381 protein-coding genes, 1 tRNA gene, 3 rRNA genes, 3 pseudogenes, 3 riboswitches and 1 other annotated feature (2 of these 392 running past the window's edge) are annotated in these 461,373 nt (G+C 44.7%); of the genes and pseudogenes, 73 read left to right on the plus strand and 315 right to left on the minus strand.

Translation table 11 applies throughout. The features are described 5' to 3' along the window. The 36 genes from fusA to MHI32_RS27945 form a co-directional block, all read right to left on the minus strand. Nucleotides 1–96 carry the 5' portion of an elongation factor G gene (fusA, locus tag MHI32_RS27770; RefSeq protein WP_036680521.1) on the minus strand. 1,983 nt of this gene lie to the left of the window's left edge, so the window shows 96 of its 2,079 coding nt (coding positions 1–96); it begins with the start codon at nucleotides 94–96; its stop codon lies beyond the left edge, outside the window. Nucleotides 97–143: 47 nt separating this feature from the next. Next, nucleotides 144–614: a 30S ribosomal protein S7 gene (gene rpsG / locus MHI32_RS27775; RefSeq protein WP_036680520.1), complete on the minus strand. Its 471-nt coding sequence runs from the start codon at nucleotides 612–614 to the stop codon at nucleotides 144–146. A gap of 45 nt (nucleotides 615–659) precedes the next feature. Next, the gene (gene rpsL / locus MHI32_RS27780; RefSeq protein WP_036680518.1) at nucleotides 660–1,079 is read right to left on the minus strand and encodes a 30S ribosomal protein S12; all 420 of its coding nucleotides are present in this window, start codon (nucleotides 1,077–1,079) and stop codon (nucleotides 660–662) included. A gap of 133 nt (nucleotides 1,080–1,212) precedes the next feature. Beyond that, nucleotides 1,213–1,464: a ribosomal L7Ae/L30e/S12e/Gadd45 family protein gene (locus MHI32_RS27785; RefSeq protein WP_038573459.1), complete on the minus strand. Its 252-nt coding sequence runs from the start codon at nucleotides 1,462–1,464 to the stop codon at nucleotides 1,213–1,215. Nucleotides 1,465–1,644: 180 nt separating this feature from the next. Continuing rightward, entirely contained in the window at nucleotides 1,645–5,256 is a 3,612-nt protein-coding gene (gene rpoC, locus MHI32_RS27790) for a DNA-directed RNA polymerase subunit beta' (protein WP_340011450.1), read from the minus strand. 116 nt (nucleotides 5,257–5,372) lie between these two features. Next, complete coding sequence (rpoB, locus tag MHI32_RS27795; protein ID WP_038573461.1) at nucleotides 5,373–8,918, minus strand: DNA-directed RNA polymerase subunit beta; 3,546 nt, start codon at nucleotides 8,916–8,918, stop codon at nucleotides 5,373–5,375. A gap of 422 nt (nucleotides 8,919–9,340) precedes the next feature. Further along, nucleotides 9,341–9,940 carry a class I SAM-dependent methyltransferase gene (locus MHI32_RS27800; protein WP_076186625.1) on the minus strand — a complete coding sequence of 200 codons (600 nt, stop codon included), beginning with the start codon at nucleotides 9,938–9,940 and terminating at the stop codon, nucleotides 9,341–9,343. Between the two features lie 111 nt (nucleotides 9,941–10,051). Then, nucleotides 10,052–10,411 (minus strand): 50S ribosomal protein L7/L12, encoded by a 360-nt coding sequence (gene rplL, locus MHI32_RS27805; protein ID WP_036680508.1) that lies wholly within the window; start codon nucleotides 10,409–10,411, stop codon nucleotides 10,052–10,054. A gap of 65 nt (nucleotides 10,412–10,476) precedes the next feature. Further along, nucleotides 10,477–10,980: a 50S ribosomal protein L10 gene (gene rplJ / locus MHI32_RS27810; RefSeq protein ID WP_076099619.1), complete on the minus strand. Its 504-nt coding sequence runs from the start codon at nucleotides 10,978–10,980 to the stop codon at nucleotides 10,477–10,479. A 64-nt stretch (nucleotides 10,981–11,044) separates the two neighbouring features. Further along, nucleotides 11,045–11,197 (minus strand) — a sequence feature (ribosomal protein L10 leader region). Between the two features lie 67 nt (nucleotides 11,198–11,264). Then, a complete protein-coding gene (rplA, locus tag MHI32_RS27815) occupies nucleotides 11,265–11,957 on the minus strand; it encodes a 50S ribosomal protein L1 (protein WP_036680504.1) in 693 nt (230 codons plus the stop codon). A gap of 82 nt (nucleotides 11,958–12,039) precedes the next feature. After that, a complete protein-coding gene (gene rplK / locus MHI32_RS27820; protein WP_036680502.1) occupies nucleotides 12,040–12,465 on the minus strand; it encodes a 50S ribosomal protein L11 in 426 nt (141 codons plus the stop codon). A gap of 74 nt (nucleotides 12,466–12,539) precedes the next feature. Continuing rightward, entirely contained in the window at nucleotides 12,540–13,073 is a 534-nt protein-coding gene (gene nusG / locus MHI32_RS27825) for a transcription termination/antitermination protein NusG (RefSeq protein WP_036680499.1), read from the minus strand. 21 nt (nucleotides 13,074–13,094) lie between these two features. After that, nucleotides 13,095–13,286 (minus strand): preprotein translocase subunit SecE, encoded by a 192-nt coding sequence (gene secE, locus MHI32_RS27830; protein ID WP_036680497.1) that lies wholly within the window; start codon nucleotides 13,284–13,286, stop codon nucleotides 13,095–13,097. A 20-nt stretch (nucleotides 13,287–13,306) separates the two neighbouring features. Next, entirely contained in the window at nucleotides 13,307–13,456 is a 150-nt protein-coding gene (rpmG, locus tag MHI32_RS27835) for a 50S ribosomal protein L33 (RefSeq protein ID WP_076099620.1), read from the minus strand. A 390-nt stretch (nucleotides 13,457–13,846) separates the two neighbouring features. After that, nucleotides 13,847–14,491 (minus strand): RNA polymerase sporulation sigma factor SigH, encoded by a 645-nt coding sequence (sigH, locus tag MHI32_RS27840; RefSeq protein ID WP_036680496.1) that lies wholly within the window; start codon nucleotides 14,489–14,491, stop codon nucleotides 13,847–13,849. 158 nt (nucleotides 14,492–14,649) lie between these two features. Continuing rightward, complete coding sequence (locus tag MHI32_RS27845) at nucleotides 14,650–15,171, minus strand: NYN domain-containing protein (RefSeq protein ID WP_036680494.1); 522 nt, start codon at nucleotides 15,169–15,171, stop codon at nucleotides 14,650–14,652. A gap of 2 nt (nucleotides 15,172–15,173) precedes the next feature. Next, entirely contained in the window at nucleotides 15,174–15,938 is a 765-nt protein-coding gene (rlmB, locus tag MHI32_RS27850) for a 23S rRNA (guanosine(2251)-2'-O)-methyltransferase RlmB (RefSeq protein ID WP_076105935.1), read from the minus strand. A 36-nt stretch (nucleotides 15,939–15,974) separates the two neighbouring features. Further along, nucleotides 15,975–16,409, minus strand: coding sequence for a ribonuclease III domain-containing protein (locus MHI32_RS27855; RefSeq protein WP_076099622.1), 435 nt, complete (start codon nucleotides 16,407–16,409; stop codon nucleotides 15,975–15,977). Continuing rightward, nucleotides 16,406–17,812 carry a cysteine--tRNA ligase gene (gene cysS, locus MHI32_RS27860; RefSeq protein ID WP_076130023.1) on the minus strand — a complete coding sequence of 469 codons (1,407 nt, stop codon included), beginning with the start codon at nucleotides 17,810–17,812 and terminating at the stop codon, nucleotides 16,406–16,408. The genes MHI32_RS27855 and cysS overlap by 4 nt, the downstream gene beginning before the upstream one ends. A 49-nt stretch (nucleotides 17,813–17,861) precedes the next feature. Beyond that, entirely contained in the window at nucleotides 17,862–18,554 is a 693-nt protein-coding gene (cysE, locus tag MHI32_RS27865) for a serine O-acetyltransferase (protein ID WP_036680489.1), read from the minus strand. Between the two features lie 553 nt (nucleotides 18,555–19,107). Then, nucleotides 19,108–20,571 carry a glutamate--tRNA ligase gene (gene gltX / locus MHI32_RS27870; protein ID WP_036680487.1) on the minus strand — a complete coding sequence of 488 codons (1,464 nt, stop codon included), beginning with the start codon at nucleotides 20,569–20,571 and terminating at the stop codon, nucleotides 19,108–19,110. 51 nt (nucleotides 20,572–20,622) lie between these two features. Continuing rightward, complete coding sequence (gene ispF / locus MHI32_RS27875; RefSeq protein ID WP_036680486.1) at nucleotides 20,623–21,111, minus strand: 2-C-methyl-D-erythritol 2,4-cyclodiphosphate synthase; 489 nt, start codon at nucleotides 21,109–21,111, stop codon at nucleotides 20,623–20,625. Then, entirely contained in the window at nucleotides 21,108–21,806 is a 699-nt protein-coding gene (gene ispD / locus MHI32_RS27880) for a 2-C-methyl-D-erythritol 4-phosphate cytidylyltransferase (protein ID WP_076130021.1), read from the minus strand. The genes ispF and ispD overlap by 4 nt, the downstream gene beginning before the upstream one ends. Before the next feature lie 95 nt (nucleotides 21,807–21,901). After that, nucleotides 21,902–22,990 carry a PIN/TRAM domain-containing protein gene (locus MHI32_RS27885; RefSeq protein ID WP_036680481.1) on the minus strand — a complete coding sequence of 363 codons (1,089 nt, stop codon included), beginning with the start codon at nucleotides 22,988–22,990 and terminating at the stop codon, nucleotides 21,902–21,904. A 177-nt stretch (nucleotides 22,991–23,167) separates the two neighbouring features. After that, a complete protein-coding gene (gene pssA, locus MHI32_RS27890) occupies nucleotides 23,168–23,905 on the minus strand; it encodes a CDP-diacylglycerol--serine O-phosphatidyltransferase (RefSeq protein ID WP_036680477.1) in 738 nt (245 codons plus the stop codon). A 64-nt stretch (nucleotides 23,906–23,969) separates the two neighbouring features. Next, entirely contained in the window at nucleotides 23,970–25,046 is a 1,077-nt protein-coding gene (gene disA, locus MHI32_RS27895) for a DNA integrity scanning diadenylate cyclase DisA (protein ID WP_036680475.1), read from the minus strand. Between the two features lie 13 nt (nucleotides 25,047–25,059). Next, nucleotides 25,060–26,427: a DNA repair protein RadA gene (radA, locus tag MHI32_RS27900; protein ID WP_036680472.1), complete on the minus strand. Its 1,368-nt coding sequence runs from the start codon at nucleotides 26,425–26,427 to the stop codon at nucleotides 25,060–25,062. Between the two features lie 186 nt (nucleotides 26,428–26,613). Continuing rightward, complete coding sequence (clpC, locus tag MHI32_RS27905; RefSeq protein ID WP_036680471.1) at nucleotides 26,614–29,082, minus strand: ATP-dependent protease ATP-binding subunit ClpC; 2,469 nt, start codon at nucleotides 29,080–29,082, stop codon at nucleotides 26,614–26,616. A gap of 35 nt (nucleotides 29,083–29,117) precedes the next feature. Then, nucleotides 29,118–30,182 (minus strand): protein arginine kinase, encoded by a 1,065-nt coding sequence (locus tag MHI32_RS27910; RefSeq protein WP_036680469.1) that lies wholly within the window; start codon nucleotides 30,180–30,182, stop codon nucleotides 29,118–29,120. A 28-nt stretch (nucleotides 30,183–30,210) separates the two neighbouring features. Next, nucleotides 30,211–30,735 (minus strand): UvrB/UvrC motif-containing protein, encoded by a 525-nt coding sequence (locus MHI32_RS27915; protein WP_036680467.1) that lies wholly within the window; start codon nucleotides 30,733–30,735, stop codon nucleotides 30,211–30,213. Nucleotides 30,736–30,765: 30 nt separating this feature from the next. Beyond that, entirely contained in the window at nucleotides 30,766–31,227 is a 462-nt protein-coding gene (locus MHI32_RS27920) for a CtsR family transcriptional regulator (RefSeq protein ID WP_036680465.1), read from the minus strand. Nucleotides 31,228–31,521: 294 nt separating this feature from the next. Continuing rightward, nucleotides 31,522–32,694 carry a GNAT family N-acetyltransferase gene (locus MHI32_RS27925; protein WP_076130022.1) on the minus strand — a complete coding sequence of 391 codons (1,173 nt, stop codon included), beginning with the start codon at nucleotides 32,692–32,694 and terminating at the stop codon, nucleotides 31,522–31,524. A gap of 421 nt (nucleotides 32,695–33,115) precedes the next feature. Then, nucleotides 33,116–33,232, minus strand: a 5S ribosomal RNA gene (rrf, locus tag MHI32_RS27930). 128 nt (nucleotides 33,233–33,360) lie between these two features. Next, a 23S ribosomal RNA gene (locus MHI32_RS27935) occupies nucleotides 33,361–36,286 on the minus strand. 172 nt (nucleotides 36,287–36,458) lie between these two features. Next, nucleotides 36,459–36,534: transfer RNA gene (locus tag MHI32_RS27940), tRNA-Ala, on the minus strand. A gap of 101 nt (nucleotides 36,535–36,635) precedes the next feature. Continuing rightward, a 16S ribosomal RNA gene (locus MHI32_RS27945) occupies nucleotides 36,636–38,193 on the minus strand. Together the 16S, 23S and 5S rRNA genes with 1 tRNA gene alongside form the textbook arrangement of a ribosomal RNA operon. 404 nt (nucleotides 38,194–38,597) lie before the next feature. Between MHI32_RS27945 and MHI32_RS27950 the strand changes: the two genes are divergently transcribed. Further along, nucleotides 38,598–39,854, plus strand: coding sequence for an MFS transporter (locus MHI32_RS27950; protein ID WP_036678676.1), 1,257 nt, complete (start codon nucleotides 38,598–38,600; stop codon nucleotides 39,852–39,854). Nucleotides 39,855–39,858: 4 nt separating this feature from the next. Here MHI32_RS27950 and MHI32_RS27955 read toward each other — a convergent pair whose 3' ends face one another. The 25 genes and pseudogenes from MHI32_RS27955 to MHI32_RS28075 all read right to left on the minus strand — a co-directional run bounded on the left by MHI32_RS27955 (nucleotide 39,859) and on the right by MHI32_RS28075 (nucleotide 68,222). Continuing rightward, nucleotides 39,859–41,661: a PBP1A family penicillin-binding protein gene (locus MHI32_RS27955; protein WP_340011454.1), complete on the minus strand. Its 1,803-nt coding sequence runs from the start codon at nucleotides 41,659–41,661 to the stop codon at nucleotides 39,859–39,861. Between the two features lie 53 nt (nucleotides 41,662–41,714). Continuing rightward, nucleotides 41,715–42,299, minus strand: a complete 585-nt coding sequence (locus MHI32_RS27960) for a hypothetical protein (RefSeq protein WP_340011456.1) — start codon at nucleotides 42,297–42,299, stop codon at nucleotides 41,715–41,717. A 62-nt stretch (nucleotides 42,300–42,361) separates the two neighbouring features. Beyond that, nucleotides 42,362–43,474 (minus strand): HAMP domain-containing sensor histidine kinase, encoded by a 1,113-nt coding sequence (locus MHI32_RS27965; protein ID WP_076099628.1) that lies wholly within the window; start codon nucleotides 43,472–43,474, stop codon nucleotides 42,362–42,364. A 19-nt stretch (nucleotides 43,475–43,493) separates the two neighbouring features. Continuing rightward, nucleotides 43,494–44,201, minus strand: a complete 708-nt coding sequence (locus MHI32_RS27970) for a response regulator transcription factor (RefSeq protein ID WP_036678667.1) — start codon at nucleotides 44,199–44,201, stop codon at nucleotides 43,494–43,496. Nucleotides 44,202–44,382: 181 nt separating this feature from the next. After that, nucleotides 44,383–46,395, minus strand: coding sequence for an NAD-dependent DNA ligase LigA (ligA, locus tag MHI32_RS27975; protein ID WP_076301399.1), 2,013 nt, complete (start codon nucleotides 46,393–46,395; stop codon nucleotides 44,383–44,385). Nucleotides 46,396–46,472: 77 nt separating this feature from the next. Then, nucleotides 46,473–48,812: a DNA helicase PcrA gene (gene pcrA / locus MHI32_RS27980; RefSeq protein WP_036678664.1), complete on the minus strand. Its 2,340-nt coding sequence runs from the start codon at nucleotides 48,810–48,812 to the stop codon at nucleotides 46,473–46,475. Nucleotides 48,813–48,873: 61 nt separating this feature from the next. After that, a complete protein-coding gene (locus MHI32_RS27985; RefSeq protein ID WP_139330100.1) occupies nucleotides 48,874–49,593 on the minus strand; it encodes a heptaprenylglyceryl phosphate synthase in 720 nt (239 codons plus the stop codon). A gap of 226 nt (nucleotides 49,594–49,819) precedes the next feature. Continuing rightward, a complete protein-coding gene (locus MHI32_RS27990; RefSeq protein ID WP_340011458.1) occupies nucleotides 49,820–50,686 on the minus strand; it encodes a phosphatidylinositol-specific phospholipase C/glycerophosphodiester phosphodiesterase family protein in 867 nt (288 codons plus the stop codon). A 108-nt stretch (nucleotides 50,687–50,794) separates the two neighbouring features. Then, nucleotides 50,795–52,201 carry an undecaprenyl-phosphate glucose phosphotransferase gene (locus MHI32_RS27995; RefSeq protein ID WP_339188643.1) on the minus strand — a complete coding sequence of 469 codons (1,407 nt, stop codon included), beginning with the start codon at nucleotides 52,199–52,201 and terminating at the stop codon, nucleotides 50,795–50,797. Beyond that, the gene (locus MHI32_RS28000; protein ID WP_339188644.1) at nucleotides 52,198–53,151 is read right to left on the minus strand and encodes a glycosyltransferase family 2 protein; all 954 of its coding nucleotides are present in this window, start codon (nucleotides 53,149–53,151) and stop codon (nucleotides 52,198–52,200) included. Before MHI32_RS28000 ends, MHI32_RS27995 begins: the two co-directional genes overlap by 4 nt. A 108-nt stretch (nucleotides 53,152–53,259) precedes the next feature. Then, nucleotides 53,260–54,288, minus strand: a complete 1,029-nt coding sequence (locus MHI32_RS28005; RefSeq protein ID WP_340011459.1) for a glycosyltransferase family 2 protein — start codon at nucleotides 54,286–54,288, stop codon at nucleotides 53,260–53,262. A 62-nt stretch (nucleotides 54,289–54,350) separates the two neighbouring features. Beyond that, complete coding sequence (locus MHI32_RS28010; protein WP_076179704.1) at nucleotides 54,351–55,778, minus strand: DUF6056 family protein; 1,428 nt, start codon at nucleotides 55,776–55,778, stop codon at nucleotides 54,351–54,353. Between the two features lie 18 nt (nucleotides 55,779–55,796). Then, complete coding sequence (locus MHI32_RS28015) at nucleotides 55,797–56,246, minus strand: GtrA family protein (protein WP_081383742.1); 450 nt, start codon at nucleotides 56,244–56,246, stop codon at nucleotides 55,797–55,799. A 1-nt stretch (nucleotide 56,247) separates the two neighbouring features. Next, nucleotides 56,248–57,174 (minus strand): glycosyltransferase family 2 protein, encoded by a 927-nt coding sequence (locus MHI32_RS28020; RefSeq protein WP_036678648.1) that lies wholly within the window; start codon nucleotides 57,172–57,174, stop codon nucleotides 56,248–56,250. A 140-nt stretch (nucleotides 57,175–57,314) separates the two neighbouring features. Next, nucleotides 57,315–58,178, minus strand: a complete 864-nt coding sequence (gene rfbD / locus MHI32_RS28025) for a dTDP-4-dehydrorhamnose reductase (protein WP_339188649.1) — start codon at nucleotides 58,176–58,178, stop codon at nucleotides 57,315–57,317. Between the two features lie 24 nt (nucleotides 58,179–58,202). Continuing rightward, entirely contained in the window at nucleotides 58,203–59,225 is a 1,023-nt protein-coding gene (gene rfbB, locus MHI32_RS28030; RefSeq protein ID WP_339188651.1) for a dTDP-glucose 4,6-dehydratase, read from the minus strand. 30 nt (nucleotides 59,226–59,255) lie between these two features. Beyond that, entirely contained in the window at nucleotides 59,256–59,807 is a 552-nt protein-coding gene (rfbC, locus tag MHI32_RS28035; RefSeq protein WP_036678644.1) for a dTDP-4-dehydrorhamnose 3,5-epimerase, read from the minus strand. Between the two features lie 19 nt (nucleotides 59,808–59,826). Beyond that, nucleotides 59,827–60,568 (minus strand): annotated as a pseudogene (locus MHI32_RS28040) (sugar phosphate nucleotidyltransferase). After that, the gene (locus MHI32_RS28045; RefSeq protein WP_076179701.1) at nucleotides 60,565–61,704 is read right to left on the minus strand and encodes a DegT/DnrJ/EryC1/StrS family aminotransferase; all 1,140 of its coding nucleotides are present in this window, start codon (nucleotides 61,702–61,704) and stop codon (nucleotides 60,565–60,567) included. The pseudogene MHI32_RS28040 and the gene MHI32_RS28045 overlap by 4 nt, the downstream one beginning before the upstream one ends. A 24-nt stretch (nucleotides 61,705–61,728) precedes the next feature. After that, nucleotides 61,729–62,415 carry a hypothetical protein gene (locus MHI32_RS28050; RefSeq protein ID WP_076179700.1) on the minus strand — a complete coding sequence of 229 codons (687 nt, stop codon included), beginning with the start codon at nucleotides 62,413–62,415 and terminating at the stop codon, nucleotides 61,729–61,731. Nucleotides 62,416–62,427: 12 nt separating this feature from the next. Then, nucleotides 62,428–63,534, minus strand: a complete 1,107-nt coding sequence (locus MHI32_RS28055) for a glycosyltransferase (RefSeq protein WP_339188652.1) — start codon at nucleotides 63,532–63,534, stop codon at nucleotides 62,428–62,430. 14 nt (nucleotides 63,535–63,548) lie between these two features. Further along, nucleotides 63,549–64,460 carry a glycosyltransferase gene (locus tag MHI32_RS28060; RefSeq protein ID WP_339188655.1) on the minus strand — a complete coding sequence of 304 codons (912 nt, stop codon included), beginning with the start codon at nucleotides 64,458–64,460 and terminating at the stop codon, nucleotides 63,549–63,551. Next, entirely contained in the window at nucleotides 64,453–66,075 is a 1,623-nt protein-coding gene (locus tag MHI32_RS28065; protein ID WP_076182195.1) for a class I SAM-dependent methyltransferase, read from the minus strand. The genes MHI32_RS28060 and MHI32_RS28065 overlap by 8 nt, the downstream gene beginning before the upstream one ends. A gap of 17 nt (nucleotides 66,076–66,092) precedes the next feature. Continuing rightward, complete coding sequence (locus MHI32_RS28070) at nucleotides 66,093–67,403, minus strand: ABC transporter ATP-binding protein (RefSeq protein WP_036678636.1); 1,311 nt, start codon at nucleotides 67,401–67,403, stop codon at nucleotides 66,093–66,095. Nucleotides 67,404–67,418: 15 nt separating this feature from the next. Next, complete coding sequence (locus MHI32_RS28075) at nucleotides 67,419–68,222, minus strand: ABC transporter permease (protein ID WP_051491033.1); 804 nt, start codon at nucleotides 68,220–68,222, stop codon at nucleotides 67,419–67,421. Between the two features lie 156 nt (nucleotides 68,223–68,378). Here MHI32_RS28075 and MHI32_RS28080 point away from each other — a divergent pair, with 156 nt between their 5' ends. Next, nucleotides 68,379–71,132 (plus strand): O-antigen ligase family protein, encoded by a 2,754-nt coding sequence (locus MHI32_RS28080; protein WP_340011461.1) that lies wholly within the window; start codon nucleotides 68,379–68,381, stop codon nucleotides 71,130–71,132. 74 nt (nucleotides 71,133–71,206) lie between these two features. Here MHI32_RS28080 and galU read toward each other — a convergent pair whose 3' ends face one another. The 7 genes from galU to uvrB all read right to left on the minus strand — a co-directional run bounded on the left by galU (nucleotide 71,207) and on the right by uvrB (nucleotide 85,219). Next, a complete protein-coding gene (gene galU, locus MHI32_RS28085) occupies nucleotides 71,207–72,094 on the minus strand; it encodes a UTP--glucose-1-phosphate uridylyltransferase GalU (RefSeq protein WP_076182190.1) in 888 nt (295 codons plus the stop codon). Between the two features lie 319 nt (nucleotides 72,095–72,413). Beyond that, nucleotides 72,414–74,936 (minus strand): U32 family peptidase, encoded by a 2,523-nt coding sequence (locus MHI32_RS28090; protein ID WP_339188662.1) that lies wholly within the window; start codon nucleotides 74,934–74,936, stop codon nucleotides 72,414–72,416. Nucleotides 74,937–75,516: 580 nt separating this feature from the next. Continuing rightward, entirely contained in the window at nucleotides 75,517–77,430 is a 1,914-nt protein-coding gene (locus tag MHI32_RS28095) for a stalk domain-containing protein (protein ID WP_339188664.1), read from the minus strand. A 27-nt stretch (nucleotides 77,431–77,457) separates the two neighbouring features. Then, nucleotides 77,458–78,507: a trypsin-like peptidase domain-containing protein gene (locus MHI32_RS28100; protein ID WP_249267658.1), complete on the minus strand. Its 1,050-nt coding sequence runs from the start codon at nucleotides 78,505–78,507 to the stop codon at nucleotides 77,458–77,460. A 176-nt stretch (nucleotides 78,508–78,683) separates the two neighbouring features. Next, nucleotides 78,684–78,893, minus strand: coding sequence for a DUF2759 family protein (locus MHI32_RS28105; RefSeq protein WP_036678627.1), 210 nt, complete (start codon nucleotides 78,891–78,893; stop codon nucleotides 78,684–78,686). Nucleotides 78,894–79,803: 910 nt separating this feature from the next. Next, on the minus strand, nucleotides 79,804–82,677 hold the full coding sequence (uvrA, locus tag MHI32_RS28110) for an excinuclease ABC subunit UvrA (protein WP_076137311.1): 2,874 nt from the start codon (nucleotides 82,675–82,677) through the stop codon (nucleotides 79,804–79,806). A gap of 550 nt (nucleotides 82,678–83,227) precedes the next feature. Then, nucleotides 83,228–85,219, minus strand: coding sequence for an excinuclease ABC subunit UvrB (uvrB, locus tag MHI32_RS28115; RefSeq protein WP_340011463.1), 1,992 nt, complete (start codon nucleotides 85,217–85,219; stop codon nucleotides 83,228–83,230). A gap of 179 nt (nucleotides 85,220–85,398) precedes the next feature. Here uvrB and MHI32_RS28120 point away from each other — a divergent pair, with 179 nt between their 5' ends. Then, nucleotides 85,399–86,181, plus strand: coding sequence for a flagellar motor protein (locus MHI32_RS28120; RefSeq protein ID WP_076123782.1), 783 nt, complete (start codon nucleotides 85,399–85,401; stop codon nucleotides 86,179–86,181). Next, nucleotides 86,178–87,008 (plus strand): flagellar motor protein MotB, encoded by an 831-nt coding sequence (locus MHI32_RS28125; protein ID WP_076279171.1) that lies wholly within the window; start codon nucleotides 86,178–86,180, stop codon nucleotides 87,006–87,008. Before MHI32_RS28120 ends, MHI32_RS28125 begins: the two co-directional genes overlap by 4 nt. Before the next feature lie 428 nt (nucleotides 87,009–87,436). Here the strand turns inward: MHI32_RS28125 and gcvH are convergent, their stop codons facing one another. Next, nucleotides 87,437–87,829, minus strand: a complete 393-nt coding sequence (gene gcvH / locus MHI32_RS28130; protein WP_036678614.1) for a glycine cleavage system protein GcvH — start codon at nucleotides 87,827–87,829, stop codon at nucleotides 87,437–87,439. A 226-nt stretch (nucleotides 87,830–88,055) separates the two neighbouring features. Beyond that, nucleotides 88,056–88,154, plus strand: a riboswitch (glycine riboswitch). A 186-nt stretch (nucleotides 88,155–88,340) separates the two neighbouring features. On the opposite strand from gcvH, the gene gcvT reads away from it, so the two are divergent. The 3 genes from gcvT to gcvPB all read left to right on the plus strand — a co-directional run bounded on the left by gcvT (nucleotide 88,341) and on the right by gcvPB (nucleotide 92,369). Continuing rightward, the gene (gene gcvT / locus MHI32_RS28135; RefSeq protein WP_340011464.1) at nucleotides 88,341–89,453 is read left to right on the plus strand and encodes a glycine cleavage system aminomethyltransferase GcvT; all 1,113 of its coding nucleotides are present in this window, start codon (nucleotides 88,341–88,343) and stop codon (nucleotides 89,451–89,453) included. A gap of 106 nt (nucleotides 89,454–89,559) precedes the next feature. Then, nucleotides 89,560–90,912 (plus strand): aminomethyl-transferring glycine dehydrogenase subunit GcvPA, encoded by a 1,353-nt coding sequence (gcvPA, locus tag MHI32_RS28140; RefSeq protein ID WP_340011466.1) that lies wholly within the window; start codon nucleotides 89,560–89,562, stop codon nucleotides 90,910–90,912. Next, on the plus strand, nucleotides 90,909–92,369 hold the full coding sequence (gene gcvPB / locus MHI32_RS28145; protein WP_076279168.1) for an aminomethyl-transferring glycine dehydrogenase subunit GcvPB: 1,461 nt from the start codon (nucleotides 90,909–90,911) through the stop codon (nucleotides 92,367–92,369). Before gcvPA ends, gcvPB begins: the two co-directional genes overlap by 4 nt. 48 nt (nucleotides 92,370–92,417) lie before the next feature. Here gcvPB and MHI32_RS28150 read toward each other — a convergent pair. After that, nucleotides 92,418–93,394 (minus strand): annotated as a pseudogene (locus MHI32_RS28150) (reverse transcriptase domain-containing protein); the annotation flags it as partial. Between the two features lie 68 nt (nucleotides 93,395–93,462). Beyond that, entirely contained in the window at nucleotides 93,463–94,311 is an 849-nt protein-coding gene (locus MHI32_RS28155; protein WP_076123795.1) for a helix-turn-helix transcriptional regulator, read from the minus strand. A 275-nt stretch (nucleotides 94,312–94,586) separates the two neighbouring features. Here MHI32_RS28155 and MHI32_RS28160 point away from each other — a divergent pair, with 275 nt between their 5' ends. The 7 genes from MHI32_RS28160 to MHI32_RS28190 all read left to right on the plus strand — a co-directional run bounded on the left by MHI32_RS28160 (nucleotide 94,587) and on the right by MHI32_RS28190 (nucleotide 102,488). Further along, nucleotides 94,587–95,057, plus strand: coding sequence for a hypothetical protein (locus MHI32_RS28160; RefSeq protein ID WP_076123797.1), 471 nt, complete (start codon nucleotides 94,587–94,589; stop codon nucleotides 95,055–95,057). Nucleotides 95,058–95,096: 39 nt separating this feature from the next. Continuing rightward, nucleotides 95,097–95,318: a hypothetical protein gene (locus tag MHI32_RS28165; protein WP_076123799.1), complete on the plus strand. Its 222-nt coding sequence runs from the start codon at nucleotides 95,097–95,099 to the stop codon at nucleotides 95,316–95,318. 28 nt (nucleotides 95,319–95,346) lie between these two features. Beyond that, a complete protein-coding gene (locus tag MHI32_RS28170) occupies nucleotides 95,347–95,559 on the plus strand; it encodes a hypothetical protein (RefSeq protein WP_076123801.1) in 213 nt (70 codons plus the stop codon). Nucleotides 95,560–96,078: 519 nt separating this feature from the next. After that, nucleotides 96,079–98,304, plus strand: coding sequence for a peptidase domain-containing ABC transporter (locus MHI32_RS28175; RefSeq protein ID WP_339188677.1), 2,226 nt, complete (start codon nucleotides 96,079–96,081; stop codon nucleotides 98,302–98,304). After that, complete coding sequence (locus MHI32_RS28180; protein WP_340011467.1) at nucleotides 98,301–99,959, plus strand: HlyD family efflux transporter periplasmic adaptor subunit; 1,659 nt, start codon at nucleotides 98,301–98,303, stop codon at nucleotides 99,957–99,959. The genes MHI32_RS28175 and MHI32_RS28180 overlap by 4 nt, the downstream gene beginning before the upstream one ends. A gap of 16 nt (nucleotides 99,960–99,975) precedes the next feature. Continuing rightward, complete coding sequence (locus MHI32_RS28185) at nucleotides 99,976–101,256, plus strand: hypothetical protein (RefSeq protein ID WP_076179816.1); 1,281 nt, start codon at nucleotides 99,976–99,978, stop codon at nucleotides 101,254–101,256. A gap of 44 nt (nucleotides 101,257–101,300) precedes the next feature. After that, nucleotides 101,301–102,488: a copper amine oxidase N-terminal domain-containing protein gene (locus MHI32_RS28190; RefSeq protein WP_076123809.1), complete on the plus strand. Its 1,188-nt coding sequence runs from the start codon at nucleotides 101,301–101,303 to the stop codon at nucleotides 102,486–102,488. 139 nt (nucleotides 102,489–102,627) lie between these two features. On the opposite strand, the gene MHI32_RS28195 is transcribed toward MHI32_RS28190, so the two are convergent. The 7 genes from MHI32_RS28195 to MHI32_RS28225 form a co-directional block, all read right to left on the minus strand. Further along, nucleotides 102,628–103,434 carry a helix-turn-helix transcriptional regulator gene (locus tag MHI32_RS28195; RefSeq protein ID WP_076123811.1) on the minus strand — a complete coding sequence of 269 codons (807 nt, stop codon included), beginning with the start codon at nucleotides 103,432–103,434 and terminating at the stop codon, nucleotides 102,628–102,630. 739 nt (nucleotides 103,435–104,173) lie between these two features. Continuing rightward, nucleotides 104,174–107,182: an efflux RND transporter permease subunit gene (locus MHI32_RS28200; protein WP_076282445.1), complete on the minus strand. Its 3,009-nt coding sequence runs from the start codon at nucleotides 107,180–107,182 to the stop codon at nucleotides 104,174–104,176. Nucleotides 107,183–107,459: 277 nt separating this feature from the next. Next, nucleotides 107,460–108,614, minus strand: coding sequence for a cation:proton antiporter (locus MHI32_RS28205; RefSeq protein ID WP_076123814.1), 1,155 nt, complete (start codon nucleotides 108,612–108,614; stop codon nucleotides 107,460–107,462). A gap of 223 nt (nucleotides 108,615–108,837) precedes the next feature. Beyond that, nucleotides 108,838–109,161 (minus strand): L-rhamnose mutarotase, encoded by a 324-nt coding sequence (locus MHI32_RS28210; protein ID WP_038573529.1) that lies wholly within the window; start codon nucleotides 109,159–109,161, stop codon nucleotides 108,838–108,840. A 122-nt stretch (nucleotides 109,162–109,283) separates the two neighbouring features. Continuing rightward, on the minus strand, nucleotides 109,284–110,444 hold the full coding sequence (locus MHI32_RS28215; protein WP_076123816.1) for an ABC transporter permease: 1,161 nt from the start codon (nucleotides 110,442–110,444) through the stop codon (nucleotides 109,284–109,286). Then, nucleotides 110,437–111,609, minus strand: a complete 1,173-nt coding sequence (locus tag MHI32_RS28220; protein WP_081386178.1) for an ABC transporter permease — start codon at nucleotides 111,607–111,609, stop codon at nucleotides 110,437–110,439. Before MHI32_RS28220 ends, MHI32_RS28215 begins: the two co-directional genes overlap by 8 nt. A gap of 17 nt (nucleotides 111,610–111,626) precedes the next feature. Beyond that, nucleotides 111,627–112,562, minus strand: a complete 936-nt coding sequence (locus MHI32_RS28225) for an ABC transporter ATP-binding protein (RefSeq protein ID WP_036678569.1) — start codon at nucleotides 112,560–112,562, stop codon at nucleotides 111,627–111,629. A gap of 164 nt (nucleotides 112,563–112,726) precedes the next feature. Here MHI32_RS28225 and MHI32_RS28230 point away from each other — a divergent pair, with 164 nt between their 5' ends. Further along, complete coding sequence (locus MHI32_RS28230; protein WP_340011471.1) at nucleotides 112,727–113,884, plus strand: sensor histidine kinase; 1,158 nt, start codon at nucleotides 112,727–112,729, stop codon at nucleotides 113,882–113,884. 17 nt (nucleotides 113,885–113,901) lie between these two features. Next, on the plus strand, nucleotides 113,902–114,555 hold the full coding sequence (locus MHI32_RS28235; protein WP_076123821.1) for a response regulator transcription factor: 654 nt from the start codon (nucleotides 113,902–113,904) through the stop codon (nucleotides 114,553–114,555). 351 nt (nucleotides 114,556–114,906) lie between these two features. Here the strand turns inward: MHI32_RS28235 and MHI32_RS28240 are convergent, their stop codons facing one another. From MHI32_RS28240 to ftsE, 5 genes are all read right to left on the minus strand, one after another. Further along, complete coding sequence (locus MHI32_RS28240) at nucleotides 114,907–116,019, minus strand: PDZ domain-containing protein (protein WP_340011473.1); 1,113 nt, start codon at nucleotides 116,017–116,019, stop codon at nucleotides 114,907–114,909. A 312-nt stretch (nucleotides 116,020–116,331) separates the two neighbouring features. After that, entirely contained in the window at nucleotides 116,332–117,798 is a 1,467-nt protein-coding gene (locus MHI32_RS28245; RefSeq protein ID WP_076123824.1) for a S41 family peptidase, read from the minus strand. 124 nt (nucleotides 117,799–117,922) lie between these two features. Beyond that, entirely contained in the window at nucleotides 117,923–119,221 is a 1,299-nt protein-coding gene (locus MHI32_RS28250; protein ID WP_076123826.1) for a peptidoglycan DD-metalloendopeptidase family protein, read from the minus strand. A gap of 28 nt (nucleotides 119,222–119,249) precedes the next feature. After that, entirely contained in the window at nucleotides 119,250–120,164 is a 915-nt protein-coding gene (ftsX, locus tag MHI32_RS28255; RefSeq protein WP_076123828.1) for a permease-like cell division protein FtsX, read from the minus strand. Further along, complete coding sequence (gene ftsE, locus MHI32_RS28260; protein ID WP_036678556.1) at nucleotides 120,154–120,840, minus strand: cell division ATP-binding protein FtsE; 687 nt, start codon at nucleotides 120,838–120,840, stop codon at nucleotides 120,154–120,156. The genes ftsX and ftsE overlap by 11 nt, the downstream gene beginning before the upstream one ends. 342 nt (nucleotides 120,841–121,182) lie before the next feature. On the opposite strand from ftsE, the gene MHI32_RS28265 reads away from it, so the two are divergent. Both MHI32_RS28265 and MHI32_RS28270 read left to right on the plus strand, forming a co-directional pair. Then, complete coding sequence (locus tag MHI32_RS28265) at nucleotides 121,183–122,610, plus strand: VanW family protein (RefSeq protein ID WP_340011477.1); 1,428 nt, start codon at nucleotides 121,183–121,185, stop codon at nucleotides 122,608–122,610. A gap of 153 nt (nucleotides 122,611–122,763) precedes the next feature. Further along, nucleotides 122,764–123,171 (plus strand): CBS domain-containing protein, encoded by a 408-nt coding sequence (locus MHI32_RS28270; protein ID WP_076123832.1) that lies wholly within the window; start codon nucleotides 122,764–122,766, stop codon nucleotides 123,169–123,171. 37 nt (nucleotides 123,172–123,208) lie between these two features. Here the strand turns inward: MHI32_RS28270 and MHI32_RS28275 are convergent, their stop codons facing one another. The 8 genes from MHI32_RS28275 to MHI32_RS28310 all read right to left on the minus strand — a co-directional run bounded on the left by MHI32_RS28275 (nucleotide 123,209) and on the right by MHI32_RS28310 (nucleotide 131,680). Then, nucleotides 123,209–123,811, minus strand: a complete 603-nt coding sequence (locus tag MHI32_RS28275) for a DL-endopeptidase inhibitor IseA family protein (protein ID WP_051491029.1) — start codon at nucleotides 123,809–123,811, stop codon at nucleotides 123,209–123,211. A 196-nt stretch (nucleotides 123,812–124,007) separates the two neighbouring features. Then, nucleotides 124,008–124,613: a type 4a pilus biogenesis protein PilO gene (gene pilO / locus MHI32_RS28280; RefSeq protein WP_340011479.1), complete on the minus strand. Its 606-nt coding sequence runs from the start codon at nucleotides 124,611–124,613 to the stop codon at nucleotides 124,008–124,010. Next, nucleotides 124,597–126,198: a pilus assembly protein PilM gene (pilM, locus tag MHI32_RS28285; protein WP_340011480.1), complete on the minus strand. Its 1,602-nt coding sequence runs from the start codon at nucleotides 126,196–126,198 to the stop codon at nucleotides 124,597–124,599. Before pilM ends, pilO begins: the two co-directional genes overlap by 17 nt. A 15-nt stretch (nucleotides 126,199–126,213) precedes the next feature. Further along, on the minus strand, nucleotides 126,214–126,963 hold the full coding sequence (locus MHI32_RS28290; RefSeq protein ID WP_340011481.1) for a prepilin peptidase: 750 nt from the start codon (nucleotides 126,961–126,963) through the stop codon (nucleotides 126,214–126,216). Between the two features lie 102 nt (nucleotides 126,964–127,065). After that, nucleotides 127,066–127,527 (minus strand): type II secretion system protein, encoded by a 462-nt coding sequence (locus MHI32_RS28295; protein WP_076282437.1) that lies wholly within the window; start codon nucleotides 127,525–127,527, stop codon nucleotides 127,066–127,068. Between the two features lie 190 nt (nucleotides 127,528–127,717). Next, complete coding sequence (locus MHI32_RS28300; RefSeq protein WP_076123841.1) at nucleotides 127,718–128,923, minus strand: type II secretion system F family protein; 1,206 nt, start codon at nucleotides 128,921–128,923, stop codon at nucleotides 127,718–127,720. Next, complete coding sequence (locus MHI32_RS28305; protein WP_076192431.1) at nucleotides 128,923–129,972, minus strand: type IV pilus twitching motility protein PilT; 1,050 nt, start codon at nucleotides 129,970–129,972, stop codon at nucleotides 128,923–128,925. Before MHI32_RS28305 ends, MHI32_RS28300 begins: the two co-directional genes overlap by 1 nt. Before the next feature lie 43 nt (nucleotides 129,973–130,015). Continuing rightward, nucleotides 130,016–131,680, minus strand: a complete 1,665-nt coding sequence (locus MHI32_RS28310) for an ATPase, T2SS/T4P/T4SS family (protein WP_340011483.1) — start codon at nucleotides 131,678–131,680, stop codon at nucleotides 130,016–130,018. 364 nt (nucleotides 131,681–132,044) lie between these two features. On the opposite strand from MHI32_RS28310, the gene MHI32_RS28315 reads away from it, so the two are divergent. Continuing rightward, entirely contained in the window at nucleotides 132,045–136,634 is a 4,590-nt protein-coding gene (locus tag MHI32_RS28315) for a DUF5057 domain-containing protein (protein ID WP_340011484.1), read from the plus strand. Between the two features lie 76 nt (nucleotides 136,635–136,710). Here the strand turns inward: MHI32_RS28315 and MHI32_RS28320 are convergent, their stop codons facing one another. The 3 genes from MHI32_RS28320 to MHI32_RS28330 are packed head-to-tail and all read right to left on the minus strand — an operon-like array spanning nucleotide 136,711 to nucleotide 139,529. Beyond that, nucleotides 136,711–138,483 carry a hypothetical protein gene (locus tag MHI32_RS28320; protein WP_340011486.1) on the minus strand — a complete coding sequence of 591 codons (1,773 nt, stop codon included), beginning with the start codon at nucleotides 138,481–138,483 and terminating at the stop codon, nucleotides 136,711–136,713. Nucleotides 138,484–138,496: 13 nt separating this feature from the next. Next, on the minus strand, nucleotides 138,497–139,018 hold the full coding sequence (locus tag MHI32_RS28325) for a prepilin-type N-terminal cleavage/methylation domain-containing protein (protein ID WP_340011487.1): 522 nt from the start codon (nucleotides 139,016–139,018) through the stop codon (nucleotides 138,497–138,499). After that, the gene (locus MHI32_RS28330) at nucleotides 139,002–139,529 is read right to left on the minus strand and encodes a type II secretion system protein (protein ID WP_076182128.1); all 528 of its coding nucleotides are present in this window, start codon (nucleotides 139,527–139,529) and stop codon (nucleotides 139,002–139,004) included. The genes MHI32_RS28325 and MHI32_RS28330 overlap by 17 nt, the downstream gene beginning before the upstream one ends. 188 nt (nucleotides 139,530–139,717) lie before the next feature. Between MHI32_RS28330 and MHI32_RS28335 the strand changes: the two genes are divergently transcribed. Then, nucleotides 139,718–140,506, plus strand: coding sequence for an alpha/beta hydrolase family protein (locus tag MHI32_RS28335; protein ID WP_340011489.1), 789 nt, complete (start codon nucleotides 139,718–139,720; stop codon nucleotides 140,504–140,506). Between the two features lie 114 nt (nucleotides 140,507–140,620). On the opposite strand, the gene MHI32_RS28340 is transcribed toward MHI32_RS28335, so the two are convergent. From MHI32_RS28340 to fni, 84 genes are all read right to left on the minus strand, one after another. Continuing rightward, complete coding sequence (locus MHI32_RS28340; RefSeq protein WP_038573568.1) at nucleotides 140,621–141,457, minus strand: phosphoenolpyruvate hydrolase family protein; 837 nt, start codon at nucleotides 141,455–141,457, stop codon at nucleotides 140,621–140,623. 43 nt (nucleotides 141,458–141,500) lie between these two features. Then, entirely contained in the window at nucleotides 141,501–142,709 is a 1,209-nt protein-coding gene (locus MHI32_RS28345) for a Tm-1-like ATP-binding domain-containing protein (protein ID WP_339188727.1), read from the minus strand. A gap of 149 nt (nucleotides 142,710–142,858) precedes the next feature. Continuing rightward, nucleotides 142,859–144,058: a phosphoenolpyruvate hydrolase family protein gene (locus MHI32_RS28350; protein ID WP_340011492.1), complete on the minus strand. Its 1,200-nt coding sequence runs from the start codon at nucleotides 144,056–144,058 to the stop codon at nucleotides 142,859–142,861. A gap of 138 nt (nucleotides 144,059–144,196) precedes the next feature. Then, complete coding sequence (gene argH, locus MHI32_RS28355) at nucleotides 144,197–145,612, minus strand: argininosuccinate lyase (protein ID WP_036678523.1); 1,416 nt, start codon at nucleotides 145,610–145,612, stop codon at nucleotides 144,197–144,199. A 94-nt stretch (nucleotides 145,613–145,706) separates the two neighbouring features. After that, nucleotides 145,707–146,942: an argininosuccinate synthase gene (locus MHI32_RS28360; protein ID WP_076305768.1), complete on the minus strand. Its 1,236-nt coding sequence runs from the start codon at nucleotides 146,940–146,942 to the stop codon at nucleotides 145,707–145,709. 292 nt (nucleotides 146,943–147,234) lie between these two features. Continuing rightward, the gene (gene argF / locus MHI32_RS28365) at nucleotides 147,235–148,203 is read right to left on the minus strand and encodes an ornithine carbamoyltransferase (RefSeq protein ID WP_340011494.1); all 969 of its coding nucleotides are present in this window, start codon (nucleotides 148,201–148,203) and stop codon (nucleotides 147,235–147,237) included. After that, on the minus strand, nucleotides 148,200–149,486 hold the full coding sequence (locus MHI32_RS28370) for an acetylornithine transaminase (protein WP_340011496.1): 1,287 nt from the start codon (nucleotides 149,484–149,486) through the stop codon (nucleotides 148,200–148,202). The genes argF and MHI32_RS28370 overlap by 4 nt, the downstream gene beginning before the upstream one ends. Before the next feature lie 69 nt (nucleotides 149,487–149,555). Beyond that, nucleotides 149,556–150,386 carry an acetylglutamate kinase gene (gene argB / locus MHI32_RS28375; protein ID WP_248549021.1) on the minus strand — a complete coding sequence of 277 codons (831 nt, stop codon included), beginning with the start codon at nucleotides 150,384–150,386 and terminating at the stop codon, nucleotides 149,556–149,558. Between the two features lie 41 nt (nucleotides 150,387–150,427). Further along, nucleotides 150,428–151,660, minus strand: a complete 1,233-nt coding sequence (gene argJ / locus MHI32_RS28380; protein ID WP_340011498.1) for a bifunctional ornithine acetyltransferase/N-acetylglutamate synthase — start codon at nucleotides 151,658–151,660, stop codon at nucleotides 150,428–150,430. Nucleotides 151,661–151,680: 20 nt separating this feature from the next. Then, nucleotides 151,681–152,730, minus strand: coding sequence for an N-acetyl-gamma-glutamyl-phosphate reductase (gene argC, locus MHI32_RS28385; RefSeq protein WP_217696488.1), 1,050 nt, complete (start codon nucleotides 152,728–152,730; stop codon nucleotides 151,681–151,683). 183 nt (nucleotides 152,731–152,913) lie between these two features. After that, nucleotides 152,914–153,798 (minus strand): YitT family protein, encoded by an 885-nt coding sequence (locus MHI32_RS28390; RefSeq protein WP_036678511.1) that lies wholly within the window; start codon nucleotides 153,796–153,798, stop codon nucleotides 152,914–152,916. Nucleotides 153,799–153,900: 102 nt separating this feature from the next. Continuing rightward, a protein-coding gene (prfB, locus tag MHI32_RS28395; protein ID WP_139330096.1) for a peptide chain release factor 2 occupies nucleotides 153,901–155,014 on the minus strand; the annotation gives its coding sequence in 2 pieces (ribosomal slippage) (nucleotides 153,901–154,941 and nucleotides 154,943–155,014; 1,113 coding nt in all). A gap of 365 nt (nucleotides 155,015–155,379) precedes the next feature. Beyond that, a complete protein-coding gene (gene secA, locus MHI32_RS28400; RefSeq protein WP_036678509.1) occupies nucleotides 155,380–157,887 on the minus strand; it encodes a preprotein translocase subunit SecA in 2,508 nt (835 codons plus the stop codon). Between the two features lie 269 nt (nucleotides 157,888–158,156). Continuing rightward, nucleotides 158,157–158,705, minus strand: a complete 549-nt coding sequence (gene raiA / locus MHI32_RS28405; protein WP_036678506.1) for a ribosome-associated translation inhibitor RaiA — start codon at nucleotides 158,703–158,705, stop codon at nucleotides 158,157–158,159. Between the two features lie 229 nt (nucleotides 158,706–158,934). After that, nucleotides 158,935–160,371: an S-layer homology domain-containing protein gene (locus tag MHI32_RS28410; RefSeq protein ID WP_340011501.1), complete on the minus strand. Its 1,437-nt coding sequence runs from the start codon at nucleotides 160,369–160,371 to the stop codon at nucleotides 158,935–158,937. Between the two features lie 317 nt (nucleotides 160,372–160,688). Further along, nucleotides 160,689–160,886 carry a cold shock domain-containing protein gene (locus tag MHI32_RS28415; protein WP_019915069.1) on the minus strand — a complete coding sequence of 66 codons (198 nt, stop codon included), beginning with the start codon at nucleotides 160,884–160,886 and terminating at the stop codon, nucleotides 160,689–160,691. A gap of 234 nt (nucleotides 160,887–161,120) precedes the next feature. Continuing rightward, nucleotides 161,121–161,456 carry a flagellar protein FliT gene (locus tag MHI32_RS28420; protein ID WP_076123873.1) on the minus strand — a complete coding sequence of 112 codons (336 nt, stop codon included), beginning with the start codon at nucleotides 161,454–161,456 and terminating at the stop codon, nucleotides 161,121–161,123. After that, nucleotides 161,449–161,847, minus strand: coding sequence for a flagellar export chaperone FliS (gene fliS / locus MHI32_RS28425; RefSeq protein ID WP_339188742.1), 399 nt, complete (start codon nucleotides 161,845–161,847; stop codon nucleotides 161,449–161,451). The genes MHI32_RS28420 and fliS overlap by 8 nt, the downstream gene beginning before the upstream one ends. 30 nt (nucleotides 161,848–161,877) lie before the next feature. Beyond that, nucleotides 161,878–163,407 carry a flagellar filament capping protein FliD gene (fliD, locus tag MHI32_RS28430; protein ID WP_081391785.1) on the minus strand — a complete coding sequence of 510 codons (1,530 nt, stop codon included), beginning with the start codon at nucleotides 163,405–163,407 and terminating at the stop codon, nucleotides 161,878–161,880. Between the two features lie 16 nt (nucleotides 163,408–163,423). Then, nucleotides 163,424–163,813 (minus strand): flagellar protein FlaG, encoded by a 390-nt coding sequence (locus tag MHI32_RS28435; RefSeq protein ID WP_339188745.1) that lies wholly within the window; start codon nucleotides 163,811–163,813, stop codon nucleotides 163,424–163,426. A gap of 345 nt (nucleotides 163,814–164,158) precedes the next feature. Continuing rightward, entirely contained in the window at nucleotides 164,159–165,391 is a 1,233-nt protein-coding gene (gene fliB, locus MHI32_RS28440) for a flagellin lysine-N-methylase (RefSeq protein ID WP_076303600.1), read from the minus strand. A gap of 76 nt (nucleotides 165,392–165,467) precedes the next feature. After that, nucleotides 165,468–166,298 carry a flagellin Hag gene (gene hag / locus MHI32_RS28445; protein WP_076303599.1) on the minus strand — a complete coding sequence of 277 codons (831 nt, stop codon included), beginning with the start codon at nucleotides 166,296–166,298 and terminating at the stop codon, nucleotides 165,468–165,470. A 243-nt stretch (nucleotides 166,299–166,541) separates the two neighbouring features. Then, nucleotides 166,542–166,784 carry a carbon storage regulator CsrA gene (gene csrA / locus MHI32_RS28450; protein ID WP_076303648.1) on the minus strand — a complete coding sequence of 81 codons (243 nt, stop codon included), beginning with the start codon at nucleotides 166,782–166,784 and terminating at the stop codon, nucleotides 166,542–166,544. 1 nt (nucleotide 166,785) lies between these two features. Beyond that, entirely contained in the window at nucleotides 166,786–167,232 is a 447-nt protein-coding gene (locus MHI32_RS28455) for a flagellar assembly protein FliW (RefSeq protein ID WP_076303598.1), read from the minus strand. A gap of 108 nt (nucleotides 167,233–167,340) precedes the next feature. After that, complete coding sequence (locus MHI32_RS28460; RefSeq protein WP_076303597.1) at nucleotides 167,341–167,907, minus strand: DUF6470 family protein; 567 nt, start codon at nucleotides 167,905–167,907, stop codon at nucleotides 167,341–167,343. A gap of 15 nt (nucleotides 167,908–167,922) precedes the next feature. Further along, nucleotides 167,923–168,840 (minus strand): flagellar hook-associated protein FlgL, encoded by a 918-nt coding sequence (gene flgL, locus MHI32_RS28465; RefSeq protein WP_339188752.1) that lies wholly within the window; start codon nucleotides 168,838–168,840, stop codon nucleotides 167,923–167,925. Between the two features lie 15 nt (nucleotides 168,841–168,855). After that, nucleotides 168,856–170,439, minus strand: coding sequence for a flagellar hook-associated protein FlgK (gene flgK, locus MHI32_RS28470; protein WP_076303595.1), 1,584 nt, complete (start codon nucleotides 170,437–170,439; stop codon nucleotides 168,856–168,858). 54 nt (nucleotides 170,440–170,493) lie between these two features. Beyond that, nucleotides 170,494–170,994, minus strand: a complete 501-nt coding sequence (locus MHI32_RS28475) for a flagellar protein FlgN (protein ID WP_036678457.1) — start codon at nucleotides 170,992–170,994, stop codon at nucleotides 170,494–170,496. 12 nt (nucleotides 170,995–171,006) lie between these two features. Continuing rightward, nucleotides 171,007–171,294 (minus strand): flagellar biosynthesis anti-sigma factor FlgM, encoded by a 288-nt coding sequence (gene flgM / locus MHI32_RS28480; protein ID WP_036678454.1) that lies wholly within the window; start codon nucleotides 171,292–171,294, stop codon nucleotides 171,007–171,009. 103 nt (nucleotides 171,295–171,397) lie between these two features. After that, nucleotides 171,398–171,808, minus strand: a complete 411-nt coding sequence (locus MHI32_RS28485) for a TIGR03826 family flagellar region protein (RefSeq protein ID WP_076124340.1) — start codon at nucleotides 171,806–171,808, stop codon at nucleotides 171,398–171,400. 169 nt (nucleotides 171,809–171,977) lie between these two features. Then, on the minus strand, nucleotides 171,978–172,832 hold the full coding sequence (locus MHI32_RS28490) for a ComF family protein (RefSeq protein WP_339188757.1): 855 nt from the start codon (nucleotides 172,830–172,832) through the stop codon (nucleotides 171,978–171,980). Then, nucleotides 172,829–174,841, minus strand: a complete 2,013-nt coding sequence (locus tag MHI32_RS28495) for a helicase-related protein (protein WP_339188760.1) — start codon at nucleotides 174,839–174,841, stop codon at nucleotides 172,829–172,831. The genes MHI32_RS28490 and MHI32_RS28495 overlap by 4 nt, the downstream gene beginning before the upstream one ends. A gap of 138 nt (nucleotides 174,842–174,979) precedes the next feature. After that, nucleotides 174,980–175,423, minus strand: a complete 444-nt coding sequence (locus MHI32_RS28500; protein WP_076123908.1) for a glycosyltransferase family A protein — start codon at nucleotides 175,421–175,423, stop codon at nucleotides 174,980–174,982. A 135-nt stretch (nucleotides 175,424–175,558) separates the two neighbouring features. Continuing rightward, nucleotides 175,559–176,281 (minus strand): response regulator transcription factor, encoded by a 723-nt coding sequence (locus MHI32_RS28505; RefSeq protein ID WP_036681509.1) that lies wholly within the window; start codon nucleotides 176,279–176,281, stop codon nucleotides 175,559–175,561. Nucleotides 176,282–176,285: 4 nt separating this feature from the next. Continuing rightward, nucleotides 176,286–177,446 (minus strand): sensor histidine kinase, encoded by a 1,161-nt coding sequence (locus MHI32_RS28510; protein WP_036681511.1) that lies wholly within the window; start codon nucleotides 177,444–177,446, stop codon nucleotides 176,286–176,288. Nucleotides 177,447–177,503: 57 nt separating this feature from the next. After that, entirely contained in the window at nucleotides 177,504–180,236 is a 2,733-nt protein-coding gene (locus MHI32_RS28515) for a stalk domain-containing protein (RefSeq protein WP_081388197.1), read from the minus strand. A 215-nt stretch (nucleotides 180,237–180,451) separates the two neighbouring features. After that, on the minus strand, nucleotides 180,452–184,486 hold the full coding sequence (locus MHI32_RS28520) for an Ig-like domain-containing protein (protein ID WP_339188763.1): 4,035 nt from the start codon (nucleotides 184,484–184,486) through the stop codon (nucleotides 180,452–180,454). 200 nt (nucleotides 184,487–184,686) lie between these two features. Beyond that, nucleotides 184,687–185,889 (minus strand): methionine adenosyltransferase, encoded by a 1,203-nt coding sequence (gene metK / locus MHI32_RS28525; RefSeq protein WP_036681514.1) that lies wholly within the window; start codon nucleotides 185,887–185,889, stop codon nucleotides 184,687–184,689. A 339-nt stretch (nucleotides 185,890–186,228) separates the two neighbouring features. After that, nucleotides 186,229–186,498 carry an alpha/beta-type small acid-soluble spore protein gene (locus tag MHI32_RS28530; RefSeq protein WP_036681516.1) on the minus strand — a complete coding sequence of 90 codons (270 nt, stop codon included), beginning with the start codon at nucleotides 186,496–186,498 and terminating at the stop codon, nucleotides 186,229–186,231. 153 nt (nucleotides 186,499–186,651) lie between these two features. After that, entirely contained in the window at nucleotides 186,652–187,191 is a 540-nt protein-coding gene (locus MHI32_RS28535) for a hypothetical protein (RefSeq protein ID WP_076123912.1), read from the minus strand. Between the two features lie 87 nt (nucleotides 187,192–187,278). Next, a complete protein-coding gene (locus MHI32_RS28540) occupies nucleotides 187,279–190,131 on the minus strand; it encodes an Ig-like domain-containing protein (protein WP_076307531.1) in 2,853 nt (950 codons plus the stop codon). Nucleotides 190,132–190,631: 500 nt separating this feature from the next. Continuing rightward, a complete protein-coding gene (locus tag MHI32_RS28545; protein WP_036681520.1) occupies nucleotides 190,632–190,973 on the minus strand; it encodes a hypothetical protein in 342 nt (113 codons plus the stop codon). A 156-nt stretch (nucleotides 190,974–191,129) separates the two neighbouring features. Further along, entirely contained in the window at nucleotides 191,130–195,056 is a 3,927-nt protein-coding gene (locus tag MHI32_RS28550) for an S-layer homology domain-containing protein (protein WP_340011503.1), read from the minus strand. Between the two features lie 160 nt (nucleotides 195,057–195,216). Continuing rightward, nucleotides 195,217–196,344 (minus strand): MraY family glycosyltransferase, encoded by a 1,128-nt coding sequence (locus MHI32_RS28555; protein WP_036681523.1) that lies wholly within the window; start codon nucleotides 196,342–196,344, stop codon nucleotides 195,217–195,219. 116 nt (nucleotides 196,345–196,460) lie between these two features. Next, on the minus strand, nucleotides 196,461–197,216 hold the full coding sequence (locus tag MHI32_RS28560) for a WecB/TagA/CpsF family glycosyltransferase (protein WP_036681526.1): 756 nt from the start codon (nucleotides 197,214–197,216) through the stop codon (nucleotides 196,461–196,463). Nucleotides 197,217–197,222: 6 nt separating this feature from the next. After that, on the minus strand, nucleotides 197,223–198,356 hold the full coding sequence (gene csaB / locus MHI32_RS28565) for a polysaccharide pyruvyl transferase CsaB (protein ID WP_076279125.1): 1,134 nt from the start codon (nucleotides 198,354–198,356) through the stop codon (nucleotides 197,223–197,225). Beyond that, on the minus strand, nucleotides 198,332–200,368 hold the full coding sequence (locus MHI32_RS28570) for a DUF5693 family protein (protein WP_076219972.1): 2,037 nt from the start codon (nucleotides 200,366–200,368) through the stop codon (nucleotides 198,332–198,334). Before MHI32_RS28570 ends, csaB begins: the two co-directional genes overlap by 25 nt. 128 nt (nucleotides 200,369–200,496) lie before the next feature. Next, complete coding sequence (locus MHI32_RS28575) at nucleotides 200,497–202,218, minus strand: phospho-sugar mutase (protein WP_076219973.1); 1,722 nt, start codon at nucleotides 202,216–202,218, stop codon at nucleotides 200,497–200,499. A gap of 42 nt (nucleotides 202,219–202,260) precedes the next feature. Beyond that, nucleotides 202,261–202,683 carry a 3-hydroxyacyl-ACP dehydratase FabZ gene (fabZ, locus tag MHI32_RS28580; protein WP_036681536.1) on the minus strand — a complete coding sequence of 141 codons (423 nt, stop codon included), beginning with the start codon at nucleotides 202,681–202,683 and terminating at the stop codon, nucleotides 202,261–202,263. Between the two features lie 263 nt (nucleotides 202,684–202,946). Then, nucleotides 202,947–203,171, minus strand: coding sequence for a DNA-directed RNA polymerase subunit beta (locus MHI32_RS28585; protein ID WP_036681538.1), 225 nt, complete (start codon nucleotides 203,169–203,171; stop codon nucleotides 202,947–202,949). A 10-nt stretch (nucleotides 203,172–203,181) separates the two neighbouring features. Next, nucleotides 203,182–204,003 carry a flagellar hook-basal body protein gene (locus MHI32_RS28590; protein WP_076099680.1) on the minus strand — a complete coding sequence of 274 codons (822 nt, stop codon included), beginning with the start codon at nucleotides 204,001–204,003 and terminating at the stop codon, nucleotides 203,182–203,184. A gap of 51 nt (nucleotides 204,004–204,054) precedes the next feature. Further along, nucleotides 204,055–204,933: a flagellar hook-basal body protein gene (locus tag MHI32_RS28595; RefSeq protein ID WP_038573634.1), complete on the minus strand. Its 879-nt coding sequence runs from the start codon at nucleotides 204,931–204,933 to the stop codon at nucleotides 204,055–204,057. A gap of 47 nt (nucleotides 204,934–204,980) precedes the next feature. Next, nucleotides 204,981–205,979 (minus strand): rod shape-determining protein, encoded by a 999-nt coding sequence (locus MHI32_RS28600; protein WP_036681546.1) that lies wholly within the window; start codon nucleotides 205,977–205,979, stop codon nucleotides 204,981–204,983. A 129-nt stretch (nucleotides 205,980–206,108) separates the two neighbouring features. After that, on the minus strand, nucleotides 206,109–206,396 hold the full coding sequence (spoIIID, locus tag MHI32_RS28605) for a sporulation transcriptional regulator SpoIIID (protein ID WP_036681548.1): 288 nt from the start codon (nucleotides 206,394–206,396) through the stop codon (nucleotides 206,109–206,111). A gap of 272 nt (nucleotides 206,397–206,668) precedes the next feature. Beyond that, nucleotides 206,669–207,412: a M23 family metallopeptidase gene (locus MHI32_RS28610; protein WP_076123922.1), complete on the minus strand. Its 744-nt coding sequence runs from the start codon at nucleotides 207,410–207,412 to the stop codon at nucleotides 206,669–206,671. A 61-nt stretch (nucleotides 207,413–207,473) separates the two neighbouring features. Next, entirely contained in the window at nucleotides 207,474–208,616 is a 1,143-nt protein-coding gene (gene spoIID / locus MHI32_RS28615; protein ID WP_076182075.1) for a stage II sporulation protein D, read from the minus strand. A 216-nt stretch (nucleotides 208,617–208,832) separates the two neighbouring features. Continuing rightward, nucleotides 208,833–210,209: a UDP-N-acetylglucosamine 1-carboxyvinyltransferase gene (gene murA / locus MHI32_RS28620; protein WP_076123926.1), complete on the minus strand. Its 1,377-nt coding sequence runs from the start codon at nucleotides 210,207–210,209 to the stop codon at nucleotides 208,833–208,835. Between the two features lie 199 nt (nucleotides 210,210–210,408). Further along, nucleotides 210,409–210,666, minus strand: a complete 258-nt coding sequence (locus MHI32_RS28625) for a DUF1146 family protein (protein WP_036681556.1) — start codon at nucleotides 210,664–210,666, stop codon at nucleotides 210,409–210,411. A 195-nt stretch (nucleotides 210,667–210,861) separates the two neighbouring features. Further along, the gene (locus tag MHI32_RS28630) at nucleotides 210,862–211,278 is read right to left on the minus strand and encodes a F0F1 ATP synthase subunit epsilon (RefSeq protein WP_036681559.1); all 417 of its coding nucleotides are present in this window, start codon (nucleotides 211,276–211,278) and stop codon (nucleotides 210,862–210,864) included. A 102-nt stretch (nucleotides 211,279–211,380) separates the two neighbouring features. Further along, nucleotides 211,381–212,781, minus strand: coding sequence for a F0F1 ATP synthase subunit beta (atpD, locus tag MHI32_RS28635; protein WP_340011509.1), 1,401 nt, complete (start codon nucleotides 212,779–212,781; stop codon nucleotides 211,381–211,383). 238 nt (nucleotides 212,782–213,019) lie between these two features. Continuing rightward, entirely contained in the window at nucleotides 213,020–213,889 is an 870-nt protein-coding gene (gene atpG, locus MHI32_RS28640; RefSeq protein ID WP_036681564.1) for an ATP synthase F1 subunit gamma, read from the minus strand. Nucleotides 213,890–214,080: 191 nt separating this feature from the next. Continuing rightward, nucleotides 214,081–215,592, minus strand: coding sequence for a F0F1 ATP synthase subunit alpha (gene atpA / locus MHI32_RS28645; protein WP_036681566.1), 1,512 nt, complete (start codon nucleotides 215,590–215,592; stop codon nucleotides 214,081–214,083). Between the two features lie 11 nt (nucleotides 215,593–215,603). Next, entirely contained in the window at nucleotides 215,604–216,155 is a 552-nt protein-coding gene (locus tag MHI32_RS28650) for a F0F1 ATP synthase subunit delta (protein ID WP_076123928.1), read from the minus strand. Further along, nucleotides 216,152–216,640, minus strand: coding sequence for a F0F1 ATP synthase subunit B (gene atpF, locus MHI32_RS28655; protein WP_076123930.1), 489 nt, complete (start codon nucleotides 216,638–216,640; stop codon nucleotides 216,152–216,154). The genes MHI32_RS28650 and atpF overlap by 4 nt, the downstream gene beginning before the upstream one ends. Before the next feature lie 97 nt (nucleotides 216,641–216,737). Further along, complete coding sequence (gene atpE / locus MHI32_RS28660; RefSeq protein ID WP_036681574.1) at nucleotides 216,738–216,950, minus strand: F0F1 ATP synthase subunit C; 213 nt, start codon at nucleotides 216,948–216,950, stop codon at nucleotides 216,738–216,740. A gap of 105 nt (nucleotides 216,951–217,055) precedes the next feature. Further along, nucleotides 217,056–217,823 (minus strand): F0F1 ATP synthase subunit A, encoded by a 768-nt coding sequence (gene atpB / locus MHI32_RS28665; RefSeq protein ID WP_036681575.1) that lies wholly within the window; start codon nucleotides 217,821–217,823, stop codon nucleotides 217,056–217,058. A gap of 29 nt (nucleotides 217,824–217,852) precedes the next feature. Continuing rightward, the gene (locus tag MHI32_RS28670) at nucleotides 217,853–218,230 is read right to left on the minus strand and encodes an ATP synthase subunit I (RefSeq protein WP_036681578.1); all 378 of its coding nucleotides are present in this window, start codon (nucleotides 218,228–218,230) and stop codon (nucleotides 217,853–217,855) included. Continuing rightward, nucleotides 218,223–218,456 (minus strand): AtpZ/AtpI family protein, encoded by a 234-nt coding sequence (locus MHI32_RS28675; protein WP_036681579.1) that lies wholly within the window; start codon nucleotides 218,454–218,456, stop codon nucleotides 218,223–218,225. The genes MHI32_RS28670 and MHI32_RS28675 overlap by 8 nt, the downstream gene beginning before the upstream one ends. A 178-nt stretch (nucleotides 218,457–218,634) precedes the next feature. After that, nucleotides 218,635–219,795, minus strand: coding sequence for a UDP-N-acetylglucosamine 2-epimerase (non-hydrolyzing) (gene wecB / locus MHI32_RS28680; RefSeq protein ID WP_076123932.1), 1,161 nt, complete (start codon nucleotides 219,793–219,795; stop codon nucleotides 218,635–218,637). Nucleotides 219,796–219,853: 58 nt separating this feature from the next. Continuing rightward, nucleotides 219,854–220,483, minus strand: coding sequence for a uracil phosphoribosyltransferase (upp, locus tag MHI32_RS28685; protein ID WP_036681583.1), 630 nt, complete (start codon nucleotides 220,481–220,483; stop codon nucleotides 219,854–219,856). Between the two features lie 422 nt (nucleotides 220,484–220,905). Further along, nucleotides 220,906–222,153, minus strand: a complete 1,248-nt coding sequence (gene glyA / locus MHI32_RS28690) for a serine hydroxymethyltransferase (protein ID WP_038573642.1) — start codon at nucleotides 222,151–222,153, stop codon at nucleotides 220,906–220,908. Between the two features lie 115 nt (nucleotides 222,154–222,268). Beyond that, complete coding sequence (locus MHI32_RS28695) at nucleotides 222,269–222,853, minus strand: TIGR01440 family protein (protein WP_076099682.1); 585 nt, start codon at nucleotides 222,851–222,853, stop codon at nucleotides 222,269–222,271. A gap of 74 nt (nucleotides 222,854–222,927) precedes the next feature. Beyond that, nucleotides 222,928–223,010, minus strand: a riboswitch (ZMP/ZTP riboswitch). Nucleotides 223,011–223,058: 48 nt separating this feature from the next. After that, nucleotides 223,059–223,646, minus strand: a complete 588-nt coding sequence (locus MHI32_RS28700; RefSeq protein ID WP_339188774.1) for a low molecular weight protein arginine phosphatase — start codon at nucleotides 223,644–223,646, stop codon at nucleotides 223,059–223,061. A gap of 45 nt (nucleotides 223,647–223,691) precedes the next feature. After that, on the minus strand, nucleotides 223,692–224,264 hold the full coding sequence (locus tag MHI32_RS28705; RefSeq protein ID WP_038573646.1) for a manganese efflux pump MntP family protein: 573 nt from the start codon (nucleotides 224,262–224,264) through the stop codon (nucleotides 223,692–223,694). A gap of 104 nt (nucleotides 224,265–224,368) precedes the next feature. Continuing rightward, nucleotides 224,369–225,730 carry an L-threonylcarbamoyladenylate synthase gene (locus MHI32_RS28710; RefSeq protein ID WP_076124346.1) on the minus strand — a complete coding sequence of 454 codons (1,362 nt, stop codon included), beginning with the start codon at nucleotides 225,728–225,730 and terminating at the stop codon, nucleotides 224,369–224,371. 105 nt (nucleotides 225,731–225,835) lie between these two features. Next, nucleotides 225,836–226,594 (minus strand): stage II sporulation protein R, encoded by a 759-nt coding sequence (gene spoIIR / locus MHI32_RS28715; RefSeq protein WP_081382511.1) that lies wholly within the window; start codon nucleotides 226,592–226,594, stop codon nucleotides 225,836–225,838. An 83-nt stretch (nucleotides 226,595–226,677) separates the two neighbouring features. Next, a complete protein-coding gene (locus MHI32_RS28720) occupies nucleotides 226,678–227,865 on the minus strand; it encodes an FtsW/RodA/SpoVE family cell cycle protein (RefSeq protein ID WP_076123936.1) in 1,188 nt (395 codons plus the stop codon). Between the two features lie 531 nt (nucleotides 227,866–228,396). Further along, nucleotides 228,397–229,581, minus strand: a complete 1,185-nt coding sequence (locus tag MHI32_RS28725; RefSeq protein ID WP_076123938.1) for an FtsW/RodA/SpoVE family cell cycle protein — start codon at nucleotides 229,579–229,581, stop codon at nucleotides 228,397–228,399. Between the two features lie 140 nt (nucleotides 229,582–229,721). Further along, nucleotides 229,722–230,651: a peptide chain release factor N(5)-glutamine methyltransferase gene (gene prmC, locus MHI32_RS28730; protein ID WP_340012781.1), complete on the minus strand. Its 930-nt coding sequence runs from the start codon at nucleotides 230,649–230,651 to the stop codon at nucleotides 229,722–229,724. Between the two features lie 25 nt (nucleotides 230,652–230,676). Then, complete coding sequence (gene prfA, locus MHI32_RS28735; protein WP_036681601.1) at nucleotides 230,677–231,753, minus strand: peptide chain release factor 1; 1,077 nt, start codon at nucleotides 231,751–231,753, stop codon at nucleotides 230,677–230,679. A 233-nt stretch (nucleotides 231,754–231,986) separates the two neighbouring features. Then, the gene (gene ychF / locus MHI32_RS28740; protein WP_036681604.1) at nucleotides 231,987–233,087 is read right to left on the minus strand and encodes a redox-regulated ATPase YchF; all 1,101 of its coding nucleotides are present in this window, start codon (nucleotides 233,085–233,087) and stop codon (nucleotides 231,987–231,989) included. Nucleotides 233,088–233,187: 100 nt separating this feature from the next. Beyond that, nucleotides 233,188–234,555 carry a S41 family peptidase gene (locus MHI32_RS28745; RefSeq protein ID WP_340011515.1) on the minus strand — a complete coding sequence of 456 codons (1,368 nt, stop codon included), beginning with the start codon at nucleotides 234,553–234,555 and terminating at the stop codon, nucleotides 233,188–233,190. Nucleotides 234,556–234,725: 170 nt separating this feature from the next. Beyond that, nucleotides 234,726–235,196: a GNAT family N-acetyltransferase gene (locus MHI32_RS28750; protein WP_232061473.1), complete on the minus strand. Its 471-nt coding sequence runs from the start codon at nucleotides 235,194–235,196 to the stop codon at nucleotides 234,726–234,728. A 36-nt stretch (nucleotides 235,197–235,232) separates the two neighbouring features. Then, the gene (fni, locus tag MHI32_RS28755; RefSeq protein ID WP_340011517.1) at nucleotides 235,233–236,372 is read right to left on the minus strand and encodes a type 2 isopentenyl-diphosphate Delta-isomerase; all 1,140 of its coding nucleotides are present in this window, start codon (nucleotides 236,370–236,372) and stop codon (nucleotides 235,233–235,235) included. Between the two features lie 284 nt (nucleotides 236,373–236,656). Here fni and MHI32_RS28760 point away from each other — a divergent pair, with 284 nt between their 5' ends. Next, a complete protein-coding gene (locus MHI32_RS28760; RefSeq protein ID WP_340011519.1) occupies nucleotides 236,657–238,192 on the plus strand; it encodes a phospholipase D family protein in 1,536 nt (511 codons plus the stop codon). Between the two features lie 51 nt (nucleotides 238,193–238,243). Here the strand turns inward: MHI32_RS28760 and cls are convergent, their stop codons facing one another. Next, nucleotides 238,244–239,752, minus strand: a complete 1,509-nt coding sequence (gene cls, locus MHI32_RS28765) for a cardiolipin synthase (protein ID WP_076123942.1) — start codon at nucleotides 239,750–239,752, stop codon at nucleotides 238,244–238,246. A 226-nt stretch (nucleotides 239,753–239,978) separates the two neighbouring features. Here cls and MHI32_RS28770 point away from each other — a divergent pair, with 226 nt between their 5' ends. Further along, on the plus strand, nucleotides 239,979–240,896 hold the full coding sequence (locus MHI32_RS28770; RefSeq protein WP_340011521.1) for a TetR/AcrR family transcriptional regulator: 918 nt from the start codon (nucleotides 239,979–239,981) through the stop codon (nucleotides 240,894–240,896). A gap of 115 nt (nucleotides 240,897–241,011) precedes the next feature. After that, entirely contained in the window at nucleotides 241,012–244,194 is a 3,183-nt protein-coding gene (locus tag MHI32_RS28775; RefSeq protein WP_340011523.1) for an efflux RND transporter permease subunit, read from the plus strand. A 750-nt stretch (nucleotides 244,195–244,944) separates the two neighbouring features. Here MHI32_RS28775 and MHI32_RS28780 read toward each other — a convergent pair. Then, nucleotides 244,945–245,637 (minus strand): molecular chaperone TorD family protein, encoded by a 693-nt coding sequence (locus tag MHI32_RS28780; RefSeq protein ID WP_076123947.1) that lies wholly within the window; start codon nucleotides 245,635–245,637, stop codon nucleotides 244,945–244,947. 416 nt (nucleotides 245,638–246,053) lie between these two features. Here MHI32_RS28780 and moaA point away from each other — a divergent pair, with 416 nt between their 5' ends. Beyond that, the gene (moaA, locus tag MHI32_RS28785; protein WP_339188791.1) at nucleotides 246,054–247,055 is read left to right on the plus strand and encodes a GTP 3',8-cyclase MoaA; all 1,002 of its coding nucleotides are present in this window, start codon (nucleotides 246,054–246,056) and stop codon (nucleotides 247,053–247,055) included. A gap of 263 nt (nucleotides 247,056–247,318) precedes the next feature. Here moaA and MHI32_RS28790 read toward each other — a convergent pair whose 3' ends face one another. Genes MHI32_RS28790 through MHI32_RS28800 form a run of 3 tightly spaced genes read right to left on the minus strand, consistent with a single transcriptional unit; the run spans nucleotide 247,319 to nucleotide 250,831 of the window. Continuing rightward, nucleotides 247,319–248,371, minus strand: a complete 1,053-nt coding sequence (locus tag MHI32_RS28790) for a HAMP domain-containing sensor histidine kinase (protein WP_076192343.1) — start codon at nucleotides 248,369–248,371, stop codon at nucleotides 247,319–247,321. Continuing rightward, nucleotides 248,368–249,045, minus strand: coding sequence for a response regulator transcription factor (locus MHI32_RS28795; RefSeq protein ID WP_076123953.1), 678 nt, complete (start codon nucleotides 249,043–249,045; stop codon nucleotides 248,368–248,370). Before MHI32_RS28795 ends, MHI32_RS28790 begins: the two co-directional genes overlap by 4 nt. After that, on the minus strand, nucleotides 248,975–250,831 hold the full coding sequence (locus MHI32_RS28800; RefSeq protein ID WP_076192341.1) for an ABC transporter ATP-binding protein: 1,857 nt from the start codon (nucleotides 250,829–250,831) through the stop codon (nucleotides 248,975–248,977). The genes MHI32_RS28795 and MHI32_RS28800 overlap by 71 nt, the downstream gene beginning before the upstream one ends. Nucleotides 250,832–251,193: 362 nt before the next feature. On the opposite strand from MHI32_RS28800, the gene MHI32_RS28805 reads away from it, so the two are divergent. Further along, nucleotides 251,194–252,429, plus strand: a complete 1,236-nt coding sequence (locus MHI32_RS28805) for an MFS transporter (RefSeq protein ID WP_305953522.1) — start codon at nucleotides 251,194–251,196, stop codon at nucleotides 252,427–252,429. 85 nt (nucleotides 252,430–252,514) lie between these two features. Here MHI32_RS28805 and MHI32_RS28810 read toward each other — a convergent pair whose 3' ends face one another. Then, nucleotides 252,515–254,221 (minus strand): glutamine--tRNA ligase/YqeY domain fusion protein, encoded by a 1,707-nt coding sequence (locus tag MHI32_RS28810; RefSeq protein WP_038574952.1) that lies wholly within the window; start codon nucleotides 254,219–254,221, stop codon nucleotides 252,515–252,517. A 230-nt stretch (nucleotides 254,222–254,451) separates the two neighbouring features. Here MHI32_RS28810 and MHI32_RS28815 point away from each other — a divergent pair, with 230 nt between their 5' ends. Next, nucleotides 254,452–255,000, plus strand: a complete 549-nt coding sequence (locus MHI32_RS28815; RefSeq protein WP_036681941.1) for a GNAT family protein — start codon at nucleotides 254,452–254,454, stop codon at nucleotides 254,998–255,000. An 89-nt stretch (nucleotides 255,001–255,089) separates the two neighbouring features. On the opposite strand, the gene MHI32_RS28820 is transcribed toward MHI32_RS28815, so the two are convergent. From MHI32_RS28820 to MHI32_RS28905, 18 genes are all read right to left on the minus strand, one after another. Continuing rightward, on the minus strand, nucleotides 255,090–255,734 hold the full coding sequence (locus MHI32_RS28820; RefSeq protein WP_340011526.1) for an MOSC domain-containing protein: 645 nt from the start codon (nucleotides 255,732–255,734) through the stop codon (nucleotides 255,090–255,092). Further along, nucleotides 255,715–256,245 carry a GNAT family N-acetyltransferase gene (locus MHI32_RS28825; protein WP_076123959.1) on the minus strand — a complete coding sequence of 177 codons (531 nt, stop codon included), beginning with the start codon at nucleotides 256,243–256,245 and terminating at the stop codon, nucleotides 255,715–255,717. The genes MHI32_RS28820 and MHI32_RS28825 overlap by 20 nt, the downstream gene beginning before the upstream one ends. A 68-nt stretch (nucleotides 256,246–256,313) precedes the next feature. Continuing rightward, nucleotides 256,314–257,534: an MFS transporter gene (locus tag MHI32_RS28830; protein ID WP_076279115.1), complete on the minus strand. Its 1,221-nt coding sequence runs from the start codon at nucleotides 257,532–257,534 to the stop codon at nucleotides 256,314–256,316. Between the two features lie 459 nt (nucleotides 257,535–257,993). Further along, nucleotides 257,994–258,821 (minus strand): formate/nitrite transporter family protein, encoded by an 828-nt coding sequence (locus tag MHI32_RS28835; RefSeq protein ID WP_036681949.1) that lies wholly within the window; start codon nucleotides 258,819–258,821, stop codon nucleotides 257,994–257,996. Between the two features lie 2,065 nt (nucleotides 258,822–260,886). Next, nucleotides 260,887–262,251, minus strand: a complete 1,365-nt coding sequence (locus tag MHI32_RS28840) for an FAD-dependent oxidoreductase (RefSeq protein ID WP_076123965.1) — start codon at nucleotides 262,249–262,251, stop codon at nucleotides 260,887–260,889. 334 nt (nucleotides 262,252–262,585) lie between these two features. Continuing rightward, nucleotides 262,586–264,220, minus strand: a complete 1,635-nt coding sequence (locus tag MHI32_RS28845) for a formate--tetrahydrofolate ligase (RefSeq protein ID WP_339188800.1) — start codon at nucleotides 264,218–264,220, stop codon at nucleotides 262,586–262,588. 248 nt (nucleotides 264,221–264,468) lie between these two features. After that, complete coding sequence (locus MHI32_RS28850; RefSeq protein WP_036681956.1) at nucleotides 264,469–264,945, minus strand: glutathione peroxidase; 477 nt, start codon at nucleotides 264,943–264,945, stop codon at nucleotides 264,469–264,471. Between the two features lie 141 nt (nucleotides 264,946–265,086). Next, the gene (locus MHI32_RS28855) at nucleotides 265,087–265,953 is read right to left on the minus strand and encodes a M15 family metallopeptidase (protein ID WP_340011529.1); all 867 of its coding nucleotides are present in this window, start codon (nucleotides 265,951–265,953) and stop codon (nucleotides 265,087–265,089) included. Nucleotides 265,954–266,153: 200 nt separating this feature from the next. Next, a complete protein-coding gene (locus MHI32_RS28860) occupies nucleotides 266,154–267,953 on the minus strand; it encodes a DEAD/DEAH box helicase (RefSeq protein WP_081383618.1) in 1,800 nt (599 codons plus the stop codon). A 390-nt stretch (nucleotides 267,954–268,343) separates the two neighbouring features. Further along, on the minus strand, nucleotides 268,344–270,011 hold the full coding sequence (locus tag MHI32_RS28865; RefSeq protein WP_076123972.1) for an AarF/UbiB family protein: 1,668 nt from the start codon (nucleotides 270,009–270,011) through the stop codon (nucleotides 268,344–268,346). Continuing rightward, nucleotides 270,012–270,359, minus strand: a complete 348-nt coding sequence (locus tag MHI32_RS28870) for a phasin family protein (protein ID WP_036681962.1) — start codon at nucleotides 270,357–270,359, stop codon at nucleotides 270,012–270,014. It lies immediately after the preceding gene. Between the two features lie 98 nt (nucleotides 270,360–270,457). After that, nucleotides 270,458–271,096, minus strand: a complete 639-nt coding sequence (locus tag MHI32_RS28875; RefSeq protein ID WP_076123974.1) for a ThuA domain-containing protein — start codon at nucleotides 271,094–271,096, stop codon at nucleotides 270,458–270,460. A gap of 205 nt (nucleotides 271,097–271,301) precedes the next feature. Next, nucleotides 271,302–272,114: a uroporphyrinogen-III synthase gene (locus MHI32_RS28880; RefSeq protein WP_076282139.1), complete on the minus strand. Its 813-nt coding sequence runs from the start codon at nucleotides 272,112–272,114 to the stop codon at nucleotides 271,302–271,304. A gap of 103 nt (nucleotides 272,115–272,217) precedes the next feature. After that, nucleotides 272,218–274,221 carry a methyl-accepting chemotaxis protein gene (locus MHI32_RS28885; protein ID WP_340011532.1) on the minus strand — a complete coding sequence of 668 codons (2,004 nt, stop codon included), beginning with the start codon at nucleotides 274,219–274,221 and terminating at the stop codon, nucleotides 272,218–272,220. Nucleotides 274,222–274,450: 229 nt separating this feature from the next. Further along, on the minus strand, nucleotides 274,451–274,846 hold the full coding sequence (locus MHI32_RS28890) for a transcriptional repressor (protein WP_076123979.1): 396 nt from the start codon (nucleotides 274,844–274,846) through the stop codon (nucleotides 274,451–274,453). Between the two features lie 91 nt (nucleotides 274,847–274,937). After that, complete coding sequence (locus MHI32_RS28895) at nucleotides 274,938–276,035, minus strand: Ger(x)C family spore germination protein (RefSeq protein WP_076123981.1); 1,098 nt, start codon at nucleotides 276,033–276,035, stop codon at nucleotides 274,938–274,940. Next, a complete protein-coding gene (locus tag MHI32_RS28900) occupies nucleotides 276,032–277,132 on the minus strand; it encodes a GerAB/ArcD/ProY family transporter (protein ID WP_076123983.1) in 1,101 nt (366 codons plus the stop codon). Before MHI32_RS28900 ends, MHI32_RS28895 begins: the two co-directional genes overlap by 4 nt. Next, nucleotides 277,132–278,490: a spore germination protein gene (locus tag MHI32_RS28905; RefSeq protein WP_076123985.1), complete on the minus strand. Its 1,359-nt coding sequence runs from the start codon at nucleotides 278,488–278,490 to the stop codon at nucleotides 277,132–277,134. Before MHI32_RS28905 ends, MHI32_RS28900 begins: the two co-directional genes overlap by 1 nt. 159 nt (nucleotides 278,491–278,649) lie before the next feature. Here MHI32_RS28905 and MHI32_RS28910 point away from each other — a divergent pair, with 159 nt between their 5' ends. The 3 genes from MHI32_RS28910 (at nucleotide 278,650) to MHI32_RS28920 (ending at nucleotide 282,314) form a co-directional block, all read left to right on the plus strand. Beyond that, nucleotides 278,650–280,197: an FAD-dependent oxidoreductase gene (locus MHI32_RS28910; protein WP_340011535.1), complete on the plus strand. Its 1,548-nt coding sequence runs from the start codon at nucleotides 278,650–278,652 to the stop codon at nucleotides 280,195–280,197. A gap of 148 nt (nucleotides 280,198–280,345) precedes the next feature. Next, entirely contained in the window at nucleotides 280,346–281,065 is a 720-nt protein-coding gene (locus tag MHI32_RS28915) for a 3-ketoacyl-ACP reductase (protein ID WP_036681981.1), read from the plus strand. A 937-nt stretch (nucleotides 281,066–282,002) separates the two neighbouring features. Then, on the plus strand, nucleotides 282,003–282,314 hold the full coding sequence (locus MHI32_RS28920; protein ID WP_340011537.1) for an antibiotic biosynthesis monooxygenase: 312 nt from the start codon (nucleotides 282,003–282,005) through the stop codon (nucleotides 282,312–282,314). Nucleotides 282,315–282,795: 481 nt separating this feature from the next. On the opposite strand, the gene MHI32_RS28925 is transcribed toward MHI32_RS28920, so the two are convergent. From MHI32_RS28925 to MHI32_RS28955, 7 genes are all read right to left on the minus strand, one after another. Beyond that, the gene (locus MHI32_RS28925) at nucleotides 282,796–285,021 is read right to left on the minus strand and encodes an MMPL family transporter (protein WP_076123989.1); all 2,226 of its coding nucleotides are present in this window, start codon (nucleotides 285,019–285,021) and stop codon (nucleotides 282,796–282,798) included. Between the two features lie 212 nt (nucleotides 285,022–285,233). Further along, the gene (locus MHI32_RS28930; RefSeq protein ID WP_076123991.1) at nucleotides 285,234–287,129 is read right to left on the minus strand and encodes an ABC transporter ATP-binding protein; all 1,896 of its coding nucleotides are present in this window, start codon (nucleotides 287,127–287,129) and stop codon (nucleotides 285,234–285,236) included. Then, nucleotides 287,126–288,886: an ABC transporter ATP-binding protein gene (locus tag MHI32_RS28935; RefSeq protein ID WP_076132622.1), complete on the minus strand. Its 1,761-nt coding sequence runs from the start codon at nucleotides 288,884–288,886 to the stop codon at nucleotides 287,126–287,128. Before MHI32_RS28935 ends, MHI32_RS28930 begins: the two co-directional genes overlap by 4 nt. Then, the gene (locus MHI32_RS28940; RefSeq protein WP_076124352.1) at nucleotides 288,879–289,325 is read right to left on the minus strand and encodes a MarR family transcriptional regulator; all 447 of its coding nucleotides are present in this window, start codon (nucleotides 289,323–289,325) and stop codon (nucleotides 288,879–288,881) included. Before MHI32_RS28940 ends, MHI32_RS28935 begins: the two co-directional genes overlap by 8 nt. A gap of 353 nt (nucleotides 289,326–289,678) precedes the next feature. Continuing rightward, entirely contained in the window at nucleotides 289,679–291,079 is a 1,401-nt protein-coding gene (locus MHI32_RS28945; RefSeq protein WP_076123994.1) for a DNA-binding protein, read from the minus strand. Between the two features lie 164 nt (nucleotides 291,080–291,243). Then, nucleotides 291,244–291,513, minus strand: a complete 270-nt coding sequence (locus tag MHI32_RS28950; RefSeq protein WP_076099698.1) for an aspartyl-phosphate phosphatase Spo0E family protein — start codon at nucleotides 291,511–291,513, stop codon at nucleotides 291,244–291,246. A 114-nt stretch (nucleotides 291,514–291,627) separates the two neighbouring features. Next, on the minus strand, nucleotides 291,628–292,557 hold the full coding sequence (locus MHI32_RS28955) for a LysR family transcriptional regulator (protein ID WP_340011539.1): 930 nt from the start codon (nucleotides 292,555–292,557) through the stop codon (nucleotides 291,628–291,630). Between the two features lie 111 nt (nucleotides 292,558–292,668). Between MHI32_RS28955 and MHI32_RS28960 the strand changes: the two genes are divergently transcribed. Next, a complete protein-coding gene (locus MHI32_RS28960; protein WP_076123997.1) occupies nucleotides 292,669–293,043 on the plus strand; it encodes a CidA/LrgA family holin-like protein in 375 nt (124 codons plus the stop codon). Continuing rightward, entirely contained in the window at nucleotides 293,037–293,720 is a 684-nt protein-coding gene (locus tag MHI32_RS28965; RefSeq protein ID WP_076123999.1) for a CidB/LrgB family autolysis modulator, read from the plus strand. Before MHI32_RS28960 ends, MHI32_RS28965 begins: the two co-directional genes overlap by 7 nt. Nucleotides 293,721–293,796: 76 nt before the next feature. Here the strand turns inward: MHI32_RS28965 and MHI32_RS28970 are convergent, their stop codons facing one another. Beyond that, on the minus strand, nucleotides 293,797–294,765 hold the full coding sequence (locus MHI32_RS28970; RefSeq protein WP_076219739.1) for a Gfo/Idh/MocA family oxidoreductase: 969 nt from the start codon (nucleotides 294,763–294,765) through the stop codon (nucleotides 293,797–293,799). Nucleotides 294,766–294,818: 53 nt separating this feature from the next. After that, complete coding sequence (locus MHI32_RS28975; RefSeq protein ID WP_340011542.1) at nucleotides 294,819–297,131, minus strand: helicase C-terminal domain-containing protein; 2,313 nt, start codon at nucleotides 297,129–297,131, stop codon at nucleotides 294,819–294,821. Nucleotides 297,132–297,413: 282 nt separating this feature from the next. Here MHI32_RS28975 and MHI32_RS28980 point away from each other — a divergent pair, with 282 nt between their 5' ends. Then, nucleotides 297,414–299,279: an LTA synthase family protein gene (locus tag MHI32_RS28980; protein ID WP_076124004.1), complete on the plus strand. Its 1,866-nt coding sequence runs from the start codon at nucleotides 297,414–297,416 to the stop codon at nucleotides 299,277–299,279. Nucleotides 299,280–299,391: 112 nt separating this feature from the next. Here the strand turns inward: MHI32_RS28980 and MHI32_RS28985 are convergent, their stop codons facing one another. Continuing rightward, nucleotides 299,392–299,823, minus strand: a complete 432-nt coding sequence (locus MHI32_RS28985) for a MarR family transcriptional regulator (protein WP_081383619.1) — start codon at nucleotides 299,821–299,823, stop codon at nucleotides 299,392–299,394. 243 nt (nucleotides 299,824–300,066) lie between these two features. Between MHI32_RS28985 and MHI32_RS28990 the strand changes: the two genes are divergently transcribed. Next, entirely contained in the window at nucleotides 300,067–301,764 is a 1,698-nt protein-coding gene (locus tag MHI32_RS28990; protein WP_076124006.1) for a methyl-accepting chemotaxis protein, read from the plus strand. A 77-nt stretch (nucleotides 301,765–301,841) separates the two neighbouring features. Here the strand turns inward: MHI32_RS28990 and MHI32_RS28995 are convergent, their stop codons facing one another. The 5 genes from MHI32_RS28995 to MHI32_RS29015 all read right to left on the minus strand — a co-directional run bounded on the left by MHI32_RS28995 (nucleotide 301,842) and on the right by MHI32_RS29015 (nucleotide 311,813). Next, nucleotides 301,842–303,857, minus strand: coding sequence for an EAL domain-containing protein (locus MHI32_RS28995; RefSeq protein ID WP_038573706.1), 2,016 nt, complete (start codon nucleotides 303,855–303,857; stop codon nucleotides 301,842–301,844). A 233-nt stretch (nucleotides 303,858–304,090) separates the two neighbouring features. Continuing rightward, nucleotides 304,091–305,749 (minus strand): hypothetical protein, encoded by a 1,659-nt coding sequence (locus tag MHI32_RS29000; protein ID WP_340011545.1) that lies wholly within the window; start codon nucleotides 305,747–305,749, stop codon nucleotides 304,091–304,093. Further along, a complete protein-coding gene (locus MHI32_RS29005; protein WP_036682032.1) occupies nucleotides 305,742–306,548 on the minus strand; it encodes an ABC transporter ATP-binding protein in 807 nt (268 codons plus the stop codon). Before MHI32_RS29005 ends, MHI32_RS29000 begins: the two co-directional genes overlap by 8 nt. 692 nt (nucleotides 306,549–307,240) lie before the next feature. Then, nucleotides 307,241–310,969, minus strand: coding sequence for an S-layer homology domain-containing protein (locus MHI32_RS29010; protein ID WP_340011547.1), 3,729 nt, complete (start codon nucleotides 310,967–310,969; stop codon nucleotides 307,241–307,243). Between the two features lie 73 nt (nucleotides 310,970–311,042). Then, nucleotides 311,043–311,813 carry a hypothetical protein gene (locus MHI32_RS29015; protein ID WP_340011549.1) on the minus strand — a complete coding sequence of 257 codons (771 nt, stop codon included), beginning with the start codon at nucleotides 311,811–311,813 and terminating at the stop codon, nucleotides 311,043–311,045. Nucleotides 311,814–312,169: 356 nt separating this feature from the next. Here MHI32_RS29015 and MHI32_RS29020 point away from each other — a divergent pair, with 356 nt between their 5' ends. Next, a complete protein-coding gene (locus MHI32_RS29020; RefSeq protein WP_076179275.1) occupies nucleotides 312,170–313,525 on the plus strand; it encodes a dicarboxylate/amino acid:cation symporter in 1,356 nt (451 codons plus the stop codon). 88 nt (nucleotides 313,526–313,613) lie between these two features. Here the strand turns inward: MHI32_RS29020 and MHI32_RS29025 are convergent, their stop codons facing one another. From MHI32_RS29025 to MHI32_RS29040, 4 genes are all read right to left on the minus strand, one after another. Further along, complete coding sequence (locus MHI32_RS29025; protein ID WP_076179214.1) at nucleotides 313,614–314,609, minus strand: Gfo/Idh/MocA family oxidoreductase; 996 nt, start codon at nucleotides 314,607–314,609, stop codon at nucleotides 313,614–313,616. A gap of 163 nt (nucleotides 314,610–314,772) precedes the next feature. Next, complete coding sequence (gene menA, locus MHI32_RS29030) at nucleotides 314,773–315,726, minus strand: 1,4-dihydroxy-2-naphthoate polyprenyltransferase (RefSeq protein ID WP_076219134.1); 954 nt, start codon at nucleotides 315,724–315,726, stop codon at nucleotides 314,773–314,775. 38 nt (nucleotides 315,727–315,764) lie between these two features. After that, entirely contained in the window at nucleotides 315,765–316,541 is a 777-nt protein-coding gene (locus tag MHI32_RS29035) for a DUF6081 family protein (RefSeq protein ID WP_340011551.1), read from the minus strand. Nucleotides 316,542–316,576: 35 nt separating this feature from the next. Then, a complete protein-coding gene (locus MHI32_RS29040) occupies nucleotides 316,577–317,494 on the minus strand; it encodes a prenyltransferase (protein ID WP_036682043.1) in 918 nt (305 codons plus the stop codon). Nucleotides 317,495–317,829: 335 nt separating this feature from the next. On the opposite strand from MHI32_RS29040, the gene MHI32_RS29045 reads away from it, so the two are divergent. The 4 genes from MHI32_RS29045 (at nucleotide 317,830) to MHI32_RS29060 (ending at nucleotide 321,060) form a co-directional block, all read left to right on the plus strand. Continuing rightward, a complete protein-coding gene (locus MHI32_RS29045) occupies nucleotides 317,830–318,453 on the plus strand; it encodes a GPR1/FUN34/YaaH family transporter (RefSeq protein ID WP_036682044.1) in 624 nt (207 codons plus the stop codon). A 54-nt stretch (nucleotides 318,454–318,507) separates the two neighbouring features. Next, on the plus strand, nucleotides 318,508–318,825 hold the full coding sequence (locus MHI32_RS29050; RefSeq protein ID WP_076278292.1) for a hypothetical protein: 318 nt from the start codon (nucleotides 318,508–318,510) through the stop codon (nucleotides 318,823–318,825). Nucleotides 318,826–318,946: 121 nt separating this feature from the next. Then, nucleotides 318,947–319,423 (plus strand): DsrE/DsrF/DrsH-like family protein, encoded by a 477-nt coding sequence (locus MHI32_RS29055; RefSeq protein ID WP_036682046.1) that lies wholly within the window; start codon nucleotides 318,947–318,949, stop codon nucleotides 319,421–319,423. 125 nt (nucleotides 319,424–319,548) lie between these two features. Beyond that, nucleotides 319,549–321,060, plus strand: a complete 1,512-nt coding sequence (locus MHI32_RS29060) for an aminotransferase class V-fold PLP-dependent enzyme (protein ID WP_340011554.1) — start codon at nucleotides 319,549–319,551, stop codon at nucleotides 321,058–321,060. A 12-nt stretch (nucleotides 321,061–321,072) separates the two neighbouring features. Here MHI32_RS29060 and MHI32_RS29065 read toward each other — a convergent pair whose 3' ends face one another. Both MHI32_RS29065 and MHI32_RS29070 read right to left on the minus strand, forming a co-directional pair. After that, nucleotides 321,073–321,984, minus strand: a complete 912-nt coding sequence (locus MHI32_RS29065) for an aldo/keto reductase (RefSeq protein WP_076179216.1) — start codon at nucleotides 321,982–321,984, stop codon at nucleotides 321,073–321,075. A 59-nt stretch (nucleotides 321,985–322,043) separates the two neighbouring features. Next, entirely contained in the window at nucleotides 322,044–322,661 is a 618-nt protein-coding gene (locus MHI32_RS29070; RefSeq protein ID WP_036682051.1) for a TVP38/TMEM64 family protein, read from the minus strand. A gap of 180 nt (nucleotides 322,662–322,841) precedes the next feature. Between MHI32_RS29070 and MHI32_RS29075 the strand changes: the two genes are divergently transcribed. Further along, entirely contained in the window at nucleotides 322,842–323,360 is a 519-nt protein-coding gene (locus MHI32_RS29075) for a GNAT family protein (RefSeq protein ID WP_248548950.1), read from the plus strand. A 322-nt stretch (nucleotides 323,361–323,682) separates the two neighbouring features. On the opposite strand, the gene MHI32_RS29080 is transcribed toward MHI32_RS29075, so the two are convergent. The 4 genes from MHI32_RS29080 to MHI32_RS29095 are packed head-to-tail and all read right to left on the minus strand — an operon-like array spanning nucleotide 323,683 to nucleotide 328,089. Then, the gene (locus MHI32_RS29080; protein ID WP_051491218.1) at nucleotides 323,683–323,934 is read right to left on the minus strand and encodes a hypothetical protein; all 252 of its coding nucleotides are present in this window, start codon (nucleotides 323,932–323,934) and stop codon (nucleotides 323,683–323,685) included. After that, nucleotides 323,934–325,361, minus strand: a complete 1,428-nt coding sequence (gene hydA / locus MHI32_RS29085; protein WP_248548949.1) for a dihydropyrimidinase — start codon at nucleotides 325,359–325,361, stop codon at nucleotides 323,934–323,936. Before hydA ends, MHI32_RS29080 begins: the two co-directional genes overlap by 1 nt. 2 nt (nucleotides 325,362–325,363) lie before the next feature. Further along, complete coding sequence (gene preA / locus MHI32_RS29090; RefSeq protein ID WP_076124028.1) at nucleotides 325,364–326,653, minus strand: NAD-dependent dihydropyrimidine dehydrogenase subunit PreA; 1,290 nt, start codon at nucleotides 326,651–326,653, stop codon at nucleotides 325,364–325,366. A gap of 44 nt (nucleotides 326,654–326,697) precedes the next feature. Next, nucleotides 326,698–328,089: an NAD(P)-dependent oxidoreductase gene (locus MHI32_RS29095; protein ID WP_076124030.1), complete on the minus strand. Its 1,392-nt coding sequence runs from the start codon at nucleotides 328,087–328,089 to the stop codon at nucleotides 326,698–326,700. Between the two features lie 318 nt (nucleotides 328,090–328,407). On the opposite strand from MHI32_RS29095, the gene MHI32_RS29100 reads away from it, so the two are divergent. Next, the gene (locus MHI32_RS29100) at nucleotides 328,408–330,096 is read left to right on the plus strand and encodes a PucR family transcriptional regulator (protein WP_076124031.1); all 1,689 of its coding nucleotides are present in this window, start codon (nucleotides 328,408–328,410) and stop codon (nucleotides 330,094–330,096) included. Here MHI32_RS29100 and MHI32_RS29105 read toward each other — a convergent pair. From MHI32_RS29105 to MHI32_RS29130, 6 genes are all read right to left on the minus strand, one after another. Next, entirely contained in the window at nucleotides 330,071–331,429 is a 1,359-nt protein-coding gene (locus tag MHI32_RS29105) for an aspartate aminotransferase family protein (RefSeq protein ID WP_339188834.1), read from the minus strand. The genes MHI32_RS29100 and MHI32_RS29105 overlap by 26 nt on opposite strands. A 31-nt stretch (nucleotides 331,430–331,460) precedes the next feature. Beyond that, entirely contained in the window at nucleotides 331,461–332,924 is a 1,464-nt protein-coding gene (locus MHI32_RS29110; RefSeq protein WP_339170353.1) for a CoA-acylating methylmalonate-semialdehyde dehydrogenase, read from the minus strand. Nucleotides 332,925–333,028: 104 nt separating this feature from the next. Then, nucleotides 333,029–334,129, minus strand: a complete 1,101-nt coding sequence (locus MHI32_RS29115; RefSeq protein ID WP_076124036.1) for an ABC transporter substrate-binding protein — start codon at nucleotides 334,127–334,129, stop codon at nucleotides 333,029–333,031. A gap of 136 nt (nucleotides 334,130–334,265) precedes the next feature. Further along, complete coding sequence (locus MHI32_RS29120) at nucleotides 334,266–335,183, minus strand: ABC transporter permease (protein ID WP_081391780.1); 918 nt, start codon at nucleotides 335,181–335,183, stop codon at nucleotides 334,266–334,268. Continuing rightward, nucleotides 335,183–335,995: an ABC transporter permease gene (locus MHI32_RS29125; protein WP_339188845.1), complete on the minus strand. Its 813-nt coding sequence runs from the start codon at nucleotides 335,993–335,995 to the stop codon at nucleotides 335,183–335,185. Before MHI32_RS29125 ends, MHI32_RS29120 begins: the two co-directional genes overlap by 1 nt. 2 nt (nucleotides 335,996–335,997) lie before the next feature. Further along, complete coding sequence (locus MHI32_RS29130) at nucleotides 335,998–336,780, minus strand: ABC transporter ATP-binding protein (RefSeq protein ID WP_036682061.1); 783 nt, start codon at nucleotides 336,778–336,780, stop codon at nucleotides 335,998–336,000. Nucleotides 336,781–337,060: 280 nt separating this feature from the next. Between MHI32_RS29130 and MHI32_RS29135 the strand changes: the two genes are divergently transcribed. Next, the gene (locus tag MHI32_RS29135) at nucleotides 337,061–338,653 is read left to right on the plus strand and encodes a histidine kinase N-terminal 7TM domain-containing protein (RefSeq protein ID WP_339188848.1); all 1,593 of its coding nucleotides are present in this window, start codon (nucleotides 337,061–337,063) and stop codon (nucleotides 338,651–338,653) included. 141 nt (nucleotides 338,654–338,794) lie between these two features. Beyond that, the gene (locus MHI32_RS29140; protein WP_076282153.1) at nucleotides 338,795–340,267 is read left to right on the plus strand and encodes an alpha-amylase; all 1,473 of its coding nucleotides are present in this window, start codon (nucleotides 338,795–338,797) and stop codon (nucleotides 340,265–340,267) included. Nucleotides 340,268–340,315: 48 nt separating this feature from the next. Here the strand turns inward: MHI32_RS29140 and mprF are convergent, their stop codons facing one another. The 8 genes from mprF to MHI32_RS29180 all read right to left on the minus strand — a co-directional run bounded on the left by mprF (nucleotide 340,316) and on the right by MHI32_RS29180 (nucleotide 348,819). Beyond that, nucleotides 340,316–342,982 carry a bifunctional lysylphosphatidylglycerol flippase/synthetase MprF gene (gene mprF / locus MHI32_RS29145; RefSeq protein WP_339188851.1) on the minus strand — a complete coding sequence of 889 codons (2,667 nt, stop codon included), beginning with the start codon at nucleotides 342,980–342,982 and terminating at the stop codon, nucleotides 340,316–340,318. Nucleotides 342,983–343,349: 367 nt separating this feature from the next. Then, on the minus strand, nucleotides 343,350–343,700 hold the full coding sequence (locus MHI32_RS29150; protein ID WP_340011560.1) for a FlxA-like family protein: 351 nt from the start codon (nucleotides 343,698–343,700) through the stop codon (nucleotides 343,350–343,352). A 115-nt stretch (nucleotides 343,701–343,815) separates the two neighbouring features. Continuing rightward, nucleotides 343,816–345,039, minus strand: coding sequence for a multidrug effflux MFS transporter (locus tag MHI32_RS29155; RefSeq protein WP_076124357.1), 1,224 nt, complete (start codon nucleotides 345,037–345,039; stop codon nucleotides 343,816–343,818). Between the two features lie 163 nt (nucleotides 345,040–345,202). Then, nucleotides 345,203–345,823 carry an alpha/beta hydrolase gene (locus tag MHI32_RS29160; RefSeq protein WP_076124044.1) on the minus strand — a complete coding sequence of 207 codons (621 nt, stop codon included), beginning with the start codon at nucleotides 345,821–345,823 and terminating at the stop codon, nucleotides 345,203–345,205. After that, on the minus strand, nucleotides 345,820–346,770 hold the full coding sequence (locus MHI32_RS29165) for a ring-cleaving dioxygenase (RefSeq protein WP_340011562.1): 951 nt from the start codon (nucleotides 346,768–346,770) through the stop codon (nucleotides 345,820–345,822). Before MHI32_RS29165 ends, MHI32_RS29160 begins: the two co-directional genes overlap by 4 nt. 17 nt (nucleotides 346,771–346,787) lie before the next feature. After that, nucleotides 346,788–347,189 (minus strand): DoxX family protein, encoded by a 402-nt coding sequence (locus tag MHI32_RS29170; protein WP_036682076.1) that lies wholly within the window; start codon nucleotides 347,187–347,189, stop codon nucleotides 346,788–346,790. Nucleotides 347,190–347,303: 114 nt separating this feature from the next. Further along, nucleotides 347,304–348,152: a neutral zinc metallopeptidase gene (locus tag MHI32_RS29175; protein WP_340011564.1), complete on the minus strand. Its 849-nt coding sequence runs from the start codon at nucleotides 348,150–348,152 to the stop codon at nucleotides 347,304–347,306. Between the two features lie 196 nt (nucleotides 348,153–348,348). Next, complete coding sequence (locus MHI32_RS29180; RefSeq protein ID WP_076124049.1) at nucleotides 348,349–348,819, minus strand: MarR family transcriptional regulator; 471 nt, start codon at nucleotides 348,817–348,819, stop codon at nucleotides 348,349–348,351. Nucleotides 348,820–349,100: 281 nt separating this feature from the next. On the opposite strand from MHI32_RS29180, the gene MHI32_RS29185 reads away from it, so the two are divergent. The 3 genes from MHI32_RS29185 (at nucleotide 349,101) to MHI32_RS29195 (ending at nucleotide 351,626) form a co-directional block, all read left to right on the plus strand. Then, nucleotides 349,101–349,796: a futalosine hydrolase gene (locus MHI32_RS29185; protein ID WP_081383981.1), complete on the plus strand. Its 696-nt coding sequence runs from the start codon at nucleotides 349,101–349,103 to the stop codon at nucleotides 349,794–349,796. Then, nucleotides 349,796–350,647 (plus strand): 1,4-dihydroxy-6-naphthoate synthase, encoded by an 852-nt coding sequence (locus MHI32_RS29190; protein ID WP_340011566.1) that lies wholly within the window; start codon nucleotides 349,796–349,798, stop codon nucleotides 350,645–350,647. The genes MHI32_RS29185 and MHI32_RS29190 overlap by 1 nt, the downstream gene beginning before the upstream one ends. A 157-nt stretch (nucleotides 350,648–350,804) precedes the next feature. Further along, nucleotides 350,805–351,626: a class I SAM-dependent methyltransferase gene (locus MHI32_RS29195; protein ID WP_076124053.1), complete on the plus strand. Its 822-nt coding sequence runs from the start codon at nucleotides 350,805–350,807 to the stop codon at nucleotides 351,624–351,626. 66 nt (nucleotides 351,627–351,692) lie between these two features. Here the strand turns inward: MHI32_RS29195 and MHI32_RS29200 are convergent, their stop codons facing one another. From MHI32_RS29200 to MHI32_RS29230, 7 genes are all read right to left on the minus strand, one after another. Further along, the gene (locus tag MHI32_RS29200; RefSeq protein WP_076191702.1) at nucleotides 351,693–352,673 is read right to left on the minus strand and encodes an alpha/beta hydrolase; all 981 of its coding nucleotides are present in this window, start codon (nucleotides 352,671–352,673) and stop codon (nucleotides 351,693–351,695) included. Between the two features lie 225 nt (nucleotides 352,674–352,898). Then, on the minus strand, nucleotides 352,899–354,266 hold the full coding sequence (locus MHI32_RS29205) for a HAMP domain-containing sensor histidine kinase (RefSeq protein WP_076278281.1): 1,368 nt from the start codon (nucleotides 354,264–354,266) through the stop codon (nucleotides 352,899–352,901). Further along, the gene (locus MHI32_RS29210) at nucleotides 354,263–354,937 is read right to left on the minus strand and encodes a response regulator transcription factor (RefSeq protein WP_076191697.1); all 675 of its coding nucleotides are present in this window, start codon (nucleotides 354,935–354,937) and stop codon (nucleotides 354,263–354,265) included. Before MHI32_RS29210 ends, MHI32_RS29205 begins: the two co-directional genes overlap by 4 nt. 169 nt (nucleotides 354,938–355,106) lie before the next feature. Next, a complete protein-coding gene (locus MHI32_RS29215) occupies nucleotides 355,107–356,180 on the minus strand; it encodes an ABC transporter substrate-binding protein (RefSeq protein ID WP_076132686.1) in 1,074 nt (357 codons plus the stop codon). Further along, nucleotides 356,177–357,010 (minus strand): ABC transporter permease, encoded by an 834-nt coding sequence (locus tag MHI32_RS29220; protein WP_076099717.1) that lies wholly within the window; start codon nucleotides 357,008–357,010, stop codon nucleotides 356,177–356,179. The genes MHI32_RS29215 and MHI32_RS29220 overlap by 4 nt, the downstream gene beginning before the upstream one ends. Next, on the minus strand, nucleotides 357,000–357,812 hold the full coding sequence (locus MHI32_RS29225) for an ABC transporter permease (protein ID WP_036682096.1): 813 nt from the start codon (nucleotides 357,810–357,812) through the stop codon (nucleotides 357,000–357,002). The genes MHI32_RS29220 and MHI32_RS29225 overlap by 11 nt, the downstream gene beginning before the upstream one ends. Continuing rightward, nucleotides 357,802–358,911 (minus strand): ABC transporter ATP-binding protein, encoded by a 1,110-nt coding sequence (locus tag MHI32_RS29230; protein ID WP_036682445.1) that lies wholly within the window; start codon nucleotides 358,909–358,911, stop codon nucleotides 357,802–357,804. Before MHI32_RS29230 ends, MHI32_RS29225 begins: the two co-directional genes overlap by 11 nt. Before the next feature lie 309 nt (nucleotides 358,912–359,220). Here MHI32_RS29230 and MHI32_RS29235 point away from each other — a divergent pair, with 309 nt between their 5' ends. Continuing rightward, nucleotides 359,221–360,321, plus strand: coding sequence for an FUSC family protein (locus MHI32_RS29235; protein ID WP_052097383.1), 1,101 nt, complete (start codon nucleotides 359,221–359,223; stop codon nucleotides 360,319–360,321). A gap of 86 nt (nucleotides 360,322–360,407) precedes the next feature. Here MHI32_RS29235 and MHI32_RS29240 read toward each other — a convergent pair whose 3' ends face one another. After that, nucleotides 360,408–361,298: a DMT family transporter gene (locus MHI32_RS29240; RefSeq protein ID WP_036682097.1), complete on the minus strand. Its 891-nt coding sequence runs from the start codon at nucleotides 361,296–361,298 to the stop codon at nucleotides 360,408–360,410. A 61-nt stretch (nucleotides 361,299–361,359) separates the two neighbouring features. On the opposite strand from MHI32_RS29240, the gene MHI32_RS29245 reads away from it, so the two are divergent. The 3 genes from MHI32_RS29245 to MHI32_RS29255 are packed head-to-tail and all read left to right on the plus strand — an operon-like array spanning nucleotide 361,360 to nucleotide 364,711. Beyond that, nucleotides 361,360–362,268 carry a LysR family transcriptional regulator gene (locus tag MHI32_RS29245; protein WP_340011569.1) on the plus strand — a complete coding sequence of 303 codons (909 nt, stop codon included), beginning with the start codon at nucleotides 361,360–361,362 and terminating at the stop codon, nucleotides 362,266–362,268. 36 nt (nucleotides 362,269–362,304) lie between these two features. Next, a complete protein-coding gene (locus tag MHI32_RS29250) occupies nucleotides 362,305–363,279 on the plus strand; it encodes an aldo/keto reductase (protein WP_076278279.1) in 975 nt (324 codons plus the stop codon). A gap of 40 nt (nucleotides 363,280–363,319) precedes the next feature. Then, nucleotides 363,320–364,711 (plus strand): aldehyde dehydrogenase, encoded by a 1,392-nt coding sequence (locus tag MHI32_RS29255; RefSeq protein ID WP_076124060.1) that lies wholly within the window; start codon nucleotides 363,320–363,322, stop codon nucleotides 364,709–364,711. A gap of 51 nt (nucleotides 364,712–364,762) precedes the next feature. Here the strand turns inward: MHI32_RS29255 and pgmB are convergent, their stop codons facing one another. The 5 genes from pgmB to MHI32_RS29280 all read right to left on the minus strand — a co-directional run bounded on the left by pgmB (nucleotide 364,763) and on the right by MHI32_RS29280 (nucleotide 372,929). Further along, nucleotides 364,763–367,768 carry a beta-phosphoglucomutase gene (pgmB, locus tag MHI32_RS29260; RefSeq protein ID WP_340011572.1) on the minus strand — a complete coding sequence of 1,002 codons (3,006 nt, stop codon included), beginning with the start codon at nucleotides 367,766–367,768 and terminating at the stop codon, nucleotides 364,763–364,765. A 46-nt stretch (nucleotides 367,769–367,814) separates the two neighbouring features. Continuing rightward, nucleotides 367,815–368,906: a carbohydrate ABC transporter permease gene (locus MHI32_RS29265; protein ID WP_076124061.1), complete on the minus strand. Its 1,092-nt coding sequence runs from the start codon at nucleotides 368,904–368,906 to the stop codon at nucleotides 367,815–367,817. Continuing rightward, the gene (locus tag MHI32_RS29270) at nucleotides 368,906–369,994 is read right to left on the minus strand and encodes a sugar ABC transporter permease (protein ID WP_036682450.1); all 1,089 of its coding nucleotides are present in this window, start codon (nucleotides 369,992–369,994) and stop codon (nucleotides 368,906–368,908) included. Before MHI32_RS29270 ends, MHI32_RS29265 begins: the two co-directional genes overlap by 1 nt. Nucleotides 369,995–370,167: 173 nt before the next feature. After that, nucleotides 370,168–371,589 carry an ABC transporter substrate-binding protein gene (locus tag MHI32_RS29275; RefSeq protein WP_036682109.1) on the minus strand — a complete coding sequence of 474 codons (1,422 nt, stop codon included), beginning with the start codon at nucleotides 371,587–371,589 and terminating at the stop codon, nucleotides 370,168–370,170. Between the two features lie 335 nt (nucleotides 371,590–371,924). Then, entirely contained in the window at nucleotides 371,925–372,929 is a 1,005-nt protein-coding gene (locus MHI32_RS29280) for a LacI family DNA-binding transcriptional regulator (RefSeq protein WP_036682112.1), read from the minus strand. A 258-nt stretch (nucleotides 372,930–373,187) separates the two neighbouring features. On the opposite strand from MHI32_RS29280, the gene MHI32_RS29285 reads away from it, so the two are divergent. The 4 genes from MHI32_RS29285 to pepT all read left to right on the plus strand — a co-directional run bounded on the left by MHI32_RS29285 (nucleotide 373,188) and on the right by pepT (nucleotide 377,707). Next, nucleotides 373,188–374,201 (plus strand): LLM class flavin-dependent oxidoreductase, encoded by a 1,014-nt coding sequence (locus MHI32_RS29285; RefSeq protein WP_081383185.1) that lies wholly within the window; start codon nucleotides 373,188–373,190, stop codon nucleotides 374,199–374,201. Nucleotides 374,202–374,678: 477 nt separating this feature from the next. Continuing rightward, nucleotides 374,679–375,689: a hypothetical protein gene (locus tag MHI32_RS29290; protein WP_076191684.1), complete on the plus strand. Its 1,011-nt coding sequence runs from the start codon at nucleotides 374,679–374,681 to the stop codon at nucleotides 375,687–375,689. A gap of 36 nt (nucleotides 375,690–375,725) precedes the next feature. Further along, nucleotides 375,726–376,379, plus strand: coding sequence for a sortase (locus tag MHI32_RS29295; RefSeq protein ID WP_076278274.1), 654 nt, complete (start codon nucleotides 375,726–375,728; stop codon nucleotides 376,377–376,379). Nucleotides 376,380–376,474: 95 nt separating this feature from the next. Next, complete coding sequence (gene pepT / locus MHI32_RS29300) at nucleotides 376,475–377,707, plus strand: peptidase T (RefSeq protein ID WP_076220750.1); 1,233 nt, start codon at nucleotides 376,475–376,477, stop codon at nucleotides 377,705–377,707. A gap of 95 nt (nucleotides 377,708–377,802) precedes the next feature. Here pepT and MHI32_RS29305 read toward each other — a convergent pair whose 3' ends face one another. The 3 genes from MHI32_RS29305 to hxlA form a co-directional block, all read right to left on the minus strand. After that, complete coding sequence (locus tag MHI32_RS29305; RefSeq protein ID WP_340011575.1) at nucleotides 377,803–378,180, minus strand: helix-turn-helix domain-containing protein; 378 nt, start codon at nucleotides 378,178–378,180, stop codon at nucleotides 377,803–377,805. Between the two features lie 84 nt (nucleotides 378,181–378,264). After that, entirely contained in the window at nucleotides 378,265–378,813 is a 549-nt protein-coding gene (gene hxlB / locus MHI32_RS29310) for a 6-phospho-3-hexuloisomerase (RefSeq protein WP_076191679.1), read from the minus strand. A 7-nt stretch (nucleotides 378,814–378,820) separates the two neighbouring features. Next, nucleotides 378,821–379,453 carry a 3-hexulose-6-phosphate synthase gene (gene hxlA, locus MHI32_RS29315; protein WP_036682127.1) on the minus strand — a complete coding sequence of 211 codons (633 nt, stop codon included), beginning with the start codon at nucleotides 379,451–379,453 and terminating at the stop codon, nucleotides 378,821–378,823. Between the two features lie 263 nt (nucleotides 379,454–379,716). On the opposite strand from hxlA, the gene MHI32_RS29320 reads away from it, so the two are divergent. The 5 genes from MHI32_RS29320 to MHI32_RS29340 all read left to right on the plus strand — a co-directional run bounded on the left by MHI32_RS29320 (nucleotide 379,717) and on the right by MHI32_RS29340 (nucleotide 384,818). Next, nucleotides 379,717–381,108, plus strand: a complete 1,392-nt coding sequence (locus tag MHI32_RS29320; protein ID WP_076124068.1) for an MATE family efflux transporter — start codon at nucleotides 379,717–379,719, stop codon at nucleotides 381,106–381,108. 152 nt (nucleotides 381,109–381,260) lie between these two features. Further along, a complete protein-coding gene (locus MHI32_RS29325; RefSeq protein WP_340011577.1) occupies nucleotides 381,261–382,934 on the plus strand; it encodes a GAF domain-containing sensor histidine kinase in 1,674 nt (557 codons plus the stop codon). A 16-nt stretch (nucleotides 382,935–382,950) separates the two neighbouring features. Beyond that, nucleotides 382,951–383,643 (plus strand): response regulator transcription factor, encoded by a 693-nt coding sequence (locus MHI32_RS29330; protein ID WP_076124072.1) that lies wholly within the window; start codon nucleotides 382,951–382,953, stop codon nucleotides 383,641–383,643. A gap of 153 nt (nucleotides 383,644–383,796) precedes the next feature. Next, nucleotides 383,797–384,360 carry an NADPH-dependent FMN reductase gene (locus MHI32_RS29335; protein WP_340011578.1) on the plus strand — a complete coding sequence of 188 codons (564 nt, stop codon included), beginning with the start codon at nucleotides 383,797–383,799 and terminating at the stop codon, nucleotides 384,358–384,360. Further along, nucleotides 384,357–384,818 (plus strand): VOC family protein, encoded by a 462-nt coding sequence (locus MHI32_RS29340; RefSeq protein ID WP_076282161.1) that lies wholly within the window; start codon nucleotides 384,357–384,359, stop codon nucleotides 384,816–384,818. The genes MHI32_RS29335 and MHI32_RS29340 overlap by 4 nt, the downstream gene beginning before the upstream one ends. A gap of 69 nt (nucleotides 384,819–384,887) precedes the next feature. On the opposite strand, the gene MHI32_RS29345 is transcribed toward MHI32_RS29340, so the two are convergent. The 3 genes from MHI32_RS29345 to MHI32_RS29355 all read right to left on the minus strand — a co-directional run bounded on the left by MHI32_RS29345 (nucleotide 384,888) and on the right by MHI32_RS29355 (nucleotide 385,975). Further along, nucleotides 384,888–385,118, minus strand: coding sequence for a cold-shock protein (locus tag MHI32_RS29345; RefSeq protein WP_036682139.1), 231 nt, complete (start codon nucleotides 385,116–385,118; stop codon nucleotides 384,888–384,890). A 118-nt stretch (nucleotides 385,119–385,236) separates the two neighbouring features. Further along, nucleotides 385,237–385,437: a cold-shock protein gene (locus MHI32_RS29350; RefSeq protein ID WP_019914790.1), complete on the minus strand. Its 201-nt coding sequence runs from the start codon at nucleotides 385,435–385,437 to the stop codon at nucleotides 385,237–385,239. 259 nt (nucleotides 385,438–385,696) lie between these two features. Beyond that, a complete protein-coding gene (locus MHI32_RS29355) occupies nucleotides 385,697–385,975 on the minus strand; it encodes a hypothetical protein (protein ID WP_038573758.1) in 279 nt (92 codons plus the stop codon). A 238-nt stretch (nucleotides 385,976–386,213) separates the two neighbouring features. Between MHI32_RS29355 and gdhA the strand changes: the two genes are divergently transcribed. Beyond that, nucleotides 386,214–387,599: an NADP-specific glutamate dehydrogenase gene (gene gdhA, locus MHI32_RS29360; RefSeq protein WP_036682144.1), complete on the plus strand. Its 1,386-nt coding sequence runs from the start codon at nucleotides 386,214–386,216 to the stop codon at nucleotides 387,597–387,599. Between the two features lie 93 nt (nucleotides 387,600–387,692). Here gdhA and MHI32_RS29365 read toward each other — a convergent pair whose 3' ends face one another. Beyond that, nucleotides 387,693–388,406, minus strand: coding sequence for an HAD family hydrolase (locus MHI32_RS29365; RefSeq protein WP_076278268.1), 714 nt, complete (start codon nucleotides 388,404–388,406; stop codon nucleotides 387,693–387,695). 34 nt (nucleotides 388,407–388,440) lie between these two features. Next, complete coding sequence (locus tag MHI32_RS29370) at nucleotides 388,441–391,020, minus strand: DUF2339 domain-containing protein (RefSeq protein WP_340011579.1); 2,580 nt, start codon at nucleotides 391,018–391,020, stop codon at nucleotides 388,441–388,443. A gap of 191 nt (nucleotides 391,021–391,211) precedes the next feature. Here MHI32_RS29370 and MHI32_RS29375 point away from each other — a divergent pair, with 191 nt between their 5' ends. Continuing rightward, a complete protein-coding gene (locus tag MHI32_RS29375; protein ID WP_076140656.1) occupies nucleotides 391,212–392,252 on the plus strand; it encodes a stalk domain-containing protein in 1,041 nt (346 codons plus the stop codon). Nucleotides 392,253–392,687: 435 nt separating this feature from the next. Here MHI32_RS29375 and MHI32_RS29380 read toward each other — a convergent pair whose 3' ends face one another. The 8 genes from MHI32_RS29380 to MHI32_RS29415 all read right to left on the minus strand — a co-directional run bounded on the left by MHI32_RS29380 (nucleotide 392,688) and on the right by MHI32_RS29415 (nucleotide 401,369). After that, the gene (locus MHI32_RS29380; RefSeq protein ID WP_340011580.1) at nucleotides 392,688–395,405 is read right to left on the minus strand and encodes a CHASE3 domain-containing protein; all 2,718 of its coding nucleotides are present in this window, start codon (nucleotides 395,403–395,405) and stop codon (nucleotides 392,688–392,690) included. 214 nt (nucleotides 395,406–395,619) lie between these two features. Next, nucleotides 395,620–396,327, minus strand: a complete 708-nt coding sequence (locus MHI32_RS29385; protein WP_076218263.1) for a DNA alkylation repair protein — start codon at nucleotides 396,325–396,327, stop codon at nucleotides 395,620–395,622. Nucleotides 396,328–396,360: 33 nt separating this feature from the next. Next, the gene (locus tag MHI32_RS29390; RefSeq protein ID WP_340011582.1) at nucleotides 396,361–397,935 is read right to left on the minus strand and encodes a diguanylate cyclase; all 1,575 of its coding nucleotides are present in this window, start codon (nucleotides 397,933–397,935) and stop codon (nucleotides 396,361–396,363) included. An 83-nt stretch (nucleotides 397,936–398,018) separates the two neighbouring features. Further along, a complete protein-coding gene (locus MHI32_RS29395; protein WP_076124082.1) occupies nucleotides 398,019–398,540 on the minus strand; it encodes a YcxB family protein in 522 nt (173 codons plus the stop codon). 131 nt (nucleotides 398,541–398,671) lie between these two features. Next, a complete protein-coding gene (locus MHI32_RS29400) occupies nucleotides 398,672–398,920 on the minus strand; it encodes a type B 50S ribosomal protein L31 (RefSeq protein WP_036682161.1) in 249 nt (82 codons plus the stop codon). A gap of 223 nt (nucleotides 398,921–399,143) precedes the next feature. Continuing rightward, nucleotides 399,144–399,932: an SDR family oxidoreductase gene (locus MHI32_RS29405; RefSeq protein WP_076282164.1), complete on the minus strand. Its 789-nt coding sequence runs from the start codon at nucleotides 399,930–399,932 to the stop codon at nucleotides 399,144–399,146. Between the two features lie 16 nt (nucleotides 399,933–399,948). Beyond that, the gene (locus tag MHI32_RS29410) at nucleotides 399,949–400,719 is read right to left on the minus strand and encodes a class III extradiol ring-cleavage dioxygenase (protein WP_340011585.1); all 771 of its coding nucleotides are present in this window, start codon (nucleotides 400,717–400,719) and stop codon (nucleotides 399,949–399,951) included. Further along, nucleotides 400,716–401,369: an esterase gene (locus MHI32_RS29415; RefSeq protein WP_340011586.1), complete on the minus strand. Its 654-nt coding sequence runs from the start codon at nucleotides 401,367–401,369 to the stop codon at nucleotides 400,716–400,718. The genes MHI32_RS29410 and MHI32_RS29415 overlap by 4 nt, the downstream gene beginning before the upstream one ends. A gap of 143 nt (nucleotides 401,370–401,512) precedes the next feature. Between MHI32_RS29415 and MHI32_RS29420 the strand changes: the two genes are divergently transcribed. Continuing rightward, on the plus strand, nucleotides 401,513–402,064 hold the full coding sequence (locus MHI32_RS29420; protein ID WP_076191653.1) for a helix-turn-helix transcriptional regulator: 552 nt from the start codon (nucleotides 401,513–401,515) through the stop codon (nucleotides 402,062–402,064). A 6-nt stretch (nucleotides 402,065–402,070) separates the two neighbouring features. On the opposite strand, the gene MHI32_RS29425 is transcribed toward MHI32_RS29420, so the two are convergent. The 20 genes from MHI32_RS29425 to MHI32_RS29520 form a co-directional block, all read right to left on the minus strand. Next, nucleotides 402,071–402,922 (minus strand): diguanylate cyclase, encoded by an 852-nt coding sequence (locus MHI32_RS29425; RefSeq protein WP_036682174.1) that lies wholly within the window; start codon nucleotides 402,920–402,922, stop codon nucleotides 402,071–402,073. Then, nucleotides 402,912–405,008 (minus strand): cellulose biosynthesis cyclic di-GMP-binding regulatory protein BcsB, encoded by a 2,097-nt coding sequence (locus MHI32_RS29430; RefSeq protein ID WP_340011589.1) that lies wholly within the window; start codon nucleotides 405,006–405,008, stop codon nucleotides 402,912–402,914. Before MHI32_RS29430 ends, MHI32_RS29425 begins: the two co-directional genes overlap by 11 nt. Nucleotides 405,009–405,060: 52 nt before the next feature. Next, nucleotides 405,061–406,311 (minus strand): glycosyltransferase family 2 protein, encoded by a 1,251-nt coding sequence (locus MHI32_RS29435; RefSeq protein WP_036682179.1) that lies wholly within the window; start codon nucleotides 406,309–406,311, stop codon nucleotides 405,061–405,063. A gap of 28 nt (nucleotides 406,312–406,339) precedes the next feature. Further along, a complete protein-coding gene (locus MHI32_RS29440; RefSeq protein ID WP_340011590.1) occupies nucleotides 406,340–407,893 on the minus strand; it encodes a hypothetical protein in 1,554 nt (517 codons plus the stop codon). Continuing rightward, complete coding sequence (locus tag MHI32_RS29445; RefSeq protein ID WP_076278263.1) at nucleotides 407,890–409,443, minus strand: hypothetical protein; 1,554 nt, start codon at nucleotides 409,441–409,443, stop codon at nucleotides 407,890–407,892. Before MHI32_RS29445 ends, MHI32_RS29440 begins: the two co-directional genes overlap by 4 nt. A gap of 31 nt (nucleotides 409,444–409,474) precedes the next feature. After that, entirely contained in the window at nucleotides 409,475–410,629 is a 1,155-nt protein-coding gene (locus MHI32_RS29450; RefSeq protein ID WP_340011591.1) for a glycosyl hydrolase family 8, read from the minus strand. Between the two features lie 170 nt (nucleotides 410,630–410,799). Next, nucleotides 410,800–412,845 carry a catalase gene (locus MHI32_RS29455; RefSeq protein ID WP_340011592.1) on the minus strand — a complete coding sequence of 682 codons (2,046 nt, stop codon included), beginning with the start codon at nucleotides 412,843–412,845 and terminating at the stop codon, nucleotides 410,800–410,802. A 134-nt stretch (nucleotides 412,846–412,979) separates the two neighbouring features. Next, nucleotides 412,980–413,993, minus strand: a complete 1,014-nt coding sequence (locus tag MHI32_RS29460; protein ID WP_076191641.1) for a potassium channel family protein — start codon at nucleotides 413,991–413,993, stop codon at nucleotides 412,980–412,982. A gap of 87 nt (nucleotides 413,994–414,080) precedes the next feature. After that, nucleotides 414,081–414,473 carry a DUF350 domain-containing protein gene (locus MHI32_RS29465; protein WP_038573772.1) on the minus strand — a complete coding sequence of 131 codons (393 nt, stop codon included), beginning with the start codon at nucleotides 414,471–414,473 and terminating at the stop codon, nucleotides 414,081–414,083. Beyond that, on the minus strand, nucleotides 414,470–415,063 hold the full coding sequence (locus tag MHI32_RS29470) for a hypothetical protein (RefSeq protein WP_232061559.1): 594 nt from the start codon (nucleotides 415,061–415,063) through the stop codon (nucleotides 414,470–414,472). The genes MHI32_RS29465 and MHI32_RS29470 overlap by 4 nt, the downstream gene beginning before the upstream one ends. Before the next feature lie 69 nt (nucleotides 415,064–415,132). Next, nucleotides 415,133–416,335, minus strand: coding sequence for a glutathionylspermidine synthase family protein (locus MHI32_RS29475; protein WP_076181895.1), 1,203 nt, complete (start codon nucleotides 416,333–416,335; stop codon nucleotides 415,133–415,135). Then, complete coding sequence (locus MHI32_RS29480; RefSeq protein WP_076124098.1) at nucleotides 416,332–417,021, minus strand: hypothetical protein; 690 nt, start codon at nucleotides 417,019–417,021, stop codon at nucleotides 416,332–416,334. The genes MHI32_RS29475 and MHI32_RS29480 overlap by 4 nt, the downstream gene beginning before the upstream one ends. Nucleotides 417,022–417,049: 28 nt before the next feature. Continuing rightward, the gene (locus MHI32_RS29485) at nucleotides 417,050–417,268 is read right to left on the minus strand and encodes a hypothetical protein (RefSeq protein ID WP_036682196.1); all 219 of its coding nucleotides are present in this window, start codon (nucleotides 417,266–417,268) and stop codon (nucleotides 417,050–417,052) included. 67 nt (nucleotides 417,269–417,335) lie between these two features. After that, the gene (locus MHI32_RS29490; RefSeq protein WP_340011594.1) at nucleotides 417,336–418,691 is read right to left on the minus strand and encodes an MFS transporter; all 1,356 of its coding nucleotides are present in this window, start codon (nucleotides 418,689–418,691) and stop codon (nucleotides 417,336–417,338) included. Nucleotides 418,692–418,783: 92 nt separating this feature from the next. Continuing rightward, a complete protein-coding gene (locus MHI32_RS29495) occupies nucleotides 418,784–419,818 on the minus strand; it encodes a sugar diacid recognition domain-containing protein (protein WP_076124099.1) in 1,035 nt (344 codons plus the stop codon). Nucleotides 419,819–419,926: 108 nt separating this feature from the next. Further along, nucleotides 419,927–421,078 carry a glycerate kinase gene (locus tag MHI32_RS29500; RefSeq protein ID WP_340011596.1) on the minus strand — a complete coding sequence of 384 codons (1,152 nt, stop codon included), beginning with the start codon at nucleotides 421,076–421,078 and terminating at the stop codon, nucleotides 419,927–419,929. A gap of 33 nt (nucleotides 421,079–421,111) precedes the next feature. After that, nucleotides 421,112–422,410, minus strand: coding sequence for an SLC13 family permease (locus tag MHI32_RS29505; RefSeq protein ID WP_076124103.1), 1,299 nt, complete (start codon nucleotides 422,408–422,410; stop codon nucleotides 421,112–421,114). Between the two features lie 211 nt (nucleotides 422,411–422,621). Further along, nucleotides 422,622–423,941: a nucleobase:cation symporter-2 family protein gene (locus MHI32_RS29510; RefSeq protein ID WP_036682206.1), complete on the minus strand. Its 1,320-nt coding sequence runs from the start codon at nucleotides 423,939–423,941 to the stop codon at nucleotides 422,622–422,624. Further along, entirely contained in the window at nucleotides 423,935–424,549 is a 615-nt protein-coding gene (locus tag MHI32_RS29515) for a xanthine phosphoribosyltransferase (RefSeq protein ID WP_036682464.1), read from the minus strand. The genes MHI32_RS29510 and MHI32_RS29515 overlap by 7 nt, the downstream gene beginning before the upstream one ends. Before the next feature lie 168 nt (nucleotides 424,550–424,717). Next, nucleotides 424,718–424,821: riboswitch (purine riboswitch) on the minus strand. Between the two features lie 160 nt (nucleotides 424,822–424,981). Continuing rightward, nucleotides 424,982–425,929 carry a sugar-binding transcriptional regulator gene (locus MHI32_RS29520; RefSeq protein WP_076218261.1) on the minus strand — a complete coding sequence of 316 codons (948 nt, stop codon included), beginning with the start codon at nucleotides 425,927–425,929 and terminating at the stop codon, nucleotides 424,982–424,984. Nucleotides 425,930–426,125: 196 nt separating this feature from the next. Here MHI32_RS29520 and MHI32_RS29525 point away from each other — a divergent pair, with 196 nt between their 5' ends. The 4 genes from MHI32_RS29525 (at nucleotide 426,126) to MHI32_RS29540 (ending at nucleotide 430,085) form a co-directional block, all read left to right on the plus strand. Continuing rightward, nucleotides 426,126–427,094 (plus strand): Gfo/Idh/MocA family oxidoreductase, encoded by a 969-nt coding sequence (locus MHI32_RS29525; protein ID WP_076191635.1) that lies wholly within the window; start codon nucleotides 426,126–426,128, stop codon nucleotides 427,092–427,094. A 159-nt stretch (nucleotides 427,095–427,253) separates the two neighbouring features. Then, nucleotides 427,254–427,766 carry a hypothetical protein gene (locus MHI32_RS29530; protein ID WP_340012783.1) on the plus strand — a complete coding sequence of 171 codons (513 nt, stop codon included), beginning with the start codon at nucleotides 427,254–427,256 and terminating at the stop codon, nucleotides 427,764–427,766. 209 nt (nucleotides 427,767–427,975) lie between these two features. Continuing rightward, nucleotides 427,976–429,184, plus strand: coding sequence for an MFS transporter (locus MHI32_RS29535; protein WP_076124110.1), 1,209 nt, complete (start codon nucleotides 427,976–427,978; stop codon nucleotides 429,182–429,184). 58 nt (nucleotides 429,185–429,242) lie between these two features. After that, nucleotides 429,243–430,085, plus strand: coding sequence for an aldo/keto reductase (locus tag MHI32_RS29540; RefSeq protein WP_076282173.1), 843 nt, complete (start codon nucleotides 429,243–429,245; stop codon nucleotides 430,083–430,085). A 4-nt stretch (nucleotides 430,086–430,089) separates the two neighbouring features. On the opposite strand, the gene MHI32_RS29545 is transcribed toward MHI32_RS29540, so the two are convergent. From MHI32_RS29545 to rlmN, 4 genes are all read right to left on the minus strand, one after another. Continuing rightward, nucleotides 430,090–431,019 (minus strand): AEC family transporter, encoded by a 930-nt coding sequence (locus MHI32_RS29545; RefSeq protein WP_340011600.1) that lies wholly within the window; start codon nucleotides 431,017–431,019, stop codon nucleotides 430,090–430,092. 156 nt (nucleotides 431,020–431,175) lie between these two features. Further along, on the minus strand, nucleotides 431,176–431,655 hold the full coding sequence (gene greA / locus MHI32_RS29550; protein WP_036682220.1) for a transcription elongation factor GreA: 480 nt from the start codon (nucleotides 431,653–431,655) through the stop codon (nucleotides 431,176–431,178). A gap of 222 nt (nucleotides 431,656–431,877) precedes the next feature. Beyond that, nucleotides 431,878–432,165 (minus strand): DUF6509 family protein, encoded by a 288-nt coding sequence (locus tag MHI32_RS29555; protein ID WP_036682221.1) that lies wholly within the window; start codon nucleotides 432,163–432,165, stop codon nucleotides 431,878–431,880. Nucleotides 432,166–432,244: 79 nt separating this feature from the next. Beyond that, a complete protein-coding gene (gene rlmN, locus MHI32_RS29560; protein WP_036682223.1) occupies nucleotides 432,245–433,315 on the minus strand; it encodes a 23S rRNA (adenine(2503)-C(2))-methyltransferase RlmN in 1,071 nt (356 codons plus the stop codon). A 155-nt stretch (nucleotides 433,316–433,470) separates the two neighbouring features. Here rlmN and MHI32_RS29565 point away from each other — a divergent pair, with 155 nt between their 5' ends. Further along, a complete protein-coding gene (locus tag MHI32_RS29565; protein ID WP_340011603.1) occupies nucleotides 433,471–434,529 on the plus strand; it encodes an endonuclease/exonuclease/phosphatase family protein in 1,059 nt (352 codons plus the stop codon). Nucleotides 434,530–434,545: 16 nt separating this feature from the next. Here MHI32_RS29565 and MHI32_RS29570 read toward each other — a convergent pair whose 3' ends face one another. The 4 genes from MHI32_RS29570 to MHI32_RS29585 all read right to left on the minus strand — a co-directional run bounded on the left by MHI32_RS29570 (nucleotide 434,546) and on the right by MHI32_RS29585 (nucleotide 437,859). Further along, complete coding sequence (locus MHI32_RS29570; protein WP_076124117.1) at nucleotides 434,546–435,799, minus strand: polysaccharide deacetylase family protein; 1,254 nt, start codon at nucleotides 435,797–435,799, stop codon at nucleotides 434,546–434,548. A gap of 5 nt (nucleotides 435,800–435,804) precedes the next feature. Next, the gene (locus tag MHI32_RS29575) at nucleotides 435,805–436,527 is read right to left on the minus strand and encodes a hypothetical protein (RefSeq protein WP_076124118.1); all 723 of its coding nucleotides are present in this window, start codon (nucleotides 436,525–436,527) and stop codon (nucleotides 435,805–435,807) included. 175 nt (nucleotides 436,528–436,702) lie between these two features. Further along, the gene (locus MHI32_RS29580) at nucleotides 436,703–437,368 is read right to left on the minus strand and encodes a glycosyltransferase (protein WP_175617270.1); all 666 of its coding nucleotides are present in this window, start codon (nucleotides 437,366–437,368) and stop codon (nucleotides 436,703–436,705) included. Between the two features lie 134 nt (nucleotides 437,369–437,502). Further along, nucleotides 437,503–437,859, minus strand: coding sequence for a nucleotide excision repair endonuclease (locus MHI32_RS29585; RefSeq protein ID WP_036682230.1), 357 nt, complete (start codon nucleotides 437,857–437,859; stop codon nucleotides 437,503–437,505). A gap of 255 nt (nucleotides 437,860–438,114) precedes the next feature. On the opposite strand from MHI32_RS29585, the gene MHI32_RS29590 reads away from it, so the two are divergent. Then, on the plus strand, nucleotides 438,115–439,605 hold the full coding sequence (locus MHI32_RS29590) for a peptide MFS transporter (RefSeq protein WP_076191619.1): 1,491 nt from the start codon (nucleotides 438,115–438,117) through the stop codon (nucleotides 439,603–439,605). 67 nt (nucleotides 439,606–439,672) lie between these two features. Here MHI32_RS29590 and MHI32_RS29595 read toward each other — a convergent pair whose 3' ends face one another. Then, nucleotides 439,673–441,088: a hypothetical protein gene (locus MHI32_RS29595; protein WP_340011606.1), complete on the minus strand. Its 1,416-nt coding sequence runs from the start codon at nucleotides 441,086–441,088 to the stop codon at nucleotides 439,673–439,675. A 163-nt stretch (nucleotides 441,089–441,251) separates the two neighbouring features. Beyond that, a complete protein-coding gene (locus MHI32_RS29600) occupies nucleotides 441,252–442,004 on the minus strand; it encodes an SDR family NAD(P)-dependent oxidoreductase (RefSeq protein WP_038573803.1) in 753 nt (250 codons plus the stop codon). A 187-nt stretch (nucleotides 442,005–442,191) separates the two neighbouring features. On the opposite strand from MHI32_RS29600, the gene MHI32_RS29605 reads away from it, so the two are divergent. Continuing rightward, on the plus strand, nucleotides 442,192–442,833 hold the full coding sequence (locus MHI32_RS29605) for a helix-turn-helix domain-containing protein (RefSeq protein WP_076105092.1): 642 nt from the start codon (nucleotides 442,192–442,194) through the stop codon (nucleotides 442,831–442,833). A gap of 123 nt (nucleotides 442,834–442,956) precedes the next feature. Here MHI32_RS29605 and MHI32_RS29610 read toward each other — a convergent pair whose 3' ends face one another. From MHI32_RS29610 to MHI32_RS29620, 3 genes are all read right to left on the minus strand, one after another. Continuing rightward, nucleotides 442,957–444,078, minus strand: coding sequence for a nitric oxide synthase oxygenase (locus MHI32_RS29610; RefSeq protein WP_076307563.1), 1,122 nt, complete (start codon nucleotides 444,076–444,078; stop codon nucleotides 442,957–442,959). A 139-nt stretch (nucleotides 444,079–444,217) separates the two neighbouring features. Further along, entirely contained in the window at nucleotides 444,218–444,496 is a 279-nt protein-coding gene (locus MHI32_RS29615) for a hypothetical protein (protein WP_038573810.1), read from the minus strand. An 80-nt stretch (nucleotides 444,497–444,576) separates the two neighbouring features. Further along, the gene (locus MHI32_RS29620) at nucleotides 444,577–445,398 is read right to left on the minus strand and encodes a methyl-accepting chemotaxis protein (protein ID WP_036682244.1); all 822 of its coding nucleotides are present in this window, start codon (nucleotides 445,396–445,398) and stop codon (nucleotides 444,577–444,579) included. A 108-nt stretch (nucleotides 445,399–445,506) separates the two neighbouring features. Here MHI32_RS29620 and MHI32_RS29625 point away from each other — a divergent pair, with 108 nt between their 5' ends. Both MHI32_RS29625 and MHI32_RS29630 read left to right on the plus strand, forming a co-directional pair. Further along, nucleotides 445,507–446,355, plus strand: a complete 849-nt coding sequence (locus MHI32_RS29625) for a metallophosphoesterase (protein WP_076301503.1) — start codon at nucleotides 445,507–445,509, stop codon at nucleotides 446,353–446,355. 185 nt (nucleotides 446,356–446,540) lie between these two features. Continuing rightward, nucleotides 446,541–447,647: a DUF4163 domain-containing protein gene (locus tag MHI32_RS29630; protein ID WP_076181864.1), complete on the plus strand. Its 1,107-nt coding sequence runs from the start codon at nucleotides 446,541–446,543 to the stop codon at nucleotides 447,645–447,647. Nucleotides 447,648–447,710: 63 nt separating this feature from the next. On the opposite strand, the gene hmpA is transcribed toward MHI32_RS29630, so the two are convergent. The 9 genes and pseudogenes from hmpA to MHI32_RS29675 all read right to left on the minus strand — a co-directional run bounded on the left by hmpA (nucleotide 447,711) and on the right by MHI32_RS29675 (nucleotide 456,040). Next, the gene (hmpA, locus tag MHI32_RS29635; protein ID WP_339188921.1) at nucleotides 447,711–448,916 is read right to left on the minus strand and encodes an NO-inducible flavohemoprotein; all 1,206 of its coding nucleotides are present in this window, start codon (nucleotides 448,914–448,916) and stop codon (nucleotides 447,711–447,713) included. A 209-nt stretch (nucleotides 448,917–449,125) separates the two neighbouring features. Beyond that, nucleotides 449,126–449,962 (minus strand): YitT family protein, encoded by an 837-nt coding sequence (locus MHI32_RS29640; protein ID WP_036682251.1) that lies wholly within the window; start codon nucleotides 449,960–449,962, stop codon nucleotides 449,126–449,128. 38 nt (nucleotides 449,963–450,000) lie between these two features. After that, nucleotides 450,001–450,522 carry a VanZ family protein gene (locus tag MHI32_RS29645; RefSeq protein ID WP_076124132.1) on the minus strand — a complete coding sequence of 174 codons (522 nt, stop codon included), beginning with the start codon at nucleotides 450,520–450,522 and terminating at the stop codon, nucleotides 450,001–450,003. Beyond that, the gene (locus MHI32_RS29650) at nucleotides 450,522–451,373 is read right to left on the minus strand and encodes a M15 family metallopeptidase (RefSeq protein ID WP_340011609.1); all 852 of its coding nucleotides are present in this window, start codon (nucleotides 451,371–451,373) and stop codon (nucleotides 450,522–450,524) included. Before MHI32_RS29650 ends, MHI32_RS29645 begins: the two co-directional genes overlap by 1 nt. 108 nt (nucleotides 451,374–451,481) lie before the next feature. Further along, nucleotides 451,482–452,177 (minus strand): response regulator transcription factor, encoded by a 696-nt coding sequence (locus MHI32_RS29655; protein ID WP_076124136.1) that lies wholly within the window; start codon nucleotides 452,175–452,177, stop codon nucleotides 451,482–451,484. Nucleotides 452,178–452,289: 112 nt separating this feature from the next. Continuing rightward, a complete protein-coding gene (locus MHI32_RS29660; protein WP_076307566.1) occupies nucleotides 452,290–453,297 on the minus strand; it encodes a sigma-70 family RNA polymerase sigma factor in 1,008 nt (335 codons plus the stop codon). A 141-nt stretch (nucleotides 453,298–453,438) separates the two neighbouring features. After that, nucleotides 453,439–454,473 (minus strand): stalk domain-containing protein, encoded by a 1,035-nt coding sequence (locus tag MHI32_RS29665; RefSeq protein WP_076124139.1) that lies wholly within the window; start codon nucleotides 454,471–454,473, stop codon nucleotides 453,439–453,441. Nucleotides 454,474–454,650: 177 nt separating this feature from the next. Further along, nucleotides 454,651–454,941, minus strand: a pseudogene (locus tag MHI32_RS29670) (RidA family protein); the annotation flags it as partial. Between the two features lie 40 nt (nucleotides 454,942–454,981). Beyond that, entirely contained in the window at nucleotides 454,982–456,040 is a 1,059-nt protein-coding gene (locus MHI32_RS29675; RefSeq protein WP_076124143.1) for an LLM class flavin-dependent oxidoreductase, read from the minus strand. 284 nt (nucleotides 456,041–456,324) lie between these two features. Between MHI32_RS29675 and MHI32_RS29680 the strand changes: the two genes are divergently transcribed. Next, a complete protein-coding gene (locus tag MHI32_RS29680; RefSeq protein WP_076124145.1) occupies nucleotides 456,325–457,989 on the plus strand; it encodes a diguanylate cyclase in 1,665 nt (554 codons plus the stop codon). 55 nt (nucleotides 457,990–458,044) lie between these two features. Here the strand turns inward: MHI32_RS29680 and MHI32_RS29685 are convergent, their stop codons facing one another. Then, on the minus strand, nucleotides 458,045–458,386 hold the full coding sequence (locus tag MHI32_RS29685) for a zinc ribbon domain-containing protein YjdM (RefSeq protein ID WP_036682263.1): 342 nt from the start codon (nucleotides 458,384–458,386) through the stop codon (nucleotides 458,045–458,047). A 221-nt stretch (nucleotides 458,387–458,607) separates the two neighbouring features. Between MHI32_RS29685 and MHI32_RS29690 the strand changes: the two genes are divergently transcribed. Both MHI32_RS29690 and MHI32_RS29695 read left to right on the plus strand, forming a co-directional pair. After that, on the plus strand, nucleotides 458,608–458,946 hold the full coding sequence (locus MHI32_RS29690; RefSeq protein ID WP_051491231.1) for a DUF4234 domain-containing protein: 339 nt from the start codon (nucleotides 458,608–458,610) through the stop codon (nucleotides 458,944–458,946). Continuing rightward, nucleotides 458,927–459,337: a DUF2752 domain-containing protein gene (locus MHI32_RS29695; protein WP_340012784.1), complete on the plus strand. Its 411-nt coding sequence runs from the start codon at nucleotides 458,927–458,929 to the stop codon at nucleotides 459,335–459,337. The genes MHI32_RS29690 and MHI32_RS29695 overlap by 20 nt, the downstream gene beginning before the upstream one ends. Nucleotides 459,338–459,349: 12 nt before the next feature. On the opposite strand, the gene MHI32_RS29700 is transcribed toward MHI32_RS29695, so the two are convergent. Both MHI32_RS29700 and MHI32_RS29705 read right to left on the minus strand, forming a co-directional pair. Then, nucleotides 459,350–460,003, minus strand: a complete 654-nt coding sequence (locus tag MHI32_RS29700) for a response regulator transcription factor (RefSeq protein WP_036682266.1) — start codon at nucleotides 460,001–460,003, stop codon at nucleotides 459,350–459,352. After that, on the minus strand, nucleotides 460,000–461,373 hold the 3' portion of the coding sequence (locus tag MHI32_RS29705; protein ID WP_340011611.1) for an AAA family ATPase. The gene runs 3,708 nt beyond the window's last position; the window shows 1,374 of its 5,082 coding nt (coding positions 3,709–5,082); the start codon falls outside the window, past its right edge — the gene reads right to left on this strand; it ends in the stop codon at nucleotides 460,000–460,002. Before MHI32_RS29705 ends, MHI32_RS29700 begins: the two co-directional genes overlap by 4 nt.

Here is a 461,373-nt window from a genome sequence, read left to right on the forward strand (position 1 = left end):
GAAAAGAATCCGCTCTGTGGTAGTTGTTTTACCAGCATCAATATGCGCCATGATCCCGATGTTACGTGTATTTTTTAAGGAGAACTCTCTAGCCATGAAATGGATCTCCCTTCAAAATATAAGTTATTTGAATGACCTTTATCCTACCAACGGTAGTGAGCGAACGCTTTGTTTGCTTCAGCCATTTTGTGTGTATCTTCACGTTTCTTAACAGAAGCGCCTGTGTTGTTGGAAGCGTCGATGATCTCAGCCGCCAAACGCTCTTCCATAGTCTTCTCACCGCGGTTGCGAGAGTAGTTTACGAGCCAACGTAATCCCAGAGCAGTACGTCTCTCTGGTTTAACCTCGATAGGTACTTGATAGTTAGCACCACCGACACGACGAGCTTTGACTTCCAAAACCGGCATGATATTCTTGATGGCAGCTTCGAAAACTTCCATCGGATCTTTACCCGTACGTTCTTCAATCAATTTGAATGAATTGTACAGAATGCTTTGAGCGACACCTCTTTTACCACCCAGCATAATGCGGTTAATCAAACGAGTAACCAACTTGCTATTATACAACGGATCTGGCAATACGTCTCTCTTTGTAACTGGACCTTTGCGTGGCATGGATATCCCCCTTTCTTAAATGTTTATTATTCAGATATTGTTATCTTACTTCTTAGCTTTAGGACGTTTTGCACCGTATTTAGAACGAGCTTGCATCCGGTTAGCTACACCTGCTGTATCCAAAGCACCACGAACGATATGGTAACGAACCCCTGCAAGGTCCTTTACTTTACCTCCGCGAAGTAATACAACACTGTGCTCTTGTAAGTTATGTCCGATACCCGGGATATAAGCTGTTACCTCGAGACGGTTCGTCAAACGAACACGGGCATATTTACGAAGCGCTGAGTTTGGTTTACGTGGAGTCATTGTGCCTACACGAGTGCACACACCGCGTTTTTGCGGAGCGCTCAAATTTGTAGCCTCACGCTTGAGGGCGTTATACCCTTTTTGAAGAGCGGGAGATTTAGATTTTTCGATTTTGGCTTGACGGCCTTTACGAACCAATTGGTTAATTGTTGGCATGTTGTTGCCACCCCCTTCCTGAAATGATAGTCGATTTAAGAACTCTAAGCCCACAGACCCAGGCGGTTCATAAAAAGACAAATGAAAAGTTCTTGCCGCTGGTGTTCACCCCAGTACAAAAACATTTCTGTAGCTATTGTTTTAAGACGGCTGCCATCGCAGCGCCAACTTCTATTCCGCAGGCCTTGCCCAAATTCAGCATCGTATCCACATATGTGATCTTAACACCTTGTTTGTTACAAAGCAAAACTATCCTGGAAGTAAGCCTTTGATCTCCGTCCTCTGCCACATAGACTTCTGCGGCTAGGCCCAACTCTACCGCCTTGACGGTTTGTTTGGTACCGATCTTGACCTGAGCATCCTGTAGTCCTCTATCATCAGTCATTCTCTTTACCTCCAATGAACAAGGATAACATGGCTACTCACGCACCTTAGACATTTTAGCATTATCAATAGATGGTGTCAAGAAATTCAGCAACAATTTTTATAGAAATTATACACAGCAGAACACTCATGCCACACCTATGAGTAGGTATGACATGAGCACACTACCATGATTGCTAATTTATTCAGCAGGAACCGTCTCTAAAGATTCAAGTTCGCTTTCTGCATTTGGATCACTTAGCTTAACGTTACGGTAACGGTTCATCCCAGTACCTGCAGGAATCAACTTACCGATAATAACATTTTCTTTAAGTCCAAGCAACTTATCTACTTTACCTTTGATAGCAGCGTCTGTTAGGACACGAGTAGTTTCTTGGAATGATGCAGCTGACAAGAAGGAATCAGTTTCAAGAGACGCCTTGGTAATACCGAGCAAGACTGGTTTAGCAACAGCAGGCTCTTTACCAGACAAGATAGCTTCCTTGTTAGCACCTTCGTACTCATGAATATCCGCAAATGCACCTGGCAACAGACTTGTGTCACCTGCGTCAATGATACGGATCTTCCGAAGCATTTGCTTGATCATAACTTCAATGTGCTTATCATTGATCTCAACGCCTTGGTTACGGTATACACGCTGTACTTCTTGCAGAATGTAGTTTTGTACCCCACGGATCCCTTTGATACGCAGCATTTCTTTAGGGTCAATCGAACCGTCTGTCAGCTCATCGCCGGCTTCGATTTCTTGGCCTTCGCTAACACGTAGACGTGAACCATAAGTAATGGAATAAGTCTTGGATTCTGCTTCACCTTGAACCTCGATTTCGCGACGGTCTTTGGTTTCACGGATTTCCTTGATTACGCCATCGATCTCACTGATTGTAGCTTGACCTTTAGGGTTACGAGCTTCAAACAACTCCTGAATACGCGGCAAACCTTGAGTGATGTCATCACCGGCAACACCGCCGGTATGGAACGTACGCATTGTAAGCTGGGTTCCTGGTTCACCGATAGATTGTGCGGCAATAATACCAACTGCTTCACCAATCTCAACGTGTTTACCAGTTGCCAAGTTACGTCCGTAACATTTCTTACAAACACCATGACGGGCACGGCAGCTCAGTACAGAACGAATTTGCAGCTTAGTTACACCTGCGTTTACAATTGACTCCGCTTTATCGGAGTCAATCAAATCATTGCGGTGAACAATGATTTCGCCTGTTTCTGGGTGACGAACAGTTTCGAAGCAGTAACGACCTTCAATACGGTCATACAGATCTTCGATAACTTCTTTACCATCCTGAATACGACTAACTGTGAAGCCTTTATCGGTTCCACAATCTTCTTCACGGACAATAACGTCCTGGGCAACGTCAACAAGACGACGAGTCAGATACCCTGAGTCAGCGGTACGAAGTGCGGTATCGGCAAGACCTTTACGCGCTCCGTGAGTGGAGATAAAGTACTCCAAGACGGTAAGACCTTCACGGAAGTTCGCCTTGATTGGCAATTCGAAAATCCGACCTGAAGGTGTTGCCATCAGACCACGCATACCACCCAGCTGAGTGATCTGCGATTTGTTACCACGCGCTTTAGAGTCAACCATGAGCATGATAGAGTTGAAACGGTCCATCGACTTAAGCAGGATGTTCGTAAGATCATCCTTAGTCTTCGACCAGATCTCAATAACACGGTCATACCGTTCGTCATTGGTGATCAAACCACGGCGATATTGGTTAGCAACCACATCAACCTTAGCTTCAGACTCTTTCAGGATGGTAACTTTCTCCTCAGGGACAATAACGTCCGACACGGCAACTGTAACACCAGAACGTGTGGAGTAAGTGAATCCGAGTTGTTTAATTTTATCCAAAATCATAGAAGTTTTGGTTGTGTGATAAGTTTCAAAACAACGAGCAATAATCAGACCCAGATATTCTTTACCTACAGCACTGGCTTCTGGAGCGGATTCAATCAGCTCGCGAATGTTCGCGCCTTTTTCGTAGATAAAGTATTTCTCTGGTGTGCCGTGCAGCAAGTTAGTTTTGGTTGCTTCGTTGATATAAGGGAAACTACTTGGGTAGATTTCATTAAAAATGATCTTACCGACCGTAGTAATCAACATTGCATTTTGTTGTTCTTCCGTAAAGCATGTTTTGCCAAGTGCTTTAGCCGGAATAGCAACACGAGCATGAAGTCCTGCAGTTCCGCGTTGGTAAGCTGATACAGCTTCGTTAACGGTACGCAGAATCATACCACTACCCTTTTCTTCCTTGTTATCCATGGTCAAGTAGAAAGTACCAAGGACCATATCCTGGGAAGGTGTTACAACTGGCTTACCGTCTTTAGGGTTCAAGATATTACCAGATGCAAGCATAAGAATGCGTGCTTCCGCTTGAGCTTCTGCAGACAGAGGAACGTGCACCGCCATTTGGTCACCGTCAAAGTCGGCATTGTACGCCGTACATACGAGTGGGTGAAGACGAATAGCGTGACCTTCCACCAAGATCGGTTCAAATGCTTGAATACCGAGACGGTGAAGTGTTGGTGCGCGGTTTAGAAGTACTGGGTGTTCTCTAATTACTTCTTCGAGTACATCCCAAACTTCAGGACTTACGCGTTCAACTTTACGTTTCGCGCTCTTTATGTTGTGGGCAAGACCCTTATTGACCAATTCTTTCATAACAAAAGGCTTGAACAATTCTAACGCCATTTTCTTAGGAAGTCCGCACTGATACATCTTAAGGTACGGTCCTACTACGATAACGGAACGTCCAGAGTAGTCAACCCGTTTACCGAGCAAGTTCTGGCGGAAACGTCCTTGTTTACCTTTCAGCATATGGCTGAGCGATTTAAGCGGACGGTTACCAGGACCGGTTACCGGACGTCCCCGACGGCCGTTATCGATGAGAGCATCGACAGCTTCCTGGAGCATCCGTTTTTCGTTCTGCACGATAATGTCAGGAGCACCGAGATCAAGCAGTCTTTTCAGACGGTTGTTCCGGTTAATAACACGGCGATAGAGATCATTCAAATCAGACGTAGCAAAACGGCCACCATCCAACTGAACCATCGGACGAAGCTCCGGAGGAATAACCGGAAGAACATCCATGATCATCCAATCAGGCTTGTTGCCGGAGTTACGGAACGCTTCAATGACTTCCAGACGTTTGATCGCCCGGTTACGGCGTTGGCCTTGGGCCGTACGCAGTTCTTCTTTGAGGAATTCCAGCTCTTTATCAATGTCGATATCTTGAAGAAGCTTTTTAACAGCTTCAGCACCCATGCCGGCTTGGAAACCATAACCGTATTTTTCACGGTAGCTACGATATTCTTTCTCGGACAGAAGTTGTTTCTTTTCCAGTGGAGTTTCACCTGGATCCGTTACAACATAAGATGCGAAATAGATAATTTCTTCAAGTGATCTTGGAGACATATCTAGTGCAAGCCCCATGCGGCTTGGGATACCTTTGAAATACCAGATATGAGATACCGGAGCGGCCAATTCAATGTGACCCATACGTTCACGACGAACTTTAGCACGGGTAACCTCAACGCCACAACGGTCGCAGACTACGCCCTTATAACGGACACGTTTGTATTTACCGCAATGACATTCCCAGTCTTTTTGTGGTCCAAAGATACGCTCACAGAAAAGACCCTCTTTTTCCGGTTTCAACGTACGATAGTTAATGGTTTCCGGTTTCTTAACTTCTCCGCGGGACCATGAACGAATCTTCTCCGGAGAAGCGAGTCCGATTTTCATAAATTCAAAATTGTTAACGTCCAACAAGGAGCAACCCTCCTTAACCTAATCCTGATTTAGTACCGCTTTGCCCTCTTCTGACTGTTACATCAAAAGAGGGCGTGCGGTCCTTTATAAAATGGAACTTTTAAGCTCCAGCTTGATTATTCTACTCCGACTTCTGAACCTTCTAAATTGAGGCTTAGTTTGTCGCCTGACGTCTCGTCCTCATCGTCCAATTCTCTCATTTCAATTTCCTGCTCGTCACCGCTAAGAATCTTAACATCCATACCCAGGGACTGCAGTTCTTTGATCAATACCTTGAACGACTCAGGAACACCTGGTTCCGGTACATTTTCACCTTTGACAATGGATTCGTACGTCTTCACGCGACCAACCACGTCATCGGATTTCACGGTCAAAATTTCTTGCAATGTATATGCAGCACCGTAAGCTTCAAGCGCCCACACTTCCATCTCCCCGAAACGCTGTCCACCAAATTGAGCTTTACCACCCAATGGTTGCTGCGTAACTAGTGAGTAAGGTCCTGTTGAACGGGCGTGAATCTTATCATCAACCATGTGCGCCAGTTTGATCATGTGCATGACACCGACAGTAACTTCACGTTCGAAGCGTTCACCTGTACGGCCATCATACAGTACAGTTTTACCATTACGCTGCATACCTGCTTCTTCCATCGTATCAAACACGTCGTACTCACGCGCTCCGTCGAATACCGGCGTTGCAATGTGAATTCCCAGACGCAATGCGGCCATACCAATATGGACCTCAAGCACCTGTCCGATGTTCATACGAGAAGGAACGCCCAGAGGGTTAAGAACAACCTGTACTGGCGTACCGTCCGGAAGGAACGGCATATCTTCTTCTGGCAGGATACGGGCAACGACACCCTTGTTACCGTGACGTCCGGCCATCTTGTCTCCCTCAGAGATCTTACGTTTCTGAGCGATGTAGACACGAACCAATTGATTTACACCAGGAGGCAGCTCATCGCCGTTCTCACGTGTAAAGACTTTAACGTCCACGATAATACCATCACTACCATGAGGAACGCGTAAAGAGGTATCCCGTACTTCACGAGCTTTCTCACCAAAGATAGCGTGCAGGAGACGTTCTTCTGCTGTCAGTTCAGTTACACCCTTAGGAGTAACCTTACCCACCAGAATGTCACCAGCACTGATTTCCGCACCGATGCGGATGATTCCGCGCTCATCAAGATTGCGCAGAGCTTCTTCGCCGACGTTCGGAATATCGCGCGTAATTTCTTCAGGTCCCAATTTAGTGTCGCGAGCTTCAGATTCGTATTCTTCGATATGAATCGAAGTATATACATCTTCCTTAACCAGCTTTTCACTTAACAGGATCGCATCCTCGTAGTTGTAACCTTCCCAAGTCATGAACGCAACGACTACGTTACGGCCAAGAGCAAGTTCGCCCATTTCTGTGGAAGGACCGTCTGCCAGGATATCACCCTTCTTAACAATATCCCCTCTTTTAGCTAGAGGACGTTGGTTAATACAGGTACCTTGGTTAGAACGCATAAATTTGTGTAATTTATATTTAACGATATCGCCTTTAACTTCCTTGCCTTCGACAGTCTCAACGCGACGCAGCCAAATTTCATTAGCTGAAGAACGTTCGATAATACCGTCATACTTGGAAACGATACATACGCCAGAATCCTTAGCGGATTTATGTTCCATCCCTGTTCCGACCAGCGGAGCTTTTGGAATTAGAAGCGGAACAGCTTGACGTTGCATGTTAGATCCCATCAGTGCGCGGTTGGAGTCATCGTTCTCAAGGAACGGAATGAGCGCCGTAGCGACAGATACAACCTGTTTAGGCGAAACGTCCATGTAATCGACACGATTACTTGGCATCGTTGTAATGTTGTCTGAGTCTTTGTTGTAACGAACGATTACCATGTCTTCTTTAAAGGTGCCATCTTCTTCGATCAACACGTTAGCCTGAGCAACTACATAATTATCTTCCTCATCAGCAGTCAGATAGTCAATTTGCTCAGTCACCTTACCAGTCTTCGGATCCACCCAACGATACGGAGCTTCAATAAAGCCGTATTCATTGATGCGGGCAAAGGTAGACAAGGAGTTGATCAACCCGATGTTTGGACCTTCCGGCGTTTCAATTGGACACATCCGACCGTAGTGACTGTGATGGACGTCACGAACTTCAAAGCCCGCGCGTTCACGTGTCAAACCACCAGGTCCGAGGGCGGACAGACGACGTTTATGCGTAAGTTCCGCAAGCGGGTTCGTCTGATCCATAAATTGAGACAGCTGGGAGCTACCGAAGAACTCTTTAATAGACGCGATGACCGGACGAATATTGATCAGAGCCTGAGGCGTAATCGCATTAGCATCCTGAATCGACATTCTTTCACGTACAACACGTTCCATCCGGGACAAACCGATACGGAACTGATTCTGCAAGAGTTCACCTACAGAACGCAGACGACGGTTACCCAAGTGGTCAATATCATCGGTATTGCCAATTCCGTGAAGCAAATTAATAAAGTAGCTGATTGAGGATATAATATCAGCTTGAGTAATATGCTTAACAGATTTGTCGATATTGCCGTTAGCGATCAGCTTAATAACCCGGCCTTCTTCAATTGGCGAGAATACGTCAATTGTTTGAAGAGGAATATCTTCGCTGTCCATAACTCCACCAGTAACACGGTAGTTTTTAAAGGCAACATTCTTTTCGAAATATGGAATCAATTCATCAAGCAGTCTACGATCGACCATTTGGCCGGATTCTGCCAGGATTTCTCCAGTAGAGTCGTCAACCAAAGGCTGAGCAAGACGCTGATTGAAAAGACGGTTCTTAATGTGTAGCTTTTTATTGATTTTGTAACGGCCTACATTAGCTAGGTCGTAGCGTTTTGGATCAAAGAAACGCGCAACCAGCAAACTTTTGGCATTGTCTAGTGTCGGCGGTTCGCCCGGACGCAAACGCTCATAAATTTCAATAAGCGCCTTCTCCGTGGAGTCCGTGTTGTCTTTATCCAGCGTATTGCGAATATATTCATCATTGCCAAGCAATTCCAGAATTTCGGCATCACTACCGAAACCGAGAGCACGCAAAAGTACGGTAACAGGAATTTTACGAGTCCGATCGATACGAACATACATAATGTCCTTAGCATCGGTTTCAAGTTCCAACCAGGCTCCGCGGTTCGGGATTACTGTGGCGGTGTAGGTTTTTTTGCCGTTCTTATCCACTTTTGTGCTGAAATAGACGCTTGGAGAGCGAACCAACTGGCTGACAATAACCCGTTCCGCACCATTAATAATAAAAGTGCCGGTCTCCGTCATCAGCGGGAAATCTCCCATGAACACTTCCTGCTCTTTAACCTCACCGGTCTCTTTATTAATGAGCCGCACCTTTACACGCAGAGGAGCCGCATACGTTACGTCCCGCTCTTTAGCGTCGTCAACCGTATATTTCGGTTCACCCAGGCTGTAATCAATGAACTCTAGTACCAAATTACCTGTGAAATCCTGGATCGGCGAGATGTCCTGAAACATTTCCCGCAATCCTTCCTCCAAAAACCAATCATAAGATTTTTGTTGGATCTCGATCAGGTTCGGGACCTCGAGTACCTCGTTAATTCTCGCATAGCTCCGCCGAGTGCGTCGACCATACTGAACAAGATGTCCTGCCAACTTTACTCACCCCTCATGTCTACTCACTTAAAAATTGATTGCGAACCCTTGTTTGGAACCGTATAATGGAACCATACTACAAGGATTCAGTCATAAATAAAAGAAAAGCCCTTATCGAAATCTTCGAAAAAAGAGCGCATTTATCCATGACCAAAATACTCCTTATCAAGTAGATTTGCCCAAAACGTACATATTATACGTCACCAAGCAATAGTTTATGCGCTATTATCTATTACCACGCAGCATTTGCTACGTTAGAGCATAGACAACCAACTCGCAAAAACTTGCCGTGCGGCATGCGCTAGCCGGGCGACAATATATTGCTTGACATTTCAGCAAACTAAAGACATGGAGCCTATCTTAATACTGACATTTTATAATAATACCATTATCACTATCACATGTCAATAACCTATTGTATTTTATTTTTGCGCTTTAATAATACGATAGCCTTTGTCTTTCCCCACTTCTTCCACCATTGAGAACAAGCTTTCTAGTTTTGCCACTGCGGATGGAGCGCCCTGCTTCTTCTGAATCACAATCCACAGATAGCCACCCTCATTTAAATGTTCATACGCATCTTCAAAAATCTTATGCACTACAGCTTTTCCTGCACGAATCGGAGGATTAGTTAGAATCACATCGAACTTCTGCTGCTCATTCAATGCGCCGAGCACATCGCTTTCCATTATCGTAACATTCCGGATTCCATTGTGCTGAGCATTCTCACGCGCCAGTTCTACCGCACGACTGTTAATATCAATCATGGTTACATGTCCTTTGGGAGCTAGGTATGCTGCACTTAATCCAATCGGCCCATAACCACAACCTACATCAAGCACCGCTGAACCGTCCGGAATTATCATAGCTTCAATAAGAACTCGGCTACCGTAATCGATGTCCCCTTTAGAGAATACACCGGCATCGCTCGTAAAACGAAAGCTTTTGCCTCTTAGTACGGTATCAATGCTACGTCTGTCATGACGTACTTCCGGCTGCTGCGAATAATAATGTTGCGACATCTCTTTCCTCCCTTTCCTATTATGTTAGCAGTTGGTATATACGCCCTACTAACTCTATTTATAAAACAAACCCCTTGAACAAGTTCAAGGGGTTTTCAGTAATAGAAGGAATTACTTCACTTCTACAGCTGCGCCTGCTTCTTCCAATTTTGCTTTAGTAGCTTCGGCTTCGTCTTTGCTTACTTTTTCTTTGATTGCTTTTGGTGCGTTGTCTACAAGATCTTTAGCTTCTTTCAAGCCAAGACCAGTGATTTCGCGAACGATTTTGATAACGTTGATTTTGGAAGCGCCAGCGCCTGTCAAAATTACGTCAAATTCGGATTGCTCTTCAGCTACTGCTGCTACTGCACCGCCAGCTGCTACTGGAGCTGCTGCAGTTACGCCGAATTCTTCTTCAATTGCTTTAACCAGGTCGTTCAGTTCCAATACGCTCATGCCTTTAATTGCTTCCAAGATTGCTTCTTTACTCATGATTGAACCTCCATTTTATATTTAAATTTATTTGTGGTATTGATTATGCTGCAAGAGTCAAAGGCTTACGCGCTTTGTTCTTCTTTTTCAGCAACAGCTTTAACTGCAAGCGCGAAGTTGCGCATTGGAGCTTGAAGTACGCTAAGCAGCATGGACAGCAAACCATCGCGGGATGGAAGCTCAGCCAGTGCTTTCAGTTGTTCCGCGTCAATGACACGACCTTCAACTACGCCGCCTTTCAATTTCAAAGCGTCGTTTTTCTTGGCGAAATCGTTCAAAATTTTAGCTGGTGCTACTGCATCAGTTGTGCTGAATGCGATAGCTGTTGGACCAGTCAAAACTTCATCCAATTCACTCAACTCAGCCGCAGCAGTTGCGCGACGCAGCAATGTGTTCTTCAGGACTTGAAACTCAACGCCAGCTTCACGAAGTTGCTTACGCAGTTCAGTCACTTGGGAAACGTTCAATCCACGGTAGTCAGCTACAACAGTCGAAAGACTGTTTTGCAGTTTTGCAGTAACGACGTCAACCGCGTCTTGTTTTGCTTGAATTACTTTTGCATTTGCCAATGTATACACCTCCTGAAAATTTATGTGTCGGCGTTCTTTCCAAGGAAAGCTTCACCGCTCCTACGCAGGCAGTAGAAAAGCCTCCGCAGAATCACGAAGGCTTGATAAAACGAAAGTTATACGAGCGAGCTCGTTACTTCTTGTTTCTATCACAACACCTCGGTAGGAAATTAAGCACTAAGGCACCTACTGTCTACGGTAAGCATATTCAAGGTTAAGATTGATACCTTAAGTTTCACAACTGTTATAGATTATCAAAATTGACTCAAAGAGTCAACCCTTAATTATCTGAAGACGGTTGTGTTCACACGAGCGCTAGGTCCCATTGTGGAAGAAATCGAGATGCCTTTAAGGTATACACCTTTAGCAGCAGCTGGTTTCGCACGGTTCAAAGCGTCGATAAGAGCTTTAAGGTTATCGTTCAATTGTGCAGCATCAAAGGACACTTTGCCGATTGGCGCGTGAATTTGACCTGCTTTGTCGAGACGGTATTCGATTTTACCGGCTTTGATTTCTTGCACAGCCTTGGAAACATCGAATGTAACTGTGCCAGCTTTAGGGTTAGGCATAAGACCTTTACCACCAAGCAGACGACCCAGTTTACCGACTTCACTCATCATATCAGGTGTAGCTACGCAGACATCAAATTCAAACCAGCCTTGTTGAATTTTGTTGATCATGTCTTGATCACCAACAAAATCAGCGCCAGCAGCTTCAGCCTCTTTCGCTTTTTCACCTTTTGCAAATACAAGCACGCGTTGTGTTTTACCAGTGCCGTGAGGCAGGACAACAACACCACGAACTGCTTGGTCTTGTTTACGTGGGTCTACACCCAGACGAACTGCTGCTTCAACGGTTTCGTCGAACTTAGCAGTCGCTGCCTTTTTCACAAGCTCTACAGCTTCTGAAGGCTCGTAAGTTGCTTCGCTGTTGATCAGCTTAGCAGCTTCTTGGTATTTCTTACCATGTTTAGCCATGAAAATGTTCCTCCTTTGTGGTGTTAGCGGAAATTCCTCCCACATACTTGCGGGTCACGAATGACCGATTCTTCGAAAACTACTAGTCTTCGATTGTGATACCCATACTGCGGGCAGTACCTTCAACCATACGCATTGCAGCTTCAACAGTTGCAGCGTTAAGGTCAGGCATTTTTGTTTCAGCAATTTCACGTACCGCAGCGCGGCCGATTTTTGCTACTTTTTTCTTGTTTGGTTCGCCGGATCCTTTTTCTACTTTAGCAGCGATGCGAAGCAGAACAGCAGCCGGAGGAGTTTTAGTGATGAAAGTAAAGGAACGGTCTTCAAATACTGTAATTTCAACCGGAATGATCAAGCCAGCCTGGTCGGCAGTACGAGCATTAAACTCCTTACAGAATGCCATGATGTTGACACCTGCTTGACCTAACGCCGGACCTACTGGAGGCGCTGGATTCGCTTTCCCTGCAGGAATCTGCAGTTTCACCATTTTAATAACTTTTTTAGCCATGAGTGACACCTCCTTGCAAAAATAGTGGTCTTCGAACGCCAATAGCGCTCTCCCACAAGAAACCCTAGCTTATGTTATATTTTCTCCACTTGAGTGAAATCCAACTCTAGCGGGGTTTCCCGTCCAAACATGTTAACATGCACTTTGATCTTGCTCTTGTCAGCCAAAATTTCTTCCACGGAGCCCACAAAATTCGCAAACGGACCAACCATAATACGTACGGATTCCTTGATTTCGAAATCAATCTTCGCTTTAGGTTCAACCATGCCCATATGCTTCAGAATTTGTTCTACCTCTTCCGGAAGCAAAGCTGTTGGTTTAGACCCTGAGCCTGTCGAACCAACAAATCCAGTAACGCCCGGAGTATTGCGGACAACATACCAGGAATCATCAGTCTGAACCATTTCCACCAAAACATATCCGGGGTAAACCTTACGCATAACGGTTTTTTTCTTACCGTCTTTGTTTACGATTTCTTCTTCCATAGGAACAAGAACGCGGAATATTTTGTCTTCCATGCCCATGGACTCAACGCGCTTTTCCAAATTGGCTTTGACCTTATTCTCATACCCAGAATAGGTATGAACGACATACCATCTTTTTTCCATATCAAGCCACCTGGGACCTCTCTAAATAATCGCTTCAATCACAGCGGAAATACCGATGTCCAGAACCCAGAAGTAAATAGCGACAACTACAATCGTACCGAGAACGATCAATGTATAGTTGGTCAATTCTTTACGACTTGGCCAGCGAACCTTTTTGAGTTCACTCCAGCTCTCAGTGAAAAAGGAAAACATAGACTTGAAACTACGTTTCATGCCGACTACACCTCCACAGACTATCTGGTTTCGCGATGAGGAGTTTGCGAGTTACAATACTTGCAAAATTTCTTCATCTCCATGCGGTCGGGGTGATTTCGCTTGTTTTTGGTAGTCGCATAGTTTCTTTGTTTGCAACTTGTACAAGCCAAAGTGATAATTACCCGCATGATGTGCACCTCCCGAGACGTCCTTCTAATTCACATTAGAAGACGCAAATATTGATCCTAAAAAAAGCCGCGAATTTAGGCCTACCTAAAACACTTTAGCATAATGTCAAGGTCTGTGTCAACGAAAGAATTCCGTTCTGCACTGGGTAATTCCGGGTTTAGTAGTCATATGGCCGTACCCTGTCTTTGGGTCTATCTCTTCCTCACACTTCGCTGTCTTCCTTACCATTATGGGGTATTCCGTCTGTGTATAAACCTACCTTCAACGGCAACGACTAAAATCGGCTCAAATAGTAATTTATGGTGCAAGCACCTAATTCTATCCGAGTGATTTCAAAAAGACTAAAAAAAAGAACTCGATGTCCGAGCCCTCTCTTGTTCATTATATCATCAATTGTCACGTACTTCTAGATATCTTTCTAATTTCCTTTTTACTCGTTGTAGAGCGTTATCAATAGACTTTACATGCCGCTTAAGATCTTCAGCAATCTCTTGATAGGATCTTCCGTCTAAATACAACATCAGAACCTTGCGCTCCAAGTCACTTAGAATCTCCGCCATCTTATCTTCAAGACCAATGAATTCTTCTTGATTAATAATTAGCTCTTCTGGATCTAGAACCTGTGTTCCACAAATGACATCCATAAGTGTTCTATCAGAATCTTCGTCATAAATGGGCTTGTCCAAGGAAACATAAGAGTTCAGCGGAATATGTTTCTGACGAGTGGCCGTCTTAATAGCCGTTATAATCTGTCGTGTAATGCAGAGCTCAGCAAAAGCCTTGAATGAAGAGAGCTTGTCACCTTTAAAGTCACGAATAGCCTTGTATAGACCAATCATTCCTTCTTGTACAATATCTTCACGGTCTGCCCCGATCAAGAAATAAGAGCGGGCTTTAGCACGTACAAAGTTACGGTATTTATTAATCAAGTGTTCTAATGCGCCACTGTCGCCACCACGGAAAGCCTCGACAATATCTTCATCACTTATGAAATCATACTCAGACAGCATTATTTCCTTGAGGTCGACACTCACCAAGAATCCCCCCGGCTGCAACGCAAGACACATCGTTACTTCGCGAAATATAGGATCAGTATATATTATGTTACCTTCCACCGTCAACCGGAGTTTGTCCAAAATCAATCTAGAATAGCATAAATTGGAATAAAATATTTCCTGATTCTTCCTCGATCTCACTGTCTGCGCCATTTTTCCAACTTACTGCGCACATCGGGAGGCAGTTTGTCTTCCAAAGAATGACGAGTAGAACTGACACCGCCAGGTTCAATAGCTTTTTTTACTTGTTTCTGATTCTCTTCAATTTCCAGATGCAATTCCCTTGCCGAAATTCGCAATGCACCTTGTGCAAAAATAATATGCTGCTCTATAAAATCACTCGTAGCCACATAGATCTGCCGGCGCCGATTGCTATATTCCCCAACCAGTCGCTCAATGCATTCATCTGCGGTTTCTTTTTCCTTGGTGAAGTACACCTGGACCTTACCCTGGACAAAAGACCTTCCCAACCCCGGAACACGGTATGCATCAAAAACAGCAATAACTCTTCGTCCAGAGAAAGCCTGGTAATCTGCCAGCAAATCCATCAAGCGGTCGCGTGCTTCCTGCATACCAATCTGGGACAGTGCCACAAGTTCCGGCCAGCCACCGATCATGTTATATCCATCCACAAGCAGCACATCGCGCCAGTCGGCCATAGCTATCCCTGCTGTTGCCGGCGGCGTATCACTTCATACATAATGACTCCTGCGGCGACAGAGGCATTTAATGAATTGATCTTTCCGGCCATCGGCAGCTTAAGAAGTACATCACATTTTTCACGAATCAGGCGTCCCATTCCTTTATTCTCATTGCCAATTACAACAGCTACCGGACCCGTGAAAATATCGGATTGGTATAGATTCTGATCGGTATCCACGTCTGTTCCTACTACCCAGACTCCCTGCTCTTTTAGACGGTCAATGGTCTGACCCAGGTTTGTAACCCGGGCAACCGGAACATACTCCACAGCACCCGCGGATGTTTTGGACACGGTCGCAGTTATCTGAGCCGAACGGCGTTTAGGTACGATTACCCCATGTACTCCAGTACAATCCGCCGTCCGCAGAATCGAGCCCAGGTTATGGGGATCTTCAATTTCATCAAGCAAAATAAGGAATGCCGGTTCCCCTTTGGCTTCTGCTATAGCTAACAGATCATCCACTTCAACATAGGCAAATGGTGCTGCTTGTGCAACCACCCCTTGATGCTGCACGCCTGGTGCCAGTTGATCCAGCTTACGCTTGTCCACATGCTGAATGACAATTCCCGCTTTCCGGGCTTCTGCAACGATGGGTGCTGTCAGATGCTTCTGGGCTGTCTCTGCAATCCAAATTTTATTTAATGTACGACCAGCACGAAGCGCTTCAAGCACAGAATGCTTCCCTGCCAATATTTCCTCTTCAGTCTTCAATTCTTCTTCCATGTTCACTTCTCCTATTTTCTATTTCACCAAAGCCTATCACGGCTGTTTCAACATAAACTGTATACCCTTGTGCACAATTTCTTCTATTCTCTCCTGTTGTCCTGTGTAGTACAAGTGACCAATCAAGCACTCAAAAGCTGTAGCATGACGGTATTCAAGCACATCCGCATTCTTAGGAACACTTCCCGATTTCGCATTTCTTCCCTGACGGGCGACATCCTTCTCCTCTTCCGTGAGACTAGGCTCCAAAAAGTTCAGAATTGCACACTGTGCTTTAGCGGATACCAGCCCTGTAGCAGAACGATGCAAATGGTTCGGACGCAAATTCGGAAGAGATACTAAATACTGGCGAACAGCCACCTCATAGATAGCATCTCCTACATAAGCTAGAACAATAGGCGAAAGTAGTCGCGCAGGTTTGGAAGGCTCATAAGGAAACCATCCGTTATCAAACTTGCGTTCCTCACTCATTTACGACGCCACCGCATTCCTTGTGGAGTATCCTCAAGCAATATGCCCAAGCGGCCTAATTCATCACGGATCTCGTCAGACCGGCTCCAATTCTTATTCTTACGAGCTTCAACCCGCTCGGCGATCAACCGTTCAACTTCTTCACTTGCTATTTCCTCTTCCAGTTCAGGCGTCAATCGCAGCACAGCATTCATTTCGCCAAAAGCTTGCAGTAATGCAGCAAAATCAGCAGGAGCAGCCTCGTTATTCGCAAGCGTATGGTTTGCCAGGCTCACCCAATCGAACATAGCCGTGATCGCATCAGGCGTATTAAAGTCATCCTGCATTCTAGCATGGAAATTGGCCACTATAGCTGACAGCTTATCATTAATCTCTGAGTTGACCTCACCTTGAGCACCATCAGCAGCGAGTTCAAGCCGATGTTTAACGTTACTCTCTGCAAGCGTGATCCGTTCAACGCTCTTTTCGGCGGAAGTCATAGATTCCTCTGAGAAATTCAGCGGGTTACGGTAATGGGTCGATAGCATGAAATAGCGGATAGCTCCTGCTTTAAAACGCTCACGGATGTCTTTTACAAGCCAGCCATTACCGAGCGATTTCGACATTTTCTCGTCCCCGATGTTGATGAATCCATTATGCATCCAGTAATTAGAGAGTGGTTTACCAGTCAGAGCTTCGGTCTGAGCGCATTCACATTCATGATGCGGGAACTGCAAATCTTGTCCACCACCATGGATATCAATCGTATCTCCCAAGAACTCTCGCGCCATAGCCGAGCATTCAATATGCCAGCCGGGACGTCCGTCTCCCCAAGGGCTACTCCAGTGCACTTCACCAGGTTTGGCTGCTTTCCAAAGCACAAAATCCTCCGGTTTTTCCTTACGTGAGTCCACCTCAACACGGATACCAAACTGCAGCTCATCCAGATTCTGACGAGATAATTTACCGTAGTCTTCAAATTTTGAAGTGCGGTAATATACATCGCCGCCGCTTTCGTATGCGTATCCTTTTTCCTCAAGCTCTTTAATAAATCCAATGATCAGCTCCATGCTTTCCGTTACACGGGGATTCAAGGTTGCCGGTTTAACACCAAGCCCTTCCAGGTCGTCACGGTAAGCAGCAATGAAAGTTTCCGCTACCTCTGCTACAGTAGTGTTCATTTCTTCGGCTTTGCGAATCAGTTTATCATCGACATCCGTGAAATTCGTAACATACCGCACCTCATTACCTAACTGCTCCAAGTAATTCCGGACCATATCAAAAACAATTATAGGTCTAGCATTTCCGATATGCATATATCCATAAACGGTTGGACCACACACATACATCTTAACTTTGCCCGGCTCCTGGGGCACAAACTGCTCCTTGCTGCGTGTCATTGTGTTATATATTTGTAAAGCCATCCTTATTCCAGCCCTTTCTGTTCTTCCGGATTCCTTAATACCGGGATGCTTAAATTTCGTAGTCACCAATATACTGCTGAGCTTCTGCTATCCGCTGTGCGGTTTTTTGTTTATCTTCTGCGCCAAGCTTTTCCCTAATTTCTTCGATTTCTTTCTGCAAAAACCGCAATGAATCGACAAGCGGGTCAGGCATCTTCGTATGATCGAGCCGATCGGATACCCGTTCTCCATTACGTTTTACCACACGACCTGGATTCCCTACTACTGTACTGTTGTTAGGCACTTCACGCAACACAACTGCATTCGAACCTATATTTGAATTGTCACCAATACGAAAAGATCCTAAAACCTTCGCACCGGAACCAATAACTACATTGTTGCCGACCGTGGGATGTCGCTTACCTTTTTCTTTTCCTGTTCCTCCAAGCGTAACCCCTTGATAGATTATAACATCATCACCGATTTCGCAGGTTTCTCCAATAACAATCCCCATACCATGGTCGATAAACAGCCTATTTCCGATGACAGCTCCAGGATGGATCTCAACACCAGTCATAAATCTGCTAAACTGCGAAACCATACGAGCCATTGTATACCAGCGGCGTTTGAAAAAAGAGTGGGCGATCCGGTGACCCCAAATGGCGTGCAAGCCGGCATATGTGAAGACAACCTCGAACCAGCTGCGGGCAGCAGGATCGTTATCAAATACCGCCCGAATGTCCGACTTAATATGCTTAAACATCACGGTTCCTCTCTTCTTAACTTCCTTATCTCCTGTTTACAGGTACATAAGAAAGGTATTGTCTCCAGGCCCATCATCCTTATCATACATATGCGGTGAGTGTTCGCTTGGTTTGTTATCTCGTAGAAATATAAGACAAAGAGTATTGTATGAAAATTATTTTTGCTTATATTTAGACAAAAAACGCCCCTGCAGCATAATGCTGCAGAGACGTTTAACCGCGGTTCCACTCTGCTTGAACGAATCAAATGAGCCGCTATTGTAACAAACGGCAGAATTTCTTCGTTCCACTTGGCATCATTAACGGCGACGTTCCCGGCGCGATCTAATGAGCCTTAAAAAGGTCATTCAACCGTGCAGCTCACAGGCGCATGTTCTGCCCCGGACAAATGAATAACTCCCAGCCCGAAAGGGTGTCCCTTTCTCGGTTATTCTCTCTGGCAATTGTCTTCAATGGACGTACTTCTCCTGATCACAGCTATTATCATATAATTCTATCTTAGCGCAAAAGACAAGATACTGACAAGGGGGTTTAGTCGTATGAAATACGACCTTAAGCGCCCTTAATTTGTGATTTCAAACGTTCGATGACCCGGTTTTTGCCGAGCAAAGCAATGGTTATATTAAGATCACGTCCGTGCGTTTGTCCGGTCAGAGCCACACGAATTGGCATAAAGAGTGCTTTGCCCTTATGACCTGTTTCTTTCTGTACTTCCTTAATCAGAACAGCCATGTTGCTTGCACTGAAATCCTGACAGGCTTCAACCTTAGCCAGAAAAGCAGACAATACCTCAGGAACTTGGCTTTCAGCCAGAACCTGTGCTGCTTCCGTTTCTAATTCTAGGTGACTGCGGAAGAACAGTTCCGATAGCGCCACGATGTCAGAAGCTGCAGTCATCTGCTCTTGATACAACGCGACAAGGCTTTCCGCCCATGCTTGTTGCTCTTCGTTCAGCTCAGCAGGTATTTTACCCGCTTTTTGCAGATGTGGAATAGCTAGCGCAGAGATCCGTTTAGGATCAGCATGCTTAATATAATGATTATTCAGATGCGCCAGCTTGTTTTTATCGAATACAGCCGGGCTTTTGGACAAACGGTCCGCATCAAAAATAGAAATAAGTTCTTCTTTACTGAAGATCTCTTCTTCTCCCTCTGGAGACCAGCCAAGCAGAGAAATGAAGTTAACCAGAGCCTCAGGTAAGTAACCCAATTCATCATATTGCTCGATAAACTGAATAACGGATTCATCCCGTTTGCTGAGCTTCTTGTGGTTGTCGCCAACAATAAGCGTCATGTGACCAAATAAAGGTGGCTCCCAGCCAAGCGCTTCATAGATCATAAGCTGGCGGGGTGTGTTGGAAATATGGTCTTCTCCACGCAATACGTGAGTAATAGCCATCAGATGATCGTCAACAGCTACCGCGAAGTTATAGGTCGGAATTCCGTCCTTCTTCACAATAACAAAGTCACCCATTTCTTTTGTGTCAAAAGAAATACTGCCTTTTACGAGATCATCAAACGCATACGTACGATCTTCTGGCACACGGAAGCGAATGCTAGCCACTCGTCCCTCAGCTTCAAAAGCTAAACGTTGCTCTTCAGTCAGATCACGGTGTTTGCCAGAATAACGAGGCGTTTCTCCGCGGGCAGTCTGTTCTTCACGTTCCGCTTCCAGCTCTTCCTCTGTGCAATAGCAGCGGTAAGCCAAACCTCTGTCCAGCAAATCCTGCCAATGTACACGATATAAGTCAAGACGTTCTGTCTGACGATAAGGTCCGTACTCTCCGCCCACATCAACGCTCTCATCCCAATCCATACCCAGCCATTTCAAATACTTAAGCTGGCTCTCTTCACCACCAGCGACATTGCGCTTTACGTCTGTATCTTCAATTCTGATAATGAATTTACCGCCTTTATTACGGGCGAACAGATAGTTAAACAGCGCCGTTCTGGCGTTACCTATATGTAAATGTCCCGTAGGGCTCGGTGCGTAACGCACCCGGACTTCATCCGTCATTGTATTCCCTCCGCTTCATATGGTTGAACTTAATTTACTACTTAGACCATCTCAAGATGATATCACATCTTGGAGTAGACAGACAATAGATTGTGCGGCAATTCCTTCGCCGCGTCCGGCAAAACCAAGCTGCTCAGTTGTAGTAGCTTTAACATTCACCTTGGACGGGTCAGCATTAAGCGCACGTGCGATAATCTCGGTCATTTGTGGAATGTACGGAGCCATCTTAGGCTTTTGGGCGATAATCGTTGAATCGATATTTCCCAGCTTATATCCTCGCTCACGAGCAAGTGCCCATACCTCTTCTAATAACTTCAAGCTATCTGCGTCCTTAAAAGCTGGATCTGTATCCGGAAAATGTCTGCCAATATCACCAAGTCCAAGTGCGCCTAGAATCGCGTCACTAACTGCATGTAGCAGCACATCTGCATCGGAATGCCCAAGCAATCCTTTTTCGTATGGAATCGTAACTCCCCCAATAATACAAGGCCTGCCCTCTACCAGCTGATGCACATCAAATCCTTGTCCTACAGCGATCATGATTGTCCCTCTCCCCTGTTTCTTTCTGTGAATTCTGCATAATCCAAATCATCAGGTGTCGTAATCTTAATATTTCTGTAGCTTCCCTCTACCACAGAAACCGGAATCCCCGCACGCTCCGCCAAGCTGGAGTCATCGGTGCCCAGAAAGCCATCCCGCTCCGCCGCTGCATAAGCCTCCAGCAAATCAGAAAGACGAAAAGTCTGCGGGGTTTGAATCGCCCACAGACTTCGCCGATCCGGCGTAGACAGTACTTGTCCTTCATTATCCACCTGTTTGATCGTATCCTTGACGGGTACAGCAAGAACCGAAGCACCCATCTGCTTCGCTCGTTCGTAGCAAGCCTCAATTTCATTTGGCTGTACAAACGGACGAACACCATCATGTACCATTACCCACTGTGTCGTAAGTTTCAACAACCCTTTATGTACGGAATGCTGACGCTCAGATCCACCAGTTACTATAGCCTTAACCTTGTCCAGCTTATAGAGCTGTATCCATTCCCGGCAGCGTTCAATATCCTCTTCACCGGTTACGAGCACGATTTCAGAGATCAATTCGTGCTGCTGGAATACCTCCAGCGTATGAACGATAATCGGCTTCCCCTGCAGTAACAAATATTGCTTGCTCTCCGCAGTTCCCATTCGCGTTCCTCTGCCTGCCGCCACAATGACGACGCCCACACTGTTTGACATTAATCTGGCTCCTGTCTTTCACGTATAATCCCATCATAACGTGTTTGGCGGGCATTTCCAACCCATAGGACAGTCCCCATACACTTTATCTTCACTTATTGCGCTTTTTCCAAAAGTTTTGGCTTAGCAAATATCATTCGGCCAGCCGAAGTTTGCAGCACGCTAGTGACCAGAACCTCCATCGTAGTCCCGATATATTCACGTCCGCCTTCTACAACAATCATCGTTCCATCATCTAAGTAGGCTACCCCTTGCCCATGTTCTTTGCCATCCTTAATGACCTGAACTACGATTTCCTCACCAGGCAGCACTACAGGCTTCACAGCATTCGCCAGATCGTTAATATTCAGAACGGAAACACCCTGCAATTCGCAAACCTTATTTAAGTTGAAATCATTAGTGACTACTTTACCTTGGAGTACCTTCGCTAACTTCACTAACTTACTGTCAACCTCAGAGATTTCTTCAAAATCTCCCTCATAGATCAATACCTTCACATCAAGCTCTTTTTGAATTTTATTGAGAATATCAAGCCCACGCCGTCCCCGGTTCCGCTTCAACAGATCCGAGGAATCAGCAATATGCTGGAGCTCTTCAAGCACGAATTCAGGTATGACAATGGTTCCCTCAATAAATCCCGTCTTACAAATGTCAGCGATTCTTCCATCGATAATAACACTTGTGTCGAGAATTTTATGTTCCTCAAGCCCGCGGCCTTCCGGCTCAGCCGCTTGACCCCAGCGTCCAGATGTCCACAGTGCAGCTAGCTCCTCTTTTTTCTCCAAACCGATCCGCAGCCCCAGATATCCAAAAGCTAACGTAGCTGGCACTTGCAGCAGCTGCCCAGCTTTCCCAAGCCAGATCATTGCAGGGTATAACAGGAGAGATAACAGAAGCCCCCCTGTTAGCCCAGCTGCACTTGCAGCTAATTCATTCATTGGAATACGCGAACAGTAGTGAACCGCCTCCCGCAGTTTTGAACCTCCCCATTCCGCGCATAAAGACCCCGCAAACAAAAAAATAATGGCACCCAGCACCGTAAATAAAATGCTTCCTTCTACAGGTAAGCTTTCACCCAGCTTTTCCATCCCCTTGGGGAATCCTCTTTCGAGCGCATGGTATAGCGAAAAACCTGACCAAGCACCACATATTAAGGCAAAAGACAAAATCACTTTTTTCCACATAACCTAACGCACCTCCTTTTTATTCATCCTAAATGGATCTATTCCTCACCAGTATGTTCCAATTTTCAAGACGATAAACTTGGGGTAGCGCTGGAAATGCAAAAAGGCTTTGCCATCCCCCAGGGAAGACAAAACCTTTGGTCATAATTTATTCAGTTACCTTACCTTTTGGACCGATTAACCGTTCTTGGAATGATACACTTTATCCTCTGAACGGCTACGACGACGATGACGGCGTCTGGCTGTCAACCGATCAATATTTTGCTTAAAGCCGTATAATGCGTAAATTCCAAGTAAGACAAAGATCAGCTTAGCGATTTGCTCTGGGAACACAACAGCTACAGCCACTGCAACAACAATAACCACTGGCGCTCCAACCACCGCTTTTTTCGGCAATCCAATCTTTTTGAAGTTAGGATATTTAACAGTGCTGACCATCAAATAGGATAAGAGCAGTGTAGCAACGATCATAAACGGAGCCGAAACATCTTTATTAAAAAGAGCTAATGTGGCCAGTACACCACCTGCAGCAGGAATTGGCAAACCGATAAAATAACCCGGAACCCCCGGACGAACATTAAAACGGGCTAAGCGCAAAGCACCAAACACCGGAAAAATCGCAGTTACTGTCCAGCCTAATGCAGAGTTCAAATCCTGCAGGCTTGAGACGTACAAAATAACGGCCGGTGCGACTCCGAAAGAAACGACATCAGATAAGGAGTCCAACTCCTTGCCAAATTCGCTTTCGCATTTTAGAGCGCGAGCTACTCGACCATCTAAGCCGTCTAACAGCATAGCAATAATAACCATGATAGCGGCCATGCTAATCTTACCGTCAAACGCCATCATGATACCAAACATTCCGAGCATCAAATTACCTATCGTAAAAAGACTCGGAATTGATTTTTGTATCATTTCTTCACCTCAATTTTCTAACTTTGGCCTTTAACGTCCCCAATATTACGTGATTGTATGTTATTTACATTTGCCTGTCAATAAGAACTTGCTTCTGTAAACGTTTGAGCCCATCCTGAATATTACGGGCCCGCACCTCCCCAATTCCGTCCACTTCATCCAATTCAGCTATGCTTGCGGACATCAAATTAGGCAGCATTTCAAACCGCTCCACCAGATTGTGAATGATCACATTCGGAAGCCGCGGAATTTTGTTAAGCAGGCGATAACCACGTGGAGTCACCACTTCTTCAGAGGTAATTGCCGTAGAGGAATAACCCAGTATACGGGCAATATGGTTATCATCCATCAGATCATCATCGCTTATCCGTTTGAGACCGGCGATAATTTCACGGATTTTATCTTCCTGCTCTTCCTTAGCATAGTCTCTGTATAGAAGCCATGCTTCTTCCTCTGTATTTCCAACCAGTTCTTCCATCTGCATGCTGATCAGGCGTCCTTCGTTGCCCAATTCGTTGATATAGCGTTTGATCTCCATTTTTATGCGCAAAACCATCTCTACACGCTGGATAACACCCACTACTTCAGCAACGGTAACAATGCCCTCATATTCTGAAGCTGACAAATTCGTCAGTCCTTGCGTGAGCACTGCTTTATACTTCTCGAGTGTCTGAATCGCTTGGTTAGCCTTTGCCAAAATAGCCCCGATCTCTTTGAGTGCATAACGTATCGAGCCTTGATAGAGCGTGATGATATTGCGGCGTTGTGAAATGGAAACCACCAGCTTACCCGTTTGCTTCGCTACCCGCTCCGCGGTCCGGTGACGGATCCCCGTCTCGATGGATGAGATAGAGGAATCCGGTATAAGTTGTGTATTAGCATACAATATACGCTTTAAATCCTCACTTAGAATAATAGCTCCGTCCATTTTAGCTAGCTCATATAAATAATTGGGTGAAAAATCGCAGTTAATGGAGAATCCACCATCCACTACGTCCATCACCTCAGGACTGTACCCTACGACAATAAGTGCCCCTGTCTTAGCGCGCAGCACATTCTCCAAACCTTCCCGAAAAGGTGTACCCGGTGCCGCCAGTCTGAGCAGATCATTCATATTCTCTAATTGGTTATATTCTTTCATATCCCTGTGCCCCCTAATCTAACGCGACCGATAGTGCATCTGCTACGGTACTGACGCCAATAATCTGGATATCTTGCGGGTGCTTCCATCCCTTCATGCTCTTTTCAGGCATAATCACCCGCCGGAAGCCAAGTTTTGCGGCCTCCTTAACGCGCATTTCCGCGCGCGAAACGCCTCTTACCTCACCGGTAAGTCCTACTTCTCCGAAGAAAACGTCGTAAGGTTTTGTTGAAATATCACGAAAACTGGAGGCGATACTAATAGCTACAGCTAGATCAATCGCCGGTTCATCCAGCTTTACTCCCCCGGCAACATTCAGGTATGCATCCTGATTCTGCAGGAACATGCCCATCCGTTTCTCGAGTACAGCGATAATAAGTGCCATCCGCTGGTGATCCATGCCTGTGCACATTCGCCGTGGGGAAGGGAAGTGGGTGGCAGCAACAAGTGCCTGAAGTTCTACAAGCACAGGTCTAGTTCCCTCCATACTTGCCACCACAGTAGAACCAGCCACGCCAAGCGGACGTTCCGATAAAAAGAGCTCCGATGGATTCTCTACTTCGGTAAGCCCCGCTTCACCCATTTCGAAAATGCCGATTTCATTCGTAGAGCCAAAGCGGTTTTTTACAGCCCGCAAAAGTCTATACGTATGATGCCGCTCACCCTCAAAATACAGCACGCAGTCCACCATATGTTCAAGCATCCGTGGTCCAGCAATAGCCCCTTCCTTGGTAACATGACCAACGAGAACTGTTGCAATTCCACGAATCTTAGCGATACGCATAAATCTTGTCGTACACTCCCGAACCTGGGTCACGCTGCCTGGCGCACTCGTTACTTCTGGCATAAATACGGTCTGAATAGAATCGATGACAAGAAATTGTGGCTGGATTTGTTCGATCGCTTCTTCTATGCTTTCCATATTTGTCTCACATAGTACATAAAGCTCCGTTGACAACGCATCGAGGCGATCCGCGCGCAGCTTAGTTTGCCTTACCGATTCTTCGCCCGAGATATACAGTACTCGCAATCCCTGTGTTGTAAGGGCGTGCGAGGTCTGTAATAAGAGCGTAGATTTACCGATTCCTGGGTCTCCCCCTACTAGTACCAGCGATCCTGGTACGATCCCCCCACCGAGAACACGGTTAAGCTCACCTATACCTGTCAGTATGCGCGGTTCCTTGTCACTTTCTATACTTATGATCGACTGTGCCTTTTCTTTACTATGAAAAATAGGGGCATTCATTCCCTGTGTTTTGACTACGCTTTCCGTTTCCTCCACCATGGAGTTCCAAGCCTGGCACCCTGGGCATTTCCCGAACCATTTTGGCGATTCGTATCCACAGTCGGTGCAAAAAAATTTTGTTTTTGCTTTAGCCATTTGTTCTCCTTACGGTCCGAACTGTTTACAATTCGGATCATTTTCTTCTAATGAAAGTTTACCATTTCTACCCCTTTAACGAAAGGTCATTCGGTATTTGCATTAAATGTATATTTTAAATTGATCTATTTCCAATAAAAAAAGCTTCCGCTCCTCTATAAATAAGGAGTGAAAGCCTTGTTTATTTTATTCGGATTCTACTTCTTTTTCAAGCGCTGGCGCTACTGGAGCGTCCACTTTAGTCACCACAAGTTCTCCCCCGACCTCATCAATATTGAGGGAATCACCCTTTTGGATATTTCCTCTCAACAATTCCTCAGAAAGACGGTCTTCAATATGCTTCTGAATTGCCCGACGCAATGGACGTGCACCAAAGGCTGGGTCATAACCTTCTTTAGCCAAGAAGGCCTTCGCTGCATCCGTGAGTACGAAATCAACATCATATTCACGCAGGCGCTTGCGCAGCTCATCAGACATCAACGTAACGATCTCAGCGATATGTTTCTCATCGAGTGAGTGGAAGACGATGATTTCGTCGATCCGGTTCAAGAACTCTGGACGGAAGCTCTTCTTGAGCTCTTCCATAACCTTGCCCTTCATATTGCCGTATTCTGCTCCTGCATCTTGCACAGCCGTGAATCCAAGCGTTGAATTCTTCTTGATTGCCTGTGCGCCTACGTTAGAGGTCAGAATGATAAGTGTATTGCGGAAGTCAACTACCCGGCCTTTGGAGTCGGTGAGGCGACCATCTTCAAGCACTTGCAGCAAAATGTTGAATACTTCCGGATGTGCTTTTTCAATTTCATCAAGCAGTACTACCGAGTATGGTTTACGACGTACCTTCTCTGTTAATTGGCCGCCTTCTTCATAGCCGACATATCCAGGAGGGGCACCAACTAAACGGGATGTGGAGTGCTTTTCCATGTATTCCGACATATCAATACGGATGACCGCATTCTCATCGCCGAACATGGCTTCAGCAAGCGCACGAGCCAACTCAGTTTTACCTACACCCGTAGGACCGAGGAAGATAAAGGAGCCCATTGGACGTTTCGGATCTTTAAGACCCGCACGCGCCCGGCGCAATGCCCGGCTGACAGCCTTAACAGCTTCGTCCTGACCAATCACTCGTTCATGCAGCAGAGCTTCCATGTTAAGCAGACGGTCGGTCTCTTCTTCTTTCAGCTTGCTTACAGGGATTCCCGTCCAGCTTGCAACAACCTGTGCGATATCTTCAGGTGTAACTTCAGAATCGGTGCGTCCTTGTTTTTCTTTCCACTGGTTCTTAGTCGTATCAAGCTCTTCACGGATTTTTTGCTCCGTATCACGCAGGGCAGCCGCTTTCTCAAACTCTTGGCTCTGAACAGCAGAATCCTTCTCCTTGCGGATATCATCCAAGCGCATTTCTAGTTCCTTCAGATTTGGCGGGATAGTGTAAGAGTGAAGCCTTACTTTAGACCCTGCTTCATCGATAAGGTCAATGGCTTTATCCGGCAGGAAACGATCCGGAATGTAACGATCAGACAGCTTTACAGCTTCCACGATAGCTTCATCCGTAATTTTCACACGGTGATGTGCTTCATAACGATCGCGAAGTCCAAATAAAATTTGTACCGCTTCTTCTGGAGATGGCTGATCCACCGTAATCGGTTGGAAACGACGCTCCAAAGCTGCATCTTTTTCAATGTATTTACGATATTCATCCAGCGTAGTCGCACCGATGCACTGAAGTTCTCCGCGGGCTAAAGCCGGCTTAAGAATGTTGGAAGCATCAATAGCACCTTCTGCGCCACCAGCACCGATCAGCGTATGAAGCTCATCGATAAAGAGTACGATATTCCCCGCTTGGCGAATCTCATCCATGATTTTCTTGAGGCGGTCTTCAAACTCACCGCGATATTTAGTACCAGCCACTACCGAGCCCATATCGAGCGTCATTACGCGTTTGTCGCGCAGTGTTTCTGGAATTTCATTATTAATGATTTTTTGGGCCAAGCCTTCAGCAATAGCTGTTTTACCAACCCCAGGTTCACCTATCAACACCGGGTTGTTCTTCGTCCGGCGGCTCAGTACTTGAATAACACGTTCAATTTCCTTGCTGCGACCGATAACTGGATCCAGGTTGCCATCCTTGGCATAAGCCGTCAAATCGCGTGCTAGACCGTCTAGAGTAGGTGTGCTGACATTAGCAGGTGTTCCGCTATGACTGGATGCAGCCTCGCTGCTTCCCAGAAGCTGAAGCACTTGCTGACGAGCTTTGTTCAAGCTGATGCCGAGGTTATTAAGCACACGAGCCGCGACACCTTCTCCTTCACGAATAAGTCCTAGCAGAATATGCTCAGTGCCGACATACGTATGTCCCAGCTTGCGGGCTTCGTCCATCGACAACTCGATTACTTTTTTGGCGCGAGGAGTATAAGCAATGTTCGTAGGTTGTTCTTGGCCTCTGCCAATCAGTGTCTCCACTTCGTCCTGGATTTTCTCAAGACCCAGACCCAAAGCGATTAATGCTTTAGCAGCAATGCCGTCTCCTTCACGAATAAGTCCTAGCAAAATATGTTCTGTGCCAATATTGTTGTGTCCTAAACGAACAGCTTCTTCCTGCGCTAGCGCTAGCACTTTTTGTGCGCGTTCCGTAAATCTTCCAAACATCATATCTCCTGCACCTCCATGAATAATAAATATCTATATTAATGTTGTGTTCCCAGTGTTTCTCGGAGCAGTTTCGCCCGATACATATCCCGTTCAGTGGCGTTCATCTCGTCACCGAACATTTTTTGCAGAAATCCTGGCTGTGTCTTAACGTTAAGCTCATTAAGCACGGAAATCGAAGGGCCTTCCAGTATGCCAAGGTCAACCCCAAGTCTCACATCAGACAGCCGTTGTGCGGATTCTTTAAGCTCCATTAGAGCTGCATAACACAAAATCCCATAAGATCTTTTGACTCGGTCTGTAATTCTTAAAGCGGAATCTACAAGCAGCCTTTCACGGGCATTTCGTTCATGCTCTATAATCTGGGTGACTACACTGTGAAGGTTCTCGATGATTTCACTTTCCGTTTGACCGAGAGTAATCTGATTGGAAATTTGAAAGATATTCCCTACTGCTTCGCTGCCCTCACCATAAATTCCTCTTACAGTCAATCCCACTTGATTCACTGCTGACAATATGCGATTGATCTGTTGGGTCATTACTAGTGCTGGCAAATGCAGCATTACTGAGGCACGCAGCCCTGTACCCACATTGGTGGGACAACTGGTCAAGTATCCTCTTTTATCATCAAAAGCGTAATTCACAGCCGATTCGAAGATATCATCGATGGCTGTCGCACGTTCCCATGCTTCTCTTACCTGAAGACCCGGGAACAGACATTGGATCCGCAGATGGTCTTCTTCGTTAATCATGATGCTAACCGACTCATCTTCATTTAATATCACAGCTGCGCCACGTGAATCATTAGCCAGATTAGGACTGATGAGATGTTTCTCGACCAATACCTTTTTATCCAGTTCATTCACTTCAGCAAGCTTTATTAGTTGAAAAGATCCGAATTCGGCAGCAGTTTCCCCATGAAACACAGGGGCCAGCAGCTCTAATACTTCTTCCGATTGCTCTAAGGAAGCAAGCATAGGGAATGGAAGATGCTCTAAATTACGTGCAATACGCATACGGCTGCTAATTACAATCTCGGAGTGACTGCCTCCCGAGCGCATCCAATCACTAAGCGCTTGTTCAGTAAATCGGAGACTTGACATGTCATATCCCCCCTATATATCAAAGACTTTACTCTTGTGCCATTTCTTTTTCAAGTTGGCGAATTTGATCCCGCAGCTCTGCCGCAGTTTCGAATTCCTCCTGTGCGATACTTTGCTGTAATTCCAGCTTCAATTCATCAATTTGCCGCTTGAACACAATTTGTGCTCCAGCACGTTTAGGAATCTTGCCTACATGCGAAGTGCTGCCATGCACCCGTTTAAAGAGCGGGTCCAGTGCACTGTTGAAATATTTATAACAGGAGCTGCAGCCAAAACGACCCAATTTGCTAAACTGCGAGTACGTCATTCCACAATTCTCACATTGCAGACTCTGCGTAGTCTTCGTAGCAGCCGTCTTTTCCTTACCGGCCCCTTCAAGATCAAGCAGACCGGACAGCAAGCTGTGAATGGAGAATCCTCCAGCAGTTCCCGGGATCAGTTCACCCTTCTCCCGCGCACAGCTCTCGCAGATATGAAATTCTGTCTTCTCTCCATTCACGATCTTGGTGAAATGGAGTGTTGCTGGCTTGACGCCACATTCCTGACATTGCATAAGCGAAAGCCCCTCCCTTATGATTGACAATTATTTGCCTAACAAAGAGATTAACATCGCCTTCATAATCTTGGCCCGAATCTCATCCCGATATGGAATCTTAACCGTTAGGCAATCCCGAGAAACAGCAGCGCGCATAAGACACGCCTCACGCTTGCTTAGAAAACCAGCTTCCTCCAGTTGATAAATCAACCCTTCGGCAGCGTTCTGATCTATCCCGCCACCTATAGTATGGTTTAAATGGGCATGCAGTGCCACGTTGGGCGGCAATTCAAAACGTTGAATACGAATATATCCCCCGCCACCACGTTTACTTTCCACCACATAGCCTTTTTCCAGTGTAAAGCGTGTACTAATAACATAATTGATCTGTGACGGTACGCATGAGAACTGGTCCGCCAGGTCATTTCGCTGGATTTCCACCGTACCTTCGGGACTTTCATGCAAAATATTCTTCAGATATTGTTCAATAATATCAGAGATATTGCGCATCACTCATCCTCCAGTGCTCTTTAAAGCTTCATAATATCGCTTACGGCCCGCATCCTTAATGACATTCATTAGTGAACTTCATTCATATAAGTCTGAAGAAAACTTCACGAATTCAGAGGATCGCACTGTATGTCATCAGGTGCGTTGACTTTGACTTTCTTTGACTTTTTAATATTATAACATATTCTGTGCTAATTCCAAGAGGATTCTCTTATTTTTCACTTTTTTCAGCGAATGTATTCGGAAATAAAGAACTCTCCCAGCATCTTTCGAAGGGGAGAGCCTAATTATTTTCTAAAAATGATCAAAAAGTGCAGTTTCAGCTTGCGGTATGATTTCTTCGAGCCATTCCAGAGCCGTCGGATTACCAGTCACACGTCCATAACGAGCCAGCTCTGCCGGGCGTTTATATCCAAACATTAGAATCGTCAGCGAACCAATATCACAGCTTAAGTCAGCTGCATCCCGTTCACCCTCTATACGCAAGAAAGCTGCTGCTCCCTTTTCGGAGACAGTCCATTCCCACAACCCGTCATTCCATGGGGCATATTTATCTTCAATATAGATAACCTGTTTCTTCTGACTGTTGTGACGCTTAAAAGAATAACTCTCCACGAATGCTTTAGCATTAACAATACGCGCCATAAAATAAGGATAATTCTCCTGCTCTATACGCGGATCAGGCAGCAAAAAGGGTAACATATCATCGGATGGCACCAGTTTTAGCGATGCACCGGTCACCATCGAATCGTGATTCGCAAGAAATGTCCATAGCCCCTGCCGGGCCTGTTCGTTCAAAAACACAAATTCATCAATGACCAGCTCTCTATTTTCTATCTTATATAGTACGTATCCTTCAGGTTCCCCAAGCTGTGAATAAAATACCGCAGTCTGACCTTCATCATCCAGAACAGAGTTTTCCCACCAGTCCAAATCACGCTTAAGTGTTCCGTTATATCTAACTGCAAAACGATTGTATAAGTTGTCCAATACTTCGATATCTATAACACCACGTCTTACCTTGCCCTCAACTTCAACCTTCTTGGGAAACTTGGCAACAGGAATGGAGTATTTCTTATATTCACAATAAACTTCCCAACCAAATTTGCGATAAAAGGGGATCAAGAACGGATGCAGAAAAGATAATGTCTGCCCCGCCTCATTCATCGTTTGCAGCGTATGCGCTAGGAGCTTTGCCACATGCCCCTGTCTGCGATTCTCTGGCCATGTCGCTACCCCTGCGAGCCCTCCCATAGGTACTAATCTACCTTGTATGTACACTTCGAACGGAAGAAGAGTAAGTTTAGCTTCCAAAGTACCTTCTTCAAAAGCACCCCATACGCGTTCTGCTTTAAATCTTTCCTTAGCATTCGCCCTTTTCTCACTAGGCAGCTTATATTGAAAAGCATATTCAGATAAATCCATGCTTAGATCAAACTCTTCTGAGTGCAACTGTCTGATATCCACAAAACTCACCTCATCATTTATGAATTTACTTTTATGGTTAGTATAACAAGAGAGTGTATTGTGTGCGAATTATAAGGATATTTTTCGAACTTTTTTTAGTTATCCACAGCCTTAGGCAGTTTTAAAAATAGTCTTGTAATCTTGTTCTATTCAAGTTAAAATAATTATCCACTTATTAATCCCTCTATCCACATAAATATGACTATATCCACAGCAACCCGTGTATTACTTAGGTTTTCTGTTGACAGATCTACATAAATATGTACTTAATCCACACCATTTGGTGATTTTTTGCCTTTTAATCATCTATCCACATGTGCGTAAGTTTTCTGCAAATTCCAATGAATTATCCACAAGTTTTCCACAATCTATAATAGACGCAAAAAAGCCACTGTCGAGTTATCAACAGTGGTCTATTTGTGCTTGGCAACGTCCTACTCTCCCAGGACCCTTCGGTCCAAGTACCATCGGCGCTGGAGGGCTTAACGGTCGTGTTCGGGATGGGTACGCGTGGAACCCCTCCGCTATCGCCACCAAACATGCGTCTGTCAAACAGACGCTGCCGCGTGAAATTCGGTTCATCACCAGAAGTGACAATGAATTTCTAAGCGTATTTCAGGCTTGATGCCTGAAAACTGAATCCGAAACAAATCTGCATTCTACGTATAGGATAAGCCCTCGACCGATTAGTATTGGTCAGCTCCATGCATTGCTGCACTTCCACCTCCAACCTATCTACCTCGTCGTCTTCAAGGGGTCTTACTAATTGGGAAATCTCATCTTGAGGGGGGCTTCACGCTTAGATGCTTTCAGCGCTTATCCCGTCCGTACGTAGCTACCCAGCCATGCTCCTGGCGGAACAACTGGTGCACCAGCGGTACGTCCATCCCGGTCCTCTCGTACTAAGGACAGCTCCTCTCAAATTTCCTGCGCCCACGACAGATAGGGACCGAACTGTCTCACGACGTTCTGAACCCAGCTCGCGTACCGCTTTAATGGGCGAACAGCCCAACCCTTGGGACCTACTTCAGCCCCAGGATGCGATGAGCCGACATCGAGGTGCCAAACCTCCCCGTCGATGTGGACTCTTGGGGGAGATAAGCCTGTTATCCCCAGGGTAGCTTTTATCCGTTGAGCGATGGCCCTTCCATGCGGTACCACCGGATCACTAAGTCCGACTTTCGTCCCTGCTCGACTTGTAGGTCTCGCAGTCAAGCTCCCTTATGCCTTTGCACTCTGCGAATGATTTCCAACCATTCTGAGGGAACCTTGGAACGCCTCCGTTACTCTTTAGGAGGCGACCGCCCCAGTCAAACTGCCCGCCTGACACGGTCCCCGTACCCGATAAGGGTACTAGGTTAGAACCTAGATACGATCAGGGTGGTATCCCAACGGCGCCTCCACCGAAGCTTGCGCTCCGATTTCTACGGCTCCCACCTATCCTGTACAGATCGTACCCAAATTCAATATCAAGCTGCAGTAAAGCTCCATGGGGTCTTTCCGTCTTGTCGCGGGTAACCTGCATCTTCACAGGTATTAAAATTTCACCGGATCTCTCGTTGAGACAGCGCCCAAGTCGTTACGCCATTCGTGCGGGTCAGAATTTACCTGACAAGGAATTTCGCTACCTTAGGACCGTTATAGTTACGGCCGCCGTTTACTGGGGCTTCGGTTCATAGCTTCGGGTTACCCCTAACCACTCCCCTTAACCTTCCAGCACCGGGCAGGCGTCAGCCCGTATACTTCGCCTTGCGGCTTCGCACAGACCTGTGTTTTTGCTAAACAGTCGCTTGGGCCTTTTCACTGCGGCCCCCTCGTGCTATTCACACTACCGGGGCACCCCTTCTCCCGAAGTTACGGGGTCATTTTGCCGAGTTCCTTAACGAGAGTTCTTCCGCGCGCCTTAGAATTCTCTTCTCGCCTACCTGTGTCGGTTTGCGGTACGGGCACCTTCTCCTGGCTAGAGGCTTTTCTTGGCAGTGTGAGATCATGACCTTCGCTACTACAATTTTCGCTCCCCATCACAGCCCAGCCTTAATGATGTGCGGATTTGCCTACACATCAGCCTCACTGCTTAGACGGACATCCATCAGTCCGCGTCACTACCCTCCTGCGTCACCCCATCGCTCATAGCGGATTACGGTGGTACAGTAATTTCAAACTGTTGTCCTTCGACTACGCCTTTCGGCCTCGCCTTAGGTCCCGACTTACCCTGAGCGGACGAGCCTTCCTCAGGAAACCTTGGGCTTTCGGCGGATCAGATTCTCACTGATCTTTTCGTTACTCATACCGGCATTCTCACTTGTGTAGTGTCCAGCGCTCTTTTCAGTACACCTTCAACCCCTACACAACGCTCCCCTACCCCAGATACATAGTATCTAGCCATAGCTTCGGTGGTGTGTTTAGCCCCGTTACATTTTCGGCGCAGAGTCACTCGACCAGTGAGCTATTACGCACTCTTTCAATGGTGGCTGCTTCTAAGCCAACATCCTGGTTGTCTGTGCAACTCCACATCCTTTCCCACTTAACACACACTTGGGGACCTTAGCTGATGGTCTGGGCTGTTTCCCTTTTGACAATGGATCTTAGCACTCACTGTCTGACTCCCGGCAATAAGTATATGGCATTCGGAGTTTGACTGAGCTTGGTAATCCTTGCGGACCCCGCACCCAATCAGTGCTCTACCTCCACTACTCTTATACCGAGGCTAGCCCTAAAGCTATTTCGGGGAGAACCAGCTATCTCCGAGTTCGATTGGAATTTCTCCGCTACCCCCACCTCATCCCCGCACTTTTCAACGTACGTGGGTTCGGGCCTCCAGTGCGTGTTACCGCACCTTCACCCTGGACAGGGGTAGATCACACGGTTTCGGGTCTACGTCCACATACTAATTCGCCCTATTCAGACTCGCTTTCGCTGCGGCTCCACCTTCTCGGCTTAACCTTGCATGTTAAACGTAACTCGCCGGTTCATTCTACAAAAGGCACGCCATCACCCATTAATAGGGCTCTGACTTTTTGTAAGCACACGGTTTCAGGTTCTATTTCACTCCCCTTCCGGGGTGCTTTTCACCTTTCCCTCACGGTACTGTTTCACTATCGGTCGCCAGGTAGTATTTAGCCTTAGCAGATGGTCCTGCTGGATTCATACGGGGTTTCACGTGCCCCGCACTACTCGGGATCCGTCTCGGAGAGAATACAGTTTAGGTTACAGGGCTTTTACCTCTATCGCGGGCCTTTCCAGACCTCTTCACCTACCATATTCCTTTGTAACTCCATGTGAGACGTCCCACAACCCCTAAGAGCAAGCTCTTAGGTTTAGGCTGTTCCGCGTTCGCTCGCCGCTACTGACGGAATCACTATTGTTTTCTCTTCCTCAGGGTACTTAGATGTTTCAGTTCCCCTGGTCTGCCTCTACATTTCCTATGTATTCAGAAATGAGTAACTGCGAATTACCACAGCTGGGTTTCCCCATTCGGACACCCCCGGATCAAAGCTTGCTTACAGCTCCCCGAGGCAGTTTCGTTGTTCGCCACGTCCTTCGTCGGCTCCTGGCGCCTAGGCATCCTCCGTGTGCTCTTATTAGCTTAACCTTGATTCTTCCGCAGGAAAATATCATACGATGACATTCTCTTTGGAATCATCTCACTAATAACATTTACTTGTTTGCACAAGTTGCTAAAAGATGTTCTAAAACGCAAATTCGTTTCGGTATCCAGTTTTCAAGGATCAAGTGTATAGACATAACAAATAGATGAAGTTTGTTGGTGGAGCCAAGCGGGATCGAACCGCTGACCTCCTGCTTGCAAGGCAGGCGCTCTCCCAGCTGAGCTATGGCCCCGCAAATTCCATCAAAACCGAACAAATGGATACACGTTAATTGGTTGTGGAAGTTAAACTTCCGATTTGAATGTTCTCATTGCAGAGAACGATTCTCCATAGAAAGGAGGTGATCCAGCCGCACCTTCCGATACGGCTACCTTGTTACGACTTCACCCCAATCATCTACCCCACCTTCGGCGGCTGGCTCCCTTGCGGGTTACCCCACCGACTTCGGGTGTTGTAAACTCTCGTGGTGTGACGGGCGGTGTGTACAAGACCCGGGAACGTATTCACCGCGGCATGCTGATCCGCGATTACTAGCAATTCCGACTTCATGCAGGCGAGTTGCAGCCTGCAATCCGAACTGAGACCGGCTTTGATGGGATTGGCTCCACCTCGCGGCTTCGCTTCCCGTTGTACCGGCCATTGTAGTACGTGTGTAGCCCAGGTCATAAGGGGCATGATGATTTGACGTCATCCCCACCTTCCTCCGGTTTGTCACCGGCAGTCACTCTAGAGTGCCCAACATTACTTGCTGGCAACTAAAGTTAAGGGTTGCGCTCGTTGCGGGACTTAACCCAACATCTCACGACACGAGCTGACGACAACCATGCACCACCTGTCTCCTCTGTCCCGAAGGCCGCTGCTATCTCTAGCAGATTCAGAGGGATGTCAAGACCTGGTAAGGTTCTTCGCGTTGCTTCGAATTAAACCACATACTCCACTGCTTGTGCGGGTCCCCGTCAATTCCTTTGAGTTTCAGTCTTGCGACCGTACTCCCCAGGCGGAGTGCTTACTGTGTTAACTTCGGCACCAAGGGTATCGAAACCCCTAACACCTAGCACTCATCGTTTACGGCGTGGACTACCAGGGTATCTAATCCTGTTTGCTCCCCACGCTTTCGCGCCTCAGCGTCAGTTACAGCCCAGAAAGTCGCCTTCGCCACTGGTGTTCCTCCACATATCTACGCATTTCACCGCTACACGTGGAATTCCACTTTCCTCTTCTGTACTCAAGCCACCCAGTTTCCAGTGCGACCTCAGGTTGAGCCCAAGGTTTAAACACCAGACTTAAATAGCCGCCTGCGCGCGCTTTACGCCCAATAATTCCGGACAACGCTTGCCCCCTACGTATTACCGCGGCTGCTGGCACGTAGTTAGCCGGGGCTTTCTTCTCAGGTACCGTCACTCCGGTAGCAGTTACTCTACCGGACGTTCTTCCCTGGCAACAGAGCTTTACGATCCGAAAACCTTCATCACTCACGCGGCGTTGCTCCGTCAGGCTTTCGCCCATTGCGGAAGATTCCCTACTGCTGCCTCCCGTAGGAGTCTGGGCCGTGTCTCAGTCCCAGTGTGGCCGTTCACCCTCTCAGGTCGGCTACGCATCGTCGCCTTGGTGGGCCGTTACCCCACCAACTAGCTAATGCGCCGCAGGCCCATCCCTCAGTGACAGATTGCTCCGTCTTTCATTCTTCTCTCAGGAGAAAAAAGAAATTATCCGGTATTAGCTACCGTTTCCGGTAGTTATCCCAGTCTGAAGGGCAGGTTGCCTACGTGTTACTCACCCGTCCGCCGCTAAGTTATTTTGAAAGCAAGCTTTCAAAATAACTCCGCTCGACTTGCATGTATTAGGCACGCCGCCAGCGTTCGTCCTGAGCCAGGATCAAACTCTCCAATTAGTATTGAAAAGAGCGATATGCTCATTTTGAAACTGACGATTCATTAATTGAATCTTTTTAAAAATTAACGTGTTCCATTTGTTCAGTTTTCAAAGAACTTGCTCCTAGCATTTCGACATTCAATGTCTCTTGCACAGGAATTAGAGTATATCATGTTTTTTTCTATCTTGTCAACTTATTTCTTCATCGCTTGTGTTTCGTATGTGCGATGCGTCGTAAGCACAAGAGATAATATACCATGCTGTCATTGAGTTTGCAAGCTTTTTTTGAAATAAAAAAATCATTCGTATAAATAACTTCAATACAACACAAATTGATACCATTCATCCATTATTTGTGGCTAAATAGAATTTATCGTATTCGCCAATCTTACCTTGTAACTATCAGTACAGAGAGGAGTCAAAATGAAGACCAAACCTACAGACGCTGCGTCCACGGTAGACAGCAAGGACAAGGAGCAGCGTAATCTGCAGCAGGCAACGATTTATAAAATTTTGTTAGCTGTCAGTTTTGTTCATTTATTTAATGATTCTATACAGGCAGTCATTCCAGCAATCTTCCCTATTCTCAAAGATAATCTACTGCTCTCTTTCGCCCAGATTGGATGGATCTCATTCGCTTTAAATATGACGTCATCAGTAATCCAACCCGTCATTGGATATGCTGCAGACCGTAAACCCCGTCCTATATTATTACCACTGGGTATGTGCAGCACATTTTTAGGTGTACTTCTATTGGCTTATGCCAATAGCTATTTTCTGGTCTTATTCTCGGTTATCCTGATCGGATTCGGTTCAGCCACCTTCCACCCAGAGGGTATGCGTGTTGCTCATATGGCGGCAGGTCAGCGAAAGGGATTGTCGCAATCTATTTTTCAAGTGGGCGGCAATGCTGGCCAGTCCCTGGGTCCAATGCTTACGAAATGGGTATTCATCCCCTTTGGCCAGATTGGTGCCCTAGGCTTCACGATCGTCGCGGCTGCCGGAATCGCTGTTCAGACTTATGTAGCTCGCTGGTATAGAGAAATGCTAGATGCCGGTTATACCTTTCATAAAAAATCAACAGCACGAGCAATCGACCCCGCCCGCCGAAAAAGTATACGAACAGCAACGATTATTCTTGTATTCCTAGTCTTTGTTAGGTCTTGGTATGGCGCTTCTATCGGCAGTTACTACGCCTTCTATCTAATGGACAAATATCAAATGACGCTGGATAAAGCCCAAATCTATATTTTTATGTATTTGGCTGCTGGCGCAGTGGGTACATTTTTTGGAGGTCCGCTGGCTGACCGTTTTGGACGGCGTAATCTCATCTTACTATCAATGGTAGGAACCGTTCCCTTTGCACTTGCTCTACCCTTTGTAGGTCCATTATGGGCGGCTGTATTGCTGCTGATTGGCGGTTTCATCCTTCTGTCCAGCTTCTCTGTTACCGTCATTTATGCTCAAATGCTATATCCGGGCAACATTGGCACAGTTTCAGGTCTGATCACGGGACTTGCTTTTGGACTCGGCGGGATCGGCTCATTAGTCCTCGGCAACCTCATTGATAGTATCGGGATTGCTAAAGTGTTCATCGCTTGCGGCTTCCTCCCGCTGCTTGGGTTTCTTGCCTTGCTGCTTCCTAGAGATGAGAAATTAGAAGAATGGGCGGCGCAATAACTTCTCAATGATCACTTAAGGCTTTACTCATTACTGTAGAAAATAGAGCGGCAGCCTTCCCGCTGCCTTCAGTCATGTAATTATCCTGATTCGTACGATCAAAACCCATCCATACCGCAGCTGTCCACTCCGAAGTATAGCCTACAAACCAAAGATCCCGATTAGCTTTCTTGCTCACGCCAGCCAAGTCCAATTGGGTCGTACCGGTCTTTCCCGCTACTGGTCTGTTCATCTGCGCCTTTTTCCCTGTTCCTTCATTAACAACATTGCGTAACATAGCCGTCATCGCTTCTGCGGTACGCGGCGAGATTACCTGACGTGATTCAGAGGGATGAGTATACAAGACCTTCCCTTTTGAATCCGTTATGGAGCGCACCATATGAGCCGCATTAAATTTGCCTCCACTAGCAAAGACACTGTAGGCCTGGGCCATTTTTAGTGGAGAAACCCCATTATGAAGCCCCCCCAAAGCTATTGATAAATGATTGTCCTCCTCCGTCAGTACAATTCCTAATTTGGCGGCAAATTGCCGCGCAGAAGAGATTCCAACCTGCTTCAATACCCATACGGCTGGTGCATTGATGGATTTTTGCAAAGCTGTGTTCATTGTGACCTGACCTTGGTATATACCGTTCAAGTTCTCAGGCTTGTAGCTGCCATAAGCAACTTTACGGTCGGACAGCATACTATTCGGGTTGAATTTCCCGCTCTCCAGTGCAGGTCCATAATCAATGATCGGCTTAAAGCTGGAACCCGGCTGACGTGCATCAATAATAGCTCTGTTCAAATTGCCCTCGTTTTGATCTCGCCCACCAATCAATGCCACTACTTCTCCTGTACGATGATCCATTATGGTCATAGCTGCTTCTACCTGCTGATCTTTTCCGTCAGGTGGAAATGAAGCCTCTTTGAGAACGGCATGCTCAAGTGCCTGCTGTGCTTTGATGTTCAAACCTGTAACTATAGTGTAGCCGCCTGTACGAAGCTCCTCTACGGATTTCCCTGTGATCTGAGCCGCTTCCTTAAGGGCGGCATCCACATAGTACACTCCGGCAACCCCATTTTCGACCGCAGCTGGAGGCTGATATTGTTTATTCATAGCTTCCTGCATTTGCCCATACGTGATTAGTCGCTGATTGAACATCATCTTTAGCACTAGATTTCTTCTCGTTTTGGATAATGCACTATTGTCTACTGGGTTATAAATAGAGGGGCCTTTAGGGATTCCCGCCAGAGTGGCTATTTGCCAGATCTCCAATTTTTTCAGATCAGACACGCCGAAGTAACGCTTCGCTGCTGCTTTTACTCCATATTGTCCCCGCCCCATATAAATCTGATTGAGGTACAGCTGCAAAATCTCACGTTTCGTCAGTCGCTGCTCCAAGGCAAAAGCAATAGAGGTTTCATTTAACTTGCGCAGCATATTCTTATCTCTGTTCAAATAAAGATTGCGAGCAAGCTGTTGAGTAATACTACTGCCACCTTCTGATAAACTCATGTCCAAGATATTTTTTAAGAAAGCGCGTGATATCCCTTTATAATCGACCCCTTGATGGCTATAAAAACGGCGGTCTTCTACTGTTAAAAAGGTATCTATTAATAAAGCCGGCATCTCCTCAAGCTCTGCTGTAAGCCTATAACCCGAGCTCGGTAGCGGAGTCATTCGTATAACTGTTCCATCTGAAGCTGTGATGAGGCTTGATTCTTGCAATTGCAGCCTATCCTCATGCCGGTTAAGTACAATCCCCCCATACTGGTATACATAAAACAAAATCAAAAGCACCAATACCGTACTAATAACACTCACATCAAATAATAGGTACCCTACTCGCAATATCCGGGTGCGTGCATTCCATCTGCTCATGATTCGATAATCAGGTTCTCCAGGAACCGCTCCATACTCCGCACTTCATCATTCGCTGCTGCAAGAAGTGCATGTACTTCCGCCCCATCCTCTTCAACCTCACGGAGAGTGCGAAGTATCGCCCTAGTCCTTATTAATAAAGCTACTGCTGGTGTGTCCTCTATCCGCTTTGAGCTTGCACCTCTATCTGGAACTTCTATTCTTTGCATTCGATTGAGGTTAGCAGCAATTTCACCTATTTCTCCTCCAGAGAGAACCTTGATGTTCTGGGCGACTCCTTTATCTGCCAGCTCCGAGGTTCCCACCACTAGCGAGCGCAAATCATCAGCCATTTTCTGTGAACGAAGAACATACAGCCCACCGAAGACTAGAATAAATAGAAGGATGGCACTAGGGGTTTGACCCATATGATTAATAACCCAATGAATAAGCCGGACAAAAAAGGCTTCTGGTTGACCCGAATAATGAGAATACAGCAAATCGACAGCCCGCTGGACAACAAAAAGAAAGGCAGCACTCAAAAGAGCGCAACCCATAAAAATATATAAATAGCTGATACGAACCGTCCGAAGTTTTGGCATGGTAGTTCCCTCCTTGTGCCACAAGGATAACTTCCAAATCTTAAGAACCCGCCATAGTTTTCTTAAGATTCTATGAAGAATGGGAAACGGGTAATAAAATCCGTGCGAAGAGATGTACTTTCTACATAAATAACGCCATTGTGGCGTTCGATGATACTTTTGGCAATCGCAAGTCCAAGCCCTGAGCCGCCTGTATGCTGTGAACGCGACTTTTCTGCCCGATAGAATCGTTCAAAAATAAAAGGGATATCACTTTCCGCAATCCTCTCTCCGAAGTTGCTAATACGGACCACAGCATCATTTTCCTTTTTACTGAAACCTATCTCCAATTTCCCGCCGCTTCTGCCGTAACGGATCGCGTTAGTAATCAAATTTTCATAAGCACGTACTAATTCTTTAGGCGAAGCCTCTATCCATAACTCATCAGCAACGTCCTCGATTTCATAGATCATATCCGCCTTTGTTAGTTCAGGAACTGACTCCTCCGCCAGCTGCCGTATGAAGGCCTTCAAATCCAATCTCTGCATAACCAAAGGGTACTCTCCACTATTTACACGTGTGTATTCAAAAAGATCATCGATCAGTTTACGCAGCACCAGGGATTTGTTGTAGGCTATATCCACGTAATACCGGATTTCCGCTTCTTCCTGACATCGATCTTGTTCGATGTATTCCAGAAAGCCCAAGACAGAGGTAAGCGGGGTGCGTAAATCATGGGAAACACCTGTGATCAAGTCATTTTTCGCATTTACAGCTTTACGTTCCTCCTCTATGGAGTGCTGCAAACGCTCAGCCATTTCATTAATATTCTCAGCCAGCACACCCAGCTCATCTGTGGTTCTGACTTCAATTCTATGGGACATCCCGGAGCTTGTAATTTCTCGAATCCCTTTTGTGATCTCTTCCAGATACAGCACAACTTTACGAGTGTAGATAAAAAAGAATAATAAAAAGCTGATAATACCCGCTGCTGTCATTAGTGGCATAGAGCCAATATGATTAATAATCCAGCGCAGTATGCGTGAATAGGGAGCCGACTCTGAAGCCGGATTTAGATAGATCATAAAGTTGACGAGTTGGTACCCTGCCATGAGCAGCAAAGCGCCCGAAAGCACACTCAGCAAAAAAGCAAACATAAACTTCCAGCGAATCGTCGTTATATATTTAGAATTCAAGAAGCCTCACCTAATCCTTTCAGGAAGGTCCGTCTAATTTATAGCCAACTCCCCAGACGGTTTGTATATAACGTGGGCGTTTCGAATCGATTTCGATTTTGTCTCGGAGATTACGAATATGTACCATCACTGTGTTACCGCCATCTAAAAAGGGTTCATTCCATACCTTATTGTAAATTTGCTCCAAGCTAAGCACTTGACCTTGGTGTCTCGCTAAAAGCTCTAGAATAGAGAATTCCCGCGGAGTAAGTTTAATCTTCTGCTGGTCTACATATACCTCATGCTTAGACGTATCTATAGTCAGATCCTCAAAGCTTAGTTTGCTGTCGTTTCCTAACGTATTACTATCCTTATTAAATCCGTGATAACGGCGCAACTGTGATTTTACTCGTGCCACAATCTCCAAAGGATTAAACGGCTTGCCCACGTAGTCATCTGCCCCGAGGCTCAGGCCGGAGATCTTGTCCATATCTGTATTTTTGGCTGATAGTATGATAATTGGCATTTTCCGCTCTTCACGGATCTTCATACATGCAGCTAGCCCGTCCATTTTAGGCATCATGACATCAAGAATAATTAGATCAACTTCCTCTTTCTGCAGACATTCCAGCGCTTCCATTCCATCATAAGCCTTTAGCAGTCTATAGCCTTCATTACAGAGATAAATCGTTAACAGTTCTACAATTTCCTTCTCATCGTCTACTAACAATATCGTTTCTCTCTTCACAGGAAGGGTTTCCTTTCAAATATAGTAATAAATATCTATAGCCTATATATTAGCAGATCAACCGAATTTTTTTCTAAAAAAGAAACGTTTAGTTGTAATCCACGCAAAAAAGGCCCCTGCTCCTCTCGTACTTAAACGAAATGGAACCGGGAACCTTTTGGAATCGAATATAGTTTGTTACTTACATATCCAACAAGCGAATTAGCTCATCTTCATCCTCAATGACTTGAATGCCTAACTGCTGAGCTTTGGCCAGCTTACTGCCAGCTTTTTCACCAGCGATAACTAAATCCGTCTTCTTCGACACACTTCCCGACACCTTTGCTCCGAGTGCTTCCAGACGTTCAGCTGCTTCATCTCGGGTAAGCTTTTGCAAGGAACCGGTCAATACGACCGTTTTGCCACTAAAGAAGGAATCGGTACTAACAGGACGTGGCGCCTCAGGAGCCTTTGCTTCCACACCCAACGTCCGCAAGCGGGAAACATTAGCTACTACAACTGGGTCTGTGAAGAAGCTGACAATGCTCTCGGCGACAATCCCACCAATGTCTGGTAACTCAGCGAGCTCCTCGGCTTTGGCCTGCATCACAGCATCCAGATCGCGGAAATGATCAGCCAACATCTTCGTCGTTGCTTTACCTGTGTTAGGGATCCCTAACGCAAAGAGAAATGAAGCAAGATCTCTACCTTTGCTATCTTCTAAAGCTTGCAGCAAATTCTGTGCTTTTTTCTCACCAAAACGGTTCAGCTGTACAAGCTGCTCAAAGTTCAGTTCATACAGATCCGCAGAGTCATGTACATTAAGCTCATCATAGAGCTGACCCGCCGTCTTCTCACTGAACGTCTCGATATCCATCGCATCACGCGAAGCAAAGTGGGTGATCCGACTGATAATCTGCGGCCTACAATTCAGTTTATTGTTACAGAAAAGATGTGCTCCGCGCATTTCTAACGGATATCCACAAGCTGGACAGTCCTCAGGGAAAATAATCTCTCCACCGTCATTCTCCTCTGTTACCTTGCCAAGAATTTCTGGGATAACATCATTGGAACGGCGAATAAAGACCCGCGAACCTAAGGCGAATTTCAAGTTTTTGCGCTCAATATCACCCACATTATTCAGGGTGCAGTTCTGAACGGTAACTCCGGCAAGCTCTACAGCCTCAACCCGCGCCAGCGGAGTCACTTTACCTGTACGACCTACATTCCAGCTAACAGACTCCAGCACGGTCGTCGTTTCTTCGGCTTCAAATTTATAAGCAACTGCCCAACGCGGGAACTTGTCAGTGTAGCCAAGCACCTCACGGATCCGGAAATCCGTGACCTTAATTACAGCCCCATCAATGAGGTAATCAAGACTCGAACGACTCTCCTCGATTCCAGCGAGCTGCTCAGTTACATCATCAAAATCATTGCAGTAGGTCAGGTATGGGTTCACTTTAAATTTGTTATTCCGCAGAAAATCCATCATTTCCTGATGGTCAGCGAACTCCGCGCCTTCTGCAAAGCCTACATTATAGAAAAAAGCGTTCAAACGGCGGTCCGCAGTAGTCTTCGGATTAAGATTACGCAGTGCACCTGCTGCTGCATTACGCGCATTCTTCAGCGGCTCTGCAGCCCTTGTATTATAATCAGCCAGCACAGACAGATTCATAATCCCTTCACCCTGAACCTCAATGACCCCATCCTTGAAGGGAATCGTCAATGGAACGGATTTGATGGTCTTCACCTGTGCAAGTATTCCTTCGCCAACTACACCATTGCCACGCGTTGATGCCTGTTCGAGAACACCATTACGATAGGTTAAATTCAGCGTTAAGCCATCGAACTTCAGTTCTACTGCATAACAAGGATCAGGAAGAGGGGTATCTGGATTCTTAAGATTGTATTCATTCACTAACCGGAGCACCCGGGTATTCCAGCTGCGCAGCTGTTCAATATTCTGTGCTTTATCCAGACTCCAAAGCGGTGCCAGATGCCGATGCGGCGTGAAGCCCTTAAGCAGCTCTCCACCTACACGTTGTGTAGGCGAATCCGGTAGTACGAAGCCACTCTCAGCCTCCAGTGCTACAAGCTTGTCGTATAAAACATCGTATTCCTTATCGCTGACTAGCGGTGCATCCAGCGTGTAGTAGTGGTAATTATAGTTATTTAATTCCGCAACAAGCTCTTCCATCACATGCATAGCATCCATGCAGGTACATCCCTCCGTCAATAAGTTTCCTAAAGTTAGCGTGGTCTAAATATCCGTTCGTTAATCGTTGTCTGCTATTATTCCACTTTAGTAATCGGCGCAAACCCCGCAAGCAGGCGTTTCACACCCACGGGAGCCGGAAAAGCAATCTGTAGCTCCGTGTCATTCCCGCTGCCTTTAACAGATACAACGGTGCCCGTGCCCCATTTGCCGTGGGAGACCTTGTCACCCGCTTTGTAATCGCCAGCTGCAGCAGCCCCTGCTCCGGTAGCACGCTGTGCGCCTCCGGAGGTCACGGTCACGCTGCTCTTGCTTGCCGCCGCTGACGCCGTGCTTCCGCCGCCTGCCGGCGTAGCTCCGGCGGCTCCGCCCCGGCCGCCAAAGTTCCCACGGCCACCACTGCCGAAGCCGCGTCCGCCGTAAGCACCGCCTACCTCCGCGCCTCCGCGCTGGAAGCGGTCTTGAGTCTTAACGGTATCTTCCTTCAGTTCCTCCGGAATCTCCTCTAAGAAGCGGGACGGTTGGTTCGCCGTCGTCCGGCCAAAGAGCGTACGCATCCGCGCACAAGAGAGAAACAGTTGTTTCTCCGCGCGGGTGATCCCCACATACGCAAGCCGGCGTTCCTCTTCCAGCTCGTCGTTGTCCTGGAAGGCACGGCTGTGTGGGAACACGCCTTCTTCCATTCCGACGATAAATACCGTCGGGAACTCCAGACCTTTGGCGCTGTGCATCGTCATTAACACAACCGCATCACTACGATCCTCTTCATCATCGTTCACACTATCGATATCTGCGATAAGTGCAAGATCCGTGAGGAAGGAGACCAGCGACTTGTCTTCGTTGTTCTTTTCAAACTCCATCGTCACCGATAAGAACTCATCGATATTCTCTAGCCGCGAGCGTGATTCGAGTGTGTTTTCATTTTGCAGCTCCAAACGGTACTGCGACATTTCCAGTATTTTTTCCGTCAATTCGGTTACAGACAAGAACTCCACCATACGGTGTAGAGCTTCAATCATATCGTAGAACTCTACTAGCATATTCCGCGTCCGTCCGGCAAAGCCCAAATCATCGACCGTTTGCAGCACTCGGAAAATAGAAACACCACGTTCACCAGCAGCAGCTGCCAGCTTGCCAACCGTTGTATCTCCTAATCCACGCTTAGGAACATTAATAATACGCGTCAGGCTGATATCATCATCAGGGTTAGACAGTAAACGTAGATACGCCAGCAGATCCTTGATTTCTTTACGATCATAGAACTTGATCCCGCCAACGATTTGATATGGAATATCTGATTTGATCAAAATTTCTTCTATTACCCGTGACTGAGCATTCGTCCGATACAGAATCGCGTGATTCTGGTAAGCTTGACCTTGCTTCACATTTTTGCTGATTTCTCCGGTTACAAAATACCCTTCGTCATGCTCGGAATCCGCCCGGTACACCTTAATCTTGGCGCCTTCCTCGGAATCGGTCCACAGCTTTTTCGGTTTACGGCCACTATTAAGCGCGATTACCCCATTGGCTGCATTCAGGATATTAGCGGTTGAACGGTAATTCTGTTCTAGCAGAATCGTCTTCGCTTCCGGATAATCCTCTTCAAAATTAAGAATATTCGTAATATCCGCACCACGCCAGCGATAGATCGACTGGTCACTATCCCCTACCACACAAATGCGGTGGTGGCTGTCTGCCAGCATGCGGCACAACATGTATTGTGCTCTGTTCGTATCCTGATACTCATCCACATGGATGTATTTGAACTTCTTTTGGTAAAAATCCAAAACCTCGGGAACTTCCTTAAATAATTCGATAGTCTTCATAATCAAATCATCAAAATCAAGCGAGTTATTGCTTCTCAAACGCCGTTGGTACATTTTATAAACCTTGGCAACTAAACCTTCGAAATAATCACCGACTTTTTGCTCATACTGCGCCGGAGTAATCAGTTCATTCTTAGATGCGCTAATTATGGCTTGTACAGCTTTCGGTTCGAATTTTTTCGTATCAATATTCAGTTCCTTCATGCAATTACGAATGACTGATAACTGGTCTGTAGAGTCCAGAATCGAGAAGTTGGAAGTAAATCCAATGCGCTCAATATCCTTCCGCAAGATCCGAACACACATGGAGTGAAAGGTGGATACCCAAATATCTCTTCCCTCAGGTCCAACGAGCTTAGATACACGTTCCTGCATTTCCCTCGCAGCTTTATTCGTAAATGTAATCGCCAAAATCGCCCAAGGCGGCGCCTTTCGATTAGCAATCAGCCAGGCAATTCTGTGAGTCAGCACTCTCGTCTTCCCACTGCCCGCACCAGCCATAATCAAAAGGGGTCCTTCAGTAGTTTCGACAGCCTGCCTTTGTGGAGGATTCAATCGGCTGACCGCGTCTTGTATGTTAATAAGTTGCATGTGTAACATGCTCCTTTCTAAAAATGAAATTACAAATCATAAGTAGTCCATAAGCTAACCGCTAGTCGAACTGCTCTTGCACCGTCTTTTTAACAGCAAATACCGTACGAATTGCCTGCTCTACATCCCGATAAATAATATTGCCGACAACTACTGTATCACATAGAGCTGCTGCCTGCTCGGCCTCTGCCTCACAAGTAATGCCGCCTCCATAAAATAACTGGGCTTGCTCCACCATCTCACGCACTATACGTACTGTCTCCATATCCCCAAATCTACCGCTATATTCAAGATAGACTATTGGCAGGGACATCAGCTTGTCCGCAACCTGGGCATACGCAGCCGCCTCTTCAGCATTAATGGTTGTCTCGGCCCCTGTAATCCGCGCAACTGAAGAATCACTGTTCAAAACGACGTAACCTTCCGTTAGCAGCTGATCCCATGGGATCATAAATCCATAACGCTCTATAGCTCGACGATGATGGCCTACAATCCAAGCTGGATCAGGTGTATTTAGCACCATAGGAATCATATAAAGATCAAATCCGGGTACAGCAGCTTCAAGTTCGGATACCTCGAGTGCACAGGGCAGCTCAAAACGTCTTACTCTTGATAAGAGATCTACTGTATTCTCATAAGTAACTCCTGTAGAGCCTCCTATCAATATGGCATCCGTGCCGGACAAGCAAACGGCCTCCAAATCCTCATCTGAAATCATACGATCTGGGTCCAACTTAAACACATGCCGCCAAGGTTTGATCATTTGCTGTACTGATTTCATGGGAATCATCCTTAATTGTCATTTGGGCAAGACAAAACACTCCTGCCGCCGCAAAAGATATAGATCTAGTCTATGCCAGCACAGGAGGTGTGTCAATTTAAAGCGAACAAAAATACGAACATTTTTTCGTATGTAAATTTGAGGTCCCCGCAAAGTACCTGAATACACATCTGAGGAAAGCAGCACTTTGCAGGGATATATTAGTTGTAATGAGTGGAGATAAATTTCAGCGTATACCTCTGAGGTTATTCAAATCATTTTCAGGCACAAAATCACTATAAAATCCGTCTACACCCATACGAGATAACGCTCTAATCTCATCCTCTTCATCCACTGTATGAACGTATACACGAGCTCCGATATTTTTTAACTGTTTGACAAAACTCTTGGTGGCCCGGCTAACTGGCATCGTAATATCCACACCTGTTTTTTTAACAAACTCAATAACTTGTTCATCCGTATCCTTAGATTGGTACAGGGTGTAAAGCACTTCTGGAAAAGAATACACCTTATTGATCTCATCAAGCATCGGCTGATTGTAGATCTGTGGAACTATCCGCTCCAACAACGCTGGATCCCGACGCTGCGCCGCTTCGGTCAGCAATGTAAATTGCTTCTCTATAAGTTCCGGTTGGATTTCTTTGGTATCCGTAACGATATAAGCATCTGGATAATTCTGCATTAGATCAAGCACCTTCTCAATATCAAGCGGAGAGTATATATTCAGGATGGGGCTGTCCATAAATTCCTCGTAATCTAGTGCCACACCCTGTTTATTAGCAGGGAGAACCTCCAACTGACCTAAAAGCTTGCTCATATTGCCTGTCCATTCATGCCGAGCAACCAACTGATCATCCTTCGATAACAAAAAATCAACTTCAAATACGCGAGTTCCCCGTTCATAGTTAGCGACAAAGGCCTCCCAAGCATTGGTATACGTATAGCCGTTAATTCCCCCCATGGCATGTGCAACGATTCTGTGCGCTTCAAAACCGCTCGCGGGTTGCTCTTCCTCTTTGTTCAACGTTATTACAAGAATTATTATTAGTGCGACAATCATTACTACGGTTGCAATAATCTTTTTCTTATTCATAGTTGTGAGTTTCCTTTGCAAAGTTTAGATTAGAAAATTAATACCCCGCTCTGCCAGTGGCAAAACGGGGTATTATTAAAATTTCACAAATCTAAATAAGTGCAGGTCTCAATATGCGTTTTTGTTAACGAAGCCGTTGCGAATCGTTTTGAAAATAATTCGAATATCGAACAGTAAGGACCAGTTCTCGATATAGAAAATATCGTGCTTAATCCGTTCCTCAATTGAAGTGTCCCCGCGCAGCCCATTGCTCTGTGCCCAGCCCGTAATTCCTGGACGCACATGGTGCTTCACCATATACTTCGGAATTTCATCACGGAATTGTTCTACATAAAATGGTCGTTCTGGCCGTGGGCCAACTACACTCATATGACCGAGTAATACATTAAAAAATTGCGGAAGCTCATCCAGACTTGTCTTACGGATAAAGGTTCCAAATCGAGTTCTACGAGGATCTTCCCGCGTACTCCAACCTGTATCCTCTTCCCCGTCCTGCTGCAGCTTCATTGAACGAAACTTATACATCATAAAATTACGCCGATTAAGTCCCACCCGTTCCTGCCGGAATATGATCGGTCCCGGTGAGGTAAGACGTACGCCGAGAGCTACGATCAGCATCACGGGAGATATCATAATAATAGCGAATAGAGAGAACACGATATCAAACAAACGTTTTGCCATCTTATTCCCCGTCATATCCAGTGGAATATCACGAACATTAATCATTGGCATACCTGCAAAGTTATCAAAGTAAGGACGAGCTGGTAAATAATCAAAGAAATCCGGAATAATCAATGTGCGTACCCCTGCTTTTTCACAGGCTGCAATAATCGAAGGATATTTAGAATGCGCATCGAGCGGCAAGGCTAGAATAACCTCGTCCACAGGCAGCATCTCCAGCATTCCGGATAACTGATCAACCGTACCTAGAATCGGTTTATAGCGCTGTTCTTCAATTCCATCCCAAGTATGATAGTCGTCTAAGAAACCAATAGCTTCATATCCGAGCTCTGGATATTGCTCCAAATTGTTGTAGAATCTTTTGCCGAGTGTACCAGCGCCGATGATAAGTACGAACTGGCGGTTCAATCCTTTTTCGCGCAAAGATTTAAGCATCTTCTTCAACACATAACGGTAAAGCATAATGGAAAGAACGTTAAATCCCATATAAATAGCAAGGTAGACACGGGAAATATCAATTTCTTTCACAAAAAACATCAAACCCAGCAGAATAAAAATACCAATTATATGCACTTGAAAAATCTTCAGAAATTCATCGACGAAACGTTTCTTACGCTTAGGCAAATAAAGCGATAAAAGGATACCAATTAAGACAGCTACTACGCCATAAATCATACTCCAATAAGCGTAAGACTCTACATGAAGCGTGTTATAGGATTCCATCCATCCGCTTTTGAACTTGATCCACCAAGCCGCTAAAAAGGACAGTTGGATGACAAGAAAGTCAGCAACCATATAGAGCTGTGTCAAAAATTTCTGATTCCGCCGAATCATAATCTCACCTCAGTATTCTTATCGTTACGAGCGCCTGTTTCCGTAGCAGAGCTAAGACTCTGTGCAGGTGATGGAACTGCTTTAGGAAAGATTAGGACATTCCGCAAAAGGGACAGAGCAAACTTCATACCAACACCAGCATATACTGTTCCATTTATAATACTGTTGTACTTCCTACTATAATGCTTACGATGAAATAAAATCATTGCCCTGTGAAATTCATAGACGATCTTGAACGGTCTACGTCTGGCACTGCCGCCTTTGAGATGGACGATGGAGGTCTTCGGATAATAATAAATCTCCCAACCAGCCTCTTTAATACGATAGCACCAGTCTAAATCCTCACCGTACATAAAAAACTCTTCATCTAATCCGCCGACCTGATCAATCGTCTCCCGCCGCAGCAGCATAAACGCACCCACCAGACAATCTATCGGGTAATCAAGATCAGGGTCCAGATAACCTAACTGGTAACCGTTAAACTTCGGTCGATCCGGAAACAACTTACTGAAACCAAAAGCATAATAGAAGGAAGCTGACGGTGTAGGAAATCCTCGCTTACACGCTTTATCCAGCGACCCATCTGGCAATATAATCTTACATCCTGACGCCCCAACATCGGGACGACCATCCATAAAGGAGATCATCGTCTCCAGCGTATCCCTGCGCACCACCGTATCTGAATTGAGCAATAGTACATACCGTCCGGACGAAGCTTCCATCCCCTGATTATTTGCACGGGCAAAACCGACATTGTCGTTATTTGCGATCAACATGACACTTGGAAACTCTCTACCAATCATCTCTACCGAATCATCATGGGAATTGTTGTCTATCAAAATAATCTCATAGGAATAGTTCGTTTCTGAGTCATATACCGACCTGATACAGTCCATCGTCAGGCGACACGTGTTGTAATTGACAATAAGTATGCTTACATCTACATTCACTGCGTAACGCTCCTGACAAATATAGTAATCTACCGACAATTATTATAACATAAAACCTCCCTGAGAGGAGGTGACCTTTCAGGGAGGTTTTTCCAGATACTGTTTGATTTACGTGTTCTTTCGCTCTTTTACGATGGTCTGTATATATTTTCGTTTCTTTTTTAACGCTGGGAGCTGAGTGAAAAAGGATTTCCACGCTACGATTAACTTTGGCTCTCTCAGAAGCATATAACCATGCGCGGCAATTTCATAGGGAAGAGAAACTAAGATTGTCTTCAGCATAGTTCGAGCCGATTCATTCTTGTAGATCATTTTGTAGCGATTAATGTAAGATATTCGCCGGATGAACATTGGTTTGGTACTACGGCCAGACGTTTTCCACCCACGTTCATGATACCCAATTGCCTCAGCATCATAATACCCCTGCCAGCCAAATAGCTGGGCTCTCCAAGCCACATCCACATCTTCCTTATATGCAAAAAAATCTGCATCAAAAAACTCCCCATCAACACTAACGTCTTCAATCATCCGTCGAGAATACATCGCCGCCGCCCCAGATACACCAAATACTGTACCCGACTGTGTCCATAGTTCTGCTGGATCCCCCGCACCACGGTCAAACGCACGCCGTGCCTTGTTCATCTGAAGACCAGTGCTATCCACTAATCCGTGATCAGCCTTTAGCAAAAGCTTACCTGTGGCGCTGCCAATTAAAGGATTTTCCTCCAGCCGTGTAACTAATCTAGATACGTAATCCTTCGCTAGTATCAGATCTGGATTTAGGACAAGTACGTAGTCAGTATCTGTGACACCGATAGCTTTATTATGAGCATGCGCGAAACCAGTGTTACATAAGTTCTGATATACAAACAATTGTAGGTCAGTGATTTCAGATGATTTTTTATCAATATTTAAAATTTTCTCATCCGGGAAGATAGCCATAAGGGGTTTACCCATAGGATCGACAAAGCTTGATGCTTCTCTTAATTTCTCTATAGTATCATCTTCAGAGTCATTATCCACAATCACAATACATTTTAGTGGATAATCCTGTGCAAGGACTGCCTTTAAACAACCTACAATATCATCAGTACTATTATATGTAACTAGTTGTACACTAACGGTTTTGGTAAGCATGATAATCCTCAGATCCTTATGATGTTGACATTATTCAAGAATTTTTTTCGATTTTGTTCTTATCAATAAAGAATGATATAAAAGGTGAGATGCCTCAGTGCCAGAAAAACTAAAATAGCTTCATAATAAATCCAAATTCTAAATAGAGCTTTTGACTCTGTTATAGTATTTAATAAAACAGAAAGTAAAGTCGCTAGTAGTATTAATAAGAGAATGTCAGTCGCATAAAAAACTCTATGCCCTGAGGCATATATAGTTGGTGAAAAACTAATAACAATACTTGAGGCTAAAGCAGCCATATAAAAGAGAACACTCACAATTGTTATCCTAGAATTTCCAAATAACTTCACAATAGACAAGGCAATACAAAGAAAAACTAGTAAGCCCAATAATATCGAAACATTCATACTTACTGATTTTGAATTATAATCACTGAATATTTTGGGGAGATCATATAAATTATCAAACATAGAAATTTTATTGCTTTTAATGAACATTTCAAGAGTTTGATCAAATGCCGTAGTAACATTCCCTGGTCTGCTTTTTGCAGAAATCATGCGTATACCGAAATATGCCACCGGTACTAAGGACATTATTCTATACATTATTCTTTTATTTTTTGTGAACATCAATATTGTAATGAGTAATGAGATTATAAACATTATAGAACTAGCCTCATTAACAAGATGCCAAAGACTATAAAACAACCCATAAAATAATTTCTTAAACAAGGAAAACGTTTCATATTCCGGGAATAATGAAGCTTCCGAGGCAAACCTTTTGACATTCCCAGGTGCTGTATAACCTATAATAGCATTAATTATGACAACTGCTAAAACAAGCATAGAAGGTATATGTATTTTCTTTTTCTTAAGAGCAGAAAGTAAAATTAGAATTGTGCTAAAAGTAATCACAATCGCAGCTATTTGCTCTGAGTATGCAGCATATATCCCAGCCAATAAATTAAAAATTATTAACTTATTATTATACTCCTTCTCGAAATAATTATAAATTATAGGAATTAAACTAAATAAACCAAGAGCAGTAGGCCAAAGATAATTAAAAGATCCAGTAACCCAAATGCTACCACTCCAAAAAACTGCATCAGGTAATAAAAAAATGGACAGGCAAATAGATATTATCAAGTATGTCTTTTTTTCTCTTCTATCTCCAGTTATGGCTAATACAATCTTATACATAGTTAAAAATAGCAAGATAAAAATCATGGTATTTAGTATTTTCCAAACAATTGGATCTAGAACTATTATACTTGTAAGGAAATAATTAATCATAATTCTGCCATTCCAATTTAAATAGTAATTTTTGACAAATTCAAAAGAACTCACATCAGTTAGAGCCTTTTTAAATTCAATATCATCTGAAATATTACTATCCACATGTAGATTCACTATAAACATAATAATTGAAAAAAATATAAACAGTAATGTAACATTATATTTATTGGAAAACTTTTTTATATGATCTATCATATGTCAAATCCTTTACGATTATTTTCTAAATACTAATAAACGCTGTCCTAAATAGTTCAAAATTGTATATAACCCCATACCGAATAACATTGCTAGTTGTTCATTAGTTTCTATTGAAAACTTTAAAGAAAGTAAATTTATAATTTCTAGTATAAGGCGCTTAGATATAAGAAAACCAACTAAATAAGATACTGAGCTTACTAAAAAGAATTGAAAAAATGATTTGTAGTCGAAGTTACCATATTTAAAAGTAAAGGTCTTGTTTAAGAAATAACTAATAACCCCACCAAATAAATAGCTCAATGCACTTGAACTCCAGTATCCAAATCCAAAGTAATTATACAACAGGAACATAGTGATTGCGCCCAAAATTGTATTAAATACACCAACGAGTAGGAACCTTATGAGCTTATTGTTAGTTAGTTTCATACATACCTCTTGTGTCTTTTCCACAACTATATTTTTCATGCTATCCTTCTTGTTTTACTATATATATTGGACGCCCTTTTGTTTCCAGATAAATATTCGCCAAATAATTCCCTATAATTCCAGTGCAAAAAAGTTGAATCCCTCCAACAAAAAAAACTATAGATGCTAGTGAAGGCCAGCCAGTTACAGGATCCCCCCACAATAAAGTTTTAGAGATAATAACCAAAATAAGAACAAAAGAAGCAAAACAAAAAAACAAGCCTATTAATGAAGAAAGAGCAAGCGGAACAGTAGAAAATGCGACAATTCCTTCAATCGAGTAAATAAAGAGCTTCCAGAAAGACCACTTAGTCTCACCAGCTACCCTTTCAATATTTTCGAATTCAAACCATTTGGTTTTAAAACCTACCCAACCAAAAATACCTTTTGAAAAGCGATTGTATTCTCCCATTGATAATACTGCATTAACCATTTGACGAGTCATTAGTCGGAAATCGCGCGCTCCATCAATAATTTCAGCCTTTGATATTTTTTTTACGATTCTATAAAACATTCTTGCGAAGAAAGAACGTATTACGGGTTCGCCATTTCTTGAATTTCTTCTTGTAGCAGCACAATCATATCCTTCCTCTTTAATAGACTTAAGCATGTTAGGAAGGAGTGCTGGTGGATCCTGCATATCCGCATCCATTACTGCAACATAATCGCCTTTTGAATATTTAATACCTGCATATAAAGCTGCTTCTTTTCCAAAATTCCGTGAGAAAGATATAAATCTAACGCGATTATCTGAATTAGCAAGATCTTTAATAATATCTAAAGTGTTATCAGATGACCCATCATCCACAAAAACAAATTCAAATTCAACCTCGTTCATTAATTTAGCAATCCGTATTATTTCATTATAAAAAATAGGAAGACTTTTCTCTTCATTATAACAAGGGATACAAATGCTTATAATCTCCATAATTCATAGCTCATCCTTTATATTTAATACTAATATGGCAGTTAACATTAATTAATTAACCCTTATTTAGTACCTAATACTAAATAAGGGCTATTCATAGACCTAGTTCTCTTCCCGTTACGGGGATAATGCTACCACTATTAATTTTTAAGTTCTAGCAGAAAGCTTCTCAAACCTTCACGCCAGTGACGTATATCCTGAAAACCGTTTGTACGTATTGACAAATGCTCCATCACAGAATTACGAGGGCGTGGTGCAGGACGTATAAATTGTTCCGTAGAACACGGGTTAAGTTTGGCCGTAAAACTCAAACCCAAAATAGCCTCAGCCTCTACAAAAATCGCTTGTGTAAATTCAAACCAAGTACAAGAATCACTATTTGACGCATGGTATACACCATACTTCTCAGTTTGGATAAGCTCAACCAAGAATTGAGCTAAATCGACTGTATATGTTGGCGAACCTTTTTGGTCATCGACAACTTGAAGCATTGGCTTTTCTTGACCAAGCTTTAGCATTGTTTTGACAAAGTTATTTCCGTATTTGCCGTACACCCATGACGTTCGTACGATGAAATACTTAGAGGAGAGGGATTGAACGAGTACCTCACCCGCACGTTTCGATTTGCCGTATATACTCTTAGGGTCTGTATTATCATATTCATGGTAAGGCTGTGCACCCATACCATCAAATACATAATCCGTGCTAATATACACCAGCTTGGCTCCAGCTTTTTCAGAAGCAAGCGCTACATTTCGGCTGCCAGTAGCATTAATTAAATAAACTGCATCAATATCACTTTCTGCCGCATCTACTGCCGTATGAGCAGCACAGTGAATAACCGCATCCGGTCCAAACCCGCCAATAACTTGGATGCACTGATCCAGATCAGTAATATCCATCTCCTGACGATCGCAAGCCAACACTTCGTGACCTTGATGCTGGAGCAGTAAAACTACGTCCTGACCTAGTTGTCCGGCCGCACCTGTAACAAGTACCTTCATAGCTATTTTACCCCCGTATCAAAATTACAATGAGTCACCTAAACGATCACCATATTGCTGTTCAGCATATTTTTGGTATTCCCCAGATTGAATACGGGTCCACCACTCGCGGTTATTGAGATACCATTGGATAGTTTCTTTAATACCTGTTTCAAACGTATGTTTCGGCTTCCATCCCAGTTCATTCATAATCTTAGTTGGATCAATCCCATAACGGCGATCATGACCAGGACGGTCTTGAACATAAGTAATCAAAGAATCAGGCTTGCCTAGTTCCTGCAATACCGTGTTTACAATATGCACATTCGTACGTTCATTATTGCCACCAATGTTGTAGACTTCGCCGTTCACACCCTCATGAATAACCAAATCAATCGCGCTGCAATGATCCTCAACATACAACCAATCGCGGATATTCATTCCATCGCCATAAACAGGCAACGCTTGATCAGCAAGTGCACGGGAAATCATCAGCGGAATAAGCTTTTCCGGGAATTGGTACGGGCCATAATTGTTTGAGCAGCGGGTAATATTCACTGGCAGTCCAAACGTTTCGTGATACGCACGTACTAGCAAGTCTCCGCCTGCTTTGCTTGCTGAATATGGACTGTTAGGAGCCAGAGGAGTTTCTTCGGTGAATAATCCAGTCGCTCCCAGTGATCCATATACCTCATCCGTAGATACTTGAACAAACTTAGTGATACTGTATTTTTTCGCCGCATCCAAAAGCACTTGTGTTCCAAGTACATTCGTCTTCACAAACACTTCCGGCTCTAAAATACTCCGATCCACATGCGACTCCGCCGCGAAATTGACAACGACATCCACACCCTGGCTAATCAGTTCATCCATCGCAGTAACATCTGTAATGTCGGCCTTCACAAACGTATAGTTCGGATGATTCTCCATCGATTTTAGGTTCTCCAGATTACCTGCGTAAGTCAATGCATCCACGTTGACGATCTGGTAATCAGGATGTTGTTGCAGCATGTATAATACAAAGTTGCTGCCGATAAATCCGGCTCCGCCAGTAACTAGCAGTTTCATTTATAGCCCACCTTTTGTTCAATGAGATGTTTACATTTCGAAGTTTAACTCCGCATCCTTCAGTAAAGGATGACGTTGATCTTTATCCGATAATATCGCACTAGAAGTTGGCCAACCAATACCCAGCGCTGGATCATTCCATAATATGCCACGATCATTCTCAGGGGAATAATATTCGTCCACCTTATATAACACTTGGGTATTAGGTACTAATGTACAGAAGCCATGAGCGAATCCTTTCGGAACAAGCAACTGTCGCTTATTATATTCGCTAAGTATTACACCTACCCATTGCCCAAAGGTAGGCGAATTAAGACGAATATCAACAATCACATCGTAAATAGCACCCGATAAGACACGAATTAACTTAGTCTGAGATTTGGGATTAAGTTGGTAATGGAGACCACGCAAAACACCCACCTCAGCAGATAGGGAGTGGTTGTCTTGAATAAAATTATGAGTTATACCTAACTTGTTCATTATTTCTTCATTATAACTTTCCATAAAAAAACCACGATTATCACCATGAACCACAGGCTCTATTAAATTTGCACCAAACAGTTGAAGAGGAATTACCTTCATAGCCTCTCCTCCTTCACCATTATAATTTCAGCTTACCGAGCTCATTTCCAAACACAACAGATTGTGCTAGTTCATTCGCCTTAGCTAAGGACACATTCGTACCAACATCTGTCCACCAACCTTGCAGAATATCATAGGTTAACTCATCTCTTACAATATATGCATTATTTAAATCTGTGATCTCTAATTCACTACGTGCGGATGGCTTTAAGCTTTTAACTATTTCAAACACATGACTATCAAACATATAGATACCGGTTACTGCGTAATTCTATTTTGGTTCAGCCGGTTTCTCTTCTATTGAAAGAATTCGCCCATTGCGAAGTTCGGGAACACCAAATCTTTTGGGTTCAGATACTTCTTGAATCAATATTTTGGCCCCTTGTTTTTGATCAACAAAGTTCTATACATATTGCGTAATATCATCTTCAAAGAAGTTATCTCCAAGTATTACAACCATTTGATCATTACCAACAAATTGCTCAGCTAAATCTAAAGCTTGTGCAATCCCACCTGCTTCATCTTGTACTTTATATGTAAAGCACACGTCCATTTCACGACCACTACCTAATAGGTTAACCACATCACCCATATGCTCTTTACCAGTAACAATTAGGATATCATTTATTCCAGCTTTTTATAACTTATATACGGAATGAAATATCATAGGATATTTACTACAGGTAGCAAGTGTTTATTAGTAACTTAGTCAAAGGAAATAGACGAGAACCAGTACCTCCAGCAAGAATTATGCCTTTCATAATGACCTTCTATGGATTATATCTATATTTTTACATATTAAATCAACTATGTCATAACTTAAATCAGGATATATAGGGAGAGTTAGGATGTTATCACTTATTTTCTTAGCATTAGGCAATTCAATATTTGAATACTCCTCTTTAAAACAACTATAATCAGTTGCCAATGGATAAAAGTATTTTCTAGTGAAAATATTATTGTCCCGAAGGATTTCATATAGAGTATTTCTGGATACTCCGTACTTTTCTTTATCAATTACAATAGGAAAGTAAGAGTAGTTATAAACTATATTTGACTTTTTGTAATCCAGAAGACTTATTCCTGGAATCTCCCCAAGTAAGTCTACATATCTTTCTGTTACCAATTTTCTTTTTTCAATATTTTCCTGAACATGATTTAAGTTCACGAGTCCCATTGCTGCTTGGAACTCATTCATTTTTGCATTATAACCAACAATTTCAACAGTTTCAGGACCGCTAATACCAAAGTTTTTATAAAGATCAATTATTCTTTTATATTCGTCATTTTTATAAACTAATACTCCACCTTCAATTGAATGAAAGAGTTTCGTAGCATGAAGACTAAACATCGAAATATCTCCGAACTGACTTATAGGTTTACCATTAATCTCAACCCCAAATGCATGTGCAGCATCATATAATACTTTTAAATTGTATTTCTGAGCAATCCTCTCAATAGCGTCTACATTACATGGAGTTCCAAATACATGTACGGGCATTATGGCACTCGTATTTTCATTAATAAGTGCTTCTATTTTGGTACAATCAATATTATAGTCACTTAAATCAATATCACAGAAAACTGGTTTTAAATTATTATTGACAATAGCATGAGTAGTTGAAGCAAATGTAAACGGAGTAGTTATAACCTCACCAGTGATCCCTAAAGTCTTAATGGCTGTTTCTAAAGCCAAGTGTCCATTTACGAGAAGACTAACATTATTAATGGATAAAAAATCAATTAGCTTTTTCTCGAATTCTTGGTGCAACTCTCCATTATTCGTAATCCAAGAATTATTCCAGAGACGTTCAATTTCTGCAGTAAACTCCGAAAAAGGAGGCATATAAGTCTTTGTTACATTGACAGGTGTTTCTAATTTAATTAATTCATTCATTATGAGTTGCCCTCCACTTATAAATCATGTAGACATTTTTGTTGCAGCCTTAGAAATAACTATTGTAGAATCCTCAACATTCTTAATTATTATTGCCCCTAACCCAACAATACTTTTAACACCTATATTAGTTTTTTCTCTAACACAAGCTCCTGCACCAATTAATGTTAACTCACCAATAGACACATTCCCTGAGATGACTGCTGCAGGATTAATAGTGCAGAAATCACCAACCGTAGAATCGTGACCAATATTACAGGATCGATTTAATAATATAAAATTCCCTAGTTTCACATTAACAGTAAGATTTACTCCTGAACAGATTACATTTCCATACCCCATATTATTATTAGAACTTTTAGACAATTTAGAGAGAGGGTGTATTAAATTAGGAAAAACAATATTCGATTTATTTAAATCCATAATTTCTTGATATATCTTTTCTTTAATCTTTGGATCCGCTAAACCAATTATCACACCGATCACCGAGAATTTGTCGCTATACCCGGAAAATTCCATATTAGAAGTAATAATCTCTACATCTTCAATAGATTTACCAATTTCATTTGGATCATTAGTCACAAAACCAACCAAATGATATATATTAGTATACGAATAATCATTTATTTCATCTATTAAAGCTTTGATTTCTTTAGCACACCCTCCAGTACCATAAATAACAATCGGTAATCCATTCCACTCATTTGACATGCTTACCGACTCCTATTTTTTAAAAAATTTCCTGATCGTTGAATATAGGTTTGTATCTTTTTGAATTTTCCGTTTAGCACTTTCCACTACTACCTGATGAAATGACGTTTCAAACACATCAATAATATCAAGTTTACCAGTATATGCGAAGAAATCATTGGCACTAAAATTATACTTTTCTTTTAAAACTCTTCTTGTGTTTTCATTTTTCAAAAGAATGCTAAGTTTTCGTAAACCAATAAGAACGTAAATAGGTTTGATATCAGGAGATATTTCTTTTAAATAAGCGAATGCTTTTTCACATTCAATTTCTTCTTTCGTATATAAGGCGTTCGATTCATCTAGAAAACCTTCAACAAAATCTTCGTCTTTTATTTCATCAAAAAAGTTACTCATAATAATAAAAAGCTCATTTTTATTCCTAATTCTATTTTCATAAGTAACAGAACTAGTATTCATTTCATTAGATAATATTCTAAAGTTAACTAATTTTTCTTCCATTACATGAATATTGAATTTTTTAATAACATTTATCCACATTGAAAAATCCGGTAATTGTCTCAAACTCGGATCATACAATCCAACTTCGTTATAGACTTCCTTTTTAATTAGCATCGATGGATGACAAAAGCAATTTAATTTATAAAATAATTGTTTTAACCATTGCCCCGAAGACTTATTATTTTGAGTGAATGCATCTGCCCAAAAATAATCTGTTTTTGATAATACTTTTCCTGCTTCATCAATAAAATTGGCGTCTGAGAAAACACAATCCACACTATCACTTTCTTCTAAAAAGTGTACTTGTTTCTCTAATTTATCTATTTCCCAATAATCATCTGAGTTTAACAAAGCAATATACTCTGATGATGAGTTTATTATTCCATGATTAAGTGTATCAACTGCTCCCTGATTTGTTTCAAATCCATAAAATTTAATCCTGGAATCTTCATATTTCTTTATCACATCTACAGAGTTGTCAGGTGATGCATCATCAATAATTAGTAATTCAAAATTTCCATACGTTTGGTTTAAAACACTCTCTATAGCTTTTCCAATGAATTTTGAATGATTATAGGATGGAATAATTATAGAAACTTTCGGATTAGTACTTTTCAATTTCTGCACCTGCTCTATTTATAAAATTTTGGGGGTATTATACCTTTTAAGAGTGATGTTGCAAATGGAGGAAGGTATTTCTTTACTTTTTGTTTAATACTCTCTTTACTAGTAATAATCAAAGGACCATCTATATTATCTATTCTATCCTGAAGTCTTCTTTTATGAGCATTGAACTCTTCATGATACAGACCATCTAGATATTTATCATACTGCTCTATTAAGGAAATAGTATCTTTCAACTTTTCCAATTCCTTCTTTTGACTCCAAGTTCCGTTCGGATGCAAGCGATACACAGACATCACTTCTGGGAGATAGGCAATCAGTCCATTCTGGGATACCATTATATTCGTCATCCAGTCATAAACTGTCAACTCATATAAAGAGCTATCTAATTGCTTCAAATACTTAGCCTTATATACGCAAGTAGAGAAATTACCTATAAAATTGTCCAGTACAAGTTCAGAGACTGTGATCAACTGGAAACTACGATCCCAATTCCAAGGTTGAACATTATATCTCTTTTTCTTCATGTCATGTACCACAAATTGATTAAAGGTCATAACACAAGCCTTATTAGACTCTAGAAAATCCACATGTTTTTGGATTTTCAAAGGATCAGTCCAAAAATCATCACCTTCTAGAATAGCTATGTATTCTCCCTTACATGCAGCAAAGCCTCTCTTATAGTTTAGCGTTATCCCCAAATTACTCTCATTAGCTAAAATTCTAAATTTCCCAGGATGATTCTCAGCATATTGCTGAATTATACTCATAGTACTATCTTTTGAGCAGTCATCTGCTACTACAATTTCATAATCAAACGTCGTTTTTTGTTCTAGAATACTGTCTATTGCTTGATTGATATAACTCTCGTGATTATATGTCACCAATAGAATACTACATTTTGTAATTGAATCAGTCATTTTTTGTTCTCCTTAATTTATCAATGATTGGTTCTAATCTTGTTATTAACTTATAGGCCTTTCTATTCTTAATAGCTTCGATTTCTTTTTCTAATTCACTTTTCTCTTTTGAAATCCCCAAATTATTCAACTCAATCATTTTAAGTACTTCATCTTTCTTCTTAAACTCATCATCAAACCAATTTTCTCGTGACTCATTCATTTCTTGCATTTCTTGATTTCTCTGTATCAGATCTTCATTTGTTAACTTTAAAGTCTTAATCCTTCTTTTGAGAGTTTGATTCTTCATCCGTAATTTATTCACAAAATTCATATATTTATATTTAGTATGTTCCCAATCACTATTCGCTTGTAATTTTGAAATTAAATCCTCTGATATATCTAGTACAGGAGTACTATATTTAAGCAGACACGAAACTGATCTAATATAAGTGCCTTGCATAACCTCAATAACAATTTGAGGGTCATTATTAAGAAACATATATTGGTTATTTTCTGTAGAGAAAGCATTTGAACTCAGTGTATATTCTTTGTTTTTTAAATTATCTTGATTTGTTAATTCTAAATCTAAAATTTCAATAATGCACTTAGTAGCAGAAGGATCTATTCTAATCTTATTGGCTAAAGCAGGAAGATCGAAATTAACTTGAAATATTTTTTGGGATTTTTCTACTTTAAAAGATTCACTTTTTGATTCACTGTACCCCTGACCATCATCCCAGTATATTTGAAGGTATAAATTATCTTTATCAAGATCACCTCCGTTTTTTTTGTTGTTATCTGCATTCATTTTATGAGTTGACATAAAGTCAATCATATTTTCATGATGCGATATCATTGCATAATCTTCCGAGGTCATTTCTGCACTTATTTTTTTGAAAAGCGAAGGCAAGTTATCAATTCTTTTTTCGAATCCATTTTTTCCATATATAATAAACGTACGTACTGATTCTTCATTATTAAAATCTTTATAAAATAATTTTTCATTGTAAAAACTATTTACCGTATTCCAGTACTCATATATATCAGGATGTAATCCTGTCTTAAACTCCATTTGCATAAATTTCTCGAACAGAAAAATTGAAGCATGGTTAAATTGATTCCACTCTCCATTAAATTGATCCATCTTATCTTTAATTAATTGAAGATCAGGCAAACCATTTTCCTGATGTTCTTTACTCCATAGTATTTCACCGTTATATAAATAATGAAAAAAAGCACCTAATCTCTCTTCCACTTCCTCTATCCCGTTATTTGAAAACGGCGCTGAAATTATAAATCCATATTTAGATACTCTTTCAATTTCAGATAGAAAATCATTTCTCTTATTCAGAGGAATATGTTCAAGGACATCCAGCCCAATAACAAAATCAAAGTAATTATTATCAAAGCTAAGGTTAGTAGCATCACCCTGTATGAATGATGGATCATTTAATAACTCTTCAGGAAGGAGTAAATCCAAATATTTTATATTCTTATTTTCAACAAAGTTCTCTAAATTTTTATGTTCATTCGCCCCTACTTCCAGAATAGAAAGTTCAAGTTCTTTAATCCCCAATAATTCAAAAATAATCTCTACCATCTTATAACGTTGAAATTGATGAAATGGAATCACAACTCAAAATTCACCTCCTAATTAACTCTACTTATCTGTATTTCATTTGGAATGTATAACTTGTTCCAGATCTTATAAGGATCCCTTTCGCGCATTTCAAATATATATGAGTTCTCTGTATAGTCTACGAATAACGATGTTCTATTTTTTATAGTTGAGGTAGAAAGAACAGTAGAAAAATTATACATTCCTTCTACTAAGGGTAAGCGCGTTTTGAATTCAACAATTATCTTCTGACCTGCTTCGCCAGATATTTCGCCGATTTCCTCAATCAAAGTATTACTGCCTAAATATTCGATGTTTTGTTTATCTCTAATATGATACCCAACAGAAATTTGACATTTTTTATCAAATTTTATATGCATTCTAATTTTAATTTTGTCATTAAAATCAGCTGTTATAACTGGATTATTGTTGCTATCTAACACTTCTAGCTCTGTTAAAATCGCATCACGGGTCCCCTGCCTGAAATATTCCACTTTCTCCATAAACTCAGAATTCTCTTTGAAAACAAGATTGTCATCCAGGGAAACCTCATCGAGATGGTACAGTTTATCTTCCGAGTTCACTCTCCCCTTAGTATTATTGTTCATTTGATCTCTAACATATTTAGCATACATATCTACTACCTTTTCAGCATCTCCGTAAGCTTCAAGATTTCCGTTTTTCAAATATATAGCCTTTTTGCACAAGGACTTAACAGAATTCAAATCGTGACTTACATATAAAACTGTAACTCCCTGTAGAAATAATTCTTTCATTTTCGTTATACATTTCGCTTGGAAATACATATCTCCAACACTCAGAGCCTCATCAACTATTAAAATATCAGGTTGTACATTGATAGCAACAGAAAAGGCTAACCTTGCAAACATACCACTACTATATGTTTTAACTGGTTGATAAATATACTCCCCTAGTTCTGCGAACGAGAGGATTTGCTCAAGTCTTTCTTTTATTTCTTCTCTTTTAAAACCCATCATCAAACCATTTAAATAGATATTTTCAATACCTGTATACTCAAAATTAAATCCGGCACCAAGCTCCAAAAGTGCAGCTACTTTTCCATTCACTTCTGAGATACCACTTGATGGCGTTAATACTCCGGTTATAATTTTTAACAAAGTTGATTTACCAGATCCATTCTCTCCAATAATACCTACAATATCTCCCTTATCTATAGTGAAATTGAGATTCTGAAGAGCATGGTGCTCAGAATACAATGTCTTCTTGCGATAAAATAAAGACTCCTTGAGCCTATCCATAGGAGTTTTATATAGTTTATAAGTTTTGCTGACATTTTGAGCGCTGATCGCTATAGTTTCCATTTCCAAACCACCTTATCAAAGCACATCAGAAAGATGTGGTTTAAGTTTTCTAAATACTTTTATTGATATAGCAAAATTAACTATCACTACAAATGCAAAGTAAAGTGTCAATTTGTATTTCTCATAAAACCAAATTTTATTAATCATAGAATCTCGAAAACCTTCTACGATATAATAGAATGGATTTAATTTAAACAAAAAAATCATATGCGGAGACAAAACATCTACAGACCAAAGAATTGGCGTTAACCACATACCAAACTGCAAAATAATAGACAATACGTACGAGAAGTCTTTAAAAAATGGAGTAATTGCTGCAGTTAACCAAGATATACTAGAAATAAGAATTATATTACATAGGGTATAATATATAATTTGAACTGCAAAAAAACTGATAGGATAACCATAACTAATAAAAAAGGAGAATAAGATTATAATGAAAAACAGATGCACTAAGAATGCCGAGAATATCTTTACTAATGGTAATAATTCAATTCTAAAAACAACCTTCTTAACTAAATAATTATACTCTAAGAAACTATGTGTCGCTGTTGTTAATGCTTCAGAAAAATAGAACCAAGGTATAATCCCAGATACAAACCATAAAACGAAAGGTGCGTTTAAATCAGCCGGGGCGCTGACTTTCAAACCTTTTTCAAAAACAAACCAATAAACCAGTATAGTAACTAATGGCATTAGTAACGCCCATAACAATCCAAAATATGAACCTGCATATTTTGATTTGAAATCATTAATAGCTAAACTTTTAGTTAAGGAACATATATTTTTGATCCTCTTCATGTACGGTTCTTTCCTCATTTGTGCGTCTCCTTAGTAAAATCATATATATATTATTATTGCATTTATTACCTATACGTTTATTATTAATGTATTTATTATTAATGATAAAAAGTAGTTAGGTCGCCTTACATATGTTAAAATATCCACGTACCTACAGGAAAAGGAGATTATAACGTGTCGAAACCAGTATACGGTAAAAACGCCGCTCAGTCGAGAAATGTTGAAAAGATAGCAAGTCCGATATGGGCATTAGTTGTTGGTTTTATTCTATTTTTGTGTTGGACCCCATTTCAAGTGGGATTGTTTAATGGATCGCTAGTAGATTACGAGAAGCCAATATATTTGTCCGCACTATTAAGCGCTCTGATGCTGCTGGCCTGTGTTGGCTTGTACTACAAAAAATTCAAGCTTGAAGAGCAGAGTGATTTAGTGGCTTGGGCAGCATTATTGCTCCCTGTGACCTATGCTCTGTCACTGTTTGTCGCAGTTTCGCATTATACGGCGATGAATATGCTGTTCATTCAGTGTACATATGCCGCAGTTTTCATTATAGCCTTTTATCTCATGAAGCAAAAGCAAGTAAATGTTGTCATTCAAAATGCTATATTAGCGATTGCCTATTTTATAGTGGGTTTTGGACTTTTAAATTGGCTAGGCAGTAGTAAATTAGCAGGAAATCTTATAGGTTGGTTCTCAAACACCGTCCGAAATGATGTCTATTTAGATGCTGTTATGACTGACTCTAACGGACTTCGTCTGACTTCGATCTTTCAGTACGCAAACACGTACGCTGCCTTCTTGATGGCCTTTCTATTTGTAGCAATATTCGCGCTTATTCGCTCTAAAAATTGGTATGGATCGTTAACTCATGGCTTTATGTTAGTTCCCATCATTGTGTCGATCTTGTTAACCTTATCTCGTGGCGGCTTAGTCCTGCTACCTGTAGTATTCATACTCCTACTTCTATTCCTAAAACCTGCACAGCAAATTCTTTGGATTCTGCATCTAGGAGTTGCTGGTATTGTAGCTTTGCTCATTACGACACCCGTTACTAACCTAGGAATAGAGTTAAATGCTAATTTCACTTCTTCTTCAGCTTTAAAAGGTTGGACGTATCTATTAGGAGCCTCAATACTTGTGGCTGGCCTTTCTTGGGTCATTCAGCGTTTTGTCGCTCCATGGTTGTATGCAAAACTAGAGAATTGGTCGTCACGTAAACGGACAGGTCTTTGGATTCCGCTCGGATCTGTCGCTCTAGTTGCTATTGTAGCTTTCTTGCTTATCGGTACGAGTGCAAAAAGCATCTTACCCGACAATATGGAGACTCGCCTAGAGAACATCAACTTCCAACAACATAGCGTACTCGAGCGGATTACTTTTTATAAGGATGCCTTGAAGGTGGTTAAGGATTATCCGATCCTCGGTGCTGGTGGAGGAGGCTGGGCATCACTCTATGAGCATTATCAGAATAATCCTTATACAAGCCGGCAGGTGCATAACTTCTTCTTACAATTTCTCATTGAAGTAGGTATTGTTGGATTTATAATATTTATGAGCTTCATTCTGTATATCTTCTATAAATATATTCGTGGATATGTAAAACGGGATAAGAATGAATTCGAGAATGGTTTCTTCTATTTAATTATTGCTCTATCTATTCTTGTGCACAGTCTACTTGATTTCAATATGAGTTATGCCTTTATGGGCATACTAGTTTTTATTGGTCTTGCTGGAATGGCAGCTGTTATGGATAGCAAGCCACTACGGAAAAATTGGAATAAAGCGGGCATCCGTTTTGGATACCTCGCTGTGCTTTCTTTAGGAACCTTGTTCCTAGTGTTCTTATCAATTAGCTATATTGGCTCCAGTAACTCCGCTTTGAAAGCTAAACAATTGAGGAGTTATAGCAATTCTTACGAAGAGCTTAGAGCTCCCTTGATAGAGACTTTGAACAAACGTCCAAGCCATCCAGAATCGACAATTTATCTTTCAGCCTTAGATCAGCAGGTATTTAGCCAGACCCAAGAGGAACAGTTCCTTGACGAATCTTACAATGTTTTAACTCGTGCACTCAAAGATGAGCCATACAACAAAAATCTTCTGCTCCAATTAGTGAGCTACTACGATCTGAAAGGTCAAAGCGACATCGCCTTGGGTATTTACCGTGACAACGCAGATAAGTTCAACTGGGATATCGATTGGTATGATGCAATAATCAGCCGTTCCTTTGCCTTAGGTCAGCAAGCACTTAATCAAAAGGATGAGACAAAGAAACAAGAGTATTTCAATGAAGCGCAAGAAGCATATAATCACGTTCTTGCTGGAATAGATCATCTGAAGACTCTTCCACCAGAACAACTGCAAGGGCGTCCTTTCTCAGTAACGCCAACTATCGCTTTGAACGTTGGCAAAATGCAGCTTTTATCCAGACAAGAGGATGCAGCGAAGACCACCCTCAAGCTTAATTCAGATGCTAATTACACGGATATCATGAACAGTGAAACTCCATGGGATATAAATTGGTACAGTTCACTCATCAGCCGTTCATTTGATTTGGGGCAGACAGCTTATGCACAACAAGATAATCCAGATAGAATAGACAATATGAAAGCTGGTTTTGTCATTGGGCTTTTGGCCTACGATCATGTACTTGCGGATAATGATCCTTCGAAGACATTTAATCCGGATGTAACACTGAAGGTAGGAAAGATGCAGTATATGTCTGGAAAGATACAAATTGCCTCCTCCATCTTAAAAACAGCTTTAAGCCAAGATTTCGCAGATGCAACTAATCGAGAGATTGCTCGTTGGTACCTAGCTGCACTGGCGAAAACCGGTGGCGAGGATCAGGCACTATACGGTTCGCTGATTGCAGCTGACCCTGCGGAAGCAGCACAAGTTGAGGCCATTACAAATTCACAATTTTAAAAAAGAAAGAAACCATAAAAGCGCGCCACTGTAATAACCGTGGCGCGCTTTTTTTTCGATTATACGAGATTTACTTATAGCCCGGTCTTAGCCGCTTCACTCTCAACAAGCTCTTTCATATAACGAAGCAAGTCATCTTTAAGCTCCTCGTGTTGAAGTGCATAATGAATGGTGGTCTGGATAAAGCCCATTTTCTCACCAACATCATGACGTTTACCTTCAAAGTCATAGGCAATAATTCGTTCAACCTCGCTTAGACGTGCTATCGCATCAGTAAGTTGGATCTCTCCACCTACACCTACCTGCTGCTCACCTAGCATATCAAAGATACGTGGGGTTAAGATGTATCGTCCTAAAATTGCTAGATTAGAAGGAGCCTCTTCTCTCTTTGGCTTTTCTACTAGACGATTAGCTTTATATACCCGTTCTGCCAAAGGCGAAGCATCTACAACACCATACCGTGATACTTCTTCCCATGGAACAGGCTGAACACCCACGATAGAAGATTTATACTCGTCATAAACATCTATCATCTGTTTGAGACAAGGTTTATTCGCTTCAACAATATCATCGCCTAGCAGGACAGCAAACGGTTCGTTTCCTATGAATTTACGTGCACACCAAATTGCATGTCCGAGACCTCTTGGTTCTTTTTGACGAATGTAGTGGATATCTGCCATTTCGGAAGATTTACGAACGGATTCAAGCAGCTCCCACTTCTGCTTCTCTGCTAAGTTAAATTCCAGTTCAAAAGAGTTATCAAAGTGATCTTCAATCGCACGTTTACCTTTCCCTGTTACAATAATAATATCCTCGATCCCAGAAGCAACAGCCTCTTCAACAATATATTGGATCGTCGGTTTATCTACAATCGGGAGCATTTCTTTAGGCATTGCTTTGGTCGCAGGCAAAAAACGGGTACCAAGACCTGCGGCGGGTATAATGGCTTTACGGATCTTCATCACATTAACTCCTTCTGTCAGATACTCTTCCATTCTAAATACTCAGTATGTAAAATGGCATATTTCCTTCAATTATAGCAGTTATAGCAGATTTATGTCAGAGTGTTTGTTATATTTGTATATCTATTCCATTGAAATAAGAGAGAAGGAATTATAAAATCATTTACTGCTAGAATAAACACTTTGCTGACCCTCATGATATATTATTTAGTATATGCAAATTAGGATGAGGACGAGATCAATTCTAAAAAAAGGGCTAAGCAATACCAGCATCTACCTGGTAGTTACTTAGCCCTTTTTCTTCAACTCTTAACTCTTATTACTTCGCGTTCACCAATTGCCCACGCGTTACACCAAGTTGGTTAGTAGCCTTTAAGCTCTTCCATACCTGTGTACCAGAGATTTCACCACGCAGAGCGCGGCTGTAGAGGCTAATTACCTCAGCCACTTGCTCTGGTGTCTCTTCCAAGAACTCCACACGGTATGAAGATACTCCTAGGTCACGGAAATTATTCAGATACTCCGCACCAGACTGCTCAACAGCGTTATAGACGGTATTACGGCAGCCTTCATCCACACGAACTGGATGTGACATTCCAATACGGTCTTGCAAAGAAGCACGGTGCTCTTCACAAGGACGACCACAGTTCGTATAGTCTGTGCCTTCACTCATAAAGGTACAGTACACGCAGTGTTCAGTATGGAACATCGGCAAATGCTGATGAATAACAATCTCCATCCGGGACGTATCACTGTGTTCAAGCAGATCAACCATCTGTTGAATGTTCAAGTCATAGGATGGCGTTACTATGTCACAGCCAGCCTCAAGGAACAAATCCACTGCTTTATGATTGGCGATATTCAGTGAGAAATCACCGATCAGGCGTGGATGCACAGCATCCGGCTGCTCCTGGCGGCGGCGCAGATAATAATATAACGCGCCTGTATTACGCACGAGCACAGCATCCGGCTGCAAGCGAAGAATATTCGCGTGGTAGCCGTTCTCGCCCGGCATATGAATGCGCGGCGTGGCCAGCGCTATGCTGGCCCCTGCAGCCCGTACCGCATCTACCGCTGCCGGGAACTGCTTGATAAACTCGAAGTCGGCGTAGATGTTTCTCACGCCGGCCTCGAGCGCAGCCTGCACCTGCGGCAGGCTGCGGCACAGCGCGGTGAGCTCCGCTTCACCAGCGCGCTGCAGAGCGACGCCCCTGCGGGTGGCGTCGCCGTAAACCTCGATCGCCCGTTTCACGTAGACGGGCGGTTTCGGGCGCTCGCCCGCAAGCAGCTCCACCGCTTGGCGGCGGATGCTGTTCAGCTCGCGCATAGGGACGATGACGTCGCCTTGCAGATGCGACTCCAACGCGTCAAGCTGGAACACGGTCCCGCCCAGGCGGCCGAATTGTTCTTCCAGCAGCGCGGTATCCATCGGACGCTTTTGCGCGGCTTCCAGCGCGAGCTCCGAGTCCACACGGACGGTAACGTTCTTCTGAACGTCCGTCCACCAAGTCGTCAGCTTCTCGCCGACGCAGCCTTGCACTCTAACATGTACCGGAAATACCCGGTACGGCTTTTCAGTTTCATAAGTCTGGCGCAGCGCCTTATCTAACGCAGGGTCATTTGTCTTCCAAATGCGGTCACCGACATTTAGACGACGAAGATCCACATCATTACGACCGGCTACGATGTCGATGATCCAGCCTTCTCCGGCTTCGCCTTCCAGCTTCACACCTTTACGACGAAGGTCGTAGACACGGCCGCCTTCTTCTTTTTTCGTTGGATCCCCAGCGTCAAAAACAATTCCGTCCCCACGCTTAAGCGGTGCATGAATACGGCAGACCACTCCGTCACGCAGAATTTGCTCAACCGTCCCTAAATATACACCACGGCTTTTTGGGAAAGTCCCGTCTACCAGTTTCTTATTGTTCGTTTCATCCAGGAAACCATGTGTAAACCCGCGGGAGAAGCTTTGTTGCAGCTCGCGCACCTCCTCCTTCGAAGGTTTAGACAGATCGCCTTCAAAATACCGATCAATCGCTTTACGATACTTACTAACTACATTCGCTACATATTCCGGGCTTTTGAGGCGGCCTTCGATTTTAAAAGAAGTCACACCCGCCTCGATCAGTTCAGGCATTAGATCAATTGCTGCCAGGTCCTTAGGAGAAAGCAGATAAGTTACGTCTCCCATAGGTTTTACCTCACCATCCACCATCAGATCATACGGCAGGCGGCAAGCCTGAGCACATTCACCGCGGTTGGCAGAACGTCCGCCCCACATTTCAGAGGTCAGACATTGACCTGAGTAGGAAACACACAAAGCACCGTGTACGAATACTTCCATCGGTAAGCGGGCTTGCTCCCCGATCGTACGAATTTGTTTCAAATTGTTCTCACGACCTAATACCACACGTTCCAAACTGAAAGGTTTAGTAAACTCGACCGCTTCCGGCGAAGTAATGGTCATCTGTGTCGATCCGTGAATCGGAAAATCCGGTGAGATTTCGCGGATCATTTTGACCAAACCTAAATCTTGTACAATTACTGCGTCCACGCCAGCATCCACGCACGCATCAATCAGTTCTTTTGCATCAGACAATTCATTTTCAAAAACCAGTATATTAAAGGTCAAAAAGCCCTTCACACCATAGCTATGCAAAAACGCCATAATTTCCGACAGCTCGTCCATGCGAAAGTTGTTCGCTCTGGCCCGTGCATTAAACTTCTCTACGCCAAAAAAGATAGCATCCGCTCCGTTTGCTACCGCTGCACGCATGCAGTCCCAATCACCTGCGGGTGCCAATAGCTCCACGTCTTCTCTGCGTATTTGTTGCTCTTTCATTTATATCCTCCCAAACCGCCATTTGACGGGTCATTTCTAGTTGATTAACTTGATAATTGTATCAAATATCACACTTGAGCGCTATGCGTTTACCAACATTTATATAGAATAAAAGTCATAATGCTGTCAGGAAGCTGACTTCTTGCTTATTGCTCTTTACTCCATGAATGTTGTAGAACATGCAACTTTATTGCCTAATCCAGCGCTTCGACAACTAAATGTTGTACTTAAAGCATCATTCTCACACTCTAGTAGCGACAACCGGTACAAAAAGTTGCAACATTTACAACAATTCACTAGGAATTCCGTGACATACGGGACATACGATAGAATGTTGTATCAAATACATCAATCCACCCTTTAGCTATTCACATTATGCCCAACTTGGATAACATTGGCTCCGAACCTAGCGATATCAATAAATTGTGACAAACGATTCCAATCGTACACCTCATATCCCTTTTCCCCCTTTATACAAAAAAAGAACGCCCCAAGCCAAATCGGCAACTGGGACGTTCTTCGTCTGATTGAATTACACGCTTCTATTCGTGTGTCAACTACGACATTGGTACTCTTTTAACTACTTGCTGCCTGTAAACCGAAACGATTGTAGTGTCTTGTCTAACAGAGCCTGCTGTTCTGCAGTGGCATTGGCATCATTCAGCGTAACGGTAATCGTGTAGACCACATCATTTTTACCAAACACAACCTGCTTACTGCGAAGAGGGATACCATTTTTGATTTGATGTGCAGTTATGATCGTAGCAGGGACATCTGCAATGGTAGACTCCACTACACTTTCTATACGAGGGCCTTTGGGATCATTATTTTTATTTTGATAAGCATCTTTGAGCACATTAACTGTATAATCCACTGAACCCTCGGGTTTTGAGTTGATCTGTAGACGTCCTCCGCTGAACCGATATTCAATCGACTGCGTCTCAAAAATATCCTGATAAGGTGTCCATAAACTTGGAATATCGATGGCATAGCCGTAGGTTTTGGATACTTTGGTTAATGTCTTATTTTTGAGCGTCTTATAATCATCACTAGCGAGCCGCCCGAAGTTCTCCTTCAGCAGAGCAAAATCAATATCAATAGAGGATATGATGGCTTTGAATTTTGCCTTATCGTCATCTTGCCCAGCTGCTGTTACATATTCAAAATAATAACGATACCCATTTTTGAGTATGAGAGCTTGATATTCTGTAGTAACACCGTTGCCGTAATTTAGCTGTAGCTCATTAATTTGTGCGGATACGCCCGAGATCTCCGACTTGTTGCTGTCTTTCAGAATATAAGCATCCGCTACAAAGTTTTCTTTAGTTTTCATTTTCAGATCTTCAGCCCAGCTCTCTAGTGTAGAACCAGCAGGTGCCGAGGTAACTGCCACACTCAGATGACTTCCCTGCTTACTCTCGTAATAGAGATGCTGGTCGTCCTTACTCCAATCTGCGGGAACCTGTAGTGAAATCCCATAGTCCTCATTGTACGCGTCACGCAATCCACTTTTCACCGTAGAAAGATCACGGATTTTTTTGCTTTTAGTATCAAAAGAAGGCTGGAAAGAGTTAAGTAATCCTGTATATTTAGCAAAATCCTTATAATTAACTGCTTTGTTATCCGTCAAATAAATCTCGTATAGTCGACCTTCAGCATATAACAGTCTGCTCTCCCAGAGCGCTCCACTGGAATCTTTACTGATCAATCTAGCATAAGGTACCGCGGCCTTGGGGAACGACTCCCGATCCAATATCAACTCCCCACCTGCCTCGACCTCCCGAACCAGCTGTTCCAGCAGCCCATCCGCATCCACCGCAACCGCCTGGTCACTTACATGAATCTCCACATAATATAGATTGTCCGCACTTGAAAAGGTAGCCACACTTTCATCTCCACCGCTATTTCCAGCAATCAGCCCAGAGGGATAATTCAGTGTCCAATGATAATAACTGTTTCCAATTTGAGTCTTACCAACATCGCTGTCAATCCCAGTATCCTCTGGCGTATCTTCTTCGTTGTCTATAGGAACTAGGGTAACCATTAGCTCACCCCCACTCCCTTGAGAGAGGGTCGCACCTAACACATCAGCTACAAAGCGTAGCGGTACCATCAGCACATCTGAAACCATCCGGGGCGCTGAGCCCAGTTTAACTTTGATCCCATCCTTCCAAGCGATATCACTCCCAATCGTCATCACCCCTGAATGAGCACCATAGGTTACTTTTACAACATTGTTCTGCTCTAAGGAAACAGTGCTGCCAAACGTCTTTTTAAAAACCCCAAGCGGGACCATAACCGTTCCATTCTCCGTATAAGGCCGCTCGATAGCCACCTTCTTACCATTCACCGTAGCTGAAGTACTGCCAACTTTTAGACTCAGCTGTAGCTTATCTCCTTGTGAAGCTAATACTGTTTGTATGGGTAATATAGAAAATAGCAGTAATAAGGTCAGCATCGCACAAAATCCTTGTTTTAGAATTTTAAAGCCCATTTACCGTCCCCCTCTCCAGTTTGCTGATCACTCTTCCGCGTGCTCGTCCCCATCCGTTTCATAATCATCTCCGCTTAACAATGGATCACCTTGAGTGAGCACGAGTTTACGGACGACGATATCCCCATCGCTTTGCATAACCAGCCGCACAGTTGCTCCCGGCAGGTAGCTTTTGAACAATTCATTAATATCAACTAGTGAGACCACACGATGCCCATCGATGCTATACAAGACGTCCCCTTCAGCAACCCCTGACTTGAGCGCTTCTGAAGACACCACCTTAGTGACGGACAGCGGGTCCAGCGTTGGCAATCCCACAATCGTAGACCAGCTCGCCTCCAGCTCTAGCCCTAGACTCGGATGCTGTACCTCACCATATTTTAAAAGCTGGTTCATAATATACTGCACAGTATTCGCTGGAATCGAAAACCCCATATTTTCCACACCCACCGCTGAGTATTTCAGGCTGTTGATTCCCAGCACCTCACCTTTCATATTTACAAGCGGCCCTCCGCTGTTTCCGGGATTAATCGCAGTGTCACTCTGGATAAGACGATAAGCCGCATCTACCTCACGGTTAAGACCACTTATAACGCCTACAGTCGCTGAGTTTCGTAGAGAAAAGCTAATCGGTGTTCCGATAGCAATAACCTTCTCCCCAACCACTGTTTTGCTATTCGCTGGAATAAACTTGGCGGGCTTTAAATGGGTGGCATTGATTTTGATCAGCGCCAGATCACTAACTTCATCCAGATAGGTTTCTTTAACGCTGTAGGTTTTAGAGTCCGAAGTGACCACTATGGCATTTTGCAGATCCTTGATTACATGAGCATTGGTTACAATCCATCCGTTCGATTTCACAATGATGCCGGAGCCATGCGTCAGATTGTACCGATCATCCGGGCCACTATTACCGCCACTCTCGTCTTTGCCGATAATGCCCACAACAGAAGGAGTGATACTTTTAATAATTCCAGGTATCGGATCTTCTGCCGCTGCTTTACTAACCACCTTACTAGTACTATCAAAAGCAAACACCGACTGACTCCATACTCCCGACAGCACTACGCCGCACAGTAATAGACCTAATCCTTTCTTCACCAGCTTCTCCCCAACACTCCTCATTCCTCACCAGACCCTCTCTTTGCTCATGGATAAATTTTACATTATATTATTTGAAAAAAGACGCCTTCAATGCGCCCATGGCGTTAAAGGAGTCTTTTGGTGCAAAGCTGTTCAATTTAGTTCTTTCATTAACTTAACCAATGCATCACCATGGCATAGTCAGAGATCACAAAAACCAGCAAACTAACGGCTCCAAAACCAATAGCAAATTTGTTCTTCTGGGGAGCTTTCAATAGTCGAACAACCCCGACCAAAATCAAGATGGTAAATAAAATCATAAACACATCAAAGGTATGAAATTTAGACGGTCCTTGCGCGGCAACTTCTGCAAGCAGCATAACCTTACCTCCTCAAAAATGTTGTCAAGCAAGATCCAGTAATCCCCATATCACCTTCTATGTTATCGCTACCATTTGGGCGATGCAATAGGTTTTGTAGAAAAATTATGTATTTGTCATAAAAAATATATTTTATCCCTGCAAAATCCGTAATAACGATGAGATTGATCACTGACAATTGGGGCGGATTAGTGAAAGTACTGTGAGTCCAATCAACTCTATCGTCATAAAGGTTACAATAGAAAGTCCGTTAACTGCTTTAGAGATGAGATAAATTGAGCAGTGAATTGGAATTAAAATTCAGTACTTAGAACTTAGAACTTAGAACTTAGAACTTAGAACTTAGAACTTAGAACTTAGAACTTAACATTCTGGGCTCGAAATTTAGGGTTTTAATGAATTAGGGAAATTTTCCCTAAAATTGACCGATTATCAGCTCATTTTGTGATTATCAGGGAATTCCTCCCTAAAAATCATTAGAAAACCGGCTATATGAGTAAATTCACCCGATAATTAGGGAGGTTTTCCCGGATTTCACCTTCTATGATCTAAAAACTCAGGTTTTCAGGGAGGTTTTCCCTAATCTAATAAACAGTTATTTGATAGAGTGATATGAAGGATTAATTATTCGGTTTTCAAGGAACTTTTGACCCTAATGTTAATCACTTACCCGTTAACCCTATCAACAGAATACTCCTCATTGAATCTTACTACGAACATGTCCTACATATGCCTACCTTACCTATTATTAAATCCATTTTTTCTATAGAATCCGTATAACTTTTGCTAGAAAGATCACATCATATATCTATGAGCCGTCTTTCGTATAATTACCGGATAATCCTACAATAAAAGCCCCGGCAAGATACCGAGGCCTTATTATACATAGGTTATATTACTTTCTGTTTATTTAGAGGGTTTCCGCCGTCTCAAGCATAAGCGCTTCGGTCCGCTCTGTATCACGAATCAGAACCGGCTTCAGATACTTACCTGTGTAAGACTCTGTGACAGTAATGATCTTCTCCGGTGTTCCTGTTGCCAGAACGGTACCACCGCCGCTACCACCTTCCGGTCCCATATCGATGATATAATCCGCTGTCTTGATTACATCCAGATTATGTTCAATAACAAGAACCGATTCTCCGGAATCCACCAAACGATGCAATACCTCAAGCAGACGACCAATGTCATCTACATGCAGACCTGTCGTAGGCTCATCCAAAATATAAAGTGTTTTACCCGTACTGCGACGGTAGAGCTCAGAAGCCAATTTTACCCGCTGTGCTTCACCACCGGATAAAGTGGTTCCCGGTTGACCAATCTTAATATAACCAAGGCCTACATCCATCAGTGTTTGCATTTTACGATGGATACGCGGGATATTTACAAAAAACTCTGTTGCATCCTCTACCGTCATCTCTAACACATCTGAAATGTTTTTGCCTTTATATTTCACTTCTAGGGTTTCCCGGTTATACCGTTTGCCTTTACATACTTCGCAAGGGACGTATACGTCCGGCAAGAAGTGCATCTCAATCTTAATAATCCCGTCTCCACGGCAAGCTTCACAACGTCCGCCTTTTACGTTAAAGCTGAAGCGCCCCTTTTGGAAACCACGTACCTTAGCCTCATTTGTCTTGGAGAATAGGTCACGGATGTCATCGAATACACCTGTATAAGTTGCTGGGTTGGAGCGCGGTGTCCGCCCGATTGGCGACTGATCGATTTCAATAACCTTATCGAGATTTTCTAGTCCACGAATTTCTTTATGCTGACCAGGACGCACCTTCACAGCCTTATTCAGCTGCCGTGCCAAACTCTTGTAAAGAATCTCGTTGATAAGCGAGGATTTACCGGAACCCGATACACCTGTCACCGCTGTAAATACACCTAATGGAATCTTCACATTCACATTTTTCAGGTTATTCTCTTTAGCACCACGTATTTCTACCCAGCGATCATCGGTAGGACGGCGTTTAGCAGTAACCGGAATAAATTTACGTCCGCTTAAATATTCACCCGTTAATGAATTCGGATCTTTCATAATCTCTTCTGGCGTCCCTTGAGCCATAACTTGTCCACCATGAATACCTGCGCCCGGACCAATATCAATAATATAATCCGCTGCCATCATCGTATCTTCGTCATGCTCTACAACAATCAGCGTGTTGCCTAAATCACGCATATGCGCAAGCGTAGAGATCAGGCGATCATTGTCCCGTTGATGCAAGCCAATACTTGGCTCATCCAGAATGTACAATACGCCCATGAGACTTGAACCGATCTGAGTAGCCAAGCGAATACGCTGCGCCTCACCACCGGAAAGCGAACCCGCTGCACGGCTAAGCGTCAAATAATCCAAGCCTACATTCACAAGGAATCCAAGCCGATTGCAGATCTCTTTTAAAATGAGATTGGCGATGGCTGTTTCTTTTTCGCTCAATTTTATCTCTTCAAACCAATGCTGACAGTCTCCTATTGAAAGGTCCGTAACATCAGAAATATTATGATCATTGATAGTCACAGCTAATATTTCTTTTTTCAGACGTTTACCTTTACACACATGACATGGCTTAGCACTCATAAATCCTTCGATAAATTCACGAATACCATCCGAAGCAGTTTCACGGTAACGCCGCTCGAGGTTAGGTATAATCCCTTCAAAAGCAACCATCGCATCTTTCTTTTGACCGAAATCATTTTCATAACGGAAGCGAACCTTCTCACTGCCTGTACCATTCAGTAATTTATTCATATGATCAGGTGTCAGACTGCTTACCGGAACGTTCTGAGGAATTTTAAAGTGTTCACAAACCGACTTCAGAAATTGCGGATAGTAATTAGAAGTACTTCCAGTCCAAGCTAAAAAAGCACCTTCTTCAATGGATTTCTCAGCATCAGGAATAAGCAGGTCTGGATCGACCACCATCTTCATGCCAAGTCCATCGCATTCTGTACAAGCTCCAAACGGACTGTTGAAAGAGAACATCCGTGGTGCCAACTCTTCAATACTAAAACCACAAATTGGACAAGCAAAGTTAGAGCTGAAAAGCAGCTCTTCCTGGCCGATGATATCAACAAGGATTTTACCGCCCGAAAGCTTAAGCGCCGTCTCCAGTGAATCCGTCAGCCGGGTCTCCACATCGTCTTTAACAACGATCCGGTCTACCACAACTTCTATTGTATGTTTTTTATTCTTTTCTAGTTCAATATCCTCTGACAGATCTCTTAGCTCCCCGTCCACACGCACACGTACGAAGCCTTGCTTAGAGATATCTGTGAAAAGTCCTTTATGCTCACCTTTACGTCCTGAAATGATTGGCGCCAGGATCTGTAACCGAGTTTTCTCTGGATACTGCATAATCCGGTCTACCATCTGTTCAACGGTCTGGGAGGTAATCTCAATGCCATGCTCTGGGCAATGGGGATGACCAATACGTGCAAAGAGCAGCCGCAAATAGTCATAAATCTCCGTAACTGTACCTACCGTGGAGCGTGGGTTCCGGCTTGTTGTCTTCTGATCTATAGATATCGCCGGGGACAAACCATCAATCGAATCCACATCTGGTTTCTCCATTTGTCCCAAAAACTGACGTGCATAAGCCGACAAAGATTCAACATAACGCCGTTGTCCTTCAGCATAAATCGTATCAAATGCAAGCGATGATTTACCTGAGCCGCTAAGTCCCGTCAGCACGACGAAACGGTCACGTGGAATCGTCACATCGATGTTTTTGAGATTGTGCGCCCTCGCGCCTTTAATTACAATATTTTCGTTCGCCAACGGAACCTCTCCTTTTAAAAAAACTATTTCAACTTTATTTCAAAATATTCTCAAAGCCTCTTCAGAACCCTTTCAAAGCCTTTCGATCCCTCCCAAACCCTCCCTTCCAAGGGAGGGCCCCAAGGGTTGCACCCTCTGGACACCCGCATTTTCTGGAGAAGGAGTATGGTGGGACGTAACTTAGTGACTACAATGCTCAGAGCGCTTATCCCTACGGGACCGCTTGGACGTTAGCGCACTAACTAAAGACAGGTACATGCAACTGTCATAAACGTTGCATGGTGCTGTCCCTGCGGGATACGCATAAGTGCCAAGTTCATTGCATGGTGCTGTCCCTGTGGGATACGCATAAATGCCAAGTTCATTGCACGGTGCTGTCCCTGCGGGATACGCATAAATGCCAAGTTCATTGCATGGTGCTGTCCCTGCGGATACGCATAAGTGTCATAAACATCGCGGGATACGCGACCCTCTATTGATTCAAAAAGAACGGTCTAGGACAGCACCGTTCAATACCTATTTTAAATATCGGTGATGCATTAATGGTTTGTTACTCAGCCCGAAGCTCCAGCAATGCGTCGCGTAGCTCTGCCGCGCGTTCGAATTGCAGGTTCTTGGCAGCGTCCTTCATTTCAGCTTCCAGACGCTGGATCAGACTTTGTTTTTCTTTCTTATTCATCTTGCCACCAACACCTGTGAGATAATCAGCTTTAGACTCAGCAACCTTCGTTGCCTCGATGATGTCACGCACTTTTTTATTAATAGTGGTTGGGGTGATGCCATGTTTCTCATTATGGGCAATCTGAATGGCGCGACGGCGCGATGTTTCGCTCATCGCCTTCTCCATCGAATCAGTGATCCGATCACCATACATGATTACACGACCCTCAGAGTTACGAGCCGCACGGCCAATCGTCTGAATTAGTGAACGTTCGGAACGAAGGAACCCTTCTTTGTCGGCATCGAGAATTGCAACTAAAGATACCTCCGGTAAGTCGAGACCCTCTCTCAGGAGGTTAATCCCTACCAGCACATGGAACGTACCGAGACGAAGATCCCGCAAGATCGCCATCCGTTCCAGCGTCTTGATGTCAGAGTGCATATAACGAACCTTAATCCCGATTTCCTTAAAGTAGTCTGTCAGATCCTCCGACATCTTCTTCGTCAAAGTGGTAACGAGTACACGTTCATCTCGTTCAACCCGGTCACGGATTTCGCTAATCAGATCATCAATCTGACCTTCTGTAGGACGGACCTCGATGATTGGATCCAATAGACCAGTCGGACGGATAATCTGCTGCACCATAGTTTCGCAGTGTTCCATTTCATAAGGTCCAGGTGTCGCGGAAACGTAAATGATCTGGTTTACTTTATCTTCGAACTCTTCGAACTGAAGCGGACGGTTATCCAGTGCAGAAGGCAGACGGAAACCATGCTCTACCAACACTGTTTTACGCGCCCGGTCACCGTTATACATCGCCCGAATTTGCGGAAGGGTAACATGGGATTCATCTACGACGATTAACATATCATCAGGAAAATAATCCATTAACGTATATGGAGTTGCTCCCGGTTCCCTGAAGGTTAGTGGCCCGGAATAGTTCTCGATCCCGGAACAGAAACCCACTTCCTTCATCATTTCAATGTCGTAACGTGTCCGTTGTTCCAAACGTTGCGCTTCCAGAAGCTTGCCTGCGTCACGAAGCACGGTCAGCCGCTCTTCCAGCTCCCGTTCAATATTGACTATTGCTACACGCATCGTTTCTTCCTTGGTAACAAAGTGAGAAGCCGGAAAAATGGCGACATGATCGCGTTCACCGATCAATTCGCCCGTTAAAACATCTATTTCAGTGATCCGCTCAATCTCATCCCCAAACAATTCAACACGAATCGCATGTTCACCCTGAGAGGCCGGGAAGATCTCAACCACATCACCACGTACACGGAATGTTCCGCGTACAAAATTGATGTCATTGCGCTGGTATTGAATATCCACCAGTCTGCTCAGAATCTCATTGCGCGGTTTCTCCATCCCAACCCGCAAGGACAACAGCAAGCTTCCGTATTCCATTGGTGAACCGAGACCGTAAATACAAGACACACTCGCTACAATAATAACGTCACGCCGTTCGAACAAGGAGCTTGTCGCGGAGTGGCGAAGTTTATCAATCTCTTCGTTAATACTGGAATCTTTCTCAATATAAGTATCGGAGGAGGGAATATACGCCTCTGGTTGGTAATAGTCGTAGTAGCTGACGAAATAGTCTACCGAATTATTCGGGAAAAACTCCTTAAACTCACTTGCCAGCTGGGCAGCCAGTGTCTTGTTATGCGCAATAACCAGCGTGGGGCGATTTAATTTGGAAATAACTTGCGCGACAGTAAAGGTCTTCCCTGTACCTGTCGCTCCCAGCAGCGTCTGGTGCTTCTTACCCTGCCGGATGCCTTGTAGTAATTCATCTATGGCATGAGGCTGATCGCCCTGGGGTGTATACTCGGACTTCAATTCAAAAGTCTTCGTACTGACGACAATATCACTCATTTGCCCGTCTCCCCTCTATCGTCTAAACTAGATTAATATATTATAATTGTTGTCTGAATCTTCTCTCTCCATACGACAGTAAAAAATATGGAAGATAAGAATATGTGTTCCCGTTCATTATACAGTGTTGCTTAGATCGATGCAAACCATAATACACAGAAATGTTAGGAGCTTGAAGCATGGATATTACCGCAATAATCGGCCTAGTGGCCGGACTGGCTGCGCTAATCGGCGGCTACCTCTGGGAAGGCGGAAGCCTTTCCGGACTGCTGCAGCTTAATGCAGCTTTGATTGTATTTGGAGGTACGATTGCTGCCGTAATGATCAGCTTCCCGGCAGCTAAGCTACGCTCCATTCCCGCCGCTCTGCGCATGGCTTTTGGCCGCAATCCTGAACGTGATGAAGAGAAAGCAGAAGAGCTTATCGCAATGGCCACAGTGGCCCGCCGAGGCGGCGTTTTAATGCTCGAAAAACAAGCGGAACTGCATCCTGATCCTTTTACACGCGAAGGACTGTTGCTTATCGTCGATGGCACTGACCCTGAGCAGGTAAGACAGATTTTGGAATTGGAAATGGATGCGAAAGAATTGAAGCATGAAAGCTACGCCAAGATTTTTGAAGCCGCTGGCGGATATGCTCCAACGATGGGGATCATCGGTACAGTTATGGGACTCATTAGGGTACTGGGCAACCTTACGGACCCATCAAATCTAGGTACCTCTATCGCAGTAGCGTTCACTGCAACACTGTACGGAGTAGCCATCGCTAATCTAATATTTTTACCCATTGCTTCCAAAATCAAATCCCGCAGCCAAAGTGAGCTGCATAGCATGGAGATGCTGCTAGTAGGCATTCTTTCTCTACAGAACGGGGATCATCCGCTGCTGGTGCGTAAAAAACTGAACTCCTTCATTTCAGACACCACCACAGATGACCGTGCAGAAGCAAGAGGTTTTATATGAGACAAAGAGACCGGCGCAAACGGCGGGTAGAGAATCGAGAAAGCCGTGATCGTTGGATGATTACTTACGCTGATCTAATTACACTTTTACTTATATTTTTCGTTATATTGTATGCGATGAGCAGCCTGGACACTGACAAATATAATATCGTGACCGGCTCTTTATCCCAGACTTTCAAGTCGAGCAGCACTGTTCTTGAAGGCGGGGATGGTATTTTAGATGCTGGAAAGACCCCTGACAACAAACCAGAGAGTACAGATGGGAATGCGAACGCAACTGCAAAACCAAATGACGGTTCTGATGAACAAACGGAGAATGAAACACCTTCAGCTCGGGAGTTGGCTTTTCGAGAACAAGAGGCGAAGCTTGCTGAGTTAATGGGTGTGATCACCCACTATGTGGAGGAGAATAATCTCGGTGAACAAATATTTGTAGCCGACAAACCGCAGGGCATAGAAATCACGCTCAGCGACCGTTTTCTTTTTGATGTGGGTAAAGCAGATGTGAAGTCACCAGCCCTTCCTGCTCTTCAGCAGTTGTCTGGCTTATTCAAAGATATCGGAGCAACGATCAGCATTGAAGGACATACGGATAATACACCAGTGACATCAGCTTCACGTTATAACGACAATTGGGAGCTATCGGGTGCTCGTGCGCTTTCTGTGCTGCGCTTTTTCTTAGATAATGAAGGACTGAACCCGGACACTTTTCAATATGCAGGTTATGCCGATACCCGACCAACAGCAGATAATACTACGGTAGCAGGCAAACAGAAAAATCGACGCGTAGAGATCATTGTACTTCGACAGCTTCAAGAGGTGGAATAAAATATAGTTGCTTGCGCTCAGAGCTAAGTTCGGCGGCAGGGGCCTTTGCAATTACCACATTGAGCTTACAAGGGGCTTCATCCAATTTAATTAGGGAAAACCTCCCTGATTATTCACTTATTATCGTATCCAATCGCGGAATGAGGGAATTTCTCCCTGATTATTACTCTTTTTAGTCTGAAATAGTGGTTTTACCGAGATGATTAGGGAGGAATTTCCTAAAACCCTAACTCTCACGCTATAATCGTCTAAAATGAGGGAGGTTTTCCCTAATTCCATACTCCACTAGACCCTCAAACCACTCGATTGGGTTTACGAATACTCGCACAATTCACATAAGAAACACAAACAGCAAGTCCCCGAATCACAGAAACTTGCTGCTAAAAATATCACACTTGATCAGACTATTTTCCGTCCCCGATTTCCAATTATTCAGCAACTAACGCGCTATAACCAGCTGCATCTAACAGACCTTTTACAGCATCAGCATACTCTCCATCAACTTCAATCTCAAAAATCCAACCCCCGCCATACGGCTGATCATTGATAAGCTCCGGACTAGCTTCTAATCCATCATTCACCTTGGTAACCGTCCCAGAGACGGGCGAATACAACTCCGATACCGTCTTAACGGATTCGATACTGCCTACGCTGTCACCGGCCGAAATGGTCGATCCTACCTCAGGAAACTCAACAAATACGATGTCGCCTAATAAATGCTGAGCATGGTCCGTAATCCCAACACGTACTACTCGTCCTTCTACTTGCTGTGCCCATTCATGCTCTTCGCTGTAAAGAAGGTTGTCTAATACTTCACTCATTTCAAGCCGCCTCATTTCCAATTTGGAGTTCTAAATTTAGTTATAGCCTAAGTTATCCCGGCTCACAATGTCAATATTACTAACAGGAAATTTAAATTTGTCATTTTTTCGACGTTTTCTTGTTGACAGCGCCCGACTATACCCGTTTAATGGAGACATACAAGAAGAAATGACGTTGTAGTCTTTTTATAGACAATAACCGTTTCTCGAAGAAATATAATTGCGGATGATGGCATAGGGAGAGACTGTCTCACTTGAAGACGGCGCCGAAGGAGTAAGCCCTAACAGGGGTGAATCTCTCAGGCAAAAGGACCTTTGTCGGACGTATCTCTGGAGAGCATCAGACGCAAGGCTAGATGCGTCAGATCACCAACGGGGAAACCTGCAAGCTAGTTACGGCAGGGTAACTCTCAGGTACAAAGGACAGAGCAGAAAGCGATTTGTGCATTTATGCATGATTGCTTCTGCCTGTCCTTTTTTCGTATGTAATCAGATCAAGGGGAGTGACGACATGGATGCTTTGAGAAGAACACCTTTTTATGATCTCTATTCCGCTTATGCGGAGTCCAGGTGCATTGACTTCGGTGGCTGGGAGCTGCCAGTCCAGTTTACAGGTATTGTAAAAGAGCATGAAGCCGTTCGCCAGCAGGCTGGGCTGTTCGATGTCTCGCATATGGGTGAATTCATGGTGATTGGGAGCGGTGCAGAAGCCTTTTTGCAAAAAATGACAACCAATGATGTCAGCCGCCTCACGGATGGTGCGGCACAATATACGCTGCTCTGTTATCCAAATGGCGGAGTTGTCGATGATCTACTCGTGTATCGCCTTAGTGAAGGTCGTTATATGCTAGTCGTAAATGCCTCCAACATCGACAAGGACTTCCAGTGGCTGCAAGAGCATTTGACCTCTGAATTCGGCGAAGTCACACTCACTAATGTCTCTGACGAGACGCTTTTGCTCGCCTTGCAGGGTCCTCTGGCAGAGACCATTCTCACGGAAGTTACTGATGCTCCTATTTCAGTACTCAAGCCTTTCCATTTCATTGAACGCGCCACCGTTTGCGGTGTAGAGGTACTTATCTCCCGTACGGGTTATACCGGTGAAGATGGCTTCGAGATCTACGCTCCGCTGGAAGGTGCAGAAACGTTATGGAATGGACTGCTTGCAGCAGGTGCGCCCCACGGATTAACACCTGCTGGACTGGGTGCACGGGATACCCTGCGTTTTGAGGCAAAATTACCATTGTACGGTCAGGAGCTATCCGCTGACATCACCCCGCTTGAAGCAGGAGTACAGTTCTTCGTGAAGCTGGACAAAATAGACTTTATCGGACGCGATGCACTAATACAGCAAAAAGAAACTGGGATTCCCCGTCGCCTTGTCGGCCTAGAAATGATTGATCGAGGCATTCCACGCTCCCATTATCCTGTTTGGGCAGATGGGGTTAAGATTGGTGAGGTCACAACCGGAACGCAGTCCCCTACGCTGAAACGTAACCTGGGGTTGGCTTTGATTGATGCTGCTTACAGTGAAATAGGCACAGAGGTTTACGTGGAGATACGCGGTAAGCAGCTTAAGGCTGTAGTGATTAAGGCCCCTTTTTACAAGTATAAACGCCTTTAGCGTCCATATAAGGACGGTGAGCTTTTAAGCGAGAAATAGAAGGATAAAGTATAGCGTGAAAATTGTACTTTCTTATATTTTAAAAAAGCCAAGGAGTGAAACCTTAATGAAGCACCGTTATCTGCCCATGACAGAACAGGACCGCGTAGAGATGATGGAGGCCGTCGGGATTCAGTCTATAGATGAGCTGTTCTCCGATATTCCTGAAGCGGTACGTTACCAAGGCACTATGCCGATGTCTGAACCACTCGATGAATACGCCCTGCTGCGCCACATGAAAGGTTTGGCTGACCAAAATGCCGACTTTGATTCTCACGCCAGCTTCCTCGGCGCCGGATTATACGATCATCACATCCCTGTGGTCATCAACCATGTCATTTCCCGTTCTGAATTCTACACTGCCTACACTCCTTATCAACCGGAGATCAGCCAAGGTGAGCTGCAAGCGATCTTCGAATTCCAATCCTACATTTGCGAACTAACCGGTATGAAAGTTGCCAATGCCAGTATGTATGATGGCGCTACAGCTTTATCCGAAGCAGCGGTTCTCGCGGCTGGTGCTACCAAACGCAAAAAATTAATCGTCTCCCGTACCGTTCATCCTGAGGCTCGCCAAGTGCTACGTACTTCGGCTAATGCTTGGGGTCTGGAGGTGGTGGAGATTGACTATAAAGACGGTGTTACCGATCAAGCTAAACTTGCTGAAGCTATCGATGGTGATACTGCCGCAGTACTGGTGCAATCGCCTAACTTCTTCGGCAGCATTGAGGATCTTCGCTCGGTTGAGCCGCTGATTCACGCGGTTAAAGGTCTTCTTGTAGTCAGCGCCAACCCAATAGCTCTTGGTGTACTTGAAACTCCGGGCAAACTTGGAGCCGACATCGTAGTCGGTGATGCTCAGCCACTCGGTATTCCAGCTTCTCTCGGGGGTCCAACTTGCGGATTCTTTGCCGTAGCTGATCACCTGATGCGCCGCATGCCAGGCCGGATCGTTGGCCAAACGGTAGACCGTAACGGTAAACGTGGCTTCGTTCTTACACTTCAAGCGCGTGAACAGCATATTCGTCGTGAAAAAGCGACATCGAATATCTGCTCCAATCAGGCACTGCTGGCTCTCTGCGCATCCGTCTACTTGTCCGTTATGGGCAAAGAAGGCATGCGTGACGTAGGCGAACTAAATATTCGCAAAAGCCATTACGCTGCTAATAAACTTAGCGGACTAACAGGTGCTGAACTTGCCTTCTCCTCCCCATTCTTTAACGAATTTGTTGTGAAGCTTCCTGAAGGCAGCAGCGTGACCGCTATTAATTCTAAGCTGCTGAAGGACGGTTATCTCGGCGGTTATGATCTGGGTCGTGATTATCCTGAACTTGCTGGACATATGCTGGTTGCCGTAACGGAAAAAAGAAGCAAAACCGAAATCGACCAATTCGCTAGCGCACTGGAGGGCTGTTTATGAAACCGGAGCAAAGTCTAATTTTTGAATTAAGCCGTCCCGGCCGTTCGGCCTATTCTTTGCCACTATGCGATGTACCACAGGAAGAAACCTTGGAGTCTCTGATTCCATCAGGTTTACTCCGTAGCGAACCCGTCGTACTTCCAGAAGTATCGGAAGTGGATGTCATTCGCCACTACACTTCTCTTTCACGTCGTAACTTTGGTGTAGACAATGGCTTCTATCCACTCGGTTCATGCACGATGAAATACAATCCGAAGATTAACGAAGATGTTGCCCGCTTCTCCGGCTTCGCCAAAATTCATCCCTACCAACCGGAAGAAAGTATTCAAGGCGCACTGGAATTAATGTATACCCTGCAAAATGATCTGTCCGCGCTGACGGGCATGGATGCTGTATCCTTACAGCCTGCCGCAGGTGCGCATGGTGAATGGACCGGCCTCATGATGATCCGCGCCTACCATGAAAGTCGCGGCGAGACCCGCACTAAGGTTATCGTGCCGGATTCCTCGCACGGAACCAATCCTGCTAGTGCCTCAGCAGCAGGACTTGAAACGATCACGATCCCTTCCACAGATAAAGGAATGGTCGATCTTGAAGCACTGAAGGCAGCCGTCGGTAGCGACACAGCCGCACTAATGCTGACTAACCCAAGCACACTCGGCTTGTTCGAGACCCAAATCGTCGAGATTGCTGAGATCGTGCATGAAGCAGGGGGCTTACTCTATTACGATGGAGCCAACTCCAATGCCATTATGGGCATTACCCGACCTGGCGACATGGGCTTTGACGTTGTGCATCTGAACTTGCATAAGACAATGAGCACCCCACATGGCGGTGGCGGCCCTGGAGCCGGACCAGTCGGCGTAAAATCCATCTTGATTCCATTCCTACCACAACCTACTGTGGTGAAGAATGAAGATAGCAGCTTCTCACTTCACTTCGGTGGTCCTGAATCTATTGGACGCGTGAAAGCTTTTTATGGAAACTTTGGTATTCTGGTTCGTGCCTATGCCTATATCCGCACCTATGGTCCAGACGGACTGCGTGAGGTATCCGAAAATGCTGTGCTGAATGCGAACTATATGATGCACCGTCTGGCGCCGTATTTTGAAATCCCATATCCGGGTGTATGTAAGCATGAATTCGTTATGTCCGGCAAAAACCTCAAGCAATATGGCGTGCGCACCTTAGACGTTGCTAAACGATTGCTCGACTTCGGCTACCACCCGCCAACCGTGTACTTCCCTCTGACTGTTGAGGAATGCATGATGATCGAGCCAACGGAAACCGAAAGTAAAGAAACGCTAGACGGTTTCATCGATACGATGATTCAGATCGTTAAAGAAGCACAGGAGACACCGGAAATCGTAATCAACGCACCGCATACTACAGAGATTAGCCGTTTGGATGAGACACAGGCTGCGCGTAAGCCGGTTTTGAATTGTTCTTGCGGTTAATATTTCAATAATAAATCGAGTAGGAGGGGGCGGCGAGCCCCCGGCCTCTCACACCACCGTACGTACCGTTCGGTATACGGCGGTATTCCGTAAGGAGTTGTATCTGTCCAATACACTCTTTAATCCATTGGATTCCCAATATTGGTTATTCAATGCACGTTGCAGAATTGGACTCCCTGCAATTCGCCAATACCCTTTCCGAGTATTTCCCCACTCAAAAGGCTTATATCCTTAGGCACGCCTAAGGATATAAGCCTTTTGACTTTGGTTCTCGGGCTCTTCCATTGCTTCCAGAGACACATTCGCAATCTCCTTCGAATCCACATATCCATCGCTTTAAAGGCACTTGGCGTATCCGCCAGCGAGAAATATCCGTGCCATCCCATCAAGTATCGATTGAGCTCCTGGATTCGCTCTTCCGTTCGCATCGCTTTCTTCCGGGACGTTATCTCCCGAATTCGAGCCTTCGCTTTCTGCAAGGACTGTTTTGCTATCCTCACCTTGGGCTCTTTATCGCTACTAAAGCAAAACCCAAGAAATTTCCGTCTCCATGGGCGGTCCACCGCACTCTTCGCTTGGTTCACCTTTAGTTTTAGTCTTGTCTCAATGAATCTGGTAACGGATGCCTTCACTCGCTCTCCTGCTCTTAGTGTTTTCACATAGATGTTACAGTCGTCCGCATAACGGACGAAGCGGTGTCCACTTTTCCCGAGTTCCTTGTCGAGCTCGTCCAAAACGATGTTAGATAACAACGGACTGAGTGGACCACCTTGCGGTGTCCCTTCTGTTGTCGTATTTACTAGCCCGTTCTCCATCACACCTGACTGAGGATATTTACGAATCAGCAGGAGAACTTTCTTGTCCTTCACTTTAGCCGAAATCTTCATCATCAGTCGGTCATGGTTGACGCGATCAAAGAATTTCTCCAAGTCTAGATCGACTACGAATCGATATCCCTCTTTCATGAATGCTCTGGCTTTCCTTACCGCATCATGCCCTTGTCTTTTCGGACGAAATCCATAACTATCGGCTGGGCGCACTAAATAAAGGAGACCACTTAACATGTGGTCTCCTTTTCTCATATTAAAAAATGCTATTTTACATACAGAAGTTCTGGATTATGTACGGGATTAAATGAAAGTTTCTTAGTGAACTGCCAACGGTCAGTTACATTCATTTTGTTATATATGCTCTTCACTACATTTCTAACTGTACCTTCACTAATTCCCAACTCGTTAGAAATACGCAATGCACTTTTTTCACATAACCACATTTGAGCCACCTCTTTTTCTCGGGCAGTCAAGTTGAATTGTTCAAAACTAAACTCTAGTCTAAGTAACTGCATCTCAGGGTTACTCCACATCCATTTCTCGGTAACGTTTTCAGCTATCTGTTGCATAAATGGAATAGCAAATTCGATTTGCAGTCCTTTGTAGAAAGAAATATCTACATAGCCTCTTATAACACCATCTGAGTAGAGAGGAGAACATACACAGTTCCAATTAGAAAATATAGAATTCGTATGTTCGCTCCCTTTAACTACTCCAATAGAATTCATTTCCATAGAAAGTGAAACACCATTTAGCCCGAAATCCTGTTTGGCAAAACTCTTCCCAACTCTTATTCCTGCCTTATCAAATTCTTCTTTTATATGTACTGAAGAGAAATACAGATCGAGAATTCCCCCCATATCATCTGTTAGAAAAGCCGCAAAATCTACCGATATATACTTACTAATTTTAATCATCTCGTTATGTAGGGAAAGAATCATTGCCTCGTGATAAATAGATTCCTGGCCAATCTCCTCAAAAGAGTGCGCACTCGTTCTTTGTGGGTCCTTTGAACTTTTGACTTTACCCAATGAAGAGATAGAATCCATTTGTTCCTTTTTTAGATCTTCAGCTGAACACCAAAGTTTTGTCTGATCGTATGTTACTGTCAATTCCAACTCCTCCTGATTTCCATCATTTATAATGTAAAATGATACCATTATATATTTAAATATTGAAGATTCAACCAACTATTAACATATTTATTCATATTAGTAAATATCCAATGGGGGATATTTTCAAACTTTGTTATAAAGACCATAATTACATTTGTAGAACTTAAATAACCGCTAGATGCCCCATTTATTATTAATAATTATCCTTACACTCTCTTCTATTCAATGTGCCTTAAGTCATAGAAAAAAGAAACCTCTAAGGAGATAACACAGTGGAATTGTATAAAATTAATGAAAAACAAACATTCCAGTATTTTAATTTAGTCTCATATCGCAACACTATTCCTTCCAGTTGTTTACATCATAAACTAAACGAATTTATCCTTTCACTAAACAACTATAACCTCCAAAAGAATGGTCCTTTAATCACTTCTACTCATTCTGTATCCCGAAATAATGGCATAGAGATGGTGGATTTTGAGATTATGGTACCAGTAAAAGGAGAAATTAAAAAAAATCCCCCTTTTATATATAAGCAAGAATTCAAGTTAATAAATGCAATTTGCTTGATGTATGAAGGTAAAATGAATGGCATCAATTCTGCTTATGAATTTTTAGTCAAATATATCTCTCAAAACAATCTACATCAAATAACATCCGCATATAATATAAACTTATCTGAAGGTACTAGTGAAAATATAAAAATAGATATTTGTATTGGCATCAATCCTAGTCTTCTTTAACTAGTCAAAACTCGTCTATCTCGAAAGGAGGTGAATAGAATGGAACTGAGTCTTAATAGTCAATTTTCAACATTGTCCAACATTGAAACGATGGAGATTTCCGGAGGTATAAATTGGGATAATGTTGCTTATGGAGTCTTGGGAATGGTAACCGTGGTAGCCGCTGTTACCACAGCACCAGTAACGATTCCTACTGCGATTATGGCAGTGGGTGGATCAATAGTATCTGGATATCTTACTGGTAGCGGACTAAAACATTAAATATCTGTTATAAGGAGTGAGGAATTAAATGCTTTCATATGCCCCTAGTTTTTCAGAACTTACACTTGAAGATAGTATCAATATTGATGGTGGCGTTGATTGGGCCAAGGTAGGTGCAGGAGTGTTAGGTATGGTTACAATCATGTCTGCTGTTGCTGCCGCACCAGTAACAGCCACAGCCGCAGTTGTCTACATAAGTGGTACAGTGGCTGCCGGATATTTAGTGGGTACTTCATTCTAAATTTTGATGGAGACATTCATCTTCAGATGGATATGTCTCCATCTTTTCTTCTATAAAAGAAGAGAATAATCATAAATAGATTGCGAGTGATTTTTTTGAAAATAGATAAATTAATATCGTATCTAATTAGAATAGACATTACTTTAGGGCTAGTAATATCATTCTTATTAATTGTAAGACCTAATATAATCCTCCCATCCCAATGGTTTATAATGAATTTCTTAATTTTTCTAACAGGTATATATATATATAAGAAAAATAAAAACAAGACATTTATAGCAGTTTTTATTTATGCTTTCATCTATTTTTCTTTAGTCATATTAGATATGTTAACTTCAAAAGGTATTATTCGAAGTGACAATAGATCTGGAGATATTTTATTAAGCGTAGGATTAGTGGCGTTAGGCCTGATCGGATTTTTCATTGCATTTTACATGAGCAACAAAGATAAATGATTCATTGTATAGCACAGGTCACAATATAAAATCATCATTTAATAATTGCTTTTCGGAGGATTATATGGCATTCACTAAATACCAATGTGTCAAACAACAAGATATTAAAGACTGCGGGGCTGCCTGTCTCGCCACTATAAGTAAAAACTATGGTCTCAACTATCCTATAACTAAAATTCGCGAGATGTCGGGAACCGATAAAATGGGTACCAGCGCCTATGGCCTTGTTAAAGCTGCTGAAAAATTAGGATTCACTGCCAAGGCTGTAAAAGGGACTCACGAGGCATTCTTCGAAGATTTCCCCCTTCCGGCTATTGCTCATGTGGTCATAGACCAAACTTTATTGCATTACGTTGTTATTCATAAAATCACAAAAAAAACAGTTGTCGTTTCGGATCCTGCGAAGGGCATTGTTAAATATACACCAGAAGACTTCTTTAAAATCTGGACCGGTGTTCTCATATTAATGGTTCCTACCCCTCAGTTCAAAAAGGGCGGTGAGTCCAAGGGTTTATTCACTCGTTTTTTTGGTTTACTTATTCCTCAGAGAAGAATGCTACTAGGAATTTTTTTGACATCCATGCTCTATACAATATTAGGTATATTATCAGCCTTTTATTTTCAATTTCTGCTAGATGAGATTCTTCCTTTTGGCTTAAAGAAGACTCTGAATATAGTATCCATTGGAGTAATCATTCTATATCTATTCAAAGTTTTATTGAACGCTTTTCGTAGTCACATTCTACTAACATTGAGCCAAAAGCTTGATATTTCGCTAATTCTCGGCTATTACCATCATGTGTTGAAGCTACCCATGAACTTTTTTGGTACTCGCAAGACGGGGGAAATCATCTCAAGACTTATGGATGCCTCTAAGGTACGGGATGCCATCTCCAGCGCAACCCTAACCATCATGATCGATATTATCATGGTTATTGCGGGGGGAATCATTCTTTATTCGCAGAGTGCCCTTTTATTTGGTGTAACTGTGCTGCTGGTTCCTTTGTATCTAGCGTTAGTGTGGGGATTCCACAAGCCATTCGACCGGTTAAACCGTGAACAAATGGAGAAAAACGCCCAACTTACCTCCTACATCGTTGAATCCATAGACGGTATCGAGACGGTCAAAGCCTACCATGCGGAGTCTAAAGTTGGCTTTGAGACGGAACAGAAATTCATCACGTTTCTGAAATCCGTGTTCAGCTTTGGTATTTTCAATAATATACAAGGCTCGCTAAAAGGTGTGGTTCAGTTGCTTGGAGGTGTAGCCATCCTCTGGGTAGGTAGTAATCAAGTAATAAAAGGAAATATGACCATGGGTCAACTTATCACTTATAACTCATTACTTGCTTACTTCCTTGAACCTATTCAAAATCTCATCAATCTCCAGCCTACCCTGCAAACAGCTGTTGTAGCGGCGGACCGATTGGGGGAAATACTCGACTTAGAAGCGGAGAAGCTTGAGGATGAGGACAAGAAGATTCAACCCGCTTCATTAAAAGGTGATATTAGATTTGATCGTGTCAGCTTCAGATATGGTACACGTTCCCTTGTACTTCATGATATTGATTTGAGACTTAGACAGGGCGAGAAAGTCGCCTTTGTCGGTGAGAGCGGCTCGGGTAAAACCACCCTGATCAAATTGATCATGCAATTTTACCAACATGAAAAAGGCGATATCTTAATTAACAACTACAATATTAAAGATATTCATTTAGATAGCTTGAGACAGCGAATCGCATATATATCACAGGATACTTTCTTTTTTAGCGGAACAATCCGGGAAAATTTATGTCTGGGTGTCAATCAGGATACGGATCTGGAACAAATTGTTTCGGCCTGCCAGACCGCACAGGCACACGAATTCATTAATCAGCTTCCACTCCGCTACAACACTTTGTTAGAAGAAAATGCTACTAACCTTTCCGGGGGACAGAAGCAGCGACTAGCTATCGCCAGGGCAGTTCTTAAACAGCCCGATATTCTTATAATGGATGAAGCCACTAGTAATCTGGATTCTACAACGGAGAAGGCTGTATCGGAGACGATTAATGCTTTTGAAGACATGACTACGATTATTATCGCTCACCGGTTGAGTACAATCATGCGTTGTGATCGGATTTATGTCATGGATCAAGGACGGATTATTGAGCATGGAACTCATCAGGAGCTTCTGGATTACCGTGAAAAGTACTATGAATTGTGGAAAGATCAACTCCCTGGAGTTGAACAAAAACAAGAACATAACCATCAATATGCCGCAGGAGTAGGCGAGGTGTCTCTTGTATGAGCGCACAAATACATAACTTATCAGAAATGACAGATAGCAGAGAAATCATGGAATCCAAGATCAGTCCTGTGATTTCCATTTTCATACTTATCTTATTCATTCTATTGGGGGCTGCGTTAGTCTGGTCCTATTTTGGCCAGATCGATGAAGTTGCCAAAGCCTCTGCTGTAGTTAGACCCAATGAAAAAGTCAGTACCATTCAGACTTCATCTATGGGAAAAGTGGAACAGGTATATGTCCATGAAGGGATGCAAATTAAGCAGGGCGAGCAGTTAATTTCCTTTGAGCATAAAGAACTTGATATAGAATTATCCAATCGTAATTCAGAAATCAATAAGCTCACTAAGAAACTGCACTATCTCGGGCTGTATAAACAAAGCATTAGCAATTTAGATAATCAGTTTTCTTCTGAACGTGCAGATGAGGGTTACTATTATGACATGGTAGAACAATTTCTCCTTGAATACAGCCAGCAGCAGCAGACCTTTCAAGGAACCCAGGATCAGCTTACAGCTGCCATTCACGAGAATATAGGCTTGCAAGATTCTGCTACCTTTAGTGCCGAATCTAGTTCGGATAAATCTCTTCAGAATAAAATTGAATTGGAACGAAAAAAGAAACTGCTAAATGTTGAAATTGCAAACGAGAAATTGCTTGTGCAATCCATCAAAGAGAATCAAAATCTTCTTCCAATTGAAGATACCAAACGGACGGAACAATATAATACATACCAAATTAAATATGTCCAACTGTCTAAACAATCTGCTGAGAAAAAAGAAATCTATAATCGTTCGCTCAGCTTGGGGGACCGCCTTGTGCCTCAATCCCAGATTACAGATGAACAGCATCAATATGAAAGTTCATATTTGCAAATCAACCAATTCCAAACCGAAGCCGTGCTCAGCTCAGAAAGCAATATCACCAATTACAATCAGCAATTGGTTGAGATAGAGGTCAGCCTCGATTTGCTAAAAAATGGGCACGATCCATCAGTTTCAGAACGAAAAACTTTAGAAATGCAAAAGAAACAGCTGGCTGAGCAGCAAAATGATCTACTGAATCAAGAGAAACTTAACCGTTCATCTGAAGCAACCTCATTGAAAAAACTGAAACTTGACCGTATTGTACAGATTCATTCAGCAATAGAAGAAAATAAAAGAACCTTAATTACGCTGCAAGAGGCTGTTAAGGGACTTGAGCTTGAACGAGACAAAAGACTGCTCATAGCACCAATTTCCGGGACCATTAATATTTTAAAAGAAACCAGCATCGGGGACATGGTACAATCCGGCGAAGCCTTGATCTCCATTATACCTAGCAACGAGTCAAAATATAAAATGAGCATCGCTGTACCTAATGCTGAAGCAGGAAAAATAGCGATTGGCAATAAAGTTGATTTCAGCTTTTCAGCCTTTCCTAAACAAAATTTTGGTTCCCAAAAAGGTACGATTACATCTATCAGCACAGATTCAATTATTCAGCAAGACGGTCTAAGCTACTATCTGGTGGAGGCAACGATATCCAATGACCCCCTTGTTAATCGCAGAGGTGAACGTGGAGAGCTTCGTGTAGGGATGATAGCGCAAGCCTCTGTTATTACCGACTCCAAGAAGATCATTGATTTTGTTCTTGAAAAAATCAACTTAAAGGAATAGTGAGGTTGCCAGCTAAATGTTAAAGAAATCAGCTCTCTTGATACTCTCCTTCTTATTACTCCTATTGCCGCATTCCATTACAGTTTATGCTGATACGCAGGTATCCAGCGCAATAAAATCGCTTTCCATGGAAGAAGCAATCCAGCTAGCATTAACTAACTATGTAGATATCAAGCTCTCACAATGGAATATTGCAGAAACGGATTCCAAATTTTCATATGTATCATCTGAAGAGAAAAAGTTGGAGCAAAAAAATGTAGTCACAACCAGCGGGCTGCTGCCAGTAAATCCTGATATTTTTATCAATAGTATTCCTGGTTACGCTGATTTAAGTGAAGAAGAACAGGCAGGGGTCAATCAATCCATTCTCATTCAAATTATGATTAACACATCTCTGAATCAATGGGTTAGCGCTCAGAATGAAAGCCAAAACAGTTACAATCAAGAGACTAAAACTGCGCAGCTTAAGGAATTTCGTGACCAGTTACGCACATTAGAAACAGATAAAGTAATTAATCAGTTACGACTTCAAAAAACAGAAGCCCTCATCCGCTACTATGCTGTGCAGAAATATTATCAACTCTCTTCTCTAAAAAAAACGATTGAATATGACAAACAAGAAAGCCAATATTGGTTTCAACAGTCTGAGGATACCTTGCGGTCCTATGAGCATGGTCTTCTGTCTAAGAGAAGTTTGGACGATTTTAATCGTAAAAACATAGTACAAAAATCTATTTTTGAACGTAACCTTCGAAGTTATGAAGCTCAGTTAGAACAATTTAAGCTTGAGTTAGGATTATCATCCTATTCAGAAGTCCTTCTAGATGATGTCATTTCCAGTACACCAGAGCCTGTGAATTGTAATACAGTAATTAGCCTCTCTAGTAATTATGATTTACGCGAAGAAGATGCACGTATCACACTCGCCAAAGATAATCTTGACGCAGCTAAAGCTTCCGATGCTGAACTCATCACTTATTATTCAGTCCTATGGTCTAGCCAGATTGCACACAAAAATATAGTACAACAACAACTCGAAGAAAAACTGGCTAGTTATAAGCCGGAAGCAAATGAAATTGATTTTGAATATTCAGAACTAAAAGAGCAGCAATTGGAACTCGTACGCGTCTCCCAGGATAATGATACTCTCCTAAATAGCGGGTTAATCTCAGCGGCTCAGGCAGATCAGGACAAGCTGGATTTACTAAACTTAAATCGGCAATTCGATAAGCAAAAAGTAAAGTACGGTTTATTCCAAGCAAAAGTTACTTTGGCTCTTAGTGGAGTTATCCTCTAATAACCATTAATTTATCATTCATAACCCAAAGGAGATATCACAAGATGAAAACCATATCTAGCCTAATCGCAGCAACTCTTCTTTCTACCGCTATCGCCTGGCCTGTCCATGCCGCAGAGAAGCCAATCTCCATTCAGATCAATCAGCAACAGCTCGCACTGAAGGGACAGGCTCCCTTCAATGATAATGGTACAATTGTCGTTCCTTTTCGCCCGGTTTTTGAAAAACTAGGACTTTCAATCGATTGGAATCAAACCACAGGTACCATAACGGGTACTAAGGAAGGGCTTACGATTACACTGCAACTAGGCAGCAAGCAGGCCAGCGTCAATGGTGTAATAACCCAACTTTCTGTTGCCCCTAAGCTCATCAATAATTCCACTTACATTCCGCTGCGCTTCGTTGGGGAGGCTACAGGTAATGAAGTCTCCTGGAATGCACACTCGAAGACAGTAACCATTACAGGCAAGACTAACCAGGTAAACCCGCAGGAAATCAATGCTTTTTTTGAAAAATACGTAACCTATACCAACAATGAGAATTATGAAGGGTTCATGAGCCTAATCGATAGCAAGTCTCCTCTTGTGATCATCGGGCCACAGATTAAGAGCCAAATGGAACAATACGATCTGACCACTTCACTTGATCAATTAGAGGTTATCAGCCTTCAACCCACAGAGGCTACGGTTCACACCGTTGAAACGACTACACACCTCAGCGGTCCATTCACCTTAGACAATACCTCTGAATATATTTATAGCTTAACGCGTACTGCCAGCACTGAAGACTGGAAAATCAACAACCTGCAGATTAAAGGCGTACAATATATACTCCCAGATAAACTGCTGAACGCTAAGCCAGCTGTGACGAAGTCGGATGAAACGGATATATTAGCTGTGCTTAAGAGCAACTTGGACTATACCAATGCAGAGAATATTCAAGGTGTGCTATCTACTATTGATCCTGAGTCCCCTGCTCTCGAACAAACCAAACAGCTCTTCAGCCAAATTTTCACAGTCTATGATCTAAAGTTCACTCTGGAATCTGCCAAAATCATTCATTATACCCAGGATACCGCAGCCGTATATATGGTTCAGACGAGCATCAAGCTTAAGGGTCCTGAGTTTCAGGATAACCGCTCCACCTCTGTCACAACGCTGAAGAAATCCAAAGCAGGCAAATGGATGCTGGATCAGACCTATCCGATTAGTGTAGACAAGTTAACTCCATAATTATAAGGATTTGTAACAAAACAAAAAAACGGCAAGCCCCATTAACCCGGAGGCTTGCCGTTTGCTTATCTAAAGCGCCGGAGCTCAATCTTACCCGCTTCCCCTACGTTCTCTGGCTGATACGGATATAGAACAGTTCCTAAATAGTTGGGACCACAATGGCCAATCTTTCAATCAATTCCCATCTCTCGCTGATATTCATCTTACTGTAAATACTCTTAACGATATTCCGCACAGTTCCCTCTTTCACATTAAGGTCGTTGGAAATTTGCAGCGCCCCTTTTCTTAGTGCCCAGTGATACGCTACCTCTCTCTCTCTAGGGGATAATCGATACAAATCACACTTCTCCTGAAATATGTACTCAATTAACTTCGGGCTTCGTTCCTTCAACTTCAACACAATCTTTTCGGATAATTGTTTAATAAAGAGAATCGAAAAACCAAGTTGCCTCTCGGCTTCAAATGAGATGTCTATATATCCACATATACAATCATTTATCATTATAGGAGCGCATACACAATTCCACTCTTTAAACATTGGCATACTATGCTCTTCTCCACGCACTACTGCAATTGACTCAACCTCCATCGCTAAAGAAACTGCATTCACTCCAGAGATTTGCTTCGAAAGATTAGTTCCACTCCTAATTCCATAATGATCTACTTTCTCCTGAAACGTTTCGAATGGACTGACAATATTAATAATATTGCCGGCTCGATCTGTTAAGAAAAAGACAAAGGGCAATAAGAGAAATTCCATTACTTTCGCCAATTCTGAATGTAATACTTCAACTAAAATCTCGTAGGGAACCAGCTCTTCTATAGAAAAGGATTTTTCTGTTTTGAGGTTACTCCAGGGTTGGCAAAATTCACACACGGAATTATTAGATTCTTTATCTACATCATCTACCGTAAACCAGGCACGTTCGCATTCAACAATATTCAAACAATCCATTCTCCCAACTTGTGGTATTAATGAAACAGAGCATATCATATCACTCCCTTCAAAGGAAAACAATGACATAATTAGTTAGGGTTGTGGGAGATTAGTAAGAATTGAAATAACATTGTTTGGGTTATTTTTCTATGGCCGATTATTTGATAAGAAATTTTCACCTGTCCTGTATTCTTGGAATTTCGTCAAAAAAGAATAGAGCATAACAATTACCACTTGTCTATATCCTACCTAGAATATATACGAAATCCATTTTTTCTATGAAAATAGGGATATTCGTTGATTAGAAAAAAATTTCACAATGGAGTCTGAGACTAGCGAGAAATCATGCTCAACATATTTATATCTGCTACCCTGAAAGGAATGAATTCCATCAAGAGTTTAGTAGGGATTTTCAGTAGAAAGTATACAAAGTCTATTCCATTTTTACTTTTGTTTTCATTATTTATATTGGCATTTTCTGCGGTAAATAGAATATTTCCAATAATATCTTTCTTAATAATTATGTTAAATGCTCTGTACATTGTTGTGAAAATAGCAATATTTAAAATTAAAAAATAAATATTTATTTCAGGGGGGGATATTGCAATCTGGCAAAGCGCCTTTCAGCCTTTCCTAAACAAAGTTTTGGCTATTAGTTTAGACAAGTTAACTCCATAATTATAAGAATTTGTAACAAAACAAAAAAAACGGCAAGCCCCATTAACCCGGAGGCTTGCCGTTTGCTTATTTAAAGCGCCGGAGCATTAGTCTTTTCTGCTCCTTTACGCTCTTTTGCCGATTTACGGAAGTAGAACAACTCGTAAATCGCCGGCACTACAATCAGCGTAAGCAGTGTTGCTGCGGTTAAACCGCCAATGACTACAATCGCCAAGCTTTGCGAGACGATGCTGCCCATCTCGGCATGGCCGAACAGCAGCGGTGTCATGGCGCAGATGGTGGCAATCGCTGTCATGAGAATCGGACGCATCCGTGTTCCGGCAGCTTCTAGAATAGCCTCGTGGATACTCATATTGGCTTCATTTTGCTTAATCCGGTCAATGAGCACAATGGCATTCGTAACAACAATACCTATTAACATCAACGCCCCGAACAGAGCAGTGAAGTCAGGCGTTACACCGGACACGATAAGTCCAACAATCGCACCAATCGCCGCGAGCGGCAAGGAGAACATAATCGCCAGTGGAGCCCGAAGGGTTTTAAAGGTGAGTACCATAATCAGATAAACCAACCCGATGGAGATCAATGCCGTCATGCCCAAGTCGTTGAAATCCTCTGACTGATCAACTGACGCTCCGCCTGCAAATAAGGTCACGCCTTTCGGAAGTGTAAGACTATCGGTTTCTTTTTTAATATTTGCACCGATCTCAGACACCTTCTTCGGATCAACCTCTGCTGTAATTCGTACATACGGCTTCCCATCTTTATGGAACAACATTGCCGGTTCATTCCGAACCTCGTAAGTTGCGAGCTGAGACAGTGGCTTCGGCCCCTCAGCCGTCATGAGCGTCAGCGCTTTTAAATCCTGCTCCGTTTGCGGCTGAACCATAGGATCTAACACTACACCTGCTGCGTCACCATCGAGCTCAATTTGCCCCATTGGAATCGGATTAAGCATCGCTGACAGCTGCATTGAAATCTCTTGCGCATTACTTTGCGCCGGATCTACCTTAAAGGAAAATACAGGTTTCGTGTCCTCCATATTGCTGCTGACTTTTTGAATTCCCTCTACGGTCTTCAGCTTAGCGGTGACTTCTGTTGCTACAGTAGTAATATCTGTAAGATTATCTCCGACAATATCAATATATTCACTGGTAGAGCTGGATCCCATCATACTCATTTGGTTAGCAACAAGTGTTGCTCCAGTGTATGAATCTTTTACCTCACGAACATGATCAATAAAAGCCTGAGCATCTGCACCTTTTTTCATAACAACGGTATAGTCCACTAAGGTTTCAGAGGTAACACTCCCCCACTTAGCGGCGTCCGCACTATTCCCTGATTGCATGATTACCGTTTCTGCTTGTGGCTGCTTCATCAAATCTTGTTCTAACTGCTTTCCCTTTTCCAAAATATCTTTGACAGGAACATCCTTCGGATAATTCATCTGAACAGAAACATAGCTGGCATCCGAAGCATCGAGCGCCCCTTTGGGCATAGTCACATAAGCAGCAATGGAGCCAATCAGAAGCAGGAGACCCAACGATAAGCTAACCCATTTACGGCGAAGATTCCAGTCCAGAAAGCGGATAAACCATTTAGAAGGTTCGTGTTCTTTCATTGATGTTCTTCTCAGCAGCCATGAGCTTAAAAGAGGAACAACCGTCAAAGCTACTACTAGTGAAGTAAGCAATGAATAGGTCACTGTTAAAGCAAACGGCAGTAGGAAAGCTTGCAAACTACCACGCAAGAGACCCATCGGCAAAAATACTGCTACGGTAGCAATGGTTGATGAGGTAATCGCTCTAGCCACTTCCCCAGTTGCACTAATAATCATTTCTCGGGAAAAGGGTTCTTTTTGCAGCCTACGGTAAATGTTCTCAATCACCACGATACTATCATCGACCAAACGGCCTACCGCAACCGCGACTCCCCCGAGTGTAATGATATTCAAGCTTATGCCGGAAATATTCAGCAGATATAAGGTGACTGCTAACGAAAGTGGGATGGATACTGCCGTAATCAGAGTAGCCCGCAGGTTACGCAGGAACAACAGAATCACAATCGTCGCAAATAATGCACCTAGCAATACCTCACGCATCATACTGTTCACCGAGCTAACTACCATATCCGATGTACTGAATACCACTGCTGCTTCTGCATTAGGAATGGTTGTATTAATATGATTTACGGCAGCCTGAATGTTATCTCCGACACTGACTGCATTCGCATTAGCCTCTTTGGTCACTATGGCGAATAGAACGTCTTTCCCGTTCGAACGGCTGACACTTTCCTGATCCTGCTTCAATTCGACAGCAGCGATATCCTGTAGCTTAACGCCCGCAGATACAGGAAGCTTTTTCAAAGTATCCATACTATCTATCGTAGAAACTACGTTAACATTGCCGGTCTGCCCACCAATCGTTTGCTCCCCAAGGGATGCCGATACATTACGTCCTTGAAGTAAACCTAATACTTGTGGAGTCGTGACTCCCTTCTCAGCCATTAATTTCGGGTCCAGCTTAACGCTGACCTGCGGAGTTACCTTACCATATAAAGCAACGTTCGCTACCCCTTCAGCTTTTTGCATCTCTGGAATGATAGTTTCTTCCGCAAGCTTAAGATTCTCTTTAGTCAGGCCTTCGTCAAAAGCAAGAGTAACCTGTGATACAGGAATCATGGAGGTATTCAACTGAAGTACAAAAGGAGCCATTACCCCTTCCGGGAACTTCAATGAATCGACGACCTTCTGGACCTCCTGCGCAGCATCCTTCATATTCGTTTTCGAATCATAAAAAATATTTACCTGCGCATATCCGTCTCCGGAAGTGGACAGTATTTCCTTCTTCCCTTTCACAAAAGCTGCTCCAGCTTCTATCGGCTTCGTTACATTAGTCTCCATAGCATGTGTATCCTGGCCAGGACCCAGCACAGTTACAGTCACTTGAGGATTATCCGCCTCTGGCATAAATTCCATCGGTAGCGAAGTGTAGCTCATCCCTCCCACCACAAGAGCCATGACTACTAAAAGCCCCACCGCAGCCTTGTTACCGAACGACCATTTTGTTAACCATTTCATTTTCTTTTTCCCCTTCCGCTCCACATGATTTCTGGCACTCCCCTTATGTCTGTTTGATTATGTATTAATTTCCATCCCGAGATTTAGTTTAGTCATTTTTGGCTGAACTCAAAACAGCCCTACGGCTGGTTTCGTACTCAGTCTTAAGACGGGGAACTTTCCCCTTCTGTAGACAGATCCCCGTCCTTTTTCTTGATGATGGCAACTGGAACGTGAGCATAAAAAAAGAGCCCCGTTAGCCATATAAATGGCCAACAGGACTCCCTTTTGTTATGGTTTATTTCCCTTCCGCACGTACTGGATCACGGAACATAAATTTCAATAGTGGCGGCGTTACAAGTGTAGTTACAATGACAACAATAATGACCGAAGTAAAATACTGTTGCTGTAACAAGCCGCTTTGCAGCCCTGTGGCGGCAATGATCAACGCAACTTCCCCCCGTGAAATCATCCCAGACCCAATAATGGCAGACGAGTGGTTATCAAAGCCTGTAAGACGCGCACCCAGACCGCCACCAAACAGCTTGGTCAGAATGGCAACAACCGTAAGCAAGATCACGAAGCCTATTTGACTGCCTACTCCTTCAAAGGAAACACTAAGTCCGATACTTACAAAAAAGACCGGCACAAAAATCGAATAAGCAATCGGCTCGAGCTTGGATTCTACCGTGTGCTTAAAGGAAGTTTGCGAGATAGCAATCCCAGCCGCAAAGGCACCAATGATTCCTGCCATCCCCATGATTTCAGCAAAATAGGCGAATGCGAAACAAATCATTAACGCTGCTGAAATAATCGCCTCTGTCACCTTCAACGGAGCCATCCATTTCATGACCCGAGGAACAATGAACCAGCCGGCAATAATCGCTACGGCAAAGAACAACACCTTTTTCCCAATTAAAAGACCAATAGAAACGTCTGTACCTGTACCAAAAAAGCTCATCAGAACAGCGAGCAAAATAACAACTAGAATATCATCTACTACGGCAGCCCCCAGAATTGTAGAGCCTTCACGTGTGTTCAGCTTATTCATATCTTTTAACACCTGCACCGATATGCTGACCGATGTTGCACTAAGAATAACGCCCATAAACAAAGCATTATGATAAGCAAAACCAAACATTTCTCCTAAGGCGAACCCACCCAAAAAGGGTAATATAATTCCACCGACGGCTACTGCAAAAGCTGATTTCCAGTTCTTGCGCAATTGATCCAGATCCGTCTCAAGCCCCGCTATGAACATTAACAGTAGAACACCGATCTCAGAGATATAATGAATAAACTCTCCATCCTGAACCCAGCCCAGTACCGCAGGCCCCAGTATGATTCCCACAATAAGCTTACCTAGCACAGCTGGTTGTCCAAGCCGCACAGATAGATCACCAGCTACTTTGGTGAACAATATGATCAGCATAAGATATAAAACAAACTCCATCTTTCAATCCACTCCCTTGTTGTATATAAGAACTGCCAACCAGGAGCTTCTCCAAGCCAAAAAAAGACAAAGAGGAGCCCTTGTTGACAGGCTCCTCCAAAAAACAAATAATTATTCAATTTAACTTTATAAATTATATTATACCTATATTTAAAATAACTGTAAACCAGATGCGCCGATAATATAAATTATGCACATTTGATTTGTTCTAGAATTGAATTGCTTATTTCAGATAGAACACTTCACGTAAGGGCTGCATAGGCACCTCATCATTGAAATCAAATGAACCTTCAACCATCTTAGAGGTAATCGCATTCCAGCGGTTGCAAGCATCACTTTTGGCAATGTAATCGAAAGCCGCCTTACTATCCTCACACTCATAACAGTAAAAAAATTGATTGCCATTCTGAAAGATGGAATAGTTAGAAATACCAGCCTTACTGTGCTCCTCCAAAATTTCTGGCCAAGGATTTAAATGCATAGCTACATACTCCTCTAAACATTCTTCCTTCACCCGCCATGTCCAAGCCAATTTATTGCTGCTCATCTGCTCATCCTCCTAGAAATCCCCTCTTTTACACATATTAAGAACTAGGGACATTTGATACCTATTATTGTACCTGAATAGAGTAGTCCAAGCTATGCATATCTATATGATCTGTAAATTTTTTAAGCGTTAATTCCGGCTTCACTCGGACGTAGAATAGCAGAACCAATCGCCAGCAGCACCGCGGCCATAAGACCCAAGATGGCAAAAGGCAGCCATAATTCATTCCAGCCTCCACCTGTAGCAGCGATATCGATCGCTTGGATCGCCCATTTTTGCGGTACAAAATTAGCTGCCTTCTGCATATAATCCGGCATAATGGATAACGGCCAGAAACAGCCTCCAAGCATACATGTTGGGGTCAGGATCAGCGAATTAAGCATGCCAGTATTATTGGGATTGCGAATCAGACCTGCTACCGTACTGGCTAAGCCCATGGAAACGAGCATAAATGCTGCAAGAACCAAGAAATACAAGTAGAGCGGTAATCCAAAGTCAAACTGCAGTACATAACGGCCCAAAGCAAGTACTACAACAATTTGAATTAACCCAACAATGAAGCTTCCCAGAAAATTACCGAGGGCAATCTCATACGAACGAACCGGGGCACTGAACATACGTTTCATCGTTCTTTCTCTTCGATCATCCATAATAAGCGACACTGAACTTGTAACCAGCCCCATTAAGAACATCAAAGTAAATCCTGTGACGATGCTTAAGCCCTCTTTGGGATATAAATCATAATCTGTTCTTATACTGCCTACACTATGTTGCTCAGCTCTTTGCATTACGGCAGCAAACTGTGAGTCCGAGTCCGTAGCCTCAGTCCGAGCTGCTCCAATTAGTCCAGCAGTGTTTCGCATTTCATCAGCAATTACACTGGTTTTCATTTTTACCATAATGGATGTTTCAGTAGCCTTAAGCTCATACACACTAATTTGTGGCTCTTCTCCAGCAAGCAGTGCGGAGGTGAAGTTTTGCGGTATCAAAATACCGGCTTCTCCGTTCTGATCGATAATACTCTCCCTCAGATCAGCCTCATCTGTCTTCTCTACCAGCTTATAATCACCGGTATTCTCCAGCTCGGTAAGCAAATGTTTGCCCGCTGCACCATCGTCCATATTCGAATATAAAATAGTAGCCGGTCTCTCACCCATACTTCCACTAATTGCTACTACCCCGGCCACGACAAGACATGGCAGAAGAATATACGAAAGCAGCCCATTCCGAGAACCAATCGTTCTTTTCACCATATTCCAAGCAATCGTTAAGATCTTATCCATGGTAACCTACCTTCCGGTACGAGATAACCGCTGCACTGAATAGAACCAGACAGATGATCGACAAGACCAGCAGATTCGGCAAAATCTCTGAGACCTCTGCATGCAGCATCATTTTTAGAACAGCTTGTAGCACCCAGTGATTCAGGGTAAATGCCCCGACCGAGTTCACCCATGATTCCGGAAGTGGAGCCATCCCTCCACTAATGAAGGTCATGACCACAGTGATAACATTAACAATACTTCCTGCACTTGCTTTAGTTTTGCTAAACATTGAAATAACAATCGATAACGTCATGGAAGCTATGATCATTAAGAGACAGAAGAGCAGCAGCAAGCCCGGACGATTGCCCCAATTTACGCCAAACAACAAATGAGTCAGGATAATAATCGCTGCGCACTGCACTACACTTACAACCCCTACGCCTAGCATTTTACCAATAAACAGCTCAGAACCTTTTACCGGCATTGAAGTTATTCGGAAGAGGGTATGATTTTCTTTTTCATTAAAAAGAGAGGTACTGACGGTCAAACCGCTATATAGCAGAAACATCAGCATCATGGATACCGCATAGAATTGGGAGGCTGTATAGGATCGGCCACCTTCACTGAGCGCCCCAACCTTAACAGATGGCTGCTCTCCCAAACTTGGTGCAGTAGCAGTCAAAGCTTCTGGACCCAACGTCATAGCTACGGATTGCTTATAGTTAATATTGTTCAAAAAGTTATCGAATACCGTCCCCGCAACCATGTTATCTGTCCGATCTTTGCCCAGAACAAACTCTAGCTTTGCAGTTTCGCCGCTTTGTACTTTCTTATCGAAGCCTAGGGGAACAATAACTGCATAACCATATTTCCCGGCGCGCAGGCCACTTTCCGCTGTCTCTCGGCTCCCTACTTTGACCGGAATAATGATATCCTTAAGCTCCGGCGTCTTCAAAAAGCTGTCTATCATCGCCGAGCTTTCATACCCTTCTCCAGAAAGATTAACTACACCAACACGTACAGGGTCAATCTTAGACGCTGCCTTATCACCGATTACACTGGAGAGGGAAGCACCCAGCAGAAAGATCAAAAGCAGCGGTAGCAGAAACATATTAATGATGATTGAGCGTGAAATAAACAGCCTGCGAAGCTCATAAATCATAATTGTCCAAATATTTCTCAAAGCGTTCTCTCCCTCCTTTAATCGCGCAATGTCCGTCCTGTCAAACTAAGGAATAAAGTCTCCAGATCCGGCTCCTCAATATTTAAAGAACCAATAACGCCTTCATGTTTAGCAAAAATAAATAAGATATCCTGCAGCTCATCCTGTGAGGAGGGGAGATACATTTCTACCGTTCCCTCTTTACTTTCCACTCTCGTGATCCGCGGGTGTAGACTAAGCTCATTGATTAGCTCCGGGGTGATGTTCGTTGCTTTGACCACTATTTTTTCTTCCTGAGAAACCCGTTCCCGCAGCTCCTTTTCCGTGCCACAAGCAATGATATGTCCCTTATCCATAATCGCTACCCGATCACAAATGGCTGCAACCTCTTCCATATAATGACTAGTGTAGATGACGGTTGAGCCAAGCCGATTCAGCTCTTTGACCGACTCAAGGATATGATTACGAGACTGCGGATCAATTCCTACGGTCGGCTCATCCATAATAATCAGCTTTGGATGATGCATGATGGCACAAGCGATATTCAAACGTCTTTTCATCCCTCCGGAGAAGGTGGCTGGTTTTTCTTTGGCCCGGTCACTAAGTCCTGTGAAAGCAAGAGCTTCCGCCACCCGCTCTTTCAGCAATTTCCCCCGCAAGCCATACAATCTTCCGAAAAAAGTTACATTTTCAGCTGCTGTCATTGTATTGTACAAAGCCAAATCCTGCGGAACCAAACCGATCTTTTTCTTAACCTCCAGTGCATACGAAGAGACTGATAACCCATCAATAACAATGTCTCCACTATCAATCTTTAGCAGGCCGCAAATCATACTTATAGTTGTACTTTTACCTGCCCCGTTCGGGCCTAGCAGGCCAAAGATCTCTCCTGCTTGAATCGTAACATTCACATGATCTACCGTTAATTTGTTCTCATACCGTTTCACCACATCGGTCAACACCGCGATTGCCATCTCTTATCTCCCCTGTCGTGTGTGCTTCTATATTTTCAATTTTATTCTAGGTTGAATTTTTGCGGATGTACGAAAGGTCATTTTTTGAAGGTGACTAAAGTCATCTCCTGAAGTGGTGGGATAATATGCTAAGATTATTAAAAAACATAAAGGATGACTAAGGCGTGCCCAGAGAGCTAAACTTATTGCGTTACGGACTCATCTTAATCCCTGCGTTTATTACCATTTATGTCTATCAATATAACGATTATGGAATCTTCACGCTGCATATCCTGATGCTTCTATTCCTTGTGGTCATGGTGCCAAAGCTCCCTCGATCTATTCATGCTTTGATTAGTATCATTGAAATCTTGTTCACGGCCTGGTTATGTTATCAATATGGCAGCATGATGATTTTCCCCGCTATATCAGCACTGCTTTATTATTCCAGACTCCAGCCTAAAGCGGTGCCTTACGTGTTCACAGGTGTACATCTGATAGCTTTGAACGTCGCACTCCAGAATTCTCCAACGCTCGTAGTGACTTACATTAACCTTTCATTTCTGCTCACTGCCTACCTAAATAAGCTATTATTGAAAGCTGGCCAGCGGCGCGAAGACACTCTTCTTCTATATGATGAGTTGCGCAAAAAGCATTTCGAACTCGATGAAGCTCGCAACCGCCTGCTGGAGTTCAGCGCGCAAGTAGAAGAGTCTGCCCAGTCCAAAGAGCGCGTCCGAATCTCACGCCAGCTCCATGACGATATCGGCCACCGGTTAATCCGGATTAAAATGATGATGGAGGCCGCCCTCCAGACCTTGCCCACCTCTCCCGAGAGCGGAATGCAAATGATGGAATTGATTCGTGACCAGCTGTCGGCTAGCATGGACGATATGCGGTCCGCAGTTAAACGTATCAACTACACCCCGAAGCTTGAGGGAGCTTATGCGTTAGACCGGCTGCTCGAAGAGATTGGGCGTGAGACGGGGATCGAGACCTCATACCAAGTACAAGGCATACCTTATCCACTCTATCCTAGTATTCAAGTGATCCTGTACAAAAACGCCCGTGAGGCTATAACTAACGCCTTGCGGCATGGAAAAGCAACGTCCATCCGGATCAAAATTGACTATGTGCAAGCAGGAATCACTATGGAGGTTAGCAACAATGGCTCTCTACCCGAAGGAGAGAAACTCAGCAAATTATTGGGCCGTGGTGGGGACGGGATGAAAGGAATGTACGAGCGAACGCATTTAATCGGTGGAACACTCGAACTAAGGCAGGAGCCACATTTTACAGTCATTACGCGGCTGCCCATTTATAAGCAAGATGAGATTGTATAACGAAAGGAGCCATGCTAATGATTAAAGTGTTAATTGTTGATGACGACCCCTTTATTCGCCAAAGTCTGCAAGTATTGCTAGGGATGGACCCAGATATTGAAGTTGTTGGAGCAGCTTGTGAAGGTAACGAAGCCTTGGAATTACTTCAAGAAGGATTAATGGCCGATGTGGCTCTGATGGATATCCGCATGCCCGGCTGCGGTGGCGTTGAAGGAACGGAGAAGATTAAGCAGGCTTTTCCGCAAATTGCAATATTGATGCTGACCACCTTCGACGACGATGAATATATCATTGAGGCACTGCGTAACGGAGCTAGTGGATATTTGCTCAAAAACATACCGCCAGACCGGATCATCCAGGGCATTAAAACGGTTTTTGAAGGGAACATGCTTATCCACCCTGATATCGCCCGCAAGCTGGCAACCTTTCTGCAGCCTACGGCACGGCAAGAATTGCCACAGGTACAGCCACTGGAATCCTTCGGATTGACCAAAACAGAGCTGGCTGTAGTGGCTTCTATCGCTGAGGGGCATAGTAACAAAGAAATCGCCGGACAGCTTTTTTTAAGCGAGGGCACCGTCAAAAATTACATAACGGATATATTAAGCAAATTAGAGCTCCGCGATCGTACGCAAATTGCAATTTTTTATTTGAAGAATAGGCAAGGTTGAACTAGTAACATATAGCATATGAATAGTCCACTGCCAAAGTTAGTTTTTCTTACGGACTCCAGTGACATTACTCCTTGGACGCGGGTTCGGACTCCAGCGACGCTATTTACAATTTTATCGGCGTTTGAGCAGAGTTTCGGACCCCAGCGACGTTATTCCTCAGAAGAGGCTCATTTGGGGTGTTTTTGATGCCAATAGCGCCTTTTGGGTCCGTTACCATTCTAAAAAAGCGAAAATGCTGTGATTAGGGGCAACTGGGTCCGATAGCAACTTCTCGCACGCAAAACTACCATCTAATCAAAAACAAAGATGCCCCATTCACCATTTCATGGCTTATGGGGCATCTTCTAGTTATCCTTCCGCTGATTCCTGCTTGGCTTCAGTGGTTTTTTTTCGTTTAAGTTGGCCGTCCGGAAGGTTCCGGCTGCGTATGCCTGTCTTCATCCCGATGATGCTGTAGATGCTGGAAGGCTTCGCCTCAGTGGTAATCATCCCATCTGTCTCCGGCACCAAAATAATACCGAGCTGATGGTGATCCCCATCATAGATCGGGCTTTGAAGGTATTTGCTCTCCCCTTCACGGTTCAGCACCTCCAGCTTGCAGAACGCTGGATTCATGCGCAGCGCCTCATGTAGCTGCGCCGCATCGGTCAACAGGACCCCGTTGACCTTCAGTAAGATCTCGCCGGGCAGGATGCCCAGCTCCTGGCCGGGACTGCCCGGCAGCACGGCCAGCACTTTGCGGCCGCGCGGTGGATGCACGAAGATGGGGCTGATGCTGCGCTCTTCCAGAGCGCTGTACCAGCTTAACCCTTCGTGCAGCACAATAGCTGCGAGCGCCGCGACCAGAGTCAGCGGGCTCCACCAAGCGGCAAGCAGGCTTAAGCCGAGCAGGACGATGCTGTAGATCAGCAGCCGTCCTGCAGTGCGGGCCGCCTTGCGCCCGGGCAGCATGCCCTGTGTCATCTCGCTGAAGCCGATGATGACGGGCAAAGAGACGATGCCAAGGCTGCCGCCGAGCAGCGAGTGCCATGGCAAATCCGTTCCTGCTCCCGATGGGAGCAGCAGGAACAGCGGCAGCGGCCAGAAGGCCTGCAGCTGATAGCCGCCGACGACCATGCCGCGCTTTCCCTTCAGGAAGAGCGGCGTTGCAAGCTTGGCCCCTTGTCTGCGGGCCAGCAGTGCCTCCGCCATGTGCAGCAGCGCAGCTAACACTAGCAAAGCAGGAATATCCATCTCCCGTATGGCGGTGGTAATATTCCCTACCGTTCCACTATCTAAAGCATCTGGAAAGAAAGAAATTACAAACTGAATGATACCTAACAAGCCTATAGAATACGCAAAGCACAAATACCGTACACGCAATAGCGACAACACGAGACTAACTACCCAAATGCAGGCTACAGCGGTACCTGATAATGATATTCCTAGCAGAACGGCTGCTATAGAGACGACCAAACCCATGACTAGACCACTCCATACCGTCCGCCACGTTTCCTGACCCCAGCTATGTAATTTCACATGTATCAGCTTTCGTTCTAATGCCACCTGCCTACGGTAATATAACGCAATAAATATAATAGCAATGTAGTAATACGGCTGGATCAATAAGTGTAAGAACGCAGTGCCCAAGCTTCCTAACAGTTCCTGAATCACATTCAAACTGTTCGTCACACTCCTTTTCGTCCGATGACTGATTTGTATATATTCTAATTCCTCTACGTCGGTTGGCATTTTCTTATCTAAAAGAAAAAAAGAAGGCTGAATTCAGCCTTCTTACTTTTTCGACGCTGCCGCCTTAATTTCCTTCTGAATCTCAGCAATCCCTTTATTCCGTTGGTTGTCGTGAACAGGGTCTTGAATGACCTTGATCAGCGCCGCTTCCAGCGCCTCGGCTGTCTTGGCGTCAATTATGCCTGTGACTTGAAGCTTTGCTGTACTTTGGAACTTCTTCACTGCGTCCTTAGTGCCAGCATCGAAATAGCCATCTTTACGTCCAGGCTTATAACCCAAACCGTCCAGCATCGTCTGTGCACTCTTAACATCAGCGTTGTTCATATTATATTGCAGCGCCACGCTCTTGTTAATTGGAGCCACCGAGAAGTAATCCGGCTGCGCTACCGCGATATCCGGTTTAATGCCCTTACCGTGAATCCATGTGCCGTCTGGCGTAAGCCATTTGGCAATGGTAACTTTCAGCAAGCTGCCGTCTCCAAGCTGTTTGTCAAAGCTCGTCTGCACGGTACCTTTACCGAAAGAATTGTCACCGATCAGCTTAGCTCCTGCCGACTGTTGCAAAGCACCCGCCAATATTTCCGAAGCACTTGCGCTACCTTTATTCATCAGCACGACCACTGGATAAGCTTTACTCGATCCTTTTGAGGTACTAACTTCGCGTTTTTTGTCTTTATATTCTATTTGCACTATAGATTTGCCAGCTGGAACGAATTGCTCTGCCATTTCAATAACAATCGGAAGAACACCACCTGGATCATTACGGACGTCAATAACAAGTCCCTTCATGCCTTGCTTCTCCAGCTTCTCCAGCTCTTCCTTGAATCGTTCTGCGGTATTCAGGGAGAACTGCGTAACCTCGATTACACCCACATTGTCCTTTTCCATGGTAGCGTAGACTGTTTCAAGCTTCACATCATCCCGGGTAAGAACAAATTCGAGTGGCTCTACAGAGCCGGAACGTTGTATTTTCAAAGTGGCCTCACTGCCCTTAGGACCGCGAATCTTGGCAACAGCTGCATTCAGCTCCATGCCTTCCAGCGATTCACCGTTAACGGACAGAATAACATCTTTGGCCTGAATCCCAGCTTTCTCAGCAGGTGAGCCCTTGATCGGAGAGACCACGACTACCTTGCCATTATCCGAAGAGACCTCCGCACCGATACCTGAAAAGGAACCCTCAATACTTTCTTCGAATTTCTCAGCTGTTTCTTTGCCCATATAGTTGGAATAAGGATCGCCCAGCGCTTCCATCATACCGTTGACAGCACCGTCTATCAGCTTCTCCCGATCTACTGTCTCGTAGTAATTGCTCTCAATCAGACTGAGAGCCGTTCCAAGCTTCTGGGATTCCTTCTGCTGAAGGCCAGTAACCTGCAATGCCGAGGCCAGTCCTTCTCCTGCAGCTTGTCCGATAACATGACTATAACCCGTCACGCCCAAGGTCACCAGACTACCGCATAGCAGGGCGGCGATAATCATAAACGCCGCTGTGCTTTTTTTTAACATGATGTTCCCACCGTCCCTTCTTGTCCATCTCGCAAACAACTCCATAAGTCCGTCCTGAAAGGTACGGTATCTCTTCCAGTATATGCCGTACGCTCAAATAATATGAGTTATAAGTTCTTAAAAATTAGAGATAAGGCATCGGATTTACTGTCTTGCCGTCGATCCGAACTTCAAAATGGAGATGGGGGCCCGTCGAATTACCTGTAGAACCGGATTCAGCAATCACATCCCCACGATTGACTCTATCCCCAGGACTAACCTTGATACCACCTTTACGGATATGTCCGTAGAGGGTCCAAACTCCGCCGCCATGATCAATAATTACACAATATCCATAACCGCTATACCATTCAGCTACGATTACCGTTCCCGAATCAGCCGCATGAATATTGGTTCCTTGTGGAACTGCAAAGTCTACCCCGGTGTGTACTTTCCCCTTCTCCCCCGTAATAGGGTGTGTCCGTGGTCCGTAGGAGGAGGAGATTCTTGCCGAGCCTACAGGGAGCAGGAAGGGTCCATCTCCACCAGCATACGCGGTTGAGGAGCTGGAGCTTGAACTGCTGCTTGCCTTGCTGGCTGCGGCTTTCTTGGCAGCTGCTGCTGCCCGGCGTGCCGCTTCTGCTTTGGCGGCTGCTGCTTTGCGCGCTGCTTCCTCAGCTTTAATCTTATCCTTTTGGGTTTCCAAAGCAGAACGTTCGCTTGCCAGCTTAACCAGCTTCTCGTTCTGCTCTTCACTTAGATCATCGCTTTCTTGAATCTGCTTATCATAAAATGCGATAAGCTCCTGCTTCTCCGCTTCCTTCTCTTTCAGCAGGCTTCTCTGATTTTCCAAGGAGGTGTATAACTGCTTGGCTTGAGCATATTGCCCCTCAAGCTCCTGCTTTTTCTCTACAACTGTCTGCTTGTCCAGCTTGTGTTGGACTAACAGCTCCTGATCCTGATCCACAATCATCTTAAGCGAATCGGTGCGGCCCAGAAAATCAGAGAAGCTTGTCGATGAGAGCAAAACATCTAGGTAAGATACCGCTCCATCCGTGTACATCAACCGGACACGGGATCCTAAGAGTTCTTCTCTTGAGGCCACTCGTGCCTCTGCTTCATCCAATTCCGTTGCTGTAACATTAAGAGATTCTTCTGTATCGGAAATTTTGTTAGAGATTTCGGTCATTTTGCCTTTAACTTGATCCACTTGCTGCAATACATATTGTAAATTGATATTTGTCTTATTCTTATAGTGCTGCGCTTCCTGCGTTTGGGACTCCGCTTTCTCTTGCTGCGCCTTAGCTTCCTGCACCTCTTGTTGCAGCTGCTTTAATTGCTTATCGATTTCGGCAACACTTGTTTTTTTGGCATATCCATCAGAGGGTTGGAATATAGTGACAGCTAGTAACATTACGGCTAGTCCGGCGGCAATCTTCTTCAACTCGCACTCCCCATCCTTCACTCTTAAATTAAACTTTCAAAAACTTACGAATAGAAACCGTACTTCCCCAGACGCCGATCAACACACCTAGTCCAACTAACAGACCTACGAGCAGCAGCCAAATATCACTGAAAGGGATCAGCTGCAATCCGAGCATTGGATCTCCCTGTATCGAAGATTCCAAACCCTTGTAACCGGCATATAAAACACCCGAAGTAATCAATGATCCAATGAGTCCAATTAATGCCCCTTCTATAAAGAAAGGCCAACGAATAAAATAATTTGTCGCACCTACCAGCTTCATAATCCCAATCTCTTTGCGCCGGGCAAGAATCGTTACCCGAATAGTATTGGAGATAAGGAACATAGACATAAGTGCCAGCCCCGCTACAAAAATAAAGCCAATGTTGCGTACGGCACGCGTAATTTTAAACAATGTTTCTATCGAGCCTTTGCCATATTTCACTTTGTAGATAGGCTGCTCGGTATGTGTCTTGTTAAGGGCTTGAATCTTCTCAGCCACAAAAGCAACGGTAGTAGGTTCAATAACTTCTACCTGAAGGGTATCTGGAAGCGGGTTATTGTCTTCATCGAACCCTTCCAGAAGCTCTGCTGCCTCCTCGCCCATATCTGCGCGGAGATCTTTAAGTCCCTGTTCCTTGGAGATGAATGTAATCTTGCTGATCTCCGGCATATTGCCAATTTCAGTCTGTAGGGTCTCACGCATCTTCTGATCCGTATTCAAAGCTAGATGCACTTTGATCTGTACCTGACTGTCTGCCTCATCAGCTACAGAATTTACGTTAAGAACAAGAAGAATAAATACACCTAGAACAAAAAGAGAAACAACAATCGAAGTGATTGAGGCGATCGACATCCAGCCATTACGGAATACGCTTTTGAAGCCTTCCCGCACATGTCGCAAGAAGGTTTTAAAACTCATAACCATATTCCCCTCTCGCTTGGTCTCTGACAATGTTTCCATTCTCAATCGCAAGCACCCGTTTGCGCATTTTGTTCACAATATCTCTGTTATGGGTAGCCATTACAATCGTTGTTCCACGAAAATTAATCTCGTCAAGCAGCTGCATAATGCCCCATGAAGTCTCGGGGTCTAAGTTACCTGTAGGCTCGTCCGCAATAATAACAGAAGGATTGTTGACGATAGCCCGTGCAATAGCGATCCGTTGCTGCTCACCACCAGAAAGCTGTGAGGGCTCACGATTCGCTTTACTTCTCAGCCCAACCAAATCAAGAACCTCATTCACACGCTTCTTGATGACTTTTTTCGGCGCTTCAATAACTTCCATAGCAAAAGCTACATTCTCGTATGCCGTCATTCTGGGCAAAAGCCGAAAATCTTGAAATACAACGCCGATATTACGGCGGACATAAGGGATTTTGCGTGGTTTTAGCTTTCCTATATTGAAACCTCCCACCGAAATCTGTCCTTTGGTAGGCACTTCTTCTCTATAAATCAATTTCATAAAAGTAGATTTACCCGCGCCGGAAGGGCCGACAACGTACACGAATTCATTGCGGTCGATTTTCACTGAAACTCCTTGCAGTGCGTGAGTTCCGTTAGGGTACGTTTTCCATACATCTTGCATTTCAATCATTTTCTCACTTCCCAATTATGACATTTTCCACTTGTGCGAATCGACATTGTCCACCTCAAGTTTCCATAAACTTCAATATTTCCGCAATGTATCTATTGTAACAAATCTGTAACTGATTGAGTACCCCGTAACTGCACGACTATTCGAAAGTTTTGTAGTGACTGGACATATACATATAAAAAAGCACCTAGCGGTGCCTGTTATCAGATGTCGTAACTCCCTTTATTAGAGACTACTTATTTCTTACTAATTTATTATCGGTATCCCACGAAGTGTTCTTTAAGTTCTGTTACAGGGCCGCGCCTGCTTAGCGCAATCCAAATCCCCAAAAGGAGATTAATCATGAAAAAAATCCATGCTGCCCTCATAGTGGTCATCGCACTCGTCCTTATCGGCTCCTGTATTTACGGAGGGCTTCATCTATATGGCAGCAAAACCACGCTTCCAAAGGGTACAACCCTTGCCGGCTGGCAGGTCGGAGGTATGACCCTCACCGAGGTCCGCTCCCAGCTGGATAAACGGCTGCATGCCCTCGAATCCGTCCCTCTAGTGCTAAAAGTGGAAGGCAATGCAGATTTACCCCTAACTCTTAGTAAGACTGGATTGAGCTATGATGCCTCTGCTTTTCAGCAGGGCTTAAAAGAGCTTGCCGAAGGAACGCTTTGGGAGCGGGTAAAGGCACGCTATAACTTCCCTAAGTTGTGGAAGCTTGAAACCCATCTGGAAATCGCACAATTTCAAAAGATTCTAAGTCCCAGTTGGGAGAAGGAGTCCTTTGGTGAACCAGTGGACGCTACACGACGAATTACAGGCGATGACCGAATCGTATATACTTCTGAGAAAACTTCCCTGGAGGTTGATTGGACAGCTCTGGAGACTTCCTTAGGAGCAGCTGCCCCCACCAGCTTTAATCATCTGAATGCCCTGCTGGAGAAAGGAATCACGATGCAGGTCCCTTTGTTAATCCTGCAGCCTGACATAACTTTAAAGAAATTAAAGGAACAAGGTATCGAGCGAAAAGTAATGCAGTTCAGCACCTCTCTAGGTGCAAGTGGACCTGGACGAAGCTACAACGTGGAAGCTGCTGCCAAAGCTGTGGATGGAACCATTCTCCCGCCTGGAGCCGTCTTTGATTATGGAAAAGCTATAGAAAAAGCAAAGGTGAATTACGGCTTCCGTGAAGCGCCGGTGATTGTGAACGGCAAGCTGCAAGCAGGTGTTGGTGGAGGGATCTGCCAAGTGTCGAGCACTCTTTACAATGCCGCACTGCGTATAGGGCTAGAAATTGTGGAACGCCGTAATCATTCCTTGCCCGTCAACTACTTGCCCAAAGGTCAGGACGCAACATTCGCTGAAGGTTATATCAACTTTCGTTTTCGCAATACGACTGGCAAATATCTCATAATTAAAGCAGCTGTGCAGGGTAAATCACTGACCATAAAGCTGTTCGGCACGTTTCCGCAAAATGTCACTTACAAAGTTCATTCAAAAACAGTAGAGGTACTCCCACCAGTCGATAAATACGTAAACGATTCTTCACTGCCTCGTGGCAGCTCACGCGTTATTCAAAATGGGAAAACCGGATATATTGTTGAAACCTACATTACAAAGTATGTTGACGGTAAATCCACTGAGGTGAATAAACTGTCCCGCGACGTATATTACGCACAAAAACGATTAATCGCCATTAATCGTGGAGGCGTGAGCAAATCCATAATCCCGGATGTCCCCCGAAAGCAACTGGTGGAGGACGGCGTCCGCAGTGAATAGCTAACAACAAATAACCGGTCAGAGCCCCTAAGGTCTGATCGGTTATTTTTTCCAGCCATCTATTTTACCTGTAGCTTACGTTACCCGGCTTTGAAATTTACGATTCAGGGGTACATTAGAAGTAGACCCATAATCAGAAAGGATGAACATCCTATGACAACAGCTCTTGTAAATGATCTTACTGGTATTGTCCGCAGTGCTCCTGCTATTTTTGCCTCACGCACTTGCAGAGAAGCCCTTCGCGTCATGTTTCAGCATCCAGAATCCAAATGTATCGTCGTCTGCAATGCTATGAATGAACCCCTCGGATTGTTGATGAGCGAACGTTTCTTTTTGAAAGCTACAGGAAGATCGGGAGTAGACCTGTTCTACAGAGAACCTGCCATGAAGCTTATGAACAAAACCCCGCTCATTCTTGACATTTCCACTCCACTCGATATGGTATTGAGCCTCGCTATGAACCGCCCAGATCCTATGAAAAATGATTGTGTCATTATCACTCGCAAAGGTAAATTCGCTGGTGTTGCATATACCTCTGACCTTATCCGCGCCCAAGCGTAGAACCTCTTTACCTTTCCTCTTCTACCCTAAACCTACCTCAAAAAAGAATATCCGGTGACGTATCAATTCTCCAGTATCCATTCACCTTTTTCAGCTTCACATACACCGACTCACTGCCTTCCTGCCCGCTCGAATAAGGAACTGTTAAGTCAAATTCAGCGGTTGTTGCAGTTTTGGAGAGCATTCGGGCGGTGGCTTTTTCAAACATTAATGAGTTTCCAAGATCCGCATTCACCTGTGACATTCTACCTTCATGCTCCAAAAATTGAGTCTGCACATAATAAGCTGCTGCATTATGCGTGTAGGCTTTTTTTATGTAATTCATCAGCTTCGCCTTTGTCCCAATATCATTGGAAAGGTAACGGTACTCTTGCGCTTTATACATGAAGGTTTCCATCGGGAAAAAGTTGCCCCCGCGGCTAGTATAGAAATAGATTGCTCTGGCATGTACAACAAGCGGAACCACACTTTTTACCGTCAAATTGTTTATGGTAGCTGGGCCTTCTTTTCCTGTGCCAATCACAGCCACATTTTTTATTGCCGAGCTTCCCACTGATGATGAAGCTGCCATAACTCCGCTACCTGCTGATAAAAGGCCTAAGGATAGGGCCAACGAACCAAGCATCCATTTTTTGTTCATCTGAAGTTCCTCCTCTTTCATCTAAAAAATACAGGCGATCGCCACTGTTTCAGCTTATGCACCCCGCAAGCTAAAATACCCAATAAACAGAGGAATGAAAACGTATTACAACTCTTTTGAAAATATAAAAAAACTCCACCCTCCTGATTCACAGGAAAAGCGGAGTAATATAATTAAATAAAGTAGTACTAGAACCCTAATTGGATGCTGCTGCGGTGGCCTCATAATACGCTGTAAAAGCTACGTTAGCAGTCAAAATACTCTCCGTATTGTTCTTAGTACGATTCTCGTAGGATTGCTGAAAATTGAAAGAGTCCACATTCACAATACGAGGTAAGGCTTGTAGTTCATCCATCCATTGCCGTATCCCCGAATATGTCCCCTCCACCACTGCAGTCATTTTGATCTGTTTGACCGTCGGGAATGACACCTCAGCTGAACCTGTCATTTGTTGAATCGGATTAGCCTCATCCAAAACAAAACTAAGATCCTTTAGCCGCGCTTGTGAGGACGTGCTAACCTCCCGCAAATCAACAATCAGACCTTCGCTGTCATCGCCCTTTGGGAGTTCCCCCAGTAATTCCTTCTGTTCTAGATCTCCCTCATTGCCGCTGCCCTTCAGCTCATTGATTTTGGTTTGGAGCATTTCTGCTTCCTTTTCCAACTGACTGATCTCGCTGCTCTGTGCGGAAATTTCCTTATTAGTCGGCTGAACACCTAGCATATAGAACGCAAACAATATCAGGAATAGAATTAACACCCCTAGTACGATGGGAGAGCGATATTTATTGATCTGTTCCATCGCTGCTCACCTCCCCTTGGCTGGCATCCGTTTCACTTTTTTGCTGCTTAGCCGCTGCTAAGTTCACTTTATAAATAGCCGTATACGTATTGTATGAAATGGCATCGGCGGCTCCTTCAGTAAGCTTTTGAACAGAGGCATCGGCCGTAAAAGACATTTGGCGAAGTTGTCTTAAATAGTTGGAAGCATCCTCCATAGTGGATACATTTACAGTCAGATCTATAGATGTCCGGTAGGTATAGTTAATATCACGGATTAGTGCCTCCTTAGGCAATCCTTCCACTAATTCGTCCAAGATAGGGACAGCAATCACCTTATTGTCCTGAAGCACTGTGATGGCTGCTTTCCGATCCAGTTGTCCAGGTCCGCTGTTCTTAAGCTTCGCGAGCTCTACTTGGAGCATTAAACTGCGATCCTGCAGGCCTTGCAGCTCTTCTTTACCGTTAGAAATTTGACCCTTATTGGCCGAAAAATAAATCCCCGTTCCGATCATCCCCAGCAGCCAGATCGCTACAAGCCCCATCGTGACATAAGGAAATAGCAACGTCTCCCGATCTTCTCTCGGCAATAGATCAATCGTATCCGTGTTGATGCTATTTTTTAGAGCGGTCCCGGCAGCTACACGGTAATCATTTAGATCAGGGTCAGAAACAGCAGCACTAGCCATCTGTTCCAGACTTATTGGTGTTATTTCAAGTTCAGCTAGGGACTGCTGGAGTTCCAGGTCCAGTTGTTTACGAATCGAGGGAGTGCCCGTAATCACTAAATTGTTGATACGAGTGGAACCATCATGCAAGCTGTATTGATAAAAGCTGAGCATACGGGAGATTTCCGCAGTGATTTCAACCATTTGCTCGGGTGATAAATGTTCTTCCACAGCGACAGCTGTTTCTGCCAAGGTTTCACTGTCTGTCAAAAGATCCATTCCCGCTAAATTTCTTCCTTTATGTAGATCAAGTAAGTTTATCGTACGAATGAAGACCGGATTCCCGTTTCTGAACATATAAATGTCCATTACCGATGGCTCCATATTAATCAGCATCGTCTCCGCAAAGCTCTCCCCGTGCCCAGTGGTTATAGCACGCGCCAAGGCGGTTGCCGAAATTTCGACACTGCTTATCCGAAGACCCGCCCGCTCCAGAATTTCTACGTAATCCTGAATCGATTTTCGCGGAGCAGCAAATACGAGCAGATGACTTTGCTCCTCATCCACTTCGAGCGTTACATAGTCGTAGACAGGATTTTCAAAAGGTAAATGCAATCCCGTCTCCACTTCCAGCTTCACGAGTTGTTCTACCTGTTTGTCATTGGTACTAGGAATACTCATTTTACGGATAATGATCTGCGAAGGTGGAATGGACAAAGAAACCTTACTTCCCCTTAACCCTTCCTTCTTCACCCACTGCCTTACCCGATCATAAAGCGCCTCGCTATCCGCCACCTGATTCTCAATGATCATGCCTGGAAGGAGCGGGAGAAACCGTTTTTTACGGACTTCCCATGACTGTTTATTCTTAAAACTAATATAACGGATTCCGGCAGCTTCAATTGAAAGTCCGGCCACTTTGGGGCCTAATCCAAGCATGTGATCGATGTCCTCCTATCCGATGAGCGAGAGATACGCGCCGATGATGTGTGAACCATATCCAAAACTAATTAAAGCTCCTATAGCTAACCATGGGCCGAAGGGTACCGGCTGTTTACGTTTGATTACACCGAGCAGCATCAGCAGTCCGCCCACCACGCTCCCAAGCAGACAAGCCACAAAAAAGGCCAAAATTACATTCGGAAAGCCAATCACCAAACCCAACAGCGCAAATAACTTCACATCTCCAGCCCCCATGCCACCTAATAGAACAAAAGGGATAAGGCCCCCTCCCCCAAGCACAGCTCCTAGCAGATGATGCCATATCGGTCCTTCTGGAAATAGCAGTACAAGAATCAGCAGCAGCGGTAAAAAAAACAACAATACCTTGTTGGGAATCAGCATGTACTTCAAATCCGCAACCGTCACGATAACCACTAAACTCACAAGAATGAACCCGATGATTCCCTTACCCGTCAGGCCAAATTGCAAATACACCCATAAAAAAAGCAAACCCGTTGCCGCTTCTCCAAGCGGGTATAATGGCGATACCCTTGTGCCGCAGTATCGGCACTTGCCTCCTGACAGCAGGTAGCTTAGCACCGGAAACAAATCCCGCGCTTTCAGCCGCGTGTTGCAGTTCGGGCAATGTGACGGCGGATTAAGCAAGGATCCCTTGGCCGGCACCCGCAGCGCTACTACGTTATAGAAGGAGCCTAGAATCAGACCCAGTAATGTGATGTAACTTGCGATAAATATCGTCATGGTTGTCCTCTGTTAGCTTCTGGATTTTAAAAAAGGAATCGGGAAGTCCGATTCCTTAAGGAAACAAATCAGTGGAATATAATAACAGTAGTAAGTTATATATTATTTTGCTTTAGAACTTAAGACTTGTTTAGCTGTAAAAACACCTGTTGTTTTATCTGCACCAGCTGCTATTGGTTTAATTACAATGTTATCCAATTGTCCTTCCTTGGTATAATTAACTGTTGCCTCAGTGATCTTTGCTTTTGAACTTGGAAGACTGATCTCCTTATCTAGATAACCTTCATCTTGCATTTCTTTAAGAGTTACCGTTACAGCAGCAGTATCATCATTAAACTTCCCATCTTTTTCACCAACAATATATAATCTTGATGCATCATAAATTTGACGAGCTGTTGCTACATCAGAATCTTCTTTAGCATTCGATATTACATTCCCAATCAAAGGTATAGCAATTACCGCAATAATCCCCAAAATAACAATAACCGCCAGCAACTCAATCAGCGTAAACCCCTTTTGATTTTCCTCTTTGCTTAATCTTCTCTTAATGGCTTGTGCTAACATTTGATTTCCCCCTCTAAGTGGTGTGTGAGTGATAAAACCTATATTCTTCATTTCAGTGAATCCAGCATCATCTTTCTTGTGCTTACGGAAACAGCTCGTCCATCGTCGTCTAAATGCCAGCGTAAGTTCGTGGATCTTGCCCCGCCTCCCCGGCGTCACCCCTCTCAATATATACAAGGAACCAAGAGGTTCACATATTACCGTACAGACTGAACATCGGCAGCATAATGGCGGCTACAATGACACCTACAACAGCGGCTAGAAAAGCGATCAATAGTGGTTCAAGCAGCGATTTCAGACGGTCAACGGTATTCTCCACGTCCATCTCATAAAAATCAGCTACCTTGGACAACATCGTGTCGAGCGCCCCCGTCTCTTCGCCAATCGCTATCATCTGCGTAACTAGTGGCGGGAAGACCCAAGCTTTTTTTAGCGGCTCAGATAGTGGATTTCCTTGTCTCAGCGAATCCCCTGCACTACGGATGAATTTCCCGATGACCTTATTTCCTGCTACCTCCTCAACAATCACCAAGGACTGTAGGATCGGTACAGAGCTGGCATAAAGAGAAGAAAATGTGCGCGTAAACTGAGCAATCGAGCCTTTTTGATTCAGCTTACCAAACACAGGTATCTTAAGCTTGGCATAATCCAGAGCGTAAGCACCCTTTTCCGTACGTTTTGTAATCTGAAAAGCTATCACTAGGAGGAGTACTCCGAGTATCCAGAAATACCATTGACCTTGAATGCTTTTGCTAAGTGCCAAGACCATCTGTGTAATTGCCGGAAGCTCGGCATCCATCGATTCGAACATGGTCACAAATTGCGGCACAATCGCCCAAAGTAGATAGATAACCGCGGCAATCGCCATAACCCCTACGGTAATCGGGTACGTAAGCGCTGATTTTATCTTCTCTGTCGTGGTGTGCTGTTTCTCAAAAAACATAGCCAACCTGTCCAACGTCCCCTCAATATCACCGGATTCCTCACCGGCACGGATCATACTGACAAATAGCTGCGGGAAGATTTTTTTATGATCCTGAACGGCTTGTGAAAACGATATCCCGCGCATCAGGCTGGAATTAACATCTACTAACGCTTTGCGCAGTGGCTTACTCTCGGTCTGCTCTGCCAAAATACGCGTTGCATCCACAATCGATACCCCCGCCCGCATAAGCGTGGCAAACTGCCTGCAATAAATGATGAAATGAATCGGCTTAACGGGATTACCAATATAAATGTCCATCGATAAAATTGTGGTTTTGCGTTCAATCAGTGAAAATACCGTAAGTCCCCGCTTGCGTAGCTCCTCCATCGCCGTAGGTTTATCGGTTGCCGTTAGTTTCCCTTTGATAGATTTGCCTGCGGATGTCTTCACCTGATATTCAAAAAGAGGCATCAGCTGCTCACCTCCGCCATAAACGCCTTAGCTGCTGTTGGATCAATAAGCCCCTGCGATAAATAGTCACGGATGCTCATGTCCAAGGTGTGCAAGCCTTGTGAGCGTCCCGTTTGCATCACATTTTTGATCTGATGTGTTTTTTCGGTACGAATAAGATTGGCTACGGCTGGTGTATTGATCAAAATTTCCGTAGCGCATAAACGCCCCCGACCTCCAGCCCTTGGGAACAACCGCTGACTGACTACTGCCAGCAGCACTGATGCTAGTTGTGAACGAATCTGTCCCTGCTGATGGCCCGGAAAAGCGTCGATAATTCGGTCAATCGTCTGTGGTGCGTCTGTTGTGTGTAAAGTTGCCATCACAAGATGACCTGTCTCTGCGGCCGTAACCGCTGCTGAAATGGTCTCCAAATCCCGCATCTCACCAACGAGAATGACATCCGGATCCTGACGTAAGGCAGCACGCAATCCATTAGCAAAACTAGCCGTATCACTTCCCACTTCACGTTGATCTACTAGACAGGTTCCATGGTTATGTAGAAATTCTATCGGATCTTCCAACGTCACTATATGCTTGCTCTCCGTCTGGTTAATATAATTCAGCATAGCTGCAAGCGTAGAAGATTTGCCGCTGCCTGTGGGTCCTGTAACCAAAATTAGACCTTGTGGCTTAAGCGACAAAGTAGTTAAAATCGAAGGCATCGACAGCTGTTCCAGACTCGGAATCTCTGCAGGAATGGCCCGGGCGGCGATACTAACCTCGCCCCGCTGACGATAAACGTTCACCCGGAATCTTACCCCACCATCAAGCGGATATGAAAAATCCAACTCGCCCGCATTCCGAAATGCTTCAATTCGTTCATTACCAAGTAGCATTTTGGCCATATCTGCCGCTTCTTCAGCAACCACGGACTCACCCTCAAGCGAGTGCAGCTTTCCATCCATCCGAATAACCGGCGGTGATCCTACGGAAATATGTAAGTCAGAAGCTTTGGAGGAGTAAGCCGTTTGTAATAGTTGTCTAATATCCCGCGTATACGTTGGCATTAGCCGCTCCCCCTAAGTTAGAATGCTAAATCGCTGTTAACCTCTAATGTGAGACCGTCTCGCGCATGACTTCTTGAAGCGTTGTAATTCCTTGACTGACCTTGAGTAGTCCGTCATCCATCAGTTGAACAAGCCCTCGCGCTTTACCTGCTGCACGCAGTTCCTCTACTGAGGCAGTGTTTGTAATGAGCTGCCGTAAGTGATCATCAATACTGAGTACTTCATGAATCGCTATTCGTCCACGATAGCCAGAATTGTTACAGCTACCACAGCCGCGTCCACGCTGTAACTCTTCCGCAGGTAGTCCTAGGCTACGTAGCATAATTGCTTCCTGTTCAGATGGTTTGTAGGTTTCTTTGCAGTCAGTGCAAATTTTGCGCACCAGCCGCTGTGCTACCACACCAATCAGCGAAGAAGCGATCAAATAAGGTTCTACCCCCATATCCCGCAATCGGGAGACGGAGCTAATCGCATCGTTTGTATGTAAAGTAGACAACACTAGATGACCCGTTAATGAGGCGCGAACAGCAATTTCAGCAGTTTCAGCATCCCGTATCTCACCGACCATTACGATATTCGGATCTTGTCGAAGAATCGAACGTAGCCCAGCTGCAAAGGTTAGTCCAATAGCCGAGTTTACGTGCACCTGATTTACTCCTTCAAGCTGGTATTCCACTGGATCTTCGACTGTGATAATATTTGCGCTTTCTACATTAAGTTGATTTAACGCTGAATATAAAGTTGTTGTTTTTCCGCTACCTGTAGGGCCCGTGATTAGCAAAATCCCATAAGGACGAGCTATCATCTCCTTAAAAGCTTCTGCATTCCCCTCACTGAATCCCAAAGCATCTACGGATTTGACCCCTGTGCTTAAATCTAGCAGCCGCAGCACAATCTTCTCTCCGTGCATCGTTGGTAATGAAGACACACGAATATCTACCATTTTGTAATCGAACTGCATTTTGATCCGCCCGTCCTGCGGCAAACGCCGTTCTGCGATATTCAGGCGGGCCATTATTTTCAGACGGGCGGTGATAAAGCCCTGCATTTGCTTAGGAATAATCCGCTCTGTCCGTAAGGTTCCGTCAATGCGGTAGCGGATGGTTAAATTATTTTCACCTGGATCCATATGTATATCAGACGCCCGCAGGGCAACTGCCTGCTGAATCATCTGGTTGACCAAACGTACGATTGGAGAGTCCTCATCTGTAATCTCGGTCTCCTCTATTTCTTCCTGTGTCGGAAGTTCTACCAGCATCTGATTCATAGAATCGCGCATGCCATAGTGACGCGCAATCGCCCGCTGCAGCTCATCTCTCGTAGAAATAGCGGGTTCGATCCGAAAACCAGTACTCATTCGTAAATCTTCTATCGCAAAATAATCCAGCGGGTCCGCCATCGCAACCATCAGCTTACCACCCTCTTTTAAGAAGGGAAGCACCTGATATCGCTTAGCCATACTTTCAGGGATAATCTGCGTGATTGCGGGATCTATCTGGTATTTAAATAAACTGACATGCGGGATGCCGAGTTGAAATTCAAGCACTTCAATCAGCTGCTGCTCCGTGATATAACCTTGAGAGATTAGCAGATCGCCGAGCTTACGTTTACTCTTACGCTGTTCCGCGAGAGCCTCAAGCAACTGGTCCTGCGAAATAATATTATTTTCTACCAGCAAGTCTCCCAGTCTCTTTTTCGCGATAGTCAAGTCTATTCATCTCCGTATGCCGTTATTTATGCCGGCTGAAATAATGGATATTTTTTATAGAAATAGAAATCAAATTCCCAGCAAGATTCCCTCAAAAACGAAAGATATAATTACCATAAATAGACCTTCCATAAATTTGTCAATTTTGAGTATTTTTCAATCTAACTAGGACTTTAGTTATAATTTAATAGGTATATTTCAATAGATTTATGTTGTCTATCAATGCTGAATGTCCTAGAATGTATATAACATAGATTGGATAATTTTACAACGACACGGAATGAAAAAGGCTGTCGGAATCTAGCATATACGAGACGGAATACGACCATATCTGCCAATAGTTAACAATCAGGGAGAGATGACAATGAAACTTGCCAGTAACAAAAAAGTTTTTATTTTTACAGTAACTACCCTGCTTCTCCTTCTGCTTGTTCTGCCAATCAAAAATCACTTTATGAATGTCGATGCCAGTTCTAATGAATACCAAATTCGTATGCTGGAGGTTACAGAGAGTGGGGTTAGTGAGCTTGCGTCTCTAAAAACGGGAATATCTAACCTTACCATCGACACGATGAGTATGAAGCGCTTTGTGGCGCTGCGGGATGATCTGGACGGGAGATATGATGCGGTATATATCGGGAAGGGGACTTACAGTACAAGTGGGGTCTCCGGAAAAGATCATAATACCAAAGCAGTTATGAATGACATAACTGCCCTGAAAGCCAAAGAAATTACCGACTATTTTATTAATAAAGGACTTTACGTATTACTCAACAAAGAGCCGTTTGATACGCAAACAACTAACCAGCGAGGAATATTGTACAACACCTTCAATACCTACCGGACATTAACACCAAAATCAAATGTTAAGTTCGTCGATAACAATGAGTTAAATACATGGATCGAAAATTTGAAGAAAGAGTCTTCTGCTCAGAAGGATCTTTTAAAGCAACGTCCTCGTATTCAAATTACTAATAAAGCTAACATTATTGATTACAGCCAGAACCAGGAACATGTTTATAAACCCGGAAATAATCTTAGTTTTAAATTCAACGTATCAAATGTAAATAATCTCAACGATCGTCCCATTCTAGCCAAATTGTATGTCAGTGTAGATAAGTCGATTAAAATGACTGAAAATGACGTCGTAGCTGTACAGACTTTAAATCAAGATCCTAATGGTGAAATTGTATACAAGCTTCCTAATACATACTCCGGGCTTCTATATTGGAAGCTAGAAATCGTAGATAACTTAAATCCGAACAAATTAAAAGACTTTGATAGCGGTACGATTCAATTCCTTGGCAAGAAAACAATCGTTAATATTCTTCAGGTGTTGCCTACTATCGCTGCTAATGAAAGAAGCAGTAGTTTACGCAATCCTGAAAATATGACGCAAAGCTTCCTAAGTAATAGCAGCTACGAGTTAAAAATTACAACCAAGACCATTTCCGAATTCAACACCGATATTGCGACTCAGTATGCCAAAGATAATAAATATGGATTAAACGGCGTATATGATATGCTCATTTTTGGATTTCGCGATGTTTATAATGACAAAGCCCCGTTAAGTGACCTTGCAACCCAGGCTGTTATTGATTTTACCGAGGTTACTAAACAAAGCGTTATGTTCACACATGATACGGTATATCAAAATAAAAGTAATTGGGTTAAAAAATTCAAAAAAATCACGGGTCAGATCGACCCGGAAACAAACTTAGGTTTAAACGCTCCTAGTCCCTCAACTACAGTCAAACCAATCAATGATGGCTTGCTGACCCAGTACCCTTTCTACTTAAGTACTATCAATGCAAATAATGAGCAGACAAATATTATTCCACCACAAGTAGCAACTACACATAATCAATACTTCACTTTGGATCTGGAGGATGCTTCGGTCATCCCATGGTATAACATAACCGGGAGTTCGCGCGATATCGATGATAGCTGGAACCACTATTACACATACTCAAAAGGAAATGTCACTTACTCAGGTACTGGTCATGTATTCGGAACATCCAGCATTAAATTTCCGGAATGGGAGCAAAAGCTCTTCGTCAATACAATGTATCGCGCGTATATTGGTGCAAATCATGCGCCAGAGATCACTGTATCAACACCTCAGCAAGGTGAAATAAAGCCTTCTTACCAGAATGAACTATTAATAGATTATGTTGTCGAAGATCCCGATTTAAAAGATCGTGATTTATTTACAACTATTCGTTTTAAGTCCGGAGATACTTATCTACCTAATACAGGGATGGCAGAGAAGGCAATTCTTTCAGGAGAAACTATTCATCAGGTATTTCCAAACCCTCTGCCGAGCGGTGGTAAACTCACAATAGAAATTACAGCGCGTGATAAGCAAGGCGCTTATGCATCTCCCAAAAATATTGATATTACCATTTCGGAGGCAAGATCGAATCTTGAATTATCACGGGAATTGTCAACCAATGTTAGCACTAGCGGCGAAGTAGCAAAAAACGAATCTTTTACTATCACTTATGTCATTCAAGCCAAGCCTATTCCTTTTGATCAAGTAAGTACTATCGATCAAGCCTACGATCATCAAGTAATTTCTAATATTATTTTCCGTGATACTCTACCAGCGAACATTAAACTTGAAGCATCAGGTTTACCTGATGGGATGACTAATCCTTCTGGTAGTGTAGAAACAGGACTAACATTAGAGAAGCCGCTTAATAACATTACTTATACATTGAAGAACATGAATGGGATTAAGACGTTCCAACCCGATTCTCATGAACCCATCAAATTCACTATTAATGTATCAGCAAATGTAGCAGCAAGATATATATTCAATAATGCCTTAGTTGACTTCGTAGATATTCATGCTGTTCCTTCTGCATCTCCTACTCCAACGGCGACAGCAGTTGTCACGGCTAGTCCATCATCTAGCGCTACTTCTAATTTCAACCCATCGGTTTCTGCAACTGGCTCCGGGCTTGGAATTGCTGGTGATTATAATGCTTTTATATTTGGAAAAGCCACAGTGACTGCTTCTTTGAGGGGTAACCTGGCAGCTGGGGGTGATACTACTACCAGTAGCGTGGACATTAACATGTCCAACGGCAACAAAGTACCTTATGCTATAGTTACTGGTGGTAACCTAGATTTCACCAATGGTACTGTATATGGAAATATCATTCACCAAGGAGAATTCAATAAAGTTGATAGTGGCAGCATCATCTCAGGAACATACAGGAAGGTTACCGATACACTTATCGATTTTGCGTCAGCTCAACAATATTATGTGAATCTATCGAATCAACTAGCCACGGTTCCGCAAAATGGAACAACAGAGCTAAAATATAACGGTTTATATATTAAAGGAGATCATTCAGTCAACATATTTAACCTTACATCAGATTATTTTAATCAGGCAGGATGGACTAATATTACTGCTTCTTCAGGCTCTACTATGATTTATACTATTACTGGTTCAACTGTTAATGTTCACAAAGCCTTTGATCTGCCACAGAATACAACAGGTAACAACATCCTATATAACTTTCCAGATGCAACAACGGTCAATATCTCGGGGGTAGAAATAAAAGGTTCGATCCTGGCTCCTAAAGCAGCACTAAACATCAGCAATGGGAATGTATATGGCAATGTAATTGCCGCTTCTCTGAGTACTGCATCATGCTATATTGCTATCCTTCCCTATACGGGACCAGTTCCTGTACCAACACCAACACCGACACCATCATCAACGCCGACACCGTCGCCGTCTTCTAATCCGCTAGTGCGTACGATCATTAAATTTTCTGAGATGACGATTACTGCCATCGACAGAATAACTACTTTAGAGTTAAGTGGAGCACAACTTTTATTAGGAGATAGCCAAATGCTTTCTCTGATTATTAAGCCCTTGGAGAAATTCAATCAACTGATCTGGACATCAAGCAACGATAATATTGTTAGTGTTAGTCCATTAGGCGTCGTGTCTGGTAAAAAGGTTGGCTCTGCTGAAATTACAGTAGCTGCTAACGATGGAAGTAATCTTATTAGTAAGGCTACTGTTACTGTTCTCGATCCACAATTAAATATTGTTGGACCTAACAGTGCTCTTGTAAATGAGAAAATAGATTTCAACGCTATTTACTTAACAAAAGAAACGGGAACCCAATTTTCATGGAGCGTCGTGGATGCAAATGGATTACCAACTAATGATGTAGCTCTTAATAGTGATAACGACCAGGCTCATCTTACAGCAACAAAATCAGGGGTATATACTGTAAAACTTACTGTAACTACTGATTTGAATACAGGTGGCGTTAATACCTTCAAAACAATAACTGTTGGACTTAAGTCCTTAACAATCAAAGGATCTAAGAGTGTTTTCCAGGAAGAAACAATTAATTTAGAGGTAATTACTGATCCTGACAGCGCAAGTAAAGAGCAGTATGAATGGAGTTTGGTTAACCAGAATGATCTTGAATATGCTGGATTTGTCGCAGCGGATAATCCTACTCCTGTCTCAACTATAACAACTTCCACGAAGAACGTTATATTAAAGGGCTTAAGTTCACATGAAAATATCCAGATCCAGGTCAAAGCCGCTGGTACTATCAGTAATATTCATACAATAAGTGTGCCTCTTGATCCTGGACTATTATTCCACCCGGAATCAGGAAAAATCACAGTCGGAGAATCCCTTAATTTGCTACCCTGCTTATGGATAACTCCTTATGGAAATCTACCTGATAGCATTTTACACAAACTACAATGGGAGATAGTAAGTAATAAATCAAGTGAGGATGCTTCTAAGCCAGTTGTTCTGCAAGAACAGAATGGAGTCTATCGTGGGCTCAGTAAAGGAGAAGCTGTTATTAGAGCTTATTATTTTACCCAAAGTAAGAAGACAATTGAAGCGTTTTATACGATAACGGTTATTGGAACACAAGATACTATAGAAAATCGCTACTAAATCACATCAAAATCTATATTATGTAAAAGCAGCCGATCAGAAGTTGATCGGCTGCTTTTATAATTCATATTATCCTTTAATTTCCGGAAACCAATAATTCGATGGGACCTACATTAATGTTTATTTGATTCACACGTGGCAGTCCCACATTTTGATCTTCGAATACTTGTTCATTATAATTAACAATAAAACGAGGAGACTCAACCTCCGTCTGGATATCAAAATTAAAGTTTGCGGATCCTGTCTCCTTCTTGACTTTGCCAACAACCGCATTGATTATCAAATCTCCTTTAGCAAAAAAGCCACCATCCAGTGAAAATATAGAGCCCACACCGTACAACTCTGCCGTACTATCCGTATAAAAAAAGGCTCTTAATCTTGTAGCCTCATTTTTAAACTCTTCAACCCGATTAATAAGTATAGCTCCCTTTGAGATCAATACAAGTTCTTTACTTCCGCTACCTGCAGTTGGTATTCCTGATATCGTGGCATCCACAATATCAGTTTTTCCAAGCACAAACATAGTAGAATCAAATTCAGCTTTTCCTCTGATATATAAATTTCCTGTCACCAGAATGTTGCTTTGGACAATGGCCGTTGAATAACTATCTATTGTTAAATCACCGTTTACAATAAGCCAATGAGCCCCTGTGCTTAGATTAAGCTTAGAAGTATCCCTTATCTGATTTAACATTACTCCATCCAACTTTAGATTCCCTATAAAGATCGTGCTTCTCTCCAATCTCTCAAGGTTTTGCTTCATTGATAGCTTCGCTTCTTCGAAAAGTCTATGTTTCTCCTGCTCCTTCTCTTCATCTGTATCACCAGTTGCAATGTCCTCAAAATCTTCTAACATAGGCATCCATAAGGTGGAAATGCCTCCGGGTTGCTGAAGCGTGTTAATTAATCTTGTTCCTCTAGCAGTGGGTTCTTCACTACTATTTGATCCAGCCTCTCCATAATATCTATCGCTGAATACCTTCTTATTTCCAGCCGACCCTGAAGCTTCAGCAACTTTATCTAGGAAGGAATCCTCCACATTCACTTGGACAAACGTCGTTTTCTTTTTGATCTTTGCTTTTTCAACGATCGTCTTCACCCTATTATCTAGTGAAGAATAGTCGGCATCATCAATTGTCGGCACCTTTTCAAAAATATCACCAGTTCTGGAATAAAACAGATCGTTCATTGATTGAATATGAGCTTCTCCATCGACTAACGGAAATAGACTGCGTTTTTCCAAATCTGCGTTATGTCTATACTTAGCCACTTGGCTAACTTTTAATTGATTTCCAGCATAAATATTCCCCTGAATATAAGGAGCACCATTCAAATAGATCGTTCCCTCAGAACCTAATGAATAATTCAAAAAATCTGGGAATGTCGTAATCACAACCTTTTGTTGCAACGTCCTTAACACGCCGTTTACTGTTGCATTGGCCTTAATCGTAACTACATGCTTACTACTTGTAGAACTGCCATCGAGAGTAATTCCCGTGATTTCATTGCTAGCTCCCTGTAAGCTTGTATCGGTAACAAAAGCTCCTTTATTAGAATTGAGGCCCCTTAAAAATGTCTCTATTTCTTGATCAAACTGTGCCTGAGTAGTATTACTACTAACTTGTATTTTCTGATTTAAATCTGCTGTAATATAGGCAATCGCCTCATCAATCGATTTCTGCGCTAAATGAAGGCTTTGTACATCATTCTCACGAGTTTCGGTACGCCTAGCTCCTCCAATCGTAGCACTAAGCACCGTAACTCCTAAAATAGTGAGCAACAGGACGATAAACATCACAAGTACCAAAGCCGAACCTCGTTCCGATCGAAGGCTTGCCCGCCTCAACATCTCTGTTTTCCTCCTAAAATCCAAATTGGCTTTCCAATTCCATCTTATCCGTTTCATTTCCCTTATACTTTAATACCAACTTAATCTGGATCAGACCAGAATTGCATAGCGAGGCTACATTACATGATCTACCATCTGATGTGGAAGCAGTTATGATAGAACCTGCCATATTCGATTGTACCGCGATAGGAGAACCAGATTCCGCTCCACTTTCCTTACCATTTATAACAATTTCATTTCCTGATACCCGAATCACACGCGGAGAACTCCCGTCTTTTATTAGTTCAATTCCTCCAGATATATTTTGTAGCCGTTCAGGACTATATGTATAGAGTTCAGTAATAATAGAGGACATGATCAGATCCGCTTCGTCCCGTAAAGCGTTCTGAACTGAGATTTTATGATAGCTGCGAAATCCATACATAGTAACTCCAGAGATTAGACCGACTATCATAGCAAATACAGTCAGTGCCGCAATTAATTCCACCAAAGTAAAACCTTGTTCCGACCTAAGTCGTTTAACGAATTCTTTCATCAGTTATGTATCCCTCCAACATTACGTTATAAGCGGGCTGTTCATTATTTTCTACTCGTCTTACCTCAACTTTAACGGGTATTAAATAATACTTTACAGCTGATTTATCAATCGGAGTAGTGGACGGATGATCGACTAATTCCGGTTGATAGATAATATTGATCTTATAACGGATATCATTAACTGTTGGATTCAGAACATTTGCCAAAGCTGTCATGTTTGAGAATAGATTACTATAGCTGCAATTAACTATGGTGCATTTTTCAGCCTCTATCGCATCTTCCCCTTGCGTAAAAAATTCCTTCATCGCCTCAAAATCCTGCTTCTCCACATAAAACAGCGCGTTTCGCGCCAGATTGACCATAATCGTTTTGTTCTGGTTCGATTTAGAGTAACTCATGGCGTTAGTAAAGTAAGACGTAAGCACCAGTGAAACTATCGATAAAATTACAATAGCTGCCAGCACTTCGATTAACGTAAATCCTTTTTCCTGCTTTAGGCCCGGTTTCATCCTACTTTCCGCCTCTCGCCTATGAAAATACTTTTCGTATTTGCACGTTTTTCCTAAATTTTCTACTTCCATTATATTCTCTCATATCCAGCTACAGCAATCCTCAAAACCCTTATAATTCAGATATTTCTACAATATCTCTCACTTTAGGTCTATGCTATGATTTGGAAAGAGAGGAGATGAATGAAATGGCTTTAATAGAGTGCAAATTTTATTCTGAAGTACTAGGTTTGAATACCTCAATGACTGTAATTTTGCCGCAAAAAACAACTACACAAATCGGGATGAGTAATGTAACAAGAGGTGATCTTCACCCTACTTTGTATTTACTGCATGGCTTGTCTGACGATGATTCGATCTGGCTGCGCCGGACTTCCATAGAACGGTATGTAGCGGAGATGGGGATAGCTGTGGTAATGCCGAATGTGCACCGCAGTTTCTACACAGATATGGCGATGGGAGGCCGTTATTGGACCTTCATTAGTGAGGAGTTGCCGAAGCTGGCGCGCTCATTTTTCCCGCTTTCCGATAAACGCGAGGAGAACTTTGTAGCGGGGTTGTCGATGGGTGGTTATGGAGCAATTAAGCTGGGACTGCGTAAACCCGAGTCTTTTGCAGCGGCAGCGAGTTTGTCTGGAGCACTTGATATGGCGCATAATTTCTTGAACGGGGAAGGTGCTACCACTAAAAGTAAAGAATACGAAATGATCTTCGGAAAAGAAGATACCGCCGGAACGCCGGAAGACCTTCTTTGGCTGCTTGAGGAAGTGAACCGCTCCACGGGACCAAAACCAGCGTTGTATCAATGCTGTGGCACAGAGGATTTCCTATATACCGATAACTTGAGATTCCGCGATGCCTGCCAGGCAACCTCACTTTCTTTAACCTATGAAGAAGGTCCGGGGACACATGAATGGGGATACTGGGATGCCAAAATCCGCGATGTGCTGGCATGGCTACCTTTAAAAAGTAACTAGCTGTACCTAATAGACAACAAAAAGATGCAGCCATAAGCTGCATCTTAATATCTGTTCTACTCAGATTGCCCTCTTCGGAGGGTTCTTTTTTAATTATAAGGACGCCGAAGGCAATTATGCTTGTTTGGTGATATTTTTAAATAATCCAGTCTGTTCTGTGATTCCTTTTTCAGCAGCAAATCTTTCAATACTCGATGCACCAAAGAATCCGTCTATGCCTTCTGTCCGTTCAATTACGTACGCCGCATCTTCCGGCTCTGCAATCGGTCCACCGTGACAAATCACCATAATATCTGGATTTACTGCTTTCCCTGCTTTAATAATCGCTTCGATTCTTTCTACACAATCATCCAATGTCAGAGCGGTCTTAGCTCCAATTGTACCTTTGGTAGTCAAGCCCATATGTGCCACCAAAATATCTGCGCCTGCTTCTGCCATGGCTTTTGCTTGCTCAGGATCAAATACATAAGGAGTGGTGAGCATATCCAATTCATGCGCAGCTCTAATCATATCTACTTCTAAACCATATCCCATGCCGGTCTCTTCTAGATTCTGTCTGAACACGCCATCGATCAAACCTACGGTTGGGAAGTTTTGCACGCCGCTAAAACCTTGTTCCTTAAGTTGTTTTAAATAAACTTCCATTACTCTAAAAGGGTCCGTTCCGCATACGCCTGCCAATACAGGGGTGTTTTTAACAACAGGCAATACTTCCGAGCCCATTTCGACTACAATTTGGTTGGCATCCCCATAAGATAATAACCCTGCCAGTGATCCACGGCCTGCCATTCTGTATCTTCCTGAATTATAAACAATCAGCATATCTGCTCCGCCAGCTTCGCTGCTTTTTGCAGTAATTCCAGTGCCGGCTCCCACGCCTAAAAGAATCTTTCCATTTGCCACTTCTTCTCTAAACTTCGCCATGATTTCAGTTCTTGTATTTTTGTTCATGTGTAACGCCTCCATTTAAATATTTATTTATCTTATAAAAGCCTTATTTGCTCATGAGATCTATTAGCTTCTGCGCTGCTGCTTCTGCAAACTCCATATCATTAATGGCACAATCCATTTCGATAACCTCGACAACATTTCTGTTTACACCATTTCTTAAGGTATCAAATAACATTTGATCTTCCTCTACCCCATAAAAAGCTTCCCCTGCAACATCAATGCCGGATATCCCTTTAAGCGGCAGCATTAACACCGTTTTCTCTTTGGCCATATTTAATTTCTCGACAAGCTTTTTGCCGATAGCTTCATTTTCTTCTACTGTTGTTCTCATCAGAGTAACTGTTGGATTGTGTTTATAAAACTTATGCCCAGCAAATTTCGCTGGTACCGTATCATAAGGACCAAAGTTGCACATATCAAGCGCGCCTACCGAGACAACCTGTGGAATATGATGTTTACCAGCAGCTTCTAACCGATGAGGTCCAGCATTCAGCACGCCGCCAATAATTTCGTCCGCCCATTCTGTTGTGGTCAGATCCAATACACCTTCAATAAAACCAGCCTCGATTAGCGCTTCCATGGACTGGCCACCTACCCCTGTTGCATGGAATACAAGCACTTCATATCCTCTAGCCTCAAGATAGTTACGGGCCGCCGTTACACATGGGGTTGTTACCCCAAACATTGTTGTAGCTACTAATGGCTTTTTCTCTATCACTTGTTTATTCTCAAATTTAAGCATACCGGCGATGGCGAAAGCTGCATTGGTAAAAATCTTTGTTGAAATAGAGTTTAGTCCAGCAACATCCACTACGGATGGCATCATGACAATATCACTAGTGCCTACATATGGAGCAGTATTCCCTGAAGCTACGGTCGAAACCATCACTTTAGGTACACCAATAGGTAATGCCCGCATACCCGGTGTTACAAGTGAAGTGCCTCCAGTGCCCCCAAAGGAGATAATTCCATCAAATTTGCCTTGCTTATATAATTCAGGTACTAATTTTTCCATACCTTTGGCTAATAATTCTGTTGCTAGTGCTCTATCTTTTTTGGCAACGAGCTCATCTATACTTACACCCGCGGCTGCTGCTACTTCTCTATTAGAGATATCCGGTGTAAAAGTGGGCTCAAACACACCTGTATGAATTGTAAATGTACCCAGCTCCAAGCTTTCCAGTAAATTTTTAATGTAGAGATATTCTTCACCTTTGGTGTCAAAAGTTCCGGCAATAGCAATCGTCTTCATTTCTTCAACCTCCTCTTCAAATATCTACAACAAGAAATATAAGGATAATGTATAATGTGAAACTTATACTTTCTTATATTAAAAAAAGCATGATCAACTTATGAGTTAATCATACTTCTTTGATTTATGGATGAAAACGCTTTTATGTCTTATGTTTTTGTGTTTATGTTAGATTTATATTGTTTTGGAGAGAACCCTTTATACTTCTTGAACATTTTGCTAAACTGCGCATAATCCTGGTATCCAACTAATGGCGCTAGCTCAGATAACTGGATAGGGTCTCTATGTAATATTTCCGCCGCCTTATCCATCCGAAATTGCACGAGATACGTTTGGAAGCTGCAGCCTACTTTTTTGGTGAACAAACTACTCAAGTAACTTCGGGATACATGTGCCACCTTAGCTAAATCTGCAAACAAGATCTCATTCCTATAATTTTGAGCTACGTATTCTTTTACAAATTCAACATAATCATAGTGCTTTGTGATGCCGTCTAACATTTTGACCATAAAATCATCTTCATCCAGCGTCCCCGACACTTTAAAAGCTTTGGTTATATTCGTAATGGACTTCTCCGAGGGAATTCTTTCAAAAGCAGAGCCTCCGATATATCCCATCAAGTTTTGATTATTGCTGTACATATATTGCACATCAATTGGCGTTTTCACCGGACCACCGTAAACCAGCTTAATTAAATCTGGCTTTAGCTCATTGCATGTATTAAATATCTTGTCCGCTTTAACCTTGGCAGCTTCCAGAGAGAATACTTTTTTAGCGCCTAATAACCCGCCTTCTGTTAGACCTAGATGTGCACAAATAATATCCGCTCCAGCCTCAATCATCTGTGCTGCCTGGATTTCGTCAAATACAAAAGCAATGGTAAACAAATCCTTCTCATGGGCTATTCTTATGGCTTCTACTTCAAGTAGATAACCATTCCCCTCTTCTTCGAGCGCTTCTCCAAATTGACCATCTATTAAACCCACCGTGGGGTAATTATTAATGCCGGCAAAGCCTCTATTCTTTATTTCACTTATATAGGATTCCATATCTTTGGTCGGATCAGTTGCATTGAGGCCAAAAATAATAGGGATATCTCTGACCAACGGTATGATCTCTCTAGATGCAAAGTCCATCACCATATCATTGCTATTACAAAATGGTAAAATACCAGCGAGAGAGCTCCTCCCCATCTGGCGAAATTTACCCGAGTTTAACATCAGAATGAAATCAGCTCCACCCTGCTTCGCATACTTTGCCGTTATACCAGCACCGGTGGCTACTCCAATAATATGATTGCCTACTTTTAATTCCGATCTAAGCTCGTCTAGGATTTGCTTTCTGTTCATACCTACGAACCCTCCTATCCCTAACCTAAGGATAACCGTAAAGAACACTGCTAATCCAGTCATAGTTCATTTAGATAATAAAAAAAATCCCGCCTGACACCTATAAAGGTCTGAGGCGAGATTTGATATTGATACGGTTTACAATATAGCGTCTCCGTGTTGTACAACCCATTCATTAGCTTCGTGCAATGCCAGCTCTGCCCGTTCAATTGCAGCCTTCACCTGAACGGTGGCTGTGCCGCCATAAACGTTACGAGCGTTAACTACAGCTTCCGGTTGAAGAACAGCATAGATATTCTCGTCGAACAGCGGTGAGAATTGCTTGAACTCTTCCAGCGTCAAATCCAACAAGAATTTGCCTTCGTTGATGCAGTAGAGTACCGTTTTGCCAATTACCTCATGCGCTTGGCGGAAAGGAAGCCCCTTACCTACCAAGAAGTCGGCGATATCCGTTGCATTCGAGAAATCCGTGTTCACAGCTTCACGCATACGACCTTTGTTCACCTTCATAGTGGAGATCATCGGCGCGAACAATTGCAGTGCACCAGTCAGCGTAGTAACCGTATCGAACATGCCTTCTTTGTCTTCCTGCATATCCTTGTTGTAAGCCAGTGGCAATGATTTCAGCACCGTCAGCAAGCCAATCAGGTTGCCGTAAACGCGGCCTGTTTTGCCACGTACCAGTTCTGGTACGTCAGGGTTCTTCTTCTGCGGCATAATGCTGCTGCCTGTGCAGAAAGCATCATCCAGTTCTACAAAGCTGAACTCCGTGCTGCTCCACAGCACCAGTTCCTCACTGAGTCTGGATAGATGTGTCATGATAAGGGAAGCATTCGCCAAGAACTCCACGATGAAATCGCGGTCGCTGACAGCATCCAGACTGTTCTCATACACACTGTCAAAACCCAGTTGTTCCGCTACAAAATGACGGTCAATCGGGAAGGTCGTTCCAGCAAGCGCTCCTGCTCCGAGTGGCAGCACGTTGATCCGTTTGTAGCTGTCCGTCAGACGTTCTGCATCGCGGCGGAACATCGATACGTAAGCCAGCAAGTGATGAGCAAACAGGATCGGCTGTGCCCGTTGCAAATGCGTATAACCAGGGATGATGGTCTCCACATTGTCTTTTGCTTGTTCGATCAAAGCTTCCTGCAGCTCATGCAGCAAACTAACCAGCTCAACTACACGGCCACGTAAATAAAGGTGCATATCCGTAGCCACTTGATCATTACGGCTACGTCCTGTGTGCAGCTTACCACCAACTGGACCGATTTCCTCGATCAGATGTTTTTCAATATTCATATGGATGTCTTCATCCGATACTGAGAAAACAACCTCTCCAGCATTGACCTTGTCCAGCACTTTGTTCAGACCTTGTTTGATTGTTTCCACGTCTTCTTGTGGAAGGATTCCGCACTTGCCCAACATTGTGACATGCGCCAGACTGCCTTGTACATCCTCTTTGGCCAAAGCCTTATCAAAGCCAATGGAAGCCGTATATTCCTCTACCAGCTTGTTTGTTCCTTTAGTAAACCGTCCGCCCCAAAGCTTGCTCACCTGTAGTTTCCTCCTCTTGGACGCCAGAGGGCCGCTCCTATCCTGACGGGAGGAACGGCCTTCGGGGTTGCCCGTTTAAGTTTATGTTATCGTACTATTTAGAAGCTCCATTTACACCTGTAGAAACTTTAAGGCGCAATGCGTTCAAGTGAATAAAACCAGTGGCATCCCCTTGATCATAAGCTTGTGTAGGATCAGCTTCCATCGTTGCAATCTCAGGATTGTACAGGCTGACTGGGCTCTTCACTCCAGCGCCGATGATGTTGCCTTTGTACAGTTTAAGACGAACAGTACCCGTTACATTTTGTTGGCTCTGTGTTACAAGAGCTTGCAGTGCGATACGCTCTGGAGCGAACCAGAAACCGTTATACACCAAAGTGCTGTAACGGGTGATCAGGCTGTCACGCAGGTTCATCACTTCACGGTCCATCGTGATGGATTCCATTTTGCGATGAGCGACGAACAGGATTGTTCCACCTGGAGTCTCATACACGCCGCGGCTCTTCATGCCGACAAAACGGTTCTCAACCATATCCACACGCCCGATACCGTGTTTACCACCTAGCTCATTGAGTTTCTCCATCACTTGAAGTGGGTTTAAGGATTCACCATTCAGGGCTACGCAGTCTCCCTTAACGAATTCGAGCTCCAAATATTCCGCTTCATCCGGAGCATCCTCAGGAGCGTTGCTCAGCAGGAACATTCCTTTGTTCTCTGGTGCACTTGGATCGAACCAAGGATCTTCCAGTACGCCGCTCTCATAGCTGATGTGCAGCAGGTTACGGTCCATCGAATACGGCTTCGCCGCAGAGGCTTGTACCGGAATATCATTAGCTTCCGCATAAGCGATCATTTCCGCACGACCTGGGAATTGATTGCGGAACTCTTCCAGACGCCAAGGTGCAATCACCTTGATGTTCGGAGCCAATGCAGCTACGCCAAGCTCGAAACGGACTTGGTCGTTCCCTTTTCCTGTCGCGCCGTGCGCGATAGCCGTTGCGCCTTCAGCGATGGCGATATCTACCATGCGCTTGGCGATCAATGGACGAGCAATACTAGTTCCGAGCAAGTATTGGCCTTCATAAAGGGCACCAGATTGGAACATCGGGTAGATGAAATCGCTAGCGAACTCATCGCGCAGGTCGTCGATGTATACTTTCGATGCGCCGGTAGCGAGTGCTTTTTCCTCCAAACCGTCGAGCTCTTCCTTTTGGCCGATATCAGCAGTGAAGGCAATGATCTCCGCGTCATAAGTTTCTTTAAGCCATTTTAAAATAACAGATGTATCCAATCCGCCGGAATAGGCGAGTACAATTTTTTCTTTAGCCATGGTGTGGCAACTTCCTTTCGTGTGGGCTATATAAATTAAAATAAACGTGCCTTTGCCAGCACTCTGACGATAAATCGCAATTACACTGAATATTTGGACTTCCGGTCGCTGTTATCATCAGATTTCTTTTAATTCAAACCGCATTGTGCGGATAAAATCTGATGATAAAGGCGAACGCTACGCTCCTACAGTTCCAAAAATTCCGCTCCATTACTCCATCGTCCAAAGTCTAACTTCGCCCAACATTAATTCAATTTATATAGTGATTTATATTTTATATTTTTTAAATTCCTTAACTCATCAACGCAGCCATTAAAGCTTTTTGCGCATGCAGGCGGTTCTCAGCCTGATCAAAGATCACCGAGTTAGGGCCGTCAATCACGCCTGTGCTGACTTCTTCCTCACGGTGGGCTGGCAGGCAGTGCAGGAAGAGATAATCGCTCTTAGCGCCTTTTACAAGCTCCTCATTAACCTGATAGTCCTTGAATGCCGCTTCACGTGCCTTTTGCTCCTCCTCGAAGCCCATACTCGCCCATACGTCTGTATAGATGACGTCAGCGTCTTGTACAGCTTCTTGCGGGCTGCGAGTGACCACAATCTTCGCTCCGGTTTCTTTAGCGATCTCACGAGCTTCTGCGACAACCGCTGCATCTGGCTCATAACCTTCCGGTCCGGCGATAGATACGTCCACGCCCAGCTTAGCTCCGCCAATCATTAAGGAATGCGCCATATTGTTGCCATCGCCGATGTAAGCCAGCTTGAGGCCCTTGAGCTTTCCTTTGTGCTCATAAATCGTTTGATAATCGGCCAGCACTTGGCAAGGATGTGCCAGGTCACTAAGACCGTTGATTACGGGAATAGAAGCATAACGAGCGAGATCTTCAACCTTGTCATGACCGAAGGTACGGATCATAATCCCGTCGAGATAACGCGACATTACTTGCGCTGTATCACCAACAGTTTCTCCGCGTCCAAGCTGGATATCATTTTTGCTCAAGAAAAGGGCATGCCCTCCCAGCTGATACATTCCAACTTCAAACGACACACGTGTACGTGTAGAGGATTTTTCAAAAATAAGACCAATGGTTTTACCCTTCAGCGGCTGAAATTCTTCGCCATTTTTCTGCTTCTTCTTCAGCTCAATCGCCGAATCAATCAGATACGTAATTTCCTCCGGGCTGTAGTCGTTCAGCTCCAGTAAATCACGGCCTTTCAGTTGCTGCGCAATGTTGTGCTTGTTACTCTGTATGCCCTGACTCATGAGCTTACCTCCCCGTTTGCTTGTTTAGCATAAGTATGAATGAGTTCGCATAGGATGTCCACCGCTTGGTCGATCTCCTCTTTGCTTACATATAGATTAGGGAGCAGACGAAGGACATTAGGACCGGCTGTCACGAACAACAGGCCTTTCTTTTGTCCAGCCAGTACAATATCGCCCACTGGGGATTGACATTCAATCCCGATCAACAGCCCTTTACCACGGATATCCTTCACAAAAGAACAGTCCGCCAGCTTCTCTTTCAAAAGATCTGTCAGGTACTTACCCATATCTTCGGCGCGCTGTGGAAGCTCATCTTCCAGCATCGTCTCAATCGTCGCTGCCATAACAGCTGTTGCTAGCGGTGTTCCCCCGAAGGTGGACGCATGGCTGCCCGCTGAGAAGGCTTCACGCAAATACCCTTTGCCAAGCATTAAACCTGCCGGGAACCCGCTAGCTATCCCCTTAGCCAAGGTGAAAATATCCGGTTCAATTCCATAATGCTGATGAGCGAACAGCTTGCCTGTACGTCCCATACCTGTCTGTACCTCATCTACAATCAGAAGCAATCCGTGTTTCTTACACAAGGCCACTACAGCGTTCAAGAACTCAGGTTCTACCTCAAGCACGCCACCCTCTGCAAGCACCATCTCCAGCATGATAGCAGCTGTATGATCTCCGATAGCAGCTTCTAACGCTGGGAGATCATGCAAGGGTACGGTCTTGAAACCTGCTGGAAGCGGCAGGAACCCTTCTTTCACCTTTTGCTGGCCTGTAGCTGTTAGTGTGGCCAGTGTACGTCCATGGAAGGATTGTTCGAATGTGATAACCTCATAACGGTCGACACCCTTAATCTTCTGATGGTAACGGCGGGCCAGCTTAATAGCAGCCTCATTCGCTTCTGCCCCGCTATTGCAGAAAAACACTTGATCAGCGCAGCTATTCTCTGTCAGAAGGTTGGCAACTTTATCTTGTCCCGGAATATGGAACAGATTCGAGACATGCCAGAGCGTATCAATCTGATCCTTCAGCTTAGCGCTGACTTTTTCAGGAGCATGACCTAGACTGGTCACAGCCAATCCACTGGTGAAATCCAGATACTTATTGCCTTTATCATCCCATACCCAGGTGCCCTTGCCTTTAACTAAGCTGAGATCATATCTGGCGTAAGAAGGGAACACTGCACTCAGCTTGCTTGTTGCAACATCCGGTGTACCTGGTCCTACTGTATCAGTCTGCTGTGCCCCTGCTTGCGAATCCAACTCCGCTTGTGTAAGCTTGCTCATTCTAAGTCACTCTCCCATCGGCTGCTCCTGTGAACAGGCTGCGCCTCTAATTTGTATTCATCTATGATTCTACGAACGAATAATACGTGTACCTATCGCTTCACCTTGCAGGACTCGACTAAGCACCCGTGGTTCTTTTCCATCCACAATGATAACCTCTGATACGCTGCCCTGAATGCAATCGATAGCTGCCCGCACTTTGGGGATCATGCCACCGTAGATTTCCCCACTTTCGATCAAGGCTTCGATTTCCTGTACAGTAACGGAGGGAAGCACAATCTTTTCACCTTCCACTGTACTCATGATGCCTGGCACATCTGTGACGACGATCATTTTGGGAGACTCCACATAGGAAGCAACTGCCCCTGCTGCCGTATCTGCGTTAATATTGTAGCGCTGACCTGCTGCATCTACTCCGATAGGTGCAATGACAGGAATATAACCCATCCCAACAATACCAGTTATGATCTCAGCCTTAACTTCCGTTACTTCTCCTACCAAACCTACTTCGGCGCTGTTTGCCACTGGTTTAGCAATAATCATATTGCCATCGATGCCCGAAAGCCCCAGAGCTAGACCGCCGCTCCCTTGAATTCGCCGGACAATCGCCTTGTTTATACTTCCTGCCAGCGTCATCTCTACAACATCTAGTACTTCCTCGGTGGTTACTCGCAGGCCATTCACAAAGCTGCTTTCAATGCCCAGTTTCGCTAGATTCTCGGAAATGGCTGGCCCTCCACCATGAACAATCACTGGCTGAATGCCCTCCTCCTGCAAATCTCGCAAATCCTCAAAAAAAGATTCAGGTAGAGCCGCAAGCGTACTGCCGCCGCATTTCATTACAAACAATCCACTACCATCTAAAGCATCTATAAGTTCAAGCTCGCTATTTAGCGTCATATGATCGGTATCCTTCCCTTATGGGCTTAACACGCCATAAATTAAGTGCGATATGCGGCGTTAATACGCACATAATCGTAAGTTAGGTCACAGCCCCAAGCCGTTGCTTTCCCGCTTCCATCATGCAGATCTACAGTGATCAGCACAGTTTCACTTTTTTGCAAATAGGTCAAAGCCTTTTCCTCGTCAAAAGCAACTGGCTTCGAGTGCAAAAGCACCTCAATATCCCCTAACGAAATGTTCACATGCTCCGGCGATACCGGAACACCCGCGCGTCCAACCGCAGCAATAATCCGCCCCCAGTTCGCATCCGCTCCAAAAATAGCAGATTTCACTAGACTAGAACCAACCACTGTCTTGGCAATCGCTGCCGCCGCCTCATCATGAACAGCACCATTCACTTGAACCTCAATCAGGTGAGTTGCACCTTCGCCATCTCGAGCAATCGCTTTGGCAAGCGTCTGGCACACATAAGTGAATCCAGCAGCAAAAGCGTCCCAATCCGGATGCAGCCGTGTCAGCTTCTCATTACCGGCAAGCCCACTCGCCATCGACACTAACATATCATTGGTGCTAGTATCTCCATCCACTGTAATCATATTAAAAGTAACATTCGTAGCTGAACGCAGAAGACTAAGTAAATCCTCCGCTGCAATATCAGCATCCGTGGTCATAAAGCCAAGCATGGTAGCCATGTTAGGATGGATCATCCCTGAGCCCTTTGCAGCTCCGGCAATTGTAACTTCTACACCGCCAACGAGCACCTTCACGGCAATCTCTTTTTTAACTAAATCAGTGGTAAGTATAGCTTGGCAGAATTCCTCCGCGCCAATAGCTCCTCCATCCAGCTTCTCTGGTATTGCAGTGATCCCGCTACGTACGCAGTCCATCTTTAACAGTTCACCGATAACTCCAGTCGAAGCAACAGCCACATCATTAACGGCCACACCTAAATGCTGAGCCGCAGCAGCGCGCATCTCATAAGCATCTGCTTCACCTTGTTCGCCTGTGCAGGCATTGGCATTCCCGCTGTTCACGATAACCGCCTGCAATACTCCGTTCGAAAGGCTTTCCCGAGTCACTTTCAGCGGAGCCGCCTGAAAAACATTCGTCGTATACACGGCCGCAGCCGTTGCCGGAACTTCACACAGAATCACTCCGAGATCGTTGCGATCTGTTTTTTTCAATCCACAATGCAATCCTCCGGACCTAAAACCCTTAGGTGAAGTGATGCTTCCACCCTCCAAGGTGGTAAATAACTCAATCTCGCTCATATTATTTGTACCGCTGATCCTTATGGATACACAGGTGTGTAGCCGAGGCCAAGGGTTTCCTCCCATCCCATCATCAAATTAAGGTTCTGTATTGCCTGCCCTGCCGCACCTTTTACAACATTATCAATGACGGAGACTATGGTCACCCGCCCTGTACGAGCATCTGTTGCAAATCCGATATCACAATAATTAGAGCCGCTAACTTCTTTTGTCGCCGGAATCACACCTACATCACGCACCCGCACATATGGCCGGCCCGCATAATATTCACGGTATAAATTCACAAAATCCTGTTCCGTATAATTGTCCGTCATCCCTGCATACATCGTACTCATAATTCCCCGGCTCATCGGCACGAGATGTGTGGTGAACGTTACCGTTACCTTTTCTCCAGCAATCTCTGTGAGCGTCTGCTCAATTTCCGGTATATGTTGATGCTTATTGATTTTATAAGCTTTAAAGTTCTCATTAATCTCTGCATAATGTACCATCAGGCTTGTTCCGCGTCCTGCTCCAGTAACTCCTGATTTCGCATCAATAATAATACTGTCGTGCTTAATCCAACCTGCCTGAATTGCAGGAATTAGTCCAAGAAGTGTAGCTGTAGGATAACAGCCTGGATTAGATATAAAATCAACCCCAGCCGCACGCTCTCCAAACACCTCGCAAAGTCCGTATACAGCCTGCTCTAGATATTCATCAGCCGGAGCGGGATGTTTATACCAGTGCTCATACTCTGCACCATCCTTCAATCGGAAATCACCGGACAGATCCAAGACCTTTAGTCCAGCTTCCAGCAGCTGCGGCACCAGCTTTGCGCTCACACCCGACGGCGTTGCCGTAAATACCACATCCGCCCGCTCAGCCATCTGAGCCGGGTCAACGCCATCCAGCCTTCGATCAATGATGCCCGTCAAATGCGGAAAACCTTCCTCTATAGCATCCCCTGCACTTGATGAGGAAATTACCGAAGTAATCTCTACCTTAGGATGACTTTGTAGCAGCCGAATCAGCTCTACGCCCCCATAACCCGTTGATCCAACAATCGCCGCTCTCAGCTTGCCTTCCACTGTCATCCCCACTTCCTGCTTATCATGAATTATAATAAATAATATAATGCATACCGTCTTAGAAATATGTATTATTATACGACTGAATTAATATAAATACAACACATAGTGTTAACTTTCTTTATTCCTAAATATAATTCTATTTACAAAAAAAGAGAAGCGTAGCTTCTCCTTTCGGAGAAATTACACTTCTCTTTTAAAGCCTTCACCCAGCACCTCATGCGCCTCAGTGATAATCACAAAAGCACTAGTATCTACCGATTGAACAATCGCTTTTAATCTGGAAACCTCATTCTGACCTACTACAACCATTAGCACCGTACGCTCATCACCAGTATAACCGCCATGTGCATCCAGCTTCGTCAGACCCCGATCCAGATCATTCAAAATCGCCTCAGATATTTCTTCCGTCTTGTCCGAGATTATGTAAGCCACCTTTGTATAACGGAAGCCTACCTCTATCGCATTAATGGCCTTACCTGTAACAAACAGACCGATCAGTGCATACAGTGCTTGTTCCATACCGAGTATAAAAGCAGCCAGCACAATGACCGTCCCGTCCAGCAGCACTACAGAAATCGAGAAGCTGAGACCGGATATCTTTTGAATAATCTGCGCCAAAATAGTAAGTCCACCTGTCGAGCCCCGTCCGCGGAACACAAGACCTAACCCCACCCCCACACAGATACCGCCATAAATGGAGGCTAAGAGTGGATTGGTGGTAGGTGCAGGCAAATCTTTTGTCAACAAGATAAAGAGCGGCAACACAAAGCTCCCAAGGAGCGAGCGAACTCCGTATTGTTTACCCAAGAAGATTACCCCGAGTACAAACAACGGAATATTAAGCGCCCATTGCGTAAATGCCGGCTCAGCCCCAAACCAAGCTTCAGCCAATACCGACAGACCGGATACACCACCAGAAGCAATATGATTAGGCAGAAAAAAAAGATTAAACCCCAGCGCTGTAACTAGCGATCCGAGCAAAATTAACATCGTATCCACCACATGTCGGAGTGGCCCATTCAGAGGAATCAGTGGGGGTTTATTACGTGAATTGACTTTTTGCATTTCAAAGGCTCTCCTTAAAGTGTCATCTTGCTCTACGAAAGAAGAAACGGCCATCCCATCCTAATCCATGAATGGTATCCGTTTCCCCCGAAACTCTCTCTTTTATTCTGCCTCAATCTTGATCTGGCTACGCAGGTAACCATCAATGAATACATCAATATCTCCGTCCATAACAGAACCCACATTCCCCGTTTCCACGGAAGTACGGTGATCCTTAACCATGTTATACGGATGGAATACATAGGAACGGATCTGACTGCCCCAAGCAATATCGGATTGCTCACCGCGAATCTCATCCAAATGCTGCTGCTGCTCTTGCAGTTTGCGCTCATATAGCTTGGAACGCAGCATTTTCATCGCTTGTTCGCGGTTTTTGATCTGTGAACGTTCGTTCTGACAGGTTACCACCACACCCGTAGGTAAGTGAGTAATCCGCACCGCAGAGTCTGTGGTATTGATATGCTGTCCACCGGCGCCGCTCGCCCGATACGTATCGATCTTCAAATCCTCAGTACGAATTTCAACTTCTACATCATCGGCAATTTCCGGAACGACATCACAGGATACAAAAGAGGTATGCCGTCTGCCCGAAGAGTCAAACGGAGAAATCCGTACTAGCCGATGTACACCTTTTTCAGCTTTCAGATATCCGTAGGCGTTGAAGCCTTTAATAAGTAATGTGACACTCTTGATTCCCGCTTCATCACCCGGTAAGTAGTCCAGCACCTCAACCTTGAATCCACGTTTTTCAGCCCAACGGGTATACATCCGCAGCAGCATCTGGCCCCAGTCTTGGGATTCCGTACCGCCCGCACCCGGATGGAGCTCAAGAATAGCATTCAGCTTGTCATACGGCTGGTTAAGTAGCAATTGCAGCTCGAATTCATCCACTTTACTGCCTAAACTGCTGATCGTCTCCCCAATCTCTGCCGCAAGACCTTCATCGCCCTCTTCATCCGCAAGCTCCGCCATCATCGCAGCATCGTCGTATTCTTGTTGCAGCTTCTCGTATTGATCCACGGACGATTTCACGGCATTCATCTCGCCGATCACGCTCTGTGCCTGCTCTGGATTATCCCAGAAGCCTGGAGCAGCCATTTTTTCTTCAAAGTTCGAGATCATCTCTTGCTTAAGATCTAAGTCAAAGAGACCCCCTAAGGTCAGTTAGTTTCTTGCCTATTTCACGCAGATCCTGCTTTACATTAGCTTCAATCATATGGTCACTTCACCTTTCAAAATAGGTTGTTACGGTCTTCACTATTGGAAAGTTAGTAATGAGTGAATGTTCAGCCATTCCGAGAAGGATTGGACTTCCGATCGCTGTTGTTTCCAGATTCCTTGAATTGATAACCGCATAGCGGTTGGAATCCCGAAATAAAGGCGAATACTCCGTTTCTCCAGTTCCAAACCTTCTCTCCATTCCACATTCACTCAAGTGCTAAATATCCAAAAAAGCGACTGGGCCGTAAACGGGGGATACCCCCGGGCCCAGCCGCTCTTTATGGTTAGTATACCCATAGAGATCAGGGCTAAAGACTTACATCTTCAACACCTGAATATGAGCGCTACTAAACGTTTGTCTTATGCGTTTTGACCGTGGCAGTTCTTGTACTTCTTGCCGCTTCCGCAAGGGCAAAGATCATTACGACCAGCTGCCGCCTCAACATGTACCGGACGTTTTTCAGCAGGTTCGCTATTAGTGGAAATTTTATTTTCCTCTACAACGGATTGACGCTCCTGATTTGTCTCGATGTGAGCCTTCATAATATAAGTAGCTACTTCTTCTTGAATCGTAGCCGTCATAGTATTAAACATTTCGAATCCTTCGAATTGATACTCGCGAAGTGGATCTGTACCACCGTAAGCACGCAGGTGAATCCCTTGACGCAATTGATCCATCGCATCGATATGATCCATCCACTTGCTGTCCACGGAGCGCAGCACAATTACCTTCTCGAATTCACGTACCAATTCTGAACCCAGGCGTTCTTCACGAGCAGCATATTTCTCAAGTACACGTTCGAAGATGTACTCAATGATCTCTTCTGCTTCCTTGCCCCACAGAATATCGCGAGTCAAAGCACCTTCTTCAAGCAGCTTGCTGTTTACGTAATCAGCAACTTCTTGCAGCTCCCAGTTTTCAGGAATATCGTCACTGCAGTGTGCGTGAACAATACGTTCAATAACTGGCTTGATCATTTCAAGTACGATATCTTTAATATTTTCAGACTCCAGAATCTCACGGCGTTGTTTATAAATAATTTCACGCTGTTGATTCATCACGTCATCATATTGCAATACGACTTTACGAATATCAAAGTTATTACCTTCAACACGTTTCTGAGCAGATTCCACAGCACGCGTAATCATGCGGCTCTCAATCGGCTGATCTTCCTCAAACCCAAGGCGATCCATCATACTCAAAACGTTGTCAGCGCCGAAACGCTTCATCAATTCATCCCCAAGGGACAAGTAGAATTGTGTAGAACCTGGGTCTCCTTGACGACCCGCACGACCACGCAGCTGGTTATCAATCCGGCGCGATTCATGACGCTCTGTACCAATGATATGCAGACCACCAAGATCTGTCACACCTTCGCCCAGAACGATGTCCGTACCACGACCAGCCATGTTGGTAGCAATCGTAACTGTACCTGGCTGACCTGCATGTGTAATGATTTCAGCTTCCGCAGCGTGATGTTTCGCGTTAAGCACTTGGTGTCTAACGCCTTTGCGCTTCAGCATTTCAGATACGAGCTCTGAATTCTCAATCGACACTGTACCCACAAGTACAGGTTGGTTCTTTTTGTGACGCTCTACAATTTCTGCCACAACAGCGTTGAACTTACCGTTCTCACTCTTGTAGACAACATCCGGCATATCTATGCGCTGATTCGGTTTATTCGTAGGGACTTGAAGAACTTCAAGACCATAAATCTTCTTGAACTCTTCTTCCTCAGTTTTAGCTGTACCTGTCATACCGCCCAATTTGCGATACATACGGAAATAGTTCTGGAAAGTAATCGTAGCAAGCGTCATGCTCTCATTCTGTACTTCGATTTCTTCCTTCGCTTCAATCGCTTGGTGCAAACCGTCACTATAACGACGACCTGACATTAAACGTCCTGTAAATTCATCAACAATAACGACCTCACCCTCGTTAACAACGTAGTCTACGTCACGACGCATAATTACGTTTGCTTTCAGGGCTTGGACGATATGGTGATTCAAGGTTACATGACTGTGATCATACAAGTTCTCAATACCAAAAGCGCGTTCAGCAGTAGCTACACCTTTTTCAGTCAAGGCTACGGACTTCACTTTGATATCAACTGTGTAGTCTTCTTCAGCTTTAAGCTTTTTCACAAAACGGTCTGCTGCAAAGTACAATTCAGTAGACTTCTCAGCTTGTCCGGAAATGATAAGAGGTGTACGTGCTTCATCAATAAGAATGGAGTCCACTTCATCAATAATACAGAAATAAAGAGGGCGCTGAACCATTTGTTCTTTATAAAGCACCATGTTGTCACGCAAATAATCGAAACCAAATTCGTTGTTCGTGCCATACGTAATATCGCAGGCGTAAGCATCTTGTTTATCAGCATGGTCCATACCGCTTAGGTTAACCCCAACCGTCATGCCCAGGAAGTTATAGATTTGTGCCATTTGTGCGCTGTCGCGCTGAGCCAAATAGTCATTGACCGTTACTACGTGTACGCCTTTACCAAGCAAAGCATTTAAGTACACTGGCAATGTTCCTACTAGAGTCTTACCTTCACCAGTCTTCATCTCGGAGATTCGGCCTTCATGCAGGGCCATACCACCAATTAACTGTACATCAAAATGCCGCATGCCAAGCGTCCGTTTGGAAGCTTCACGTACGGTTGCAAACGCCTCAGGAAGAATTTCTTCCAAGGTTTCGCCTTTCTCAATACGGGCGCGGAACTCTTCCGTCTTAGCTTTTAAAGCTTCATCGGATAGTGCTACAAATTCCGGCTCCAATCCATTAATTACATCGACTGTCTTCATGAGACGTTTAACGTCACGATCGTTTGTGTCTCCGAATATTTTCTTTACAAGTCCTAGCATGGTTAACCCCTTTCATGCAACACAGATGGTGGAACCGAGCCCATCCTCACAAAATTGAAAGGGCCATTTATAAATTCGATTCCGCTGCTTCATAAATTGTAACAGTTTGTAAGAGATGCCGCAATACAAGGTGTAACAGCCACATTTTTCATATATACGCACAAGAGCCCTATTCGCTATAAGCGAATAGGGGCTCGGTTTAAATTTCCTAGGTTCTGACTAACTCTCGAGGCCCTTTATACTTAGAGCATAACTGGCATCATTGTATCTTAGCCCTGTTCAATCAGTCCATATTTACCATCATCACGTTTGTAAACTACGCTAACTTCCGAGGTGTCGATATTGGAAAACACAAAGAAATTATGTCCTACCATGTTCATTTGCAGAATCGCTTCTTCCACATCCATCGGCTTCATCGTAAAGCGTTTGTTCCTAACCACTTCTAAATCATCATAATCTTGTTCTTCTACAGCAACAGCGGCACTAGCTCCATCCACAAACAGCGTCTTGAGTCCCTCTTGACGGAACTTACGGTTCAGCTTCGTTTTGTGTTTGCGAATTTGGCGTTCCAGCTTGTCCACAACGGCGTCTATGGAAGCATACATGTCATCGCTGCGATCTTCCGCACGAAGCGTCACGCCAGCAAGCGGAATGGTTACTTCCACCGTATGAAGGCCGCGAACTACGCCAAGCGTCACAGACCCTTCAGAGGTAGGGGGTGCTTCGAAATACTTCTCAAGTTTGCTGAGCTTCTTATCAACATACTCTCTCAAAGCGTCGGTCACGTCAATTTGTTGACCTCGAATGGTGAATTGCATGGCCACTCCTCCTTTAGTTACACCTTCATTATACCAAATTGTAAGCGCTAAGTAAAAAGCAATTCCTTACAGCCCTTACATTTAGATAACAAATGTTGTCATAGCGTTCACAAATAAAACAAGTCCGGTAAGAGCAACCAATCGCCCTACCGGACCAAAAGTAAACCTGTCGTTATTATAGTACGGATTCCACTCTTATATTCTCCGAATGAAATCACATAAGGTCAGGCTATTTGGTATGAATTTGAATGATTTCTACAGGAGACCATTGAGAACCCGATCCTGCAATAACATATACCTTATAGGCAGTATTTGCTGCTAAACCAGTTAAAGTCTGTGTATGCTTTACACCAGGAGCAAACGTAAGCGTGTTAGTCCATGGAGCAGCCAATGCAGTACCGCTACCATTTTGACCTAAAGCAATCTGTGCTGCAGTAGGTGCCTTATCATTTGCTGGCAATACTACATATCTAACTGGGGTTGTAGTGCCACCTGTCACACCATATTTAACATATACATCTGCTGTAACTGTACTAACTTGTCCCGGCTCAAAAAGCGAAATCGAGCTAGCAGTAGCTTGAGCAGTAGTCAACCGAACTGTCGTTACAGTAGACAAGTTACCAGCTGCATCCGCCAGCGTGATATATGTTGCATATTCTGTACCAGGATTCAATCCGTAAACAGAGAATGTAACCGTTGTTTCAGCTACAGTCGCCACACTACCATGGATACCACTTGCAGTCCCGTTACTAATTTGTCCTTTTTCCACCTGCAATGCAGTTGGAGCAGTTACATCAGCATTATAAGGAGCTACAACATAGTATACTGCACCAGTTACGGAAGGTGTCAGGTATACATCCGCTGTGACCGAACCAACATTACCGTAGGTTGCCCCACTTACTGTTGGCGCTGTGCTACTTCCGCCGCCACCGTTACCACCACCAGAACCTCCGCCCGTACTACCACCTGGAGCAGCAGTTGGGGTTGGTGTAGCTGTTGGTGTCGGAGTCGCCGTTGGAGTTGGTGTAGGTGTTACACCACCACCTGTGCCACTACCAGGATAATAGATAGCTGAAGTATTGATAATACCTACAGCCTCGGCACGTGTTAACGATCTCTTAGGACCAAAGGTTCCATCTGGATAACCGTTAACAATCTTCTTTTCCACTGCGGCTGCTACAGCACCTTTTGCCCATGCTGCAATTTGTGCATTGTCTTTAAATTTGTTCGAAGTTGTATTGGTGCTCAATTTAAGTAATTTTGCAGTAATTACAGCTGCCTCTTCTCTTGTAAGCGGATTATTAGGGCGGAACGTATTATCCTCGTATCCTCCGATATATCCAGCTTCCACGGCTTTAGCCACTTCACTGTAATTCCAGTTTGTGCTCTTCATGTCTTTGAAAGTTACTGTTGCTTTAGTTGTAAACCCTAACAGGCGATTTACCATAGTCACATACTCACCACGCGTAATTGCTTTGTTTGGTTTCACCGTTCCATCTGGGTAGCCTCCAAGGTAACCTCTATCTAGCCATTCCTGCAGCTGACCTTGCGCCCAGTGGCCTTGAATATCCTTAGGTACAGTTGCAGCAGATACGCTGCCGAGAGACCCCAATAACATACTAGTACCTAATATTCCGGTCATAAGACCGCGCCACATCTTCTTCATCCTGCTAATCACCCTCCTAATTGTTTTGATAGCTTAGGCTATATTGAATTTCTTCGTGAATGTAGTAACCTAGGCTAACATAGTGTGTGTCGAGGTAAGATAAACAGCTCAACGTATATCTATTACCCACCTTTTGCAGAGTTCTAACATTTTCCATAAAATGAATTTACAAAATAGGCTATTTTCTTTACTAGGATTGGCTATACTAGACACATATGAACGCACAAAAAAAGGATCTTGGAAGATTCCAAGATCCCTGCTAGCGCTGTCTAAATTGCTAACCATCTACTTATATGTAGTTCGGCTTCGCCGGATGATTATAATTTGATTACGTTAGCTGCTTGTGGTCCACGTGCACCTTCAACGATATCGAATTCTACGGATTGACCTTCATCCAATGTCTTGAAACCATCAGTTTGAATCGCGGAAAAGTGTACGAATACGTCGCCACCGTCTGCAGTCTCGATAAAACCATAACCTTTTTCTGCGTTAAACCATTTTACTTTACCTTCCATTGATTAAACATTCCCTTCGTCATCAGATGAACGTGAGTCTTGCTCACAATTCGACTATACCACCGTAACTTCTTTATTGTCAATTGGAAAAGAAAATGTTTACATTCAATAATTTACCACGTAAAATAAACTATTAAATTTTCCATAAACAAGAAATAGATTCGGTACAATGATCAAAAAAAGGAGCAGACGGTATTTAATACCCGTCTACTCCTATAGTGAAACACTGATAAATTATTTTTTGCGATCCATAAGGAAACTGTCTGGGGTGTAGGCGGCCTCGTAGGCGTTGCGTTGTGTTTTGGCCTGATTCCGCTTCTGCAGCCAGTCTTGAGCTTCGAAGCGAAGAGCGTTCATTCTATCTAAGATCACATTATCATGTTCCAAAATTCGATTAATTTCTTGCTTTTGTGCAGGCGTTGCTCGACAAATTTTGGCTTCTTCTGCAATTGAATCGACAAGTTTCTGGCGCTCGTCCACAAAAGCCTCCAACTCCTCATAGGTGGTCTCTTGAAGACGCTCTTCGATCTCCCGGGTGAGTTGATCCAAACTCCGGATTAATTCATCCATGAGCACTATCAGCCTGTCCCTGACCCACAGCGATCTTCGATGCTTGTAGCCAAGTTTCCCGAAGGTCGGTTAGATAAACAAGAGCCTCTTCAGCTTTATCTGGACTTTTACGAATGTTTGCTTCAACTAAAAGATAATTTGTATATTCATAAAGTGAATAGAGGTTGTTAGATATCTCATATGAATAATCTAATGTACTCATTAACTCACTTACTATAGATTGTGCTTTGCCAAAATTAAGACTTGTCTTCTCATAGTCCTGTTTACTGAGACCGTCAATCGCTGTTCTTACAAAACGAATTGCACCGTCATACAACATAATGACCAACTGCACAGGGGTAGAGGTTTGGACAGAAGACTGGCGGTATTTCTCATATGGAGATGTAATCAATAATCTCACCCTCTATATTTTATAATTATCCTAGCTGGAGAAGAGACTGGAAGACTGCGTCTGTAGCTTGTTCATTGCTGTTTCCATCGCTGCGAACTGCTTATAGTAACGTGTTTCATAGTTATCCAACTTTTTCACCATGCTACTTATCCGAGTGTTATAGTCTTTAAGTCTCTTTCCCATAACGCTATCTTCTTTAAAGGCACTACTAATGTCAGTGGTATACTTATTAGTACCAGCGCGTTTTGAGATAGTTTCTAATGGTGTTGCTAGTTGTTTCCCCAATTTGCTGAATAGTCCCTCACTTGATGCACCTGCAGCTCCTTGAAATAGATCTATAACACTTTGGGGATTATCATTAATCGCCTGCTTGAGCTTGGATTCATTTAGAATTAACTTTCCTCCCTCTAAATAAGTACCTGTTGTGATACCCATTGCACTTAAACCACCCAATTTTTCTGTGATGATCGTACGCATGGAGGTTATTGTAGATTTCAGAATGTCATCATTTTTCAAAAGACCACTTTTGGCTTTTGCTGTCCAGGCCAAGATTTCGCTTTCCTTCATATCACTCTTTTGCGCATCCGTCAAAGGAGCATAATCGCTGTATTTAGCTTCATTAACTTTGTTATTTAATAACTGCAATAAACTATTATAGTCTTCAACAAAACTTTTAATTGTTTCGAGTGCCTTATTTGGATCAGATTCGCTGCTGATCTTTGTCGTTCCATTCCCATCCGTCTTTGCAAGCAACGTTAGTTGCACTCCGTTTATAGTGAAGGTATTACTCTTTTGACTTAAGCCCTGACCGTTAATTCTGACAAGAGCATCTACACCCATAGCTATATCATCATTAACGTCAATGTCATTTCCGCCATTAAAAAGCGACAGTATAGAGTTTTGGCCTCCAAGTTCTATTTTACCATTCATACTTGTTGAATCTGGATCTGTACTCGGAGCCCCGCTTGCCTTGGAGCGAATAATGAGCTTTCCTGTTGCCTCATCGAAGCTAGCGATTACATTCGCTTTACTGTCAGCATTAACAGTTGAAATAAAAGAAGCGACCGTAGTGGCCCCTGTGAATAAAGATTTAGTTACACCAGCTTCATCTGTTTTAGTAAAATTGACACCATTAATGTTTAAACTATACTCTTTGTCAGTATCTGCATCTGCAGCCAATTCTGCTAATGTAATTTTACTAGACTTATTTGCTCCTACACCAGATGTCGTTAATGTAGTCGTTGTAGCCAAATTCATAACTTCAACTTCCATATCTACTCTGTTTGCGGCGGCTGTAGCTTCAGCCTTCACTGCACCTGTATAACCGGTAACAACGGATTTATTTGCGTTTAACGCAGATGACACATTATATTTATCTGATAACTTATTAATTCTAAAATCATATAGCTTACTACTGATTTCACGGTAGCTATCTCTAGTCCAATTTAAAGTCTCTTTTTGTTGGTATAGTTTATCCAAGGGAGCACGCTTGACAGCCATCATACTCTTAACCATACTATCAATGTCCATACCTGAGAATCCATTTACTCTTGTTACCAAAACAGCACCTCCTATACTAAATTCTCTCGTCTATGAGAATACCTGCAATCTCCATCATTTTAGCCACTAAATCTAGAGTCTTTTCTGGAGGAACTTCACGAATAAGTTCTCCTGTATCCTTATTGAGCACCTTGACCATAATGTCATGCGTTTTCTCGTGGATGCTAATTGATAGCGTGGTTTGGGGGCCCTGTAAAGATTTAACTGCTCGCTCGATGGTACGAATTAGCTGTTCTTCAGCAACTGATACGTTTTTATCCTGCTTCTCTTTCTGACTGATTTCCTTAGCATATCGAGTAGGATCTGCTTTACTTTCGATATTTTCGGGCTCAACTCCAGACGTTACTTCAGATCTGCTTGATCCAACCGTCATAGAACTAGCAGAAAGGGAAAACTGTACATTCATATACCCCGACCTCCAACAACGCTCAAATTTATACTTTATATATCGGTTAGTTTTAGGGATAATTTAGGATTCACTTAAGAAAAGTATAGTTGACCAGAGTCTCTAGAGGGCTTCAGCGCTAGTTCATAGAATAGAAATATAAAAAATTGATTTTTTCCGTAGAGAGGGACATCTTTATCTGTTTAATTAATGTCCTAGTGTATTTGAGTCCAGAACATTCCACGAACTGAAAGTGATATGGCATAGATAAAAATAACCTAGATAATCGAAGATTTCTTATTCACTTATTAATATTACATAGCAGTTCTGTAGGCCTTCTTCCTAGGTTTGGAAAATATAACTCTACTAATGTTTTATCAAAATGGACATATATGTTAACTTCATAAAATCGTTATCTTTTATTAATTTCATTATTCTTCTAAAATATAGCTTATTGTGTTCAAATGTCTTTGAGAGGGATTGTACAAGTTTAACTACCAAGTCCTCGGTTAAGGTTTGATGATAATTTGCCATTCCAATTAGATGGATCTTGATTAAAGAATAATGCAAGATCATACGAGTATAACTCTCAAATAAAGAATCACTATCAAGAGGCATTATATTTTTAAACACGTAATTGACAAGGTAATTTTCAAGCATGTATTCATGCTGAAGCATAAAAGGTGCGTAGTATTTTTCATAAGAAGATGCATAATTCTCAAGGATCTCTTCGTCTGAAGCATCTTTTTCAATATGTAAACCAGACATCATCTCTCCTGAGCACTCTAAATATCTAGATGAAGTAATTTCGTATTGCAAACGTAATACGACAAGTTCCCTGCTTAATCGAAGTTGAATGTCTAATCGATTTGGTATATTTTCAAATGCTCCTTGGAGAGCGTTATTTTCTACACTTGTAATATATTGCCCAAAGATGTCGGGAATCTCATTTATTCGATCGTTATCCACGCATTCTTGTAGTTCGTTATAAAGTAGACCTAGAACGAGCAAACGTTCTTCCAGGGTATAATTTTTGTTCTGCAGTATGGAAATAGTCACGTAACGATATTCATTGAAATAGTCCTTCCAATCAGAAGCTACTTCTTTATTCGTATGAATGGTTGCTCTTGTTACATCCCTTGTAGAGGGGGATTCTTTGAATTGATCGAAGCTAATTCCATCTTTACTCAACAAGACTAACCTAGCTGCTTCAGGACAAGATACAGTTAATGAACGTTCAACAACACCGTTTACATTATGAACTATTCTAGGATAAACAGCACAGGTATTGCACAAATTTTCTTCTCCTAAGGTCAATTGAATGTCACATAAATTTTCCTCATTTAAGAATGAACACCTTGAGTTATTCATTTTCATTTTCGCTACGTTATTCTTTGTAGGGTTTGAACGATTGCGAATCACATATTCATCTAGTTGTGACTTGATCTTATAATTTTTAACTTTTTTATATTTCTTGTATGTTTGCTCGTCCACAGTTACTTGCCATCCTGCACAGCACGTATCTTCACAGGCCGAACCAATACAAGTAAATTCTTTGACATATTGAGGAGTTAGCGTTTCAACTAATTTCGATGTCATTTATGATTAACCCCTTATAGACTAGTTTATATAAAAAAAGGAATGGGAATCCCATTCCTTTTCTTATCGTTAAAGATTAACGAAGCAATTGAAGCACACCTTGTGGTTGTTGGTTAGCTTGAGCCAACATAGCTTGAGCAGCTTGAGCAAGAATGGAGTTTTTAGTTTGATCCATCATTTCTTTCGCCATATCAACATCACGAACACGGGATTCAGCTGCAGTCAGGTTTTCAGAAGCATTGTTAAGGTTGTTAATAGTATGTTCTAGACGATTTTGGTTTGCACCAAGTTTAGAACGGGAAGCAGAAACCAATTTAATTGCATCATCTACAAGTTTAACGTCAGTATCAAATTTAGCAGTTGTACCATCAGGAGCTAGCGCGTTGACACCTAAATCAGTCGCACTGAAACCTTTACCAGTTGCTCCTTCAATTTTCAAATTAAGTGATTGTGCTGCATTAGCACCAATTTGGAAATCTTCGTCAAATTTACCATCCAACAATTTTTTACCGTTGAATTCTGTACGTTCGGAAATACCTGTTAATTCATTGTTTAATTCTGCAATTTCATCTTTGATAGCTGTCAGATCTTCTGTTGCTAATGTTCCTCCGTTACCTGCTTGAACAATAAGTTCACGTTGACGTTGCAGGATAGAATGAGTTTCGCCAAGAGCACCTTCAGCTGTTTGAATCAAGGAAATCGCGTCTTGTGAGTTACGGGATGCTTGGTCTAAACCGCGGATTTGACCGCGCATTTTTTCGGAGATCGAAAGACCTGCAGCGTCGTCCCCTGCACGGTTAATGCGAAGACCTGAAGACAATTTCTCGATGTTCTTGCTAGTTGCTGCAGTGTTTGCACCCAATTGACGGTGAGTATTCAAAGCTGTAACATTGTGGTTAATAATCATTTGATATTTCCTCCCTGAAATTAAATTAGTTCCACATCCATGTGGTAAACGCCGAACCATTAAGGTCGGCCGCCCTGCCGATTCAGCGTCTACTTCATATATCGACGGCAAGTACCAAAGTGTTTAGAGTAATTCGAAGTTTTTTTGAATTTTTTTTTGGAGAAATCTCTCAAACTAAATAAAAAACCTGAATCTGCATTTGTGCAGTCTCAGGTTTTGGATTCCTTATATGCGATATGTTGATTAGTTATTATTACTCTCACTACGAAGGCTATGGATTAATGCACTCAGATCAGACTGCTGCGGAGCAACAGATTCGCGATTGGCTTCTTGAATCGATAGGTACACTTCTTTGCGAAAAACATCTACATGTTTTGGGGCAGAGATACCAACCTTCACCGTATCACCGTCTACACTTAAAATTGTCAGCTCTATCTGATCTTGGATAATAATAGACTCACCTTTTTTACGGGTTAGTACGAGCATATTATCCACCATCCTTTCCCTCTATAACTGACTTCTCCTGCACCAAACTATGTTTCGTATGATAAGGAGTCCTATGTAAAACGATTTGTTTACCGGAATGTCCTAAAGGATTCATAACAATTGGAGCCAGAAGATTGATCGTCGACTGATCGACTGATTCCTTCAGCGTAATAATGCAACGGACGATCAACTCTGTATCGATCCCTAACTCTTCAGCCTCATCATCAGGCAGTTCGAATTCATAGGACGGATAAAAAGAAAACGGATCTCCTAACAGAAAGGATAATCCTTTTTCTCTTATAGACTGTAAATACCCAAAAGGCGTCTCAGGTATCGTGATTAAGACGAAGTCCGTTTCCTCATCAAATCCAGGTATACCTTTGGAGAAATGATATATCTGCTCCTCATCCACTTCTAGTTTACCCCAAGATAGTGTTTCTATAATCAAGTTGCCCACTCCTCAAAAGTTTCGCTCACGAAACTGGTATCCATTAAGATTATTATTTATAACACAAAAGCTATAGAGGCGCTTTCTGGCACGTCTATAGCTTAAGAGCTACGTTTGAAGATTTACTTCCGGTGGAATAAACTTTATGGAAGCATATTGCTGCATATAAATATTTAACTTGCCACGGGTATATTCAATTTCAGGATCATGTCTTACCACTTGAATATTCACTTTTGCGGCTCGAAAATCGATTTGTGGTGCTCTCGTTTCTATATGAATATCTACATTGTCAAATGATGCCGGACCACGAATCTCTGGAAATGAATTTGGTTCGGTATCTGTTCCATAGACTTCGGCAATGGTATTTCCGGGCTTAAAAAACTGGGCCATCCGATTGCCTTGCTCGACCTTTTTTGCAATACCCTGAAGATATAACTGTTGAATACCTGAATATATTCGTTTGTTCATATCGAACATATTACCACCATTATAGGCTGCCCAAGCTCGGGACTGATCTATGGTAAGCTCTGGCCTAAAAGATTGAACCGTAAGTTTCCCTGGAGTGGTTGTTATTTTGACCTCAGGTTTAGGCTGAGTAATCGAAAATGTTCCCTGCTCATTATCAATTCCAATCAAAGCAGGAGTCTGACGAATTTGCAATATCGGCTGCAGCAACGAGAACCACCTCTGTTATCTAATAAAATCTACTAGAGTTGTAGATATAATCTTAGCGCCTACAGAAAGGGAAGCATTATAAATATTCTCTTGAATCTTCGACTCCATAATCAAACCTTCGTAATCTGCATCTTCTGTCTTAGCTTGAAGTTCCGTCAAATTAATATTTAAATCACTTAGCCGATCCTGCATCAATTCAACGCGGTTAGTCTTAGCCCCTATCTCGGAACGTGCTGATAGAATAGTCTCTACACGTGTATCGATTTTATCAAGTTGACCAGATACTGTACTAAGATTACCAGATTTTAACCCAGCAGAAATAGTATTAATAATACTGAACAGATTATCCGCATCCCCAGTATAACCAAATAAATCATTACCGGTAGTACTAATTGGCATACGCACATCTTCACCTACAATAAACTGAATCTGCCCAGTATCCGTAGTAATCGGTTTAGATACATCGTATGTACCGTCTGCACCTTTAGTATAATCATATGGTTTGGTGGTGTATTGTTCGCCATTAAAGATATATTTACCATTTAGTGTACTGTTAGCAATGTCCACAAGCTGTTCTTTTAGCTGCAGAACCTCTTCATTGATACTATCGAGTGCAGACTGCGGATTGCTTCCACTCGCTGCCTGTACTGTCAATTCGCGAATCTTCTGAACAACATCTCCAGCCTGACCGAGTACCGTATCATTATAATCAAGCCATGAAATGGCACTATCCACATTCTTGGTGTACTGCTCGTTAGATGAAAGCTCAGCACGATAGCGGAGAGAATAAGTAATACCCACTGGATCATCGGAAGCTTTGTTGATCTTACGTCCTGTGGCAAGCTGTAGCTGTGTGTCGTTCATTGTACGTGCATTACGGTTTAAGTTAAGCAGAAGCTGTGAATTCATCATGTTAGAGGTTACTCTCAACATACGCTATATCTCCTTTTATCTGCCGACTGTGCCGGTGGAATTAATCAATTTGTCGAGCAGTTCATCAAAAGTAGTCATAAAACGTGCTGCCGCACTATAAGCATGCTGGAACACTAGCATATTCGACATTTCTTCATCTAGAGAAACGCCGCTGACTGATTGACGACGGGAGTTAACTTGCTCTACGAGATAATCTGAGTTATCCGTCTGACGTGCAGCCTCTTGGGATTGAATACCCAGCTGACCAACCATAGAGCTAAAAAGCCCTCCCACAGTGTTGCTTACACTACCGTCTGGCTTAGTAAATTTACTATCCTTCAGGCTAGTCAATAAGAGTGCCAACGTATTATTTCCTTTAACGACTTGCGTATTTCCATTCGCATCAACAGTTGTACGTAACGAAGTTGCGAATAAATTCACATCCGCAGCAATTTCCGGATTTAGCTTAATCGTTCCAGCCTCGCCTGATGTTACAAAGAAATCGCGTCCGACGCTTCCATCCATCGCGTAACCTAACTTGTGAAGTCCGTTAAACCCTTTGACAATGGTCTTGGCGTCCTCATACATTGTTGCGCCCTTAGGCATGGCCTGACCAGCGGTCAAAGTAACTACGGTACCGTCAGCTTGTGTAATCTTGGCATCACTTGTCAACACTGTGCCCTCAGGAAGATTGGAGCCAGCTGGCACTGTAATTTCAACGTCACCTGTAGCAATAGTGCTCGCCAAATCATTGAGCTGTTTCTTGTAATCGGCAACATAGGTATTATTGGAGAAAATCATACCGTATGCCTCGCCGCCCTTCAAGGTTCCGGAGGTATAAGCATTATTAAGAAATGCACTATCTACGGTTGCGGTAACTTCTCCACCCTCTACGAGAGGTTGTCCACCCAGAGAAATGTTATAACCCTCTTCCGTCTCTACAACAGTAATATTAGCAATTTTGGAGAGCTTGTCCGCCATCAGATCGCGTTGATCACGTAGATCGTTTGCATGATCCCCCATACCCTCAATCTTATAGATTGATTTGTTTAGATCTGCGATAGCAGTCAGGTAATTTTGAGCTTCTTTTGCCTTAACATCTATATTAGTGGTTAGATCCCGCTCCAGATTATTCAGTTGCGTGCTCATGTAGTTCATAGCATCTGTCAAAGATTGTGCAGTTTGCACTACAATCTTACGGGCTGTTGGATCTTCAGGGTTCTTACTTAGATCCGACCACGATTTCCAGAAGTTATCCAAAACTGTACGAATGCCTGTATCCGATGGCTCATTAACGATAGCTTCCAGCTTAGAGAGCGTATCTGCTTGAAGACTCCAGTTGCCGAAAGCAGCGTTCTCACCACGGTACTGATCATCCAGAAACATTTCTCGAATCCGATCGATAGATGAGAATTCCACCCCTGTACCCATTTGACCTGGAACGGTAGATTTTAACAATCCGTACGCTTCAATAGGTAAAGAGGCTTGCATATTAACACGTTGACGAGTATAACCTTCGGTATTCGCATTAGCGATATTGTGTCCAGTTGTATTAAGAGCTGCGGTCTGAGTAAAAAGGCTGCGTCTCGCCGTCTCTATCGAGTGAAATGTGGATGTCATGCTTCTTACTCCTCCTTATGTTCTGCTCCGGCAGAACACTTCATCAGTACAATTCTAACCTCGTGCATCAAAAATCCCCGACCGATTTACGTTGTTACCTTTGTCGGACGGACGATGATAAGTGATATCCTGATTTGGTCTTCCGACCAACAGATCCAAAGAATAATCTATAAATGTAAGCGACTGCTCTATCAGCTTCTGATTTAGGTCATTGGCTTCTTTCAGGCGATGCAAAGTGCCCGAAAGCTTCTGCTGAATATGCAGCAGTCGTGCCTTGTCTTCAGGGTCAAATATAAGCCTGGACAGCTCCGTTAGGTTCAGGTTCAGGTTGGAACGAATACCCACACCTTGCAAAACGGTATATGCGGCTAATATTCGCTCTTCCTCGAGCTGCCCAATTACCTTCATTAGCTTGGATTCACGGTTAAGGATGTCGATTAACGCATCCACCTTGTTATCCATAATTGTCTGTTTCTTCTCAGCGGCCAGATCCAGCATTTGAACATGCACTCCATCTAGCCGCTCCAATAGTTCTATTAATGTCGTCAATGCCATGGATGTTTTCACCTAATTCTCGGAGGATTGCTTAAAGTAAGGGGCGAGTTTCTCTGCTAGCTTAGATGCATCAACTTGATAGGTACCTGCGGAGACCTGCTGCTTTAGATTGTCGATCTTAAGTGCGCGTTCTGGATCATTCTTGCCAGTGTTTTGTGCTTGCAAGAGTTGAATCGCTTCATCAGAGATCGAAACCTCATCCTTGCGTGTGCTTTTCTTCATTTGTTCCTGCCTTTGCGCTTCCGCGCTGCGTTGATACGGATTAATCGCGTTAATTCGTCCGGTCTCGTTAATTTTCATAACTTCCACCTTCCTTCTAATATAAAAAAGCCGATAATCTTTACTAAGTTTATCGGCGTAGACTGAAACATTCTTTATAGCTGCAAACGTTTTTTTGCAGATTTTATAGGTCACGCAGCTTATCTATGGCACGATATGCACCATCAGATGTCTTTTTAGTAGTATCCTCAGCAGAATTTTCCTTGACAGCATTCGTGAGATCTTTCCTGAGCCGGCTACGACAGCTGTCACACATATGGCCATCCCGAATCAGTGTACCACACACTTCGCAAGGGTACATCATATTGGGTGCATTAGCTATAGAAATCCGGCCTTCGCGAATAAAGCGGGTAATCTCTTTAATAGAAATCCCCGTAGCATCGGAGAGCTCCTGAATGTTGGTTCCTTTGTTTTCCCGTAAATAATTCACGCAGATCTCATATTCATGCTCCAGCTCTTTGATACAGGCCGAGCACAACCCCATAAGATTCTTGACAAACAACCGGCCGCACCTTGGACAATTGTCTAGATTCATAACAAGCAGCCGCTCCTCTCCGTACATTCTGTGCAATGCATAATATTCTTATGCTCCTAGATTACATGATTGCAAGGAATTCGTCTATGGGACAGAAGAAACGCTACCAACCGCAACTAATCCTTAATGGAATGGATATAGCTGTTCACAATCATGCATTTTTCGCGTTTTAGGAACGCGCCCAGGTTAGGCTATAGATTTCTGCAACATAATCATAGTTAGAAACCATTTGTTTTAGAATTTCGGCACAAGCACGAATCGTGCTTCCGGTTGTATAGATATCATCAACAATAATAATTCGAATAGGATGGCTTATAGGTGAGTTATCTTTCAGCCAATCCTTAAATAGTGTGGAGACTGCCGGATTTGCTCCAAAAGCATTCTTCATATCTGCCAATCGCTCCGCACGTCCTTTAAAGCTCTGCTTACCTGTATGATGCGTACGAATTAGTAGCGGTAGCTGTGGAATCTTTCTATGCCGAGATAGGACATCGGCCAATCTTTCCGCTTGATTAAAGCCCCGTTCTAGAAGCCTTGAATCACTGACAGGTACCGGAACTAATAAATCAGCTGACCAAAGGCTGTTTTTTTTGTACCTTTTATGTTGAATAAGATGAAAAAACGATGCCTTCTGGGATGAAAGAGCCCCCTGTTGCTTTTCCTCCTTTAGGGTTAAATATGCCCTATCCAGCATGAGTCCAAGTAGAGGGGCATATCGTTCATTCCCGCGATATTTATATTGACCGAGCCATTCTCTCATCTCATTAGTGTAGGCTACCGCACTCCGGTTACATACAATGGGTGAGGGCTCAGCGCTGCGAGTGCAGTCTGGACAGCCTACATGCCGCCCACAAACCAAGCAACGTGGAGCGCGTATCCAAGGAATGGATTCCGCACAATCCTTACAGATACCAGGCAGCTGTGAGGACTGTGGGCTGTGCTTCCCGCAGGTTAGACATTGAGACAACGAGGGGGTGAGGAGGAGAGACAAAGATTTTCGTACCCCTATAAGCATGGTATTCATTTAGCCCCACCTTTACGGAAATATCCATGGCGGCGAGCGATGATATTCATAGTACGAATCTGAGCAATCGCTCCACGCTGGGATCGGCTCCACTGAGGGGAGGCAAATACAACATGGCCATCAGGATCATCTTTAGAACGACCAGCACGGCCTGCCATCTGTACCAAAGAGGCTTCGTCAAAAAGACCACTGTCTGCATCCAAAATAAATACGTCACTGCGTGGCACGGTAACTCCCCGTTCCAGGATCGTAGTAGTTACTAACAAAGAGATGATACGGTTGCGAAAAGCAGTCACCTTTTCTGCCCGAAATGAATCCTTGGACGAGGTGCCTTCAATAACCACGCCGGGAAAGCTACGACGAAGTAGGATCAGCAATCCTTCGATATGAGCTATTCGAGACACAAATAGAAAAATTTGTGCTTTTCGCTCCAGTGACTTTTGAAGATTTTGTATAAGCGATCTTGGCAAACTCTCACGCTTCAGACAGGTTAGAACCGAGGGTATACTCAAATGCTGCGGGATAGGCAAGGGATGACCATGGAAGCGGACAGGCACTCTGGCATGTGGAAGCTTGCCTAACCGGACCAAACGCTGCATTTTTTGTGGTGGCGTAGCTGATAAATAGATGAAAGAGCCGTCCACTTTACAGGCTTGTTCAGCGGCATAGGCCAACATAGGATCATTGTGGTAAGGATACGCATCCAGCTCGTCGATGATTACGAGATCATAACCTTGATGGAAGCGCAGGAGCTGATGGGTGGTTGCGAGCGTTAAGCGACCGCTCACCCAGCGATCTGCGCTGCCGCCATAAAGTACGGCGAGAACCTCCGCCGGAAAAGCCCGGGCGAGCCGCGGCGCGAGCTCAAGTACGACGTCGCGGCGCGGCGTCGCTACCAGCGCCCGCCCTCCGGCGGCGAGCACGGCCTCTAGGAGCGGGAAGATCATCTCCGTTTTCCCCGCTCCCGTTACCGCCCAGAGCAGAAACCGCTCTGGGCATGTACTGGCGGAGCGCTTGCGCGCCTCCGCCAGAAAACCCAGCGCAGCGCCAGCGGCTCCCGCCTGCGCTGGGCTCAGCCCCCACCGGCCTGCGGCCGCGGCGGGGTCAAGGGCGGCCGTGCACCGCACGGCCGGAAGTGCTGCGCTGCGCAGCAGCAGCGCACAAGCCCGGCTGCGCCCAAGCGCGAGGCAGGCCTCGCAATAGGCGCAGCCCATAAGCCCGCACGCGGCGCATGCCGTGCGGCCGGTGGGCACGCTGCCGCAACGCAGGCAGCGCGAAACCGCGCGGCGAGCGACAGCGCCGCGCCGCAATACGTGCGGCAGCCTAGCCGCCGCACGCATCATAACGCCAGCACCCGCAGGGAGCTGGCGGGCCCGCGCCCCGTGCGTAGCCGGGGGCGCATTGCCTACGGCGGCTGTAAGCAACAGCTGCCCCTGCAGATACGCCAGTTGTGCCGCCTGGCGCCAGCAACCTCCTAGCTCTGGCAATTCTTCTGCCAGCAGCGCTTCTACTTCCGGCTCCAATAAAGAGCGCCCGGCCACAGCCCGCAATAATTGTTCTGAATCCGATTCTAGTAATCCAGATTGAAAATCCTCTTTTTCACACCAATCGTATCTTTCATTCTTCTTATTGTCCTGATCTATTCCGAAACTTGATTCATTAGGCTTCCATATGAATATTCCATCATTCAACCACTGAGCCTCCCACAGTCCCCCTGCCTCTTTCTCCTCTCTCAACTCAGCCTCAAGCATACTATTAATATATTGCCCCCACTCCTTAATCCCCCAGGTGCCCATTGCGCTTCTTTGTTTAAAGTTGTCCCGGAGCTTCACAGCCCAACCTAGCGGCAACGCAGAAGAAAGCAGAACCAAACTATTCGCCGCTAAGGAACTCCCAGCTTTCTTCTCCGGTCTAGCTACAGACCACCACCATCTATCCACGCTAAGATCTAATGAAATTTCAACCCTCCAGCTCCCCCTACATTCCACAGCATATACAGCGACTTGCATAATAATCCCTCCTACCTCTCGCTTGTACTTAGCAACTCCATATTTGATCCCAAATTCACGACTCCGTCTCCCCAAACGCAAAAAGCACACTCCCCCAGTTCTTGGAGAGTGTGCTTCACCCGTTACTTACATATTTACTTAAGATCTGTTGCGCTTTGATTCGCATCCCCTACTTCCTGCCATCCCCATAAAAGGCAGCGATACAGACTGCCCTGACAGCCGCAAGTCTACTACAATTCCTTCATGCTGCAATTCTTCACTCATCTGAAGAGAGTACATAGATGTTGCAAGATCGATAGAGCAGCCGCTAGCGGCCATTTTGGAAACTATCCCAAGTGTTCCATCGCTCGAACCATCATCCATGAACGTTACTCGCAATCGTTTTCCGGTTAGAAGAGCTTGAAATGTCAGTGCCCGAATGTACCATTCCACAACAGATTCATGATTGCGGGTAATAAAAATATAATGAATCCATTTTCCGGACTGCGGTGTTTTACGCACCTTCTGCCGGTTATGCAACATATGAATCATCACTGCAGCGGATACATAAACAACCGCAATCCATATCAACTGGGCTACCATGGAGATGCACCTCCTCTGTATACCAACACTATATGCCGGCATTAAAAGGTCGGTGACTGCCTAGAACACCCATCAGGGAAGCAAGCTGTGTCTACTTAATTTCTTTCCTATATGTAACGTATTACTGTGAAGCTTCTACAAGGTTACCCAGCCATATTTAATCGAATTAATAACAGCTTGAGTCCGATCATCCACTTCCATTTTTTGCAAAATACTGCTAACATGGTTTTTAACTGTTTTTTCACTAATGAATAAATATTCACCAATCATTTTGTTGCTCTTACCTTCAGCCATTAGACGCAGTACTTCTGCTTCACGACGGGTCAGAGGATTGTTGTCGCCAGCAATAAATTTAACACCAGCTTCCTTCACCACTGTATCTGTAGTTACACCAGTCTCGTTAAGGTAAGTCATACGCCGCAATTGATTGATAAGCTTTCCAGTAACCTTTGGATGGATAAAGGCATGTCCTTCACAGACCGAACGAATGGCATTAATAAGGGATTCAGCCTCCATATCCTTCAATAAATAACCATTGGCGCCCTTACGAAGGGTCTCAAATACATAACTCTCATCATCATGAATGGATAAAATAATTACCTTAACCTCCGGGAACATTTCCCGAAGTTTTTGAGTGGCTTCTACGCCGTTCTCAACAGGCATATTGATGTCCATCAATACGATGTCCGGTTTAGTCCCGTTACAAAACTCTAATACCTGAATACCGTCGCCGCACTCCCCTATGACCTCGATATCCTCCTCCATATTCAAAATGCGTTTCAGCCCTTCACGAAAAAGCTGATGATCATCCGCCAAAAGAACCTTAATGGGCGTTTTACTAGAGTTTAAGTTCTCCATCACACTACTCCTTCCCCTTCTCCACATTCGTCGGAATATGGATCACGATTGTTGTCCCCTGATTCTCGGCTGATACAATTTCCATTCTTCCTTCAAGCAGCTCTACACGTTCCCGCATACCTACTAGCCCGAAGCTTTCCCGATTACCTTGCTGATTTTTTAACTTTTGTACATTAAAGCCTAATCCGTTATCTTTAATCACAATCTTAATTAACTGCGCTTGGTATGTAATCTCCACCAATACGAAGCTTGGGTAGGCATGTTTTGCTGCATTAGACAATGCTTCCTGAACAAGACGATATACCGCCGCCTCCATCGCTGAGGATAGTCGGTGTTCCTGTCCCCGGGTTTCCAGAGTCGTCCGCAGTTTCGTCTTCTCTTCAAAATCATGCACATATTTCCGCAAAGTCGGAATCAAGCCCAAATCATCGAGAGCCATCGGTCGTAAATTAAAAATAACCTTACGCATTTCTTCCAGGCTGTTACGAACCTGCCCTTTTAAATCTACTACTTCGTCCTGCACCAGCCCAAATTCCTGCTTTACCAGCATTCTTTCTACAATTTCCGTCCTAAGGACTAGATTTGCCAGCATTTGAGCGGGACCATCATGAATTTCCCGGGCAATTCTCTTCCGTTCTTCTTCTTGAGCCAGGATAATTTTGAGTCCGATCATCTGTCTGTTCTTCGCAGATTCGACAATTCTCGTCACTTGGCCTAGTTCTCCCGACAAATATTCGAGCACTACGCTCATTTGCGAACCAATTGACTCTGCACGCTCTACAGAATTTTCGACACTGCGCACTCGCATTTGTAATTCATCACGTCTGCTTCGAAGATAGACCTCTCGCTCACGCGTCATCATGAGTTCGAGCTGAAGCTCCGTAGCCTTCTCATAAGCAATACGGATATCCTTCTCTGAGTAGCGGACAAAGTCCCGGCTGACCTCTGTCAGCCGGATTCTGGAGCGGTGATACTGCAGCTCCAGCTTGTCTACCTTTTTCAACGTTTCATCCGTTTCGTCCATGACCCGCTGCAGTTCCTTGTTGAGTGCAGCAAGTTCATCACGTGCAACCTGCAATATTTCAAAAATCTGATACTTGCTGCTCTCCATCACGTCGATGGTATTTTTAATAACGCGATCAATCGCATCGGCTTGAAATTCCACGGATGCTTGCCCCTTTTCTATCGGATCGTATTAAGGTTTTCCTTATATATTAACATATCACGATTCGATAGTTACGGTCTTCGTTTTCTGTTCCCATTTTACAGTTAATCCTAACTGTTCAGAAACTAGTCTCAGAGGTACTAAAGTCCTACCCTGTAAAATAATAGGTGCTACTTCAGCACTTTGTCGCTTACCATTTAACAGGTATTCCTTTTTATTTACCGTCAGATCCAGTGCCTTGGCTCCGCGCAACACCATGATCTTCTTATTCACCTGATCCCAGGTAGCATTCCCTCCAAAAGCATCCAGCACATAACGGATCGGCACATAAGTACTGCCGTCTTTCACAATTGGAGCTACATCAATAGCCTTCTTATTTCCGTTTACGGTCATTGCTTTGGAGCCGATGCTCATCGAAGCTGTACCCTTTGGTAACCCTGCATCACTGGAAAGTGAAGGCATTGTGAAGGTGATATTATCAAAAGCAACGGTACCTGTCTTCGCCCGTTCATCTTGGCCTTCCTCTACGTTGACTACATAAAGTCTCTTCAGCGTAGCCGGGAATTTAATCCCTGATCCTGACAAGTCGATGTTTATGTTCTTCCAACCGTTCCAATCGATAATCTTCGCAAGATCTACATAGGCTGTAGCTCCACTATTGTCTACAAACTCAGCACGCAGCCAATTTAAGCTCATATCGCCCATCACATCAACTGACATCGAAGTTGCAAGCGCTGGAACGGCTTTTCCACTTGTGCCGTTAAGTTGAGCATAAGCGTACATTTTACCGCTGCCAGCCGTCATATCATAACTGAGTGACAGCACCTTGGAGCCTACTCTTTCAGCCGATCCGTCTACTATTGTTGCAGTCCCCTGTACCGCTGGCACATTGGTAGTAAAGTTGACTGGATAACTTACCTTCTCGAAATCTTCCCATGTTGTAGCTGCTGCTGTCGATAATACAACCGCTGTGCTAAATCCATCATAACGAGCAATAGCGTAACCTGTAGTAACCCCTGCATCCACAGAGTTTACAGTAAGCTTGCCATTTTGCACGACTCCCTTAAAGCCTACAAACTCCCACTTCAGCGCTGAATCTGGAACGCTTATGGTTGCTCCACTCTTCGTAGAGGCCTTTACAGGGACAGATACAGTTGTCCCAGCTGTCAGTGGCGCTGTAGCAGTGCCTACACTCATGCTGGATAGATCATCTCCACCCAAGACTGTAAGGGTTGTAGAAGCGCTTGCTACGCCGCTTTTAGCCGTTAAGGTAACGGTGCCTGGCTTCACTGCCGTTACTTCTCCTGCACTTACAGTTGCGCTTCCTCCGCTTGATGTCCAAGTAGGATTGCCTGCTGCTACATCTATAGGGTTATAATAAGTGTCATAACCTTTTAACGAATAAGTAGCCTTTTGTCCAACTAATAGCGAAGTGCTTCCGCTAATTTTAATTCCTTTTACTTCACCTTGTGGTGCGTTAGTATACACACCAAGCGCGTTAACAATGCTGCGCTGCTCTGTGCCATACTCTGTATTAAAGGTTAGTGTGGCTGAGCTTTCACCAAGAGGCCGGTCTACCATCGTTGTAGAGCCGCCTCCGTCTAAGTTAAGCCCTTTCCAGACTCCAATATTGGTCATAAAAGATTGCAACTCGGTCAATGACATTCCTGAGCTGTTGCCATTTTTTTCAGTAGCTATAATATAAACATAACGTCCATCCTGAGAGTATCCTAAAGCCGTACGTGCACGATAACCGCCAATGCTGCTAGTCGAGCGAGAGAACGTTGCAGCTTTTCCGTTATTTACAAGAATCGTATGTCCACCAATCATTGTTTGCAGATTAGCAGGATCTAGCGATTGCTGCGTAGTCTTGGATTTCAGGGAGTACACACTTGTTACCGGTTGTCCTACAGTCAGATGGGCAGTAACATACCGTGCGGCTAAGCCATGGGCCCGCAAAATATAAGCTCCCTTTGGAACCGCTGTAGGAAGCGCAGCATTTTCAGATATTTGAGTAACTACGCCGTTCTCAACGAGCACCTCTGTCGGTGTGGTTGAGCTGTTTTTGGGACGATCGAGTGCGGTCCATACATCCGTATAGATGTACATTGCATTAGCATGGCTATAAGTAGAGCTTCCACCTTCAGGGCTATAAGCACCTTTATTGATACCGGATATCTCAAACTGTGCGCCGTCAGGTGCGGTTATCATTCCTTCAAAGCTGAACTCATCAATAAGAGGCTTGCGGTCCTTAGTCACTGCAAAGGCATACATTCCATCCAATTGCGAAGGGGTGGAAACCAAGACGCCACTGGATACTTGTCCACCAATCGGAGCGCCTTCCCCGCCTGTATTAAAATAATCTCCGTTTACTGCAGCCACGGCTCCAGTTTCCTTAGCCATCCCGCCAGTACTTTGACGTGTTGTCAGGTTTCCACCTTTACCTGTCATAACATCTAATGAAACATATGGATTGTTGAGGTCAACGCGAATAACATCCGCCAAGCCAGAAGCACTCGCTCCTGAACGTGTAGCCGTATATTTGTATTTCATCATAATGGCGCCCGAAGTAATTACTTCTTCTCCCAGCTTGCTTACTTTAAAATTAGATGTGGCTGCGGCAGCAATTGGTGTGGAACTATGACCAAACATTGCTAAGCCTTCACTGCCAATTACCGGCATAATCCACAACACACCTGCTAATGAAGCGGCAACCCATTTTTTAGTAGATGATAATTTTATTCCCCGAACAACTTCTCTACTCTTCTTCTCCATGAAAACTTCATTCATTTCGACGTAACTCTCCCATCTCTTTTTTACTCTTCAAGTCCGTTATCAAAAGTCTGGAAACTGGTTCCTATTTTTCTAGTACTCTTTTAATAGACTGAAAATAAGCGAAAAAGTTGCGAAATTGAGAGATTTCAAGCTTTATAGAGTCTCGTAGCACAAACTATTAACATAAAAAAAAGCCCAGCAGAATGCCAGGCTTTACCAATCAATTTATTCTACAAATAATCTGTTTGCTTCAGCATCCGATGCAACATCACAGCAGCTTGTGCACGAGTGGCATTACCCTGAGGTTGGAACTCACTTGTGGTCATTCCCAAAATAATCCCCGATTGCACAGCTTTAGCTACGAATTCTGCACTTTGATTCTGAATTTTGGACTTATCCTTAAAGCGAGCCAGTGTTGAGGCAGAAGTGCCGCTTAATGTAATAGGATGTTTGGTGTATTCCATTGCCCGAATCATCATGATTGCCATCTGCTCACGAGTGATATTATCGTTAGGCCGGAAGGAGCCATCCGTGTTCCCTGTAATAATACCAGCCTTAGCTGCTGCACCAATATAGTCTCCAGTTTGTGTAGAAGGCTGCACATCCCGGAAGCGCTGTGCGGTCTCGCGATCGCCTAGCAAACCAAGTCCCCGGCTAAGCATTACTGCAAACTCTGCACGGGTAATCTTTTTTTCTGGACTAAATGTAGTCCCGTAACTGCTATCGATAATAGTTTTTGCACTAAGCTCTGCTACGATCGAATTACTCCAATGCTTACTCATATCTGAGAAGGCCCGGGTTGATATAAAAGTTCCTAACACCTGATTACCCTCCGTACGAGCACGAATAATCGTATAGCTACCTACCGTACTTACTTTTGTTGGCAGATAGGCTGCATCGTAATAGGAAAGATCCAGTCTAGCAGCAGATGTCTGCGCATTGTTCAATGAAGAAGTTGTACGCACAGTGTATTCTCCAGGTACCGATAATGCCTTAGCATTAGAATAATTGCTGCTTACTATCGCAGTCACCCGGACATCCATAAGACTAGTAACGCTCTGCATCCCCATAGTTTTTAGCTTTTGCTCAAATGGGGAGAACGTACCTGCCGGAACCTTTTCTAAGCGGAACACCAGCGAGATATTTTTACTATCTGCAATCAAGCTAGTCGCTAATCCGTTCATATCGATATCGTCTAGTCCTACGCTATATAAGTGATCGCCATAACGTATCATAAATTTTGTGATTTTACTACGATTTACAGCATCAAGCAAAGGCTTTAAAGGAACAGTCACATAGGCCGATTGTTCTGTAGCAGGCACCTCAAAAGCTAATGTATCACTACTTGCCTTATACAGATATTCATAACTGGCCGTCAGGCGATCTGTGTTTAAGGTATATCTTTTTACAGATTGATTGTATAACGAACGGTCATCCACGATTTGTGAAGAGTCACTCTTCAGCAGCGCGTATTCTTTTCCAAACTCACTTGTTGCAAGCGTCCCTAGATAGGATGGACGATTTCCCGTTCCGGTGCTCACGCCGGTTAGGTTCTTAACAGAGAGAGAAGAGAATGAGGACAGTATATTACCGTTCAGATCCTTGATCGTACCTGAACCTGACATATAGGACAAATCGATAGTTTGCCCGGTCTTTACTACTGAGGATGTTGTTATTTTCAAAGCATCCCCTGACAAAGTGTAGTTTTGTACACCCATACTGCTCCCATCTGCTCTAACTCCGAACTGATTAGCGTAGAGGGAACCAGATGCCTGCATGTTTTTACTGAATGTAACCGTAAGCTCGTCGCCATTGATGGTGGCAGAACTAATCTCAGGTATGCTAGTTCCGCTGTTTTCCGAGATGGACACAGGCTGCAGGTTAATATAAGCTGCACGGTTTCCATTTAAATCGCTTATTCCGGTAGTCCCCGGAACATAGGATACAGTAACATTCTGATTCACCGCCAAAGCACTCTGGAGCGTTAGCGTGACCTGTGAGCCACTGACCGATACATTCGTAACATAGTTAGGAGTGGTGCCAACAAGCACAGAGAACTGGCTGTTCATCGGGAGGTTTGTCGTTGACAAGCCTTCATTGTAATTCAGAAGGATTTTATTGCCACCTCCGGTTGCACTTTGGAACACGGGTGGAATTGTATCATTGCTGTTGCGAATGTAGAAATCTGTGAAATCCGCAATATTTTGTCCAAAAGAATTCTGCAAAGGATAAGAGCCTGCATAATAGGAGACACGAACGGTCTGGCCATTAGAAGCATCGCTATTTAACCCTAAATATACAGTGTTCCCGCTGGAGCTTATGGAGTTGACCCCTAGGGATCCCCCATCTGAAGTCACTAGAAACTGACTATGTGCGTAAGAGGAAACTGCCTTTAAGGAGTCATTGAAATTCAACGCTACCGTTCTACCCGTGATCCGTCCATCTTTGGGTGTAGGCATGGAGGACTCGATAGTGTTAGTAACCTGCTTTGAGCTAAAGGTGCTGGCTGCATTTCCGCTTGGATCTTGAATGGTCCGCAGACCCCCTGTATAGCTAACCTTCACGTTCTGTCCAACCGCTACCCCTGTACTGAGTACCACATAGGCGCTGTCTCCCTGGATATAGACACTTTCAATTGTACGACTCTCATCATTCACCGTAGCACTAAAACTGGAGATCAACAGTGCAATGGAAGAGTTGAGACTCTCATTGTATTTTAAACGAATGGTCCGATTGTTCTCGAGTGATGCAGATGTGAGCTGTGGAGCTGTTTTGTCCTGAGACAAGGTCCGGAAGCTCCATGAATTTTTGCCGCTTAGTCCATCATAGATAACATTAGCATCAATAGCGTCTACAAAAGCTCCTTTAGCAATATCAATATAATAGGTTGAGTCGCTATCTAAAGCTGTTTTAGGCGTAATTACATATTCGTTTGCAGCAGTTGTACTCCGGTTAACAGTAACCGGAACCTGTGCGCCACCACTTTTATAAAGTGCTACGCCATTTTCCACAGCACTGTTATAATTCACATTACGATTGAATGTGACAGAAAATGATCTGTTGTTAGCTATGGATTCACTCCGGTCAGCCGGGTTTAGCGCGCTTACGTTAAGTCCTGTCAAAGAAGCCGTTGTAAATGTCCAGGTATACGCACCCGAAGCCGGAAATACATTTCCGTCTTGATCGTAAAAAGCTCCCTGCGGTATCGTCACCGTATACTGCGTACTGTTTAGCAAGGGTGATGCTGCTGATGCTGGAAGCAATGTTATAGTTCTGCTGCTTCCTCCTGTAACGGCTGGGGAGTTTACATTAAGCCATCTCGTTCTAGCATCGTTAGCTGCACCTGGAGATACTGTTATGGTTCCAGCTGCAGGCATCATAGGACGATCAAATGTAAGCTGTAGGGCTCCAGTGGTAGATACCCCACCTGATCCGTTTGCCGGTGCAGGAGTCACTGGAATCTCTGCCACACCTTTAGTAGAGAAGCTCCACACATCACCGCTTGAAATCCCGGAATACGTTCGATTATCAACATCCTTAAAAGCATAAGAATCTATAAGAACATAATAGTTACTTCCGGAGGCCAATGTTTTATCCAATGTTAGTTTAACTGTAGTAGAGTTAGCATCAGTCTGAACGTTGACTCTAGTATCATCATCCTTAATTTTGAACTCTTGTACGGTTGCATTATCTGCAGACGACAAAATTCGAATGGAACCTCCACCTTTTATCAGGTTTTTATTTAAGGTTAGACTTAGCTCCTTAAGGGCTCCTGCATCCACTCTTGTATTATTAGCAGGTGAAAAGTTGCCTGCCGTAATCGCTGTATTACTCTCAGGCGCAGTAGTAAATGCCCATGAAGTAACACCTGACTCATTACCATCATTATCCTTGAACAACCCCTTAGGGATTGTCACTGTATAAGTCTTGTTTGAAGTAAACTGTTGATTTAGCTTAAGCTCGTAATCTTTTGAACTACCAATTAGACCATAACTACCAATAGGAATCGTTAAAAAAGGTGAGCTATCACCTTGACCCGTAATAGTAATTTCACCTGACTGCGGGTTTACTTGACGATCAAAGCTCAGTCTAAGGGATGATCCTATACTTACATAACTTGCTCCAGGCGCTGGTGAGACTGTTATACCAAACTCTGATGCAGCGTACACTGCTGAATTCCCTATTCCAATAGCAGGATAACCCGAACCAAGTACTAACTCTCCCGCTAGAATAAGTGCCGTCCATATTGAAATTTTTCTTTTCATTCCGTGATAGACTCCTCTCAAGCCATACTATCGTCTTTATGTATATTCTTATATTTCGGCTAAAAGGCTGGCAAAGTTTAGTAGTCTACTTCTCTATGGTTAGATTCACTAGCCTTGCTCGTTTTCGCACGCAAAATAACCCGCAGAGCTGACACCATGGCCAACTTGCGGGTTAACATATTATAAGACCGTATGATGAATTACAACCCTGCTTGATCTCTTAGCAATTCTGCTTTATCTACGCGTTCCCATGGAAGATCAACATCAGTACGTCCGAAATGACCGTAAGCTGCAGTTTGTCTATAAATCGGTTTACGCAAATCAAGCATAGAAATGATGCCCGCAGGGCGAAGATCAAAGTTGTTGCTGATCAGTTGAACCATTTTCTCTTCACTGATTTTACCTGTTCCGTATGTATCCACATTTATCGAGACAGGAGTAGCTACACCGATGGCATAGGCAAGTTGGATCTCACATTTGTCGGCCAAACCAGCAGCTACAAGATTCTTAGCTACATAACGAGCCGCGTAAGCCGCAGAACGGTCCACTTTAGTTGGATCCTTACCTGAGAATGCTCCGCCGCCATGACGAGCATATCCGCCGTATGTATCGACGATAATTTTACGGCCAGTTAGACCAGCATCCCCTTGAGGACCCCCAATAACAAAACGTCCGGTTGGGTTAATAAAGTATTTGGTTTCTGCATCAAGCAGTTCCGCAGGAACAACAGGCAAAATAACATGTTCTTTAATATCCGCCTGAATTTGTTCAAGAGAAATTTCCTCTGCATGTTGTGTAGATACTACGATAGCGTCTACGCGTACAGGTTTTTCATCTTGATACTCAATCGTAACTTGTGTTTTACCGTCTGGACGAAGATAGTCCAAGGTTCCGTTCTTACGAACTTCAGATAAACGACGTGCAATACGATGTGATAAAGCAATCGGCAGTGGCATCAGTTCAGGTGTCTCGTTCGTAGCAAACCCAAACATGAGCCCTTGATCGCCTGCACCAATATTAGCAGTTTCTTCAGCTACTTGAGCAGGATCACGGTGTTCTAAAGCAGAGTTAACACCTTGGGCAATATCAGCGGACTGCTCGTTAAGAGAACTCAACACAGCACAAGTATTATAGTCGAAACCATATTTTGCACGTGTGTATCCAATTTCTTTGATGGTATTGCGTACGATGGCAGGAATATCAACATACTCTGATTTGGTACTGATTTCCCCGATCACCAGTACAAGACCTGTTGCTACTGCTACTTCGCAGGCTACACGTGCATTAGGATCATTAACTAAAAATGCATCCAATACCGCGTCGGAAATCTGGTCACAGATTTTATCCGGATGCCCTTCCGTAACGGACTCAGAAGTAAACAAATGACGCCCTTTAATAGACAAGTATAACAACCTCCCATATGGTTAGTCTGACACTGTATAAGGGATTCCTTAATGATAACAGGCCAAATAATAAAACTAAATAATATAAATAATTCAGGTTTGCCTGATTTCTTTTTATGAAGGATTTTTGCAAAATTTGATGCCTACATTCACTAAACTCTTCAAAAAATGAACCTTTTCCATATGGAAAAGGTTTAAGGCTTTCCTCAAAAGTCATATTATCTTATTTAGGGGGTGGTGTCAATTAAACACAGAACCCCCCGTGAGAGTATGAATATTGATTTCACGCTATAAAAAAGCAATATCAGATAAGGAATAAGGGCATCCTAACCCCTGATATTATTGAAAAAGAGACTGTTCAGCTTGCTTAATGAGTCTCTTCGTAATTTCTCCTCCAACAGACCCATTATCCCTTGAACTTAGATGCCCAAGGTACTGACTACGGCCAGAACCACTACCTCCGACTGCTCCTAACTCAGAAGCAAACTCCGTGTCTGCCCCGCCTCCATAATGAGCCCCATATAATCCAAATTCAGCTGCAATTTCATATTGCATTTGTTTCAGCATTGTCCGACTTTCAGGTACGACTGTACGATTATTACGTGCCATGTTACAGCACCTCCTGTGAATTTGTAAGATTACAGGAATATTGTGCGTCCATCACTTAATCTTCAATCGCGCCAATGATTTGTAACTTTGGAAAACAGTTTGAAGGTATGATTACGTCTGTTTACGGGCATTATGAATATATATCATTACACATTATTTCAAGGTATATCCACCACGAACCATCACAACAAGACCAAGTGTTTGACCCTCTTGAACAGTTATTCCACGACCATCACGAGGGAAGGACAATAAGTGGTTAGATGGTGCAGCTAGTCCATTTGTTAGATCTTTACCATCTGTTAAATCTGCCACACCATTCGCATCTTGTGAAACGATTACTGCTTTACCCGCGCGAACGATAAATTCAGCGCCTGCAGAAGCAATTAAAGTTTGGCCAGGCTTCACATCAACAATCACAGATTCATTACTGCTATTTTGACCAGGTGTAGCTACTGGCGCTGTGGTTGCACTAGGCGCAGGTGTAGCAGTCGCTACCGGAGTCGTCACTGTACCACCTGAAAGTGCTTTCTGAATTTGCTGATCTACGTAGCTTTTCGTAACTACAGGATCATCCGTTGTGCCAGGCTGAGAACCAACACCTGCACCTTCAGCAGTAATATTTAGCAGAGATCCAGCCCATACACTACCAGCCAGCAATACAGCGGTGGTTGTTACTTTCCATACCGATTTCAAAGAAGTTCCTCCTCATTATTGGGGATAAAAACCTATAAAAAAAGAATAGCCTCCGAAGAGGCTATTCTGTGCTTCGGTAATCGGAGATTACTTAGCGGAGATTTCTGTTTCGCCTTTGATCTTGTTGCCATCAGCATCGAAGATTGCAGCGTCTTTCTTAACTTTAACAATGATTCTGTTAACACCGTTGGCGTTAAGATCAAGTTCTTCTTTAGCACCAGCAGCGGAATCAATGATTTTCTTGGAGAATTTAACAGACCATTTTCCTTTATCAGATCCGTATTTAATCGGAGTGATAGAAAGAATGTTTTCTGATGAAATTTTGTTGCTAGAATTAACATCAGTGTTGATGTAGAATTCCAGGTTCGCTTTCAAGTCAGCTTCAGTTGTAGCTTCATTCAGGTCTTTGGAGAATCCGAGAATCAGTTCAGTTGAACCTCCGCTGGATACTACAGCTGAATCAAACGCAGGGCTAATTCTGCTAGTCAGCTTACCTTTTTGTTGTGCAACTGTACCATCGATTACGTTACCAGCAGTATCAGTAACACCATTCACAGCAAAGACATAGTCTTTAGTTTCTGTGATGCTGGAGCTAGGGATATATACATATGCACGAGCACGAGTTGGGTTAGTAGCAGATGATACTTCTTCGCCTTTTTCGTTCAATGTTTTAATTGTAACGTAAGAAGTGCTTGGAAGACCAGCATTGTTCAATGTGTAGCTGTTTTTATCAAGAATTGTGGATGATTTCAAACCGCTAGCATCAAACAGATCAACAGTGATCAAAGCATCACCATAAGTGTCATCACCAACAGATTTGCTATCATAGAACTTGATAGGAGCAGCGCCATTAACAACCAACAATTCTGGAGCTTTATCGTCAGTTGAAGTAGATCCGATTGTTACAGGCAATACTGCAGCAGTCAGTTCATTTGCACTGTAGGATTTATCTACGAACAATCCTGCAGGAATACGCAATGTGTAGCTACCAGCAGTTGGTACACTTACACCAGTGATAGTGAAAGTACTTCCGCTACCTTTAACAAGACTAGAATTGTGAAGCACAGTTGTAGCTTCACCAGTAGTATCATTAATCAGTTGCAGGGTGCCTTTACCTTTGTATACAACATTTTCAGAGAATTTCAGAACCAGACCTTTATTAACAGCTGTAGTAGTGTAAGTAACACCAGTTACAGTAGGAGCTACAGTGTCTTTAGTAAAGGTAATTGCTTGGCTAGCAGCTGTTCCCAAAATGTTACCCAGAGTATCTTTTACAGAAGCTCCGAATACTACAGAACCAGTGAAAGTTCCAGTTGAAGGGAAGCTAGTCAATGGGCTTTGAAGGGTGAACTTCTTGCCATTGTCAGTAGTCAACACTTGGAACGTACCTTGGCTTTCACCAACGGAGTTCAACAAGCGAACATTACCAACCAAAGAAGCACGATCAACTGTTTTGTCGAACTCAACTTCAACATACTTGTCACTTACTGGAGTTACGCTCTTGATTACTGGAGCAGCAACATCAGAAACTACAGTTACAGTAGTTTTGATTGGGTTAGGATTAGCTACATTACCTGCAAAGTCAGTAACGTTAAGCAACGATACATCGTAAGTTTTGCCGCTATCCAATGTTCCTGCAGACAATTTATACTCAGTGTAAGTATCATTTGTTACAGTTACAGTAGCAACTTGACCATTTACGTAAGCAACAATACCAGTAGTTTTAACTGGTTCGCTGAATTTCACGTATACATCTTTAGTAGTTGCTTTTGCAGTAGAGCTAGCAGAAGCAAGTGTTGGAGCAACTGTATCAGCAACAGTGATCAGTTGTGTGTAAGCTGGGATAGCTTCAGCAGATGTTGTTGTTACAGCATCGTTAAGAACTACAGTGTAGTTACCTTTAAGGAATTTAACTCCTGGCAGGGTAATAACAGCTTCAGTGTTGTCAGCGTTGAAGGTAACATTAGCATTAGCTACTTCGTTAACATCACTACCCACTTTAGTTACTTTTACTACGCCGTCGATAACTTTGCTGGATTCAGCCAGTGTATCAACATCGATTGAACGGTTAAATTTGATTACTACTTGTTTAGCATTTGGAGCTTCTGCGGAAACAACCTTAGGAGCTGCCAAAGTTACTTTTGTAGTGTAATCATGATCATTGTGTTTGAAGTTGATTGTAGTTTCAACGCCTGCTACAAGAGCAGTTGTCAATTCAACAGTTGTAGTAGTTTTGTCAGAGAAAGTAACAACTACTTTAGTTGGGCTCAATGCTTCAGCAGAAACGATTGTAGCTGCTTGGCTCAATTGATCCACAGCATAAGCTGTTTCAACTACCAAAGAACGGCTAGCGTTAGCTTTGAAGTTAGTGTCTTTAGCAACCAAACCTGCATTGATTACTGCTTGAGCATAACCTTTAGCCCATGCGGATGCAGAATTATCAGTTGTAGTTGGTTGTTCCAATTTCAAAGCGCGGAACAATACAGCCGCAACTTCTTCAACTGTTACTTTACCGTTGTAGTCAAAGATACCTTTAACAGTATCTTTACCTTGCATGTAGTTTACTGCAGTAACAGCTTCGATGTAAGGCACAGCCCAGTTCGATGCGTTGTAACCTTTGTCTTTGTAAGACAATTTGTTAGTTACTTCAGTAAGGTCGAACAATTTAGTAACGATCTTCGCGAACTCAGCACGAGTAAGATCTTTTTCAAGGTGAGCTTGACCATCTGGGTATCCGTTGAGAATACCTTTCGCTGCCAAAGCATCAAATTTTTGTTGCGGAGTTGTTGCTGCGTCACCAAACGCTACAGAGGCAAACATCGAGAATGCCATTGCTGTAGATAATGCTACGGATAAAATTTTCTTCATAACCTTTTTTTCTCCTCCTTGGACGTTCATAAACTGAGATTTTTCTTTAGTTGAGTAGCTCATGTCACTCATTAGCCGATGCACCCCCTTTCCCGAGTTGAGCAAATTAAGTATAAATAATGTCTGTGACGGGTATCACAGAAACTGGTAAACGATTTTAGGACATGACAATACTAGATTCCTAATTATACCTAAGTATTATACAATGTGCCTCAAGTCACGTAAAGCTAATTTTTCCATTTTGTTAAATTGGCTTTACCAGCGGTTAATTTCAGCCCCTGTGTAAATGACTCTACACCTTAAACGCAGAAGATTTGAAAAAGTTGCGGTTTCTCAAAAAAAATCTTCTTTTTTATATTTTCCGGTGTGATCCCATTAGAAGATACATATGTATGTTCTACTAACTATTGTTAATCATGGGTGCCTACGGAAAACAGTATATCATAGTCGCTTTCTAAACGTCATTATGCAATATTTACTAAGAATCATTAACACTTGTACTATTAATTTAAACATTCCTACAAAAAACAAAAAAAGCGCCGTTGCCGACGCTTGCTTCTATTACATTGTTTCTAACGAATCTTCATAGATAATTGGATCAATTCCTGACGCTTCTCAGGACTCGAGTTCACATTGTCATACATTGCATCAATAGCTGCGCGGTTCTCGCGGTAGCTCTTCTCATGCTTGATTGTAGTATGAGACCATTCGATCAGAGCATTCTCAGTAACAACAAGCTCGTTGTATGAATCGTGGAATCCTGTTGCTTGCACCAGTTCTTCCATGACCTCTTGAGTGATCTCCTGTAGTGCCCGTTTAGCTGCAATTTCCTTCTCCAACACTTTTGCTCTATTCTCAAACATATTCTTGGCTTTCATGTAATCCAACTGTGCTTTTGATAAAATCGGTTTCATCGATGGCTTTCACCTTTCAGAAAATAATATTTTCTACATTATTGTATCGTAAATCGGTGCAGATTACAAAATTTATGTCGCTGGTAATTGTTATCTTTACATCAAAACTCCGACCTACGAATACTTTTCGCAGGCCGGAGCACTTTTTTTTATTCTTTAGTTAAAGTTCTTAGGGAAGATGCTTGTACTCTTCTGTAAGAGTGCCACAGTAATCTTACCGGCCTCTGCTCTAGTCAACTTACCCTTCGGGTTAAAGTTATAGACGGGCTTCTTTTGGCCTGTAACGGTCACAGCACTTCCTTCCATAATCTTAGCTTTAGATATAGCTTCAATTGCAGGACGTGAGTAGAAATCCATGTTGCTTGTATCAACAAATGATTTGCTTAAGCTTGCCAACAGTTTACTGTCATTCAACGACATCTTGAGTTTCAACGCCCTAGCTATCATTACTGCGGCTTGTTCACGTGTTAAGGCTTGATCAGGCCCAAAGAAGCCATCACTGAGGCCTGTAACAATACCTGCCCTAGCAGCTGTCTCAATGTGTTTGAAATCCCATGTGGCCGCGACGGCTTCTGGCACAATATCAAAGAAGGTTTGTTTATTAGCATCATAGTTCAAAGGAATACTTAATGATTTCACCAACAATGTAGCAAATTCACCACGAGTGGTCAAATCATCCGCCCCGAATGCATCTGCTCGAAGATTAGTCATAAATCCTTTGGAATACAATCCATTCATTATATTTCTGCCCCAAGGATGATTCGTAATATCAACAAAACCACGGCGCAGCTTCATAACAGTGTAATAACCAAATTCATCGAATGGAACGGTGATGGTATGTTTTTTCGTATCTACGACCCCGCCCAAGTTCTCCCACTTACCTGAATCTGTATATCGGAATACTGTAATAGTCGATCCCACTTCATCCACAATGCTGGAGTTGAAAGTAAGCGTCAATTCACCACGTTGGGAAGGTACGATTTTTCTTGTTTGACTATACTGCGTAAAGTATCCAGTCTTTCCACTGGCATCCACGAAATGCGGGGTAACCCCGTTGGTCTCAAGATTAACGCCATCATTTCCTAGACCACCACTAAGCCAATAGATATCCGATACTCTCGAAAAGTTATTAGTAGAAACGGTTGATGTAAAGCGTAGAGCAAGATCCTGTGGAATCACAAGCTGCCCGCCCCCGCCTTCGGTTCTGTCGTCACTACCCGTTACGTTGATAATGTTCCCGTAATCATTCTTACGTTCAACAACGCCATCAGCGGGATCCGCGATACCAAACAACAGTTTTGTATTAGGATAATATTTTGCAGCACCAGAGCTAGTATATCCCTTCATAATCGTACCTTTAGGGAAGTTCAATTCCAAGGTTTTATTAAAGACACTATACTTCGTAGCTACCTTCTCCGCCATATATTGTGTATCAATCTGCACTGCACTAGCATAATACACATTTATAGTATCGCTTATTGTGGAGTTAGCACGAACCACTTGTATCTTAATGGGATTCGATTTGTCTGCTTTTAAGCCCACATAATCATAGGTGAAGCGATCTTGATTTGGCAAATCCGTACGTTTAATTGCTTCTTCTTTGCCAATTATTACTTTAGTGGCACCTTCAGCCTCAATATCAAAACGAACAAAGTTTTTGTTAACAACAATTTGCTCACCTACCGTCGCTACAGGTGACAGAAGACGATATGGAGCAACTTCCCGCACTACTTCAAGACGTTGTGTAGTTCTTGCCCCTGTTTTGTTAATAAGCTCTAGGGTATAGACTTGACTTCCTGGGGCATCAAATTTAATGTCACGTAATCTTAAAATAAAGTTTTTAGCACTGCCAATGTAGTCATAATACAGACCATTTGCAGCCACTTCATCAGGATAACGTTTAGGACCAATAGGTCCATCGGATTCCGTACCGTCAATTAGCAGCTTATCCTGCCCCGTCGAAGTAAACACCAGAGTAGAGCCCTGATAAAGATTCAGCGTTGTAGCACCACTACCTTGTAGTACCAAGTCGAATTTATCTTTGTTTGTTGTATATTTTTCATCCTTATATACAATCTCAGCCGGCAATGCCAGCATGGCATTACGCTCGACTTCATTAGAAAGGGTTGTAGTTGTAAAAGGTAAACGATTATCCCCTAAAGTAGGATGGAATTGTTTTACCCCAGAAATGTTGGTATCAATGATGTAAATTTTAAGTTCTTTTTTGATAATACGTTGGTTACCAGCATTATCTCTTGAGACTCCAGTAAACACGATTTTATTCTCACCGTATACCAGTGGTCCCGTCTGACTGATTGTCACAGTGAAATTAAAAGTTGTTTTATTTACTGTTGAGTTTTTTTCTACTTCAAGCTTAAAAGGATTGCTAGATAATGAGTTACTGTCTGTACCGTTAATTTGCACTTGTGCATTTTCTATATTTTCGAACCCGATATATTCCCCAGCGACATTAAGTTTTCTTTCTACACTGGAATCGAATTCGTAGGTCTGACCATCTTGCAGATTACTTACATATATATAGTTTTTCGATACATATGAAATATCAGCATTATAGAAGGATTCGGATCCTTTATAACGGAATTGTACCTTTTGTTGACCATTAGAGAACCCTGATATTTTATAAATATATTCATTTGTTCCTGTGCCTGCAGTTACATATTCTATGGATAGTGGTTTATTACTCAAAGGCAAATAGTTTGCAGTTATATCTGCTGGGGTTGTTGATCTATTTGTCTTCGCCATTATATAGAAACTATCCGTCTCTAACTGTTGGCCATTCAAAGGCAATTTAGAGATATTGGTAAGATCACCTGAGCCTGTATATCCAGGAAGGTAGTACATTTCTGTTATAACAGTCTCATTTTTCAAAAATTTATATGAATAAAGATGAGAACTGCTGTGGCTGCCATAATCTACAGACAATTTAAAGTCATTTACACCCGCCAAGATTTCTAAATCAGCTGCAGTCTTAAATTTAACCAATTTATACGTTGGCGTAACGCCATCAGGACCAGGAATTGTTAATTCTTCTGTCACAGCACTAATCGTTACAACTTTTTCGGAACTATTACCTTTATTAAGAGTTAGCACAGCATTTGTTGCAAACGGAGCCACGTTATATGGAACTAAGATCTGTCCAGTAAAACCTGCAACACTTGGAGTCAAATCAGCAGTCAACGTAGGCACATTATCATTTAAGATATTATAGTCCGCATTGTCGTGGTTGATGTTCAAAGAAGCGTACGGTTGATCCTTATCAAAGAAATATACGGATCTGTCTATTGTTATTGAATCCGAAGCATTTTGAATAACAATCTTAAGCGTACTTAATCCCGGACTCAAGTTCAGCGCGGGGGTGAAAAATGTTCCGTCTTCCAATAGGGAAGTTTGTAATGCAGTTCCTCCATTCACGGAGACACTGACTTTAGTGGCATTCGTTACTTTACCTTGAAGAGTAACTGTAGATACTGGTACGACAACTTGTGTTCCTTCATTTAAATTAAGCGCAGAAGGACCACCCAAAACTTTTAATTCTGTTACATAGGGAACTTTATCGTAAAGAACATAAAATGATTCTGAACGTTGGAGATTCCCTTGCATACCAGAAAAGGTCACCTTATTAAAACCTGTATACAAAACAAGACCAGATGCTACAAAACGGTTATCCGGGCTATTGGTATCTGTTGTTACCGCTCCCGTAGTCAGGTGAGTAGCATCTGTTACCCATTTATTAGATTGACTATCTTTTGTAAGCTGCTCTACAGTAACCTTCATCGTGGAAGATGTTACCTGAGAGTAGGTTCCTGTAATTGAAAAGGTAGGGCTACTTACTTTGTAAACACTAGAACGGTCAATAAGTCCCTCAGGATTAGGATTAGCTGTTGTTGCTACAACATCCTGTTTCAACAGAACAGTATTACGTAATGTGAGATCATCCGGACTGAAGAAAGTCGTGGAGCTCGTGGTAGCCGCTGCCGCTATGGGCGTGTATTTACCTGGGAACATAGAAACGATCAAAGCCGCCAGCATCAGCCAAACGAACGGTCTCTTAAAGCGTTGCATGTGTTATATCTCTCCTTTGAGTATAAATTCTCGTAAACCTTCACTTTGTTCTTTATCGGTCATAGGAAGCGATATTTTTAGGGAAAACAACAAAAAACTCATCCGAAAAGGGATGAGTTTTGTTAGTTATAGAAAATATTAGAATAATACCATTAATAAATTAAGATTTGGAACCTCTTTCCGGATTAGCCTTCATACGAATTCTTAAAAAGAAATCAATCAGCGGACGTTTAGTCTTACCGATCAAACCTGTAACTTCCGCACCGATCTGCAAGAAGAAGAGCATGATGCAGATGACTACGAAGGTAACCCAGTTCGCCTCGTAAAGAGCGGCAGAGGATTGAATAACAGCTAAAACTCCAAAAAATGCAGCAATACCATAAATAATGAGCACAGTCTGACGATGACTAAAGCCTAGCTCGCGAAGGCAATGATGCAAGTGACCTTTGTCTGGTGCAAAGATTGGTTTCTTCTGCAGCTTACGGCGCACGATCGCAAAGAACGTGTCTGACAACGGTACACCAATAATAAGCAAAGGTGTAATAAACGAAACCACGGCAATCTGTTTAAACCCTAGCAAAGCAAGTAAAGCTAAGCAGAAGCCTAAGAACAGCGATCCCGTATCCCCCATAAAAATCTTGGCGGGATGGAAGTTGAAGAACAAGAATCCGATTATGCTACCCAGAAGCAACAGGCATAACATGGCAACCATCGTGTTACCCATCAAGAAAGCCATTACCGCAATCGTAGCAATCGCAATCCCTGATACACCAGCAGCAAGCCCGTCCAACCCGTCAATCAGGTTAACAGCATTGGTGACACCAACAATCCAGAAAATCGTAAGCGGGATAGCAATCCAGCTTTCCAACGAAGAATACGTATTGTTAAATGGAATATTCACAAAATCTACAGTAATACCAAAACCGAAAACTACAATACATGCTGCGACAATTTGGCCCAGCAGCTTCAACTTTGCTGATAATTCAAATCGGTCATCCAAACCTCCGATAAGTACAATCAGTCCGCCGCCACACAGCAGCGCTTTGATGAAGTTGGCCTCCCGCGGAGTGAACTCATATGGAATAATCGGCAATACGGCAAGCAGGCCTAACACAAACGCCAGAAAAATAGCTAATCCGCCAAGGCGGGGCATAATTTTCGTGTGCACTTTACGAGCATTCGGCACATCTGTCGCACCAATCTTAATGGCGAATTTCTTCACCAAAGGTGTGAGGCCAAGTGCGAGTCCCATGCATACGATAAATCCAGCGATGTATATGATTAACATTTGATCAGTCGACCCCCATTTCTCTACCGCATTGAATTATACGCTGTTACAAAAACAAATTCCAATCCCTTTTTTAGGCTATTCATCTGATTTTCTAGGTGAATATCGGCATTTGACTAGACTTTTGTTACTTTATCTTTCTCACGCACCACTTTTAATGCGAATTTCGGCAACGCAAGCATTCTTTTGTACCGCGTAGGCTCTTTTAATAAACGGTACAACCATTCAATTCTCATTTTTTGGAAAACTTTTGGTGCTCTCTTGCTCTTGCCAGAAATTACATCAAAGCTGCCGCCGACCCCCATCATGATCGGAACACCTAACTTGGATTTGTGTTTTGCAATCCATGGTTCCTGACTATCCGCGCCTCTGGCCACAAATAATAAGTCAGGATTGGTTTTAACAATTCCAGCAATAATCTCATCATCCGATTCCGGACCAAAATAACCGTCATGATATCCTGCAATAATAACACGCGGATATTGCAATTGTAACCTTTCAGCGGTTTCCTGAATCACCTCAGGTGTAGAACCAAGGAGATATACCTTCCATCCATATCTTTCACCCTGTTGCATCAATTCATGTAACAGGTCAAAACCAGCTACCCGTTCGGTTACAGGCTCCTTACAATAATTAGCAGCCCATACCACACCGGTTCCATCTGGGACAACTAATTCAGCTGACTTCATTATCTCCATATAAGCTGGATCTTCCAAAGCAGCCATAACCATAATCGGATTAGCTGTAATCACTTGATGCGGGATACGGGTATGAACCGCCTCTGTCAAATATGCAACAGTTGCTGCCATATCAACCTTGGAGACTCTAATCCCAAAAATAGGAACTGTAGGTACCGCGCTTTCTGCTTTCACTTTAGATCATCCTTTATGGTGGAAATATTCTACGATTTGCCGTGCTGGAGCCCCTGCTTCTTGAATCAACGAGGAGAGGATCGTCTCCCTCTCATTTCTCCATCCCTCTGCTGTTTCCAAAAGATGGCCTATCTCAGCAGCAACTTGTCCAGCATCTAATGATTGGGTCGTGCCCACAGGCTGACACCGAACTCTGTCTAGAAAATGATCAATTTTCGGATCATAAGAGATACCAATCAGCGGAACTCGCCGCCCTGCGGCATAAATCAGGCTATGAAGACGCATTCCGATCAGCACTTCACATTGCCCTACTTCCCGCAGCATGTGTTGCGGATGACTGGCATCTTCACAAATACTGACCTGCCCCCCATGCTGGCTTATATTTTCTTCCAGCTTCTCCATCACATAACGTGAGGCTTCAATATCAGATGGAAGATGAAACGGAAGGAATCTTAAATGCAATGGTTTTTCAAGATTCGCCTTAATCAAGCCTTGAGCAAGAGCGTCCAGCTCCTTGCGATCTTGTTCCCAATAACGTACCGAAATACCTACTACCGGAAGTGAATCTGAAGACTCTGGTAATTCAGCAGCATCAGTCTCTTCAGGTAAAGATAAGCCCATCACCGGGTCAGGAACAACCTCTATGTTCTTCTGTTCTAATCCCATAGAAAGTAAAAGCTCGCGGGATTGTTCATCCCGCACAGAGATATAAGTACATTTGCGAAACACTGATTTGATTAATGGGTGGAAAAGCTTACGATTCACAGGTCCGATACCTTGAGCATAAATAAAGGTCGGTTTACCCATCCACTGCGCAAGCTTAATAATACCTAAATAGTAAGGAATACTCTTGCTTCCTGTTACATCTTGCAGCAAGCTGCCTCCACCGCTAATCAGACCAGAACTCTCATAAATAGCTTGACGGACTTCAACCAGCTTCATCCGGTGCACAGATTTCACTCCATATGTGGCGCTAGTCCACTCAGGATCGATGGACAAGACAATGGGTTCGATCTCTATACCTGCAGCTTGAGCATGTTGTTGCAGTGCAATCAATATAGATTGCAGTACCGCCTCATCCCCGCTGTTATGGAAACCGTAATAACCGGAAATAACTATCTTTTTAGGAGTGGCGACCATCGTTTCCAACACCCTTCTGCAATTTGCCATACGATTACGGCAATCACACCAATAATCAGTCCTAATCCAAGACCGAGCAAGCCACGAATGAGCGAGATCAGAACTGGCGAGTGAATATGAGCAAAGGTATCTACCATCGAGAGCTGACCGATTACAGCAATAATCATGATAAACGCTGCATTCCGATATCTAAAGGCCAAGAATGCGCCAAGAATTAATAACGGATGCGCTAGCAAAAACTCTTTATTACGCGGTCGAACGCCAACCGTATTTTCCAAGAATGTACGTAAAACCATTTCCAACGGACTCACACTGCCACCGTTACCTGTACGGGTCATGTAATAATAGCCAACAACCGCCAAAACAAAGGCAATGATAATCATCGCAAATGTGATTGGTGTCCGCAGTAGCTTACCTGTCTTGTTAAAGACAAAATCCCCACGATACAAAAGCACGTAAAGTGCCACAAGACCGATAGGCGCCATATGAAGCAGACTGACACCACGGAACTGGTTGAGAACCAGGCTATAAGTTACATTATTAAGCAGTGCTATCATAAACGGCACAGCGCTCAAAGAGATCAGTGAAGTCTTAAAATAAAGCACTAAGCTATGTGTAAACCGGCGTTGCGGGCTCATAGCCTTATAGGTAAGGGGATTGCTCCGTAGAGGTGGCCCCATTTCATTAACCTTACGAATGGCAAGCACAACGGCAAGCGTTGGTGCACTTATCGCAGCGGCAAGCGCGAGCGCTTGTTCAAACATTTCAGGCTTCACTAGCATCAGGCCTGCACTTCCAATCAGACCTAACACCCAGGCAGCAAGCGTGAGCTGTGGAATGAAGTAAGAGACCAGCAGAGCCACTAAAGACACTGCTCCAACCACCGCAACTAGCTTAAAGTAACGTTGATAAGAGGAATCTACAACCTCAAATGCCGTAGCTTGTCCCAGTTTAAATCCATTGTCTTTAATCTGCTCAACTGCTCCGCCTGGTTCGCTTAGGCTGGTAATAAGGTTATCTAATGTATCTGTAACCTGTGCCTTAGCAGTATTTCTTGCAGGAATCGTGTTTAAGTAGATCATGCGGATATTCCGATCCTTTGTTGCCAGAGCGAAACGGTCCGAAATTACTTTTGGATCTAAGGCAGAATCTCCCTCACTAAGGGAATATAAACGTGTCACATTATAATCCAGCAAATAAGCGAGCCTGTTAAAGCCCTTTTGCTGTTTTTTAATATTCTCAATTGCTGCAATCCCCATTCCACGTTCCTTAAGGAGATTAGCAAAGTCAGTGATACTGCCAGTATCGGCATCATCATTAAACCCTTTAACAGACTCACCTTCAAATAGAATCCGTTTAACACCCAATTCCTCATAACGATCCAACAGCTTCTTTACCGTGGCTTCATTATAAGTCAGAGAATCCACAAGACGAGGTACAATACTGAATCCCTTGTTATGCAGCATGTCCAGTGTAAATGGATCGGGCTGCAGCGGCTTCAATGTAGCGTCTTCTAGCGGGGTCTCGATGATAAGCCCCTGCTGTCCGCGGAAACTCCAGTCTCTTGAATTAATCCCAAGATTACTAAATGCTTCTTTAATTACAGGCGCTAAAGTATCGCTGTAATCAGCACTGGTAAACAGAATATAGGTATAGTTTTCATTTTCAGGTATGATCGTGTCCGTAAGATTAGCTATATCAGCCGCACCCCATATCATTAGACGACGCGCCTTACGGTAATCTTCCAATGTGCTTTCGTAAATCGCCATGCTCTGTACACCAGCGTCTTTAAGGCGATCTAACTGTTCGGAAATATAATCTTGTGGATTTGCACGATAGCTGGCTACATCAACCAGATCACGATAATCAAATACAAATTCTACTGTCTTGGAAGACTTCTCCGTCTGCAGTCGATCATAGACCACAGGCAAGGCTGCTATAACGCCAACCACAACTATGATCCACAGCCACTTTCGGGAAGTAATATTCCAACGTTGCCATTTTTGCCGCACCAAAAGTACCTCCTCTTTCGCTTTAAAAACTCTTTTAACAAAAGTAGAAACGGATCGTCATCCTTTTAGAGACGGTACCCGTTTCTACGTAAAATATAATTCACAATATAGAAAGCACTCTATATTTATTATTGTCCCCCGTCAACGCGAGCCATAACCTGTTTCGACAGTGCAGCAACCTTATCCTTAGCATTCTGCAGGGAGTCACCCACTACTGCAAAATAAACTTTAATCTTAGGCTCTGTGCCGGAAGGGCGCAGGCAGAACCAAGATCCGTCAGCCAGCAAATACTTCAGTACATTTTCCTTCGGCAGTCCATTTAAGCCCAGGGAATAATCCTGAATTTCTGTTACGGCAGATCCAGCAATTTCTTGTGGTGCATTAGAACGCCAATCATTCATGATTCCTTGAATTTGCGCAACGCCATCTTTGCCTTTCAGCGTACGGGACTCCAAGCTTTCCAAGAAGTATCCGAACTGCTTGTACAATTCCTGAAGAACATCATATAATGTTTTGCCTTGAGCTTTATAATAAGCACCCGCTTCAGCGATAAGCATAGCAGCAAGAACAGCATCCTTATCACGAGCATAATTGCCTGCAAGATAACCATAGCTTTCTTCATATCCGAAAAGATATGTGTATTCTCCGGATTGTTCGAACTGGGTCATCTTTTCTCCAATATATTTGAAGCCAGTCAGCGTATTAAATACAGTTGCACCATAATGAGAAGCTACAGCAGCCCCCATTTCGCTAGTAACGATAGTCTTTACAACCGCACCATTGCTAGGCAGCTTTCCTTGTTCCTGCAAACGACTCAAATAGTAATGAATCATCAGTGCTCCGGATTGATTGCCGGACAGAACAACAAATTTACCTTCATTGTCGCGAACTACCGCACCCATACGGTCTGCATCAGGATCTGTACCAATCAAAAGGTCAGCATTCAACTCTTCGCCCAGCTTCATAGCCAGCGTAAAAGCTTCACGCTCCTCCGGGTTCGGCGATTTCACTGTAGAGAATTCAGAATCCGGCTGTTCTTGCTCAGGTACAACATGTACCTGGGTGAACCCGATTTTCTCAAGTACACGGCGGACTGGCAAATTACCTGTACCATGCAGCGGAGTGTATACGATTTTGAAGTCTTTTCCAAGCGTAGAGGCAATCTCTTCACTTGCAAGACTGACCGCAGCAACAGTATCGGTAAACGCTTCGTCATCCTTCTCTCCTAGCCAGTGCAACAGCCCTTGAGCTTCAGCTTCTTCTTGCGAAATCCGCTTTACACCATCAAAAGTGTCAACCTCTAGTATGTAAGAAATGACCTTTTCGGCTTCGTGTGGTACAAGCTGTCCGCCTTCCGAATTATAGACCTTATAACCATTGTATTCAGGAGGGTTATGGCTCGCGGTGATTACAATACCACCTGTTGCTTTCAAATAACGCACGCTGAATGATAGCTGTGGTGTTGATCGAAGGGAGGTAAACAAATGCGCCTCGATGCCATTAGCAGCCAGTACAAGAGCAGCCTCAAGTGTGAATTCAGGCGAGAAGCGACGAGAGTCATGCGCGATAACAACCGAAGGTCTGCCTTCTCCAGTATGCTTTTCTAGAATATAATTAGCGAAGCCTTGTGTAGCTCTGCCAACAGTATAACGATTGATACGATTGCTGCCCGCACCAATAACCCCACGCAAGCCGCCTGTACCAAACTCTAAGTCTCTGTAAAAACGCTCTTCAAGCTCCTGTGGCTCATTCTCCAGAGCGCGAAGCTCTGCCTTTGTAGCCTCGTCAACAGAAGGGTCCTGCAACCAGCGGGATAATGTGTCTGCCGCTTTCGCACTTAATTGAGTCATATGAATCTCTCCTTTAGATATATTTATAGAAAAATAAAATATTTAGCTCAGAGCAAACATAATTTCTCCAGAGGCTACAACCTTACCTTCAACGGAAGCAGTAGCTTGTCCTTTTCCGATGCTGCCCTTAAGGCGGGTGATCTCTACTTCAAGAGTAAGTGTATCGCCCGGTACCACTTGACCACGGAAACGGAATCCGTCCAGCCCAGCTAAAAAACCGATTCGGCCGCGATTAGCTTCTACTCCCAGGATAGCAACCGCACCCACTTGTGCAAGGGCTTCTGTAATCAGTACACCCGGCATTACCGGATAGCCCGGAAAGTGACCTACAAAGAACGGTTCATTGATCGTTACATTTTTGATTCCTACAGCTTTTTTGCCCATTTCAATCTCGATAATTTTGTCCACCAGCAGAAATGGAGGCCGATGGGGGATGATTTCTTGAATTTGGTTGATATCCAGCATTATGACAAAACTCCTTTCGGATGTTGCACATTTTCTTTTATTCTTTGCCGAAATGCATAAAATTAGGCAGGTTCGGTAAAAACTATATTTATCCTTCACCAACTGCAGAAGTGGAGGTTGAGATAAGGGGCTTTCTCCACCGGATGCGGCAGCATGGCGGAGAGGGCCCTTTTTGCTGCCCGAGGCCCCCCACCATTATACATTTTTCAGCATAAAAAAGAAAACTCCCTTATATAACAAGGGAGTGGTTAAATCATCTTCATTTATGGAGCAAAAACCAAATCATATACATGTCTCCACGTACTCCACTGCAGAGCATCGCTTAACTCTTTCTTACCCAGGACAACGTAACCGACGGCCAGGCCGCCTCCAAGTGCAGCTACGAGAAGCAAGGGAATAAGAACCCATTGTATCATGGTCCATTTGGAGATCCCTCGTGGAGAGGGTTCTTTCTTCTCTTCCGATTTAACTTTTTCCTGTCGATCCATTCCTTCACCTCTACGCGCGCATGTTATTGGCTAGACCAAACATCTGATCACTGGACGAAAGTGCCCGAGCTACGAGTTGATACGTGCGTTGAATCTGCATCATTTCTGTCATTTCTGAGGTCATATCGACATTCGACTGCTCCAGCCATCCTGAGCGCACTCCAATTCCAGATGCCTCGCCTGCCGCTCTTTGTACAAAAGCCTGCTGTGCTGTAACCCCATCTGCAAGCATATAGAAATTCCCGTCGACAGCCTTTAAGGCATTCTGTGTCTTAGGTTCTACTATCATTATAGTACCCGCTACCTGAACAGGTCCATTCTCCGTCTTTTTTGTTAACACACGACCAGATTCATCGATAGCAGCATTCACACCTACAGGAACCGTTAGAGGTTTGCCCTCTGTATTTAAAACCGAGTTTCCTGTGTTATCAACCAATACCATCTTTTTAGCATCAGTCGTGTCAGGAATAAAGTGAAAATCACCCTGACGTGTATACGCTGTAGTACCATTGACCTGAACACCAAAAAGCCCGTTGCCCTGAATGGCTAAGTCGGTCGGACTCCCTGTTTCTTTAAGGGGTCCCTCTTCCCAATTCGTTGAGATCGAAGGCACATAAGTCCCAAAACCCATATTAAAGCCTAGGGGTGTAGAACGGCCCGGTTGGTCATAATCATCTGATTGCTGTTGTACACGAGTCAGCACGTCCTCAAAAGAGCCCTGCTTGCTCTTATAACCATTGGTATCCATGTTGGCTAGATTATCCGCTATAATATCAAGCCGCTGCTGAAGGCTCGACATGGAGACTGCTGCACTAATCGTTGAGTTGTTCATAGATCAAACCTCCTATAAGCTCTACCTGTAAAGCTCATTCCTAAGCACTGCCTATACCCTGCCAACTTCACTTACAGCCTTCTGCAAGCTGCCATCATAATATTGAACAATCTTCTGGTTCGCTTCATAAGCCCGATAGGCGGCATTCAAATCCACAGTAACCTGAGTAGGATCTACATTGGAGCTTTCCAGGTAACCTTGGCGTACTTGCATGTTATCTGTTCCGTTAGAGAAACGGATATCTGCCGCCTCTACATCATCAGCGTGAAATACACCATTACCGTCACGTACAAGCTCCTGTGGCTTTGTTACTACACTCACACCAAGCTTGGTCCCTGTCGGAAGTCCTGTTACTGGATTAAGCAAATTACCCTGCCCGTCCACTTTAAGGGTGTCCTGATTTCCTGTCAAGACAAGGGGCTTGCCTGTGGAATCAAGAACCTTGAAGCCACCACTGCTCAGTACCTCTCCTGTAGCCGCGTTTATTGAGAAGCTCCCATTTCGCGTATACAGATTATTCCCTTCAGCATCCTGTACAGTAAAGAAGGCCTGTGGACGATAAACAACCTCACCCTCAGGGCTTACATATTTGCCTGAACCATCAAAGGAGATATTTTGACCTGTCACTGGATCAGCTACTTGCAAATCCGTAGATAAAGCAAAATCCATGGTCTTGCCGCTCTCCCTTAAATCACCCTGTAAATATTGGGATATCGATTGTTCTGCAAAAACCCCAGTGTTAAGGCGCCCCACTGGCTTTGTATTGCCATTACTCATAGCAGAGATCAGTACATCCGGAAAAGCATGATTGACACTGTCAACCTGCTTGTACCCCGTTGTATTCAAGTTAGCGATGTTCTGTGTTGCCGTATCATGTCTACGCTGCTGTGTAACCATACCTGCAGCGGCTGTATATAATCCTCTTATCATGAAGGTAGTCCCCTTCCGAATCTTTTGCTACCTTTTATATCGGCTGCTTAGAACTTTTTCTTAACGACCTTGTCCAAATTATCTAGCATTATTCCGGTTCCCTTAACTACACAATGCATCGGGTCTTCCGCTATCCACACCGGAACATGTAATTCTTCTGAGAGGAGCTCGTCCAATCCATTAAGTAAAGCGCCACCACCAGTTAGAACAACACCCCGGTCAATAATATCTGCGGATAGCTCAGGCGGTGTACGTTCCAGAACGGACTTAGCAGCTGCCACAATAGAAGAAACCGGATCCCATAGTGCTTCTTTTACCTCGCCTGAAGTAATAGTGAGCGTCTGAGGGAGTCCACTTACCATATCACGACCACGAATATCCATTTCAGCCTGCATCAGGCCTGGACGCACGGTGCCAATTGTAACCTTAATATCCTCTGCCGTACGTTCACCGATTAACAGCTTATACTTTTGTTTAATATATCTTAAAATGGCCTCATCGAACTTGTCTCCTGCGACTTTAATCGAAGAAGCGGTAACGACGTCGCCCATAGAAAGTACGGCTACATCCGTCGTTCCGCCACCGATATCGACGACCATGTTCCCACTAGGCTGATAAATATCCATTCCCGCTCCGATTGCAGCGGCTTTTGGCTCTTCCTCCATAAAAACTTCCTTAGCCCCGCTCCGCTCTGCCGCTTCCCGTATGGACTTCTGTTCCACAGATGTAATATTTGTAGGGGCGCAAATCAGAATACGGGGCCGTGCGTACCAGGACCGGCCGCCAACGCGGTCGATAAAATACTTGAGCATCATTTCTGTGATTTCAAAATCTGCAATGACACCATCCCGGAGAGGACGGATTGTTATAATATTTCCAGGTGTACGTCCAACCATGCGACGTGCCTGTTCTCCCACCGCAAGGACTCTCTTCGTATCACTTTCAAGTGTGACCACGGAAGGTTCATCCAGAACGACTCCCCTTCCCTTAACATGTATGAGCACATTGGCCGTGCCGAGGTCGATTCCGATATCCTTGCTAAACATAATGAAAGAGCCCCCAAAGTGTTATTTTAATTGAAAAAACAGCAGTTAGTACTAAATTTAAAAATACCATACTTTAGGGGAAGTACACAATGTATTAAAGCTGAATATTTCCTTAAATTTCCGAAAATCTCATGGCTTTGATGCTACAGCAACCTCACGTTTTTTCCCCGTCGATTTTTTATATTTGATTTTTGTGGCTTCTCCCCCCCGAAGATGTCGGATGGACTTGTGATATTCGAGAATGTGCTTCACCTGATCGGCCAGATCAGGGTTGATCTCTGGCAGACGCTCAGTTAAATCTTTATGCACCGTGCTCTTTGAAACGCCAAATTCCTTGGCTATGGTCCGGACCGTATGCCTGGTTTCCACGATGCAGCGTCCGATTTTGATCGTACGTTCCTTGATGTAATCGTGCACGCTCCCGCCTCCCAACTGTGGATAGTTTGGTACATTATATGAGGGGCGGGCTTATATATTCGCGCTTTCAAGACATGACAAGCTATGGAGGGCTCATTTTATTTAATGGACAACCTAATAACCCGTGTTATTAGCATGATGAAAAGCCGTCGTTCTTCCTTTAGAACAACAACCGTTTCCCGCGTAAACAAAAGGCTCATCACAAACACAACCTTAAAAATCCTTATATACACAAAAAAATAGGGGGCTTTCGCCCCCTGCTATAGAAATTTTTATCGCTGTGGCAGTAAATCCGATGGATTGACTACTTTGCCATCTTCGTACACTTCAAAGTGTACATGATTTCCAAGGTCCTTTTCGATCTCACTGCGACCAGCTGTGGCAAGAGTATCTCCTTGCTTCACTACATCGCCTTGTTTAACTTTTGTTTCACCAAGACTTTGGTATACAGTCTTCAAATTACCTTGATGGGTAATTTCAATCACTTTACCTAATACCGCAACATCTTCCACTCTGGTCACTTCACCGCTGAGCGCTGCTTTAACATCGAACGTATTGTTGTCTTCACGGGCAATATCGATTCCGACATTAGGAATAAATTTGTCGTTATATTGCACCATAGCGGCAACGTGATTGTCCTCTGTACCATTCTCATCATAATACGGCTTAACTACTTCTACTTCACCTGGATTAGCTACTGGCCAAGTCATACTTTCCGTTGAAGCAACAACTTCAAGTGCATCTGGACCTCCGGTTGTTGTACCAGCTTCGTTAGCGGAAGTTCCTACTTGCTGCGAAGTGGCGGCGGTGTCCTGGTTGAGCGGCTTCTGGCCGGCATCCTGATAGACCCACACCAAGGTTAGTATAATTGCCGCTGCCGCCGTGTAGACTGCTGGGAATACCCAACGTTTAGATACCAGTCTGTTCCATGAAGAAGGTTTTGCGCCAGGTAAATCTCCCTGAGTTTTTTTGAGAGATTCATCTTGGTTTGTTTTGTTTTTGTCTTGTTCATTCATATGGTTATCACCTCAGTAACCAGTGTTACCGGGGTTTTCTCTTTTATACGTATCTTTCAAGTTATTTTTTCAGAAGAGTTGAGATTTGTGTAAATGAGATACCACTATAATAGTGTTTGAGAATTTGGGTAGCAGTTCCACCCTCTTTAGCCATCCCATTTGCCCCCCACTGGCTCATCCCTACTCCATGCCCATTTCCGAAGGTCGTGATTAAGATCTTATTTCCCTTACGACTCCAACTGAATTGGCTGGATCGTAGGCCCAGCTTCTCTCTCACTTCACGTCCAGTAAATATAGAGCCTCCAATTGAGACCTCTTTAATCCGATGTCCAGTGGTAAGAGACAACACTTCCATAGGTAATCTCGAAGATGATGAAATCTTAGTTGTAGTTCCTGAATTGGTAGTTTCTTTGGAGGCTGGAATGACTTTATCGTTTAGACCCAATCTAGTAAGTATTTCAGCAACAGTAAAGGTGTTAGTCACTGCATAGTTTGGGGTAATCTCTTTCTCCCAAGGACTCGTCACGCTGCGCAGATAGGGAATCGCTGCATTCCAATACTCTTCTGAGTTCTCAGTATATCCTCCACTGGAGGCGAAAAAGGAGGCCGTTATCGGCTGCCCTTTATAAGTCATGATCACTCCGCGCGTCTCAAGGACCGCGCGCTGCAGCTTTGCGAGGTCGGCGCTTCTTCCGCCGAGCTTCCATTGCCGTTCCAGCGTGTCCTTAGATATGTAAGCCTGATGGCTTACCGTATCGGTTACATCCGCCTCCGGAACGGGTACGCCGCTTCTGTCGCCAGCCACCAGGCGGCGCATGATAAAGGTGCGGGCAGCTACGGCCTGCGCTTTGAGCGCTTCAAGCTCAAAGTCGGCCGGCATCTCGGCCGCAAGCACGCCGCGGACGTAGTCCTCCAGCGGCAATGTCTCTATTTGTCCGCTGTGTGACAAATAGACAGAGACGTCCGGCTGCGGCGCTTCCTGCGCAGCCGTCTCCGGCGCCGCCGGAGGGGCCGTGACTGCTGGCACGGCCACAGGCGCCGGTTGTCCCCGGTGTAGCGGGACAACCGCCAGCGGAATCAGCAGCGCCGCCAGGAAAGGCGCTGCGAGCCAGGCGACGGGGATGAGTCGCCTGCGCCGGGGAGCAAGGGGACGCGAGTGCCAGCGCGTTGTCTTGTTTCTTCGCAAGTAGCGGAAATCTTTCATCTCTATGGCTCCTTCCGTGAATCACTGGTGATTCTTATAGATATGAATTTGCAGCAACTGCTAGAACACAATTTGAGAGAAATAGAGTTCCTGTCCTCAATCTATTACTAGACCACAGGCTATTAAATTGCATACAAAAAAATCCCCATCAAATGAGGATTCCATAAAAAAAGACCAAGCTGCAAACTGCAGCCTGGTCTCTCCTAATGATTGATATTATACCCAAGTTGGTTGAACCTGAAAGCGTGGTTTAACCTCTTCGTTTTTAGTCGATTCACTCTTGGATACTTCCGGTTTAAGAACTTCATCCTTCACGGTTTGCGCTGAAGTATCTTCCATGGAGATGCGCCAAATTTCCGCACCCAGTCCGGACAGTTTCTCAGCCAAATGAACATACCCGCGGTCAATATGATGAGTTCCGCTTACTTCAGTAGTGCCTTCAGCAACCAGACCTGCCAAAATAAGCGCAGCTCCCGCACGCAGATCCGTAGCACAAACCTTAGCTCCGACCAATTGTGCATTACCTGTAACGATCGCCGAGCGACCTTCGATTTTAATCTCAGCGTTCATGTTGTGGAATTCATCCACATGCATAAACCGGTTCTCAAATACGGTTTCTGTAACGACACTAGTACCTTCAGAACGCAGCAATAATGCCATCATTTGCGACTGCATATCCGTAGGAAAACCTGGATACGGCAAAGTCTTCAAATCAACAGCTTTGAGAGGCTTGTCACTGATTACACGAATACCGTTCTCGTCAGGAATAATGGTTACACCCATTTCTTCCATCTTAGCAATAACAGGACCTAAGTGATCTGCAATTGCGCCTTCCACATATACATCGCCACCGGTAATTGCTGCAGCCGCCATGTACGTACCTGCTTCGATACGGTCAGGGATTACATGATGTTTGACCCCATGCAGACGTTCTACCCCTTCAATACGGATAACGCCTGTTCCCGCACCGCGTACGATTGCGCCCATACCATTCAAGTAATTGGCCAGGTCGACAATCTCAGGCTCCTTAGCCGCATTCTCGATAACGGTCACGCCTTCGGCTAATGTAGCTGCCATCATTATATTTTCGGTCGCACCTACGCTTGCTACATCCAAATACACTTTGGCACCGCGCAGGCGTCCGTTGCTTTTCGCTTCAATGTAGCCCTGGCCGAGACTAATCTCCGCACCCAGTGCTTCAAACCCTTTCAAATGCTGATCAATCGGTCGTGTACCAATGGCACAGCCGCCTGGCAGGGAAATTCTTGTCTGACCAAGTCTAGATAACAGTGGGCCCATGACTAAAAAAGACGCCCGCATTTTTCGAACCCATTCATAAGGTGCTTCACAGGATGTGATATTTGTAGCATCCACCTGGATAATATCGTTCTGATATGTAACCCCTGCACCCAGAGATTCCAGCATTTTTGATATCGTCATCACATCATCAAGCGGAGGTGCGTCTACAATGACGCTTACTCCTTCTTCTGCCAATAGAGAGGCGGCTATGATCGGTAATACGGAATTTTTTGCGCCGCTAACTTTCACGCTCCCGGTCAATCTGTTGCCACCGCGGACGATAAATTTGCTCATTTTCGGTTTCCCTCCGCGTCCATTATTTCTTAAATTATTTTTTTAGATTAAAGTAATTGCAAAAAAGTTCTCTACTCCATCAATACGCCCATTTACTCGGGCATGTTCCTTAAAGTTCAGTGTTGACATAATAAAACCTTATTATTCGACACCTTTTGACCACTGCGACCTAAGACACTTATAACCAAACTACATCCCCTTAAAACATATATCGGATCATCCCACTCCAGCTCAGGTAATCCAGGAAGAACCCCGCTACAAAACGACCAAGTACAATGGCCAACAGCAAGTGCAGCAGCCTTCCCTGAGGACTCTTGGGATATCTTATGACCAAATCGAGCTTAAGGTTCTGCAATGCCCACCAAGATAATACAACACTGAGCAAAGATACAATCATTGAGACCATACTGCTGGTTCCAACTGCGCTAGACAACCCACCCGACAATATATCCTCCATGCTAACCCTCCGTGTTCGTATTACTCGGAAATCGACTCTTATATCATACTTGTGAAGGGCAAAAGAATCCAGTACTTTTACAAATTTTTAAACAATTCAACGCCATTATCCAAAATAATGAAGAAATTTTAACCTTTTTTCAATAGATTACTATAATAAAAAGCAGTCAAACCCTAAGGCTTGACTGCTTTTATCCTACTGTTGTCCTTTTCCTGTGGACACTTTAATCCGTGTAACAGCGCGTTGCAGCGCCAATTCCGCACGGCGGTGATCGATATCATCTTGTTTGCTCCGAGTCTGGAGACGGCGTTGAGCCCGTTCTCTAGCCGCTTCGGCGCGCTCAACATCGATATCTGTTGGCAGCTCGGCACTTTCAGCCAGCACGGTTACTTTGTCCTTATGCACTTCAACGAACCCGCCATGAACAGCGATGGAGATCGTAACACCGTCCGATTTGACGGATAACGGAGCAACCTGAAGTGGAGTCACAAGCGGAATGTGTCCCGGCAAAATACCCAACTCGCCTTCGACCCCTCTCACAATCAAGCTATTCACTTGCTTGGAGTAAACGAGATGCTCCGGCGTGACAATTTCCAACAAAAAGGTATTCACTTCCATTCCTCCTTAAAGCTTTACATTGTAAAGCTCGCTTCGAAAGCATGCACTAAGCTTTACGAAGTAAAGCTTGCATCGAAAGCATTAGCTAAGCTCAGGTTACATCGATTTCGCTTTTTCTACTGCTTCTTCAATCGTACCTACAAATAGGAAAGCTGCTTCTGGAAGATCATCATGCTTACCATCCAGGATTTCCTTAAAGCTGCGTACAGTTTCTTTGATTGGTACATATTTACCCTTAAAGCCAGTGAACTGTTCAGCCACGTGGAATGGCTGCGACAGGAAGCGTTCAACTTTACGAGCACGAGCTACGATAACCTTATCATCCTCACTCAATTCATCCATACCCAAGATGGCAATGATGTCTTGAAGCTCGGTATAACGTTGCAGCAATTGTTTAACACCTTGTGCCACGTTGTAATGTTCTTCACCAACAATTTCTGGAGCGAGCAAACGCGAGCTGGAAGCCAGTGGGTCAACCGCTGGGAAAATCCCCTTCTCGGAAATTTTACGCTCAAGGTTAGTTGTTGCATCCAAGTGAGCAAACGCTGTAGCCGGAGCAGGGTCAGTGTAGTCATCCGCCGGTACGTAGATTGCTTGAATCGATGTAACTGAACCTTTTTTAGTCGATGTGATACGCTCTTGCAGCTGGCCCATTTCAGTAGCCAGAGTCGGCTGATAACCAACCGCAGATGGCATACGGCCGAGAAGAGCGGACACTTCGGAACCCGCTTGGGTAAAGCGGAATATATTATCGATAAAGAGCAGCGTATCGCGACCTTCCACATCACGGAAATATTCCGCCATGGTCAAACCGGTCAAAGCTACACGAAGACGTGCACCTGGAGGCTCGTTCATTTGTCCGAAGACCATTGCTGTCTTCTTAATAACGCCGGAATCCGTCATTTCGTGATAAAGGTCATTACCTTCACGAGTACGTTCACCGACACCTGCGAATACGGAAATACCACCGTGCTCTTGGGCAATGTTATTAATCAATTCTTGGATTGTTACTGTTTTACCTACGCCGGCACCGCCGAAGAGGCCGACTTTACCACCCTTAGCATAAGGTGCGAGCAAGTCGATAACTTTAATACCTGTTTCCAAGATTTCCGCTTGTGTTGACAATTCGTCAAATTTTGGTGCGAGACGGTGAATCGGGTTCTTTTTCTCAGCAAGAACTTCACCAGCGTTATCAATTGGATTACCAAGTACGTTAAATACACGGCCTAATGTCGCTTCCCCTACAGGAACCGAAATTGGACCTCCTTGATCGATTGCATCCAGTCCACGAACCAGACCATCAGTAGAAGACATCGCGATACAACGTACCAGATTGTCTCCCAAGTGATTGGAAACCTCAAGTGTTAGGTTAAGCTGACGACCATTGTCCAAGACGGTTTCAATTTTGATAGCGTTGAAAATCTCGGGCAACTGGCCGCGTTCAAATTCAATATCGACAACCGGACCCATAATGCTTACAACGCGTCCTTTGTTCATCTTCTTTTCCCTCCTCGAAAGCTGTTACATCAAGAAGAAACGACGTTGTCGTCATATAAAGATGACAACCGTTTCTCGTAGAAATATAAGCATTTTGTATAGTGTAAAACCATACTTTCTTATATTTTAAGAAGAACTTACAGTGCCGTTCTTAAGGAGCTATGCACCCTAAGCAAGCGACACTGTTTCTCGTAAAATACAAGACAAGTTAAGCACTTAGTTTAACTTTTCTTGTATTTTAAGACTGCGCGTTCGCTCCGGCCACGATCTCGGTAATTTCCTGCGTAATTGCCGCCTGACGGGCACGGTTGTACGTAAGGGTAAGTTCTCCGATCATTTTCGACGCGTTCTTCGTTGCACTGCCCATAGCTGTCATTTTCGCACCCAGCTCACTGGCCTTGCCATCCAGAATAGCGCTATAAATCAAAGTTTCAGCGTACTTTGGAAGCAATACTTCTAGCACGCCTTCCGGTGAAGGTTCATATTCGTAGTTTGCAGAAGCTTCATGATGCTCTTGATTCCCTACTCCATCCATAGGCAACAGTCGCTCAACGGTTGGGATCTGGGTGATAGCATTGACGAATTGATTGTAACAAACATACAACTCATCATACGTACCATCTACAAACTGCTGTACTGCCGAATTCGCGATAGACTTGATGTCAGCAAACTTCGGCGCATCCGACAGCTCAGTAACTTCCTGTACAATCGGATATTCACGGCGACGTAGAAAGTCACGGCCCTTACGACCAATAACAAACAATGCGTACTCATCTTTGGACTTATGCTTCTCCGCGATGAGCATTGTCACCTTACGCAAAATATTAGCGTTGTAACCACCTGCAAGCCCTCTATCAGAGGTAACGATTAGATAACCAGTCTTCTTCACAGGGCGGCTAACCAGCATAGGGTGTTGAACACCTTCTGTGCCAGCCGCAATGCTCGATACAACCTCTTTTAGCTTCTCAGCATAAGGACGGGCGGCAATTGCCTTCTCCTGAGCTTTTCTCAGCTTGGATGCGGCTACCATTTCCATCGCTTTTGTGATCTGTCTTGTGTTTTGAACACTCTTAATTTGACGTTTAATATCACGCATGCTTCTTGCCATGATTTCACCACCTTAGAGCTTTGACGGAGTCAAAGCTAACTTCGTAAGCATCATCTTAGCTTTAACGGAGTCAAAGCTAACTTCGTAAGCATTCTCTTAACTTTGACGAAGTCAAAGCTACTTCATAAGCACAGCCTGAGCTTCGGCAGAGCCAAAGCTCACTTAGTAAAATCCGTTAAAGTCTATCTATATTAGCTAGTAGCGAAACCTCTTTTAAAGGTATCAATCGCTGCTTTAAGAGCGGCTTCGTTATCAGCTGTCAAATCTTTTGTATCCCTGATGGATTGAGCTACATCAGCAGCACTGCTATCCATGTAAGCAAGGAATTCCTTTTCAAAACGTTTTACGTCTTTAACTGGAATATCATCCAAATATCCTTTTACAGCTGTGTACAAGCTAAGCACTTGATGCTCAACAGACAACGGCTGATTCACACCTTGTTTCAGAACTTCCATCATACGTGCCCCGCGATTTAGACGGGCGAGTGTAGATTTATCAAGATCTGAGCCGAACTGTGAGAAGGCTTGAAGTTCGCGATATTGGGCAAGATCCAGACGGAGCGAGCCGGCTACCTTCTTCATCGCTTTGATTTGAGCGGAGCCCCCTACACGGGAAACGGAAATACCGACGTTGATTGCCGGACGTTGACCAGAGTAGAACAGATCGGATTCAAGGAAGATTTGACCATCTGTAATCGAGATTACGTTCGTAGGAATGTAAGCTGATACGTCAGATGCCTGTGTTTCGATAAATGGAAGTGCGGTTAATGAACCACCACCGAGCTCATCACTAAGCTTAGCTGCACGCTCCAAAAGACGGGAGTGCAAGTAGAATACGTCACCCGGGAATGCTTCACGACCCGGTGGACGACGAAGCAGCAAGGACAATTCGCGATAAGCCGAAGCTTGTTTCGAAAGGTCATCGTAAATGATCAGTACGTGCTCGCCCTTGTACATGAAGTATTCGCCCATTGCGCAACCTGCGTATGGAGCAATGTACAACAATGGGGACGGCTCGGAAGCCGATGCAGTTACAACGATTGTATATTCCAAAGCGCCATGACGGCGAAGAGTTTCTACAACCTGTGCTACTGTGGATTGCTTTTGACCAATGGCAACATAAATACATTTCATGCCGTTGCCTTTTTGGTTGATAATCGCGTCAATTGCGATTGCAGTCTTACCTGTTTGACGGTCACCAATGATAAGTTCGCGTTGTCCACGACCGATTGGTACCATCGCATCAATGGCTTTAAGACCTGTTTGCATCGGTTCATGTACCGATTTACGATCGATAACACCTGGTGCATTATTTTCTACAGGACGGAATTCAGTTGTAGCAATTGGGCCTTTGCCGTCAAGCGGCATACCAAGTGCGTTAACTACACGACCGAGCAGAGCTTCACCAACAGGAACTTGCATAATTTGTCCTGTACGTTTTACTTGATCGCCTTCACGAATTTCCTTGTACTCACCCAGAATAACAACACCGACGTTGCTTTCTTCCAGATTGAGCGCCATGCCCACTACTCCGTTGGAGAACTCTAGCAATTCGCCAGCCATTGCGTTTTCCAGACCGTAGACACGGGCGATACCGTCGCCGACTTGAATGACGGTGCCGACTTCGGCAACTTCGATATCGGCTTTATATTCCTCAATTTGACTTTTGATCAAAGTGCTGATCTCTTCAGGTCTGATGCCCAATATCCTCACCCCTATCTTCTATGCTTATCATTAAAGGATTTCTCGAGACGCTCCAATTTGTTAGACAGACTGCCGTCATACAGCGTATCGCCGATATAAACTTTCAGTCCTCCCAACAGGCTTGGGTCCACCACATTCGTAATCCGGATTTTACGGTTTACGAGTTGGCCGAATTCTGCAGCTACAGCTGCTTTTTCTTCTTCACTTAAAGAATAAACAGAGTATACCTTAGCATCACCAATGCCAAGAGCGTCTCCTTCAATCTTGATATACGTATCCAGCAGATCGGCAAAAATATCGGTTCTGCCTCGCTCTACTAACAATTCTACAATGTTCATCACGATGGGAGAGAGCTTATCTTGAAGCGCTGTGCGCAGCACTTTCAGCTTGTCGGACTCCGAGATGCGCGGTGCAAGAATAAACCGCTTTATCTCTTGGTCGGAATGTAATAATCCAACCACTGCCTTGAGCTCTTCTTCTACTTCAAGGGTAATCCCTTTCTCTACCGCTGCACTGTACAATGCTCTAGCGTAGCGCTTGGCAACTACCGTATCGCGGCTCATGATTGGCCTCCTACCTCTTTGAGGTATTGGTTCACAAGTTGCTCCTGCTCGCCGTTAGCACTAACTTCTTTCTTAAGAAGTTTAGAAGCAATACGAACAGATGCCGTTCCAATTTCGCTGCGCAACTCTTCCACTGCTTTGTTCTTTTCGTTCTCGATATCGCGCACGGCCTCTTCTTTGACACGTGCTGCATCTGCTTTGGCTTGTGCCAAAGTTTGTTCTACCTGTAGATTGCTTGTGATTTGCGATTGTTGAATAATCTGTTGAGCTTCCTGGCGTGCACTGTTCAGCGCTTGCTTCTGCTCTTCCACATACGCGACCGCTTGTTCTCTAGTCTTCGCAGCTTCGTCCATTTGCTGCATTACCAGCTCACGGCGTTTCTCCATAACTGCAAAAAGTTTGCTGAACGCATACTTGCTAAGCAAGAAATATAAAATCCCAAAGGCGACAATTGAAAATACTATGTTTGTCCAAACAATATCCACTGAGGTCACTCCCTTCCGTTACCGCGTCATGCGGACGTATACAAAAGTAAGGCGCGGATGGCATCGGCCGTCCCCGCCAAACCGTAACTACGGTTTATTAAGTAAACATAATCAGGAATGCGATAACTGTTGCTGCCAACGGAATAACTTCGACGATACCTACACCAATAAACATTGTTGTTTGCAAAGCATTTTTCGCTTCTGGTTGACGAGCGATGGACTCAACTGTTCTACTAACGATCATACCGTTACCAAGACCTGCGCCAAGTGCACCCAATCCAACCGCTATTGCTGCTGCTAAAAATTCCATTTGTAAATATCCTCCTTTAATTTCGGTTCATATTTGTGTTTAATGATATAAGATATCTCCCACGAAGGAAAATCAGACGATAGCCGTTCTCTTCGCAGCAGTTCATTAATGTGCTTCTTCTTCGTGAATCGTCATCTGTGCGATATAAACCATCGTCAGAATCGTAAAGATAAACGCTTGTAGTGCCCCGACGAAAATACTGAAGCCCTGCCATACAGCCAGGAACGGAATACTGAGAATCCCCAGCTTCAAAATGACTGTAATCAGTACTTCTCCGGCGAAAATGTTAGCGAATAGACGAATAGCCAACGCTACAGGTTTTGCCAGGTTTTCGATAATGTTCAGTGGCAAAAAGATTGGAAACGGCTCGATGTAGTGTTTGAAATAATGTTTGCCGTTGAGCTTAATGCCCAGAAAGTTCATCAGTACAAATACTATGATTGCCAATCCTGCAGTGACGTTAATGTCAGCAGTTGGCGACTTGTACCATAAAATTTCTGCATGCTCACCATTCGCCAAGTTCTTAGTTGCTTCAATCACGTGGCCAAACACTGTTACAGGTCCATGCGCCTCAGTTACAACGGAGAAAGGCAATCCAAGTAGATTGGAAACAAAGATAAACAGAATCAATGTCAACCCTAAAGATATGTAAGGTTTTCCTTTCTTCAGATCCATGGCACTGCTTATGACACCCTCTACAAATTCCACAACCCATTCCATGAAGTTCTGAAGCTTGGATGGATTTTCAACGGAAAGCTTACGAACCGAAAGCATAACCAGAACAAACACCACTGTACAACTGATCAGAAGCATCAACACGGCGGATAAATCTATCGGTATTCCCCCGACAAATATTTTCGGCATGTCATGCATAGTATCATCCCCCTTTCTCTTTAATCTGGTTAAAGCTTATTCTTCACACTCAGATATATCCCCGCAGGAATGGCGAGAAGCTGAGGAATGAATACGCCCGAAACAGTTGCTACCAGGGAGAAATGCTCAATCTTGACCGAGAACATGGTGACCAAAATTGCGAAGCTAATCCGTGTAACAAAACCGAGGCTGAAGGCATTCCCTTCGTTGCTCGCAATCGACTGCGTAACCCGTCGAACCTTGACGGCCAGATAACGAAAGTTTACCAATCCCGCCACCAGACCCAGAGTCATGCCCAGTGTAATTGCCCGGGTCTCATGATGAAGCACCCAGCCCATTAAGAGTCCTGCCATAAGGACGAGCGTAACTCTAGTGACGGTATTGATCATGGGAGTCATATTATCCATTCTGCTCCCCCAAAAATTTTTTAATTAACAAGGCGACATTCACAATTCCCAGAATCATTCCAGTTATAGTGCCAATGGCGAGCCAATATTTCGGCCCCTCCATCAGGTCTTTCAGCCATCTTGCCGCAAAAAAACCAATAAGAATGTAAGCGGCAAGCAAAGTGCCTGCACTTCCAATGACAAGCGCGGTCTGTAACAAGCTGTCCTTGCTATTTTGTTCTTTCATGGGCTACAATCCCAACTAATTTTACTGAATTTCCTGAGTCTTTGTCAATTCATTGAACATTGCCTAAAAACCCTTGAAAACATGAAAATAATCACAGCAAAACGTTCCAAAACCATATAAACCGTACAGTTTCACTGTATGTTGATTTTAATCAGATCAGATATTAGTTTAATTGAAATTATTTATTTTTTGTGAACATTCTGTGAAACTCTTCAGGACGTTCCTTATTAACACCAAAATGGTGCAAAATCGCATTGACAATCCGTTGGGAAGCCTTGCCATCTCCATACGGGTTGGCGGCCCGACTCATCGACTGATAGAGCTCATTATCAGTCAAAAGAGCATGTGTCCGTTGATACACCTTCTCCTCGTCCGTGCCCACAAGTTCCAGCGTTCCAGCCTCTATCCCTTCGGGACGCTCCGTTGTATCACGAAGCACAAGAACAGGCACTCCATAAGAAGGAGCTTCCTCTTGCAGACCGCCGGAATCGGTCAATATCAAGTGGGTATGCGGATAAAAATTATGCAGGTCCACGACATCCAGCGGATCAATCAGCTTAATTCTCGGATGTCCTCCCAGTATCTCATGCGCAGGTTCCTTAACGGCAGGACTCGGATGCACAGGGTAAACAATGGCGACATCTTCGAATTCATCAGCGATTCTTTTAATAGCTCGGAAGATATTACGATGCGGTTCACCTTGAGATTCTCTGCGGTGAGCGGTCATCAAAATAAGTCTTTTTCCTGAAGCAAAATCCAAAACAGGATGCCGGTAATCCGGCTGTACGGTATATTGAAACACATCAGTTACGGTGTTGCCTGTGATATAAATACTTGATTCTTTTTTGTTCTCGTGTCTCAGATTGTTAGCTGACAAATCAGTTGGAGCGAAATGCAGATCAGCTAACACACCTGTGAGTTGACGGTTCATTTCTTCAGGATACGGAGACAATTTGTTCCATGTCCTAAGTCCTGCTTCTACGTGCCCAACCTGAATTTGCTGCAGGAAGGAAGCGTAACTAGCTAAAAACGTTGTTAAGGTGTCCCCATGCACCAGCACGAGGTCAGGTTTAACTTCTTTCAGTACAGGTTCCAAACCTTCAAGCACACGAATAGTAATCTCATTCAAGGTCTGACGGTCCTTCATCACGTCCAAATCGTAATCAGGGGTGATATTAAACACTTCCAACACTTGATCGAGCAGTTCTCTATGCTGTGCTGTTACACATACTATTGATTCGATATGCTCAGGATGCTTCTTCAGTTCAAGAACCAGAGGAGCCATCTTGATCGCCTCGGGGCGCACTCCGAAAATAGTCATTACTTTGATTTTGGACATTACCCCTACCCTCTCATCAAATATTCTCGCATTACTATACTTAATACTTAATTACTTATTACTTGGTTCCATAAAGACGGTCACCAGCATCACCAAGACCTGGCACGATGTAACCATGTTCATTCAAATGATCATCAAGCGCTGCTACATAAATATCAACATCCGGATGAGCTTCCTGAACTGCAGCAACACCTTCTGGCGCTGCAATCAAGTTCATCATTTTGATCTGTGTACAACCACGGTTCTTCAGTGAGGTAATCGCAGCAATTGCGGATCCGCCTGTAGCAAGCATCGGGTCAATTACTATCAACTCACGTTCCTGTACATCCGTTGGAAGCTTGATATAATACTCCACTGGTTGAAGAGTGTCTGGATCACGGAAAAGCCCTACATGTCCTACTTTAGCCGCAGGTAGAAGCTTCAGTACACCTTCAAGCATACCTAAACCCGCACGAAGAATAGGAATAAGCCCCAGCATTCTTCCCGAAATCACTTTGCTTTCCGTCTCAGTGACCGGTGTTTGTACCGTAATGGTCTCTAGTGGAATATCACGTGTAATCTCATAAGCCATCAATGTGGCAACTTCGTCAACATGTTCTCTGAAATCCTTCGTGTTTGTTCTAACGTCGCGAATAAATGTTAGTTTGTGTTGAATTAAAGGATGATCGCAAATCACCAATTTTCCCATTTACTGTCCCTCCGGTAATTGTAAGTCTTGTCTATAGCCATAGAAAGCGCTTTGCTTCTCAGTGGCTAAATCCTGTCTATTATAGCACTCCCGCCGCTGCATTTCACCTCAGAATGGTACTTGAACTCACATTGAACATATTCCTTTGTATTTCCTTGTTTTTAAAGGTAATGATTGGCTTAATTAGGAAACCAATCACTTATAAAACCTAGATTATGTTGTGCAACTTTGGCTTTTTCATACTATTCACATTATTTTCACTAATTTTATTGAAAGTTCCATGAACTTTCATGATTAATTTCATTCAATTTCATCTATTACCTACAGTGATATTTGTGAACAATATGCAACAAAAAAGCCTCCATCAAACCCGGAAGAGGGTATGGATGGAGGCAGAATCATTTCTTATTAGAAGCAAAGATTTAGTATTTCAACTCTGGATAAAGAGGGTATTGGTCAGTCAACTCAGCCACTTGACGCGCAGATTCTGCCAAGTTTGCCTCATCCTTCGGATTCTTTAGAACATTAGCAATGATACGTCCAATAGTGACCATCGCCTGCTCGTCCATACCACGGGATGTGACTGCAGGTGTACCAATACGAATACCACTTGTTACGAAAGGACTTGTAGGATCAAATGGAATTGCGTTTTTATTCACAGTAATCCCGATGGAATCTAGTACTTTTTCCGCATCTTTTCCGGTAATGTTCAGATTACGGGTATCCAGCAGCATCAAGTGGTTATCTGTACCTCCGGATACAATGTTAACCCCTTCGCTGATCAACGTTTCTGCAAGAACATTAGCGTTCTTCACTACATTTTGAGCATAAGTCTTAAAGGATGGCTGCAATGCTTCACCAAATGCGACTGCTTTTGAAGCAATTACATGCATCAGAGGTCCACCTTGGGAACCAGGGAATACCGCTTTATCAATAGCAGCTGCCCATGGCTGTCTGCACATAATCATACCTCCGCGGGGACCGCGCAAAGTCTTATGCGTAGTAGTTGTAACGAAATGAGCATGAGGAACCGGGCTCGGATGAAGACCAGCAGCAACCAATCCTGCGATATGGGCCATATCTACCATAAATAGCGCACCCACATCATTGGCGATAGCGCCAAGTTTTTCGAAATCAATAATACGCGGATAGGCACTAGCACCAGCCACAATCATTTTTGGACGGTGCTTGAAGGCTGCTTTACGTACTTCATCATAATCAATTAGGAAAGTATCTTCTTGTACTCCATAAGCAACGAAGTTATAAAGCAATCCAGAAGCATTAACTGGGCTACCATGTGTCAAATGACCACCGTGCGCCAAATTCATTCCAAGAACGGTGTCGCCAGGCTTAAGTGCAGCCAGATAAACTGCCATATTTGCTTGAGCGCCGGAATGTGGTTGTACGTTGACATGATCCGCGCCAAACAATTCTTTTGCACGATCACGAGCAAGGTTCTCAACGATATCTACATCTTCACAGCCACCATAATAACGTTTGCCTGGATAACCTTCTGCATATTTGTTCGTAAGCACGGAGCCCATAGCTTCCATTACGGCTTCGCTAACGATATTCTCTGAGGCAATAAGCTCAATGTTGGCACGCTGACGTTTCAGTTCCAGTTCCATCGCTTCCAGTACTGCCGGGTCACTCTTACGCAATTGTTCCATGTTCTTATTTCCTCCCTAGTGTGTGTAGATATGTTGTATTTAAGTAGAAACGATTTGCCCGCCATAAAGAGACTTAGGTCTACGTTTCTGCAAAAAATATAAAAACTAAAGTTCGTTAATCACAAAACTGTGAACCACTTTGTTCTGGAGCACGATATACCGCACGTTCCCCGCCAATTAGTGGGGGTCTGGTCCATGCCGCATTCACTCTGGCTGCTCCAATGTATCGTAGAGTCGGACGGAAAGGAACGGCTACCCGCCGTAAATGCATTCCTATCAGTGTCTCGCCAATATCTAAACCAGCATGAGCTTCTATCGTTTCCGCCAAAACAGGATCTTTCATAGCGTGATAAGCAGCCGTAGCCATCGAACCTCCAGCACCTCGTATAGGTACAGCTGATACTTCCTTCAGACCAAGTGACTCTAGCAGAGAGCGTTCCATGACAAGTGCACGATTTAAATGCTCGCAGCACTGATACACCGGATGAAATCCTTTTTCCGCTGCTACTAAACGAACACCTTCAAGCAGTTGTTCTGCAACTTCAAGTGCACCACCAGTTCCAATCCGGACACCAGCAACCTCACTTGTGCTCACTCCGACGACAACAATTTTGCCTGACCCAAGGTTACCAGCCTCCGCCAACTCCCTTAACACAGTGACGGTGGCTTCAGTTAATGATAGCTCCACTACTTCGTCCATCACTCTACCTCCTCAAACTTCAAACAAGCTTATTTTAAACAAAAAAGAGCAGTCCGCAGGTAGCTGCGGATTTGCTCTTTTGCCCAGGCGACCGGCCGTTTATTCCGATGCTCCATCGTGGTTTGATCCACATTTGTCGCCAGTTACATCGGAACCGATTATTTGTAACTTCATCTTAAAGCAAAGTGAACTGAAAATCAACCATTTACAAATGGCGGAAGGTTTCCAGCTTATCCAGCAAACTGAATAGCGCAGTGCGAATCTCAGCAGCAGTTAGCTCATAGTCCTCACGCGTGCCACCAAATGGATCAGAAATATCGAAGCTCGGAATACGCTGGCGAATCTCAATCATCCGCTGCAGATCCGTTGCATTCGGTTCACCACCAAGGGCTAAGCTCAACTCCGCATCTGCGTAAAGGCTGTCCAATTCCTTGATATCTTCCGTCACCGTATCTTCATCATGCACGTATTCCTTCAATGTATAGGTTTTCGTTACAGCATCCGGAAAATACTGCAGCAAATGCTGCTTATGCCCACCCGTCAAGGTCAGCACAAGGTCGGCCCAAGCGACAGCTTGACCTGTCAATTGTGACGACTCCATTGAATCATGAATTCCTTCTTCCTGCAGTATAGCTGCAGCATGTCTTGATATAGAAGTACCGGAAATGGCGGATACACCTGCAGACCGCACTTCCAGGTCGATTCCACGTTCCTTCGCGAGCTTTCGTAAAAGCCCCTCAGCCATAGGACTTCGGCATGTATTCCCGGTGCAGACGAATAAAATATGCAGCATGTTTTGCACCCCCATGAAATTAAATATTCTAATGCCGTTATTGTATCAAAAGATGAATAGCAAGCCAAACCCCAGAAGTATTGCACCGCCTAGCGCTTCTCCATAATCCCCGAGACCACGACTGACATGCCGTCCAATTAGCAACCCTAGAATCGACATTAGTCCCCCGCAAGCACCGAAGGCTAAGATGGTCAAAAGTACTCCATTCACAAACATCCCCAGTGATACACCCACGGAGAAAGAGTCAATACTGACACTGAGCGAAAGAAGTATCATCCCCCACAAGGTTCGATGATCCATAGCTCGTGAGCTTCCTGTATCCGGACGAAAGGAGTTGTACACCATATGCCCGCCCAAAAGAACTAGAAGACCTCCAGCAGCATAAGTCGTTACTTGACCTAACAGGTGTCCGACATAACTTCCTGTCAATAAACCCAGGAGAGGCATCAGCATATGAAAAACAGCAATGAGCAGACTCATTTGCAGAACATGCAGCAGACGAATACCTTTCATCCCGATCCCTACACCGAGCGAAAAGGCATCCATCCCTAATGCAACCGCCATTATAGTAATGGTAACAATCTGCCCCCATTCGGTATATACATCTCCTAAGCCCATGCTTAACCCCCCAAGTCCGAAATATCTTGTACAACAACGATATGCGGACAAGGGGGTATTCATGACTTCATATGGGAGTCATATACGAAAAAGCAATGCCGTGGTTATCCGGCGTCGATGACAGATCCGCCGGCGGCTTTCATAAGCCGGTTCATGATTGCAGCGCCGAGGCCGGTATACGGGCAAGCCTCGGCTAAGATGTAAGTCGCTCCCGCTTCATCGAAGCACCGCAAGGCGGCATATAGGGAGCGAGCCCCTTCCTCCGGCGAGGATAACGAGCCGAGGGAAAGAACACAGGCGGCAGGGTCGGCGGGATAAAGGGCCTTATGCTCATCGAAGAGGAGCAAGCCCGTGACCTCGCCGTTTAGCTGCGCCGCCTGAAGTTGACTTGCGGCTTCATCCGCCACGCGCTGCGGGGAAGAGCCGCGCACTACACCAAGCCAGCCGCGCGGTGCGTAGTGCGTGTACTTCATGCCCGGCGCGCGCGGCGCCGAAATATCGCCAGCAGCATCCGCACCATGCTGCTCAATAGATGCGGAAGCCCTTTCGAAAGGCTCACGATTGTTAACATTCAGGCAATCCGCTGAAGATTGCGCGGTAGTTGCTTTAGCTGTGATTGGCTCAGCAGTACTGAAATCAATAACAGAGTTTGTCGTCCCCGAATCAGCCAAGACAGTAGCGGTTGCGGTAGCGGCAGCAGTTGTCTCAGCATTACCGGGCTCTGAGCTTACAGCTTCTGCTCCCACCACTGCAGCCAATTGTTCCGAAGTAATCCCGCCGGGGCGCAGCACAGCAACTTTTCCGTCAGGCTGTACCTGCACGACTGTTGACTCTAGTCCAACTCCAGCAGCACCACCATCAAGGACGCCATCAATGTATCCAGCCAAATCTTCCATCACATGCGAAGCTAATGTCGGGCTCGGGCGACCCGAACGATTAGCACTGGGCGCCGCAACTGGACAACCTGCGGCACTTATCAGTGCTAGAGCTACCGGATGATCCGGCATCCGCACACCAACCGTATCCAAACCCGCCGTCACACAGGGCGACAGTACACCTTCACGAACAGGAAGCACAACTGTCAGCGGACCAGGCCAATAAGCTGCCATCAACGCCGCCGCCTTAGGATGCACCTCTGCAACAAGCTCGTCCAAAGCTGCCGTATCCGCAATATGCACAATTAACGGATTGTCAGAGGGCCGTCCTTTTGCCGCAAAAACAGCCTCAACTGCCGCCGTATTTCGGGCATCCGCCCCTAGCCCGTAGACGGTTTCGGTTGTAAAAGCCACGGTTCCGCCTTCACGAAGCATTGTTGCTGCCTCCGCTATCGCCAGCTTGTCAGCTTCATTCGGCTGAAATACCTCAGAGTTCGTTCCCTCAGCGGAATTCAACTTCCAGTATACAGTCTCATCTCTATTTCCACTCCGCCGCTGAACGGCGAATAAAGGATTATTGTGTTCATTCATTCTCATCACAGGCTTTCTAGAAGATATAATTTAGCTTAGCAAAAAAACGGCCCCTGTAGGGAGCCGTGATAGATCTGCTTATAAAATAGTAACACATCTGGGGTCTTACGACCATAATCCACTGATCCAGTTCCAAAGGTTTTGCAGCAGCTCCCAGACGAAGAACCGTACCTCTGGCTCAGCAGCAGTTTCTCCTGATGAAGCACTTCCTGCCGAGGAATCAGCCTGCACTGTTTTTGCAGCTGCTGATTTCACCTTAGCACTGTTATCCGCACCAGCAGCGGACACTGTTTTTGTACCTTTGTCAGCAGCAGGTGCTGCCGCATCTCCAGAGCCTGCATCGATAAAGCAAAGCGGAGGAAACAGTACACACCACCAATTTTGCCCCTTGCCCGCACCAAGTGTGACCCGAACAGCTTCATACTCCCCAGCAGGATAGACGGTGCCACCGTATAATTTGGTTGGAAAAGGGACTACGCCCAGCTCCACTTTATAGGAATATTCAATGCCCCGTTTCTCCAGCTCTGATCCAACCAACGCGTTAAGCTCCGGCAGATGATTTCTAATCAGAGCACGTGCCTGCTCCAAGCTCTGTGGATCCTCAAGAGCGGATACCCACTGGTTCATTTGCTCCACAATTTTATCGCGAATTTGCCGTTTCACCAGCTGATCTTGCGCTCCGTCAGAATTAGCTAGAATACGTAACCGGATAGATTCTTGGGGAATAGATACTTCAGCTACTGCAGCATCGGTTTTTTGACCTTCCCAAGCCATCATGAGGACCATAAAAAAACAAATTAAAATGGCAGTATACTTAAAAGTTACACGTAAGGAATCTCTTTTATCCATATGATTATCGTTCATTTGTTGCAGCCCCTCTCCTCTTAACTCTCATGCTAGTAGTATGCCCGGAGATAAGAGACTGCAAACCTATGAATCTATTAAAATTATAACTTCAATGCCAGCTCCTTATGCAGCTGCAAATCTTCCTCTACATCCTGCCCATAAAGATGCACGCTCATCACGACCCCCATGCTGGCCATATTAATCAGAAGAGACGTGCCTCCATAACTGATAAACGGAAGTGTTATTCCTGTCAACGGCATCAGGCCGATAAAAGCTCCAACATTCTCAAGAATTTGATACAACAGCATAGCCGTAATTCCAATGATTAGAAATGGTCCGCTACGCTCCTTACTCTCGAGAGCAATCAATATCATCCGATGCAGCAAAATAAAAAAGAGCAAGAGCAGTAGCGCAGACCCCACAAATCCAAACTCCTCGGCAATCTGCACGAATATCGCATCCGAATAGGTATATGGGACACGATTATTCTGCACAGAGCTGCCCTGCATATATCCCTCTCCACTCATTCCCCCGGAGGCTATAGCTATTTTGGCATTTTTCGTGTGATAGCTTGCCTTATCTGTCGCTAAATCAGGTACCAGCCAAGGGTCAAACCGCTCCACTAAATGATCCTTACCAATGCCTTCAAAAAATTTGACTGCCTCATCATGATAGTTTATGTAGCTCAAAATCCCAGCAAGGCCGATCCCACCCACTATAAGCAAACCGATGAGTGCATGCGACAATTTGATATTCCCGATCCATAGAAGCCCAATCAATATTACGATGTAGCTAAGGGCATTTCCCAAATCATTTTGCATAATGACTATACCAAATGGAATGAACGTAAGAATGGTGAGAGGAACAATCCCTTTCCAGAAGGTTAAGGTAGACCCTTGTTTTCGAATTAAGATCGATGATAAAAAAAGAATCAATACCAATTTAAACAGCTCGGCAGGCTGAAACCTAAGTCCACCGATCTCAAGTCCCAATTGAGCACCGTTCTCTACTTTACCAATAAAACTAACCGACACTAACAAGACTAAGCCCAAGAGATAAATATAAAGTGCATGTTTAACAAATATCTTAAAGTCCACAAAAGCGAGCACAATAAAAACTACAAAACCTAAAATATAGTATTTAAGCATTTGTAAATGAAATCCATCCAATTTCATCGGAGGCGTTATTCTTCCATTGGTTACACTGTATATTGAAAAAATACTAATCACCATCAGCATAATCAGAACAGTAACGATTACCTTATCAATCCTTTTGAACTTTTGAAGCATCTGCAAGCCCCTTACTCTGTTAAGGTTTCAACTCTCCTCTCTCAGGGAAAGTCGTTCCTTTCTATTGTAGAACATTCGTGAATATAATTCCAAATTTATGTAGCCAATCTATAAAATATCTTTCTATTAAAATTACACTCAGACGTGATTTTACTCTATGATCCAAACCTAACGGACTCCGTAGACTTTATTTATGGATTTATTGCTTCACGGGAACTTTTGCGGACTCCAGAGTCGTTATTACTTGCCATTTTGCAGTAAATCCAGTCTTTTTGATCAAATAACGTCTTTGCGGTCCGATACTATCCAATACGTAGTTAATATTCGAGTATAAGCGCATCTGAGTCCGAGTCAGGATACAAATACGAATATGATACAAATGCAAATACAAATACGAATTGCTTCCAGCCTGCTTACCTGAAACGGTCCGTATTATATTACACCAATCCGACGAAGCCGTCCTCCATCAAAAAGAACCGCCAGCACCCCTATTAAACAATAAGGACCTGACGGTTCTATTTTATTTCGTAGTTACACCTGTTTGGCAGCTGCATAAGGAGTAGGTTTAGGAAAATCCTCTTCCACTTCTTGCCCGTGCAGACGTACACTCATTACCAAACCAATGCTGGCCATGTTGATAAGCAGTGATGTACCCCCGAAGCTGATGAAAGGTAACGTAATACCAGTCAATGGCATCAAGCCGATAAATGCGCCGATATTCTCAAAAATCTGATACAACATCATCGCGACAACACCGACAATCAGGAAAGGGCCAGCTCTATCCCTAGACTCCAGCGCAATCAGAATCATCCGGTGAATCAAAATAAAGTACAGCAGCAACACAAACGCCGAACCTACAAACCCAAATTCTTCGGCAATCTGCACAAAGATAGAATCTGAATACGTATATGGCACCCGATCCGTCTGAACGGAGCTGCCGTTCATGTAGCCTTCGCCACTCATTCCACCTGATGCAATCGCCAGCTTGGCGTTTTTAGTATGATAAAGGGCTTTGGCTGTTGCCTTGTCTGGAACAAGCCAAGGATCAAAACGTTCAATCCAGTGAGATCGTCCAATATCCGTAAGAAAGGTTTTAATTTCATCATGATAATGGATATAACTCATAATTCCCGCAATCGCAGAACTAGCCACGATGACCAGCCCGATTAATGCATGCGTGTATTTAATATTGCCAATCCACAACAGACCCGCAAGAATCACAACGTAAGACAAGGCATTCCCAAGGTCATTTTGGGTAAGGACAATAAGGAACGGAAACAAGGTCAGAAGGCCGAGCGGCACAACATCCCGCCAGAACAGAAGCTTACTCTTATTCTTGCGGACAAGCATGGCTGCCAGAAAAAGAATTAATATCAGCTTGAACAGCTCTGCAGGCTGCAGACTCAGGCCCCCCGGCAGGGTCAACCAGCCTTGCGCATTATTTTTGGTCTCGCCCAAAAAGCTGACGAGCACCAGCATCCCTATCCCAAACAGATAAATATATATCGCATATTTCACTAATATTCTGTAATCCAAAAAGGTCATTCCAATAAAAGCTACAAAACCAATAGCATAATACATCATCATACGAATATGATGTCCGTCCAGCTTCTCTCTTCCATGAGTAACGCTATATATGGCGAAGATGCTGACCACCATGAGTAATAACAGAACGACTACAATAGCACCATCAATCTTTTTAATCTTCTGAAGCACGCTCTGCCTCCCTACTCTATATCTGGGCTTTCTTTATGATCCCCTAAGAAATCCTGCTAAATTCTATTGTAAAGGAAGTCGGATTGAAAATACAATTTCTCTACTCCGGACAAAATGAACCCTCTGCATAGCAGGCAATATTATCTCGTTATGCCTAGCACATGACGCGGGATTCCAGCCAGATCATTAATGGTGATAATCTCGGTCCAATGGCCCGCTGCCGCAAGGAGTGCAGCGACTTGCTCAGCTTGACCGAAGCCAAGCTCAAAGCCGATCAGGCGCGGCGGTGCCGGGAGCAGCGTCAGCTGCTCCATCATGCGGCGGTACGGGTCCAGCCCGTCCGCTCCGCCATCCAGCGCAGTGCGCGGCTCATGGTCGCGCACCTCACGCTGCAGCCCGGCGATATCCTCGCCGGGGATGTATGGCGGGTTGGAGACGAGAATATCCGTCTCCATCCCCGCGAACGGCTCGAGCAGATCGCCGAGCCGAAAATCCACAGCTGTGCCATTGCGCAAAGCGTTGCGCTCGGCCACAGCCAGAGCCGCCGGCGAAATATCGCCGGCGCAGACCCGCCACGCCGGCGCTTCCGCCGCCAACGTGACGGAGATCGCACCGCTGCCGGCGCCGATATCGACGGCGGCCAGCGGTCTTGCGGCGCGCACGTCCCCCGCGCCGCCCGCGCTATCCAGCGCCGCTTCGCCCGGCGTTACAACGCCGTCCGGCCAAAGCTCCGCGCCGTAACGTAAAATCGCCTCGACAAGCAGCTCCGTCTCCGGCCGCGGAATAAGCACGTCAGGCGTCACCTCAAAAGGCCGCCCGTAGAATTCTTGCTCGCCGATGATATACTGCACCGGCTCACCAGCGCCCCTGCGGGTAACTCCCGCCTCAAATGCTTCCTTAACCGCAGCTGGAAAAGGATCTGCCAGCGCCATGTAATAAGCTGCACCAGACAGTCCAAGCACATGCTCCAGCAGCAATTGTGCACTGCGCTGCGGTTCATTGCAGCCGCTCCGGCTCAAAAAAGAAGAAGCCTCCGCAAAGGCTTCCCGGATGCTTTTGACTTCCGACATGACATATACGCCATCGTTCAAAGCATTATTCTCCATTATCCATATTATCCATCAAGTCAGCTTGTTCAGCGATTGAAAGGGCTGAGATAATTTCAGTGATTTCTCCGTTCATAACCTGCTCCAAACGGTGCAGTGTCAGGCCAATACGATGGTCTGTAACCCGGCTCTGTGGGAAGTTATACGTCCGAATGCGCTCACTACGGTCCCCCGTACCTACTTTGCTCTTCCGTTCACCGGCATACTTCGCTTCTTCTTCCTGCCGTTTCATATCAGAGATACGGGCACGAAGCACTTGCAGCGCTTTTTCTTTATTGGAGTTCTGTGACTTACCGTCCTGACAGGTAGCAACGATGCCTGTAGGTACATGGGTTACACGTACTGCAGACTTGGTCGTATTTACAGACTGTCCGCCTGCACCACTAGAACAGAAGGTATCCACGCGAATATCTTTATCATGGATCTCGATCTCAAAAGCCTCAGCTTCCGGCATCACAGACACCGTAGAAGTAGAGGTGTGAATACGACCTCCGGATTCGGTCGCTGGGATACGTTGTACGCGATGCGCACCACTTTCGTATTTCAGCTTACTGTATGCACCACGGCCGTTAATAAGGAAGATTACCTCTTTGAATCCACCAAGATCACTCGCGTTAACATCCATTAACTCAACGCGCCATCCTTGTGCATCAGCATAACGAGTGTACATCCGGTAAAGATCTGAAGCGAACAATGCTGCTTCATCTCCACCCGCTGCACCACGAATTTCAACGATTACGTTCTTATCATCATTCGGGTCTTTAGGCAGCAGCAATACGCGGATTCTCTCTTCCAGTTCCACTTGACGTTTGGAAAGGTCATCAATTTCCATCTTGACCATTTCTTTCATCTCATCATCAAGCTTTTCGCCTTGCATCTGCTTAGCAGCTTCAAGCTCTTCCATTACACTCTTATATTCAGTATACGCCTCAAATGCGGGCTGTAGGTCTGATTGTTCTTTGGAATAGTCCCTCAGTTTCTTACTGTCGTTTGCAACATCCGGATCACAAAGCAGTTCACTGAGCTTCTCATAGCGGTCCGCCAGGGATTGCAATCGGTCCAACAAGGGAATTCACCTCTCCTGATTCAATTTCAAATTCGCAAATATAACATCAAATTTGTACTGTCATAAAAATAGATATACGACTTTATATTATACCAAAGATATTGTGAAATGGCTACAGTTCCGTACGCACAATACCTTAATAAAAAGCTTATATTTTTAAAAAGGATCATCCCAGCAATAGAAACTCCCACTGCTCGAGATGACCCCTTTATCATTCGTACACTTAAACCTTCTTAAACGTTAAAACGGAAATGCATTACGTCGCCGTCTTGCACCAAATATTCTTTACCTTCAAGACGTAGTTGACCACGTTCCTTCGCACCGTTCATGGAACCAGCTGCCACAAGATCCGCGTAAGCCACTACTTCAGCACGGATAAATCCGCGTTCGAAATCTGTATGAATCACACCGGCAGCTCCAGGTGCCTTGGTGCCGCGGCGAATCGTCCACGCCCGAACTTCCTGAACGCCTGCTGTGAAATACGTATACAAGCCAAGCAGTTTATAAGCCGCTTTAATCAACCGGTTAAGGCCGGATTCTTCCAGTCCCAGCTCTTCCAGGAACATAGCTTTATCTTCGCCTTCAAGCTCAGCAATTTCTGCTTCCACCTTAGCACTGATCGGAACCACTTCTGCACCTTCAGTAGCTGCAAAATCGCGAACTTGCTGTACATAAGGATTGTCCTCAGCACTTGCCACTTCATCTTCACTTACATTCGCCGCATACAGCACTGGCTTCAATGTTAACAGATGAAGATCGCGGATAATAAGCTTCTCGTCATCAGACAATTCTATACTGCGTGCAGGTTTATCTTCGTAGAGCACTTCTTTGACGCGTTCTAGCAGTTCAACTTCTTGAGCGTATTTCTTGTCGCCGCCTTTGATATTCTTACGGGAACGCTCAATCCGCTTCTCAATGCTCTCAATATCAGCAAGAATCAGCTCCAGATTAATGGTCTGGATGTCGCTGATCGGATTTACTTTTCCATCAACGTGGGTAACGTTCTCATCTTCAAAACAACGAACCACATGCACGATAGCATCTACTTCACGGATATGGGCCAGGAACTTGTTGCCTAGTCCTTCTCCTTTACTCGCACCACGCACGAGACCCGCAATATCAACAAATTCAAAAGCAGTAGGTACGGTCTTGTTCGGCTGTACCAGCTCAGTCAGTTTATCAAGACGTTCATCTGGAACTTCAACAACACCAACGTTAGGGTCAATGGTACAAAAAGGGTAGTTAGCGGATTCTGCTCCCGCTTGCGTTATCGCATTAAACAATGTGGATTTTCCTACGTTAGGAAGTCCGACGATTCCAGCTTTCAAAGCCATTTATATGACAACTCCTATTTTCAGCTAAATTGATCATCCGAATAAGCTATACGATCTAAACCATTATATATTAGAACATATTCGCCAGCAACACCGGATGTCAAGCAGATGTGTCCGAACGCGCAAGCTCTAATACCTTTTTTATCGCCGGCTGGTCCAGTAATGGCTTAGATTTATCTGGATCAACCTCCACATCAGGCACAGTCTTTACCTCTTCATTACAACTTCCATCAGAATTCAGACCCATTTCAAAGGAAAACCTGAATACATAACCGCTATTTGGCAATGCAACAACAAGCGGATCTATCCCTAGTCCATCCCCACCTGTCCTGCCGCCTACAACCGTTGCAAACCCGGTGCCTTTTGCAAAGGCTGCAAGACCTTCCGCTGATGAATACACAGAGCTATCTACCAGCAAATAGATTTTCCCTTTAAATCCAACAGATTTATTAGGAGTTACTACATCATTTATTTTTCTATATGTCTTGAACATCTTTAAAGCCTCAGATGGCAGATTAGGCAGTTGCTCATCTTTGATGCCGGAAATAGGTTGTTGCCCGGCTGTGATCTGACGTGCCTGCATAAAAGTCTCCGCATATTTGCCTCTTGTATAAAGGAAGTAAGTATTATATTCGATAGTTTTATTAATCAACAGAGGAACAATATGAATTCTCCAATAATTACTGTTTCCTCCGCCATTTCCGCGGATATCTAATATTAAGGTCTTATAGTCCTTTACCTCTATTAAAAAATCATGGATCTCGGAGCTGTCCATCTCCATGAGACTCCCGTCAAAGCTTTGCATGCCGAGATAAGCGATTCGATCGGGCTCTATAATGACTTTTTTTACATTCCCAGAAGTCTTTTTTGTTACATCTCCTACTCCATCTCCACCATTATGCATATCATTATTGAGTTCATTAGAGCTTTGCTGCTCCGCTAAAGGTTTCTGGTTGTAACGGGCCAATACGTTAGGCTGTTGAACCACGTCGATCCAAGGTTCATAACCAAAACCTGCTTGAACATAGGTATGTAGATACCAAGGATATTCCTCCTTGGATATAAAATTCGTATGCCCATTGTTTAATCTGCTAAGGACAAATCTCATTCGTCTCAAAAACTCATCATCCGATTTCACGGCTGCTATTTTATTGCGGTATTCCTCTTTTTTAGCAAGCCAATCCTCTCCATTGAGACGTTTATTCACCTCTAGGAAAGGATAGTTCTCCTCAATAATCTTCCACATATAATCAAAATCCTCTAGCCTTTTTTCTACTGTCAATGAAGGCAACGCTACTTTCGATTGTTCTTCAACTACAGCTGAAGAGGCTAGCGGTGCAACCGGACTTGCCTGGACTTGCTCAGACTCAGATTTCTTCTTTCCTGGTAAATCGCCACTGTTGCAGCTAACCAGTAATAGTAATACTACTGCGGAAACAACCACCCACGATACAGTCCTTGGCCTCACCTTAATCCCCCCTTTTCTCTCTTTATGACTTAATCCATTTTCAGGAAGTTATTTTTTAATCATATTTTCCTAATCATCCTAAATCAAATATATTTATCACAATTATTTACATAATAATTCAGTAGAACAACAAAAAAAAAGACCTCTTTCGAGGTCCTCACACTTATGGACTATAGATCTTTAGACATCGTGATGTCAGTTACGATATACCCCATTTTTTTGTATAGCTCAAATGCGCGATTGTTCTGGCCGAAGACGTGCAACCCGATTTTGGTAACATTCATCTCCCGGGCTTCTTCATCGAGTGCGATCATAGCCTGCTTGCCATAACCCTTACTCTGGAACGGTTCAAAAACATAAAAATCATAAATGAAAGCCTCGCGGCCACCACGACCTTCACTTACGTTAAACCAGATATAACCCACCTGTTCATCACTGCTTATTTCTACTATGGAATATAGATAAGCACCATCTGTGTGCAGCCCTTTTGGCAAAGAGCGTGTTATAGCTTCCTCAGACAGCTTCATCGCGATCTCTGGATCCCAAGCACCGGCGCTGATCTTATCTTCCGCATAATCCCGGGTAGCTTGACCTAAGAAAAATTGAAAGGCCGACTCATCCATATGGATCAGTTTAATCATAATCTTACTCACTTCCTCGCTTCAATATTTACCATCCTATTTACGTATTAAACGGGAAGTTCCACGTAAAGTTGCTAAATCTGGAGCGCCAATACCAAACATTGCTATTTTCAGCTCCAGTTCTACCTGTGCTAATGCAGCATCCAGCGCCTCTTCAGAATCGACAGCCGGCCCTAACAGATTGCGGCCAAAGCCTGCCAGATCAGCTCCAAGTGCCAATGCTTTCGCTGCATCCACGCCATGTTTCAGTCCGCCGCTGCCAATCAAAGCGCCCTGCGGAGAAACTGTACGCACCTCTGTGATACAATCAGCTGTTGGAGTGCCCCAATCCGCGAAAGCCTCCGCCGCTGCCCGCCGTATAGGATCTACACTGCGGAACTTCTCCACCTGACTCCAGGATGTCCCGCCTGCACCCGCAACATCAATAAAAGCCGCTCCTGCATTATAAAGACGTGCAGCTGCATCTCCATCAATGCCCCAGCCTACTTCTTTCACACCTACAGGGACTTCAAGTGCCCGGCATACCTTCTCTATCTGCGATAGCAAAGAGGCAAAACCAGTGTTCCCTTCCGGTTGAAAGACCTCTTGCAGGCCATTCAGATGTAGTACAAGAAAATCAGCACCTGCGATATCCACAGCCCGGCGACATTCCTCAATCCCAAAACCATAGGACAGCTGTACAGCACCAATATTGGCAATAACCGGAATATCAGGCGCTTGATCCCGCACATAAAAGGTTGCCGTAAGCTCAGAACGCTCCACTGCCGCCCGAACCGAACCTACACCCAGCGCCCAACCCCGACGCTGCGCAGCTGCGGCTAACCGGGCATTAATCGCTCCTGTAGCTGCACTGCCACCTGTCATCGAGCTGATGAGCAGCGGCGTACGCAGCTTACGATCCAAAAACGTAGTCTGCAATGATATATCGTCGAAATTCAGCTCTGGCAGAGCATTATGCTGAAATCTGTAATGTTCAAACCCTGTAGTCACACCGACGCCACCTACTTCCTCATTTAGGCAAAGGCGTACATGTTCAATTTTGCGTTCGCCTGTCTTCGATGTAGGCAATAAAGATCTTTTGTCAGAAGCCTCTGCAGCCGGTAGGTCCTTGCCATGATCTGCGCCAGACTGCCTAGTCGCATCATATGGCACGGCCTCTTCTGGCGTATGATTCATGCTGCGTTCCTCCTATTTCCAAACTCGATTTATTATAACATATCCCTACAGATGAATTTACAATATGAGGTTAGCGATTACAATTCTCCGGTTTCGTAATCATTAATTTCATAAACATCGTACTAATCGCTCAAACTCATTATAGCTAGCCGAATGTTATTTCATTAATGATAAGGATATTTGGGCTGCTTCATTTCGCTCCACTAGGTGTTAATAGGTTGGTAATACACCGGAGCATAACAATCACTAGGAAGTGCTCTGCAATAATTTCAGGAGGAACTTCCATGAATTCAGATCGTCAGCAACCCATTTACCCCCATAAACCTAAAGAAATAAACTACACTCCCGGTTTAACTACGAAGAAACGTTCCGGTACACGCCGCCGTACACGGGTGTTATGGGCTTTCGTCATTCTAATCCTCTGGTTAACCGGCGTAATGATTTATCAGACACACAAACCTTTACCCCGCGGCATTTCCTATGAAAGCCCTATATACAAAACGAATCATGTATCCTTCTGGCACGACCTGACCTATTCGGACGGTACAGCCACGGGCACTCAAGAGAGTCAGATTCTTTCGAGGATTCTACAAATTATCGAGGAGTCCAAAGAATTTTTGGTGATTGACCTATTCCTTTTCAATGATTATACCCATAAAGATCAGTCATTTCCTCCGGTCAGCCGAATGTTGACGGACAAGCTTATTTTACAAAAAACAACTTATCCTGAGATGGAGATCGTCTTCATTACAGATGAGGTTAATACCAATTACAACTCTGCACCCAATCATCTTCTGGAAGAATTGAAGGCTGCGGGGATTAAAGTGATTTTGATCGATGTAAATGCTCTACGCGATTCTACGCCTGCTTATTCCGCTGTCTGGCGTACCTTTATTCAATGGTTCGGCCAGTCGGGCGAAGGCCGGATTCCCAATCTTATGGCCAGCGGAGGACCGGATATTACCGCACGTTCTTATTTGAAGCTACTTAATGTGAAGGCTAACCACCGTAAGGTAGTTGTTAGTGAGAATACCGCTCTAGTCTCCTCAGGAAATATCCATGATGCCAGCGCCTATCATTCCAATATCGCTCTGGAAGTACAAGGCCCAATTATTGCTGATATTCTCCAGACGGAACAAGCCGCGGCCAATCTTTCGGATGCAGGGCCACTACTCACTTATGAGCCAGACTTCACCAAAGAGAAGGATCAGCACTCTGAAGAATCTATGGAGGTCCGCTATTTAACGGAAGGAAAGGTATATAAATATGCACGGCAAGCCCTCCAATCTGCGCATAAGGGTGACACCATTTGGATGGGTATGTTCTACCTTGCCGATGATGCCATTCTCGATGAATTGGTAGAGGCTACCCAACGAGGGGCTACGGTAAAATTGATACTGGACCCCAATCAGAACGCCTTCGGCCGTGATAAAATCGGCATTCCTAACCGTCCAGTTGCCATGAACTTGAACAAGCGCACAAACGGAGAGATCTCTATTCGCTGGTACAATACGACCAAAGAGCAATATCATCCAAAGTTGCTCTTCATTGCCAAACAGACTGGAAGTTCCATCATTCTTGGCGGTTCCACCAATTTTACGACACGCAATCTGGATGACTACAACCTGGAGAATAATCTGTGGGTATCTGTAAAACAAGATCAGCCTCTTTATATCGAGATGGAAACCTACTTCAATCGACTGTGGAATAACGAGGACCATGAGTATACTCTGCCTCTTGAAGCTTATCAGGGGGAAGTAACTTGGTTCAAGTACATTCTGTTCCGGTTGCAGACCACCTTGGGTTTAACCACTTTTTAAAGCAAAAACCACCGCAGATGAGGGATCACACCCTCTGCGGTGGTTTTTGGGTTATAGTAACGGTGACATAAGCCGAGCAGCAGATTCCAGTATACGGATCACCATACGCTTATTCATAAATTCTTCATGCTCAATTAAGCTGGTAGATAATAAATCCCGTTCAAAATCAGCAACAATACGAGCAACGCTCTCCGTCTGAATCAGTAGTGCATTCACTTCAAAGTTAAGGTGGAAGCTGCGCATATCCATATTGGCCGTGCCAATGGTCGCTATTTCACCATCAACGATAAGCAGTTTCGAGTGGATAAATCCCTTTTCATATTCATAAATCTTCACGCCAGCTTCCAGCAACGCCGGAAAATAAGAGTGTGAAGCCAGAAACGGAATCCATTTATCCGGCTTAGCCGGGAATAACAATCGCACATCTAAACCAGAAACAGCAGCTACACGCAGTGCAGTTAAGATGTCCTCATCAGGAATAAAATATGGACTGGCAATCCACACCGATTTCTCGGCAGAAGTGATCATGGAGAAGAAAATGTTTTTGAGCGCACGACGTTCGTTATCCGGCCCACTAGCAATAATCTGTACGGCACCATCACCTGTCATAAAGCGAAGCTGCGGAGTGAGATAGTCTTGCTCCAGTATTTTTTCACCCGTAGTGTGCATCCAATCTTGCAGAAAAATAATTTGCATCGTCCGTACCGCTTCGCCTCTAACCAACATATGTGTGTCACGCCAAAACCCATAAGTCTTACTGCGGCTTAAATATTCATCGCCTACATTGAGACCCCCCATGAATCCGACATCGCCGTCGATCACAACAATCTTACGGTGATTCCGGTAATTCACACGACTGGAAAAAAAGGATGTTGAATTTCCGTACGAAGCCACCTGAACCCCGGCATCACTCATTTCCTTCAAAAAAGCTTTGGAAAGCTGAAAACTGCCAACGGCATCATACATAAATCTGACTGCAACACCGGCGCGAGCTTTATCGATCAGAATTTGTTTAATGCGTGTTCCAATGTGGTCCGCCCGGAAGATGTAATACTCCATATGAATGTGATGTTTAGCTTGACGGAGCTCCAACAATAACGTACCAAACGTCTCTTCACCATTAGTGAGGATACGTGTTTCTGATGCAAAGGAAATAGGAGTACGTGCTAAAGTCTTGGATAACAGCAGCAGTTTTTGGCGCGAGGGATCAAAGACTGACCAATCTTGGTGCGTACGTAAAGCGTCATTCTCAATTCTTTCGTAGGCCATAAGGTCTCTTTGTGCCTTTTTATCATATTTACGGCGTTTGAACACATTTTGCCCAAATAGAAAATAGAAGACCAGTCCCAGCACCGGGATCAACGCAAGCAATAAGATCCATGACATTGTTGTAGAAGGATTACGGTTCTCCATAAAAATAGCCAAGCTAATCGAAATGACTGTCAGAGTGGAGAAGATACTAATAATCGTTCCCGCAGTACTCCCAAAAATGCCGAAACCAAAATAATAAAATGCTATGAATGCCCCAATGATAATTATAGATTGAAGTCCTCTTCTCATACTCTACCTACCTTCTTATTCATACAAGCAACACGAAATTGACACATTTTATATATTACATGAAGAACACATTTCTTCCTAGCAAATTACTGTTTAAAGTCTATTTACGACAAAACTGTAACCCTTCTGTTCCGATATTTGTAATGCCTGGTTGTATAGAATATAATTATTCTGACCAACTAGTCAATTATAGAACCGGGTAGTCAGAAAGGAGGTTAATCCTTTAATGAATGATAAAACTGTTGATAAGCAGGAGCAGATTATTAAGATTGCTATGCAGTTATTCGCTGTAAAAGGCTCCTCGTCCACATCCATGCAAGAGATAGCTGAATTATGCGGGATTTCGAAGGGCAGTTTATATCTGGTATTTAAATCAAAAGAAGAGCTGGAGCGCAGTATCTTCCTTTATTGTTATCGGATGATTCGGGATCCCTTGTTACGTGAAGAACAGGAAACCCGACGAACACCACGTGAGAAGCTTAGGAATCAGATAGAAATTCTGCTAAGTCATGTGTACGAATTACGCGAGTTCTTGCAGCGTCAAATTCAGGAGGTTGCGGGCAAAGGATTTGATACTGAAGTCCCGGACTGGCTGCGTAGAAACAACGCTTCCTTCTTAAGATGGTTCCAGGTAAAAATGGAGTTGCTCTACGGAAAAGACGTCGTTCCCTATACCGGAGATTTATGTATGATCGGACATGGTCTCATCAAATCTTATATTGCGGTTATTTTTCGTAAGGATACGCAGGTACCTATTGCCGATATGGCAGATCATCTAATGAATTTAATGGATATGATCGTGTCTGGCTTGCTTACTAGTAAACAGGCTCCGCTAATCAACTCTGCTACTTTAGCAAACTGGATGGCGGAGAATGAGGAGAACAAACGAAAAAATCCATTACAGCTCATTAAGGAAATGAAGACTGCGATCAGTAAACTAGATAATATAGCTTCCGAAGAAGCAGCCGATCTGCTGGAATCGCTCAACATTCTGGAAGGTGAAGTGCTTATCCCTCACCCGCGAAAAGCAATCATTCAGGGGATGCTGTCCAACCTCCAATCCTGCTCTGAGCTCACAGCAGAATTGGAAGAGCTGAGGAAGCTAATTGCCTCAATTCCGCACAATTCATGTGTATTTCGTTAATTGACTCTAAGAAGAGTTCGGTAGAGAGAAAGTCATGGATAGTGAGTATTATGATTTTTTATAATGGCGCCTTATTTCGTAAAGAAAAGGGCCGAGAGGAGCAGAAACGAAACTTATGAAAAGCTTAATTAATTTCTCGCTCAGGAACAAATTTGCCATTTGGCTTCTGACGATAATTATTGTGTTTGCCGGTTTATATAGCGGACTGACGATGAAGCAAGAAACCTTGCCTAATATTAGTATACCCTATCTTAGCGTAACAACCATTTATCCGGGGGCCGCACCAGAAGGCGTCGTTAATGATGTCAGCAAACCGTTGGAGCAAAAGCTCCGCAATGTGGATGGTGTAAAGACGATCACCTCCACTTCTCTGGAGAATGCCTCCAGCATCCAAATTGAATTCGATTATGGAACAAATCTGGATAATGCTACAGCAGCAGTGCGCGAATCACTAAATGAAGTCTCATTACCTGACAATGTGCAGAAGCCTTCCATTTCCCGCTTTAGTCTTAGCTCAATGCCTGTTGTCTCCCTCAGTCTTTCTAACGGGGATACCCAGGATCTTGAGGAACTGACCCGTATTGCTGAGAAGGATATTCGCCCGGCCCTGGAGGATGTTGAGGGTGTCGCTTCTATCCAAATCTCTGGTCAATACGTCAAAGAAGTATCACTCAAATTCAATCAAGATAAGCTCAATCAATATGGACTGACCGAAGATACCGTTAAAGGTATCATTCAAGGCTCTTCCCTCCGTGTTCCACTCGGACTATTCGAGATGGACAAGGCTCAAAAGGCAGTTGTCGTGGATGGCAACATCACTACCGTTGAGGATCTTAAAAATGTGACCATTCCGGTAATGCCATCTGGCGCTAACGCTGCTGGTGCTGGAGCTACTGGAGCTACTGGAGCTGCCGGCGTTGATGCTGGTGCTGCTAACGGAGCTGCTGGTGCTGGTGCTGGAAATGCTGCTCCTGGCGGAGCTGCAAGTATGGGACTTCCAACCGTGAAGCTCGGAGAGCTGGCCACGATTGAGGTTGTGGGCAATTCCGAATCCATCTCCCGTACAAATGGTAAAGAATCGATCGGTATTCAGATTGTCAAAGCCAATGATGCCAACACTGTTGATGTTGTAAATGGCGTTAAAGACAAAACTGAAGAATTAAAAGCACAATATAAAGGCATTGACCTTACTGTTCTACTTGACCAAGGGAAGCCCATTGAGGACTCCGTAAATACGATGTTGTCCAAAGCGGTATTTGGTGCCTTATTCGCAGTAATTATCATTTTGGTGTTCCTGCGGAATATTCGTTCGACGATTATTTCTATCATCTCTATTCCATTATCCCTGCTGATCGCAGTGCTGTGTCTGCGGCAGATGGACATTACGCTTAATATGATGACACTGGGAGCGATGACGGTCGCGATCGGGCGGGTAGTCGATGACTCGATTGTAGTCATAGAGAACATATATCGACGGCTCTCCTTATCTGGTGAGAAACTGAAGGGTAGAGAATTAATCAGTGCGGCCACACGTGAAATGTTCGTGCCTATCATGTCCTCTACAATTGTAACCATCGCGGTGTTCTTACCACTTGCTTTGGTTAGTGGTATGGTTGGTGAGCTGTTCTTGCCTTTCGCTCTAACCATGGTCTTCGCCCTGCTCGCTTCATTAGTAGTTGCGATTACCCTAGTTCCTGCAATGGCTCACTCGTTGTTCCGTAATGGATTGAAAGGTAAAAAAACTCACAGCGAGAAACCAGACAAACTTTCTGCTGGTTATCAAAAGATTCTGAACTGGTGTCTTTCTCATAAGCTCGTTACGTTTGGAGTTGCCGTTCTTCTCCTTGCAGGCAGCTTGTTCTTAATCAAACCTATTGGTGTAAGCTTTATGCCATCCCAAGAGGATAAAACCGTAATGCTTACTTATTCACCAAAGGCTGGACAACGGATTGAGGAAGTTCAAGAGCAAGGTCTGAAAGCTGAAAAATACATTTTAGCGCAGAAGCATATAGACAAAATGCAATATTCCATTGGCGGCGGAAGCCCGATGGGTATGGGTGGATCCAGCAATTCAGGACTATTTTTCATCGTTTATGATAGTGACACTCCTGATTTTGAAGCTGTTAAAGAGAAGCTTATTGAAGGTTTGACCGCAGAAGTGCCAGATGGTGTATGGGGTGACATGTCCGCTCTGATGAGTGGAGGCATGGGTGGAAGCACTCTGACCGTGAATGTATTCGGAGATGAACTGGATCAGCTGAAGCCAGTCGCGGATGAGATTGCCTCAATCGTACAGGCTGACACCACTAATTTCAAAGACGCAGAAACAAGTCTCAAGGAAGCTTACGATCAATATACGATTGTAGCGGATCAACAGAAGCTTAGCTCCCTTGGACTTACAGCCGGACAAATTGCGATGAAGCTGAGTCCAGCAGGCACACGTCCAGTGCTCACAGAAGTAGAATTGGACGGCAAGAACTACAAAGTCTATATCGAAACAGATAAAGAAACGTACAAGAGTATTAAAGAAATGGAAGAGGCTACTTTGACTTCCCCACTAGGCATCTCCGTGCCAATCGGGCAAGTCGCTAAAATTGAAAATGGCTCCTCCCCTGACTCGATTACTCGTATGGACGGTAAAATGAAGGTAGATGTTACTGCCGAAATTATTTCGAGTGACGTGAATAGCGCTTCGAACAGCGTGAAAGAAAAAATAGACGCTATGGAATTGCCTGATGGTGTAACTGTTACCTTCGGCGGTGTAACCGAGCAGATCAATGATACGTTTGGTCAATTAGGAATTGCTATGGCGGCTGCTATTGCCATCGTATACTTCGTGCTTGTGGTTACATTTGGCGGTGGATTAGCACCATTCGCTATCCTGTTCTCACTTCCTTTCACAGTGATCGGGGTACTCGTTGCCCTTCTGATCGCTGGGGAAACCTTAAACGTGTCCTCGCTCATGGGTGCGCTGATGTTGATTGGTATCGTAGTAACGAATGCGATTGTCCTTATCGACCGCGTTATTCATAAGGAAAAAGAAGGACTCACTACGCGTCAAGCCTTGCTTGAAGCAGGTGGCACACGTTTACGTCCAATCCTGATGACTGCACTTGCAACGATTGGTGCATTGCTGCCATTGGTTACTGGACTTGAAAACAGTGCTGGAATTATCTCTAAGGGGCTCGGTGTGACCGTAATCGGTGGTTTGGTCAGTTCCACGCTGCTGACACTTGTAGTAGTGCCAGTCGTGTATGAATTCCTGATGAAATTCCGCAGCAAAAAGGTAATTGATTAGAACTATGATGTGAACAAGTAAATAGGCTCAAACGAGAGGCTGTCTCCAAAGTAGTGAATTCTACTTATGAGGCAGCTTCTTTTTTTAGTAAAAGGCTGCACAGCGGATTCTTTCTTTAGCCAATAGACTGTGTGCTGTGCCAATGTTCAACGCCATTAGGGTGCGGAGTGGAGAACGGTGGATGATGTGCGTTTGTGCGTGGTGGAGGCTAATGTACCGTGAACGTTTGCGATGTGCGGTATACAGCGGGTGATCTGCGTGGGTCGTTTGGACGGCGTACATTTGTGTTTACTGCGTTCTGTGTTTGGGCGATGTGCGGAGTCGATCTTAAACTAATTAGGGAAAAACTCCCTGAAAAAAGCCAATATTCGCTCTAAATGAACGAAATTAGGGAATTCCCCCTGATAATAAGGGGGATTTCTTTAATTACCGCCGAATCAGCTATATTTTAGGGAGGTTTTCCCTAATTATTAGTCTGATGACCAGAAACTCTAGAATTTCAGGGAGAAATTGCCCAATTATTCTATCGGCGCTTGAGTTAGGCAACAATAAGGCGCTTCGGTTGGTACTTCAATTACTACTTCAGTTGGTCCTTCAGCCTCTACTTCTATCGGAGTTTAATTAGATCATTACTAGGATGCTTCCCACGGTACTTCTATTTGTGCTTCTACAGAGCTTCTATTAAAGCTTCATATCTACTTGACCAGCACGCAAAAGCCCGACCTATCAATTAGGCCGGGCTTTCTAATATTAAATGCTTGTAGCTGCACTGCTCTCCAATGAAGCTCTCCAGGAACGAAGCATTTGCAGATCAAGTGGCAGAAATTCCTCAAGCATATGTGAGAGGCCTAGATATAGCGGACTATCTGTTGCTGCATTCAGTTTCTGACAGAACTGCGGTGTCCATTGCAGTAGATGCTTTTCCAAAAAGGACTCCTGAATATCAAGCAGCTCCATAGCACTTCTTATTGAAAAGCTATTGTAAAGCATACGCTCATGCATGACTGCCATAAATTCGAGCTCAATAGCAATATGATCATCGGCTTCACCATTACACTTATTGAATACAATTCCAGCGGAGGTGTACACATCCGCAAGCACGTTACAGAAATCCTCCGAGCGTCCTAAAATCGCTGCTTCGCGCAATTTAAAAGAACTAACGGACTGTTCTTGCATAAGCCGTTTATATTCTTTGCTCTCTTTCTCGCATATCATTGGCAGCTTGTTCGGTTCCTGACTCAAATAGCGCTTCAGCTCCCGACCGCCTTCCGTCATCTCAGCCGCTACACTCATCTGGCGATTGCGGCTCCATTGAGCCACTAGAGAGAGTGATGGTTTTCTACCCAAAAAATCCACTAAAAGCTGATATATTAATCCCCGACTTTCCAACCAACGGCTAAAAGCCTCCGGAACGGTGAGCGATGGAACAGTATGTGTACTCATTTTGCAAATCCTCCTCAATGGTTTCCCGGTCACTCTCCGTCACATTACCGACGTGCGGTTTCCGGTATCCTATCTGTTTTCGCAAAAGTGAACGTTAAAACTAATCCGCACCTAGATTATATCGGATATTAAAAGCGCTTTCCGTGAGCATTCTATGTCTAAAAACTTTATTTGTCGTACTTTTGTCACACTTTCCGTTGTTCAATATGCGTTATCTTCTTATCTAGTTTGTCCAGTTTTATGTAATGAAACCCTGTCGTCCAGAACTTTGCTCATTGACGTGAAACCAAGCGATCTTTAAAATTCTAAACAAGTATAAACAACTTTGCGTTCTGTCCTATTAGGGACGTTATGCGTGTATACGAGAAAGTATAAGAGCAATTTATCAGCCAGATTTAAAGGAAGGGAGCAACGCCATGGAGCCGCTGACGGACCCTTTTGGACGTTTACACGATTACATCCGCATTTCGGTTACCGACCGCTGCAACCTGCGTTGCATCTATTGTATGCCAGCGGAAGGGATGCAATTCCAACCGCAGGACGAGATTCTGAGTTACGAGGAAATTACCGCAGTCGTTAAGTCACTAGCCCCTCTTGGATTACGTAAAGTACGACTAACTGGTGGAGAACCTCTTGTCCGCAAAGATCTGGAAAAGCTTGTTGCTATGATATCTGCGATCCCAGGTATAGAAGATATTTCGCTGACTACAAATGGTTTAATGCTTCCAGCCAAAGCAGCACAGCTAAAAGAAGCCGGTCTGTCACGGGTAAACATCAGCCTAGACTCCTTACGGCAGGATCGATTTTCTATGATTACTCGTGGCGGCGAAGTCGCCAAGGTATTAAAGGGGATCGAGGCCGCACAAGCCGCCGGACTTCAACCGATAAAGCTTAACGTTGTATTGATGAAAGGAATTAATGACGACGAAATCAAAGACTTCATCTCCCTTACGCTGGAGAGTCCTCTAAATGTACGCTTTATAGAATACATGCCGATTGGCAGTGCTACTGATGCTTGGCGCCAAACTTATCTGCCTCTGGAAAGGGTTGTAGAAGCTTGTACTGAGGCTGGTTGGGAAACGGAAGCGGCAGAAATGCCCTCCGGGAATGGCCCTTCCCAGAATCGGCGGGTTGTCGGAGCCCCTGGTACATTCGGCCTGATTCATCCGGTGAGCGAGCACTTCTGCGATAATTGCAACCGCCTGAGACTTACCGCAGATGGGCACATCAAAGCTTGCCTATATTGGGCAGATGAATACAATGTCCGCCCTTTGATAAGCGATCCTGCTGCTGTGCAGGCCTTATTCCGGAAAGCGCTGGGCAACAAACCCCATAATCATGAAATGGCCTTAGCTCTGGAGAAAAAAGCACAGAGCCACACGCCGACAGCTCGGCGCATGTCTCAAATTGGTGGATAAACGTCCATCCCGGTATTATAGTTCCTCTTTTAATTGCATAAATACAAAAAACGCCGCTTTCCCACTGAACGATCTGGGAAAGCGGCGTTGTGCTTAAAGCTTAGCGATGAGCTATTCAATCACTATTAGAGAGATAGAGCTTCGAGCAGCTTAGAAATAGTCGCCGCCGCCTCGGCTCTTGTAGCCTTTTTCTCAGGACGGAAGGTATTGTCTTCGAATCCACCCAGAATACCGGCTTCAGCTGTTTTTCACATACAGCAAGTTTATTTCATTCGTACTGGCAAGCTCACCTTGAACGCTGTCCCATCCCCCGGGCGACTATTTGCAGTTACCTTACCTTCATGCAGCTCAACGATTTTTTTAACCAATGACAGACCTAGTCCACTACCGCCACCACTTGCGGTTCTAGCTTTATCTGCCTTATAGAAACGCTCGAAGATCCGAGGCAGATCTTCCTCCGAGATGCCAATCCCACTATCTTGAATCTCCACCTCTACCTGCTCATCGACCATGCGAAGGCTAATATGGATGCAACCGTTCTGCGGAGTAAACTTGATACTGTTATGCAGCAGATTAGTCCAAACCTGACTCATTAAATCTTTTACAGCAGATACATTCACTTCTTCCAGTTCAGCCTCTACCTCTATTTTTTTCTCCAACCACTGTGGTTCAGAAGCCAGAATCGTATCTCTAAGCTGCTTATCCAGGCGGTAAATCTGATTTTCAAACGGAAAATTGCCCGATTCAAGCGCGGACAGCTTCAATAAATTATCACTGAGCCCAGATACGCGGGTACTCTCAGCCACTATAATATTAAGGTAGTGCCTCCTGCTCTTCACACTCAGAGTTTCATCCTGCAGCGCAAGAGCAAACCCCCGAATAGAGGTTAGCGGAGATTGAATTTCATGCGATACATTAGAGATAAAATCCTGACGCATGGTCTCCATCTGGCTCAGTTCGCTGGCCATTACGTTGATACTCTCTACAATCTCACCGAAATCACCGTAGTCCTTTGTATTATCCAGTACCACATTGAAATCACCCTTAGCAATCCGCCCTAAACCTTCGATAATTGATTTATAAAAAACACGTTCCCAGCCCCGGAATAACTTGGAGGTTACCAATGCCATCAAAAACAAAATCACAATTCCGACCATCACGCCGATTAACTGGGTCAAATACTCCGAAGAGGGGCGTCCAACCCTGCCATATATCCAGTTCATCAAGAAATAAGCTGCACTCCAGCTAATCCCAACACCACCGAAGTAAATAAAAGTCATCCCAATCCGCTTAAGAAGCTCCTTAAACCGGTTCATGCCTCTGCCTCCAGCCGATAGCCTAATCCGCGGATGGTGCGAATAACAAACCCGTATTTATCAGGAGCGAACCGTTCGCGCAAACGGTTGATATGCACATCGAGCGTCCGCTCATTCCCTTCAAAATCATAACCCCATATCTCTTCGATTAGCCTGTCTCTAGTCAATGTCTGCCCCGGATAGCTGCCCAGCTTAAATAACAGCTCAAATTCCTTAAGTGGCAAAGTGACTTCTCCATACGCTGAGGATACCTCGTAGGTTTTACGATTCATTCGCAGCCGGCCAATCCCCACACTTTGTGCAGCAGAGATTTGGTAACGTTTGAGCAGCGCCTTTACTCGCGCAATAAGCACCACTGGCTCAAAGGGTTTGACGAGATAGTCATCACTTCCCAGCTCAAAGCCCTTCACAATTTGTGAGGTCTCTCCCTTAGCCGTCAGCATCAATATCGGAAAATCATAGGTTTGGCGCATCTTCCGGCACAGCTCCCAGCCATCCAAATTGGGCATCATCACATCAATAATGGCTAAGTCTATGTTATGGCTCTCCAGAATCTGAAGAGCCTCCAGTCCATCAGAAGCTCCATAGATGTCATCCATCCCCTCAGCTCTCAGAAATACTTCTACCAATTCGCGGATGTGCGGATCGTCGTCCGCTACTAGTATTTTTGTCATGTATCACTGGAGCCTCCTCTTTATTGTCTTGAATCTCAAGGTTATTCATCTGCAGCTGCTGGGTGGCAAATTCACGATATAGCTCATGGTTTTCCAGCAGTTCTTCATGTCTTCCCATCCCGGTAATCTGGCCCTTTTCCATAAAAATAATCTGCTCAGCATTTACAACAGTAGCCAAACGGTGCGCAATTACAATCGTAGTCCGGCCCTTCATCAAATTGGACAGTGCCTTCTGCACTACGGCCTCTGATTGGCTATCCAGACTGGAGGTCGCCTCATCAAGCATAAGAATCTTTGGATTCCGCAGCAGCGCTCTAGCAATAGCAATCCGTTGCCGCTGTCCACCCGAGAGCTTCACACCTCTCTCACCGACATCCGTATTATATCCTTCAGGAAGCTCATCGATAAAGCCATCTGCATAAGCCATTGCTGCTGCTGCGCGCATCTCCTCCATGCTAACGTCTCGATCCAATCCATAGGTTAAATTCTCAGCAATCGTACCTGCCAACAATGGGCTTTCCTGTGAGACGTACCCGATCAGTTTCCGCCATGAGCGTAATGAGAAGGTTGACACTGGTTTATCGCCTAGCTTAACCATACCTTTCTGAGGCTCATAGAATCGTTCGAGCAGTGAAAATAATGTAGTCTTGCCTCCCCCGCTCGGTCCAACAATAGCCGTCACCTGACCCGGAAGCATCCGGAAGCTTACATCGGTTAGCACATTCTCACCATTTTTATATCCAAAGCTTAGATCTTCTACCGAGATAGGACCCTCTGCACCGTTCGCCTCTTCCTGGCCCTCATATACCTCCTCTTCTGCTGCCAGGGTTTCAATAATGCGCTCTGATGCCCCTTTAGCTTTCTGAATCTGTGTAAAGAACGTGGTCAATTGAGTAAGCGGCATAATAATCTGAATAAGATACAGGATAAAGGCTACCAGCTCTCCAGCTGTCAAAGCACCGGATGATACCTGCATTCCGCCATAACCGATAATGACCACAAGTAACATCATAAAGACAAAAGAGACCAGTGGGCTGATCATAGCGCTGATTTTGCCTTCACGAATACCAAAGGAGAGCAGGTTCATAATTCCGGTTTTGCCTGCTTCGTACTCTTTTTTCTCTGCACCCGAGGATTTCACCAGACGGATCTCTGACAATACACCACTAAGTGTGGCGGTAAAAGAAGCTGTTTCGTCCTGCATGCCTTTGGAGATTTTGTACATCTGCCGTCCAAGTGGCACCAAAATCAACGCAGATAGTGGAAGAACGGTGAACAGAACAAGGGTCATCTTCCAGTTTAAAAATAACAGCACAGCAATGGAGCCCACAATGGAAATCACTCCGGTAAATAAGCTGGCCAGATGTTCAGAGATCAGCGTTTTGATGATCCCTGTATCATTCGTCATCCGGCTGACGCTTTCTCCTGTCCGATTATCATTGTAATAAGCTACTGGCAACACTAAAAATTTACGCCATAACCGGTCACGAAGACCTGCAACCATCTTCTGGCCTACATAATTCAGCAGATAGATAGAGATTCCCCCGGCGATCGTCTGCGCGATAAAAGCACCCGCTATGCCTGCAATTTGCAGCTTGCTGACAGAAGCCAAAGAAAAGCCATCCACCAGATTTTTGGTAAACATTGGGATCACCAGACTAACCAATGTCGAGATCATGCTTAGTGCAATGGCTATTGCCAATAAGCCGTATGAAGGCTTGGTTTCTTTTAATAATGTGAGGAATGGCTTCAGCGCCGTTTTCCCCTTAGCTTCGGATTTTTTCATGCAAAAACTCCCCTTTTCTTGGTGAATCTGCGAGAAGAATGTATCTTCTCTGTTTCGCTTAACCCCATCCTAGCCCTGAATTGTAAACTGAAGTTAAACCCATTGATTCTCTTTTATACAAACGTAGATAGGATAATCCTCAGGCATATTCCTAATAAGGAGGAGCGAACTCTTAACATTTCTACCACCTGCAAACTTGTTATATGCGTTTTTTGTCACTTAGCGGATCAAATTTAAATAAACGTTAAAAAAATGTAAAAAAGTAAAAAAGGAAGTTTGTATCCCTTTTCAACACGTGTTACAGTGATAGAAGGGCCTAATATTGGTCAGTATATCCATGCAAGACATCTAGTGGGAAAGGAGTGACGCATTTGCGGAAAGGCGTTAACTATCCATCTTCTTTCACGTCTTTAAAATGGTTCAATTTTTTTGTATACGGAACCATGGTCCTCTTCTCCAGCTTCTTTCAACTATACCTGCTGGATGTAGGGATGAACAAATTAGAGATCGGTGCCGTATTTTCTATGGGTGCGCTAGTATCCATCTTTGCAAATCCATTCTGGGCAATCTGGACTGACCGATACCAGAATATCCGGAGAATCGTTTTGCTTATGTTAATCGGAACGTTAGTGTTATCCCAGCTTATGTTTCGGGCAAATACATATGAGATGATCTACATCTCCATTCTTTTGTTCTATTTCTTCCAAGGACCGTTATTTGCTCAGAGCAATACGATGATTCTCAGCTATATTGACGGAACTAACTATCGCTTCCGTTCTTTTCGGCTTTGGGGTTCATTGGGGTGGGCACTAATTGCAATTGCCGCCGGATTGGTCCTTGATTGGGCTGGTGTATCTATCTTGTCCTATCTGTTTGCAGGCTTACTATGTGCATCAATGTTATCCATTCTTGCATTACCGAAACTTAACCATACCATTGGCATGGCTCCTATGCCGTATAGAGGCTTCAGCAAACTAATTTATAATCCCTTTTTCTTGTGTTTCATATTGTTTGGTATCCTAGTTTCCATACCGAACACCATGAACACTACATTCATGTCTTTGTATATTACGGACCTAGGCGGCTCCAAGGGAATGATTGGTCTCGCAGTATTCCTCTCCTCTATTTTGGAAGTGGGTGTATTTGTTCTCTGCGACCGATTCCTTAAACGTAAAATATCTGTTCTGCTCGGCTGGCTTGCGCTGGTTAGCGCTTTATTCGTACTACGATGGTGGTTCATGGCGGACGCGACTACAGCCCTCCAAGTAGTGCTCATTCAAATTTTACACTGCATAACATTTGGTGGTTTCTTCTATGTAGGCACTCAACTGACCATGCTTCTTATTCCAAGACCTTACCGTGCTTCAGGACAAGCGCTCTACACACTGACTTGGAGCGGTATAGCCGGTATTGTTGGAGGAGTTCTCGGAGGTTGGATGTATCAAAATCTAGGGGCACAGAGCATGTATCAAGCGGGTGTCTTCTTGACACTGTTTGGAACGCTAGGCTTTACTTTCATGTGGCTCTTTGTAAACCGTGGAGGCTACCGGCCCCCTACAGAGGATGAGGAAGAACTCTCTCACATCGAAATATTATAAGCGAAAATATAAAAAACAGGCTCAAACGTACCTAAACGGGACGTTTGAGCCTGTTTTATTATAAAGAACCTGAACGAATCAAGTGTTAGCCTTGTTTTGGAGGCTGAAATGAACTCTTCAGTGAAACGATAAGATTGAATACGAGATGCCCAGGCGCCGAATATTTGCTATCTACATTAAAATAGCCATGACGGAAGAACTGGAATTTATCCTGAGCCACACTGTCCTTAAGCGCGGGTTCCACAAAACCTTGTAAGATTTCAATGGATTTAGGATTAAGCTGATCCAAGAAGCTAGGCTCCGCTTTCTCTACCGTGGAATCCAGACCTTCAACTTCTGCAGCTTCATCTACTTCTTCAGCAGAAATCAGTGGCTCGTATAAACGGAATTCTGCAGGCACAGCTTGACTAGCTTCTACCCAGTGCAGAGTACCTTTTACCTTACGGCCTGTAAATCCACTACCACTCTTTGTTTCCGGATCATACGTACAATGCAGTTCAACAACCTCGCCATTCTCATCTTTAATGACTTCATTACATTTGATGAAATAAGCATGCTTCAGGCGTACTTCATTGCCGGGGAACAAGCGGAAATATTTATTGGGCGGATTCTCCATAAAGTCGTCGCGCTCAACATAAATCTCACGAGAGAACGGAATTTGGCGTACACCCATTTCTTCATTCTCTGTATTATTCTCCGCTTCAAGCCATTCTGTTTGGCCTTCCGGATAATTGGTGATAACAACCTTAAGCGGACGAAGTATAGCCATGGTGCGAGGCACAGTTAACTTAAGGTCTTCCCGGATAAAGTGCTCCAGCATTTGCAGGTCCACTAGACCCTGACTCTTGGAGATCCCTGCTTCGTACACGAATTTACGAATCGCTTCCGGCGTATATCCTCTGCGGCGCAGGCCGGAGATCGTTGGCATCCGCGGATCGTCCCAGCCATCCACATGTTTTTCGTCTACCAGCAGCTTCAGCTTACGTTTACTAGTCATAGTTTGAGCGAGATTCAGACGGCCGAATTCATATTGATGCGGAACTGAAGGCATCTCACATTCCGCTACGACCCAATCATAAAATGGGCGTTGATCTTCAAACTCAAGCGAACAAAGGGAGTGAGTTACTCCTTCAATGGCGTCCTCAAGTGGATGAGCGAACGTGTACATCGGATAGATGCACCATTTATCCCCTGTATTATGGTGATGCGCATGAGTAATCCGATAGATGACAGGATCACGCAGATTAATATTTGGTGATGCCATATCGATCTTGGCACGAAGAACCTTCTCACCATCTTTGAATTCCCCTGCCCGCATACGGCGGAACAGATCCAAATTCTCTTCGATGCTGCGCTCACGATGTGGGCTGTTCTGTCCTGGCTCCGTCAGCGTTCCCCGCAATTGGCGAATTTCATCCGCGCTGAGGTCATCTACATAAGCTTTACCTTTAGTAATTAATAATTCGGCACGTTTGTACATTTCCTCAAAATAATCCGATGCAAAACGCAGCTCTTCCCATTCATAGCCCAGCCACTTTACATCTTCCTGAATGGAGTTCACATATTCCGTATCTTCTTTGGCAGGATTCGTGTCGTCAAATCTTAGGTTAGTCTTGCCACCGAACTCGTCCGCCAGTGTAAAGTTAATCCAAATCGCCTTGGCATGTCCGATATGTAAGTAACCGTTCGGCTCCGGCGGAAAGCGTGTGACAACTTCTTTTACTTTACCCGTACGGAGGTCTTCGGTAATAACATTTTTAATAAAATTGGAGGGGGTAGTACGGTTCTCCACAGCTATCAACCTTTCGTTCTGTAGTGTTACACTACTTCTTGTATAAACATGTTTCCTACTAATATACCCGTTAACTGTAGATTGTTCAATAAAAGGGGGCACATGGCCTGGATCAATTTTTAGCATCTTTAGACCTTTTGACTTCTCTGCGGGCGATAGAGTAGCATGATAATCATAAGAAAAAATCCATAATCATACATAAGGCCTTGTGCCGAAAAGGAGGCAACTGCTTGTTTAATTATGTCATCGACGAAGAGCTTATCTTAAAGCCACTCATGCCTGAGCATGCTAGGCACATATTCGCGTTAGTGGAGCGCTCGCGGGAACGACTTAGGCAATGGCTTCCTTGGGTTGATGCCGTTACGGAACAGGATCACACCCTTAATTTCATTAAAAATGCTATAAAACAAGGCACCGACAATGGCGCCTTCACTGCTGGACTTTGGGTCCGCGGCGAGCTCGCTGGCGTCATTGGGTATCACCAGATTGACTGGCATAACCGTTCCGTAGGGATTGGTTATTGGCTTGGTGATGGATATGAAGGCAAAGGTTATATGACCAGTGCCTGCCGAGTTCTAGTAGACTACGCCCTGCTGGAAATGGAGCTGCAGCGGGTAGAAATTCGCTGCGCAACCGCCAACGTAACTAGCCGGGCAATTCCTGAACGGCTTGGTTTTGTGCTCGAAGGTGTGATCAGACAGGCAGAAAAGCTGCCCGATGGCTACGTGAATCACGCCGTATATGGTTTATTGCGTAGTGAGTGGCAACTGCTCGGCTAAGTTGATTAAGGAAAGTTATACAAACACGCAAGCAGAAATAAACCTGGCCGGCATACGCCCCCAGGTTTATTTTATTGTGCAGACCAAGATTAGATCTCTGGCATACCCAGTTGTTTTCGAAACTTGTTCCGTACTACGGCTGAGAGAGCTTCCAGCTCCACAAGCTCTGCCAGAGCAGCTTCCTCTTGCAGCCCAACCTGCATTAAATGCAGTACATGCGCCACGGAAGCATTGCTGTCTCCGTTTTCTTTTTTGACAATTGCATCGCCGGTTGAAATCATTCCTTCACGAAGTACACGTAAGTAAAATCCGCTATACCTTGTATCCAGAACTTGAGCCGGTAGATCTGCGGGTCCATGCTTTTGTGAGATTTTGAAGCAAGGGTATCGTGGTTGGCTAACCTGAAGCAAAGTGGTGCCTATTTCATATACATCGCCAATACACACCTCTGTCTCCAGTAGACCCGTTGTGGTGATATTTTCTCCAAAAGCCGAGTACTCCAGTTTCTTTCCCATCTGCTGTTCCCAATACGGATAGTGCTCAATGGGATAGGCGCATACCGCCTTGTCAGGACCTCCATGATGTTTAAGATCTGCCTGGCCATCTCCAACAAATCCATTGGTATGTAGCTGAACTGATCCATCTACAGGCGTTTTATAAATTCCGGTCTCCAAAGGTTTTCCCCGATAATCCACCGTCACCGGCCGACCGACATTAAGCGAGACGATCTCCATATCCATTTCCTCCTGTCAGCATGCAGCTCATAAATATCTCATCCACATAACGACCGCCAAGATAAAACTCCTCCCGCAGACGCCCCTCTTCCACAAAACCGCATTCCCGGTAAAAAGAAATCGCTGATTCATTGCAGGATAATACACGCAGACGAAGCTTACGAATAGCATGCGCCGCAGCGTGTTCCTTAATGGCTTCCATGAGCTGCCGGCCGATGCCTAAACGTTGATAGTTCGGATGAACAGCAATATTAACCTCGCACACATGCCGGTTGCTCTCCATTCTACTAGGGCAGCCAAACCCGACATATCCACATAGCTTGTCATCTTGCAGCGCTACGAGCTGTGATCCCGGGGGAGCATTCAGTAAGAAATCTTCTTGTGAGCGCCACAACATAGGTCCCGGGCTAGTATCCTCTGTCCAAATCAGATGGTCCAGATCAATCAGTTCTCGCACGTCTTTAATCTCTGAGGGTCTAATAGTTAACCTTGCCTTGTTGATTTGTTTCATAAGATGTACACCCCTTGCCTTGCACCTCTATAGAATTCACAGCAGATGTTGGAATCCACTGTGTATAGTTATCCTAGGGACCGCTCTAACGAATGGCCTTTACGATTGAATAAAGCATGGATGACGAAAAATCCTACAGACAGCAGCGCCATCGCACAGGCCAGCCAGGCTGTTGGTGCCAAACCACCACTATCATACAGTCTGCCCATGAAGTAAGGGCCAATGACTCTCCCGACTGCACCAATCCCTCCGCTTAGTCCCAAATAAAACGGTGCGCTGCGCCCCGCATGATCCGAGATAAAGGATGGCATCGCTGGAGAAATCAGCATTTCTCCCAGTGTAGCAAGCACCATTCCAAGAACTAAGCCAGGATAATTAGGCATCCACAAAAGAAACGCATAGCCACCCAAATAAAACAGGGCACTTGCAGTCATTTGCGCCGTTGAGGTAGACGCGAACCAGCGCTTAATCATTGTTACCAATGGCTGAGCTGCAAAAATCAAAATACCGTTCAGTGTCCAGAGAAAACCATAAGTTTTCTTAGGCCAGCCCTCTGAAATAATGAACGGAGATACCCCTGTATTCCAGATAGAGTTACCGAGAAGCAGGAACAAAGAACCGATCCCCATATAAAGATAAATACGAGTATGCCCCATTAGCTTCCACGTGGATTGTTTCTCTGGTTCATTCTTCTGATGCCCCATTACCTCATGCGCAGGTTCTCCACCGATTTTCTTCAGATATATAAAAAAGAAACCCGCAAATACCGCCGAAGTTACACCATTCATTACAAAGCTTAGCATATAGGAAATATCGGCCAAAAACCCGCTTAATGCCGTCCCCAGTGCTACACCAATATTATTGGCGACATAAATAACATTAAACAGCTCACCACGCTGCTTCGTGAAACGAAAGCCGATAAATGCCTGAATGGCAGGTAATGATAAGGAATTAAATAATCCTACCAGTCCCATTGCTACCATAAATAACGTCCAGTTGTTACTAGCTGCCGGCAAGGTGAACAGTGCCAAAGCATTCATGGCGAGCGCTCCGACAATCAGCCGGTTAACGCCTACCTTATGATAGAGTGAGCCCCCGAGTAGTTGACCCACGATCCCACCAACCGATTGAATAAGAATCACCAGTCCAGCATCTGACATGCTGCGTCCAAGCTCATCAAATACATACATCGTAACGAGCGGCCACATCAGCGCACTACCTGTTGCGTTAATTAGGCTGGCAATTAGAAATATTTTCACTTCTTTTGGATATGCCTGTAAAAACTTCATAAGTAGTGTACATCCCCTGTTATATATGTGTCATTAATTCATCCAGTATCATCCCAAAACAGGGCTATGAGCAAGCATACACATTGACGTTTTATCGTGATAAAGTACGCATGAAATCTAGAGGATAAGACGCACATATCGCATGAAATATCCCGTCTCCCTTGGGGTTCACGTCCGCAGTCCTCCCTAGTTCTAATATCTATTCTTATTTTAAAGCCGTGGCTGTCGTCCGTAAAGCAAACTAAACAAGAAGAAACTGATTCGCTTTTAGAAAGACGGGGTAATAGAGCCTAGAAACACTCCCCCTTCAAAATTCGCCGTGATCCGATTTCGTTCCCCCGAGCGCGGATAAATCACGGCGGATTTTTTGTGTCTACATAACAAAAAGCACCCCTAAAACATTAACGCCACCAATAAGGCAGACCTTGAATGTTCTATGGAGTGCTCTATAAGACGAGCTTAAGCGTGTTTTTTGACACTGCTGCCGGACATGCTATCTACGGATTGAATAGCCGTAGGTGCTTTACGCAAGTATGCCATCCAATAGGCAGCTGCGACAAATATTGCCCCACCCGTTAGATTTCCGAGCCAGACGGGAACAAAGTTAGTGAAGTATTGCCCCCATGAATAGTAACCTTCAAAAATAGCTGCTGGAATTAGGAACATGTTAGCTACAACGTGCTGGAATCCGATCGCAACAAAGGCCATCGTTGGGAACCAAATACCAAGGATTTTGCCGCTGAAGTTATCTGCTCCATAGGAGAGCCATACGGCCAGCGCAACGAGCCAGTTACAGCCGATACCCGAAACAAATGCCGGAAAGAATTCTGCATCGATTTTATGACCAGCCATATCCACCAATTTTTCTAAATACACACCCTCTGAAGTTAAACCCACCACATGACCGAAGAAATAAGCTACAAATAATGCCCCTGCCAGATTACTAATCGTAATGAGCAAAAGATTCTTCACAACTTCCCAGAAAGAAATCTTCTTAGCCATAAAAGCAAGCGGCACGGCCATCATATTCCCTGTCAGTAGTTCTCCACCTGCAAGGAGTACCATGATCAGCCCAACGGGGAAGACTGCGGCTCCGATAAAGTTAGCAATGGAACCCCATTCCTGTGGTGCGCCAGCAATGACGCGAATATCTAATAAAAACCCGAGCGCAATAAACGCTCCTCCCAAAAAGCCCAGAATAAGTACGGTACTTAGCGGATTATGAGCTTTTTTTATGCCGTTCTCTACAGTTACTTCGGCAATTTGCTGCGGTTTGCTATAAGCCATGGTTCCTATCCCCTTCATCTATTTACTTCAAATTTGTTCCTTTATGACCATTGTAGCGTGTCGTAAAACACATTAACGTGATAATTATCACTTTGAGAAAACTAAGTGAAAGTTTTCACTGACATGTCAAATTTACTGCGACCTGTGCACAAATAGAAGTTTGTGTATGACCGGCTAAGCCAGCATATCTTGTTTCGTTGGATTACATTTGAGCGTACGCAGCAGCTATCGGACACCGTTGACCCTATATGCAGCTATATCTCACTGGAGCTATACCTAACTGGAGTCATACCTCACTATAGTCATACTTCACTATCGGCATTCTATCGGACTCGGATGACTCTAATCGTAGCTTTTGAGCATATTTGGCCCACACCCGGACATTGGACCGAGATGACCCTAATCGTAACTTTTGAGCACATTTGGCTTGCTATCGGACCCCATAGTCGCTATTGGCACGAAAAACACACTAGTTTTACCTCGTTCTATGTAATAGCTGCACTGGAGTCCGAAATCACGCTCAAAAGGCGATTATTTGCTAATTAGCGGCTTCTGAGTCCGAAAAATTCTGAGGAGGGCGGTGACTCGGCACGATCGGACTCAGTTGACCTTATACGTAGCTTTTGAGCACATTTGGCTCGCTATAGGACCCCATAGTCGCTATTGGCACGAAAAACACACTAGTTGTACCTCATTCTATGTAATAGCTGCATTGGAGTCCGAAACCACGCTCAAACGGCGATTATTTGCTAATTAGCGGCTTCTGAGTCCGAAAGCTTCTGCGGGGGGCGATGACTCGGCACGATCGGACTCAGTTGACCCTATTCGTAGCTTTTGAGCACATTTGGCTCGCTATCGGACCCCATAGTCGCTATTAGCACCAAAAACACACTAGTTGTACCTCATTCTATGTAATAGCTGCGCTGGAGTCCGAAATCACACTCAAAAGGCGATTATTTGCTAATTAGCGGCTCCTGAGTCCGAAAGCTTCTGCGGAGGGCGGTGACTCCGCATGATCGGACTCAGTTGACCCTAATCGCAACTTTCGAGCACATTTGGCTCGCTATCGGACCCCATAGTCGCTATTGGCACCAAAAACACACTAGTTGTAACTCGTTCTATGTAATAGCTGCACTGGAGTCCGAAACCACGCTCAAACGGCGATTTATTGCTAATTAGCGGCCTCTGAGTCCGAAAGCTTCTACGGAGGGCGATGACTCAGCACTATCGGACTCAGTTAACCCTAATCGTAACTTTCGAGCATATTTGGCTCGCTATCGGACCCTATAGTCGCTATTGGCACGAAAAACACACTAGTTGTAACTCGTTCTATGTAATAGCTGCACTGGAGTCCGAAATCACGCTCAAACGGCGATTATTTGCTATATAGCGGCTTCTGAGTCTGGAAAATTCTGAGGTGGGCGGTGACTCCGCACGATCGGACTCAGTTGACCTTATACGTAGCTTTTGAGCACATTTGATTCGCTATCGGACCCCATAGTCGCTATTGGCACGAAAAACACACTGTTTGTACCCCATTCTATGTAATAGCTGCACTGGAGTCCGAAATCACGCTCAAACGGCAATTATTTGCTAATTAGCGGCTTCTGAGTCCGAAAGCTTCTGCAGAGGGCGATGACTCGGCACGATCGGACTCAGTTGACCCTATTCGTAGCTTTTGAGCACATTTGGCTCGCTATCGGACCCCATAGTCGCTATTAGCACCAAAAACACACTAGTTGTAACTCATTCTATGTAATAGCTGCATTGGAGTCCGAAACCACGCTCAAACGGCGATTATTTGCTAATTAGCGGCTTCTGAGTCCGAAATCTTCTGCGGAGGGCGGTGACTTACCACGATCGGACTCAGTTGACCTTATACGTAGCTTTTGAGCATATTTGGCTTGCTACCATCACCGAAGCCATTGGATTGCATCTACCCAAGCAGCTATTCAGCACCTAACAAAAAAAGCAGCGATCCTCCCGTAACAGGAGGATCGCTGCTTCTCAAGCTTTATAAGGTTGTCTTTTTCGTCGATAAATCACTCAGGAACAACGTCCCTTTTTAAACCGTTACAGCCTCTTTGCTTGGTACTGTTGTCGGCAGCGCTTGAAGACCTACTGTATTCAGGAAGTTCCAAGGTTTGTTGTAATGCGGTTGGAAGAAGAAATCGATAAAGGCAAGTTGGTCGATTGTCATTTGATTTTGAATACATACAGACACTGTGTTGATCGATTGCGTCAGATCCATCTTGGACATAATTTGAGCCCCGAGAATACGGCGTGTGGCGCGATCAAACACTACTTTTAACTGAACCTGCTCAAAGGTGGGCATAAATTCTGGACGGTAGTTATCAATAATCATGGCGGTTTCTACGTCCATTCCTTCAGCCTTAGCTCCTTCTTCAGTAAGCCCTGTTGCAGCGATATTGTCTTCATAAATCTTAATGCCCGAAGTTCCTTGTGTACCCATATAAGGAATGGTCTCTGTTACCAAGTTGCGCGCAACTAAGGTTCCCATCCGTACGGCATTGGTTGCCAGTGGGATATAGGCGTGTTTGCCTGTAGGGTTGTAATGAATCGCACAGCTGTCGCCAGCGGCATATACATCCGGGCAGCTAGTCTGCATATAGTTATTGACTACAATGGCACCATTAGGCAGCATATCGACTTGACCTTTTAAGAGTTCAGTATTAGGACGGAAACCAATGCAGAGAATGACCAGATCTGTCTCATGCTCACCTTTGCTTGTAATAACCTTTGTTACCTTACCGTCTTTGCCTGCAAAAGAGCTAACCTTCTCATTCAGTGCCAATTTAATCCCATGATCCTGAAAAGATTGTTCGATCGGTGCAGTAAATTCCTGGTCCAGATATTTACTCAGAATGCGATCTTCACCATCAATTAGTGTAACTTGCTTGCCATTCATTTGAAAAGCTTCCACCAGTTCTACGCCGATATATCCAGCGCCGACGACGGTGATTTTATTTGCTTGTTTAGCTTTTTCTATAATAGTGTTGGAATGATCATAGTTCTTGGAAAGTAAAATCCCCTCGAGTTCAAATCCTTCAAGCTTCGGCACAATCGGCCATGAACCTGTAGTCATAATCAGCTTATCGTAGGTATCAGCGAACTCGTGGCCTGTCTCCAGATTGCGTACACGCAATGTTTTGGACTTCGTATCCACTGCAGTTACTTCATGACGCATATTGGTCTTTACGCCAAGCTCTGCAAGCTTTTCTGGTGAAGAATAGAATAGCCCCTCTGGGTCTTTAACCACTCCACCTACATACAAGGCAATCCCACAGGATAAGAAGGAAATATTATCATTACGCTCATATACAGTAATCTCGGCATCCGGGTAAAGTTGAGCAGTATTCACAATTGCGGCGGTTCCGGCATGGGTACATCCAATGACAGCTACTTTCATTATTTCTTCCTCCTTCAAATGGACAATCGGGTTATATATTTGACTTGCATGACCGATCAATGATGGAATCTGATCAACAATGGGTTAGTTGTGATTTATTTCACTTTATAAACTGATTATATTGTGATATTTATCACATTACAAGTCTTTTTTACCTATATCCTCATATTGTTCACAATTTTAAGTTTTTTCCGCCACTGCTGCCGAATGCGACTCCGTTAGCTTTGCCACGTGGGAGGTACATTATGATCCGTATTTGCAGGAATCCAAAGGAAGCATAAAAAAAGGCCTCCCCTCTAATACCAACAAGGAGAAGCCTTTTATTAAAACACTTTTACACCAAACCGTGAATCTCTCCGTCCTCATCCATCCATAGTCCCTCAGCGGCTGGCTTAGCTGGCAGACCTGGCATCGTAACGATATTGCCTGTAATAACTACCGCAAAACCTGCACCAAGCGAAAGGGTAATATCTCGGACACCAATCGTAAAGCCTTCTGGTGCTCCGAGGAGTCTAGGCTGGTCGGAGAAGGAATAAGGCGTCTTCGCCAAACATACTTGAAGATCATTTAGCCCAAGCCGCTCGATAACCGCCAGACTCCGCTTAGCCGCCGGAGAAAAGTTCACTTCTGCCCCGCGGTAGATCTCACGGACAATTTTGTTGATTTTGGATGAAATGTCGAGATCCTTCTCATACAGAGGAGCAAACTGGCTCGGGCCACTATTGTCCAAGAGCTTGTTCAGTTCAGAAGCCAATTCCTGTCCACCTGCACTACCTTCCGCCCATACTTTTGAGATCGCAGCTGGCACGTTTAAATTGCGGCAGGCCTCCAATACATCATTAATCTCGCCCTCACTGTCCCCTTCAAAATGATTTATGGCAACTAAAACAGGGACTCCAAATTTACCGAGATTCTCTACATGACGTTCTAAGTTCACCAATCCCGCGCGAAGCGCCGTCCGATTCTCGGTTAGAAGCTCACCTTTAGGCACACCACCGTTATATTTTAAGGACTTAACAGTTACGACAAGAACAGCAGCAGAAGGGTTTAACCCGGCCTGTTGGCATTTGATATCCATGAATTTCTCTGCACCAAGATCCGCTCCGAAGCCTGCTTCGGTGACCACAACATCTCCCAGCTTAAGGGCATAACGAGTGCCAATAACACTGCTGCAGCCATGAGCGATATTCGCAAACGGCCCCCCGTGTACAATAACAGGCGTACCTTCCAGAGTCTGTACCAAGTTTGGCTTAACTGCTTCCTTAAGCAGCGCTGTCATCGCTTCAACGGCCCCGATTTGCTCGGCTGTTACCGGTTGTCCCTCTTGGTCATATCCAATCAGAATACGGTTTAAACGCTTCTTGAGATCAATAAGGTTATCGCATAAGCATAACACAGCCATAATCTCAGAAGCCGTTGTAATCTGAAAGCCACTTTCCCGTACCGCTCCATTTCCGTCCCCGAGCCCAGTCACAATACTGCGCAGGCTGCGGTCGTTCATATCCATGACACGTTTCCAAACGATACGCTGCGGATCCAGTCTCAGCTCATTGCCTTGGAAGATATGATTGTCAATCATTGCGGACAATAAATTATGCGCAGAAGTTACCGCATGAATGTCACCGGTAAAGTGCAAATTAATCTCATCAGCCGGAACAATCTGCGACTTCCCGCCGCCTGTTGCACCGCCCTTCATCCCTAAGCAAGGTCCAAGCGAGGGCTCACGTAAAGCAGCCACGGTCTTCACTCCTGCTGCATTCATTGCCTGCGCCAACCCGATGGTTGTTAAGGTCTTACCCTCGCCAGCAGGGGTCGGATTCACCGCAGTGACCAGAACCAGCTTGCCATCTGGCTTGTTTTTCATATCCTCCCATAAGGAAGGTGAGAGTTTGCTTTTATATTTGCCGTATAGTTCCAGATGCTGCTCGTCGATTCCTGCTTGTGCTGCTACCTCTGTAATTAACTTCATGCTTGTATAAAACCCTCCTGCCGTTATTATCCTGCTGTACTCCGCTTTTTTATGCATGTTCGCACAGTTGCTATATTCTCTTCAAAGGATACATCGTCTTTTTAAAGCGTCAAGTATAATTTATCACAATAAAAATTCAAGACAATCTCCATTAATCCTTTAAAAAAAGAAAATCCCCGCGAGCATCGGTCGAAACCGAGTCGAGGGGATACTTGGAGGATCACTCTGCAACTGACCCCATAATGGATCTACAGTAGTGACTCAATATGTTGTTTCATCGTTTCCGGCGATTCTTTGGGCTCCACACGAGCCACTACATTGCCGCTGCGATCAATTAGAAATTTCGTGAAATTCCAGCTAATGTCGCTGCTGTCCCCAGCACCAGGCTGCTGCTCCTTCAAATAATTGAAAAGCGGGCTGGCATCCGGTCCATTAACATCAACTTTGGCGAATACCGGAAAGGTAACTCCATAATTAATCTGACAGAATTCCTCAGCCTCTTCACTCGTACCTGGCTCCTGGCCCGCAAACTGGTTGCAGGGGAATCCTAATACTACAAGTCCTTGATCGCTATACTGTTCGTATAGTTTCTGAAGATCTCCATACTGTGGCGTAAGTCCGCACTTACTAGCCGTATTAGCAATCAGCAGCACCTTACCTTCATACTCCGCAAACGGCACTTCTTTACCCGAAGGTGTAACGCCGGCAAAATTGTAGATCGACATCTTTATTCCCCTTCTTTCCTTTTACTTAGACTACACTACGTATCTTACCCGAACTGTAAGGGAATGCAACTTCTGAACTCTTTTTATAGCCATAGAAAAAGCAGCCCTACAAATTTCATAGGACTGCTCTCTGCGTCTGTGTTATTTCGATACCGGAATTGCGTCATAATATTCTTCCAACGTAATATCCTTCTCATTGATATAGGCAGCAATGTCCTTACCTACATAACGGATATGCCAAGGCTCGTACTTATATCCGGTAATGTCTTGCTTACCTTCAGGATATCTGATGATAAAACCATATTCCCCTACATGCTTGGCCAACCACTCGGCTTCCTTCGTCCCACCAAAACAGCTCTCAGCGGCACACTTGCCATCACTTCCCGAGACATCAATAGCCAGCCCGGTCTGATGCTCGCTATAGCCAGGGACTGCACTGTAAGTACGGGCTTTTTCTTCCCCATCTCTCTCCACATAACGGTTATACAAAGTCGTCTGGGTTGCCTGTGAGCGGTAGGCAGAAACGCCTGCTAAATAAATTCCGTCTTCTTCTGCACCTGCGAACATCTTCTCCAAGGCTTTAGCGGCTTCGCTGCGCATCATACGCTTTTCGATTTTCTCTTTGAAGGTAAACCGGACATCAGGATAGACAAGATCCGTTGGTTTATAATTATCAGGCAAACCATACTGCTTATTTACCATCACTGTAATACTATCAGGCTCTGCAGATATAGAATCTGGAACACTACCTGCATTATCACCGCCTGATTCAGGCGGACTAGAGGGTTCTGATGGATCTGTTGTATCCGATGGATCAGCTACTGCCGGGTCTGTAATCCCCCCTCCATCACTTTCCCCCGTCTCCCCAGGCTCACCTTGAAGATTATCCCCCACATTTATATTTGAACCGTTACTCTCCGAAGCAGAAGGAGACGTGTACTTTCCTATTCCCCAACCGACAGCAATAACGACAATTAACAAGATTATAATTTTAAATTTTTTTGACATCTGTAAGTTCTTCCTCCTCGAAGCCGAACATTCTATTTATCTATTAGACAGGCTTTCCTTCATAAATGTTTCACTAAGAACCTATTTTTAATATAAAAATCAATATGTTCCACGCTATAAAATAAAGGTTACCATAGGTCATTAGCTTCAGCGCTAACTACCCTATGGTAACAAGTTTCATCTATAAAACTCTACTAACTTTATCTGGAAGTGCCGCGACCGCCGCTTTTAAAGCCACCGGATCCATTGCTACGGCCACCGCGTGAAGATCCGCCGCCGCTGTTGCGGCCGCCTTTGCCAGCAGCGCCACCCTTGGCACCGGCGTATCCACCTTTGCTGCCTTTACCACCTTTGCCGCCTCTAGACGGGCCTGCACCGTAGCCGCTGCCTAAGCCGCCACGTGGAGTGCCTCCAGTGTAGGCACCGCCGTCCGCACCTCTAGCTACGTTCTCACTGTAGCCAGTGCTTGGTCCGCCCTTCCGGTTCGCACCGCGCGAACCAGCGCTAGGCGTTGCCGCGTTGCCGCTGGCAGACGCTTCGCCTCTGGAGGCGAAGGCGCCATAGCCGCCGCCTACTCGCACTACGCCGGCAGCCTTGCCGCCGCCCTTAGGAGCAGCAGCGTCATAGCCGCTGCCGCCACGCTTGCCCGCCGCCGCATCGGAACGACCGCGGCGACCTTCTGCAGGCGCGCCCCAGCCGCCTGCTTCTTTACCGCGGCCACGGCCACCTTGCCGCGCTCCGCCTTCGCCGCGCGGAGCTCCGCCGCGGCCAGAGCCGCCGGTCTTCGGCCCGCGGCCCGTGCGCGCTGCCTCAGCGCCGCCGCTTTGGCGACCGCCGTGGCGTCCGCCGCCTTGCACAGGGATGAATTCGCCAACGCCGAATTCATCCTTCTCGTAACGGCGGCGATCCAGCCGCTGCGAGATGCCATGCTCGATCAAATCCAGACCCTCTTGATCACGTGGAGATACGAAAGTTATTGCAAGCCCTTTGCCTCCAGCACGGCCAGTCCGGCCGATCCGGTGAATATAGCTATCCACATCAAGCGGCATATCATAGTTAAAGATGTGAGTAATACCTTCAACATCCAGACCCCGAGCTGCTACGTCTGTCGCTACAAGCAGCTGCAGCTTCGCATCACGGAATCTTTTCATCACGCCTTCACGTTTACCTTGGGACAAATCACCGTGCAGCTCGTCACATTCATAACCGGCTGCTTGCAGCGCTTCGTTCAAATTGGATACCCGTCGTTTCGTCCGGCAGAAAATAATAGCCAAGTAAGGACGATCCCGTTCAATGAGGGATTTGAGCGCTTCTTCTTTATTACGGTCCGAGCATTCCACTACTTGCTGTTTGATATTATCCAGCGGAATCGGAGAACCACTCTTAATGATGATATCCAGTGGCTCTTTCATGTAATTAGCAGCGAGACGTTTAATCGGATCAGGCATTGTCGCGGAGAACAACATAGTCTGACGACGATAAGGGACAGCCGTAATGATGGTCTCAACATCCTCCAAGAAGCCCATGTGCAGCATTTGATCGGCTTCGTCCAGAACGAGCATTTTTACGCCGCTAAGATCCAGCGTCTCCCGGCGCATATGATCCAAAAGTCTGCCCGGTGTACCGATGATAAGATGTCTGCCGCCTTCCAGCTTGCGCAGTTGCTTCTCTACATCCTGACCTCCGTAAACTGCCAATATTTTGATATCCGTGTGACGCGCCAGCTTGCGTGCCTCTTCTGTAATTTGCAAAGCCAGCTCACGTGTTGGAGCCATAATCAGCGCCTGAGGGTAAGCCCGCTCTGTATGGATCTTGTCCATAATTGGCAGCAAAAAGGCCAAGGTCTTCCCTGTACCTGTCTTCGCTCTAGCTATTACGTCCAAGCCCTGCACCAATGGCGGAATGGCTTCCTGTTGCACTGGCGTAGGCTTAACAATGCCTTGACTTTGAAGCAATGTACACAGTAATTCTGAAACTCCTAAATCTTTAAATCCCGGCAAATTCTCCACCTCACTATTTTCTCGGTTTAATTTGATTACATCTCTTTCTTAACTTCCGTCTTCAAAAGCCCTGTATGAGGCAGCCTGCATAGGCTGTCCTGTTCTGGGGCATATGCTTCAGATTCAGCTATATTCAAACAAAAGCGGAAGAACACCGTCACCGGCATCCTTCCGTCCCATGTATCCCTTGACCCGTTAAAAGAGTGCGGTCAAAGTTCGGTTTCTGGGCAGCAGCGATCCACCGGACGTTAAGACGGCACTCCATTTGCGTTCCATTCCACTTTATACAATAGAAGTAAAGTTAAGCTTAGAAAGTTATCTTTTATATTGTACTTGATAGAAAGGCATTTGTGTGAAACTGCTGAAGAATAATTATTCAAATCCCTTAAGCTAGAACCTTCCCGATTTAAAAATCGCATAGATCAGCCACAAGAACATCAGAAGAGCCACTACGCTGCCAACCTCCACTGTAGGGAAATTCCATAACACTGAAGGCTGTCCACGCATCGCAGTACCAATAATGAGTCCTGTCATGATGATGCTAAACGCGAGCATCACAATACTGAATGCTAAACGGTTACCTACCCGGTCCAGCTTACGCTCCAGATTCTGCATCTCAGGTGCCACAATCTCCACCTTTATCTTTCCCTTACTGATCAGCGCGGATAACTGCTTAGCCTGCCCAGGAAGCTCCAGCAGACTCTCTGTTAAGTCGGCTACGCCTCCCAGGAACTTACGCTGCAATCGACTGCCGCTAAAGCGCTGCTTCACAAGTTCCCGCCCAAAGGGTTCCGCCATCTCCAAAATACTGATGGTTGGATCTAAGTTGCTGATGACTCCCTCCAGCGTGAGCATTGTCTTCCCTAACATCGTCAAATCCGGCGGCAGCACTAAACGGTGTTTTCGCGCTATGCCGAACAGATCATTCAGGGCTTTGCCTATACTCATTTTGCTAAATGGAACATCATAATATTCATCCCGCAGCCGATCCATATCATCATGCAGCGCACTTCGATCAGCATCCTCAGGAATGACTCCAAGACGCAAAATTGCCCGGACCATCGCATCCGTATTTTTGCGCATCAGAGCGATAATAAGTGCAGACAGCTGCTCCTTCATCTCCTCATTCAGCCGACCCATCATGCCAAAATCAATCAAAGCCAGCTTTCCATCACCCATCCGTATAACATTGCCCGGATGAGGATCAGCATGGAAAAAACCATGAATGAAGATTTGTCTAAGCATCATTTCCACAAGTTGCTGAGCAATGGCTTTAAGCTTAACGCCTTTACTCAGCAACTCATCGCGACGACTCAGCGTTGTCCCTACCACATATTCCATCGTCAGCACTCGTGTTGACGTATAGTCCCAATAGATATCCGGGATGTACACTCCCTCATAATCCATCTGCTGATCGATTTTCTCTGCATTACGCCCCTCTTGGCTGTAATCCAGCTCGCCAAGCAGCGATTTCGAGAACTCCTCTACCATACGGCACAGCTGATATTGCCTCGCCCAAGCGAGCCGCTTTTCAGCAAGCGTGCTTAAATCTTTGAGGATTTCCAAATCCCTGCTCATCGTTCGCAGAATACCCGGACGTTGAACTTTAACAGCTACGACTTGTCCACTGTGAAGCACAGCCCTATGCACCTGACCGATGGATGCGGCAGCAAGTGGCGTATCCTCAAAAGAATTAAAGATTTCATCCATATGCTGATCCAGTTCCTGCTCAATGATCGCGCGCACGCGGTCGACAGGAAAAGGAGGCACATTATCTTGTAGTTTTACCAATTCCTGAATAATAGAATCAGGCAGCAGATCTGAACGGGTACTGGCGAGTTGTCCCAGCTTAATAAAGGTTGGACCCAAATCCTCCAGCACCAGCCGAATCCGCTCCCCAAGCGTAAGGCTTGTGTGTGCTTCCTGCGTTACAAGACGACGTGGAAGGGATAGTAAGTGATAGAGCCCCAGCTCTTCCACCATATAGCCAAAACCATGGCGCATAAGCGCCATGGCGATTGCCCGGTAACGTCCGGCATGTCTAATGCGTACTGCCATTTAGTCCGAACGCGTTTCCGCCGATGTTCCCTCTAGATGGGAAATCCCTTCTAGCTCGGCCAACCGGCGCTCCAATACTGCAATTCGCCCTTCCAGCTCGGCAATATCGTTTTGTACAGGCACATTCATTTCCTTCAGCACGCGTTGTACTTGCTCTTGTACAGCAGATTTGAACATGCCTCGTTCTTCCTCACCACGTTCAATTAGCCGATCGACGAGAGCCCTAGATTCCGAAGGAGCAAGCTCCCCGCGTTTCACTAGTTCTTCAACAACCTTCTCTACTTTTTCCTTACTGACAATGGTGAGGCCCACTCCTAAAGAGATCGCTTTTTTAAACAAATCACTCATGGCACTTTCCTCCCAAAGATTCCGTTTCATTACATAACGGAGTTTATGATTAAAGTATACCCCACTGTGTACGTATTTCAAAAAAAACACAACATTGCTTAGTTAGTGACCGGAATACGGGCAGCCCAAGTAGCCGCCTGTAGAATTAGTTTACGTAGTGCCGGATGACGGAAGGAGGGTTCATGATGACCAGGCATAAGGAATACTACTCGTCCTAAACCATAGCTATGGCACCATGCAGCTGGAATCCATTGCCCCTCAGATTCATATTGAAGTAGAATAGTCCGTTCTGTGAACGGGTCAAATTCAAAATGATAGGGCTCCTCATCCAATTGGAAATCTTCCACACCTTCGGTGATGTCATGCTCTAGCACTTTGAAGTTCAGGGGTTCGTAAGCTGTGTGTCCGTTAAATCGACCCCCGATTAGCTGTGCAAGCTCGTTACGTTTCGTCAGCGAAGCTCCCGTATGAAGAACAATGAGTCCGCCTCCTCCACTTACATAGCTGAGCAAACCAGCCGTTTGTTGAGGGGAGACTGTTTCGTTCCACAATTCATTGTAAGCAATACATAGGTCATAACTTGCTAAATGCTCAATGCGCATTAATTTTTTATTTTCTGAACATTGCACGGTTAATAAATCATTTAAGATCTCACTAATTTGTTGGTCCACTCCTTGAAGTGGATGAAACCGGGGATGGGTGTAATCACCAAGTAATAGACATTTTCTCTTGTCCATGGGATCCTCCTCCTTATTCGTTGTTATTATTCGTCACATGTTGCCTATATTCTAAGGAAAACTGCCGCGAATGTCCATGCAGATGGCAGGTATATTGCTCTTTGGGCTTATTTTTCCGGGTAAAAAAGCATCCCCGGCCATGATAACAGGCGGGAATGCTTCTGTGCGATAACGTCATTCGTGTAAAGCTGACGCAACTTGTGACTTAGCGATTCGCCGCCACATATTTGCCTAGCTCTACAATCATGCTTCCCATCCGTTCATGCTCAGGCATAATGATACGCTGTACGCCCTCTTCTTTAAGCGCCTCAGAGGTAATCCGTCCTACAGAAACAGCAAGCACTTTATCCTCGAAAGACTTCAGCATTTCTTCCAGCTTTCCCTGTTCCCGGGCAAATTGACAGAGGAAACGAAACTGTGGTGCACTCGTAAAAGCCACGGCATCAATTTTGCCTGATATGATTTCTAGAAGCAATCTTTCCAGTTCGCCCGGCTCAGGTGGGGTATGGCGATACGGCAGCACTTGGCGGGTAGTAGCCCCAGCCTCCTGCAGCCATGCAAGCATATGAGGAGCTGGATCGCCGTGCAGCTGAAGAACGACTTCTTTCCCTTGCAAATTCAGGGATTGAAGCCCACGAATCAATCCGATTGTACTTCCGTCGTCGTCACGAACCTCCGGCGTAAGTCCTCTTTTTTTCAAAGCATTCACTGTCTTATAACCCCGTGCGGCAATAATAGAACCAGAAAGTACTTCTAAGAAACGTTCTTCGATCCCCATTCGCTCAGCCATATCGAAGAGAGCATCAAGTCCCATCCCTGTAGTCAGGATCGCCAAGTAGGGAGGCTGATTGATCCATGCATTCAAACCTTTCTGCAAGGCCTCGTCATCAAGAAATACAGTCCCTTGAGCAGGCCGGCCTACTGCCGTCCCCCCCATATTCTGAACCAGCTTGGCCATTTCTTCCGATTTGCGCGGACCCGCCAAGGCGACAGTGATCCCTTTTAATTGCTCTGCCATTTCCTATTATCTCTCCTCTCTCCATTGCCTAACCCAACATTATTGTTTATCAGTATACTTGCAAAGGAGTTCAAAAGGGAAGATAAAAAGCACGGTTCTCCTATCAGAAATCATTCTTATTACCAGAAGCGTTTATCTTAAAGCGGCTCGCCAGCTTCTGCAGTTCTTCTGCAAGACGGCTAAGGTCGGTAGACGAGGATGCCATCTCCTCTACAGAAGCAAGCTGCTCTTGTGCGGCAGTTGCGATAGTTTCTGTATTCACAGCCGCCTCTTCCGATATGCCGCGAATTTCCCCAATAGCCTTCTCCATATCATTAGATTCCACCAATAAAGTCTGCACAACCCCACCCATGGCTTCAATCTTCTCCGCGGCACTCTTTACTGCTCTTCGGATACGGGAGAAAGAACGTCCGGAAGTATCCACAGCCTCAATGCCTTCGGATACGCGCTGTCTGGTGTCTTCCATCGTATGAGTTACCAGCAGCATTTCACTATTAATAGCGGTAATCTGTTCGGCAATCAAATGTGCGGATCTCTCTGATTCCTCTGCCAGCTTACGCACCTCGGCAGCAACCACCGCAAATCCACGCCCTTGTTCCCCGGCTCTGGCTGCCTCAATGGAAGCATTGAGAGCCAGCAGGTTGGTCTGGCGGGCAATCCCGGTGATGACACCAACAATGCCCTCAATTTGACTGGTTCTTTCATTCAGCTTGTCAATTACACTGCCCAGCTCTCCGACCGTTTCATGGATACCATTGATTTTATCCACCACGCTGATAACCGAATCATTACCTTCCGATGCTGAGAGTGAAGTCTTGTCCATCATTGTGGATACTTGCTCCATATATGTGGAAATCTGCTCGACCTCACTAGCTGTAGCGGCAGTGCTCTCCATTCCTTTTCGTACACTAACCACCTGTCGCTCCGTCCCTGCCGCTACGTCCTGAATCGCTATGGTCACCTGCTCAATCGTTTGGGCAGTCTGATCCGCACTAGCCGTCAGTTCTTCCGCTGAGGAGGATACATTGCTTGTCATCTCCTGCACGCCAATGATCATCTCGCGCAAGCTGATCAGCATTAATTGAAAATTCTCTGCCAGCAGCCCTATTTCATCTTTACGGAAAACACCCATGTCTTCCGACAGATCACCTTTGGCTATCACCGCAGTTGCTTTCCGCAGCCGGAAAAGCGGTCTCAAAATCGATTGAATATTAAAATAGATCACAACCAGCGCAAGCAGAACGGAAACTACAATAACAAGCAGAGCTGTATCGCGGATTCCACTAGTTGCTGAGTTAACCTCGTCAATGCTGATCGTACCTCCGATTCTCCAACCCGTCAGTTCATTGACCATAAAGGTCATCTTTTTGGACGTATCCTTGAAGACATAATCGAAGACCCCTTGTTCTTTCTCGAACATTTTCTTAACAAAATCATCAGACGATTCCTGCCCGATAGCTTCTGTAGGATGAACTAGAAACTTCTTGCTGTTATCAACGATAAGGATATAACCTTCCTTGCCTACCTTAATTGAGGTCAGCTCCCCTAAAGTAGACAGGTTAAGATTCATTGTGATCACCCCATCACCGCCCTTAAGAACCGTTGATATCGCAATCGCGGTTTCCTTATTTACGGTTTGAAAAGCCGGAGAAATCACTGCCCCTTTTCCTTGCTTCAGAGAATTAATATAGGCGCTTTCCTGCCTTGGATCATAACCCTCTGGCAGCTTAGCATCTAAAGCATGAATAGCCTTGCCATTGCTTGTACCCACATAAATGTCCAGTACATCCGGATGCAGCGCCACATATTCCTTCAGTCTGGCTTTTACAGCAGAGGAAGTCCCCCCAGATCCCTCACTGTTGATCCCCTCAGATGAAAACTCCGCGGCAAAATAAGAAATCGCATCTATTTTGGATTGAATATTAGAGTTAATGATTTCATTTACGGCCAACACACTTTCGGTAGCATTGTTCACCAGTTGATCTTCCACTTCCTGGCTGGCAGCTTGATAGGTTCGCCAGCCTATAATAATACTGGGCAGCAGCAGTATTATTAGGTATGTAAGAATTAACTTGGTACGGATAGTCATACCCGCATTTTTTTTCATAGACGTCATCATCTCTCTCTCATCTGAGTCTTAGGCAAGGATACATTTACCAGACTTAATATATAATTTAAAATCTGTTTTAGGAACCGATTTTCCTCCTATCTTTCTTTGTTTTTCTCATTTTTTTTGAGAATTGTCATATAAATGCAACAAAAAAGGCCGCCTCAATGAAAGCGGTCTCTCCGGATATACATATTATTACCGCAGCACAGGCTCCGGCACCTCTATCCTAATTATTCTTTTTGTTCTTACAGTTTGGGCAGACGCCCCCGAATACTACATGAGCATGACCAATGGTATAACCGGTATCCTTGGCCACTGTATTCATCCATTCACGCGGAACTTGATTCATAACCTCATCCACTGCTCCACAAACCTCACAAATGATATGCTGGTGATCATCCATACGTGCGTCATATCTGCTGGCAGCTTCACCAAGCTTAAGCTCACGAATCATTTGTTTATCTGAAAGATAACGCAGAGAGTTATATACCGTACCGTATGCTAAGCTATGTCCCTGCTCTACTAGCCGATTCATTACTTCCGCAGCAGTAGGATGGTCATGTGAATTAAGGACGATATCGTAAACGGCTTGACGTTGGGAGGTCAAATTTAGACTTTTCATTCCTATCATCCTCTAACTTATTTTTAGATCAAGTATAAATCTTGTGAATGGGAACGTCAATCCCATTTTTATCCACATGTTACTTTACAAGCTACCTAATCATTCCTGAATATTTAATGTTTACATCAGCCTTCACTTGGAAATCAAGTTTAGAATAGAGCTCCTTCCACACTTTCATTTCCGTATCGTTATTAAAATGCCTTGCTCCATAATGCAGCCCCCAACCCAAGGGATCTAAGCCACTGGCTTGTATTTTGGTCAGCAATGCTAAGATATCCGCTTCCAATTCCTTTTCCCCGGCTTCCTGGATCTTCTTCAACATGTGATGTGTCACCAGATCTGGGCTACTACTCTCTTCGAGAATACCTTTTATCTTAATATGATAACGAATAGTAGCTTTCCCTTGCTCTGGTGTTACGATTTTATAGTGCGAGGATGACCTCTCTGTGTAATATTGAAACATAATTCCCTCGGAATGGGCGGGTAAGTTAGTCCGCAGATTCGGGCGTGACAGCAGATTATATAGCCGGGTCTCATTTGGCGTAAGAACCATTTTGATTTTCTCATTATTCAGCAGAGCAATTTTATCAATTAAAAACTCCTTATCCCCTTTGGCCTCAATAATCGGCAGGATTGGATCAATCCCCTCCTCAAAGATATTTCTCATCAGCTGAAAGGAATACACACTAGAAATAAATGGAGACTCTGTGCCTTGTCCACTCATAGCCAGAATAAGAGAATTCGATGGGATCCGCTCCGATTCGGGTCTTACCTTCAGCACTTGAAGTGCTTCCGGACGCCCTATTGCAAAATTGACAATAAGCTGGATATCTCTACGTCGCACAGCCCAATCCATAACATGGAGAATATCTTCACGGGCAACCCCTTCCCCCAAAACAATTGATTTACAATGGGAGTAATCAAGCTCCTTTTCCACTCTGGATTTCATTCTACGAAGGGCTTCCGAAATGCTTGGAGACTCCTCAGTCAAGATTTGCATCTTCTCATCAATCTTAGTAACATCCCCCTGAGGGATGGCAAGCTTCAAGCTAATCTTAAAATTCCCTGCTTCTGTACCTTGGTCAACGCCGATCGCTAACACGAAAATCCGCAAATCAATCTCCTTGAAGTCACAACCGGGAAGAAGAAGGAGCAAGGTAATTCCAATTCCAGCAAGTACTCTTCTCATAGCTTCCCCCTCCTAGCTTTGCGATAACAATAAAACAATAGAGCGATGATGAACATCTCACCAAACCAGCGAATTTGCAGAAACCAGGCACCAAACATATTAAGTTGATACTGATCCTGCCCCATTAAGGAAAGAACCATCGCGCTAAACAAGCCTAGGATCCCCCACTCTTTCCAGCGCTCTGCTTTTGGGGACTGTTTTTTTGCAGATGAAAGAGCACCTTTAAAAAGCTCTAAACCTCCATGCCAATGAACGATTACACTCACCAGAGATAAACTTAAATAGGCAAAATAAAAAATAAACAGCATCCGTTCAATAATAAAGGATTCCATCCGAATACTGTCGGCCGTCGAGAACCATGTATACACATGTCTATCAATAGCAACGGTTCCGAAATAGCCGATGGGAACTAAAAAAGTCAAGAGTAATACGAAAAGACCCTCCACCCCTAAAATCCAGACATGCTTCAGCTTCAGCCCATGAAATACCCGATTAAATATGGCCAGGTTTAAGTAACCGCTAAACGAAAAGGTAGCCGCCGCAAGGCTCATTAGGTCCGGCTTATGCCAGAAGTATGTAGTGACCTGCAGAACAGAATCCCAATTAAAGTCCGGATTGGTCAATGCTTTTACGAGGCCATAAATAATTAAAGGTAAGGATACGCTGAGAATGATTTCAAGCCCATACAAGAGTGATAGAGAATCGAAGCGACAGCAGATGCAGACCAAGACTAAAAAACTGATCACAACCGTATAAGGACTCGAATCCGGACTGATAAACCGCAGCGTAATATCTACAAAAGAAAGCAATGTAACTCCCCCGGCCACACACCATAAGCCAGCAAAAAGGACCAGTAAGATTCTGGATAACTTCTTAGGAAGCAAAGAGTCAAATATTTCCGGAAACCCCTTGCCGGGGAATTTAGCAATCAGTACAGTAAATATATAGACAAACAAAGTGCCCAAAATCGTTCCGATTAGTATGGACATCAAAGCGCCACCAAAACGTCTGTCTATTAGTTCCCTTGGAACAAAATTAATGATGTTGATCAGGCTGTTCATCAGAAAAAGACAGTAGAAATAACGGCTTTTGGCCATCAATGCTCTCCACCCTTCTTCTTGCCGAGATTATCGAGAAAAAACAATCTGAAATAAGGTTGTCCGAAGGTACGCTGTTTGCATAAATACATTGCGAATCCCACGACACAGACTACTACCCCAACCAATCCTAAAAAAGCTGCGGCAATTAGAAAAATATACTTCAGCACTCGTATGGACAAGCTCATCATATTCAGCGGAATTAGAAAATTAGATATCGCAACAGCAGAAACCAATATGATCATGATATTTCCTACAAGTCCTGCTGCCGTCGCTGCCTGCCCCAAGATAAGCCCCCCTACCGTCGTGGCCGTTGGACCAATTGCCTTGGGGAGCCGTAAGCTCGCCTCAGTCAGAAACTCCATCATCATGAGCATTAAAAGCACTTCCACAAAAGAAGGATAAGGCACAGTCGCACGACTGCCCGCAATAAGCAAGGCAATCTGCACACGAATAATCTCTGGGTTATACGAGGTGAGTGTTACATAGAGCGCAGGCAGCCACAACGTCATGCACACACCGATAATCCGAAGCAGCTTTAGGAATCGCCCCACGATAGGAAATTGTATTTTATCATCCATGGATGTAAAGAAATCATTAAAAATAGAAGGCAGCACTATCGCATAACCGGTTGTATCCAGCACTATCGCTACTTTTCCTTCAGACAAATTAAACACCACTCTATCCGGTCTTTCGGTGATGATGGACTTAGGGAGTATTCTTAATTTGTCACTGCTTATAAACTTCTCAAGCTCTCCTGTAGCCTGCAAAATATCAACCTTTAGCGTTCCCATCTTCTCCCTTAATTCTTTTAAAACGTTATGGTCAACACGACTGTCATCGTATAAAATAGCTATCTTTGTTTTAGAGACATCGCCGATGACCATGGTCTCCATTTTGAGATTAGTCGATTGATAACGCCGCCGAATCATGTTCAAATTAATCGCTATATCCTCTGTCAGTGCATCTGACGGCCCCTGTGAAATACTTTCGGCAGACGTTTCACTAACACCGCTGCTCTCCGTACTCATAGCATCGAAGAAATATATCACATCTTTTATACCCAGAAGCACATAACCACTGAGCAAAAGGTCGATCGCCTTCTCTCTCGTAGTCGCCTCTTCAGTGCCCGGATAAGTCATAATGTAATCCTGATAAGCGCTAATACTCTCCATTTCATAAAACGGCGCAATCACGTGGCGGCTGAGTGTCTGCGCATCTGTAACACTTTTGATATATAGCAGGTTGATTTGCCCAAAAGGGGCAACGCTTGTTTTATCGATTAAATCCGCGAACCCGTTCAGCTGATCTTTGATCCATTCCAGAGAAATATTGTCCTTATCCTGTTGAACTGACATGGAACATCATCCCTCCTATTTATCCTTTACGTCCCAGTTTCCACCTTATTTTGGCACTGTTTCTCTGAATTCATGCACAGCACGATGGAATGGGAAGTTTCTTTTCACAGGACTGTGGTAATAAATGAGATGAAGATTGTAAAGATGGAGGGATAATAGATGGACCCAAACCGTAAAATAACGCAAAGTCTTCCACAATTTCCGGAATCATTATGGAGAGATACCACGGATTTACCGGCTTTTCCAAAGCTGGCTGAAGATATTTCTACAGATGTGGCAGTGGTAGGCGGTGGAATTACAGGCATTACAACAGCCTATCTCCTCAGCAACGCAGGCTACAAAGTCACACTCTTAGAAGCTGGAGAAATTCTGAGTGGCACTACGGGTTTTACCAGTGCAAAAATCTCAGCACAGCACGGGTTAATCTATCATCATTTGATAAAGCATTTTGGGCAGGAGCAAGCCCGGCTCTATTATCGCTCGAACAGCGAGGCTATGAATTGGATCCAGAATACGGCTGAGGAACTTGAAGTATCCTGCGGCATGAAACATGAGGCGGCTTTTCTGTACGCGGATGCTGAAGATCATAAAACGCTTAAACAACTGGAGGAAGAGTATAAAGCCTATGAACAATTGGGTCTGCCCGGAGAATGGCTAGATAACGTCTCTATCCCTCTGATGGCGAGTGGTGCCATTAAATTACCAGGACAAGCCCGCTTTCACCCGCTGCAATATCTGAAGGGGCTACTGAAGGTCATTCAGGATAAAGGTGGCGTAATCTATGAGCATACGATGATGGCGGATAAGGTGGAGAAGAACGATAAGCTTACGCTTTTTACTGAAAAGGACGAGCATCGGATCACCTGCCGCTACGCCGTTTCAGCTTCTCATTTCCCATTCTACGATGGAGGAGCACTATATTTCTCGCGGCTGCATGCTGAACGTTCCTACTGTCTGGCGATCCAGCCTGAAACGGATTTTGAGGGTGGAATGTATCTAAGTGCAAGCGAACCCACCCGTTCTCTTCGTGCAGTAGAGTGGGAAGGCAGGAATCTGGTCATTGTCGGGGGAGACAACCATAAGACAGGCCAGGGCATCTGTACGATAGGACATTATGAGAATTTGGAGCTATTCGCAGGAAATCTGCTCGGCATCAAAACAATCCCTTACCGCTGGGCAGCACAGGATTTAATCACCCTAGACAGAGTGCCCTACATCGGCAAGATTTCGGACAACGAAGAGATTTATATCGCCACAGGTTTTGGAAAATGGGGCATGACAAGCGGTACGCTGGCCGCACAGATTATCTCGGATCAGATTCAGCGCAAAGATAATCCGTATACCGAATTGTACGATCCGTCCCGCTTCAAAGCTGGCACCAGTCTAAAAAACTTCATCTTGCAAAATGCCAATGTGGCAAAAGAGCTCGTGGCGGGCAAAGTGGAAATCGTCCATAAAAAGACAACTGATTTGGAAGCTGACGAAGGAGCCGTTGTGTTCCATGATGGCAAACGTGTGGGAGCTTATAAGGATACAGAAGGTAAACTTCATCTGGTGGATAGAACCTGTACCCATATGGGCTGTGAATGCGAATGGAACAACGGGGATCGTTCTTGGGATTGCCCTTGCCATGGTTCCCGCTTCTCCTACGATGGCGAGGTTTTAGAGGGCCCAGCTTCGGTACCGCTGACGAAACTCCATGAATAATACCTTTCATGAAAAGGCAGTTCGGCTTCATGAAAATTTGCAGACCATTTTCTAAGGGGCGATTGTAATTGCCCTACAGCATTCAGGTATAATAAGACTTGAATGAAGCAGCTGCTTCAAAAAAGTTTGAAGGAGAGTGACGATAGAGATGGATTTGAGAGGAAAGAGTGTTGTAATTACTGGTGCAGGCAAAGGGATCGGAAAAGCCTTGGCTATGGCACTGGCTAAGGAAGGTGCTAATTTAGGCCTGATCTCCAGAACTTCAGGTGATCTCGAAGCGTTAAAATCAGCCTTAACGGAAGTATATGACGTTAAAGTCAGCATTGCCGTGGCCGATATCGCCGTACGCGAAGAAGCTGAACGTGCTGTTGCTTCCCTGCAAAATGAGCTTGGAGCATTTGATGCATTAATCAACAATGCCGGGATCGCAAAATTCGGCACTTTAGTAGAAATGGATCCTGCAGACTGGGAGCGCCACATCCAAGTTAATCTTTACGGTACTTATTACGTAACTCGTGCTGCACTGCCTGCGATGATTGAGAAAAATGGCGGAAATATCATCAATATTTCATCCACAGCCGGAGAACGCGGCTTCGCGACAGGCTCTGCTTATTGCGCGTCCAAGTTCGCTCTCATGGGCATGACCGAAGCCCTCGCACAAGAAGTGCGCAAACACAATATTCGCGTCGTAGCCTTGACTCCAAGCACCGTCAACACTGGCCTAGCTTCCAATGCTGGACTTAAAATCGGTGACGAAGACCGCATGATGCAACCTGAAGATGTTGCTGAATTGGCACTGACAGCTTTGAAGCTGCCGGATCGCGTCTTCCTAAAAACAGCAGGACTATGGACCACCAATCCGCAATAAAATCGCGCTGGACGCGGGGGGAGCCGGGTGATCTGGGGTGATTGCATTTTGTGCAATAGAATCGCTCTAGACGAGGGTGAGGCCTTGGGTGATTGCACGTGGTGCGGGATAACGCTTCAGGATTGCTCTACTGCGTTTTCTAATTGCACTTTGTGCAATTGAATCCCTCTAGTTAAGGGCGAAACCTTGGGTGATTGCACTTTGTGCAATCAGTTTAGTGGCTCCCCTCCTTTTTAGGCGATTTGGGCTTGATTCTATTGTACAGAATGCAACAGACTGCCTTATTCAGATAACATTCAGGCTATTCTGTTGCACATTCTGCAATGTAACTTCATTTGGGGGCTTTATTAGGGAACTGGGACTGGAATTAGGTGCTAGCTGTAATGGTGGTTTTGAGTAAAAACTTTGGAGTTGGGTTGGCACTTTGGCTTAGAGTAACATTACGGTTGAGGTGGCACTTTAATTGCAGTAGTTACTTTAACGTGCAGCAGTTACTTCAACTTGCAATAGCCACTTTACTTGCAGTAGACACTTTGATTTTCCGCAGGTACCTGAGTTTGCACAATACTTAACGTTTAAATAGATAATAGTTGCACTTTGTACATCTATTCAGCGCAATTAGAGTAGAAATCATACTTTAATTGCACTCTATACAGTTAAAAGAAGGCTAATCTCGGCGATTCACCAGATTCGCACAAATTAGTTGCAGAGAATACACTTATTCGATCGTTTCTGGTGTGACGGATAATTTAAGTGTACAAAGTGCAATTAAACGCCCGCACTCTTGTGTCTTGTGGGATGGTCTTTTATTTTGTAAGTTGAAAATCACGATGTTACCTTGAGATATTGGCTAATTTTCGAGGTTCCCATGTCATATTATTTCGATTCACAATGTCCTGAAAAATATACTAACTTTCTGATCGGAGGTTTATCTATCATGCTGGTAGTAACTAATACTATTAAAGTAAAAGAAGGCCATGGCGAAGCTATTGCTCAACGTTTCGGAGGAAATAATGGTGTGCAGGATATGCCAGGGTTTGTACGTATGGAGGTTTGGCGTGGAAATGCCAAAGAAGGTGTCGAGGAATTAAAAATCTGCACCGTATGGGAGAATGAGGATGCATTCAAAGGCTGGACCTCCAGCGAGTCCTTCCGTCAGTCGCACCGTGGTGCTGGTGGTAATGACGCAATCCTGGGTGCTTCCATCGATAAATATGAACTAATGATCAGCCGCATGCCCAGTAACTAAGGATTTGGACCACCCAAACAGAGCAGTAGCTAGATTGAACCAGCAGTGTGTACGGAATGGTAGCCCGATAAGTACAGTTAACTAATTGACTATTACTGCTAGGTAACCGGTGATACGAGCTAATTAACTATTATTGATGCAGCCACCTAATTGTCTTTTACCACTGGGTTAACCAATGGAGCCACCTAATTGTCTTTTACCACTGGGCTAGCCAATGCAGCACGCTAATTGTCTTCTACCACTGGGCTAAGAGAATCAGCCGCTAATTAACACAGTTATCACTTCTAAATGCTAATTGCTACAGTAAAAACTTAGAGTAATTATCGTCCAGCTGACTGATTGATTAGCCTAATAGATACTGTTCAGTTAGTTGGTACAAGCAGCGCTATTATCCAGCGATGTCCTGTGCCCAAGCCTAAAACAAACAGGGATGTCCGGAGCCAATATGGCTCTGAGACATCCCTGTTTGTTTATAAACTCATTATTTACTTACATCTGGCTGAGGGGTCTCCACCTCTTGATGTTTACCCGGCCAGAACGACCAACGGCCAAAGAGCGTTGTAATAGCTGGTACAAGGAACGGCCGAACCACGAAGGTATCCAGCAGAACACCAAGAGCGGTGATGATACCGAACTGCACAAGCACCTGAATCGGCAAGCTTGCCAATACAGCAAATGTACCTGCCAGAATGAGGCCGGCAGAGGTAATTACCGAGCTGGTCTCATTCACTCCTTCCGCGATAGCCTGCTTAAGCGGCATGGTTTTACGCTTTTTCCAGATATTCGAGATCATGAAGATGTTGTAGTCTTCTCCAAGTGCCACCAAGAAAACAAAGGAATACAGTGGGATCGCTCCCTGAATAGCATCTGCTCCCATCACATAGTGAATGATAATCCAGCCTAAGCCAAGCGCTGAGAAAAAGGAGAGAATAACGGTGCCGACCAGATAGATGGTGGCCACTATTGAACGCAGATATATCAACAACAGTACGGTGATCATTCCGATGACTACGGGGATAATCAGATCGGTGTCCCGATCCCCAATCTCTTTAGTGTCGTGCTGTGTCGCCGTCTGTCCGCTTACCCACACGTGATCCGCAGGGTTCGCAACGTCTACATCGATTAATGCCTGCTCTGCGGTATCAAGAAGGGTGGGAATATGCCCCATCGCTTCTAGTGAGTAAGGATTGCTTTTAAATTCAATATCAAAACCAACAATATCTTTGTTTACTGCCCCCTGCTGCGGATCGGAAACCGTGTCCACATAGGTGAGTCCGCCAAGAATGACCTTTAGATCCTCTCCGCTTGCTTTTCCTTGGGTATCAATAATCAGCTTCGCTGGAGCCAATTCTCCGGGAGAGAACTGTTTGCCAATAAGGTCGAAACCTTCGCGGGACTCCATATTTTTAGGAAAAGAGGATAGGATATCATAGGTAAATTTGATGCCACTGGAGAATGAAGCCAGAATCCCCAGTCCGATAACGGTCACACCCACGATAGCCCATGGCCGGGTTACTACCAAGCCGCCAATACCCTTTTTACGGGAAACCTTGAGTTCAGGAACAGGTTTGCCTTTAGCCTTAGCCCGTTCTACCTCCATTTGCGGTGTGCGCGGAATGAATGGGAAGAACGAGGTCCGTCCGAAGATTGCCAGCAGTGCTGGTACGAGAGTTAGACTGGCAATTCCCATGATGAAGATAGACACGCTAAATGGAACGGCAAATCGATGATAAGCTCCATACTTAGCCAGCAATAACGCAAACAGCGCGAGCACGACGGTGAAGCCACTCATAGCAATGGCGCCTGAAGATTCGGTAATGGAGCGAAGAAGCGCACGACTCTTACTCTCTTCTACCTTCAATAACTGCCGGAACCGTGAGATCAGGAACAGGCAATAGTCCGTACCAGCTCCGAATAGCAAAACAGTCATAATCGAGACAGCCTGTGAATCCACTGTGATCCAGCCTTCTTGCGCCATTTTTCCAAGAATCGGACTAGTTACACCATAAGCGAATCCAACCGCAATAAGTGGAATAAAAGCCAAGATCGGTGAACGATAAATCACCAATAAGAACACCAGCACAAGCATAACCGTAGCAATTAACAAGGAAACGTCTGCGTTCTGAAACAGGCCTGAAGCATCTATAGAGATGCCCACTGGACCCGTAACACGTAAACTCAGGTCTTTTCCATCTACCTTAGCCGCGGAGGGGTCTCCACCCGTCTCTGTGTTTATGATCTTCTTCATTTCTGTCACAGCTTCACCGAGCTGATCACTATCTGCCGTTTTATCAAAAAGCACCGGGGTTACCAGCGTGCTAAGATCCTCAGATAACGAGGCTTGTAATGCCTGTGGCGGCAGTTGTCCTAATGGGGGAACAAAATTCTGATGGGGCAATGGTTGCTGCTCCAACTTCTTGTACACAGCAGTGATATGTACTAAATCATCTTGTGAAAGCCCACCTTCTCTATGCCATACGAGCAGCGCCGGCACTCCACTTCCACTAGGGAATTCTTGCTCTGCAATAGCTGCTGCCTGTACCGATTGTGAATCATCTGGGAGGTTAGGCGCATTATTAGCAACCTGAGAATTCACTGCAGGCCATAACAGGGTAAGTGCACCTACAAGCACTATCCATACGAGAAGAGTAATCCACTTCGTCTTTTTTCCTGCCACCCATTTTCCGTAGCCTGACATTCCCTTCATCCTCTCCTTTACCTTGCAGCCTTAAAAATGAGCCGCGGGTCATTTTTTATTCTATCATATATATGCTTTAATTTTTAATCAAACTTTTTTTATTTTTCAGAAAAATTAAAACACATCATCACATATAAAATACCCCTCTCTTCACATAAAAAATCAGCAACATGTGAAAAGAGGGGTTTATGGGTTATCTATACTTTTTTCTTCACTTCAATTTAGCCTACGTCCAAATCTCCTTCAGAGAACTGACTGTTATAGAGATCCGCATAGAATCCGCCTTGGGCCAGCAGTTCTTCGTGGTTGCCTTTCTCGATTACACTACCTTGATTCATGACAAGGATGAGATCCGCATCACGAATCGTCGAGAGACGATGGGCAATAACGAAGCTGGTTCTGTTTTGCATCAGCGCATTCATCGCTTTTTGAATCAGCAATTCAGTCCGTGTATCGACACTGCTCGTGGCTTCATCAAGAATAAGGATCGATGGATCGGCCAGAATAGCGCGAGCAATAGTAATCAACTGCTTCTGTCCTTGTGAAATATTAGAAGCTTCTTCATTTAACACCGTATTGTAGCCAAGCGGAAGTGTGCGGATAAAGTGATCGGCATGCGCAGCTTTGGCAGCCCGCACCACATCAGCTTCAGATGCACCTTCACGACCGTAAGCAATGTTGTCACGAATCGTACCGTTAAAGAGCCAGGTATCCTGAAGCACCATACCAAACTTGCTACGTAGGTCACTCCGTTTCATGTCGGTAATGTTGACGCCATCAATGATAATTTCCCCGTCGTTAAGCTCGTAGAAGCGCATCAGCAGGTTAATCAAAGTGGTTTTACCAGCACCAGTAGGACCGACAATCGCTATAGTCTGACCTGGACTAACCTCAATATTCATGTCCTCAATCAGAATAGCATCCTCTTTATAGCCGAATTTCACATGACGGAACTCAACGGAACCTTCCGGAGCACCTTCATCAAGCTTCACAAGTGTAGTATTAACTTCCTTAACTTCCTCTTCTTCATCCAGAAGTTCAAATACACGTTCTGCGGAAGCAATGGTGGATTGAATAATGTTAGCAATATTAGCCGTTTGTGCAATCGGCTGGGTGAACTGACGTGAATATTGAATGAAGGCTTGAATATCCCCGACATCAATCATTTTTTTAGTAACAAAAATACCACCCACAACACAGATAAGCACATAACCCAAGTTACCGATAAACATCATAAGCGGCATAATCATACCTGACATAAATTGAGACCGCCAGCCAGAATCATAAAGCTTATCATTTATTTCATCAAAATCTTTAAGCGACTGCGGTTCGCGGCCGAAAGCTTTAATAATCCGGTGCCCCGTATACATTTCCTCTACATGACCATTCAACTGGCCAAGCGATTTCTGCTGTCTCACAAAATAAGTCTGCGAACGTTTAGAGATCGCCATAATCACAATAAAGCTGAGTGGCAACGTAGTAATCGTGATTAACGTCAGCCATGGGCTGATGGTAAGCATCATCACAATAACACCAATAATAGTGACGATTGAGGTAATCAGCTGCGTTAAACTTTGCTGCAACGTGGTACTGATGTTATCTACGTCATTCGTAGCACGGCTAAGAATTTCCCCGTGTGTACGGGAGTCAAAATATTTTAAAGGTAAACGCTCCAGCTTACTGTTGATCTGCTCACGCATGTCATAAACTACCTTCTGCGCTACACCCGCCATTACATATTGCTGAATGTAACTAAACAAAGCACTAAGCAGATACAATCCCGCGAGCAGGATCAGAATATCATTAATATATCCAAAATCAATGGAGGCACCCTCTACACCCATCAGTTTGCCGTAAGCACCTTCGAACAGTTTGGTTGTAGCTTTACCCATAACTTTTGGACTGAAGATACTGAACACCGTACTGGCAATCGCCATAATTAGTACAATAATCAATTGAACCATACGCGGGCGCAAGTATTTGATTAGGCGACGAAGTGTACCTTTAAAATCTTTAGCTTTTTCTGCCGGCATCCTCATTCCAGGACCACCCGGTCCACCCGGTCCTTTATGGCCGCGGGGAGCTGCAGGTTTATGTTCTCTGTTTTGTTCGCTCATGCTATTTCCTCCTCTGACAGCTGCGAGGATACGATCTCGCGGTACACATCACTGCTCTCGAGCAGTTCACGGTGAGTGCCCATTCCAGCAATTTCACCCTCATCAATTACAATAATCCGGTCCGCATCCATAACGGTGCTAACCCGTTGAGCTACGATCAATACGGTGGATTCCGTAGTTTCAGCTTTGAGAGCCGCGCGAAGTTTGGCATCTGTCTTGAAATCAAGAGCTGAGAAGCTATCGTCAAACAGATAAACCTCAGGTTTTCTCACAAGCGCCCGAGCAATGGACAACCGCTGTTTCTGACCACCTGAGACGTTATTCCCGCCCTGAGCAATTTCTGAGTCAAACCCATCCTTCATCGCGGATACGAAATCGTAGGCTTGAGCCACCTTAGATGCATGAATGATTTCTTCATCCGTAGCATCCTCTTTACCGTAGCGGATGTTCTCATTAATCGTACCCGAGAACAATACTGCTTTTTGTGGGATGTAACCGATTTTGCTCCGCAGCTCTTCCTGTGTCATCTCACGTACATCCACTCCGTCTACGCGTACAGCACCTTCATTAACATCATAGAATCTTGGAATCAGGCTAAGCAGTGTAGATTTACCCGATCCGGTACCCCCGATAATTGCGGTAACTTCACCCGGACGAGCACTAAAGCTAATTTTCGAAAGTGCAGGCTGTTCTGCCCCTGGATAGGAAAAAGATACATTCTCAAACTCAACAAAACCACGCAAAGAATCGCGTCCGTCTTTTTTAGTAGCTTGAGCTGTTGTATGCAGTTCACTCTCAGTAGGATCTGTAAATTCAGGCTGCATATCCAGTACCTCATTGATACGCACGGCTGAAGCTGAAGCACGCGGAATTAACACGAACATCATCGATACCATAATCAGAGAGAACATAATTTGCATTGCATATTGGATAAATGCCATCAGGGACCCAACTTGCAAGTCGCCATCACCAATTCGGATTCCACCAAAATAAAGAATAGCAATCATAGAAAAGTTCATTACAATCATCATCAGCGGCATCAGGCCGGCCATAATTTTATTGACCTTGATAGCTGTATCCGTAAGATCACGGTTAGCTTCGGTGAAACGTCTATTCTCATGATCAATCCGGTTAAAAGAACGAATAACACGAATACCTGTCAGATGCTCACGCAGCACCAGGTTTAATTTATCAAGCTTAATCTGAATGGCTTTAAACAGTGGCAGACCCTTCATCCCAATAAAGAAGATCGCCCCTACAAGTACAGGAATAACGACTACAAAAATCAATGATAATTTAGCATCTTCAGATACTGCCATGATGATACCACCAATCATCATCATCGGTGCTCCGATCATCATGCGCAACATCATAGTAAGTACCGTTTGAACTTGTGTAATATCATTTGTTGTACGTGTAATCAAGGAAGCTGTACCCAGCTTATCGAATTCATGCAGCGTAAAATTTTCTACATGGTTAAATACTCGTGCACGGGTGAGCTTACCAAACCCAGCTGCTACTTTTGCCGATAAGTAACTGGCAATTACCGAACATAAAGCACCGCCACCTGCAACCAGGAGCATGAAACTACCTATTTTCCAAATATAAGCGCGATCTCCTTGAACAATCCCTTTGTCGACGATGTCGGACATCAGAGTAGGAAGGTATAAATCGCCCATGGACTGCAAAAATACAAGGATTAATACAGCACCAATAGCTACCCTAAAAGGCTTCAGTTGTTTAAATAATTTAATCAAGCTTCTCATCTCCGTTCATTTGTAGCCTATCCCAATCAGGTGGTGGATTATCCTCAACGTATTCGTGTACCTTAAGCAATAGCTCTGTGAGCTGTTTAGTGTCTTTTTCGCCTAAGTGTTGTACAAGCTTATCTAGCATCACATCACGATAATGTTCTGCTTTTCGTGTGAGTTCTTTTCCACTTTCCGTTAATTTCACGCGTACAACTCTTCGATCCGAAGGATCCGCGCGTCTTTCCACCATCTGTTTCGCTTCAAGACTGTTAATCAGCTGCGTGATGGTAGGAGGAGTGAATCCAAGTAGTCGGCTGATTTCAGACACCTTGAGACCCTCTTCATCAGAATGATTCCATTTTTCAATGCATATCATTAAAGTCATCTCACTTGGCTTGTGGCCCTCAACGCCCTTTTGCCATTGAGCTTTGTGCAGGCGTTTCATCGCCGCAAAAAGCCCGTGTGCGACTGAATTTTCAGTATTTTCTGTATTTCCTCCGTTTATCCCAATTTCCTTCACCTCTATTTTAGTTAGGTCAACTAATTATTAAACACTATATTATTTAGGCTACCTAATTATATTTTCGCCAGATTGCTTTGTCAAATTATGAATACGCTATCAATTATTACGAAAAAGAAAACTCCCCAGCACGAGTGCAAGGGAGTAGTTATCGGTTTATGTATTGCTCTGTATTTTAAGGATTGAATAGATGTTTTCACCCTTAGAACCAAGCTCCGTGCTCATAGGTTGTAATGCCTCCATTACTTCCAGAGCCCACAGGTCCAATGATAATGAAGCTAAACAATGCTAACACGCTTACCATCATCAACAGTGATTTTTTCATTTTTTCTCACCCCCTTTACTAGTTCTCTATATTTATCCTGTTGAGAAGCAGTAGCGTAATCCCTGCTCGTCTCAAATAAGGTTATACAATTAATGAAATCTTTTCCGTTGTTTTGCTTTATAGATAACTCCAAAGATTTCAGAAGATAATCTACACCTGTGCTATAACATTGCTTATTTATTTCATAGATTGCTACTTGATAGTACAAACGAAATACGCGATCTACATTATTAGGCTCCTGGAACCCTTCAAACCTCAACATTTCTCGTGAGAATCGTGTAAGTACACTGTCAGCAGAGAACCCGTAACGATTAGCAGCATCCATAATAGTTATAAGTCCAGCTAAGATTTCACCTGGGTGATCTGCTAAAAAGGCCGCGTAGGAAGATAGAACATCCACATTACCCATCAACAACTCAATTGTGAAACCATTGCCCATTGCGAATAACCGAAATTGTTCTACCGCCTGACGACCTTCTTCGTTCATCATTTCAAACCAGCCAAGATCTGCGTAGCCTGCAGTATACTTTTTGGCTTCTTCATATTTACCTTGCTTGGTCAGCGAAATCGCTTTAAGCAAATACCCATGACCGTAATAAACCACTAATGGACGTTCCGTATGAAGAACTTCCTTACGTTTATCCACATTACTTCGCAGTTGCTCGCGGTAAACAGCATTAGCCAGCGTTCTTAGCTCATCAGCGAACGACTCCATTTTATTCCATCGACGAAGATCGAAACATAACTGTGTCAAAGTTAAGAGACCATCCAATTGCATATTTTCTGGTAGACGATTCCTGAAAGGTTCAAAAGTAATAACTGCATGTAACTTCTCGTCTGAATCGACGATGGATAAAATGGCTCTAAAAATACGATAATGACTTATTGCGAGCCGCTCCGAGTAACTGTCGGACTCATTCTCAGCTACAACTTTATAAAAAAATATCGATTCATCTATTTTACCTTTTTTAAACAATTTATCAGCTACCGAATAAACGATATCCAGAGACTTCGGATATTCCAGTAATCTGCTTAAAGTGTCCTCAATACAAGGCTGTTTGCCCAATTCAGCACAACGAATCAAAAAAGGCTCCACTCTACGGCGTGAGACCTTCTCATCATTGAAGCATTCATCAACATATAGAGGATATAACCAACCTTCTGGAAAACCAAAGGCTTTTATAATTGCATCTACTTGTCCCAAGGACATAGGCTTCGGCGGATTTCCATGCAGAATTGCACTGAGGCTGCCTCGATTCAGGCCACAAATTTTTGAAAATGAGGCGAGATTATGGCCGGAGCGGGACAAATTTTTCTCAATTTCTGAGCGTATAGTTGTTAACTTTCCCTCCACTCGGCACCCCCAAAGTTTGACTTGAAAAGATTCTATTAATTGACATTATAGGTGAAAGTTATGGATTGTACAACAAATAGATTGTACGACAAATAGAGGAGCCTAATACGCTCCTCTAGATCAGTAACATCTTCATAGTATTATATTTCTATGTTGTCGGTAGTTTAGCTAACAGTGATGGCGGTTTTGGAACTTCTACTATAGGATGTAATGCCGGCTTTCCGGTTGCGCAAATTTTCCATCATCTTATTTTGTGCCAGCAAAATATAGCTGTCTAATCGCTCACTGAGCTCTAGAACAGCACGGTCACTAAGACTGCGTTGCTCTGCAACCTCCAGCAATTCACATCTAAGACTCTCTATAGTTACAAGTAGCTCATCTTCTTTATAATCTTTTCTATGATTATTCTTGGAGGAATTTGGATTTTGTGTCACATCTCTCTCCTTCTCTCTATCAACATCTTCTCCTATCATAAGTCATGATACCAAAAAACATATTTTCAAAAAAAAGAAAAATTGTAGAGCTTCTAACAAAAACGGAATTACTACTTATTCAGAGTCCTCCACAAGTTCGTCAGGGAGCTCATTTGGATACTGTTCTCGCAAAAGTCCCTTTGCAAAAGCAATCCATTCGCGTGCCGCAAAAGATAAATAACGGTCTCTACGCCACGCCATAGCAAGCTGCCACGGAATTACCGGATCCGTCAAAGGCACAACGACCAATCGTGAACGATCCATATCCCGGCAAATGGTTTCTGGCAGCAATGCGATTCCCATTCCGGCAGCCACCATACGGCTAATTAAGTCCCATTGGGAGCTCTCATAGATAACCTTAGGCTGAAATCCCGCCTTCACACATTCCGTAATAATCCGATCATGCAGCGTAAAATCCTCCCGGAACAGCACAAACTCCTCTTCGGCTAGTTCACTTAACGGAACAAGGTCTGCCTCGGCCAATCTATGTCCAACAGGTAAAATAAGATTCAGCTTCTCTTCAACAAAGGTGAAGCAATGAAGTTTGGCTGTATTTACAGGCAGCACAACCATTCCGATATCCAGCAAGCCCGTTTCTACATCTTCCTCCACTTTTTTCGCGCCATCCTCATGCAGACGAATAGTAACCTGCGGATAACGTTTATGAAATTGACCAATCACCGAAGGAAAAAAGCTCGCTCCTACCATTGGAGGCAGACCGATGCGGATGTGGCCCTGCTCCAAATTTCGTAAGCTATCCAGCTCAGAAGACAAGCTGGCGAACGACTCCACGATATTTTGCGCTTTGGTGAACAGAATTTCCCCCGCATCTGTAAGCCGGACACTTTTCCCTTCACGGTAAAACAAATCAGCCTCCAGCTCGATCTCCATATTCCGGATCATTTTACTGATCGTAGGTTGTGAAATATATAAGGATTCGGCAGCCCGAGTAAAGCTTTTCATTCGTGCTGCTTGGACGAAATATTCTAATTGTCGGATATCCATTTTCCAACCTCCGATCCATAGACAAAAGGAATGTCATTTATTCAATCTATTCATTTTACCTATGAAAACAATTGATGTAAACTTTCATTATCATGAAAGGAGCGAAGCCTTATGAAAAAGATTGTTATAGGCTTGCTGCAGGTAGCGGGACTCACCCTATTCTCATTACTAATCAATGCTGTAACCCCATTTTTGCATATCCCTATTCCCGGAAGCATACTCGGAATGATTATATTGTTTCTTCTGCTTGAGTTTGGTGTCATTCATCTGAATTGGGTTGAAGTTGGTGCTTCTTGGCTACTGGCTGAGCTCTTGCTGTTCTTTATTCCATCTGCTATCGGCGTAATGAAATACGCCAATATTCTGGAAACTGATGGTTTACGTATCCTCGCGGTGGTCATTTTGGGTACGATTGTTGTAATGGCCAGTTCCGGATTACTTACCAGTAGAATTTACAAAGCAAAGGAGCGGAAAGGATCATGTTAAACGCTCTATTATTCTTCGGTCTTACGGTTGCTGTATATCTACTGGCGAAACGCATTTATGCTTCTAGTGGCAAAGTGTACACCTCTCCATTGATCATTACACCCGTGCTTATGATTATCTTCTTACTCATCACAGGCATTACTTATGATTCTTACAATGCGGGAGGCAAATGGCTGACGGATTTGCTGCAACCGGCAACTATGGCCTTTGCAATCCCTTTGCATAAAAACTTCAAGGTGCTCAAAAAGCACGCCGCCGAAATTGCGGCAGGCGTGCTGTCAGGGACGATAACAGCGGTGATCTCTTCCATTCTGCTCGCCAAATGGCTGCATGTCAGCGGCGATCTGGCAGCCAGTCTGGTTCCACGTTCGGTGACTACACCGATCGCTATGAGCATCTCGCAAAGTATCGGCGGTGTACCGAGTATTACTGCAGTCTTCGTCATCATTACCGGGATACTCGGTACAATGATGGGCCCTACAGTACTCCGCATCTTCCGCATTGACAATGAAATCGCGCGTGGTGTATCGCTGGGAACCGCTGCGCATGGTACAGGAACATCCAAGGCCTTCGAGCTTAGTTCACTGACCGGAACCATCTCCAGTATTGCGATGATTCTGTCCGCGCTGTTATCCATAGGTGTGGCGCCAGCTTTACTCGCAATATTCCTCCACTAGGCTAACCCAGCTTGAGCCAAGGACACGTCTCTTTAGCACATCTAAGGCGGCATGTCCTTTTTTTAAGAATCCAAACTTAGAATTTAACCGGAAGTCCACTTTGTGCGGACTCGTAAGCCGCACAAGTTACTTTAAGCGTCTTGAATCCATCCTCATAGTCACTGAGAATACGCGAACGATCTCCTGTCCGTACAGCATACAGAAAAGCTTCACTTTCCACTAAATATGGATTTCCTGTGTTTTCAAATTCGGTGCTATTGCCACTTCGCACTTCCAAGAGACGATCCGGGTTCCAGTCCAGCAATCCCCGATCATTATAGAAACTAAGACCTACACTTCCTACCGGATCAGGCAGCACACATGTATTTGAAATATTAGCTATGATTCCATTCTCAAGCTTCAGAGATACGGTACCTACATCGGCTACACTCACACCTTCATGCTGCTCATGCATAATTCGATTTCCGAACATGCCGTATACTTCTTTTACCTCTCCTGCCAGATAACGCACCAAATCGACGATATGAGTGGTCTGCTCGGTGAACTGTCCTCCGGATTGCTCCTGATCACGCCACCAAGCTACGCCCGGCATGCCGCCCATCCACTGGCCCATGACCATACCGATCTTGTCACCACGTAGTGTTTCCTTGAGCCTATTAACATTCTCTTGATAGCGGAAATGGTAGCCTACCGAGGTCAATAAATTATGTTCTTTAATATCTTGCAGCAAGCTGGCAGGAATTTCAGTAGTCATACTAAGCGGCTTCTCTATAAAAAAAGGAATATCCCTCTTGATTAATGAACGTTCAATCGCACCATGAGATTGTGGAGGCACACAGATATAAACAGCATCAAGCTTCTCCGCATCCAACATCTCTGTAATATCACCATATCCAGCAGCTCCATATGGACGTGCCATATCTTCGCCTTTGGCTTTACTGCTTCCACAGACTGCCTGCAACTGGACATCAGCCATCCCCGCCAGCAAATCAGCATGTACCTTAGAGAACCAACCTGTACCCACAATACCCACTTTTATTGTCATATTATTTCCTCCTGCCGATTGATTATGAATACCCTTTCGTAGATTATAACCTCTTATGAGCGTATAAGATAATCTCTCCATTCTTCGGGAAGCAAATGCATATATGGACTCTGCAAAAAACGGTCATCCGCCAACACGATAATGCCCGTATCCGTCTCGCTGCGAATCAACCTGCCTCCGGCTTGGAGTACCTTACACATTCCCGGATAGACATAGGCATAATCAAAGCCATTTTTTCCTCTGGCATTAAAATATTGACGCAGCAGATTGCGTTCAAGACCAAGCTGTGGCAGGCCAACGCCAACAACCATAACCCCATTGAGGCGATCCCCTGGCAGATCCACACCTTCTGAAAAAATCCCTCCAAGTACAGCAAATCCCAATAACGTCTCGTCATTATCTGGACTAAATGCGGCTAAAAAACTTTCTCTAGCTTGCTCGCTCATGCCAGTATCCTGCATCAATGTCCGGATTTCAGGGTAATACTCCGTAAAGGCCTGATATACGTTTTGCAAATAGAGGTACGAAGGAAAAAACACCAGATAGTTGCCCTTTTTAGAGACCATTTGGCTCAGTGCTTTAGTCAACGGAACTAGGGAGGCTTCCCGGTCATGATAACGTGTGGAGACAGGTAAGACGGTTACTTCCCACTGCTCTTTCTGAAAAGGGGAAGACACGGTTAAACTGTAATCTTCCTCCGCTGCACCAATCATATCCCGGTAGTAAGATAATGGAGAAAGTGTAGCTGAGAACAGGATCTGACTGCGAAAGCTCTTGGACATCTGCCGTAGCAGATGCGAGGGATCCAAATTGAATAGCTTGAGATAGACATCCCCTCTACGAACCTCCGCATAGGTAATGTAGCGTTCATCATAGGTCTTAAAGGTGCGGAGCATGCCCTGAACTGCAAAATAGGTATCCAAGAGGACATTTTCCCCTTCTCCTTCCCCATTCAGTGAGACAATACTGGAGCTCGGGTGAATAAGCTCCTGTTCCGCCTCCAAAGAAAATATCTCAAGCAAAGCCGGCAGCTCCTCCGGGAACGAGTCCCACTGCCCTTGCCCCTCTTCATTGCAAATTTTGCGAAGGGAGATGAAAAAAGCATTCACCGATTTAGCGGCTGTACTCAAATTCCGGTTCATTTCTTTATATTGGCGCTGGATTTCCAGGAAAGGGGCTTTCAGCAAAGAGGCGGAGAACATTTCCCGTCCCCGGCCTACCAGATTATGTGCTTCATCTACTAGAAGTACCGTTTCTCTCTTTCTTTCCTCTGTTAGCCGTTTCAGACTGATGCGAGGATCATATATATAATTGTAATCGCAGATCACAGCATCACAGGCATAGGCTGCATCCAACGAGAACTCAAATGGGCACACTTTGTGTTTGTGAGCATACAGTGCAAGGGTGTCTCTGCTCATCAGCGTCTCATGCTCTAACAGATCCATTAATGCCTCGTTGATCCGGTCATAATAACCATCCGTATAAGGACAGGAATCCTTACCACATATCCCCTCTTCGCGAAAACAAGCCTTCTCTTTAGCGGTAAGTGTGATGACATGCAGCTGAAGACCCTGCGTTAGCAACAGCGAGATGGCTTCCTGCGCGGCAAAACGGGTAACCGTCTTTGCCGTTAAATAGAACAATCCTTTAGCTTGTCCTTCGCCCATCGCTTTAAGGACAGGGAACAACGTCGACATTGTTTTCCCGATACCTGTGGGGGCTTGAGCGAACAGACTGACCTTTTCCACGACGGACTTGTATACAGCTCCTGCAAAATGACGTTGTCCCTTTCGATAAGAGGAGAACGGAAAGCTCAACTCCCGAAGACTCTGCTCCTTCTTAGCATCATGACGAACCATCATCTCAGCGTATGGAGCATATCTAGCCACTGTGTCATTCACAAATGAAATCAGTTCTTCAAAAGACAACGTTCGGTACAAGCTTTTTTGCTCATCAGTAGCCCGGTGGACATAGGTAAGCTTAACCTGAATAGAAGAAAGCTCTTGCTCCAGAGCCACCATATATGCGTACATCAGCGCCTGTGCCCAATGAACCTCATGTCCTTCATCCAGTAAATCCAGCAGTCCGGAGGTTGATTTGATTTCTTCGACCGTAAAGCTCCCATCCTCCGAGACAAGCAATCCATCACAACGCCCATCTACAACATAAAGCAGGTTTCCATAAGGAATCTCCGTTTTCAAATAAACCTCCTTGCGGTCACCTTCCTTATATTGCTTTTGGATCTTCTGATGAATTCTTGTGCCTTCGACCATAGCGCCCGTTCCATGAAAGCCAGGTTCAATGCTTCCGCTGCGAAAAACATATTCAACGAGAGTTCTAACTGATAAAGCTACTGTAGAGCTCATCCAGCATCACCTCCTTTTATTATCCATATATCCTTTTTGTTCCCAATTGCCATTTTAGTCCTGAATTCGTTGTATAACCCTGCATGAGAGCAGGAGCGTCAGCTTCAACCCTTTGTGTTCAACTTTACGCGCTCCACTAAGCTTATACTTAGGTTCTCGATTTTTGACATTCTATAGCTAGCCCTGCATAATAAATTTTATTACTATGGAATTATTTTGTCTGGGCGCTGTTTCTTCCTAGCCGGGAAATGGCGTTTTATCATGTAGAAAGAAGGCGAAGCTGTGTCATCCTTTAACTTTAAACAGTGGATCGTTAAACCTTTTGTGTTTTTCACAATAATTTTTATTCTAAAAGCTTTCTTGGCATGGGGCGTAATCTTTGACGATATATTGCCCTGGAAATCATTATTAACTGAAATCCCCTTTGCTTGGGCGCTCTTCTGTATCATTGAACGTTTTGGTTCCAAGCGCAAGCTCGGATATTACATGACCGTAAATTTATTAGTGACAGCCATTTTCTTCGCAGCCATTATGTATTTTAAATATTACGGTGTTATTGTGACTTACCATGCAGCGGAGCAGGTGAATCAAGTCACCGCCGTCAGCAACAGCGTATTCTCACTAATGGATCCATACTACCTGCTGATTTTTACAGACATCATTATTCTTGGCGTCTACTTCTTCTTTAATAAAAAAGGCCGGGTCTATAAGAAAGAGAATATCAACCACCGCCGTGGCGGAAAACTTAAGTATAGTGTTCTGTTTGCAGTCTCACTTGCTTTATGTTTGTTCAACATCTTGCCTAATAAGGCCAGTATGAACGAAATTAAGAAAGCTCAAGAAATGGGAATTCTTAATTATGAAGCTTATACGATCTTCGCTAAAGAAGAGCCTGAGCTAGTCGATTCAAGTGACATTACACAGGATGCCATCAACAAATTGAAGGGGATTAATACTGCGGCTAGTTCTCCACTTCAAGGCATCGCTAAAGGCAAGAACCTTATTATTCTTCAAATGGAATCTTTCCAGAATTTCTTGCTGGGACTTAAATTAGACGGTCAAGAAATTACACCGAACCTGAACAAGGTAATGAAGGACAGTCTTTACTTCCCTAATTTCTATCAAATGGTTGGCCAAGGGAATACGTCGGATGCAGAGTTCGTAGTTAACACTTCCTTCTACATCCCTCCACGTGGAGCGGCAACGATGTCTTATGTGGATAAGGTACTTCCAAGTCTGCCACGCGTGCTTAAAGAAAATGGATATCAGACAGCAACCTTCCACACCAATGTCGTAGAATTCTGGAACCGCGGCGAGCTGTATGACTCCCTCGGCTTCGATCATTATTATGACCGCAAATTTTTTGGTGAAGATGATGTCTTCTTCTTTGGAGCTTCTGATGATACGCTCTACAGTAAGACAGCCGATAAACTAAAAGAAATGGACCAACAGGAGCAGCCTTTTTACGCTCAAGTCATTTCAATGTCAGCGCATCACCCTTTTACTATTCCGGAAGAAAAATACCGCATGAAGCTGCCGGAGCGTTATGAAGGTACTTTTGTTGGTGACTATATCCGTTCCCAGAACTATGCGGATGATGCTTTTGGACATTTTGTAGAAGAGCTAAAAGCAAATGGTGTCTGGGACAATAGTGTAATCATGATTTATGGAGATCATATGGGATTGCCGATTTATTCCCTCGATCATGATGATAAAGAATTGATGACTGAAATCTATGGTCATGAATACAGTTATGCGGATATGATGAACATCCCTCTGCTTATTCATGCAGGTGCTGGCGTAGCATCGCAGACCATTGACGAAGTAGGCGGGGAAGTAGATATCATGCCAACCGCAGCCAGTCTGCTTGGGATTTCATTAGAGAATAACGTATATTTTGGTCAAGATCTACTCAGTCAGACTTATAATTTGCTGCCAGAACGATATTATTTACCTTCTGGTTCATTCATTGCCAGCTCAGGATTGCTTATTCCTGGTAACAGCTTTGAAGACAACACTCAGTACTCTATTTATAACAATGGAACAACGCCGAGTGCCACTGAAGACGAATATAACCGTGCCTTGAGGCTTTTACAGCTTTCCCACAGCTATATCACTCAGTTGCCTGACAAACAACCTAAACAATAAATTACAGGGCGTAGGCAGCCAACGAACAAAAACAGCAGAGCAGCGATTCTCCAATAAGGAGAACCGCTGCTCTGCTGTTTTTATAAAGATATCCATTCCGAAGCTTAGCTGACTAACGCTCCTGGTCCTCGATCATACGGTAATACTCTGCAAAGTTGCGTAGTTCTTCGGGCTTCAGTATGGATAAATGCTCCGCCAGCAGTTCTTTGGACCGGAAATGTCCTTCTTCGAGCACCTGCTGACCTTTTTCGGTGATCGTCACTACAACCGCTCTCCGATCCTTCCCATCCGGCTCACGTTTGATATAACCCAGCACCTCCAAACGGTCCAGCATCACCGTCACCGCACTGGATTTGACCTCCATACATTCTGCCAGCTGTACCACCCGCGACTTCTTTTCTTTCGCTATCATATTTAACAGACCCATCTGTGGCACCGTAAGTCCGAGTTCTTTGTGCAAAGACATTTGAGACATAATCTTACGCTGTACTCTCCACATGGATAGTCCTAGACGATCTATTAACGGATCTATTTGATGTGGCATATTTGTTCAACCCCAATCCGTTTTTAATAACTCAAGCGTACCATTAGAACTGGTTATGATTCAATGGTTTTGTCTACTAAACCATTGAAAGCATGATGGAAAGCGCAAACTTCCACCATTCTCCAATTTCCGACACAGAAATACTATATTCCATGTAAGGTTATAAGCATATCAATACGATATAATCGTAGAGGTGAGAGCTATTATCACTGAGAACATAATTTGTCAAGGTTGGTGCGAAGAATGAAATTAGCAACTAAATTAACTTGGATGATGTTCGTCGTCTTACTTCTTGTAGGATCATCCATCGGGTTTTTCGGATACCGTACAGCTTATAAGCAAGTAGACGAAGCCGCAGGTATCGAATTGGTAGGATGCGCTAATATTACAACCGGCCTGATTGACCCCGCAGACATTTCCGCATTGTTGGCAGGCGATCAAAGTAAACTGGAGGCTGTAGAGGATCGAATCGGTTGGATTGTAGCACATAAGGCTATTTTTAAAGAGGCATTCATCTTATCCTTAGACGGAAAAGTACTTGCCGCAGATTCAAGCTTCCAGGCTAGAGGTTATAAAGCAGGCGATACTTTTTATTTTTCAGATGAAGATAAGCAAATGATTACTGAGCATAAGCATTCCTCCTACTCCAAGGTTTATACATACGAAGGTACCTCACTTAAGACAGGTTACGGCCCCATCTATCAGGATCACGATCCATCTAAACCTATAGTTGCGCTGATGGCTATTAATTTCGATGGCTCCATAATTCAAGAACGAACTCAAGATATCATTGTTCAGCCTTTTATTATCGGTGCTTCCATTCTGGTTATAGCTATTGTGGCAGCTTATCTGTTAATCCGCCGAATGATTAGTCCGTTAACGAAGCTGTCCAAAGGGGTCAACCTTGTTGCACAGGGCGACCTTACTCATAATCCTATTTTATTCAACAGCAAGGATGAGATTGGTACATTAGCCCGTGATTTCAATGACATGACCCAAAGCCTGCGCTTACTTATTACCGAGGTCAATGAGACCTCCATGCAGGTAGCCTCCTCTTCCGAAGAGCTCTCCGCCAGTGCGCAGGAAACCAACCGGGCCGGTGAATATAGCGTCAATGTTACGATTGAACTTGCCGATACCGCGAATTCACAGCTGCAGAATATGGAGGGTGAATATAAGTCTGTACAAGACCTGTCTCGTTTCATCACAGAGATTGCAGGCAATGCAGATAACGCAATGAATAATGCGGTCAGCAACGCTAATAAAGCACGTACAGGCCGTGAGGCAATGGATTCCACCACACAGCAGATGAGAGTCGTAAGTGACAGTATTACCGACCTAGCACTCATTATTGAAACCTTGGGTGGTTATTCCAAAGAAATTGAAAATATCGTGGGTACTATTGCCAGCATCGCAGAAGAAACCAATCTCCTGTCCCTGAATGCAGCGATTGAAGCCGCAAGAGCTGGAGAAGAGGGAAGAGGGTTCGCGGTCGTTGCTCATTCCGTACGTAAGCTGGCTGAGCGCTCAGCCCATTCCGCTGCGCAAATTGGCCAACTGGTCAACATCATCGTAAACCAGATGGATCAGGCTGGAGAAACTATGAAACGCTCTACAGAAGAGATGGAGCACGGCAGAGAAATGATTGCCACGGCAGGCCAGTCCTTCTCGGAAATTGAAATGTCTGTCTCGGGAATGGCCTCACAAAGCCAGCAGATCTCAGGAACGGTTCGCCAGCTTTCACTGATCTCCGACCGTCTCGTTACAACCCTTCAGAATATCGTAAATGTTGCTAATCAGACGGCCAGCAGTGCAGAGACATTATCCGCTTCCTCAGAAGAACAGCTTGCCGCAATGGAGGAAGTTGAGTCTGCAGCAGCTTTCCTGTCCTCCCTAGCTGAGAAGCTGCAAATTCTGATTGAACGATTTAAGGTTTCTTAATAACAAAGGGGCTAGCATTCAAGCAGAGATATTCTGCTTAGACGCTAGCCCCTTATTCTATGTATTGAGATCATCTGCTACGATACTGCTGTATTCGCTATAAACCACTGGCCCAGCTCATGCACCGGCATTGGCCGCCCATAATAATAACCCTGCATCACTCTGCAGCCTAAGGATTGCAGCAGCTCAATCTGCTCTGGTGTCTCCACACCTTCCGCCACGACCTCCATATTAAGATTGGTGGCAATCGCAATGATATTACTGATAATGGCTTTCTTGGAATGCATCTTGCTCTTACGAATAAACACTTGATCAATCTTGAGTGTGTTCACTGGAATCTCATCTAAATTACCAAGGGATGAAAAGCCTGTCCCAAAGTCATCCAGTGATACCCTTACCCCAAGTGCCCGAAGTCTGGAGAGCTGCGCAACCGTCTCTTCCATGTTATTCATCGCAATGGACTCTGTAATCTCCAGTTCAAGGAAATGCGGCTCTAGACCTGAACGTGTGAGTGCTTCTTCTACAACATCGTATAAGCCCCCGCCCTCAAACATCCGTGCTGACATATTAATAGAGACTGCGACATTTGCTATCTCTTCCTTATGCCAAAGCATGTTCTGGCTGCATACATCATGCAGCATCCAATAGGTAATCGGGACAATCAGTCCCGTTTCCTCTGCAATGGGAATGAATTCAGCCGGGGAGATTATCCCATGTTCAGGGTGCCGCCAACGCAGCAGTGCTTCAAGACCCACGGTAACGTTCATATACGAATCCCATTTTGGCTGGTACACAACCATAAACTCGGAGCGTGCCAGCGCTTTACGAAGATCCTTCTCCAGCGACATCCGTCGCAGCTGATGGCGGTTCATCTCCTGATCGAACACACTGAATTTATTCTTACCCGAATCCTTAGAGGTATAAAGAGCTGTATCGGCTGCCTTCATTAACGCTGAGCGGTCAGTTCCATGCATAGGGGTCATACTGATCCCCACGCTTGCAGTAACATATAGCTCATTACCTTGAATGCTGTAGTATTTCTTAAGCTCATATAAAATGTGCTCTGCTTCCTCTTGCGCATCCTCCACAGTACAATCTGGAAGAGCGATCAGGAATTCATCTCCGCCCAAACGAAAGACCTTGCCCTTACTTCCTACAGAGCGTCTTAATCTTATAGCGACCTCTCGCAGTAACAAGTCGCCTATATCATGTCCAAGCGTATCATTAATCGACTTAAACCGATCCAGATCCACAAAAAATACGGCGCCAGATCTACTCCCGAAAAATTCATCTTTAAAATAACGTACCAGGCCATGCCTGTTCGGAAGATCAGTTAGTGGATCATAATAAGCCATCCGTTCCAGCACATGCCGGTCCAGAAATACAGCACCACCAGAAATCGCAAGCATAAATAGCGTTACCAAGGACACTCCCATTAAAAGAATAACATCAGTCTCCATAAAAAAAGTTGTATTGCCTAGTAGACCGTTATATTCAAAATGAGTCGCCCTTACACTCGTATAATGCAATCCAGTCACCGAAAATCCGATAAAGAGAGCAGAGTATAACTTCCAGCGGTTAAAACCCACATAGTCTTTAAACTTGTGAAATAGAAATAATCCGATAAAAGACGAGAGCATAACGAGGATTACAGCACATGTCTGAGTCCATATCTCATAATGAATCTCCGCTGCGATCTTCATGGAGGACATTCCGATATAATGCATAGCCGAAATTCCGCTGCCTAGAAGAACACCACTAACTATTAAACAACTTTTTCTTAAACGTGGCACAAACGTAATCCGGAATGCCGAATAGCAGCACAACACACCAACCAATAACGATAATACAGCCCTGCCTGGATAATAATTCACGCTAAAAGGAAAACGGCTCGCCATAATCCCTACGTAATGTATCGACCATATGCCACTGCCGAGTACACATGCCCCCGATATTAACCATAAGCGACGAACTTTCCCAAACGAACGAGGGACTTGCGAGATCAGATTCAGCGCGGAATAAGCTGCAGTCGCCGCTAGCGCAAATGATAGTAAAACAATCCAAACGTTATAGTGGATTCCCATTTTATCCATTAGTTAACCTCTTCACCGGTTTTGAATACCGTAATCGCTGCAGCGTATTTCTCAAGTAAAAAATCAGTACACGAATATCAGATAAATGGAAGAGTGCGTAAAGATTATAGGTTATCCCTGAAAAGCAACTTTAGATGTATTCTACCTTGTATTCAGCCGATTGTCTAAGAAAATACTGGAATTTATACCCTTTTTTTATGTCGGCAAAAAATGTCCATATTTGACGCATTCACTCACCCCGAAAAGTTGGATATGTGACCTGTGGTTGATGGGGTTTTGGGGAAGGTCTTTCGCCATAACCATTGATTCAAAACTACCAGAACTAACAGATAGATGTAAATTCCTCCGGTAAATAAAGTGAAGACATAATGAATACCCGCCATCCCCATCAGCAAAAACATAAGCATGAAGGCGACTCCAGTGTAATCCTTTTGTTTAGCCGCCTCATAACGCTCTGAAAAAGGTAAGCTCCGCGGATAAACACGAAAGCAGATGACTGAGAAAATCAGCATGGCGAATAATACCACTACTAAATCAGGTACAATGTGCACACCGAACAACAGAATGAACAATACCGCATCTACAGCAAATAAAGGCAAGACTAGCCGTAGCAGCGCCGCCTTAAGCATCCCACGGTAAATAGGCGTGCTATCGGGTAAAGGAATCAGCCTATAAATCCAAGCTCCTTTATAACTTGTAGAGTATCGTAGCATCTGTATTACAGTCTGCATTAACATCGTGCAGAAATAGATTAACAAGTACACTTTTGAACCTTTAAGGGAACCATCATAACTATTCTGCAATATACCAAATATAAAAATAAACGGGAATGCGATAGAAAAGCCAAGTGCAGGATAGACCTTCAGCTTAAAATCGCGCTCATTCTTCATCATGGACCAAGTAAACCGAAAGAAAATCCCCTCTGCCGGTTCCTTACATACTCTGCGGGAGAGCCACTCTGCGATCTGGCCCTTGTCTTTTCCACCGGAGCCTTGCTCCGCCAGCTTTTGCAAATTCCGTTCAAACTGCGGCATCAGCTTAATATAGGCTGCGATCAGTACAAGTGGGGTTATCAAAGCCAGCATTGAAAGAATGAAGTAATAGGGTTCTCTAGCTCCACCAAGCAACAGTTCAAACGGAGCCGCGAACCAAACCGGAAAAATAAAGTACTGCCACCAAGCAGGATGATAAGCAGCGCCAAGCTCAGTGAGGTTGAACAACCGGGAGATGAATTGATAGCCCACCATTATTCCGATCGTCAGAAGGATTTGCGTATAATTTATAATATCCTTGAGCTTCTCCCCATCAAAAAACCGCATGATTATCAGGTAGAGCAGTGCAGTTATTACGAGGATAAAACAGTCTAACAAGACAATTGTCACCGCATACATCAGAAAAAAAGCGATCCCCTGCTTAAATAGGCTGAATACCAAAGATGGACCAGTGATCGACAATGTAACTGTCCCTAAGTAGAGAAGTACGTGGATGGTTTTGGCCATATTTAAGGTGGTACGGTTGACGGGTTTGGAAAAAAGAATATTTTTATCACGTAAATCAAGCATTACTGAAGAAAAGTCAGAGATCAGGGTTGTGGAGACAAAAAACATAATGATCCCAAAGGTTAAGCTCATTTGCAGCATATAGTGATCGTTGGATAGCGTTAGCGGAATTAATATTAAACCAAATAGTAAATAAATCCACTGTAATCGCAAAGGTGAACCTTCTTTAGCGTTCTCCTTTTTCTGCATACCTGCAAGCGCTGTAGGCGTTCTTCTTCCGTCCATGGTCAGTTTGATCTGTAAAATACTCCGCATGGTGTCGTAATCGACTCCAAATCTTATAAAGGCACCCCGCAGCTTATCCAACAGCCTTAGCACGAAGAAATCAGTCATAAGAGGATACCTCTTGCTCTTGCATGACCGCAACAAATTCACCAGCGATATCACGGTATTTATCAAATCCGGTTAATTGATTGAAAATATCTTCAAGCGTCCCTTCGCGGCCTTTCTCCTTCAGCTCTGCAAAACTTCCGTCCGCCACAATATCCCCGCCATCAATCAAAATGATCCGGCTGCTGATTTTCTCAACCACATCCATGATATGTGAGGAGTAAAAAATGGTCTTCCCCCTTGCTGCCAGCGATGCAAAAATCTCCTTCACTATCATCACGCTATTAGCATCCAAACCACTCAGCGGTTCATCCAGGAATAAAATATCAGGGTCATGCAGCATGCTGGAGATAAGCAGCACCTTTTGCTTCATCCCTTTTGAGAACGAAGAAATCCGCATATCGTAAGACTTCTCCAAACCTAACAGTGTAGTTAATTTTTTGGCCTTGTAGTCCGCCTCCGCACGACCTAGCCCATACAGCTCGCCAACAAAGGTTAGATACTCTCTTGCAGTGAGGCTATCATATAATTCGGCTACCTCCGGCACATAACCTATACGTTTCTTGTAAGAAACATCTCCATCGGCAATATCCTTACCGAAAATCTCCACTTTACCGTTATATCCTTCTACCAGACCGAGCATAATCTTCACCGTTGTACTCTTGCCTGCCCCGTTAGGGCCGATATAACCAATAATTTGTCCTCTATATACCTTAAGATCAATTCCCTTTAGCACCATTCGGTCTGTATAGTTCATCCATAAACCTGAAATCGCTATGACCGGATCGTCAGCTAAACCCATATCTCAGTCCCCTTTCTAGTAACTAATCAATAATGTGAAATATTACTACTTTATGTAATTACAATAATTGTATCATTTAGTAGAATCCTCTTCCATGATTTAGTCTGCTAATCTTATGTCTAGTTAAAAAAGAGTGGCCATTAGGCCACCCACTAGAGATTTATAGCGAAAGGCAGCACCACCGATGCCACGAAATGGCTGTTGGCACCCCCTCTATTTGAGCAAACCAGACTAAGATCAGCGTACGTTTGGTCGGGTAGCATTTATAAGTAAGAGAGCGAGCACGCTATCGGACACAGCTGACCTTATACGCGGCTTTTTACCTCATTTGGAGTGCTAAAGGACCCTATAGTCGCTATCAGCATGAAAAACACCATAAACGCACCTTTTTCAAAGCGATAGCGTCGCTGGAGTCCGAAACTATGCCCCAAAGGCTGGAAAGTGGAAAATAACGTCATCTGGGTCCGAAAGCCGCGCCGATAATGAATGAACTGCTGAATCAAGCGGGCATGAGGGCATGAGGGCAAGCGGACAGGGCAAGGGCAACCAGCCAGCCTGCTAACAAACAAAAAAACAGAGCAGCGATACTCCAATAAAAGAGGAATCGCTGCTCTGCTGTCTTAGCCAAACCAAGTCGCCGCATTCATAGTTGAACGCTACTTACGTGACGTCCGCTATGTCTTAGTGGCTGATTATTTGGATAGCAAATTGTAAATAACCTGTGCTGCTTCTGCTCTTGTAGTGACTTCTTTTGGATTGAGTTTACCGTTCGCTCCGGTCACTACGCCTCTCTCTACCAGCGCTTGAAGGGCTTCTTGTGCATAACCAGCGATCTGTCCAGCATCACTAAAGCCGGCAAGCGTGGCCGCTGTCTTCTCAGATGGCAGTTCACCTAGCGCTACAAGCGAGCGGTACAAGAGTGTAAATAGCTCCTGCCTAGTGATCTGAATATCTGGCTGGAATTGATTATCTCCCGAACCGGTTGCTACCCCAAGACGCTTAGCTGTAGCAAGATAATTCGTATAATACGTATTACCTGCATCTGCAAAATTATCAGCAGCAATGGCATCCGGTGTGATGTCATAAGCCTTGAGCAACAAGACGATGAACTGCCCTCTAGTGATTGCAGCATTAGGACTGTAATGTTCAGCATCCGTACCAGATGTGATACTGCGTGCTGCTAAGAAACCTACTGCATGGCTATACCACGATGCATCTGGAACATCTGCAAAGCTCACCTGATTATATCCAATAATATATTGGGAGAAATGTGTGGTTACGAAATCTACAGTTCTCTTGGCGGCATTGTAATTTCCACGTACATTGTCCAAACTTCCAGTGCTGTTAATGTGATACACAATAACCGCATCTGACCGTTCTCCCGCTTGCAGCACATACGGTACGCTGATACGAACACTCCCCCCACCGAAGGTGGAAATCGTACTTTCACCCGCTATAACCGACAAGTCATAGACCGGTCTGTCTCCGAGAACAGCCTTGCCTTCTGCCGTTAATGACACCTTCGCGATTCTAACAATGATGTCTCCGGCATCTGAAGCTGCACTAATGCTCGCCAATGATTTGGCATCAAACGTAATCGTACCCACATTCTCATAATCAATGGTAATCTCCGCCTTCGTTCCGGCGGCTAACTCATTAATTATGCTTCTTGGAAGTATAAGATCAGCTGTTTGAGTATCCGAAGTAGCTGCAACTTTAATTTCAAGAACAGCTTTCTTCCCATCAGCTTCTGCCTTCTTAGCGAGACTCACAAATTCAGCAGCCGTTTCTTTTGTGATCGTAGCAGTAGTAACTCCTGTGGTTTTATCCGTTTTAGTTGCCGCTGTTGCTGACAGGTTCACGGTATTCCCTGCTGTTGCCGCAGCAACCAGTTGCGGGCTTGCTGATGGTGTTGGTGTAGTCGTGCTCGGTGTAGAATTGCCACCCGATCCACCTGTTCCACCTGTTCCAGGATCTGAAATAGGCACATAGGCCGGAACCACAATGTCAGTCGCTGGACTTGCCTTATAACCTTCTTTGGCTGCGTATCTCACTTGATACGTGCCCGGTATTAATCCTGTGATTTCTTTATCTGGTGCATACACATAATTAGTTACACTCGACAGCTTATATTCTAAGGCTGTCGTGGTTCCCGTAATTCTTCCATCGTTGTTCGCTGCTGAGGTAGGAGCAACTCCCTGTAACCCAGTTGGAGCTGCTTGTTCCGCAGTGAATGCTGGAACGATTACATCTGCTGCTCTACCCGCGTTAAATCCCTCTTTAGCTGCGTATCTTACCTGATAGATACCCGGCACAAGTCCAACGATCTCTACATCTGATGCGTAGACATAATCGGTAACGGTAGACAGCTTATATTCCAGCGCTTTCGTAGTTCCTATAATTTTACCGTCGTCATTAGCTGCACTGGTTGGTGCTACACCTACTAATCCTGTAGGTGCCGCTTGCTCACCATATGCCGGGACTTCAACTGTAGCGTCTTTACCAACGCTGTATCCCTCTTTTGCCGCATATCGCACATTATAGAAGCCCGGAGTAAGACCAGTGATAGCCGCACCTGTTACAGGCTTATAATCAGCTTCTCCAACGCCTTTATACTCCTGTCCTTCCGCTGAACCCGTAATTTGCCCATCATCATTAGCTTCAGAAGTAGGGGCTACGCCTACCAGTCCTATCGGAGCTGCTTGTTGATGGGTGTAAGCAGGAACTTCCACACTTACGTCTTCGCCAGCATTATAAGGAATGATTGTGGGTCCAGCTGCGGAAGTTGGCCCTTGATAGCCCGATGTTGCGGCATATCTTACCTTGTAAACACCAGGTGCAAGCCCTGTGATGGCTGATCCCGAAACTGGGGTGTAAGCCTCGTCTCCAGCAAGCTTAAATTCCAATGCTGAACTGGTGCCTACAATTTGCCCATCCTTATTGTCGGCCGCAGTTGGTGCTACACCCGTAAGTCCTGCCGGCACAGCTTCGAGTCTGGAGAATATTTTATCCAGCGCTGTTGTAGTGTTATTGTATCTGGCTCCGATTGGGTAATTAGCCTGCACGTAATCCGGTTGGATATTCGTCCAGCTGTACATAAGTTCAACATGCCCTAGAATCGGTGTGTTTTTGCCTCCTGCATCCTTGTTGTCCTTGTTATAAGTGAACAGATATGGAACCTGAAGTCTGTCTCCGCTCACGGTGTTTCCAAGTCCATCTACATAACTAATTACAGTTGGTTTAGCAGCTGTATTGTTTTCGGTCTTGATATTAGTCAGATAAGTACGAACCAGATCAACATAAAGCTGCGCATACGGATGATTGGTGGTTCTAATCTGAAGCTCATTATTATTATGCGGATTCGCACTGCCCTTAGTGCCGCTGTTGTTATTAGGCTCAGCAACGGTCACACCAGCATCCAGCTTAGTGTCGAAGAAGTAGATCTTATGGATATTATGTTTTTTGGCATATTCGTTGATATATTTAATCACCGCTTGCGTGTTAGGGCACCACGAGCCGCCTAACAAAATCGCATAGTTTCCCTCACTCGCTAAAATTTGCTTCAGCTGATGATAGGTCACATGTTCATAAACAAGCGTGCCATCCGCTTCGTTGAAGATCGTAGGTTTGCCCTCATTTTCCCCTTCATAGTTCTTATTAAATGCAGCCTTGATATAAGCCGACTCGTCGATAGTGTCATATCGGGAAGCGGCACCCAGCACCTCACTTACTGATGTTTTATACGCATTAACCTTCGCCGCATCAAGTGTTCCGTTCGTCAGGAACTCATTCCACGAATAGCTCTTATCCAGATAGGATACGATAGGAGCACTATTTCCCTGTGCATCCTTGTGATCCTTGTTGTATACCAATAAGAATGGAGACTCGAGCTTGTTAGCAGTCACAACTTCCCCGTTTTTATTGGTATAGCTGACATTGCGTTCTGGATCATCTTTGGAAGACAGATTTAAATTCTTCAAATACTTGTTGACCAGATCAACATATTTATAGGCAAATTTATTATTGCTGTCTGCAATCTGAAGGGTGTCCCCGTCCAGCTTAGTATCAAAGTTATAAATCGTTGAGATGCCATATTCCTTGGCTGCCTCGTTGATAAAGCCGATATCGGCCTGTGTATTCTCACTCCAAGCGCCGCCAACCAGAACAGCGTATGTGCCTTCACTCTCAAAAAGATGAACGATATCTTCATATGTCGCTGTTTTAAATACATGGTTAGCATCATTTAGACGGTCATAGACATGACTGAAATAGTCAAACTGGTTAACGCCGCCTTGGGAAGAGGTTATCGCTTCTGTGGTATCCGAATTAGCATAAGCTCTTCCTGCCTGAGTAGGCAGGATTAGCAGGGAGGCTGCCAGCAGCAGCGTTATAATTTTTTTGAAGGTTAATGGTCGTATCATTATGTGCACCTCGCCTTAAATAGGTTTATGGGATGAATGGGCTGAAAGGAATCCTGAATGAGCCTGCTGCTCATCAAGGACAAACCTCTTCCTCAGCGGCTGGTGCCGGTGCGGGTGCCTGAACCGTTTCCACTGGAGCAGCTGCTGGCGCGCTGACTGTGGATGCAGGTGCAGAAGACGATGTTTTCGGTTGAGAAGACTCAACTACCGGAGCCGGGGTCGCCTTAACTACCTCTGTGGTAGAGAAGGTTATAGCCTTTTTGGAAGGTGTCTCCGTTGCTTTTGCTACGGGAGCTGCGGTTTCCTTAGGCTGTTCAGATACAACAGGAGCGGCAGTCGGCTGAACGGCTTTAGCGGTTACGTTTGCTTTTGGAGCAGTCGTAGGCGCAGCAGTTGGCGCAGGCGTTGCTGCGCTGGTTTGCGGTTTAACAGATGCAGATACCGTTGTTGCAGCTGTTGCCGTCTTAGCGGTGTCCGTAGCCGGGGATGCAGCTGCTTTAGGCTGAGCTGCACCCGCTTCTGGAGCTGCTGAAGCCACAACCTTCGCCGCAGAATCAACAGCTGCGGCTGGGGCCGTAGTCGCTTTTGCCGTGACTGTCTCAGCTGCTGGAGCCGAAGCTTCCGGCTGGACAGCTTCTGTTACAGGAGCTGCAGTAGCTTCTGCCTGAACAATAACTGCTGCCGCAGAAGTAGCTACTGGTAAAGCTGCTGCGGTTACTGCTGTATTACTACTCTCTTGAATGGGTGCTGCCTCTGCTGTTTTTTTGTTAGCGGATACCGCGGCATACGTCAATGCGGAGAAGACGATAGCGGCGGCAACCAAAGAGATCGAAAGCTTTTTCATATGTGTACCATCCTTTTCAAATAAAATAAGAAACCCCTTCACTACATTCTTGTACCTTAAATCCGTAACTCTCCCTTCTCTAAAGTAAAAAAAAAGAGACTCAACGGGACGCAATTTACGCGTCTTTCGTTGAATCTCCGGCTGTCCAGTCGATTCCAATTGGCTTGTGATTAAGTTCCATATTATTCATGCCATAGTGCCTTGTCAATCAATTTTTATTTTTCACATGGTTTTTATCGGAATTTATTATTTTTAACATATAATTACATTGACTTTACTATAAATTCTATATAGATTGATCTCAATAGGATTAATCACATTAAAAAACTAGGTTTAAGGGGGTATTGGTAGTGAACATAGATAACAACTTATTATCCGCCATCGAAACGAACTGGTATGGATTTGTCGCTTCCATATTTGTGTTTGCAATTTTGTTTCTACTGGCACGTAAACGAATTGGATTTGGTACCCGGGTACTCATCGGACTTGGCATCGGACTTATTGCCGGTATATTCTTTCAGTACTTCGATTTAGAGACCAAAGCTATTAGCACATTCGGCAGCATTTATATCAGCTTGATCCGCATGCTCGTCATTCCTTTAGTATTCGTACTCGTATTAAACAGCATTTCTTCCTTAACCAATCTGGAGTATCTACGCAAAATCGGGATCAAAACCTTCGCCTGGTTCCTCGGAACAACGGGCATCGCTTCTATTATCGGCCTATCCGTTGCGCTGCTGTTCAATCCCGGCCAAGGTATACAACAAGATGTACCCGCAGATTTTGCAGCCCGTGAAATCCCGACCTTCTCCCAGGTTATCCTCGATCTTGTTCCATCTAACCCTGTTAATGAAGCAGCTACGGGTAAGGTTGTGCCTCTACTCATTTTCGCGATCTTCCTAGCAGTGGCTATAATCAAGATTGGCTCCAAGAAACCGGAAGCCGTCAAGCCTGTACGTGATCTTATTGAATCCCTGACACTGATACTGCATCAGGTTGTGAAATTCATTATTCGCCTGACGCCTTATGGCGTATTCGCACTGATTGCCGGAATCACCGCACGTTATGGCTGGGAGACGTTGCAGGAGCTAGGCAGCGTAATTATAACCTCGTACGTAGCAATGATTATACATTTTGTACTTATCTTTGGCGGATTGGTTCTATTAGTAGCGAAGGTGAATCCAATTCGTTTCTTCCGCAAAGTGTATCCAACCATTACCGTTGCCTTCACAACCAGAAGCAGCTACGCAACCCTACCGGTCAATCTAGAAGTGATTACGAAGCGGCTTCATGTCTCCCCGCGGATCGCGAGCTTTATCGCACCGTTAGGGGCATCTGTGAACTTTAATGCGTGCGGTGGGATTTGGCCAGCTATTGTGGCTGTATTTACCGCCCAAGTATTCGGTATTGATCTGAACTGGACCGACTATATTACACTGGTATTAGTAAGTATTATTTCTTCCATTGGTGTAGCTGGCGTACCTGGACCAGCCGTAATCTCCACCACAGTAGTCTTAACTGCTCTCGGGCTGCCGCTTGAAGGAATCGCTATCGTTGCAGGTGTTGAAGCGCTCATCGATATGGGCCGTACCGCTGTAAACGCAACTGGAACAGCTGTAACAGCTCTGTTAGTAGCTAATTCCGAAGGTGAATTTGACCGCGAAGCGTTTAATAGCAATGATGACGATGATATTCTCTTGAGCACCGTTTAAAAGCTGAAACTGTAAAAACCTCCGGAATCTGCGTAAAGCAGAGCGCCCGGAGGTTTTTTTTGCATAGATTCCTATTGGATTCATCTTCTTATAGCATACTAATTCTTTCCCGCTTTTTAGCAGAAGCTAGACAAGTCTCGATCAATTGCATGCCCAGCACTGCATCCTCAGGTGCAAATAATTTTTTTCCTGTAAATACTGCGGCGGCAAAATCATCGACCTCCCGTGTATAGGGATTCGCCCCGGTGGCATCAACCCGTCTTACCCCTTCTCCCGTATGCACAAAAAATTCAGCGTCCTCATCTCTAGCATTAAAAGGCATAGGCACTTCAATCATTCCATCGGTCCCCAGAATCTCTAACAGCTGGCGGTTATATGCCCACATCCCGCAATCAAAAATCAGGCTTAGCCCCTTCGGAAACTCTACCAGTCCTGAAGCCATCATATCTACGTTGTCATGCTCCGGAGAGAACATAGCATGTACTGTTACGGCTTCTGGCTCAGCTCCGAACAGCAGTCGTGCTGCACTTAGCGGATAACAGCCGATATCATAAAGCGAGCCGCCGCCCCAAGCGGATTTAAAGCGAATATTAGAGGTGTCTGTAGCGTCATTATAAGTAAAAGTGCCTCGAATGGAGCGTAATTCGCCAATTTCTCCGCTAGCGATAATCTCTTGCAATTCCGCAATCCGAGGATGATGCCGATACATATAAGCTTCTGCCAAATGGACTCCAGCATCATTACAAGCTTTTACCATCTCAGCCGCTTCTTCACTGTTCAGCGCGATCGGTTTCTCACATAAGATATGTTTGCCAGCTTCCGCCGCACGGATTACCCATTCCCGATGGAGGTGATTTGGCAGTGGAATATACACCGCATCAATATCCTTATCCGCCAGTAATTCCTCATAGCTGCCGTAAGCTTTATCTATTCCGAACTCTGCGGCTACAGCGCTGCTTTTTTCTAAACCGCGACTGGCTACCGCTGTAATCATTCCCGTCTCCGAATCCATTATAGCCGGCATCACTGAACCTGTCGCAATCTGCGCGCAGCCCATGATTCCCCAGCGAAGTTTTTGCACCATCGTTGCTAACCTTCTTCCTTATAGATTACTTACTATACTTAAAGCCACCTTATCATAGAATGAAACGTTTCTCTAACAGAAAGAAGCCTGCAAATTGCAAAAAAACAGTGCCAAAAGGAGCTCCAACCCCGATAGACACTGCTTTTTTATAAAATATGAATGTTTATATTAGTGCATTTAACAGCACAGCCGCACCCAGCACAACTATACGCGCAAGGTTCATCAATACGAAGTTTTTGACGGCAAGAATAAAGGTACTCGCCTTCTCCTGTTTCTCTGTGAACAAGGCAATATTTCGGCGAAGCGGGATCAGCGTAAGTAGAATCAACAGAACCAGAATAGGATTAATCCCTAAGATCAGCAGCACTACAAGATCCAGATAAGAGACATAGTAGAGATATTTAAAAAGCACAAGCGCATTGCGGCGGCCAATGTACACCGGAAGCGTGTACCTGCGATTCTCCACATCCTCATCAATATCACAAATATTATTAGCGAGCATAATCCCTGCGATCCCCAAAATAGCGGGCACGGAAAACCAGAAAAGGTACAGCACTTCCACGATGTTGATATTCAAGCTGACCCAGCCGTTCTGAAGCAGCAGTGAAACCACATGCTCATCCGTATGGATATAGGCAGAGATAAAAATAATAACAAAGCCCATAAACAAACCCGAAAACAGCTCACCTAACGGCATACGCGAGATGGGAATCGGCCCGAACGAATAAAGTATACCGATCAAGAACGACAGTCCACCCAGCAAAAAGACCAGCAAACCCGTCTGAGTGACAAGCGCAATCCCGCCTCCTGCTGCCAGCGCCAGCAAAATAACAATCGTCGCCACGACGGTGCGCTCTTTTAGCTTAAAATGAACAATCGGATTATGCGTTTCGTAGCCGTAGCCGTGGGTTTTGGAGGCTTTTTTGAAATCGTAATAGTTGTTAATCGCCGTCGTCGCCATATCGAAGCTAAGCAAAGACACGAACATCAATCCAAAACGCAATACGTAAAAATCCTCAAACCGGTACAGGGCATACAACGTTCCCATTAGAAACGGAATAATACTGGCTACCTTCGTCGGCAGCTCCACAAATCTTAGAAAGCTTTTAATATTCACACCATACACCCTTATCTGTCAAATGAGCCTGCAAGGCATTACTGTTCAGTTGTTGTAACCGTCACCGGGGACCATTCTGCAATAACTGTTTGTCCATGTACAGACACACTGCCTTCAGGACTCAGATCCTTCTCTGTCATAATTCCGAGCGCTACAGTGAAGTTACTGAATTTAAGCGGTATATTTTTCTCGCGGCGTACTTCCTTGCCGTTCAAATAGAATACAGCCTCATCATTGCCGCGGTGATAGGTAATACGGTACGTATTGAATTCCCGTGGTTTGAAATCCGTATCTTCTTTAAAGATGCAGAAATATTTCGTTCCAGTGCTTTCTGGCACTTGTACACCCGGGAACGGCAATATACCATATACACTAGCGTATTTGTCATTTCCCGCGAAGAAATCAAGCGCAGCGCCTGTCGTGAAATCCAGCAGGTTCAGCGATACATATCCATCATACAGATCTCCAGGTGCAGTTCCTTGTGTACGGCAACGAATTTGCAGCTCAATGCTAATCTCTCCAGCTTCCGGAATCTCCACTGGCTTGGCTGAATAATACATGTGCTTGGCATTGTCCAGAATTTGCACTTGATGGTTCTCACGAGATAACTTCGCACGTACATACAAGGTATCATTACGAACGATAACTACAGCCTCCGGCTCACGGTAAGCCCAAAAAGATCCGTCAGGCAGTGTAAATCCACCCGTCTTCCAGACCTTTCCTTCTTCTAAAATAGAGTGAAAATCCCCAAGAACCATGCGATTGCCTTTAACTTGTTGTTCTTCTGCCGTCAATTCCTTGTCCTTCTTTTCCATGAAAGCTCACTCCTTCTGTAGTCCATCTATTAGTATCAGATCAAGCCTTGAATTAATAAAGTTATTGCCATTACTACTCCGCAGCGTACGGAGGCTTTTTGTGAAGCACCCATCAGCGGGATATAAGCCGGCGAAGCATTATGTTGCTTGAGACTACTGTAAATGCGCAGCGGCCAGAAAGCTGTAACCAGCGCCAGCAGTGCGTAAACAGGAAGTACACCCAACAGCACACAGACTATCACCGAAGCGTAACCAGTAAAAAGAAGTACACGTGAGAATACAAGTGCCTTTTGTTCTCCCCATACTACAACAAGCGTAAGCTTACCCGCCTGCTCATCCGCTTTCCAATGTAGGAAATGGTGATTAAACAACAATAATGTAGTTAAAAATCCGACAGGCAGCGAGAGAATTACAGGCTTCATGCTAAACTGACCGGTTTGTACGAAATAGGAGCCTAATACAGGCATAATCCCAAAAGCAATAAAAATGGCCATCTCACTATAACCTTTGCCGCGATAGCCATAACGCAGTGGCGGAGCCACATAGAAATAAGCGATTAAAGCACCAACAAGTACAAACCAGAGGATGTTCCAACCGCTATATATACTAAGAATCCCACCACAGATAAGGGCAATCGCCAGCATACTCCAGGTCATCCTTGCATAAAAAGACTCCGAGAGGATTCCACCTGTCAGTAGCCCGGAGTTTGTGCTGATTTCACCAGCGGAATTCTTTGCTTCTGTATCGGTTCCGTTGCGGAAGTCCCACAGATCATTCACCATATTGGAGAACAAATGCGCCGAAATCGCCCCTATTAAGGTAAGAATAAATAAAACCGGATGGAATGTCCCTTCCCATACATATGCCCCAACGGTCCCCAAAACAATCGGGATGAGCATAACAGAAAAACTCCAAAACCGGGTCGCCTTGGTAAATAATGTCCATTTGTTCACTTCAAGCTTACCGCCTTTTTCATATGATTTGATAATAATTATCACTGACTATTATACATCAATTTTCAATAGATTGTGAAGATTATCACTGCATATAATGTCTATTCTTGACATAATACTTCCGTTTGTTTGGTTAAGTATCTTGATAATGGAAGATAAAAATGTAAACAATTCCTTATTTCACGCAGGACCCCTATTTTACGACAAAAAATGAGTGTTGTTTTATAGGCAAGCACATACCGATATGATATGATAGGCAAGCCTATGAACAGCGCCCCTTACGGGCTGTTTTTAAGAGCGTAAAACTATATATAATAATGGAGGCTTTTACTGTCATGTCAGCGCAATCCCCTAACACCCAATCTGTCAAAATCGTCACTGCCGACCCTAGCGCCATCGGGCTATTCGGACTGGCTATTGTCACATTGGTCGCTTCTTCACAGAAGCTTGAATTTACAACAGGACTTAGCTACGTTATTCCTTGGGCTATCTTCCTGGGAGCATTCGCGCAGCTATTCGCCGCCATTCAGGATGCTAAGCACAACAATACCTTTGGTATGACCGCCTTTGGCGCCTACGCTTTCTTTTGGTTCGGCATGGCTAGCAGCTGGCTAATCAAGCTTGGCGTATTTGGTCCAACGCTTGCGGAGGCTGTAGATCCTAAGCAGCTCGGATTTGTATTTCTGGGTTACTTGATCTTCACACTCTTTATGACGATTGGTGCCGTTGAGGCAAATAGAGTTCTGCTTATTATTTTTGTATTGATAGATTTTCTCTTTATCGGACTAACCTTTGATTCCTTTGGGATCGCTCCAGAATTCTTCCATAAGCTAGCTGCTTGTGCTGAGCTTGGTATTGGTATCGTGTCCCTTTACGGATGTGGAGCATCCGTGCTAAACGCTCATTTCGGCCGCAGCTTCTTACCGATTGGAGCTCCGCTGGGCATCTTCAAAAAATAGAAATTGTTCTGATCTGAAACTAATACTTTTGCAAGCCGAAAGGATGCTGAGACTATGCATGTCCTGTCCTCTTCTGAATTAGCGGTAACTGCTATTTTCGCCCTTATTCTCGCAGTTATTGCCTACCTGATCATTCGGAATATCCCGAAGATGGTTGGTGATATTGCGGCTTTTCGCAAAAGAACACTGGTTTGGACCCAAGTTTCACTAGTACTAACGGTGCTTCAGTTGAATTTCAAAGCAGGCGATTGGCGCTTTTCTATCGTCCTTGGACTCATTGTGTTATTTACCGGAGCTATTTGGCTGTCCGCCCGTTATTACGACATCAGTCGCAATGCAGGTCCAGAATCTAAAGATCCTGAAGCACATTAGTAAATCTCAAGCTCCCGAAAGGGGGCTTTTTTTTATAATTTCAGAAAGCTTCTTCGCATAGTTCTCCCCCTCACAACCATACTAATGACATTCTAATAAAAGTAACGGGAGGATTATCAGGGTGAGCAAAAAAATCAATCTGCTAATGTTCAGTGGGGAATACGACAAAGCGATGGCTGGACTGATCCTAGCGAATGCCGCAAGAGATATCGATGTCGAGGTTACTATGTTTTTTTCATTCTGGGGTCTATTTTTGGTGCGTGATCCGGAGAAGATGACTCTTGAGGACAAGAGTATCTACGAGAAGCTGATGGATGTTATTACACCGAAGGGCCCTGGGCAGCTGCCGCTCTCTCATCTGAACTTTAGCGGGCTAGGACGAATGATGCTCGAGGAAATGATGGAGGAACAAGGCGCACCGAAGCTGATTCATTTTCTAAAAGGGGCTCGTAAAAAAAACATCAAATTCTATGCCTGCAAGCTCTCTGTGGAGATCATGGGCTTTAAGCCCGAGGAACTGCTGCCAGAGGTCGAAATCATCGATGCTGCGGCATATTTAAAAGATGCTTTAGAAAGTGATGTACAGTTATTTATTTAAAGTCTGACTAGGCTTTAACCCAATCCCCCATGCAGGCATATACTGTTGCCATAGAAACTACTGGCACGCCGAAAATACACCCCATTAACTTAGCACTGACGGCGTACGGGCTGGAGGGAATATCCGTGCTAAACATCATCCACGCCTCTTCTGCAGAGACGCCCGCTTCATTACAAGACCATTTTGATACTTTTCGTGGTCACACCATCGGCATTCGGCATCAAATCAACACCCCTTATGGCAGACAGCCGCTTCTGTATGCCGATTGGACCGCAAGCGGGCGCTTATATGAACCGATCGAACGCAAGTTGCAGGAAGCCTTCGGTCCCTACGTCAGCAATCCACATACAGATTCCAACACCACCGGACTAATCATGACGCAGGCTTATAATGAAGCTCGCCAAATCATTAAGAACCATGTAAATGCTGGCCCTCAGGATGTACTGCTCTTCTGCGGCAATGGAACAACAGGAGCCGTGAACAAGCTGCAGCGTATCATGGGATTAAGGCTCCCGGAATGGCTACAGGAACATAATAACCGTGCACTGGAAGACCGCCCCGTTATCTTCACCAGCCATATGGAGCATCATTCCAATATTCTTCCTTGGCAGGAGGGACTTGGTGACGTCGTTACCATTCCCGCCGGAAAGGACGGAAATATTGACCCTCAACAGCTTGAAGACCAGCTGCGACTGTACCCCAATCGCCGTTTCAAGATTGGTTCATTTACAGCTTGTTCTAATGTGACTGGAATTCAGACGCCTTACGCAAAGCTAGCGGCTACTATGCATCGTCATGGGGGCGTATGCTTTGTGGATTTTGCCGCCAGTGCTCCCTACGATCCTATCAATATGCACCCACCTTCCCCACTGGAGAAGCTTGATGCGATCTTTTTTTCTCCGCATAAATTTCTGGGTGGGCCGGGCACAAATGGCGTTCTAATCTTTGATGAAGCGCTGAGCAATGGACGTATTCCTGACGAACCGGGTGGAGGTACAGTAGCCTGGGTCAACCCTTGGGGAGGACGCCGCTACACTAATGCGATTGAGATGCGGGAAGACGGGGGAACACCGGGGTTTTTACAAGCTTTTCGCACGGCGCTTTGCGTGAAGCTGAAGGAGCAGATGAATGGAAACGGTCAATATATGGTGATTAGAGAACACGAGCTATGTCAGGAATTAATGGTAGGACTCCGCAGCATCCCGGAGTGCGCGCTGCTGGCCGGAGATCATACAGAACGTCATGGAATCGTCTCTTTTACACTTCGTGATATCCATTACAACCTCGCTGTTCAGCTGTTGAATGACCGTTTCGGCATACAAGCTCGAGGCGGCTGCTCTTGTGCAGGTCCATACGGACATTACCTGCTTGGATTAGGGTGGACGCAATCCGCTCAGATTGCCGGAGCGATCATGAGCGGCGACCAATCCTTCAGACCAGGGTGGATTCGCATCTCCCTACATCCCATTATGACTAATCAGGAAGTAAAGAGAATTGTATCCGCTGTAAGGAGTATTGCGACCCATGTCCAGCAATGGAAGCAGGACTACCTTTACGATACTTCCACGAACAGCTGGAATCATATCTACGCGCAGCATTCACCCGAGATGAAGCTCCAAGAACTCTTCACCATGTAACAATCTAACTTATCACACGTTGCCCTTCACCATGTCCAAATCGGCAGCACTGGCATTGGAGATGACTTGTTCTACATTTTTGCAGCCCGGAATTACACTGGTTACTGCGGAATGCTGGAGACACCAAGCCAAAGCCCACTGCGCCATATCCAGACCTGACGGCACTTCATTAGCAGCAATTTCTGCTACTGCGCGCAGCTGCTTTTGTCTTACATCCTCTTTATGGTTAGCTCGCACATCACCCTGAGCAAAAACCGCATCTGGCTTATACTTGCCGCTCAAATAACCACTGGCTAACGGAACGCGAGCTAACACACCTAATTGATGCTCGATGCACAGCGGAAGAATCTCTTCTTCAGGTTGACGATCCAGCCGATTATATACTACTTGTATGGCCTCTGCTTGCACATCCGCTGCCGCAGAGGTCTGGTGCACCCCCGAGCCCGATGCACTGATCGACACGCCCAAATGACGGATTTTGCCGGCTTGCTTCTGTCTGTCGAGCATACTCCACAGCTTATCATTATCGAATTGCTCATCCGTTCCGGAATGGAATTGATAGAGGTCAATATACTCTGTCTGGAGTGCGCGGAGGGAGTCGTCCAGCTGCTTAAGCACATCCTCAGCACGCCATAGCTGTTCCCGCTGCAAATGCCCCTGAAAATGATGGCCAAATTTCGTAGCTACAACCCAGTCCTCGCGTTTGCGGCGCGCCAGATAATCCCCGATGAACTTCTCCGACAAGTGATCTCCGTAACATTCTGCCGTATCAATCAGATTAATACCCAGCTCTCCAGCCTTATCCAGCATGGCATCGACTTCAACCTGAGTGAAATCCTTGCCCCACTCTCCGCCAAACTGCCAAGTCCCTAGGCCAATCACCGAGACATTCATTCCTGTACTGCCAAGCTTACGATATTTCATCATCATTTCCTCCTTTATTCTATTTAAATTTAGGGATTCAAGTTAATTCTGACTCTATGCTAAGCTATCTTGTTCCCATCCTGTGCTGTTCTAGCAAAACGCGCTTCGATGGCTTTGACTCCCCATAACGACAGCCCGATAAACAACAGAACATAGATAATCTCCCACGGCTGGCGAATGAAACGTTCCAGATCGTTGCCAATGTATGAAACTGCGAATACCATAATCGCTTTGCCTACCGTGAGCGCAAGAAGATACGAACGGAACCTCATCCCGGCAAGCCCCGCTGCCATATTAATCACAACAAAAGGTCCTACCGGAAATATACTAAGCAGAAAAACATAGCTAAATCCGCTTTGCCGCACCCACGTCATGCTTTTGGCTACTTTGGGCCGCGCTGCCCATTTTCGTAAATAACGATGGGAGGCTACTTTGCGGATAATCCAAAAGGTAGTCACACAGCCTGCAACCAGACCGATCCAAGAATACAAAAAACCTAACCATAAACCATATACGGCCCCATTTAACCCTACGATCGCAATAGTTGGCAGTGGTGGTATAAATGATTTCATAAACGTTAACGCAATGCCCGGAAAGGGCCCAAACGAACGATATTGTTCAAGCAGATGCCGCAGATTATCCTCTGTCAGCCAAGACATAATATCAAGAAAATACATAACCAGCTGATCTCCTCATCCGATTGGAATTCTTAACACTTGGTCTCAATTATACACGAAGTTACGTTTATTCCTACAGTGCCGCCAATATAGAGTGAGCAACCGGGACTAATTAAATGACAGGGAGAAAATTCTTCGTTACTATAGACAAAAATACATATTAGACGGGGGCATAAGGTTATGATCATTCATTCAGAAACGTTGGATCTGCAAACTACCACTGAGCAGGATTTAGCGTTCGTTCTAGCCATTGAACAAAGTGAGCTTAATCGTGCCTATATCGGACAGTGGAGTAAAGACGAGCACATTACGGCTATCCATGATCCAGATATCCTGCATCTTACAATTTGGGAGAGGTCCGGGAAAAGAGTCGGCTATATCATCGTAACAGGACTTCAAGATATTCATCTTACCGTTTGTATTAAACGAATCGTCATCCATTCCAAGGGCTTTGGGTATGGCAAACTGTCGCTTCGTCTCGTGAGCGACTGGATCTTCCAGCACACCGAGACGCATCGGCTATGGTTGGATGTTAGAGATCACAACCACAGGGCTCGCCATGTCTATGAAAGCTGTGGCTTTACACTGGAAGGGACTCTACGTGATTGTATGAAGGTTGAGGGACATTTTGAATCTCTGCATATCATGTCCATATTACGGTATGAGTATATAGAGCGTGAGCAGCAGCGACAGAAATAGATTAGGGAAATCCTCCCTGATCTTTGGTCTTTCAGGTGCCTATAACTGCAAATCAGGGAAAACTTCCCTAATATTCAGCGAATTTGAGCAAAATCGGCGTATTTCAGTAATTTTTAGGGAGGTTTTCCCTAAATCGTCTATTCGGGGACCCTAATCAGCCACTTTTTAGGGAGGTTTTCCCCAAAAAGTGTATGCCGCGATGATAATCGGCTATTTTCAGAGAAGTTATCTCCACGCACCCTTTCAGGAACACAATAAAAAGCCGAGCAGTAGGCCCCCTATCCTGCGCAGGCTCACTACTCAGCTTTCAATTCCATTTCCCTCAAACCTCTCCACTGTAACAACCCGCCTGCTCACCTTCCGCCCTCAGCCCCGCAACCACAAGGGTTGTCACGTACTTACGGGCATCCGCTGTCAGCAGTAACAGCTCTACCGAGCTTTTAGCCGGCTCCCCTCTGACAAACTTTATTCGGGCACCGTCCAAATCCTCTTGGATGCCGGCAATCGTATATCCTTTAAAAAGCAGCCCATCAATCTCCTGCTGTTCTTTGGCATATTCCGCAAAAGCAGACATTAGACTACACCTCCGCTGATTTCTGCCTTAGAAGGAAGAGGAGCCTCCGCTGCAAAACGTTTGCGTTTCAAATATTTTCCCGAACCTGCTTTGCCGACAAATTGTTTGTCACGAATAACAAATTCGCCTCGACTGAGAACAGAAACAGGCTCTCCCTTCACTTCAAAGCCCTCAAACGCATTATAATCTACGTTCATATGGTGCGTGTCCGCAGAAAGGGTTCTTTCTACAGAAGGATCAAAAATGACCAGGTCAGCGTCACTACCTACTGCGACCGTGCCTTTTTGCGGATACAAGCCAAACAGCTTGGCGCTAGAGGTAGCAATAATGTCTACGAATTTGTTCAATGAGATCCGGCCTTTCTGCACACCTTCCGAATATAGAATTGTAAACCGGTCCTCAATGGTCGGCCCACCGTTCGGGATTTTGGAGAAATCGCCCAGCCCCAGATCCTTTTGTCCTTTGAAATCAAACGAGCACTGGTCAGAGCCAATCGTCTGCAAGCTGCCGCTCCATAACGCATCCCACAAAACATCCTGATTCCACTGCTCACGCAGGGGCGGAGACCACACGTATTTAGCACCTTCGAAATTAGGCTTTTCCAGTGCCGTCTGATCCAGCACTAAATACTGTGGACAAGTCTCGCCGTAGACGCGCAGTCCCTTTTTACGCGCTTCAGCAATCTTCCAAGCAGCTTCCGCACAGGTCACGTGTACAACATACAGCTGAGAATCTGTCAGTTCGGTTAGATAAGCTGCGCGTCCCGTAGCTTCACCCTCCAGCTCCGGCGGGCGGGTCAGCGCATGAAAGATCGGATCAGTGTTGCCTGCGGCCAAGGCCTGCTCAACAAGATATTCAATGACATCTCCATTCTCCGCATGCACCATAACGAGTGCACCTTCTTTTTTCGCAGCTTGAAGGGTCTTAAAAAGTGTGCCATCATCCGCCTGAAAAGTATTCTTATAAGCCATAAATACTTTGAGCGAGGTAATGCCTTCATTCTCAATTATCTCCGGAAGCTCACCCAGTACTTTATCGTTTAATTCTGAGACCATAAGGTGGAAGCTGTAATCAATCACAGCTTTATCCTGCGACTTATGATGCCATGTATCTACGGCTTGCTGTAGCGGTTGTCCTTTGGTGGTTAAGCAAAAATCAATGACTGTGGTCGTTCCGCCATATGCAGCCGCAATAGTTCCCGTCTCAAAATTATCAGCTGTAACCGTGCCGCCAAAAGGCATATCCAGATGGGTATGAGGATCAATGCCTCCAGGAAAAACATAACACCCCGAGGCATCTATAATTTCCGCACCAGGGACATCCAAATGAAGGCCAATCTCCGTAATAACCCCGTTTTCAATCGCCACATCGCCTGTATAAGTATCTGCTGCGGTAACGATGATGCCATTTTTAATAATCTTTTTCATCCTTAAACCACCTCCACTTCCGAATAGGTGCCATTCAAACTGCCGATCACTTTCTGCCGCTGATTCCAGGTCAGTGGAGCTGCCCCGGTATCCACTGGAACCATATCGATCGCGCCGTCTGCTGGACAGACAATAGAACAAAGATTACAACCTACACAATCTTCCTCGCGGACCTGTAGAATAGCTTTCCCATCTGCATTAGTTAACATATCAATACACTGATGTGAAGCATCTTCGCAGGCAATATGGCATTTATTACAGTTGATGCAGTTGTTCTCATTAATACGGGCAACAACCTTATAGTTGAGATCCAGATCACCCCAGTTCGAGTACCGGGATACCGATTTACCGATTAACTCTGTTACAGAAGCCAAACCTTTGTCATCCAAATAGTTGTTCAGGCCATCGATCATTTCCTCCACAATCCGGAAGCCATGATGCATGACCGCTGTACATACTTGAATGCCCGTAGCACCCATCAGCATGAATTCAACAACATCCTGCCAGGTGGAAATCCCTCCAATACCGGAGATAGGAATGCCTACTCCCCGGTCACGGGCACACTCGGCCACCATACTAAGCGCAATTGGTTTCACAGCCGGCCCGCAGTAACCGCCATGTGCACCCTGACCCCCAACATTCGGAATTGTGTTCCAGCTATGAATATCTACACCAGCAAGACTGTTGATCGTGTTGATCATACTAATCGCGTCTGCTCCACCCTTAACCGCATGGCGGGCAACGACGGTGATATCCGTAATATTAGGCGTCAGCTTCACAATCACCGGGGTCGTTGCAACTTCTTTTACCCAGGTGGTCTGTGCCTGCACCAGATCAGGCTGCTGCCCCGAAGCAGCGCCCATTCCACGCTCAGCCATCCCGTGCGGACAGCCAAAATTAAGTTCCAGGCCGTCTACACCCACATCCTCTACCCGCTTAACAATCTCATGCCATTTATGCTGCGTTGGTTCTACCATCAGGGAGGCTATAATCGCATGATTAGGGAATCTTTTTTTCGTTTCATAGATTTCCTTCAGATTAACTTCAAGCGGACGGTCGGTGATCAGTTCAATATTGTTAAAGCCCGCAACCCGTTGCCCATTGAAATTTACTGCCGCAAAACGCGATGAGGTATTAATGATCGGATCGCCGAGCGTCTTCCACACCGCACCGCCCCAACCTGCTTCAAAGGACCGCTGCACTTGATAACCTGTATTCGTAGGCGGCGCGGAGGCCAGCCAGAACGGATTCGGTGATTTGATTCCTGCGAGATTAATACTTAAATCTGCCATGATGTTCCCTCCCTGTCATGTAAAATCCAATTTGATTTCTACGCTCAGCCCGCTGATCTAACAACGACCTCCTGCTGGCCTGAGAATTGTTTAACAATCGCATGGGCTGCATCTTTTCCCTGCTGTGCCGCTGACACAACCATGGCCTCACCCTTACCTGAACCAAAAATAATGTCCCCAGCGGCATAAACCTGCGGATCGGAGGTTTGGCAGGTGACCTCATCCACCTTAACAACCCCACGGTCATGCATAAGACCTAAGGAATCTATTAGATCCAGACGACGCTTTTGACCAATAGCTATTACAACCGCATCTACAGGAATCAAGAACTCAGAACCCTCGATCGGCATAGGTATTGGACGCCCATCTTTGCCCAGCTCCTCCGTCAGCTTCATCTGCACACATTCCAGTGCGGTTACATTCCCAAGCTCATCACCCACGATACGTTTCGGTAAGGTAAGCCAGCTGAACTCCACACCTTCCTGCTTCGCGAATTCATATTCAAAGTCATATGCCGTCATCTCTTCGCGGGTCCGGCGGTAGACCATTTTCACATTGGTGGCTCCCAGCCGCACTGAGCAAGTCGCTGCATCAATAGCCGTATTCCCTGCCCCAATGACAGCGACCCGCTGATCCATCAGCTCTAGCAGAGGAATGCCCGTCTTAGTAGATTCTACAAGCGCAATAGCGTCATAAACTCCAGCCATTTTTTCACCTTCAATCCCTATTGGAGGCACATATCCCATACCCGCTGCCAAAACGATAGCATCATAATTCGACTTCAGCTCATCTACAGAAACATCCACTCCGACTTTTACACCTGTACGTATTTCCACACCCAGCTTCTCTACCTGCTCTACTTCCCAAAGAGATACAGACTGCGGGAGCCGAAACGATACAATCCCATGTGTATCCAGCCCACCCGCTAACGCCTTTGCTTCGTAGATCACAACAGCAAAACCTTCACGGGCGAGCTCCCTAGCCGCAGACAATCCCGCAGGACCACCACCAATTACGGCTACCTTTTTCCCATTAGGGGTGCCAGCCTTAAATAATTGAACTCCGCTGTTCATCGCCCAATCTGTCGCATAACGCTGCAGCAGTCCGATTTGGATCGGCGCCGAGGCATCATTTAACACACAGGCTCCTTCACACAGCTCATCTGTAGGACAAACACGAGCACAGCTGGCACCCACAGGATTGGAATCCATAATCGTCTGTGCCGAGCCTTTCAAATTGTCAGTAGCGATCCGTTTGATAAAGGAGGGAATATTAATGCTGGTCGGACATGCTTTTATACATGGGGCATCGTAGCAATATAGACAGCGATTAGACTCATCCAGGGCACCTTTATGGGTCAGAGGCGGCTCAGCCTCGGCGAAATTGCGCATGAACATATCAGGTGTAAATGCTGTTAACGGAGATGAATGCTCCATCACTAGTCCCTCCTTATGGGTAATTTTTCATATTTGTGTTATATAATATAACATTATTTCAAGTTTTGTCTGAATATTTTGCTTACATCTTTAATTTATTGTAGTAATATAAGCATTAACAGAAATTATCTCTCAACGTTCTTCCTGATTAGGTTATATATACTGACATCCGTTAATCAAACTATAGTCATTTCGAATTTTCGTTGCATTAGACACTTTGTCTAATTTCAAAACTGTATTTTTTACGTGTGAGAATAGGCTGAGAATAACAAGGCGTTAGCCGAAGGCCAGAGCGCAGAAGATCGAGGGGGAGTACCTATGGACTGGGAGCTTGTATTAACCATTCGTGACGCTTTAAAAAGACCACTATTCGCAGAAGCCGAGGTGATCGGCGGGAAAAGCGGCCTAAGCCGTGCCATTCGCTGGGTGCATGTGCTGGAAAGTGCCAACTTCGAGACTCTGATTCATGGCGAAGAAATGATTTTGACTACGGGGATTGGTGCAAGTGTCGATCTCCCTTCCTCCTTGGAGTTTATGCAGAACCTGATCGACAAAAATGCAGCTTGCCTATGTATTGAGTTAGGTACGTATTTCAGTACCATCCCGCAAGAGATGATCGACTTAGCCGACAGGCATGACTTTCCGCTAATCATCTTCACCCGCACGGTTCGTTTCGTAGATATCACGTTGGATCTTCACTCGATTATCATCAACCGGCATCACCGGATGCTCCAAGAACTTGAAAAAATCTCACGTGAATTCCACCGCCTGACCTTAACTTCACAAGGAACGCTGAAAGTGCTGCAATTATTGTGCAAAAGTACCCGCACACAAATTGTCTATATGCAGCTGCAAGGCAAACCCTTATTTTTTCCGGCACTTCCGCCGGAAGAGCAGGCTCCATTGCTGAATTTTTTCACCGCCTTCGGCGACGAGCTGGAAGGAATTCAACCTGACGCCGCCCCCTATATCCGGGAATATGGACAGAAGACCATCGCGCTCAAGCCTGTAGGTGCGCTGGATCAGACCTGGGCTTACATTCTGATGGTATGCAATCACAAACCACAGGAGTTCGACTGTCTGCTGCTGGATTCCGCCTCTTTGTCCATTGCACAAGAGCTGCTGCGGACGCGGTATATGGAGGAGCGTAAGCTTTTTTCAGAAAATCTATGGGTCGACGAGCTGATCAATGGCCGCATCGAAGATGATAACCGCTTAAAGGGCCTGATCGGCTCTAATTTCAACGTAGTCAACGAGCTCCCTTACCGTGTATGCCTTATAGAGATCAAGAACCCCAGAGATGTAAAATGGAACAGCTCAGAGAACGAATGGGAGTCCATCACCTTCCACCTTTCGCTCATCCTGCGTTCCATCTTTGAGAAATATTCTTTACGTCCACTGATCACCCTTAAGAACAATCGCCTCACCGTCATCGCCCTTGACATCCAATCGAAAATGCCTGGAAAAATGCGACTTCAACAAGCACTTGAAGCCCTGCAGAACATCCGCTCCGATGAGAAGCTCAAGGATTTGCAGCTCGTCATTGGAGTCAGCAAATCGCATAAGCGCCTAAAACGAGCCTATTCCGGTTATCAGGAAGCCCTACAGGCATTGTCGTTATACTCCTGTTACCAGAAGTCACTACTCTTCTATGAAGAGCTGGGTGTATTCCAGCTGCTGTTGAGCTTAAACGACGGAAAAACGTTGCAGAACTTCATTCGCAGTTATCTCGGCCCGCTAATCGACCATGACCAAACCAAAGGCAGCGAGCTGCTGCTTACCCTTCGTGTTTATCTGGATCATGATGGTTCCAAACAAATTGCCGCTCGAAACTTATTCATTGTCAGACAGTCCCTTTATTATCGCCTGGACAAAATAACAGAGCTACTGGGTGAAGACTTCATGCAGCCAGAGAATCGGATCTCCATTCAAGTCGCCCTGCGCGCTTACCAATTTCTATATCCAGACAAAATCACTTTACCTAGCCCCCGTTCAGCACAGATTTAAAGGTATCGATAATAAATTCTATATCTTCATCCGTGGAGGATAACGGCGGGGCGAAGGTAAGCACGTTGTTGAACCCAGCTACGGTATCGCCATTTTTACCGATGATAAGCCCCTTGGACTTACATTCGGCAATAATCCCCTTCACAATATTCAGATCAACCGGTTTCTTACTGACCTTGTCTTCAACCAGCTCAATCCCTGTCACCAAACCAAAGCTGCGGACATCACCTACAAGCTTGTGATCAAGCAGCTCAGTAAATTCTGTATTTATTCTTTTACCTAAAAGATCCGCACGTTCCACCAGCTTCTCCTGCTCGATAATCTCCAGATTACGCAGCGCCAGCGCACAGGAAGCAGGGTTACCACCAAAAGTATTCACATGGCGAAAATGCCCATAGTCATCGCTATTGTCCTTAAATACCTCATAGATATCCTTACGAACAGCAGTGGCAGATAGAGGAAGATAAGCGCTAGTCAGTCCCTTAGCCATCGTTACGATGTCAGGCTTCACATTAAAGTTGTGATGACCAAACTTACGTCCAGAACGTCCGAATCCACAAATCACCTCATCCATAATGAGCAACACACCGTGCTTACGGCAGATTTCCTGCACCCGATCCAAATAAACCTGATGCGGTACAATGACGCCACCACCCGTAATTACAGGCTCCATAATCACCGCAGCTACCGTCTCCACGCCTTCCCAGATGATCATATCCTCTATGGACTGTGCACACTGGAGATTGAATTCTTCCACAGTCATCCCAGCCGGGCGGCGATAGCTGTCCGGGGGAGCTACATGCAGAAAACCACCCGCCAACGGTTCATATTTATATTTGCGCTGGGCCTGGCCCGTTGCAGATAATGCCCCAAGTGAACTGCCATGGTACCCACGATAACGGGCAATGAATTTATGGCGATAATGCTGGCCGATTTGCTGCTGGTACTGGCGGGCCATTTTGAAAGCAGCCTCATTGGCTTCCGATCCACTATTGGAAAAAAAGATCACATAATCGTCTCCGAGCCACTCATTCAGCTTCTCCGCCAGCGCAATCGCCGGGAGATGACTTTGTGTCAGAGGAAAATATGGCAGGGTCAGCAATTGATTGTAAGCAGCTTCCGCCAGCTCCTTGCGCCCGTATCCCACATTTACACACCACAGGCCAGACATCCCGTCCAAAAATCGATTGCCCTGTATATCTGTAATCCACGACCCACTTGCCGAGGCGGCAATCATAGGCGGGTTCTTTTCACTATAAGGTGTAATGTTGTGCCATAAATATTCCTGATCCTTCTTCACCGCAAGCTCACTATCGTTCCCCAGAATCTGCATAACATTTTCTCCTCTCAGCAGCTCATTTTCTCTAATAACGGGCAGTGATCATCTTTTTACGCGTATAGAACTCCACCCCATCACGGCCATTGGCATGCAGGTCTCCATAGAACGATTTCTTATAACCCGAGAAGGGGAAAAATGCCATGGGGGCAGGCACACCCAGATTCACACCCAACATCCCTGCATCAATTTCTTCCCGAAATTCACGGATCGCCTTTGCGCTATCTGTATAAATGCACGCCCCATTCGCGAATGGGGACTGATTCGTTACCGCAATCGCTTCACTCAGACTTTTCACACGAATCACAGACAATACCGGCGCAAAAATTTCATCCTTCCAGAGGGTCATTCCCGGCTGTACATGATCAAATATCGTCGGCCCGATAAAATAACCCGCACCCCCCGTAGCCGCATCCTTCCGCCCATCTCTCACAAGCTTGGCTGCCTCAGCTTCACCAGTCTCAATGTAATAAAGAGTCCGCTCCTTATTCGACTGACGAATTACCGGACCCAAAAACACCCCATCATCCGCGCCATTACCAATTTTAAGCTCATCCGCAGCCGCAGCCAGACGGTTCACTAGCTCGTCAGCGATATCCTCATGAACCACTACGACCGAGCAAGCCATACACCGCTCACCTGCCGAGCCAAAGGAAGCCGCAATGATATTTTTGACCGCATTGTCCAGCTCCGCATCAGGCAGCACAATCGAGTGATTCTTGGCTCCAGCTAGCGCCTGCACCCGTTTTCCCTGCGCTGTCCCTGTCTTATATACATATTCCGCAACCGGCTGCGAACCGACGAACGAAATCGCCTTCACTTCATCATGCTCCAGCATCCCATTCACAACCTCGTGCGCCCCATGTATCACATTCAGTACACCTGGAGGAAAGCCCGCTTCGGCAAATAACTCTGCCAATCGATTAACCAGCAGCGGCGTCCGTTCAGAAGGCTTCAGCACAAAGGTATTTCCACAAGCGATGGCAAGCGGAAACATCCAACAAGGAACCATCATTGGAAAATTAAACGGGGCAATTCCCCCGATCACCCCCAATGGATAACGGTACATCCCGGATTCAATACCGGTAGCAATGTCCGGAAGCTGACTGCCCATCATCAACGTGGGGATGCCTGCGGCAAATTCCACACACTCAATTCCACGCTGCACCTCACCTTGCGCCTCTTCCAGACTTTTGCCATTCTCCAGCGTAATCAGCTCGGCCAGCTCATGCCAATGCTTTACCAGCAGCTGTTGATATTGAAAAAAATAGCGGGCACGACGCGGCACAGCGACCCTTTTCCACGCTTGAAATGCCGCCGCAGCCGCTTCTACCGCCGCACCCAGCTCTTCCTTACTAGAAATGGGCACATAAGCAATCACTTCACCTGTCGCCGGATTATAAACCTCTTCATCTCGCCCGGACGACGATTCTACCCAAGCTCCATTCACATAATTCTTAACTCTTTCAGCCTGCGTTACTAGGAGAGACATAGCTCGCACCCCTTTCTCTGTTTCAGATGCACTGATGGACTGCTGATTATAATAGATGACCGCCAGATCAGGCGGCCATCCACTATAACATTAAGCTCAGTTAGTTATTTTGCCGCCATTTCTACGATTTCGTTCGTATAAGCCTCATCTACCTTAACCGGTTCTTTAATGACACCAAATTTAAGCGAAATATCAGCGGTTTGCTGGAACGCCGCCGCATCGGTATATCCCATCTTGGCACTGTCAAAGCCTTCAGGCAGAATCAGCTTGGCAACCTCAGTCATCATTGTCAGCTGATGTTCCTTCGTCGTACTGCCGTCTTCCGCTTGCTTCATCACACTGTCCACGGCAGTTGCAGGATCAGCAATTGCATCTTTCCAGCCCTTCAGGGAGGCACGTACAAACTTTGCTGCAGTCTCTTTATTCTCCGCAAGCCATTCCTTATTCGCGAACAAGTTATCCTCAAGCATCGCAACGCCTTCTGTATTCATGTCGATGACGTTCAGATCCTCAGCCTTAATACCTGACTCCAAAACCACTTGGTACTCGTTATAAGTCATCGCTGAGGCCGCATCGATCTGATCGCCCAAGAACTGATCCATCGTGAACCCTTGCTTCGTAAAGCTTAGGTCCTTATTCGGATCGAACTTATATTTATCGAATAACGCTAATAGTTCAAATTCGTTGCCACCCATCCAGTTGCCGACTTTTTTACCCTTAAGATCAGCGGCTGAGTTAATGCCAGCAGTTTTTTTGGAGACCAGGACCAACCCGCTCTTTTGATAGATTTGCGCGATCTGCACCAGCGGCATTCCCTCTTCAAGACTCGGCAGCAAGCTGGCTACCCAACCCACACCGATATCTGCGGAGCCACCTGCCACTTGCTGTTCCGGAACGATATCAGGCCCACCCGGCAGAATTTCTACATCCAAGCCTTCTTCCTTGTAATATCCTTTATCCTGCGCCACAAAATACCCAGCGAATTGTGCCTGCGGCACCCATTTCAGCTGTAGCTTCACTGTAACTGGATCAGCAGCCGGTTCAGTAGCAGCACTTGCGTCAGGAGCTGCTGAAGCTTCAGGGGCAGTCGTAGCTTCAGCTGCCGAGTTATTATTGTTGCCACCGCAACCCGCCATTAAAGAAACACTCAACATCATCACGATTGCCAACAAACCACCACGAAATTTGCGTTTTTTCCCGTTCATCAATCGAACTCCCCCTATCGTAATTTAAGTTTGTAACAAGCACAGTATGGACAATCATCGTGGTGCGTTTATGCATACAGCCGTGGGCGGTTTCTCTTTTCCATTCCCACTATGGCCGGATGTAATGAGGGTAATATTAAGTACGCTGCGAAGGATGCCACTTAATGAATACTTTCTCCAGCCGCTCAACCACTAAATAGAAGAGCACGCCTGCAATTGCAGCCAACACAATACAGGACCAACCCAGTGGCATTTTGGCAACTTTAATGGAATTGGAGAGCAGATATCCAAGCCCTTTTGAGGAGAAAAAGAATTCCCCAACAATGGCACCAATCATACTGGCAGTAGCATTAATCTTCAGTGCTGTAAATACATAGGGCAGACTGCTCTGAATCCGCAGATAACGGAATACCGCCGGTTTACCCGCCGCATAAGAATGCATCAGATCCAGCGCCAATGGATCAATCGCCGCCATACCTTTATAGGCGTTGATCGCCATCGCTGCCATTGTAGTTGCTGTTACTATGGCAATTCGTGAGCCTATCCCATCTCCAAACCACAGATTCATGATGGGCGCGAGGGCGACGATAGGCACAGCATTTAGGGCGGCAACCAGCGTCAAGCTTCCACTCCCCCAGCGCGGCCAAGCTGTCGCGACTAAAGCGATCAGGAAGCCGATAGCAGAACCAGCCAACATTCCCAGCACAGCTTCAGCAAGAGTGTATCCGGTATAGGACAGCAACAAGCTGAAATTATCTCGCATGGTTTCGGCGATGGCTGTAGGCAGCGGGAGTTGATATTTTTTCAGATCAAAGATCTTATGAAAAAATTGAAATTCCCATAGTGCAAGAAATAACAGACCTGCCAGTACAGGCAGCAGTACCCCTGCGCTAAATATCCTCTTCAGCATTCGTGAGCCGCCGCGACTCGCCGTAGCTTCCGCAGGTTTCGGAACGGCTACAGCATTCTTTGGTGTAGCCGTTAGCGCCGGCTGAGCCATTTCTTTACCAGTAGAGCCTATAAACGTGGTCTCCCGAACGGAGTTAGTTTCCATTAGCGGCTGCCTCCTTTCGGACGATATTCAGGCTGCCAAGGCGTTACCAGGCGTTCTATCAGACTGATTAACCAGTAGCTTACGATTCCCAGCAAGGCACCCACAATCACCGTAGACCAGAACATATAGGTGTGAGAGCTTCCATAATAGAGATTGCGCAGCATAATTACACCAATGCCATGCTGGGCACCCATAAGCTCCACCAGAATAGCTCCAGTCACAGCAAGTGGGGCAGCTATCTTAAGCCCACCGAACAAACCCGGCAAAGCCGCCGGGAATCTGAGTTTCCAATAGACCGCCCAAGGTTTCGCCGCGTAAGAATGCATCAATTCGAGCGCTGATGGATCTACACTCCGCAAGCCGCGCAGCATGTTCAGAGCCACGGGGAAAAAGGTGATATACCCCGAAATAATAATCCGCGAGGTCTGCTCATCGCGCACAATCCCGTAGATGATGGGTGCCAACCCCAGAATCGGAATCATCTGCGAGGCAATAGCATAAGGAAAAGTTAATTGCTCTATTGTCTTCGACAAACTCATCAGCACCGCCAATGAGGCACCAGCTACCGCTCCAATCAGGAAGCCAACACCAGCATTACCGAAGGTCGCAGCCCCTTCCTTCAAGAGCGTGCCTCCATACTGCCATAAGGTAGCTAACACCTCATGAACATATGGCAGCTTGGACTGTGCTAACGGCGTCTCCACCACATGGAGCAGCATCCAGGAAGTCCCTTCCCAGACTAGCAGCAGGCCAATATTCCAGACGAACAACGGCAGCAGACGACCTCGCACAAAGATACTGCCCCCTTTCATCACTACACCCCTTCGAAGCTGTCGCGAATACGTGCGATCAGTTCGAAAAACTCTGGGCTATTTCTCATTTCCGCCGTTCGCGGACGTGGCAGAGGAATTTCGACCACAGCGGACAAGCGACCTGGATGCGGGGAAAGAACAAACACCCGGTCAGAGAGGAATATAGATTCAGGAATACTATGAGTTACAAAAACAATTGTGTTCTGCACTTTACTCCAGACAGACAATAACTCTTCATTCAATCGCTCACGCGTAAATTCATCCAGTGCAGAGAACGGCTCATCCATGAGCAGAATTTCCGGCTCCATCGATAGTGCTCTAGCAATCGCTACACGCTGCTGCATCCCGCCGCTGAGCTGCCACGGATATTTATCCGCAAAGCTCTGCAGCCCCACCAGATCAAGAAGCTCCATCGCCTTTTCCTCACGGATTGACTTCTTTACCCCCATCAGCTCCAGTGGCAATGTGATGTTATGCTTCACTTTCCGCCAGTCGTATAACACTGGACTTTGAAAAACAATGCCATATTTTTGCGCCAGCCTGGCTTCTCTGGCACTTTTCCCAGCTACCACAATGTTCCCGCCTGTTGGTGCTATGAGATCGGCCATCAGTCTAAGCAGCGTCGTTTTGCCACATCCGGAAGGTCCGAGCAGGGAGACGAACTCCCCTTTTGCAATATCAAGACTCACCTGATGCAGGGCAAGCACTTCCGCAGCTTCTGTCCGATAACGCATTTCAACATTCTCCAGCTGAATCTCAGGAATATTTGTCGCTAGTGATGACATCCTCAGCCCCCCTTTTCAAAATAAGCCATGTTTATAATGTTATATAAACTGACGCTATTCAGATAAAATAAAGAAAACTTCTATTGCATGTAGTATTAACTAACATGTTACACGCTGCTCACTGGACTCTCACTAGACAATTAGTAAAATAGCTCCTGTTAAATTGCGTCATTTTGTCTAGGAGACATTTTTTTGACCACAAACCCGAAGTATTTTTTTATATCCGCGAATATGTGGTAATATTTATCCATATCTTTCCTCGGTAGGTGACAATAGACCCATGGGATCTATAATCTCGAATTATATTGTAATTGTTGCTATATCAGGTGTGCTGAGTGTCTTACTAGCCCTTTTCGCCTATTATAAAAAAACTGATTTCTTAGGAATCAGGGCTTTTGTTATAAGCTCCTTTACCTCTGCTATTTACACCTTCGGTTTCGCATTAGAATTATCGGGGAAAACTCTGGAGGAAATCAGCTTCTGGATTAAGTTAGAATATCTGGGGATGCCCTTTATTGCGCCGGCTAGTCTAATCATGGTGATCCATTTCGTTGGGCTGGAGACGCTGTTTAAAAAAGGCATACGGGCGGCGTTATTTATCATTCCATTCATTACAACGCTGCTGGTCTGGACCAATGATTACCATCATCTCTTCTATAAATCCATTTATTTACGGGAAAATACGCCCACCCCACTCGTTGATGTTGTGATGGGACCTTGGTATATCGTTCACGGCAGCTTTACTTTCGGCTGTCTGCTGGCAGCCATTTGCCTCATGATATGGCAGTGGAACCGGATGAAAAGGGTATACCGCAGGCAGATCATCACAATAATAATCGGGTTAAGCCTTCCAACCCTCGGCGCTTTTTTGTATCTGATAGGCTTGACTCCTTACGGAATGGATCCCGTCCCGATCATTATGAGCCTAACCTCCTCCCTATATATTTGGGCTATTTTATCCCGGGGCATGTTAACGGCTGCACCTATTGCTCGTGAGAATCTGTTCGAGAGCATGCGGGAGGGAGTGCTTGTCACCGACCGCTCGGACATGCTCGTCGATTACAATCGTGCAGCCGCGAATATGATAGAGGGGCTCAACTCCTCATCGATTGGCAAACCGCTAGCACAATTGTTTCTTAACGCAGGCAAAGATGCCTTGTCCTATGTGATGGATGCCGAGCCACTGTTGCGCGAAGAACGGGAAGTGGCTTGGAACAAAGCAGAGGAGATCTGCTATTATCAAATCCGCTCCTCTCCGGTACAGAAACAAGAGGGGCACATAGCAGGACAGATGATCATGCTGATTGACGTGACTGAACGAATACTGCTTCAGGAGAAGCTGCGTCAATTGGCTACGATGGACAGCCTAACGGGTATCTATAACCGCTCCTATTTTTTGGAGCTGAGTCAAGCATTGCTTGCCCGGGCTGCCAGCCTGCGAAGCTCATTATCTATGATTTTGCTGGATGTGGACTTCTTCAAGAGCATTAATGACCGCTATGGGCATCAATATGGAGATCAAGCTCTACAGCATATTGTCCAGGTGTGCAGCAGACATCTGCGGGAGGGAGATCTCTTTGGCCGTTATGGTGGTGAGGAATTTGTGATCTGTCTGCCAGAGACGTCACTGAAGCAAGCAGCATTGATCTGCGAAACTATCCGCGCGGATATTGAACAAAGCACCTTATATACCGTCATCGGGCCCATTAATGTGACCGCAAGCTTTGGAGTTGTGGAGGCCCTAAATCCAGAGGCCACTCTAGAAGAACTGCTATCTGAAGCCGACCATGCTCTGTATAGCTCCAAACGGAATGGACGCAACGCTGTGCATCTCTCCCAAAGGTCAGAAATCATTCTTTTCAAGCCTGTTTAATGACAATCATGTCCCTTCCTGCGCATTCAACAACTGGCCTTATTTTTCATAGTCTGTTTTTAAGTTTAATAAGAGTTATCTGAAAAACTAATCAGAGTGTTGAGAGTAAAATTTGCTTGATGGGATATGGAGGCGTAAGAAATAATGAGGAACCATACAATGATGCAGTTTTTTGAATGGCATGTTGCTGCGGACGGGAAACACTGGGATCGCTTAAAAGAAACTGCACCCGCGCTAAAAGCCGTAGGCATTGATTCTGTTTGGGTACCTCCTGTGACAAAGGCCGTCTCCGCTGACGATACAGGCTATGGCGTGTATGATCTATACGATCTGGGCGAATATGACCAAAAAGGTACGGTACGCACCAAATATGGCACCAAACAAGCACTGATCAACGCAATTTCGGAATGTCAAAAGAATGGCATCGCCGTTTACGTTGATTTGGTGATGAATCATAAGGCTGGCGCGGATGAAAAGGAAGTATTCCAAGTCATCGAGGTCGACCCCAATGATCGGATGAAAGAAATTTCGAAACCTTTCGAGATTGAGGGCTGGACAAAATTCACCTTCCCTGGCCGCGGGAATGAACACTCTGCCTTTAAGTGGAATCACAATCATTTTAACGGCACTGACTTTGACGCCAAAGAAGAGCGAACCGGCGTATTCCGTATAGTAGGCGAGAATAAAGCGTGGAATCAGAATGTTGACGACGAGTTCGGAAACTATGATTATCTAATGTTCGCTAATATTGATTACAGCCATCCGGAAGTCAAAAAAGAAATGATCCAATGGGGAAAATGGCTGGTGGATACCCTCCACTGCAGCGGCTTCCGCTTGGACGCCATCAAACATATCAACCATGAGTTTGTTAAAGAATTCGCGGTAGAGATGTTTAATAAATGCGAGAAGGATTTCTATATCGTCGGTGAATTCTGGAATTCCGACTTAGAGTCCTGTCGACAATTTCTGAATACCGTCGATTATAAAATTGACCTCTTCGATGTATCCCTTCACTACAAGCTGCATTCAGCTTCTTTGGAGGGCAGAAACTATGATCTGACCAAAATTCTTGATGACACACTGGTGCAGACCCATCCCACCAATGCTGTAACCTTCGTTGACAATCATGATTCTCAGCCTCACGAAGCCCTGGAATCCTGGGTAGATGATTGGTTCAAGCAAAGTGCTTACGCGCTTATCCTGCTGCGACGGGATGGATATCCTGTGGTCTTTTACGGGGATTATTATGGGATCGAAGGACCAACACCTGTAGCAGGTAAAAAAGATGCGATTGACCCTCTGCTGTATACCCGCTATCACAAAGCTTATGGTGAACAGAAGGATTATTTCGATCATCCTAACACGATTGGCTGGACACGGCTCGGCGTGGAGGATATTGAAAACTCCGGTTGTGCGGTTGTGATCAGTAATGGTGAGAATGGCCAGAAGAGAATGTTCGTAGGAGAACATCGCGCCGGTGAAGCATGGGTGGATTTCACCCATAACCATAAAGCCACCATAACCATTGAAAAAGATGGTTGGGCGACCTTCCCGGTCAATGGCGGCAGCGTCTCCGTCTGGGCTTTGCCAGATGCAGAAGCTGACAAGAAGTAAACCTGATTAAAAAGGTGCCCAACGCCGTTTGGCGTTGGGCACCTTTTTTTAGTTATTCGTTTTATGCTCCGGATGGCGGGATACAAGCCTCACCAGATCCAGCGTTAAGACGGGTAATGTTAGGGACGCTGGATAAGCTAAGTAACGCGGCTCCCACTCTGGATTGAACTTTTCCTTGTAACGACGCAATCTGGCAAAACCGTAACCATGCCCATGCCCACCTCTATTAAACACTTGATGAGCCAGCTTCTCCTCCTTCAGAGCTCCGGGGTCCTGACCCCCACTGGATGATAGAGGAGTGTTGCCTAGATTAAATCGCCGATACCCCTTGGACTTCGCCCATTCCAGCATACAAACCAATAAATAATCTACCGTCCCGTTTGGCACATTCTTCCGCTGGCGCAACAAATCTACGGACAGGGTCAATCCTTGATCATACCCTGGGGCAATAGAAGCAAATGCCAGTATTGTACCTTTGGTGTTCCGCAGCACCACAATGGGAGCCCGTTGCAGATACTCGACCTTAAACCACCCTAACGAATAACCCTTTTCCGCTCGGCCATTCAACCACTCGTCCGAAATCGTTCGCAGATCTCTCAGCAAACTATCAGCATGCGGCGCTTCTGTAATTTCAACAATCATGCCTTCCCGTTCAAAACGATCGCTTACCCTTTGCAGATCACCATTCTTCAGATCACTGAGTGCAAAGTTATCAAGGCTTATCACTGCCTCTTCACCCAGCTTAAAAAAGCGATAGCCCTGCTCCTGATAGACCGATAAAAAAGCAGGTGAAGCTTGATAGAAAACTACAACCAGACCATACTGATCTGCAGCTTGTCTAAATTCACTGATGGCTTCACTTATTAAGCTGCTCTCTCCCAGCGGATCACCCAGCACAACGAGTTTATCCCTAACTCTGGCGAAAGCGAGCAGCACTTTATCGTTCTGAGCCCAGAAGAAGCCCTTATCACCCAAAAACAACGTATGAGTTAAGGTATTGCCTCGAACTCCATCTAGAAAATGTTTCAGCTTAGCTACATCCAAGGTCCCGAACAGCTCGTTCTCCTTATGATGGGGCCTGAGGTTTACCCACATTATGAGCAGTACCCAAGACAAGACCAATCCTCCCACTGCCGTAAATGCAACATGACTATATCGCTGCAACCATTCAGGCTGTACACCCGGAGGCAGATGCTTCAGAAATCCACGATGTACATAACAGCCCATCAGATAGTAGCTTAGTGCAATTACTGAAGTGAGGGCAAACCACCGGATCGCGCTCTGTCTGCTGATTGGCGCACTAATCCGATAAAACCGCGATCTGGATATCCAAAGAATAAGCGCTACTATAAGTAGCAAAAGCGCCTCTTCATAATCAAAACCCTTAGTGACTGCAAACAATGATCCAATAAACAGAAGTATGCTAGTCCATACATATGCACTATGGACCCGCAATGTAATGCCCCGCGACAATAAAATCAGCATAAAACCAATAAGGACAGACAGATGATGAGAAAGCTGCATTACGGGAAACGGCAATATTTCCTCCGTAATCTTCAACCTATACAGCAATCCGGGTACTGCTGCAGATAGTAAGAGAATAAGCCCGCTAGCTAGTACCAGCTTGCCAAGAGCCCACATCCCAAGATCGCTCAGAAAGGTATACTGACCCGGCCAGCCCCAGATCTTCTGCCATTTGTTAAGAGAGGGTTCGAACCCTGGAACTGAACGATCTTGATCCTTTTTTCCTTGCAGACCAATTTCCAGTGCAGCCAGCACCAATCCAATCAACCAAGGAATGACATAATAAAACAATCGAAAGATGACAAGCACCGCCATCGCCTTATCGGTCTGGTAGCCAAGCTGTGTCAGCCCGAGCAAGGCGATAAGGTCAAATGCACCGATACCGCCGGGTGCCATACTCAAGATTCCGGCAATAGCAGCAATCGTAAATATACCAAAGATAGCTATAAAATGGACCTCATCCAAGAGATGGCTGCTGATGGTCCAAAACGTCACGCCAGCAAAGCTCCATTCCAGAAAGGAAGCACCGACGGAGTTAACGACTGTAAGCCATGGTGTTCTGCCTTTTCCCCGGTTAATCCATTTCGCATAAAGCGATGAGCGCTGCACAAACACAAAAACCGGCAAATAAAGCGCCATACCCCATACTGCAAATACCAGCCAGCGATGTTCTTCCAGCAAAGCCGTTGCCGGAAGTAAACCAAAGATATTCGCCCATGAAAGTAGTGATAACCCGGTAATCATAAGCGGCGATAGAAATACAATGGCGGGTGTTAGTACGGAGGTCGGCACTCCGCTTTTTTTATACAGCAGCGTCCTTAAACCAACTCCAGCCAGACCTGCAAACCCAATCAAGTTATTAAATGTATTAGCAATCCATGCATACCGAAAGGTACTCCACAGCCCTACTTTTAAACGAAAATGGGCCCGAATCAAATAATCATAAGCACTCATCACAGCTACGGAAAGAAGTGCAAAACCAATCATTTGCAAAATAGCAGACGTAGGTACTCGCCTTAGTTCACGCATTATAAGTCCTAAATGAACCTGCTTCAGCTCATGTTGCCCCTCCCAGTATACGAACGCTATGATAGCCACTGGAAAAAGAGCTCTGACCGCCCGGATCCGATAGATAGATAAGATCAGTCTTACAATTTTGAATCTTTCTAATGTCTGTTGCTTTGAATGCATGAGCCCACCTGCCTTTACCGCTGACACACGTTGTGCTAGACAATTTTTACAACTAGTCCATTATAGCAATTCTTGGAATAGAAGACCCGTGATAATCAACACCTACTCTATTAGACTGCCAGCAAATCCCTAACCCCTGCAACAGTTAAAGATTTTTTGGGAAATGAGGATAAGCATAGTTAATATATTACGAAGCTGGACAGATCAATATGACGGAACTTTATTTTAGGGGTATCTTTCTAGTATTGGCCAACAATGTGATAAAAGAACATTTAAATTGTAGTCTAAACTTAAAAATACATAACAAAAAGGACATCCCTCACGGCAAAGGATGCCCTTTTTGTTATGTAACACGACTTAGTATGGTTTATACACGAATATCAAATCTGCCTTGGCTATTCGTTGTTGCGGTAGCGATTTCTTGCGGGCTTGCCGCAGCAAGCGCGTTGTTTGCAGGTTTGGCAGGTGCTTCTGCACTACTGCTTGCAGCGGAAGCACTGCTCTGCGACTTCTGGGAAATTTGTGCCTCGATTTGCTTGATCTGCTGCTCAATTTGTTTCGTTTTCGTTTCTTTGGTCATCGCGTCATCCGAGCTGGCATCAATCTTGTCCAATTCGGCTTCCAGCTTCGCTTTTTGTTTCTCGAGCGCGCTGGTATCTGTAGTACTAGACGTCGAGGTAGTATACGATGTAGAACCTGAGACTGCGGATATACTCATAATCATCCCTCCCTTCCTTACCTCCAATATAATCCTTTTGCAGATAAGGAACGTTAAAACCCGCTGAAAGTTTGCTGAAAGTATTGCTCTCTTTCAAGGTTATAAGGATAACCTGTCAATAATTGGAATTCCACCGTTTGACCAACAGAAGATAAGACAGAATAGAGAGAACACCCGTACAGGCAATCACAATCGCCATTGGAAGGGCTGAATCTACGCCTCCAAGACCCACAAGCGGTGCTACACAGCTACCAAGCAGCAACGGGATCAGCCCTATCAAAGCCGAAGCGCTGCCTGCGGCTTCTCCTTGGTCCTGCATTGCAAGTGAGAAGCTGGTTGCGCCGACAATCCCCACACTGGAGACAACAGCGAACAGACAGATTAGAATAGGGATCAGCCCTCCCCCTATCAGGATCGTAAGCAGCAGCAAGACGCCCCCCATTGTACAGAGCAGCAACCCGCTAAGCAGTAGCTTCGTCTCACTCACCTTACCAGCAAGTCTGCCGGCAATTTGACCTGTAATAATAATCCCAATCCCGTTCACAGCAAAGATCAAGCTATATACCTGCGGAGTAACCGCAAAAATATTTTGCAAAACAAAAGATGACCCAGAGATATAAGCGAACATAGACGCTGTAACAAAACCTTGGGACAAGGCATAACCCATAAACTTGCGGTTGCCAAGTAACACCTTAAAGGTAAGCAAAGTACCCTTCAACCCACTCTTGGAGCGCCGCTCCTTCGGCAATGTCTCAGGCAAGCGCAGGAGAATCGTCAAGCAAAAAATAATTCCGGCAGCAAATAATACGAGGAATATCCCCTGCCATGTAGTCACTCTTAAGAGCTGGCCTCCAATGACTGGAGCCAAAATCGGACCCAGACCATTAACAATCATCAATAAAGAGAAAAATTTCGTTAGTTCAGAGCCACTGTACAGATCACGCACAGCCGCCCTAGAGACAACTACACCCACTGAACCAGCAAGACCTTGAATAAACCGCAAAACAATTAAAAGTCCAATCGAAGGACTAAAAGCACATAGCACTGAGGAAACGGCATAGATGAACATCCCTATAAGCAGTGGACGGCGACGTCCATATACATCACTCAGTGGTCCAGCTACTAACTGACCCGAGGCCAGTCCCAATAAAAAGAAGGTGAGACTTAGCTGCACCAAAGCAGCTGTCGTACCGAAATCGTCGACAAGTGTAGGCAGTGCTGGCAAATACATGTCAATCGACAACGGCCCAATGGTTGTAATGGAGCCCAGAATAACAGCAAGTTGCAATCTCTGCTTCCTTGAGGGTCCATCTACAGCAAGTTTATTAGCATTTTGCATTCCAATCATGATCCTTACGTCAACCTTTCTAAAGCAACCCGGGGGCCTTTTTTGTATTCTTCATACTAACGTAAAGGAACTCAAATGATCAATCCTTTTATAAGGCCTCATTCGGGGCTAATAACTTAAAAATAACCGCCAAAAGGCGGTTATCCTAATTGTTTTATGCATTTTGAGATGTGCTAAACCCCTGTAGCCAATCTTTGGCGGCTTCGGCTTCCGCCATACTCAAGCGGTGACCTTGATTGCCCCAATGGGTTGTAACCTCAGCGCCTGCTTTCTGCAGAATCCCCTCTAGCTCCTGAGTTTCCGTAGATGTTATTAGCGGATCATTCGTACCTGCCCCAATAAAGATAGACACCCCTTCTAGAGAAGGAAGCTCCACATTGCGTAATGGCACCATCGGATGCAACAGCACTGCCGCGCGGAAAATGTCCTTATAATGAAACAGAAGGCTACCAGCAATGTTTGCACCGTTAGAGTAACCAACCGCTACCAGATTATTGGCATCAAACCCGTATTTCTCTGCCGCCTCATCCAGAAACTGCTTAATCTCATGGGTACGGAAAACTAAGTCCGCTTCATCGAACACTCCTTCTGCCAGCCGACGGAAGAATCGTGGCATGCCATTCTCCAGCACATTACCCCGTATACCTAGCACCGATGAATCTGGGGATAACATCTCAGCCAGCGGCAGCAAATCCTGCTCATTACCACCTGTGCCATGAAACAACACTAATGTAGGTTTAGTTATATCTTTACCTTTACGGAATACATGAATCATCCCTGCTTCACCTCAATTTCTCTTACTTGAATAGGCGTTAAGTTTTCTTCGATGGCCGCGCGATGCGGCTCAAACCAGGACGGCAGCATCAACTTTTCACCCAACGCATCTGGGGCTTCATCACGGGCAAAACCTGGAGGATCTGTAGCGATTTCGAACAGGATTCCTCCTCTTTCACGGAAATAGATCGCATTAAAATACTGACGGTCTTGAACGGGTGTAGGTCTATGCCCATGACTCTGTACATGGCGCGACCATTCCAGTTGCTCTGCATCATCCTTTGCCCGCCACGCGATGTGATGAACTGTCCCTGCACCTCCCGCTCCGAGCGGAACGGGTGATGTCTTCAAATCAATAATATTACCTAGCTCCCCATTGGTTCTATAGCGAGTATATCCATCTCCGTCAGCAATATGTTCCATACCCAGCGTATGAACAAGTGTCTCGGCTGTTTGCAACGGATTGCTGCTATACAGCACAGCCCCGCCAAAACCTTTGATCGCGTATTTAGTAGGAATCCCACCAAAGGACCACTTACTGAGCGGGCCTTCCTCACGTTCCACCAGTTCAATCCGCAGACCGTCGTAATCGGCAAAAGATAAATAGGGTTCCGAGATCCGACTTCCTTTTGTAACCGAAATTCCGTATTCAGCAAGGCGTTGTTCCCAGAATTGCAGAGCACCGACCGGCACTGCGTAGATCGTTACGCCAACTTGACCACTGCCTATTCTGCCTCTACGCCCTACAGGCGAAGGGAAAAATGTAATAATCGTTCCCGGCGAACCCTGCTCATTCCCAAAGTATAAATGATAGACCTCTGGAGCATCATAATTAATCGTTTTTTTCACGAGCCGTAGGCCCAGAATCCCGGCGTAGAAATCAACATTGCGCTGAGCGTCTCCGACAAAAGCTGTAATATGATGTATTCCTGCAGTTTGAAGTGTCATTATTATAAACTCCCTTCTTAGTTAAAAAACAATGCATCTAGAGAAATCGAACCTGGTCCCGTAAGCGCCACACCTACCGCAAATACCAAAACCGTGAGTGGAAACTCAATTCCGTTCGAAGTGGACCAGAAACCATTTGGAGCATGAACCTTAACGATTGCCCCCAGCATCGTGGCAGCGATTAGCACCGCTGCAACAGGCGTTAACAGTCCTGCCGCGAACATAAATCCGCCCACCAGTTCCATAATCCCTGCTAAAATCGCCATAGTCACACCCGGTTTGATTCCGATGGACTCCATCCAGCCTCCCGTACCCTTCGGACCGTATCCTCCGAACCATCCAAATAGCTTTTGTGCGCCATGTCCTATAAAAGCAAGCCCAATCACCAATCTCATTAATAACAGTCCTACACTTATCATTTTACCTTCCCCTATTCCTTTGATTTAATTATCTTAATGTTAAGATATTGGGTAAAAAAGAGCGCCCGGCGAACCGGAATAACCTATGGGCTGCTCTCCTCTTCCCTCTTCTATCTACAACTCGGAGGCGTTAAACGTATCGCCGCCCTTAATCGTACCCGAGTTAAAACCTTTGTAGAACCAGCGCTTTCTCTGCTCTGAGGTACCGTGAGTGAAACTATCCGGCACTGCATAGCCCTGAGCTTGCTTCTGAATCGTATCATCGCCGACGGCGCTTGCAGCTGCCAGAGCTTCCTCTAAGTCGCCTTCCTCCAGCAGATTCATACCCTTAGCATGATTGGCCCAGACACCGGCGAAATAATCAGCCTGCAGCTCAAAACGAACCTGATATCTGTTGTACTCCTTCTCACTCAACGTCTGACGAAGGGAATCGAGCTGTTTCGAGGTGCCTAGTAATGTCTGTACATGATGTCCAACCTCATGGGCAATGACATAAGCCATGGCGAAGTCGCCCGGCGCGTGGAAGCGTTGCTGCAACTCATCATAAAAGCTCAGATCAATATACAGTTTGGCGTCACCCGGACAGTAGAAGGGACCAACTGCCGAGGTGGCTGTTCCGCAAGCAGAGTCTACACTCCCACTGTATAGCACTAAGGTGGGGTCCGTATAGGTCATTCCCTGCTGCTGAAAAATCTCACCCCAAACCTCCTCTGTGTCGGCAAGAACTACCGATACAAACTCCGCAAGCTCTTGCTCCTCTGCGGTCTGTTCATAAGGGGCCGTTGAACTGGAGCCTGTGGAAGTCAAACTTCCCAGGATATCCCCGGCATTGCCTCCACTGAGTAACGTGATGACCAGGACAAGGATAATTCCTCCGATCCCGCCACCAATCATCTTGCCGCCGCCGCTCATGCCTCTGCGGTCCTCCACGTTCGAACTCCCTCTTCTTCCCTGCCATTTCATGGCCAAGCCCCCAGTCGAAATATCAGGTAATCTTAAGTAAATGGCTACCTGGCTTCGTTAAGTTAAATATCTTATTAGTGATATACCCAAAAAAGCAGGGTTTCACTTATACTTACTGGAGTTGGGAGAATGAGGATGGAGCCGAACTACTTCCAACCTTATAGAAGCGCCTAGTTATTCGTCATGTTCGCAGCGCCTATACACCTTTGCCAAGCTTTTTCATTAATTCGATAGCCTGGACTTTCTCTTCCTTATCTAATCCACCCATCAAATCATGAATTGAGGCTACATGACGAGGGAAAATCTCATCAAACAGTTCACGGCCTGCATCCGTAATCTCCGCATAAGTAACGCGGCGATCCTCGCTACAGGGTACACGTTTCAGCAGTCCCTTTTTCTCCAACTTGTCGATATTATAGGTAATGCTTCCGCTCGTAACGAGAATTTTCTCCCCAATCTGTTGCAGCGGAATCCGCGTTCTATGGTAAAGTACCTCAAGCACCATGAATTCAGCCGAAGCCAAGCCATAACTCTTCATATCCTTCACCGCATGATCCATTAGGCTTTTATAAGCCTTAGATAAGACTACGAACAATTTCAGTGAGGCGGCTTGTTCTTCGTCAGGTGCACTCTCTGTATTACGCAGATTTATTTGTTTATCACTCATCAATTCCACCTCCACTTCAATCAAACTTGTATTCAATCCATTTATTTGTCTTTACGTTAAGTATCTTTAATTTAAGATAACTATACGACTTCCCATCCTCCTTGTCAACCTCATCGCTAAAAAAGTCACTTCCGTCTAGAGACCGGTAAGTTTTCCTTTGACACTTTACAGGGAGTGATAAAAATCACCCCAAGTTTGACCTGACCTATAAAAGGGCGTATTCTTGTCTTTACGAATGACTCTTTAGTAAGCGATTTCAATACCCTAAAGGAGGCGACCTGATGAGTTCGTTCAATCCAACCCCTACCGAAGAAGCTATGGAGGGGCAGGCTGGAGCACGACGCGTGCTGATCGTGACAGCCGTAGACGCGGAGCGTGACGCGGTCCTGCGCGGCCTGCAAGGCAGCGACAGGTTCCATGTTATCGCTGCCGGCGCAGGGCCGGCAGCGGCGGCGGCGGGAACCGCCGCGGCACTCGCAGCCGGTTCTTACGGCTGCGTATTGAGCGTCGGGATCGGCGGCGGATTCCCGGGGCTGGCGCCTTTAGGCTCGCTGGTTGTAGCCAGCGAGATGATTGCCGCCGACCTCGGGGCCGAGACGCCGGAGGGCTTCCGCAGCGCTGCCGAGCTCGGCTTCGGCAGCGTGTCCGTGCCGGCTGACCGCGGCACGGTGCAAGCGGTTTCGGCCGCGCTGGCTGCGGCCGGGTTACCCGTAAGCACGGGCACCGTGCTTACGGTCTCGACGGCGACCGGCACCGCGGAGACGGCCGCCGCCCATCTCGCGCGGCATCCCCATGCCGTCGCGGAAGCGATGGAAGGCCACGGAGTTGCCGTGGCCGCTCAGGCGCTGGGGCTCCCGGTACTGGAGCTCCGCGCCATCTCGAACCCGGTCGGTCCCCGCGACCGGGCCGCTTGGAAGATCGGTGATGCAATGGAAGCATTAACGGCGGCAGCCGCTATATTACTGGAGGTGCTGTAATGACAACTGAGCTTAATATCGCTTTTTCCCCTTGCCCTAACGATACCTTTGTATTTCATGCCTGGGCGCACGGGCTTGTCCCGAATGCACCTAAGCTAAATGTAACCTATGCCGACATTGATATTACCAATACGCTGGCTGCTGACGGAGAAGGACCAGAAGTCCTCAAAATCTCCTACGCTGCTCTGCCTTGGGTTCTAGAGCGGTACAAACTGCTGCCATGCGGCGGCGCTTTAGGACGCGGCTGCGGCCCGCTGCTGCTTACAGCAAGTGGACCCCATGCGGTCAAACGCCCAGAAAAGCTGGCCGGACGCCGGATTGCTGTACCTAGCGAACGCTCTACGGCTTATTTGCTTTTCCGATTATGGGCAGCACAAAATGTAACTGGAGGCATCGGCGAAATAGTCGTAATGCCTTTCGATGAGATTATGCCTGCCGTACGGGATGGCCATATCGATGCAGGGCTGGTAATTCACGAAGCCCGCTTCACTTACGCCTCTTATGGTCTTAATATGCTGACTGATCTAGGCAGCTGGTGGGAAAGCGATACCGGACTGCCCATTCCTCTCGGTGCTATCATTGCCCGCCGTGATTTAGATGCCGATGCTATCACCAGCTGGATTCGCAGCTCTCTTCAGTATGCGTGGGATCATCCAACGGATTCCAGAGACTATGTGCTTAGCCATGCTCAAGAGTTGGCTCCTGAAGTGGCTAAATCCCACATCGATCTCTACGTGAATGACTTCTCGATGAATCTGGGTGAGGACGGCTATGCCGCAATCTCTGCCCTGCTTAATCGTGCTGCGGCAGAAGGACTTGTGCCTGCAATCGATCCAGCACTGCTTCGTTAGCATTTACCAGATAGTTTAACAATCCCCGGCCACACCTATAAGGTGTTCTCCGGGGATTTTATTTATTCTACGTAGCCTTCCAGCCAGACATTATTTGGCTTATCGAATCAGTGATTATACAATAGACCTATAAACATGATCTATGAGGGAGGATCACATGATACCTGAAAAAAACAGCAAACAAAACATCGACCGCTTTTTGGGGTTTCAAAATGAATATGACCGCTACCGTCCCGAAGCCCCTGAGATGATTATCAAATTGCTAACAGATTACCTAGGTACCACCCCTTCACTCGTCGCAGATATAGGCTGCGGTACGGGTTTGTCTACTTTTCTCTGGAACGATGTCGCAGAACGCGTAATCGGTATCGAACCCAATCCAGATATGTTGGGAAAAGCAATCGATAAACTTAGCAGATTAGAAGCACCCCAATCAATTACTTTTGTGCAAGGCTACTCTAACCAGCTTCCGCTTGCATCAGATAGTGTAGACATAGTTACCTGCTCGCAATCATTCCACTGGATGGATCCTGAAAGTACACTGCAAGAAATCTCCCGGGTCTTAAAAAAAGGCGGAGTCTTTGCCGCCTACGATTGCGATTGGCCTTTATCTCTTCAGCAAAATGTAGAAGAACGATACAACCAGCTGATCTCCAAAACAGAAGAATTGCTGGCTTCGCTTTTACCTAATGAGGAGAGAGCACATAAATGGGACAAAGAAGGTCATTTGTCACGGATCAAAGCTAGTGGAGCCTTCTCTTTTGCCAGAGAAATCGTATTCCACAACCTAGAGTCCTGCGATGCCCAGCGATATATTGGTTTAACCCTAAGTCAAGGGGGAGTGCAAACCGTAATGAAACTAGACGCTACCTTGCTTGAGCAAGACATCGCCGATTACACCGCCGCAGTTGAACAGCATTTTAAAGGCAGAACATTAGAGGTTCTGATCAGCTACCGAATGAGAATCGGCATCAAATAATCTTCGATCACAACCAAAAAAACGCCCCGCCCCCTCATATGAGGAGTTCGGAGCGTTTTCTTCTTTTTATTTAACTTCTTCCATGAATACCCTTAGGTTCTCTACGATTTCTTTGGATTTTGAATGATGTAAGTAATGTCCGCCTTCAAATGTCATTACTTTTCCATGCACAGAATCCTTGACTTGCCCTTCATGTAGAGGAATCCAGTCTTTCACGGTAGTATTATTCGCTTGTATAAAGAAGATAATGGGAAGATTCTTGTCAAATGTTAAGCCTCTGGAGGCAACAAAGTTAGGATAAATATGTTCCATTTCATTTAAGGTAGTGGAATTGTTCATATTTTTAAGCGAAATCAATTTCATTTGTTTTTTGGTTTCATCATCAAATGGCAGTCCATCATAAGGGTCACCGCTTAATTGCAAGCCCAATCTTATAATCCCTGAATCTTTAAGCAGCTTTAATTTTTTAATTGGAAATTTAACATCCATACCGCCTTGTTCCGGAACACTACTATCAATACCCACAAAAGCACTCACTTCGTTTGGATATTTCTTCGCATATTCCAATCCGTAAATACCTCCAATCGAGTGGCCCATTAGAATGTATTGGTCAATGTTAAGATTCTGAACGGCTTCATGAATTTCACTAACGATATTCTCTGTAGTTCGTTCTTTTTTCGTTTCATCACTGAGTCCATACCCAAACGGTTCAACCGCCACCACTTTGTAGAATGGTGATAACTCATCAATCAACGGCTTGAAATCAAGCGCTGGCGCTCCTGTTCCAAAGCCTGGTATGAGCACGATCGTCTGTTTACCTTCTCCTTGAATCAAAACATTCATATTTTTCCCGTCAACAGGGACTAACTGACCATAGTGCTGTATTTTTTTCTGATCTGTTTTGTTGCTGATCACATTAACTGTATAGACAACGGCTAGAAAAAGTACGACCACGATCACTATTGCTCCTAATATTTTGAGCAACAGGTTACGCAGTTTATGTTTTTTCTGTCCATTCCCCGTTTTTTTGTCCTCTTGTTGTGTCACCCTCATCTTCTCCTGTCTTTAATCTGTTTATTAAGTTCCCTTAACGTTTCGCTAATGAGATCATAACTAACAAAGATGTACCCCTCATGACGACAATATGAACTGAAAATGAACAGGTAAAAAAAATGCTACGGCAGCACAAGACAAGAAAACTTGCCTGTACTGCTGTAGCATGAAAAATTCGGGATGCATTCAAGCCCTCGCAAGGCACCGCCTGGAAGCTAATTACTCTGTCGGCGCTATAATTGGGAGGGTGACAACGATGGTCGTTCCTTGGCCAGGTTCGCTTTCCACGCGGATATCCCCTTTATGAAGCGTTACGATCTGTTTAACAATGGCAAGTCCCATCCCGCTGCCACCATATTTACGGCTGTGGGATCGATCAGCCTTAAAGAACCGTTCAAATATACGTTGCTGATCCTCAAGTGAAATCCCGATGCCAGTGTCTGTTACCCGAACGGTCACGTTGTTGATATCTTGTTTGAGGCTGACGTTAATTACACTGTTATCCTTAGAAAACTTGATGCTGTTGCCAAGGAGATTGGTCCATACCTGACTTAACAGGTCATAATCAGCCAGTAGGATAATAGGCTTTAGATCAAGGTCGAAGCTGATGTTACGAGCTGACCATTGCGGCTGAATCGCTACGATTACTCTTCTTATCTGTTCGTCCAGATTGAATGTAGTTAGCCGTAGCTGTTGGGACTGCGATTCTAATAAACTCAGCTTCAGCAGGCTGTCACTCATTTTAGACATCCGTTCTGCTTCAGCGATAATAATATCCAGATAACGATTTCGCTCTTGTTCTGCAAGATCTACTCGCTTGAGCGCAATCGCATACCCAGATATTGAGGTGAGCGGAGACTGGACCTCATGCGACACATTGGATACAAACTCCTTACGCATCTGCTCAAGCTGCTGCAGATCGTGCATCATTTCTTCAAAGCTGCGAGCCAAGGTACCTAGCTCACCGGTTTGCTTAATATTCAGCTCGACGTTAAAATCACCAGCTGCTATTCTTCTGGTCGCTTTGGTTAGCTTCTTGATCGGTCTGACTAAGAACATTGCAGCTACCAGAATCAAGAGGCTTCCAGCTATCAATGAATAGAGCAAGAAATTTAATACCAAGTTCCTTCTGGCAGTGACGGAAGGGGGATTAAGCGTCTCCACAAACATCGCTTTGGTGCCGTCTTCCGTTCTCAGTTGTAAGCCTAGGAGAAGCGCAGAAATATTCCTGTTATGAGGTTGATATACTTCTCCTGCGAGAACTTTTTTTATTTCTTCCATAGTTACAGGGACCGGCTTGTGCCCATTAAGCGTTCCGTAAGATTGGAATTTACCCGCTTCGTCGAAAATTCGGATGTGGTAGGAATCAAGCTGCTTCATTCCACTTACGAAAGAGTTGGCTTCACGAAATGGGAAGGTCTCGTAAACCCTGACAATATCCTGCCCAAAATGCAATAAGGGAATTCGCGAGTTCTCGTTCAGTTTATCTTCGAATACCCAAGTTGCCACAAACAAAGCAATGATTGTGCCCCCGATTACGGAGGCTAAGAAGGTCAGTACAACGCGTGTATATATGGATCTAATCATTCGTACACCTCAAGCCTGTAGCCAAGTCCACGCACCGTCTCAATACGAAAATCAGGGGTAGTCGCAAACCGTTCACGCAGGCGTTTAATATGCACGTCAATCGTCCGATCATCTCCAGTATAATCAATTCCCCAAATTTGATCGATCAACTGCTCGCGCGTATAGACTTGTCCAGGGGTTCCAGCAAGCTTGTACAGCAACTCGAACTCCTTAAGGGGTAAGGCAAATGACTCCGTGCCTTTCATCACCTTATAGGTCTGTCGATCAAGGATGACATTGCCAATTTGGATCATCTGCGTGGAGCCAATCCGATATCGTTTCAGCAATGACCTAACACGAACCGTCAGCTCTAACGGATCGAAAGGTTTAGTTAAATAATCGTCCGTGCCTAATTCGAAGCCCTTCACTTTCTCCCAGGTTTCGCCTCTGGCAGTCACTATAAGTAATGGAAGATCAGGATTAGCTCTGCGGAGCTCCTTACAAAGCATCCAACCATCCATATTTGGCATCATAATATCCAGCACGACAAGATCGACATGTGTTCCAGCATATACGGCGAGCGCTTCCTTGCCATCCACAGCTTCAACTGTTTCGAATCCGTCGTTGCGGAGAAATAAACAGACAAGTTCGCGAATGTTCGCATCGTCGTCAGCAACCAGTATAGTAGGCATTCGTTTCCTCTTTTCCTGTTGTCCATTCTTACTATTATACTATATTATACTTTCGGCTAAACTGTCTGTTGTCTTGAGGTTACACGATGATCAAACCGAAAAAGAGCGTCTAACACGGTTACCCGTATGTAGACGCTCTTAATGTCGTTTCGCTTTAGCTTTAGTCAGCTTACTTCTTATTCATCTTAAACATTAGGAACAGCTCATTATAATGAGCGAGCATCCGTTTGCCAAGGTTATCGTATACTTCAAGCCGGTCCGTAATTTCAGCAGGTGGATAGAACCGGGTATCCTCAGAAGTTTCCTCAGGAAGCAGCTCCAGCGCAGGAATGTTAGGCGTGGAATAACCTACATATTCTGCATTCTTAGCAGCAACGTCTGGGCGGAGCATGAAGTTGATGAACTGATGCGCTCCATCCACATTTTTCGCTGTCCGAGGGATAACCATGTTATCAAACCATTTGTTCGAGCCTTCTTCCGGCACTACATAATCCAGCTTATCATTCTCGTCCATGATCTCGGAAGCATCGCCGGACCAGACAATCCCAACCGCAGCTTCTTCATTTGCCAGCAGCATCTTGATCTCATCACCGACAATCGCCTTCACGTTAGGAGACAACTTGTTGAGCTTAGTCAGTGCTTCCTGCAGATGTGCCTCATCCTTGTCATTAACGGAATAATGCAGGCTGTTCAAGGCCATGCCCATCACTTCACGGGCTCCGTCCACCAGGAAGATGTTATTATGCAGTCTGCTGTCCCAAAGAGAATCCCAGCTGGTGAAGTCCATGCCTTTAGTCATTTCCGGATTGAAAATAATCCCGACGGTCCCCCAGAAATATGGCACAGAATATTTGTTACCCGGATCAAACGAAAGGTCCATAAAGCGTGAATCAATATTCTTTAGATTCGAAATCTTGCTATGATCCAGCGGGATGAGCAGATCTTCTTCTTTCATCTTGGCAATGGCATAATCCGAAGGGATTACAACATCAAAGGTAGTTCCGCCCTGCTCAACCTTGGTCAACATAGCTTCATTGGAATCGAAGGTTTGATAAATGACTGTTAAGCCGGTCTCTTTTTCAAATTCCTTCAATAGATCCGGATCGACATAGTCGCCCCAGTTATAGATAGTCAATGTGTTTCCACCCGAATATCCCTCTCTCGAATTCATCCAAGAGCCCAAGTACATGAGCGCAAATGCCGTGATAAGGATCGCCAGAAAAGCATTTATCAGCTGTTTCATCTAGGCACCCCCGCTTCTGCAACAGGCTCCGCCACAGCTTCTGCCGTGTTATGACGGTTTTTCTTAAGGGTCAGGAAGTAATAACCAACCACGAGCAGAATGGTGAACAGGAAGATCATTGTCGACAGCGCATTAATCGATAGCGACACCCCTTGCCGGGCTCTAGAGTATATCTCAACCGATAACGTCGAATAACCGTTGCCTGTTACGAAGAACGTAACCGCAAAGTCATCCAGTGAATACGTAAGCGCCATAAAAAATCCGCTGAATATCCCTGGTTTAATAATCGGCAAGATTACTTTAGTCAGCACATCCTTACGGCTTGCCCCAAGATCACGGGCTGCATCCGTCAATGTAGGGCTCATTTCCTGTAGATGCGGCAAAATCATCAATACAGCAATCGGCACGCTGAATGCAACGTGTGAAAGCAGAACAGACGCGAAACCCAGCTTGATGCCAGCTATGGTGAACAGGATAAGGAACGAAGCACCAATAATGACATCTGGACTGACGATCAGCACGTTATTCAGAGACAGCAAGGTGTTCTTGGCGCGGCGATTCTGCACACTTTTAATGGCCAGCGCACCAATAATAGCGATAAGGGTCGCAATAGCCGAGGATAGCAGCGCGATCACAAGCGTATTGATTACGATGATGATCAGGCGCTTATCTTGGACCACCTCACGGTAGTAATCCAGCGTGAAGCCCTCGAACTTATGCATCGTCCCCCCACTGTTGAACGAATAGTACATTAAATAGAAGATAGGAGCATACAGAACAATGAACACCAGAACTAGGTAGAGGTTAGAGAATCCATTTTTATTTCTCATTCCGCGCCCCTTTCCGCGATCCGCCTGTGATAATCATAAACAGCGCCATAATGGCAATCAGAAACACTGCAACTGTAGAACCCATGCCCCAGTCCTGAGTGACCAGGAAATGCTGCTCGATTGCGGTGCCCAGCGTAATGACCCTGTTGCCTGCAATCAGACGGGTGATCATAAACAGGGACAGCGCAGGTATGAATACTGCCATACAGCCTGAGCGTACTCCCGAAATGGTCAGCGGAAAAATAACACGTCTAAACGTGGTCCAGCCCGAAGCCCCCAAATCACGTGCCGCATCCAGCAAGGATAAATTCAAATCCTCCAAAGCGCTGTATATCGGCAGGATCATAAACGGAATAAAAATATAGACAGATACAAATACAAAACTGAAGCCCGTAAACAGAATTTGCTGTTCTCCGATTCCAAGCAGATCAAAGAAATTATTGATCGGACCAAATGTCCCGAATATCCCTATAAAAGCGTAGGTTTTTAGCAGCAAATTAATCCATGTCGGCAAAATAATCAGCAATAACCACAGCTGCTTATGTTTGGTTCTCGTCAACAGATAAGCCGCCGGATAGGCAACCAGCAAAGAGAATGCTGTAATCAGAAACGCGTACCAGAACGAGGTCAGCGTCATTTTTAAATATACAGGGGTGAAGAAACTGACGTAATTATCCAGAGTAATATGGCCATCCAAATCAAATAACGAATAATAGATGACAAGCACTACCGGTGCAATTACAAACAATGCGATCCAGAGGTAATAAGGGATGAGATAGTACGATTTGCCCTTATTCTTCATGACTCTCCACCTCGCCATAAGCTTCCAGACGTCTGTCGAATTCTTCCTCCGTTTCACCGAAACGCATAACATGAATCGCTTCCGGATCAAAATAAAGGCCAATTTCACTGCCTACAGTCGCCTTACGTGTAGAATGCACAAGCCATTCATGCCCGGATTCATCATAACAGCTGATTTCATAATGCACGCCCCGGAACAGCTGGGAATCAACCCGCACACGTAGTTTACCCTGTTCCAGCGTAGAAATTTCCAAATCCTCAGGACGAATAACAATCTCTACGGATTCATTCGGTTTAAGCCCGGCATCGAAACATTCGAAGCGGCGGCCGTTAAACTCCACCAGATAATCCTCGATCATAACTCCCGGCACAATGTTCGATTCGCCAATAAAATCCGCCACAAAACGGTTAATCGGCTCATCATAAATATCGTTAGGGGTGCCGCTTTGCTCGATTTTTCCTTTATTCATGACAAAAATCCAGTCGGACATCGCGAGTGCCTCTTCCTGGTCATGCGTTACAAAAATAAAGGTAATGCCTAACCGCTGCTGCATTTCCCGCAGTATGTACTGCATCTCCGTGCGCAGCTTGAGATCTAGCGCCGATAGAGGCTCGTCCAGCAGTAGAACCTGTGGCTCATTCACAATCGCCCGGGCAATGGCAACCCGCTGGCGCTGACCGCCGGACATTTCGTTAATCGCACGCTGCTCATAACCCACAAGGTTAACGAAGCTTAGCGCTTCCTGCACCTTCTTCGTGATAACATCCTTCTTAAGCTTCTTAATGCGCAGTCCGAAAGCCACATTCTCGAATACGTTCAGGTGTGGAAACAATGCGTAATCCTGAAATACCGTATTGACCTGCCGCTCATTGGCGGGAATGTGGTTAATTACTTTTCCATTTAAATAAATAGAACCGCTCGTTGGCTCAGCGAACCCGGCGATCAATCGAAGAATAGTCGTTTTACCACAGCCAGATGGACCAAGTAGTGTATAGAATTTGCCGCGCTCTATCTCAAAGCTGACTCCTTTTAACACCGGATCTTCGTCGTCATATTGCTTAGTAACTTCTTCAAATGAAATGATGGTACCTTCCTGAATAGCTATAGCTAACAACCTCCCTTACCTTAGTAATACAATACTATTTTACCCGCATCTTGCGGAGAACAATCGAAATGAGTATGCTCAGCGCTAATAAGCGACAATTTTCCCTCTCCTTCGACGCTCCAATAGATATAGCATATTAGATTGTACCATTATATGCGATAGCTTACATTGTTAAATGCTAAGCATAAACTTAACAAGTTTGTAAAAAGTCCAGTCTTCCCTGCCCTTTTTGAGGTGCTATAATGAAAACGAACTGAAAAGCCAGTGTGGTTTTCTTATTTTTGCGAAAGAAGATGAATGATAATGAACGAGGGGTTACTAGACCGCCTTGAAAAATATGGATTCTCGCTTTACATGATACGAATTACGCTTGCCGCATCACTATCCTGGGTAGCCGTACACAGTTTATATGGTGACCAATATTTATACTTTGCACCGCTTGCAGCCATTCTAATTACTCAAGCCAGTGTGAAGGCTTCACTTGAAAAAGGAATCTACCGCCTGATCGGCATTATTATCGGCGGAATCGTCAGCCTGATTGTAGGCCAATTCTTCGATGTAGGTGCATTTTCCATTCTGCTAATTCTGCTCATCGGGATTGGAATTGCCACAGCCTGTCGGATGAATATCCAAGCGGTTTCGCAGGTGGGGGTGACCTCGGTTCTGGCCCTTACCTTTTATCACAATGATTACGTGCTGTGGAGAGTCGCCGAAACCTTTATTGGTGTGCTCATTGCCTTGATCATCAATATGATTATCGTTCCACCGAACAGGTTCGTCAAGGTAAAAGCATTGGCACTCGATGGAAGCCTTCTACTTTCGGATGCTTTAAAAGGTCTCGTAGGCATAAGAAGAGATTCATCAAAGGATAATAATATGCTGGAGCAAGCAGGTAAACTGCTGTCTGCCAGCAATCAACAACAGAAGGAAATGTTCTATACCATTGCTCACTATCAGTGTCGTGGTGATCTAAAGGGACTTATACAAGCCACAGCACATCTAAAGACCATTCATTCCTATGTTAAAGAAATTGCCGACGATATTTGCTTGCTGCCAGCACATCATGCCAATTCTGACTGGATGCTGGAAGTGCTGGAGGCAACAGCCGATTGTATAGCTGTTTATGGTACCAAGACCTTATCCAAGGCTGAATGCCAACGTTCACTTACAGATTGTCTGCATCGTGCCCGCGACTTGCAGGCGGCCAGCTTCTCTGAACTGCAAGGACGGTGCTCACTGTCATCAGTTCGTGATCTAGGAGCGCTCTTCAGTCACTTAAACCGGGTACTCGAAGAAGTGGAACGCGCTAGTTCTGCTACTTACGTAGTTGCAGCTCGGCCTTCAACAGCTGAAATCACACGCGCTATACGCTTAATTAAAAAAGGACTCTCCCAGAAGCTCTAAGCTTGGGAGTGTCCTTTTTTTATGTTCAATCCCTATTAGACATAATGCCCTTTAGCACGATTGGTTACTACAACCATCCAACAAATTTAACTGACTGATTGTTTGGCAGCACGCCCTATCTTCACATTTACCAGTACAATACTGCTGACAATCAGCAATAATCCGATCACAAGGTTTATGGTAATCTGCTCTTTCAAAAAAACTACGCTGGTTGCTATCGAGATCAGGGGGATCAAGAAGGTGAATGAACCTACTTTTCCTGCTTCTCCTTCGTTAATCAGCTTGAAATAAATTAGCCAGCCCAGAGCAATAACAAAGATTGCGATAAACAAGGTATCCACAATAAAGGTTCCACTCCAGGTGATATCCGACCATTTCTCCGTAGCTGATCCCGAAAGTAGCAGAATGATGCCACCGATCGTGATTTGCATAGCCGTCATCCACAGCATATCCACACGTACAGCATTCCGTTTCATATATATTGTTCCTAATGCCCAGCTTAAGGCACTGGCTAAAGCCAACACAATTCCCCATATGGAGATACTCCCATTAATTCCGCCGATACTAAGAGAGGCTACCCCGAGAAAGCCAAGCAGCAAACCAGCCATTTTAAGCCCGTACATGCTCTCACCTAACCACAGCCAAGAAAAAATACCTAACAATACAGGCTGCAAAAATACAATCGATGAGAACAATCCCGCCGGAACATACTGCAAGCCAATTGTCTGAAATCCATAATAGAACACAATACTAAGTACCGCCGAGATCAGATAGATCGGCCAGAGCTGCTTGAAGCGAAGCTCCTTCACCTTGGGCAGTGCAATTAGAATCAGAATAATACCGCCTACGACGGTTCGAATACCTGCAAATAATAGAGGTGGAGCATAGTCTAAGGCGATTTTGGATATAGGCCAATTAATGCCCCATACAATCACCAAAAAAATAAGAAGGATCATACTTTTCTTCTGCTGATTCATTTGTTCACTTCCTTGGTGTAGATTCATCACAAATGATACAATAAACAAGAGCATAAATGAAATGAATAATAATCATAAGGGGCATATCATATTTGTTATGAACAATACTCAAATTCGTTTATTCGTCAAAATCGCCGAAAGCGGCAGCTTTACTAAAGCTGGTGTAGAACTGAATATGACACAGCCTGCGGTCAGCCGGGCGATCTCGTCCCTCGAAGCCGAATTAGACGTGAAGCTCTTGCTTCGAGACCGGCGTAATGGCCTGATGCTTACGGATATCGGCAAACGTATTCTTGTTATTTCCCGTGAAATTCTAATGGGCTTTGATAAGGTCAATCAGGAGATTTACGCGGAGAGAGGTCTTGAAAAAGGAAGTATCCGCATTGGAGCTTTCCCTGTGGCATCGGCTCATTTTCTACCGAAGATTATTAGCTCTATCACTAAAAGATATCCAAATATTACGATTAGCTTACAGGAGGGTTCTATCGCTGAAGTCAGAGAATGGCTGGATTCAAAAGAAATTGATGTTGGCTTATTGCTCGCTCCCAGTGCAGAATTCGAAACCATTCCATTATATAGAGAGAAATTGTTTGCCGTTTTTAGAGATGACCATCCCCTGCAAAAGCGATCCATTGTATGTGTGCAGGAATTAGCGAACGAGCCCATGTTGATTTGCAAAGCAGGATATGAACCGCCTGTTGTAGAGCTATTCCGCAGAAGTAATAGCCATCTGAATGTAAAATATGTGGTTAATAACTTTGCAACAGCTCTTAATATGGTTCAGGAGGGACTGGCGATCGGCGTGATGTCTGAACTGTCCTTGTTATCTCTGCCTCCAAATGTGGTTACCCGTGAGCTGCAACCGGATGCTTATAGAGATATCCAAATTGCGGTCAGCTCGCTTGCCGACACTTCAATTGCTGTAAAGCTCTTCATTGAGACAGCGCTGGATCTTTTCACTCAAAAATAAAATGGATTAATTAATAGATGATAAGGAGTGCTGAAGATGGACTTTAAAAGACTTGGAAATAGCGGATTACAGGTATCCGCATTAGGACTGGGAACGAACGCTTTCGGCAAACGTGCGGATCAAGAGACCTCCATTCAGATTGTACATGCTGCGCTCGATCATGGAATTAATTTCATAGATACTGCTAATATTTACGCTGGCTCAGAATCCGAGCGAATCATCGGTCTGGCCTTGGAAGGTAGGAGACATGAGGCTGTTCTCGCAACTAAAGCAGGTTTAGTCAAAAATGAGGGTCCTAACGGTAGCGGCTCCTCCCGTCGCCATTTGCTGCAGGAGCTTGAAGATAGCCTTCGCCGCCTTAAGACGGACTATATCGATCTATACCAGATTCATACCTTTGATCCCTATACGCCGCTTGAAGAAACCTTACGAACCTTGGACGATATGGTATCCTCGGGGAAAGTCCGTTATATCGGGGCCTCCAACTATACAGCATGGCAATTAATGAAGGCGATTGGGATTAGTGAAGCACGCAACTTCACCAAGTACACTTCAATTCAGTGCAGCTACTCCTTAGCAGACCGGACACCGGAGAATGAGCTCCTTTCGCTCTGCCTGGATCAAGGTGTAGGGATCATTCCATACTTTCCACTAGCTGGCGGGATTCTCACAGGCAAATATAATACAAGCGACTCAGCGCCATCGGGGTCCAGAGCAGATACCGATCCTAATTTCAAAAGATTCCTTGATGCTGACCGGATCAAGCTCGGAAGCCAAGTGAGTCAAATTGCTGAGGAAATGGAAACCTCATCTACCGCGCTCTCCTTAGCTTGGCTTATGAATCGGCCTGCCGTCTCGACGGTTATTGTCGGGGCTACACGTGTGGAACAGCTGGAACAAAATTTGCTTAGTACCTCACTTGTACTTAATGAAGAAACTTCGGCCAAGCTGGATGAAGCCAGTGATTCCTTCCGTTATCGCGAGCCGTTCGCTTTTTACCGGCTCCCATAGTCGTATGCTCTAACTTCTTACAAGGATGGAGGAAAGATTAATGACAACCTATACAGCTGACAGCATTCAAGGAATGCTTGAAGAGCATAAGAATTTTTTTAATAGCGGCGTAACTAAGGAGGTTTCTTTTCGTCTCCAGCAGCTGCTCAAGCTTAAGAATATTATTAAACAATACGAAGGACGTATCATCACCGCACTACAACAGGATTTAGGAAAAGGTGAGTTCGAAGCCTATGCCACAGAAATCGGCTTTACGCTGGACAGTATCGGCTACATGATGAAACATCTTAAGCGTTGGGCGAAGCCTGTAAAGGTTCGATCGCCGCTGCACTTATTTCCTGCAAAAAGTTATATTTTAAGTGAGCCTTACGGCACAACGCTCATTATTGGCCCGTTTAATTATCCATTTCAGTTGCTGATTGAGCCCCTGATCGGCGCCATTGCCGCTGGTAACTGCGCTGTCCTCAAGCCATCTGAGAGCACACCTGCCATCTCGTCCGTGGTTGAACAGCTTATTCAAGAGACCTTCGAGCCGCAGTATATCCGCGTAATTCAAGGGGAAAAAGAGACCACTAATTTGCTGATCCACGCCAAGTTTGATTATATTTTCTTTACGGGCAGTGTGCCTGTCGGCAAAATCGTAATGGAAGCGGCAGCGAAAAATTTAGTGCCTGTAACCTTGGAGCTTGGCGGGAAAAGCCCGGTTATTGTTGATAAGACCGCTAATCTTGATGTTGCAGCGAAACGGATTGTCTGGGGCAAGCTGCTGAACGCGGGCCAAACCTGTATCGCACCGGATTATCTATGGGTCCACAAGGATATTGCCAAAGAATTGATCACCAAACTCAAACATCACATCACTGAGTTCTACGGTCAGGATGCACAGCCTAATACAGATTATGGCCGGATCGTGAATGATCGCCAGCTGCAAAGACTTGCTGACCTCATTGCGCGAGATCAGAGCAAGGTGATTATGGGCGGCACCATCGTGCCAGAAGAACGTTATATTGAGCCTACTTTAATCTATCCTGCCACTTGGACGGATGCTGCTATGGAAGATGAGATCTTCGGTCCGATCCTCCCAATATTGGAATATCATCAATTGGATGAGGCCATTCAGAGTATTAATGAACATCCAAAGCCACTGGCACTATACCTATTTACGGAGGATAAGAGTGTAGAACATGAGGTGCTGTCCCGGGTCTCATTCGGGGGAGGGTGTATCAATGATACGATCTCACATGTGGCGAGCACTTATCTTCCGTTTGGTGGAGTAGGAAACTCAGGAATCGGGGGTTATCACGGGAAGTATAGCTTTGAGGTCTTCTCCCATCGTAAAAGCATCGTCAAGCGAGGCACACGGATCGACCTCGGAATCGTATATCCACCTTATGGCAATAAAGTGAAGCTGGTTCGAAAAGTAATGAAATAAACAAAGCAGCAAACCTCCCATGATCGGGAGGTTTGCTGCTTATCAGGGTAACTACGCAAACAGCTCTAACAATTTCTCAACACTTATCTCTGCGGTGGAAGCCAGACATAGATCCGCGGTCCCGGTTACGAGCGCCACTCCAGCTCCCACTGACCTCATACCAGCAGCATTAATTGCGGCTATTCCTTCCTCGGTATCCTCAATCGCCACACAGCAGTCTGGGGATATGCCCAGCATCTCCGCAACCTGCAAGTGAATCTCTGGATCTGGCTTGCTTCTACGCAAGTTGCCAGGGTCAGCCACCGCCTGAAACCAATGCCCGATCTGCAAGCGTTCGAGAATCAGCAGCGCATTCTCATTCACTGAAGCCAGTCCGATAGCAATCCCTCTTTGCTGCAAATCGGACAACACGCTGTGGATACCCGGATACAGCTCAGCAGGCGTCATTTGCTGAACCAGCTGTCTATACTTCTCGTTCTTTTTGTTGCAGAGCATTCCCTTTACCGGTTGCGGCAAATTCAGTCCACTACTCTCCAGAATGACTTCTAAAGATTCCATTCGACTTAGGCCCTTAAGACTCTTATGCTTCTCTCGATCAAAAGAAAGCGCAAGCTCATCCGCCAGATCCTTCCAAGCCTCATAATGATACTCTCCAGTATCAGTAATTATCCCGTCCAGCTCGAAAATAACAGCTTCAAGCTGCTTCACATTCGAAAGCCTCAGCGGCTTCTGTGCAGACAACTGTATAAGGTTTCCCTTATGCATAATCTCAAGCTCTTCGCCCTCCAGCAGCGTATAGATCACTTCTGTATCACTCACAAAAATATCCAACAGCTGTCCAGCGCATGTTATTTTAAACCGATAGCTCTCCCACTGCGCTGGCACACTAGGATTAAATGATAACATCCCGCCGCATAAGCGCATGCCACCAAAACCATTCACAATCGACAGCCAGGAGCCTGCCATAGCAGCAGTGTGCAGTCCATCCTTTACGTTGCGGTTGATATCATCCAAGTCCATCCGTACCGTGCGGTCAAAATAGGAATAGGCTCCCGTCAAATCACCAATCTCAGCAGAGATTATACTGTGAATACACGGTGACAATGAAGAATCATGCGTCGTCAGCGGCTCATAATAATTATAATTCCGGATCTTATCCGCCAAGCTGAATTGGTCACCCAGTAGAAACATCGCCATTACCAAGTCCGCCTGTTTCAACACCTGATGACGGTAAATTACCAGCGGATGGTAGTTGAGCAGCAGCGGATATTTGTCAGCTGGTGTATGCTCGAAATCCCATTTTTTCTTGGAGAGAAACGTGTCGTCTTGAGCATAAATGCCAAGTCCCTCATCAAAGGGGATAAACATTTTGTCCGCCGCTTCCAGCCACACTAATATCTCATGCTCAGTCAGACCGATTTTTTGCTTCAGGCGTTCAAAATGCTCAGGATACTGCTTAGACAATATCCCTGCCATCTCGTGTGCATAATAAAGCTGATCCTGTACCATAAAGTTGGTGTATGCATTATTGTTGACGATAGCTGTATATTCATCAGGACCGGTTACTGCATCAATACAAAAGACACCGCCCCTAGCCGGATTAAAGTACCCCAAGTCCAACCAAAAGCGGGAAGTTTCGAATAAAATTTCCGCTCCCTTCGTAACCAAAAAATCATAATCTCCGGTAGCCAGTACATACTGCTTGATGGCATACGCAATATCCGCATTAATATGCATTTGCGCCGTGCCTGCCGGGAAATACGCAGAGTTCTCTGCCCCGTCTATAGTCCGCCAAGGGAACAAGGCTCCCTTCTGCGACATTACCGCTGCACGCTCCCTTGCTTTGTCTAACGTGGCATAACGAAATTCGAGCAGCTTTCGGCTAATCTCCGGCTGTGTGAACGTAAAGAAGGGCAGCATATACATCTCGGTATCCCAGAAATAGTGCCCTTCGTATCCTTCACCCGTTAATCCCTTGGCTCCAATATTCGTAACCCCATCACGGCCTACGGATTGAAGCAGTTGAAAAGCATTAAAGCGAATGCCCTGCTGAAGCGCAAGATCACCATGAATCTCCACATCCGTATGTGCCCAGTATCGATCCAGATAAGCCTGCTGTTCCTGGGCAAGCGCTTCAAACCCGCTATGGTCTGCTAAGTGTAATATTTCAGTACTTCTACTAAGTAGTTCGTCTTCTGGATAATCTTTAGAGGTATGGTAAGAGATATATTTGGTTAGTGAGACGCTTTCCCCACGCTCCACCGGGACGACAAACTGCATGGATAATTTCTGCCCCTCATGCTGCACGATCCTTTTATCCTCAGATCTTGAATCGAGCTTATGACTTACCCCTGTTAATAAGGCAAACTGGGTATGCCGCGTCCTCTGCTTCATCCATAAGAAGGACTGTCCCGGTTCATGACCGGTATCCTCCAGGAGCAGACTGGGCTCCTTGCCTCCCGAGCCCAATCTGGGATCATCCGTTACCTTAGGTTTTTGGATCTTGCCGTCGATGGATGAAGTGAAGGTAAGCACTCCGCTGAAATTCAGCGCTTTAACCTCATAATCTATCGCCGCCAGATGTTTGTGCTGCAAAGTCACCATCCGCCGGATATGAAGCTGTACCCGGTGACCAGCTGGAGATTCCCAATCTACCTGCCGATGCAGAACCCCGCTTCGCATATCCAGCTTTCGTTCATAATGATGCACTTGCCCACTGTTTAACTGAAAGGTCTGCCCTTCAATATTCAGTTCAATAATCTTGGCATCTGTTACGTTCAGCATCGCTTGATTGCGGGATGGATATCCGTACGCTCCTTCTGGATATACAATGGGCTCCGAATCAAAAAAACCATTCAAATAATTGCCTGTTACAGACGAGCCTGAGCTGCCGTGGTAACCTTCTTCGAAATTACCGCGCATACCAATATATCCATTGCCAAGAGCAAAAATACTCTCGCTTCTTTGATTGTTCTCTTCACTATAAGCTTCCTCATCAAGACTCCACTCCCGGTAAGGATATACCGCCGCCGGATGTACGTATGGTTTCATCTTCATCTCTCTAAGCTCCCCCTGATCACAGTTTCATTCGGGTTCTAAATCATTAACCTTTCACCGACCCACCCATAAGCCCTCTGACGAAATACTTTTGCAGCAGGAAAAAAATAGCGAGCGGCATCAGCATAGAGATAAATGCAGCCGAAGTAAGTAAATGCCAATCGTTGCCTCGTGAGCCTACTAAATCGGCAATTTTCATCGACATGACTTGCACAGACGGTTGATTGCCGATAAAAATCAATGAGACTAAATAGTCATTCCACACCCACAGGAATTGGAATATCCCGATAGAAGCCAGTGCTGGCACTGATAGAGGCAGAATTAGCCTACTGAATATAGTGAAATGACTTGCCCCATCCATGAAAGCCGATTCGAACAAATCCTTCGGCAATTGACTGATAAAGTTGTACATAAAGTACGTAACCAGCGGTAATCCAAAAGCCGTATGCGCCAGCCAAATTCCCAGATAACTTCCGTTTAGCCCAAGTGCGGTATAATCCTTAAGCACTGGAATAAGCGCAACCTGTATCGGAATGACGAGCATTGCAATAATGATTACAAAAAGGATTCTGCGCCCAGGAAACCGCAGCCAGGCAAAAGCATATGCAGCAAAAGAAGCGATCAGCACCGGAATAACTGTTGCTGGAACAGCAATCGTTAGCGTATTCCAGAAGGCCTGTGACAATCCGGAGCCTTTTTGCACCGTTTCACTACCATCAGCCTGTTTCAGCTTGTATTCCTTACCGGAAAGCACATTATTATAGTTATCCAGCGTGAGATCCGGTGTCATCTTCCAACCTTGTATCTGTTCATTTACGGTACGCGCTCTACGATTCTCCCACATAAGCCGGCTGCCATCTGCCTTCACGCCAGCCTTCAGCTCATCATCTGTATAAGTTTTACCGTTCACCTCAATTGGCTCCCGAAGATCCACATCCTTGGATAGCTGAATCGTCTCTCCAGCCTTCCACTCCTGATGAGGAAAAGCTTTCCACCATCCGGTCTGCAGAATGTCAGCAGCCGGACGGAAGGAGGAAATAAATAGCCCAAGAGTCGGAAGCAGCCAAATAAAACAGATCACACCCAACACGATATTTACAACCGTTTTGCTGCCTTTTCTCTTCTTTTTGCCAGCCATTAGAATCCCCCCTGCTTACGGAACTGACGTAGATTGATTATGATTACAGGCAGCACCGCGATCAGTAGAACAATAGCCAGCGTGGAGCCGTAGCCGAAATTACGGTACATAAAGAATTGCCGGTAGAACTGTGTAGCAACAACCTCTGTATCGTATTGACCTCCTGTCATCACCATGACGACGTCAAATATTTTCAACGTAAAGACGATAATGGTCGTTGTCACTGTCAGAATGGTTGATGAAATATATGGAATCATGATTCCAAAGAAAATCTTCACCTCATTTGCTCCATCCACTCGTGCAGCTTCCAAAATGTCGTCAGGAACCCCTTTGATTGCTGCCGAGAAAATCACCATTGCAAATCCCGTCTGCATCCAGATCAAAATAATAATGAGGAAAAAGTTATTCCACGGCTGAAGCATACTCGTCCAGGCTTGGGGTTCTCCCCCAAAATAAGTAACGATTGCGTTCAACAGCCCGATTTGTTCGTCACCCGGTTGATAGTAATAAACGAATTTCCAAATGACTCCTGCCGCTACAAAGGAAATAGCCATCGGCATAAAGATGATCGATTTGGCGATTTTCTCATAGCTGCTGCGATCGGCAAGAATAGCAATTAAGAGCCCGAATGCTACACAAGCAAGCGTGCCAACGAATACCCAAAGTAAATTGTTACGCAATGCCGTTGCCATCAGATGATCGCTAAAGATCGCTGCATAATTGCTCAGACCCACAAATTTTTCTGAAGAAGCATTAAAAAAGCTCAAATATAATGTTCGCAGTGCAGGCAGGACCAGTAACCAGCCCAGAATAATCACTGCCGGACCAATAAAGATATAAGGCAGCACCTTACGCCGGATATGATCCGGGTACTGCTCAACCGCCCACGTCAGCGTATAGTAAATCAGATAAACACCTAGAACTCCCCAGAGGACAGCCAGAACCGCTGTTAGCAGCGGATTTAATGTGGAATCCCGGAAGAATAAAAAGATTGCGCCGTTAACAACAATATTCGCTAATAACACAACTAGGGACAGCATTACCGCCTTCAGGCTGACGGTTGGCCTAGCTTGTGGTTGTGTTGGCATTTGTGGCTGTGGCTGTGATTGTGCACCCATATTAGCTCCAGCTCCTCCTATAAGTTTTGCGGAGCAAAACTCTTATCATAAGCATCGAACTCACTAGTTAGAAAACAAAAAGAGGGGCAGACAATCCTCTTTTCTCACTGCCCCTCTTTTTACTGTGCGCTTTAAATATTAGGTTAGTTGTTCCAGCCGGACTGGATTTGTTCCAAGGCTTGATCCAGTGTCGCTGTACCGCTCACATAGTCGGTCATCCCTTTCCAGAAGGTGCCTGCACCCACTTTACCTGGCATCAAATCAGAGCCATCAAAACGCAGTGTGGAAGCATCTTGAACCAACTTCGCCATCCGGCGATCGGATTCAGAGGTATACCAATCAAGGGAAGCATCATTCATAGGAGCAATTACGCCGCCAGATTGTACCCAGCTCTTAATCGACTCTCCAGTGGTGAAGAATTCCATGACTGCACGAACCTCTGGACGATCGTTGAACATAGCGTAAATATCACCTGCAACCAGCACTGGTTTACCATATTGTGCATCAATTGGCGGCAAGTAGAACCAATCATAATCCTGATCAACCTTTGCCGTTTCAGGGAAGAAGCTTGTAATAAAGTTACCGAGCATATTAAACCAGGCTTTAGGCGGATCAGTGAACATTGGCGCTGGGGCATCCCCGAAGGATGTTGTCACGATAGACTTAGCACCACCGTAAACATAATCCTTGTTAAGCCAAATTTTAGACATGATTTCAACAGCATTTTTTACTTCTGGTGAAGTAAATGGCAGTTCACCTTTTACCCACTTATCGTAGTTCTCAGGCGTAGTCGTACGAAGCATTATATTTTCGACCCAGTCTGTTGCTGGCCAACCCGTTGCAGCACCGCTCTCAATGCCAATAGCCCAGGCAGGATCGCCATCCTTGGCAATTTGTTCAGTGAGTGCCATCAGCTCATCCCAAGTTTCAGGAACCTTGTAACCTGCATCATCAAATTGTTTCTTTGGATACCATACCAAGCTCTTTACATTACTGCGGTTCCAAATCCCCGCCATGATCTTCCCGTCTTTTCCGTCCATCGTAGACATATCGAGCCAGCTCTTGTTGTAATTAGCCGTCAATTTGTCTTGATCCAGCACACTGGTCAAATCGATAACCTTGCCCGTCTTAGCAATCGATGCCAGCAATCCCGGCTGCGGGAAGTCAGCGATATCAGGAGCATTTCCGCCGTCCACCCTAATATTTATTGTTGCTTCGAACTCCTTGGAGCCCTCGTATTGAATATCGATCCCTGTCTTCTCTTCAAATTCTTTAATGCTGCTCTCAAATTTCACTTGGTCAGCATCTACGAAGGGTCCAAACATGGTTACTTTAGTCCCTTTATATTCACCTTTCATCGCTAAATCTAACGGGGAACCCGAAGGTTCAGCACTAGGTGTATTTGTCGCTTTCTCGGTGTTATCTGCTGTTGGGCTGACTGTTGCCGCCGGTGGATCTGTAGGCGCCGCATTATTGTTGCCTCCGCCGCATGCGCTCAGCGTCATTGTGAAGGATAAACACAGTACTAAAGCCAACGACTTTTTACGTCCTGAGATCTTCTTCATCTTTTGTACATCCCCTTTAATGGTTATAGAGATAACATCTTATTCAATCATCCGGGCACCCTGGCATGTATTAGCAGCTTGTAGCAGATCACCTCCTTGCAAAGCTTTTCAGAAGACAGGTAAATATCCTAAAATCAAACTCCATCACAAATGTAATTTAATAATAGCGCTTACATTTTTTATATTATCATAATTAGTAACCGTTTCCAATCGGAAAATGAGATGTTTTTCATAAGAATTCATACTATTTTCTATCCTAACATTTAAATTTTAATTAAGACCGATACATGGCTCTGAAAAGCTTTTCAGAAGAAGGTCACAAAAATAAAGAGCCTTTATTTTTCCCGCGTGGATTCCCGCACAATCAGCTTATGCTCCATCTTTTCATTCAATACCTGGACACCACCTGTTGTGAGCAATTCATGCAGCATCTCCGCCGCACGATACCCTAACTCATAAATCGGCTGCGCAATCGTGGTCAGCTTTGGAATGAACATACTCGACATCCGCAAATTATCAAATCCAATCACAGATACCTGACCCGGAACTAGAATATTACGATCCTTCAGATAAGAAATCGTCCCCATTGCAAATTCGTCAGCAACACAGAAAACGGCGGTCAGCTCGGGATAATCAGTAAACAACTCATGCGCAGCTTGATAAGCGTGTTCGAACCTGTGATTGGCATATTTGCTCTTCACAATATTCTGCTGTAGTCCAAACTCTGTTAATGCCCTTACAAAACCTTCATAACGAGGCGGGCCGGATACGGAGTTATCATGGTTAAAACCAATCATGCCAATGTCCTTATGCCCTAAATCAATCAGAAACTTTACCGCATCGTAAGCCGCCTGTTCATCATCCACCTCCACAGATGGAATGTCGTACTCATCAGAATGCGAGGATACCAACACAAAAGGAATTCTACAACCGACTAATTTGTCATGTGTCTCAGGATAAAGGACATCACTGGCGAACACGATCCCATCCACCTGCTTCTCATGAAAGTTATCGATGTAAGACAGCATCCGTTCTTTGTCGCGGTCCGTATTGCAGATCATTAAACTGTATCCGAGCTTGATGCATGCATCCTGCATTCCCCGAATAACCCCTGCGAAATACAGGTTCTCAATATCCGGAATCAGCAGGCCCAGTGTAAAAGACTTCTTGTAGATCAGGCCGCGTGCAAACGCATTTGGTTGATATTGCAAACGTTCTACAGCCTCCATCACTCGATTCCGTTTGCTCTCTACGACCGTATTCGGTGCATTCATAACCCGCGATACGGTGCTGATCGACACCTCCGCCATTCTGGCAACATCTCTTATGGTTGGCTTCATAACGATAACTTCCTTTTTTTCAGGTAACTTTTCGATGTGATTATAGCAAGCCCGTTAAGAAATAACAACAGATATTTTAAAGCGCTTACATTTTCTTTTAAAGACATACTTATTCCTTATCTAATCATTACAAAGTGCGTATAACTTACTTAAAGTGTGTATATAGTTTTATTACATGGTATACTAGGCGAGTAGCAATATTCGCAGCTACAAATACTGCTCTAGACTATCTGAGCGTTTATTATAGGAGGGATTACATTGAAGCAACAGCGCGATATTCGATTCTCCGTACTGGACTTAGCCTCTATTGTGGAGGGTGGCACAGCGGCAGACTCTTTTCATAACTCTTTAGCTTTAGCTCAACATGCTGAGGCATGGGGCTATCACCGGTATTGGTTTGCTGAGCATCACAACATGATTGGTGTTGCCAGTTCTGCTACCTCACTCTTAATTGGCCACATTGCTGGCGGCACAAAAAGCATACGCGTAGGCTCTGGAGGCATCATGTTGTCCAACCACGCACCACTTGTCATTGCGGAACAATTCGGGACCCTCGAATCCCTATATCCAGGACGGATTGATTTAGGACTGGGCAGAGCCCCAGGATCCGATCAACCGGCTTCCCGTGCGCTACGCCGTGGTCTCGGAAGCGACGGCAGTGACTTCCCCGAGCAGTTAAGTGAGCTCAGAGCCTACTTCGATCCTGCAGGTGCAGGATCACGACCGGCTGGGGTTCGTGCTGTTCCTGGTGAAGGCTTGAATATCCCCATCTGGCTGCTGGGCTCCAGCGGTTTTAGTGCTCAGCTGGCAGGGAAGCTAGGTTTACCTTTTGCTTTCGCCAGCCATTTCGCACCAGAATATTTACTACAAGCTTTACACATCTATCATAGTAATTTCCGTCCTTCAGCAGCACTCGACAAGCCTTATGTGATGGTCGGAGTTGGTATTACAGCAGCCGATACCGTGAATGAGGCAAGACGACTGGCTACCTCGCAGCAGCAGCAATTCCTTAATATCATCCGCGGACGTACGGGGAAGTTACAACCACCGGTTGATAGTATGGAGGGGCTATGGACGATGCAAGAAAAAGCAGCCATGCTTGAGAAACAGCGTTACTCTTTCGCTGGTGATAAAGCAGCAATTAAAGAACGGCTTCAAGAAATCCTGCAAGAGACACAGGCCGATGAATTGATTGTTTCTGGTGGAATTTATGATCCTAACGCTCGTCTACGCTCTTATGAGATTGTAGCCGACGCTATGAAGGAAATCTAATTTATCATCATAATTAAGGCAAGACGATAGGTCTGGTATCGGGGTTTGAGCCCTATTCCAGATGTATGTCTTGCCTTTTTATTTTGCATTCATAATCGTTCTCAATAAAACACAATAAAAACAATGAATTACATAAAAATAAAGAGTTAAATAGAGAGAACTGGTGTAAAACCATTAATATAATTGATATTTGATCAAATATGATGGATTTCCTTCTAATATCCCATTTTTGTTTAGATATTATTTTGATTATACTTTAGTTATTCGCTATAACGAACGAATTGGCGGTATATCTCTACCCTCTCCTTCCACTTTCACGGAGATTCCTGTATACGCACAAGAAAGTGGTTCTGTGAGATACTACTTATTTCGACAATGTTTGATGAAAAATCCGATTAGAAGAGAAGAATTTGCCGGAAGCCCGCAAATGATGTCTACAAAATTTAATATGGGGTTCAGGAGAAAGGAGCGAGTAAAGTGAAGAAGAAATATCGCTCGGCTTTCATAGCTGCTTATATCCTGACTATTCTAGCAGGAGTCATCTGGCATGCTGGCGGAGTTAGTGCGCAAGATACCATTAAGCTTACGGTGAATTCGCATACGACAAGCACAGCCACCATGAACAATATGCAGCCTGGTGATGAAACGAACTCAGAATACACAATTATTAACGCAGGTAGTGAGGGCTTTAATTACTATGTGGACTTCAAATTCATCTCTGGAGACGCAGAATTATACGATATTCTCCAAATGACACTCGAAAAAGAGGGAGTAATCATCTATTCAGGGGTGATGAGTGAGGCTGCCGGAAGAGTTGCCATCGGTTCACTTGCCGGGGGAGAACAAAGTGTAATTCAAATGGATGTAATTTTCCCGTGGGAAGCAGGGAACGAATATCAAGGGAAAACCACCACTGTAGCCTTTGAGTTCTCCGCTTCTGGAGGACCGGAGCCATCCGCTCAACCTAGTCCTTCACCGACAGCGACGGCCACAGCTCAGCCTACACCGGAGCCATCACCTACAGCGACTGCTACACCTACTGTAGTGCCAACTACGACACCTACTGCCACGGCTACAGCTACACCTGAAGCTTCACCGACCGCAACAGCTTCACCAACCACGACGGCTACTTCGCCAACGGCAACAGCAGCTGCCACACCAGGGCAATCAACGACGCCAACACCATCGCCAATACCTACAGCTTCACCAGTAGTAGATGAAATTAGTGTCACTGAAGCGCCGATCCCACTGGGTGGAGGCGATAATGAGCCGACAGCATCACCAAGTGCCGGCAGCCAAACTACCAGTGCAACACCGCAGCCAAGCAATGAAATCGCCCTGCCTGATGATGAGCTTCCACTGGGAGCACCAGAGGTTGGCAACAAGCTTCCAAATACCGCTGAGCCTTGGTATAACTTGATTCTTGCCAGCTTAGCCATTGCGGTACTCAGCGTGATTATCATGCGCAGATTGAAATCGAAGAAATAACCACATTTTGCAGCATAAGTCTGGAGGTGAGAGAGTATGAAGAAGCGTAATGGTGTCTTGCTAGCCGTGAAGCTAATCTTCATACTCTCTTTAGTTGTGTTGATTTACTCGGTTGTACAAGTGGTCAAAGCACCGCTCGAAGCTAAACAGGCTTTAAATGATTGGGCAAAAAAGAGGGAGGAAGCTGTCGCCCGCCCCCTTTCTGCCGAAGAAATCCCTCTTCCCATGGGAATGATCAGTTCAGCCAAGGAACAGCCGCACCCCGCTCATTCCTATTCAGAAGGTGAAATCATAGGAGAGATTCGTTTCCCCAAATTAAACAAAAAGATCGCAGTGCTAGAAGGCACGGAAAGCCCCGAGCTAAAAAAGGGAGCCGGACATTATAAAGGCAGCGCAGCTATCGGTGCCACCGGCAACAGTGTGCTCGCAGGCCACCGCGATACAGTGTTCCGTAATCTGGGAGAACTCGTCGCTGGAGATCTTATCGAGCTGGAAAGTACCGATGGGACTTTTACCTATGAAGTAACAGGCAGCACAATTGTTGACGGGGACGAACGTGGTGCTATAAAGCCAAGTAATAAGGCCATCCTCACATTGATTACCTGTTATCCCTTTTCATATGTGGGATCTGCACCGGACCGTTATTTACTTTCAGCGAAGTTAGTGAAACAAGAAATATTGCCGCATTAATCTTAAATATTACCTCAATCTTCTTCCTCAGGGATGAGACCTTATATGGAAAGTGATACTATATATATACAATAGTAAAGAGGAGATGACCCAAGGTGAAGAAAGAGGTTGTAGAACGGTTTATTTCGTATGCACAAATGGATACCCAATCGAATGAAGATAATGAGACTTGCCCATCCACTCCGGGACAGATGGTTCTGGCCCACAAGCTGGTTGAAGAGCTTAAGGAAATCGGCATGGAGGAAGTCCAGGTGGACGAGCATGGCTATGTTATGGCGACACTCCCTGCGAATACGGATAAGGATGTTCCGACCATTGGTTTTTTAGCCCATTTGGATACAGCGACTGATTTTACCGGAACGAATGTGAAGCCACAGATTATCGAGAACTATGATGGTCAAGATATTCTTTTGAATAAAGAGCTGAATGTTGTATTATCCACAGCGAGCTTTCCGGAGCTGGCGGAATACAAAGGCCACACCTTAATTACAACCGACGGCACGACCCTGCTTGGCGCAGATAATAAAGCCGGTATTGCTGAGATTATGACCGCCATGCATTACCTCATTCAACATCCAGAAATCAAACACGGCAAGATTAGAGTTGCCTTCACACCAGACGAAGAAATCGGCCGCGGGCCTCATAAATTTGACGTAGCCGCTTTTAATGCTTCCTATGCTTACACTGTAGACGGAGGTCCACTCGGAGAATTAGAGTATGAAAGCTTTAATGCTGCGTCAGCCAAAATCTCAGTCTACGGCGTTAATGTTCACCCTGGGACTGCAAAAGGAAAGATGATTCATTCCGCCAAAATCGCCATGGCACTTCATCTCAGACTCCCTGCTGAGGAAGCGCCCGAATATACAGACGGTTATGAAGGCTTTTATCACCTAAGCTCTATAGAAGGCACACCTGAATTCAGCAAGCTGCAATATATCATCCGCGACTTCGACCGTGAGAAATTCGAGGCACGTAAAGCATATCTCTCAGCTGTCGTAGAAGAATTCAAAAACATCCATGGTGAAGAGAACATCGTGCTTGAAATGAAGGACCAATATTACAATATGCGTGAAAAAATCGAGCCAGTGCGTCATATCGTCGATATTGCCCATGAGGCGATGGAGAACCTTAACATCACACCGATCATCCGCCCGATTCGCGGAGGTACAGATGGCTCGCAGCTTTCCTACATGGGCTTGCCGACACCTAATATTTTCACCGGAGGCGAGAATTTCCATGGCAAATTCGAATATGCGTCTGCGGACAATATGGTAAAAGCGGTAAATGTTATCGTGGAGATTGCTAAGCTATTCGAACAGAAAGCCTAAAGCATTATCCGCATCACTCCTTTAAAACACCAAAAAATCCCTGTAGAGGCCGATCCAGACCTCTCAGGGATTATTAATGTTCATAGGCTATTCGATTAGCATCTTTCTTCCGGCGGCGTGTCCTTCCAGATCACGTTTTCTCCGTAATTTTTACCCCAATCATACATCAATCGAAGGACGGGAAGCAGACTTTGGCCATATGATGTCAGGGAATACTCTACTTTTGGCGGAACCACAGCGTACACTTTTCTTAGAACCAGCTGGTCCTCTTCGAGCTCGCGAAGCTGATTGGTCAACATTTTTTGCGTGATATGAGGAATTAGCTTCTTCAGCTCGCTGAATCGCTTTGTCCCTTCAAGCCCTAGATGCCAGAGGATAATCAGCTTCCATTTCCCTCCGATCACCGCAAGCGTCAATTCCTTCTCACAGTTAATTTCCTTCAAGTTTATGCGATCTTTAATCTCGGTTGCCATACCTAAAGCGCCTCCTCTCTCCTGTTATCATACTAACACAAAAACGAATAACCTCCTCATTGGAAGGCATTCGTTTCTGTACGTTCACTCTAAATTAGCATGCTTGCCGAACATTTGCTGATTCGTCTGCCCCGTCTTCTCCATCATTCGCAGAATAATAGCATCATAAAAGACCAACATCGTCTGTTCGAATAAAGAAGCCATCGGCTGGATCGTGCTGTAGCTTCCACTGGCCGGATCTTTTGGAGATCCCGGCAGCTTCACTGTGTAGCCCGCTAAACGTCCAACCGTCGAATCCGGCGCAATGGTAACGGCAACAACTTCTGCGCCTACCCCTTTGGCTTTCTCAGCCATAGAGATCAACCCTTTTGTCTCACCGGAACCGGAACCGAGGACTAACACATCCCCCTGTTCAATCCCCGGAGTCACCGTTTCGCCTACAACGTAAGCCTCTTTACCAACATGCATTAACCGCATAGCAAAGGCCCGTCCCATCAATCCAGATCTGCCCGCTCCAGCCACGAAGATCTTGTTGGACTGAAGCAGCAGCTCAGCCATTCGCTCAGTCTCTTCTTCATCAAGCTGAGATATGGAGCGCTGGAGCTCCTCTATAATTTGCTGCGCATATTTCATTGTAATCTTAAGCCTGACTAACTAGACGTTTCATTTCTGCTGCGGCAGCCTTTTGATCCGCTTCACCTGTGATGCCTCCGCCAACGATGACAAGATCAGGGTTCGCGGCGATCACTTCTGGAAGTGTGCTTAGCTTGATCCCTCCAGCGATAGCTGTTTTGGCCTGCTTAACCACACTCTTAATCGCATTTAAATCTGCAAAAGAATTTTTACCTTCCGCTTGATGGTCATATCCAGAGTGTACACAGATATAGTCTACGCCAAGTGCGTCTACTTCAGCCGCTCTTGTTTGGATATCCTTCACATTAATCAGATCAACTAGAATCTCTTTATTGGTTTTCTTCGCTTCCTCCACTGCACCTCTAATGGTAGAATCATCAGAAACACCAAGTACAGTAACGATATCCGCGCCCGCTTCCACAGCCTTCATCACTTCATATCCACCTGCGTCCATGATTTTCAAATCCGCCAACACAGTCAAAGCTGGAAAAGCCTCTTTGATTGCCTTCACTGCATGTAACCCTTCATTTATAACGATAGGTGTTCCAATTTCAACGATATCTATAAATTCGGCAACTTTTGAGACAACCTCTTTCGCTCCCGCAATGTCCACTAAATCCAACGCTAATTGTAATTTCATATTTATTTGCACTCCTTATTAATATATTTTAGTAAGTCATGTACAAATTGTAGTTCCTTACATCCCTTTAGGGAAGTAGGCACTTTATTGTGATGTAGTTACCTGGAGGATACTAATGTGCGGTTAAAGGGCTCTTTTCGACTTAAATTAAAAACGTTTTGTCATTTTTCTGTAAAAATACTGCATTTCCATGAAAGCTGTGCTAATATTACAGTTTGTTTATGAAATTTTAGGAAGTACATCATAATATAAGAAGGTGCACAATGAAGCAAAATAATCACCAGGAATTCAACCTGGTCAAACTGACCTGGCCGATTTTCCTCGAGCTATTCCTCTTTATGCTCATGGGCAGTGTGGATACTTTTATGATCAGTTCAGTGTCGGACGATGCCGTGTCTGGTGTCGGCGCAGCGAATCAGATCATTGCGATAGCAATTTTAGTCCTCAGTGTAATTGGTAACGGCGCAGCTATTGTGGTCTCCCAATATCTCGGTTCCAAAAAACCTCTGGAAGCCGCTCAAGTGACCGGCAATGCCATTACCCTAAACCTGTTAGTCGGCATTCTCCTAAGTACGTTTTTGCTGATATTCGGAGGGTCGCTACTGACTGCGCTGAATGTAAAAGGGGATATCCTCATTTACGCCAAAGCCTATATGAATATTGTTGGGGGCGGTATTTTTCTGCAAGCATTAATTAATGCTCTGGCGACTACTATCCGTACTCACGGTTTCACCAAACAGACGATGGTCGTATCCTTGCTGATGAATATCATTCACGTGGTGGGCAACTACCTGCTCATTTATGGTCATTTCGGACTTCCGGCGTTAGGTGTGGAGGGTGCGGCTATCTCAACAGTGATGAGTCGCTTTATCTGCCTGATCCTATTCTTCCTGCTGCTCTACAGAGTGATGGAGGTACGGGTGAAAGTAACCTATTACATTCATCTTTCTAAAAAATACGTGCTGCAAATTCTCAAAATCGGCATCCCGTCCGCTTTTGAATCCATCACTTATCAGTCGTGCCAGCTTGTATTCACACTGTATATTACTTATTTAGGCGCTGAAGCTATGGCTACCCGCCAGTACGCGCTTAATATTTCCAATTATATTTATTTATTCAGTGTAGCTGTCTCTATGGGAACTTCCATCGTTGTAGGACATCTCGTGGGAGCTAGACGACCTGATGAAGCCTATAAGCGTGTATTCACCAGTGTAAAGTGGGCGTTGCTGGTTACCGTAATAATAGATGCTGTGGTGATTTTCTTCCGGGTACCGCTATTCGGGCTTTTCACAGACAATGAGAACATCATTAGGATGGGGGCGCAGGTCATATTGCTTAGCTTCTTCCTGGAAACCGGGCGCACAACCAATCTGGTTATCATTAACTCTTTACGCGCCTCGGGCGATGCCAAATTCCCTGTATATATGGGACTGATCTCCATGGTCTGCATGAGCTTACCTCTTGGTTATTTCCTGGTGTTCCAACTTGATCTCGGGTTAGCCGGCGTGTGGATTGCTACTGCGGTCGATGAGTGGGTGAGAGCCGTCATTATGTATTTCCGCTGGAAGAGCCGAGCTTGGGAGAAACATGGACTTATCGAACACGAAGCTCCAGAACACTGTACACCTTCCGCTACTCCTGCAGCTGTAAATTAATATGTATATACAGAGGGTTCTTTAAGGTCATATCAGATCTTAAGGGACCTTCTATTTATTTACGCCAACATTACATAAAATTTGAGAATGAATGAACCATTCTACGTTACAATAGATAGAACATAATTCACAAAGCTAAAGGAGAGAACTTCATGCCGGAGGAAACCGGAATCCATGAGTTACTGACGCTCAAAACGATTGCGGAGACTTTAAACAGTTCCAATGAGCTCAGACCCATGCTCGACACAGTCATGGGCAAGCTACTTGAGTTAACCGGAAACACTGCAGGCTGGATCTTCCTGAGCGAAGAATACATGGAATATGAGTGTGCCGCTGATCGAGGCCTGCCACCTGCACTACAGCGCGACAATAAACAACCAATGCAGTGCGGAAGCTGCTGGTGCCTAAGCCGCCTATGGGACGGTCGGCTCGAGCATGCCGTTAACATCCTAAGCTGCAAGCGGCTGAGTAACGCCAGGCAGTATAACTGGGGCGACACGCTGGGCATCACCCACCACGCCACCGTCCCGCTGCATTCAGGTGAGCGTTACTTGGGACTTATGAATGTGGCCGCACCAGGCAAAGCACATTACGCCGACAGCGAGCTGGCTTTGCTGCAATCCGTGGCTTTGCAAATTGGCAGTGCTATAGAACGGATGCAGTTATATAGCACCGAGCAGCGCCGCGCGAATCTGTACGCCAAATTAGGCGAATTCAGCGCAGCTTTAAATCTAACCGCCAACCAATGTATCTCGCCCAGTATTCTGATCGAGAAAAGCGCCGCCCTGATTGGCGACTATTTCGATTGGCCCTTTGCAGCGATTATCGGGCAGCATGAGGGACAATTCGAAGTCCATGCTGCCTATGCGGCTAATATAATGCCGGAAATAGCTCCCTTCGAGCTCTCGGATTCTTTTAAAGTACGTCTAGGAGATATCGCGAAAGGACAACGCTTTGCGACATTAACCCCTGATGAAGAGCAGGAAATTACGAAGTCCTGCTGTTCTGAACAACCTGTCGCGGAGCATGTTGTGATGCTCGCTGTGCCCTTTCGGCAGATTGCCGCACAAGGTGCAGGAATTCTACTGATCACCTCACCTAAAGCACTAGCCTCCGCAACTGCGGATGGAGAGGTGCTTGAGGCTGTCGCTGAGCATATTTCCGCTACATTGGAAAGTGCTCAGCTTGGAGAGAAACGCCGCGAAATTGCGCGTCTTGATGAGCGGAATCGTCTGGCCCGTGACCTGCACGACTCCGTGAACCAGATCCTCTTCTCCCTCTCAATGACCGCCAAAGGCGTGGAAAGTATGCTGAAGCAGGAGCATATCTCCCATCCTGCTACTGAGGCTGTCCGCGATATTCAAGCTTTATCCCAGTCAGCACTCAAAGAAATGCGTGTATTAATTATGCAGCTTCGGCCTGCCGGACTGGAAGCCGGTTTATTGACTGCGCTGCAGGCTCATGGCCAGCAGCTAGGGCTGCTGATACAGACGCAACGGAGCGGTGTTCACGAACTTCCCCGCAACGTGGAGGAAGGGCTGTGGCGCATTGGCCAAGAAGCACTCAATAATGTACGTAAGCATTCCGGAACCTCTAAAGCGGAGGTATCTCTACATCTGAATGCAGCCGAGGTGGTACTGAGCGTTGCCGACCAAGGTAAAGGCGGGGCCAAACGGCGTTCTAACACAGACACTAATGAATCTCTTGGTCTGCATATTATGAAGGAAAGAGCAGAGGCCCTCTTCGGTCGTATTCATATCCACAGTGTGGAAAATCAGGGCACAACGGTTGAGGCAACCATACCTCTGCCCATCCAATCTACATAAAGTCGGGTGATCATAAATGACGATAAACTTATTATTAGTAGACGACCATGCAATGGTACGCCGTGGGCTGCAAGTATTTCTCTCCACACAACCCGATATCAAGGTTATCGGGGAGGCCTCCAACGGCCGCGAGGCACTGGAAAGAACAGCCGAATTGAACCCGGATGTCATATTAATGGATTTGCATATGCCCATTATGGACGGCATTGAGACCGCTCAAGCGCTGAGGATCTCCCACCCGCAGGTCAAGGTCATTGTATTGACCTCCTTTTCGGATCAGGATCATGTACTCCCGGCTATCCGCGTAGGAATCAAAGGCTATTTGCTTAAAGATATAGAACCAGAAGCGCTGGTAGTTGCGATCCGTAAGGTACATAACGGGCAAGTGGAGCTACATTCCGAGGCTGCCAGCCAACTGATGAATCTAATGGCGACTTCTACACTAGAGCAAATGGAACTTAATACTTCCGATCCGAACGGCCCAAACACAACACCTGCTGCAATCACCGGATTAGAGCTTCTTACCCCACGCGAGCAAGAAGTATTAGACCTGATTGCGCTCGGTATGAGCAACAAAGAGATTGCCAGCAAGCTGGTCATCACCGAAAAAACCGTTAAGACCCATGTCAGCCACGTTCTCGGAAAGCTAAACTTAGCGGATCGGACTCAGGCTGCCATTTTCGCATTGAAAGGCGGCTATAACGCCTAGAATCAAAACTCCTCTACAACTTTAGTCTTAGATGCTCAGCACAATGGCTGAGCGTTTTTATTATATATGTTCATTCCATGTGCTGATGTTAACAGAGGCCGATTCAACTATCATTGGTTTATAGCAACTGACCTCACATAGGAGTGGATACAGATGAAAGTGATGATCCTGACAGGCAGTAATCGAAAAGAAGCAACCAGCACGAAGCTGGCAGAACATGCCGCCCATTTCATTAGTCAGCAAGGAGAAAAGGTTAACGTGTTTGATCTCTACAAACGCCCACTTCCCTTTTATTCACCAGACGAGGCTTACACAGAGCATGAACATTTAAACGAGCTTAAACAAGAGATGTTAGCAGCGGATGCAGTAATCTTGGTTACTCCGGAATATCACGGCTCGGTAAGTGGCGTATTAAAAAATGCGATTGATCATCTAGGCCAGGCGCATTTCAACGGTAAAGTTGTGTTATCCACCAGTTCAGCCGGGGGAGCGGTAGGGATAAGCTCATTACTTCAATTGCAAGCCATCGTACGCAACCTGCACGGCATCAATACACCAGACTGGATCTCCATCGGTGGACTGCAACGCAAGCGGTTCGAGGTCGAGTACGACGGATACGAGGGCGGGCAAGAAATCGAAGATCGCATCCACCTAGTATTAGAAGCATTCCTGAACTTAGCCCGCAAAATCGACAGACCGGCAGGTGCTATCCAATGATCAAAGGACTATATGAAGCACATTTACCAGTAAGCAATCTTGAAGTATCCATCGAATTTTATGAAAAATTAGGTCTGAGAATGGCTTGGCGGGATGAAGAAACTGTATTCTTCTGGATCGAGGAAGGTCGAAGCTGGATTGGTCTTTGGGAAGGCCAGGAGGTCCAAACCCCATACCATCCGTCCTTGCGGCATATTGCCTTCCGTGTCACTTACGAGGATTTGAAGCAATCACTGCAATGGCTGGAATCGATTGGTGTAGAGGCTGTTCCGTTCCGCAACCGGACTTCTGTTGAGCCTTTTATCCGGGCTTATCAAGGAAATGCTTCTGTCTACTTCAACGACCCTGACGGCAACAGCTTGGAATTTATGTGCCACGTAGAGGTTCCTGAACATCTGAAGAATATCTCAGAGAACATAACCTTAACGGAATGGGAGAAATTACTGCACAGTAAATAAAATACTCAAACAAAAAAACAGCTGCTCCCGTCCAAGGGTCCAGCTGTTTGAGTATATTAGCTTCTTCGATTACTTAATCGAAATGCCCTTCTTCATGGCCTTCATGTCTGCATTCGTATTCACAAGCGTTGGCAGTATCTTCATACTTCTAGTCATGGGAGAGTTGCATTGCCAGCAGGTAGGTACATATTGAAAGGCGAAATTATCGCGCATCCAACCTGTGCAACCTTCCTTGGTACAGGACCAAATAGCTGTGTCTTCTTGCGGAAGTTCCTCCAGTGCTTTTTTACGAAAATACATAAGTACCCCTCCTTGGATCGAATCGAGACGATATCGCTACCCTATTAGGGGCAGATTCATACTATGAAAATAAAAAAAGCTGCCCTCAACTTGTGTTAAGGGCAGCCTGATTTTTAAACTACAGTTTTACAACGTTTTCGGCTTGTGGTCCACGAGCGCCTTGAGTTACGTTGAACTCAACGCGTTGGCCTTCGTCCAAAGATTTAAATCCGTCGCCTGTGATTGCGGAGAAGTGTACGAATACGTCGCTTCCACCTTCAACCTCGATAAAACCGAATCCTTTGTCTGCGTTAAACCATTTCACTGTACCTGTTTGCATGATATTACCTCCAATATTTTATTTAACACATGTCCTTTTATTCCTACGTAGTGTACGAACAAATAAAAATTCACACATTGGAAAAGGACTCATACGCACAAATGATAACCTTTTACAATATGTGAATTAAGGGTTAAATTTATGATTGATTTCATTGTACCACACTAAATCACTAAAAGCAATGCGTATGCCTATTTAATTTTCACTCCGGCTCTTATTGCCTATAAACAGCAGCAGCCGAGCCGGACGAACACCCATGTTAGTCGATATAACCTGCCAATCCTTTATCCATCAAGTAATCCATTTCTGCATCAAGAATGGTCTCTACTGTGATTTCATCCAGCTTCACATCACGTTGGGCAGTGACATAGTCGACCAGATCATCGCTGTCGATGTCTACCTCACCCTTGGCGTTCGCCTTGGCCTTATTGATAAAGGTCTGTTCATGCTTCAATACTAAGCGGATGATTTGCGGATCCACTTTGGTTTTGGCAGATAATACATTTACTAGCTCCTGCTCATTTACTTTGTCACTCATTTTTTAAATTTCATCTCCTTACAATTATTACACAATCATTGTAGCATATTTCGCGCTTTAACGCGTCATTACGCGAAGTATACCGCGGTTTATTCACACTTTTCTTATCATCCCAGCGTCTATAACGTTCCACTTGAAGTAAGTTATTTAATAAAAACAGTTGTGAGGAACATTGACTTGTGCCAAAATATAAAAAAAGTGTTGGACCAAATGAATACTAGAAAAGGCGGTTGAATTCATGAGCTCTGTATCTACCCAGCAATTAGACACAAACAGCAACAAGGCACATCGTTATATCGAAGACGTATACGCACAGGTTGTTGCGCGTAATCCTTTTGAGCCCGAATTTCATCAGGCCGTAAAGGAAATCCTTGAATCTTTGCTTCCAATCCTCGCTGCTGAACCTAAGTATCAGGAAAATGCCATTCTGGAAAGATTGGTTGAGCCAGAACGTTTGATTATGTTCCGTGTTCCTTGGACAGACGATCAAGGTAAGGTCAGAGTTAACCGTGGATATCGTGTACAGTTCAGCAGTGCAATTGGACCTTACAAAGGTGGACTTCGTTTTCACCCATCCGTTAATGCTAGTATTATCAAATTCCTTGGTTTCGAGCAAATCTTCAAAAATGCTCTTACCGGCCAACACATCGGCGGAGGTAAAGGCGGATCCGACTTTGATCCTAAAGGTAAATCCGAAGGCGAAATCATGCGTTTTGCACAAAGCTTCATGACTGAATTGCAAAATTACATCGGTCCTGACCAAGACGTTCCTGCAGGAGATATCGGTGTAGGTGGTCGTGAGATCGGCTACATGTACGGACAATACAAGCGGATCCGCGGAGGATATCCGGCTGGCGTATTGACTGGTAAAGGTATTGGTTACGGCGGAAGTCAGGCTCGGACAGAGGCTACTGGTTACGGTACAGTTTATTTCGTAAACGAGATGCTGAAAGCAAAAGGCCTTTCTTTTGAAGGAAGCCGCGTTGTTGTTTCCGGTTCTGGTAACGTAGCGATCTATGCGATCGAAAAAGCTGTACAGCTAGGCGCTAAAGTCGTAGCTTGTAGTGATTCCGCCGGATATATCTATGACGAAAATGGGATTAACCTCGAAACTGTCCGCCGCCTGAAAGAAGTCGAAAGAAAACGGATTAGTGAATATGTGAATGAACATCCTAACGCTGTGTATACTGAAGATTCCACGCAAATTTGGACCATTCCTTGTGATATCGCCCTTCCGAGTGCTACTCAGAATGAGATTGATGAAGCCATGGCATTGAAACTGATTGAGAATGGTGTAAAAGCAGTAGGCGAAGGTGCCAATATGCCGTCCACCCTTGAAGCTATTCATCAGTTCCAACAAGCTGGCGTACTATTCGCACCTGCTAAAGCTGCTAATGCTGGCGGCGTAGCTGTCTCTGCGCTTGAAATGGCACAAAACAGCATGCGGTTGTCCTGGAGCTTTGAAGAAGTAGATACGAAGCTGCATGAAATCATGGTTTCCATCTACGAACAATCTGTAAATGCATCCGAGCAATATGGACAGTCCGGCAACCTTGTTGCAGGAGCGAACATCGCTGGATTCAAAAAAGTGGCCGACGCTATGCTGGCTGAAGGTGTAATCTAAATAAATTATCGGCGCTCTAGTCACGAACGCCCGACATACAAAAGTCCCCGTAACCGGTCAGCAAGAATCCGGTTACGGGGACTTTTTGTGTGTCTAAGCGTTCCATCCGGGGATCTTCCGCAAATCCCCGTCCCAAATCGATTGAGTACTCTCCACAGTCGTATCGTGGGGTGAAGAAGCCGTACGAATGTAACAGGAATCTATTCCTATCGTTAGCGCCCCTGCAATATCGGTACGGGGATCATTCCCGATCATGATGGCTGAACGCAAATCCGCTCCATAATGTTCAACTAAATAACGATAAAATAGCGGATCCGGCTTACTCACTCCTGCTTCGGAGGAAATGGCAATGCCATCGAATAAAGGAAGAATACCCAGCATCATTAATTCTGCTTCTATAAAGGTTTTCTGGCCATTGGAGAGCAAAAACACCTTTTTGCCACGTTCTCTTAATGTTTGCAGAATTTCAACCACACCCTCATAAAGTGAGATATGGATCATCGATAATGTCCGCAGCCATCTAACCGTTTCATGTAACCACGCTTGATCCGGTTCCCCACCCAATTGACGGGCCACAGAACGAAACACATCCTCCATTACGAAATCTGGATACTGACAATTCCGTGCGGCTTCGGCGAGCTGTAAATCCCTCTCCCGCAGAAATTGTGCCTGTAGCTCACTTCCTGTTATGGACATCCCCTGATATCCGAAATGGAGCGATAATCGATCCCATACCTCCTGCTTCTCCTCATCTGTCTGAATATCGATTAATGTGCCATACAGGTCGAAAATATAAGTCTCGTACATCCACCGTCTTCCTTCCTATTATTCTCTCTGTGTTTTATCCCTTAGTACCATTGCCATTGCCATTGTCGGTGGTTGTCTGGCCCTCCTCCATCCGGTTTGACACCTTTTGATAGAGATAGGAGATGCCGAGCAAGCAGATACCAAAGCTGGCATAGGCTATGATTTTGCTGCCAGTATTCAGCAGACCCAAATCATAGAGCAGCAGCTTGCCCGTGGCCAGCAGCGTTAATCCAAGGCCGAAGCGCCGGATGTACACATACCTTTTGCGGAAGCCATACATGATAAACAGAACTGCTAATAGTAGATAAATGAGACTAAAAATTAACCCTGCATCACTCAATTGCAATTGCACTCCTAGGAAAGCGGTGATAATGCCAAGTAAATAAATCGCCATGAAAACAGGATAGATCTCCATACTCTTAAACTGGCGATTCAGCGCTGCAATCAGCAGATCACGTCCGCTAAACCAAACAAAGATATTAAAGATAATCAGTACGGCCAGTGCGATATAATCAGCTGCTGTATTTTGCGCGAAATTATTTTGCAGACTTGGCAGACCTACTGTAATCACTATACAAATGACGTAGCCAATCCCAAACAGAAGTCTCACAAAATATTTAACAATCGTGTCATACAGGACCTTCACCTTTGGCAGCACGTAAGCCAGAACCAAGGTCCATACAGCGGACAGCAGCAAATTATAGAAGGTTCTATGCGCAAAATCCTCCGGTACAACCAGATGATACAATCTTCCCGATTCATACAAGCCGTAGATCCAGAAATTTAATAACGCCGCATATTTGAACCACAACGCTAAGGTGATTTCATAAGGTTCGCTGCGCTGAAGAGCATCCTTACGGTTATGCTGAACAGCATACAACACCGCGACAATCAGCATGCCTGCTGTGATAAAGACATATTTTAGCGGGAAGTAGACATCTCTAAAATTCATCCATTGATAGTCTGCAACCCACTGCGTCGGTACATTTAGACAGAAGAATACTACAAGGCAGAGCATCATAATGCCCCAACCCGCCCTTTCCATCCCCTTAAAGCGGTTCAGATTGCCATACAGCGTAAGAACGACGCCCTCAATCAGCCAACCGATGGACCACCAAGCCGCTCCAAATTGAAATGGAATCATCAATATGCCGAAGGTCAGTGAAGTGGCATAGAACAGCAGCATGCTTTCTTTTTCCTGTGGCATCAGCTTCTCAAGTCCTCGACCCAGACCGAGATACAGCAGGCAGAAAAGCAACGCCAGTGCACCATTGTAATCCTTCAGTCCTGCATCCATAAATAAAATATACAAGGTGAGACAGCTAATAAACGTATTACATCCTAAGAGAGAGAAATCCCACCAGGACAGCTTGGAACGATATTTGAACGGGTACCACAAGGTAATTCCCAGATACATCGCAAAAGTCAAAACAGCATAACACATATTAATTCCGTTGCTATCCGACAAAGCTATTAATATGAGCATGGAGGGTGTATTAAATAAGTAGCTAATATAATTGACAACGTTCCAGCGTTTGCGGAAAGAAATCAATAAGATGAATAAATTCAATAAAAACAAGTAACCCATAGCCACATAAACCGCGTTGCCCGAAAGGCCAAACGCCCCCAGATAAGAGTATAAGGGCAGATATCCTCCGATTAAGCCCAGCGCACAAATACTCCGTGATTCATACCTTAAAGACAGGAGTACCGCAGTTAAAGTAACGAGTACAGACAAGGATAACCCTACATATATACTAATAATATCAAGCAGAAAATAGCTATAAAAAATAGAGCCATACAGCACCGAAATCCCGCCGCCAAGCAGCCCTAAAGCGAAGGTGCCTTTTCCTTTGCGGTATAACCACTCCCCGCCTCCCAGCATCAATAATCCCAGTAGAAAAAAAGCGCTTCCCTTCATATAACCTGTGAACCAGTTGGAATAGGTATACCGGAAGCCTGCCCCCACCGCCAAAATCAACAGTAGAATACCCAGCTTGTTAATCCAGCTTAGTCCAATCTTCATTTCGATCTGATTTTGTTTTCTTCGGCGCTTAAGCACCTCTTCACTGATCTCTTCCGAAGCAAAGTCATGTAATCCATTATCCATGCCCGAGTTGAGGCGAAGCTCCGCTTCCCTCAGTCTCTGCCGCTGTGCCAGCACACGCTCATTTAATTCTGCCGCCAACGCCCCGAGTCGACTGGATATCTCTGCTTGTTCCTCACCCAGCTGCCTGGAGGCTGTGTGGTACAGCTGCTGAATATGGCGTTTCGTCTCCACTTCAAAAGCCGTCAGCCGATCCGTATGAGCGTGGCTTCTAGAGGCAAAATAAGTCTGCAGCTTCTGCCTCGACACTTTAAGAATGCCCAGCTTTTCATCTAAAATTTGTTCCGTTAGCGCAACTCTTAGCTCAGTATTCTCTTCTTGAAGCTTACTTACCTGAGTCTTTAGCTCGACCAAAGCGAGCTTATGCTTCTCATATTGCTTCTTCAAGTATTCATTCTCGTTGACCAGATCGTGACTTTCATATTCCGCGATCAGAGCCTCATATTCCTTAATCAGCCCGTCCTGCTGTACCTTCATGAATCTCAGTCGATCTTTGAATGACTCCATAGCGCCTCCTTATGTGAGCGATTGTTAATACTTACATATTACTACATATAGCTGGGGGGTCTTATGCTTTTTTTATATTTGCAGTGAATGAAGATTACAATCGGGATGCAAAAAAACTGCAACATTTTGGAGGGGTGTCCCGTCAGAATAATAACAACACTAACAAAAGATTTTAAAAGGAGCTCACAACCATGAACAACATTTTAAAAACAAGTACAGTTCTTTTAACTTTGTCCCTAGCACTTTCTACAGGAGCAGCTTATGCTGCACCCACCACAACTTCTGCTAAAAATGAGGCTACACAAACCTCCGCTAGCGTTAATCAAAAGACGTTTGCGATTGAAATCAACGGATCGACTATTAAAGAAACAGGCTTCCAAAGCACAAGCGGTAAAGAGCCGATGGTACCACTACGTTCAATTACTGAAGCCCTTGGATTTGAATTAACCTGGAATGCACAGAATAAATCCGTTGAACTTATCAATGGCGCTGTATTCACTACAGTGAAAGCTGGAGAAGATCGTTATAGTATCAACAAAATGAATACAACACTTGGAACTGCACCACAATTGGTTGACTCCACTTTGTATGTCCCAGCTTCCTTTTTAAGCGAAGTAATTCATCAAAACATGACTGTGAAGGGAGATTCCATTGTGATCAACACAAATGCCGCCGAGCAGCACATGACTAAGACTGGTGTGATTACAGCAGTCTATGATGGTGGTAAATACCAATCCGTTCAAATCCAAGGTGTAGGTACGGATGGAATCGTATTAAATGTAGGGGAAGATACGGCTATTGAGATGGCTGACGGCACTAAAATTGCACTCAAAGATCTCCATATCGGGATGACAGTAAAAGCAGAACACTCCATGGTCATGACTATGAGTCTTCCGCCACAAACACCAACTTACAAAATCACCGTTCTGGATAAGCAAAAACAAGATGATCTTCTAGGTACTGCTGGTACTATTGAAGAAGTTCAAAAAGACGATAAGGGAAATATCAGTATCACTGTTAAAGGTAGTGGCCTGAGCGAATTGTCACAAAAAGAAGTAGTACTGCGCATTAGCGAAGACACAGTGCTCATTAACAAAGACGGCGAAGCTGTTAAAAGCAGCGAGCTTGTTAAAGGCACAAAAGTTATCGGATTCTACAGCCCAGTGCTGACCAGAAGCCTGCCACCCATCGGCACAGCTGTCAAAGTTGTAGTAGATTCTGCGCAACAATAAGAGAGACACTAGAGACATTAAAACAGCGATCCTTCCGTTATGGGAGGATCGCTGTTTTGCGTTATAGACTATAGGTTGGCTGACTCGCTTCAGCCGTTTTGTGAGGTAAACGAAAGCCGGCTGAACGCTTGGTCACACTTTTACTTGCCTTGCTGCAGAGTTTTAGATGATCATAATCGCGAGCCTTACGGACCCAGCTGACGTTATTTGCGAATTTTCTGCCTTCAGAGCAGCGTTTCGGACTCCAGCGCCACTATTCATTAAAAAGAGGGGCATATTCGATGTTTTTTATGCCAATAGCGTCAGTGGGGTCCGTTAGAATTACAAATGTGGTAAAAAGCTGCGTTAACGGTCAGCTGTGTCCGATAGCAGAGCAGATTATAGTTACTTCGTTCGCGCAACTTCACTCGAGTTGTCCGAAGTTGGAGGTCTAGCTCATGAATCGCTAGCCAGTATCAATTGCATCAACGCTAATAAACGCTCCAAGTTAACAGGCTTACTGAGATAATCTGTTGCCCCAGCCTGTAGGATTTTAGCCTTATCTTCCTTCATCGCTTTTGCAGTCAGTGCAATGATGGGAATATCCTTCTTTGCGGGCATTTGTCTGATCCGATTGATTGCCTCATACCCGTTCATCACTGGCATCATAATATCCATAAGAACGATATCTATAGAAGCCGCTTGCTCCAGTTCATACAGGCCGCTCTCTCCGTTAGTAGCTGTAGTTACATGCAGCCCGCGCTTTCTTAGGGTATTTGATAAAGCGAACAAATTCCGTTCATCATCATCCACGATAAGTACATGCTTTTGATTTAGAGAAGTGAAGTCAGTACGTATATCCTCAGCCGTTGTAGCGGCAAGTACCACTCCACTCCCGATCTCTTGAATAACAGTCGCTTGATCAGCCACTTCCTCAAGGCTTGGAGCCTCAAGCTGCAAAGGCAAATACACTGTAAAGACACTGCCCACACCCTCTTGGCTCTCCAGCGTAATTCTACCACCAAGTAAGGTTGCCAGCTCTCTGGATATGGATAAACCAAGCCCAGTTCCCCCATATTGACGTTCTGTATTTCCATTCGCCTGTTGAAATGCTTCGAAGATGATGGACTGTTTGTCTTCTGAAATCCCAATTCCAGTATCCTTGATGGCGAAGGCAATAAATACCCCAACACCCAAATCTGCCAAATCCAGCAGCTCGTCCTTAGTTGCTAAACGGATTTCCAGAGTGACTGCACCTTCCGCTGTAAACTTAAACGCATTGGACAGCAGATTTATAATAATTTGCCGCACCCTTTGAGCATCCGAATAAAACAACGGGGGTAAGTCCTCTCCTAGCTGTATGTGCAAAGGAATCTCTTTTTTATGAGCAAGCTGGCTGAAGTTCTGAGTCATCGCCTCCGGAATCTCCGATATATTTATCGCTTCAATTTCAATATTCAGCTTTCCCGCCTCAACCTTGGACAAATCCAGAATGTCATTAATCAACGCCAACAGATCTTGTCCCGAAGAATGAATAGCTTTTGAGAATTCAATATCCTCTTCACTTAAGGCTCCCGACTGGTTCTCCATAAGAAATTCCGAGAGCAGCAAAATGCCGTTAAGCGGAGTTCGCAGTTCATGAGACATATTAGCCAGAAACTCCGACTTATATTGTGAGCTTTGCTGCAATAACTCTGCATATTGACTAAGCTCCGTTCGTGCTTTTTCTGCCTCAACTGACTTTTGTTCTGCAAGCAGATTCTTATCTTCCAGCTTTCTATTCGTTGCATGCAGCGTCTCTGTCTGGATCTGCAGCTCCTCTGACTGAGTTTGTAGTTCTTCCGTATATACTTGAAGCTCTTCGTTAAGACGTTGAGATTGCTCCAGCAGCTGATCGATTCTCATACTGCTAATCGTGCTGTTGATGGCAGAGCCAAACGCATTCGAAATAGATTTCAAGAACCTGATCTGCAGTTCCGTAAGTGGAGCAAAGGAGGCGATTTCCACCACAGCAACTACCTCACCTGAGAAAGAAATTGGCAGCAGCAACAGCGACTTCGGTACAGAGGCGCCTAGCCCGGACTCAATACTGATATAACACTCCGGCAGCTCCTGTACATGCATCAGACGTGCCTCTTTAGCACATTGTCCAACTAGTCCTTCACCGATATAGAAGGTCTGCGAATCCGGGAAATTGCTGTTTCCGGCAAAAGTAGAGACTCTTTTTAAAAAGTCCTGCTCATGTTCTTGTGTCCGCACATATAAGGAACCATATGGGTAATCAATAACTTCTGCTGTTTTGCCAAGAAAAATGTCCCCCAGTTTCGGGATTTGTGTTATACCCTGATACCTAGCCAATAAATCGTTTGCGTTATCTTGAATCCATATCCGCTCTTGTTGCATGTCTATCAGATGATTCGTTGCTATGCTCAGATCTCTAATTTCATCATTTGTGGTAATCTCTATCCTTGTCTTCTTATCCTCGATAGAATCTAAACCCACAATCGTATGGGTAACTTTATGAATCGTACTAACGATGGCGCGTGAATTGATCCATGAGGCAATTATGGAAGTAACAGCTATAAATGCCCAAGCAATATAAAGAAGCTCAAGCAGAAATTTATTCTTGTCTGCTTGTCTAGCTATCAGGCTGTTAGTGTTCTCATTCATCGTCTCGCGGTAAGCGCTGATTTGATTACGAATCCGGTCCATTTGATCTTTGCCATCGTCTGAATTGAAGTATCTTAGGATCTCAGCTTCCTGTCCCTCTTTTTTTAACTGGATCAAATAATCACCAGATTGCTTGATCCACTGTTTAATATCACTTTCGATACCCACAAGTCGCTGAAGCTGAAAGGAATCATTAGCAGTCAGCACGTAAAGCTTATCATAATTAGCTTCCCATTCAGCCTTACCCAAATTGTAGGGCTCCAGATACTTGTTATCGCCAGTGATGACATATCCACGTTGGCCCGTTTCCATATCTAAAACATTCTTTTCGATCAGATTAGCCAAATTAGTAATCTCTCGGTCCTGATGAGAAATAAAGCTGGTCTCCCGCTGCAGCTCATTAATTCTTCCATGCATGACAAAAACAAATCCTAATAGACAGATCACGATTAAAACTGTAATTGACAGTATTTTATACTGCAATGTAAATCGGCGTTTGTTCACAACTAGCCCCCGTCCTGTCTTCTAACTATAAACCCCTTCCTATTCTACATCATTACAAAGGATTACTTGAACTACGGCTTTATTTATTCTTCTATGTAAGTTTTGGCTGTGGCTAATTTAAACAATTTCAGCAGGGTTGAAACACTTGTTTTTCCCGGAATAAAAAAAAACCCACAAGTGCCTTTCACCTTGAAGGGTTACCTAAATATCTAACTTAGCAAATACAAGTTTTCTTCTTCACACCAAGCTTCCCAGCCTGTTCAACCTTAGCGATATAATCAACAGCCATGGGAACTTTACAAGCGGTTTGTCCCATGTTCACCTGGACCTTACCTATACCTGCTGCGATCTTTGCTGTCTCCTCATGCAGTTCTGTGATACTGCTGCCCACCATAATTACGAAAGTATTCATCGTATAACGGACACGATTTCGCTCCTGATGAATAGTAGCACCCACTTGTTGTAACAACTCCCTAATCTCAGCAATGTCCAGCTTATCATCCGGTGTAATTGAAATGTAATTGGCATAAGTGCTCCAGCCGCAAATAGCTATTAGTTCATCTGAGGAACGAATCCACTCTCTCGCAAGTTCCAATCCATATGGACTCTCTGCGGCGAGAGGGGATACTATATATTCCACTACCGCATGCCAGTTGGCCGCCGAAGCCCAGCTTTGAAGCTCTTCCTTCGTCATAGTCTTAGGATTGACCGTTAGCCCAGCCAAATACATTGCATCGTAATTGCCTGTCTGATACAAAGCCCTTGCCAGACTCTGATCTTTTTTCACATCCTTAACCAGCTTCTTCATATCCCCTACCTTTACTCCAAATAAAGGTTCCACTGCGCCATGTCGTAAGAAGGTATGTTTCGTCTGCTCTGTACCCATCTCCTCAAGCTTGCTCATCACTTCATCAACAGTCAGATTCATTAGGACACTCCTTTATCTTCAATGTTCTTATCCCTTTACTGTTTCTCTTATGATCGGTTCACGACCTAACGTAACTCTGTTCTTCCCTGTATTCTTAGAGTGATATAACGCTTCATCCGCTTCCCGATATAAATCTTCGAAAGTCACCTCTCTACGCTCCGTAAAAGAGATTCCGATACTTGCGGTAAGATGAATGCTATCCTGTTCATTCAAGATTATCGTGTAATCACTCATCATTGTACGAAAATCCTCTGCTTCTTTTAAGGCTGCACGTTTATCTTCAGCGAAAAAGCATACAGCAAATTCCTCGCCACCTACTCTTCCAGCAATACCTTTATTCTGGTATACCTGAAGGATTTTATTCGAGAAATCAACTAACGCCTGATCGCCCGCTAAATGACCATAAGTATCATTAATTAATTTAAAATCATCGATGTCAAATAGCAGCAGAGCCAACCCTAATCCATCCGGGATCGTTTGATTCTGGACCCTTTGCATGAAATGCCTGCGATTATAAAGTCCTGTCAGATCGTCAACCGTTGCCTGATAGACCAGTTCACGCTCATATCGCTTTTTCTCACTATGATCACTAAACACAATAAGCATACCCTTATTCTCTGTTGCCGCATGTTCCGTAGCAATTAAAGAAACCCCATAACAGAGCTCCTCTGCGCCAGAACAAACTACCTCAAACTGTCCTTCCGTCCTCTGATTGTAATGAGCTGCAATGTCTTTGTGAGATTTCATAAAAAGATCAATGTTTATTCCCATCCAGTTATCGTTCGCTATTCGGGTAATGTCGTATAAAATAGCAGTCGCCGCATCGTTTATGCCAATGATATTATCATAACGGTCAGTCAGAACTACGCCGTCTTTCATGTGCTCTAGAATTTTGTTTTTGGTTAGAGGGAAGATGGTTAATTTGGAGCTAACAAAAAGTGCGAAATAAGCCGCTATAATCGCAGGCAAATAAGTAAACGCCGTAAAACCTGTAATGGTAATCTTCAAGAGGGGAAGTAAAAAGACGGAAATAACCGGAACCAGCAAACCCGCCAACAGCAGGATATTAGTCCGCAAATAAACTCTCGGGGTATTCAGTAGGGAAACTGCCAGCAAGCAGACCGCATATAGCCCAAAAAGCTGATCATACGCAATAAAAGCCATACTAAGGAGCGTAGGCTTTACAGCAATTCCACTAACACCCGCGACCGTCAGGACGGACACTTCACTGCGCATCAGATGATGATAGCTATCCGTAAAAATAAGAAGTACATCCATAACAATAGGGATAGAGAAGATGGCAAGCTTCACGGGCAGGCGCCCTGTGGAAGGAGATACGTATTCTTTTACCACAGCATAAGTAAAGAGCGCACTAAAAAAAAGCGGAGCCTGCTGTACATTCTTCCACCACAGCTTAGACTGAAAAGAGGGTGACATAATCTCTCCCGCCGTTGCAACAAATATAAGGCTGACTAACAGCATTAAGATCCACAAATAGCGTCTCCCTGCTAACTTACGGTGCCGATAGGAGCTGACGCCCATGTACAGACTTAGAACACTGCCCATTAATAAGTAATACGGATATCCCTGAATCCATGGCATGCCATATTTCTCCTATTTTTCAAGTCGCTCCTATCATTATAGCCTAATCCTTGGTACAAATGAATCAACAATAACAGCACATCTTATGCTTTAAATTTCACCCGATTGGAGAACATATATTTTCTGGCTAAATCCTTAAATGTTATTTTATCTTGTGCCGATTCAAAGAAACGTTTAGGGATAATCAGCGCTCTCTGTGTGGACACAAAAAACACAAACAAGTTCGTAGTTTCACCTATCTTATGTATCTCTTCCCACTTCACTTGCCCAGTGCCCGCTTCGGAAAGATAAGATATGCCTTCATCTGAAATCGTATAATTTTGCGGTTGCTGAATTAGGTTATCTGTTTTGAACGCCTTTTTCGATTTTTTGATCAAGCTTGCCTTGGTCATATACCATAAGACAGCGGCAAGAATTATAGCAGTCACAGCAAGGATTGAGATGCTTTGAGTACTGTAATCCTTAGTAATTAATAACAAAATCATAAAGTAAGCGACTACGCTAAAAGAGTTGAGTATAATCCGGCTATTCAAGCTGAACCATAAGTTAAACTCCTGAACGTCTTCACTCTTTAGGACTGTATCTACTTTTATTACATTTTCCATCACTGATCGCTCCCTCGACGCCATGTATATTTTTAAATTCATCTCATTTTAACATGCCTGAACACAAAAAAGGGACATCCCCGAAGCGATTGCTTCTACATGGGTTGTCCCTCTTCAATCCGTAAGGATTCTTATTTCTTTTGTGCAAGACGTTGTTTGAACTTATCAACACGGCCGCCTTGTTCTGTATCTCTTTGTTTACCAGTGTAAAATGGGTGGGATGCTGAACTTGCGTCCACACGGAGCACTGGGTAAGTGTTGCCGTCTTCCCATTCCATAGTTTCATTGGATGATTTAGTAGATGCACTCAAGAATTTGAAGCCTACGCTTGCATCCAAGAAAATCACTTGGTTGTACTTAGGATGTATGCCTTCTCTCATTCTGATCGTCCTCCTTCTGAATAAATTCGTGGAGCCTTTATGGTAAATTATCCAAATGATCTGTAGGTTTATATATAGAATAACCTAATAAACGTAGGAAAATTCGTAAATCTTACGATTTAGACCACCGCTCCATCATACGCTTATTTAGAGCACAAAGCAACTAATATTCAAATTACTAATTTTTCCATAACCTTTCAAAGCCTACCCATAACGCCGGAGGTTAGAGCGACTTCACCATTCCTCCATCGACTAAAAGAGATTGTCCCGTAACATAAGTATTCGCAAAAGAGCCTAGAAAAACAGCAGCCTTGCCGAATTCTTCGGGCGTGCCCAATCTTCCTAACGGGATTTGCAGCAGCGCTTTCTCTTGAATCTGCTCCATAGGGATCCCCTCTGCTTGCGCACGTTTGCCGTCTAGTTGAAGAATCCTGTCGGTTGCAATACGCCCTGGTGCGATCGTATTAATTAAAATGCGATCCGCAGCCAGCTCAGTAGCCAAGCTCTTGGTCAAGGCATACACGCCAGCGCGAAAAACATTGGAAAGAATTAACCCCTCAATAGGCTGCTTGATAGAAATCGAGCTTATATTAACGATTCGCCCTGCCCCAGAAGAGCGCAGATGCGGCAGTGATTCACGGATCAAACGAATGGTACTCATCAGTGTGAGCTCAAACCCCTGGTTCCAATCCGCGTCTTCCATATCAGCGAAACCTCCGCCATGAGGACCCCCCGCATTGGTCACTACAATATCAAGCCCACCGTTTAGGGCTACAGCCGTTTGAATAGCATGTACGATATCCTCTGGGACAGTCACATCCATCTGAACCATGTTCACCTGCTGTCCTGTGGCTGCCTGAATCTCTTTCTGTGCGTCTACAAGCTGCTCCATACTCCTGCTGGCGATCATTACCTTCGCTCCCTCACGGGCGTACTCCAGCGCAGTTGCGAGTCCTAATCCTTTACTTGCTGCGGCTACAAAAACTGATTTCCCACGAAGTCCCAAGTCCATCATTAATGCCTCCTTCTTAATTAAACTCCCAACAGCTAAGACTTAAATTGCCATACTGATAACTTCGGTGCAGCAGCTTCGCTTCTTTCCCTTTATCGCCAGCTCCCATAGCTATTATCAGAGGGATAAAGTGCTCATTAGTCGGCACTGCATCAACGCCATAAGGAGCAAGCTCCTGATAGTTAAATAGCGACTCTGTATCCCAAGCTTCCAACCTGTGCTGCAGCCAGTCATCGAATGTCTCCGCCCATTTCTCGACGTTCTCCATTCCCCACTTCACGTTACGCAAATTATGGACGGTTCCACCGCTCCCAATAATCATAATATCCTGCTCACGCAGCTCAGATAAAGCCTTACCCATTAAATATTGCTGTTCATTGGACAGCTCTCGATTAACTGACAAAGACACGACAGGAATATCTGCATTCGGATAGATTAATTTAAGAATAGCCCAAGCTCCGTGATCTAGTCCACGCTCTGTATTAAATTTGCTGACAATCCCATTCTTGTGGAACAGAGACATAATTTGCTGTGCAACCTCATTGTCCCCTTTGGCAGGATAAGTCATTCGATACATCTCATCTGGGAAGCCATAGAAATCATAGATGGTGTCGAAAGTCTCCATAACTCCAACCGATTGTGTGTGTTCTTCGAAATGTGCAGAAAATACAACAATCGCTTTCGGTTTGACATTCCTCTCAGCGAGCTCCCCAAGAAATTTCGTATATGCATTGTTATCAAGTACCAGAGAAGGAGCACCATGGGCAATAAAGTAAGAAGGTATCATAGTTTATCACTCCCTAAGTTCTGCCGTAACCAAGCGATCAGGTCCTGCTGATTCTGCGGTAATACCCCATGATCCGAAGGATAAGTTTTAAAGGTTAATAATGGGGTTAGACCTTCGAAATAAGCGGCTGTTTCTGTCCCCACTGAAATTGGAAATACAGAGTCATATTCACCATGCGAGATGAAGACCGATACCTCCTGCACACTCTTCAGCTCATAATCCGTCTTCACAAACCCCGGAACATAACCGTTCAGCGCTACAATTCCCCGAAGCGAATTCCCCATTGTAAGCGCGAGAGTCATGGACAAAATGGCTCCTTGACTGAAGCCAAGCAGATAACGGTGTTTAGCATCTATAAGGTATTTGTCGGTGGCGTATTCGATAAACTGCTGCAATTGCGATACAGCCTGATCAAACTGCTCGCGGATGGGATGACCTAGACTTTTGAGATCATAATATTGAAATCCTGCCCCTAAAATCATATTTCCCCGAATCCCGATAATAATAAACTCTTCAGACAAGGACTCAACAAGCCCGAACATATTCTTCTCATTGGAACCTTTGCCATGCAAGGTGAAGATAACCGGATAAACCCGATTCTCATCGTAACCGGAAGGTAGACTGACATCATATATATAAGGTGCCTTCATACTAAACACTCCTTCAAAATATTTGTAATACAAAAATAATATTTGTAAAGATAATATTATAAACCTCTAGCTAGTATGTCAATTAATAATTTGTTAATATAAAAATATATTTGCTATTACTAATATTAAAAGGGGCTTTACTAATGAATATAGGTTCAAACATTCGTACAATCCGTAAAAGAAAACATATTACGATTGCCCAAATCTGTGAAACTACTGGCCTGTCACAAGGTTTTATGAGCCAAGTTGAGACTAATAAGACCTCTCCTTCGATTGCAACCCTTAGCCTGATTGCGGATGCGCTGAACGTTCCGTTGGCTTATTTGCTGTTAAAAAAGGAAGAGCGGATGCAGGTGGTACGCTCCAAGGAGCGGCAAATCACCAGTAGCGGAAGTGATAAACTGCAAGTTGAGCATTTAAGCTCGGCAGGTGGTGTACGAATGGTGCTTGTCCATTTCCCTCCGGGTACTTCTACGGGTGAAACTCCGCAGGCGCACGAAGGCAAAGAGGTCCATTTAGTAATAAAAGGTGAGGTTTATGCGGAGCAAGGTGAAGATTTCGGGATGTTCCAAGCGGGGGATTCCTTTAGCTGGAATGCCTGTGTGCCACATCTGGTCATAAATAAAGGCGATGAGCCGGCAAGCGTGCTCATCGCCATCCATACAGAGGCTGATAGTGAAACCGTTGATTTTTAAGCTGGCCTACACGTCGTACTCCAGCTGTTTTTTGGCCTGAACAATGAAATCCAGCGGATTCTCAATCGTGCCGGCTTGGTATTCGACCGCCCCAATCTTAAGACCCAGGCTGACCTTATATTTTCTGGAGAAATTATTGTCATTCAACTCCTGAAGCTTGAGCTTAATCCGCTCGATCACAATCTTCGCCCCATCACTGTCTGTGAACAGCAGCAGGCCCCATGTTGCTTCATCCTTATCTAGCAGATAGAGTGCATCATTGGTACGAATACTCGCCTGACTAAGCTGAGACACGTCATAGATAGCTTCTGCCAGCTGATCTTCAGGAATGATCCGTCTGATCTCTTTCCAATACTTCACCTTCACCACTAGCAGGGTGAGCGGAATCTGATAGCGGGTCGAAATGCTTGTAAATAATGTAGCATCCGTCTGAAAAGAAATACTGTTCCGCAAATTTGTGTTTTCATCTACGATAGCCATATTGGCAGTCTTTTTGCGTAGCTGCTCATTCTCCACCTGCAAATCACGGCTGCTTAAAGTGAATACCCATAGAACGACCGTTAATAGCGGAGTCATAATTAGCCAGAAATAAGTATTCAGGCTAATCGTTTCCCCCAGCGTTATCGTCTGGTACATCGTGTAGAATCCGTAAGCAAAGATAAACACCAGATTCAAGACCAGACCCGCAGTGACCGTCGTAAAATACGTAACAATGGCCAGAATAAAAGCCACCGTTAAAATGATAATATTCTGGAGGTAATCATCCGGTGCACCCGCAATAAAGACGATACAGAGGAACGATAACACCAGGAATGATAAGAGAGCGATGTCCGACACTAAGCTGCGATTACGTCTCACGCTTATCACCACGTTTCTTCATGTGTTTGCGAAGCAGCAGGATCAGCGATAGAACCACCAGCGTCAGCACCAGTAAAATCACGATGATAAAACTGAGTACATCCGACCGTTCCATTATTTTCTGGGCCACAGAGTCCTCGGCTGCTCCAGTGATTGTTTTGAAGCGGTGTGCGCTGACATTACCGTCTTTATCAACGATTGCACCATCGCCAAACACCTTCCACTTGTCCCGTTCTGTAGCGAGCAGTTTAGATCCTAAGTAATACTCTTCCGAGCTGACCCCTGTAACCGCGAGCAATGCACGTCCCGCCTCAAATGGCGAATCAATCAGCTGCAGTGTTCCGATTCGTGCGCCGTATTGCTCTTCAATACTCATTTTCTCATTGGAGCGAATTGTGGTTCCATCTCCGTTATATTGAAAATAAAGCTTAGTATTCTGATCACGGATCACCTTATTATTCTTATAAGCACCAATAGCGATGATATTATTATTTTTCAAATGATCGGCGCTGACAGAATCGGTATAGAACTGGATATTCCCTATATTTCCGCTGGCATATTTACCAAGCAGATTAAAGATATTCGATACACTTAAATAGGCGTAATCATCCATTTGTTCGGGCAGTACAACCGCCACATGATTATAGATCCCATCGCGAATGAACGGATATGGATAGTTATTAAATAAGAGATCCGTGCGATCCTTCGTATTCAGCTGCATTACAGAATCTTTACTGATATAAGCCCACGGCATTTGGTCCCGATCGATAATACATCTGGCTCCTTCGATCTCCAAATCAAAAGCCACTGTCACCGAGAAATTTCCGGAGATATTCAAGTTCTGAGGCACCGAGAGATTAAGAATATCGCCATTCGCCAGTTCCTTAGTCAGCTTCTTACTGCCAATCGGAGTATTGTTGATGCTCACGGTAACCAATGAACGAGTAAAATCCAAATTCTGTGCATAACGGAAATCCAATCTGATTTTACCGGAATCGGCAATCGAGCGGTTCGCTGGCAATGAAATAAAATACGTCTGCTCCTGATGATGTGCCCCGGTCAGTTTATCACCTGTCTCAGTGAACGTGATGTTAGAGCTAATCGAAAGCGCAGGTGCTGATACTTCTGTAGCATCCGTTACTGTTTTCAGATCACTAGTGATCTGCCCGATCAGCTCTGGATTAGCAATCAAACGACCCGCTTTAATCAGCAAGTTCTCATCCTTCGAGGTTACAACCAAGGTGGGCTGGGTATCCTTATTCACTAGCTGGAGCAGCGCGTGCGTACCCAAATCTTCAGTGGAGCTTAGCTGAGCTTTCAGCCCGCTTGGTACTCTGTCATACATAGCTACCAGTACAACTACGCCCTTATTCTGCACAGTGTCTGCCCGGTAGGGAAGCAAGGGAATAGTCTTATCATTTAACGTAATCCCCTTAACAAGCCCGGAGAGAGCATAAGTGGCTGCTTCCATTTCTGCCGCTGTGCTTTTGTCCGGTACAGTCAGAATACTCTGATTCTTCGTTAAGGTATCTATCCCGGCGAATCGCTCGCTGAAGTCACTGATCCCTCCACTCAAGGGCTTTGCGGTATAAATCACGTTAATACTGGACGTATTGAACAGATGCAGCCAATTATCCGACGTTTCATCGACCGAACAAAAGAGGTCATCTTGACGATCTGTCTTTAAATAGCCCTGAATGCCCAGCGTATTCGTCCCTTTTTTCAGAAACCCCTTGGGCGCCACAAGGGTCAACAGCTGTTCGCCGTTGTCTTGTAGTGACGGACGAAACGTATAGAACGGGCTGCCGTTTAGCGTTAAGGTAACACTAGAAATCTGCTCTTCGGTAATTTGTGAAATTTGAAAATGCAGTTTGATCTTTACTTGATCCACATTCCAATAATCCAGAACCTCAAAATATTGCTGCTGGGCACTCGAACCTGTTAAGGACGAGTCCGTTCCCGTAAATGAGGTTGTGTAAGTGGACTTATGATCCTGCGGCAACGTCTCTGCGGCAGCAGGATGGATTGGAATTAACAAAAGGGAGAGGCAGGTTAACAGTATAACCAGCTGTTTTTTTATCTTCATGTTCTGTTTCTCCTGTGATTACATTTTTCTCATATGACTTTTTGGTGCCTCGTTAGTAGCGCTCCGTCTTATACCATTTGGCTTCTCTTTTGAAGATGAGGTCTTTCAGATATAGATATAATCCGTTAGCCGCGACAACCATCCACAGCTGGCAATAAGACACATACATCAACATTACAATCCCTAGATTGGACAAGCTCATCTCGCCCTTTTCTGTCGTTAGCGTGATGAAGGTCCCCACAACGAAAAGAATAATAGCGAGCAGCCATAAGAAATTACTAAGACCTGCAATAGTAGTATGCACATAACCCAAAGCATGCAGGATCAGCAGCACATCCGAGGTGATTAACGACAGCAGCAGTAAGAAGTAAATGGATAGAAAATAAAGAATATCGAACCGCACCTTTGCGGCCGATTTATTGAACAGCAGCGGAATATTTTTGACAATGACATAAATATTGCCCTTCGCCCAGCGGGTTCGCTGCTTGAACCAGACCTTCAGGGTCTGTGGTTCCTGCTCCCACGTGACGGATTTCGGCTGGAACTTGATTTGGTAACCCATCATATAAATCCGGAAGCTGATTTCTGTATCCTCGGCTATCGCTTTAACATCCCAACCACCGATGCTTTCCACAATTGACCTGCGCATAATGAAATTGGTTCCCGGAATAGTGCAAAGCTTGAACAGCTTCCAGCGTCCCGCTTGAGCCATCCATTGAAAGGATAAGGTCTCAATATTAATGAACCGGGTCAGTAAACTTGCATCACGATTACGGGTCCGGAACTTCCCAATCACCGCACCGAGGCTGGAATCATGCATGATCTCAGCAACCAGATAACGCAAAGCTGTTTTCTCCGGAGTATTGTCGGCATCATAAATGGCGATTAGCTCCCCTTTACAGCTGGTAAAGCCTATATTCAAGGCGTTGGATTTGCCTTTGCCTCCTGTAACTGCATCCGTATTAATGACTACCAGCTGACGCCCCGGATTTCGGGATTGTATGCCCGCAAGCAGCTCGGCACTGTTATCAGAGGAGTTATCATTAATCACAATAATCTCATACCGATCTTGCGGATAATCCAGCGCCAGCAGAGATTCAACCGTCTTACAAATCACTACCCCCTCATTGTGAGCGGGAACCATAATTGAAACAAAAGGATATTCGCCCTCTATCTCTGGTATATCCTCATTTTCGGATTTAATGTAATATAGATAGCCCGCGATAATGAGGGTCACATTCACCAGCAGCAGAGACCAAATACAGATCACCGCAATCACCATCAGCACGTCTGAAATCGTCATAGGGTCCTCCAAATCACGATTAGTTGTCTCATTTCAAAAACTTTCTGCGATATAACCGGTATCCGATCATCAACAATCCGCCAAACAGCAGCAGAGAAATCATGATCACAACAATAAAAAATTGATTCTGAATATTAAAAAGTCGGGTGAAGCTCTTTTGCTGCTCCTCTGTGTAGCGATAATCGCTATCCACTGTTTCCGGTGTATAGTCCAGGCTTAGAGGTTGTCCATTAATAGAAATCATTCCATCTAATGAGGAGATTGTGTTCTGATCAGTAACGACCTGATGCTCTTCTTGCTTATAATCGGCAAAAGAAACCCAATTCCGTTCCAGACTTTGCAGCATTTCTTCAAGCTGACGCTCATCCTCGGGCATGTCGACGGTGATTACAGTATCCATCGGCAATTGCGGTATCACTTTATTGGATGTATGCAAAGCTTGAAGAAATTCCAGCGGAACGCTATATAAAGAGGATGGAAAGGATTTAGAGGTGTCGCTCTGCTCCATATAATCAATCTGTTCATCCGGATACAACACCACGGAATCAAAAAAGCTCATCCCCGCTTCTGAATACTCTTTGTCATACGACCAATGCATTTCTGCTCCGACTCCAAGCGGCCCAAGCCCGTTTTCGGCCAACAGATTGATGAAATCATTCATCTTTCCTTTAAGCGTATGGTCACTGGAGCTTATCGTTGGCATCACCACTGGGGCATTGACCAGAATGCTTCCATTGCTGGATTGCACACTTTTCATAGCCACTAAATAACGCTGCATGGCCGGATAGTCGGTATTGCTGAACACAGGCCGCACACTTGCAAGAAACGGAATCCCCAGTTGATACAGCCGCTCACCCGTTTCTGCCAGCAGTCGCAGATCGGAGAAAGGATAGATTTCTTTGATCGCAAGGTACATTTTAGGAGCAGCAGCAGTGATATGTAGCCAATCCTTCAGAACATACGCCATTCCTAGCGTACTGATATTCCCTTGTTCAAAATATGGGGCATATGTATCATTCCCCTTACTCACAGCGTACGGTGCTTGCAGACCCTCCTCCGCAAAAGAGAGTTTCCCAAAGGATTTGACCGCCTGACTCGCTACAATATAAGGCATATTCTGCACCTTAGCTTGAATTCCGGAGAACTGTCCAATTTCGAGCTCAGCACTCCCGTCATAGATCACATCAGTGGTTAGCTGTAACGCCTTCGTTAGACTAGCGGGTGGGTTGTACCCTATATGCAAATATTGCCCCTGATAATGCTCCCAATCCTCTATATAGGATTTATTCGTGATCGAAATATCCGCTTCGTTACGGACCATGATCACTCTGGAGTAATTTTTCAGCATCCCCTGCTCGTATTGATCTAGGCTTCGAAGTGTAACCTTTGTCGAGTAAGCTGCCAGCAGACGTTGAAGTTCAGTCACATTTCCATCCTTAGAGGTCCCCTTGGCAAGGCTGTCATAGAGCAGTAAGACTTGTTGTGGCGATGCAGCAGATTGAACAGGAGTGGCGGGAAGCAATAGGATGGTTAAACTCAGCGTCAGCAGCAATATACAGTATAAGATCCCTCTGCGCTTCAAACACTCACATCCTTTTGAGGCTTTGTAAATGGACTAGACATGGTGGGGCTCTCGTTAACCGGCTTTTTGCGATTTTTGGAGAATCTGCGTCCGATCACACTAGATACTGTCAGAAAGGTCACCAAATCAAAAGATAAAGTGAACAAGAATTCATGCTTGGAAATGTCGGCATCACCGGCACCGATAATCGATACAAAAATGCCTGAAAGACCAATGCCTATCGTAGCGACAATCAATACCATCCGCTGCAATCCTCTAAAATTGCGTGCCTTAATGGCTGTTACAAAGGAAGGCATATACAGACCGATGACAAGCACTGTCCAAAGGAAGATAAAACCTATCGTTCGTGGTGCTAAAGCTTTTTTCAGCTGACTGTATCCAGTAAAAAAGTGACTCTGTGCTCGAAATTCCTTCCCAACAGATTGCTCGTAATTGCCCATCGCCGCTGGTTTAATCGAGAATGCACTTTGAGCAGCTACATTAAGAATCGAGTTAAGCTGATCCGGATTCGATATATAGTATTTAAGGATCGAAACAAATCCGTAACGACTGTAAAAGTTCTCTTGGAGGATTGGTGAATTCACATCAATAGTTCCGTATTTCTCGTAGTAAATGCTGTTCTTCAAGATGGCATATTGTTCATCAATATCGAATGACTTCAGTGCCTTCTCCGGATCGGTGGAATCCTTCAGCACCCCTCGGGTCATGGCATGGAACTGGTTAATATTCACGAATTCATCCGAGATATTCAAATAAGTGAACACACCTGCGAACAGGATCAAGGCAAGGGAAACCAGGGTCAGAATACGAAAGATCTTATCCCTGCGAATCCAAAGGATTGAACACCCCAGAACCGCAATGATTATACCCACTGGCGCATTTTGCTGTTTGGAAGTAGTCAGGATGATCGTACTGATCAAGAACAGGGCCAGCAGCACATAGTCATTGTATCTTTTTTGATATAACAACAACCAAGCTGCGAACATAGTAATCATCGTGATCATCACGACGCTCTCGCCGTAAAAGGAGTTGAAATAAGCGGTATACCCGGTATCTCCAAATATAAAAATAGCAATACCTGCAGTGACCCATCCCTGCTTGCGGGTCATCCCCCATGTAATAGCCTCTATTAATAAGTAGATCGCCGCAGCATATAAAATCGTGTAAATGACTGCTTGAAACCGGATATCGAAAACCTCGCTGCTAAAAAACAGCTTATTAAGTCCAATGGCCAGCTGAATAAATAGGGACTGTGAAGAAAATAATGTCGCGCCATTCTCATTAAAATATTGAAAGATTCCATATTGCTTTACAAAATAACCAAAGTATTGCTCGTCATAATCCGGCAGATTGAAATAAATTCCGTTACTATAGATGCTGCGAAAAAAATCACCATTATCCGCCATTCCGACATACGGGGCGGTAAATAAGGCGATGATGGTTATAAGCAACACTCCAACAGCAGTGATAAAAGCCGGGGACAATGGCAACGGTAGGTTAGCGAGTGTCATCCCCTGCCTCAGAGGTGATTTCACCGTGTTGTTTATCATGCAGATTCACCTTCGTTACTATAGGTTTAAATTAATAGACATAAGCCAATGCCGCCATCAGATTGTCAAAGGAATAGGCTTGGCCACTAGCTACATCGCCGAAGCCTCCATACAGTGAGCTGCCGGCATCGGTTATTCTGAACTCGTTCATTCTTTCAATGCTTTTGCGATAGAGTGCATCGTCTCCGATCTCGGCACCAATCATAGCCGTAATGGCGTAAATGGCTGTTGAGCGAATATCGTTAAGCGGCTTTCCCTCACGCGAATATTGTCCATATAATGTGCCAGCCTCGACCTGCTGCTTGATAAAATTAATGCTGGAGGATTTCTGCTGGTCTACCTCTGCCAAAGCCAGAATAGACAGTAGCGATTCTACTGTATTGATATTCTCCGAACTATAGGTTCCACTCTCATAATTAAACCTTGTTTCATAGAAGGGAAACTCATCTGATAAATATCCATCTTTCAGAATAACGCTCATATTATTCAACAAAAAGTCACGAGATTCTCCAGAAACCGACAATTTTTGCATTGTACCTAAATCAATATAACATAAAGTAACGAATGTGTTGGTTTTTTTGTAATTTTCATCATAGAAGTCATACATATATCCATTTTTTACATTATAGTTATAAAACCTCTCACCATACTTAGCCGCTTCTTCTGTATATTGTTTATCTCTAAACGTATCCCCCGCTTCATAAAGCGCACGAATGATACGTAAGTCATCAACGGCAGCATTCACAGGATATAATTTCTGCTGTTTAGGGCTATATCGGTAGCTAAAACCACCCTTCATATCAAAGGTTTGCTTAGCCAGCGCCCATTCTTCTGCAAATCGCTCTTTCTCACCACTCCGTACGGCTGCCAGCATCCTCAGAGAGGCAGACTCACTTAGAATCTCATGGCCGCTTGCTGCTTCCCCGGATTGCTCTGTTTCAATTAAATTCGTATAAACACCGGACGAGCCGGTAAGCTTCGTAACAATAAATTGCTCTAAAGCATCCAATTCCTGTGAAGGGTCCCCCATATCATTATTAGCCGAACCCGTAGGATTCGGTGGCTCTGTTGTATGAACATTTGCGGAGGGCGAGGGTGTTGATGCCGGTATTGCTGTTTGCTCACATGCTGTTAATGCTGTAAAACCTGTAAGTACCACTACAGCAACAGCTATCTCTTTCCTCAAAAAATCACCTCCCTAAGCATCTGCTTATATTGCCTAGTATTATCTATAACGGTAATATACATCACATCCTTAATCCAAATGTTAAATTTATGAAACCATTAGATGAAAAAAAAGAGGCATCCACACGCCTTCTGACGAGCAGATCCTCCTTTTTCTGTCATCTACTTACTTTATTCCATACGTTCCCAAAAACGATGGGCAGTAATGGCTGCAACGAAGCTAGCCGCGAAAACTTCCCCACCATCGCCTATTATGACTCCCGGTCTGCTTCTATGTTCATCTGTTGCAAGCAGCTCAGCAAGTATTGTCGTCATCGCGATAGGTTTAAAATGTGCATAGGCTTGGTTGAGGAATAACGCTGCATCTTTATGGAATTTCTTGCGTTCCGCATTTCCACCAGCCGCATAAATCGCATCGAAGAGCACCGAATCTGTAGTGGACAAGGTATGGATGACTTCAAGCTCTGTGCCGCTTGAGCCTTTAATAAATCCAAGCTTATCACTGATTAGCTCCGGTTGTATCCCAGCTCCCATAAGCGTGTCCAACACAGGCATTACCGCAGCTTCATCAAAACCATCTCCGATAATCACGCCTACTTTCCGCGTGTTGGGATGTTTTTTCGTATTAGCCTGACTTAAGGCAGGGGAAGCTTGAGTGACCTCGGAACCGCCAACTTCTGGAGCCGCTACTCCAATGGCTTCTGCCACAGGTACAGCAAGCTCGGAGGTAATGTTAGCAAGCATATTTACGACCTGCTGTCGGACCGACTTACTCTTAACCTTTCCAAGCTCAAAAGAATAAGCTTCGATAATATGCAATTGTTCCGGAGGGCTCATACTATTCCAGAATAACTTGGCTTGTGAAAAATGATCCTCAAAGCTTTTACTCCGGCTGCGTACCTTACGGCCCTCAACCTTTTCTTGATAATGCACATAACCGCCTTCAGCCTCTGGGACAGGTCTCGGCGTATTTTGGGCCAGAGAATTATTATGATAACTCACAGTGCCCTGATTAATCGTCTGCCGCCCATATCCGTCACGCTGGTTGTTGTGGAAAGGACACACCGGTCTATTAATCGGCAATTCATGAAAGTTAGGACCCCCAAGCCGAATCAGCTGGGTATCCGTATAAGAGAACAATCTGCCCTGAAGTAGGGGGTCATTGGTGAAATCAATCCCTGGCACTACATGTCCAGGGTGGAAAGCCACCTGCTCCGTTTCGGCAAAAACATTATCCACGTTGCGGTTCAAGGTCATTTTCCCAACGATCTGCACGGGCACGTCTTCCTCTGGCCATAGCTTTGTAGGGTCCAGCACATCGAAATCAAACTTGAATTCGTCTTCTTCACTAAGAAGCTGAATGCCCAGCTCGTATTCCGGAAAGTTGCCGGCTTCAATCGATTCCCATAAATCACGGCGGTGAAAGTCAGGGTCCGCTCCGGATATTTTCTGTGCTTCGTCCCACACCAAAGAGTGTACACCAAGCACTGGTTTCCAATGGAATTTAACAAAATGCGCTTTCCCCTGTTCATTGATCAGACGGAAGGTGTGAACTCCAAACCCTTCCATCATCCGGAAGCTGCGCGGAATGGCGCGGTCGGACATCAGCCACATCGCCATATGGGCCGATTCCTGATTATTGGCGATGAAATCCCAGAAGGTATCATGGGCTGATGCTGCCTGAGGCATTTCATTATGCGGCTCCGGCTTAAGCGCATGCACTAAATCAGGGAACTTAATCGCATCCTGTATAAAAAAGACCGGCATATTATTGCCTACCAAATCATAATTGCCTTCTTCGGTATAAAATTTGGTCGAGAAGCCCCGGGCATCCCGCACAGTTTCGGCTGAACCCCGTGATCCTGCTACCGTTGAGAACCGGACAAACACCGGGGTCTTCACGGACGGATCTTGAAGGAATTTCGCCTTCGTATATTCTTTCAACGATTTATATACTTCAAACTCCCCGTGGGCGGCAAATCCGCGTGCATGCACGATCCGCTCAGGAATCCGCTCGTGATCGAAATGGGTCATTTTTTCCCGAAAATGAAAATCCTCCAGCAAGGTTGGCCCCCGGTCACCGGCTTTTAGGGAGAACTCATCCTCGGACACTTTCAATCCCTGATTGGTTGTTAAAGCGTGACCTTCGTCCTTACTGCGAAACTGTTCCAGTTGCTCATTTTTGCTATTTCCGTTCACTTTTTGCTGTTCACTCATTAACAATGGCTCCTTCCGAAAGGTAGAGTAACGATAATATTCATCTCTTACCCTTAAGGAAGGAACGGCAAACAAAAAGAAGCGGAATTCCGAGAAGCCATTCTCCCGAAAATCCGCTTTACTCGCTCACTGACCTAACCTTTAATTCTCCGATACGTCTCTTCATCCGAAACAATATATAATCTAGCCTCTTTAGGAATAGGCTGGTCCAGCTTGCGATTGATGCTAAGGTCACTACGATCCGAGAGTAAAGTTGCACCTTGAAGGAGCAATTCCTGAAACGCCTGCCCATAGGTCTTCCATGCACTATTCACTGGAATCTCATAAATATCATCCCCATACTGGCGGCTCAGCAGCTGCGTAATCACCTCTGAATTCCCCTCTTGCAGAGCGGATCGGACTGCCAATCTAGAAATGGCATCATGCGACAGAACGAATTCATTGACCTGAACATGCCTGAAATTCTGTATATTCTTCTCCTGCATAATTTCTACGGTAGTATGTACTTGTGGCGCTATGCGCTCAATGCTGGAGGCGATAAGCAGAGATTTCCCGTCAATTAGCGATGCTTCATCAATCCGTGTGTCTCCGAACACAATGGCTGCCCTGGCTTCGTGTATGTTAGCTTTAAGGAGAATCTCATCGCTGGAAGCATCACCGCTTACAAAGTGGACCTGCTCCATATGCTCCAGCGGATGCCGTCCTATCTCATCAATGATGACGATATGACATTTAGGTGAATAGCATAACACCTCATCTACCGCAGCTTGCGCTTTCTTACTCCAATTGATTAATATCACATGATCCTTTCCCCGGAAGCTCAATGTTCCTGCTCCTCTCCTTCTCTGCACCTCTGCAATAGAGTCAATGACCTTGCCAATAACCAAGCTGAGAAGACCAATCCCAAAAATATATAGAAACATGGTGAATAGCTTACCCACTACCGTCTCGGCAAAATAATCCCCATACCCAACGGTGGCCATCGTTGTCATAACCCAATAGAAGGCATTAAACCAGTTGTGGAATGTACTCGGTTCAAGCAGGTAAGCTATCGATGCGCTAAGAATTATAAAGATCAAAATAATCAGACCGATCGACCGTTTGCGTAAACGCATCATCCTGTTGGATATTCTCAGAAAAAAATGCATCTGCCATCCCTTCCTCACATTAATAAAGCTGCCTCTCGAGGTTATTACTGAGGGCAGCCTTATCCATGTCCATCTGCGATTTGTGAACTAAACAATCAAACTGCTGACTGCAAATGCTGTGCCGATAAACACCAAGCAGAGCATGGTGCCTACTGCCACATTGCCTTTTTCCAGATGTTCTGAAATTTTAAAGCTTGGGGTCGCCAATTCAAAAATCCAATAAGCAGCGATGAGGCACACATAACCGACAGCAAACCAAATGATCATATGCAGAATAGAGGTATTCGTATACGCCGCTACTCCAATGATAATTGCTGTAGCGAGAAATTTGCCGCCAAGCGCTAGAGCTACAGCCACATTCCCTTTTTTCAGCTCTTCCATATCCTTGAACGGGGTCATCAAGCCAAAGATAACCATACCCAACAATTGCAGAAGAATAATCACAAATATACTGACTATTAAATTAACAACAATCGTCACTTTGCCCACCCCCGAAATTTCGCATATGCCGAGTCATAATCGGCGAAATCATGTACTTCCTCAAGGACTACGGAAGCGGTCTTTTCTTTCTCTAATGCTGCATAACGCTCATCGTCTATCGGCTGCTTGATCCGGTTGCCGGAAGGCAGCTCGAGGACGGCAAAGTTTCTTGTCTTCTCATTATATTTTGTCTTGTATACTCCTACAAGATCAACATCTGTAGTTACCGATACCTTAAGGTTGGTAAGATCCTCGACTGCTGTTTTTTCATCGGGATACGATTTAATGGTCGTCCAGGAAGAGAGGCGGACTTCATTGCGTTGGTCGGCATCTGTGATCAGCTCAGCGTCCATGAACTGCAGTGTCCATATTTTATCGCCAGTAGCATAATTCTCATCATTCGGCAGCAGCTCATTATCCGGCAACACCGTCATATCACTACCAATTAGATCACCTACAGTACTCTCCACAACCCGGTAATCCCAAGGTACCCGTGCAACACTGTCAGAAGTTTCGGCAGTGCCTGAATCAAACACACTCCCCTGATTACTGGAACATGCACTAAGCAGCAATACCGTTAGAAGCATCATACATAAAGCCCCGATCCGGGCCTTTACTAATCTGGTAGACGACTTGTTTATAGCCTTACTTTTATCCAACTATCTCACTCCCAACGCGATAAAATGACTGGCATTGCCCGTAATCAGTCCGCCAGCCCGGCCGAGCAGCCCACACGGCTTCCCATTAATGACGAACATGCCTGTCAGTAGGTGGAATTCACCTTCGGCGGTGTGTATTCGGGCTAGTTCAGCTCTTTTTTGATATACAGAGGGAAAAAGCTGACTGCTATCATAACCCTCTTCGTCCTCAATTTCTAGAGTTCCACTATCGTCAAAGAGACGTACAGAACCGCCTTCGCGGCCAAATACAGATTTGGACACAAAGCTGCCAGAGAACACAGGCTTATTATAAGTAGGCAAAATATAACGTGAGATCGCCTCACGCTCTTCATTGTCAAATAATAAGCCAAGCTCATACATTCCCCACACAGCTGCAATCAATCCCTTAGACTGCAACAGAATACTGTGTGGTCCATTAAAAAGCTGAAGATTTCCCTGTTCAACAGCATAGGCAAGTGCATCTCCACCCTCATCGACGGCCATCCACTCTTTAGGATATAGGGCGAACATCCGCTTTATCACCCGGTCCTCCCCGTCCTTCAGAATGCCCTCATCGACCCACAGATCGAGACAATCCACACACTGAATAGTAAGCCCGCTATGTCTGGCCAAGGCTTCAATCGTACCCGAATCTTCAAGATGAGAGCCATAAGCAACACAAGCTGCGGTATCTGGTCGTTCTATCTGCCAGGCTGCGGCAAGTTGTTCCTTCATCGCATGATTTGGACTAGTCACACCCGCCTGTTCACAGATCCAAGGTGTTGCTATGGAAGCCTCCACATAACCTGTAGGTGTATCGGCATTCAGTTCCAGAAGCTTGATGGTTCCATCATTAGCTATCGCAAAATCGAACCTTGCATACCGACTGATTAGACCTTCTTCCGGAATAGGAAACCCATCAAGCATCTCCCAAAGAACAGGAGGAATGCCCAGCAGCTCATACAAATCGCGTTTTAGATGTATATACCGAACCGCTTTATCGAGGATAGCCCATAGCTTTGCGGAGGCTTCCTCAAGCTCTTTATAAATGTCGCTGCGCATGACAGCTATTGCATCCATCCAGTACTCTTCTTCCTCTAGATCTGCCCAGGTGAACCCAAGCTCATGCAGCGCTTGTACCCGTGGGCCCCGCTCCAGATCAGACAAATCTAGAATCTCAAACACGCTCTGCTGATCACTCATCCGCCGAAACCACTCTTGCTGGAACCAGATCTCGATGAAGATTTCGAGCCCGAGCTTGATTTAGAGTTCTTCGAAGAGTTTAAGCCACTGGAAGTGCCACCGATTCCGTTCTTTGAAGAGGAACCTCTTCTCGTGATGGAACCCGTGGATGAGGTTGAGGTTTTAGGTTTCACTACAGAACCGGGCACCTTTTTATTCTGGAACTTTTCGCTGCTATAAGTAGGTGGTTTATAAGTGGTTCTCGTGCCTCCATAATAGGTAGGACGGTCCTTAGCCCATCCTCTGGAGGAGTAATTGGCACCGCTGTTAAACAACATATGATACAGAAGCAAATCCGTCCAGCCAAAACCTGAATGATAACCGCCATAGTTATTCACTACCGTTGTTCCGTTTGAAGTTACTACGCCTTGGCCTTGCTCCTCTACCTCTTTCGTACCTTCTTCGGGGTAGGGAATATTCCAATCCACATTTTTATCAAAATAAGCTTTAACCTCTTCATTAGACCAAGAGACTAGCTGTGGTTCGCCCGCAGAAGTATTCGCGCTAGCCCCCGCTCCGCCAGGAATAAACATAGCATTCGCTAATAAGGCTATGCCTAGCGATGTTGATAATACACGGATGGGTTTGCCATCTGCGGTAAATAATTTTGATGCAGGCAATTCCTTATCCCTTTCTTCTTTAGCCATCGTAAGGTTCTCCTTCCCTGATGATCTTCTATCCCTCAGTGTGCATCGGAACAAGCAAAAGCTCCAGCTTGCCCTCATCCACATTCAGTCGTCCTTCAACCGCCTCATATTCCTTACTGCCCACCACTATATAATTGACATGTTCAAGTGCAGTTATCATATTCATGCTCCACGTACGCTCTTCAATCACTCGTAGATCACCTTCTGGCATTTTTTCGATTAAAACTACACTCATCCCGTTATCCATTATTACCATTCCTTCCTTATATCTGCTATAGCATCTGATACGTTTTTATCACCTTTTCGTTTCAGTTCTAAGCTTGTATAGATTGCCCAGCATTACTTTTGGAATAAGAACGTCTATATAAAAGGAGAACTCCTAACGAACACAAGCTGACAAGGAGCAACAGTCCGTATACATGCTCATAGGCTTTTGCCGGCGCAAGATCACGCTGAGCATGCAGCAACAGCCCACAGACCGCAACAGATACAGAACCTCCAAAGAACTGAATCAGTTGTAAAAGCCCCATACCTGAACCAATCCAAGTTCGCGGAAGAACCCGAGAAGCTTCATTATTTAAGGATGCCATTGTCGCCGAGAAGGCCGGAGAGAAGCAAAGATAACCAAGCAGAAGAACTACAGGAGATACAGAAAGGTTCAGCGCAAATGCAGCCATAACAGCGGCAAGAATACAATGCCCTATGATTAAGAAGCGCAAGTTGCCATACCGGTCAATAAAACGTCCAACAAAACGGGTAAGAAATGCGGATAATAACGCACCTGGTGCGATAAACAAACCAATCATCAACGAGGATTTACCAAACAGATTAGCGAGCACAAGCGGCATCAGGAACAAATTCCCCAAGTTCAGCACCAGAATACAAAAGCCTATGGTAACTAGCTTCAAGTATCCCGGCATTTTTAGCAGCTGCGGGTTAATAAAGGATTCCTTCGCCTTCTTCAAATACCAAGCGTGCACGATAATAGACACTACGCCCACTGCCAACCATACCAGAGATTGGGTGGTTACGGCTACCAGCAGACTTGCTGCATTTACAACGGTCAGCGCCGCCCCAATAACGTCAAAGCTTGCAGGCTGCGGCTGTTCCTTAGGTAATAACCGCAGCAGTACTGGCAATACAACAAGCACAAGGCAAGTAATTCCGAATAACCCGTTCCAGCCAAAATACTGACTGATGACACCACCAAAAATCGGGCCCAAACCAAAGGCCATTGCACTCCCTGCGGAGATCATGGCGATAGCCGCACCACGTCTTTCAATAGGCACATAACGGCTAGCCAGTACGAGCCCCAATCCAGCCATCGCACCCGCGCCAGCAGATTGTACTATTCTCGTTATCAATAATGTATTAAAGTCATGCGCAAATAATCCAAACACTGAGGCCAACCCGAGAGTAATTAAGCCAACGGTTAAAAGTCTCCGAATCGGCACCACGTCTGATAAGCGGCTATAAATAACCGTCGATAAAGCATATCCAATCGAATAGCTCGAAATTACCCATGAACCTAGATCAGCAGAAATTTGGAGATCCTGAATAATGGTTGGAAGTGATACATTAAACATCGTTGTGTTCATCACTACGATAAAAAGGCACATGGTCCATAATGGCATGACTACTTTATCATTCATTACTACTTTCTCATTCATTCCTATCCATCCCTGTCCTAATTTATCTATACAAGCTTATCTAAGTTTATGCCTATAAAATCAGGATGGCAATTGGAATAGGGGGATCTAGACTACTTACGCCACATCAATCCGCACAACAATTCAAACAACTCCATGTAGTTGCGTGGATTTTTGCCCGTTAATGTATGAATGCGATTAAGCCGGTAGTTCAGTGTATTTCGGTGAATATTCAGCTTCTGTACAGTACGATTATGGTCCCCATTCTCAGCAATAAATACTTGCAGTGTTTCAATCAGGCCTGTCTTATCGCCCGACTGATCCAGCAGTGCATAAATCGTCCCGGGCCGCTCAGCCCCATCATAGGAGAGATGAATTAAGAATCTTAGTTCTTCATAAGTGTACAGTTTCTTGAGCGGGTCGACTCTACTGCCAACACTAATCGCCGCCTGGGCCTGTTCAAGTGAATATGCAGCTAACTCCTCTGCTTCGCCAGAACCTATTCGCCCCACATTCGCACATGAATTTAGTTTTCCTATGAGCTCTTTATAAAGAAAAACATCCGTTATAAAAAAAACCGCCTTATCATTCTCCAAATTCCAGTAATGTGGATAGGACCTAAATACATTTTTGAATTCTTTTCCGTTCACATCGCCTTCCACTAGGATCGCCCAGCATTTTTTCTTAAGATCAAGCCCATAGCTGCCCGCCCGTTCCAGAAACTCAAGATCATATGCTTCTTTACGATAAGACAATTCATGATAAAATTTCACACGTTTTACTCGCTCATCCTGTTCCAGCTTGTTCCTTGCTTCCTGCTCAATAAGTAATATAGTAGTGACTCTGACCAGCTTACTAAACGGCCTAACCTCATCTGGATGTCCCGTAATACCTACCACACCCAAAACTTTATGATCTATAATAATGGGTTCATTCACCCCCGGCTTCATGCCGCTGCCATCCTCGTACACTTCAAAGACATGCCCACTTTGAATGGCTATTCTCGCTCCCTCATGTAAGGTTCCGACCCGTTTCAGATCTCCGCTTCCTACAATAAAGCCGCTCTCATCCATAACATTAATGTTATAAGGAACTACGCTCATCATTTCTTGTGCTATTTGTCCTGCAAGTGATTTCGATATCTTCATGTCTGTACCTCCTGTCCCTTTATATTCTACTCAGAAAGCTTCTACCTTAAAAAAGAAAAAGGGGCTGACTCCGTTCAGTCAGCCCCTCTATCACTTTGTATAATTCAATCAGCTTCCTTGGTTCAACATGACTAACCTAGCCACATTCTCAGCCGTTCTTTCCAGATTCTCTTGCCCTTTATTCAAGGCATCCTCCAATGAAGATGCACCTGGCATGATGCCAAAAATAGCATCAATCCCTTTATCATACAGCACTTCCGTCTGATCGCCGATCCGTCCCGCAAAGGCCAGCACAGGTTTATTATATTTCTTAGCGACCTCAGCAACGCCAAGCGGGGTCTTGCCATATTGAGTCTGGAAATCGATGCTTCCTTCCCCGGTCCACACCATGTCCGCCTGCTGCACTTTTTCTTCAAGTCCAGTATAGTCGATCACAAGCTCAATGCCCTTTTTTAATATTCCGTTTAAGAACACCACCAGTCCTGCCCCAAGGCCACCCGCTGCACCAGCACCAGGCATATCTATAATATCGAAACCCAATTGCTCTTTGATGACACTCGCATAATGATGCAGATTGCTGTCCAGCTGTTTGATCATATCCGAAGTAGCCCCTTTTTGCGGACCAAATACATTGGAAGCCCCGGTCGGACCACATAATGGATTCGTAACGTCGCAAGCCACTTCAACCTGTACTTCCTTAAGGCGAGGGTCAAATCCACTCAGATCAATACGGGCTAATCTGCCGAGCTCACCACCACCAAACAACAGCTCATTGCCTTCGGCATCCAGCAGCCTGCCGCCTAATGCCTGCACCATCCCGGCGCCTCCGTCATTGGTGGCACTGCCACCGATACCGATCAGCAGCTTGCTGACCCCACGATCCAGACATGCTTTGATTAATTGTCCTGTCCCGTAGGTGGTTGTAATCAACGGGTTACGTGTCTCAGGGGATACCAGCTGAATACCACTCGCACTAGCCATTTCCAGCACCCCTGTCAGCCCGTCTCCTGTGATTCCGTAGGATGCGCTAACTTCATTGCCCAGTGGCCCTTTAACTTTTGTTATATATACTGTACCTTCCGTTGCATCGACCAAGGACTGCATCGTTCCTTCGCCGCCATCTGCCATGGGTACATGAATACAAGTAATATTAGAATTTACTTTGTGAATGCCTTTTTCCATGGCTTCACAAGCTTCTTTGGCTGTCATGCTTTCCTTGAAAGAATCCGGTGCCAATACGATGACAAAGTCTTTATTCATAGAATATCCGTCCCTTCTAGTTGCAAATATAAATTATAGGATGAAGCCGTATAATATAGTGGCGACGATAGCCATCGTCAGACCCACGAGACTTTCATAAGGAATCAGTGACATCCGGTCCTTAATGTTCATCTTAACGGAATCAGCGGTCACGTGGAAGAAGTTACCGTGTGGCAGATGGTCAATGACTGTAGCCCCGGTGTGCACCATAATTGCTGCATTTAGCGGCGCTGTGCCCATCGAAAGAATAGCGGGACCAAATGATCCGGCAGCCACGATAGAAGCCGTAGAGGTTGATGCTGTAGCAGCCGCCATCAGGATCCCTGCAATTGGCGCAAGGAACGTTCCGGAAATCCCCATAGCCGTTATTGCATCTACAACAGTAGCACTCAAATCCGATTTCGAGATAATACCAGCGATAGCACCAGCACCAATCAGGATAATGGCTGTACCTGTCATTTTATTTAACCCTGAGGTTGTAAAAGAAATGATGTTCTTCGTTTGTTTCATAGCAATCAATCCAATAATGCCGGCAAGAGGCAAGATGATCATAGAATCGACTTTAAATGATTTCAGCAATTCAATATTTAGAATATTTCCGATTGGGTTAATGGCTAGAAGTAAAATAGCGACAACTGGAGCGACGATGGCACGGCCAAAGCTAGGTTTAACCTTAGTACTGTCTTCCTCTTTAGTTACAACGTCGCCCTCTGCAATTTTCACACCTTTGTTGACCAGCAGATTAGCAATAATAACAGTGACAATCAGACCCGCAATGGCTGGGATGAATCCATGAATCATGACCTGAGCCAAATCTACATCAAAGCCTTTAGCTACGGCAATGGTGTTCGGGTTCGGTGAAATAATGTTACCGGCTTTACCGCCACCGACCAGTGCGAGCAGCAAAGCAGTTTTGGAAATGCCGATCTTCTTACCTACGGACAAAGCGATTGGAGCGACAATAATGATAGCGACTGTGATGAATACGCCTACCGCTGTAATAATCATAGTTGCCAGCGCTATAGATAATAACGCTTTCTTTTCGCCAAGCTTATCTACTATGGTCTCGGCCATTCGTTCGGCTGCCCCTGATTCAATCAATACCCCGGCAAGGACACCAGCCGCGAGTACACGTACAACTGCCCCCATAACACTATTCGTTCCGTCGATGATATATTGTACTGTCTCTGCAATGGATGCCCCGCCTAATATCCCTCCGGCAATCGCGCCTAAAAAGAGTGCGTAGACCGGGTTAACTTTTTTGAAAATCAATACGACGGCCAGAATCAATCCCGCAATCGCGCCCATCCAGTTAATTACTGTGCCTTCCATCTCTAGTTGCCCCCTAGTATAAGAATTTGACACTATACAGTGTGTAATTTGATAACGCTTTCTAAACTGAGTATACTGCGCTTACAAACCCAATAATATTGACGGGACAACCTATTTTTTTGTGCATATGCACAAGCTCTGAGCATGAGAAAAAGACCAAGCTTAGGTTTCAGCACACCAGAGCTTGGTCTTTTAACATGAATTAGACGTATTAAGAAACTTGAGTTTCTTTCGTTAGAACAGGGGCAGCAGGATCTTCTGCCAGAACATTATCCTTTGTCTTCGAGAGGAAGATATTCAGCACAATCGCTGTAAGGGAACCGGATACGATACCGTTTTGCAGCAGCATCCGAGCGAATTCAGGCAATTGATCGAACATTGCAGGTACAGTTGCCGAACCCAATCCAACAGCGATACTACAAGCGGCAATCAGCAGATTACCATCCTTACGCAGATCTACCTCTGACAGAATCGACATCCCGGAAACAGCAACCGATCCGAACATCACGATCATCGCTCCACCCAGTACGGCATTGGGAATAACTGTTGTCAGAGCCGCCAATTTAGGCAGTAGTCCAAGCACAACCATAATCCCGCCGGCTGCAAAAATAACATTCCGAGTTTTGACCCGAGTCAGCGAGACCAGACCTACATTTTGCGAAAATGCTGTGTACGGAAATGCATTAAAGATCCCGCCCAGCATAATCGCCAAACCTTCTGAACGCAGCCCGTTTACGATCTGCTTTTGTTCCACTTTCTGATCCGTCACTTTACCAATCGCAAAGTAAACACCTGTGGACTCCACCATACTAACAATATTAACAATGATCATAGTGAAAATAGCCGTAAGATTGAACTGAGGCCATCCGAAGTAGAAAGGCTGTGCAACACTTACCCAAGAGGCTTCACCTACTGTAGAGAAACTAACAATGCCCATTCCATAAGCAATAATTGTACCCACTAAAAGACCTATCAAGACAGAGACCGAGCGAAGAAATCCTGTAGTAAAACGGTTAACCGCTAAAATGACCAGCAGCGTGATCAGTGCAAGCAACAAATTGCGGGGATTCCCAAAATCAGCGCTGCCTTCTCCGCCAGCTACGCTATTCATAGCTACAGGAATAAGAGATAACCCAATAATGGTCACGACTGAGCCCGTTACTATCGTTGGGAAAAACCTCAGCAGCTTCCCGTAAAGGGGGGCCGCCAGTACCACGAATAAACCAGATAAAATAATTGCTCCGTACACCGTCGCCAAATTGTTGGCACTGCCGATAGCGATAATCGGCCCTACTGCCGTAAAGGTACATCCAAGAATAACCGGCAGCCTGCTGCCAAAATACTTAGTGCCCATAATCTGCAGCAAAGTAGCTAACCCGCAAGTAAACAAATCAGCTGCGATAAGATAGGCCATTTGGGTGGCATTCAGGTTCAGCGCGTTCCCTACGATCAGCGGAACAACAACTGCTCCGGCATACATCGCCAGTACATGCTGAAATCCTAACGCAAATACTTTTTTCTTGCTTAACATCTCGCACTCTCCTTGATTGGCTCTTTTGAACTTTCATTATCAATGAAATGAATTTCACCTGGTGACATAGATGTAATCCGGGCTAAAGCATGGACTTCTATCCCTCTATCCTCGAGTAGACTCCGGCCTTCTTGGAAGCATTTTTCAATCACACAACCAACGCCAAGGAGCTCAGCGCCAGCCTCTTGCACGATATCAACCAGTCCAACAAGAGCAGCACCAGTAGCCAAAAAGTCATCTACAATAAGCACCTTATCGCTTGGTCCGATATATTTTTGCGAGACACTAACCATATAATCCTCTTTGCGTGTAAAAGAATGTACCGGCGCGGAATAGACCGCTTCAGATAAGGTCACTGCTTTCTTCTTCTTCGCATATACAAACGGTACGCCTAAGGCGATGGCCGTAGCCATGGCAAATTGAATGCCACTCGCTTCAATAGTGATGATTTTAGTGATAGGCAAATGTCCGAACAACCGCTTGAACTCCTGTCCAATTTGTAAGGCAAGCTCCGTATCCACCTGATGATTCAGAAATGAATCTACCTTTAGTACCGTATCTGATAAAATAAGACCCTCTTGTCTGATGCGCTCTTGAAGTACCTTCATAGTAAACTTGATCTCTCCTTCTGAATTAAAAACAAAAAAAGGACAAATCCCTTGAGTCGTTTCTCTCAAGTGAATTTGTCCTTCTGGGTTTTTGTCCCTTAGTGGTGTAACACTGCATAGTGTCCGCATCGCTCGGTCCAGTCCTTCCATAGTCAGGAAGCGGAACCCTAGATGCGCTATTTCACTCATAGTCGGATAATTACAGTGGTTATCCGGTAGAAACTTATGGGCCATATTCCCAAGATTATATGAGTTGACAAGCAAATATAAGGATAATGTATAATGTGAAACTTATATTTTTATAAATGTTCAATATGAATACCTTGTATATCTTACACGCTCTGTCTGGTGCTTACAAGCAAAATTTTAAGCAATTTGCATGCCATTTTCAGGTTATTTTCACGAAATTCAATTGTTTACATTTAGTAGTTACTACTCCAATATCTTCTGCGCTGTTTCTTGGGTCGTTACAAGTACATTCATATAACCCCCATTTAGTGCCCCAAGGATCCCCGTTACCTTCTCAAGTGACTCCGCTACACCAATCGAATACCGTGCTTGCTTAATTTGCTCCAGCTCAATGGTCAGTGTTCGATCCGATATTCCGGTATGCACGGGAATCCCGTTGCCATCATAGAATCGTGAACAGATATCACCAGCGACCTTTCCATTCTCCAGCTCAGCAATCACTGCATCACCATAAAAACCGCGCCACGCCTCTTCCCCTTTCATTTCCGGCGATCCGATGCCGAACACAGCGATATCCAGATGGTCCCACGCCTTGGCAATGGTCTGATAATACTGGGAATTCATCAGTTGATCTCTAGTTTCCTTTTGCTCCGTGATCGCTGGAACATCAATCATTAACGAGCGCGCACCCCATTTTAGAGCAGCTTGATAACAGATGTTATTTACATGGTACCCGCTCTCCATCTTTCCTGATGGGCCGCCGACCGTAGGTACACAGGTTACAAATGGTCTCTGGGCTTGTGTTAGGCTTTCTACAACGCTAGCTAAGCTGCTTCCCCAAGAAAACCCAATCGTATCTTTCGGGAGAAGCACTTGCTCGAGCCATCTCGCACAGGCTTGTCCTATAGCTTTGCGTTTAATCGTGCTGGACTGTGCAGGATCTACCTCCACAACAATGGCTTCCCGTAGCCCGAACCGCTCCTTCAGCTCCTGCTCCAATGTAAAATGATCGCCAGTATCGTAATTAATAGTTATTGTAACGATCCCTTCTTCACGTACCCTCTTTAGCATCCTGCTGATGGTGGTACGATATATACCAAGTTGGCTGGAGATTTCACTCTGCGTTAAATTCTGTTCATAATACATTTGTGCTATTTTAATAAGCAGCTTCTTATCTTCTTTTCGATCCATGTTACAACGCCCCCGCGTATTCAACAGTTTGACGGATTTAGACCCCCCCGCTATACTGTAGACGATTGTTTTGCACATTTATTATTATATTGCACAAATGTGCTTAATATTAAAACTTTTATGAAGATGAATGGTTCAGATGGAATCAAGGTATCTCTAAATAAAAACAAAAAATCAAACAAGTGAGGTGCTGGAAATGAACCCTTTAAAGTGGGCAATTGTCGGTCCAGGAAGTATAGCTGCCGAATTTGCGGCTGCGCTGAATGAAACGGGAGGAACGTTGTATGCGGTTGGGTCGCGAAGCTTGGAGAAAGCACAACAATTCGCTAATCAATATGGAGCCACGAAAGCTTATGGCAGTTACAGTGAAATGCTGCAAGATCCTGCAATTGATGTAGTGTACATCTCTACGCCACATAGCAATCATTATGAATACATCATTGAAAGCTTACAGAATAACAAACATGTTCTCTGCGAAAAAGCAATCACGGTGAACAGCAAACAACTTCAAGAAGTCACCCGACTTGCCGCTGAAAAGGATCTGGTTGTGGCCGAAGCTATGACCATCTACCATATGCCACTGTATAAGAAACTGCGGCAGCTCATTGATGACGGCATCATCGGGCGCCTCAAAATGGTGCAGGTCTCCTTTGGCAGCCATAAAGAATATGATGTGAACAACCGTTTCTTCAGCAAAGATCTGGCGGGCGGAGCACTGCTGGATATTGGGACATATGCGCTGTCCTTCACAAGATTCTTCCTGTCCAAACAGCCCCATGAGATTCTTACTACGGTAAAACAATTCGAGACAGGAGTGGACGAGCAATCCGGTATTATTCTTAACAATGCGGCAGATGAAATGGCGGTAATCTCCCTTACAATGCGCTCCAAAATGCCTAAACGGGGGGTGGTTGCAGGAGAGCTCGGATTTATTACCGTAGACAATTTCCCGCGGGCCAGCAAAGCCACCATTCAATATTTGGATGGCACAGTAGAGACGATTGAAGCTGGAGATACAGCCAAAGCTTTGCAATACGAGATTGAAGATATGCAGCGGTATATTGCAGATAAAAGCCATAAAGAGACCCTCAACCTCTCCTTGGATGTCATGGACATTATGAGCAATGTCCGGGAGCAATGGGGGATCAAATATAGCTTTGAATAAATAAACCGTTTAGTAGGCAGCTAACTTAGGCAAATGATTGTTTTTCGAGGTAGATCGCCCGTATTCATCACTTATTCCCCCCATCTGCATTAATGTTAATGAAGTCAAAGTATGGGAGAGTGAATATGGGTGGCCTATAAAAGAGACCGGATCGTTGTCATTATTCAAAAAGGAAAACGGCGCATAATTACAAGGACCCCACTCCACGGAGTGGACAGATTAGTCTTTGTCATCAACAATCAATATACGAACGCCCCCAACACTACACAAATTGCAAGCGGTGCAGGGCGCAGCAGCGCAAGCGGCAATAATGCCGCCATTGCTTCTCCCTATACACGCCAACAACAAAGTGTCGGCGCAGGCGGTGATGCGACTAACCTAGGCAGTGGGGGCTACAAACGCGGCAAAGCTAAGCCCCTCTTATTATATCCGTATCGCAAAGAAGTTGTGGTCGTTATCAATACCCAGACGGTTAAACTGCCTAAACGGAGCCAGAATGCCTCCGCAACTCAGGTAGCAAGCGGAGGCGGAACGTTCAGCACCGGTGGAACAAACTCCGCTATTGAAAGCCCAGGAACAAGACAACAGCAGGCGGTTGGTGGAGGATCGGGTGGGCACGCCACTAACAAAGGCACAGCTAAACGGCGCCACCTCAAACAACGGTCTAGTTAACCCTATTGGGACTATATAACAAGCATAGCAAAAAGCATGGGCAAACCTGACGAGATCAGGGTGCCCATGCTTTTTGCGGTTTGGCGAGTTGTGCTATAGGTACTTTTTAGTACCTATAGCACTTTAAAGTACGTACTATACTAAATGGACAGATCTCTTCATAATAGCACTTACCGGCCGGTGATTAACACAGCGTAGGAGTGAAAGAAATGTCCTTAGATAAAAAAAGAAGCACCTTGGCACTCTTAGCTCTAGCCATTAGTGCCTTTGCGATTGGTACCACTGAGTTTATAAGTGTGGGGCTGCTGCCTCTAATCGCCACGGATCTGCATATACCGGTAACCACAGCCGGGTTGACCGTTACTTTATACGCTTTAGGAGTAACTTTTGGCGCACCCATCTTAACGTCGCTAACCACGTCGATATCGCGCAAAACCTTACTGCTAAGCATTATGATCGTCTTTATTATCGGCAATAGTCTTGCGGCGGCTGCGGACGGAATTACATTGCTGTTAATCGCGAGAGTAATTTCCGCTCTGGCCCATGGCTTGTTCATGTCGATTGCTTCGACCATTGCCGCCGACCTCGTGCCTGAGGATCGTAAGGCCAGTGCCATTGCCATCATGTTCACTGGACTTACAGTAGCTACTGTTACTGGCGTTCCGCTAGGTACGTTCCTTGGCCAACAACTCGGCTGGCGTGCTGCATTTGTTGCTATTATTGCTATCGGGCTTATAGCACTCATCGGCAATCTGATCCTTGTTCCTTCATCCGGGCTGCGCAAAGGTACCCATACACCCCTTCGTGAGCAAGTTAAGCTGGTCACCAATGGGCGTTTACTGCTTGCCTTCGCAATTACGGCTTTGGGCTATGGGGGCACATTTGTAGTCTTTACTTATTTATCGCCCCTTCTGCATGAGATCAGCGGCTTCAAAGAGAATACAGTCGCCGTAATCTTGCTTGTATACGGCATTGCGATTGCCATCGGGAACGTGATTGGAGGTAAAGCCGCCAACCGCCAACCGATGAATGCTCTATTCTATATGTTTGCAGTCCAAGCTGTCGTCTTATTTGTCTTAGCTTTTACCGCACCTTACAAGGTTGCCGCACTGATTACGATCTTCTTTATGGGACTGTTAGCTTTCATGAACGTGCCCGGCTTGCAAGTACATGTTGTTACGCTTGCAGATCGATATGCGCCAAGTGCACGAGATGTAGCTTCTGCATTAAATATTGCTGCTTTTAACGCTGGTATTGCCATTGGTGCGTACCTTGGCGGCATCGTCACAGATCATATGGGACTGATTCATACCACTTGGGTAGGTGCCATCATGGTTCTGTCCGCAGTAATACTGACGGCATGGAGCCGTGCTCTGGAGAAGAAAGATGAGGCTCCTCTCCAGACTAAAGCTGCTTAAAGAGCAGTCCATTAACAACCCAAACAAACTTTTAAATATCTTAGGAGGTTACTTTATTATGGCTCAACATCTACAGGATACAACTACATTACACAACGGTGTAAATATGCCTTGGCTAGGGCTTGGCGTATTTAAAGTGGAAGAAGGCGCAGAACTGATACAAGCGATCAAATCCGCTATTAGACACGGTTACCGCAGCATTGACACTGCCGCAATTTATGAGAATGAAACAGGCGTGGGACAAGCCATCCAAGAGGCTCTGCAAGAGAACAGCTTGTCCAGAGAAGAGCTTTTCGTAACCTCAAAGGTCTGGACCGCAGATATGGGCTACGAGGAAACCATTGCCGCCTACGAGACTAGCTTAGCTAAACTCGGACTTGAATACCTGGATTTGTACCTTATTCACTGGCCTGTAAAAGGAAAATATAAAGAGTCTTGGAGAGCGCTTGAAACGTTGTATAAAGAGGGCCGGGTAAAAGCCATTGGGGTCAGCAACTTCCAGATTCACCATCTTGAAGATGTACAGAAAGATGCTGAGATTAAGCCGATGGTCAATCAAGTTGAATTACATCCCTATTTGAATCAGCAAGAGCTGCTCGACTTCTGCAAAGAGCAAGGAATCCAATTAGAAGCTTGGTCTCCGTTAATGCAAGGTCAATTGTTCGATCAGCCTGTACTGAAACAAATTGCCGTCAAACATGACAAATCCGTCGCTCAGGTTATTGTCCGTTGGGACCTGCAACGGGGGATTATCACCATTCCTAAGTCTACTAAAGAACACCGGATCGTCGAAAATGTAGACGTGTTTGATTTCAAATTATCTGACGAGGATATGACTCTAATTAACTCTCTCAACCAAGATCAGCGGGTAGGTCCAGACCCAGATCATTTTGATTTCTAAGGGATTACGCACCTTGCACTAACACTATAAGCACCGGCAACACGAGAAACGAAGCAAGCGTCGTCCACAAAATACATTTGGATACCAGCTCCGGTGAGGCATTAAAACGCTCGGCTAGCACGACGGCGTTGACGGCAACTGGCATAGAAGCCAAAATCAGCAGCACAGAGAACAAGGTTCCGGTAATTTGCAGGATCGATAATCCGAGGTAAGCCACTAGCGGCGCTAAGATTAATCGAATCGAAAGCCCAGTCCAAAAAGTAGACTGACCCTTGCGTGCGGATGGCATGTTTCTCACTTTAACCATCTGTGCGCCAAGGATCGCCAGTACCACCGGTGAATATCCTCCAGCTACCAAGGCAACCCCTGTAGCCACCTCTGCAGGCAAATGCAGGCCAAAGATACGGAGAAGAAGGGCCAACAGAGCTGCGTAAATGGCAGGAAGTGAAAAGACCGATTTTACTGCATTTTTTACCGAGAACTGAGATCTTGCTGCAAAATAAACGCCTATCGTATTCACGATAATCATCTGTCCGATCACATATACAGAGGCCTTATCGAGACCAAGCTGTCCGAAAGCTAGCAACACCAGCGGAAGTCCATAATTCACGCTATTCGTAAACGTTGAAATCAAGGTCAGACCGGATACTTCGGATGGATCTAGCATCAATAATTTGCCGACTATATTCGCAATCGCCCATAAGAAGATTAGATTTAGAAGCGAAAAGGCGAGCGTCTTATAAATATCATCCATGGATATCTCTGCAGTAGCCAATGTATTTAAAATAATTGCCGGCGTTAAAAAGTATAGATAAAGCGTCAATAACGGCTTCGTATCCAGATTCTTAAACCGCCCAAGTAGCGCACCCACGATCACAGGAATGGACAAAGGCACGATGACTTGGTATAACGTCGATAACACACTTTGGATCATGAATAGAACTCCTCTGTTGTAGGTTACTTCAAACTATAAGCGTAACAGCGCAGAACGTCTAAGATATGAAATCAATATATCTCATAGCCAAAACCTATCATACCAGCAAAAAAGCTCCCAACCCTTACAAAGGGTTGGGAGCTTTTCGGTATATTGTTACATCATTTTGATCTCAAGCAACTCATATTTAATGATGCCCATCGGTGCATTCACACTAACAATATCGCCGACCTTTTTACCCAGCAATTCCTTGCCTAGCGGGCTTTCATAGGAAATCTTGTTATTAAGAACATCTGCCTCAGCAGCTCCAACAATTCTATATTCGATCTTCTCCGAATATTCGATGTCATTCAGAATAACAATACAACCCATACTAACCTTTGACAGATCCATTTGGCTCTCATCCACGATCTTGGCTTTGGTCAACATTTTCTCCAGAATCATAATACGAGTCTCCATGAACGATTGATCGTCCTTGGCCGAATGGTACTCACTATTTTCCTTCAAGTCTCCATAGCTGATCGCCAATTTAAGCCGTGCGGCCAATTCCTTACGCCCTGCGCCTTTCAATTCCTTCAGCTCTTCCTCTAATTGAGCCAACCCTTCTTTGGTCAAGAACACTTCTTCATTAGACATGTATACAACTCCTATTTTGGATGCTTTATAATATTTTAACCGATATATCCCAAACTTGCGAAAGATCTTACAAGAAGAAACAACATTGTCGTCCTTAAAGGACGACAACCATTTCTCGTAGAAATATAAAGATACTTTAAAGTACAAATCATATAAATGCTTATATTTTAAAAAAATCCCTGCCACAATGGAACATTGGGCAAGGAGGTCAATGCTGCTTAATTATTCTGGCAAATGCTCTTTACAAAAAAGGAGTAACGCTTCTTCCTCGTCCTCTTCCATATCGAAATCGAGCAGTTGACCTGAAGTTGTCTCCTGTAGATCATAACTTACGATGCTGACTTGATCTTCATCCACCTTAATAATCGCTCTAGCGGATACTCCGTTCTCTACATACAGCTCATCATCCTCTGGAACGTCCAGTTGAACGACAAATTCATACCGTTTACCGGTTAGTATACCGAAAGGATCTTTTACATTCTCCACATTGTAGCCCGTAAATGTCAACATAACTCAATCAACCTCTTTTCCTAATACCTGCCACGTCATTGTATCACAAAAAGTAACATATTGTTGTCGAGGTAGTCCGTCAAGCCATGGCTTTGGATTTCTTGATTTGTTTGCTTCGCAGCTGTCCGCAGGCAGCATCAATATCCACACCATGCTCCAGACGAGTGCTTACGCTGACACCCTGCTTCTTCAAGGTATCAAAAAAGGCCCGCACCGTCTCCCGCTCGCTTCTTTGATATTGGCTGTGTTCATCCACCGGGTTATAAGGAATCAAATTCACATTGACGAGTGGGCGTCGATCGCCAATCAGCTCGGCCAGTTCAAGCGCATGCTCTCTGCCGTCGTTTACATCCTTCATCAGAATGTATTCCAGCGTAATTCTCCGCTTGGTTTTCTCCAAATAATAATCTATAGACTCCATTAGCTTCTCTATTGGAATGGCCTTGTTAATCTTCATGATCTGCGTCCGCAGTTCATTATTAGGGGCATGCAAAGAAACCGCCAGGTTCACCTGCGTATTCGCATCCGCAAATTCAACGATTTTGTTAGCCAATCCGCTCGTTGATACGGTAATCCCTCTACCTGCAATTGCTAGTCCCTTGTGATCTTTGACAATCGCCAGGAAATCGAGCAGGTTCTTGAAGTTATCGAATGGCTCGCCAATGCCCATCACTACGACGTGACTGACCTTTTGATCCAGGTTCGCCGCATCCAGATGCTGCTGGACCTTCATAATCTGCTCCACAATCTCTCCGCTGGAGAGATCCCGGCTCTTCGCCAATAGCCCACTTGCACAGAAGCTGCAGCCGATATTGCAGCCCACTTGCGTGGTTACACATACAGACAAGCCGTATTTCTGTCTCATAAGCACGGTCTCGATCAGGTTGCCATCCTTTAGGCGGAACAGGAACTTAATCGTCCCATCCGCAGATTCCTGCTTCACATGTTCTTCCAAGGTATGAATGACAAAATTCTGCTCTAATAATTCTACACAATCTTTATTTACATCGAGCATTTCCGAAAAGTCTGTAATCCGCTTCCGATAAAGCCAATCCCAGACCTGCGTAGCCCGAAACTTTTTATGTCCACGTTCTAACAGCCATGCCGCCAGTTGATCAAAAGTTAATCCATAAATGGATTCTATATTCATTCGTTATCCTCTTTTCAAAACGTTAAAGTTCAGACCATCACTACTCATTGTCTCAAATTTTTTTTATTAAAACAAGGGGAGTTATTGGGTTGTGTCGAAGTTTACACCATTAAAGTCTGTTCTATGAACATGTATCTAAGGAGCGATGGAATCATATGGGTTCAACAAGAATAAAAGCAATCAGTCTCACCCTTCTAGCTGCCGTTCTAATCCTTGGCGGTTTTTTAGTGTATATTACTCTCACTGACTATAAACCACAGGAGATTACTACACTTACTGTAAACAATAATCCGCAGAAAGTAATGAAGCAGGGAGAGTCCTTTTCTGTAACTACCTTTAATATTGGCTACGCCGGGTTGGATAAAGGCCAAGATTTCTTTATGGATGGCGGAACAAAGTCACGCTCAAGCAGTAGGGAACAAACGAAGATAAACCTTGAGGCCGTAGCGTCCCTTATGACAGTTACAGACTCGGACCTGTTCATGCTGCAGGAGGTCGACATCGATTCTTCCCGTAGCAACGGTATAGATGAAGTCTCTTACTTGTCGAATAAATTTGCTGATTACAGCAATGTTTTCGCGACCAACTACAAGGTACCTTGGGTACCGCTTCCTGTTCTTGATCCGATGGGCTCGGTGAACAGCGGTTTATTAACTTTATCCCGTTTTAACAGCACAAGTAATATTAGATATGATCTCCCGGGCAAAGAAACCTGGCCTCGCCAACAATTTGATCTCGACCGTGCTTTTGTGGAGAGCAGATTCCCCGTTGATAATGGAAAAGAACTGATTCTAGTCAATCTTCATTTATCAGCCTTTGACCAAGGCGGAACGATTCGCAAACAGCAATTGGAGTATTTATCGGCTTATATCAAGAAGGAGAATGACAAAGGGAATTACCTCATCTTAGGGGGAGATTGGAACCATTCCCTTCCGGGTACAGCTCCTGATGCTTTCGAGACAACGCAGGATTGGCCGCAATGGCTGCAGGAATTCCCTGAACATTTTCAACAGGGCTTTCAGTGGGCTGTAGATGCCAAGGTACCCTCCGTCCGGACGCTCGATGTTGCCTATTCAGAAGGTGTGAATTTCCGCGCAGTGATTGATGGCTTCCTAGTCTCACCAAACGTCAGCATAAGCGGCGTACAGGGTCATGAGTTATCCTTCGAACACAGTGATCACAACCCTGTAACAGCCACTTTTATTCTGCAATAACATGGATTCTCTGATTCTATTTAAAAACAACAAATTTTAGGTTTTTCTCTTGGAAATACTTAATGATAGCGGGCAAAGCTTCTACAGTAATCTTCTTTTCGTGAAATAGATAGACTCCGCCGGACGGATCGGCATGATGAACATATTGAAGAATATCCTCTGGGTTCTTGACGTTCCAATCCTCGGGATCACGATTCCACAATAATACCTTCATCTGCTGTTCCGTCACCTTGGCGGTTAACTTGTCATTGATCGCCCCATATGGCGGCCGAAAAATAGTAATCGGTGATTGTGTAATTTCCTCCAGCGCCTGATTAGTCTTCGCCAAGTTATTCCGGTTCTCCTCAACGCCATTAGCAGTCATTTTGCTATGATCCCACGAATGACTCCCAACCGACATCTTATGCTCATTAGCATACCTAACGGCTTCCGCATTATGAGCTACCTTATTCCCAATGAATAAAAAGGTGGCAGCCACCTTATGTTCTACTAGAATATCTACGATCTCTTTCGTATACTTTGACGGTCCATCATCAAATGACAAGGCAACATAACCCTTCGGCAAACTATACAAAAATTCATTCTCGGGTAATTCATACTTTTCGTACGGTAATGTCTGTTCTTGAGGAGGGACTGAAGGTTCTGGTGTAGGCTCAGCTTGCTGGTTATGAACCGATATCGTCTGCGCTAGGGTAACGAACGGTACCGAAAGTAATGGCTCAGAGTCGGCCCCTAATACGGGTTCCTCCAGCGCTTCAGCACTATCTACGAGTTGTCCATCCATTCGCAGAGGTAACACAAATATCAAACAAGCGAACATGAGACACAGCAGTGCAACCAGTCCAATTCGTTTGGTCTTCTTTCTGCTTATCCTATGCCCTGGTTCTGTAGAGGGAAGCATGGTCTGAACTACCCTCTCCTCTTCTACTTGAGGATAGTCCTGCTGCTTTAATTGAAGAAGTTGGGTTACATAATTTTCAGAACAGGCAAAATACAATGTTTCGCTGTAAGCTCTGTTCATTATAATCAGCGTGCTGTAGTAACTATTCCGAAACGGATCCCACTTCGGATACAGCGACAATCTCATTCTCCCTCCGGAAAAGGGACCTAGCGCCTTCAATTGTTCGTATGTAAATTCATCTATGGTGAGCTTGCTTCTTGCGTACCCAACATTACGGGTTAGACCTACCTCAATCTGATAACCGGCCTGTTCATGCTCAAGCGACAGTAACTCAATCATTAGAATGGTGTCCGGTTCCTTAGATGCCATGAATCCTATGTATCTCCGTTTCCATCGTTTCGATCCGTCAGACTACTGCCACTCCCAAAAGGAACCGTCATCCGATTGGTGAAATCGCTGATCATACCCGAGAGATACGCCTTTTCTTGGCGAATCGTATCGTACTTTTGTTTTAGATGTGCATTCTCAATCTCCACCCGTCCGATTTTCTCTTCCAGATCATTCATCTTTTTGAGTTTCTCTGCATGGGCTTCGTTATGTTTTTGAATCAGATTTACATATTTTTGCTGCTCCAGCTCAATGGTACTCTTCAATTCCTCAATCTCAGCTGTGAGCGTAGTTTGAAGCTCCCGGTAATCCTCCAGCACTTGATCGACCTTCAAATTTCTCTCAATCAACTTATGCTCAAGCTCGCGGACATTCTTTTCTCTTTCCTCAATAACCTTATTGAGGTTCTTCATATCCCGGTTTAAGCGCTCCACATGACTGCTGGAATGGGTTAACCGATCCTGAAGCTCATTAATATTGGTCTCCGCATGTTGTCTGGCCTGAATAATCTGCTCCACGGAGAAGATCAAATCGAGTGATTTTTTATCAAGCTGAGCTTTGCCTGTAGTAACCAATCCAGCTAAAGTCTCGTCCGAGGTCTTTTCTTCTATTTCTTCGACCTGTTCATCTAATAATTGTACCTTTTGAACCATATCCGACTTGGATTGCTTATCCACCGAATCTTTCTTTTTAAAAAAGGGGGAAATCATCGATTTTATCACCTCAATTATAAAAAAATGTCAAAAAATGTCGAGTGCCCACGAGTCTATTATAGTTTACTTATCTTGTATGTAAGTGAGCCTTTATATCTAACTTTCTGAAATGCACCTAAAGACCTATTCTCTTCTGCAAAATAAAAAAAGCACCCCTTCGGGTGCTTTGATTTCAATTGAATTTATCGGGAAATTGTTTGATCAATCCCTCGGTTAAGATATCTGCGAACATGATCATATGTTCCAGCCCTTTATCAAATGCGGCAATTTCGGCATCCCAATCCTTTTTAACTCTAGCTGTCACGTCATCAGTAATCAATTCCAGATGTTCATGAAGCATTTCCTTTAATTGTTCATAAGAATATTTGGGGTTCTGGCTACTAAGAAACTTGGCAATGTCATCAGCGTTGGCATACCACTCTTTATTGTATTTTTCCACATCGGCCTGATTTCCAGCCTTTACAGCACCTAGAACTTTTCCGGCAATAAGAATATGCTCCCGCAATAATTGAGCCAGCTTATCTCCAACTGCCTCACCGTAATACGGTTTAAAGACATCCCCTATGTCCTGCTGATTCTGTAACAGCCTTGCCAGTACCTTATCCTTGTCCTCAGAATCTGCAAAGGCGCTAACAATGTAGTTCTTTGTCCATACCACATGATCGATCCATAACTTCCTAAGATTATCCTTAAGCTCAATTACGGAGGGGGTTAAGCATTGCTTGTGGGAGCTCTTTTTCTCTTTAGCTGCTGCAGCATCGGCAATTGTAGGTGTAACACTTACAACCAGAAACATACACAATAAGGTTAGCTTCAACATCAAATACTTATTTTTCAATATGACCTATCTCCTTGTGAACAGTGATGGATTTGAATATCTTGTATATTGTGCACCTTTACTTCCATTTCATTCGCAACTATTCTCAGAACACAAAAAAGCACCATCACGTGGACGGTGCCTGGGTCTTACTTTTATCTAAACATCACTTTATCTACGTTGTATTTAGATTTCAGTTCATTAATGATATAGGTTTCGTAGATCTCTCTATGAACTGGACTTTCGATCAAACACACATCAATTCTGGTGACCTCGTCCCGATGTTGCTTGATGTCAGATACGGTGTCTTCAAAATGTTTTTTAATTCTTGGTCTTAGCTTTCTCGCTTTACCTACAAACAACAACTCATCCTGATCATTGTAGAACATAAAGATACCGCCGTAATCTCTCGGAATCAGGTGAAAGTCCGTAAATCCGTAAATATTGCTTAACTGCGGGTTAATTTGTTTAGTAATACTAACATCCGCTTTTGGAATCGTTATGTTGATCATTAGCTCACGTCCTCTTTCTATATAGGAGTAAATAGTATCATAAATCGCTAAGTAAGACCATTCAATCTGGCGCAGTCAAATAAATACAATAAAAGCAAGTTCGATTGATCTAATGGAAATATCACTAAAAATTATGGCATTATTCAAAACCTTCCTGCCCAAGGGTTGCGGTCTTAGACAGTAGAGGATTATAAATAAAATAGAGGCGTTTGCATCATGATATATAGATATTTGTCATCTAGGAGGATTTGATTCATGGCAGTAACAGACCGGCAAAAAATAGTAGATAGCGTCCCGCAAAAGGGTTTCTTCGGACATCCTAAGGGACTTTTCACCCTTTTCTTCACAGAATTTTGGGAGCGTTTCTCTTATTATGGCATGCGAGCTATCCTTGTCTACTACATGTATTATGAAGTGAGCCAAGGCGGTCTCGGATTACCTGAAGATATGGCACTTTCTATTATGTCTATCTATGGATCGCTTGTATATATGTCAGGGATCATCGGAGGCTGGCTTGCGGATCGGCTCCTCGGGACTTCGAGGGCTGTTTTCTACGGCGGCGTTTTAATCATGTTCGGGCATATACTACTGGCTATTCCAGGCAATACCACATTGTTTTTTGCTTCGATGGTTTTAATCGTACTCGGAACGGGTCTACTGAAACCCAATGTTTCAAGTATTGTCGGCGAAATTTATAGCGAGCAGGATAACCGCCGTGACGCTGCCTTCAGCATTTTTTATATGGGCATCAACCTGGGAGGATTTCTCTCCCCACTAATTGTTGGCGCAGTAGGCATGAATAATTTCCATCTTGGTTTCTCGATTGCCGCAGTCGGAATGTTTATTGGACTAGTCGTTTATATTATGACTCGCACAAAAAATCTGGGTCTGGCCGGTACGATTGTACACAACCCTATTCCTGCAGATCAGAAGAAAAAGATCTTTACTTGGATTGGTGTAGGATTAGTTGTACTTGCGATTTTGATTACGATCGGCATTCTTACCGGAGTGCTTACCTTTGAAACATTAATAAAAATAGTAGGGGTATTAGGCTTACTTATTCCTACGATGTATTTCATTATGATGTACCGCAGTCCCAAAACAACAGCCGTTGAACGGTCAAGAATTCTCGCATACATTCCTTTATTTATCGCATCGATTATGTTCTGGGCGATTCAAGAGCAGACTTCCACAGTTCTAGCTAGTTTTGCTGATAAACGGACCCAATTGGATTTTGCAGGTTTACACATTTCTCCTGCTTGGTTCCAATCGCTTAACCCGCTGTTTATTATCACTCTTGCACCTATATTTGCCTGGTTGTGGTTAAAGCTCGGTAACCGTCAACCCTCGATTCCGCAAAAGTTCTCGCTTGGTTTATTGTTTGCCGGTTTATCCTTCCTGGTGATTCTAGTACCTGCTTATTTCGGTGGAGCTAATTCACTTGTGAATCCATTATGGCTGGTACTCAGCTATTTTATCATTGTAATCGGGGAGTTATGCTTGTCCCCTGTGGGCTTATCAGCAACGACCAAACTGGCACCGGCGGCTTTTACCGCTCAAATGATGAGTATGTGGTTCTTATCGAATGCCGCTGCCCAAGCAATTAATGCTCAGATTGTGAAGTTCTATACCCCGGATACCGAAATGATGTACTTTGGAGTAATTGGTGGAGTGGCCCTTATCCTTGCGCTTATCCTCTTCCTATTCTCTTCCAAAATTCAGAATTTCATGAAAGGGATACATTAAAGACATCCAAAGGCTGCCCGAGATCTTCTCGGCAGCCTTTTTTTGGTTTCCTATAGTTATCCAGCCTCTACACCAGAAACATGGCGACAATCGTCGTGACTACCAGCCCAATGAGTACAGGCTTAACATTCCGTCTCGCCAGCTCAAAGGGGCTTACTCCGCAAATAGCGGCCGCCGGAATCAATGCCCACGGAATCAGCGTGCCTCCACCTACCCAAATTGCAGCTACCTGACCCAGCGCAGTTAAAGTCGCCGCATCGGAATGTGTGGCCACCGCAAACAATTTCCCAATAGACCCGGCAAGTGAAATGCCCGAGAACCCTGAACCATCTAGGCCTGTAATGGCTCCGGTTATAGTTGCGGTCACAGCACCCACTGCGCCGTTCAGAGGAACGTTATGAGCTAGAGCGACCCCTAGATCATTTACAATCCCCTGAGATGCGGCAGGCAGCACTTTGCCGAATAATTCGGCAAACGCCGAATCCCCCAGATAAAAAAAAGCGGCAATCGGTATCACAGGACCAAATACTTTGAAGCCAAACGTAAGTCCATCAATCAGATAAGAGGTTACTTGCTCCAATCCTTTATTACGATGTGCCAACAAGGTTACTACAACCAGAATGAATACCGCAGTACCACCAACTAAGGCAGTTGCGTCTCCACCCTGCAAATCGAGCAGGAACATGCCTGCTACATCGGCTAAAAACAGGATGGGAATGGCGATTGCCAGCAATTTTTTCAATGCTGGATGAATCACCGCTGGATCTTCTGCCGTATCATTCTCTGCAGATAACGCACTCACGGCACTTTTCCCGGCAATAAGCCCGTCTCGCCAAGTTCCCTTCTTCTGATCTCTGCGCATCATACAGTATGCCGTTATCGTAGTCACCACGCCCATAACAATTACAAGCGGAACACTCGCCTCCATGACACTGGTCACTGGAAGTCCGGCCGCATCTGCTGTTAGTTTAGGTGCACCTTGAATAATGTAATCACCTGAGAGCGCAATCCCGTGGCCAAATAAATTCATTGCCATCGCCGCTCCAAGAGCCGGCAGTCCCACTCGAATGGCAACCGGCAGCAGCACAACCCCGATCAAGGCCACTGCGGGTGAAGGCCAGAAGAACCATGAGGTGACCATCATAATCAGACCGATTCCCCAAAAGGCTATGAACGGTGTGCGCAAAAAGCGGGTAAGTGGAGCAACCATGATCTCGTTAATCCCCGTGCGTGTTAATACCCGGCTCATGGCTACTATGATCGAAATAATCATGATTGTACCCATTAGCTCCTTGGTTGCATATACAAAAGAGTTGAATACACCTGTGACTGAACCACTGACGGTTTCCGTGGCTAACCACCCAAGTACAAAGATGCCCGCAATACAGATCATCGTTGTGTCCCGTCTCTTGATCAGAAGTGCCATTATAAATACGATAAATGCCAGATATACATAATGGAGCGCTGTTAACTGGATGCCCATCTCTGCACCACACCCTTCTCCTACTATCCGAGTGCTATATGGTATGCAGGGGTGTAGGCTAATGTTCAGTAGAAATGGGCCTAAAACAGCAAAAGAAGCCGTCCCGTGCGTAGAGAAAATCTACGTATGGGACGGCTTCTTAATGTTTCTTAATTAGAGATTATTATTTAGCTACAACTCCGCCATCAACCGGCAGCTCAACACCTGTAATGTAAGAAGCTTCATCAGAAGCCAAGAACAATACAGCTTCAGCTACTTCAGAAGCACGTCCAACACGTGGCAGCGCAGTCTGAGACATAAAGAAGCTATGCATTTTTTCGTTATTTACAAATTCAGCACTCATTGGGGTTTCGATAAATCCTGGGTGAACAGAGTTCACACGAATGTTATCTTTACCAAAGTCTACAGCTGCTGCTTTACTTAGCATACGAACTGCACCTTTAGAAGCTGTATAAGCACCAGCACCGCTGCTGCCAGTCAAACCTGCGATGGATGAAATATTAACGATGGAACCACCTTTATTGTTCTTCATTTGAGGAACAACATGCTTCATGCCAAGGAATACGCTGCTCACGTTGATGTTCATTACTTTGTTCCATTGATCAACAGTGGATTCGAGCAATTGAACCGGGAATGAGATCCCTGCATTGTTTACCAAAATGTCGATTTTCCCGAACTTGCTAATCACATCTTCTACAACCTTGATCCAGTCTTCTTCGGAAGCCACATTATGTGCATAAGCTGCTGCTTGTCCACCATTTGCTTCAATTTCCTTCACAACTGCTTGTACGGCAGCCTCGTTAATATCAGTGGCTACAACTGTAGCACCCTCTTTGGACAATAAAAGGGCTTCTTCACGGCCCATACCGCTGCCTGCACCTGTAATAATTGCTACTTTATTAGTTAGACGATTCATAATTAGGTCTCCTCTATAATCGTATTGTGATATAATATTTGAGTGATGATAGTCACACTATCACTGTGATATACATCATATCATTTTTGCAAAAGAACTACAACCACTCCTTGCTTAATCCAATAAACGGTGGATATAATACTAATAATTGAAAATCCCAATCAAAAAATGGAAGGGTCTAGCCCTCATGAATCCTAAAACACGATACGAAAAAGAAAGATCCGATGGTAAACAGCAACGATTAATTACGATCCTCGAATCCGCAGAACGAGTATTATCACAAAAAGGAATCGAAAAGTCGACGATGCAAGATGTCGCAAGCGAAGCCAATATCGGGATTGCGACGTTATTTCGCTATTTTCCCAGAAAAGAAAAACTCGTAGTGGCTGTAGCCACCCGAATGCTGGAGCCTATGCTCGATCATTTTAAATACGTAGCGGACTTGCCCCTTACTTGTCTTGAACAAATCGAGAAATTATTTGATTTTTTTATTCAGGATCAAAATCATCTAAGTATTATTTTTATGGTCAATTTCGAAAGCTACGCCTCACACTCAAGTGAACCTGTTGAGGATGTTCTAAGTTTCAATGCACTCAATCGCAAAATTTGGCATGAATACTCCAGGATCATTCAAAATGGGGTAGAAGACGGCTCTATTCGTGCGGGTCTCCCCGTAAAAGAGACCTTAATTACGCTCATGAATAGCTTTGCCCTCTTTTCCAGAAAACTAACGATGAAAAAAAACATTCTCCTGCTGGAATCGGATCTAGACTCCGACGATCAGCTTGAGCTGCTTAAACAAATTTTTCTGGATCATTTAAAAGCCTAAAAAGCGCCAGTTTCCTTAGAAGGGGAACTTGGCGCTTTTTCTATAGTCAAACAAAAAGAGACATTTCCGAGGAAAATGCCTCTATCCAGATTCAAGTTGCGACCTATATACTGCCTTCGTTAGCTAGTGAAACGGGCAGGTTGCGACGGGTGATTGTTGATAAAGAAAACGAGGGCTGAAATCATATTCTTTTAACGTACGATCATGCCAAATCGGTGTAGACGAAGGTGACATAGGCGGAATCAGCCAGGACCAGCGCCCTGAGACTTGGCGCCCCTGCTCGTTCTCCTGTTGCTGGAATCGAACAAATTGATCTGCTGCTGTATGGTGATCCACGATGCTGACACCTGCTTGCTTGAAGGAATGCAGCACTGCGCGATTCAGCTCAAGAAGCGCCCGATCCTTCCAAAGCGTTGTGTTGCTGGAGCGATCCAGTCCCATCACATCAGCTATAGCTGGCAAAGTGTTGTATCGTCCGGTATCCCCCAAGTTACGCGAGCCGATTTCAGTCTCCATGTACCAACCGTTAAAAGGAGCAGCCGTGTACAGAATACCGCCAATTTCCAACTGCATGTCCGCGATGATGGGTACAGAATACCAACGAAGCTGAAGCTCAGCAAAACGTTCAATTTCAGGATGTGTTAACGGTACCTCCTGAATGAAGTGATCAGGAATAGGGAAAACGTAGGGATGCCCGTTGCCAATACTTATCACTAACGGCAACACATCATAATCGCCACCCGTTCCTTGCCAACCTAGTTGCTGGCACATTTTTGTGAATTCATCCGATGCCGGATCGCCTGCACGTCCGTGTTCTTCATCGCCAGGATAACCGGCATAACGAATCAATTGGTGGTTCCAGATCCGAATCCGCTGATTCGGATCTTCTCCGCTGCGGAAGACCGTGATGAGTGAACGAATACGTCCTCCGTTGTTCGCCTTTTCCAGATGTCGCAGCAACGCTTCAGCAACTTGTTCCTCAGTCTCTGCTTGGCGTTCATCGATTAGCTCAATGGATTGCCAAAAAAGACGCCCAATGCAGCGGCTATTATGGCGCCAGGCCATTCTTGCACCATGCGCTAATTCTTCCGTTGTATGTGTGTAACTGCCTGATTGGTTAATTTCCTCATGTACGGCTAGGATGCGATGATCCGTCTCGGCTTCAGACTTGTCTAGTTCAGCGTAACATTGTCGAATGAAAGCTTCCGCCTGCCGGGTTAATTCTTCGATGTGCTTGCCATTCATATCCCTTATCCCCCATCTAAACCCTTGCTTAAACTCTCAATCCAGTATAACATCCCTCTTCCTATGCCACATCTTTCAGGGAAAAGCGCATAAGAACAACCCGTGAAGCTTGGAGCTTCACAGGTTGTGGCAGGAACATTTAGCGCTCTGAACGTTTCCCTTGCTTATTCAATGAGGCAAGTCTGCTCTTATCCTCGGTCAACAGTTCTTCAGCCAACTCCACACCTTGAGGACCTAGCCAGTCCTGAGCTTGCTGAATCGCCTGCTCAGTATGTGCCAGGCGGTTCTCAGCCTGTGCCAAAGTCTGTTCTGTTGGATGACTAAGTGCCTGAGAGACAGAGAAATGAAGCTTGCCCAAAGAATTTTTGGCTTGAGTTACATTGTCATTCGCTTGCAGACTGGAATCGGGTTGTTTCATAAATGAAATACGCTCCCTTCTGAAATGCGCCTGTTCTCTTCTAGCATGGTTTGGGTGAAGTCATCTTATGCATTCACTATCTACTGGATAATGGATTGCATAAAGGACGTCATTTCATTACTCGCTTTATTCAGGCGCTCAATGACTCCGCTGAATTCAGTGACCAATTCTGCTTGTGAGTGTGAAGAAGCAGAGATCGCTTCAATTTCTTGCTCCATTTGCTTAATGGACTTTTGAACATCACTCAGTGATTTTTCAATATTATGGGTTGCTTCTTTAGTGTTAACGGACAGTTTGCGTACTTCCGTAGCAACCACCCCAAAACCAGCCCCTTGCTCTCCTACACGAGCGGCTTCAATTGCCGCATTCAGCCCAAGCAGGTTCGTCTGCTCAGAAATCTCACGAATGAAGCCGGCAACCTTATTCACTTCTTGTGATTCCGTTACGGCTCTACGCGTATTATCTAATATTTGCTGCGAAGTAGCTGATAACTCCTGAGATTGGGCAGCTACGCTCTGCACCATCTCCATTAGATGACTGCTTATCTCATTAATCTCATCTGTGAATCCTTCAAGCTTATTCTCGTTCTCTAGTGTATAGGCAATGGCAAAAACCCCGATTACATCATCATCCGTTCCGTAGATAGGTACACATGTTGAGATTACAGGAGCTCCATAAATTTCTGCTGGGATTCGGTTAGAGCTTGCTATACCTTTCAGTCCATTTGAAAGCGACAGATCTTCAGGCGGGATAGGGTTACCCTTAACCAATCCGAGATCAATAACTTTACTTGGTGCGTAATAATGGAAGATCTCCCTGTCCGTGATTCCAATCATAATATCCTGCGAGTGAATCTTTTTGAAATAAGGTGCTGCGAGGACTAAGGCATCGATAATACTCATCTCTTCATCTCCCATATAAAAAAAATGTATATGTAGTTTTATCGTCACAATGGGTTATTAAATGAATATTGTCATAGTAGAGTAACAATCCCCGCGTATGATTTGTTTATGAATACTATTAGCAGACGACAATTTCTACAGAAAAGCGCTCAAGTAACTCTAGGCCTTCTTGGAACAGCTGGTGCATCCGGTATCTATTCACATTGGATCGAACCCTACTGGCTGGAAATCAAATACGTAGATATTACACTCCCTAGACTTTCTCCAGCCTTCGATAAATTTCGTATCGTTCATTTTAGTGATTTACATCAGGGGGTATATTCCAAGCCGCAAGCTTTAACGGAGCTAGCGCAGCAAATTCAACATGTAAAGCCAGATCTGATCTGCTTCACCGGCGATTTATTAGATCATTCAGCCGATTATATTGCAGAAGCCGTAGCCTTGTGCTCTCAGTTGCGGGCTCCTTTTGGACAATTTGCAGTATTAGGCAATCATGATGCTTTTGGGACCAGAAAGGTTGTAACGAAAGGGCTAACACAATCGGGCTTCCACGTGCTCCATAATGAACATATCGTCCTAACCCAAGGTACGGACAAGCTCTATATTGCCGGAATAGATGATCCTTGGGTCGGAAAAGCAGACATCGCCCAAGCGCTGCTTCATATCCCGGAAGAGGCTTGCACAATTCTCCTGGCCCATGAACCTGATTTCGCCGATGACTTTTGTAAGCTGCCTATAGATCTGCAATTGTCTGGCCATAGCCACGGAGGCCAAGTGCGGTTTCCATTTGTCGGAGCTTTATATACCCCGCCTCACGGAAGTAAATATTCAAGTGGGTTATATCAACTGCCCAACAGCCAACTTCAGGTCTATACCACTCGCGGGATAGGAGTAACTCGTATGCCTGTTCGTTTTAATTGTCGTCCCGAGCTCACCGTAATTACTTTACATTCTTAATGCTAGTGTCTTAATCGTACAAAATGGTTAAAAAGTATATACCTTTTGCATATCTATGCAACAACACTGTAACCGTCTTTGTAATCAAATCTATTTGGGACCTAGGTATAATTGTAGGAGTGATAGAGGAAAAAATATCATATTGCAACTACATAAGCCCATCCTTGGGAAGGAGAGATTAAGTTATGAATAAAAGTATGAAATGGACCTCAGCCATCTTGGCTGCTGGAGTATTGCTTGGAGGGTCGGGACTAGTAGGAGGAACTTCAGTTCAAGCCGCAACTACCGGAGGAAATACGGTAAAACAAGCCGCACAGCAACCCTCTGTAGTGCTTAAATATAAAGGCCAGACCTTATCGCAGCAAGCGAAAATAGTAAACGGCAACACCATGATCCCTTTAACTGTACTACGGGATGCTTTTGGCCTCTCCATTAACTATAATGCAAGCACCAAAACTTATAGTGTAGGCAGCGATTCCATGAAGCTGGACATGGAGGTCTCAGATTACGGTGTTATTACAACCCTGAATGGCTATTACATTTATAGCATGACCGGCAGTCATGATGTGAAGGTCATCAACGACCGGATTTATGTTCCGTTCAAACTGTTGTCTGACTATTTAGGAGTGCAAGGCGTTTATAATCCTTCATTGAAATCACTTGATCTAAGTAAAAAAGTAATGAATAACATCAAAATTACCTCTGAAACCTTAGATAAGAGCAATAAAAATGCCAGTATCAAAGTGCAATATCCCAAAATCAGTGGCTTAACGGATGAAGTGCAGACTAAGATTAATGCAATCTTCAAAAAACAAGCTGAACAATTCGTCGCAGAGAGTGAAGAACAGGCTAGCCGTAGAGATGGTACTATAGAGAATAAATATGACTTCTCTCAAACTTTTGTCGTCTCCTTTAACCGTGAAGGGGTTCTGAGCATCGTGACTGATCAATATGGCTATACTGGTGGAGCTCATGGTGGAGCCCTTCGTGAAGGATTTACCTTCTCGCTGAAAGACGGCAAACCAATTGAACTTAAGGACCTGCTGAAGGCAGAGCCAAACTACAAACAAAAATTAGATAAAATGTTGAAGGAAAGCACCAAGGAGCTAGCTTTTCCAGATACACCTGGCGGACTAACAGAAAAACCAAACTTCTACGTTTCCGAGAGTGGCCTTGCAATCTTCTACCAACAGTATGAAATTGCCCCTTATGCGGCTGGAATTCCTACGTACACCTTTAATTTCAGTTCAATATTACCAAAGGGAACTAACCCATTCGCTGCCTTCAAATAAACTTCTATTGTAAAAAAGAGCGTCCCAGTCATTAGGACTGGGACGCTCTTTTGGTTTTACAGCTTAGGCTTCCAAACTTCCCGCCGGGCCGAAGAATTCATAATGAATTCTGTCTTCAGCCACCTTCCATTCCTTAAGAGCCTTATATATCGCCTTCATAAAAGGAGTCGGTCCGCAGAAATAGAATTCAGAGTTTACGTCTGTTACTTCTTGCAGCCAAGCTAGATCAATATAACCTGTTTTATGGAACGTATCTCCTTCACTTGGAGTTTCATAACATGCATAGGATCGTAGGGTAGGATGGGACTGCTCCAAATCCGCCACCATTTCTTTCATAGCATGCAAGCTTCCATTGATGGCTGCATGAATGTACGTTACCTCTCGTTCTGGCTGCGTAGCAATTAATGTCTCCAGCATACTTACCATAGGGGTTAGTCCAACCCCACCACTGATAAGAACCACTGGACGATCACTATCTTTATTTAGTACGAAATCACCTGCTGGCGAGCTTACTTCCAATATAGCTCCCACTTGTACGACATCATGAAGGAAAGTAGATACGACTCCAGCCGGTTTATCCGGCCCTTCACCTTCCCGTTTAACTGTGATGCGGTAATACGACTGTCCCGGCGCACTGGACAAACTATAGTGGCGAACATGGGTGTATTCCTCTCCCTCAGGCTGAACACGAACCGTGATGTATTGACCCGGCAAGTAAGAAGCTATAGCCCCTCCATCCTCAGGAGAAAGGTAGAAGGAAGTAATAAGTTCACTTTCTTTAACCTTCTTAGTAACCACAAAGTTTCTAAATCCACTCCAACCCCCGGGAATTTCGGCAGCTTCACGATACTTCTCTGCTTCGACACCAATAAAGGCATCTGCAATCACGCCATACGCCTTTGCCCAAGCATCAATAATTTCCGGCGTCGCCGCATCGCCAAGTACTTGCCCAATAGCAGCTAACAAAGTCTCACCTACGATGGGATAATGTTCAGGTAATACTCCCAATGCCCGATGTTTCTCCGCAATCTGTTTTACCACAGGCAAAATATTTCCCAGCTGATCAATATTCATTGCCGCCGCGAGTACGGCGTTAGCAAGTGCAGTCTGCTGTTTACCTTCCCGTTGGTTGGCATGATTAAATATATTTAGTAACTCCGGATGATTTTCAAATAACATGCCATAGAAAGTAGTTGTGATGGTCTTCCCATGAACCTGCAATACGGGCACCGTTGATTTTATGATTTCAATGGTTTGTTGATCTAACATCTAAATACCCTCTTTCCTGCAATAAATTAATTCCTCTATAAAAAGCATATAGAAGCTGAACATCCCATAGTGTGCGTTCAATCACACGGGAAATTGAAAAAATGTGAACGATTCAACAATTGCAATGATATCCATCACAATAATGCACCCGAAATCAAAAAAAACTATCCAAGCAGCCATAATAGCTTCCGGGATAGCTTTTTATCTTATTATTTTGACAGCTCCACAAAACCTTCTCCGAATACATCTCTTACATCGTGGATGGTAATAAACGCCTCTTTATCAATGGATTTGACGATTTTCTTAAGCATAGTCACTTCCTGCTTGCTAATCACAATATACAGCAGCTCTTTAGGTGTCTTGGTATAGTACCCACGGCCATATATTACTGTGACGCCTCTATCCATAATTCCATTAACCTGTTCAGCAATTTTGTCCTGCTCTTGGGATACAATCGTAACAGCCTTCTTAGGGTTCACTCCCTCAATAATAAAGTCCATTATCTTAGTGGCTACATAGAGCATCACGATCGTAAACATCAGACTTTGTACTCCAATGATGAAATACGAAGCGAACACCACAATTAAATCGACGAGCAGTAGCGCGTAACTAACATTCCAGTCCAAATATTTATGTAGAATTCTGGCGATGATGGTTGACCCTGCAGTCGTTCCACCCACTCGTATAATTAGCCCGATACCCACACCTGAGAAGATACCCCCGAATATTGCATTAATTATCAACTCATCGCTGCCAATATTCCAATTTTTCGTAAGAATCAGGAATAACGAATTGAAAAACACCGCAATAATCGTGTATACCGTCGTAGTTTTGTCTAGAAATTTGTACCCCACAATTAATAATAAAGCGTTAAGAATCAAACTAACAATACCGGGTGACCACTGATACAAATAGTAAGTAATCATAGTCAGTCCCGTGACCCCGCCTTCACCGAACTCGTTCGGAATCACAAACAAATTAACGGCCAAGGAGAATAACAAAGCTCCTACAATGATGGAAACAATATCCGAAATACGCTTTTTCATACCATGCCCCTTCTACCCTAGATCTATATCCACAAATACTAACACCGCTTTGATATAGATGCAATCCATCCGAAAGAAGTCAACAGTCTATAGATACAGTAACCAGCCACCCCGCCGCCAGTGTTCAAAATAAGATCATCCACATCAAAGGTGCCGATATACAATACTAATTGTGTGAATTCAAAACAGAAGCTCAGCGCCAGCGAGAGGAAGAAAACTCTTCGAAACAGCCTTACTTTTTGCGATAACAGCATGGGCACCAAGATCCCAAACGGAATAAAGGCCAACAAATTCCCTACTAAATTAATCGATGAAAAAGGATCTGAAAGCGACAGATCGTCCATCCCCCGGGAGATCTCCTTAAAAGGGATATAGTTGCCTCGCCGATTAAAAATCCGGTCTGGATGTTCAAACATACGTCCCGCTTGCTCCCAAAGCGATAATAAGTTCACCGGTGCACCTTTAAATAAAATAATTCGGATTAAAAAATACATATAGACGATAAATATCGCTGCCAGCAAAAGGTTTATAGCAGACTTTTTTTTCGGCTCTTTAGTCATTAATATGTAGTAACAATTATGCCATCCATGTTATCGCCTGACGTCATATATTGCCCTTCCTGTGGAATTTTGATCGTAGTGTATTTGGATACCGCAAAATAACTTACTGTATAAGCTTTGCCGTCTACTGTTGTTGAAATCTCTTTGTTCTCTTTCAAGAAATCCAAATATTGTTCTAGCACAAGCCCCTTCTCATGAATAATGGCGCTGTGCGGCAACCCTACATAACGGAAATGCCAGGGTTCATATTTTATCCCCGTAATCTCGGTTTTGTCTTTCGGATAGCGAAGAATAAAGCCGTATTTCCAGGCATTTTTTTGCAGCCATTTTCCTTCAGGCGCTTTACTCATTTCTGATTGGGACGACCCGATATCCAGAGATAATCCTAAATTATGTTCACTATATTGCGCCGGTAAAGCATAGTCCGAACCTTTTTCCTGATATAATTTCTCTTGCTCTTCAAAGTCCCTGTACCCGCTGCTAATTAAAAAATGATTCACACCCTCTTTTTCGGCAGCTTTGACCATCTTATTGAATTTATGCGCTACACTTTCAGACAAACGAATCGAGGTATCCAGCAGCCCATAACCCTGCACCAGATCCGCCTGCTCATATAAGGTCACGATATCAGACTTCACACTATCCTCATGTACCGGGTATTGTTTGTTCACCAGCAACAAATCCCCTTGATACACTTGATCTTGTGTTACTACCTCTAAACTATTGTTATTTCTATTAGATTCTTTGCGAATCTTATCATCGTATCCTAAATTACCCGTATTCGGTAAATAACGAGCCGCTGCATACCCAAGCAACAACACAACCAACGCCAAAAAGCCCCACTTCTTCATCAGCAATGTCCTCCCATTTCCTTGATAGGAATAGAATAACGAAGACACTTTAAAGAAAAGGCGGGACAAATATAAAGTTTTTCTTAAAATAAATAAATCTCACGGGCTTTACCCATTAAAAGTATATCCAACGCCCCAGATCGTCTTAATGAATTTATTCTTATTGATGTCTTCACCGAGCTTTTTGCGCAAGGTACGGATATGCACCATGACCGTGTTCCCACTCTCATAATAAGCATCGCCCCACACCTGTTGAAAAATGTTCTCCGCACTAAACACCTGCTTAGGATGGCTGACCAATAAGTGCAAAATATCAAACTCTTTTGGAGTTAGCTCAATAACCTCACCATAAAGAGTAACCGTATGCTCATCCGGTGAAATCATCAATCCCCGAACCTCTAGCACCGATTTAGGTATGGCAGCGGGCTGACTGAATTGTATGGAGCGCCGCAACTGGGAATTGACCCGGGCGACCAGCTCCATTGGGTTAAACGGTTTGGTCATATAATCATCTGCGCCCATAACCAGTCCGGTGATTTTATCAAGATCGGAAGTTTTAGCACTCAGAAAAATAATCGGCAGATGATGATGCTCCCGAATATGGCGGGTGACCTCGTAACCATCCAGCCCCGGCATCATGATATCCAGAATCGCCAAATCTATCGTTTGCGACTCAATGGCTTGTACCGCTGCCCTTCCATCGGACACTTTGAGGATATGATACCCCTCTTTTTGCAAATGCAAGGCCACCAAGTCGGCAATTTCCGCCTCATCATCCGCAATTAAAATGGTGATGCGCTTCATCTATTTTTCACTCCTATAGGTTGTGCTGTACACTCTTCATCCATTATACCCTAAACTCAAAAACCACTCCTAGAAAGAAGTGGTTTCCGATTAAATCTATGATTTATATAGTCTATTTCCTTTTATTATAGCTGTCTAACAATAGCTCTAATGAAACCCCATTTACTGTGACGCCTGAAAGATTGCAGTCTCTTATATCTACATTCGAAAGATCACAATCTACAAAGGATGTCCCGTTCAGCTGGCATCGCTCAAACTTATTGCCTTTACCGTACAAATGAATATCGTGGAAATAAGCCTCCCCTAGTTCACTATTACTAACCTCTATTTCCCACAGCCCCACTTCATTAAACTTAACAGAATGCATATTGATGTCATTAAAGGTAGTACTGCTCATATTAATATTATCGAATCCGGTCCCCTCCATATTTACATTGGAGAAGTTTGTTTTATGCATATCAATATCATCAAATTCACTCTGGCCCATAGCCACACGACGAAAATTCGTTTCAGTCATTCTTTCATCCTGAAAGACTCTCTTCTTAAATTCGTCCTGTAATTTGTTTTCACTAAGATTATTATTCACTGTACTCAACATCTCCCTTTTTAAGATCGCTCTTGATCTGCGGAGTCTACTCTCAACAGCTTCGCTGGATAAATCAAGGAAATCGGCGATTTCCCTGACCTTGTAACTGTCGATATAGTAGAGAATTGTGACTATACGGTTAGCTTCTGATAGGGTGTTTAAGGCTTTCCACACATCTTGCTGGAGTTCTTTTCTGAGCAGCTGATCTTCGGTAGATTCTGGCTGCGGAACCTCCATTTTTTGCATGAATTCGTAAGCAGTTTTCTTTTTATTTGACCTAAACCAATCCATGCATTCCCGTGCAGTAACCGCATATAACCAACTGGCGAGTTTCTCAGGCTCCTTTAAGTTAGGTAATTTGCGATAGGTTTTAACAAAAACCTCTTGGGCAATGTCTTGTGCGGTATGAAAATCACCCAATTTACCATAAGCAACCCCGTATACTGCATTGGAATATTTGCCGATAAGTACACTGAATGCATCCATGTCACCTTTACACACCTTATCTACCAGTTCTGCGTCTGTACAAGTCACTATTTTCCTCCTTAACATCAAGCTCATAACATAGACGGAAAAGAGACTCAAAAACCGTCTTTATGCCTGCAAATAATTTTTAATGGAGAGGGGATTTCAACTTTTCTTCACCGTGATAATTATAGCCTAATTATTACCTAGCTAAAACAATCTGCGAGCCGTCACCAAACGTTTCTTCCACTTGTCACTTAAGGCTTCATAATGAACGCCAAGCTCCTTGGAGTACGTATGTAGGATCTGATTATTTCCCGCGTAAATCGCCACATGCCCAATATCGAGTCCTCGTGCACTGAAGAATAACAGGTCCCCTTTGCGCAGCTCGTTAATTCCAACCTCTTTGCCCTCTTTGGCCTGATTGTAAGAGACACGTGGCAAGTCAATTGCCAACACATCCTTAAATACATGTCCTACAAAAGAAGAACAGTCAAAGGTAGATGTCTGGTCAGTAGCAGCACCAAATTCATAAGGTGTTCCCAGATATTTTTCTCCGTAAGCAAGCAGCTCGCTTCCCTGCCGCTCTACAAGAGCCGTACTAGTATAATTGCTATATTTGGGTTTAGCAGATATATAGCCACTCTTGTTATCTTGTGTTCGCACTTCTAACCATAAAGCATCTACTTCTCTAAACACATGTACCTTATCTCCTGCTGACAACATTTGCTGCACTGTTGATTGGGCTGACGAGTCTGGCAAACTTCGCAGGTTAACCCCATATAGAATTGTCGTATCGTAATCCACTGCCGAGTAGATACGAACGGCACGAGTAGTGGTATCCCACTTCACAGTGCTGCCCAAAGCTTCGCTGACAAAACGCAGTGGCATCATCGTATAACCGCCGGCAATCTGGCCGGGAACCGTTACACTTAAGGACTGGCCATTTTTATTCGCTGCCTGATCACCAATACGATAGGTCAGCACCAGGTCTCCCTTGGTTGCCTTAACGGTCTTGGTATCATTATTCCAAGTAATCTTTGCCCCCTGAGCTTCAAATAACTTGCGCATAGGGACTAGTACTGTATCGTTTACTAACAAGGGCTGAGCCCCCAATTGTAGCTGTTGATCATCCAGATAGACGGCTGTAACCGGAGTCTGAGGCGTTGTCGCCGCATAGGCCGGAGCAGTATAGAGCATAGATGTAAGTAGTAAAAGTAACATAGCTTTCTTTTGAAATTTCATGATGTCATCACCTCGTTGATTGATATGTACACCTATTGTTACTAAAAAAAGGGTGATTAGTTTTGTTACAAATTTTGGGGTAAGCATCTACCTACGGCATAAGCACCTAAAAAAAAGAGGACTACGATCACCTTTCGGTATCATAGTCCTCTTTTTAAATATGCCTCATGGAGCCGGCTAGACAGGTTCCTCAACTTCAAAAATGGAATCAATAATGATCGGAAGATTATCCCTTACAGAAACAGCACCCAATACAGAACGAGCATGAACACCCTTGTCTCCGAACACCTCAAGCATTAAATCTGAACAACCATTAAGCACTTTATGATGTTCTTCAAAAAGGGGATCTGCATTAACGAAGCCTTGAATTTTGACTACTCTTTTCACTTTGTCCAAAGAACCTAAAGCTGTCTTCAGGACGGCAAGGATTTCTCTACCCGTTAAACGTGCAAAATGGTAGCCTTCCTCCATTATCAACAGCTTCAATAATTAAGTAAGATCATAGTTACTACTTAGCTTCAACCTCTGCTTCCCATCTCGATATCTCAGCGCGAACAATGGGTGCTACTTGGGTACCCAATAGCTCAATGGCTCTCATTACATCCTTATGAGGCATTGTGCCAAGCGGCACATGCAGCATAAAACGTGTGATGCCTACTTGCTTGCGCAGGTGAATGATTTTCTCAGCAACGGTCTCTGGGTCACCTACATACAAGGCACCTTCAAATCTACGCGCCGCATCATAGCTTGCACGGGTGTATTGACCCCATCCGCGTTCCCGGCCAATAACATTCATACTAGCTTGTGTAGAAGGGAAGAACATATCGGCAGCCTGCTGATTGTCCTCTGCAATGAAGCCGTGCGAGTGCGAAGCAACGGGCAGCTTCGATACATCATGTCCCGCTTGCGCTGCAGCCTTCTTATAGAGCTTCACGAGCGGAGCAAACTGTAGCGGACTGCCGCCAATGATAGCCAGCACAAGCGGTAACCCTAGTAGACCTGCACGAATTACGGATTCTGTATTTCCTCCGCTGCCAATCCATACTGGCAATGGATTCTGCACGGGACGCGGATAAATCCCCAGATTATTAATGGCAGGACGGTGCACGCCGCTCCAGGTTATTTTTTCGGATTCCCGTATTTTGAGCAGCAAGTCCAGCTTCTCATCGAACAGCTCATCATAATGATTCAAATCATACCCAAACAGCGGGAACGATTCAATAAAAGAACCCCGGCCTGCCATGATCTCTGCGCGTCCATTCGAGATTCCATCCAGGGTAGCGAAATCCTGAAACACACGTACGGGGTCATCAGAGGAAAGTACTGTAACCGCACTGGTTAGCCGAATCCGTGTCGTCTGTGAGGCCGCCGCAGCCAGTAAAACTGCTGGAGAAGACGCCGCATAATCTTTGCGATGATGTTCGCCCACGCCAAATATATCTAAACCCACCTGATCTGCAAGCACAATCTCCTCTACAACCTCGCGCAATCGCTGCGCATGACTTATCACTTCACCCGTCTGAACATCCGGTGTTGTTTCTACGAACGTGCTTATTCCTATTTCCACTTACAAATCCCCCTTAACTATAATTTCCTCTTTAAATTGTTTGTTTGATTATAACACAAGTTAAGGTTAAAAAAGCTAGTCATTCTGTCCAACCCTAGTTTCCCGGGAAACTCATCCTTAAAATTTGCAAAACCACGCTTACAAATAGAGGATTTTGAAGGAATATGTTGAAAGACTCTTAAACAAATAGCGGTTGTCGTAGAACAAATAATCATATGGCAAACGAATAAAATTCAAGGTAACATGAAAGAACTGTTAACCGGGTGGGAGAAGGTGTCACTGAAATGAATATCATGACATGGATTGATTTGTTATTATTTTTTGTTTTGTTCGCTTTGTTCATCTACATATTTGCGTCTGTAACTATCACTAACCTACATAAAGCATACTTAGTTTTTCATTTTACTATGATGTTATGGCCCTTCTGCCAATTCGCTATCAAAACGACCGACGATCCCAAGTTTCAATTGTTTTATGTAAAGCTCGCTTTTATCGACTCGGTTCTGTTAACGATTGGCTGGCTTCTGTTCACGGTACTACTCACCGGGAATTCACATCTTCTTCGAAAAAAGAACACATTGATCCTATACATTCTCGCAGCTTTGATCTTAGTAGGGGTGATCGCCAATCCAAACGGAAGTTTTGTTCTCCCTATGAACGGCGGATATATCGAAAGATATTATGGTCCGATTTTTTGGCTGCTTATTATCTTCTTAACCACCAGCGTAATGATTTCTCTGTATATCATCTATTCAGCGCTAGTCTCAAACACTACACAGCGGATCAAAAAACAGGTTGCTCATGTGCTCAAAGGGGTGCTGGTGCTAACGGTATTTATTTTATTGGATGTTTTTCTTAATGTGGTATTGCTTAAATCTGATCCAGTTATTCCAGGGCTGACCTCTCTGGGGATCTTAATCTCGGCAATCTTTTTCGTAATTGCTATCCATCGGGATAAAATATTTGATCTCGTAACCATCGCCCATCAGGATATCATTGACACCATTACAGAAGGAATTCTTGTACTGGATGATAGTGAGACTGTAGTAGAAATCAATCGCTCGCTTTTTCCAAAAATCCATCTGCAAATCGGTGCTCACTTTGACGTGTCGACCATCGCACCCATAGAGCAAACTTCCGGAGCTTTCGATTTATTCCTTCATACATACTTGAACCAGCCCATGGAGAGGACTGAGGTTGAACTATTCTACACCTCACTCGATGCATACATTAACATTACTGCGGCGCCGATTGTGGTAGGTGGAATCAGGGTTGGACGCATTCTCACTTTTCAGGACAGAAGCGAGCTGCATCGCCTCATAGCCGAGACCAATCACCAGAACGAGACCCTGCAAGAGCGTAATGCTGCATTAACTGAAATCCAGGATGAATTATCGCAGACTAACCAAAAACTTAAGCAGATGGCCATAACGGACAGCCTAACCGGTTGTTATAATCGTCATTACTTAACGTTGCACTTAGAGCATGAGATCATAGAAAATATGAAACTCAAGCAGCCTTTTGCTATCATCCTTCTGGATATCGACTTTTTCAAAACAGTGAATGATAATTACGGCCATTTAATCGGTGATGTCGTCATTTGCAGCACGGTAGAGGTAATTAAGAAAACGTTGAGGGAGACGGATGTTCTGGCGCGTTATGGCGGAGAAGAATTTATCATTTACTTACCAAATACAGATCAAACACAAGCAAACCACTTAGCAAAACATATCAAATCTATAATAGAAGCTAATAAAGTACATGTAGAGGATGTTGCTCATTCCCTCTCGATTACTGTTAGTATGGGACTGCTGTCCATTAGTAATTTTGCAGCACAATATACAGAAAGCCTGACCAATCAACTAAATGATTTATTCGAATCAGTGGACAAAGCCTTATATCAAGCAAAAAATGCCGGACGAAATCAGATTGTTGAGATTAATAGATAACGTTTAAAATAAAGAATCAGCCTACTTCTGTTGAAGTTAAGCTGATTTTTATTTTTTAGATCTTTTTAACAAACTCGGACTTTAATTTCATAGCTCCAAAACCATCGATTTTGCAATCAATATCATGATCTCCGTCCACTAAACGGATGTTTTTCACCTTTGTTCCTATCTTCAGAACGGATGAGCTTCCTTTTACTTTAAGGTCTTTAATAATAGTTATAGCATCTCCATCATTTAAAATATTTCCGTTGGCATCTCTGACAACCTTGTTCTCTTCACTGCTTTCAGCCTCTGTGTCGAGGCTCCACTCATGCGCACATTCCGGGCAGACGAGCAAACTACCATCTTCATAAGTGTATTCTGAATTACATTTCGGGCAATTTGGCAAAGTTGACATCAAAGTGTCCTCCATTCGTTAATGTAAATCTAGTTGTGGTTCCAGTGCATAGCCTCAAAAGTATATTTCATATTTGGTAAGGTTTCCACTAGATATCAGCAGTAAGTTTGTCTAGATTTCGACAGCGGACAGTAATTCTCAAATATTGTCTTGTATATTTTTTCCTAATTCAATAAGATGGAAATGTCGAATTTTTATGTAAATACATAGGAGAGTGAGTAATGATAAGTCGCAGAAGTGTTGCATTCGCCATTATTTTGTCATTAATTACATGTGGGCTCTATACAATCTATTGGTTTATTGTTCTAACCAATGAGGTAGGCGAACTGAGTGGAGACTATACATTTACAGGAGGAAAACATTTCCTTCTAACGTTGGTTACGTGCGGGATCTGGAGCTTCATTTGGGCCTATCAGGTAGGTAAACATATTGCTGAAGCTCAAAGACAGCGCGGCCAATACCCGTCAGATAATTCAGTGCTTTATGTGATCCTGACACTCTTTGGCCTGGGTATTGTCACGTATGCCTTGGTACAATCCGATGTTAATAAACTGGTATAAGTTTACGATTTATAAAAGGACACTCCCTAAACTATTTTGGGGTGTGTCCTTAAGTCTCGTCGGCGTAGTATATCTCAAAGCATGGATACCCTTAACCAATATTAGTATCCCTTGTCCATTTCATGAATGGACTGGATTGTATTGTCCCGGATGTGGAGTCACAAGAGTTATTCTTTCCTTGCTGAAGTTCGACGTTATTCAAGCGTTTAGATTTAACCCGTTGCTGTTTATTTTAGCACCTCTGTATATGTTGTATTGGATTACTAATAAGAAGCAAATCCGGCCTCTTAGCCAGGCAATTATGGCTATAATGTTGATTCTGACCGTTACATTTGGAATACTGAGGAATCTCCCGCTGTTTGAATATTTGGCCCCGACAGTAATTCGTTAACAGCAACAATTATTACAAAATAGCCTGCAGTCGCACAATTGCTTGGGCCCGATCAACCACTTCTAATTTGCTGTAAAGATTGCTAATATAATTGCGCGCCGTACCTTCCGCAATATGTAATGTATCGGCGATTTCACGGTTGTTCAGTCCCCGGATAATGAGCTGTGCCAGCTCCTCTTCCCGTTCTGTCAGACTGATACGATCCAGACCCGATCTTTGCCAGTGTTCATAGTCCTCTGTTAACCTGTTCATCCTCGATGCCAGTTTGGCTGCTACCGGAGCTGGCAGAATAAATTGCCCGGATAACGTATCATGAATCGAAGCGATCATTTTATCTGCATCCATGTCCTTCAGCATATAACCGCTTGCTCCGTAGGCCATTCCCTCTACAATATAATCAGTCTCTATAAAAGTAGTCAGAATCAGAATGAAGATGTTCGGCCGAATCTGCTTTATTCGTTTCAAGGCGCTAAGGCCATCCATAACTGGCATTTGAATATCGAGCAGCACCAGATCAGGCTGGAGTGCCTCAACCATCTCGCAAGCTTCTTCTCCATTCTTGGCAGCACCAACCACTTCCATATCATCTTCCAGATCCAAAATGGTGCGAAGTCCTTCCCGCGTCAACAATTGATCATCGGCAATTACAATTTTTATTTTACTCATGTTCTATCCACAACCCTTCGCATGGGCAGATCAATCTCCAGTAAACAGCCTTCATCCATTTCTGAATCGATGGATAAGCTGCCTCCCAGCTGCTCAACCCGTTCCTTCATCGTCCTAAGTCCAAATCCCATCACGATTGGACTCATCCCTAGCCCACAATCCTTGAGTCTAAACTGCAAGTTCGCTCCAACAGACTCCAGACTAAAATGGAACTCCACACTCTTCCCATGTCTGATCCCATTAGTTAAGCCCTCCTGCAAAGCATGATAGATTGCCTTTTTATAGGCTGTTGACATGGCTTCCGGCAGATCATAAATAACTGCATGAACAACAACGCCTGCATTGCGTTCTGTATCTCGAATCAACTGCTTCAGCATCACGGTTAGATCAGAATACCTGTCCTCTTTCAGCATATGGACAGAGCCGCGGATTTCATTCAAGCTATGCCGCACAAGATCCTGGGCCTCAGCCAGACGCTGAAAGCCGCTGTCTATCTCCTTCTTCTGAAGCAGCCGCTTGCCAGCTTCAATCTGCAGAATCGTCGATGTCAGGGTATGCCCGACAATATCATGAATCTCTTGGGCAATACGATTGCGTTCCTCAAAAACAGTAGCTTCGGCCAAAGCCGCAGATGTTTCACGCATCGAACGCTCCAGGCTACGAGTTCTTTCTACCACCTGATCCTCCAGATTTTTTTTGAGATATTGGATTCCCGAATACAGCTTGGCATTAGCGATTGAGATTGCGCATTGTGAACCAAGCAGCTTGAGCACATCGAGTCTGCTTGGAGTAAATACACCCGGCGATAGATTATTCTCCAAATAGAGCAGGCAAACCAATTTATTCTGATTCATGATGGGGAGACATAAAACCGATTTCAGTCTATTATTCCTAACGTAAGTATTACGTGTAAATATTCCTTCACTGAGTGCATCATGTAATACAACCTGTTCTTGTGTTCTTGCCGCGTAAGCTATAATCGCTGCCGGGACCAACCCCGATTCTTCCCCAAGTGGAACAGATTCGATATGCTGGGCTTCTGAGGTCCCATAAGCTTCCACCATCCATTTGCCGTCATGATCAAAAATAACAGCCCCATATTCTGCCCCAGCATTGTGGAGCATGATTCGCATCAGCGTGGCCAATAATCGGCTCATCTCCATTTCGCCGGATAATGCTTGGGCAGACATTACCACAGAAAGGGAATCCACACGATCGAGCCCGGGCTCTCGTTTAATATGCAGCAAATGGCGATGCTGCTGCTCCAGGTCAGCCGCTTTAGCCTTTGCGCCCCATTGCAGATAAGCCTCATAGGCCTCAGTCATATAGATTCTTGCCAGATGCATTTTGCCATGACGAAGCCCGTATTT

Origin of the sequence: Paenibacillus sp. FSL H7-0690 (assembly GCF_037980415.1) — a bacterium.
In the GTDB taxonomy this organism is placed as follows: Bacteria; Bacillota; Bacilli; order Paenibacillales; family Paenibacillaceae; genus Paenibacillus_AQ; species Paenibacillus_AQ odorifer.

Excerpts from the sequence above, each read along its gene's own strand:
- rpsG (WP_036680520.1), bottom strand. The coding sequence starts at position 614 with ATGCCACGCAAAGGTCCAGTTACAAAGAGAGACGTATTGCCAGATCCG.
- rpsL (WP_036680518.1), bottom strand. The coding sequence starts at position 1,079 with ATGCCAACAATTAACCAATTGGTTCGTAAAGGCCGTCAAGCCAAAATC.
- MHI32_RS27785 (WP_038573459.1), bottom strand. The coding sequence starts at position 1,464 with ATGACTGATGATAGAGGACTACAGGATGCTCAGGTCAAGATCGGTACC.
- MHI32_RS27800 (WP_076186625.1), bottom strand. The coding sequence starts at position 9,940 with ATGTCGCAACATTATTATTCGCAGCAGCCGGAAGTACGTCATGACAGA.
- rplL (WP_036680508.1), bottom strand. The coding sequence starts at position 10,411 with ATGAGTAAAGAAGCAATCTTGGAAGCAATTAAAGGCATGAGCGTATTG.
- rplA (WP_036680504.1), bottom strand. The coding sequence starts at position 11,957 with ATGGCTAAACATGGTAAGAAATACCAAGAAGCTGCTAAGCTGATCAAC.
- rplK (WP_036680502.1), bottom strand. The coding sequence starts at position 12,465 with ATGGCTAAAAAAGTTATTAAAATGGTGAAACTGCAGATTCCTGCAGGG.
- nusG (WP_036680499.1), bottom strand. The coding sequence starts at position 13,073 with ATGGAAAAAAGATGGTATGTCGTTCATACCTATTCTGGGTATGAGAAT.
- secE (WP_036680497.1), bottom strand. The coding sequence starts at position 13,286 with ATGAAACGTAGTTTCAAGTCTATGTTTTCCTTTTTCACTGAGAGCTGG.
- rpmG (WP_076099620.1), bottom strand. The coding sequence starts at position 13,456 with ATGCGGGTAATTATCACTTTGGCTTGTACAAGTTGCAAACAAAGAAAC.
- MHI32_RS27845 (WP_036680494.1), bottom strand. The coding sequence starts at position 15,171 with ATGGCCGACTGGCGCGATGTGCTGCTTGTGGATGGATATAACATGATC.
- rlmB (WP_076105935.1), bottom strand. The coding sequence starts at position 15,938 with ATGGAAGAAGAATTGAAGACTGAAGAGGAAATATTGGCAGGGAAGCAT.
- MHI32_RS27855 (WP_076099622.1), bottom strand. The coding sequence starts at position 16,409 with ATGAGTGAGGAACGCAAGTTTGATAACGGATGGTTTCCTTATGAGCCT.
- cysS (WP_076130023.1), bottom strand. The coding sequence starts at position 17,812 with ATGGCTTTACAAATATATAACACAATGACACGCAGCAAGGAGCAGTTT.
- cysE (WP_036680489.1), bottom strand. The coding sequence starts at position 18,554 with ATGTTTAAGCATATTAAGTCGGACATTCGGGCGGTATTTGATAACGAT.
- gltX (WP_036680487.1), bottom strand. The coding sequence starts at position 20,571 with ATGACGGATGAAGTCCGGGTGCGTTACGCACCGAGCCCTACGGGACAT.
- ispF (WP_036680486.1), bottom strand. The coding sequence starts at position 21,111 with ATGATCGCTGTAGGACAAGGATTTGATGTGCATCAGCTGGTAGAGGGC.
- ispD (WP_076130021.1), bottom strand. The coding sequence starts at position 21,806 with ATGTCAAACAGTGTGGGCGTCGTCATTGTGGCGGCAGGCAGAGGAACG.
- MHI32_RS27885 (WP_036680481.1), bottom strand. The coding sequence starts at position 22,990 with ATGTGGAAAAAAGTGATTTTGTCTTTTGCCTTAATATGTGGTGCTTGG.
- pssA (WP_036680477.1), bottom strand. The coding sequence starts at position 23,905 with ATGATACAAAAATCAATTCCGAGTCTTTTTACGATAGGTAATTTGATG.
- disA (WP_036680475.1), bottom strand. The coding sequence starts at position 25,046 with ATGAAAGAATATAACCAATTAGAGAATATGAATGATCTGCTCAGACTG.
- radA (WP_036680472.1), bottom strand. The coding sequence starts at position 26,427 with ATGGCTAAAGCAAAAACAAAATTTTTTTGCACCGACTGTGGATACGAA.
- clpC (WP_036680471.1), bottom strand. The coding sequence starts at position 29,082 with ATGATGTTTGGAAGATTTACGGAACGCGCACAAAAAGTGCTAGCGCTA.
- MHI32_RS27910 (WP_036680469.1), bottom strand. The coding sequence starts at position 30,182 with ATGTCAAGTCTCCGATTTACTGAACAAGCGCTTAGTGATTGGATGCGC.
- MHI32_RS27915 (WP_036680467.1), bottom strand. The coding sequence starts at position 30,735 with ATGCAATGTCAGGAATGTGGCGTCAAGCCAGCAACACTCCATTTCACC.
- MHI32_RS27920 (WP_036680465.1), bottom strand. The coding sequence starts at position 31,227 with ATGCGCAATATCTCTGATATTATTGAACAATATCTGAAGAATATTTTG.
- MHI32_RS27950 (WP_036678676.1), top strand. The coding sequence starts at position 38,598 with ATGAAGACCAAACCTACAGACGCTGCGTCCACGGTAGACAGCAAGGAC.
- MHI32_RS27960 (WP_340011456.1), bottom strand. The coding sequence starts at position 42,299 with ATGCCAAAACTTCGGACGGTTCGTATCAGCTATTTATATATTTTTATG.
- ligA (WP_076301399.1), bottom strand. The coding sequence starts at position 46,395 with ATGGATGCTATGCATGTGATGGAAGAGCTTGTTGCGGAATTAAATAAC.
- pcrA (WP_036678664.1), bottom strand. The coding sequence starts at position 48,812 with ATGCAACTTATTAACATACAAGACGCGGTCAGCCGATTGAATCCTCCA.
- MHI32_RS27985 (WP_139330100.1), bottom strand. The coding sequence starts at position 49,593 with ATGAAATCAGTACAGCAAATGATCAAACCTTGGCGGCATGTGTTTAAG.
- MHI32_RS27990 (WP_340011458.1), bottom strand. The coding sequence starts at position 50,686 with ATGAATAAGAAAAAGATTATTGCAACCGTAGTAATGATTGTCGCACTA.
- MHI32_RS27995 (WP_339188643.1), bottom strand. The coding sequence starts at position 52,201 with ATGATTCGGCGGAATCAGAAATTTTTGACACAGCTCTATATGGTTGCT.
- MHI32_RS28005 (WP_340011459.1), bottom strand. The coding sequence starts at position 54,288 with ATGCTTACCAAAACCGTTAGTGTACAACTAGTTACATATAATAGTACT.
- MHI32_RS28010 (WP_076179704.1), bottom strand. The coding sequence starts at position 55,778 with ATGATAGATCATATAAAAAAGTTTTCCAATAAATATAATGTTACATTA.
- MHI32_RS28015 (WP_081383742.1), bottom strand. The coding sequence starts at position 56,246 with ATGAAAAATATAGTTGTGGAAAAGACACAAGAGGTATGTATGAAACTA.
- MHI32_RS28020 (WP_036678648.1), bottom strand. The coding sequence starts at position 57,174 with ATGGAGATTATAAGCATTTGTATCCCTTGTTATAATGAAGAGAAAAGT.
- rfbD (WP_339188649.1), bottom strand. The coding sequence starts at position 58,178 with ATGAAGGTACTTGTTACAGGTGCGGCCGGACAACTAGGTCAGGACGTA.
- rfbB (WP_339188651.1), bottom strand. The coding sequence starts at position 59,225 with ATGAAACTGCTAGTTACTGGCGGAGCCGGATTTATCGGCAGCAACTTT.
- rfbC (WP_036678644.1), bottom strand. The coding sequence starts at position 59,807 with ATGAAGGTAATTCCTCTTCAACTGTTTGGTGCAAATTTAATAGAGCCT.
- MHI32_RS28045 (WP_076179701.1), bottom strand. The coding sequence starts at position 61,704 with ATGAATGAATTAATTAAATTAGAAACACCTGTCAATGTAACAAAGACT.
- MHI32_RS28050 (WP_076179700.1), bottom strand. The coding sequence starts at position 62,415 with ATGTCAAATGAGTGGAATGGATTACCGATTGTTATTTATGGTACTGGA.
- MHI32_RS28060 (WP_339188655.1), bottom strand. The coding sequence starts at position 64,460 with ATGACTGATTCAATTACAAAATGTAGTATTCTATTGGTGACATATAAT.
- MHI32_RS28070 (WP_036678636.1), bottom strand. The coding sequence starts at position 67,403 with ATGGAAACTATAGCGATCAGCGCTCAAAATGTCAGCAAAACTTATAAA.
- MHI32_RS28075 (WP_051491033.1), bottom strand. The coding sequence starts at position 68,222 with ATGAGGAAAGAACCGTACATGAAGAGGATCAAAAATATATGTTCCTTA.
- galU (WP_076182190.1), bottom strand. The coding sequence starts at position 72,094 with ATGAAGATCCGTAAAGCCATTATACCCGCCGCAGGTCTTGGTACCCGT.
- MHI32_RS28090 (WP_339188662.1), bottom strand. The coding sequence starts at position 74,936 with ATGAAAGAGCAACAAATACGCAGAGAAGACGTGGAGCTATTGGCACCC.
- MHI32_RS28095 (WP_339188664.1), bottom strand. The coding sequence starts at position 77,430 with ATGGGCTTTAAAATTCTAAAACAAGGATTTTGTGCGATGCTGACCTTA.
- MHI32_RS28105 (WP_036678627.1), bottom strand. The coding sequence starts at position 78,893 with ATGCTGCTTGCAGAAGTTGCCGCGCAAGGACCGTCTAAATTTCATACC.
- uvrB (WP_340011463.1), bottom strand. The coding sequence starts at position 85,219 with ATGAGTGATATTGTCGTCAGTACGAAGACTTTTGAATTGAAGTCCGAG.
- MHI32_RS28120 (WP_076123782.1), top strand. The coding sequence starts at position 85,399 with ATGGATATTACCGCAATAATCGGCCTAGTGGCCGGACTGGCTGCGCTA.
- MHI32_RS28125 (WP_076279171.1), top strand. The coding sequence starts at position 86,178 with ATGAGACAAAGAGACCGGCGCAAACGGCGGGTAGAGAATCGAGAAAGC.
- gcvH (WP_036678614.1), bottom strand. The coding sequence starts at position 87,829 with ATGAGTGAAGTATTAGACAACCTTCTTTACAGCGAAGAGCATGAATGG.
- gcvT (WP_340011464.1), top strand. The coding sequence starts at position 88,341 with ATGGATGCTTTGAGAAGAACACCTTTTTATGATCTCTATTCCGCTTAT.
- gcvPA (WP_340011466.1), top strand. The coding sequence starts at position 89,560 with ATGAAGCACCGTTATCTGCCCATGACAGAACAGGACCGCGTAGAGATG.
- gcvPB (WP_076279168.1), top strand. The coding sequence starts at position 90,909 with ATGAAACCGGAGCAAAGTCTAATTTTTGAATTAAGCCGTCCCGGCCGT.
- MHI32_RS28165 (WP_076123799.1), top strand. The coding sequence starts at position 95,097 with ATGGAACTGAGTCTTAATAGTCAATTTTCAACATTGTCCAACATTGAA.
- MHI32_RS28170 (WP_076123801.1), top strand. The coding sequence starts at position 95,347 with ATGCTTTCATATGCCCCTAGTTTTTCAGAACTTACACTTGAAGATAGT.
- MHI32_RS28175 (WP_339188677.1), top strand. The coding sequence starts at position 96,079 with ATGGCATTCACTAAATACCAATGTGTCAAACAACAAGATATTAAAGAC.
- MHI32_RS28180 (WP_340011467.1), top strand. The coding sequence starts at position 98,301 with ATGAGCGCACAAATACATAACTTATCAGAAATGACAGATAGCAGAGAA.
- MHI32_RS28185 (WP_076179816.1), top strand. The coding sequence starts at position 99,976 with ATGTTAAAGAAATCAGCTCTCTTGATACTCTCCTTCTTATTACTCCTA.
- MHI32_RS28190 (WP_076123809.1), top strand. The coding sequence starts at position 101,301 with ATGAAAACCATATCTAGCCTAATCGCAGCAACTCTTCTTTCTACCGCT.
- MHI32_RS28200 (WP_076282445.1), bottom strand. The coding sequence starts at position 107,182 with ATGAAATGGTTAACAAAATGGTCGTTCGGTAACAAGGCTGCGGTGGGG.
- MHI32_RS28205 (WP_076123814.1), bottom strand. The coding sequence starts at position 108,614 with ATGGAGTTTGTTTTATATCTTATGCTGATCATATTGTTCACCAAAGTA.
- MHI32_RS28210 (WP_038573529.1), bottom strand. The coding sequence starts at position 109,161 with ATGAGCAGCAATAAATTGGCTTGGACATGGCGGGTGAAGGAAGAATGT.
- MHI32_RS28215 (WP_076123816.1), bottom strand. The coding sequence starts at position 110,444 with ATGGATAAGATCTTAACGATTGCTTGGAATATGGTGAAAAGAACGATT.
- MHI32_RS28225 (WP_036678569.1), bottom strand. The coding sequence starts at position 112,562 with ATGGCAATCGCGGTGTTGACCGATGTGGTGAAACGGTATGAGAACAAA.
- MHI32_RS28235 (WP_076123821.1), top strand. The coding sequence starts at position 113,902 with ATGATTAAAGTGTTAATTGTTGATGACGACCCCTTTATTCGCCAAAGT.
- MHI32_RS28240 (WP_340011473.1), bottom strand. The coding sequence starts at position 116,019 with ATGGGTTTGGTCGTCTCTATAGCAGCCGTTCTGCTAGGAATATCATTA.
- MHI32_RS28245 (WP_076123824.1), bottom strand. The coding sequence starts at position 117,798 with ATGTTAAAAAAAAGCACAGCGGCGTTTATGATTATCGCCGCCCTGCTA.
- ftsX (WP_076123828.1), bottom strand. The coding sequence starts at position 120,164 with ATGAGTTTTAAAACCTTCTTGCGACATGTGCGGGAAGGCTTCAAAAGC.
- ftsE (WP_036678556.1), bottom strand. The coding sequence starts at position 120,840 with ATGATTGAAATGCAAGATGTATGGAAAACGTACCCTAACGGAACTCAC.
- MHI32_RS28265 (WP_340011477.1), top strand. The coding sequence starts at position 121,183 with ATGAAAAAAATCCATGCTGCCCTCATAGTGGTCATCGCACTCGTCCTT.
- MHI32_RS28270 (WP_076123832.1), top strand. The coding sequence starts at position 122,764 with ATGACAACAGCTCTTGTAAATGATCTTACTGGTATTGTCCGCAGTGCT.
- MHI32_RS28275 (WP_051491029.1), bottom strand. The coding sequence starts at position 123,811 with ATGAACAAAAAATGGATGCTTGGTTCGTTGGCCCTATCCTTAGGCCTT.
- pilO (WP_340011479.1), bottom strand. The coding sequence starts at position 124,613 with ATGGAACAGATCAATAAATATCGCTCTCCCATCGTACTAGGGGTGTTA.
- pilM (WP_340011480.1), bottom strand. The coding sequence starts at position 126,198 with ATGCTTGGATTAGGCCCCAAAGTGGCCGGACTTTCAATTGAAGCTGCC.
- MHI32_RS28290 (WP_340011481.1), bottom strand. The coding sequence starts at position 126,963 with ATGACGATATTTATCGCAAGTTACATCACATTACTGGGTCTGATTCTA.
- MHI32_RS28295 (WP_076282437.1), bottom strand. The coding sequence starts at position 127,527 with ATGTTAGCACAAGCCATTAAGAGAAGATTAAGCAAAGAGGAAAATCAA.
- MHI32_RS28300 (WP_076123841.1), bottom strand. The coding sequence starts at position 128,923 with ATGCCTCTTTTTGAATATCAGGTGAAGACATCCGCAGGCAAATCTATC.
- MHI32_RS28305 (WP_076192431.1), bottom strand. The coding sequence starts at position 129,972 with ATGCCAACGTATACGCGGGATATTAGACAACTATTACAAACGGCTTAC.
- MHI32_RS28315 (WP_340011484.1), top strand. The coding sequence starts at position 132,045 with ATGAAACTTGCCAGTAACAAAAAAGTTTTTATTTTTACAGTAACTACC.
- MHI32_RS28320 (WP_340011486.1), bottom strand. The coding sequence starts at position 138,483 with ATGTTGAGGCGGGCAAGCCTTCGATCGGAACGAGGTTCGGCTTTGGTA.
- MHI32_RS28325 (WP_340011487.1), bottom strand. The coding sequence starts at position 139,018 with ATGAAAGAATTCGTTAAACGACTTAGGTCGGAACAAGGTTTTACTTTG.
- MHI32_RS28330 (WP_076182128.1), bottom strand. The coding sequence starts at position 139,529 with ATGAAACCGGGCCTAAAGCAGGAAAAAGGATTTACGTTAATCGAAGTG.
- MHI32_RS28335 (WP_340011489.1), top strand. The coding sequence starts at position 139,718 with ATGGCTTTAATAGAGTGCAAATTTTATTCTGAAGTACTAGGTTTGAAT.
- MHI32_RS28340 (WP_038573568.1), bottom strand. The coding sequence starts at position 141,457 with ATGAACAAAAATACAAGAACTGAAATCATGGCGAAGTTTAGAGAAGAA.
- MHI32_RS28345 (WP_339188727.1), bottom strand. The coding sequence starts at position 142,709 with ATGAAGACGATTGCTATTGCCGGAACTTTTGACACCAAAGGTGAAGAA.
- MHI32_RS28350 (WP_340011492.1), bottom strand. The coding sequence starts at position 144,058 with ATGAACAGAAAGCAAATCCTAGACGAGCTTAGATCGGAATTAAAAGTA.
- MHI32_RS28360 (WP_076305768.1), bottom strand. The coding sequence starts at position 146,942 with ATGGCTAAAGAAAAAATTGTACTCGCCTATTCCGGCGGATTGGATACA.
- argF (WP_340011494.1), bottom strand. The coding sequence starts at position 148,203 with ATGAGTCAGGGCATACAGAGTAACAAGCACAACATTGCGCAGCAACTG.
- MHI32_RS28370 (WP_340011496.1), bottom strand. The coding sequence starts at position 149,486 with ATGAGCAAGCTTACACAAGCGGAGTTGGATTCGCAAGCAGGGGCACAG.
- argB (WP_248549021.1), bottom strand. The coding sequence starts at position 150,386 with ATGACGCTAAATAGCGAGCTTGAACTTATAGATGCTTTAGATGGTAGT.
- argJ (WP_340011498.1), bottom strand. The coding sequence starts at position 151,660 with ATGAGCGAGATTGAGTTATTTACCACCTTGGAGGGTGGAAGCATCACT.
- MHI32_RS28390 (WP_036678511.1), bottom strand. The coding sequence starts at position 153,798 with ATGCAAAAAGTCAATTCACGTAATAAACCCCCACTGATTCCTCTGAAT.
- secA (WP_036678509.1), bottom strand. The coding sequence starts at position 157,887 with ATGCTAGGACTTGTAAAGAAAATATTCGGAGACACAAACGATCGTGAC.
- raiA (WP_036678506.1), bottom strand. The coding sequence starts at position 158,705 with ATGCAATTCACCATTCGAGGTCAACAAATTGACGTGACCGACGCTTTG.
- MHI32_RS28410 (WP_340011501.1), bottom strand. The coding sequence starts at position 160,371 with ATGAAGAAGATGTGGCGCGGTCTTATGACCGGAATATTAGGTACTAGT.
- MHI32_RS28415 (WP_019915069.1), bottom strand. The coding sequence starts at position 160,886 with ATGGAAGGTAAAGTAAAATGGTTTAACGCAGAAAAAGGTTATGGTTTT.
- MHI32_RS28420 (WP_076123873.1), bottom strand. The coding sequence starts at position 161,456 with ATGGATGAATTAATCCGGAGTTTGGATCAACTCACCCGGGAGATCGAA.
- MHI32_RS28435 (WP_339188745.1), bottom strand. The coding sequence starts at position 163,813 with ATGAATGTACAGTTTTCCCTTTCTGCTAGTTCTATGACGGTTGGATCA.
- fliB (WP_076303600.1), bottom strand. The coding sequence starts at position 165,391 with ATGACATCGAAATTAGTTGAAACGCTAACTCCTCAATATGTCAAAGAA.
- hag (WP_076303599.1), bottom strand. The coding sequence starts at position 166,298 with ATGATTATTAACCACAATGTTACAGCTTTGAATACTCACCGTCAATTG.
- csrA (WP_076303648.1), bottom strand. The coding sequence starts at position 166,784 with ATGCTCGTACTAACCCGTAAAAAAGGTGAGTCTATTATTATCCAAGAT.
- flgL (WP_339188752.1), bottom strand. The coding sequence starts at position 168,840 with ATGTTGAGAGTAACCTCTAACATGATGAATTCACAGCTTCTGCTTAAC.
- flgK (WP_076303595.1), bottom strand. The coding sequence starts at position 170,439 with ATGACATCCACATTTCACTCGATAGAGACGGCGAGACGCAGCCTTTTT.
- MHI32_RS28475 (WP_036678457.1), bottom strand. The coding sequence starts at position 170,994 with ATGGCATTGACGACATTAATAGAACTATTGGAGCGGCTAGATGGAGTG.
- flgM (WP_036678454.1), bottom strand. The coding sequence starts at position 171,294 with ATGAAAATTAACGAGACCGGACGAATTAACGCGATTAATCCGTATCAA.
- MHI32_RS28485 (WP_076124340.1), bottom strand. The coding sequence starts at position 171,808 with ATGAATCTAGACAATTGTCCAAGGTGCGGCCGGTTGTTTGTCAAGAAT.
- MHI32_RS28490 (WP_339188757.1), bottom strand. The coding sequence starts at position 172,832 with ATGAATACCATGCTTATAGGGGTACGAAAATCTTTGTCTCTCCTCCTC.
- MHI32_RS28495 (WP_339188760.1), bottom strand. The coding sequence starts at position 174,841 with ATGCAAGTCGCTGTATATGCTGTGGAATGTAGGGGGAGCTGGAGGGTT.
- MHI32_RS28500 (WP_076123908.1), bottom strand. The coding sequence starts at position 175,423 with ATGGTAGCCCAGTTGATATGGATTGCGGTTGTTTATGTATCCGCTGCA.
- MHI32_RS28505 (WP_036681509.1), bottom strand. The coding sequence starts at position 176,281 with ATGGAGAACTTAAACTCTAGTAAAACGCCCATTAAGGTTCTTTTGGCG.
- MHI32_RS28515 (WP_081388197.1), bottom strand. The coding sequence starts at position 180,236 with ATGAATGAAGTTTTCATGGAGAAGAAGAGTAGAGAAGTTGTTCGGGGA.
- MHI32_RS28520 (WP_339188763.1), bottom strand. The coding sequence starts at position 184,486 with ATGAAAAGAAAAATTTCAATATGGACGGCACTTATTCTAGCGGGAGAG.
- MHI32_RS28530 (WP_036681516.1), bottom strand. The coding sequence starts at position 186,498 with ATGGCACGTAATAATCGTACAGTCGTACCTGAAAGTCGGACAATGCTG.
- MHI32_RS28540 (WP_076307531.1), bottom strand. The coding sequence starts at position 190,131 with ATGAGTGACATGAGCTACTCAACTAAAGAAAAATCTCAGTTTATGAAC.
- MHI32_RS28545 (WP_036681520.1), bottom strand. The coding sequence starts at position 190,973 with ATGAAACCGATTTTATCAAAAGCACAGTTGGATTACATGAAAGCCAAG.
- MHI32_RS28550 (WP_340011503.1), bottom strand. The coding sequence starts at position 195,056 with ATGCAACGCTTTAAGAGACCGTTCGTTTGGCTGATGCTGGCGGCTTTG.
- MHI32_RS28555 (WP_036681523.1), bottom strand. The coding sequence starts at position 196,344 with ATGTTAATCATATACATCGCTGGATTTATCGTATGCATGGGACTCGCA.
- csaB (WP_076279125.1), bottom strand. The coding sequence starts at position 198,356 with ATGGTCGCCACTCCTAAAAAGATAGTTATTTCCGGTTATTACGGTTTC.
- MHI32_RS28575 (WP_076219973.1), bottom strand. The coding sequence starts at position 202,218 with ATGACTCAATTAAGTGCGAAAGCGGCAGACACATTATCCCGCTGGTTG.
- fabZ (WP_036681536.1), bottom strand. The coding sequence starts at position 202,683 with ATGCTGGATATCAACCAAATTCAAGAAATCATCCCCCATCGGCCTCCA.
- MHI32_RS28585 (WP_036681538.1), bottom strand. The coding sequence starts at position 203,171 with ATGGATCGACAGGAAAAAGTTAAATCGGAAGAGAAGAAAGAACCCTCT.
- MHI32_RS28590 (WP_076099680.1), bottom strand. The coding sequence starts at position 204,003 with ATGAACAACTCAACGATTAGTGCAGCAGTCTCCATGTCGAGCCTTCAG.
- MHI32_RS28595 (WP_038573634.1), bottom strand. The coding sequence starts at position 204,933 with ATGATAAGAGGATTATATACAGCCGCTGCAGGTATGGTTACACAGCAG.
- MHI32_RS28600 (WP_036681546.1), bottom strand. The coding sequence starts at position 205,979 with ATGTTTAGCAAGGATATCGGAATCGACCTCGGCACGGCCAATGTGCTC.
- MHI32_RS28610 (WP_076123922.1), bottom strand. The coding sequence starts at position 207,412 with ATGAATGAACAAGACAAAAACAAAACAAACCAAGATGAATCTCTCAAA.
- spoIID (WP_076182075.1), bottom strand. The coding sequence starts at position 208,616 with ATGAAAGATTTCCGCTACTTGCGAAGAAACAAGACAACGCGCTGGCAC.
- murA (WP_076123926.1), bottom strand. The coding sequence starts at position 210,209 with ATGAGCAAATTTATCGTCCGCGGTGGCAACAGATTGACCGGGAGCGTG.
- MHI32_RS28625 (WP_036681556.1), bottom strand. The coding sequence starts at position 210,666 with ATGGAGGATATATTGTCGGGTGGGTTGTCTAGCGCAGTTGGAACCAGC.
- atpD (WP_340011509.1), bottom strand. The coding sequence starts at position 212,781 with ATGAACAAAGGACGCGTTGTAAGCATTATGGGTCCGGTTGTCGATATT.
- atpG (WP_036681564.1), bottom strand. The coding sequence starts at position 213,889 with ATGGCAAGAAGCATGCGTGATATTAAACGTCAAATTAAGAGTGTTCAA.
- MHI32_RS28650 (WP_076123928.1), bottom strand. The coding sequence starts at position 216,155 with ATGAGCCGCGATACGGTAGTTGCCAAGCGCTACGCTAGAGCATTGTAC.
- atpE (WP_036681574.1), bottom strand. The coding sequence starts at position 216,950 with ATGGAATTTTTAGCAGCAGCAATAGCGGTTGGATTGGGTGCACTTGGC.
- atpB (WP_036681575.1), bottom strand. The coding sequence starts at position 217,823 with ATGCATGACATGCCGAAAATATTTGTCGGGGGAATACCGATAGATTTA.
- MHI32_RS28670 (WP_036681578.1), bottom strand. The coding sequence starts at position 218,230 with ATGGATAATATGACTCCCATGATCAATACCGTCACTAGAGTTACGCTC.
- MHI32_RS28675 (WP_036681579.1), bottom strand. The coding sequence starts at position 218,456 with ATGAAAGAACAAAATAGCAAGGACAGCTTGTTACAGACCGCGCTTGTC.
- wecB (WP_076123932.1), bottom strand. The coding sequence starts at position 219,795 with ATGTCCAAAATCAAAGTAATGACTATTTTCGGAGTGCGCCCCGAGGCG.
- upp (WP_036681583.1), bottom strand. The coding sequence starts at position 220,483 with ATGGGAAAATTGGTGATTTGCGATCATCCTTTAATTCAACACAAACTA.
- glyA (WP_038573642.1), bottom strand. The coding sequence starts at position 222,153 with ATGGAACAATTGCGTAAGAGTGACCCGGCAGTACTGGAAGCGATGGAA.
- MHI32_RS28695 (WP_076099682.1), bottom strand. The coding sequence starts at position 222,853 with ATGGACGAAGTAGTGGAGCTATCATTAACTGAAGCCACCGTCACTGTG.
- MHI32_RS28700 (WP_339188774.1), bottom strand. The coding sequence starts at position 223,646 with ATGCTGCATATTTTATTCGTCTGCACCGGGAATACATGCCGAAGTCCT.
- MHI32_RS28705 (WP_038573646.1), bottom strand. The coding sequence starts at position 224,264 with ATGGGCTTAGGAGATGTATATACCGAATGGGGGCAGATTGTTACCATT.
- MHI32_RS28710 (WP_076124346.1), bottom strand. The coding sequence starts at position 225,730 with ATGAATGAACACAATAATCCTTTATTCGCCGTTCAGCGGCGGAGTGGA.
- spoIIR (WP_081382511.1), bottom strand. The coding sequence starts at position 226,594 with ATGAACGATAATCATATGGATAAAAGAGATTCCTTACGTGTAACTTTT.
- MHI32_RS28720 (WP_076123936.1), bottom strand. The coding sequence starts at position 227,865 with ATGCTTCAAAAGTTCAAAAGGATTGATAAGGTAATCGTTACTGTTCTG.
- prmC (WP_340012781.1), bottom strand. The coding sequence starts at position 230,651 with ATGTCGGAAGTCAAAAGCATCCGGGAAGCCTTTGCGGAGGCTTCTTCT.
- ychF (WP_036681604.1), bottom strand. The coding sequence starts at position 233,087 with ATGGCTTTGAAAGCTGGAATCGTCGGACTTCCTAACGTAGGAAAATCC.
- MHI32_RS28750 (WP_232061473.1), bottom strand. The coding sequence starts at position 235,196 with ATGATTAAACTGATCCATATGGATGAGTCGGCCTTTCAATTTTTCTTA.
- fni (WP_340011517.1), bottom strand. The coding sequence starts at position 236,372 with ATGAATCATACGCCAGAAGAGGCCGTGCCATATGATGCGACTAGGCAG.
- MHI32_RS28760 (WP_340011519.1), top strand. The coding sequence starts at position 236,657 with ATGAATTCAGATCGTCAGCAACCCATTTACCCCCATAAACCTAAAGAA.
- cls (WP_076123942.1), bottom strand. The coding sequence starts at position 239,752 with ATGAGAAGAGGACTTCAATCTATAATTATCATTGGGGCATTCATAGCA.
- MHI32_RS28770 (WP_340011521.1), top strand. The coding sequence starts at position 239,979 with ATGAATGATAAAACTGTTGATAAGCAGGAGCAGATTATTAAGATTGCT.
- MHI32_RS28775 (WP_340011523.1), top strand. The coding sequence starts at position 241,012 with ATGAAAAGCTTAATTAATTTCTCGCTCAGGAACAAATTTGCCATTTGG.
- MHI32_RS28780 (WP_076123947.1), bottom strand. The coding sequence starts at position 245,637 with ATGAGTACACATACTGTTCCATCGCTCACCGTTCCGGAGGCTTTTAGC.
- moaA (WP_339188791.1), top strand. The coding sequence starts at position 246,054 with ATGGAGCCGCTGACGGACCCTTTTGGACGTTTACACGATTACATCCGC.
- MHI32_RS28790 (WP_076192343.1), bottom strand. The coding sequence starts at position 248,371 with ATGAACCGGTTTAAGGAGCTTCTTAAGCGGATTGGGATGACTTTTATT.
- MHI32_RS28795 (WP_076123953.1), bottom strand. The coding sequence starts at position 249,045 with ATGACAAAAATACTAGTAGCGGACGACGATCCGCACATCCGCGAATTG.
- MHI32_RS28800 (WP_076192341.1), bottom strand. The coding sequence starts at position 250,831 with ATGAAAAAATCCGAAGCTAAGGGGAAAACGGCGCTGAAGCCATTCCTC.
- MHI32_RS28820 (WP_340011526.1), bottom strand. The coding sequence starts at position 255,734 with ATGGAGATCGTCTCGCTTAATGTCGGTCGGCCGGTGACGGTGGATTAT.
- MHI32_RS28825 (WP_076123959.1), bottom strand. The coding sequence starts at position 256,245 with ATGAAACAAATCAACAAGGCAAGGTTAACTATTAGACCCTCAGAGATT.
- MHI32_RS28830 (WP_076279115.1), bottom strand. The coding sequence starts at position 257,534 with ATGAAGTTTTTACAGGCATATCCAAAAGAAGTGAAAATATTTCTAATT.
- MHI32_RS28835 (WP_036681949.1), bottom strand. The coding sequence starts at position 258,821 with ATGGCTTATAGCAAACCGCAGCAAATTGCCGAAGTAACTGTAGAGAAC.
- MHI32_RS28840 (WP_076123965.1), bottom strand. The coding sequence starts at position 262,251 with ATGAAAGTAGCTGTCATTGGATGTACCCATGCCGGAACCGCCGCAATT.
- MHI32_RS28845 (WP_339188800.1), bottom strand. The coding sequence starts at position 264,220 with ATGAAGTTAATTACAGAGGTAGCAGCACAAGCAGGAATCGACGAGCAG.
- MHI32_RS28850 (WP_036681956.1), bottom strand. The coding sequence starts at position 264,945 with ATGTCGATCTACAATTTTGCCGGCGTTACACCTTCGGGTAAAGAAGTG.
- MHI32_RS28855 (WP_340011529.1), bottom strand. The coding sequence starts at position 265,953 with ATGTCAAAAAAATTTAAAATTATAATCTTGTTAATTGTCGTTATTGCT.
- MHI32_RS28865 (WP_076123972.1), bottom strand. The coding sequence starts at position 270,011 with ATGGCAGTACGCATTAGACATGCCGGACGTTACCGGGCAATCGCCATG.
- MHI32_RS28870 (WP_036681962.1), bottom strand. The coding sequence starts at position 270,359 with ATGAGTGATTTGTTTAAAAAAGCGATCTCTTTAGGAGTGGGCCTCACC.
- MHI32_RS28875 (WP_076123974.1), bottom strand. The coding sequence starts at position 271,096 with ATGGACAAGAGAAAATGTCTATTACTTGGTGATTACACCCATCCCCGG.
- MHI32_RS28880 (WP_076282139.1), bottom strand. The coding sequence starts at position 272,114 with ATGGCAGAGCAATTAAAAGGGATCACTGTCGCCTTGGCGGGTCCGCGC.
- MHI32_RS28885 (WP_340011532.1), bottom strand. The coding sequence starts at position 274,221 with ATGAAAAAAAATGCGGGTATGACTATCCGTACCAAGTTAATTCTTACA.
- MHI32_RS28890 (WP_076123979.1), bottom strand. The coding sequence starts at position 274,846 with ATGAAAAGTCTAAATTTGACCTCCCAACGTCAAGCCGTTTACGATATC.
- MHI32_RS28895 (WP_076123981.1), bottom strand. The coding sequence starts at position 276,035 with ATGAGAAGAGTACTTGCTGGAATTGGAATTACCTTGCTCCTTCTTCTT.
- MHI32_RS28900 (WP_076123983.1), bottom strand. The coding sequence starts at position 277,132 with ATGGCCAAAAGCCGTTATTTCTACTGTCTTTTTCTGATGAACAGCCTG.
- MHI32_RS28905 (WP_076123985.1), bottom strand. The coding sequence starts at position 278,490 with ATGTCAGTTCAACAGGATAAGGACAATATTTCTCTGGAATGGATCAAA.
- MHI32_RS28910 (WP_340011535.1), top strand. The coding sequence starts at position 278,650 with ATGGACCCAAACCGTAAAATAACGCAAAGTCTTCCACAATTTCCGGAA.
- MHI32_RS28915 (WP_036681981.1), top strand. The coding sequence starts at position 280,346 with ATGGATTTGAGAGGAAAGAGTGTTGTAATTACTGGTGCAGGCAAAGGG.
- MHI32_RS28920 (WP_340011537.1), top strand. The coding sequence starts at position 282,003 with ATGCTGGTAGTAACTAATACTATTAAAGTAAAAGAAGGCCATGGCGAA.
- MHI32_RS28925 (WP_076123989.1), bottom strand. The coding sequence starts at position 285,021 with ATGAAGGGAATGTCAGGCTACGGAAAATGGGTGGCAGGAAAAAAGACG.
- MHI32_RS28930 (WP_076123991.1), bottom strand. The coding sequence starts at position 287,129 with ATGAGCGAACAAAACAGAGAACATAAACCTGCAGCTCCCCGCGGCCAT.
- MHI32_RS28940 (WP_076124352.1), bottom strand. The coding sequence starts at position 289,325 with ATGAAACGCCTGCACAAAGCTCAATGGCAAAAGGGCGTTGAGGGCCAC.
- MHI32_RS28955 (WP_340011539.1), bottom strand. The coding sequence starts at position 292,557 with ATGGATATCCGACAATTAGAATATTTCGTCCAAGCAGCACGAATGAAA.
- MHI32_RS28960 (WP_076123997.1), top strand. The coding sequence starts at position 292,669 with ATGAAAAAGATTGTTATAGGCTTGCTGCAGGTAGCGGGACTCACCCTA.
- MHI32_RS28965 (WP_076123999.1), top strand. The coding sequence starts at position 293,037 with ATGTTAAACGCTCTATTATTCTTCGGTCTTACGGTTGCTGTATATCTA.
- MHI32_RS28970 (WP_076219739.1), bottom strand. The coding sequence starts at position 294,765 with ATGACAATAAAAGTGGGTATTGTGGGTACAGGTTGGTTCTCTAAGGTA.
- MHI32_RS28975 (WP_340011542.1), bottom strand. The coding sequence starts at position 297,131 with ATGAGCTCTACAGTAGCTTTATCAGTTAGAACTCTCGTTGAATATGTT.
- MHI32_RS28985 (WP_081383619.1), bottom strand. The coding sequence starts at position 299,823 with ATGCCACATCAAATAGATCCGTTAATAGATCGTCTAGGACTATCCATG.
- MHI32_RS28990 (WP_076124006.1), top strand. The coding sequence starts at position 300,067 with ATGAAATTAGCAACTAAATTAACTTGGATGATGTTCGTCGTCTTACTT.
- MHI32_RS28995 (WP_038573706.1), bottom strand. The coding sequence starts at position 303,857 with ATGGATAAAATGGGAATCCACTATAACGTTTGGATTGTTTTACTATCA.
- MHI32_RS29000 (WP_340011545.1), bottom strand. The coding sequence starts at position 305,749 with ATGACTGATTTCTTCGTGCTAAGGCTGTTGGATAAGCTGCGGGGTGCC.
- MHI32_RS29005 (WP_036682032.1), bottom strand. The coding sequence starts at position 306,548 with ATGGGTTTAGCTGACGATCCGGTCATAGCGATTTCAGGTTTATGGATG.
- MHI32_RS29010 (WP_340011547.1), bottom strand. The coding sequence starts at position 310,969 with ATGATACGACCATTAACCTTCAAAAAAATTATAACGCTGCTGCTGGCA.
- MHI32_RS29015 (WP_340011549.1), bottom strand. The coding sequence starts at position 311,813 with ATGAAAAAGCTTTCGATCTCTTTGGTTGCCGCCGCTATCGTCTTCTCC.
- MHI32_RS29025 (WP_076179214.1), bottom strand. The coding sequence starts at position 314,609 with ATGGTGCAAAAACTTCGCTGGGGAATCATGGGCTGCGCGCAGATTGCG.
- MHI32_RS29035 (WP_340011551.1), bottom strand. The coding sequence starts at position 316,541 with ATGGAAAAGAAGGACAAGGAATTGACGGCAGAAGAACAACAAGTTAAA.
- MHI32_RS29045 (WP_036682044.1), top strand. The coding sequence starts at position 317,830 with ATGTCAGCGCAATCCCCTAACACCCAATCTGTCAAAATCGTCACTGCC.
- MHI32_RS29050 (WP_076278292.1), top strand. The coding sequence starts at position 318,508 with ATGCATGTCCTGTCCTCTTCTGAATTAGCGGTAACTGCTATTTTCGCC.
- MHI32_RS29065 (WP_076179216.1), bottom strand. The coding sequence starts at position 321,984 with ATGAAATATCGTAAGCTTGGCAGTACAGGAATGAATGTCTCGGTGATT.
- MHI32_RS29070 (WP_036682051.1), bottom strand. The coding sequence starts at position 322,661 with ATGTATTTTCTTGATATTATGTCTTGGCTGACAGAGGATAATCTGCGG.
- MHI32_RS29075 (WP_248548950.1), top strand. The coding sequence starts at position 322,842 with ATGATCATTCATTCAGAAACGTTGGATCTGCAAACTACCACTGAGCAG.
- MHI32_RS29080 (WP_051491218.1), bottom strand. The coding sequence starts at position 323,934 with ATGTCTGCTTTTGCGGAATATGCCAAAGAACAGCAGGAGATTGATGGG.
- hydA (WP_248548949.1), bottom strand. The coding sequence starts at position 325,361 with ATGAAAAAGATTATTAAAAATGGCATCATCGTTACCGCAGCAGATACT.
- preA (WP_076124028.1), bottom strand. The coding sequence starts at position 326,653 with ATGGCAGATTTAAGTATTAATCTCGCAGGAATCAAATCACCGAATCCG.
- MHI32_RS29095 (WP_076124030.1), bottom strand. The coding sequence starts at position 328,089 with ATGGAGCATTCATCTCCGTTAACAGCATTTACACCTGATATGTTCATG.
- MHI32_RS29100 (WP_076124031.1), top strand. The coding sequence starts at position 328,408 with ATGGACTGGGAGCTTGTATTAACCATTCGTGACGCTTTAAAAAGACCA.
- MHI32_RS29105 (WP_339188834.1), bottom strand. The coding sequence starts at position 331,429 with ATGCAGATTCTGGGGAACGATAGTGAGCTTGCGGTGAAGAAGGATCAG.
- MHI32_RS29110 (WP_339170353.1), bottom strand. The coding sequence starts at position 332,924 with ATGTCTCTCCTAGTAACGCAGGCTGAAAGAGTTAAGAATTATGTGAAT.
- MHI32_RS29115 (WP_076124036.1), bottom strand. The coding sequence starts at position 334,129 with ATGAACGGGAAAAAACGCAAATTTCGTGGTGGTTTGTTGGCAATCGTG.
- MHI32_RS29120 (WP_081391780.1), bottom strand. The coding sequence starts at position 335,183 with ATGGAAACTAACTCCGTTCGGGAGACCACGTTTATAGGCTCTACTGGT.
- MHI32_RS29125 (WP_339188845.1), bottom strand. The coding sequence starts at position 335,995 with ATGAAAGGGGGCAGTATCTTTGTGCGAGGTCGTCTGCTGCCGTTGTTC.
- MHI32_RS29130 (WP_036682061.1), bottom strand. The coding sequence starts at position 336,780 with ATGTCATCACTAGCGACAAATATTCCTGAGATTCAGCTGGAGAATGTT.
- MHI32_RS29135 (WP_339188848.1), top strand. The coding sequence starts at position 337,061 with ATGGGATCTATAATCTCGAATTATATTGTAATTGTTGCTATATCAGGT.
- mprF (WP_339188851.1), bottom strand. The coding sequence starts at position 342,982 with ATGCATTCAAAGCAACAGACATTAGAAAGATTCAAAATTGTAAGACTG.
- MHI32_RS29150 (WP_340011560.1), bottom strand. The coding sequence starts at position 343,700 with ATGAGTATATCCGCAGTCTCAGGTTCTACATCGTATACTACCTCGACG.
- MHI32_RS29155 (WP_076124357.1), bottom strand. The coding sequence starts at position 345,039 with ATGCAAAATGCTAATAAACTTGCTGTAGATGGACCCTCAAGGAAGCAG.
- MHI32_RS29160 (WP_076124044.1), bottom strand. The coding sequence starts at position 345,823 with ATGATTCATGTATTCCGTAAAGGTAAAGATATAACTAAACCTACATTA.
- MHI32_RS29165 (WP_340011562.1), bottom strand. The coding sequence starts at position 346,770 with ATGACACTTCAAACTGCAGGAATACATCATATTACAGCTTTTGTCGGA.
- MHI32_RS29170 (WP_036682076.1), bottom strand. The coding sequence starts at position 347,189 with ATGATAAGTGTAGGACTGTTATTAATGAGATTGGTGATTGGGCTTGCT.
- MHI32_RS29175 (WP_340011564.1), bottom strand. The coding sequence starts at position 348,152 with ATGAAATGGCAGGGAAGAAGAGGGAGTTCGAACGTGGAGGACCGCAGA.
- MHI32_RS29180 (WP_076124049.1), bottom strand. The coding sequence starts at position 348,819 with ATGAGTGATAAACAAATAAATCTGCGTAATACAGAGAGTGCACCTGAC.
- MHI32_RS29185 (WP_081383981.1), top strand. The coding sequence starts at position 349,101 with ATGAGTTCGTTCAATCCAACCCCTACCGAAGAAGCTATGGAGGGGCAG.
- MHI32_RS29190 (WP_340011566.1), top strand. The coding sequence starts at position 349,796 with ATGACAACTGAGCTTAATATCGCTTTTTCCCCTTGCCCTAACGATACC.
- MHI32_RS29195 (WP_076124053.1), top strand. The coding sequence starts at position 350,805 with ATGATACCTGAAAAAAACAGCAAACAAAACATCGACCGCTTTTTGGGG.
- MHI32_RS29205 (WP_076278281.1), bottom strand. The coding sequence starts at position 354,266 with ATGATTAGATCCATATATACACGCGTTGTACTGACCTTCTTAGCCTCC.
- MHI32_RS29210 (WP_076191697.1), bottom strand. The coding sequence starts at position 354,937 with ATGCCTACTATACTGGTTGCTGACGACGATGCGAACATTCGCGAACTT.
- MHI32_RS29215 (WP_076132686.1), bottom strand. The coding sequence starts at position 356,180 with ATGAAACAGCTGATAAATGCTTTTCTGGCGATCCTTATCACGGCATTT.
- MHI32_RS29220 (WP_076099717.1), bottom strand. The coding sequence starts at position 357,010 with ATGAGAAATAAAAATGGATTCTCTAACCTCTACCTAGTTCTGGTGTTC.
- MHI32_RS29225 (WP_036682096.1), bottom strand. The coding sequence starts at position 357,812 with ATGAAGAATAAGGGCAAATCGTACTATCTCATCCCTTATTACCTCTGG.
- MHI32_RS29235 (WP_052097383.1), top strand. The coding sequence starts at position 359,221 with ATGAACGAGGGGTTACTAGACCGCCTTGAAAAATATGGATTCTCGCTT.
- MHI32_RS29240 (WP_036682097.1), bottom strand. The coding sequence starts at position 361,298 with ATGAATCAGCAGAAGAAAAGTATGATCCTTCTTATTTTTTTGGTGATT.
- MHI32_RS29245 (WP_340011569.1), top strand. The coding sequence starts at position 361,360 with ATGAATAATAATCATAAGGGGCATATCATATTTGTTATGAACAATACT.
- MHI32_RS29250 (WP_076278279.1), top strand. The coding sequence starts at position 362,305 with ATGGACTTTAAAAGACTTGGAAATAGCGGATTACAGGTATCCGCATTA.
- MHI32_RS29255 (WP_076124060.1), top strand. The coding sequence starts at position 363,320 with ATGACAACCTATACAGCTGACAGCATTCAAGGAATGCTTGAAGAGCAT.
- pgmB (WP_340011572.1), bottom strand. The coding sequence starts at position 367,768 with ATGAAGATGAAACCATACGTACATCCGGCGGCGGTATATCCTTACCGG.
- MHI32_RS29265 (WP_076124061.1), bottom strand. The coding sequence starts at position 368,906 with ATGGCTGGCAAAAAGAAGAGAAAAGGCAGCAAAACGGTTGTAAATATC.
- MHI32_RS29270 (WP_036682450.1), bottom strand. The coding sequence starts at position 369,994 with ATGCCAACACAACCACAAGCTAGGCCAACCGTCAGCCTGAAGGCGGTA.
- MHI32_RS29275 (WP_036682109.1), bottom strand. The coding sequence starts at position 371,589 with ATGAAGAAGATCTCAGGACGTAAAAAGTCGTTGGCTTTAGTACTGTGT.
- MHI32_RS29280 (WP_036682112.1), bottom strand. The coding sequence starts at position 372,929 with ATGAAGCCAACCATAAGAGATGTTGCCAGAATGGCGGAGGTGTCGATC.
- MHI32_RS29295 (WP_076278274.1), top strand. The coding sequence starts at position 375,726 with ATGAAGAAGCGTAATGGTGTCTTGCTAGCCGTGAAGCTAATCTTCATA.
- MHI32_RS29305 (WP_340011575.1), bottom strand. The coding sequence starts at position 378,180 with ATGGCAACCGAGATTAAAGATCGCATAAACTTGAAGGAAATTAACTGT.
- hxlB (WP_076191679.1), bottom strand. The coding sequence starts at position 378,813 with ATGAAATATGCGCAGCAAATTATAGAGGAGCTCCAGCGCTCCATATCT.
- hxlA (WP_036682127.1), bottom strand. The coding sequence starts at position 379,453 with ATGAAATTACAATTAGCGTTGGATTTAGTGGACATTGCGGGAGCGAAA.
- MHI32_RS29320 (WP_076124068.1), top strand. The coding sequence starts at position 379,717 with ATGAAGCAAAATAATCACCAGGAATTCAACCTGGTCAAACTGACCTGG.
- MHI32_RS29325 (WP_340011577.1), top strand. The coding sequence starts at position 381,261 with ATGCCGGAGGAAACCGGAATCCATGAGTTACTGACGCTCAAAACGATT.
- MHI32_RS29330 (WP_076124072.1), top strand. The coding sequence starts at position 382,951 with ATGACGATAAACTTATTATTAGTAGACGACCATGCAATGGTACGCCGT.
- MHI32_RS29335 (WP_340011578.1), top strand. The coding sequence starts at position 383,797 with ATGAAAGTGATGATCCTGACAGGCAGTAATCGAAAAGAAGCAACCAGC.
- MHI32_RS29340 (WP_076282161.1), top strand. The coding sequence starts at position 384,357 with ATGATCAAAGGACTATATGAAGCACATTTACCAGTAAGCAATCTTGAA.
- MHI32_RS29345 (WP_036682139.1), bottom strand. The coding sequence starts at position 385,118 with ATGTATTTTCGTAAAAAAGCACTGGAGGAACTTCCGCAAGAAGACACA.
- MHI32_RS29350 (WP_019914790.1), bottom strand. The coding sequence starts at position 385,437 with ATGCAAACAGGTACAGTGAAATGGTTTAACGCAGACAAAGGATTCGGT.
- MHI32_RS29355 (WP_038573758.1), bottom strand. The coding sequence starts at position 385,975 with ATGAGTGACAAAGTAAATGAGCAGGAGCTAGTAAATGTATTATCTGCC.
- gdhA (WP_036682144.1), top strand. The coding sequence starts at position 386,214 with ATGAGCTCTGTATCTACCCAGCAATTAGACACAAACAGCAACAAGGCA.
- MHI32_RS29365 (WP_076278268.1), bottom strand. The coding sequence starts at position 388,406 with ATGTACGAGACTTATATTTTCGACCTGTATGGCACATTAATCGATATT.
- MHI32_RS29370 (WP_340011579.1), bottom strand. The coding sequence starts at position 391,020 with ATGGAGTCATTCAAAGATCGACTGAGATTCATGAAGGTACAGCAGGAC.
- MHI32_RS29375 (WP_076140656.1), top strand. The coding sequence starts at position 391,212 with ATGAACAACATTTTAAAAACAAGTACAGTTCTTTTAACTTTGTCCCTA.
- MHI32_RS29390 (WP_340011582.1), bottom strand. The coding sequence starts at position 397,935 with ATGCCATGGATTCAGGGATATCCGTATTACTTATTAATGGGCAGTGTT.
- MHI32_RS29395 (WP_076124082.1), bottom strand. The coding sequence starts at position 398,540 with ATGGAAAATGTAATAAAAGTAGATACAGTCCTAAAGAGTGAAGACGTT.
- MHI32_RS29400 (WP_036682161.1), bottom strand. The coding sequence starts at position 398,920 with ATGAGAGAAGGCATACATCCTAAGTACAACCAAGTGATTTTCTTGGAT.
- MHI32_RS29405 (WP_076282164.1), bottom strand. The coding sequence starts at position 399,932 with ATGGACTTGGGACTTCGTGGGAAATCAGTTTTTGTAGCCGCAGCAAGT.
- MHI32_RS29410 (WP_340011585.1), bottom strand. The coding sequence starts at position 400,719 with ATGATACCTTCTTACTTTATTGCCCATGGTGCTCCTTCTCTGGTACTT.
- MHI32_RS29415 (WP_340011586.1), bottom strand. The coding sequence starts at position 401,369 with ATGAAGGCACCTTATATATATGATGTCAGTCTACCTTCCGGTTACGAT.
- MHI32_RS29420 (WP_076191653.1), top strand. The coding sequence starts at position 401,513 with ATGAATATAGGTTCAAACATTCGTACAATCCGTAAAAGAAAACATATT.
- MHI32_RS29430 (WP_340011589.1), bottom strand. The coding sequence starts at position 405,008 with ATGAAGATAAAAAAACAGCTGGTTATACTGTTAACCTGCCTCTCCCTT.
- MHI32_RS29435 (WP_036682179.1), bottom strand. The coding sequence starts at position 406,311 with ATGACGATTTCAGACGTGCTGATGGTGATTGCGGTGATCTGTATTTGG.
- MHI32_RS29445 (WP_076278263.1), bottom strand. The coding sequence starts at position 409,443 with ATGATAAACAACACGGTGAAATCACCTCTGAGGCAGGGGATGACACTC.
- MHI32_RS29455 (WP_340011592.1), bottom strand. The coding sequence starts at position 412,845 with ATGAGTGAACAGCAAAAAGTGAACGGAAATAGCAAAAATGAGCAACTG.
- MHI32_RS29460 (WP_076191641.1), bottom strand. The coding sequence starts at position 413,993 with ATGCATTTTTTTCTGAGAATATCCAACAGGATGATGCGTTTACGCAAA.
- MHI32_RS29470 (WP_232061559.1), bottom strand. The coding sequence starts at position 415,063 with ATGATGCTTCTAACGGTATTGCTGCTTAGTGCATGTTCCAGTAATCAG.
- MHI32_RS29475 (WP_076181895.1), bottom strand. The coding sequence starts at position 416,335 with ATGAGTGATCAGCAGAGCGTGTTTGAGATTCTAGATTTGTCTGATCTG.
- MHI32_RS29480 (WP_076124098.1), bottom strand. The coding sequence starts at position 417,021 with ATGGCTAAAGAAGAAAGGGATAAGGAATTGCCTGCATCAAAATTATTT.
- MHI32_RS29485 (WP_036682196.1), bottom strand. The coding sequence starts at position 417,268 with ATGGATAACGGGATGAGTGTAGTTTTAATCGAAAAAATGCCAGAAGGT.
- MHI32_RS29490 (WP_340011594.1), bottom strand. The coding sequence starts at position 418,691 with ATGAATGAGAAAGTAGTAATGAATGATAAAGTAGTCATGCCATTATGG.
- MHI32_RS29495 (WP_076124099.1), bottom strand. The coding sequence starts at position 419,818 with ATGAAGATATCGAAATCACTTGCAGGACAAATAGCACAAGAAATGATG.
- MHI32_RS29500 (WP_340011596.1), bottom strand. The coding sequence starts at position 421,078 with ATGAATAAAGACTTTGTCATCGTATTGGCACCGGATTCTTTCAAGGAA.
- MHI32_RS29505 (WP_076124103.1), bottom strand. The coding sequence starts at position 422,410 with ATGGAAGGCACAGTAATTAACTGGATGGGCGCGATTGCGGGATTGATT.
- MHI32_RS29510 (WP_036682206.1), bottom strand. The coding sequence starts at position 423,941 with ATGTTAAGCAAGAAAAAAGTATTTGCGTTAGGATTTCAGCATGTACTG.
- MHI32_RS29515 (WP_036682464.1), bottom strand. The coding sequence starts at position 424,549 with ATGAAGGTACTTCAAGAGCGCATCAGACAAGAGGGTCTTATTTTATCA.
- MHI32_RS29520 (WP_076218261.1), bottom strand. The coding sequence starts at position 425,929 with ATGGATCGAAAAGAAGATAAGAAGCTGCTTATTAAAATAGCACAAATG.
- MHI32_RS29525 (WP_076191635.1), top strand. The coding sequence starts at position 426,126 with ATGAACCCTTTAAAGTGGGCAATTGTCGGTCCAGGAAGTATAGCTGCC.
- MHI32_RS29535 (WP_076124110.1), top strand. The coding sequence starts at position 427,976 with ATGTCCTTAGATAAAAAAAGAAGCACCTTGGCACTCTTAGCTCTAGCC.
- MHI32_RS29540 (WP_076282173.1), top strand. The coding sequence starts at position 429,243 with ATGGCTCAACATCTACAGGATACAACTACATTACACAACGGTGTAAAT.
- MHI32_RS29545 (WP_340011600.1), bottom strand. The coding sequence starts at position 431,019 with ATGATCCAAAGTGTGTTATCGACGTTATACCAAGTCATCGTGCCTTTG.
- greA (WP_036682220.1), bottom strand. The coding sequence starts at position 431,655 with ATGTCTAATGAAGAAGTGTTCTTGACCAAAGAAGGGTTGGCTCAATTA.
- MHI32_RS29555 (WP_036682221.1), bottom strand. The coding sequence starts at position 432,165 with ATGTTGACATTTACGGGCTACAATGTGGAGAATGTAAAAGATCCTTTC.
- rlmN (WP_036682223.1), bottom strand. The coding sequence starts at position 433,315 with ATGAATATAGAATCCATTTATGGATTAACTTTTGATCAACTGGCGGCA.
- MHI32_RS29565 (WP_340011603.1), top strand. The coding sequence starts at position 433,471 with ATGGGTTCAACAAGAATAAAAGCAATCAGTCTCACCCTTCTAGCTGCC.
- MHI32_RS29570 (WP_076124117.1), bottom strand. The coding sequence starts at position 435,799 with ATGGCATCTAAGGAACCGGACACCATTCTAATGATTGAGTTACTGTCG.
- MHI32_RS29575 (WP_076124118.1), bottom strand. The coding sequence starts at position 436,527 with ATGATTTCCCCCTTTTTTAAAAAGAAAGATTCGGTGGATAAGCAATCC.
- MHI32_RS29585 (WP_036682230.1), bottom strand. The coding sequence starts at position 437,859 with ATGATCAACATAACGATTCCAAAAGCGGATGTTAGTATTACTAAACAA.
- MHI32_RS29590 (WP_076191619.1), top strand. The coding sequence starts at position 438,115 with ATGGCAGTAACAGACCGGCAAAAAATAGTAGATAGCGTCCCGCAAAAG.
- MHI32_RS29595 (WP_340011606.1), bottom strand. The coding sequence starts at position 441,088 with ATGGGCATCCAGTTAACAGCGCTCCATTATGTATATCTGGCATTTATC.
- MHI32_RS29600 (WP_038573803.1), bottom strand. The coding sequence starts at position 442,004 with ATGAATCGTCTAACTAATAAAGTAGCAATTATTACAGGTGCAGGCAGC.
- MHI32_RS29605 (WP_076105092.1), top strand. The coding sequence starts at position 442,192 with ATGAATCCTAAAACACGATACGAAAAAGAAAGATCCGATGGTAAACAG.
- MHI32_RS29610 (WP_076307563.1), bottom strand. The coding sequence starts at position 444,078 with ATGAATGGCAAGCACATCGAAGAATTAACCCGGCAGGCGGAAGCTTTC.
- MHI32_RS29615 (WP_038573810.1), bottom strand. The coding sequence starts at position 444,496 with ATGAAACAACCCGATTCCAGTCTGCAAGCGAATGACAATGTAACTCAA.
- MHI32_RS29620 (WP_036682244.1), bottom strand. The coding sequence starts at position 445,398 with ATGAGTATTATCGATGCCTTAGTCCTCGCAGCACCTTATTTCAAAAAG.
- MHI32_RS29625 (WP_076301503.1), top strand. The coding sequence starts at position 445,507 with ATGAATACTATTAGCAGACGACAATTTCTACAGAAAAGCGCTCAAGTA.
- MHI32_RS29630 (WP_076181864.1), top strand. The coding sequence starts at position 446,541 with ATGAATAAAAGTATGAAATGGACCTCAGCCATCTTGGCTGCTGGAGTA.
- hmpA (WP_339188921.1), bottom strand. The coding sequence starts at position 448,916 with ATGTTAGATCAACAAACCATTGAAATCATAAAATCAACGGTGCCCGTA.
- MHI32_RS29640 (WP_036682251.1), bottom strand. The coding sequence starts at position 449,962 with ATGAAAAAGCGTATTTCGGATATTGTTTCCATCATTGTAGGAGCTTTG.
- MHI32_RS29645 (WP_076124132.1), bottom strand. The coding sequence starts at position 450,522 with ATGACTAAAGAGCCGAAAAAAAAGTCTGCTATAAACCTTTTGCTGGCA.
- MHI32_RS29650 (WP_340011609.1), bottom strand. The coding sequence starts at position 451,373 with ATGAAGAAGTGGGGCTTTTTGGCGTTGGTTGTGTTGTTGCTTGGGTAT.
- MHI32_RS29655 (WP_076124136.1), bottom strand. The coding sequence starts at position 452,177 with ATGAAGCGCATCACCATTTTAATTGCGGATGATGAGGCGGAAATTGCC.
- MHI32_RS29665 (WP_076124139.1), bottom strand. The coding sequence starts at position 454,473 with ATGAAATTTCAAAAGAAAGCTATGTTACTTTTACTACTTACATCTATG.
- MHI32_RS29680 (WP_076124145.1), top strand. The coding sequence starts at position 456,325 with ATGAATATCATGACATGGATTGATTTGTTATTATTTTTTGTTTTGTTC.
- MHI32_RS29685 (WP_036682263.1), bottom strand. The coding sequence starts at position 458,386 with ATGTCAACTTTGCCAAATTGCCCGAAATGTAATTCAGAATACACTTAT.
- MHI32_RS29690 (WP_051491231.1), top strand. The coding sequence starts at position 458,608 with ATGATAAGTCGCAGAAGTGTTGCATTCGCCATTATTTTGTCATTAATT.
- MHI32_RS29695 (WP_340012784.1), top strand. The coding sequence starts at position 458,927 with ATGTTAATAAACTGGTATAAGTTTACGATTTATAAAAGGACACTCCCT.
- MHI32_RS29700 (WP_036682266.1), bottom strand. The coding sequence starts at position 460,003 with ATGAGTAAAATAAAAATTGTAATTGCCGATGATCAATTGTTGACGCGG.